We start from the raw sequence: 461,373 nt of genomic DNA, 5'->3' as shown, positions 1-461,373 counted from the left end.
GCGAAGAAGCCTACAAGGGCCAACGGTAGCAGTAAGGTGATCAGGTTTTTCATTTGTTAATAATTTTTTTCTTCTGTCAAATGGGACCTCGCAAGCTCGGTCTCATCTGTTAATAATTTTCGATTCGGTTTTAGTAATGAAAAGATTATGCCACGCGCTTACAACACTGTTTTACAGCTATTTGTGCAGGGCGATGTGTGGAAATAGATGCATGGCTGTTATCCCGTTTCAGGTAATTTCCGCGCTATATGTATTATAAATTTTATATATTTGTGGAAGATTCACCCTTTACCTATGATTACCTGGAACCTCCTTGCCTTTTTCCTGGTGCATATGAGTTTCTCCAAGCCAGTCACCAGGGCTTTCCCCATCGCGGATTTCAACGACAAGCTGAAAACGGCCGAATGGATGGTGGCTTATGATAGTGCTGCCTGGCGCATGTCTGAGCTGGTTACGCATGTAGACAATGACCTGCTGGCCCGCATGGGCCGCGAATGGTTCTGCTTCCGCGGGGCAGACAGCCTCTGGAACGGCGTGTACGGCAAGTATAAAGACGGTAAATATGACCTCGTGATCCAATACCGCATCGAGGCGTCTGATTCCATTAAGATCGTGGAAGAAAAGCCGGACAGCCTGATGCTCATTGCCGTGTCGAAGGCTATCAATACCGCCTATACGGAGGCGGGGTTGCGGTTGGGGAAATCGTATGTACGGTTCAATAAATTCATTCGTTACCAGCCCGATCACATCAGCATCTGGCTGCTGCCCGCCCTGCAGCCGAATGAAATAGCCCTCTACGGCGGCGAATTCTATTACCGTTTTGACCATGCAGGTGAAAAGATCCTTGAGCGCTGGGAATATTTCCAGGGCTTCAAAGGTTTCCGTTTCGGGAAGGGCAGGGATGTGAAGCTGGAATATGAAGCTGCTGCGGCTCCCCCGCTGGGCGCGGTATATTTTGCGTTGCAGTACAGGGACCAGTTCAAAGACGTGAAGATCGAAACGCGGGAGAGCATCAGCGTGTTAAGTTTTAACCAGGTGAAAGGATATTACTGGGAACATAAAGAAAAAGACCTGCGGAAAATTGTAAATTAATAGGTTCAAACCCTAAGCATCATGAGACACATCTTTTTGTACCTGCTCCTGTGCTGCCCTTTCCTTGCAGGGGCGCAGGATTTTGAAGCAAAGCTCTTCATCCGCGATGCGGATACGCTGCCATACCGCATCCTGGTGCCGGAGAACTATAGCTCCGTCAGGAAATACCCGCTGATTGTATTTATGCATGGCGCGGGAGAAAGAGGGAATGACAACCAGGCACAGCTTACCCACGGCAGCAGCCTTTTCCTGAAAGACAGTGTGCGCAAGGCTTTCCCGGCCATCGTCATTTTCCCGCAATGCGCGAAAAATACATCCTGGGCTACGCTCCGCCCTGAGCTGGACAGTGCGGGCAACCGCATTGGTTTCTCTTTCCCCGCGGAAGCGGCTCCCACAGTGCCTTCTATGTTGCTCTATAAATTGATAGACAGTCTGCTGGCTTCCAAAGTGATAGATACCAAACGTGTATATGTTGGCGGCCTGTCTATGGGCGGCATGGGCACGTTCGACATGCTTTCCCGCTTCCCTGGCCGTTTTGCAGCTGCCTTCCCGATCTGCGGCGCAGGCAATGAAGCGCTCAGCCGCCGTTATGCAAAAAATACCGCGCTCTGGATATTCCATGGGGCAGACGATAAAGTGGTGCCACCGGGCTCTTCCCGCAAGTTCTACGAACTGCTGAAGCAGGCCGGCGCCGACGTGAGATACACGGAATACCCCGGCGTGGGGCACAACAGCTGGGATAATGCTTTTGCGGAACCGGAATTGCTGCCCTGGTTGTTTTCACATCATCTTTAACCGCCAATAATACCCTTGTTCTCTAAAAAGCCCCGCTTTCGCAGGGCTCTCCACTCTCACATTGATCTGGATTGATTGTTAACTTCTTTATTTGATCGCCTGCATTGCAGCTTTGGCGGCGTCGATGGTGAATTCGATATCTTCCTGGCCCAGCGCATGGCTGATGAACCAGCTTTCGAATGCGCTCGGCGGCAGGTATACGCCTCGTTCCAGCATGGCATGGAAGAAACGCCTGAACAGCTCATTGTTGGCGCCTGAAGCAGCAGTGAAATCCACGATGGGGTACTCCGCAAAGTGCACGCTCATCATAGAGCCGATGTGGTTGATCTGGTATACCACGCCCGCTGAACCGAAGGTTTCGCGGAGGCCTGCCACCAGCTGGCTGGTTTTTTCTTCGAGTTGGGTATAAATGGAAGGCCGCTCCTGCAAGGTTTTCAGCAGGGTATAACCGGCGATCATCGCGATGGGATTGCCGCTGAGTGTGCCTGCCTGGTATACTTTGCCTGCGGGGGCAATATGCTCCATGATCTCGCGCCTGCCGGCAAATGCGCCCACGGGCATGCCGCCGCCGATGATCTTGCCGAAGGTCACAATGTCTGCCTTAACGCCCAGCAGTTCCTGCGCGCCGCCTTTCGCCAGCCTGAAGCCCGTCATTACTTCGTCCATGATGAACACGATGCCGTGCGTATCGCAAAGCGCGCGCAAGCCTTCCAGGAAGCCCGGCTGCGGCAGGATGCAGCCCATGTTGCCCGCTACAGGCTCCACGATGATGGCCGCTATTTGTTCAGGATATTCCGCGATCAATTGCTCTACCGCGGGAAGGTTGTTGTAAGGTACGCTGAGCGTATCTTCGGCCACAGTGGCGGTTACGCCGGGCACAGACTGGATGCCGAGGGTGGCAACGCCGCTGCCTGCGCTTACGAGGAACGAATCCGCATGGCCATGGTAATTACCTTCGAATTTGATCACTTTGTTGCGGCCGGTGAAGCCGCGGGCCAGGCGCAGGGCAGACATGCAGGCTTCCGTGCCTGAGTTTACCATCCGCACCATGTCTATGTTCGGCACCATGCTCACGATCAGCTCTGCTACTGAAATTTCCAGCTCCGTAGGCGCGCCGAAGGAAGTGGAGTAGGTGGCATATTCCTGGATGGCTTTCATGACGGGCTCGTATGCATGACCCATGATCATGGGACCCCAGGAGTTGATGTAATCCACGTAACGGTTGCCGTCTACGTCGTACATATAGGCTCCTTTGGCATGCTGCATGAAAACGGGCGTTCCGCCCACGCTTCTGAAAGCGCGCACGGGCGAGTTCACGCCGCCGGGTATTACCTTTTGTGCCTTTTCGAATAAGGTTTTACTTTTTGTGTACATGCGCTAATAAGGTTTTTTATTGGTTTAACAGGCGCACCGCATCTTTGGCAAAGTAGGTGGCAATCAGGTCTGCACCGGCCCTTTTGATGCTGGTGAGGCTTTCAATAATGGCTTTTTCTTCGTTGATCCACCCCATCTTTGCGGCGGCTTTGATCATGGCGTATTCGCCGCTCACGTGGTAGGCGCTTACGGGAAGCGTTACACTGTCTTTGATGAGGCGGATGATGTCCAGGTAAGCCATGGCAGGCTTCACCATCACAATGTCCGCTCCTTCGTCCACATCCATGAGGGTTTCGCGGAGCGCTTCCCGCGCATTCGCGTAATCCATCTGGTAGGTCTTTTTATCGCCGAAGCCGGGGGCGGAATCCAGCGCGTCACGGAAGGGGCCGTAAAAGCAGCTGGCATATTTGGCGCTGTAGGCCATGATGCCGGTCTTCGTAAAGTTATTTTCTTCCAAAGCCTCGCGGATAGCCAGGATGCGGCCGTCCATCATATCGCTGGGGGCTACAATGTCCGCCCCTGCCTGTGCATGGCTCACGCTCATTTGTGCGAGCACTTCCACGGTGGCGTCGTTCACGATCTCTTCGCCTTCCACGATGCCGTCGTGGCCGAAGGAAGAGAAAGGGTCCAGCGCAACGTCGGTCATCACGATCATGCCGGGCACCGCGTCTTTCACGGCTTTGATGGCCCGTTGCATCAGCCCGTCCGGGTTGAGGGCTTCGGTGCCTTTATTGTCTTTCAGTTCATCCGCACATTTTACGAACAGCAGTACGCTTTTAATACCCATGCTCCAGAGCTCTTTCGCTTCCTGCACGGTACCGTCCAGCGAGTGGCGGAAATAGCCGGGCATGGATGAGATCTCTTCTTTAACGCCCTTGCCTTCCGTGATAAACAGCGGGGCGATAAAATCGTTGGGCGTCAAAATGGTTTCCGCCACCATAGCTCGTATGGCGGGAGTGGTGCGTAAGATCCTGTTTCTTCTGATCATCACTTTCTGTTTAAAATTCTCTTAATCCTTTATCCATTCACGCGGCTTCAGGTATTCCAGCAGCTTGGCTTCCCCGCTGCCGGGCTCTGGCTGAAAGTCGTATTCCCAGCGGGCCCTGGGCGGCAGGCTCATCAAAATGGATTCGATGCGCCCGTTCGTTTTAAGGCCGAAAAGGGTACCACGGTCGTGTATCAAATTAAATTCAACATAACGGCCACGCCTATACTCCTGCCAGTCTGTGTGGGCCTCGGTATACGGCATATCCTTCCTCCTGGCCACTACCGGCAGGTAGGATTGGAGAAAGGCGCTGCCAACGGCTACCTGGAACTGCAACAGCGCTTCTGCAGTGCGTTCGGGCTGCGGGCGGAGGTAATCGTAAAAGATGCCACCAATGCCGCGGGCCTCGTTGTTGCGGTGTTTATTGACGAAATATTCGTCGCAATGTTTTTTGTACAGCGGGTACAGCTCTTTGCCAAACGGGTCGCAGGCTTCTTTGAAGGTGCGGTGGAAGTGTGCTCCGTCTTCTTCAAACACGTAGTAGGGGGTAAGGTCCGCCCCGCCGCCGAACCAGCTGTCTGCCACCTGCCCGTCTTCGCCGTACAGCTCAAAATACCGCCAGTTGGCATGCACGGTAGGCACGAAAGGGTTCTGCGGGTGTATCACGAGGGAAATACCCGCGGCCAGGAAGCTGCTGCTGTCCGGCACTTTGAACTGCTGCGCCATCACGGCGGGCAGCTGCCCGTGCACTACGGAGGTGTTCACGCCGCCTTTCTGGAAAACGTTGCCGTCTGCGATCACGCGGGTAATGCCGCCTCCGCCGCCGGCCCTTTCCCAGCGGTCTTCCCGGAACTTTGTTTTTCCGTCCATGGTTTCCAGCTGCTGGCAGATGTCGTTCTGCAGCTGGTGTATGAATGATATGAACTGGTCTTTGATGCTCATGCGCACGGTTAATTTAAGCAAAACTCTTCACTGCTTCCACGAAAGCCTTTGCATGGTCTACCGGGATATTCGGCAGGATGCCGTGGCCCAGGTTGGCGATGTAACGCTGCGGGCCGAAGGCGTTGATCATGTTCTTCACTGACTTCTGTATCTCCGGTATCGGTTTCATCAGCTGCGCGGGATCGAAATTGCCCTGCAAAGTTACGGCCGGCCCTGCAAACTGGCGTGCCAGCTGCGGTTTGATGCACCAGTCGAGCCCGAGGCCCTGCGCGCCGGTGGCGGCCATTTCTTCGAGGGCGAACCAGGCGCCTTTGGCGAACACGATCACGGGCGCTACGCCCTGCATAGCGGCCACGATGCGGCGGATGTACTGCAGGGAGAATTCTTCGAAGTCTTCGGGGCTCAGCAAGCCTCCCCATGAATCGAATACCTGTACCACGTCCGCACCGGCCAGCACCTGCGCTTTCAGGTAGGCGATGGTGGTTTCGGTGACGCGGTTCAGCAGCTCATGCGCCACTGCGGGTTGTGTATAGCAGAATGTTTTTGCTTCGTCGAAGGTTTTGGAGCCTTTGCCCTGCACCATGTAGCACAGCAGCGTCCAGGGGGCGCCGGCGAAACCGATGAGGGGTACGCGGCCCGCGAGGGTTTGTTTGGTGAGCTTCAGCGCGTCCATCACGTAATGCAGGCGGTCGTTTACGTCGGGGATCCCGATGCGGTCCAGGTCTGCGGCGGATTTAACTGGCTGCGGCAGCAAGGGGCCCACTTTTTCCACCAACTGCACTTCCATGCCCATGGCCTGCGGCACCACGAGGATGTCGGAGAATATGATGGCAGCCTCCACGCCTACCTGGTCTACCGGCATCACGGTGATCTCGGTAGCCAGTTCGGGGGTCTGGCAGCGTTCAAAGAAGGAATATTTATCGCGCAGCTTGATGTAATCAGGCAGGAAGCGGCCGGCCTGGCGCATCATCCATACGGGCGGGCGGGGAACCGGGGTTCCTGCCAGCGCCTTCAGCAGTAAGTCATTCTGTAATCCGCTCATTCGTAGCAATTGATATTGTCAAAGTAAAAAATAGCTGTTTCTACCAGCATGGCCACTGAAGGCCCGGGGCTGGTGATCACCCGGTTACGGCTCAACGCCCCGATGGCTGCGGCAGTAGTGCTGCCGATGGCAAAGCACACTGTGCTCTCCGGGAGCGAATTGGACGTGAAAAAGCTGCGCACGCTGCTGGGACTGAAAAACAGTACGCCGTCATAATCCTCATCCAGCGCAGCGGGTGTTTCAACGGTATTGTACACCACCACTTCTTCAACTACGATGCCGTTTTCCTGCAGGAGGTCAGGCAGGTCTGCCCGGCGGATGTTGCCGCTGAAGAATATCACCCTGTCCGCGATCCCGTCTTTTATGATCAGCCTGGCCAGCTCCAGCGAATTGGCGGCGGTGCCTTCGATCACCACGTTCTGCATCCTTTCTTCCACAGCCTGGCGGGTGGCGCCTTCGATGCAATACACGCGGTGCCTGGCAGCCAGGCGGGCCTCGTCGTGCATCCATACGCCGGTCACGAATTTCACGGCGTTAGGGCTGGTGAACACGATTACGCCGCCGGCGGAAGCCAGCTCCATGATGCGTTTCCTTGTTTCCGGCGTGATGACGGGCTGCACGTCAATAAAAGCCTGCGCCGCCACGGCGATGCCATGTTGTGCGGCTGTGTGTACCAGTTCCTGGGGCAGCGGCTTCGTGCTTAATATGCGGTAATTATGCCTGGGCATTCCTGATCTCTTCAATGATAAGGTCGCCGCCTTTTTCCAGCACTTCCCGCGCTGCGGCGCTTCCCAGCCCCGCGGCTTCCGCTATCGGCGCCTGCCGGGAAACGGTAATGCTGCGGTCGCCGTTCAGGCTGCAAAGGTTCCCTTCAAATATGAGCTGATTTCCGTCCACATAAGCGTATGCGCTGATGGGCGTGGTACAGCCGCCGAGAAGGGTGCGGAGGAATTCTCTTTCTATGCCGGTGCAAAGTGCGGTTTCAGTATGATTGAGGGGGGCGAGGGCTTCGCGGCAATGGCTGTCGTTTTCACGGCAGGCCACCACGATGGCGCCCTGTGCGGGCGCGGGCAGCATCCAGTCCAGTATCACCGAATTGGCGGGCCTCACGTTGATCCTTTCCAGCCCTGCGGCGGCGAATATGGCCGCATCCCAGTTTTCCGCGGCCAGCTTTTGCAGGCGCGTGTTCACGTTGCCGCGGAGGTTGTGCATGCTGTGCTGCGGGAAACGCCTGAGCCATTGCGCTTTGCGGCGGATGCTGCTGGTCGCGATGTTGGCGGCGTAAGTAGTATCGTTAAGGAAATTTGTGTCTGTTTTGTATACCAGCAGGTCTTTCACATTGCCGCGTTCCAGCACGGCGGCGTTCATCAGGCCTTTGGGCAGCTGGGTGGGCACGTCTTTGAAAGAATGCACGGCAATGTCTATCCGGCCTGAAAGCATCGCGGCGTCAAGGCTTTTGGTGAAGATGCCCTGCACGCCTATTTCGTAAAGCGGGGTCACAAGGTCGATGTCGCCATCGCTTTTGATGGGAACGAGTTCCGTGGCATGACCGTTTGCGGTCAAAAGATCTTTCACCAGGTTAGCCTGCCACAGTGCGAGCTGGCTTTCCCGTGTACCTATCCTGATAGCTTTGTCCATTGCTTATTCCTGGTTATTACCGGTCTCGAATATTTCGCTGATCATGGCGATGTACTGGTCGCCTTTGTCGGACTCAGCTTCGCGGCGCACTTTGCCGGCCATGAGATTGATCATTTTCTGGATGATGCGGGAAGATACTTCTTCCATGTCTTCCAGTTTATAGTGCGCGCCGTTCTTCTGTTCCCTGATCTCGCGGGCGTGGATCTCCGTCAGTTTTTCCTTTACGGCCTTCAACACCACGGCATGTTTGCGCATCTTGAACCAGTAGAGGAATTCCTCCATATGCTCTTCGATGATGGCCATGGCTTTGGGCACTTCGTTCAGGCGTTTCTGCAGGGTCTCGTCCTGCACTTTGCTCAGGTCGTCCACGTTCACCACTTCCACATGCGCCAGCTCCCTTACTTCGGGGGCCACGTTGAAGGGAATGGAAAGGTCCACGATGAGCTTGGAGGCGGTGCCTGCCATATGCGCCTTATGAATGGTGGGCTGGGGTGCGTTGGTGGCTACGAGTATCACGTCAGCGCTTTGCAGGGCGCTGTCCATTTCCTCGTAGGGAGCGTATTGCAGGCCATGCTGGCCGGCGAAGTCTTCCGCTACCGCGGTGGTGCGGTTGATGAGCGTGATGTTGCGCACGCCGAGGTATTCCATCATGTTCTTGCAGGTGTTGCGGCCTATTTTGCCGACGCCGAGCAGCACGATCTTTTTCTGTTGTATATCAGCCACTTTGCTCTCCAGCAGCCTCACCGCCGCAAACGCAACGGATACGGTGCCTGAGCTGAGGCCCGTTTCATTTTTGATGAGCTTGGAAACCTGCAGCACGCTGTTCACCAGCCTTTCCAGGAATGTGCCGATGCAGCCTTCCGCTTTGGCGAATTTAGCCGCGCCCCTGATCTGCCCGATGATCTCGTAATCACCGAGTATCTGCGAATCGAGCCCGGTGCCCACGTGGTAAAGATGACGGATGGCCTGCTCGCCGGATTTGTGATAGGCCAGCTCTGCAAATACCTGCGGGTTGCCGTTGGTAGCGCCGCACAACAGGTTCATCAGGTCGCCGGGGTTGCCGGCAAAACCGTAAATTTCAGTACGGTTGCAGGTGGAAAGCACGAACAGATCGTCCATGCCTGCTGCCTTGGCGGCGTGTAAGAGTTGCTGGTATTGGTCCTGGTTAATTGCAAATAATCCACGGATCGCAGCGTCAGTTTTCTTATAGTTGATTCCAACAATATGAAAATTCGATATGTCTTTGGGCTGATTGACCTGCATGTTTTTCTAAAAAAGCTTCCGGTTGCAAAAATACAGGCCTGCGCTTCAAAACCGCATCAGGCGCTGTCACTCATCTGTCATTTCTACCCCTGGTGATAAGCGCTCTGAAAAAATGATTTTGATCATGTGCCGTGATATGCAGTACAGTTCTACGTTACAACAAAACAATGACATAAACTGACGTGTTCCGTGTGATGCTTATCATCTCCAACATGCCTGTGCACAGGGCTTTCAAAGCATTGAATCTAACAATTTAATGACAGAAGAAGAAGGAGAAAGGGTGAAAAGCCCTTACTTTTGCAACAATTTTTTAGGTCTTATGGTCGCCAAATCTGATACTGCAATTATACTGATGAACCTTGGTTCTCCGGATTCCACGTCGGTTCCGGATGTGAAGAGATACCTGCTGGAGTTCCTGATGGACAAGCGGGTGATAGACTATCCCTGGCTGATGCGCAAATTGCTGGTAGGAGGCGTGATCGTGCCCCGCCGCGCGGAGAAAAGCGCTGAAGCGTATAAGAGCATCTGGTGGAAAGACGGCTCCCCGCTGATCGTGTTGACCAAACAGTTGCAGAAAGCCCTTCAGCACGACCTTGAGATCCCGGTGGAGATCACCATGCGGTACGGCAATCCTTCGCCCGCGGATACGTTCGACAAGCTCATGAAAGAGCATCCCGGGCTGAAAGAGGTGATACTCGTGCCGCTGTACCCGCATTACGCGATGAGCAGCTACGAAACCGCCGCTGAATATGCGAAAGAGATCCACCGCAAAAAACGTTATCCCTTCGAACTCAAGCTGGTAGACCCGTTTTACAGGCATCCAGATTATATACATGCCATGGCCGAAAGCATGCGCCCGTATGTGGAGCAGGATTATGACCATGTGCTGTTCAGCTATCACGGGGTACCGGTAAGGCACATACGAAAAGGCGACATTACCGGCGGGCATTGCCTGAAGGTGAATGATTGCTGCCATGTGGACAGCAAGGCGCATACCCAGTGTTACCGTCACCAGGTGACCGTTACCGCCGAGCTGGTAGCGCGGGAGCTGGGCATTCCGAAGGAAAAATGGAGCATCAGCTTCCAGAGCAGGCTGGGCCGGGAAGAATGGATCAGGCCTTATACGGACGAGACGTTCCGGCAGTTGCCCTCGCTGGGTAAAAAGAAGCTGCTGGTGGCATGCCCCGCTTTTGTGTCAGACTGCCTTGAAACGCTCGAAGAGATCGGTGTGGAAGGGAAACATACCTTCATCAGCAGCGGTGGCGACAGTTTTACGATGATCCCCTGCATGAACACGCATCCCGTATGGGTAAAGGCCCTGGGCAACCTGTGCCGCGAAAAGATGGAAGCAGTAACGGTCTGAGCCCGTTCTGAAAATAATACCGAAGCCTGCGCTGTGATGCACCATCAGCGCAGGCTTTTTTTATGCGCGGCGAAGTGATTGTCCGCTTTTTTCTTTAAATTTCATGAGCAAAATCCAAACCGATGATCCTGGCCGTATTGAAAGAAAAAACAGGAGAGAACAGGGTATCGCTCGTTCCGGAAGTAGTGAAACAGTTGGTGCAGCAGCACGTGGAAGTATGGGTGGAGGAAGGGGCGGGCCTTGGCGCTTTTTACACGGACGCTATGTTTATGGAAGCAGGAGCGCTCATCAAACCCCGCGGCGAGCTGCTGCAGAAGGCGGACCTGCTGCTGTCGCTCCGCCAGCCATCCCAGCAGGATTGGGAGCAGGTACCGGCCGGGAAGATATGGATGGGCGTTTATCAACCCCTGTATAACCCCGCCCTCATGCAACAATGGGCAGATAAGCAATTCACCGTTTTCAGCCTTGATACCATTCCCCGCACCACCCGCGCCCAGAGCATGGACGTGCTCAGTTCGCAGGCCAACATCGCGGGGTATAAGGCGGTGCTGCTTGCCGCGTATACCTATAGCCGTTATTTCCCGATGTTCATGACTGCCGCCGGCAGCATTCCTCCTGCTAAAGTGCTCATTTTAGGCGCCGGGGTGGCGGGCCTGCAGGCCATTGCCACCGCCCGCAGGCTGGGCGCCGTGGTAGAGGTGTTCGACACGCGGCCTGCCGTGAAAGAGGAAGTCATGAGCCTCGGCGCGAAGTTCGTGGAAGTGGAAGGCGCCGCGGATGCCTCCAAAGCAGGCGGTTACGCCGTGGAGCAGTCCGCCGATTACCAGGCGAAACAAACGGCGAAGATCGCGGAAAGCGCGGCGAAGGCGGATATCGTGATCACCACCGCGCAGATCCCCGGCAAACCCGCGCCCATACTCATTACCAAAGCCATGCTGGAAGCCATGCGCGCAGGCTCCGTGATCATAGACCTGGCGGCTGCCACCGGGGGGAATACGGAACTCACGAAAGACGCAGCCTCCGTGGTGCACAATGGCGTTACCATCATTGGTAATTCAGACCTGGCAGGCACTGCGCCTGCGGATGCCAGCAAGCTCTACGCCCGCAACGTGCTGAATTTCCTGAAGCTGATCCTTACCAAGGAAGGAGGGCTGCACCTGAATTTTGAGGACGACTTGGTAAAGGGCACCTGCATCGTGCATAACGGCGGGATCGTGAATGAACGGGTGAAACAGCTGCAACCCGCCGCTGTATAGATCTTCAACTAATTAAATATGTGAATATGACCGCAGTATTGGATTTTTTACAACTGCACATCGAGATGGTGTATATCGTCATACTGTCCATTTTCCTGGGGATCGAAGTGATCGGCCGGGTGCCTTCCGTGCTGCATACCCCGCTGATGAGCGGCGCCAATGCGATACACGGCGTGGTGATCATCGGTGCCATCATCGTGATGGGAAAAGCGGAATCGGACAACTACCTGGCGCTGATCCTTGGTTTCCTGGCAGTGATCCTGGGAACGCTGAATGTAGTAGGCGGGTTCGTGGTAACGGACCGTATGCTGGAAATGTTTAAAAAGAAGAAATAATCATATGGATTCAACTACCACCGGGATCTGGCCTTCCATTTTGTCCATCGCTTACCTGATCGGCTCTGTTACCTTTATCATTGGCCTGAAAATGCTCAGCAATCCTGCGTCTGCGCGGAAAGGCAACCTGATCGCGGCGGGCGGTATGTTCATTGCCATCGTGGGAACGATTTTCCTGTACGAGGAAAACGGGGAGAAACTGGGAAATTACGGCTGGATATTCGGGGGGCTGCTGATCGGCTCAGTGATCGGCGTGCTAGCGGCGAAGAAAGTAAAAATGACGGCCATGCCGGAAATGGTGAGCATGTTCAACGGCATGGGCGGCGCCTGCGCCATGCTGATCTCTATCGTGGAGTTTGATCACCTGGTGCATGGCGGCGCGGAAGTGAATGTGGTAGCCGGTTTTAAAGCACTGATGGCCGGCGCGGAATTTGATGCGTTTACAAATGTGACCGGCAAATTGCTCGTAATATTGCTCGGGCTTATTATCGGCAGCGTATCCTTTGCGGGCAGCGTGATCGCGTGGGGCAAGCTGAACGGGAAGATCAAAGACTTTGCGTTCAAAGGCCAGCATATCGTGAACCTGCTGGTGCTGGGCGTTACCGTTATCCTGATGGTGTGGTTGATGGTATCCGCGCACCAGGCCAGTACTGACGATGTGTCTTTTAATCTTGAGATCAATAATTCTTCCATCCACCTCAATTCAGGTGGCTCATTGGCGGGTCTGAGCGCAGGTTTCTATATCATTCTTGTATTATCCATCGCATACGGCGTCCTGTTCGTAATGCCCATCGGCGGGGCAGACATGCCGGTGGTGATCTCTTTGCTGAACTCTTTCACCGGCGTAGCCGCTGCCTGCGGCGGTTTCCTGTACAATAACCCCGTGATGCTCACCGGCGGCATCCTCGTAGGTTCCGCGGGCACCATCCTCACCATCCTCATGTGCAAGGCCATGAACCGTTCGCTGAAGAACGTGCTGATCGGCTCTTTCGGGGCTACTGCTACAGGGGGCGGCACGGCGAAGGAACAGGGCAATTACAAGGAGATCAGCATTTCCGATGCGGCCGTGGTATTGCGTTATGCCAGCAAAGTGATGATCGTGCCGGGTTACGGCCTCGCGGTAGCGCAGGCGCAGCACGTATGCCATGAGCTGGAAAAGCTGCTGGAAGAGCGCGGCGTGGAAGTGAATTATGCCATCCATCCCGTTGCCGGCCGCATGCCGGGGCATATGAACGTATTGCTGGCTGAAGCAGATGTGCCTTACGAAAAGCTGGAAGAAATGGAACAGGCCAACGCCGCTTTGCCTAACACGGATGCCGTGCTGGTATTGGGTGCAAATGATGTGGTGAATCCTGCCGCGAAGAACGATCCTTCCAGTCCTATCTACGGCATGCCTATCCTGGAAGTGGAGCTGGCAAAAATGGTGATCGTAAACAAACGCAGTATGAAACCGGGATACGCGGGCATTGAGAACGAGCTTTTCTTCCAGCCTAAGACCTCCATGCTTTTCGGCGACGCCAAATCGGTGCTGCAGCAGCTGGTGGCTGAAGTGAAAGCGCTCTGACGGGCTTTTTCCGCTATCTTTGCGGAAAAACAGGAATTGTCAGCGTTACCCAGGGCTCTAACCGATAGTTTACAAGGCCTTCCCGGTTTCCGGGAAGAATCGTTCATACAGGTGCATCAGTCGCCTGAGCGCGTTACCTCCATCAGGCTGCAAACGCAGAAAATAACGGACATCAGCGCCGTGTTCCCGCAACTGGAAACCTCGCCCGTTCCCTGGACCCGCAGCGGCTATTATCTTTCCAGCCGCCCTTCTTTCACATTCGACCCGCTTTTCCATGCCGGCGCCTATTACGTGCAGGAGGCATCGTCCATGTTCCTGGAAGAAGCCATCCGGCAAACCACCGATACCGGCGTTCCTATCAAAGCGCTCGACCTCTGCGCCGCGCCCGGCGGCAAAAGCACGCTCATACAAGGCGCGCTTCACCCGGACAGCGTACTGGTTGCCAATGAAGTGATCAAGACCCGCGCGGCCCTGCTGGCGGACAATATCACCCGCTGGGGCGCGGCGAATGTGGTGGTAACGAACAACGATCCCCGCGACTTCCAGCGCCTCCCCGGGTATTTCGACCTCATGGTGGTAGACGCGCCCTGCTCCGGCTCAGGCCTCTTCCGCCGCGATCCTGAAGCAGTGGAAGAATGGAGCCGCGATAACGTGATCCTCTGCAGCCAGCGCCAGCAAAGGATCCTGGCGGACGCGCTGCCCGCCCTGCAACCTGGCGGCATGCTCATTTATTCCACCTGTTCCTATTCCGTGGAAGAAGACGAGCAGATCATGGATTGGCTGGCAGAAAATTTCGGGATGGAAAATATCCCCCTACAGCTGCGGCCCGAATGGCATATCGTGGAAACCGCTTCCGCGCAACATAAAGCACTGGGTTACCGTTTTTATCCAGACCAGGTGAAGGGCGAAGGTTTTTTCATCGCCTGCTTCCGCAAACCGGGAACGCCCGCCGCGCCGCCGAAGATCAAAGCCGGCTTCAGCAGCCTGCCGCGGAAAGAAGCGGAACTGGTGCAGCCCTGGTTGCAGGATGCGCCGGAAATGGCGCTGATGGCGCATAACGGGGAAGCGATCGTGCTCACTGCGCCGCTGGCAAAAGAGATACCGCTGCTGCAAAAACAATTGTACATCCGGAAAGCAGGCGTAAAAGCAGGCCAGCTCACGCCCCGCGAACTGGTGCCCGACCACCAGCTGGCACTCAGCACCTGCATCGCGGGTAATTTGCCTTCCCTGGAACTTTCGCTGGACCAGGCTTTGCGTTATCTTCGCAAAGAAGAGCTGGTGCTGGAGAATGCCGCAAAAGGCTGGAACCTCATGCGTTTCAAAGGGAGGAACCTGGGCTGGGCGAAGATCCTGCCGAACCGTGTCAACAATTACTACCCGAAAGAAATGCGCATCCTGAAAGCCGGCCTGCCCGACTTATAAACATGTGAAGAAATAGTGCCGGCAACGCTTGGCGGGCTGCAACAAATTCAGTTTTTTGCCGTTCGATAATAAATGAAAATTCATATTAAACATATATATTCGTTCCCTTAAAGTATTAGAAATTATGTTAAAGTCAGTTTTGATAGGTGTTTTGATGACCGGTACAATAAGGGTAGCCGCGCAGGATACGCTGATTGTACAGGGCAGTTCACCCGATCTGTATTTGACGCATTCCGTGAAGAAAGGGGAGACCTGGTACAGCCTGGGCCGTGCGTACGGCCTTAGTCCGAAAGACATTGCAGCGAAGAACAAGATGCAGATGGACCAGGGCCTGAGCCTCGGCAAGCAGATCACGATACCGCTGAATAAAAATAATTTTGTGCAGGAGAAAAACGCCGGTTCCGGCGCAAGACCGGTATACCACCGCGTGCTTGAAAAAGAGACCCTGTACAGGATCCACATGAAATACGGCAAAGTGCCGCTGGACAATGTGCGCGAATGGAACCGCTTCTCCGGCGACGGTGTGCAGAAAGACGCATACCTGATCGTTGGATATGTAAAAGGCAATGGCCAGTCTGTAGTGCTGCCCGCAGCAACGCCTCCCGCGGGCGATGTAGCCGCAGTGCCCAAATCACTGCCGCCCGCGCCGGAAACCAAACCCACGCCGAAACCGCAGTCCGCCGCACCGGAAACCAAGCCTGTAGCCAAATCCCAATCAGCTGCGCCTGAAACAAAACCTGTGCAGGCCGCAGAGCCGGAAACCAAGCCGGTTGCCAAATCGCAGTCCGCCGCCCCGGAAACCAAGCCAGCCGCAGATACAGAGGCAGTGCCTGTTGAAAAAGAAACACCGGTAAGCACCAGCATTGGCAGAACGCCTTCCATACCCGATGGTGGTTTTGAGCAGCAATACCTGCAACAGACCAACAACGGCCGCAACGCAGTAGGGGAGAAAGGCCCCGGCAGCTGGTTCAAAAGCAATGCCGTGATCGGTTCAGGAAAATATTACGCTTTGCACAATACCGCACCGCGCGGCACTATCGTAAAAGTGACCAACCCGCTCACCGGCCGTTCCATCTACGCCAAAGTGCTGGATGCCATTCCCCAGCTCAAAGCCAACGCCAACCTGATCATCAAACTCAGCGACGCCGCACAGGATGCGCTGGGGATCAGTGAATCCAGGTTTTATTGTGAGTTGAGCTATGATGAGAAATAATGACATAAAAAGATATCTAAATAAAAAAGTCCCGGTTCAACCGGGACTTTTTTATTGCTTTAAACCGTCATTGCGAGAAGCAGCAGAGCCAAAGCGGGTGGGGCGACGAAGTAATCTCCTTCACTGAACGGGGACTGCCCAATACCAGAAGGAGATTGCTTCGTCGCGCTTCCTGTTGCATAGCGTCCTCTGAAGCTCCTCGCGATGACGGGCTTTTCGTGCAGTGACGAGTTTTGCTGGTCAATGTTGGCTTAAATCAGAACCTGAATCCCCGCAGGAACTCTACCACGCCCATTCTCTTCTTCCCTTCCAGCTGGATGTCCGTCACATTGATATAACCGCCTGGCGCGGCGAATTTCAGGTAGGTCTTCTGATCTGTATGTACAGAGCCGGGAGCATGCGAATGCTGCGCGATCTCTTTTTCCGCTTTGAATATCTTGAGCGTTTTATCCTGTAGTACTGTGAATGCGGTGGGGTAGGGACTGAGGCCGCGGATGAGGTTGTAGATGCTTTCTACCGGCGCTTCCCAGTTGATGCGGCAGGTTTCTTTGAATATTTTGGGCGCATGTTTTAATTCTTCCGGCGGGATATTGTTTTGCACAGTACCGGTGATGTCGCCCTTTTCCAGGGACGCCACTGTTTGGATCAGCACTTTCGCGCCTTCTTTCATCAGCGTATCATACAGTTCGCCCGCGGTTTCGTCTTCGCGGATGGGCACTTTGGAAGAATAGAGGATATTGCCGGTATCGATCTCGTGCTGCAGCCTGAAAGTGGTAACGCCGGATTCCTTTTCCCCGTTGATCACGGCCCAGTTGATAGGTGCGGCACCGCGGTATTGCGGCAGGAGGGACGCATGCACGTTCACCGTGCCCAGGCGCGGCATGTTCCACACCAGTTCCGGCAGCATGCGGAATGCTACTACCACCTGGAGGTCCGCGTTATACGATCTCAGTTCTTCCAGGAAAGCAGGGTTCTTCAGTTTTTCCGGCTGCAATACGGGAATGTTCTTTTCCACGGCGTATTGTTTCACCGCGCTCTGCTGAAGCTGCAAGCCTCTGCCGGCGGGCTTATCAGGCGCTGTGACCACTGCGGCCACATCGTATCCATGCTGTACCAGCGCATCCAGGGAGGCCACCGCAAATTCGGGCGTGCCCATAAAAATGATCCTCATGGGTGCAAAGGTATTTTATATGTCCTTATAGAGTAGATACTTCTTCCGTATTTTCTTAAATGCCTTAATGCCGGGCTCCCAGCTTTTGTAGATCTTTTCCGCATCTGTACCCTGTTTGATCTGTTCCTGCAAAACCGCATTCCCGGCCAGTTTGTTGAAAAATGCATTGAAGAATTTATCCTTGCCGGGAAACATTTTGTATGCGTTGATAAGGTAGGACAGGTTCACGCCGCCTACTAGCCATCCCCGCCAGTGCGAATGATCGTATCCATAACAAAGGGAATCCATCAATACCGGCTTTTTGGCGCCGGGCATGCTGCGCGGCGTGAAGGAATAAGGAAGGGTTTTAGGAAAAGAAGGATGGCCGTATATCTCGAAAGGCTTGTCTGTACCGCGTCCCAGGCTGATGGCCGTGCCTTCGAACAGGCACATGCCGGGGTAGAGAAGGATCGCGTTCATCGTGCGAAGGTTCGGCGATGGGGGGATCTTGATCTCATACCCCAATGGTCTGCTGCGGTGGTAATGGAGGCAGGTGATCACCGTGAGGTCGCACTGGGCCTTGTTATCCAGCCAGCCTTCCCCGTTCAGCATCTTCGCGTATTCGCCCACCGTCATGCCGTGCATAATGGGAATGGGCTGCATGCCGACGAATGAACGGAAAGCAGTGTCCAGCACGGGGCCATCTACCACAAAGCCGTTGGGATTCGGCCGGTCGAGCACTACCAGCGGTTTGCCGTTCTCTGCGGCGGATTCCATCAGTTCTTCCAGCGTGGAGATGTAAGTGTAGAAGCGCACACCCACGTCCTGCACATCAAAAACAAGGATGTCTACATCCGCCAGGTCCGCTTTATCGGCTTTGCGGTGTTTGCCATAAAGCGAAACGATCGGGATGCCGGTCTTTTCATCGGTGCTGTTCCCTACTTTTTCGCCTGCATCCGCCTGGCCGCGGAAGCCGTGCTCAGGGCTGAATATCTTCACGATCTTTATACCTCTTTTCAGCAGGGAATCCACCAGGTGAGTGCTGTCATTGATCACGGAGGTCTGGTTCACGAGCATGCCTACGCGTTTGCCCTCCAGCAGCGGCAGGTAGGCTTCGGTGCGCTGTGCGGCGGTAACAACGGGAGGATCCTGCGAAAATGCGGTTAAACAGCTGGTTAGCAGTAATATGCAGGCAAGGAATTTCATGTTGAAACAGTGTTGGATGCAACAAAATAACGCGGCTGTTCCAGAAATCAAAAACAAAATCAGTACCTTCACTGTCTATTATCTTATTTTAAACATTTTATATGCAACAAGTTAAGTCCGGAGACACCGTTAGGGTTCACTATCACGGCCGGTTACAGAATGGTAACACTTTTGATTCTTCAGAAGGCAGAGACCCGCTGGAGTTCAAGGTAGGCGCAGGAATGGTGATCAAAGGGTTCGATAACGGCGTGCTGGATATGAAACCGGGAGACAAAAGAACGCTGAACATTCCCGTGGAAGAAGCATACGGCCCCAAAAGCGACGAGTTGATCATGGAATTCCCCAAAGCGAATATCCCGGCAGACCTGAACCCTACCGTGGGTATGGAGCTGCAGATGAGCAATCCCCAGGGCCAGGTGTTCCCCGTGAAAGTGGCGGCCATCGGTTCTGAATTCATCACCCTCGACGCCAACCATCCCCTGGCAGGCGAAGCGCTGATCTTCGATATCGAGCTGGTGGAAATCGTGTAACCAATATTCTGTTCACTAAAATACTGAAAGTAAAAAGCGGGCCCCGTCCTGCTTTTTACTTTTACTTTTTATACCCATGGATAAGAACTACGCATACTCCGTAACAGCGCGTTTCCTGCGCTATGTGCAGATCGATACGCAGGCGGACCCTTTAAGCAGGACCTTCCCCTCCAGCGCCAAACAAAAAGACCTCTCCCGGTTATTGGTACAGGAATTGCAGCAGATCGGCCTTTCCGATGTATTGACGGATGAATACGGCTACGTGTACGCCACTATTCCCGCCACTACAGACAAAGATGTACCCGTGATCTGCCTCTGCGCACACATGGACACTGCGCCCGATTGCAGCGGCGCGGGCGTAAAGCCGATCGTGCACAAAGCATACGATGGAAAGGATATCATCCTGCCGGACGATCCCACGCAGGTGATCTCCGTCAAAGAACATCCTTACCTCGCCGGGAAGACCGGCGACGACATTATCACCGCCAGCGGCACTACGCTGCTGGGCGCGGATAACAAAGCCGGTGTGGCGGAGATCATGGATGCGGCACAGTACCTGGTGCAGCATCCCGAAGTGAAACATGGAAAGATCAGGATACTTTTTACGCCGGATGAAGAAGTGGGCCGCGGCGTGGAGCATGTGAACATGGAGCAGCTGGGCGCACAGTTTGGCTACACGATGGACGGCGGCGAGCTGGGTTCGCTGGAAGATGAAACATTTTCCGCAGACGGCGTGAAGATCACCATCCATGGCGTAAGCGTGCATCCCGGTGCGGCGAAAGACAAACTGGTGAGCGCAGTGAAGATCGCGGCAGACATCCTGCATGCCTTGCCGAAAGACATCCTGTCGCCCGAAACCACCGAAGACCGCCAGGGTTTCATTCACCCCGTGCGCATAGAAGGTATCACGGAAAAAGCGGAGATCGATTTCATCATCCGCGACTTTACCACCGCGGAGCTGGAAGGGCATGAGTTTTTTCTCCGCAAGATCATGGAAACCGAAGTGGCGAAGCACCCCGGCGCAAAAGGCGAGTTTAAGGTGACGGAGCAATACCGCAACATGAAAGAAGTGCTGGATAAGTATCCGCAGGTGGTGGCCAACGCGGAGGAAGCGATCAAGCGTGCAGGTATTAAACCCCTGAAAATGAGCATCAGGGGCGGTACGGACGGCAGCAGGCTTTCGTTTATGGGCCTGCCCTGCCCGAATATTTTCACCGGCGAAATGGCGCTGCACAGCAAGCATGAGTATGTAAGCACCCAGGATATGCAGAAGGCGGTGGATACGATCATCCATCTCGTACAGGTTTGGGAAGAGCGCAGCTGATAATATTTTCAGGGGCAAATCCGTTTTTATTATTACTTTAAACCCTTGTTATACTTTCAGGTATATACATTTGCAAGGTTAAAATTCAATACATGTTGCTAGGACTCGTTACAGTTTTGCAGGACTCGCTTTTGCTGCCAAAAGCGGATACAGTGGCCGCGGGCCTCAATGCGGCTGCCGCAGCGCCCCAGGAGATCAAGCTCTGGGATATGATCGTGAAGGGCGGCCCCCTCATGATCCCGCTGGGTATACTTTCCGTGATAGCCGTATACGTGTTCGTGGAAAGGTATCTTACCATTTCACGGGCAGGTAAGCTGGAAAATAATTTTATGCCGATGGTGAGGGATCATATCACTTCAGGCAACATCAGCGCGGCGCGTTCCCTTTCCAAGAACACCGCAGGGCCTATTGCGCGCATGATCGACAAAGGCATACAGCGCATCGGCAAACCGACGGACGCCATTGAGAAATCCATGGAGAACGTAGGCAAGCTGGAGATCTACAAGATGGAAAAGAACCTCGTGATACTCGCCATCATCGCGGGTATTGCGCCGATGTTCGGTTTCCTTGGCACGATCGCCGGTATGATCCAGACCTTCTTCAACATCTCTCAAACCTCAGACATCACCCTCAGCACGATCGCAGGCGGCATCTATGTAAAAATGGTGACCTCCGCCGCGGGCCTCATTATCGGCCTGGTGGCCTATATCGGCTACAGCTTCCTGCAGGCGCAGATAGACAAGGTGATCAATAAGATGGAAGGCGCTTCTTCTGAATTCATAGACGTGCTGCTGGAACCATCCAAATAAACTTTCAAACAGAAACCTGTTCAAATATGAATTTGCGGAGGAATAAAAAAGGGACTGCGGAACTGCACAGCGGCGCGTTGAACGACATCCTGTTCATCCTGCTCCTGTTCTTCCTGATCGTGTCTTCCCTGGCCAATCCCAACGTTATCAAGCTGATGTTGCCGAAGGCTAAAAGCAATACCAAAGCAAAGCAGACTGTAGTGGTGAGCATCGACGCGGGGCAGCAGTATTACGTGGGAACGAATAAAGTGGACTTCGCAAGCCTGCGCCAGGTATTGGCTACCAAGATCCCGCAGGGCGAAGTGGATCCTACGATCGTGATCAATGCGGAAGAGACGGTGCCTATCGGCATGGTAGTGGGCGTCATGCAGATCGCGAGGGAGCTGGGGGCCAAAACGGTGCTGGGCACCGCCAACCCGCAGAATGCGCCGCCGGCGAAATAAGATACAAGCGGCCTGGTGCCCTGAAATAACTGAATAGTCCCGGTATAACGCCGGGATTATTTTTTTACCGCCCTTACCATCCGGTCTTTCCCGAACATATCCTGCCGGAGCTGCACATCTGCAAATCCTTCTTTTTCCAGCAGGCTTGCCACGTCGGGGCCAAACGATTCATGTATCTCGAAATACAGCTTCCCGCCGTTCTCCAGCCTTACTTTAGCAAGCTGTGCAATGCGGCGGTAGAACAGCAGCGGGTCCCTGTCTGGCACAAACAGCGCAATGGAAGGCTCGAAAGCCGTTACCAGCGGCTGCATTTCGCTGCGTTCCTTTTCGGGGATGTAGGGCGGGTTGCTGATGATGATGTTGAGGGAGGGCAGCACCTGTTCAGCGTCGGCGCCGAGCACATCCTGCAGTACAAAGCGGATGGGCGTATGCTGCAGGCTGGCGTTGCGCGTGGCCAGCGCGATGGCGGTAGTGCTTACGTCCATTGCCCATACGTCTGCCGCGGGCCAGTGTTTTTTGATCGCGATGGGAATGCATCCGCTGCCGGTGCCAACGTCCAGCAGGCGCCAGGCGGGTTGCGAGGGATGGTCTTTGAGGATCCATTCCACCAGTTCTTCGGTTTCGGGCCGGGGAATAAGCACCTGGTCGTTGACGAGCAGTTCCAGCCCGTAGAACCAGCTTTTGCCGGTAATGTGCTGAATGGGTTTCTGGGCCAGCAGGGCGGTGAGGGATTGTTGATAGAGGTCTTCCTGCGCCGGGGTCAGGTCGCTGTCTTTATGCACCACCCGGTCCAGCTTGCCCAGGCCGGTGATATGCTCCATCAGCAGGTGCCCGATATTTGCGGCTTCGCGGGCGTCGTACAGGTGCCTGATGGCAGCCGTAAGGCCGGCAAATGCAGATTGAATCGTCATGATATTCAGATGATCAGCGGGAAAATCCCCGCTGAAACGATATTTTTGCAAACATATATTTTCAGCCGCAATCATGCACAGCAATCTTCACGAAATTTTTATGCAGCGATGTATCAGCTTGTCCCTCAACGGGGAAGGCCTGGTAGCGCCCAACCCGATGGTGGGCGCGGTGCTGGTGCATGAAGGCCGCATCATCGGCGAAGGGTTTCACCGCGTGTATGGCGAAGCCCATGCTGAAGTGAACTGCATCAACAGCGTGGAGCCCGAGTTCCAGGAGCTGATCCCCCGATCCACCATGTACGTGAGCCTGGAGCCCTGCTCGCATCATGGCAAAACCCCGCCCTGCGCGGATCTTATCGTTGCCAGGAACATCCCGGAGGTGGTGATCGGCTGTGTGGACAGCTTCTCCAAAGTAGCCGGGCGCGGCATCAAAAGGCTGGCCGAAGCGGGCGTGAAAGTAAGTACCGGCATACTGGAGAAAGAATGCAGGGCGGTGAACCGGCGGTTTTTCACTTTCCATGAACAGCAGCGGCCCTACGTGATCCTGAAATGGGCGCAAAGCCCGGACGGCTTCATTGCAGGCGTAACCGGCGCGCCGGTGCGTATTTCAGGGCCTTATGCAGACAGGCTGGTGCACCAGTGGCGCAGCCGTGAAGCCGGCATCATGGTGGGCACGCAAACGGCGCTGAAAGACAATCCCAGGCTCAGTACGCGGCTCTGGCCGGGTAAAAGCCCCATCCGCATTGTGCTGGACCTGGAAGAGAAAATACCGCCTCATTTTCACCTGCATGATGGTTCCGTGCATACCATCTTCATCACCGGCCGCGAAGTGGACCGGGAGCAGGAACTGGTGCCGCAGGTGATGGCAATACTGCATGCAGCGTCCGTACAAAGCGTGATCGTGGAGGGAGGCGCAAACCTGCTGCAGCAGTTCATCAACAACGGCATTTGGGACGAAATGCGGGTGATCACCGGGCAGCAGCCGCTTGGCAATGGCCTCAGGGCGCCATACACGGGCGATGTGGCCGTGCTGGAAAAACTGGAAGCCGGAGGTGACCAGGTAGTGGTATATGGCCGGGAAACGGCGTAAAACAGGAAAATGGAAGTTTATTATACGATCGAAAAAAAGGCAGTAGCGGAATTCAAAGACAGGGGAAGCAAGTTCCTCGCGTTTGCCTACCCCGTCAAAACGCCCGAGCAGGTGAAAGAATGCCTCCAGGAAGTTAAAAAAGAGCATCCCAAAGCCACGCATCATTGTTACGCTTACCGTTTGGGAACAGACGGGCTGCAATACCGCGCGGTAGATGACGGGGAGCCTTCCGGTTCAGCCGGGAAGCCCATCCTGGGGCAGATAGACAGCAAGCAGCTGACAGACGTGCTGGTGGTGGTGGTCCGTTATTTCGGCGGAACGCTGCTCGGTGTGCCGGGTTTGATCAACGCGTATAAAATGTCCTGCGCACTGGTGCTCCAGCTTATTCCCGCCGTGCAAAAGAACGTGGAAGCGCGTTACCAGCTCGTGTTCGACTACACGATCCTGAACGATGTGATGATGGTGGTGAAGCAGAACAACTGCACAGTGCTCACCCAGGACATCCAGCTGTTCTGCGCCATGGAAATAGGCATCCCCAAAGCCAGCCTGGACCTGTGCCTGCTGCGCCTTAAAGACATCTACAACCTTGAAGTGAAAGCGCTGTAAACTACCGGAATGCTTTTTCCACGTCCTTCAGGCTGACCCCAAATAATTTTTTCACGACAGGATCGAGGTGCCTTTCGCTGCCCTGCAAATGGATGGTGCGGTGATAGTGTTCCAGCTTGCCGCCCGGTTTGAGGCCGGCGGCGGGAGAGGAGCTTTCCAGCTCGTAGAACCGCCCCAGCTGCGGTTTTCCTTCGCCCGGCGGGCCGTCGTTGTAGGCGTTTACCATGTCGCCCGCGAAGGGTTTGCTTTGTATGCCCCAGGCGGAGTTTACGTATTTGTGGGGAGCGGTGGGCATGGTGAACTGTACCACCGTCAATATCTTATTGGCGGCGTCGTAGCTGCCGAGCACGTTGTAGCAGGCTTCCTGCCGCAGGCCGATCTTGCTGCGGTGATTGGCGTCTGCCCGGAAATACACGATGTTTTGTTCCTTCTTTAATCTTTCTTCCGGCACTTTCCCGAAATAATCATCATTAACGGTACCACCCGTACGAATCGGTATCATCACCGTATTTTTCTCCGCTGCGGGAAACATGCCGAGTATCCAGATGGAAGGCATGCCGTAAGCCGTGTCCCACTTCTGCTGGCCGGCGTTGGTAATGCTGTTGGCGGAATGGAATCCGACGGCGTGCACGCTGCGGTGAAGGTCTGTGCCCAGGTAATTGCGCAGGTCGCGGCGGGCAATGAGGGTAACGGTGCGGTTCACTTTGATATTGAACTGGTGGCCTTTGTAATTGGGCAACTGCATGCTGCGCCCGAAGGAAACGCTGGCTTTGGTGCGGGCCGTTACCTGGAAAGGTTCTGTATCTATCGCCGCGGGCACCTGCCAGTGCGCAAGGTCGAACGTATCGCCCGGCGCGAAATAAAAGCTGTTCTGGCTGCCTTCAGGGCCCAGCCAGAAGCGGTCTTCCCCGCCAAAGGCATTGATGTGCGGCTGCGGCTTGCCGTCCGCGATCAGTTCATGATTGATCCAGCCGAGGCTGCGGCCTTTGTCGCCTTCCGTAGTACTGGTCATCACGCGGCCCTGCCATGCGGGTGCGATGGCGATGGCGGATTTGCTGGTGCTGTCCGTCAATACGATGGTTTCCGTATGTTCTTTCAGGAATGCAACGTCTGCCCCGAAGTTTTCCGGCCTGGATATGGTTTGCGGCTGTGTTGCGGGCTGCTGCTGTGACGGCTGTTTGCGGGGTCCGCAGGCGGCCAGGCACAGCGTGCCGTAGAGCACAAATCTTTTCATGAGATAGTAGTGGAATGGTCGTTAATGCACTGCAATGATAAAATTTAATTTTAACAACATTACCCGCAGCAGTATTGTGCAACGCAATTTTTTTGAAGGAATCGGAAATATTATTTGCTGATTTCAAACAGTTTCCTATTTTTGCAATCCCAAAACGGGAAGCGCGGAAGTAGCTCATTTGGTAGAGCACGACCTTGCCAAGGTCGGGGTGGCCGGTTCGAGCCCGGTCTTCCGCTCAAAAACACAAAAGCCTGGTTGATTCAACCGGGCTTTTTTTGTTTGCATTATCACATAGATAAATTTCTCTAAATTGATTTGCTACGGTTCCCTTACGGTATCCCTACTAAAGCCTTACTAAAGCCCTACTGAAACCTTACTAAAGCGTTGCATCTTCTGCTACAATTAGAATAATACCTAATATAATCGCGGAAACTACCGGGCACAAAAAAAGCTGCGGGTGCGCAGCTTTTTCAGAATATCGTGGTCTGTTATTATTTGTATTTAGGTTCGTACAGGGAACTTTCCGGTACTGCTACTTTAGGTTTCCCTTTATAACGGTGCCCAAACAGGGCATAGCTTCCGCCCACCAGGAGAGCCAAGATGCAGGCGAGTTGCAAATAAAACAGGAAACGGGAGGAAGACACCCAGTCGCGGGTAAAATCATTCGTATTTTCTACAGTATGCTGGTCCATATAGATTTTTTTCGCCCTGCAAACTTACAAAGGAAATTTTCAAAGTCCAAATATGAACCTTATTTCTTCTTCGGATGCCAGAGGGTGGAAAAGGTACGTTTGTTGAGGAAATAATACCGCCAGATCATGATCCCGTGGAATACGCCCTGCAGGTCGTAAAGCCGTTTGCGGGGGAAATTCACAGCGGCTGTTTTCCCTTCTTTCCTGCGCCAGCGGTAATAGTCGCGGTAGGCGCGGAAAATGGCCGCCATATCCCTGGGTTTGCCTGATACCAGGCTTTTCACCGCCGCCATCAGGTCCAGCACATGCCGCTGGGAAAGTATGATCCACTGCTCGCCCGGGTGAAGGTTTTTATAGAGCATGATGAGGTTGTTCCGGAAGTTGAGGTACAGCTTGCGGGGATTGCCCTGCGGCAGGCTGCCCCCGCCCACATGGTACACGGTTGCCGAAGGACAGATGCTGATCCTGTGACCGGCACGCTGCAGGCGCCAGCAGAGGTCCACTTCTTCCATATGCGCAAAAAAGTAAGGATCAAAACCGCCTACTTCCCAAAAGCAGGAAGAACGGATGAACAGGGCCGCGCCTGTTGCCCAGAAAATATCCTGCGGGTTGTCGTATTGCCCTTTATCTGTTTCGGTGGTGTAGAGTATGCGCCCGCGGCAGAAAGTATAGCCCAGGATGTCCATCCAGCCGCCGGCTGCGCCTGCATATTCGAAGCTTTCGCGGTCGTGGTAGGCCCGGAGCTTTGGTTGGCAGGCCGCGATCTGCGCATCAGCCTGCATTTGCGCTATCACCGGGGTGATCCAGTCCGGCTCCACTTCCACATCCTGGTTGAGCAGCACGTAAATATCCGCTTTCACATGCTGCAACGCTTCGTTGTAGCCGCCTGCAAAGCCGCTGTTGGTGGGATTCCTGATAATTTTCACCTGTGGGAAAGCCGCGGCAACAAAAGCCACGCTGTCGTCCGAAGAAGCATTATCCGCCAGCCAGATCTCCAGGTTGCCATCGTACCGGGAAGCGCATACGGAAGGGAGAAAGCGTTCGAGAAAGGCTTTTCCGTTCCAGTTTAGAATCACTACCGCTACCGAGGGCAATACAGTCAAAAGAGTTCCGTTTAATCCGTGACGTAATAATTTAGCGTTGCAAATATGCAACAAAGCCTCCAAATATTACTAAATTAGTTCATTGTTAACAGTCGCTATGGCTGTGATTTTATAAACAAAAGATGTTTAAACAGTATATAGGCTGGAAGTTTACATTGGTGGCGGTGGCAGTGGTCATTATTGTGGCCACTATCTGGTTTGTCAACAACCTGTCCGAAAAGATACAGCACGAAGAAACCAAAAATGTCGCCACCTGGGTGGAAGCCAACCGCGAGGTGCTGCAGGCTTCGCCAGACGCCAATATCAACCTGGCTTCGGTGATTGTTACCACCAATACGACCATCCCGCTTATCCTTACTAACGATCACGGCAATATCCTCGACACCCGGAATATGGATTCCGTAAAGCTGGCGAACGACACCGCCTATTTCAGCCGCCAGCTTGCTGCGTTCAAAAAACAGCATCCGCCCTTTATTATGGCGATAGACGCCAAGACGAATTATTACATCTATTACGGCGATTCCCTCATCCTGAAACAGGTGCGGTATTACCCGTATATCCAGCTGATGGTGGTGGCTTTGTTCATCGGAATCGTGCTGTTCGCGCTGTCATCTACCAACAGGGCTACGCAGAACCTGGTGTGGGTGGGTATGGCGAAGGAAACGGCACACCAGCTGGGCACCCCGCTGTCGTCTATGGAAGCCTGGCTGGAAATACTGAAAGACAAAGAAGAAAGCGTAGCCATTGCTACGGAACTGGGTAAGGATGTGGACCGGCTGAAACTGATCAGCGAACGTTTCTCCAAAATAGGCAGCGTGCCGGTGCTGGAAGAGCACAATGTGGTGGAGCAGGTGGCGAATATGGTGGCTTACATCCGCAAGCGGGCGCCCCAGAAGGTGCGTTTCACGCTGCAAACGGCAGAGCAGGAAGTAACGGCCATGATCTCCCCGGCGCTGTTCGACTGGGTGGTGGAAAACCTGCTGAAAAACGCGCTGGACGCAATGGAAGGGAAGGGAGACATTACCGTCGTGATCGAAAATCATTCCACTTATATCACGATAGATGTGACCGACACCGGCAAGGGCATTCCCAAAAGCCTGCAGGACAAGGTATTTAACCCCGGTTTCAGCACCAAAAAAAGGGGCTGGGGGCTGGGGCTGTCGCTGGCCAAGCGCATTATCCAGGACTACCATAAGGGCCGGCTGACGGTGAAATGGAGCGAGATGAACAAGGGCACGACGTTCAGGATCCTGCTCCGGAAATAAATTTATTTGCTTATTATCAAAAAGGCTTTATTTTTGCAACCCACAATCAACGCGGAGGTGGCGAAATTGGTAGACGCGCTACTTTGAGGTGGTAGTGCCTGAAAGGGCTTGGGAGTTCGAATCTCCTCCTCCGCACAAATGATTATCAGGTACTTACAAAGGCTGCAAATCTGCAGCCTTTGTTTTTTTCTGAATTGCCCCGAAGAGTGCTTTTCAAAGTTTGCACTCTTTCATAACATCCTTGCCGGTCACTGCCATCCATATTACATTCATCGGATTGAGATGCGTGAGTAGCCGTTTTTTCTGCGCTATGATATACTTCGCCCTTGCCGAATGCTCATTCATCTGAATGGCGGTCACTATTTTTTCAATGGACGCAACCGGATCAAAAACATTCACCCGTATAAACGCACGTTCGTCTACATACTCTTCCAGATTCAAGCAGCCGTCATAGAAACATAAACATTCGGCTAAAATCGGGTCTGCAATTTTTTCAGTGTAATATTCTTTTAAGAAGGAATTTTCACACGCAAAGTGATAGGCATGAAGCCACAGGCCATCAAACTTGTTCTTCAGCGGCCCCCTGTAAGATCTTAATGTGCCAAAATAATCCTGCTCGTAGGGCTTGCCCCACAAGTCCAACCCTTCGTCAATGGCTTTATCAAGAAAAGAGATAAACTGCCTCCGCGCCACTTGCCCGATTAGCTGTCGTTTTTCACTCGTAATGCTTGAAAGCAGTTCTGTTTTCGTCAGCCCTGTCTGCATCAGCATTGTTCTGTCTTTTTCCATAAAATCCTGAAAAAATGGCAATGGCAAATTCATCGGCGTAGCAGGCACAATCCCGTGGGGCACCAAAACTGAATCGCAGGGCTCCGTCAATAGGGTAATTGATTTTCCCGGATCGATATACTCCGTGCCGGGGTGCGGTGCCGTGAGAATAACCAATACATCATAATCGTTCTCATGCACTAATTTCATGTCTTTCCATGTGGGCTCCCCGGCGTTGTAATTCTTTCTGAAGGAGTTATATAAGCTAAGATCGTTTTCCCAAAAGCTTGTCAGTTTTACTTTCATTGATCTGGGGTTTCTTGTATACTTCTTTATAGTTTAATCCATTCAGGGCCGTAAATGTCCTTTGTGTCCCTGGTTTGATCAGTGAACCACTCATTGGGAGCGATTGTTAGGTTCCCTTTGCTGCTACCCAGCCAGGATGCCCACCAGCTATACGTACTGTTGGAGATAATGAAATGTTTGCAGCTGCTCATCAATTGCAGATAAGATTTGCTGGGCTCGTCATAAAAACTGTCATCAATAAAGGTAAGGCCTTCTATTTCCTTCAGGTTTTCCCTACACCATAGTACATCATCGGAAAAAATGTAAAAAACAGGCGCTTCGAGTTTTTCTATGCAATATTGAATGGAGCCGATAATATATTCCTTGGAAACAGTACCAAATAATCCGGGGCAGGTCAGGTAGTCTCCCCTTCTTACATGGACCATGACGGCGTTTTCAGACTTAATCCTGTTTTGCATGACAAGCGCTGCGCCCTCAAGCTTATGCCGGAAATTGAAATCCGCCTGTATCATTTCTTTGATTCCTTCAAAATATTTTGCGGATTGCCAGTAGCCGGAAATTACAAACGCTGTTCTCTGCGGCAGTTCATTTTCTGAAACCAGTTCTTTGAATCCCGCTACAAGTTCTTCATCGAAATGAAAGAATTTTTCTTCAATAAGCAGGATATCTTCTCCTATCATGCCATTATTCATCAGATCATTAAAATTTCCCACAAAACAATTTGGAGGCAAATGAAAAGAATCCAGCCCGAATGCCCTGTACTGATTGAACTGATAGATTGTTTTGTTTAGAAAAAGATCTTTCTTCAGGAGAATAGACAAGTAGCGGCCAAATGCATACTGAAACATCTGATTGCCTATGCCTCCGGATACATTGACGATTATCATGGGATTTGAATTAGCGTAGCAGTCTCATCAACTAGTCTACTTGTTCATGGAAACAGACTTTACGACAGAATAATACAGCCGTTCCAGCAAACGCATATCTTTTGTGATGATCAGCGCCTGCGCTTTTAGGCCGGGTTTATATTGAATGGTCCTGTTTGTATTGGAAGCAAGCCCTATGTCCAGGCGGACCGTTCCCAGAAAAGCGCTGTCGATTGCTATATTGGAAATATAGCTTAATGTACCCGGGATGGAACCGACTTCCTGGTATGGATATGCCTCAAACCGCAGCTGCACTTTCATGCCGGTATCAACTTTGCCGAAATTATTCTGCGGAAGTTTTATTTCTACATAATATTTACTGTCTGTGGGATTTACATAACCCAATACTTTTCCCATCTCCAGATGCTGATTCTGCTGAAGTGGCAAAGTAAGCACGACCTTGCCGTCTGCAGGGGCCTGGATGGTATATTCCCGCAGCCATTCACTTACATCGCTCCTGAGTGTTTGCAGCGCCTGCTCAAAAGTTTGCTGTTGCTGCAAGATATCGTGGTCGAGCTGATCGATCTCTTTTTGCTTATCGCGTATCTGGTTCTGTTGCGAAATGATGGAGATCTCCATCTGCGGGTCTACCATCTGTTTGTCAAGTAAACTGCTTTTTGCCCTGCGGTATTCTTCTTCGGAGATCACTTTTTCCCGGAACAGCTTTTCATTCATTTCAAAAGATTTTTTCGCCAGCTCATGAGCCTGTGCGGTGAAATTCTTTTGATCAGACAACTTGTTCTCCATGATCTGAAGCGAAAGAATGTCGCGGTGAAGCATTCTCCTTCTGTTCAAATAAAAACCATTGTTGAGATAATCATTGTATTTCTGCAAAGCGGAAATAAATATCTGATACGAAGATTGCAGCTCTCCAAGGTTTTGAAATTTCCGGTGAAACAATCCTGCTATTAGCCTGGTGTCCGTATTCCCCGATAACTTCGCCGCGGAATCCAGCCTTTCCGAAAGATCAACCACTTCTTTAGTATCGGCGTTTGATTCGATCCATCCTAGGATTTCACCTTGTTTTACCTGTTGATTATTTTCTGTGAATAAGGCTGTTAGTTTTCCGGTTTGTTTGGCAACGATTTCTTTCGGGGCATTGCTGCCGGTAAGTACGGCGTTGGCGTAAATGATGTCGGGATACCTGATAAACCAGCTTCCAGCTATCATTAACAGCAACAGCAGGAGGAATATAAGCAGAGACCAATTTTCAAGAAAGCCGGGCTTGCGGCTGATGATCTCCTGGGCGAGATCCGACCTTTCAGAAAAAAACAGTTTCCTGTCTTTCGTTAGATTAACAGCAATAAGGTCGTTTTTGTCCAATTCTTTAAACTCGTTTCGCATAAAGTATTTTTAAAGACCGTCTTGCGTCAGTTTCCCAATTCAAGCTGGTTCTTAACCAGCTCATAGTATTTTCCTTTCATGGCGATCAGCTCATCATGCGAACCTTCTTCGCTGATCTTCCCCGAGTCCAGCACTACTATCTTGTCCGCGTTCTTCACCGTGCTTAAACGATGTGCGACCACTACCACGGTCTTTCCTTTAAAGAACCGTCCCAGATTCTCCACAATTTCCTTTTCGTTATTTGCGTCCAGTGAATTGGTTGCCTCATCAAAAAATAAATAAGCAGGATCTTTATAGACCGCCCTCGCTATTAGGATGCGTTGTTTCTGGCCCTGGCTTATACCTGTCCCTTCTGCGCCCAGTTTGGTATAGTAACCGTTAGGTAATGATTCTATGAAAGAATGAATGTTGGCAATGCGGCAGCTGTGAACAAGCCGGTCATAATCCACATATTCATCGCTCACGGCTATATTCCGCGCGATGGAATCATTAAAAATATACCCTTCCTGCAATACGGCGCCGCATTCGCTGCGCCAGTAGGGATGACTGATGAAATCGAACTTCAAACCATCCCGGCTAAACAGTTTGCTCGCTCCTATCCTTATCTCTCCGTCGTATTGCTCGTACATTTTCAGCAGCAGCTTTACCAGGGTGGTCTTCCCACTGCCGCTTACGCCAACGATGGCCGTTACTTTATTCTCAGGGATGACGAGGTTGATATTTTCCAGCACCGGATCGTTGCCAACTCCGGGATAAGTAAACGACAGATTATTTAGGATGATGGATTTGTTTTCCGGGAGTTGAGTGATGTACGTTTTTTGGGGATCCTGCTCATCGTCCAGCTGATGTATCTCATTGAGGCGTTCCATGCTGATCTTCGCATCCTGAAAGTTCTGTACAAATCCTACCCATTGCTGTATTGGCCCGCTGAGCTGGCCAATGACATACTGCACTGCCAGCATGGACCCGAAAGTGAGCTTGCCATCTATCACCAGCTTTGCTACGATAAAACTGATGGCGATGCCCTGCAGGCTGCTGATGAACGTAGCCCCAGCGGTCTGGATCTGGCTGTAGTTGAGGTTTTTATATCCAAGTTTGAATACATTGATCTGGATATTCTCCCATTCCCAGCGCTTCTGTTTTTCGGCATTGTTCAGCCTGATTTCCTGCATGCCCTGGATAAGCTGCAAGGTGGTATTGTTTTCCCTCGCGGAGAGGTTAAAAGTTTCATAGTTCAGCTTTCTCCTGATCTTCTGGAATAACTGGACCCATATAAAATAAATAATGCTGGTAAGACAAAAAACAAAAAACAACTCTACACTATATATCATCAGAACGATGGCATATACGATAAAATTAAAGAAGGAAAAAAGCGTAGATAAGGCTGTGCCTGTGAGGAATGTCTGAATGTTATGATGATCGCCGATGCGTTGCAATGTATCGCCGGTGTGATGCACATCGAAATAGGAGACCGGAAGCCGGGTAAGCTTGATCCAGAAGTCAGACAATAATTGTATGTTCAGATTATTGGAAATTCTCAATAACAAACGGCTTCGTATAAAGTTGACGACCGTCTGGCTGAACGTCAGCATTACCTGGGCCACGAGGATCACAACAACGAACTGCAGGTTTTGGGTGTTGATGCCGGTATCTACGATGCCCTGCGTTAAAAAGGGAAATACCAGTGATAACAACGAAGTGATCAGAAGCGCGATAAACACCTGTGTTATTTGCCATTTCACTCCTGTTAGGTAAGCTGAAACTCTTGACCAGCTCAGTTTTTTTTCCTTTTCACCTTCCGATTCATAAAATGTGGGGGTGGGCTCCAATAATAAAACGACGCCTACATGGCTTCCATTCTCATCTTTCGACGAGGCCCAGTGTTTGATAAGCTCATTAATATTATAATCAATAATTCCTTTATCGGGATCCGCAATTTTTGTTTTCTTTTTTTTTACATCGGCTAGTACCACAAAATGATTTTGTTGCCAGTGCAAAATGGCGGGTAGCGGAGCTTCTTCCAGTTGTTCCAGCTTAATTTTCACGCCTCTCGTTCTAAAGCCGATTTTCTCTGCAGTATCGCTGATGCCAAGCATGGAAACGCCGGCTTTATTAAAACCGGCTATCTGCCGCAGCGTATCCGCATTGTAATGTTTGCCGTAAGATTTTGCGATCATTCTTAAACAGGTAGGGCCGCAGTCCATAGCATTCAACTGCTTGTAATAGGGGAATTTTCTTCGGGTTAAGTTCACTTTTTGTTTTTTCAAAAATATTCATTTAATGCAAAAAAATAATACTGATAAACAAAAAAATGTATTATTTTTATTTCAGTGACCTCGTAAACTATGCTTTATAAGTAGTAAACCCAATATAAAAACCCGATAACAAAAATCCGTCTATGTTTTTAGATCGCTTGTTGTTCCCTATGCAGCACTGCGAAGATGCCGCTGCTCATTTATTGTTGTATTTAAATGTGAAATTTACCCGCTCCAACTTACAAAGAGAGTTACAGGAACATCCGAACTATCCAAGTATGTTGTCCATCGCGGATGTAATCGGGTCTTCCTATAGTGTTTCCTCTATCCCTCTGACATTTACACGGGAGGAAATCCTGTCTGAGCCTGAAATACAACCTCCTTTTATGGCACATATCAGGACGGAGAAATCCGGGGATGTGTTTGGAGTCGTTTCGAAGTTTTCGGCGGACATCGTTGAGATGTATAACCCCGATTCCAGGAAAAAGGAGAAACTTTCTCCGGAAGAATTCAACAAGCTATACCGGGGAACTATACTCATAGCCCGCGGCGAAGAAAATGCCTCTGAAAGGGAATATGAAAAAAATTTGAAAGAAGAGAGACAACGCTCTGCGGTATATAATACTATCGCTTTCGCATTTCCGGCGCTTGCATTGATCGCATGCGTAGCTACTGTAATCAGCCAGCCGTCTGCAGCTGCTGTTTCTGCAGTCGTATTTACGCTGGTCGCACTTATGGGAAGCGTCGTAACGGCCTTGTTGCTGTGGCATGAGGTAGACGAATACAATCCCGTCGTACAACAGATATGCCAGACGAGCACCAAGGTGAACTGCTCGGCGATCCTCCATTCAAAAGCATCGAAAATATTCGGCCTTAGCTGGAGCAGCCTGGGTTTTAGCTATTTTATGGGTATGCTGCTGACTCTGATAATGACGGGTATTCAGGATCCCGCGGCGCTGACGTTATTGAGCTGGATAAATGTGTTGGCCGTTCCTTACATTGGGTTTTCCGTCTATTATCAATGGAGAGTGGCCCGCCAATGGTGCGTGCTTTGCCTGATGGTACAGGGAGTGCTGCTTTTACAATTTGTTACGGCCCTGGCCGGTGGTTTCCATACCCTGCTGCCATTCCAACAAATACCACTGCAATCGTACTTGACGTTAGCAGGCGCATTTATGATCCTTACCATGGCCATCCAGTTATTGATGCCGGCTTTGGAAAAGGCCAAGGAGGGCCGTACGAAAAAAACTGAAATAAAGCGACTGAAGAATAACCCGAAAGTATTTGAAACCCTGCTGGCCAAACAAAAATCCATCGTCAAACCGGCGGACAGCATGGGCATAACCATTGGGAACCCGGACGGGATATATAAACTTATCAAAGTATGCAACCCGTATTGCGGCCCTTGCGCCCAGGTCCATCCCGCCATGGAAGCGCTGGTGGAAAACAATGGCGAGATCTGCCTGCAGGTTCTCTTCACCGCAAGCCTGGATGACAAAGACCTGCGGAAGTTTCCCGTAAGTCACTTCCTGGCAATAGATACCCTGAAAAATGAAACACTTACTAAAAGAGCGTTGGACGACTGGTACAACATGCCGGAAAAAAACTACGACATATTTGCTGCTAAATATCCGCTCAACGGCGAACTGCAGCAGCAGGCGGAAAAAATAGCAGTCATGCAAAAGTGGATCAACGCTACCCAGGTAACTCACACACCTACTTTTTTTATATGCCTCGATACGGCAGATGACGAAGCCAAATACCATCAGCTCCCTGAAATGTACAGCGTAGATGACCTGAAGTATTTCCTATCAATCTGATCAGCCATGGCCTTGTTGAAGCATATTAAGCGGTTGCGGTACATAGATTTTATGATAAAGAAAAAAGCTACCGGCGACCTGGAAACCTTTGCCGGGAAGAACGGCTTGTCTAAAAGCGCTATGGCAGGAATTATACAGGAGATGAAGGAATTAGGGTTCCCTATAAAGTTTGACAGGAACAGGAGTTCCTATTATTATGAAGAAGAAGGCGCAATGGTACAAGAGCTATTCATAAAGAACGGCAGGATCTTATCAAAGGAAGAAATGTCTCAGATAGGACAAGTCGATAATTTATGTTTCTCGCAGATCACAGTTTTTAAGTTATGTGAAAATAGTTAAAAAAAATCTCCGTTCCAGATATAGTAGAATGGCGCTTTCTAGTTTTACATTGATAAACTCCGTTTAAACCTAAAAAAGTTAATCAATGAAAAAATTAAAGCTCAACCTTTCGAACATGAAGGGAACTGAGGTTCTCACAAGAGAACAATTAAAGAACATTATGGGTGGCGGCGGTAGCAATACCTGTACCAGCGACTCGGAATGCGGCCTTGGCAGATACTGCTGCGATACGACCGATGGTTCTAACATCAAGGTATGCGCTACCAGCACTAACGGTACCGGATGCCCGGGTAGCGTTTCAGGATGCGCTACAAGCTGTAATCCCACGGGTATGGGCAATATTGGCTGCGTGTACAACTCAGGAGGTTGCAAATGCCTGTGGGCCGGATATTCCTGTAGCTAAAAGCTCAAAACCCAGCTATATTAAACCACCGCCTCCGGGCGGTGGTTCATAAACCTGTTATAATAGTATGAGGACCTATTTTGGAAACACGCTTGCTGTCATTCTTCTGTTGTTCGGCATTCCTGCTTTGGCTAATGATTCGTCGTATATTAGGTTCATTTTCGACAGCTCATTAACCGCCGCCAAATTTCAAGTTACAATCTATGACGGCATCAACGAACACAAGATAGATCTACAAAATACACAATCCTGGAATGGCGAACTTTTTTCTCCCTTCGGGTTCATCATCTTGGGATATAAAAATAGCGATACCAGCTCGGTCATAACAAAGGTTTTCTTCAAAAAAGGCCGCTCGGAGGTGTCACTAGCCTCCTCTTCAATCCCGGGACAATTCTACGCTCTTGATGAGAAATCGTCCGTGAATGTTATCCCGTACAATGACATGGGAGGAGCCAAATACGATGCATTCAAAAAAGAAAAAGAAGATGTCCTGTTGAATTTCTATTATAACAACAGAAGCAGTTTCGGGAAAGATCCCGCTCTTGTCAATAAAGCTTTCACACTGTCAGATTCTTTGACGGCTAAAAAACTGGAGTTTATAAATCAATTCCCGGACCTGTACATATCGTTCTGGGTATTTATTAGCGAGATGTTCAGAGTAACCCCCCCCGGCCCCGAAAAACTGCTGGAACTATACGACACGAAATTTCCGGTCAAGTTTAAAAGTTCCAAAGCGGGTAGATATGTTGAAAGTACCCTCCGTAATAAGGTCGCGATCGCTTCCAATGGGCTTTTCCCTGATTTTTCAGTTTCAGATATCAACAACAACAGGATTGAATCGTCAAAGCTTCGCGGCAGATATGTGCTGATACAATTCTGGGCCTCCTGGTGCATTCCATGTATAAAGGAGATACCGGACCTGAAAAAGATGAACGACAGATACAACGATTCCACATTAACGATCATCTCCTTCAGCATCGATAAAGACGCTTCAGCTTTCAGGAAAGCTGTCGAGAAACATGCAATGAACTGGCCACAGGTATATGGAGATACCCGTCTCTATAATTCCCTGGCGTATCTCCCTATTCCCCAGCTCTACCTGATCGATCCGGAAGGGCACACCATTTACAATAGCACCGGCATCGTTGATACTGACCTGACATTGCTGAAAAAATTGGTCTCGGACCGCTTGAAATAAAAAACCGATGACTATAACCCGTTAACACATCCAACTTTAAACTATGAACGCAATTGTTTTAGCCGCCGGTGTGGGTTCCCGCCTTCAGCCTCTCACGTTTTCAGTGCCAAAGCCTTTAACAATTGTAGATGGCGATCCGATCATCGAACGGCAGATAAAATGCCTGCGATCAGCAGGAATAAATGAAATACATCTAGTGATAGGTTATCAGGCGGAAAAATTTGAATATCTCAGGCAGCATTACAACGTGAACCTGGTATACAACCCATACTATAGTGAATTCAACAATATATATTCCCTTTTTCTCTGCAGGGAATTCCTGGAAAATACATGGATATTGGAGGGGGATGTGTTTATCCGGAAAAATTTCCTCCCACCAGCCATTCAAAGATCAACCTACTTTTCCGTCTTCAGGCCGGATGTAACATCCGAATGGGTATTGGAATTTTCAGCAAACCATAAACTGACGCGCATCCTTACTTCCAAAGACTCCCCGGGGTTATTATACGGAAACGGAACTTATACCATGTCCGGAATTTCATTCTGGAATCAGTACGCGACCCAAAAAATAAAACACTATCTGGATATTTTCTCACAAAACATACGCGGCACGGAGAAGCAGGCCCAGGTCGGGCAATATTGGGACCAGATCATTGTAGATAATCTCAATGAGTTCGAAATATTCGTGGAAAAAGTTGAAACCGATGATTGTTTTGAAGTAGATACCGAAATAGACCTGGATATTTTAAGAAGCTTTCTATGACCGGCAGCACCATGATATATAAGATACGCTACAGCACGGCCTGCGACGAGTTTCATATAGAAATACAGCTGAACGGTTTTACGTTGAGGGTTTTTTCGGGAAGCATTGCCGGTTCCCTGCCGGAAGCAGGCCTTTCGGTGAACGAAGGTTTCATGCAGCTGCGTTACAATATAGGATTGTCTTCTTATGAAATCATTTCGTTCATCGCAAATAAATATGTATGGAAAGACTTTATCGCCTCGCCTTTCCACACCTGCATGATTGTTGACGAAAACACCTCTATGCAATATGATACGCAAGGCCTTTTAAAAGAACTGGCTGATGCAGAAGACGATTGGGATGTATATTTCCCATTTGATAGAAGCTCCGGCAGTAAGGAAGAACTCAAAGAGCAATATTTCCTCGGTCAGGTTTGGGGCCTCGATATTTATTTCCTGACAAAACATGGCGCCGGAACATTGAACGGCCTGGATATTATTAAACAACCTCTGGACGAGGAGATGCTGGAGTTGTCAGAAAAAGGGGAATTGAATATTTATTGCAGCGAAACGGTTTTCTGCACCTACACAGAAAATGAAGCGCGGCGCGCATCCCGAAACGATGCAACAAAACGCGCCATACTGGCGATCAATCATTGGGAAAACGAAGAAAAGGAACAGGTAGGTCTTTTATTACAATCGTTAAACAGCATCGCGGAAAAAGCCGGCGTTCAACTCGTGCTCGGGTATGGTTCATTATTAGGGCATGTACGGCACGGAGGGATCATGCCATGGGACGACGATGTAGACCTGCTGCTGGAGGAGGATGGACTGGAAAAACTTCTCCCGCGTCTTGGGGAAGAAGAGGGGATCCGCTGCGGCAGCGCTAACTGGGGAGGCGTAAAATATCATAAGATATGGCTTGAATCAGGAAAAGAAATACCAGGGTTTGATCATACTTTTCCTTTTGTTGACGTCTGGTCGGTTAAACGAGATGGCGGCCATATAGTAACACATGATGGTGTAAAGATTCCTTCGGAATATTACTATCCTTTAAAAAAAGTTGAGTTTGAAAATTCCGACATCTATTGCCCCGCTTTCCCTCAAGAATGCCTGAGTTCATTTTACCGGGACTGGCGGACGGATATCGTCATTTTCCCATGGCGGCACAAGCTGGAGCTACCGGCGAATTTTCAGCTTAACGCGAAAATAACAGTGGATACTGCCGGTAGAATGGTTTAACTCTTAAATCAAGTCCGCTCAATACTGCATTTTATGAAAATTCCGACATACATCATTAACCTCAAAAGCCGTTCAGATCGTCTGGAAAATGTCATGATGACCTTTGAGAACAGGCATGAGTTTGAAATAACCGTCGTCGAGGCGATCAGACGCGAAGCGGGGGCATTGGGTTTATGGAACACCATTCAACATATCCTCCGCGATTTAACCCGTAAGGAGTATGAGTATGTGCTGATTTGTGAAGACGATCATGTGTTCACCGAACACTATTCCAGGGAAACATTGTTTGAAAGCATTGCCGCCGCAAGAGAAGAAGAAGCGGACATTTTGTGCGGCGGCGTTAGTTGGGTAAGTAATATAGCGGAGATGAAGCATGGCATATTCTGGGTGGAAAAATTCTCTGGCCTGCAGTTCTGCGTTATTTTCAGAAAATTCTTTGACCGTTTATTGGGGGCAACATTTCCACCCGGCGGCGCTGCAGACTACATGATCTCCGATCTTTCAGATAAAAAGTTTTTTACCTTCCCGTTCATTTCCATACAAAAGGATTTCGGGTATTCTGATGTGACCCCGCCAAATACCATTGCAGGAGCAGTTCGTGAGTTGTTTGAAAAGAGCACTGCTACGGTAAACATTGCCCGCAAAGTGATGCAGCATTATAAAAATGCCGCTCCGTCAGCAGTTCCGGAAACATTTGAAGATGTGACCATACCCGTATATATTCTGAACCTGCCCGAAAGGACTGACAGGCTCATACATATTAAAAAACAATTTGAAGGGAAAGATGAATTCGCCGTTGCGGTCATTGAAGCCTGTAAACATGAAATAGGAGCCACAGGTCTTTGGCTAAGCATCCGGAAAGCCGTTCAGTTAGCGGTGGCAAACGATGAAGATGTAGTTATCATATGCGAGGACGATCATGAATTCACAAAAGATTATACAAAGGAATATCTAATACGGAATATTATAGAAGCCAATGAACAAGGGCTCGATATGTTAATAGGAGGGGTAATAGATATGAATACCGCGCTGCCGGTCGCAACCAACAGATATTGGGTAAGCAGCTTCTGGAGCACGCAGTTCATTGTCCTTTACAGGAATATGTTCCGGCCGGTTCTCGATGAAACATTTGACACAACCGTTACAGCAGACGGAAAGTTGTCGGAAATAGTGATAAACAAAGCTGTACTGTTCCCTTTTGTTTCTGTACAGCGGGAATTCGGATATTCCGATGTTTCCCCTTCACATGATGCCTTCAGAACGAACAAACCGAACGACGAAAAGTTTCGGGAATGTATTGGCCGTTTTCAACGTATCAGGGAAATTCATACAAGATCTATGAATAGTTTATAGAATATTATCCTCAATTGCATATGACAATAATAGAATTGATCGGATGGGCAGGAGTGCTTTTTTACCTTATCGGTTATTTGCTGCTGGCCTTAAAGAAGATCTCCGCGGACAAGTATGCATACCATATTTTAAATGCCCTTGGAGCGATCGGGCTTGTGACTAATGCTGTCTTCCATAAAGACAATCCAAATATCGTCGTGAATGGTGCGTGGCTACTCATTGCAGTGTATGCTGCGCGTGAGGTGTTTTTAAGAAAGCCGCCCAAAAACAGCTCCACGCATGAATAAGGTACTTATAGATATGCAATTGTTGCCTGGCGCGGAGAAATTTTTGCCCAAGGATGATGCTGTAATAACCGGATTGGAGGTTCTGGAATCCGGCATGACAAATAAGAATTATTTGTGTACCACAGTCACGGGAAACAAGTATGTTGTCCGGGTACCAGGCGTAAATACATCAGAAATTATCAACAGGCAACATGAATGGAGCAATCATCATAAAATAGCACGGTTAAAGCTGAATGTAGAACATGTGAGCTATCTTGAACATTCATGGATAAAGACATCCGTTTTTATTAAAGACAAATTTCCCGACCTAATAGATGCTGAAATAAAAATTGACATGGTTTGCAGGAGCTTAAAAAAGCTGCATCATTCTAAGATAATATTCGACAATGATTTTTGGGCTGGGAAAATGATTGGGATATATGAAAAGGTGGCTGCGGAAAACGGAATAAAGCTGGAAGAAGATTACTATAAACTAAGAGCCAGCTTAAAAGAAAAATATGATGATTACCTCTATTCCAATATTAACTGGGCGCCTTGCCACAACGATCTCGTAAAAGAAAATATACTATGGGACGGCGCAAGAAATGTTTACCTTATTGACTGGGAATACTCCGGAATGAATGATCCCTTGTGGGACGTCAGTTCTTACATTTTAGAGAACGGACTGAATGCCGATGAAGAAGCATGCATGCTGCAAAGATATTTTTCCGGTGAGCCAGCCAGGAAAGACATACACAAAATAGTTTCTTTATTTAAGATATACCAGGACGTTCTCTGGTATGTATGGGCGAAAATAAGAACGTTTCATGGCTGTGAATACTCGGAATACGCCACAGGCAGGATTGACAGGGCAATTGAACATTACACGGCCATTTAAAAACCCGGTATCAAAAAATGCATATGTTACAGGAAGATCTTGTCATGCACAAAATGGTTGTGCTGGTGCCCTTCAGAAATGTGGGCGCCTTTATCATTGACTGCGTCAACTCGGTGCTGGAACAGTATTATGACAACTATGAAGTTTATTTACTGGATGACGCGTCAGATAATGACACCCTGGATTTGATCGATGAAGATTTCGGTCATATCCGAAAAATAAGAAATGACCGCCGTATGGGGCCTACAGAGAATGTATATAGGCACTTGATGGGATTGCCGATTAAAGATGAGGACATAATAGTGCTGCTGGACGGGGATGATTATCTTTTGGGTAAATACGCCCTTCAGATCGTGAATGCGAAGTATAATGATGGCGCGCTGCTGACATACGGGCAATACATCAATAACTATGGTCAGATCGGCCATTGTTCGCCTTACACAAGGGAAGAGTTCCGGGATTTAAGAAAAGCTCCGTGGAAGGCCTCTCATTTGAAGTCTTTTAAGTACAAACTATTCAAGGAATTCATCAAGCAAGACCCTGATGGAGTGAATCTTAAGTTTAATGACGGTCAGTTCTACATGGCTGCGTCCGATCAGTCAATTATGATCCCTTTAATGGAAATAGCAGGTTTTGAAAATTCCGGTTACATATCAAATGTAATTTATTGCTACCGGCAGCATCCGGGTAATGATCACAGCTCATCCCAGGGACTGACCCTTCAGACGCAGGTAGTGGATGACATGCGTGCCAAGCCCTCATTAAAACGGGCGTTCTGAATGTGCAAAGAATTTGATCAAGCTAAATCGCTATGAAGCAGTATGACTATCTGATAGCAGGTGCGGGAGTTTTCGGTGCTATTTTTGCTCACGAAATGAGCAAACGGGGAAAAAAATGCCTGGTGATCGACAGGCGTGGTCATACCGGGGGAAATACATATTGTAAAAACATAGAAGGCATTAATGTACATATTTATGGCGCACATATTTTTCATACCAACGATGAGAGGATATGGAACTATGTAAATTCTTTGACAGCTTTTAACAGATACACAAACAGCCCGCTTGCCATGTACAAGGGAAAATTATATAATCTCCCCTTCAACATGAATACTTTTCAGCAATTGTGGGGAGTGATAACACCAGAGGAAGCGAAACGGAAAATTGAAGAACAAATATCAGAGGTTGCGATCAAGAAACCCGGGAACCTGGAAGAGCAAGCCTTGTCACTTGTAGGAACCGATATCTATAATTATTTTATTAAGGAGTATACGGAAAAGCAATGGGGAAGAAAGGCAACGGAATTACCCCCTGAAATCATCAGACGGATACCCATCCGGTTCACCTACGACAACAACTATTTCAACGACAAATATCAGGGAATTCCCATTGGCGGATACAATCGGTTGACCGATGCGTTATTGAAGAACGTCGAAGTAAAGCTGGGGATCGATTACATCACTAACCGGTCAGTATTGAACGAGCTGGCGGAAAAAATTATCTATACCGGTACGCTGGACGAATTATTCGATTTCAGGTTGGGAAATTTGGAATACAGAAGCCTTAGGTTCGATCATCAGCTGAAAGAAACGCCCAACTACCAGGGTAACGCCGTGATAAATTATACCGAAAAAAATATCCCCTTTACACGTATTATAGAGCATAAGCATTTTGAGTTTGGCCAACAAAAGCATACGGTAATTACTAAAGAATACCCTTTGGAATATTCTCCTCAGAATGGTGCTGAACCCTATTATCCGATCAATGATCACAAAAATGACCTAATGCACAGCAGATACAGAAATCTTGCATTGGATACCGGGAACCTGATATTGGGGGGACGGCTTGCCGATTTCAAATATTATGATATGCACCAGGTAATCGCATCTGCACTTAAAGCTGTCCAAAAAGAAGTAGAATCCCTTTAATTGAAAATTTCCGCTGTGCGTTCGGTTATTATTATATCCATAACGCCAGGCGTCGGGGTCTGCCTGCATTTCCTCCAGCGCACTGTAGATTTTCTTCCGGAAGGCAATGGCGGAGAACTTGCCCTGAACAGTCCGATCAAACCGCAGGGTAGTTACCGCCCACTTCAAATCTTCCTGGATGTTTTCTGATGTTTACTTTTTTCAGCGTATCGATCACTGGTTGCCGGTATCCCGCTCCGGTATGGTATACACACCTCCCGGTGCCGACTTTATACTCGGCGCGCTGTTCACAATGTGCATCGTCACACGGCTAATCATGTGACCCGGATCACTACGCTCCGGTGATAAGAACAAAAAATATTGTCCAGCTGGTCGTAATGCAAAACATAAAAACAGTTGCCATATGTTTTTTCTCCGAATGCTGAAAAGTTTTATATATTTTAGTATCTCCACGCAACGTTATGAAAATGGACCGCTACCATCATCATCCGGGATCATTGTCCGTACGCCTCTCCGAAGGCGATGAATCTGCGTTCCGCGAGTTCTTTCACCTGTACAGCCACCACATTTACAATGTTGCTTTTATCATGACGAAATCTGCCGGGCTGGCGGAAGACATGGTGCAGGAAGTATTCCTCAGGATCTGGCTCGGCCGAGCCAGCCTTGCTGGCGTGGAAAACCTGAAAGCCTACCTCTATACCAGCGCGCGGCATCATATCCTGAACGAACTGCGCAAAAAATCCCACAACCTGCAGTTTACCGATGCTTTGCTGGAATACTTCAGCGAGTCTGCGGACAATCCTGAGCAGGCCCTGCTGAGAAAGGAGTCCCGCGGTTTTCTCCACCAGGCCATTGCCCACCTGCCTGACCGGCAGCGCCTCATCTACCGGCTGAGCAAGGAAAAAGGGCTGAAGCAGGAAGAGATAGCCGCCCGGCTCAACATCAGCCAGCATACCGTACGTAACCACCTGGCCCAGGCCTTGGTGAACATTCGTCACTTCCTGGAACGTGCTACCACAGGCACTTTGCTGCTTTTCTGCCTGTTACAGGCAGGCCTTTGAAAAAAATAATTTACGGAAGACTAGTAATATCCCTGCCGGGATGTGTCTTTATACATAACACATGCCTACAAGATTCGATATATTGCTCCAGGGCTACATAACCGGTACGCTTACGCCGCCGGAGGTGGAAGAGTTCCTGCAACTGGTGAGAGACGGAGACCTGCGCCTCCCTGGTGCAGTGCAGCATCTGCTGGAAACGGCCGATCATCCACCATTGCCCCCTCAAAAAGAAGCGGAGTTGGCCGGCGCCATCCTCCGAGGGGCGCGCCGCGCAGAACGCCGCCGTCCTGTTTACTGGCTGGCAGCCGCCTCTGTGCTGGCCATAGCGGTCGCCGGGTTGCTGTACATGCTGCGGCAGGAACGGCCCGCGGCCCCGGTGCAGACCGCCAGTGTAAACAGCAGGATACAGCCCGGTTACAACCAGGCCACACTGGTTCTGGCGGACGGCACCGCTGTGCCGCTAGACAGCGCGGGCAACCAGCAGATACGCCGGAACATCCGTCAAAGCAATGGCCAGCTGCATTATACCGCGAGCAACCAGGCTTCCCAGATCAATACCCTGGTAACGCCCAAAGGGGGCCGCTTTGGCATCACGCTGCCAGACGGCAGTAAGGTCTGGCTTAACTCCGCCTCCTCCCTCCGCTATCCCACCGCCTTCACCGGGCAGCAAAGAGTGGTAGAGCTGAAAGGTCAGGGTTATTTTGAAATAACGCAGGCACCTTCTCAACCCTTTGTGGTAAAGGTGAATGATGTGGAGGTACAAGTGCTGGGTACCCGTTTTGACGTGATGGCTTATGAAGATGAAAAGGCCGTTAACACCACGCTGCTGAGCGGGGCTGTAAGGGTAAAGAATGCCACGGCTGCACAAACGCTGCGGCCGGGGCAACAGGCGGTGCTGGAAGGCGGCGGCACGCACATTGCCGTGCAGCAGGCAGATACGGCCAAAGCCATTGCCTGGAAGAATGGCCTTTTCCTGTTTGACAACATGAACCTCGAAACGATATTAAGAGAAGTATCGCGCTGGTACAACGTAGAAGTAGTATACCATGTAAAACCCAGCGCGGAGCTGTACGGCGGGGCCATCAGTCGCAATATGAGCCTGGAAGCCGTACTGCATATGCTGGAGGGCAGCGGGTTTAACCACCTGCAACTGGAGGGGAGAAAAATAACGGTACTACCATAATCATACAACAACACAAAAACGCCACGTAATTATTTCAACCAAATAAAAACAGTAAATAAAGCTTTTACGGGAATACAAAAAAACCGGAAGTGGTTGCAACACTCCCGGCTACATCTGGTATTCCTGATAATCTGAGAAGGACTATTGTTAGACTACCAAACACCGCTAAAGTATGTATTTTAATGCGAATGAAAAAGCCCTGCGCCGGCACAGGCTTTTAACTACGTTATGTAAAATGATCAAGATCACTGCATTTATCCTCTTTGTAACATGCATGCATGTGAGTGCAACCGGTCTTTCACAGCAGGTAACGCTGTCGGTCAAAAACGTACCGCTGCAAAAACTGTTCAAGGAAATTACCGCGCGCACCGGCGTGTCTGTGATCTATGGCGAAACGGTGCTGCGCAATACAGCGCCGGTTACGCTGTCTGTTAAGAACGCCTCACTGAAGCAGGTGCTGGACCTTTGTATAAAAGACCAGCCGCTCAGCTACACCCTTGAAGGCAACAGCATCATCATTAAACGCCGGCCTACCGGCAACCCGCCCGAAGCGCCGCCGGCGCCCGCGGCAGATTCGCTGATCACGGCTACCGGCAGGGTTACGGATTCCAAAGGCGGGCCGGTGCCGGGCGCTACTGTGCTGGTGAGAGGCACCATGCATGGCACCAAGACAGACGGTAACGGCCACTTTTCCCTGAAAGGCGTGCGGCCCGGCGCAGTGCTGCAGGTCAGCTCCCTGGGTTTTGAGCCGCAGGAGCTGGCGGCCGGCAGCGGCGCGATGAGCATTACGCTCAAAGAATCTGCCAGCAGCCTCAATGAGACGGTGGTGGTAGGATACGGCACGGTGAAGAAAAGCGACCTCACCGGCGCTGTGGCCAAAGTGGAAGAAGCGGCCATCAAATCAACCCCTATTCCCTCTTTAGACAGGGCCATGCAGGGCCGCGCCGCCGGCGTACAGGTTACTACCAACTCCGCGCGGCCGGGCGGCGCGGCCACCATCCGCATACGCGGTTCCGGCTCCGTGAATGCCGGCAACGACCCCTTGTACGTGATAGACGGCTTCCCCGTATCCGGTGGACTTAATTCCATTAACGCAGACGACGTAGTGTCTATCGAAATACTGAAAGATGCTTCCGCTACTGCCATTTATGGCTCCAGGGGCTCTAACGGCGTAGTGATGGTCACCACCAAACAAGGAAGGCCAGGCAAGGCCGTGGTGAGCTACAACGGCTACTACGGCTCGCAATCCGCACGCAGAACTATTCCGCTGCTGAACGCGCAGCAGTTCGCATTGTTCGTGAACGAAGCGCTGATCAACAACGGCGCAGCACCTTACTTTAACGGCAGCACGCCGGAAAGGGCGCTGCCGGAAACTTTCGGAGAAGGCACAGACTGGCAGGATGTAATATTGCGCAATGCGCCCATCCAGAACCACCAGCTGGGCGTGAGCGGTGGCTCTGAAAAATCCCGCTACTCCGTTTCAGCAGGGTATTATGACCAGCAGGGCATCATCAAAAACTCCGGTTTCAAACGGTATACCCTGCGAGCCAACCTCACTAACGACATCAGTTCCCGCGTAAAGACCGGCCTTTCCATGCAAGGCGCCTACACGCAGAGCAACAGCGCCAGAACGGATGTAGACGGTACAGAAGGCGGCGGCGTTACCAGCTCAGCCCTGAGCTATTCCCCTACCTTCCCTGTGTTCAATGAAGACGGCAGTTATTATAAAAACCAGGGCTCGCTGAACGGGTACGGCGTAGATAATCCGCTGGCCATTGCCAACGAGATCATCAGCAAAAATTCCGTGCTGCGCCTGCTGGCCAACACTTACCTGGACTATGAGATCATTGACGGGCTGCATTTCCGCACCAGCCTCGGCGCAGACCTGCAAGCCTCCAAAACCAACAATTACACCACGCGCAAAGCCCTGGCCGGCGCTTCCCTGGGCGGCTCCGCCGCTGTGGTTAACTCGCAGAGCATCAACTGGCTCAATGAAAACACACTGCATTACACCCGCCAACTGGGCCACTATCATGCTCTCAACGCACTGCTGGGCTATACCATCCAGGGCCTGAGCACAGAAAACGCTACAGCAAGGGCCAATACTTTTTCTGATGACTTTGCCCGGTACAACAACTTGGAGGCGGGCTCTACGCTCGTAGCCCCCAGTTCGGACGCCAGCAACTGGAAACTGATCTCTTACATTGCGCGCGTCAATTACGGGTTCGACGACCGTTTCCTGCTCACGCTTACCGCCCGGCGTGATGGTTCCAGCCGCTTTGGCCCGCGGCGCAGGTTCGGCATCTTCCCCTCCGGCGCGCTGGCCTGGAAGCTGATGAACGAGCGCTTCATGAAGAAGCAGTCCATTTTCTCCGACGCCAAAGTGCGCGTGAGCTACGGCCTTTCCGGCAACCAGGAAATCGGGGATTATCAATACCTGGCCAATATTGCCGTTTCCCAATACGTACTGGGTGGTGCCTTGCAGTCTTCCGCCCATACCTCCGGCATTGCCAACCCTGACCTGCGCTGGGAGAAGAACGCGCAGTTCGATGCTGGTATAGACCTGGCCTTCTTCAACAACCGCCTTCAGCTCACGGTCGACTATTACAATAAAAAAACCGCTGACCTGCTGTTTTCTGTGAGCGTGCCCACCTCTTCCGGCTTCACCACCACGCTCAAGAATATCGGCAGCGTGCGCAACCGGGGCGTGGAACTGGCGCTGGCCAGCGTGAACATAGACCGGCATGATTTCCGGTGGACTACTGATTTCAACGTCACCTTCAACCGCAACAAGGTACTGCGGCTGGATGGCCGGGAAAGTTTTACCGCCGGTGCGGACGCCCGCATTTTCAACACCACCATCAATCCCATCCTGCTGCGGGTAGGCAGCTCCCTTGGCAATTTTTATGGACTGGTGATGGATGGCATCTTCCAGAGCAAGGAAGAAATAGATGCCTCCGCCCAGAGAACCGCCAAGCCCGGAGACATCCGTTACAAAGACCTCAACAATGACGGCGTGATCAATGATAACGACAGGGATATCATCGGCAATTCCAACCCTGATCTTTTCGGCGGCCTTAATAATACTTTCGCTTACAGGGGTATAGAACTGAACGTGTTCATACAGGGCAACTATGGGAACGAGATACTGAACTACGGTAACTTTGACCTGCTGAACCTCACCGCTGGCAACAACCAGAGCGCCCGCGTGCTGGACCGCTGGACGCCGCAGCGCCCCAGCAATAGCATGCCCCGCGCCAACGCGGCAGGTGGCTCCCGCGTACTCAGCAGCTTCCAGGTGGAAGACGGCTCTTACCTCCGCTTCAAGAATATTTCATTGGGTTACAACCTGCCGCAGAGCTGGCTCAGCCGTCTGCATGTCAACTCCCTGAAGGTGTACATTGCCGCGCAGAACCTGTTCACCATTACCCGGTATAATGGCTACGACCCTGAGGTGAACCGCTTCGGTAGCTCCTCTCTCAGCCAGGGACTTGACTATGGTACCTATCCGGCAGCCAAAACCGTACTGGCAGGCATTAACCTGAAATTTTAATCTTATGGAAATGATCAAACAAACAATATATATGCTCATGGTGGGTATACTATTGACGGGCACTGCCTGCGAAAAGCAGCTGGACATTGCATCCGTTACCAACCTCACCAACGCCACCTACTATAAAACAGCGGAGGATGCTAAATCAGCCCTGGGCGTGTGTTACAAGAACATGGGCGTGCTGGACCCTTTCCCGGACCTGGTGACTACGGACGACGCTGTGCCTTTCCTTTCCGGCGCCGCAGACAGGGTGCTGCTCTGGCGGTACAACCTTACGCCTTCCAATTCTTTCATCAACGTTTACAGCGGCGCCTATGCCGCCATCAACCGGTCTAATACGGTGATAGGCAGGCTGCCCGGCATTCCCATGAACGAAGACCTGAAAAACAGGTACATAGCCGAAGCCAAGGTGCTGCGCGCCCTGCACTACTTCAATCTGGTGCGCCTCTATGGCGGCGTGCCCGTCACTATAACGGAAACGGCTACACTTGAAGGGCTCGACATACCGCGTAAAAGCATAGACGAAGTATACGCGCAGATAGAGAAAGACCTCACGGAAGCGGAAAACGCATTGCCACCCAGCTATCCCGCTGCAGACGCCGGCAGGGTGACTTCAGGAGCCGCTAAAGGGCTGCTGGCAAAGGTATACCTCACCCGCGCAGGTACAGACAAAAACTCTCCCTTCTGGGCCCGGGCAGCCGCCAAAGCCAAAGAAGTGATAGACCAGGGGGTGTATGGCCTCTATGCCAATTTTGCGGATGCCTTTGCACTTACCGCCCGCGGCGGCAAAGAAAACATGCTGGAAGTACAATACCTCACGGACGTTTACGGTCACGGCACAGGGCGGGGCTATGGCCCGCGCGCGGCGCCTATTTTCCCCGGCGGCGGCTCAGCCATTGCAAGGCCCACGGAAAGCCTCTTCAACGCTTACGCGGCTAACGACAAGCGGAAGGCTGTTACCTTCATGACCTCTTATACCTACAACGGCGTTACTACCAACCTTTCCATCACAGACCCCGATCCCAGCAAAGCCGTATCTTTTCAGAAGCTGTGGGACAGAAGCGCCAAAACCAACGGTGGCGAAGGCACCAGCCGGCCGGTATTGCGGTATGCGGACGTGTTGCTTATATACGCCGAAGCCGCCAATGAAGCTAACGGCGCCCCTACAGTTGAAGCCTATACCGCGTTGAACGATGTGCGCGAACGTGCAGGATTGGCAGACCTGGACGGGTTGAGCTACCAGGCTTTCAAAGAGGCCGTTTGGTTGGAAAGAAGGCTGGAGCTGGCTTTTGAGAACAACCGCCGTTTTGACCTGGTGCGCACCGGCAGACTGGTAGACGCCGTGAAGGCGGAGAACAGCTACAACCGGAATGCGGAGATACAGCCTTTCCATGTACTCTTCCCCATTCCCCTGTCTGTTATGGACGCCAGCCCCACGCTGGAACAAAACCCAGGCTATTAATCCATTTAAACAACAACATCATGTATACACGCAGACACTTTTTGACCCAAACGCCGGCCATGCTGGCATTGCTGGCGGGCCTGCCCTCACTGGCCAGCTCCTGCAACAGCAAAAAGAAAACCATCTTGCTCCGCTCTTCATGGCAAACCGTCAACATCGGGGATATTGGCCATACTCCCGGCGTACTCGCGCTGCTGGAAAAACATATTCCCGGTGCGGACGTCATACTCTGGCCTTCCAGTGTAGATAACGGCGTGAAGGAAATGCTGCAGCGGCGTTTTCCGAAAGTAAAAATAGTGGAGGGTAAAGAAGAAATAGATGCCGCCATTGCCCAGTCTGATTTTCTGCTGCATGGCTCCGGCCCTTCCCTGACAGCTCGTAAAGACGTAGCGCGCTGGGCTGCCACGGGCAAGCCTTACGGCATATACGGCATTACCTTCCCCGGCTACTACGGAGAGCCGTCTGCCGCCACCAAAGCGGCTTTCCCTACGGAAGTGGAGCTGCTCACCAAAGCGCAGTTTGCCTATTTCCGGGATTCCATTTCCCTGCAGTTTGCGAAAGACCATGGCGTGAAATGCCCCATTATGGGCTTTGCGCCAGACGGCGCCTTTGCAGTAGACTTGCAGAACGATGCAGCAGCAGAGGCTTTCATGAAAGAACACGGGCTGGAAGCAGGCCAGTTCCTTTGCGTGATACCCCGGCAGCGCTTTACGCCCTATTGGGAAATACCCTCCAAGAAAAGGCCCCTTGACGAGAAAAAAGATGCCCGCAACCAGGAAATGCGGGAGCATGACAATGCCCCTATCCGTGAAGCCATTGTGGAAGTGGTACGGCAAACACCTATGAAAATACTCATCTGCCCGGAAGATGAAACACAAGTAAAACTGGGCAAAGAAATTTTATACGATAAACTGCCGGAAGATGTAAAAACGAAAGTGGTTTGGCGGGACCGCTATTGGCTGACAGACGAAGCGCTCAGCACCTACCGCCGCTCTGCCGGCATGTTCGGGCTGGAAATGCACTCTCCAATTATGTGCATCGGCCACGGGATTCCGGCCATGGTAGGCCGCTTTCATGAACAAACCAGCAAAGGCATAATGTGGCGGGACATTGGCCTGGGCGAGTGGCTGTTTGATATGGACAATGAGGCAGACATCCCCAAAATACTGCCCGCCGCACTGGCCATGGCCAAAGACCCCGCCGCTGCAAAACAGCTCGCAAAGAAGGGGCAGCAGTTTGTAGAAGACAAACAACGGGAGACAATGGGCGTGTTAAAAAGCAAGCTGAATGTATAAGCAAAAGGGGATGACAGTTTATGGAATAGAGATAAGCTGTATGCATCAACCGGAAAAAACGGCAAGTCTATTGGGTAGCTTTGTTTTTGAAGTCTTTATTCATGCCACAATGTAATTTCACGGCTTGGTAACAGCCCCAAATCAATGAATCGTTCAAAAAGGTGCTTTTAACAAGTCGTTATCATTAATAATTTCCGTAAAGCGTATCGCTGTCGCGAAATGATTTAGTTGTAAAACCTCGTTATTCAACTAAATCATTTCGATGAAGACTTCAAATCTCCCAAAAGTTGTTAGAAAAAAGCTCGCTCAGGGCACAAAAAACGGCTCTCACTTGAGAGTCGTTTTTTTGTGCAGTTTTGAAATGCTAACCAATCAGGTTATCAAATACTTCAGTTCCCGGCCCCCCGCACTTGACCTGCGCCGGGATGTGCTGCTGCTGTGCGGTTCAAAAGTGCTGACGGCGTTGTAACGCGGCTATATTAATTCCAGGTGTGTGAGTTCTTTTCCAAGATCCCTGATGCTGGTTAGTATCCTGTTGACCTGCTTTTCAGATGGTGTTTTGATCCTGTTGGCATATTGTGAAAGTAACGATTGGCTGATGCCGATCCTTTCGGCAAGCGCCGATGAATTGATCACTTTGTAGTATTCAAAAAATTGTGCGATGTCTAACCTCATAACAAGGTCTTTTCCTGATATATCCTTTAATCCTTCTTCTTCTCTCCAGGTGTTGATAGCATCCAGCACATTTTTCCGGAGGTCCGGCATATTATTTCCTACTGTACCTACGTGAATATTATCATCCAGGGCATATGCAGAATAACCGGTGCCGGTTTTTTCTACGATGAATACGTATTTTCTCATGGTGCGTATATTTCAGGTATTTAAATTAATCGTGCTTGTTTTAAGATTTTTCGTTCAAGGCCTCTGCCAATTTCATTGCTGCCGTGATCTGCAAAAACTATCCTCTCTCCGGGCCTGACAGGATGGGTTAGTATAGTGTGACTTCCTTTTCCCCGGCGGAGAATTACCCATCCGGCGTTGGTTAGTTTCTTTTTTAGCTCAGAACATTTAGTCATCGAAGGTAATATATTTATTACTTTTTACAAACCACTTTTTCTTAAAAAAATGACCCGCCAGAAAAAGCGGGTCGTATGAAAAATATCCAAATGCACTTTGTTGAAGAATGCACAATGTATACAACCGGATGTGACCGTGAAAACAGGATCCGGGTATGATCTCCCCAAAATGAATCAGTAATTTGTAGTTATCGCAACACGCAGCATGTAGAAACATGCCGTGGTTTGATTTCCCTTGTTTCCAAATTCCAATGCATCAAATGTAAATGCAGCCTTGCAATAAACATGAAAATGGAGGGCGAGAAATCCTCTCGGTTTCCAGAGAATATCTCAGCTTTTTGAAGGGGAAATGAAATTTGCAACATAGGCATCGCACGCCAATACTGAAAAATCGGCTAACTTTACAGGACGCACGCAGATACACTGCGTAACGTCGCCGGAGCTTTAAACCGGCTATAATCATGTGAACTATGGGAACTTCAATCACCTGCCCTAACTGCAAGCACCCCTTCGTCATGGAAGATGCTTTAGCAGTAGACATTGAACGTGAAATGCGCAGCAAAATGGCTACTGAATGGAATAAAAGGCTCGACGAGCTGAAAGCTCAGAAGCAGGAAATAGAACAACAGACCCTGGCCGCCAAAAACCAGATGGAAAGAGAGCGCCAGCAACTCGCGCAGGACCGCCTGCAGGTCAGCCAGCAACGCCAGCAACAGGAAGATGAACTGGTTAAACGCCTCCAGGCGGAAAAAATAAAATTGCAGGAAAGCATGGCCGCCAATATCCGCAAAGACGTAGCCGCCGACTTCGAGAACCAGCTGCAACTCCTCCGGCAATCACAACGGGAGAACGAAGAAAAACTCAAAGAAGCCCGCCTCCGTGAACTGGATTTTCTCAAAAAAGCACAGGAACTGCAAAACCGCGAACAGGAACTGGAACTTTCCCTGCAGAAAAGACTGCTCGAAGAACGCACCCAGCTCATGGAACAGATACGCCGGGAAGAAGCAGACCGCAACAACCTGAAAGACACGGAATACCAAATGCGCCTCAAAGAAATGGAAAAGCAGCTGGAAGACCAGCGCCGGCTTGCCGAAGAAATGCGCCGCAAAGCAGAACAGGGCTCCATGCAGCTCCAGGGCGAAGTGCAGGAATTGGCCCTCGAAGAAATGCTGCGCGCCACTTTCCCCTTCGACGCCATCAGCGAAGTAGGCAAAGGCGTGCGCGGCGCAGACTGCATCCAGACCGTGCGCAACCAGTTCGGCCAGGAATGCGGCAGGATCATTTACGAAAGCAAACGCACCAACAGTTTTTCCCAGGAATGGATCGAAAAGCTGAAGGCAGATATGCGCAGCCAGGGGGCAGACGTGGCCGTGCTCGTTACCCGCACCATGCCCAACAACATGGACCGCTTCGGCGAAAAGGAAGGCATCTGGATCTGCTCTTTCCATGAAGTGAAAAGCCTCACCTACGTGCTGCGCGACGCCATCCTGAAGATCTACAGCTCCGCCAAAAGCCAGGAAAACAAAGGGGATAAGATGCACCTGTTGTACCATTACCTCACCAGCGGCGAATTTGCCGAGCAATGGAGCGCCATCCGCGAAGGTTTCCGCGCCATGAAAGCCTCCATCCAAAAGGAAAGGGAAGCGATGGAAAAACTCTGGAAAGCCCGTGAAAAACAACTGGAAAAAGTGCTGCTCAACGCCGCGCATATCAAAGGCTCCATTGAAGGCATCGCCGGCAGCGATTCCGTGGACCTCCAGCTGCTGGATGAAGCCGCAGAAACGCTTTTGAGCGGCACCGGGCAGACGCCGGATGAATAAGCATGAATATTTTAAGAAAAAATTTTATATAAAAGCCTTGCATGACAGCAAACCGTGCAATACATTTACTGCCATGATGCAAAACCACGCATACCACTCCATCATATTTGACCTCGGCGCCGTGCTTGTTGACTGGAACCCGCGTTACCTCTACAGCAAGATATTTGCAACGCCGGAGGAAGTGGACCATTTCCTGCAGAACATCTGTACGGCAGACTGGAACGAAACGCAGGATGAAGGCCGCAGCCTGCAGGAAGGCACAGAACTGCTGATCGCGGAACACCCGGAATATGAAGCGCAGATCCGCGCCTTTTATGGAAGATGGAAAGAAATGCTGGGCGGCCCCATCCCCGAAACCGTGCAAATACTGCGGCAACTGAAAGACAGCGGCCGTTTTAAACTGTACGCCCTTACCAACTGGAGCAACGAAACCTTTCCCATCGCGCTGATGGAATACCAGTTCCTGCAATGGTTCGACGGCATCGTGGTGTCTGGCAAAGAAAAGCTCCGCAAGCCGCAGCCCGGTTTTTACCAGCTGCTGCTGGACCGGTATGAGGTGGATAAATCAACTTCCATTTTTATTGACGATAATTTCAGGAACGTAAAGGCCGCGCAGGAGTTCGGCATTGAATCCATCCACTTCCTGAACGCACAACAGCTGCAGGAAGAACTTGCCTCCCGCGGCATCCTGAATTAATATCATTTCCTCTTCAACATAACGCGAAAACATAACATTTATTTTCGAGAATATATATCGTAATTCCCCCATGCAAGCCGCCTCCCGGGCGGTTTTTGCTTTAACATTTCTTTATGTCTATTTTAACTTTTTCGCTGTAAACCAGCAGTAACATTCGCGTGTCTATAGCGTTCAATAAAAGACAGCCGGATGTGAAGTGGATACGTGAGAAATGAATGATGATGTTAGTCCGTTTACCCGATTGACAGTAATGCACAGGGGAGTTGGACATGGGAAAAAGAGCGGACTGCATCACCGGCCATAATAACAGCGATTAAATTGAAACGCATATGAAAAGAACAGGATTTATTTTAAGTCTGGTGGCTGCAGGCGCGTTGCTGGTGAGCAGTTGCAGGAAGGACCCGCTTAACGACATGACGGCTGAAGAATCCCGTATTTATGTTACGAATTATGATGAGCAGGCCAATTTCTCTTCTTACAAAACTTTCAGCATAGTGGATTCTGTTGCGGTGCTCAGTAACCGCGAAGGCGCCATAAAAGAACTGACCTCCTACGACCAGAGCCTTCTGGCCACCCTCAAAGCCTCCATGCAGGCGCGTGGTTATACCCTGGTGGATAAAAACGCGAAGCCTGACCTGGCGATGAACGTCACCCGGATAGACAACACTACTACTTCCGTGGGCTACAACCCCGGCTATTGGTCCGGCTGGCCCGGCTACTGGGATACCGGCTATTGGGGCTATCCAGGCTGGGATTACTGGTTCCCGGGCTATTACACGGTGTTCCGTTACAATGAAAAATCAGTAGCGGTAGACCTTGTGGACCTGAAGAACGCCAGCCCCGGCCACGACAACAAACTCACCGCAGTATGGAATGCCCAGCTGCGCGGCACCGGCGTGTGGAACGGCAACAACCTGGATACTATGCTCAAGGCCATATTCGACCAGAGCCAGTACCTGAAAACGTCTAATTGATTGGTGTAAAGTTTAAAACGAAGAAACATGAAAAGTATCAAAGCAATCATACTCGTGCTGATCGGTTCGCTGGGCGTAAGCAGTGCTTTTGCGCAAAGCAGGCCGCCCCTGTCCGTGAACCTCAACTACTCCATTGCGCAGCCGCTGGGCTCCCTCAGCGACTACGCCAAGAATACCAGCTTCCGCGGCTGGAGCCTCGGGTTCCAGTACGCGCTGAACGACCGCCTGAGCCTCGGCCTCAAAACAGGTTTCAGCGATTTTTATGAAAGAGTTCCCCGCGCTGTGTATCCCGGTAAAGGAGAAGACGTAAGCGCTGTGCAGACGCGCACAATGCAAACCATTCCCATCCTTGCCACCGCTCAGTACAACCTGGCTTCCCCCGAAGCAAGGGTGATCCCTTACGTAGGCCTGGGCGTGGGTACGGCGAATATGAACTACGAAAAATACTGGGGCGAGTTCGTGGAGAAGGAAAATAAATGGGCCTTCCAGGTGAGCCCGGAATTGGGCGTCAACGTGCCCTTCGGGAAATATTCACCGTTTATGCTGAACGCCGGCGTGCAGTATAATTACGCGCCTTTTAAAGTGAATGAGATCTCAAATTTCAATTCGATACAAGCAAATATTGGAGTGAAGTTCCATATCCAGTAACCACAATTAACGGAACATGTGAGAGTGAGGGGCTGCATTGGGCGGCCCCATTTTTTTTTACCGCTGTTCAAAGAAACCTTCGGAATATTTTTCACGCACCTGCCCGTCCGCATCTTTGTAGATATAGAATGCGCCGAGGTTCAGCCGGGGATGGTCGCGGACGAATTCAAGCCCTTTGTCTACCCCGAGCAGGATGAGCGCATTATCATATGCGTCTGCTGTAATGGCGTCGGGTGCGGTAACGGTTACGGTGATGATGTTGTTATGAATGGCTTCGCCGGTGCGCGGGTTGATGGTATGCGCAAAGCGGGTGCCGCCTTCGTCGAAGAAGCGCTGGTAATTGCCGCTGGTGGCCACCGCGCCGTTGGTCATCATCAGCAGGTTCTGCGCCCCGCCGCCGGGCTGCAGCCTTTCAATGCCTATGCTCCAGGGTTTCCCCTGTTCATTGTTGCCCAATGCCACCAGTTCCCCGCCTACATCCACGAGGTAATTGGAGATGCCCCGGGAGAGCAGGAATTTGGCGATCACATCGGAGGTGTAGCCCTGCGCAATGCCGTTGCAGTCTATTTCCACGCCCGGTTGTTTTTTGATCAGGTAACGGGAGCGGAGTGTAAGGTTCTGGTAATCTACCTGCCGCAGCGTGCGCCGGATGGCGTCTTCTGAGGGTTTGCCGTTGTTGTGGCGCACTACGCCGAAGCCCCAGAGGTCCACGAGCGGTTTCACGGTGATGTCGAACAGGCCGTCTGTAATGCGGGAAACCTCCTGCGCTTTTTTCACCACGATGCGCATATGATCGTCCATCATTATTTTATCGCCCTTGTTGAAGCGGTTGATCAGCGAGCTGGGAACATACAGGGAAAGGGAGCGGTCTATCTGCCGGAAAATGGCTTCTATCTCAGGTTGCAGCGAAACGGTGTCGCGGCCCAGGTATTTCACCACGTAATAAGTGCCCTGCGCCTTGCCGGAAATGGTCATGGCCCTTTGCGCGGATGCACTAACGGTGAAGCATATACTAAGCAGCAATAATATCTCCTTCATAGGTACAAGTTAATAAATCATCAGGAAAATGCATTCTGGCCGGTAATATCCATGCCGGTGATGAGGAGATGTATTTCGTGGGTGCCTTCGTAGGTGATGACGCTTTCGAGGTTCATCATGTGCCGCATGATGGGGTATTCACCGGAAATGCCCATGGCGCCTAATATCTGCCGGGCTTCCCGCGCAATGTGGGTGGCGGTTTCGCAGGCATTGCGCTTGGCCATGGATATTTGCTCGGGCGTGGCTTTGTCCTCGTTCCTGAGCACGCCCAGCCGCCAGTTGAGCAGCTGTGCCTTGGTAATATCGGTGATCATTTCCGCCAGTTTTTTCTGTATCAGCTGGAACCCCGCGATGGGCCTGCCGAATTGCACCCGTTCTTTCGCGTAGCGGAGGGCGGTATCGTAGCAATCCATCGCCGCGCCGATGGCGCCCCAGGCAATGCCGTACCGGGCGCTGGAAAGGCAGGAGAGGGGCGCTTTGAGGCCGGAGGCGAGCGGCAGGATATTGGTTTTCGGCACCCGCACGTTGTCCATCACCAGTTCGCCGGTGGCGCTGGCGCGCAGGCTCCATTTGTTGTGCGTCTCGGGCGTGGAAAAGCCTTCCATGCCCCGCTCCACGATCACCCCGCGTACTTTTCCCTCGGGGTTTTTGGCCCAAACGAGAGCAATGTCCGCAAAGGGCGCGTTGGAGATCCACATTTTGGCGCCGTTGAGCAGGATGTGGTCGCCGTCGTCATCAAAATAAGTGAGCATGCCGGCAGGATTGGAGCCGAAATCCGGCTCGGTGAGGCCGAAGCAGCCCATGATCTCCCCGGTGGCCATTTTGGGCAGGAAACGGGCTTTCTGCTCGTCGCTGCCGTAGGCGAAAATAGGGTGCATCACGAGGGAGCCCTGTACGGATGCGGTAGACCTCACCCCGCTGTCGCCCCGTTCCAGTTCCTGCATCATCAGGCCGTAGGAGATATAATCCAGTCCGCCGCCGCCATATGCCGCCGGGATGGTGGGGCCAAAGCATCCCAGCTCTCCCAGCTCGCGCAGGATGTGGGTGGGAAAGGCGGCGCGCTGGCAATAGTCGTCTATCACGGGGGAGACGGCTTTTTTTACCCATTCCCGCACCGAGGCGCGTACGAGCCGGTGTTCTTCGGTAAGCAGTTCGTCGAGTTGATAATAGTCGGGCGATTGAAACAGGTCCTGGTGCATGGGCAACGATTTTGTGTCGGCTTCTAATTTACGGAATTACACCAAAGTTGCTACCTTCGGCACACAAATCCGACGTGTATGGCCAAACTGATGCCTGTCTTCCTGCTGGCGGTGTTCCTGACTTTCGTGATCGCCAGTTTTTCTTCCAGGACATTGCGGTTCAAATCAGCAGAAAGCCACCCTGTAGCCGGGATAGATGCCGCGCGGCAGGTGGAAGTGAAGCAGTACTGGATGGTTTTCCTGGAAACCGGGCCGCATCACAGGCAGAATCCTGCCGCCACCGCGCTGATCCAGGAGAAGCATATGGCGGGTATCAGGAAAATGGCGGCGGACGGGAAACTGCTGGTGGCAGGGCCTTTCGGCGGCGGTGGCGATGGCCTTCGCGGGATCTTCATCCTGGATTGTAAAGACAGCCTGGAAGCTGTTTCCCTCATCAATGCGGATACCGCGGTGATCACGGGGAGATTAAAATACACGATCAAGCCCTGGTGGACGGTGAAGAATTGCCTGTTCAGGTAGGGAAGGCGTTTGTTTTTCGATGTAAAAAGCGCCCTGCAACATGCTTCGCGGCAGTAATTTCTTTCAGATCTGCACTGCTTTCGCGTGAAAAGTGATGCATCAGGTAAAGCGCTTTGCCGCTGTAATTTCTTTTGCAGTTTTTTCCGCTTTCCATAAAAAAAGCGCCCTGCCAGGCAGAGCGCTCCGGGTATAATGAATTCTTTTCTTACAGGTATCCCGCCATTTCTTCCTGCAACTGCAGCGCGGCAGCGCGTGCATCGTCCGCAAATTTTTCGTCATTTCCCGCATAGATCACGGCACGGCTGGCGTTTACAAGCAGTCCCACTTCTTTGTTCATTCCTTTTTCAGAAATGTCCTTAAGACTGCCTCCCTGCGCGCCCACGCCGGGAACGAGGAAGAAATGATCCGGCAGTATTTTCCGGATATCCGCTACCATACCGGCATGCGTGGCCCCGACCACGAACATCATATTGTCCGGCGAGCCCCATGAAGCGGCGGTGCGCATCACATTTTCGTAGAGTTTCTCATTTTTCAGCGGCTGCATCTGGAAATCGGCGCTGCCCGCATTAGAGGTGAGCCCCAGCACGATCGCCCATTTTTCATGGAACTCCAGGAAGGGCTGCACGCTGTCGTGCCCCATGTAAGGCGCCACGGTCACGGAGTCAAAGCCGTATGTTTCGTAGAAGGTCTTTGCGTAATAGGAAGAAGTGTTGCCGATATCGCCGCGTTTGGCGTCTGCAATGGTAAAGATCTCCTTCGGGATGTATTCCACGGTGCGTTGCAGGCTCTCCCAGCCGCGGATGCCCTGGCATTCGTAAAATGCCGTATTGATCTTGTAAGCAACGCAAAGGTCTTTCGTAGCGTCAATGATGGCCTTGTTGAAGGCAAACATCGGGTCGGGGTGGGAAAGCAGGTGTTTGGGGATCTTGTGGATGTCCGTATCCAGTCCGATACATAAATACGACTTCCTGTCCCTGATAAGCTGCACCAATTCCTGTCTATTCATAGTGTGATTTGCAATTAGCAGCGAATTTCCGGCATTTTTACCAAATCCCCATTTTGATTTTCCGATTTAAGTGCTTATTTTTTGACCTGCCACGATATAGAAAAACTTAGAATTCCATGAAATTATCTGCATTGTTTTTCCTGTTACTCGCTACTATCCTGCCTTTTTTGCAATCGAATGCACAGGGAGTGCAGTTGCCAAAGATCGGCGTAGCCACTTCTTTTGACAACGACAGCCTGCTGAGCAGCGCCGGTTACAGCTATATCGAGGAATCCGCCCGCAAGCTGCTGGCCCCCTCCGTACCCGATTCCACCTACCGCCGCCAGCTGGCGCGCCTGCGGAGCATGAAGCTGGAAGTACGTTCCTGTAACCTTTTCCTCCCCGGTACCATGCGGCTTATCGGGCCGGGCGCCGCGAGTGAAAAAGAAATATTGGGGTATGTGGACACGCTCATGTTCCGCGCCCGCGAAGCCGGCATCAAGCTCATCGTGTTTGGCAGCGCCGGTTCCCGCAAGCTCCTGGATGGTATGGACCCGGAAACCTCTCTCCGGGAGCTGATCGTCATCTGCCGCAAAATGGCGAAAGTGGCGGCGAAATACGACCGTATCATCGCCATAGAGAACCTGAACAGGTCCGAAGACAACTTTATCAATTCCCTGGAGATCGTTACCCGCATCGTAAAAACCGTGGACCATCCCAATTTCCGGCTCACCGCGGATATTTTTCATATGAAGCGGGAAGGCGAAAACCCGGAGCTTATCGTAAAGGCTGCGCCCTGGCTGGTGCATTGCCACATCGCTGAAAACGAAGGCCGCCGCGCCCCCGGCACTGCGAAAGAGGATTTTATCCCCTATCTCGCCGCATTAAAAAAGGCCGGCTTCAAAGGCCGCATCACCATCGAGTGCAGCTGGAAGAACATGGCGGAGGAATGCAGGCCGGCGCTGGTCTACCTGCAGCAGCAACTTGAAGCAGCCTATAAATAATCATCATACTCACAACAACAAAAAAACGATCAATATGACTGAAGTTAAAAAGGACCGCCGCGAATTCCTGAAGCTTTCCCTGATGGGTGGCGCAGGCGTTGCCCTGAGCGCAATGGGAATGCCGGCCAGCAGCTACGCCCGCATCATTGGCGCCAACGACAGGGTGAACGTAGGCGTGGTTGGTTTTTCAGACCGTTTCCGCCAGGCCCTCATGCCCTGCTTTATGGGAAACCGGAAAGAACTGAATTTCGATATCGTGGCTGTTTCAGACATCTGGAACAGGAGAAGGGAAGAAGGCAAGGCTGCCCTTGAAAAAGAGCTTGGCCACAGCGTACAGGCCTGTATGAACAACGACGAACTGTATAAGATCAAAGATATCGACGCGGTGATGATCGCCACGGCAGACTTCCAGCATGCGTTTCATACCATCGAAGCCGTAGGCAACAAAAAAGATGTGTACTGCGAAAAACCTTTCGCTGAAACCATGGAAGACGCGCGCAATGCGCTCAAAGCTGTGAAGGCCTCCGGCAAGGTGTTCCAGGTGGGCACGCAGCGCAGGAGTGGTCCCAGTTACCATTCCGCCGCGAAATTCATACAGGATGGAAAGTTCGGTCCCATCACCATGGTGGAAATGACCTGGAATGTAAACCAGCCCGGCCGCTGGCGCAGGCCTGAACTGACGAAGAGCATCAAAGAATCCGATGTGGATTGGCAACGTTTCCTCTGCACCCGTCCCAAAGACAGCTGGGATCCGCGCAAATACCTTGAATACCGCCTCTTCTGGCCTTATTCCTCCGGCATTTTCGGCCAGTGGATGACGCACCAGATAGACACGGTACACTGGTTCAGCGGCCTCAAACACCCGCGCAGCGCAGTGGCCAACGGCGGCATCTACCAATGGAAAGACGGCCGCTCTAACCCGGATACACTCACCGCTGTGTTCGACTATGGTCCGTCCAATGATCCATCCAACGGCTTCCAGGTGGTGTACAGCTCGCGCTTCCACAACTCTGCCGGCGGTACCAAGGAGCTGTATTATTCCAACGGCGGCATGATCGATATGAGCACTAATAAGATCAGTCCTACCGGCGGCCTGCGCGAAAGGGAAGCCAAAGAGATGGGCATGCAGGCAAATCTCCTTCCTGAAATGGATCTCAGTAAAACGGCTGCTGCCGTGGAAGCGGGCGCCAACACCGGTGGGGATTCGACCACTTACGCCCACGTCCGCAACTGGATGGAGTGTGTAAGAAAACAGGACGTAAAAACAAACGCGCCGATCGAAGCGGCCTATTCCCACTCCATCGCGCTGATCATGGGAACAGCGGCCTACAGGACCGGGCTGAAAGCCACTTTCGATGAATCCAAACAAGATGTGGTTGTAGGGGGGAAAGTGTTTACGCTGTAAGCGCCGGGCGTGCATGCATACTTTGAAAAAATAAACTGGGCTTTGTTCTTTCGGGGCAGTGGGCTCAGGATTTTTTCAAAGTATGCATGCACGCCCTCTTCCTATTTTGGGACTGCGTTTGAAAGGTATAGTGTTTTGTTTCTTCACTTTTTTTATTTCCGCTGCGATCTCTGGGCTAGGAGAATTTTTTACTGCGATTGAAAGTTAATTTGTTTTGTTTCTCCTCTTTTCCATTTCTGCTGCGATCTCTATTGCCTGTGTATCTCCGCTTTCTTTCAGGTGGCTGACCACGCTTGCATGATCCCTGTCGTTTTTATTCTGGCTTAGTTTGAAGCGGGTGTCTACCCGGTCGATGCTGATCTCGAAGCCGGTGATCGCTTTCAGGTTGTTGCGCAATTCTTTTTCACTGATGTCTGAAATGCTTACGGGATGGGCGCTTGCGGCTTCGTATTTGTTCATCAGTGCTGTGAGGGATGCGATCAGTTCTTCGTCGCTTTGGATGCGGAGCTTGCCGTATACGTGTACTGCAATGTAATTCCAGGTGGGGATTTTATCTTTTTCGTACCAGGAAGATGAAATGTAGGCATGCGGGTCTGTAAATACCACCAGGAAGGTCTGGCCGCCGGCGAAGGTGCTTGTTTGTGTATTGGCGTTAGCGATGTGGCCGCGCAGTACGTATTCGCCGGGGGATTTTTCTTCCAGTTCTACCGGGAGATGTGTGCCGGTGGGCAAACCATTCTCTACACTGATAAGCAGCGCGAAGCTGTGCCTGCGGATGAAGTCTGCGATGGTATTCCAGTCTTTTTCCTGGTGATAGTTGGGAGCGTACATTTTTTTACTATTTTGTATTTAGTTGCTAAAAAAATACCTGTACTATGAAAGATTTACTGGATATGGACGCTGTTGTCCAAACGGCCCCGGAGTACCCGGTTCTCCTGAAAAGGATTCAATCCACTTTTGCCGACTTTCTCGTGATCGTACTGTTGATGCTCATGGCGTCCAAGCTGCTGGAAGCCTTGGGGGAAGGGGCGCCGGCATGGATCAATGTCGTCCTCTTTTTCGTGATCTGGGGAGTATACGAACCGTTCTGCACTTCGTATGCCTGTACGGTGGGCAATCTACTGGCCGGCATCAGGGTGAGGGATGTTACAAATCCGGGAAAGAAGATCGTGATCTGGCGCGCTTACATCCGGTATGTACTCAAAACCTGCCTGGGCTGGTTGTCTTTCATTACTATTCATTCCAATCCCTAACGCCGCGCCATTCATGACCTCGGCGCCGGGAGTGTAATGATTATGAAAAGAGCTTAAACCAGTATCTCTACGATCTTCGTTGGTTCGATGTTGGCATTGCGCATGGCGATGCTGCGGGCGGTGGCGCTTGCGAAATCTGCGAATGCATGTTTTGTTACGGCATCGTTGCCTGCCACTGCGGGCACGCCTTCGTCGCCGCCTTCGCGGATGCTCTGCACCAGCGGTATCTGGCCCAGGAAGGGGATCTCCAGCTCATCGGCCAGTCTTTTCCCGCCTTCTTTACCAAAGATGTAGTATTTATTTTCCGGCAGTTCGGCGGGTGTGAAATAGGCCATATTCTCCACCAGGCCGATGATCGGCACGCGGATCTGCGGGCTGCTGAACATGCTGATGCCTTTCTTGGCGTCCGCCAGGGCAACGTCCTGGGGGGTGGTCACGATCACTGCGCCGGTGACAGGCACGGTTTGCACCAGTGTAAGGTGAATGTCGCCGGTGCCGGGCGGCATGTCTATGATCAGGTAATCCAGCTCATCCCAGTACACATCGCTCACGAATTGTTTGAGGGCGCTGCTGGCCATGGGGCCGCGCCATACGATCGCCTGTTTTTCATCCACCAGCAAGCCGATAGACATGAACTTGATGCCGTATTTTTCCATGGGAACGATCATGCCTTTGCCTTCCACGTTCACCATCATGGGCCGCTCGCCGCGTACACCGAACATAATGGGAACGGAGGGACCGTAAATGTCTGCGTCCATCAGGCCCACTTTTGCACCGTCTTCTGCCAGCGCGAGGGCCAGGTTGGCCGCCACGGTGGATTTACCCACGCCGCCTTTGCCGGAGGCCACCATGATGATATTTTTAACGTTCGGGAGCAATGCCTTGCCGTCTTTGCGGTTGGAGCTCACGTTCGCGGTCATTTTAACCTCTACTTCCGCCTCCTTGCTCACCAGGTGAATGATCGCGTTCACACAGGCGTTTTTTATCATTTCCTTCAGCGGGCATGCCGGGGTAGTGAGTACTACCGTAAATTTTACTTTATTGCCGTCGATCTCAATGTCCTTCACCATGTTGAGCGTCACCAAATCCTTGCCCAGATCGGGTTCTTCCACATTCGACAGTGCCTCGAGGACCTTTTCTTTTGTGATCATAAATTGATGTTAAAATTGTTTCCGATCTGCAAAGTTAACCTAAAATGATGTTTAATTTGTTGGTTTTATATTCGTGTTTCCGGGAGGTAACATATATCTTAGTACCTGCATGCATAAGAAACTGATCATACTATTTTCCCTGCTGTTCCTGCCGTTTTTGCTCAAAGCACAATTGAAAGCATTCAAAGACAGCATTATACAGATTTCTGGTATTACCATGACGGCGGACAGCCTGCGTGCCATCCCGGCAGTAAGTATCCTGGTGAAAGGGCAGAACCGTGGCACCATTTCCAACAGCCAGGGCGTTTTCTCCATCGTGGCCTTTAAAGGCGATACCCTGCTTTTCAGCGCCGTAGGCTTCCGGAAAAAAGATTATAAGATTCCCCTGGAATTGCCCGGCAACAGCTATTCCCTGATCCAGCTCATGACGGAAGACACGATGTACCTCGCTGAAACCGTGATCCATCCCTATCCCAACCGCCGCGAATTCGAAAAGATGTTCGTGAATATGGACATCCCGAACGATATGTACGAAATAGCCCGCAAGAACAACGAGCAGGCCAAACTGCGCGCCATGGCCCGTTACATACCGGTAGACGGCGGCGGGGCCTACAACGTGTTCATGCAAAAGCAGCAGCAATCCCTTTATTACGCGGGGCAAACGCCGCCGCAGAATATCTTCAACCCGCTTGCCTGGGCGCAATTCATCGAATCCTGGAAACGGGGTGATTTCAAAAGGAAGGACTGATTCCTACCGGCATTTCCACCCGGCTTAAATTGTTTATCACAAAGGCTTTCACAGCATTGGCGCAGACCGGTGCGGCACGGAACCTGTTTTTCCTTAAATTGCCGGATCATTGAAATCACCAAAATAGATCTTCTTATGCAGAAAGTAGCTGTGATCGGCGCGGGCACTATGGGCAACGGGATTGCCCACGTATTTGCCCAGCATGGTTTTTCCGTTCACCTCATCGATGTATCGCAACCCGCGCTGGATAAAGCGTTGGACACCATTATCCGGAACCTCAACCGCCAACTCTCCAAAGAAACCATCACAGAAGCGGATAAACAGCAAACCATTTCCAACCTCCACACCTTTACCAGCCTGGCCGCGGGCGTGCAGAATGTGGACCTGGTAGTGGAAGCCGCCACGGAAAACGTGGAGCTGAAGCTGAAAATATTCCGCGAGCTGGACGAACATACCGGGCCGGAAGTGATCCTGGCCAGCAATACTTCTTCTATTTCCATCACCAAAATTGCCGCTGCTACCAAAAAGCCGGGCAAAGTGATCGGCATGCATTTCATGAATCCCGTGCCGGTTATGAAGCTGGTGGAGATCATCAACGGCTACGCTACTGAAAAAGCGGTAACGGAATACATCACGGAACTCTCTCAAAAACTCGGCAAAGTGCCCAGCGTGGCGAATGATTATCCCGGTTTTATTGCCAACCGCATTCTCATGCCGATGATCAATGAGGCGATCTACACGCTCTACGAAGGCGTAGGCGGCGTGGAAGAGATCGATACGGTGATGAAGCTGGGCATGGCCCATCCTATGGGACCCTTGCAGCTGGCGGATTTCATCGGGCTGGACGTTTGCCTGTCTATCCTCCATGTATTGTATGATGGCTTCGGCAACCAGAAGTACGCGCCCTGCCCGCTGCTGGTAAACATGGTGACCGCCGGCTATCTCGGCGCCAAAAGCGGCGAAGGGTTTTACAAATACGTTGCCGGCAGTAAAGACCTGGTGGTGAGCGAGCGTTTTCTCTGATAACGTTTTTCAACCTGCGTATTTTTCCCGGTATTCTTTGGGGGAAAGGCCTACGATCTTCCGGAAGAGCTGCCGGAAGGCTTTTGCGTCTTCATAACCGGTCTGCATCATGACGCCGGTGATATTTTCCTGTTTTTGTTCAAGCATTTTTTTGGCCGCTTCGATGCGCAGGCGTTGCAGGTATTCGATAGGGGTAACGCCGGTGGCTATTTTAAAACGGCGGATAAAATTGCGGCGGCTCACGGGCAGCCCGCGTATCACTTCTTCAACGGTCAGCCGGTCGCGGAAGCGGTCTTCCATTCTTTGCTGCGCCTCACTCACCAACTCGTCGCAATGCTCGCGCGAGGGCGACCAGTTGGCGAAATAGGACTGCTGCGCACGGTCCATGTCGATCGCAAAAACTTTGGCGGTATGAATGGCCGTGTTCCTGTTGCAATATTTCTCCAGGATATGCAGCAGCAAATGGAAAGTAGACGTAGCGCCGCCGCTGGTGTAAATGCCATTGTCATCGGTCACCACCACATTCGGGTCCACGATCACATCGGGGTATGCCCGGGCAAGGTCTTTAACGGCTGTAACATGGGAAGTGGCCCGCTTGTTCCTGAGCAGCCCGGTAGCGGCCAATAAAAAAGCGCCGGTGCAGAAGCTGGCCACTTCAGCCCCTTTGTCTGCCTGCTGGCGGATCCAGGCTATAAAGCCGGCGTTTTCCCGCACGTACGCGGAAATGTCGCCGCTGACGAAAGCGGGTATCAGCACAAGGTCCGACTGCTGCACTTCGCGCAAAGGCACAGGCTGGTACATGTCGTGGAAAGAAGGAGCCTGGGTGCCGCCTTCCAGGGCCACCAGCCTGATGTCGAAGAACGGGTGGCCGGCATGCTCCTGGTAATAAAGATTCACTGTCTGAAATACATCCAGGATGGCTGCGATACTGATCGGACGGTAATGCTGGCTGAGGATTACAGAGAGCTTTTTCATAATTAGGTGAAATGGCTTAGCAAGATACTAAAAATTTTGGCATAAATGACCGGGGAAATTGACCCTTCTATCCTCGAAGTTTCCTTGTAATGCTTTGTAAATAAAAAAAGGCCGGTCTCCTTAAGACCGGCTTTCCTGTTATGTTTCGAGTGGTTTGGTAAATTCATGGCCGCAATATGCGCAATGGGTCAAGCCCGCCTGTTTGCCGCTCGTGGCCCCGCAGGCCGGGCAATTCCGGTTTGGCGGTGGCGGCTGGCCCTGAGGCGGGTCCAGCTTCAGTTTGTCAATGATGTCCAGCGGTTTATTGCTTTCTTCTGTCATACCATACAATTTTTCTGGTGGTTCTTAAATTCTTCTGTGCGTATTAAAGCTGCCTGTAAGATCTTGCCGCCCCTGAATTAACGGATATAAATATAATAAAAACCTTTAAAATGAAAATGGGATGGATGAATGGTAATCTCCCAAAAAAAGATTTAATCCGTACATTTATGCACTATGCCATGAGGCTTTAAATGGATTCATGCTGAAAAAAACGTTACTATACCTGCTGCTGGTATTCGCAACCCGCGCCGAAGCCCAAACCTGCACTGCGCTGGGACAAAACCCGTCCACCGCGTTCCCTGTTTGCGGCGACCAGACCTTTCTTCAGCAATCCGTTCCCATCTGCGGCACCGGTGTAGTGCCCGGGCCTGTCTGCAATACTTTCGGGGACGGGCCTCATATGGACAAGAACCCTTTCTGGTATAAATTCACCTGTTACAAATCAGGCACGCTTGGTTTCGAGATCACGCCGCTGACATTGGCGGAAGATTACGACTGGCAACTGTTCGACATAACGGGCAAGAATCCCAGCAATGTGTATACAGACCGGAGCATGTACGTGGCTATGAACTGGACGGCGGAATTTGGCGTTACGGGTGCATCGTCTGCAGGCACCCGCCTTGATGTATGCGGCGGCCCCGGTCAGCCATTGTTCAGCAAAATGCCTGAACTGGTGGAAGGGCACGAATACCTGTTGCTGATCAGCCACTTCAGCGATGGGCAAAGCGGCTACAAGCTGAGCTTCGGCGGCGGCACCGCGGAAATAATCGATCCTTTGCTGCCGGAGATCACTTCATTGAAATATGATTGCGCTTCCTATTCCATCGGCATCAAGCTGAGCAGGAAAGTACTGTGCAACAGCCTTGCCGCCAATGGCAGCGATTTCCGGCTTTCGCCGGGTGGGCCCGCCATCCTGTCTGCCAGGGGCGTTACCTGCGCCAATGGTTTCGACCTTGATTCCATCACGCTTTTCCTCGCCGGCCCGCCCGCACCGGGCAATTATACGGTCACTGTACGCAACGGCAGCGACAACAATACTTTATTCAACGCCTGCAACAAACAAATGCTCGCAGGTGAGAACATGAGTTTCTCCGTGCCGGCGTTCCCCGCGCCGCGCATGGCCACTGTCAAAACACCGCCCTGCGGGCCTGATGAAGTGGTGCTTGAATTCCCGGACGATGTCCGTTGCAGCTCCGTAGCAGCCAATGGCAGCGACTTCACCATCACCGGGCCGGCAGGCGTGACCATCGTTTCGGCGGTTACCGCCTGCGCTGCCAGCGATCTTACCAAAACCGTTACACTGAGGCTAAGCAGCCGCATCATCACGCCCGGTACCTACACCGTAAGGCTGGCGGGCAGCGTGCTCAGTGAATGCCACATTCCCAGCTTACCCGGCGGCCAGGCCACTTTCGATATTCCCCCGCAACCAGCTGTGCTGCTGAGAAGCATCCCAATGCCCGGTTGCGAGCCCGCAGCGGTAAAGGTTGGGCTGAGCATACCGGTGCGTTGCAGTTCCATAGCGGCAGACGGCAGTGATTTTATTATCCGCGGCAACAACAGCATTACCATCACCGCCGCTGCCGGCAGTTGTAACGCGAACGGTTACACGGATTCCGTGGAGCTGCGTTTTAACCGGCCGGTGCAAACAGGCGGCAGGTTTGAAATAATAACAGCCCTGGGCACCGACGGCAACACTTTATTGAGCGAATGCTGGCAACCCGCTGCCACCGGGCAGATCGCCGCTTTTAATACAGCCGATACCGTGAATGCGGATTTCTCATTCGATCTCACCTTCAATTGCAAGCTCACCACCGCGAGTTTCCATCATCATGGCAGGAACAATGTCAATTCCTGGAACTGGCTGCTGGATGGGGCGGAACCTTTCAGCATACAACACCCCGTGAAAGTATACGACAGCTTCGGCGACAAAGCCGTAACGCTGACGGTCAGCAACGGTGTATGCTCCGCGCAGAAAGACACGACCATTACCATCATCAGCGAGCTCACGGCGGATTTCAGCGTGGACTATGGCCCGTATTGCCCGCTGGAAGCCGTTCAGGCCACAGACCACAGCACAGGCAACATTATCCGCTGGACCTGGGATTATGGCAACAACGCCATTTCCTCCGGTAAAGAAGCCATCCCCATGCGTTATTTCCCGCAGTTCCGCGACCAGGATTACACCATCCGCCTGATCGTAGAAAATGACAAGAACTGCCGCGATACGGCAGAACACCGCATCAAAGCGGCGCGCAGCTGTTTCGTGGAAGTGCCCTCGGCCTTTTCGCCGAACAACGATGGCGTGAACGATTTCTTTTATCCCATCAATGCATACAAAGCAACCCAGCTCCGCCTGGCGGTGTACACCCGCGGCGGCCAGCTCGTTTTCGAAACGCACGACTTCAATAAACGCTGGGACGGCAAGATCAACGGTTCGCCCGCAGACGTGGGCACCTATGCCTGGATGCTGGAATACACGGACCAGCTGGGCGAAAAAGTGAACCGGAAAGGCACGGTAGTGCTGGTGCGGTAAGGCCCGCGGATTGTTGTACCTTAGAAGCATGAAGTATCACACACTGGGCCGTTCCCCGCTGAAAGTGAGCGAAGTGGCATTCGGCTGCATGTCCCTCGGGATGGACGATGCGGCCAATGCAACGCTTATTCACCGCGCCCTGCACCTGGGCGTCAATTTTTTTGATACAGCGGACCTTTACGATAAAGGTTTCAACGAATCCACGCTGGGCAAAGCCCTCAAAGGGAAGAGAGAGGAAGCGGTGATCGCTACGAAAGTCGGCAACGAATGGCGGGCCGATGGTTCCGGCTGGGACTGGAACCCGCGGAAAGCATACATTATCGCTTCCGTTGAAAATAGCCTGCAACGCCTGCAGACGGACCGGATAGACCTCTATCAACTTCACGGCGGCACCATCGAAGACCCGATCGATGAAACTATTGAGGCATTTGAATTACTGCAGCAACAAGGGAAAATATTGTATTACGGTATTTCTTCCATCCGCCCCAACGTGATCCGCGAGTACGCCAAACGTTCCAACATTGTTACGGTGATGATGCAATACAGCCTGCTGGACCGGCGGCCGGAGGTTTCCTGCTTCGGCGTTTTGCAGCAGCATGGCATTGGCGTGCTGGCGCGCGGCAGCCTGGCAAAAGGATTGCTTGTAAATAAACCTGCCGTGCCTTACCTGGATTACAGCCAAGCGGAAGTACAGAAGGCAAAAGAGGCAATAGAAGCCGTTTCGGAAGAGCGCAGCCCCGCGCAGACCGCGTTGAAGTATGCGTTGATGCATCCCGTAGTATCCAGCGCTGTTGTGGGGATCAGGACCATGGCACAACTGGAGGAACTGGCGGAGGAAACACCGCGGCTGAATGAAATGGAATATGAACAGCTTACTGCGTCTATCCCGGTGAAGGAATATACGCAGCATGTATAAAACGGATCGCGTCATTGCGAGGAACCGCGCGGGACTTTGTGCAGGGGCGCGACGAAGCAATCTCCAAACACAGGACATATCAATTCAAAGCAGGAGATTGCGTCGTCGCCCCACCCGCTTGGCTCTGCCGCTCCTGGCAATGACGGGCTTTTCGGCTATTTAGATTATTTCTTCAATAACCCCTGTTTCTCCAATTCACCCACCAGCGCCGCAGTGTAGCTCTTCGAAAAATCATCTACGCTATTGGGATTCATGGTGGAGGACTGCATGGAGAAAAGCAGCGTTTCACTTGCTGCGTCGTAGAGGTTGCCTTCCATGAAATAGGTTTTGTCTGTCGTGTAATACCCGGGATCGTACATCATGGGGCCCCAGTAGCTGTAATAGCCCCAGAAGTTGCCGTACCAGCCAAAGGCAGGATAGGGGCGGTAGGGGCCTGAACCGGGCACATAGCGGGTTTCACTGGTTTTGTCTACCAGCGCTACTGTGAAAATAGCATCGCAGCCCAGCTCACGCACTTTGTTGAGGATCGTTTCTTTATTGGGGATCTTGTCGCGGGTGAAATTGGGCGGGAACACGTCCGCGCTTTTAATGGCTTTATATCCTCTCGCCTGTGCGGCATTGGCAAGATTGGTTTCAATAGAATTTTTCGCATTCACATTATGCACCAGTGCGGCGATGAAAATAGACTGGTAAGTTTTTTTCGGGGCATCCGGGTTCCGGTAAAATTCCGTTACACGGGTGGTGGTGCTGCAGGCGGTTAATACTATGGAGGCGCAAAGCATTAGCCAGGATATTCTTTTCATAAGCTTGATGGTTTATAGAAAACCTAACAAGGGGAGGGCCAAAGTGTTCATTATCGGACACCTGCTGTCGCATTTCCGGACAGAACAACAGCTTGAAAGGTTGGTATCTGGTTGAATTTCAATGATATTTCCCTTAGGTATTTAATTTGACGGCCTGTAACACATGTTCAAGAACTACCTCAAAATCGCCTGGAGGAACCTGTTGAAAAACAAGACCTTCTCTTTCATCAACATCATTGGCCTGGCCATCGGGATGGCAGCCTGTATGGTGATCCTGCTGTTCGTTTCATACGAAAAGAGTTTCGACGGGATGCATACAAAGAACCTGTACCGGTTGTGTGAAGTGCAGAAGCAGGAAGGGTTGGTGGCGCCGCAGAATGTAGCGCTCAGCATGTATCCCATGGCTACCGCGCTGAAGCTGGAATACCCGGAGATCAAAAATTTCGTGCGCGTTAACCAGGGCGGGGAAATCGGGCTTACTTATAAAGACAAACGGCATTACCTCAAAAGCTCCAACTGGGTAGATTCCACTTTCTTCCGGATATTTGATTTTCCTCTCCTGGAGGGAGACAGGAATACTGCGCTCATGAAACCCGGCAGCATAGTGCTCACTAAGGACGCGGCGAAGAAGATCTTCGGAAGCGAAGACCCCATGGGCAAAACCGTGATGCGTTATTTGAATGACACGATTGCCCTGACCGTTACCGGCATCATGAATGTGCCTGCAAATTCCCATTTGCAATTCGAGGCGCTGATATCCCTGAATACGGTATATAATGCAGAATGGGAGCGGAACTGGGGTGGCAACTGGCTGGTCACCTATCTTGAGCTGGATAAAAATGCCAATATCAAAGGACTGGAAAACAAATTTCCCGCATTCCTCAAAAAATACCTGGCGGAGAATGACAACTGGAAGGGCTATGAGCTGTTCCTGCAGCCGCTTTCAGACGTTCACGCCGCATCCAATGCCATCACGCACGACTACAATAATACGCAAAAATTTGACCGCCGCTATACGTACATCTTTTCCTTTATCGCTGTGCTGATACTGGTGATAGCGTGCATCAACTTTGTGAACCTTTCCACCGCAAGGTCTGCGGAAAGGGCCAGGGAAGTAGGTATCCGCAAATCTATCGGCGCGCACCGCTCGCAGCTGGCCTGGCAGTTCATGGGCGAATCCGTAATGCTGTCGCTGATCGCGTTGGTATTTGCCGTGGCTATTGTGAAGCTGAGCCTTCCATGGGTGCGCAATTTCAGTGACCGCCCGCTGGAATTCCCTATTTTCACCAATCCCGGATTACTTATTGGATTTATAACAGGAACCATGCTGGTTGGGATCCTGGCGGGGCTTTATCCCGCCGGATACCTTTCCTCTTTCCACCCGGTGAAGGTGTTGAAAGGTTCTGTGGTAACGGGAAAGAACAAGAGCCTGCTGCGCAATTCCCTGGTGGTGGCACAATTTACCGGGGCGGTATTTCTTATCATTGCCACCGTGTTTGCCCTGAAGCAGCTGCGGTTCATGCAAACGAAAGACCGTGGCTTCAATGGCGACCAGGTGTTGCTGGTGCCGCTGGACAATGAGTCCAATTTCAAATACCAGGCCATGAAAGACGAATTGCTGGGCAGTTCGCTGATCAGTGGCGTAACCGGATCGCAGCAACGGCTGGGTAATAATCTTCACCAGTCTGGTGTGAACTTTCACGGGGACGGCCCTGTGAGAAAGCTTACCACCTCGCAGGTGATCGTGGACAAGGATTTTCTTACGTTATATAAAATACCGCTTGCAGCCGGCAGCAACTTCTCAAAGGATATATCCGCCAACGGAAAGGAGTATATCATCAATGAAACGCTGGCCCATGAACTGCTGAAGAACGAAAAGAAGGGAACTTCACTGGAATCGCTTATCGGGAAAAGGTTCGGCTTTGGGTTCATGGGGCTGGATACCGCCGGCAGGATCGTAGGTGTGGCGCGGGATTTTAACTTTAATTCCCTGCATCATAAAATAGAGACCCTGATGCTGATGAACCAGCAGGAATGGGGCTTTTCGGAAATTTCCATCCGCATCAGCGGCACCCGTACAAAAGAAGCGCTCGCTTTCATAGAATCGGTATGGAAAAAACACGTTATCAATTACCCTTTCTCTTATAGCTTCCTGGACGAACATTTTGCGCAGATATACCACTCAGATTCACAGGTAAGCAGCATCGTGACAATACTGGCTGTACTGGCCATTATCGTGAGTTGCCTGGGCCTCTTCGGCCTCGCATCTTTCGCGGCGGAGAGAAGGGTGAAAGAGATCGGGATCAGGAAAGTGCTGGGCGCTACGGTGGAGAACATTGTGGCCATGCTCAGCAAGGATTTCGTGAAGCTGGTGATCATCGCCAACCTGATCGCCTGGCCGATCGCATTTTTTGCGGTGCGCACCTGGCTGCAGGATTTTGCTTACCGGATCGATATCAGCTGGTGGATATTTATCGCAGCGGGTATCATTGCGATCTTCATCGCGCTGTTCACCGTGAGCTTCCAGGCTTTGCGGGCCGCGCGCAGCAACCCGGTGCAGAGTTTGAAAATAGATTGATCTTAATTCCTCCCGTCATTGATCACGGAAATCCGTCATTGCGAGGAGCTGCCGGGTCAGAGCGGGGGAGCGACGAAGCAATCTCTTGCATTGGGTTGACATTCCCAGTGTGTGGAGATTGCTTCGTCGCGCTTCCTGTCGCATAGAATTCCTTGCAGCTCCTCGCAATGACGGGCTTTTCCCGTAATAACGGCTACCTGCATTGCCACAACACATCGGTGAACCAGCGTTTGCTGTCATAAAAGAATTCTACCGGCCTGAAGCCGCTGCGGGAGGCCAGTTCATTGATCTCTTCCACCGTGTATTTCTGTGATATTTCCATGAATAAAGGCTCGTTGGCCGCGAAGCGGATCGTTTGACCGCTGATATGTACGGCCTGTTCTTTCAGGCTGATCAAAAAGCTCCTGCATGAGCCGGTAAGCGGATCGTAAATCGGAAAATGCTCAAACTGAGAAAGGTCGAAATCCCCGTCCAGCTCGCGGTTGATGCGTTCTAAAAGGTTTAGGTTGAAGGCGCGGGTGATGCCGGCCTTGTCGTTATACGCATCCAGTATCGTTTGCGGGTTCTTGCGGAGATCGAAGCCGATCATGAGCAGGTCGCCCGGCTGCAATTGCTGGCGCAGCCTGGTGCAGAACTGCACGGCTTCGGCCGGCGTGAAGTTGCCGATGCTGGAACCCATGAACATCACCAGTTTAGGCCGCCCGGTGAAACGCTGCGCTGCCTGGAGCATTTCCATGTATTCTCCGTTCAGCCCCTGTACCGTGAGCCCGGGCAGCTTTGCCGGCAGCGATTGTTGCAGCTGGGCGATGATATTGCGTGAAATATCGATGGGGAAATAAGTATCCATGGCGCCGGTGCGCAGCAATTCCTTCAGCAGGTGAAAGGATTTGGAGGCATCGCCCGCGCCCAGCTCCACGAGGTCGAACACGGGTGCATGCTGCCGCAGCGTTTGCGCAATTTCCCCGGCCTGGCCGCGCAGGATCTCCATTTCGCAGCGGGTGAGGTAATATTCCGGGCAATGCATGATCTGCTGGAACAATGCGTCGCCTTTGGCGTCGTAAAAATATTTGGAATGCAGCCGCTTGGGCACTTCTTTCAAACCTTCCAATACGTCTTTTTCAAATGCCGGCAGCTGTTTTTCTGAAGTGCCGGCGCTGTTATATGCCAATGCTGTTCTCATCGTTAATTTTTTTGTGGTGCTATAAAGTTTTGGCCAGCCGGATGCCTGACAGCTGCCAGCGCATGGGCGCATGGAAAAAATTCCGGTAAGTGGAGCGGCTGTGGCCTTTGGGCGTATAATCAGAGGCGCCGCGCAGCACTTTCTGGTTTACCATGAACTTGCCGTTATATTCCCCGACCGGCCCCGCTACGCGCTCAAAGCCAGGATAGGGGAGGTAGGCGCTCTCCGTCCATTCCCAGCAACGGCCCCAGCTGAACCTGTCCGCTGCCGCTTCCCATTCAAATTCTGTGGGCAGGCGCAGGCCTTTCCAGGCTGCGAATGCCGCGGCTTCGTAAAAACTTATATGATGAACGGGATCTCCAGTTCGGATGGTTTGCAGGCCGTATAACGTGTAATGCTGCCACTGGCCGTCTACCTGGTGCCAGTAAAGCGGCGCCTGTATGTTGCCATTCTTCACCCAATCCCAGCCTTCTGCATGCCAGTGCGAGAATTCGCTGTAGCCGCCGCTGCGGATAAATTCGATGTATTCGCCGTTGGTGACCAGCCCGTTGGCAATGGCATACGGTTGCAGGTATACCTTGTGGCGGCCCAGCTCGTTGTCGTAACAAAAACCGGGGCCGGAGAAGCCTGCTTCATAAACGCCTCCCGGCATTTCTGTAAAACCTTTCGGCTGCGCGGCTGCATGTTCGCTCCTGTCGTCTTCCGAATACGCGGGAAACAAGGGGTTGTGCCCCAGGATGTATTTAATATCATACCACAGCAATTCCTGGTGCTGCTGCTCATGGTTGCAGCCCAGCACAAGGATGATTTCCGCTTCGGGCGCGAGTGGCGCTTCCAGCAACTGTTCCATAGCGGAATCCACATAAGCGCGGTAACGGTAGATCTCCTCCACCGTAGGCCTGCTGAGATTGCCGCGCTGGGTGCGGATCACGCGGGCGCCCAGGCTTTCGTAATAGCTGTTGAACACGAAATTGAAATTCGGATCGTATTCGGTATAGCCCGGTAAAAAAGGTTTCAATAATAAAGTTTCAAAAAACCAGGTGGTATGGCCTAAATGCCATTTGGGAGGACTCACGAACTCCACAGGTTGTACCACATAGTCCTCTTTCTGTAGCGGGCGGCAGATGTCTTCCGTCCATTTGCGCACGTTCCTGTACTGCTGTAACAGTGACGTTGCGGCGGCAGTTGTGATCATTACTGGTCTTTTTGCGTATTCAACAATTGCGTAAGGCCGGTGATGGTGCGGATCTTCAGTTCCTCCGCTTTTCCCCTCCTCATCATTAATGCGTATGCGTTGTTAAAGCCGATGGGCTTCAGCCAGGAAAGCCTGTACTTTTCGCTGAACTGCGCCCTGACGTATTCATAAACGCTGTCTTTATTCCTCAGCTGCTCAGTGAGCGGCGATTGCAATATCACTAATAAACCTGTACCGGTATATTCGGGATAAAGGTCTATCTGGTTGTTCGTTAATGCATCAAAACAAATTTTCGTGCCACCTAATCCGGTTTTGGCATCCACCCCCAGGTCTGTATGCCCGCGGATGAGCATTTTGTACATCTCGCAAAGGATATATTGTTCGGTGAATATCTTAGACCCAATGCGGATCAGGCCTTTGTTCCCCGCGCGCGGCGGCTGCAGCAGGCCGTTTTCCTGCAGGAAGGTCCGCGCCACCTGTTCAGGGCTTTGTTTCAGGTAATCGACCTTGTAATTGAGATATGTCATCACGGAGTCGTTGATCTTCCCGGCCAGCAGGTTGAGCGCGCCTTCCAGTTCGGGAAACTGCTCCAGTGCGGCCTGGCGCACCACAGGCGCGGCGTAATATGGCGGGAAGATGAATTTGTCGTCGTCCAGTATCACGAGGTCATATGCGCGGATGCGCCCGTCGGTACTGTACCCGCTCACCACGTCGAGTTTGTTCTCGTGCAGCGCCTGGTACATCACGGCATCGTTGATCACCACGGTAGGGATGCGCAGGCCGTATATGCTTTTCAGGCCGAGGTAACCGTCCTGCCGGCCCATGAATTCAGGTGTAAAACCAGCCAGCAGCTTGCTTTTGGTAGCAGCGGGCAGCATGGCGAAACAAAGCACGGCGATACCCGCCCCGCCCAGCAGCAGCTTGTATTTCCGCCAGTTGATCTTTTGTATGCGCGACAGCAGGAAGTCGAACAGCAGGGCGAGCAGCGCGGCGGGAATGGCGCCTGCCAGGATCATGTCAGTATTATTCAGCGCAATGCCGCCGAAGATGAATTCTCCCAATCCGCCGGCGGCAATATATGCCGCCAGTGTAGCCACGCCCACGTTGATCACCGCAGCGGTACGAATGCCCGCGATCAGGACGGGCATGGCAAGGGGAAGCTCCACTTTGAAAAGCACTTGCCAGGGCGTCATTCCCATGCCCTTTGCGGCTTCTTTCACGGTAGCGTCCACCCCGGTGATGCCAGTATAAGTATTACGGATAATGGGCAGCAATGCATACAGGAAAAGCGCGAAGATGGCGGGTTTCGGGCCGATGCCCAGCAATGGTATCAGGAAGCCGAGCAGCGCAATGCTGGGAATGGTCTGCATCACGCCGGCAAAGCCCAGCACCGTGCCGGAAAGTTTTTGTCTTTTCGCGACCAGGATGCCCAGCGGCACGCCGGCAGCAATGGCAATGGCCACGCTCACCAGGGTGAGATTGATGTGCGTGAGCGTTTGCTGCAGCAGCTTGTCAGACTGCGAGGCGAGAAATGAAAAAAATCCGTTCATGGCGCTTCATATTGACCTTTCAGGAAGCTGCTTACAAATTCATTGGCCGGGCGGTCCCGCAGCTCTTCCGGGGTGCCCAGCTGCACTACTTTCCCTTTGTCCATCAGGCAAATGCGGTCGCCCAGTGCAAAGGCGTCCTGTATGTCGTGGGTGACCATGATGATGGTCTTTTCCCTGAACTCGTCCAGCTCCGCGAATTCTTTGCGGATGCGGTGGCGGGTAACGGGGTCGAGCGCGCCGAAAGGCTCGTCCATCAGCAACACCGGCGGGTTGGCCGCCAGCGCGCGGGCAAGGCCCACTCTTTGCTGCTGACCGCCGCTCAGCTCGTGCGGGAACATATGGGCGTGACTTTCACGGGCAAGGCCCAGCTTGGCGAGCAGCGCACTGGTCCTTTCATGGATGCGGTGTTTGTCCCATTTTTCCAGCCTGGGCACGATTGCGATATTTTCTTCCACGGTGTAATGCGGGAACAGGCCGGTTTGCTGCATCACGTAACCCATCTGGCGGCGGAGCAGCTCCGGCCTGAGATCGCGGGTATTGACGCCGCGGAACAGGACCTCGCCGCCGTCGGGTTCCAGCAGGCGGTTGATCATGCGCAGCGTGGTGGTTTTGCCGCAGCCGCTGGTGCCGAGCAGGATGAGGTTCTCGCCTTCCGCTACACTAAAGGAAACGTCCTGCACGGCAGGCGTGCCATTAAAATTCTTCCGGAGATGCCGTACTTCAATCATTATTGAGCGAAAGGAAAAGATTGTTTAAGGATTCTGAGAATGTGGGATGTGCGAACACGTTATCCCGTAGTTGTTCATATGTAATGCGCCCCATCATGGCCATTTGCAGTACAGACATGATCTCGCCGCCGCTGACGGACAGGATGGCGGCGCCCAGCAATTGTTTGCTGTCCGCATCTATCACCGCTTTCATCAGCCCCCGCGTTTCGCCGGTCTCTATGCCTCTTGCCACCCTGGCGAGCGGCAGGCGCGCTACTTTGATTTTAAAGCCCTGTTTCAGCGCTTCTTTTTCGGTGAGGCCTACACGGCCCAGTTCAGGATCGGTGAACATGCAATAGGGCGTTAAACGGCCTGTAATGGTCAATGCCTGGTGCTCTAAGATATTGCGGGCCACGATAAGGTGATCGTTATAGGAAATATGCGTAAAAGCCGGGCCTCCTTTCACATCTCCCAGCGCATAAACGCCGGGCGAGGAGGTCTCCAGCCGGTCATTCACTTCAATATACCCGCCGGGGCCGGTTTTGACGCCTGCGGCGGGAAGGTTCAGCGCTTCCGTGTTGGGCGATCTGCCGGCAGCCACCAGCAAGTGGCTGCATGTAATGTGTTTTTCCCCGCCGTTGTGCATCAATGTCAGCTCCGTTGTTCCGTCTAATTTACGGGATACTTTGTTAACCGCGGCATTTGTAAGAAAAGTAACATTTTCTTCTTCCAATATCTTCACAACGGAGGCTGCAACATCATCGTCCTCTTTATTCAGCGGCGAGGGGCCACGCTCTATGATGGTCACCCGGCTGCCGAAGCGGCGGAACATCTGCCCCAGTTCCATGGCGATGTATCCGCTGCCGAGTATGGCCAGGTGTGCGGGTATTTCTTCGAGATCGAGAATGGTGGTGGAAGTGAGATAACCCGTTGCTGCAAGCCCTGGTATATCAGGTATGGCAGGCCTTGCGCCGGTGTTGATGAAGATATGTTCCGCGGTGAGCGTTTCGCCGTTCACGCTGACGGTCCCGGGACCGGTGAAGGATGCGGTTCCGTATATCAGTTCAATATTCTCCTTTTTTTGCAGCGACCTTTCAATCCCCGAACGGAAACTCTCCACCACTTCATTTTTCCTTTGCATCACGGCGGCGAGCGCTACCTGTGAAGGGTCTGAAGGAATGCCGAAAGCCTGCGCCTTACGGGTAAGATAACTGAGCCGCGCCGCGGCTATCATGGTTTTGGTGGGCGTGCAGCCGTCGTTCACGCAGGTGCCGCCTGCAAAACGTTTTTCAATAAGCGCGACACTGCGGCCGGCTGCAGCGAATTTCTCCGCCAGCGGCGATCCTGCCTGGCCGGAGCCGATAATGATGGCGTCGAATGTTTTCATAAAATGATATTGCAGGCGGTAAATCTAGTATAACAGGTACGGGCTGTGCAATGTTCATACCATGGATGCTGAGGTATAGAAGATGGAACAGGAAATATACCGGACGGCCCCGCCAATATATACCGTTTGGGAAAGTACCCTTACCGGGATGAATATTATTTTACCATAAGGCCAGGGTAAAGGATCGGTATAGGATAGATAAAGGATAGCTATAGGATAGCGCCGGAAGGTCGGGGGTAAAATAGTATCATCAAGGCAAACGCGAATGACGTATTTTGCAAAAATGATCCTCGAACTCTGCCTGGTATTTTTCCTCATTGCATTGATCTATTCCTCCGCCGGCTTTGGCGGCGGCTCCAGCTACCTGGCTTTGCTGGCCCTGTATGGCGTGGGTTTCCAACTGGTGAAATCTACTGCGCTGATCTGCAACGTGGCCGTTGTGGCGGGCGGCGTGTGGCAGTTCCATGCCAGCGGACAATTACCCTGGAAAAAGGCTTTGCAGCTGAGCGTGTTCAGCATACCCATGGCCTTTGTGGGCAGTTATATGCCGGTGAAGCAGGAAACATTTTTCCTGTTGCTGGGCCTGGCGCTGGTGCTGGCGGCTGCTTTGATGGGTGTGAAGCTGGTCAGGGAAAAACAATATGCGGTGAGGGAAAGGCGCGGCTGGCAGTTTACCGCCGTGGGCGGGGCGATCGGTTTTTTATCGGGCATTACGGGTATTGGCGGCGGTATTTATCTTGCGCCGGTGCTGCGTTTGGGCCGGTACGATTCGCCGAAGCATATAGCAGGGCTCTGCAGTTTTTTTATTCTCGTGAATTCGCTGGCGGGTTTATTAGGGCAGTGGGCGAAAAGCGCGGTGGTGTTCGATGCGGGCGTTACATTGCCTTTGCTGGCGGCCGTTGTCGCCGGGGGACAAATAGGCGCAAGGCTGAGCGCATCCCTGCTGAAACCGCGGTGGGTGGAAGTGGCCACCGCTGTGCTGATCCTGTATGCAGGCATCAGGCTGCTGGTGAAATAAACTTTCAACCGCCGATGGCAGACATGCTTTCCATGATCCTCCGCGCATTCGCCCGTTCAGCCTGGAAGCCGTCCGCATGTTTGCCGGCAATGGCTGTCCTGATCTCATCCATCAACATATTATCCGGGATACCTTCTCTTAAAAGATCGCGCACATTCAGCGCATCATGGCCATATAAACAGGTTTTGAGCCCGCCGGTGGGCGTAATGCGCAGGCGGTTGCAGGTGCCGCAGAACGTTCTGCTGAAAGCGGGTATCACGCCGATGTTCCCTTTGTGGCCGGGTATGCTGTAATTCAGCGAAGTGCTGCCGGGCGCATCGGGGAGTTTTTGCAGGGGGAATGTTTTCCCGATATAATCCAGTATGCGCCGGTAATTCCATTGTATGCCAGAGAAGCCGTTGCCCTGGCCGTTGAAGGGCATTTCTTCAATGAACCTTACTGATAAAGGATATTGTTCCGTTAAAGCGGTGAAAGCCGCCAGCTCGTCTGTATTTACATTGTTCATCACCACCATGTTGATCTTCACGTCCATGTCATGCTCCAGCAAGGTGTGCAGCGTTTGCATCACGGCGGCGAACTGGTCGCGGCGGGTGATCTGCCGGAAACGCTCTGCCTGCATGGTGTCCAGGCTGAGGTTCACTTTCCGGATACCGAGCTTTTGCAATGCAGGTACGAACGGCGCCGTGAGCACGCCGTTGGTGGTGATGGCAGTTTCGCAATAGCCGGAGAGTACTTCAAGCAGCGAAAGCAGGTCCTTGCGGAGGAATGGCTCCCCGCCTGTGATGCGTATCCTTTGAATGCCTTCAGCAGCCAGCAGCTGCACGATGCGGGTGATCTCCCCGTAAGTGAGCAGCGCCGCGCGGTCCAGGAACTGCATTTTCTCCGGCATGCAGTAAGTGCAGCGGAGGTTGCAGCGGTCGGTAACCGCAAGGCGAAGGTAGTTGATGGGCCGGTTATGTTTGTCGGTCAGCATGTCAGCAGTTTTTCCCCGCATCCGGGTTCTCGAAAGCATGGCTATCATCTTCGTCGCGAACCGTCAGGCATTTGAAATCTTTTTCCACCAGTATCTTCAGCACAGAGCCATCCGGGTTTTCGAACTGGTGGTCAAACCCGACTTCAGCCGGTTCGAACATGCGGCTGAGCCAGGCAGCGGGAATGCCCAGGTGTACGCCCCCGTTTTCCAGTTCAATGGCGGGCGTGCTGATATTGCTGCGGGAACGTATGCAGAAATGCAGCGTACCGGCGCCGATATGGGTATGCTCTTCTGTTTTGCCCGTTTCCTGCAACCTGGCCACATCCGCCTGGTCCAGCCTGTAACGGATGCTGTTTCCCCTGATCCTGATCTTCATGTTGAAATATTTTTATTGGCAAATAATGAGCGTGTTATTGTAGCTTTATACTGTCATGAAAATTATGTTTTTCGGTATCACGAAAGAGCTGGCGGGCGGCGCATCACGGGAAGTTACGGAGAAGTTTGCAACCGTGGGTGACCTCCGTGCCTGGCTGAGCCTGCAATACCCTTCCATGCTGAACCTGAAGAAGGTGATGATAGCGGTGAACAAAGCGTATGCAAACGATGAGCAACCGTTGGCGGAAAGCGATGAAGTGGCCGTTATCCCTCCTTTGAGCGGCGGGTAAAAATTACGAGATGGAATCATTGATAAAAATTGTTTCGGACATACGCACGGAAGAAGCCATCAGCTTCGTGGAAAGCCCCGGAAGCGGCGGCATCGTCACTTTCATTGGCACTGTCAGGAACCAGACGATGGGAAAACCTGTGCTGAAGCTTTTCTTCGAAAGCTACGAACCCATGGCCCTGCTCGAAATGGAAAAGATCGCGCAGCAGGCCGCCCTGCAATGGAATGTGCAGCGCATCGCCATCATTCACGCTACCGGCGAAAAACTGCCGGGCGAAGAAGTGGTAGTGATCGCCGTGGCTGCCCCGCATCGCGCGGCTGCCTTTTCCGCCTGCCAGTTCGCCATCGACACGCTCAAAGAAACAGTGCCCATCTGGAAGCAGGAATTCTTTGAAGACGGCGCTGTATGGGTGGCGGCGCATCCCTGATATATTTTTTCCAGCCCTCATTTCAGTTTCTCCTTTGCATTCTCCATTTCCTCCGGCGTATTGGCATTGTATTGTTCGCGCCGGAAAGGGTTTTCCAGTAATACGGTATCAAGACCGGCCAGCGTTTTGCGCGGACAGGTTTTCCCTTCCCTGAAATCCTTTTCCAGTTGCGCCAGCGCAGCGGGTTCCCAAATGGCGATGAGCGGCTCGGGCTGTTCGTTGAACGGGCTGATGAATGCAGTGGCAGGCCGCTGCGGCTGCCTTTTTTCCATCAGCAGCGCAATGCTTTGCTCGCTGATCAGCGGCAGGTCGCAGGCCAGCACCAGCCACGATGCGGCCGGATCATGCGCGTGGGCGCTGAGCAGCCCGGCAGAGGGGCCTGCGCCTTCAAGGCTGTCGTAAATAATATTGTCGCAGCCGGGGAACGTTTGCCCTTCGCGGGCGGAGAGCCATACTTCCGGCACAAAGCCTTTCAGCAGCCCATGCAAATATTGCCACTGCGGTTGGCCGTGATAATCGATCAGGCTTTTGTCCTGCTGCATGCGCAGGCTTTTCCCGCCGCAGAGCACCAATCCCTTAAGCGCCATGTTTACCTCCTTTTTTTACAATGAGCTTTGTTTTATGAAGTGCAATGTTCATATGTATGCTTGTTGCCACCCTAGGCTTTGTTTCACGAAGCGCTATGATCATGTTTGCCCCCCGTTTTTGCAATGAGCTTTGTGTTGCGGATCACAATTTCCATGGAAAGGGCTTTGCACATATCGTAAACAGTGAGTGCGGCCACACTGGCGCCCGTGAGCGCTTCCATCTCAACGCCGGTTTTGCCCTGCGTTTTCACCGTGCAGCGGATCACCGCTTCTTCTCCTTCCAGCACGATCGTTACGCTGCAATGGTGCAGCAGCAGCGTATGGCAAAGCGGGATCAGCTCCGGCGTTTTTTTGGCTGCCATGATCCCCGCGATGATGGCGGTCTGGAACACAGCGCCTTTTTTCGTTACCAGCTCTTCACCGTTCATGCAGCTGCGCACGGCCGCGGGCAGGAATACCCTGCTTTCCGCTATGGCCGTTCTTTCGGTATCGGCCTTGCCGCCCACATCCACCATATGCGGACGGTCTTGCCCGTCCAGGTGTGTGAACGCCGTATTTGACGCATTGCTCATAATTGAATAAATTTATCGTAACTAAAGTCTTTTATCGCATGATGTCTGTTCCGGATGCTTTTAAAGCAGTAATGGCCGCTGTGAAAGACACAGGTACCACTACCGTGTTGCTGGAAGCGGCTGCCGGCCGCATATTGCGGGAGCAGGTGGTGGCAGACCGGCCTTTCCCGCCCTACGACCGTGTAACGATGGATGGTATTGCCATTGCTTACGAAAGTTATGCCCGCGGCCAGCGGGTGTTCGGGCTGGAAGATGTGCAGGCCGCCGGTATGCCGCGCATGCAGCTGGCCAACCTGGCGGATTGTATGGAGGTGATGACCGGCGCCATCCTGCCGGAACTGACCGACACGGTGATCCCCTATGAACATCTTCAGCAAACGGAACATGAAGGTTTCAAACGTTTTACAATAGAGAAGGAAGTACAGGCGGGGCAGAACATTCATGCCGAAGGCAGCGATGTTCCGGCGGGTAAGGTGTTGCTGAGCCCCGGCATACGGATAGGCGCGGCGGAAGCCGGCGTGCTGGCCAGCGTGGGAAAAGCGGAAGTGAAAGTGAGCAAGCTGCCCCGCGTGTACCTGGTGGCCACCGGGGACGAGCTGGTGGAGATACGTTCCGCGCCCGAACGGCACCAGGTGCGTATGTCTAACGTATACAGCATCGCCGCGGCCCTGCATGCGCTGGGCATTCCCGCGGATATCATCCACCTGCGCGACGAGCCGCACAGCATGGAACAGCAGCTCCGGCCCCTGCTCACTAAATCGGATGTGCTGGTATGTACGGGTGCTGTTTCTGCCGGTAAATTCGATCATCTGCCACAAGTATTGGAGCGCTGCGGCATGCAGCGCGTGTTTCATAAAGTTGAACAGCGGCCCGGGAAGCCTTTCCTGTTCGGTACCGTTCCCAATGGGCCGGTAGTGTTCGCTTTGCCGGGAAACCCGGTGTCGGTACAACTTTGTTATTATCGTTATATCCAGCCCTGGCTGCTGGCCTGCCTGCATCATGCGCCGGAAGAACAGCTGTTTGCCGCGCTGGAAACGGACGTGAAATTTGATAAGCCCCTCACTTATTTTCTCCCGGTACAGCTGCAATACGCGCCCGGAGCCCGCATCACAGCCCGCCCCGTTACTTACGGCGGCTCCGGCGATATGGCTGCCCTGTTGCATGCCAACGCGTTTATGGAACTGCCGCCCGAACCGGAAATGTTTCCCGAAGGATCGGTGTTCCCGGTGTGGAAATTCAGGTGAGCGGCGCCGTCAGCGCGGCCAATGCCACCGGTGTGAATTCCCGGACCGGCGTTTCACAAATGTAGCAAGAATAATCCTCCGGTAATGCTGTTACAGGCGTACCTGCTGCAATTCCCCGCTCAGGATCTCCTGTTGTTTCGTCATAAATGGTCATGCACGAAGGACATTGATGTACGGTCTTCTCCGCATTGATATCCACGGAAACGGCCTTTTGCCCTGAAACATACTCCTGCAGCACGTTCCATTCGGTCCCTTTTTCGTAATAATGCCTGCACAATGAAGCGATGTAAGGCCCCAGGTGCTCCTTCAGCACTTCGCTGCGGTAAGGTATCAGCTGGTGCGTATTAGGATTGAAGTCCGGCGTATACAGCACATCATAACGCTGCAGGTATTTAAGTTTGCTGCGGTGCTTGTTTTCCTGCCGCCTGATCACGATAGAGCCGAAATGATGTTTGCCCATATCCAGGCTGATATTGAAGCACAGGCCGTAGGTCCGCACATCCGCCGTGTCGAAGTGGCGGATAATATGGCGTTTCAGGATCAGGCTGTCTTCGCAGTGGTCCGCCACCTGCCAGTTCAGTTCGTTGGCCGCATGCCGCACGTTGATGCCGTGTTTGCCAAGGATATAATCCCAGAGCTTGCGGTGCGCGGGTTCTATGTTTTTAATGATAACGGATTTCCACGGCGTTGCATAGAACTGCCCGATGCCGGTTTCCAGGCAAACGGAGCAGATGTCTTTCAGGAAAGCCACGTCAAACACCTCGTCGCGGCGGTAGATGCCCAGCCAGTATTGACTGTCGTACCGGTTAAAACCTTCGTAATAGGGAAGGTGGAAAGCCGGCAGCTCCAGCTCCCTGTCGATGTCGCGGCTGATGCAATCCAGCGTGGTGCTGAGCAGGGATTGAGGTTTTTGCTGCTGTTTGATCCGGGTTTCCAGCGCGGCGCTCACCTGCGGGATGCTGTTGGTATAGATCAGCCGCGGCCAGCGCCAGGTCTCGGTTTGACCGGGATAACGTACATACAGGTACCAGTAATGCGGATGCGGCGAAGCGATCCAGTTGAGATGCCCGCTGAACAGTGGCACGAATGTCTGGCGGCTGTCGCAGATGTTGATCTTCAGCTGCGGCTGTGCCAGCGTGTCGAAAATATCTTTGTAGATGCCCTCTGTGAGCCATGAATCGGTGATGAAGATGCCCGCGGCAGGGTAGGAGCTGGTGATGTTGGGCGCGGACTGGTCCAGGTGGAAATGAATTTCTTTCCGGCGGCAAACGTCTTCGAATGTATCGAAGTGTTTGTAAGGCACCTGCAGGAACAGCTGCTGGCGCAGGCCGAAGCGCACATCTTCCACCCTGGCGGCTTCCGCCGCTTCCAGTATCTCCAGCAAATAGCCGGGCGATATGATGCCCCCGGTGAAATTAAACCGTACCAGATGTGATTGCTTGGCCATGATGAGTGGTTTTAATGGAAGGAAGCGCCTGTTCCAGCAGCCTCAATACTTCAGGGCGGCAGCTTCCGCAGCCCATTCCCGCGCCGCTTGCGCGGCAAACGCCATCCAGGTCTGTATGTCCGCCACGGATCGCTTCTTTGATGTTGCCGTCGCCCACATTGCCGCAGGAGCAGATGAGCTTGCCCAGCACCGGCGCGCCTTTTTTGCCTGAGCGCAGCAGCTCCAGCCGTTTGTCAGACAGTTCAGTTTTCTGCCTGATAAGGTCGCGGAACTCCGCCAGTTCGCTTTTATCGCCGATGAGGATGGCGCCTACCAGCTTGTCCTGGTGTATGATGCATTTTTTATAATAACGTTTCGCTTTGTCTATGAATATCACTTCTTCATAAGCAGGATCGCCGGGCGTTTCCACCATGCCGAGCGAGCAGAGGTCCATGCCCTGCACCTTCAGGATGTTGATGAACAGCGAGCCTTCATAATAACCGGCAATATCCCCGTTGAGGAAACGCGCTACCACGGCGGCTTGTTGCTCCGCGGCGGCGGTGATACCGTACAGTATGTTTTCGAATGCGGCGATCTCGCCGATGGCAAAAATAGACGGGTCGCTGGTTTGCAGGTATGGGTTCACCACCACGCCGCGGTTGCATTCCAGTTTGGCTGCCTGCGCAAGTTCTATGTTCGGTATGGTACCGATGGAAAACACGACGGCCTGGCAATCGATGTAGCGGCCGCTTTTCAGGCGGATGCCTTCTACCTGGCGGGTGCCGGAGAATTGTTCTATTTCGTCGTTGAAGAATATTTCGATATCTCTTTCTTTGAGTTCTTCGCTGAGCAGCTGCGCGCCGAGCGCGTCCAGCTGGCGGTCCATGAGCCGCGAGGTGCGCTGTATCACGGCTACGCTGATGTTCATTTCCCGGAGGGAAGCGGCAAGCTCGATGCCGAGAAGGCCGCCGCCGGCAATTACCACTCTTCCTTTTTCGGGAGAGATGTGCTGCATGAAATCGTCTGCATTCCTGCGGGTGCGCATGGTGAAGATGCCGTTCATCTCCGGCGTGTCTTTAAGCGTGGCGGCCCTGCTGCCGGTGGCGAGGATGAGCACGTCGTAATCGTGCACAATGCCTTTGCTGTCCGTCACCTGCTTGTGTTCCCTGTCTATGTTCGTTACGCTCACGCCGCGGTACAGGGTGATGTTGAGCGTTGCTTCTTCAGCGTCAGACATCTTCACCAGTTGCGCCCATTCCTGGGCGCCACTGATGTAGTCAGGCAACATAACGCGGTTATAAAAAGGCAGATCTTCCTTACTGAATACGGTGATGGGGTCGGTCCTGTTCAGCCCGCGGTACGAGCGTACAAAGCCGCATGCGCCTGCCCCCGCGCCGATCACGATTATTTTCTGCAAAGGTTTGCTGTACCTCGCTACTTCCACGGCGGCAAACTTCAGGTCTGGCTGACGGGAGATAGGATCGGTGAGGTTGTTGGTGAGATTGTTCGCCCGGTTCAGGTCGTTCTGCAATATCTTGCCCCAGTGCATGGGCAGGAAAACCACGCCGGGCTTAATGTCCCTGCTGATCTTCGCCTTTACGCGCACCTGCCCGCGGGGGCTGGTCACTTCCACGAGATCGTCCTGCCGGATGTTGCGGGCTTCCGCATCCTGTGGGTGTATTTCGAGGAAAGACGATGCGATATGCTGTTTGAGCTTGCTCACCTTTCCTGTTTTGCTCATGGTATGCCACTGGTCGCGGATGCGGCCGGTGGTGAGGATGAGCGGGAAATCACCGTCAGGAGCTTCGGAGGTATTGCCGTCGCTCACGGTGTGGATAATGGCTTTCTGGTGTTTGGTATAAAAAAGATGGTCGGTAAACAGGCGGGCGGTGCCCTGGCCGTTGTTGTACGGCCATTGAATGCTTCTCCGTTCCTGTAATATCTTGTAGGAAAGGCCGCTGATGTCTATACGCGTGCCGGCGGTAAGCCTGCAATGTTCGTCGTATATCTCGGAAGGATTCGTATAATCAAAACCGTTATAACCCATTTTTTGTGCGAAACGGCAGATGATCTCTGCGTCCGGCAAGGCTTCGCCGGGCGGCTCTGTGATCTTCGCGAGGTAGCTGATGCGGCGTTCCGCATTGGTCATGGTGCCTTCTTTCTCCGCCCAGGCCGCTGCCGGCAGTATAACGTCTGCATACTTCAGCGTTTCGGGTTTGGAGGAAATTTCCTGTACCACCACAAAGCTGGCTTTCTGTAATGCGGCTTCCATGGCGCGTGCGTCAGGGAGGGACACGAGCGGGTTGGAACCCATGATCCATATGGCTTTCAGGCTGCCTTTCTCCAGGGCGGCGAACATGTCTGTTGCGGTAAGCCCCGGTTTGTCTGAAATAGTGGTGCCGCCCCAGAACGCCTGTACTTCGGCGCGGTGGGCCGGATCGTCCAGCAAACGGTGGGCGGGCAGCAGGTTGGCCAGCCCCCCTGTCTCTCTTCCTCCCATGGCGTTCGGCTGCCCGGTGAGCGAAAATGGCCCATTGCCGGGCTTGCCGATCTTGCCGGTGATAAGGTGGAGATTTATAAGGCTGAGATTCTTGGAAACACCTACGGCACTCTGGTTCAGCCCCATGGTCCACATGGTCATGAACCCGCGGGATGCGCCGATCATGGCCGCCGCTTCGTAAAGCTGCTGCTCCGGGATGCCGCAGATAATAGCGGCTTCTGCAATACTGCGCTGCATCACGGCATCCCGGTAACGTGCAAAACCTTCGGTGCGCTGGTGTATAAAATTTTTATCGGTATGACCCTGCTCTATCAGCAAACGGCCAATGGCATGATGTAATACGATGTCTGTACCCGGATTGACCTGCAGGTGCAGGTCTGCCGCGGCGCAACTCTGTGTAACGCGCGGATCGCTCACTATAATGCGCAGCGCTGGATTGGCGGCCTTTGCAGCTTCTATCCTGCGCCAGAGAATAGGGTGGCACCAGGCGGGATTGGCGCCGGCTACAAAGATGCAATCCGCCAGTTCTATATCGTCGTAGGTGCCCGGCACGGCGTCTTCGCCCAGCGACATCTTATAGGCGGCCACAGCGCTGCTCATGCACAGGCGCGAATTGGTGTCTATGTTATTACTGCCGATGAAACCTTTGATCAGCTTGTTGACCACGTAATATTCTTCGGTGAGGCATTGGCCGGAGGCGTAAAATGCCACGGCATCCGGACCATAGCGGCGGATGATGCTTCTGAAAACCGCGGCGGCCCTGTCCAGCGCCTGGTCCCAGGAAACTCTCATCCTTGGCGCGTTGCGGTGGTAACGCATTTCAGGGTGAAGCAGCCGGTCGCTGGTGTCCATCACGGTGTAGTGCAGGTTCATGCCTTTGGAACAAAGCATGCCCCGGTTCACGGGATGGTCTTTGTCGCCCTCGAGGCTGAGTTTCCCCTGCCTGTCGCGGTGAACAACGATCCCGCATCCTACGCCGCAGTAACAACAGGTGGTTTTGAAGCTGGACATATTATTGCGTGATAAGGTTTGGAACCCTGCGCGAAGCGGGTTCTTTGGAAAATCCCGTGAACAGTACAATACAGCCGGTGGCGATCACTGCGTAAGCGATCCAGGTGAAAGCCTGTTCGTAGGAAATATTATCTGCTTTGAAAAGAAACCCGAACAGCATGCCGCCCAGGTTGCCGCCTGCGCCCACGATGCCGCTCACAAGGCCCACATTCCGTTTGTCTATGAAAGGCACAATGCCATAAGTGGCGCCATTCGCCATCTTCAGGAATAACGCAAAGCCGATCATGGCGATGATGGCCAGTTTGAGGCTGGCGGCCCCGGCAAAGAGCAACAGTCCCCCGCCTTCAGCCAGCAGCACAAAAGCCAGCAGGATGCCTTTCCCTTTCAGTCCCTGTTTCAGGCCAACGCGGTCGGAAACGAAGCCGCCGAGCGCGCGGGCAAACAGGTTCATCAACCCGAATATCCCCGCCCAGAATCCTGCGCTGGCTTGGGAAAGATGGTAGGTGTCCACAAAGTGAAGGGAGGCTACGTTGTCGAAAGTGATCTCCATGCCAAAGCACATTGCGTAAGCGAGCATCAGTGCCCATACGCGCCAGTCTTTGAGAACAGACCAGTCGGTCTTCCCTTTCTCGGTATCGCGTTCTATCTCGTCGTAATTGCCTGCCGGCGTGTCTTTGGTGTATTTATGATAGAGGAAGGCCACGCCCAGCATCATCAATCCCGGCACGATCATGGCCAGCCGCCACGATTGCCCGGCGGTATACCCGAAACCCATGATGGCTGCAAAAATGAGCGGCATCACGATATTGGTAACGCCGCCGCCGAGGTTGCCCCATCCGCCGGTGATGGCGTTGGCTGTGCCTTTGATATTGGCGTCGAACATCATGGAGGTATGGAACTGCGTGATCACGAAGGATGCACCGATGGTGCCGATGGCCAGCCTGAACAGCAGGAAAGTGGCATAGTCCTGTGCGAACCCGGCGAAAAATACAGGAATGGAACCGAACAACAGCAGGCGCACGGCGGTTTTGCGGGGTCCCCAGGTGTCGCAGAGGCGGCCGATGATGAGGCGCGCGATGATGGTGCCTGATACGGAAGCGATCATGACGTTGCCTACCTGCGATTTGGTCAGTCCAAGATCCGCACGGATGGTCGGCATCAGCGGCGCGAGGCCGAACCAGCCGAAGAAACAGACGAAAAACATCAGCCAGGTGATGTGGAAGGTGCGCATCTGCACCGTGGCCAGGCTAAAAAGCGAGAGTTTGCGCAGCGGTTCTTGTAACGGATTTTTCATGTAAATTTGAGAGATTTTAAGTGAGCCAATCGGTTAAAATTCAGAAGCCCGGCCAGTCTGCAAACTGCCGGGTTTCGCTTTTACAGTGCTTCCACCGTTACCTGCACATCCGCTTCCACACCGGCTTGTATGCCGATGTACACGCGGTCGTCCTCTAACCTTACCGGGTATACAGTTAATGAGCATTCATGTTCGTCGCTAAGGCAGCGGCCGTCTGCCAGGGAAAATGTTTTTTTGTGAAAAGGGCATGCTACTTTGGGCTCGCCCTGGTGCGTGCCGGTCATGCCGCGGCTGAGCGCCATCTGGCGGCGGTGCGGGCAAAGGTTTTGCGTGGCATACCAGCTGTTGCTGCGCGAGAAATAAAACAGCGCGATCTGTTCGTCTTTGTACTTGATGCAAACGCCGCCGTTCTGCGGCACATCAGTCGTTTTACAGGCAAAGAACCAGGTGATGGCGGTTGAGCTGATCGTTGACATAGTTCGGTGAGTTTGGTTATTTCCAGTCCGCTGCTTTTTTCTGCTCGCGGAGCGTTTCAAATTTTACGGTCGGATCTTTTTCTTCGGGCGCGTTGATGAAATGCGAGAATTTCTTCCGCAGCTCGGGACTGTCCACCACTTCTTTCCATTCGCATTTGTAATTGTCCACCAGGAACTGCATTTCCGCTTCGAGCGATTCAGCGATGCCCAGGCTGTCGTTTACCACCACGTTGCGCAGGTAATCGATGCCGCCTTCGAGCTTGTTCAGCCAGGTGGCGGTACGGGTCAGCGGGTCGGCGGTTTTGATGTAGAACATCAGGAAGCGGTCTATGTAGCGGATGCAGGTCTCGCTGTCCAGGTCCTGCGCGAGCAATAACGCGTGCTGGGGCTTGGAGCCGCCGTTGCCGCATACGTAAAGGTTCCAGCCTTTTTCGGTGGCTATGATGCCGAAGTCTTTAGACTGTGCTTCCGCGCATTCCCTGATGCAGCCTGATACGGCGCTCTTGATCTTATGCGGCGCGCGCAGGCCGCGGTATCTTTCTTCTATGCGGATGGCATAGCTCACGCTGTCGTGCAGGCCGAAGCGGCACCAGGTGGAACCGACGCAGCTCTTCACGGTCCTCAGCGCTTTGCCGTAAGCGTGCCCGCTCTCGAAACCCGCTTCAATAAGGGCTTCCCAGATAGCGGGCAGGTCGCCGAGGTGCGCGCCGAACATATCGATGCGCTGGCCGCCGGTGATCTTGGTATATAAATTATATTCCTTGGCAATAGTGCCTATTACGATGAGCTTGTCTGGCGTGATCTCTCCGCCCGGGATGCGGGGCACCACGGAATAGGTGCCGCCTTTCTGGATGTTGGCGAGGTAGCGGTCGTTGCTGTCCTGCGCGGTATCGTTGCCTTTGGCGAGTATCATGTCGTTCCACAGGCTGGCCAGTATGGAGCTGATCACGGGTTTGCACACTTCGCAGCCTTCACCGTGACCGTAATGGTCCAGCGCTTCGTCGAAAGAGCGGAGTGATTTTACTTTGATGAGGTCCAGCAGTTCCTGGCGGGAGTAGTCGAAGTGCTCGCACACCACGTTGCGGATGTATTTGCCCTGCGCCTTCATGGTGGCGGTGATGAGATCTTTCACCATCGGCGTGCAGCCGCCGCAGCAGGTGCCGGCCTTGGTACATTTTTTAACGGCGTCGAGGGTTTCGTTGCCTGCTTCTACTGCCTGGCAGATGGCGGCTTTAGTGATGCTTTCGCAGCTGCAGATCACCGCGTCATCCGGTAGCGCGTCCACGCCTGCGCCTGCGGAAGCGGCGCCGTTGCGGGGGCCGAGCAGTACGTCTGCGGGGTTGGGAGGCAGCACGATATTGTTCTTGCAGGTTTGCAGCAGCATGTTGTAGGCATCGGCGTTGCCGATGAGGATGCCGCCGAGAAGGTATTTCCCGTCCTGCGAAATATTGATGCGCTGGTAAATCCCGCTGATGCTGTCTTCCATCACGATGCTGTGGCTCTGGTCCGGGGCGGTGAACGGGTTGCCGAAGCTGGCCACGTCTACGCCGATCAGTTTCAGCTTGGTGCTCATATCGAAGCCGGTGAAGGATTTTTGAGAAGCGGCGGCGTCGATGATGTGTGAAGCCGCTACTTCCGCCATTTCGTAGCCGGGGGCTACCAGGCCGTAGATCATACCATTATATAATGCGCATTCGCCTACGGCGTAAATGGAGGGATCGCTGGTTTGCAGCTGGTCGTTCACCACGATGCCGCCGCGCGGCCCGGTTTCAAGGCCGCAGGCTGCCGCCAGCTCGTCGCGCGGTTTGATGCCGGCTGAGATCACGAGCATATCTGCATCCAGGGCTGTGCCGTCGGAGAACTGGAGGCCGGTAATGGTGTCTTCGCCAAGGATGCCGGAGGTATTTTTGCCGGTGAGCACTTCAAGGCCCAGGCTCTGCAGTTTGGACTGTAATACAAAAGAACCTTTATCGTCGATCTGCCGGGGCATAAGCCTCGGCGCGAATTCGATCACGCTGGTACGGGTGATGCCAAGGTCCAGCAGGGCTTTGGCCGCTTCCAGCCCCAGCAGCCCGCCGCCTATCACGGCGCCGCGGGTGGCGCGGGGAGCGTAGTCCTTCATCAGCTCCAGGTCTTCGATGGTGCGGTAAATAAATACGCCTTTTTTATCCGTACCTGCTATATTGGGTACAAAAGCGGCGGAGCCGGTGGCCATCACGAGAAAGTCGTAAGATTCGGTAATGCCTTTCAGGGAAGTGACCGTTTTTTGTGCCCGGTCTATTATATGAACTGGGTCGCCGAGGTGGAGGGTGATGTTTTGGGAAGCGTACCAGCTGGCCGGGGCGAGGGAAAGGTCTTCCGCGGTTTTGCCGGCAAAGTACTCGCTGAGGTGCACCCTGTCGTACGCGGGAAGGGTCTCTTCGCCGAAAATGACGATCCGGGCGGTGTTTGTGCCGAGTTTTTGTGTGATCTTCTCACAGAATTTGTGGCCGACCATGCCATTACCAATTACTACGATCTTCATACTAAGATATATTAATAAATAATTAATATAATTGAAATCAGCTTTAAAAACGTAGAAATTGTATCAGGTGTATGATCTGTATCATAAATTTAAGGCAAAATGTTTTAATTTTAGGCATTATTGGACTAATATTAGTCATATAATTATTATTATAATGTATTTTCTATGCCAAAACCTGCATTATCTTTAATAGGAGCCGGCCCCGGGGACCCGGAAATGATCACACTCAAAGCCATCCGCACCCTGGCCACGGCTGATGTTGTGCTGTACGACGCCCTGGTAAACCCGCAGCTGCTGGAATACGCCACCAAACCAGGGGTAGTTCTCAGTTTTGTAGGCAAACGTTATGGCTGCCATGCGCTTTCCCAGGAGGAGATCAATGACCTGATCATCAGCTCCGCCCGGGAATATGGCCATGTGGTACGGCTAAAGGGAGGCGACCCTTTCGTGTTCGGCAGGGCGGTGGAAGAAATTGAAGCGGCCTCCAGGGCAGGCATACCGGTAAATGTAGTACCCGGCATCTCCAGCGCGCTGGCGGTACCGGCCATGCAGATGATCCCGCTTACCAGCAGGGGCGTGGCGGAAAGTTTCTGGGTAACCACGGGCACCACCCGCAGCGGCGACATCTCCGGCGACATATACCTGGCCGCCCAATCAACCGCCACGGTCGTGATCCTGATGGCTATGAGCCGCATCGGCGCTATCATGGACATTTTCCGGGAGGCCGGCAAGGGATCGGTACCTGTGGCGGTGATCCAGAACGGTACTACAGAACAGGAACGGATCATCACCGGCGCCGTGTCGGGAATTGCCGCCGCAGCGGAGGCGCAGGGCATTGAAAATCCTGCCATTATTGTGGTGGGGGAAGTGGTGAAGTGGCGGGAGCAGCTGGCGGGCATCATTGCAGCCGGCGCAGAAAGACATATAATATATGAAGAAAGATAAACAGGGCTGCGATACCGGCACCTGCATGGTATGCCGCCTTTGCATGAAGGAATGGCTGCCGGCGGTGGAGGCGGGCAGCGTACATTTTACCTACCGGAAAGGGCAGGAGCTGTTCAAAGAAGGAGACCCGGTGAAAGGGATCTTCTTCATTTATAAAGGCAGCGTAAAAGTACATAAGCATTGGGATGAGGACAAAGAGCTGATCGTCCGTTTCGCAAAAAAAGGCGATATCGTCGGGCACCGCGGCATCGGCTTTGAACCGGTGTATCCCGTTACGGCCACCGCGCTGGAAGCGGTCACGGTATGTTATTTTGATATTGCTTTCTGGGAGGCTTCGCTGAAAGTGAACCACCAGCTGTTATATGAACTGATGCTGTTCTACGCAAGGGAACTGCAGGAATCAGAAAGAAAGATGCGCAACCTCGCACATATGCCGGTGAAAGGAAGGATCGCGCAGGCGCTGATCTCGCTGGAAAATAAATTCGGCAGGAACGGGAGCGGGTTTATCGACTTCGGCTTGTCGCGGCAGGACCTTGCTTCTTACATCGGCGCCACTTATGAAACCACGTTCAGGATGTTGCAGGAAATGATCCAGGAGCACCTGATCGTGATGTCAGGAAAAGAAATAGCCGTGGCAGACAGGGCCGGGCTCCTGCGTTTGTGCGGGCTGCCTGCTGATCAAACATGAATTACATCGATGTAGCTGCGAATTATAACAACCGTTCCGTTTTTTTTCAAGATATTGGCGCAGTAAAATTCCACGGAGCCTGCAGGGCTCAATGCTAAACTTTCTGCACATGTCAATGGAACAAACAATGCGTTGGTTCGGGCCCAACGATCCTGTCAGCTTATGGGACATCCGGCAGGCAGGCTGCTCCGGCGTTGTAACAGCGCTGCATCACATTCCTCCCGGCGAAATATGGACCGTTACCGAGATCAGCCGCCGGAAAGCCATGATAGAAGCGGCCGGCATGCGCTGGTCTGTAGTTGAAAGCCTCCCCGTACATGAAGATATCAAACGCCGAACCGGCGATTACGCCCGTTTTATCGAAAATTATAAAATAAGCCTGCAAAACCTTGCCAGATGCGGCATTGCGGTGATCACTTACAATTTTATGCCGGTGATGGACTGGATGCGGACGGACGTTGCTTATGTAATGCCCGATGGCAGCCGCGCCCTGTATTATGAACGCAACGCCTTCATCGCCTTCGACCTTTACCTGTTGAAAAGGCCGGGCGCTGAAAAAGATTATACGGAAAAAGAGATCGCCGCCGCACGGCAACGACTGCACGAAATGAGCGATGCGGAAAAAGGAACGCTCTTCCATAATGCCCTGCTGGGCTTGCCCGGCAGCGACGACCGGTTTACGCCGGAAGCCGTTCTTGCCGCGCTCGGCAAATACGCGCACATCAACGCAGAACTGCTCCGCGAACATCTTTTTTATTTCCTGCGCGAAGTAGTGCCTGTTGCGGAATCGCTTGGCCTCAGCCTGGCCATTCATCCGGACGATCCTCCGTATCCTTTGCTGGGCCTGCCCCGCATTGTGAGCACGGAAGCAGACCTTGAAGCGATCCTGCAGGCGGCGCCTTCGCCCGCCAACGGCCTGTGTTATTGCACCGGCTCGCTGGGCGTGCGGGCGGACAATGATCTGCCCGGCATCATCCGCCGCCATGGCGATCATATCCACTTTGTTCATCTCCGCAACATCCGCCGTGATCAGAACGGTAATTTCTATGAAGCAGACCACCTGGATGGAAATGTAAACATGTATGCCGTAGTGACCGAGCTCACGCGGGTGATGCGGCGGAGGAATATCTCACTGCCCATGCGCCCCGACCACGGCCACCAGATGCTGGACGACCTGAAAAAACAAACCTACCCGGGATACAGCGCCATCGGGCGTTTGAAGGGACTGGCGGAGATACGCGGGCTGGAATACGGCATCCTGCAACAACAAAACGTTGGTGATACTCCGATCAATTAATTCTATGTTTCAAAGCCGGATATTCTGCTGATCTTTGCGCAAACTACCCGGCTTTGAAACGATCGACCTACTTTTACCTGATCCTGATACTCGGAAGCCTTACAGCCCTCGGCCCTTTTACAATAGACATGTATCTGCCCGGCTTCGGAGCTATTGCTGAAGATCTCAATACAGATGTATCCAGCGTAGGCCTCACTTTATCCAGTTATTTTATCGGCATTTCCGCCGGCCAGCTGCTGTATGGCCCGCTGCTGGACCGTTTTGGCCGAAAAAGGCCGCTCTACCTGGGCCTGCTGTTATACATCCTGGCTTCCATCGGCTGTGTGTTAACGCAGAACATAGACCAGTTCATTATGCTGCGCTTCTTCCAGGCCATCGGCAGTTGCGCTGCCACGGTGGCTTCCATGGCGATGGTGCGCGACATCTTCCCGGTGAAGGAGAATGCGAAAGTGTTTGCCCTGCTCATGCTGGTTGTAGGCGCTTCGCCGATGATAGCGCCAACAGCCGGAGGTTATGTGACCACTGCATTCGGCTGGCATGCCGTATTTATCATCCTAACGGTAATGGGCATACTAATGCTGCTGGCCAGTATTTTCTGGCTGCCGGAAAGTTATAAGCCGGACACGTCGATGTCTCTCAAACCTGCGCCTATCATCCGCAACTTCTGGCAGGTGATGAAGGAGCCACAGTTCTACACGTATACGCTCACCGGCGCCATCGCTTTCTCCGCACTGTTCGCCTACGTATCCGCTTCTCCCAAAGTGTTCATGGACGTGCATCATGTGGACAAAAAGACTTTCGGCTGGATATTCGCCGCGCTGTCTGTCGGTTTCATCGGCTCCAGCCAGGTGAATACACTGGCATTGCGCAGGTTTACCAGCGAGCAGATATTGCCCGTGGCATTGGGTGTTCAATCGCTGATGGGATTGTTTTTCGTGCTCGCTGTAATGAACGGCTGGCTGGGCCTTTGGGGCACGCTGGAGGTATTGTTCGTGTTGCTGTGCTGCCTTGGTTTTGTGAATCCCAACACCGCCGCGTTGTCGCTGGCGCCGTTTGAAAGGAATGCGGGCAGCGCTTCTTCGCTGATGGGTGCTTTACAGATGGGCGTGGGTGCGCTGGCGTCTGTGTTTGTAAGTCTTGAAGAAGCGAACAGCGCCATGCCGCTGGCTTTGGTGATGACGGCAGCTGCTATGCTGGCGCTGTTGGTGCTGCTGGTATGCCGTCGCGCTATAGGCCGCGTGAAGCCGGCGGAGGCCTGAGCATGAAGTATTTTGTTACGGGAAAAAGTTATAATTTCCCACCACAAACAAGCAGCATATGCCTGACAAAATCCGCGTGATCATCACCGGCGCCACCGGGATGGTAGGAGAAGGGGTGCTTCACGAATGCCTGCAACACCCGGCGGTGGAAGCCGTGCTTATTATCAACCGTAAACCTTCCGGCTTCAGCCATCCGAAGCTGAAAGAGATCATCCACGAAGATTTTTACAACCTTACACCGCTGGCCGCTGAACTGACGGGCTACAACGCATGCTTCTTCTGTCTTGGCGTAAGCGCCATCGGCAAAGATGAAGTAACCTATTACAAACTAACGCACACGCTTACGCTGCATGCTGCGGAAGTGATGTGCAAGGCAAGCCCTGAGATAGCGTTCTGTTATATTTCCGGTTCCGGCACAGACAGCAGCGAGCACGGCAGGGCCATGTGGGCGCGGGTGAAAGGCAAAACGGAAAACGACCTCATGCGGCTTCCCTTCAGGCAGGTATATGCATTCCGCCCGGGTTACCTGCATCCTACCAAAGGATTGAAGAATGTGAAACCCTATTATAAATACCTGAGCTGGATGTTTCCCTTCTTCCGCGCGCTTTTCCCTTCATTCGTGGGCACCCTCGCAGAGCTGGGGCAGGCCATGATCAAAGTGGCGCAGCATGGTTACAGCAAAAAGGTGCTGGAAGTGAAGGATATTTACAAAGTGGCAAACGAAGCCTAAATATCCGCTTCAAAATCTTCCGCGCAAAGCTGGGAATTGCAGGCCGCAGCGGCCGTATGCCCGCCGGATGCGGCGACGGATACCTGGTGCAGGCCGTCATGACTGATGTCTCCCGCTGCAAACACGCCAGGCACACTGGTTTCATACATCGCGCTTACGGTGACGGAGCCTGCTTCCGAAAGCTGGCAGCCCAGTTGTTTGGCCAATTCGTTCTGGAAAAGCAATTTCTCTGAGCGGTGGTACGCCGCCGTTTTCTGGATAGAACTGCCGTCTGTAAAGGAAATGCGGATGCCTTTGCCTTCTCTTTCCAATGTGGCGATGGGCGTTTCGATAATGGAGAATCCTTTGCGTTTTAGTTTCTCCGTTTGCTCCGCGCTTAATGTAGACGGGCCATTGGTAAGGAAGACAAGGTCTTTGTTCAGCTTAGACACCAGCATGGCATAATGCCAGGCATTATCGCCGTTTGAAATGATGGCCACCGGTTCGTTTTTCACTTCCCAGCCGTGGCAGTAAGGGCAATGGAACACGGCGTTGCCCCAAAGCTCCTGTATGCCGGGAATGGCTGGCATGCCGTCTTTCACGCCGGTGGTGATGATGATCTTCCTTGCGGTGATGCGTTCGCCGGAAGTGGCCGTCAATACAAAACCTTCTGCTGTTTTTTCAGCGGATCCGATGGTGAGTGATTGCAGCTCCACGGAAGGATACGGCAGGAGCTGTTCCCTTGCGATACGCAACAGTTCTGAAGGCGGAACGCCGTCGCGGGTGAAGAAGTTGTGGGCGTGCGCGGCGGGTTTGTTGCGCGGCGCGCCATTGTCAAATACGATCGTGCGCCTGCCGAAGCGGCCCAGTGTGAGCGCGGCGGACAATCCTGCGGAAGAACCGCCAATGATGGCGGCGTCATATGCTGTATTCATCCGGTAAAGGTAGGCCGATGTACCTTTCCGCATCTTGTGCAGATAAAGGAAAGAATTGCACTTTTCCCGGATTGATCAAAATCAGGATATATGTTCCTTCCTGATCCCAAGCTTTTTCATCTTGGAATTCAGCGTGGTGGGCGGCACATTCAGCAGTTCCGCCGCTCCGCCCATGCCCCAGATGCGGCCATTGCATTTTTTGAGCACGGTGAGAATATGATCCCGCTCGTTCTCATGAATGGTTTTGATGCGTTCCTCGGCCGCTGGCTCGGTTGTGGCGCCCTTGCGTTGCTGGGATGGAATGGGCACTTCTTCGATGATGTTGCTGCGCGTCAGCAGGATGCTTCTTTCTATGAGATGCTCCAGTTCGCGTATGTTTCCCGGCCAGTTGTATTCCATCATGCCGCGCAGCGCTTTGTCTGCCACGCCGGTGATGCGTTTGCCGGTTTTGCGGTTGAAGTATTGCAGGAAGTGGGATACGAGCGCGGGAATATCTTCCTTTCTTTCGCGCAGCGGCGGAATGGTGATGGGAAATACGTTGAGCCTGTAATAAAGATCAAGCCGGAAGCGGCCCTCCGCTACTTCTTTTTCAAGGTTGCGGTTGGTGGCGGCAATGATGCGGATGTTCACACGGATGGGCGCCCTGCTGCCGATGCGCTCCACTTCTTTTTCCTGCAACACGCGCAGCAGCTTGGCCTGCAGCTCTACCGGCATTTCGCCGATCTCGTCCAGGAAAATGGTGCCTTCGTGGGCCTGCTCAAATTTCCCGATCCTCTTGTCTGTTGCGCCGGTGAATGCGCCTTTTTCGTGGCCGAATAATTCCGATTCTATGAGCGTAGCGGGCAGCGCCGCGCAGTTCACTTTGACGAGCGGTTTGTGCTTGCGCGGCGACAGCTGGTGAATGCAATCCGCGATCCTTTCTTTGCCGGTGCCGCTTTCGCCCAGTATGAGAATGGAGGTGTCCAGCGGCGCTACCTGCGTAATGTTGTCGAATACATTCAGCAACAGGTGGCTGCTGCCTACAATGCCTTCAAAGCCCGAAGCATGCCCGGAAGGCCGCAACGCTGTGGCCACAGCCGTTTCCATGGTGCCAAACTGCGCGAGGTGCTCCGTTATTTTGGACAATGCGGGCGCCAGGCGGCCAAACAACGTGATGTGCGCGGGATTGTAAGCATCGGGCCGGCGTGAGTAAAAATGAAAATAAAAATGATCGCCTTTGCCGAATGAAATTGGATACACCATATGGCTGCCCATCCTGAAACCATCTGCCACCAGCTTATGCAGCCCGGCAGGCTTTGCAAGCTGGCGGAAGCTGTCGTCGTTATAAAATGCCGCTTTGGATGTTTGACCGATACCGTCATACACCTGGTTCAGCGCAGGTTCTTTCATGCCGGTGATGGCGGCCAGTTCGCGCAGGCCAACGTGCTGGTATTCGTTGAAACCGGTGCGCAGGAAGTCTTTCCCGTGGATCACGGTACCGTCGTGCAGCTGCATAACAGCGGAAAAATAATCGAATGGAACAAAGGCCTGCAATGCCATGGCGCATTGCAGCAGTTTCTGGTCGCGGTTTGCGGGGCTTTCCCGGATGGCGTCCAGCTTGTTGTGCAACGTAGATTCCCTGCGCAGGCTCGATTCCAGGCTGTTCTCGTGCCGGTAGCGCGCAATTTCGAGGGTGATGAGCAGGTCTTTTTCACGGTAGGGCTTTACCAGGAAGCCATACGGCTGTGTGGCTTTTGCGGCGAAGAGCACGTCCTGGCTGGAGTTGGCGGACAGATACACGAAAGCGATATGTTCTTCGCGCAGCTGCTTCGCCAGGTCTATTCCCGTTTGTTTGCCCTTCAGGAAAATGTCCACCAGCACGAGGCCCGGCCTTTCTTTTTCTATCAGCTCCAGCGCCACCGGCACTGAGCGGGCAATGCCGCATACTTTATAGCCGGCTTTTTCAAGCATCAGCCGGAGGTCGTTGGCTTCAACGAACTGGTCTTCCACGATCAGCACTTTATCGTTCATATCCGAAAATATTTAAGCAGTAATTGGTTTTCTTATGTTCACTTTGTTATGCATATCTGTCTTTCCCGTTCACGCCTGCACTTGTTCAGTGGTTGAAAATGCGAGAACGGGATGTTCGTCGTCATGATCGAAAGCAATGGAAATGCAGGCGCCCTGCCGGTTCCGGATGTTGAAGCGGCCACCGAGGTCTTCGGTAAGTCCCTGCATCAGGCTCATGCCGAGGGAGCTGCATTGCAGGTGATCGAAATCCGGCGGAAGCCCCACGCCATTGTCCGCAATGGTAAGCACAGTACGCCCGTCCGGATGCTTTTCCAGCCTGATGCTGATGGCGCCGTCGCGCTTGCCGGGGAATGCGTATTTGATGCTGTTGGTGATCGCTTCATTCAAAATAAGGCCCAATGGCACCGCCTGCGACACATCCATTTTTACGTTGGCCACCTGCAGGTCGAAACGGATATTCTGCGAAGCATCAAAACAATCCATGAGGTATTCCGTCAGTTCGTGGATGTATGGCGGCATGTCTATCATCGCCACATCGTCTGACTGGTAGAGCTTTTTATGGATCAGCGAGATCGCCTGCACACGGTGCTGGCTGTGTCTGATGGCATTCAATGCGGCGTCGTTCTGCAGGTAAGCGCTCTGGCTGTTCAGCAGGCTCATCACGATCTGGAGGTTGTTCTTTACGCGGTGATGGATCTCTTTCAGCAGCCATTCTTTTTCGCTCACCAGGTGCTGCAGCGAAATGTTCTGCTGGTTGATCTCCTTCTGCTGCGCTTCCAGGCGCTTGTTGCTGCGGCGTTTCATCTGGTAACCGTAATACAGCAACCCTACGATCACCAGCAGCAGGCTCACGCCGCCATAGGTCACTTTCCGGAGTATCCTTTCCTGTTGCAGGCGGCTTTGCTGCAGCTGTGATTGTTTGGTAAGCAGCTGGATGTTCTGTTCCTTGAGTTTCAGGTCCTGGTCTTTCCGTTCCGCTTCGATCTCTGCCTGCCTGCGTTTCAGCAAAGCCTGCTCCAGCCGGGTTTCGCGGAGCATGCCCTGGCGGGTGAGCAGCAGGATGTCCTGCTCGCGGAGCAGCAGGTCTTTTTCTTTCAGTACCAGCGCCTGGTCTTTCTTTTCGGTTTCGTATTGAATTTGCAGTTCCTGTATCTGGCGGCTGGTAAGAGTGTTAAAGATGGAGTCGTTGAGGGATTTATATCGCTGGTAATGGCTGATGGCGGAGAGATAATCGCCGCGGGCCGAATCTGCGCGGAAAAGCAGCAGGTGCGCATCTTTGGCGGTGGCTACGGAAGCTATCAGGGATCTTTTCAGGTGATAGTCTGCGCGCGGGTACTGCCCCCGTTCCAGGTAGAATTTGCCGATATTGTACTGGATGTCTGCGTAGGTTTTATCGGCTATCCGCGTGTGTCCCAGGTCGTAGGTGTTTTCCAGGTAATATTGTTCGGCGAGGTCATGCTGGCCGAGGATGTTGTAGCAGGTGGCCAGGGCATTGTGCATGCTGATCTTCGAATAATATGTTTGCGGCGGGAATTGTTTGTAAAGTTGCAGCAGCATTGCCAGCCCGTCTTTCGTTTTCCCGTCCTTCACCATTTCCTCTACCAGCTTGCCGGTAACGATGTAGTCGAAATCATCGGGAGGATTGTGATGGGCGGCATCCAGCGCGCGCCGGTACCAGGTAATGCTTTTGGGCGGCTGGCCAAGGTCGGAGTAAATATCGCCGGTATTTTCGTAGAGCTTGTGTATGCCTGTAAAATTGCCGGTTTTTTCCAGCAGGCGGATGCTTTTAAGTGAATGGTCGAGCGCCAGGTTGAGGTTGCCGCGGCTGCGGTAAATGGCGCTGAGGTAGCTGTGCAGCTTGTGTGCGAACGGATTTACGGCATCGGGGTATTTTTCCTGCAATTGCAGCAGTACTTTCTCGGATTGCCCGGGTTGTGTATCCTCCGCCAGTTGAAATGCATATTGCAGGGTGGCATTTATCTCAAGGTTTTTATCTTTTGTTGCGGCTGCCAGCGTGGCACTTTGCAGGTAGGCATTGATAATCGTGGAATAGTTGTGCCGCATCCGGCGGATGGTATTGCCGATGAGCATCCAGGTGAGGGCTTCTTCGTGTTTGTCGTTCCTTTTGCGAAGTTCGGTGATCACTTCCCCGAAAATGTTCATCCCACCTGCTACATCGTTCATCAAAAGAGCGGTACGGCCTTTCTCGCGGCGTGCATTGTGCAGGCAGGTGTCTTGCGCGGTTCTTTCGGCGATGGCTATTGCTTCGGTGAAATACAGGTCTGCCACCTGCAATTTTCCCTGGTCATAGATGGGGAAGCCGCTCTGGTATTCCTTTCCCAGCTGCATCAATTTTTGGTAACGCGCCATGCCGGCGAGGCCCCGTATCTGTTTGTCTGTGTTCTCTCTTTTCATTTCCAGTGCGGCTAGGATACTGTTGCAGGCTATGATGCGGTCGTTGGCTTTCGCGGCCTGGTAAATGCCCAGGGCTTCTTTGGCCGCGCGATACGCACTATCGTGCAGGCTTTTGTTGAGATAATACCCGGCCATCCTGACAAGCACATCTGCTTTCCGGCCGCCGCTCAGCTCCGGTATGATCCTGCCTGCTTCGGTATATTGTTTTGCTTCGCAGTGGATTCTGGCCAGCTGCCATAAGTTCCGTTCCAGCGGTTCTTTCAAGCCCAGTCGCCTGCACAGCGCTATGGCCTGGCGGGTATAGAGGAAGGCAGTATCCATGTCCGTTTTTGCTGTTCCCGGTTTTGCGAAATAAATGTAGCCGAGCATATGCAGCGCCTCCGCTTTGGGAATACCTTCCAACTGGCTTACATAGGAAAGGGAACCGGCCAGTTTGCCGCCTTCGAAATAGGCTTTGGTGACAAGGTTGCAGGCGTTGTCGTATTGTTCTTCCAGGTGGTGCTTTTTTGCGATGGCCATGGCCTGCCTGCCGTAGAGCACGGCACTGTCCAGGTCGTAATCGAATTCCCCGGGCTTGTACAGGTAATGGAAGGCGATATTGTAGAGCACTATGGCGTGCCTGGGTGGCGAAAGCAATTGCGCCGTCCTGACGGCGGAAGGAATGTCTCTCCGTTCCACGTACAGGTTTCCTTTTTGCAACCCGCAGTAATCATATTGATCGTGCATTCCCAGCTTAGTGCTCAGCGTTTCGGCAGATAGAAGGAAATACATCGCGCTATCAAGGTCCTGCGGAATTTCTCCGGGTTTGTAGAGGTAATGATGGGCCAGCCCAATGAGCAGATGTACCCTGGCGCTGTCATTACGCTCCTGCGCCAGGTTTTTCCGCAGGTCTGCGGCGCTTTGCGCGGTGGCGGCGTATGCCAGGCAAATAAAGAATACGGTACTCAGCCAACGGCGGCGCATATGGTTTGGATTTAGATCTTAACGGGCATAAAACAGGCCAATCACCTGCAAACTGCCTGTTACAAACAGGAGCCTGCGCGAAACGCCTCAATGTCAATACAACCGGATTGCTGGTGATGATAAAAGACTGGGAAATGATGGTCGGCCAGAGGCAAAATTACTACTTTATTTCGTTGCGAAAAAAAACGGCGCAACGGTATATCGTTGCCGCCTGTACCAGTGATCCCTTAAAACCCACTGACTTGTAGCGGTTTGTGTGAATGGCACCGGTTTGGGATAGCTAAACGAAAGCAGCTACATGAACACGATCGTATTCCTGACCGGGGCCTTCGTCAGCAGCCATTGCTGGGACCCATGGATAGAATTCTTTGAGCAGCGGGGATACCATTGCGTTGCGCCGCCCTGGCCCCATAAAGATGCGCCCGCACTGGTGCTGCGCAGCCGGCAGCCGGATGCCGCCATTGCATCCATCAGGCTGGCGGACCTGGTGAATTATTTTACCGACTTCATTACGCAGTTGCCCGGAAAACCTATACTGGTCGGACATTCGCTGGGAGGGCTGCTGGTGCAGCTGCTTTTGCAGAAAGACCTGGCAGTGGCCGGCGTGGCTATCCATTCGGTACCGCCCGCCGGCTTGGTGTCTTTTAAATGGTCTTTCCTGCGCGCCACCTGGGCACCGCTGGGTTTCTTCACCCCGGCTTCCCGTTCATTCCTCATGAGTTTTCCTCAATGGCAGTACGCTTTCACGAACGGCATGCCATTGGCGGAACAAAAAGTGGGGTATGAAAAATTCGCCATTCCCGAATCCAAACGCGCCCTGCGCGACGGGCTCACGGGCGTGGCGAAAGTAGATTTCAAACGCCCGCACCCGCCGTTGCTCTTCATAGCCGGCAGCAAGGATCATATTATGCCGGCTTCGCTGAACCACTCCAATTTTAAACGATATGCAAGATCTCCGTCTGTCACGGAATTCAAATTGTTCGAGGGAAGGAACCATTTTGTGCTGGGGCAGCCCACCTGGCGGGAAGATGCTGCTTTCATCGCGCAGTGGCTGGGCCGGCATGTGTAAGTGAGTGTTCCAGTTTTTTCAGCTAATTTTGGCCGGGCCCGGTATTTGCCGGGCAGGAGCATATGGTAAGGAACAGGAAGCATCTCAGGCGCTGGCAGGTATTTTTATGGTCTTTTAAAGACGCCTTTACGGAATTGCAGGCAAACGACCCGCTGCGCATGGCCGGGGCTACGGCGTTTTTCACGACATTTGCCCTGCCGGCCATCCTGGTGATCATTCTCCAGGCGCTGCGCCTGCTGTTTGAGCCGCGCGTTATCTCCCGCCAGCTGTTCGACCAGATGATCCAGATCATCGGCCCTGAAGTGACCCACGAAGTGATCGAAACGCTGAAAGCCTTCAGGGGCCTGGCGCAGAACTGGCTGATCGCTATCGCGGGTTTCGTGTTCCTGTTATTTGTAGCTACCACGCTGCTGAAAGTAATGACCAGTTCTGTGAACCAGCTATGGCGCGTGAGGCCCATTGCTGCGGGCAATTTCAGGCATATTATGCTGAGCCGCCTGCGCGGCGTGGCGCTGATTCTTTGTACCGGCATACTGTTCGTAGTGGGCATCCTGGCAGATTCCGTGCAGGGCTTCACCGGTAAATATGTAGCGCGTTTTGCACCGGAGCTTTCCATTTATTATAACGGTGTGCTGCGTTACGGCATATCCATCTTCACGGTTACGCTTTGGTTTGCGCTGGTATTTTTCCTGCTGCCCGACGGGCGGCCGCGCTGGAAGATATTGCTGACCGGCGCGCTGGTGACCAGTGTGCTGTTCAACATCGGCAAGCTCATCCTGCGATGGCTGCTCACTTACAGTAATATCAACAGCATCTACGGCGCTTCCGCATCCATGGTGCTGTTATTATTGTTCGTGTTCTACGTGGCGCTGATCTTTTATTACGGCGCATCTTTCGCCAACGTGTGGGCCAATGCAAGCGGCAAGCCCATCCAGCCGCTACACTACGCCATCAAATATCAGCTCACCGATGTGGGGCGCGAAGATGTATGACCTTAGAATCCTGCATTTTTTCTTTCTATTCGTACGTCCGACACAGTTATACTGTCTGCCTGGTTGCGCCAGGCGCGCCGGATGTATCCTGCGATGGCGGCTATGTCTTCATCGGGCATGAAAGCAAAGCCAGGCATTTGTTCGCCGGTGTTCTTTTTGCTTCCTTTCAATATCATTTGCAATAATTGCCCTGCATTGCCGGTTACCAATTTGCTCCTGTCCAGCGCGGGGAAGGAGCCTTTTATGCCTCTGCCGTCAGGCTTGTGGCAGGCTTCGCAATAGTTGGCATACAGCAGCGCGCCTTTGGCGAGTGCGGCAGTATTCAGGTTGACTGATTTTGGCAGCACAGGCAGGTTGCCGGCTGATGGAATGGGAAAGAGGCGGATGATCCGGTCGTCGTGCGCTTTCGGGAAACCTTTGCCGGGGTTCCAGTCGCGGTTGCTGGTGGCAATGTATACGTCGCCACCGGGCGAAACGCAGAGATCGCGGATGCGGCCGAAGACGCCGGTGAGATAAACGTTTTCGCCCAGCACGGAATCCTGCGCTTCATTTAGCCTGATCACGCGCAGGCTGGCGTTTTTGAGGGTGCCCATGAGAATGGTGTTCTTCCATTCGGGAATATTACCGGACATATAATGATCAATCCCGGCTGGCGCGATGGTGGGCGTCCAGGCGAAGGCCGGCGGGACGAAGGCGAATGTATCCGCATACGTTTTTTCTTTAGCGCGGTCCGCATATCCTTCGATGTGCGGCCAGGCGTAATAGCCGGTTTTATGAATGAGGTTCAGCTCATCGTCTGTTGCATCGCCGTGCTCGGATGCGAAGAAGTTGCCGCTGGAAGTATAGGCCAGCCCCTGTATGTTGCGGTGGCCGCGGCTCCACATGTAGTTGCCGGGATAAGGATTGTCGGCGGGGATGGAGCCATCGGTATTCATACGCAGTATTTTCCCGTTCAGCGAAGCAGTGTCCGACGCATTGGGATAGCGGGCAGCGTCGCCGGTGGCGAGCATCACCCTGCCGTCTGGCGAAATGATCACGCGGGAGCCGTTGTGGCCGGTATTGCCGGGGTATTCGAGCAGCAGCAGCGGGTCTTTCAGCGTATCCGCGGTGCGTGTGTAGCGTACCAGTTTTGATACAATGGTAGAGTCTTCTTTGAGATGCGTGTAGTCCACGAACACATATGGCGCTGTAGGATGAAGTGCCATGCCCAGTAAGCCGAGCGAGCGGTGGCGGTATACTTCTGGGATGACGAGCATGATCTTCCGTTCCCCCGTTTCCGGTTTTACCGCGCTGATGGCGCCGCTTTGTTCGGTGAACCAGATGCGGTCATCAGGCCCCCAGCAAATTTCCCATGGCACATCCAGGTCCTGGATAATTGTGCTTACGCCGAGCGTGGTAGACTCCAGTACCAGCGCGCTTTCCGGCTGCTGCATGAAGTTTGTTTTTTTGCCGGGCCGGCAGGCGCTTCCTGCAAGAAGGCATAGGAGCAGGAGCGGGATAGGCGTTGATCTTTTCATGGTATCCAGTTTTCGGGTACGTTACCGTAAAATAGAGATATTTCCGTGGATTTTATAATACAGGAGATAAATTTTAATGATGATCCGAGTATTGACCAATGCCGCCGAAGTTTGTCATTGATCAGGGAAGTCCGTCATTGCGAGGAGCCGCGGAGCCAAAGCGGGAAGAGATGAGTTCGTCATTGCGAGGAGCCGCGGAGCCAAAGCGGGAGGGGCGAGGAAGCAATCTCCTCCATGGCCTGTAGTACGCCAATTCAATGAAGGAGATTGCTTCGTCGCATCTCCTGCCGCACTGAATCCTTTATCGCTCCTCGCAATGACGGGTTAGCTCCCCGCAATGACGACCTTTTGTACGGATACCGTATATTTACGAAATGCGAAACCCGGAATATGATGCGGTGGTGGTGGGATCGGGGCCTAACGGTCTTGCAGCTGCCATCACCCTGCAACAACAAGGTCTGAACGTATTACTGGTAGAAGGGAAAGCCACCATTGGCGGCGGCCTTCGCAGCGCGGAGCTGACCCTCCCGGGTTTCCTGCATGACGTATGTTCCGCTATCCATCCCCTGGCTGCCGGTTCTCCTTTCTTTCAAACCTTGCCCCTGGCGGATCACGGGCTGAAATTTATATACCCGTCCATTGCCGCGGCACATCCCTTCGATGATGGCCATGCGGCGGTGCTCAGCACGAACATGGCACAAACGCTGGGATCACTCGGGAAAGATGCGGACGTTTACCGTCAGCTGATGGAACCGCTCATGAATGCCTGGCCACAGATCATCAACGACGCGCTGGGTCCTTTGCAGATACCTGCTCATCCTTTTAAAATGGCACAGTTCGGGCTGAAAGCATTGCAGCCGGTCACCAGCCTCGTGCGCCGGTTCAAGGAATCATATGCCCGCGGCCTGCTCGCAGGCATGGGCGCGCATGCCATACAGCCGCTGGAAAATATAGCCACGTCAGCCATCGCGCTGGTGCTTTCCGTTGTGGGGCATCTCAGGGGCTGGCCTGTGCCGCGGGGCGGCTCGCAGCAGATCGCCCATGCGCTGGCACGATACTTCACTTCCATCGGCGGCAGCATCGTTACCAACACTTACATCAGCCGCCTGGAGCAATTGCCTTCGCACCGCGCCCTTTTGCTGGATGTAACGCCGAAACAGCTGTTGGAGATCGCAGGCCACCGGTTCTCTTCCTTCTATAAATGGCAACTGGAAAAATACCGCTACGGCATGGGCGTGTTCAAAACAGACTGGGCCCTGTCTGAGCCCATTCCCTTCGCCGCCGCGGCCTGCAGGGAAGCGGGAACGGTGCATATCGGCAACACCGCCGGCGAAATTGCCCTGTCTGAAAAACAAACAGCTGCGGGCCACCACCCGGATAAACCTTTTGTGCTGCTGGCACAGCAAAGCCTCGTGGACCCTTCGCGCGCGCCGGAAGGCCGTCATACCGCCTGGGCTTACTGCCATGTGCCCAATGGCTCACGCAAAGACATGACCGCCGCCATCGAAGGGCAGGTGGAAAGATTTGCCCCCGGCTTCAGGGACGCGATCCTCGCGCGGCATACTTTTAACACAGAAGAGCTGGAAAATTATAACCCGAACTACATTGGCGGAGACATCAACGGCGGCATCATCGATATCCGCCAGCTGTTTACCCGCCCCGCCCTGCGGCGCTCCCCCTACCGCACTTCCGCAAAGGGCATTTACCTCTGTTCTTCCTCCACGCCTCCCGGCGGCGGCGTGCACGGCATGTGCGGCTATCATGCCGCAAAGTGTGCGTTATCGGACATTTTTAAAGTGAGGCTACAGCCGCTTGCCGGTGTTACCCGTTAAGGGCCATTCCTCCCCATTCGCAACCATTTATCAAGGGCGTGCAACTTATCGTGCGCCGGGGCGTCTTTGTTATATAAATCGTCGTGCCCGGGTCAGGTTTGCCGGAAAGTATTCCAGTGCAGCAGAATAAGGATGAGCGGGAAAAATTTGTGCGTTGCATCTCCGAACTTTACATCATTAACCTGCCCCGTTCCAAAACTTAACTATAAGAAACAGACAACAGACCGCTTATGAAGAAACGCTCCATACTGATCATTTTATTGCTTGCTGCCCTGAACACAGTATTTGCGCAAAGCATCAGTGTGAAAATTACCGATGCCTCCGGAAACCCGCTTCCATATGCCAGTGTAGCCGTGCGGAAATCCGCAGACAGTACCCTCGTGAAAGGCCAGATGAGCGATGCGGACGGCAAATGCCTGTTCGAAAAGATCGCTGCCGGTTCTTATTACCTGGAAGTTTCCCAGATGGGATTCACCACCAAAAAAGGCAATGTATTCCAGGTGAAGGAAGCAGCCGTAGACCTGAAGACAATCGCGCTGGAAGCCGCTCCCAAAAGCCTGAAGGGCGTGGAAGTAACCGCGCAGAAACCATTCATAGAAAGAAGCGAAGGCAAAACCATCCTGAACGTGGAAAGCAGCGTGGCTGCCGCCGGCAATACCGTGCTGGACCTGTTGCGCCGCGCGCCGGGTATTACGGTAGACAAAGATGAGAACCTCGTCATGAAAGGCAAACAGGGCGTTACCGTTATGCTCGATGGAAAGCTCACTTACCTTTCCGCCGAAGCCCTGGCGGAACTGCTGAAAAGCATGACCGCGGAATCCGTTTCACAGATCGAGATCATTACCAGTCCCAGCGCAAAATACGACGCTGCCGGCACGGCAGGTATTATCAATATCAAAACCAAAAAAGGACAGATGACCGGCACCAACGGCACGCTCAACCTGAGCGGCGGCGGAGGCAGGTACATGTTCTTTTCCACCGGCCTCTCCCTCAACTGGCGCACCAAAAAATTCAATGTATTCACCAATTTGAACTGGGCCGACCGCCAGTTTTTCAATACCCGCCTGCTGCACCGCAAAACGCCCGGCGACGTGCCGCTGCATTTCCAGCAGGACGTGTTCCAGAAAGGCCATTTCCTCAACCGCTCCGGCAAAGCGGGCATCGACTGGTACATCACTGAAAAACAAACCATCGGCTTCATGGTGAACGCCTACCGCAACGCCTTCTGGCGCGATGCGCCCAGCGCCACGCAGATAGCAAGGCAGAGCAATATGATAGTGGATTCCATCCTCTATTCTTCCGTAGCCGGCAACAACCGCTTCAACAGCACTTCCTACAACCTCAATTATAAATTCAAGCTCGATACCAGCGGTTCAGAATTTAGCATGGATGCGGATTACATGAAGTTCAACAACAACATGAAGACCTGGATGGCAGATAGCGTAAAGGTGATGCAGGATAACTCCGTGCATGACCAGAACGCTGTGCGCACCCTGCCATATACAGATATCACGATCCGCAGCATCAAGGCTGATTTTGTGAAAGCGGTCACCAAATCCAGCAAGATAGAAGCCGGTGTGAAAGGCAGTTTTGTGACCACGCAGAACAATATGCGTTATGATTCCCTCAAAAACGGCGTGTACCAGCCCGTGTACGAACAATACGACGAATTCCTGTACGACGAGAACGTGCTGGCCGCTTACCTCATCTATAAAAAACAATTCAAGAAAACCGATTTCGTGGTGGGGCTGCGGCTGGAGCAGACCATTTCAGATGCAACGAGCAATACGCTCAAGAGCAATGTTAAAAGGACGTACCTCGATTATTTCCCCAACTTCACGGCGGATCATAAGTTCAGCGACAACCACAAGCTGGGCATTACTTACAACAAACGGATCAACCGCCCCGGCTACGGCATGCTGAATCCCTTCATGTTTTTCCTGGACAGGTATACTTTTTTCCGCGGCAACGCTTACCTGACGCCCGAGTATATCCATAACACCGAGCTGACGTATACTTTTAAGAACAAATACATCGCTACCCTCGGCTACAGCCGCGTGAATGATGTGTACGATGAGTTCCTGATACTGGTCCCGGAAACAAAAGTGACCATCAGCACCAATAAGAACCTTGGCCGGCAAAACAGTTATTCCCTCAACCTCACCCTGCCTTTCGACCCGGTGAAGTGGTGGAATACGAGCAACAACCTCTCCGCGTATTACAACGAATACAGGATCCTGGATTCCCTGGGTAATTTTAATACCTCGCAGCTGTCGTGGAACTTTAATTCCACCAACACCTTCACCCTGCCGCACGACTTCAAGTTCGAGCTGAGCGGATGGTATGAAGCGCCGAACGTATATGGCATATGGGTTTCAAAATCCATGTGGAGCGTGAACTGCGGCGTGCAGAAAACAGTGCTGAAGAAAAAAGGCACCATCAAAGTGAATGTGAACGACATTTTTGCTTCCCAGCGCTTCCGCGGCGTAGCGGAGTTCAACAATATTTACCTGAGCGTCAACAACCGCTGGCAAAACAGGACATTGAACGTGGCCTTCAGCTACCGCTTCGGCAATACTAAAATGGAAACCAAAGAAAGACAAAGCGGCACCGATGAAAGCCGCCGCGCAGGCAACTGATCCTGCTAACCCGTTAAATTATGCGATCCCCTGCTTCCCGGCAGGGGATTTTTTTGCAACCGTTCCCACAACTTTTCCCGGAAATAATTCTGCTTGCCGAATTGAATTTTTACTATTTTTGGTTGACCACGGTATGCAATAAGAATTCCACATCACAGTTCCCATGGAACCAGTTAATAATGAAACCGAACTGATACGTTACGCTGCAGCGGGCGATGCTACGGCATTTGCGGCCCTTTTCAGGTTGTATAAGGACAAACTTTACGGTTTCCTCCTTCGTGCCACCGGTTCACCGGAAATGGCGGAAGACATTGTGCAGGAAATTTTCCTACGCCTCTGGAAGAACCGTGAGAAGCTCCCGGAGATCAGCCAGTTTGGTGCATATATTTACCAGATGGCCCGCAACCAGGTGATCAATTCCCTGAAACGCATGGCCAAAGAGACCCTTATACTCGACGAACTGGGCAAAACCCGCGAAGCCGTGCGCATGGACGCTGAAGACCGGCTGAATGTGCAGGAAGTGAACAAACACCTGCTCACCGCCCTCGAAAAACTCACGCCACGCCAGAAACTCGTATACACGCTCAGTCGCGACAAAGGGCTGAAGCACGACGAGATCGCCCGGTTCCTGGATATTTCCCCTTCTACCGTGAACAACCACCTCATCGAGGCGCTCCGCCTCATCCGGCAGCAGCTGAGTGCCAGGCCGGAAGCCTTTACCATCTTCATTTTCTGCTTCCTGGAAATTTTTTTATAAAAAAACCAGGTATACTTTCTTTCCCGGTTGTCTATATACCAGGGTAAACCACTCAATATGCTGAGAGAACGATTGCTGTACCTCATGGAAAGGTACTTTAAAGGCGCATGTACGGAGGAAGAGCGGAAAGAACTGGCGCAATACATTCATACCGCGCAGGACGATGCGCAGCTGAAAGAGGTGCTGGACAATACCTGGAACCGCTTTCAGCCGGAGGCGCCTATGCCCGCCGCCGCGGCAGACCGTATACAGGCCGCGTTGCTCTCAGAAGGAAACGCCGTGGCGCCCCTGCGCAGGCGTAAACCCTGGCTGGCGGCCGCCGCTGCGGCATTGCTGTTACTGGCGGCCGGAGGGTTCTGGCTCGGTCGTGAAAAAAAGCAACCCTTCGCGCAGCAACCCTCGCGGCTACCGCTGGTGGCCGATGTGCCGCCCGGCGGTAATAAAGCCGTGCTTACCCTTGGCGATGGCAGGACGATCACCCTGGACAGCTCCGGCAACGGCGTGCTGGCGCAGCAGGGCAATATGAAAATTATAAAGCAGTCCAACGGAGAGCTGGCTTACGAACAGGCAGGGCAGGGGCAGGCCGAAGTATTATTCAATACCATGCGCACCCCCAGGGGAGGGGAATACCGTCTTACGTTGCCCGATGGCAGCCGCGTGTGGCTCAACGCCGCATCGTCCGTCACTTATCCTACCGCCTTTACCGGTGAAAGCCGCGAAGTATCCATTACCGGCGAGGCCTACTTTGAAGTGGCCAAACAAGCCGGGAAACCTTTCCGTGTAAAAGCCGGCGCCATGAGCGTGGAGGTGCTGGGCACACACTTCAATATCAATGCCTATACAGAAGAAAAAACCGTGAAAACCACGCTGCTGGAAGGAGCTGTGAAAATTGCCGCCGCGGGAAAAGAAACGTTGCTGAAACCCGGCCAGCAGGCGGGCTTGCAGGGCAACGGCTCGCTGCAGGTGAAGAACGACGTGAACCTGGATGAAGTAGTGGCCTGGAAGAACGGCCTGTTCCAGTTCAACGACGCAGACATGCCGGCGGTGATGCGGCAGTTGGAAAACTGGTACGACGTGAAAGTGATCTACGAAGGCAAAGTGCCTGAAAGAAGCTTTGGCGGCGCTATGCAGCGTTCGCTGCCTTTAACGGACGTATTGAAGATATTGGAGGAAAATGATGTGAAGTTCAGGCTTGAAGGAAGAAATTTAATCGTTATGAAATAAATACGGGGCCAGAAAAAAGCCAGAAATGCTGCGAACATCTCTGGCGGACGTTTGGCCGTAGCAATCAGAACAATCGGTAAGACAGCCTAATTATTCAACCAAACAATGCAAATGTATGCAATTTAAACTTATCGCTTTACGTAAGCGGGCCGCCGCTGCTATACCCTGGCTGGTATCGCTCCCGGCGGGCGATGCGGCTGCCACGGGCCGCTTCCGCTACTCAACCAAAATACTGTTAGCTATGAAGTTAACATGCTTTTTCCTGACGGTGCTTTTCCTGAATGTAAGCGCTACCGGCCGTTCGCAAACCGTCAGCTTTTCCGGTAAGAATGTAAAACTGACAACGGTCTTTTCCGCGATCCGTAAGCAAACCGGGTACGTGGTATTTTATGACAACAACCTGATCAGCACCACGCAACCTGTATCTGTCGCACTCAAAGACGTATCCATTGAAACCCTGCTCTCCGCCAGCCTGCAAGGCCAGGGGCTGAGCTATACCATTACGGATAAAACCATTTCCATCCGCAAGCTGCCGTCTATACCGAGGCTGCTGATGCCGGTGGCGCAGCAGGCTGTGCCGCTGACAGGCAAGGTTGTGGACGACACAGGGCAGCCGCTGCCCGGGGTGACCGTGCTTATCAAAGGCACGCAAACCGCTACCATGACGGATGAGAAAGGTGAATTCAAACTGCCCGATGTGAAAGACAATGCCACCATCGTGTTTTCCTACATCGGGTTCGAGAAACAGGAGCAGGAGCTGAATGGCAGGCGCAGGCTGGAGATCAGCATGAAGCTGGCGGATAATACCGCGCTGGAAGGCGTGGTAGTAGTAGGTTACGGCTCGGTGAAAAAAAGCGATCTCACCGGCTCCGTGTCTGCCGTACAGGGAGACGCCATCACCCAGCGCAAGACCACCAATATCTCCGCCGCATTACAGGGCGCTATGCCCGGAGTGATGGTGACCCGTTCCGGCAACGCTCCCGGCGCCGCGCCGAGCATTCGCGTACGCGGCATCACCACCATCAGCGGTGAAGGCGCCACCCCGCTCTACATCCTGGACGGCGTGCCCATCGACGATATCAATTCCATCAACCCGAACGATGTGGATAATATCTCCGTGCTGAAAGACGCAGCTTCAGCATCCATTTACGGCTCCAGGGCTGCGGCCGGCGTTATCCTCATCACCAGCAAAAGGGCCAGGAATGGGCAGCTGAACCTGGATTACACATACGAGTACGGTATCGAAAAAGCCACCAAGCTGCCCGCATATGTGGATGCCGTGCGTTATATGCAGCTTACCAACGAGCTGCGCTGGAACGATAACGGCAATAATGCCAACGAATACCCTACCTACGCAAAGAACATCATCGACAATTATTACGACCTGCATGCACAAAACCCTGATGAATATCCCAATACGGACTGGCGCGGCCTCATCCTGAGCAAAAGCGCGCCACGGCAGAGCCACATTATGAGCCTTTCCGGCGGCGGCAAGAATATCCGCACGCGCGTTTCGCTGGGATATGATAAATCCGACGCCCTGTATCCCGGCCGCACGTACGAACGTTTGACGGCCCGCATCAACAACGACATCACCATTTCAAAATACCTCTCCGCCAGCGCGGATATTAATTTCCGCCGAACGACCATCAAGCAGCCTGTCAACAATCCCATGTACAAAATGGGCATCGTGCCGCCGATCTATGCGGCCATGTGGAGTGATGGACGGATCGGTGCGGGTAAAGACGGCGCGAACGTTTACGCACTGATGAAAGAAGGCGGTTTTTACAATGACTGGTACAACCAGATCGGCGGTAAGATCGGCGTGGATTTTACGCCGATCGAAGGGCTGAAATTCTCAGGCGTCGTGTCTCCCTTCCTCAACTTCAACAAACACAAACACTTTACCCGCAGGCTTCCCTACACCTCCTGGAGCAATCCCAACTCCATTTCAGGTTACATAGAGGGCGCCACGGAAACCAAGCTGGAAGAGGACCGAAACGATAACTACCGTTATACCATCCAGTTCATGGCCAACTACATGAAGCAGTTGGGCAAGCATAATATCAACCTGCTGGCAGGTTACGAATACTTCCATGCATTTAACGAAGACCTGGGCGCTTACCGCGGGCAATATGTGGTGAGCAATTATCCTTACCTGAACCTGGGCCCGCTTGAATTCCGCGACAACAACGGTTCTGCCTGGGAAACAGCCTACCGTTCATGGTTCGGCAGGGTGATGTACAACTTCGACGAAAAATATCTTTTACAGGCCAATATCCGCTTCGACGCTTCTTCCCGCTTTGCGCCGGGCTACCGCTGGGGTTCTTTCCCGTCTGTGTCTGCCGGGTGGATCGTATCGCAGGAGAATTTTATGCAGAATACCGCCGGCTGGCTGTCTTTCCTGAAACTGCGCGCCTCCTGGGGCTCGCTGGGCAACGAAAGGATCGGTGACTATCCTTACCAGGCGTTGCTCCGTTTCGAAAACAATTCTTTGTTCTACAAAGGCAATACCGTACAAAGCGCCCAGTCTGCCGCACAATGGCAATATGCCATCCGTGATATCACCTGGGAAACCACCCGCTCCTACGATATTGGCGCAGACGTCAACTTTTTTGATAACCGCCTGCGCGTTACCGGCGATTATTTCCGCAAAACCACGCACGACATGCTGCTGCAGCTGGAAATACCGGACTACATCGGTTACGACAACCCATACCAGAACACCGGCAAGATGTATACCAAAGGCTGGGAGCTGCAGGCTGGCTGGTACGACAAAAAAGGCGATTTCTCCTACAGCGTTTCTGTAAACGTTTCAGACTTTGTCACCAAAATGGGTGACCTGGGCGGAACAGAATTCGTGGGCGACACGATTAAAACTTACGGCAGCGAATTCAATGAATGGTATGGCTACCGCGCAGACGGTCTTTTCCAGACACAGGAAGAAGTGGACAAAGCTCCCAAGCTCAACGCCAACACAAGACCGGGCGATATCCGGTACCAGGACATCAGCGGTCCTGCCGGTGTGCCTGATGGAAAGATCTCTCCTGAATACGACCGTGTGCTGCTCGGCGGATCCTTGCCGCGATACATGTACGGCGCAAACCTCCAGGTTGGTTACAAGAACTGGAACCTGGGCGTCGTGCTGCAGGGCGTGGGCAAGCAGAACATACGTCTCACCACGGACATTGTGAGACCACTGCTGGAGAACTACGGCAATTTCCCCGCGATCATCGACGGGCAGAGCTGGAGCAAATATAACACGCCGGAACAGAACCAGAACGCGAAATATCCCCGTTACACCAATACCGCGGCTGGCAACAACTACGCCATGTCCGACTTCTGGCTGATCAACGGCGCATATTTCCGCCTGAAGAATGTGAACCTCAGCTACAGCCTGCCGAAACATCTCGTAAACCAATTGCATATCCAGGATGTACGTGTATACGGCACTGCTACCGACCTGTTTTCCGTGCACAATTTCCCGAGAGGCTGGGATCCTGAGAATGTATACCTGGGCTATCCCATCACGGTATCCTACGTGCTGGGCGTATCTGTTAAGTTTTAAACCGTCAATCAATGAAACGCAAAATATTGATCACCTGCATCAGCGCATTCCTGCTGGCCGCCTGCGGAAAACTGGACCTGAACCCGCTTTCCGACGGATCCAGCGAAACCTGGAATTCCAATGCGGAAGAAATAGAAATGTCCCTCAACGGGCTGTATAAAGATGCATTCTGGCCTGTAGACAATGACGACTGGACAGATGATTTCCTTTACCGCGACGTGACCACACCCGTTACCGGTGCTACCATCAATGGAGAGACGGATTTTGTGAAAAGCTGGTGGGTAAACGGTTACAAGGCAATCGCCCGGGCCAACAACGTGATCTTCAGCATCGGGCGCGCTTCCGGGAAGCTGAGCGCCGCGCAGATCAGCCGTTATACTTCCGAGGCGAAGTTCGTGCGCGCTGCCATGTATGCAAGACTGGTATCACACTACAACAATATCATCTACACCGAAACCGCGCTGGATATAGAAGAAGCAATGAAGCTGAAGCAGGTGGACAGGACCGTGACCGTTCCGAAGATCTACGCAGACTTCGACGAAGCCGCACTGAACCTTCCCAAGACCTACGGCGCCAGCGAGCTGAAACGCGCCACCTCCGGGGCCGCGCTGGCCCTGAAAGCGCGTTTCGCGCTGCAAATGGGCGATTACCCCATTGCTGCCGCTGCTGCAAAGGCCTGCATGGATCAGAACGTTTACAAGCTGCATGCTGATTTCGGCAGCCTGTTCCTGTCTAAAACAAAGAACTCCGCAGAAACCATTTTCGGCCTGCCAAGATCCGTTGCGCTTAAAGTAACATTGGGCGACCTGCAGAACTATGTACCGCGCAACGCCGGCGGCTGGGGCGCAAAGAACCCTTCCTGGGACTTGTTGTGCTCGTTCCTTTGTAAAGACGGCCTGCCCATCGACGAATCGCCGCTGTACAACCCGCGCAAGCCCTTCGAAAACCGCGACCCGCGCTGTACCGCTACCATACAGGAATTCCAGAAATCCCACCTCGGCTACACCTACCAGCCGCACCCGGATTCGCTGAAAGTTTGGAAAGATGCGGACCAGAAATATGTTGAAAACAAAGACACCCGCTCCGTAGCCATTTTCGCGTCCTACAACGGGCTGGTATGGAAAAAAGGCGTGGACGGCGACTGGCTGCTCAACTCCTGGACTGCCGAGCCCGACAAGATCATCGTTCGTTACGCGGACGTACTGCTGATGTACGCCGAAGCGAAGATCGAACAGAACCAGGTAGACCAGTCTGTACTGGACGCGATCAACCTCGTGCGCGCCCGCGCTTACGGCGTGCCTGCGGCCAATATTGCAGAATACCCCGCAGTGACCGTAACAGGCCAGGCAGCGCTGCGCCGGATCGTGCGGATGGAGAGAAGGATGGAGTTTGCTTTGGAAGGCGTACGTTACATGGACATCATCCGCTGGAAGATCGCGGAGAAAGTGCTGAACACGCCGAACTTCGGCCTGCTGGACCCTGCGGACCTGCGCACCAAAATAGTGCAGCCTGGCCTGTGGTTCTTCCCGCAAACACCAGATATCGACGAGAACGGTTCCGCCAACCTCCTGCCGATGTACAACGCCGGCCTGATCAAACAGATCGCGCTGAGGAAATTTGACGAAACGCGCCAGTATCTCTGGCCTATTCCAACTTCAGAGGTGCTGAGCAGCCACCTCACACAAAACCCGAATTATTGATGATGCGGATGAAAATGATCCTGCTGGCGGGCCTGCAACTGGCAGGCCTGTCAGCTTTTGCACAGGCAAATAAATATCCTTCCTACAACGGCGTTTACCCGCACCTGGCGATGTACAACAAGGAAGGAGAATGCGGAACAGGCGCGGTGGTGCCCTGGGCAGGCAAGCTCTGGGTGATCACCTACGGTCCGCACCTGCCGTTCGGTTCGTCGGACAAGCTGTATGAGATCTCTCCCTCGCTGGAGCAGACCGTGAGGCCGGAAAGCATTGGCGGAACGCCCGCTAACCGGATGATCCACAAAGAAAGCAACCAGCTGTTCATTGGTCCTTACGCGATAGACGGCAGCGGCAAAGTAAGAGTGATACCCTACACTGCCATGCAGGGCAGGCATACCGGGAATGCCCGCCACCTCAGCGATCCCGCCGGGAAAATTTATTACGCCACTATGGAAGAAGGATTCTATGAAGTGGATGTAAAGACCCTGCAGCCCACCATGCTGTATGAAGACGGGAACAAGAAACCCAAAGAAAAAGACGAAGCCAAAAACTACCACAACGAGCTGCTGCCCGGCGCCCATGGAAAGGGCGTATACAGCGGCCAGGGCGTGATGGTGTTTTCCAACAATGGCGAGCCAGGCTCACAGGCGCTTAAGCAGTTCGACATAGAAGCCGGCTCGCTTTCTGAATGGGATGGAAAGAACTGGAAGGTGGTGCGCCGCAACCAGTTCGTGGAAGTCACCGGCCCGGGCGGCATCAACGGCAATGCGAATCCCGCAACGGATCCTGTCTGGGCTACCGGCTGGGATCATAAATCCGTACTGCTCGGCGTTCGCGATAAAGGCAGCTGGCATTTCTTCCGCCTGCCGAAGGCCAGTCACAGCTACGACGGCGCGCATGGCTGGAACACCGAATGGCCGCGCATCCGCGATATAGGCGCTGCCGGCAAACCGGATTACCTGATGACGATGCACGGGCTGTTCTGGCGCTTTCCCGCAAACTTCAGCAGCACGCATACTGCAGGCATCCGCCCGCGTTCCGCCTACCTGAAAGTGATCGGCGATTATACCCGCTGGAACAACCAGCTGGTATTTGGCTGCGACGATTCAGCGCAGAAGGAATTCCTCAACAAACGCAAAGCAAAGGGTAATATCGAAGGGCCGGGCCAATCCAATTCGAACCTTTGGTTCACAACGCTCAACCTGCCGGACCAGCTTGGTCCTAACACCGCAGAAGGCGCGGTTTGGCTGAATGAGAACATAAAAGCGGGAGAGCCTTCGGAGCCATTCCTATTCGCCGGCTGGCCGGTGCGTACCGCATGGATAAAAAATAACGGTAACGCAGATACGAAATTCACTTTTGAAATTGGTGAGCAGCAATGGTCAGTGGTGAAAACAATATCGGTTCCGGCAGGAGAAGCCGCGCAGGCTGTATTTCCTGCCACTGCCCCCGGCGAATGGATCCGCGTGAAAACAGATGCTGACGTTAAAGCCACCGTGCAATTCACTTATGCACAGAAGGATGCGCGTGGAACCGTTCCCGCAAATATTTTCAACGGCCTGGTGAAAACCACCGCCGCACCGGCGACCGGCGGCCTGTTATATGGGCTGGGCGGGGATCGCAGGGCATTGGGCCTGGCCACTGATAATGGTTATTACGAGCTGAATGCAAAAATGGAACTGCAGCGGAAAGACGATGCATCCACACTTTCCTTCATCAAGGAAAAATTCGCCATTCCCAAACAAGCAGTAACCGTGGAAGCCGCATCAGTACTGATCACAGACGATAACGGCCGGCGCTGGCGCCTGCCACTGGGCAACAGGGGCTTTACGAGCCTGACAGAACAAGGCGCATTGCGCATTTGCCGCGAAGTGGCCACGGAAAGGGACCTGTTGAACTGCCATGGCACATTTTATGAATTGCCTGCGGAAAACGCGGATGGTTATGCCAAAATCCGCCCGGTGGCTACGCATAATTTCCGCATCAACGATTATGCATCTTACCGCGGTTTGCTTATCTTAACGGGGTTAGATGCTGACACGAAAAGTTCGCGCATCATCCGCTCCGCAGATGGCAAAGCTGCTGTTTGGGCGGGCGTGATAGATGACCTCTGGAAGCTGGGCAAACCCACCGGCAAAGGCGGCCCCTGGTCTTCCTCGGCTGTCAAAGCCGGCGAGCCCTCCGATCCTTACCTGATCGGGTTCTACGACCAGCGTAGTTTGCAACTTTCCCATAAGGCCGCTGCCCCTGTTTCTTTCACCATCGAAATGGATCCGGTGGGCAACGGCGTATGGATGAAATATAAAACAGTCAACGTAAAACCAGGCCAAACCTTCCTGCACAAATTCCCGGAAGGCATACAGGCGCGGTGGATACGCTTTACAGCCGATAAGGATTGCGAAGCCTCCGCCATACTGGAATATAAATAATACCTATGCGGTTGTTCATCCTCGTCATATTTTGTTTGATAACCGGCAACGCTGCCGCTACATCTTCTTTCCTGGCAGATACGCTTAAAAAGTATGAGATCAGGGAAGGGGATACGGCTGCTTATACGCTGAATCTCGCACTGGACGCGGCTGGCAAACCGAAATTTTTTTTCCGGAACATCTTTACCCCCGTGTGCAACACCGGCGAATGCAGGCCGGTGCGCATCAACCTGTACTGGGACCTGCTCGGCAATTATCTCCGCTACGACCTTCCCGGCAGTGAAGTGCTCACCAAAACCGATCACCGCGATTTCAAGGAGGAAGATTACCGCAAGCTGCAGGAAATACTGGCAAAAGAATCTTCCATTTTAGCGGAACTGAAAATGGAAGACCTGGTAGTGAAAGGCACGGAAAACATTTCCGACTCCGCAAACATCCGCACCGGGGCTACATTAAAGACCATCAAAAATGAAGTGATAGAAGGCGCGGTGTTCACCTGTTACACGCTCTGGCATTTCGCGCACGGTGCTACTTCGGCGCAGATACAAAAGATCACGGCGTCGATGGAAACATCTTCCATGCTGCACAGCTTCCTGCGGAGCAATAACCATCACTACCAGTATTGGGCCATGGACAAAGTGATGGACGCGGAAGGAAAAGTGCAGGCCGGTTATGAAGAAGACATTGCAGGCGTCATCCGCGGGAAAAATATTTTCACGGCGCGCTATGCCCTGCAAAAGGTGCACCCGGATTATTTCCTGCCCGCCAAAAGGCAGGCCTGGCTGTGGGGCACTTATGAAAAAGCCGCTTATCCTTTGCAGATGGCCATTCTCAAGAAACTGGCGGGCATACAGGTAAATGATAAGCTCTGCGAAAAGATCGCCGCTTCCGCCACAGCAGGCAACCGTGAACAATTAAAAGCGAAGCTGAAGGTGCTGACCGCCCGCCCGCAGATTCCGGGCAAAGCCCTGAAAAGCCTGGCGGCGCAGCTGCCGCACCCGGACATGGGCGCGGACATCTACGATGCATTAAAGCAGCTGAAGCCGGCGGATAAAGCCGTTCAACAGCAAATGATCCATTATGAAAAGAAAACCGAATGATATGGCAAAAATAAAAATCCTGTTCCTGCTGCTGTTCTTCTCCTCAGCAGCCTTCGCCCAAAAACATGTATATGTGGAGGCGGAATCTTTTTCAGACAAGGGCGGCTGGGTGACAGACCAGCAGTCATTTGTAGTGATCGGCTCGTCGTACCTCATGGCCCATGGCATGGGCCGGCCGGTGAAAGACGCGTCTACCACCGTGAAATTCCCTGCCAAAGGGAAATACCGCATGTGGGTGCGCACCAAAGACTGGGCGCCGTTTCCCACTGGTCCCGGTAAGTTCACGATCAGCCTCGACGGCAAACAAGCCGGCCAGGTAATGGGCGCCAGTGGCGATGATGCCTGGAAATGGTACGATGCAGGCGTGCTGGACATTTCAAAAGATGAAGTGAAACTCGTGATGAAAGACCTCACCGGCTTCAACGGCCGCTGCGACGCGATCCTTTTCACCGACGCGCTGAAATTCACGCCGCCCAATACACTCAAATCCCTCAACGATTTCCGCGCACAGGTGCTTCATACTTCCGCCACAGCGCAGGATGCAGGGCAGTTCGATCTCGTGGTGGTAGGCGGCGGCATTGCAGGTACCTGCGCGGCGATCTCCGCAGCGCGCATGGGCCTGAAAACCGCGCTCATACAAGACCGCCCGGTATTGGGCGGGAACAACAGCTCCGAGATACGCGTGCACCTCAGGGGTGATGTGGACAAAAGCCATTATCCCAAGCTGGGCCGCATCGTACGTGAAATGGACAACGGCGACCCGGGCAATGGTAATCCCAATGGCCAGGAATACGGCGACGACCGGAAGATCGCTATCGTGAAAGCGGAAAAGAACCTGAAGCTGTTCCTCAACACGCACGTGTATAAAGTGGAAATGAAAGACGGTAAGATCACCGCCGTGATTGGCAGGAATATTTCCACCAACGTAGAAACGCGTTTCACCGGCACTTATTTTTCCGATTGCACCGGCGACGGCACCGTTGGTTACCTGGCAGGTGCAGACTTCCGTCATGGCCGCGAGTCTAAAGCGGAAACCGGCGAATCGCTGGCCGCTGAGAAGGCAGACAGCTTTACGCTGGGTACTTCCAACCTCTGGGCTTCCCTGGAAAAAGACACCGTTTCCAGCTTCCCCGAAACGCCCTGGGCCCTCCAATTCTCCGATGAGTATCATGTAGACGAAACAAAAGCAGACTGGGAATGGGAAACCGGCTTCGGTAATTTCAACACCATCACCGATGCGGAAAAGATCCGTGATCATAACCTGCGTGCTGTTTACGGCAACTGGTCGTATCTCAAAAAGAACAAGCCTGAGAAATACGCCAAACGCGAGCTGGCCTGGGTGGCCTACATCGGCGGCAAACGCGAATCCCGCAGGATCATCGGCGATCATATACTCACGCAGATGGACATCCAGGAAGGTAAACTTTACCCGGACGGCACCGTTACCGCCACCTGGACCATCGACCTGCATTTCCCCGACGAAAAGAACAGCAAATATTTTGAAGGGCAGGAATTTTTTGCCAGCACGAAACACATCAGGGTGGCGCCTTACACCATCCCGTACCGTTGCTTTTACAGCCGCAACATCCCGAACCTGTTCATGGCCGGAAGGAACATCAGCACCACGCACGTGGCCTTCGGCAGCACGCGCGTAATGCGTACCTGCGGCATGATGGGTGAAGTGGTGGGCTTTGCGGCCGCGGTGGCAAAGAAATACAATACCACGCCACGGGGCGTTTACCAGGATCACCTGGCTGAGCTGATGGCGATCGTGAAAGACGAAACACCGCCAGGGCAGACCCTGCAAAATCCTCCCGCCGGCAAATGATGTACCTGGCCGCGATATGGATGCTGCTGCAAAGCGGCCCGCTGCTGAAGCTGGAAGGCTTTGCACAGGGCACTACCTGGCACATCGCATATGAAGACGGCCTTCAGCGGAACTTTAAGAACCAGGCGGATTCCATATTCCATGACATAGACAAGGCACTGTCTACCTACCGGGCTGATTCCGAGATATCGTCCTTCAACCAGTTCGACGATTGGCGGTTTCAGTCCGGTCATTTTTACAAGATACTGCAATATTCCGCCGCTGTCTATAAGGCTACCAACGGCGCATTCGACCCCACCGTGATGCCGCTGGTGGAAGCATACCGCCAGGGCAAACGCACCGGGCAGGACTGGACGAAGAAAGCTGATTCGCTGCTGCAATACGTCGGCTTCCAATACATCCAATTCAACAACGAAACAGTCCGCAAGATCAAACCCAACGTGCGACTGGATTTCGACGGCATCGCGCAGGGCTACACCGTGGATGTGCTGGCTGCTTACCTCGAAGAAAAAGGGACACAGCGTTACATGGTGGAAGTAGGTGGCGAAGTACGCTGCAAAGGAAGTTGGGAGATCGGCATTGAAGATCCGCAGCAGCCGGGGAAAGACCTGTTCCGCATCAGGCTGAAAGATGCAGCTGTGAGCACCGCAGGTAATTATCAAAATTTTTATACAGCAGAAGGCCATTCCTTCGGCCACATCATTCACCCCAAAACCGGCTATGCCCGGCCAGATTCGCTGTTGAGCGCGACCATTATCGCGCCGGATGCAGTTATGGCTGATGGTTTTGATACGCCCTGCCTCGTGTTGGGATTTGAAGGCAGCAAACAGCTGTTACAGCGTGAACCGTCCCTGCAGGGCATTCTCCTCTACAGGGATCAAAGCGGCCATACGGCTGTTTATATGACCGATGGCATCAAAGCGCTGGTGGTACGGTAATTGTGTTTGTTCCCACATGAAACAGCCTATTTTATACATCGTTGGCGCCTGCCTGTTAACAGCCTGCGCCGGCCGCCAGCAGCCGCAGCATATGGATACTGTGGCCGTAGCACCCACGGAAGATTCCGCCCTGCAAACCACTGGCGCCAACCCGCCGGCCATGAGCACGGAAGAGCAGGAGTTCCGCACATTCTTCTCTTCCCTCCGCGAACTGTCTGACGGTACGCACGACACCATTTTGCGCAGCATGGTCAATTTCCCGCTGCCGCTGGACACCGTGAAGAAAACCATGGCAAGAAAAGATTACCGCCGGCTTTTCAGCGCCGAAATGCAGCACAAACTACACGCGGTAACTGATGAAAATATTACCAGGCTTGAGGATAATCTGCCCGGTGAATATTACCAGCGCCTGAAAAGAATGACGGACAGCGGCACGGCCATGTATAACGTACAGCTGCAGGATACCGCCCTCATTTTCGGCAAAGTGAACGGGCAATACAAAGTGATAGCGCTCAAACGGTAGTTTTTGTATATTGGGCGCATGAAAATTTTTCGTATCAGCTTTGTAGCTCTCCTGTTGCTCTCCGCTATCAGCAGCGTAGCGCAAAACACCCTGCCGGACTGGGCGATGGGCGGTTTTGTGCGCGTCCGCGGAAAGAATCCCGTTATCTCACCTAATGACAACACTTACTTCTGGTGTCCCATGCAAAAGGATTCCATTGCCTGGGAATCCAACGATACCTTCAATCCCGCCGCCGCCGTGATGAAAAAAAACATCGTGGTGCTGTACCGCGCCGAAGATAAAAGCGGGCAGGGCATCGGCAAACGTACTTCCCGTATAGGCTATGCCGTTAGCCGCAACGGTACCGATTTCACGCGCAGGCCTACGCCTGTGTTCTACCCTGATACAGACAGCCAGCAGAAATTCGAATTCCCCGGCGGCTGCGAAGACCCGCGGGTGGCTGTTACCAGTGACGGACTGTATGTAATGCTCTACACCCAATGGAACCGCAAGGTAGCGCGGCTCGGGGTGGCCACCTCCCGCGACCTTATCCATTGGGAGAAGCATGGTCCTGCTTTCGAGGATGCATATGATGGGAAATTCCTGGAACACTGGAGCAAATCCGCTTCCATTGTTACACAGGTGAGGCAGGGCAAACAGGTGATCACCAAAGTGAATGGAAAATATTTCATGTACTGGGGCGAGAACGCCGTGTATGGCGCCACTTCCGATAACCTGCTGGATTGGGCGCCTATACTGGATGATTCCAGCCGCCTCAAGCCGTTCATAAAGCCCAGGAGCGGGTATTTCGACAGCGACCTTACCGAATGCGGCCCGCCCGCAGTGATCACAGATATAGGCATCCTGTTGCTGTACAATGGCAAGAACAACGGCGGCAGCAGGCGCGATCCCCGTTTTAACGCCAACGCCTACTGTGCCGGGCAGGTATTGTTCGATAAGGAAGATCCCACCAAACCCATCGCCCGCCTGGACGTGCCGTTTCTCCGGCCCATGGAGGCCTTTGAGAAAAGCGGGCAGTATAAGGACGGAACGGTGTTCATCGAAGGGCTGGTGTACCATCGCAAAAAATGGTACCTGTATTATGGTTGCGCGGATTCGCGGGTGGCCGTGGCCGTGTTCGACCCGAAACATCCCGTTGCCGGCGATCCCGTGCCCGCAAAGTAAGGAACAGCCCGGTCCCCGCCGCTTATCATTTGCCGCTTGCATAAGCCGGATAATTGCCTAGTTTTAGCATACTATCTTATAACCGATCGTATGTTAAAATTCAATGCCCTCCTTTGCCCTTTAGTACTGGCCGCCGGCTTGCTGCACGGCCAGCAGAAAATGGATTTCGAAAAGTATGAGCCGGTTTCAACCCTGGTTGTGCCGGAGCACCCGCTCAAAAAAGCGAAATTCCCTTTTATAGATGTGCATAATCACCAGTGGGGCATGGGCTCCGGCAGCCTCGACAACCTGACCAGCCAGATGGACGCGCTGAACATGAAAGTGATGGTGAACCTCAGCGGCGGCAACGGCGCAGGGCTCAAAAAAATGACGGACAACGTGAAAGCCAATGCGCCCAAGCGTTTCATCATATTCGCCAATATCGATTTCAGCGGCATCGGCGAAGAGGGCTGGACGGCCAAAGCCGTGCAGCAGCTGCAGGAGGATTACGATGCCGGCGCGGGCGGCCTGAAAGTTTTCAAGAACCTGGGCCTCAGCGTAAAGGATAAAAGCGGCAAACGCATAACGGTAGACGATCCCCGCCTGGACGCTATCTGGAACAAATGCGGCGAGCTGAAAATGCCCGTGCTCATACACACTGCAGACCCCAAGCCTTTCTGGGACGATGTGGACGATCACAACGAACGCTGGCTGGAACTGGTCACCCATCCGGGCCGCAAAAGAGGGGCGAATAATCCTGCTCCCTGGGAAACCCTCATCGAAGAGCAGCACCGCATGTTCAAAAAACATCCCAGGACCACTTTCATCAACGCACATTTCGGCTGGTATGCCAACGACCTGGGACATCTTTCCAAACTGATGGATGAAATGCCCAATACCGTCGTGGAATTCGGTGCGGTGATCGCAGAGCTGGGCCGGCAGCCTAAAATGGCCCGGCAGTTCTTCGAAAAGTACCAAGACAGGATACTTTTCGGCAAAGACTCCTGGCAACCCGAAGAATATGCCACTTATTTCCGCGTGCTCGAAACGGCGGACGAATACTTCCCTTACCACAAAAAATATCACGCCTTCTGGCGCATGTACGGCATGAACCTGCCGGACGACATCCTGCGCAAGATCTATTACAAAAACGCCCTGCGCATCATTCCCCGGATCGATAAATCGCTGTTCCAGTAATGCATTGAACTGCAATAACCGTAAATTGCAGTATGCAGTATAAAATGGCAAACCCCGTAAAGGGCACGATCGGTGAAATAAAATACCGCTGCCGCATCGAGTGGCGCAACGGAACCTTTGTTGCAGATGAGCCGCCTTCCGCAGGCGGGCAGGACGAAGGGCCCGATCCTTTCACGCTTTTCCTTTCCTCCATCGTGTCGTGCACGCTGGCTACGCTCCGCATGTACATAGACCGCAAGGGCTGGAACATTCCCAACCTCGCCATGAACGCCAACATGTACCAGGTGACCCGCAACGGGCGGCTGGTAACGCATGTAGACAAAGACCTGTATTTCCTCAGCCCGGTATCCGATGAGCAGCGGGAGAAGCTGGTGAGCATCGCCAAAGCTTGCCCCGTATCGCGTTTGCTGGAGGGCGATATTATCCTCACCACGCTGGTGGGCGAAGGGCCGGAAGCCGCCCCGGAAATGCTGGCCCGCAATCAACTTGATTCCTGATTTAAACCGAAAAGATATGGCCGGAACTTTTGAAAAGATCAAACAGGCGTACAAGCTGTTCAAATCCATCGACTTTGAAAAGCTGGACAAGCTGTCCCGCAAGGTAGACCTGCAAAAGGTAATGGACGGGTTCTCGAAGCTGGACGATAACCAGTTGAAGGGCCTGATGAAAATGATGGATGGCGGGCAAAAGAAAAAAGAACTGCCGGAGATCAACGGTGATTTTTACGAGCTGCACCTGCGGCTGAGTGAAGAAGACAAGGCTGTTCAGCTGAAGGTGCGCGAGTTCATGGAAAAAGAGATCAGGCCGCTGGTGAATAATTACTGGCTGCATGATGAGTTTCCCTACGAAGTGATCCCCAAGTTCGCAGAGCTGAACCTTTGCGGCGTAACGTATAAAGGCTACGGCTGCCCCGGCAAGTCGTTCCTCATGGAAGGCATCATTGCGATGGAAATGGCCCGTGTGGATTCATCCATCGCTACTTTCTTCGGCGTGCAGAGCGGCCTGGCCATGGGTTCTATTTACATGTGCGGCTCCGATGCGCAAAAAGAAGAATGGCTGCCCAAAATGCAACAACTGAAGGCAATCGGGGCTTTCGGGCTCACGGAGCCGGAAGTGGGTTCCGGCGCGGCCGGCGGGTTAACGGTAACGGCAAAACGTACTGCGGATGGCTGGGTGCTCAACGGCCAGAAAAAATGGATCGGCAATGCGCCGTTTGCCGACGTAACCATCATTTGGGCGCGCGACCTGGACGATGGCCAGGTGAAAGGTTTCCTTGTGCGGAAAGGCACGCCGGGTTTCACCGTGGAAAAGATCAAGGGGAAAATGGCGCTGCGCATCGTGCAGAATGGCCTGATCACGATGAAAGACTGCGTGGTGGAGGAAAAAGACCGGCTTCAGAACGCTAATTCCTTCAAAGATACCGCCCGCGTGTTGCAGATGACCCGCGCCGGCGTGGCGTGGATGGCGGTGGGTTGCGCGCGCGGTGCGTATGAGAATGCGCTGGACTATACCCGCAAACGCAAACAGTTCGGCAAGCCTATCGCATCGTTCCAGCTGATACAAAACCATTTGGTGGAAATGCTGTCTAACCTGACGGCGATGCAATCGCTGGTATTCCGCCTGTCTGAACTCCAGGACCAGGGCCTGCTCCGCGACGAGCATGCTTCCCTCGCCAAAGTATTCTGCTCCCTGCGCACGCGCGACATCGTGAGCAAGGCGCGCGAGGTGATGGGCGGCAACGGCATCCTGCTGGAATACGATGTGGCGCGGTTCGTGGCCGATGCGGAAGCCATCTATTCTTACGAAGGCACCAAGGAGATCAACTCGCTGATCGTGGGACGGGCGATTACGGGATTTAGTGCGTTTGTATAATTTTCAACATAACCAGTATTGTAATAATGACGCCTGTGCAAGCAGGCGTTTTTTGTCCCGATGCACCCTTCCATTTGTCGCATCTCACCCCCGGCTATACACGGCGCCGGGCTTAATTTTACCAATACAATCTTTTTTATGAGCACATTACCCAAAATAGGAGAGAAAGACCCAAGGTATGAAGTACTGAACCGCCGCGGGTTCAACAAACGGTTTACCGGCAAACCGGAATATTTCAAACTGGCGGAAACAGTGGAGGATGTAGTGGCGGCAGTGCAGGAAGCGGTAACCGAAGGCAAACGCCTTTCCGTGCGCAGCGGCGGGCATTGCCTGGAAGGCTTCGTGGCGGACCCTTCCGTACAGGTGTTGCTGGACATGAGCCTGATGACAGGCGTATATTTCGACGAAGAAAAGAAAGCCTTTTGCATAGAAGCAGGGACCCTGCTGGGCGAAGTGTACCGAAAATTGTTCCTGGGCTGGGGCGTACTGATACCCGCGGGCGAAAGCCCGCTGATTGGCGCCGGTGGCCATTTCCAGGGCGGTTGTTTTGGTTTTTTATGCCGTGAGCATGGCCTGGCGGCTGATTACCTGTATGGGGCCGAACTGGTAGTAGTGAATGAAAACAAAAAAGCCCATACGATAGTGGCCACGAGAGAAGAGGATGATCCCAACCATGAACTATGGTGGGCGCTTACCGGCGCGGGCGGCGGCAATTACGGCATTGTTACCAAATTCTGGTTCAGAACTCCCGGCGTGAACAGCGATAACCCTGCGGACCTTTTGCCTAAAGCGCCGGCGTCCGTGCATTTGTTCAGGGCAAACTGGAACTGGGAAGGTGCGGACCAGGCCGCATTCAGCCGGTTGGTTAAGAATTATTGCGATTGGTGTGAACAGAACAGCAAGGCCGGCACACCTGAAGCTACGCTTTACAGCCTGTTGATGCTGCGCCGCTTGCAAACCGGTTCGTTCGGCATGATCGGCCTGTGCACTGCAGGGCCCGCGGCGGCGGATATTTCCAGGAAACACGTGGAGGCGGTGAACGAAGGCACGGGCTTGCAGTTCACCTACGAAACCGAAGAGCTTTCCTGGCCGGCATTCGCCTGTAACCCTTTCCCGGAGCTGTTTGGCGTAGGTATGGATAATGCGCGGATGCAGGGGAAAGATGCTTTTTTCCGTAAAGGACTAACCGCAGAACAGATCAACGCCGTTTACAAACACCTCACTACCACTGAATACAACATCATGGGCGCCATGTTCGGCATGGTGACCTACGGCGGCAAAGTGAACACCATTGCGCCGGATGCCACTGCCACCCCGCAAAGGGATTGCATCATTTCCTCGGCATGCAGCGCGGGCTGGGGAAGCAAGGAAGAAGAGGCCGCGCATATAGCATGGAACCGCAGTCTTTACCGCGAGCTGTTTGCCGCAACCGGCGGTGTGCCGGTACCCAATGAACAGACAGACGGTGCGATGATCAACCACCCTGACGCTGACCTGGCCGACCCGGCCTGGAATACGTCAGGCCTGCATTACAGCGCATTCTACTGGAAAGGGAATTATCCCCGTTTGCAAAAGGCAAAGATGCGCTGGGATCCTTTGAACATTTTCAGGCATGCGCTTTCCATTCAGCCGGTTAAATGATGAGTTAAACGATATGCAAAAAAAGCTGCCTTTAACGGCAGCTTTTTTGTTATGATGGAATGGCGTGAGATCAGGGGGTGGGAGGCATCTGGCTCATATCCATGTAAACCATTTCCCAATGATGGCCATCCAGATCGTCGAAGCTCACGGAGTACATGAAACCGTGATCTACCGGCGCATTGGGCGTGGTAGCGCCGCCTGCTACGGCTTTCGCCAGCCATTCATCCACTTCTTCTTTCGAATCGGCGTTGAGGGCTACTATCACTTCAGATGTTTTAGTGGCGTCTGCAACGGTCTTTTTGGTGAAAGTCTGGTAGAAGTTATTGTCCAGCAGCATTACGAAGATCACATCGCTGATCACCATGCAAGCGCCTTGTTCGTTGGTGAACTGCGGGTTGAAGCTGTAGCCGAGCTTTTGGAAGAAATCCATCGACCGGGGCAGGTTTTTTACCGGGAGGTTTACAAAGATCATTTGTTGTTTTGCCATGATAGTGTGCTTTTGTATTGCAGCACAAACTTACGGCGGATAATTAAATTCCTGCATGGCTGAAAACGACAATCTGCGGGGTGTATCCCGACAAAAACTATCCAAACCGTAACAGCCGCGGGAGGCAGGTTACATTCCTGACAGGGCGTGCTCGATAACAGGCGCGGCAAGCTCCCGGTAGTTGCCTGCGGCGGGCAGGCCCATCCTGGAGGCGATGAGGGCGTAGATGTCTCCCGGTTCCCGGCCTTCCCGGCGCAGGTAACGGATGGAGGTATCGCCTGCTGATTTGGACAGTTTGCGGCCGGGATCGTCTGTAAGCAATGTATGGTGAAAGAAAATGTTTTTCGGGAAAGAAGAACCGGGCAGCAGGCGAGCCAGGTAAAGCTGCGCCAGTGTTGAATCCCATAGGTCCTGCCCGCGTACGATGAGGTCTGTATGAAAATGATCATCGTCTGTCACGGAGCTGAGCTGGTATGCCGGGAAGCCATCTTTTTTTCTTACCACGAATTCTTTCATGGAAAGCGGGAGTGTGGTTTGAATGGGCTTTCCGGAGAGTGTTTGTACTGTTAATGAAATGCTGTGATCTGTGCGCAGCCTCCAGCTTACGCCTGGTTCATCGAGAGGGATGTTATTGCAGTTGCAGGGTTTGGCGGATGCAAGCTGCGAGCGGGAACAGGCGCAGGCGAATACCTGGCCGCTGTTGCGCAGCTGTTCCAATGCGTTTTCATACAAAGGCATACGGCGCAGCTGGGAATAATGCTGCGAAAAGTCCTCCGCGTTGGCAGGCCCTTCCTGCCAGGGGATGCCGAGGAAATGCAGCGTGTCGAAAATATCCCGGATGTATTCAGGCGTTACGCGTTGCTGGTCCAGGTCGTCTATACGCAGCAGCACTTTTGCGCCGGTGCGCTCTGCCAGCGCGGCGGTGACAGCGAAAGAAAAAACATTGCCCAGGTGAAGAAACCCGCTGGGCGTAGGTGCGATCCTGGTCCTGGAAAAATTCATCGGCAGCATTTATAACAATGCAAAATAACAGTTTGTCCTGAATTGCCATCAAAGTTGTCGTTACCACCCACCTTTCAAACCGGCGGATAGCAGGATATTTGTAAAAAAAAGAACAGCATATGGAAGCAGATATCAGGATCGCAGCAGACGCGGCCATCGCGGAAATGGCGCAGCTCTTAGCCTCCTGCAACCAGCAGCAGGCCAACCAGGTACCTTTCACCGGCAGCTGGACGGCCGCGCAGGTAACGGAACACATGCGGATGTCTATAAGCGGATGCGTAGAACTCCTGCAAGGTGGAACCAAACCCACCACGCAACGCGCGCCGGACGAAAAGGTAAAGGATCTCGCCGTTTTCCTCGACATGGACCTGAAGATGCAGTCGCCCGATTTCGTCCGCCCGGAAGAAAAAGAATATGATAAAGATGCGCTTGCCAAAGAAATGGAAAGGCTGCGCCGCGAATTCAACGGCGCCCTCGGCGGCAAAGACCTGACCGAAACCTTAACTGGCTTCGATTTCCCGTTCCTGGGCCAGATGACGCGGCTGGAGTTGGTGCATTTTGTGGCGTATCATACGCAGCGGCATAATAACCAGTTGCGGAGGATTATCGGGAGGTTGAAGGGTGTGGAGGCTTGATGACGGTAACGCCTATAGTAAAATATCATGCGTCGCCACCACCGCCGGCGGCAGTTCCGTTTCTCCCAGCATCTCCCGCAGATCAAACTCGATATTCCGGCTCATAGCGGTAATCGGTATATCGTTCGGGCCGCCTTCGAAAGGGTTTTCCGTGCTTTCGCCCACCTGTTCCAATGAAGTGAACACCCAGCCCACGATCACGCTGAAAGGAATGCTCAGCCATACGCAGTTCGGGCCCAGCTTCGCAAATTCATTCATGATGCCAAGCGGCAGCAACACTACCAGCAGGCGGATGAAAAACAGGTTGATGCTGGCAAACTGCCGGGGATAAGGATAATTTTTGATCCTTTCACTGCGGCCCTGTTCATTGTACAGGTCTTTGAGCGTGTTTTCCAGTTCAATATAGCACAACATATCTATATGGCCTGCTTCCTGTAACTCGCGCAGGTGGGCGGATTGCAGGGCGATGATCTGCGCCGCGGGGTTTTTGGTATGCGCGATCTTTTCCCATTCTGCGGGATCAATGTATGGGGCGATATCGTCTGCCAGTTTGTTTTCCCACTCCGGCACCTTGTAGTATTTCCGGTATTCGATGTTGTAAGGTTTCACTTTCACATTCTCCCAGCGCCGCGATTCGCGCAGCTGGAAACGCAGGGCCGTAAGCCAGGCAATGTGCCTGTAGATGAGAATGCGGTGAAATTGCGCGGCTTCCTGCCGGTTGGCGGAGCGCACAAAATCTTTCACCATAATGCCCCAGCTGCGGCTCACGTTCACAATGCCGCCCCAGATGATGCGCGCTTCCCACATGCGGTTGTAGGTCTGCGTGTTCTTGAAACCCACGATGAAAGCAGCGCCCGTACCTACCAGCGCCACCGGCACCCAGGGCACACCCAGCCATTTCCAGCCCACTACTTCGTAGAGTATAACGGGGATGGTGGAAATAACAATCAGTGCGTAGATGTTGGTTCGCGTCCAGAGGACGAACTCTTTGAAGCTGTAATTGCTGCCTGCATTCATGCCAATAAATTAATGAATTTATTTGTCTTTCTGCAGCTTCTTCATGAACACGGGCGCAAAGTCAAAAGTGAGCATGCCGCGGAGATCGTTGTCCGGGAGGCCTTCCACCTTCTGGTCTATCTTGTAATATTCAAGGCCGAACTTTACCATATCAAAAAAGGTGAGGCGCGTGAGCATGCCGTACATGTCTGGAGAACCGGCGTTGAACGGATCCTGCTTGCCGTAGTTGAAAGTGGCGTCCAGGCCGGTGCTGAGCGGCAGGGGGAAGCCGGGCACATTGAACTTACGGGAGAGGGCGAGGTTGCTCCTGAAATCGAAAGCCCCCGGCTGGTCGCCGGCCGGCAGCAAGCCACCGCCCGCGGCGCCGAGGGAGAATTTCCATTTGTCGTTGTCTACGAGGTTGAATTGTGTAGCTGCGTTGATACGGCCCCGGTAGGACTCCTCTGCGCCCGGCCGGTAGTCCAGCTCGCCGGTGAGCTGCATGAGGCTGAGCGGGCCGAAATTCCGCAGCATAAATCCTGCCCTGCCGTATGCTTCCAGTGCATTGGAATCGTCGAAGCGGGCGCCGCCTTCCAGCAGGCCGTAATACCCGGCGGCGCCGGTATAAATGCCGCCCATGAACTTGTGTTTTTCTTCGGGCGCAGGCTTGCCATCTACCGGCTCTTTGTGAGAGTAGGAGAAATAAGGAAAGAACTCAAACCCGTTGTATTTCGGTTTGTCCTTTTCATCCTTCGGATATTGGCCCAGCGTAGATGCCAGGTTGAAGCCCAATCCCAGGCTCCATTTCTTTTCTTCCGCTTCTTCGTCGGTGCCGGAATATTTTAATTCGAATTGCTCCGGCGCATCGAGGAAAGGAGATTTCCACCGTTTGTCAGGAATATTGTTCAGCATGAACGGCCGTTTAAAACCGTAAGGCTGCTCGGTGAACTTGGCGGTGGCCGGGCCGATCAGCGATGCGAAATCAAGCTCGCTGCCCATCAGCGCATTCAGCCCCACCATGCCGCCCTGCAGCAGCGCGCCGGTGATGAGGAAAGTGGCCAGGTTGTCTTTGGCGTATTCCGGCAGCTGGTCCGACAGGTATTTTTTCATATCCATGTGCAGCACGATGGAAGCAAGGCTGATATAAGTGCCCGAAGTGCCGGACAATTGTTCCGCCATTTCAAGGCCTTTTGTAAAATCGATCTTGCCGCCGTACTTCGACATTTCTTTCATCTGCAAAGCATAAAAAACATTCCACAGCGCCATGATCTCACTCGAAAGCAGCTCCTGCCCGAAAGTGGGGTCGAACACGATGCTGGTACCATATTGTTTGGAGCGGGCGTAGGAATCTTTCCAGCGCTTGGGAAACTGGAAAAGCACATCGTCGAAAATGCTGTAGAAAACATGCGGTTTCTCCGGCGCGGCTTCTTTCTTCGGCTCTTCTTTTTTCGGTTCGGTGCCGGGCGCAGGCTTTTGCGGCTCCGCTGCTTTTTTGTCGTCATCCTTCTGAATAGTGCCGGGTGCAACAGGCGTGGGCTTGAAAAAAGGATCAGGCATGCCGGGGCCAAAAAAGGGCCTCGATTTCGAAGCGCTGCCTTTGGGGTCAGGGGTGTGAACGGGCTTGCCCATGTGGACGGATTTTTTCGGGGTTATTGCACTATGAATTTCCGAAAAAATATGCAAACTGGACGAAGAATATCAGATATTGCAAACCATATTAATATCTCAGGTACCTATGTTCAGTCATAAAGCAGCATTTATTGCCTTTGCCACCGGGATCAGCATCCTTTTCCTTGGTTTCTTCATCTATTTCGGCACAGAAACTTTCGCCAGGTATTTTGGCAGTAAAACGGATGCACTGGTGGTGATGCCTGCCTTTGACTGTGATAAAAAAGGCCGTTACGGCGGCCCGAAAATTATCGTGGATGTGAATCACACAGCTTATGAACTGTACATTTCGGAAGCCGATTGTAACAGCGGCAGGTACGACAGGGGCAAGATCGTGCAGGTACGGCTGCATCCCTGGAAGAATGATGTGGTTATGGAAAACAGTCACCCGGAACTGTATTTCGGGATCATGTTTTTATTGCTCGTGTTCAGCGTTTATTTTTCTTTTTTTAAAAAGGACAGTGCTGCCAGTTCATCCGGTTCCGCATCCTCTTCAACACCATAAACGGCAAGTAAAAATTATTGCGCCGCCACCGCGGAAGGCGCCATTCCGAAGGTCTTTTTAAAGGCGAAAGAAAAGTGCGAGAGGTCTTTGAAACCTACTTCCAGGTAAACGTCCGAGCTTTTCCAGCCTTTTTCTTTCAGCAGGTAATAAGCATCGCTGAGGCGCTTTTGCTGCAGCCAGCGGCTGGGAGAGGTATGATAGATCTTTTCGAAATCGCGTTTGAAAGTGGCCAGGCTCCTGCCTGTGAGATAAGCGAAGCGCGGGAGGTCTACGTTAAAGCGGTAATGTTCGTTCATATACGCCTCCAGGTCCACCTTGCCGGGCTCGCTGAAATCGAACAGCAGGTCCTGCAGGGAAGGGTTGGTTTCAAGCAGTATCATTACCGCTTCCTTTACTTTGATGTTGGTGAGCACGGGGTTCAGGTCCTGCTCCATGTCCATATAAGGCTTGAGGGAAGTGATGTAGTTGCTGAAGAGGTTATTGGGTGGAAGGGTAGGGATGTTCTCTCCCGTGTAGGGTTTGCGGGAATGGAGATTATGTTCGTTGCTGATGTTTTGAAGGGTCTCTTTATCCAGCAGCACGCTCACGGCCCTGTATTCGCCGTTTGCAGGCGGGCGTTTCACAAACCGCGCCAGCTGGTTCTTCCTGTAAAGGCGGTATTCGCCTTCTTTGAATGTATACTGCCTGCCGCCGGCAAATATCTCCATGCTGCCGGCCAGCAGGTAGCTGAAATAATGCTCCGGTATAAATTGTTCTCCTTCCCGGCTTACGTGGGAATAGCAGGAATATAAAATACCCGGCCTCACATTTTTTTCCATGCGATCATCGGTTTAAATGCAGAACAGCATTGTTGTACAAATCTATGCAACAATGCTGTTCCGGTGAAAAGGAGAATTAAATTCCTTTGGCTTCCGAGATCAGTTTGGAAACCTCAGATTCGAAGAAGTTGCCGGCATCATCTGCGTCCGTACTGATGCTGACGGGCTTCCATTCCGCCAGTTCCGCGTCGCGGGCGGCGTTGGCCTGTTCCAGCATGGCTACGGCTTCGCTGCCCAGCACCAGGTGCACCGGGGGATTAGGGTGTGCGGCCAGGGTGATGAGCACCTGCGCTGCTTTGGCGGGATCGCCCATGGGAATGAACTTGCCGCTGGTTAAAATGTCCTCGATCACGCCGATGGAGTTTTCGTAGCCTTCCACTTTCGGGGCGAAGCTCATGGAATCGCCGGCCCAGTCTGTCCGGAACCCGCCCGGCTCCACGCTTGTAACCCTGATGCCCAATGGGGCTACTTCTTTGGCCAGGGCTTCAGAGAACCCCGCCAGCCCGAACTTGGCGGCCTGGTAAATGCCGAGGCCGGCGTTGCCGATGCGCCCGCCGATGGAGCTGATCTGGAGAATGCGGCCGTGACCCTGTTTGCGCAGGTACGGTAATGCGGCGCGGGTCACTTCAATGGGGCCGTAGAGGTTTGTTTCCAATTGACTGCGCACCTGTTCGGTTGTATAACCTTCCGTTGCGCCGGTGATACCAAAACCTGCGTTATTCACCACCACATCTATTTTCCCGAAATGGGCTACCGCACCGGCCACCGCGCTGTGTACCTGCTGGCGGTCGGTTACGTCGAGCCGGAGGGGAAGCACCTGGCCGGGGTATTGCGTTTCGAGATCTTTCAACTGTTCCGGGTTCCTGGCGGTGGCGGCCACTTTGTGGCCTGCTGCCAGCACGGCGGTGGTGAGGCTGCGCCCCAGCCCGCGTGAACTGCCTGTAATAAACCAAATTTGTGTCATTGCCTGAATTATTTACTGCAAAGTAAGCGCCCATTCGAACAGGCTATTTTGTTCAAAAGCTCAATTTGTTTTGTTGAAAAGCTCATGGTTAAAACTGGCAGTGGTGGCCGGTTTGAGGTTCTGCGTTGGCACGTTGCCGGCTTGCCAGGCATTTCCGCTCATCAATATTCATGTGATCTGTTATGCAATCAGGGCGATTTACTATATATTCAACCAACGCTACAACAAAAAAACCTAATCAACGCCCTATGTCTTTACCATCCACCCGCTTGTGGAGCGCCGGAGAGAAACTCGCGTTCCGTTTCTTTTTTGTCTTCTTCGCGCTGTTTATTTTCCCGTTCCCGCTCACTTTCCTGCCTTATGCCGGCGAGTTATATGAACAGCTGTGGCAGCTGTTCATTCCCTGGGCAGGCGCGCACATCCTGCATCTGCCGGACCCTATCACCATTTTCACCAATGGCAGCGGCGATACGACCTTCGATTATGTGAAAGCAGGTGCCATGCTTGTGCTGGCCGCGCTGGCAGCCCTCATCTGGGCGGTGGCAGACCGGCGCCGCAGGAACTATGATACCCTCCATCACTGGCTGCGCGTCTGGCTGCGGTATTACGTGGCTTACATGATGTTCATTTACGGGTTTGCAAAGATCTTCCATTTGCAGATGCCTTCTCCTTATCTCTCGCAGCTGGTGCAGCCTTTCGGCGATAAAAGCCCGATGGGCCTGGCCTGGTCGTATGTAGGATATTCGAAAGCATTCAGCGCATTCACAGGATGGGCGGAGGTTGTAGCGGGACTATTCCTCCTGTTCCGCCGTACTACCTTGCTCGGCGCTGTTCTATCCGCCTTCGTGACCGTCAATATTGTCGCCATTAATTTTTGTTTCGATGTGCCGGTGAAGCTCTTTTCTTCTTTCCTGCTGCTCGTTTCGCTCTTCCTGATGGCGCCCGACGTGAAGCGCCTGGCAAACCTGTTCATCCTGAACAAACCCGTGCAGCCGAAGGTCTTCCGTACCTACGTGCATAAGCGCTGGATGCGCGTTTCCGCCGTGGTGCTGAAATCGCTGTTTATTATTTTCATCCTGTATTCCCAGATAGAAGGCAGCATGGGAGGTATGAAGCGGTATGGCGACGACCGTGCAAAACCGCCGCTGTTCGGCATTTACAATACCGAGCTATTGGTGCGCAATCATGATACGGTCCCGCCGCTGATGACGGACACCACCCGCTGGCGGCAGCTCATCATACAGTTTGAAAGAAATGCGCAGGTGAAGCTGATGAACGACTCGCTGAAATATCTTAATTTCAGAGTGGATACTTCCCTGAAAACAGCCACGGTATTCAGCCGGGAAGACACGACCCGCAAATCCGTGCTGCATTACACCGCGGATTCCGCTTACCTCACCCTGACGGGCGTGCTCAACAACGATTCCGTGATGTACCGCTTCAGGAAGTTCGATCACCGTTCCTTCAGGCTCCTGAGCCGCGGTTTCAGGTGGGTCAATGAATACCCGTATAACCGGTAAAAACATTCATAAAAAGCGATCATGGAAAACGAACACAACAACCTGCAACCCGTTTTCATGCAAGCTGAAACAGTGCTGGCCGTTACAGATGTAGCGGCCAGTATTGCTTACTGGCATGAGGTGCTGGGCTTTCCCGCAAAGTGGACCTGGGGTACTCCGCCGGTGCATGGTGGCGTATCGTGGCAGGGCGTGGGCGTGCAGTTTTCGCTGCAACCTGAGCTGGCGGCGGCTTCCAGAGGCAATTCCATCTGGATACGTGTAAAACATATAGAAGCGCTGTATGCCATGCACCGGCAACGGAATGTGGAGATCGTTTCCTCCCTCGCCAATCAGCCCTGGGGGCTGAGAGATTATACCGTCCGGGAACTGAACGGGTACTACATCACTTTCGCGACGCCTGTTACCGAGAGAGAAAAAAATCATGCTGTTCTTTCTCCATCCGTGCGCATCATCGCGAGAAAACCTTCGAAAGAGGAATACAGGAGCCTGCAAACCTCCGTGGGCTGGACCGCTTCGCCGGACGATCATAAAGTGGAGCAGGTATTGGCTGCCGCGCTGCATGCCGTCGTAGCGGAAGATGCGCAAAGCGGCGAAACCATCGGCTGCGCATTGCTGCTGGGCGACGACCAGACATTTTATTACGTGAAAGACGTGATGGTGCGGAAAGACTGGCAGGGCAAACGGGTAGGTACCGCGCTGATGCAGGGCATCACCGGCTGGCTGGAGAACAGCGCGGCCCATAATGCCCTGGTGGGGCTGTACACCGGCGAAGGACTGGAAATATTTTACCGGCAGTTCGGGTTCGCGCAGGCATTTGGCATGATCCGTTTCACACCTTCGCCGCCACCCGAGCAATAGTGCACAATTTGCACAAACGATTGCGCATTTTTTGGATTGATTCCTGCCTTATATTTGAATTGTCAACCAGCGATATCCTTGATAGCACAATAGATTAGCACAACTATAAAGTAAAAAAAACTGTCGGAAGAATTATTCACCTGTATACGCGATTAGCCGGTAGTGGCGCGCTGCCACTGCGTTACCTGTTATTTGCTACTCTTTAAAATAAGCACCGCAAACCCGTTATTTGCTACTCTTTATTGATCCAACCTGACTATCCTGCTCCCCGATACCACCAGCCATTACTTGTTTGTACTGAACACGAGTTCGGGGAGGATCTCTTCTGTGTAAAAGTCATCGGACTGCTCTTCGTGCATAGCGCGGATGATCAGTTCCATGGCCTTTTCACCCTGCCTGAAAGGGAATTGTTCCAGCGATGCGGCAGGAGGGAAGGCAATGTAACTTGTTACGGGAAGATTGGCATAACTCGCGAAAATAATGTCCTCGTTCACTTTCACACCGTGCTGCAGCGCATAACGCGCGGCATCCATATGCACATAATCATTGAAGCTGATAATGGCCGTGGGCGGCTTTTTCAGCCTGAGCAACCTCGCCATGGCTTCGGAAGTTTGCTCCGTGGAAAGATCCGTTGTTTCCACCAGCTGCATATCCACCTTGATCTGTTTTTTGGAAAGCGCCTCCATGTAACCCGTAAGCCGTTCCTTGCTGGCGGGCAGGCTGTCCGGCCCGTTGATCAGCGCTATGCGCCTGTGTTTGGCGGCCAGCAGCCAGTTCACCATCTGCACCGTGCCGCGGTGCATATTGCAGAACACTTTATGCGCGGCCTTGAACGGCGGCACCCTGTCGAAATACACGACCGGTATGCCATATTTATGGAGCGATTGCAGGTGATCGTAATTAACGGTGTATTTGCTGAGGGAGATGATCAGGCCGTCTACCCGCTGCTTTTTCATCGCGGCCACGATCTTTTTTTCCTGTTCAGGATCGTCGAGGCTTTGCCCGAAGAGAATAGTATAATCCTGTGCGATGGCGGCCATTTCGATGGCGCTGATGGCGGAGGAGAAAAAATCTTCCCGTATAAAAGGAAGAATAACACCGATGATGGAGGTCCTTTTCTGCTTAAATGAAATGGCCTGTGAATTGGGCTCGTAACCCATTTCGCGGGCGAGCGCCTGCACCTGCATCCGCATTTTCAGGCCAATGCGCGGGTGATTGCCTAATGCACGGGATACGGTAGAGGGCGACACTTTAAGTTTTTCAGCTATATCCTTGATAGTGACAACACTACTTTTCATATCGGACTAAAAGATAGTGAAAATACCGCCAACAGCAATATTATTTTGCCGGATCAAAACCGTGTTGCGACTTCTAATTGTATAAAAAACTACTATTTCCAGTAATTCCCCGGCACGCGGATAACCATTACATTCAGGATAAGGACATTAACCACCCCTGACCCTTCTTTATGAAAACGCTGCTTTACCTCGCCATCATCCCGGTGCTGCTTGCCGGGTGCATCAAAGACCCGCATCCGCCTTTTCCTCCCGGCGAACAATCTGATTTCCTGATGAAACGCGCCACACAGCTGGATGTTTTTGCTTCGGATGAAGAAGGTCAGATCACCACTTATACGAAGTATGTAGATGAATGGGCGTATAACGATCAGCGCAAACCCGTGAGCCGGCGGAGATATTCGAACAATTTCACTTCCAACGACACGAACGATCTCCGGCTGGACCAGCGGGACACGCTGTATTACGACAGCCAGCGCAGGGTGGTCCGCTTCGAGAAGTTCGACCTGCATTACAATAAGATCATTGAAAAGAGCGAATTCTTTTACCGGGGCAACGAAACGCGGATTCACCGGCACAATTCCTACTTCAACCCGAACCCCATGCACGTGGATACTTTCCAGCTCACGAAGAACGAATATGTGTACGGCGATACGCTGTGCCTGCGCATCCACAGCGGCTGGTTCCAGCCCTGGAAAACGGATACCGTCCATTACGTGTACCGCAACGGCAACGCGGCATACTGGTTTAGCCCCGGGGAAGTGGATCATCCTGTCGGGTATGCCGTGTATGACGATAAGAAGAATATTGAGCTTACCTGGAACCTGCCGCAGGGCCATCTCATTTTCAACCTGCCGGTAAGAGGGGAGCCTTTCCCGCTGCCTGACCGCAATAACTGGATCTATAAAGGCCAAAGCCCTGAGAATGCCGGCTACCGCGGGGAGATCACCTACGACGGGAACGGGCTGATAGCCGGGACCTACACGAAAGACTACACCGAAACCACGGTCCGGTTCGAATACATCCGCGCCCGGCCTTAAGCCAGCAGCTCTTTCGCTTTATTGCTGATCAGGTCTGCTATCATGCCTTTGAAAAAGGAAAGGGCAAAAGGCAGGTCGCCTTCGATATCCACGCTTTCAGGTTTCACCTGTATGCCGCCGGATATGTCGAACCCCTTAATGGAGAAGCTGAAGGTGGCATTATTCCCTTCCCAGGTTTCCTTTACATCCGAAATTTTATCCGCCTGCTGTTCCTTCAGGTTGGTCAGCAGTTGCTGTATCCGTTGCTGGGCCTCATCTGTTGAGAGGCTGTGCGGTATGTTCACACTAAGTTTAGACATGGCCTGAAGATATTACTTCTTTTTCTTTTTGTTGAAATATTGCACTGCTTTTCCCGCCATTAGTCCGCCGATGATGTACAAAGCCAGTGTGATGGCCCGTTTCCGCCATACTGCCATTGGGTTTGCGGGGTCTTCCTCAGTCGCGTCCTGCATGAATGCGGCGGCGCCGCCGGCCAGTGCGCCCAGCAATCCGCCGCGCAGCACGGCGTTCTTCTTTTTGCCGATGCCCGCCAGGCCCATATAACCGGCCATGCCCAGCAGTTCGCCGGCTACCTTCACGTACATTTTCACCGCGCCGAAACCTTTTTTACGGATGCCTTTTTTAATATCCCGGATAATACCCTTTTTGTGGAGCAAATGGGTACGCGGCGCATCTGTATCTATCTGGTCGATGGTTTCCTGGAGCAAAGTGAGCGTGGCCGCGCCTGTGAGGCCGCTTTCCAGTATCTTGGCTAGTTTCATGTCCAATGAATTTATAAAAGCCGGCGCCACATCTATTGCTGTTGGCGGGCTTTTTTTATTTCGTTATAAAAAGCGCCCTGTGAAGGGCGCTTTGGGTTTGCGATGTTTATAAGGGAGGGCTATCGCCCCGTCCTTTTTACAGTTTTGCCTGCGGCGGCTTTACCAGCGGAGGTTTGGCGGGCAGGTTTCTTGTTCTTCCTGGGTACTACGATCTTCTGCGTATCATCTGCCGTTACTTCGCGGGTGATACTCCTGCTGTAATCGTTCCCAAGGTTAGGCCCGCCTTGTTCCAGGCCGCTGCTGCCGATAGTTCTTCTTGCCATGGCACAATCATTTAGGTGAGCAATAGGTTTCCTGGGATATGGGCTCACAAATTGTGCCACGGGCAATGCTGTTGGGATAGTTTTGCGCCCATTTTCATTCCTGGCGGTCTCTTTCCCTTTGTATCATGATTATTTCATTTATGAAAGCTTTTTCTTTCGCTATATTTCATATCGTGTTTTGAATAATTATTTTTATTTTAATTTTGTTTAATTTCGTTTTTTCTCTACTTTAGCATTGTCCCTTGGCGAAATGGAAGCCGATGAAGATGAGTTCCACGAACAACCAGCCCTAAAACAGGGTGTAATGCATCATTAGAAAGGATTTCCAGGTGTTCCCCGGTAAATGAGACAGGGAGGTTTTAAAATTTCACGTATGTAGCCTGGCTGCGCTGCCAGCCGCAGCCGCCTTTAATTCTGTATCAGCAAATCAGCTCCTTTTAAAGTAACGGACCAAAATCGGTAACGCTATGAATGTAATACGCCGCTTTGCCTTAAATAGGCCACAGGAGCCGGATTCCTGTTCCTTTCTTCCATTTTCCCGCACCCCTGCGGAGTTGCCCGGACTTAATAATCACTTAACATTGACTTTAAAACGGGGCATATACCTTTGCGCCTTGAACAGTAACTGAAATCTGAAAACGTTTTTTAAAGCTGAGCAGTCGTAGAGGTCTTTTCTATCTGTTATAACGGGGTTATAATTACTTACAAAACTTTGTTGAATGAAACATTTTTTCCTACTTATCTCCGGCCTGCAATTGTTTGCCAGTAGCATTGCATTTGGTAAGGCTGACATCCATCCTGGCGCTTCATTTCCGGAAGCCAAAACAACGGAATATGCGGCCCCCGCCGCTTACCGGGCAGACTCCAACATTGTACTGACCGGCAGGGTGACAGACGAAAAAGGAGAAGCACTGGTAGGGGTGAACATCAAAACAAAAACCGGCAACAAAGGCACAGTAACCAACCCGGACGGTACTTACACCCTGGCGCTTTCCGGTTCCAACACGCTCGTATTTTCTTTTATCGGCTTCCTTCCCCGTGAGTTTTCCGTCAACAAAACCAGCCGCCTGGACGTGCAGCTGCTGCCCGATCCCAAAAGCCTTGACGAGGTGATCGTAACCTCCCTCGGCATCAAACGCGAAGAAAAGGCGCTGGGTTATTCAGCCACCGTCGTAAAAAATGAGCAGCTCACCGACGCGATCTCCAACAACTGGACGGACGCGCTTTCCGGTAAAGTAGCAGGCCTCAACCTGATCCGCTCCGGCAGCGGCCCCACCGGTTCCAACAGGATCGTGCTGCGCGGCGAAAGCAACCTGACCGGTACCACCGAAGCTTTGGTGGTAGTAGACGGCGTGGTGATCAACAACTCCAGCGGCGCCCGTACCGCGGTAGCCGGCGAAACCGTATACGGTACCGGCAGCGACAATATGCCGGCCGACTACGGCAGCGGCCTGAACGACATCAACCCCGAAGATATTGAGACCATCACCGTGCTGAAAGGTCCCGGTGCCGCCGCATTATATGGCCAGCGCGGCGCGGGCGGCGCATTGATCATCACCACCAAATCAGGCAGCAGCAAAAAGAAAGGCCTGGGTGTAACAATCAATTCCAACGCCAGCCGCGAATACGTGAACCGCTGGCCCGACCTGCAGTTCGAATACGGCCAGGGCCTCGACGGTATGGCATATTATTCCTACGGCACTACAGCAGACGGCGCCAGCACCAGCGGCACCAGCTCCGCTTACGGCCCCCGCTTCGACGGCCAGCGCTTTTTCCAGTACGATCCCAAATTGCAGAACACCGGCAAGGAAAGAACGCCCTGGGTGCCTTATGTGAACAAAGTGAATGAATATTTCCGCCCCGGCGAAACATATACCAACTCCATCAGCGTTGATGGCGGTACGGACAAAACTTCCGCCCGCTTCTCCGTTACCAATGTGAGCAACAGCTGGATCATGCCCAACACGGGTTATGGCCGCAATACCGTAGCACTGTCCGTAAACTCAAAAGTGAACGACAAGCTGCAGATCACCGCCAAGGTGAACTATACCAACAAGTCCAGCGACAACCTGCCCGGCGCAGGTTATGGCAACCAGTCCGTAATGTACTGGTACATTTTCTGGCAGCCCAATGCAGACCTGGACTGGCTGCGCGACTACTGGCAGACGGGCGAGGAAGGCAGAAGGATCAAATTCCCGTACAGCTCATTCCCTGAGAACCCTTATGCCGTGGCTTATGAATTCATCAACGAATCCAACCGCCATAGCGTGACCGGCAACGTATCAGCTACTTATAATTTCACCAAGGAGCTGAACCTGATGGTAAGGACCTCCGTGGACCTCGGTTACGAGCAACGCGCCCAGAAACGCCCGTACGATGCGGGTTCCAAGCTCACCAAAGGCAGCTACCGCGCGCAGAACATCTTCGGGATGGAATCCAGCACCGACTTCCTGCTGCGTTATGGCAAAAAGATCGGCAGCGATTTCGATATCTCCGGTACAATAGGCGGAAGCATACTCAGGAACAATTATAACAAAGACGAAACACGCGCGGATTCGCTTACCCAGCCGGGCATTTACACCTTCGCGAATGCCGCAGGCCCGCTGGTGACCATGCCTAACAAAAGCAAATACAGCATCAACAGCTGGTACGGTATGCTGGCTTTCGGATATAAAGATTACCTGTTCGTAGACTTCACCGGCCGCCAGGACTATACCAGCACGCTGGCCACCCCGCTCCGTTCAGACGATGCCGGTTTCCTCTATGGTTCTGCCAACGCCAGCTTTGTGCTGTCTGAGGTAACGAAACTTCCGTCAATCTTTGACTATGCGAAACTGAGATTCTCCGCAGCCAGCGTAGGTAGCGGCGGTACAGTCGCTTACCTCACCGCGTATAACTATACACCGGCGGGCAGCCTTTACAATGGAGGCCTGGAGAACCCTGCCCTGCTGGCTAATCCTGACCTGAAACCGCTCAGGACCAACTCTTACGAAGTAGGCGCGGCAGCGAAAATGTTCAAGAACCGTTTTGGCTTTGATGTGGCGGCATATATCGGCAACACCAAAGACCAGCACCTTAAACGTATTGTAGACAGGGCTTCCGGCTTCAGCCAGATACTCATCAACGCAGGCGAGGTAAGCAACAGGGGTATTGAAGTAGCGCTGAACGGCACACCCGTTTCTTCCCGCAGCGGTTTTAAATGGAACACTACGGTAACATTCTCTGCCAATAAGAACAGGGTTGAAGAACTGCTGGACAGCTCCGTGGTGATAAGGACAGGACCTGTAGGCGGTGGCCAGATCGTTGCCAACGTAGGCGGCAGCATGGGCGACCTTTATGGAAGAGGCTATGTACGCGCCCCTGACGGACAGGTTGTGTACGATCCGCAAACCGGTTTCGCGCTGATCTCCCAGGATGTGAAGTACCTCGGCAATACCATTCCAAAATGGAAGCTGGGCTTTACCAATGAATTCGAATACAAACAATTCCGCCTGAGCATACAGTTCGACGGGCAATACGGCGCCGTAGCCCACTCGCTGATGCATTATAAGATGGCAGAACAGGGCAAGCTCACCAAAACGCTGCCCGGCCGCTACAACGGCATTATCGGCAACGGCGTGGTAATGGGCTCCGACGGTAAATACAGGACCAATGACGTGATCGCTAAAGACATCGACGAATATTACCGCTCACACTACGGTGCAGACAATGCTGAGGGCAGCACTTTCAGCACAGACTTCATCAAATTCCGCGAAGCCCGCCTCGATTATAGTCTTAAAGCACGCACGCTGAAAAGGCTGGGCCTGCAGAGGGCAACCGTAGGCATATACGGCCGTAACCTGTTCATCTGGTCAGACTGGCCGATGTTCGATCCTGAATTCGGTACGCTTGCCGGAACGGATATCGTGCAGGGCTTTGAGACCGGCCAGTTCCCGTCTACCCGCACCATTGGCTTTAACTTACTTGTTGCATTTTAATCCGAATAAAAATGAAGCGAATCATATATAAACTATCGATGGTTGCAGCGCTGATCAGCTTAATTGCTACCTCCTGCACCAAAGACTTTGAAGAAACGAATACCGACCCGAACGCCAGTCCTACCGCCTTGCCGCAGCAATTGCTGCCGCCCGCGCTGGTAAGTACCATGACCTACATGCAGCTCCGCAACCGCAACTTCAACAACGAGCTGATGCAGGTGACCGTAGAGCAGAGTGACGCCGAAGGCAAGGTGTTCAGGTACGATTTCCGTTCCAACTGGGCGGATTATCTCTACAACGGCCTGTATACCGAGCTGACCAACTTCAAGGACGTTTACAAATATGCCGGCAACGATAAGGACAGCATGACCTATAAAGCCATCTCCCACATCTGCCAGTCATGGATCTATTCCGTTCTTACAGACACTTACGGCGATATACCTTACTTCAAGTCCAACCTGGCTAAAGAAGAAGGTATCTATGAACCGGCGTTTGACAGGCAGAAAGATATTTACCTGGATATTTTCAAAAGGCTGGAAGAGGCCAATACCACTCTCACCGGCGCCATCAACCTCATTCAAACCTCCGCTGATCCCGTGTATAACGGTAATGCAGCGTTGTGGCGCAAATTCGGCAACTCGCTCTACCTGCGCCTGCTGCTGAGAGTGGCACATAAAACAGACGTGGGAGCACAGGCACAGGCCAAGATCAAAGAGATATTGGAAACAAAGACCAGCACCTATCCGCTCATTGCGAACGTGAATGAATCCACCGTGCTGAAATGGACCGGCGCAGGTCCTTACGTGTCCCCGCTGATGAGCGTGCGCGCGCAGGACTTCACCGCGCCGGGTGTTGCGAGCTTCTTTATCGATCACCTCCAGGCATGGAACGACCCCCGCATAGACATCCCGACATGGGGCGGAGGCACCGTGAACAGGTTCCGCATTGCGGCCTACCAGGGTGTTTTCGCGGGCATCCCCAGCGGCTACGCGGTAGGAGAGAACCCCATTAAGAAATCTTACTTCTATTCCACCACGGGTGCAGCCACGCTGATGAATGACCCGATGACCGGTCTGATATTCCCTTATGCGGAAATAAAATTCATCAAAGCTGAATGTATCGTGAAAGGTTATATCTCCACCGGCAGCGCCGAAACTGAATACAACAACGGCGTACTGGCCGGCATCCAGTACTGGGTACCCGCCTGGACCACCGTGCCTGTTGCCGATTATCTCATCGCAGCAGACATTCAGTGGAATGATGCCGGCACCCTCGATCAGAAAATGGAAGCGATCCACCTGCAAAAATATTACGCGCTCTTTTTAGTGGACATGCAGCAGTGGTTCGAATACCGCCGTACCGGCCACCCGGTGCTTCCCAAAGGCGCAGGCCTGCGGAACAACGGCGTGATGCCCGCAAGGATGACCTATCCTGTATACGTGCAATCCACCAATCCCACCAATTACAAGCTGGCTGTAGCAGCCCAGGGACCCGATGCGATCTCCACACAGGTATGGTGGCAGCGGCCGTAAGCGTGTATTGTTGAACTTATGCAAATGTTAAGCACTAAAAAAAGTACAATGAAAAATTCAATCATATATTCTTTCCTCTTGCTGTCACTGGCCTGCCTCTGGGGCTGCGCGGACGATAACTATCCCGGCGCGCAGATCAGCCCGTACTTTTCGATGTACGATCTCAGGAACCTGTATAAAGGCCAGGATGTTCAGCTCACCAAAGAAAAGATGTTCGGCTCCGACAAGCTGACTGGCGTGGTGGTATCAGACCACTCTGCCGGCAACCTGCCCGCCGGTATGCTCTGCATCCAGGATGCCCGCCGCATCGGCCTCCGCGGTATTTCCATCGCGCTCGGCGCCGATGCCGCCAAATACGTTCCCGGCGATTCCGTTATCGTGAAAGTAGAAGGCCATACGCTGACAAAAAAGAACGGCATCCTGCAGGTGACCGGCGTTTCCGGCAGCGATGTCGTGAAAGTGGCGTCCAACGTGCCTATTGCGGTGAACCGCGTGCCGGTGGATAAAATGATGAAGACCCCGGACAACTATGAAAGCTCGCTGGTAGTGATCGTAAAAGGCGGCTTCAACCCGCTGCCGCAGCCTGAAGACAAACTGGGCGGCGATAAGCTGCTCAACGACGGCTTCGGCAATATCACCCTGCATACGGAAACAACCAGCCCCATCGCGGACGTGACCGCGCCGGTGCTGGCCAACTTCTACGGTATTCCTTTCAACAAACAGATAAGGGAAGATTCAGTGGCCCCGCAATTCCACCTCCGCACGCCGGACGATGTGGTAGTGCTCAGCTCCGAGATCAACGTGACGCCCATCATCATCACGGGCATGGCAACAGACATCAAAGGCGGCGACGGCAACTACGAATACATCCAGTTTATGGCCACCCGCGACATTGATTTCGCCGTTACGCCTTACTCTGTAGTGACCACCAACAACGCAGGCACCTCTACGCCGACAGGCTTCCCCACCCAAGGCTGGGCCACCGGTAATATGCGTACATTTAAATTCAACCTCACCAGCGGCAAGGCCAACAAAGGGACTTACTTCTATGTAGGCGGCGCCGGAAGGCTTATTAACGGTTCCGGCTCTACGAATATTTCTTCTTCCAACTGGATCAGGTATTTCAACTACGTGAACCAGGACGGCGACGGCTTCGGGACCAAGACCGGCGGCCTGATGGCCAACAGCGGCAATGCTTCCGGCGTGGCGGTATTTGAAGGCACTAACGTAACAGTGGATTCCCGCCCGGTAGACGTGATCTTTATCGGCACCGGCGGCAGTCTTTGGACGGAAGGGCCTCCCGCAAAAGGTTATAAGATCGCCAACACCGATTATTACGATATTAAAAATCCCATCACACTGGAAAACCAGCCTTACTACCGCGCAGGCTCCAACACGCTCAGTCTTGTGTACAACACGGCAGACGTTGGCTATTGGTACATGCTGGGCGGCGAATACAACGTAGCGCTCGGCAGGTGGATGAAAGCAAGGTCGCAGAACAATTTCGAGATGACCAAACAGACCACCATCGCGGAACTGGAAGGCGAAACAGCTACCAAATTATCTGAATAAATTTTGCCGGCCTTTAGAGCAAGGGTTACTCCGCAAGGGGTAACCTTTTTTTTACCCGGCCACCAGTGTAAAATTCTTTCCCCCGGAATTTTATTTTTTATACTTTGGAATCCTCATTTTAAAATTCCATCCAGATGAACAACGAATACTCGAGGAGATCGTTCCTCAAACAGGCCATGCTGGCTTCCGCAGCGGCCGCCACGCCGGGCATCCTGATGGCCGGGCAGCGAGGCCCCCGCAGGATCGGGCCCAATGACAAAGTAAACCTGGCCTGCATCGGCATCGGTAACCGCGGCGCAGAGATCACCGCAGAATTTGCCAAAACAGGTCTTGCCAATTTCGTCGCATTCTGCGATGTGGACATGGGCGCTCCCCACACCCAGAAGATACTCAAACAATTCCCCGACGTGCCGCGTTTCCAGGACTTCAGGCAGATGTTCGACAAAATGGGCAGCCAGATAGACGCGGTAACCGTCGGAGTGCCTGACTTCTCGCACTTCCCCATCACCATGATGGCCATGAGCCTCGGCAAACACGTGTATTGCGAAAAACCGATGGCCCGCACTTTCAACGAAGTGGAACTGATGATGAAAGCGGCGAAGAAATATCCCAAAGTGGTGACCCAAATGGGCAACCAGGGCCATTCCGAAGCCAACTACTTCCAGTTCAAAACATGGGTGGACGCCGGTATCATCAAAGATGTGACCCGCATAGACGCGCACATGAACTCCCCGCGCCGCTGGCATGGCTGGGACCCGAAGATATCTTCCTTCCCCGCAGCCGAATCCGTTCCATCTACGCTGGACTGGGACGTCTGGCAGATGGCCACGCAGGGGCATACTTACAATAAAGATTTCGTGAACGGCCAATGGCGCTGCTGGTTCGATTTCGGCATGGGCGCTCTCGGCGACTGGGGCGCGCATATCCTGGACACCGCCCACCAATTCCTGGACCTGGGCTTGCCCTACGAAGTGGCCCCGCTGAAGCTCGAAGGGCATAACAATTTCTTTTACCCGATGAGCACCACGCTCAGCTTCAAATTCCCCGAGCGCAAAAATATGCCTGCGGTGGAAGTGAAATGGTACGACGGGCTGGATAACCTCCCGCCGATCCCCGCCGGTTACGGCGTTTCAGGCCTCGACCCGAACATCCCGCCGCCGAGCAACGGCGCCATCAAACCGGCGAAGCTCAACCCCGGCAAGATCATTTACGGCAAAGACCTGACCTTTAAAGGCGGCTCGCACGGCAGCACGCTTTCCATCATCCCCGAAGAGAAAGCAAAAGAAATGGCCGCCAAACTGCCGGAAGTACCCAAAAGCCCGTCCAACCACTTCGCCAACTTCCTGAAAGCCTGCAAAGGCGAAGAGCAGACCCGCTCTCCATTCGCTGTTGCAGGGCCTTTGAGCCAGGTGTTCTGCCTCGGCGTACTGGCGCAGTGGACCGGCGAAAAGCTCGCCTTCGACCGGCAGAAAAAAGTGATCACCAACAACAAACGCGCAAACGAACTCCTCATTGGGCCGCCCCCGCGCAAAGGATGGGAGCAGTACTACAAAGTGTAGTCTGTTGCAAACTGATATCCATGAAGAGACAGCCAATGCGGTTGTCTCTTTTTTTAATGGTACTATCAGAATTGATGGAAATGGATTTCGGCAAAAACGGTCAAAACCGGTAGATTTGAAATATGGCAGACATGAATCTACAGGCAGTGCTGGAAAATGACCTGGTAAAGCTCATTCCACTGGAAGAATCGCATTTCGAAGGCCTTTACGCGGTGGCCTCCGACCCTTTGGTATGGGAGCAGCATCCCAACCGGAACCGTTATGAACGCGAAGTATTCAAAGTATTTTTTGAAGGCGCGATGGCGTCGCGCGGCGCTTACCTTGTGCTGGACAAAAGCACCGGCGAAATAGCGGGCAGCTCGCGGTATTACGAGCTGGATGATAAGAAGAAAAGCGTTGCGGTAGGGTATACTTTCGTAGGGCGCAAATATTGGGGCAAAGGTTTTAATCCCGCCATGAAAGCGCTGATGCTGGCGCATGCGTTTAAGTATGTGGATACGGTCGTGTTTCACATTGGGGCCAGTAATTTCCGTTCACAGAAAGCGATAGAAAAACTGGGCGCGGTGAGGACGGGTGAGTTTGAAGTAGCTTATTACGGAGAACCGGTGCGGCCGAATTTTATTTACGAGATCAGGAAAGAAGGCTGGCTTGCTCCCTGATCAGCTGCAACATGGCGCGCACGCCCTGCGCCAGTAATTTTTCATTAAAGGCCGTATAACCCAGGATCAGCGCTGGTGGCTGTTTATGCCGGAGCACATAGCCCGATAACGGTACCGCATATATCCCGTGCAGCCGCAGCATGTCAGCCACTTCCTGGTCGTTCATTTCCTGCGGCAGCCAGGCCAGCAGGTGCATGCCGCCGGATTGTTTTTCTACGCGCAGCAATCCTTCTCCCAGCCGCTGGATCAATTCCAGTAATATTTCCTGCCGTTTTTTATACAATTGCCGCATCCTGCGGATGTGGATGGTGAAATGATCGCCCCGGATGAACTCGTGCAATATCAGTTGATCCGTGATGCCGTTCTGCCGGTCAGCAAACGCTTTCGCATACCCGAAGGCATCCGCCATTTCCCTGTCGGGCAAAATGATGTAGCCGATGCGGAGGCCGGGGAACAATACCTTGCTGAAAGTGCCGAGGTAGATCACCCGTTTGTGCGGGTCCAGCCCCTGCAACGCCGGTACGGGATTAGAGCCGTACTGGAATTCGCTGTCGTAGTCGTCTTCGATGATCCACATCTTTTTCCTGGCGGCCCATTCCAGCAGCTTCAGCCGTTTGGTGATGCTCAAAGTGCCGCCCACGGGGAATTGATGGGAGGGCGTGATGTAGCAGAGGGATGCATTCGGATGTTTCCTGATCGCATGATCCACATCCAGGCCATCCGGGTTCAAAGGCACGGGACAGGCTTTGCCGCCTGCATGTTCAAACACTGCGCGGGCGTTCACATAACCGGGGTCTTCGATCCAGAAGCGGTCGCCCTGCTTCAGCAGCATGGCAGCGGCAAGGTTGAGCGCCTGCTGGGTGCCGGTGGTGATCACGATCTGGTCTGCACTGCAGCGGATGGCGCGGTTCACCCGCAGGTAGTCTGCAATGGCCGTGCGCAGCGGCAGGTAACCTTTGGCATCGTGGTAGTACAGCGGTTCAAATTCCAGGTTCCTGAAGATCCGGTAAGCGCATTTGGCCCAAACGCGGTAGGGGAAATGATCCATTGCAGGCTCGGGGTTCTGGAAAGGCTTGATGGTGGCGGGCTCGCTTTCTCTCTGCATAAAGCGGTCACTCACAGGGTATTGAAACCTGACATCGTTTTGCGGCACGTTTTCTTCAGCCTGCACCTGTTCCTTCGGCAGCCGCGGGCGTGTATCCGGCAGCGTGCCTGCCACGAAGCTGCCATTGCCCGTGGCGCCGGTGATAAAACCTTCCAGTGAAAGTTGTTCATACGCCAGCAGGATAATATTGCGGCTAAGCCCCATGCTTTCCGCCAGCAGTCTGCTGGATGGCAGCCTTTGCCCGGGTTGCAGCCTGCGTTCAAGGATGGCGGTACGCAGCAGGCCGTACACCTGTTTGTATGCGGGAATTTTACTGGCCCTGTTCAGTTCCAGGCCGGGAATGCTGATCTGGTGCGATACTTTCGGCATTTGACAACAATATTGAACCGGGCCGCGAAGGCCCGGCATCCGGCAGAGATGACCGATGGCGGGCCGGCATCTTCAACCGTTGAATAAGTTTGTGTGGCAGAACCGGCCCCGGGCCTGTGTTTCCCGGAACCGGTCATCCTGCCGTGAATAAAACTGTACATGCATACAGTTAGGTTACTATTCAAAGATAGGGGTATAATGGATGGTGGAGTCATCCAAATAGCATAAAAATGGTAGGGCCATTATCAATAAACTCCCACAGTCTTGTTTGTTAATTTAGCTGTTAACAAATGATTAGCGTGGAATCATAGGCTGAATGGGCATATTTACCGATTGACCAATAACCCCGGGCCGGAAGCCCGATTTTCCTGAATTTCAATTTCGCTTATGAAACATTGTTATCTGTCCGTGCTCAGCCTTATGCTCTTACTCGCTGCAGCCTGTAAAAAAGAAACCTCCCCCGCGGATGCGCCACAGCCCGGCGCCAAAGAAGCCCTGGCGGAAGAACCTGTTACACCCATCGGCCAGGCCATTCCATTACCGCCCGGCGGGCGGCATGCAAACGCCCGCGCGGCCAACATCCCCGTGATCATGGTGCATGGCTTCGGCGGTATCAGTCCGGGTGATATGATGGACCAATACCGCTACTGGGGCGGCTGGGACAATATCCCAAAGTTCCTCACCGAAAGTGGTTACCCCGCATTTGCCGCCAAGGTAGGGCCGCTCAGCAGCAACTGGGACCGTGCGGTGGAACTGTATTATTACATCAAAGGCGGGGAGGTGGACTACGGAAAATTCCACAGCAGCAAGGCGGGCCACACACAATTGAAGGGCCGTTATTATCCCGGTATTTATCCTGAATGGGACGCCGATCATCCCGTGCACCTGCTGGGCCACAGCATGGGCGGCCTCACGGTGCGCAAGCTGGTCACCCTGCTGGAACAGGGCGATGCACAGGAACGGCAGGACCCCGGGCATGCAGCCATTTTCAACGGCGATAAGACCGGATGGGTGAAATCCGTTACCACTATCAGTACGCCGCACAATGGCGCAACGCTGGCATACATCCTCGAAGACGGCTACATCCCGTTCGTGCGCCGGCTGATCACGTCGGCTGCAGCGCTGGCGGGCATTATACCGGGTGTAGACAAGATCTATGATTTCAGTCTTGAACAATGGGGGCTTGAGCAGGAGCCTGGTGAAAGCTGGCTGGCCTATGCCCAGCGGGTGGAGCAAAGCGGCATCTGGCAAACGGATGATTATTCCGGTCATGATGTAACACCCGAAGCGGCGCTGGAGCGCCGCGCGGCGGAACCTGATTCGAAGAACGTATATTATTTTTCCATTTCAACGAAAGCCTCGCTGCGCGGGCTGATCACAGGATGGGAATATCCCCGCCTGGATATGTTCCCCCTGGTGATACCCATTGCATATCCTGTGCCTTTGCTGATGGGCCTCGGCAACTACACGCGCAATTCCGGCAATGTAGTGATAGACGCCAAATGGTGGCCCAACGATGGCGCCGCCAACGTGTACGGCATGAGCGGCCCTGAAGGCAGCATCCTCAAAGAATACGACGCCACGCAGCCCCTGGAGAAAGGCGTATGGAACCACATCGGCATATACAGCGGCTACGATCATTTCGACGTGATCGGGATAGGATACTGGCAGAGCGTGCGGCCGTTCTACACGAACATCGCGCAGCTGCTGGCGACGGTGGAATGATGGACGTTGTTATTCATAAAAGAAAAGAGCTGCTTTTAAGAAGCGGCTCTTTTTTATGCGGGTATTCTCTTTCCCTTCCCCCAAAAAAATCCGATATTCAGTAACAATACTTCTAACGATGAAATCAGGCACAGACGTTATCATCATCGGCGGAGGCCTTTCCGGTCTTGTTGCGGCCAAAGAGCTGGCGGAAAACGGCGTTAAAGTGATACTGCTGGAACAGGAAGGGGAACAAAGCCTCGGCGGGCAGGCCTTCTGGTCGCTGGGCGGGTTGTTTCTCGTGGATTCGCCTTTGCAGCGGCGGATGGGCATCAAAGACAGCCTGGAGCTGGCCATGCAGGACTGGATGGGCACCGCGGCCTTCGACCGGGAAGAGGATTATTGGCCCCGCAAATGGGCCGAAGCATATGTACATTTTGCAGCGGGTGAAAAATACAGCTGGCTGAAACAGCACGGCCTCCGGTTCTTTCCTGTAGTGGGCTGGGCTGAACGCGGCGGATATGGGGCCATCGGGCATGGTAATTCCGTGCCGCGGTTCCATGTTACATGGGGTACTGGTCCCGGTGTGATGGAGCCCTTTGCAGCGCGTGTGAAAGCGGCGGCGGATAAAGGCATGGTGCAGTTGAAGTTCCGCCACCGCGTGACGGAACTGGTCGTGGAGAACGGCATGGTGAAAGGCGTGCGCGGCGTAGTGCTTGCACCTTCGGAAGTGAAAAGGGGAGAGCGCAGTCCTGATACCATCACCGGCGATTTTAATATTGCATCCTCCACGGTGGTGATCACTTCCGGCGGCATCGGCGCCAATCATGACCTGGTGAGGAAAAACTGGCCGGAACGGCTGGGCCCGCCGCCGCAGCATATGCTCAGCGGTGTGCCGCATTATGTAGACGGGCGCATGCTGGCCGCAGCACAGTCTTCCGGCGCCCGCATCATCAATCCCGACAGGATGTGGCATTACACGGAAGGCATCAGGAACTGGGCGCCTGTCTGGCAGAACCACGGCATCAGGATATTACCCGGCCCTTCCTCCCTCTGGCTCGACGCGAAAGGCAACCGCCTGCCCGGCCCGCTGTATCCCGGTTTCGATACACTCGGCACACTGCAGCACCTGATGCATACAGGCTACGATCATTCCTGGTTCATCCTCACGCAAAAGATCATCAAAAAAGAATTCGCATTGTCAGGCTCGGAGCAAAACCCCGACCTTACCAATAAAGAATGGAGCCAGGTGCTGAAGCGTGCGTTCGGCAAAAAGGCCACCGGTCCTGTCGAAGCGTTCAAGGAAAATGGTGAGGATTTTATCGTCGCAAACGATCTCAAAACATTGGTAACGGGCATGAATACACTGACATCGGAACCTTTGCTGGATTATGAAAAAATACTTGCACAGGTAAAAGCCCGCGACAATGAGCTGGACAATAAATTCTGCAAAGACCTGCAGATCGCCGCCATCCGCAACGCCCGCAATTACCTCGGCGACAGGCTGATCAGGACTGCGCCGCTGCATAAATTCCTGGACCCAGCCGCCGGCCCGCTGATCGCGGTGAAGCTGCATATCATCACCCGGAAAACGCTGGGCGGGCTGGAAACGAACCTCAGCGGGCAGGTGCTGGGTAACGACGGCAAAACGATCGGGGGATTGTATGCGGCAGGAGAGGCGGCTGGTTTCGGCGGCGGCGGCATGCACGGCTACCGCGCGCTGGAAGGCACTTTCCTGGGAGGCTGCATTTTTTCCGGGAGAGCGGCGGCGAGGGGAATATTGGGTATTCAAAAAGCAACACAATGACACAGGAAGAACAGATCATCATCAACAACCTATTCGAATTCTGGACGTACATCGGCGGGCAGACCGGCACCCTTACCGATGCCGGGCATTACCGCGTGGTAAAGCCTGAAGCTTCCGACTGGCCCGGGCGTGTGTTCAATATAAATACTGCCGTGGCGGATAAAAAAGCATTGGCAGACGAAATCACCGCGGAAATCATCCAACAAAAATTTCCCAACAATATCACGTTCACCGGCTCCGATGCGGTGCTTTTTGAAGAGCATCTCGATGGATTTGCACCGAGGATCCGCCAGAAAGGAATGCTGATCCGGCTTCCGGGATACAACAAAGTACAAGAATCCTCTGGCCTCAAGATCGCGCCTGCACAGGACGCGGCAGTATTTGCAGCAGTGGCCTCGCAGTCCTTCAAATACCTTGTAGACCCGCGCATGGTTGAAGGATGTATGAAAGATGAGCGTAAGGTGAAGCTATTCACCGGAACGGAAAATGGCACGCCCTGCAGTTGCGGGATGATATTTTATGACAGCGCCGGCATCGCCGGGCTGCATATGATCGGTACTATACCTTCCCATGGCGGCAAGGGTATTGCTACGGCCATGACGGTGCGTTTGCTGGAAGAATGCATCAGCAGCGGGAAGACCGTCTGCGTATTGCACGCATCCAAAGCAGGAGAGAAGATATACGACCGGCTTGGTTTTACAGGAGCAAGCGAAGTGATCACTTATTCCAGGATGTGATAAATAATAAATCCTTAATACAGGATGCATGCATTTTCCGGGTAACATGAGCATCTTTACTGCTTCAATAATACCCGGTAATGAAAAGGAGACAATTTTTACAACAATCTTCATTTGCGGCATTAGCCTCTTCCATATTTGCGCCGGCGGAACTGCTCGCTTCCGGCAAAGACAACAAAGAACAGAAATGGGACGGCACCACCGCCCGCAACATCATTTTCCTGGTAAGCGACGGCATGAGCATCGGCACACTGTCTATGGCCAACATGCTCCTGCGCCGGAAAGAAGGCCGCCCGAGCAGCTGGATGGCGCTGTATGAACAGGGAAAAGCCAAACGCGGGCTGATGGATACAGCTTCCGCCGATAACCTGGTGACCGATTCCGCTGCGGGCAGCTCAGCCTGGGGCGGCGGCGTGCGGGTGCCAAACGGTATGCTGAACGTGAATGCGGATGGGTCATTCAATACGCCTATTCTTCAGAAATTCAAAGCCGCGGGCAAAGCAACCGGTTGCGTTACTTCCGTGCCCATTACCCACGCCACGCCCGCCGGTTTTTGTGTGAACAATTCCAGCAGGAACTCCCAGCCGGAAACCGCAGAACAATATCTCGGCCTCCGTTTTGATGTGATGATGGGCGGCGGGACGGAATATTTCAGCGGCGCAACCCGTAAAGACAAACAGGACCTTTTCGCCAAATACGCCCAGGCAGGCTTCGCCGTGGCGCGCAGCAAGCAGGAAATGCTGAACGCTGCCGCCAACCAGCCGCTGATGGCCGTATTCCATGAAGACGCCATTCCTTACAGCATCGATCATGCAAACGATAAAGAGCTGCTGGCCAACATTCCCACCCTCGCGGAAATGACTAAAACCGCCATCGAACGCCTCAACAAAAACAAAAAAGGTTTCGTGCTGCAGGTGGAAGGCGGAAAAGTGGACTGGGGCGCGCATTCCAACGACCTCGGGGCCCTGATCTACGACCAGGCCGCATTTGATGAGGCCATACAGGTAGCGGTAGACTTTGCGGAGAAAGACAGGAACACGCTCATTATCATCACCACCGATCATGGCAACGCCAACCCCGGCATTTTCGGCGGCAGCAAGGAAAATAAAAAGTTCGACAGCATCCAGCATTTCAAACATTCCAACGAGTGGATACTGAAAGGCATCACAAAAGATAACACCGCGGCCCAGGTGAGGGAACGGGTTGAAGCCGCGCTGGGCATTGCGATCAAACCTGAAGAAGCGCATGCGCTGCTGGGCCACTACGTGCACCCTGACGGTGAAGGGCTTTACAATAAAGCAAAGCTGCCGTTCAAAGAGCTGGGCGAGTTGCTGAGCGGCTACACCACGGTACACTGGGCGTCTATGGATCACTCCTCCGATCATGTGGAACTGACCATGCTGGGCCCTGGCAGCCAGATGCTGAAACCTTTCATGTTAAATACAGAACTGCATAACCTGATGCTGGAAGCTACCGGCGTAAAAAAAGCATAGGGTAAGATATTTCCATCCATTGTTTTCAAAATAGTTGATCTTACCGGGAAGGGCTGGCCATGGGCCGGCCCTTTTTATGTAAATGCCGGTCATCGCTGTAGTAGTAATACTACACCCCGATCGTACTCATCCTATACAACAACCCTCATCCTGTCGTTATCTTAGCGGATCGGGTTACCCGGTCTATGCTAAAAAACAAGACAGCCATATCCTAACCATATTAAACCTATGATGACTTTTACCATTCTTTCGCGGCTGCGCGGTATTGCGTATTTCAGGTACTTCCCGGCGATATTTTGTTTGTTGGCTGCTTTTATTCACTCCCGCTATTTCTAAAAATCCTAAACCTTCCGAGAACCGTGAAGCAATATTACGTTACTATAAAAACAGGCAGGCGCATTGCGATGATCGTATTGCTGGCATTGATGAGCCGCCAGTTGTCAGCGCAGGAACAAAAAGCAGAGTTGCGCCTGGCAGACGAAGCATATGCCCGGCAGGAATATGCGCTGGCCGGCAGCCTTTACACCCGCGTGGTGAAGAACAAAGGCAAACGCGCGTCCACAGACCTGTTGCTGAAGCTCGCCATCTGCCACCGCGAGGTAGGCAATTTCAGCCAGTCCGCAGGCTGGTACGCAGCAGTGATCCAGCGGCCGGACCATCCCCAGGGCGCCTATTTCGCCTATGGCGAAGTGCTGCGCAACATGGAGCAGTACGATTCCGCGAGAGCGCAATATAATCTTTTTGAAACGGCACAGGCGGACAGCATCCAGTTGAAAACCGCTGCCCTGCAGGGTTGCGGCGATGCCCTGAAATGGCGTGAACGCAAAGTGAACCCGGGCAACCTCAAAGGATTAAAGGAACTGAACACGCCCAATTCAGAGTGGATCAGCGGCGCAGTGCGCCAGGGCCTGCTGATCGTAAGCAACGGCTACCGGAGAATGATGCTGAACGATGGCGCCGAGAATAATCCCGCTTCAGACAAAAGAACTTTTCAACCGTTTTACAAAGCATATGTCTACCAGCAATATCCCGGCGGCAATGCCGCGATGTACCTGGAAGAGATGCTCCCCAGGGTGCTGGGCAAATATGATTATCATATCGGCCCCGCCTGCTTCAGCGCGAAGGAGGATACCGTATATGTGACCGTAAATGAACAGGAAAAACCAGTGGTGACGCAGAAACACGGCACGAACAACGGGAGGCGGCGCCTGGTGCTATATTATTCCGTAAAGAAAGATAATGTTTGGTCTTCCCCCGAATTATTGACCAGTCTGAACCTGGACGGGTCCTCTTCCAGTCATCCTGTGCTGAACAGCACCGGCGACTTGCTTTACTTTGTATCTGACAGGCCGGGAGGATATGGGCAAACAGATATCTGGTACAGTGAAAAACAGGCTGACAGCAGCTGGGGCAAGCCAGTGAACTGCGGCCCCCGGGTAAATACCGTAGCCTCCGAAACCTTTCCCACCTTTAATGAAGAAGGTACCCTGTACTTTTCCAGCAAAGGCCATCCCGGCATGGGCGGTTACGACATTTTCCGGGCAAACGGCAGCAAAGCCGAATGGGAAGCGCCTTTCAACCTGCAGGTCCCTTTCAACTCCGGCGCAGATGACATGGGCTTTATCCTGAAAGTGAATGGCTACGAAGGATATTTTTCTTCCAACCGCAACGGCGGCCTTGGTTCCGACGATGTGTACCACTTCCTGGACCCCGCTATCACCAGCTGGCTCAACAATGGCGGCACAACGCCCGTTGCCGGCAAACCGCAGGATGGCAAAGACTCTACGGGCATTATCGGCAAACCTGCCGGGCCTTCAACAGGAGGCCATACTGCCGGCGTAACACCTGTCAAAAAACCGCTGACAACTGAAGAAAAAGAACTGGTGGGCAAAATCGAAAAATTGCAATTCCTCTATAATTACAATAGCGTGGAACTATTGTCTGAGTCCCGCAAGATACTGGATTACGTGGCGGGCGCCCTGAAGCAGCACCCGGATTGGAAACTGATGGTGCTGTCGTTTACAGACAGCCGCGGCGGCGACCAGTACAATACAGACCTTTCGGCATTGCGCTGCTATGCAGTGATAGATTACCTGGCGGCAAAAGGCGTTTCACCAAAACGTCTTTACTACCGGAACATGGGCGAGCAGCACCTTGTCAACCCCTGTAAGGACGGCGTTCCCTGCAGTGAGCAACAGCAGCGGCAGAACAGGCGGTCCGAGCTGAGGGTCATCTACTAATGGCTTCGAATAATGGTTATCATAGGAAAGGGGCTGTCTGTTGAGACGGCCCTATTTCTTATTTTTGCGGGATGAAGATCTACCAGGTATCCATACAGCTGCAGGAAAGGAAACGCGGATTCCACCTGATCACCGCCGAAGTGGCGCAGGCGCTGCCGCAGCTGAGGGAGCTGAGAACGGGTATGTGCCAGGTGTTTATCCGGCATACTTCCGCTTCGCTCACGATCAACGAAAATGCAGACCCCACGGTGCGCAAGGATTTCGAGATGTATTTCAGCAAGGCCGTGCCCGAGAACGATCCGCAATATCTTCACGACGACGAAGGCCCCGACGATATGCCTGCCCACCTGAAAGCCTCGCTGCTGGGCAGCTCTGTAATGATACCCGTACGTAACGGCAGGCTGGCCCTGGGCACCTGGCAGGGTGTTTACCTCTGCGAGCACCGCAACCATGGCGGGCCCAGGGAGATCATTATTACCGCCTGGGGAGAAGGGGAGCCCGCCTGAAAGATTTATTAATTTAGCAACGGGACATTTTTTCCATTTCAACAAAACAATAATGAGCAATATCATACAAAGCCCGGTCTATCAAAGCGGCGCGGCCATTCCCTGGGAAGATGCGGCGCCGGGCATACAACGGCAAATATTCGGCTACGACAGCAGCGTGATGCTGGTGAAAGTGAAATTCGAAAAAGGGGCCGTCGGTGAAATGCACCGGCACCCGCATACGCAGGTGAGCTACGTGGAAAGCGGCAGCTTTGAGCTGACCATCGGCGGGGAAAAGAAAGTGCTGCATACCGGCGACGGGTACTTTGTGCCTTCAAATGTGCTGCACGGCTGCGTTTGCCTTGAACCGGGCGTGCTGATAGACGTATTCACTCCACACCGCGAAGATTTCCTGGCAAAAAAATAAACGTATATGCAATACCCTGAAATAGCCGCATTCATCAACGCTGTGATCGATAACGTGGAAGCGCTGATCCCTGAATACATGCAGCGGAAAGAAGACCGTGAGAAAGAAAGGGGCGGCGTGGCCGTTTGCATCCTGGACCCGGAAGGCCGCGTGTACGGTAAAATGTTCGGCACAGACAGGATCATGGCCCGCGAGCGTTACCGCGTAGCCTGGACGAAGGCCAGCCAGGCCTGGATCACCGGGCTGCCCACCGGGGAATATGAAAGGCGCGTTTTTAATAAAGAGATCGACGAAGGGCAATTCGGCATCCGCCGGCCCGACCTGGTAGGCTGGGAAGGCGGCCAGCCGCTGTACCTGCCCGACGGCACGATGATCGCCGCGGGCTTCGGCGGCTTCACCAGCGCCAGCGACCTGGAGATCGTGCAGCGGGCGCTGGCGATGGTGCGGCTGTGATATGGAAAATGAAGAAGCCTGCATCTTGCATGCATGAAACTCAACTTCCTCCTGGCCTTATGTTGCCCGGTGCTGCTGAAAGCGCAGCAGGTAAAAGATACCTCCTTTCATGCACCCGCTTTCACTCCCCAATACAAACAAGGCAGCGGCCCGCTCGTCCTCTTCGACGAAGGGCATTATAACCCGCATACTTTAAAAGGCAGGTATGCCGCATTCGGCGAAGTGCTCCGGCAGGACGGGTACCGCCTGGAAAAAAGCACCGGGGAACTTGGTCTTCCTTACCTTCAGCATGCGCAGGTCTTTGTATCCGCAAATGCCCTGTATGACCCTGCAGACTGGAATTTACCGGCCCGCTCCGCCTTTGCCGCCGGGGAGGTGAAAGCTTTGCACGAATGGGTGCAGCAGGGCGGCAGCCTGTTCCTCATCACCGATCATATGCCTTGCGCCGCTTCGGTGAACGACGTTGCCCAGTCATTCGGGTTCAATCTTATCAACGGCTTCGCGCAGAAGAAAGACCGGGGCAAAGAAATGTTCTCACGCAGCCGGAATAACCTTCACAGCAACAGCATCACCAATGGCAGGAATGAGGCCGGGCGTGTAGACAGCTTCATGATCTGGGGCGGAACGGGTTTCATAGCGCCTGCGGAAGCGGAGATCATTTCTTCGCTGGGCAGCGGGTACGAGATCTTACTACCGTCGAAGGCGGAGGAGATCACGGATACAACGCCCCGGGTATCCGGTCTTGGTTTTGTAAATGCCGCCTACCGCAGGTATGGAAAGGGAAAGGTAGTGATCTTCGGCGATGGCGCCGCTTTTACGGCACAACTGGAAGGTATTTACAACCATAAACGCGGGATGAACCACCCCGATGCAGGGCAGAACATGCAGCTGCTGCTGAATATTATGCACTGGCTGAGCGAAAAGTAAAAGGAGGGATTTTCTCCCTCCCTGTATCATTCCACTTTGTCCCACACATCCTTGTGAAAACAGGTGATTGCGGTGATCTTCCCGCCGGCGTCTTTTGTGAATGCTGCCGGGAAAAACTGGGTTGGGCTAAAGAAAACAAGCTCGCTTTCCGGCACCAGCTGCACTTCTTTCCCGTCCCAGGACTGTTTTAATACGATAGCACTATCCCGCACCAAAATAGATAAGTACAGGTTGTTATCCTGCCTGAACCTGTACCTGCCTTCAAGCGGTTTTAGCTGCGCGGCCGTTAGCGTGGCCGGCTGCCGGGGTTTGTAATCCTTTACCCTGATCCATTCGGAGCGGTTCATGATCTTCGTTTTGATCACTTCGCCGGTTCCATCTTTTATGAACGTTACGGGATATTCTTCGTCTTTGGATACGAAATCAGTATCCGATTTCCTCACCAGCTCATATTCCTGCCCGTTCCATAGCTGTTTGCCGGTGAGTATGCCGTTTTTGACGGTGAATTGCAGGTATGCTTCTTTGTTGTCTGATTTCTGAAACACGCCTTCGAAGCGGGCGAGGCCGGGCTGTTGCTGCGCGAAAGAAAAGGAGGCGGCCAGCAGCAGCATACCGGTGGCGGCTGTACGTAAAAGTTTACCGGGTGTTTTCATGTGGTAGGTTTTGGTTGTAATAAAGATGTAAAGCAGGGAATATTCCATAAACTTCATAATCCTTAACTTTAAAAAAAAAAATGGCAAGAGCATTTTTAGGCATGGGCCTGTTAGGCGCGAATTTCGTAAAGGCCATGCTGGATAAAGGAGAGAAAGTAAGGGTATGGAACCGCAACCCCGAAAGGGCGAAAGCGCTGGAAGCTTCCGGCGCGGAGGTATTTGCATCAGCGGCGGATGCTGTGAAGGGCGCGGATTACGTGCACCTCACGGTAAAGGATGATGCCGCCGTGAATGAAGTACTGGCCGCTGCCGCGCCTGGCCTGAAACCCGGCGCGGTCATCATAGACCATACTACCACAACGGTGGAAGGCGCGAAGCAGCGCACGGAAGCGTGGAAAGACAAAGGCTTCGCTTACCTGCACGCACCGGTATTCATGGGCCCGGCCAACGCCCGCGAAGGTAGCGGCTATATGCTCGTTTCCGGCGACCAGGCCCTGGTAGAAAAAGTACAATCCCTGCTGGATAAAATGACCGGCAAGGTGATCAACCTGGGGCCGGAAGAAGGCAAGGCCGCCGGAATGAAACTGATCGGCAACAGCTTCCTGGTGGCGTTCGTAGCGGGTTTGTCAGACACATTGGCTCTCGGCAAGGCGCTGAACATCTCGGCAGAGGACGTTGGTTCCCTCTTCGACATCTGGAACCCCGCGCAAATGCTGCCTGCCCGCCTGCAGCGCTTAAGCAGCGGCGACTATAGCAAAGCCTCCTGGGAGCTGAACATGGCCCGGAAAGACACGCAGATATTCATCAACACCGTGAACGAACACAACGGCTCACTTACCGTGCTGCCCGCTATCGCCGCCACTATGGACAAATGGATCGAAAAAGGCTTCGGTACCAGCGACTGGACGGTGATCGCGAAGGATGCGGTGTAATAAAAAAAATAAGGGCTGCCCGCAAGAGCAGCCTTGTTTCATATACGTGGAAATTACCGGCGGTTATGTTGCCAGCAGTTCTGTGATCCTCTCATTCTCGATAATGATCATGCCCTGCCTGTCGCTGGTAATGCCCTCCGCAAGCGTATAGGGATAACGCGGGATATTGCCTTCCATGACCGTCGGGAGGTAGGCGAAGCGGATATTGTCACACTGCTGCTTCAGCGCATCGCCTGCTTCAATGATGTGCGTGGAAATGATGAAAAAGCAGTTCCTGTATTTTGAAAATGCTGCTGTAACGGCCAGCGTTGCATCGTAGGCGTCTTTCACGTTCGTACCTTTAAACAGCTCGTCGAAAATGACGATCATATTCTTCCCGCTGCTCACATCTTCCGCCACTTTTTTGACCCTGAGCACTTCCGCGTAAAAATGGCTGTAGCCCATATTCAGGTTATCCGGTACGTTGATGGAGGAATAAATGCCGTCGCGCACGGAGAAGCGCATATGTTGCGCAGCTACGGGGAATCCCATGTGAGCCAGGTATACGGCAATGCCGAAGGATTTCATCAGCGTCGATTTTCCCGCCATGTTCGCGCCGGTGAGGAAAAGCACATTGGCATTTCCGTCCAGCGACAGCGGGTTGGCCACGGCATCAGCGAGCGCGGGATGCGTGAGCGCCGTGGTGCTGAAGAAGTTTTCTTCCGCAGGCAGCGCGCGTGCATAGGAGAAGCCTCTTTCGCGGGCTACGGTGCTCACAGCAATGAACACGTCCAACTGGTAAATAATGTCCAGCAATGTTTCCATTTCCCTGCGCAGGGTGTTGCGCAGCAGGTGATCGTATCTTGCGGCCTTCATGACGGGCAATTGCTTCAGGCCCCGTTCTTCTTCCAGCCAGCTGAGCCTTTTATCCGCCAGGATGTCCGCGGCGGGCTGCACCAGCGCAATGTCCAGCGGGCGCAGGAGGTCTTTCAGTGAAAGCAGCGCTTCAATGGTGGCAGTGAGCCCGGCTTGCAACTGGTTGAACTGATCATCTTTCAGCAATGCGCCCATCATCTTTTTACGCAGCATGCCGGCTGTGGCAATGGCTATGTTGCCGGCGCCGCCGGTGCCCAGGTAGTTTTCTACGAAACGGAAGGTTGCATGGCGGAAGGGGAAGGTGGGTTGCTGCGCCTGGAAGTACCGGAAAATAATGCTGCGCCGGTTGATGGCCGCCGGGTCTGTGAGGGGCTGGTGGAACATTTCATCCAGCAGGCGCCCGCCGCCGGCGGTATGCACCCTGTTGAAAAGACTGTACACCGAATGCTGCCTGAACCTGCCCAGCAGCCCCAGGTCGTCCAGCGTTTGTTTATCTGCAATAAAGCTCATGCTGATTCCATTTTTTTATGCCGGCCTCAAGGATGCCGAGAATGCCTTCGTTGTTGATGATGATCATGCCGTGGCGGTCGTCCGTAATGCCGTTCTCTAACGTATACGTATAAACGGGATGATTGCCGTTCATGCGCGTGGGCAGGTATATGAACCGGACGTTCGGACAGGCCTGCTTCAGCACTTCGCCTGCTTCAATGATGTGCGTGGAGATCACGAAAAGGCTGCTCCTTTTCCCTGCAAATCCTTTCGTGATGGCGATCGTAGCTTCGTACGCATCTTTCACGTTCGTGCCGCGGAACAATTCATCGAAAACTATGAACAGGTCCTTTCCCTGGCTCAGCTCCTTCGCCATCTTCTTTACGCGCAGCACTTCCGCATAGAAGTGGCTGGCGCCCATGCCCAGGTTGTCTGGCAGATTGATGGTAGTGTAAATGCCGTCCAGCACGGAAAACTCCATCTTCTCCGCCGCCACCGGGAAGCCCATGTGCGCAAGGAACATGGCGATGCTGAGGGATTTCATGAAAGTGGATTTCCCCGCCATGTTGGCGCCGGTGAGAAATATCACGTTGCCTTCCGGCGTGATGGAAATGTTATTCGGCACTGCGTTCTTCACCTGCGGGTGGTACACGCCCTGCAACCGCACTACATGCTGCCCGCGGGGCAGGGCCTCGGGGAATGCAAACCCCCGTTCCACCGCCACCCGGGCGATAGACAGGTATACATCCAGGAAATAGATATGCCGAAGCAGCGTATGCACCTCCTCGCGGTGACGGAACCGCAGCACGATGTCGAACTCTGCGATGGCCGCGTGTTGCAGCTTTCCTTTGCTTTCAATGATGGCGGCAAAGGCCGGTTCTGAAAGAATGGCGGCGATAGAATTTTTGTCTGCCGCATAAAAATGACCATCCTGTATTTGCAATGCGGAAACGAATGTTTTAGCGCCTTTCAGCAATTCCGCGAGCGCATTTACACCGTTGTATACCTGCTGCGTTTCGGCATCCGGCGCAATGATGCTGCTGATCTTTTTAGCGACGGAATGTTCCTGCGCGCTGAGCTTGGTGCGCTCGTCCGTATTGGACAGGTAAAGCTCGGCGGCGTCGAACAGTGTGCTTTGGAAGGGGAAAGGCATGCCTGCCCCCGCAAAATAGCGGATAATGCCGCAGCGGCGGTTGATGGCTGCATCGTCAGACAGGGGATAGCGGAACATCTCTTCAAGGACCGCTGCGCCACCTCTCGTGGCGCAGCGGTTGAAGATGTTGTACACGGAGTCGCCCCCGTGTTTGCCGAAGATGTTCAGGTCTTCCAGCGTCTGGTTATCTGTGGTGAATAACATGGGCTTTATTTTCTTTTACGCCTGATGAGCAGGATGGCGCCGAAGGCCAGCAGTATGCCGGGCGCTACCCACAGGTACATGATGCGGAGCGGACCCATATCATCCTGCGAGGGACTCACGCGCGTATCTTTCGGATCCGGGCGGGAAGCATCGATGGGGAACTCCCCGTAGCTCAGCCAGCTGAACAATGCGGTGGTGAATATGAAGTTGGCGGTGCCGGGGCGGCGGAGGCCTGTGTTGCTGATGAAGTCTGCATCGCCGGCCACCACGATGCGCTGTTCCCTGCCGTTTACCTGCCGGGTAAGGCTCACCACGGTGGGGATGGGGCCTCTCACGTCGCCGTCAGCAGGTGAAAAGCTGACTGTTGCCATGGCGGTCCTTTTATTTCCACCAGGGCCGTTGTAGGGGCCTTCTTCCAAAGATACTTCCTCTGCTACCAGGGGAACTACTTCAGGTGTTGCCGGAGCCGTTTTCTCTTTTTCTTCTTTTGCAGGAGCTTTGCTTTTTTTCGCGGTGAATGAAGTGCTCGCCGGCGCTCCATTCTTCTGCGTCCCGCTGGTTTTCTTCACAGCGAAAGAGGCCTGGCTTATTGTGTTTTCGGCGGCAACGGCGTTGGTCACCATTTCAAGGTCCAGGGGCTTCAGCCTGTTCCAGCTGAGCTTTGCGTCAGACACCAGCAATGGCTTGATAGTGTAGGCACTGTTGCCGGTAAAGGCAAGACCGGCTACGCCGGGCATAAATACCTTCACGCTGTCTTCCGCTCTTTTGGCCAATGGTTTGGAAAAACCGGCCGCTGTCGCTGTGAGGTCCGGCATTACCTGGTCCGGCGCCATTTCTGTGCTTTCCTGTACGATCATGCCTTCGGTGAGCTGCACGCCCAGCTGCTGCAATAAGGGGTTCACCATGGCCTGCCTGCTGGGTTCGCCGGCTATCAGCAAGTTGCCGCCGTTTTGGATGTATTGCTGCAAACGCGCCATGGCAGCCGGAGTAATGGGTATCCTCGGGTCTGCTATCACCAGCGAGGAAATGCCGGCCGGAACGTCTGCCGTATCCAGCGAAATGCTCATGACGTCAAAACCCTGGTTCACCAGCGAGTTGCGGAAAGTAGGGAAGTTGGTGAGTATTTTATAATCGCGGTCGCTCAGCTTGTCGATATTCCTTTCCAGGTCGCCGGTGAGGAAAGCGATCTTCGGCAGCTTTGCCTGCTGAAGGCGTTTCAGCGCAGCGGCTACTTCTGTTTCACCGGGCCACATCGTCTGGTCGTCGAACACGCGGAGGAATGTGGTCCTTCCTTTCCATTTCAGCTGCATCACGTAACGGTTCTGCTCGGGCCGCAGGTCTATGATCTTCCGCATTTCTTCGGGCGACTTGAAACCTTTCAGGTCTATCTCCTGGTTCTTGGCGTATTGCTGCGCCATTTCTTTCAGGTTTTTGCCGGGATAGGCTTTCCAGATAAAGTCGTTGCCTTTCGAGCTGTCGTAATAGTTCACCGTTTTCAGCTTAATGTCTGACCTGAACCGCAGGTAAGGCGCCCAGCGGTCGGTATTCATATTGTAGGAAGCGGGGTCGCCCAGGAAATAGAACCGGTCCAGCAGGTTGTTGTAAGCGGTTATTTCCAGCGGCTCGTCGCCCAGTTCCGCCAGTATCTTTTGCACTCTGGGCGTAAGCGTCCTGCTTTTATTGGCGGTGGCGTCGTAATAGCCGATCAGCGCGGGAACGGAGCTGATATAACCGATCAGCAGCGCGGAGGCTACAATGGCGATATACCGTCCTGCTTTCACCATGGCCGGTTTTGATTCCATGCCGGCTTTTAGTTTGAAGATGCTGAGGCCGAGGAAAATGTAAACGATCACGAAGAAATAGATCACGTCTTTGGTGGTGAGCAATCCTACCAGCATGTTTTCCGTGCGGCCGCGGATAGACAGGAAGTAGGTCAGCTCCCGCACGAATTCGATGCGCTGCCACAGCGTGCCGATATAGCTCAGGATGCCGATCATCACGAAAGTGCAGATGGCAGCCACTACCTGGTAGGTGGTGAGGCAGGACATGAACAGGCCGATGGCTGAATAGGCGCACAGCAGCAGGTAAAACCCCAGCAGGCCGGTGAGCAGCATGCCGGTGTCAAGATGGGGGATCTGGAACAGGCCGGTGATCACGAAAATACTGACGATAACCACCAGCAGCAGGCTGTAGATCATCATAGCGAGATACTTGCCAAATACGATCTCCCTAACCCTGATGGGCGAGGAATACAGCAGCTTGATGGTGCCGCTGCTGGTTTCGCGGCTGATAAGGCTCATGGTCAGCAGCGGAATGTAGAGGTAAAGATTCTGCATGACGCCCTGGAACAGGCCGCCACGGCCCAGGAATACCTGTTCGGTCAAAGACACGGAGCCTCCCATCACCATCACCCCGCGCATCTCCTGCATGCGGGCCCAGCCGCTAACGCTGCCAAGGTATGCAATGCCACATTGCACGAGGAATACGATGAGCAGGAACCATGCAATGGGCGAGTAGAACAATGTGCGCAACTCGGTTTTCGCAACTCTGAATATTGTTTTCATACTTATTTTTTACGAAGCTGATGCAGTCCCGCAAAGCGGGGCTGCAGTTAATTATGTTGTTGAGAAGATAATTGCTTGAATATTTCATCCAGCGCGCTTTTGTCGAGGCTGATCTCCCGCAGCCTCCAGCCGTACTGCACACTGGCCGTCACGATCCTTTCCGTGATGTCCTGCCCGCCGTTGAAGTAGACGCGCACCTGGCGCTCCGTGAGGAAATCCGCCCGGGTAACGCCTTCCAGCTTTTGCAGCTCCGCCGCGGAAGGAGGGTTCTCCATGTGGATGAGCACGCTGTGCGGCTCCACGTAGTTGTTGAAGGCGTCCATGGTGTCGGAGAACACGATCCTGCCGCTTTCGATCATTTTGATCTCTTTGCAGAGCAGTTGCACTTCAGACAGGATGTGGGAAGAAAAGATCACCGCCCTGTCCTGCGCGATCTCTTTGATCAGCGCGCGCACTTCAATGATCTGGTTCGGGTCCAGGCCGTTGGTGGGCTCGTCCAGCACCACGAGTTTCGGGCGGTGCACGATGGCCTGCGCAATGCCCACGCGCTGGCGGTAGCCGCCGGAGAGGTTGCGGATGAGGCGGCTGCTGTAATGATCGATGCCGCAGCGTTCTTTCGCTTCTTTGATAGCAGGTTTCATGGCGTCTTTCGGCATGAGGCGGAGGCCTGCGCAGTAGCTGAGGTATTCGTCTACGGTCAGGTCCATATACAGCGGCGGGTTTTGCGGCAAAAAGCCGATCTCTTTCTTGGCCTGCTCCGGCTGCTCGCGCATGCTGATGCCGTTGATGTACACGTTCCCTTCGGTCTGGTTCAGCGCGCCGCAGAGGATGTTCATGGTGGTGGACTTGCCCGCCCCGTTCGATCCCAGCAGCCCTACGATCCCTGACTGTGCTATTTCCATGTTGATGTCGCGGATAGCCCAGGCGCTGGAGTACCGGTGGGAGAGGTGCTCAAGTTTTACGATACTGGTCATAATGGTATGTGTGTTATGAGTTTGAATGTTGAATGATCCGGCAAGGCCCTGCCCTGCCGGCCGCCGCGCATATGGTGCGCAGCAGCCGGCCATGGGCTATGGACCAGGGTTGACGGTGGTTTATGGGTTGTCCGGCATGTCCGGGTTGGCGTCTGTAAAGAACCGCGGGAACTTCAGTACCCAGCGGTTGGGCTGCGGAAGCGTGAATACGGAAGTGCTGCCGTCTGCATTGTACATGGTATGCACATACACTGTACCGGCAAACAGCGGGTCTGTGGAAAGCCGCCGCATGTCGAACCAGCGGTAACCATCCATCGCAAATTCGCGGATGCGCTCCTCGATAATAAACTTTACCAGTGCTGCCTGGTTGCCTGCAATAGCAGCTGGCACCGCAGCATCGGCAACCGGCATCCTGTGCCTGCGCAGCATCTGCGCGTCGGTCACTGCCCCGCCCAGGTCGCCTGTTCTGGCTTTGCATTCTGCCAGCAGCAGGTACAGTTCGGAGATCTCCAGGCCAAATCTGGAAAACTGGAAGGTTTGAAAAGGCATGCCGTATTTGCGGAGCCTGCCGGCAGAATTGAGCGTGCCGTCAGGGTTTTTATTGGTGTAAAATAGCAAACGCATATCGTTGGGGCCAAACAGCGCTTGTGCCTGCGGGGTGAGCACCAGTCCGTCTGAACCGGTCTGGTTGCCGCTGTAGAAACCGCTGCCATAAATTTTGGAGACAATGGATTCACGCAGATCGAGCAGGTTCAGGTTGGGGCCGTTGGGACCGGCAACCGGGTCGATGGGCATAAAAGCGCCGCCGGAGGCGAGGGTTTGATTGTAGTCGTACAATGAGGTCTGCCCGTTTTCCGCAACATGCGCCAGCGCATCTTTCAGCAGCGGCAATGCCTCACTATATCTGCCCATGAACACGTATACCTTACCCAATAAGCCTTCCACGGCAGGCCTGGACATACGGGTTACGATCGGCTGTTTAGCCGGTATATCCGTCAGTGCATCCTGTAGGTTTTTGGTAATAAAATCGTAAGTGCCCTGCAAAGTACCGCGTTTGAAATCTTTTTTATTGACATCGGGTACATCCGAGTAGGGAAATCCAAGGTCGGAACCCGCAGTGGAGGCGGAATATGGCTTGCAATAGAAATTGGCCAGATTAAAGATGGTGAACGCGCGCGTAGCCATCGCTTCAGCACGGATGCCTTTTTTCTGCGCTTCGGAGCCGCCCTCGGAGCTCATCACTTCATCAACGATCTTGTTCAGCTCGTACATCAGACGCAGGTTTACGTTTAATGCGAAAGGCGTTTCGCCGGGCAGTGGATAAACGCTGTCCTTCCACTGGAAAAGCGCGTCGCGGATCGGGCTCTTGTTTACGAAGTAAGGCGTTTCAGCCGCCACTTCATCTCCCATCAGCTGTGCCTCGCCCCATCCTCCGGTGTTGTAGTAAATGTAGAAATCCGGATCGTTCATCAGCTTGTTGTAATCCTGCGTGGTAGTGGCCACCAGGCTGCCCTGCGGCACTATTTCCAGCCAGCTTTTTTTGCAGGCGATGAGGCCGCCCAACATGAATATTGAAATGAGAATATGCTTCTTCATGGATGTTTCTTTAAAAATTAAAACGAAAGGTTTACGCCCAGGCTGTAACTGTGCATCACCGGGGCGGAGTACCCGTATTCCGGGTCAACGCCTGCATCGTTGGCCGCCCATACCAGGAAGTTGGTAGCCTGCGCATATACGCTGGCACGCTGCATTTTCAGGAACCGCAATGCCTGCTGCTGCAGGTCGTAAGAAAGCGTTACGTCGCGCAGCTTGATGTAGGAAGCGCTTACCACGTTAATGTCGCCCTGCATGTAGTAATTGACGTTCCTGCGCTGGTAACTGGTGAAATTATCCGGTACGTATGACGGCACATTGGTAAAGGCTTCGTCTCCGGGCTTCTTCCAGCGGTCCAGGAAGAAGGGAGGGATGTTGCCGTCGCTGAAGCTGCTGGAACCAGTCAGCTGTCCTGTATAGAGATCATTCACGGGCCTGCGCATCACGTGTCCCAGGTTATAGATCATATTCAGGGAAAGGGTGAGCCCTTTGTAGTTCAATGTATTACTGAAGCCCCCGGTGAACCTTGGCGTGAGCGTACCCATGTATTTGATGTCCTCGATCTGGGCGATGTTGTTGACTTTGGAAGTGCTTTTATCCGCCAGGTAGATGAGAGGGTCGCCCATATTGTCCAGGCCGGCGAACTGGTAGGCGAACAAGGGATTGTTCGGGAAGCCCACCAGGTAAGTCAGCCCGCTCATTCTTGCGCTTGCGGTATTGGTGAATGCGCTGGGCTTGCTATAGGAAATCAGCTCGTTCTTGTTATGCCCGAAAACAAAGGAGCTGGTCCAGATGAAATCTTTGGTGCGGATATTCTCCGTACGAATGCTGAACTCTATTCCTTTGTTCTGCAATTCGCCGACGTTGCCGGTGAGGGCGTTGTATCCTGAAAAAGGGTTCAGGTCGGTTCTGCCTATCAGGTTGGTGGTTTTACGGTGATAGATATCTATCGAACCGCTGAGCTTGCGGTTGAGCACTGCGTAGTCTATGCCTAAATTGATATTGTCTGTTCTTTCCCAGGTCAGCGTTTTATTGGCTACGCTGGAGACTTTATAGGAATCGCCGGCAACGAGCGGGTGCAGGTAAGAATCCGTGTTGGTGAAACTCCGCAGCACGTCGTATTGCGAAGCGGTTACTCCATACGGCGAGTTGCCGGTAATGCCGTAAGTGGTCCTGATGCCAAGGTCGTTCAGCCATTTAACGCGGCTGAGGAATTTCTCCTGGCTCAGCCTCCACCTTGCACCCATGCTCCACGCAGGTTTGTTCTGGGAAGATATCTCGCTGGCGAACATGTTACTGTAATCCTGCCGTACGCTGAGATCCAGGTTATACCGGCCGTTCATGATGCTGTAGCTGCCCAACCCGAAATAGGAAATGAAACGGGTGACCTGGGTGCTGGTCTGGAAGGGAGTGATGCCGAGGAAGCCATAGCCCGTAACGGTGGGGAAAACGCCTGCTCTTAGCCGCTCGTAGTCCAGGAGGGCATAAGAGCCCAGTGCTTCGTCATAGCCGGGAATCGTAACGCTTCTTCTGAAAGTCGTGCCCTCCTGCACTTCCTGGCCGGCCTGCAGCATCAGCTCATCCTGGTTTTTGCGGAGCCGGGCGTTGTACACCAACTGGTTGCGGACGGTCCAGTTACGCTGGTCGCTGTTGTTGGTCATGAGCGTACCGCCGGTGCGCGGGTAAAGGTATTCCGGTATACCATTGTTCACAACGGTGAGGCTGAGCTGCTGCCTGCGTTCCTGCAATGCTTTGTTGTCTGTGTACGAAGTGCTGGTGCCAGGCGCTTTCTGGTAACCATAAGTGCCGGCGAACATCAATCCTTTGAACAGCTTTACGGAAACGCTGGCCGTGATGTTCATGGCAAGCAGGTTGGTTTCGGAGCGGCCGTAATCTATTTCCTTTATTGGGTCAAAGTCCATGCTGATACCGCTGCGGGTCGCATAATCCCGGCTGACGGAATCCAGGTAGCCGTTCATGTAGTTAATGTTCAGGCTGTTGCCGTTTGCATCCCGGAACAGCTGGTATGGAAGGTAATTGTACGTTACCGAGGCTGTATTTTTATTTTTACTGATGGTGTTGATCAAAGAAGTATTCAATGAAACCTGCACACGTTTGCCGGCATTGACATTCTGCGTGAGGTTGAGCTTGTATGAATTGCTCTGTTCTCCCGGAGCACCGCCCTGCGTGCCGGTATAGCCGAGCGAAGCATAGAAGGAATAAGCATTACCGCCGCCGCTAACGGACACAGTATGATTGGTGGTCATCGCATGGCGGTACCAGATGTCCCTGATCTGGTCCAGGTTGCTGACGGAAGCCAGGCTGTCCAGCCTGCGGTTGGCCTCCGCAGCAGAAATGCGGCCCAGCGACTGATCGTATAAGATCTGGTCATGCGGGGCGAGAAAATACTGCGACCTGTAAGGGTAGGCAACAGGATTGAATATTTCTTTCGCCGCATCTATGTATTGGCGGCTGGTCATCATCGGCGCATAACCGAAGTCGGGTTTTTCGGAGTAATTCACGAAGCCGTTGTAGTTCACGGCCACGCGCTGGTTCTTTTCGCCTGATTTGGTGGTGATCACTATCACGCCGTTGGCGGATCTTGCGCCCCAAATGGCTGCGGCGGCTGCGTCTTTTAATACGGTAATGTCTTCGATGTCGTCAGGGTTCACGGCACTGAGATCTTCCACGGGCACGCCGTTGAGCACGTATAAAGGAGCTTCTTTGGCATAGATCACGGTAGCCTTGCCCCTGATAGTACTCCTGCGCACGGACACGCCGCTGCCGTTACGGTTCACGTCGTTGCTGTTAGCGCCTACGAATATCTGCATGCCGGGTATCTGTCCTTCCAGCCGCGCAATTACATCCATGGTGCCGGTGCGTTTGCTGAAAATATTCATATCAGCCTTGCCGAATGAGCCGGTAGCCCTTTCCTTGTCCAGGCTCTGGTAACCAGTATTGTATACTATGATGCTGGTGAGGTTGGTGATGCGTTGTTTCAGGATTACCCGCACAAAGGCCCTGGGATTGGCCGGTATAGTGATGTTCTCATAATTGATGCTGGTGAACCGGAGGGAATCGCCTTCCACCACATGGCTCAGCTCAAAAATGCCCCTTTCGTCCGTTACGGTGGCGATCATGCTTTTGCGGGCAAACACTGTTACACCTGGAATCGGCTGCTGCTTTTCGTCTACCACGGCGCCACGCACAACTGCATAAGCAGGCGCTTCTTTTTTACTGATGAAAATAGTGCGCCCCTGTATCACGAAATCCAGCTGCTGCCCGGTCAGCATCATTTCCAGCGCGGTCTGCAGCGGTACGTTGCTGAATTGTACATTCACCCTGGCAGTGCTGTCAAGGTCTTCCGCGCGGTAAAACACGCGGTAATCCGTTTGCTGCCTGATCACTTTGAACATTTGTTCGAGGGAAGCAGGTTTGCCGGTATAGGTAACCGTTTGCGCCGAAGATTTGGCGCTGCTCTGAAGGATGGCTGCCAGGATAAGCATGAATGTGATCCTCATGACTAAAAAGATTTTTTTGCAGGCAGCGCGGCGGAAAATCGGTCCATGGCTCCGCGGCAGCGCGGCTGCGGTTTTGGTTGACAGGCTTTCCCGCAAGGTACAGGCACGGGAAGGCCGCATGGTAATACTCTGAAATTGCATACCTTTGTACTGTTTAAGTGAATGAAAAAAGGAGTCTCAACGCACCTGCAGCATTCGCCGGAACAAAAGCCGGGAAAGGTGTCCAATCTTAGACCCGGTTTTTTTTGTGCCTATAAGCGCCTGACAGGCTGTACTACTCTATGATTTTGGTTTTTAGAATTTTCCCATCTGTTGTATTTACGGCAGGATGACCAGCTTCCTGCCTTCTTCGATCCTGTAATGTATCCGGTTCCGGGCCAGGGCTTGCAGCACCTGGTCCAGCGTAAGCGATTTGTCGATGTCGCCGGTGAACTCTGCCTGCGGGATCGTGCCCTCGTACACTACTTCGAGGTCGTACCAGCGCGCCAGCTGGCGCATCACCGTGGGCAGGTCCGCCTTGTTGAAAGTGAAGAATGCATCTTTGGCGGTAGCCTGCGCGGCATTGGCGCCTTTTACGATCCGCAGCTGCCCGGCCGCGTTCAGCTCGGCTTGTTGCCCGGGCGTCATCACCAGCGCCTGTCCTTTCGCGCGCATCCTGACGGAACCCTCCACCAGCGTGGTTTTGATCGTATGCTCGTTTTCATACGCGGTGATGTTGAAGCTGGTGCCCAGCACTTCCACTTCCGCCTGCCCTGCGATCTTTACCCGGAAGGGCATGCGCGCGTTTTTCGTCACTTCAAAATAAGCCTCCCCGGTTATCTCTACAGCCCTTTCCTTACCAGTGAACGCTGTAGGATAACGCAATGAAGAGGCGGCATTCAGCCACACGCCGGTGCCATCGGGCAGCGTAATGCGGAACTGGCCGCCGCGGGGAGTATGCAGGGTATTATAGGCGACGGTATCTGCTGTTGCGCCCGCATCGTAGACCAGCTGACCGCCCCGCTGGCGGATGGAGGTAGCGCCCTGCAGCAGCACCTGGCTGCCCGCACTGTCCAGCGGGATCACGGAGCCGTCTGCCAGCGTAAGCGTGGCTTTGTCCGTACCGGGAAGCACATCGAGCTGCTGCGCCACCTGAACCGGCGCAGGCTGGCGCCAGATATAGATACCGGCGGAAAGCAGCAACAGCACGGCGGCTGCGGCTGCCCACCAGTAACGTTTGATGGTTGGTTGTCGTTTTTGCGGCGCTTCCACGCGCGCAGACAGCTGCGCGTAAGCATTGTCTATAGCGGGTTTGTAAAGACTGTACAGCTCTTCCCGGCTTCTTTCTTCGTCAATCTCTTCCAGCAGCTGCTGCCAGAGCGGGAAAAATGTTTCCTGCTCCGAATAGGACATCAGGAGCCTGACCTCTTCTTCAGAGCAGTTCTTCTGCAAATATTTGCGGAAGAGGGAACGGAGTTCCGCTTCATGGTACATTTCTTCCATAATAGCTATTACGGTTAAGAGAAGGATAATAACTACTGCCCCTGAAAAAAAATTATTGGAGCAGGAAATACAGCAGCAGCATGCCCGCCGCGTCCGGATGGTCCGCCAGGTAGCTGCGCAGGCTCTGCATGGCTTTTACGATATGGTTATTAACAGTGGAAGGGGAAATATCCAGCATGCGGGCCACTTCCTCATGACTTTTCCCTTCCAGCTTACAGAGGATGAACACGGTCTTGCGCTGCGGGGGCAGCGCTTCGATGGCTTTATGGAGCAGCCCGGCCTTTTCCTTTTGTTCCAGCCATTCTTCCGTATGGGTGTAATGGTCGATGGAAGCGGCCAGCAGCCGGTCCATTACGGCCTGGCTGCGGTTGGATCTCCGGAAAAGCTCTATGGCCAGGTTGTCTGCGATCTTGAATAAATAGGAGCGGAAGGAGCGGGAAGGATCTATCAGCGCGCGTTTCTGCCAGATGGTGAGGAATACTTCCTGCAGGATCTCGGAAGCAAGGTCTTCGGAATGGAGTGTTTTCAGCAACTTGCCATAAAGGCGGGGCGCATAGTGATAATATATCGCATGAAAGGCGTCCTGGTCGCCTCCTGAGATCTTTTTGAGTAGAATATCTTCACTATCTGTCTGAGTATGCATGCTGTAGGAGCTTCACTTTCCTGTATCCTTTGGTTGATTTGAAGTTAAATGTAAGAAAAAGGATTTACTAAGTGATGGTACAATATGTGAACGGGGGAGGGGAGAATTATTTACGGAAAAGGGATTGATCGCCTTAGGTTGAAAGGGCTGCCGGAAAAAATGAATATTCTCCGGGCGTTCAAAGCTAGTATAAGAACCCAAACAGGTATAAAGGAATTTTATTCATAAATCCCGTTTCGAGATTATCCATTACGATATAACTGTTGGCAATGTCTTTTACCTGTTTATCCTTCTTATTTCTGCCCCCAATTTCCAACGTATATCCTTCAACGCTCATGTCGCCGTGGGTAGGTAAATAGACTTTTTTACCAGCATTTTTAAGCTGGTTCAGCATAAACGTTTCACGCAGTGTGCCTTCTTCAGGGTTAGATTTGAGAGCATATGAGAGATTGGTGTTTTCAAGATAAATTTTGTCCGGCTTTTGCAGCATACTGATCCCCTGGCCTTCACGATTTAAAAAGTTCAGGAGCCCGGCTCTTTCCAAAGCGTGAATGTATTCTTTAATGGTATTCCTTCCAATGCCCAGCTTGTCTGCAATCGACGAGATATTGGCTGTAAAAGGAACTGATTCCGCCAAGATACCCAATAGCTTTTTTACTTTAAAAATATTGTCGGCAGAATAGTTTTCAATGTAAGAAAGGTCTTCATTTAATACTACTTCCAGTGTTTGGACCAATCGTGTTTCAAAGCTTTCCGCAGTTAATCCCTGGCTAAAGGGGAAATAGCCGGCCCTTAAGTAATCCTTAAAGAATGCCAGCGGTTTGCACGATTGTATAAGGACGGAAGCATGAGCCTGATGTTCTTTGATAAGTTCTTCCAATGGTATGGCAGGATACCTGATATTATGATATAATTCAAGGTATTCTCTGAATGAAAGGCCTCCGAGCTGATAAGTGACAACCCTTCTGCTCAAATCCGCGCTGCCTCTGAAAATGTCCAATGCGGAAGATGAGGTAAAAATAAGCTGTAAATCAGGTAAGCCATCATAAATGATCTTAATCTGGTTAGACCAATCTTTTATTTTATGTACTTCATCTACCAACAGTGTTTCGCCTCCTATTTGGACGAAGGATTGGGCAAGGTCATACAGGCTATTATTATAAAAATAGGGATGGTCCAGTGTTACATAAAGATGTTTGTTGCTGATGCCGAGGTTAAATTTAAGATATTGTAACAAGAGCGTGGTTTTGCCAACGCCCCTGAGCCCTTTGATGCCAACAAATCTTTCCTGCCACCTGATATGAGGATAAGAATGCCTGAAAAACCTGTCAGAAATTCTATTTAGGAGTCCCGATTGATATTTAAATAATTCTTCCATTGATCTGGTTTCAGATCAAAATTAAGCATTTTTTGGTTTGGGTTGAGATCATTTTTTAATCTCTGCATTTTTTCCTACCACGAGCAAATCCCTACGCAAAAAACTCCGGCAACAACTCCCTGCACACTTCCCTCGCAGCATCCACTTCCTCCTCCGGTATCCATTTATACGGCCAGCGCAGGCGCGTGCCTACTTCCGCCCAGCCGCCGATGGCCGCGAGGAATTTGTCTACCGCCTGGTTGGAATATCCCTGTTGGGTGATGTACGGCACGATCTGTTCATTCATAAAACGCTGAATGCGCCCTTCCAGTTCCAGCGCAGCTTCCATGTTGGTATGCATGCTGTTGTACCACTGCTGGGCCACGAGCGGGTTCAGGCAGGCTACGTTGGAATAGGCGCCGTGCGCGCCTGATCTCACGCCGGTGGCAAGGTGATGGCCGGGAATGAAAACGGACAGCTCCGGGTTGAGGCCGAGCATTTCTTTGTACCAGGCCGCATCGCCGCCGGGCAGCTTGCAGCCGGCCAGCCGGATGCCCGCTTCGCGGATGGTCCTGAAACCGGCAGGGCTCAGCTTCACTTTGGAATGCGGCGGGTTATAAAGAATAAGACGGATGGAACCGGCCGCTTCTTCCATCTTGCGCAGGAAGGCAATGATCTCATCCATTTTGGGCGGGAACCAATCCGGGAGTATCACCTGGATGGCGGATGGTTGCAGGGCTATCGCCCTTTTGAGCCGCTCAAGGGATATCTGCGGGCTCATATGGCTGCAGCCTACCTGGAAAGGCATGCCGGCGCTGTTGCATTTTTCCGCCAGCAGGCCGTTCACTTCGTCAAACTCCTGCTCGGTCTGGTTATAGAATTCCCCCGCAGTGCCGTTGGAATAAATGCCGTCCACTTTCATGGCAATCAGCTGGTCTATTTCAGCGGCCAGGCGGTCGTAATGGATGCTGTCGTCTGTATGGATGGGCAGCAGCAATGTGGCCCAGTTGCCGCGGATCTCGTGGCTTTGTAAAGGAATCATGGCGTTGAATCGTAGAATTTAAATATGTCCTACAAATGTACAAAATAGTAAAAATCCGGAATGTTCCTCTGCGGAAGGGGTTATATTTGGGAAATATGAGCAAGTTACTGAACAGGTCGCTGAAGAAATTCATCGTATATGCCGCGCTGGTGCTGGTTTTCAGCATCCCTGTGTATTACTTTGCCATCAGCATGCTGCTGCAATACGAGTTCGATGAACACAACATCACCCTCACGCCGGAGGCCGGCAGGGAAGACCGTTACCTGATCATCGGAGCGGTGACGCTGCTCACGGTCCTGTTTTTCATCCTGCTGCTGATTGGTTTTATTTTGCTGAACCGCCGTGTGTCCGGCAAACTGTGGCAGCCTTTTTACCGAAGCCTGGGGCAGATCAAGCAGTTCAGCCTGGACCGCCAGGAAACCGTGGTGTTCGAAGAGCCCGACATCGAAGAATTCGCGGAGCTGAACCGCAGCCTGCACAAGCTCATCACGGGTAATATTGCCGCATACACGCAACAGAAAGAGTTTGCAGACAATGCCTCCCACGAGCTGCAAACGCCGCTGGCCATCATACAATCCAAGCTGGACCTGCTGCTGCAAACCCGCTCGCTGACGGATGAGCAATACAATATCATCGAGGATGCGAACAAGGCGCTGGCCAGGGTGACCCGCATCAACAAGAACCTGCTGCTGCTCACCAAGATCGAGAACAGCCAGTTTATGGACAAGGAAGAGATAGACCTTTCCGCTTTGCTGACCAGCACGGTGAACCTGTTCTCCGGTTTCTCCGAAAGCAGGCAACTGACCGTGCAAACCCATATCCGCCCAAATGTAAAAGTGGAAGGCAACCGGATACTGGTGGAAATACTGCTAAATAACCTGCTCACCAACGCCATCCGTTACAGTCCCGCCAACGCGGCCATTGCTGTTCGCCTTTCAGAAAAGGAACTGATGATCACGAACGCAGGCGCGGTGGGGCTGAAGCAGGAACAGCTGTTCAAACGCTTCGGCGGCACTTCTTCCGAATCGCCGGGCACGGGCCTCGGGCTGGCGCTGGTGCAGCAGATCTGCAACCGCTACGGCTGGCGCGTGATCTATTCATTCGACCAGTCATTGCATGTTTTTTCGGTGGAATTTTGATATATTTAGGATGACAGATCTTTATTAGTAATCACTAAATACCCATCGTATGACCTTACTAAAAAATATCTTCGCGCTCCTTCTTTTCTCCGCATTCGTTTCCTTTACGCCGCCGCATCATGGCTGGGCCAATTACGACCAGAACAAAACGCTTGACTACACCGGCACTATCCAGTCTTCCGTGTACGAAAACCCGCACACCGTTATCAAAGTGAACCAGGACAAAAAGATATGGACAGTGATACTGGCGCCGGTCACCCGCATGCGCGACCGCGGCGTTTCCGCGGAGATGATCAAAAAAGGCAGCGAGGTGCGCGTGGTAGGTTACCCGCACAAAGAAGTGAAAGATGAAATGCGCGCAGAACGGATCTTCATCAACGGTACCAAATATGAACTGCGCTGATGCCTGTGCCGGCTGAATGGCTGCAGTTCCTGGAACATTTGCCGGCGGCGGCTTCCATCCGGCAGTCTGCCTGGTTATACCCTTTCCTTGAGATCGTGCACATCGCCGGCATCGTAGTGCTGGTGGGCCCTGCCGTAATGTTTGACCTGCGGTTGCTCGGCGCATCGAAGCACCTGCCGGTGAACGGCCTCTCGCAACATTTGCTCACCTGGTCCATGCGCGGGCTGTGGCTCGTGATCCCTTCCGGCATCCTGCTTTTTATCACCAACGCCGTTGCACTGGGCAACGATCCTGTGTTCTGGACAAAACTGTGCCTGCTGGCATTGGCTGCGGGCAATGCGTTTTTGTTCCGTGTATTCCGGCCTTCGGATGATCGGGAGCGGCTGCCGGTGAAGGTGAAAGCCGTTGCTATAGCATCTCTCGTACTGTGGACTGCTATTATCGCCTGTGGAAGGATGCTGGCTTATTGATCTGAATGGTTATTTTTATTGAAAATGTATCTATGGCAAAAAACAGGAAGCCCGGGCCGGAAGAAACGGTAGCAGGATATTTCAGCCAGCTGAGCCACCCGCTGAAGGAAGTAGTGGAGGCATTGAGACAAACCGTGCTGGCTGCGGACCCGGAGATCGGGGAGCAGATCAAATGGAACTCGCCCAGCTTCTGCTATACCGGTGAAATGAAAGCATTCGACCCGAAAGAATACAAAAGGGATATCGTCGTGTTCAATCTACATAAAAACGACTTCGTGCTGCTGGTGTTCCCGACAGGCGCGGTGGTAGACGATAAGACGGGCCTGCTGGAAGGAAAATATCCCGATGGCAGGAGGATGGCGAAATTTTCCTCGCTCGATGAAGTGAAACAAAGAACGAAAGACCTCCAGGGCGTGATCAAAGCCTGGCTGGAGAAAGTAGAGAAATAAAACCTATTCAGGCATGTTTGTGTGTACCCGGATCCTCAAAGATCCATCTTCCCGCATACCTAGTTCTAGGTATATATGGGTTTGAATGAATGATTTAACAAAGAATATTTTGAAATCACCGGGGAAGCCTGTAATTTTCGGTCGTCAACCAATGAAGAGCAAAGATCCCAAATAACAGAGACGCTAGTAATTATCATTTATTCCTATAACTAATTGAAACGTTGATGAAACTGACCCCGGTTCTTTTTACAGTCGTATCCGTTTTTTTATTTTCCTGTAATGAGCAAAGCAATAACGCTACCACGGACGCTGGCGACAGCACGGTGACGGTGCCCGGCTCTGTTCCTGATCCCGGAAAAGTACCAGGGCGCTGGCCTTCAGGGGAGATCGTTGATTTTCCTATACCGGACAGCGCGATGGCGGAGTATTTCCCGAAGATCTACAAGCCCACCTATTTTGCGCCGCACCAGCTGACGCGGGTAGATATGCTGACGGAAGAATACACGCCGGAAGAAGTGTTCCTGGAGATATTAAGAAGGGCGGGGAAAATGAAAGGAGATACCGTAGTGCCGCTTCCTTACAAAAACAATTATACCCGCGATGAAGTGCGCCGCATCATCCTCAAAAATCAACCGCTGCATTCGCTGGACTTCAACGATGCTATGAGCTTATATGAGCGTGTGGCCCTGCGGTTCGACAGGCTGGTAGTGTATGATAAGGACAACCGGGAAGAAGTGGTGTACAATTGCGACGATCTCTCCAGCCCCAACCCGCAGCGTGCAGATATGTGCAATGCCAAAAGCGTGGCGGCGGTGATCCCCGCTTCCCGTTTCACGCGCAATTCTAAAGGCGATTACGTGCTGACCGATTACCCACGGTTTGGCGAGAACTATACTTACTGCGACACCGAACGGTTCCTGAACCAGCCTGCTGCAGCCGGTTGCAGCGCTTTCGTGTACGACAGCGTTACATTGATCACCACGGCGCACGAGCAGAGTGAAAGCAATATCATGCGGCAGTATTTCGTGTTCGACTACATCGTAGACCCAAGGCGCGGGGCTGGAACCGCGTTCCCGGCATCCTGCGTGTTTAGGGCAAGGAGCACACGGCTCCTGAAGCTTGGCAACATGGACATCTGCGTAGTAACCCTTGACAGGAAAGTGGACCCCAGGCGGGTACCTGGTTTTAACAGCAAAAACATCAAAAAAGGCGATTCCCTTTATGTGATCGGCTGCCCCGTCGGCATCCCGCTGAAGCTGGCCGGGAAAGTGAGGGTGCTGGAAAGCGCCAGCCCCGATTTCTTTATGGTAGACAGCGATACCTACAAAGGCAATTCAGGCTCGCCTGTTTTCAATGCCCGCACACACCAGGTAGAAGGCTACCTCGTGGAAGGATCGGAGGATTTTGACCTGAAGGATGTAGTCTGCAGCAAAGTGATCACCTGCGGGCATCGTGAATGCTCCGGCTCAAAAGGGGAAAAAGTGCTTCGCACATCATATTTCAAGCAATTTTTAAACAGATAACCTGATGAAAGGAAAGCTGATCTTAACCCTGCTGTTCCTGTGCTGCGGCACAGCCATGCGGGCGCAGCAGGTATCGCTGGATACCGCGGGCAGAATAAATGATTTTGAATTAAGGAAGCCGGGAAAACTGGTGCGGATGACGATAAACAGCACGCTGAACGCCGGTATTCCCCAAAAGCGGATCGCTGAATTTTTTGTAGAGAAGATCTCCGCCGCCATGCTGAACCTCGATAACCCGAACGAAGCATATTATGAATATTACCTCAGGCTGTGGGGAAAACCAAAGCTGGACGCAGTACAGCAGGAGCTGGCCGCGCTCAAAAAGTGGCTGGAAGAGGATGCGGACCCTGGAACGGTTTCGCACCTGGATGATTTTTACAAGCACCTGAAAACTCTCCGCGGCAAAACTGCCGCAGGCGATTGGTATAAAGTGAACGATAGCTGCATTACCGGATCCACCGTGGTGCCGCTGGCGAAAGCAGCAACCGGTGAAAATGAAGGCTCCTATATACTGGAATTGCGGCAGGAGAACCTGTTCAACAAAATGATGGCGGACCTTTATAACGACACATACCCCGGAACCGGTTTTGATCAATGGTCGGTGGGCGATTACCTGCGGAAGGAAAATGATCTGCAGGCATTACTGGACCGTGTGAAAACAATACGCGCCAAAGATGTGAACGCAATGACGCAGGCAGACTCGCTTGAAATGGTAGATATCACCTACGATACAGATACCGACCCGGTCATTCAGGAAATCATCGGGACAGATTATTTTACCAACTGGATATGGCTGCGTGCCGGTGAAGCGGTGATCAACCCGTTTGAGAGAAAGGGGAAAGATACGGCGGCCATCAAACCGGGAAACGGGCTTTTATCACGTTCCCGGAATACATCGCTGTTGAAAGAAGCCTCGATGGCAGACGAGCTGCTGAATAAGATACTGCTGTCTCCCGATATAAAACGGGACACGCGGAACATTCACTATTTCAGGCTGTCGGGAACGGCTGTCAAAGAGAAAAAACAAGCCATAGAGCAGCCTTTGAGAGGAGATGAGCAGGTAAAGGTAAATATGCATAATACCCGCGCCAACGAAACGCTGGAACTGGTCATGAAAGATACCGTAAGGCATAACGGCAGGAACAACACGATGAATAGCATAGATGAAGGCATCGGCATCCTGGGAGGGACTTACAAAACTTTTAGTTCGTTAACCACTTTCCTGACCAGCGCCTGGACCTCCGGCGTTACTGTCAAATCGGATGACAAGCGGGCCTCATACGCCGGCCTGAATAAAATGAACGACAATATCGTCGATATAAAAACAGTGTTGGCTTTGATGGAAAAGGATCTGAAGGAAAAAAATGAATATAATGCCTATATCGCATCGGTAGCGTCAAACCATGGTTCGCTGACCCAATATGTTGAAGATGGGCATATCAGGTCAGGAAAGACTGACAACTACATCCGGGCATTACTGACTGCTTATTCCGGTATCTATAATAGGTTCATAGCGCTGAAAGATGCTGCCAAAAAGGATTCCCTCGCCATTGCCATGACGTATGGAAATGTTTATGAAAGCTCGCTTCCCCCGGCTACGGCCAAAGTACAGTCCAGATCCGGCAAGCCCGTGTACAGAACCGAAATTCTGACGGCGGAAAAGCTGGATGAAGATTATAAGGTCAATTATATTGTAAGAGGTTATGTGCCCAACGGCGCAAAAACCGACACGCTCAAGCTGGCCACCTTCTCCACCAAAAATGCGAAACTGAAATGGATGGTGCCCAGCGCTGGCCTGATGTTCACCATCCCCGACCAATCTTACGCGATGAATAAGTTCGAGGTCAGCCAAGCCACCGGCGCCAGCATCACTACGAAAAGAAAGACGACCAGCTTTGTAGTGGGGCTTAATATTTACGCGAAGCCCATCAATATGCTGGATAATCACTGGGGCCACAGCAAACTTTGCCCCTGGTATTCCCGCCTTTCTGTATTCATCGGCCTGGACGTGCCGGAGATCATGTACCATTTTTATCCCGGTATTTCCTACGACATCCTTCCCGGCCTCAAGATCACCGGTGGCGCGCATCTCTACAGGCATACGAAGTATGAGATACGGAACAACGCGGTTCTGAAACAGGGCGATGTGCTGCGCGGCGCGGGCCCCTTCGTAGGTGTAAATCTCGACCCGAATATCGTGCTGAGAATTGTCAACGTATTTAACAAGACCGACAAATGAGAAAGTTAATCATCATACTTACCTGCCTTTTTTTCATCACCGCCTGCGAGCTGGAGAATAATATCAAAGACGACCTGGAAGGAGACGCCGTTATTGCCGGGCAGCTCAGCTACCGCGACACGCTGAACGGAAACGGCGCGATCAGGCCGCTGGGCGGAAAAAAGGTATTCATCAGCTACCCGGACGGTGATTCACTGAACTATATCTACCACGTGCTCACCGATTCCAATGGTAATTTCACCTTCAAAAGGCTCAACTCCGGGAAACAATACCTGGTATTCTTCTCGGATAGCGTGGAACACGTTAAGCTATCCGTTTACGATACCGTAATGGCCCCGCAGGACAAGCTGGAACTGCTGGCGCAAAACGATGCTTTCCGCCAGAACGCCATGCTGCTCTACATCGTGAACGCCCAGGGAGAACCGTTGAAAGATGTGGAAACCGGCCTGTTCAACAACAAGGAAGTGTTCGATGCAGATACCACGAACAAACTCAGCATCGCAAAGGTAATGACCGACCAATATGGCCGGGCTGTATTCTATGATTTCAAAGCAGGTAAATATTACGTCCGCGCCAAAACATCCAACGAAGCAGGGCGCATTTCCGGGGAAAAGACCATCGAATTTTCGGGCTCCGGCATCCGGAAAGACACCATTTTCCTGCAAACCAGCCCGGTGGTGAAAAATACGCTCCAGGTCAGAACGGTGGACGAAGCGGGGAATGTGCTGCCGAAAATAAAGGTCTGCACCTTCAACAACCCGCTGCTGTTTGGCACGGATGCCTGCGACGGCAGCATGCGCGGCGATTCCACCGGGGCGGATGGGATGCTGAAGATCAATAATGTGCTGCCCGCGGAGTATTACCTGTATGCCAAAACCACGCAGAACAACACGGATTATGTCGGCAAGGCGACCGCTACCGTGCAGGAGAGCGGCGCTACCTCCATAGACCTGGTCATGAAAAAGGTGGTGCCGAACGAATTGCTGGTGAAGGTCGTGGATGAATCCGGCAACCCGCTGCCGGATATCACCGTGTGCCTCTTCAATAACCCGCTGCAGTTCAATACGCAGTCCTGCGAGAGACATTACAAAACAGGCTCCACCAAACAGGATGGGAAGATCAGTTTCCCCGGTATCCCGGGCGGTAACTATTATCTCTACGCCGGGTTTGAACTGAATAATATTAAATACAAAGGCATGCTCACCACTTTCGTGAATGCCGCCGGGCAAACCGCGGCAGACCTGGTGCTCCGGAAAGAAGTAAATGCCTATGAACTGGAGATCACCACGGTGGACCCGGATGGTACGCCGGTAAACGATACGAAGCTCTATTTTTTCACCAGCCGCGTATTATGGTCGGCAGATACCACCCTGGGCTTCAGTTATGAAATGAGCACCGGTAAAAATGGCAAGAGACTGATCACGGACATGGAAGAGGGCAAATATTACATCCGGGCAAGAGTGATGGTAGGCGGCCAGGTGGTCATGAAAGGCGCGGATTCCGTTACCATCGCGCCGTCGCCGGTGAGAATGCTTAAAACGGTGAAGATGCAATAGGCCGCGCCGGTCTGCGCGATAATGCCCGTTTTCTTTTATTGTATTATCGTTGACCCCGGCTCTTAACGGTTCCAAATATGCGCTCGCTGATGCTTGTGCCGGCTGAATGGCTGCGGTTCCTGCAACATTTGCCGGCACAGTTATTTTGATCAATTTTTGCGGAATCCCGCTACAAACAGGTTAATTTCTGGGGATAATTAAGCAATTTATGTAAAGTACCGTTGGGAGCTATCTATTATTTTTATCCAAATAAACGTTATGATCAATTCTTAACCGGAACGGTGTGGTCCCTATGCTGTAACCGCCATATAGCGGAGCCGGGGGACCGATACAGCATCTCCGGGAGTGAACAACCAAACGGGCGAATAAATAACAGTGAACAATAAACAGTGAACAATTTAACAGTGAACAACTTAACAGTGCGTAACCAAACGACCTGATGCCTAAACTATTCAACCAGATCAAATTCTAAATTTCCCGGCACAAAGGGGTTCAGATGACTGATGGATCTTAAATGAGATCCGGGCGGCGCCTTGTGCTATACAATATGCCTATAAGCGGGACTGCAAAAGGTATGCGGGCCGGCATTCCCCTTTATTGCTACAATGAAAATTCCACAGTAATACCGTAAAAACAGTAAACAATGAACGTATGAAAAAAATGACTACTAGCATCCTATGCTATCGGCTTTTGCGTGCGCGCAACTGGCCGGGCATCCCTCTCTTTTTATTATGCCTCTTCGGCAGCCCGGGCCTCTGGGCGCAGTCCGTCAGGAGCATCCAGGGCAACATCGTAGATGAAAAAGGCAACGGCATCCCCGGTGTGACGGTGTTGATCAAAGGCACCAAAACCGGCACCAGCGCGGATGAAAAAGGCCGCTACGTGGTGCAGGTGCCTGCCGGCAGAGACACGCTGTCGTTTACCTTCATAGGTTACGTCACCAAAGATATGGCCATTGGCAACCGCAGTACCATCAACGTGCAGATGGAACCAGCGTCCGCCACGCTCGGCGATGTGGTGATCGTGGGGTTCGGCACGCAGAAAAAAACGAGCCTCGTCAGTTCTTTAGCCACCATCAACCCTAAAGAGATCAAAGGCCCCACCAGTAACCTCACCACGATGCTGGCAGGCCGCATCTCCGGTATTGTTTCTTTCCAGCGCTCCGGCGAGCCCGGTGCGGACAATGCGCAGTTCTTCATCCGCGGCGTCGCGACCTTTGGCACCGGCAAGGTGGACCCGCTGATCATGATCGACGGCGTGGAGAGCGATAATACCGCGCTGGCGCGCCTGCAGCCGGATGATATTTCGGGGTTCACCGTATTGAAAGACGCCACGGCTTCCGCCATTTACGGCGCCCGCGGGGCTAACGGGGTAATACTCGTGACCACCAAGCAGGGCGAATCAGGTAAGACGAAGTTCAATGTAAGAGGCGAAAACTCCATATCATCCAATACGCAGAACTTCAAAATGGCCGACAATATCACTTACATGAACCTGGCCAACGAAGCCGCGCTGACCCGCAATCCCCTGGGCGCGGCGCCTTACACGCAAAACAAGATAGATCATACCGCAGCCGGCGACGACCCGCTGCTGTACCCGAATAACAACTGGGTGGATCAAATGCTGAAAGATTACACCAGCAACCAGCGCTACAACATGAACGTGAGCGGCGGTACGGAAAAAGTACAGTATTATCTTGCCATGACGTACAACGTGGACAACGGTACGCTGAAGATCGCCCCCATCAATGATTTTAACAGCAACATCAAACTGCGCAACTACTCCGTATTATCTAACGTAACCTTGCAGCTCACTAAAACCACCAGGGCGCTGGTGAGCGTAAGAGGGCAGTTCGACGACTACAACGGCCCGGTAGGCGGCGGTTCGCGCATTGTGGCCAGCGTGCTTACGGCAAATCCTGTAGCATTTCCCGCCATCTACCCGCAAAGCTACCTGCCATATGCCAAGCACCCGCTGTTCGGCAATTCCCTTATCCCCGGCACCACCCGCGACCTGTACATCAATCCCTATGCGGAAGCAGTACGCGGCTACCAGCAAAGTAATAAAAGCACGCTCAATGCCAGGCTGGAGCTCAACCAGGATATGTCTGGCCTTACGCCCGGCCTCAGCGGCAGGGTAATGGCCTATACCACGCGTTACTCCGCCTTCGATGTAGCCAGGATGTACAATCCCTACTACTACCAGGTGTTTACGGAAGATGGCAAAACGCCCGCAGGCATTTATCATCTCAACAACAACATCCCGGGCATCGGGCAGATCGGCAGCGAAGCGCCGACGGAGTACCTCGATTTCAGGCCGGGGCAGCGCGTGCAGAATACCACCACTTATATGGAGGCGCAAATGAACTACGGCCGCACGCTGGGTAAACATAACGTTACCGGCATGCTCATCGGCCGCATGTTCAATTACCTGAACGGCGGCGAAACAAACCTGCAGCTATCGCTCCCCAAAAGGAACCTGGGCCTGAGCGGCAGGTTTACCTATGGCTTTGCCGACCGTTACCTTATGGAATTCAACTTCGGGTATAACGGTTCCGAAAGGTTTGCGCAGAACAACCGCTTCGGCTTCTTTCCTTCGGCGGGTATCGGCTGGGTCGTGTCTAATGAATCATTCTTCAGCGGCCTCCGCAATACCATCGACAACCTGAAGTTCAGGGCGTCTTACGGGCTGGTGGGCAACGACCAGATCGGCCGTGATGTGGACCGCTTTTTCTTCCTCTCGCAGGTGAACCTCAACGACGGCGGCCGCGGCGCGGTTTTCGGCGAGCGTTTTGGTTACATCCGGCCGGGCGTATCTACCCAGCGGTATGGCAACAACAACGTGACCTGGGAAAAATCGCGGCAGCTGAACTACGGCATGGACCTGACGATGTTCAGGAACGCGCTCACCATCACAATTGACGCTTACAAATACAAACGCTCCAACATCCTGATGACGCGGGCGGACATACCGTCTACAGTCGGCCTGCAGGTAACGCCGCAGGCCAATACCGGCGAGGCTTCCAGCGAAGGGGCCGAGCTGGCGCTGGATTATAAGAAGAACTTCAGCAACAATTTCTGGATCACCACGCGCGGCACCTTCACGTATGCCACCAGCAAGCTGCTGGTAAATGAAGAACCGGAATTTGACGCCAGCCGGCGGCACCTTTCGAAAGTGGGCTGGTCGCTGCGGCAACGTTTCGGGCTGGTGGCCGAGCGCCTTTTCATAGACGAGAAGGATGTGGCCAACGCTCCCCGCCAGATCGGCGATTACATGGCCGGGGATATCAAATACCGCGACATCAGCGGCGACGGGCAGATCACCACAGACGACGTTGTGCCTATCGGCCTGCCGGATCAGCCGGAGATCATGTATGGTTTCGGCTTTACTGTGGGCTTTAAGAATTTCGACCTCAGCATGTTCTTCCAGGGGTCCGCGCGCAGCACCTTCTTTATCAATCCCATGGCCATTTCACCGTTCATCCGCAATCCCGTCAACCCGCTTGACATCGACCAGCGTGTAAACGGCGGCCAGAGCGGGCTGCTGAATGTGATCGCGGAAGACCACTGGTCTGAGGACAACCGCAACTCCTACGCCTTCTGGCCGCGCCTGGGCGACACCTACGTGGACAATAACCTGCAAACCTCCACCTGGTGGATGCAGGACGGCGCATTCCTCCGTTTGAAAACGACAGAGCTGGGATACAACTTCTCCAAAGACCTGGTGCGCCACATAGGGCTGCAAAGCGGCAGGTTATACCTCAGCGGTATGAACCTGTTTGCGATCAGCAAGTTTAAAATGTGGGATCCTGAAATGGGCGGCAACGGGCTCGGGTATCCCGTGCAGCGTGTATTTAACATCGGCGCCCTCATCGGGTTTTAATGATTCCAAAAAGTTATGATTATGAAGAAAACGCGATTAATATATGTCATGTTGGGCCTCGGTTTTGCGGCGGCGTCGCTGCCGGGCTGCCAGAAAGGGTTCCTGGATGTAACGCCGGACAACATTGCAACCGTAGACCTTGCATTCAATTCGCAAAGCGAAGCAGAGAAATACCTGTTCACCTGTTATTCCTATTTGCCTGACGACGGTGAACTGCAATCCAATCCTGCTTTTATGGGAGCGGATGAAATGTGGATGGAGTTTCCGACCGTGAGGATCAGCAGCTACGTCTGGAACATCGGCCGCGGCAACCAGAACAAGGCTGCGCCTTACGTGGACTACTGGGGCGGCGGCGGCTCGCTTTACCGCGCTATCAGGGACTGCAACGTATTCCTCGAAAATGTGCGGGACCTTTCAAAGATCCCCGACCTGGGCGCCGATATGCGGACGCGCTGGACGGGGGAGGCGCAGTTCCTGAAAGCCTATTATCACTACCTGCTGCTCCGCCAGTACGGCCCGATTGTGATCGTCGATAAAAACCTTTCGATCGATGCGCCGATCTCCGAAATGAGGGTGAAACGCCGGCCGGTGGATGAAGCGGTGAATTATATCGCCAACCTGCTGGATTCCGCTGCCACCCGTTTGCCTGACCGCATCCAGAACACCGCCACGGAAATGGGCCGCCTCACGAAAGTGATAGCCGCCGCAACGAAGGCCAAGCTGCTGGTAATGGCCGCCAGCCCGTTGTTTAACGGCAACCCGGATTATAATAATTTCAGGAACAAAGATGGCGAGGCGCTGTTCAACCCAACTTTCGACCCTGCAAAATGGCAGCGCGCGGCGGATGCCTGCAAAGCCGCCATCACGGCCGCTGAGGCTATCGGTCATGCCTTGTACGAGTTTCCCCCGGCTTCCGAGTTCAGGATAAAAGACACCACACGGATCCAGATGAGCCTGCGCGGCGCCGTAACAGAACCGCTGAACAGCGAATCGATCTGGCCGATGACCAACTCGCTGACCTTTAACCTGCAGGCGCTTGCCATGGCGCATACGGACCCTGACCAGGCTACCAACACCGGTTCTTTTGCGGTGATGGCGCCCACGCTCAAAATGGTGTCGCTGTTCTACTCGCACAATGGCGTGCCAATCACGGAAGACAAGACGCTGAACTTTGCGAATCCCACTGAGCTCAGAACAGCGGTGACCGCGGAGAAATACAACCTGATAGAAGGCTACCGCACCGCGCGCATCAACTTCGACCGGGAGCCGCGTTTCTATGCCTCGCTGGGCTTCGACGGAGGTATCTGGTACATGTCTAACAGCAAAAGCAACTCAGATGATAATACCTGGACGGTGCAAACCAAAAAAGGGCAATTCGGCAGCGGCATTGCCATTCCCATCACCGGTTATTACCCTAAAAAGCTTGTGAACCGGAAATTCATCTGGCAGCCCAACAACAGCATCTTCGTTGAAAACTACGCCTGGCCGGGCATCCGCCTCGCCGATCTTTACCTGCTTTACGCCGAAGCGCTCAATGAAGCGCAGGGGCCTGTTGCAGACGTGCATAATTACGTGGACAAGGTGAGGAAACGCGCGGGGCTGAAGACCGTGGTGGAATCATGGACCAACTATTCCAGCAACCCCGGCAAGTTCAGCTCCAAAGACGGCATGCGCGCTATCATCCGCCATGAAAGGACCGTGGAGCTTGCCTTTGAAGGGCAGCGCTTCTGGGACCTCAGGCGCTGGAAAGAAGCCGGCGTGCAGCTGAACGGCAACATCCAGGGTTGGGATACCAATCAGTCTGACATCAATCTTTATTATAAAACCCTTACGTTCTTCGCCCAGCGTTTTGTAGTGCCGAGAGATTATTTCTGGCCTATCAGCGAAGGAGATATACGCGTTAACCAGAACCTGGTGCAAAATCCAGGCTGGTAATTATTCATCTCAAAAATCGCATCGAACATGAAAAAATATCTGATCATACCAATACTGCTGGTGCTGGCCGCCGCCTGTAAAGAGGAGGTGCTGCACGAACCCGTGGAAAAAAGCAAGGGAGCGCCCGGCGAAGTGTCGAAGGTGGAAGTGCGCAACGGGAACGGGTTTGCGGAGATCACCTACCTGCTGCCTTCCAACCCCGACCTCTCGTATGTAAAAGCGGTATATGAAGTGGGCAAAGGCACCAAACGCGAGATCAAGGCGTCGTATTACACCAACCGGATGACGCTCGATGGTTTTGGCGATACGCTGGAACATAAAGTAGAACTGTATGCCGTAAACCGCGGGGAAGAAGCATCAAAACCGGTGACCATCACCGTAAAACCGCTGGTGGCGCCTATCGTGCTCACTTTCCGGGACCTGAGAGTAGTGGCTACCTTTGGCGGGATCAACATCCAGGCCATCAACAAATTCCGTTACCCGATGGTGATCATGCCCATGCGGGATACGACCGGCAGCGGGCACTACGGCAACCTGGACAACATCTATACGGAAGACTCCCTGATCAACCGCAACATCCGCGGAATGGACACGGTGCTCACTAAATTCACGTTCGCCATCCGCGACCGTTTCCTCAATTATACAGACACTTTGTATGTTTCACTGAAGCCTATCTTTGAGCAGGCGCTCAACCGGCTGGACTTCAGCGCCGTTAAGCTGCCCAACGATGCAAAATTCGTGTACGGCACCAACCAGGAAATGATGTGGGACGGCAGGGCTGGCCGCGGGTGGCCCAGTGCATTCGTGGATGAGGCCGCGGGCTCGCCGCAATCTTTCACGATCAACCTCGGCAAAACGGCCGTGCTCAGCCGCATTAAGATCAGGCCTTACGAAGAGCTCGGCTCCCAGTTTTACGTGCGGGGCTCCCCCCGGTTTTTCGAGGTATGGGGCTCCAACAACCCTGACCCCTCCGGCGATTGGGCCAGCTGGACCAAACTGATAGACGGTGAAGTGATCAAACCCTCCGGGCAGCCCTATGGCACCGAAACCGGCGCCGACCGTGATAAGGCCATAGCCGGATGGGAATTCGATTTTCCTCCCGGCCTGCCGCCTTACAAATACCTGCGCTTTCGCTGCCTGCGCACCTGGCAGGGACACTTTGGCGTCTGCATTGCGCAACTGCAACTTTGGGGCGCGCCTATGTAACACTGATCAAAAAAACTGACATGAAAAAACAGATAATATCACTTGCGTTGATCGCTTTGGCGGCTGTGGCCTGTACCAAAAGCGACGACTATAAAAAATACCAGGTCAGCGGTGAAATACCTTACCCCGGCGTAATGGATTCCGTAAAGATCCTGGCCGGCAAAAACCGGGTATTACTCACCGGGCTGTTCACCTCCGATCCCAAGATCACCAAATACCGCATCTTTTGGAACAACCGGCAGGATTCGCTGGAAGTGGCGGTTGAGCGCAAAGGCTTCGTGGATACGGCCCGCACGTTTATCAACAACCTGGCCGAAGGCGCTATCAGCGTTGAAGTGAGAACTTACGACGCCGCGGGGAATAAATCCATTCCCATATTTGCAGTAGGCAACGCGTACGGCACGCAATACGAAAGCGGCGTCAGCAACCGCAGCGCCAGCGCCACCACCGTTACTAAGGGCGGCCTGAAGATCACCTGGACGCCCGTTTCTCCCGGCAGCCCCTTCACCCGCCTGACCTATACCGCCACCGACGGAACGGTCAAAACCATGCGGGTGCCCGGCAGGGATGAAACCACGCTGGTGCCGGATTATCAATACAACACCAAGTTGCTGGTACAAACGGCTTACCTGCCGGAAGCCACAGCCATAGACACTTTTTACACCCTCAAACCCGATACGCTGATCAAATCCAACGCACTCGCAGGCGTATATTCCAGCAGCGGGGTCAGGACCAATTACACCGGCCCTGTTTCCAATAACGTGGTGGCAGGCACCAATGCGCTTTCCGGTGATAAGACCGCTACCGCGCTCGGCGCCGATAAAATAGAGCTGGACTATGCCAACCTGGGCGGCAACGGGTGGAAGTATGTTTTTTCCTACAACGGAACAGCGATGACAGTAGCGCCCAATGCCACGATGGCGGGAGCCATAGCCGCCGGTTCGTTTATCGTGCACAGTATTTCATACGATAAAGCTACAGGCATCATCACCGTGAAAACCGCTTATACCAATACCGCGGGCGACGACCGGGTAGTGGAGGAAACGCTGACATTGAAATAGACCAAAGGCGTATTAGTGAAAGATAAAGGCCGTCCGGGGTTTAGCCGGGACGGCCTTTTTTCCTGCCGGAACAACCGTAGAAAACGCATATCCAAACAAGTAGCGGCGATCGCAGTTCCCTGCTGCAACACTACTACTATCAGTAGTCCGCAAACCCCCGACTTTGCCTACTTTTCCGCCTGGATGAATTTGATAAAAAAGGGTAATATGAGATTACTCAGGAAATTGCTGTGGACGTACATGCCGATCTTCGTGATAATGCCCGTTTTCTTCATTGTATTATCGTTGATCCCAGACCGTTACGCCTCCGCCTACCGTGATACAGGGCGGAAAGTCTTTATCAAAAAAGAAGCCGGCGGGTATACCCTTTACCGGAACGGCCGTCCTTTTTTCATACAGGGCGCCACCGGCAACGCCTTCCTGGCGCAGCTGCGCGAAGCGGGAGGGAATACTATCAGGACGTACGATACCCTGCAGCTGGCTGCTGTACTGGACGAAGCGCAGAAAAACGATATAGCGGTGATCGTCGGGCTGCCGCTGCCCATGAGCGTGTACCGCGATTATTTTTATGCGGACGAAGAAAAAGTAAGTGCGGTGACAGAGGCTTTCCGCAGCACCGTTGCCCGTTATAAAGATCACCCTGCCCTGCTGATGTGGTGCCTGGGCAACGAGCCTGTTATGACCTGGAAACCGGGCTACAGTGCATTCTACAAAGCATACAACCGCATGCTGAACATGATCCACGCCACGGATCCCGATCATCCGGTTACCACTACCATTCCCAATTTCAATATCGCGCAGGTAATGATGATCCGCAACAAAGTGCCGGGGCTGGACCTTATTTCCTTCAACACATTCGGTAAGCTGGAACAGTTGAACAGCCAGCTAAAAAAATACAACTGGCTGTGGAGCGGCCCCTTCCTGGTGATGGAATGGGGCGCATACGGACCCTGGGAGTCTGAAGTGACGGCCTGGAAAGCTCCGCTGGAAAACACCAGCACCAAAAAAGCAGAACATTACCGCCATATGTACCGCAGCCTCATGCCGCTGAAACATCCGAATTTCCTGGGTTCCACCGTTTTTTTCTGGGGTGCGAAGCAGGAAGTGACGCCTACCTGGTTCAGCATGTTCTCCGACTCGGGCGGGGCTACGGAATCGGTGGCGGTGATGAAGGAATTGTGGAAAAGGACAAAACCCGACACTGCGTTGCCACGGCTGAAATATATGCTGATAGACGGCAAAGGCGCGCGGGACAACCTGATGTTCCGGCCCGGCAGCGCACGGTTCGCCGAGTTTTTCCTGGAAGGGGACAACAAAGCGAAGATCGCTTCCGTGCGCTGGCAGATCATGGAAGAAGACTGGTATAAAAACGATAAAAAGAAAAAACAGCCGGCGGCATTGCTGGATACGCTCGCTGGTATAGACAGCGGCAGGAGGCTGCTGTTCAAAGCGCCGGTAAAGGAAGGCCCTTACCGCATCTATGTCAGCATTGCGGATGGAAATGGAAATATCGCCACAGCGAACACGCCGTTTTATGTATTGAACTGATCTATGTCTGAATTGAAACAAGCGCCATCGCCAACGAAAGGTGAACTGCTCTCCCTGCGGCTGATGATCCTGATCGGGACCATCAGCCTGGGGTGTTTTTTATATAACCTGCTGAAACCCGCCAACATTACCCACGCGCCGCTGTACTGGATGTTCGTAACAGCGACCATCTTCTCCTGCCTGCGCATCCTGCACGAATGGTATCATTACCTTTTCATTTCCGTTCCTAAACCGGTAGAAGGAAACAAACCATTCACGGTCGATATTTTCACCACCTTCTGCGCCGGCGAACCCTACGATATGGTCGTGGAAACGCTCACGGCCATGCAGGCCATCAGGTACCCGCATACCTCCTGGCTCTGCGACGAGGCGGACGATCCTTATCTCCGCGAAGTATGCCGGCGCCTGGGCGTGCGGCATGTTACGCGCAGCGACCGGAAAGATGCGAAGGCGGGGAATATCAACAACGCGCTCCGGTTCGCCACCGGCGACCTCTGCGTGGTGCTGGACCCTGATCATGTGCCCGTGCCTGAGTTCCTCGATCCCATCGTGCCGTTCTTCAACGACGAAGAAGTAGGGTATGTGCAGATCGTGCAGGCCTACTACAATATCGGCGACAGCCTTATCGCGAAGGGCGCGGCACAGCAAACCTTCCAGTTCTACGGCCCCATGATGATGTCTATGAACCGCTACGGCACCGTGCTGGCCATCGGCGCCAACTGCACCTTCAGGCGCAGCGCGCTGGATTCCATCGGCGGCCACGCGGCCGGGCTGGCGGAAGACATGCATACTTCCATGCAGCTGCATGCCAAAGGCTGGAAGTCCGTGTACCTGCCGGCGGTGCTGGCGCAGGGCAGGGTGCCTTCCACTTTATCCGCTTATTACAAGCAGCAGCTCAAATGGGCGCGCGGCACCTTCGAGCTGTTTGTGACCACCTTCCCGAAACGTTTTAAGCAATTCAGCTGGCGGCAGCGTTTCCATTACGGTACCATTCCGTTTCATTACCTGTCGGGTTTTATATTTTTGATCAACTTCCTCGTGCCTGTGCTCTCCCTCGTCATGGGCGTGATCCCGTTCCGGATGGACCTTGTAGAGTTCACGCTGCTGGCGCTTCCCTTTCTGAGCGCCACGCTGGCCGTGCGGCATTTTGTACAGCGCTGGGTGATGGGCCGGGGCGAACGCGGGAACCACGTGCTGGGAGGCTTCCTGCTGATCGGCACCTGGTGGGTGCACATCCTGGGTTTTGCGTACACGCTGATGCGAAAGGAAGTGCCTTACATTCCCACGCCGAAAGACGACCGGGAAGAAGATAACTGGAAACTGAACATCCCCAACATCCTCGTGGCCGTTTGCACCCTTGCCGCCATCATTTATGGGTTGCAGATCGAATGGAACCCTTACACCTGGATTATGGCGGGCATAGCGGGGCTCAACCTCGCGGTGATGCTGTTCAACATCGTGGTGAGCCGTGAAAAGGATATCCGGTACTGGCGTGAACGGTTCCGCCTGTTCAGGCAGAGCTTCGTGTATTATAAATTGGCGAAGCAGCAGTTCTGGAACTTCCGGCACCTGCTATATGCCGGGCTGAGGATCTTCGCGTTCCCGATCATCCTGTTCGTGTCATTCTTTACGCTCTATATCTTCGGCAATGCCAGGCATACAGGTTCTGTTCCGCTGTCTGAAAACGGGCGGCAGCGTGTGTTCTATACGGGGCTATATAGTCCTGCCGGGCAGAACGGGCTGACTTCCATGGCGGAAGTGCGCGGCCTGCAGGAAAAATTCAGCGCGCAGTTCAATATCATTTCACTCTACATCCCCTGGGGCGACGATGGCCGCGGCGACTTACCGCCGCAGCTGATGCGGGACATTTACCGCAACGGCTCCCTGCCGCTGATCACCTGGGAGCCCTGGGTTTCCGGGTTCAGTTATTCCGCTGCGGATCCCGATCTGCAATCAGATAAAAATGTATTCGAACATCTTGTTGCCGGGCGGTTTGATGCTTACCTGGAGCGGTTTGCCGGGCAGGTGAAGGCGCTGAATAAACCCGTGTATATCCGCTTCGCCCATGAGCCGGACAATCCCGCTTACCCCTGGTCGCCGTCCGGCGGCAATTCGCCGGAAGACTTCAAGGACGGCTGGCGGTATGTGCATGATTTTTTTGCCAGCCGCCGCGTATACAACGTGATATGGGTTTGGAATCCCTGGAAGCCTGCCGCGGCGGAACGTTATTTCCCCGGTATGGCCTACGTGGATTGGATCGGCATGACCGGTCTCAATTATGGCGCGCTGAACCATGACGGGAAGCCGTATTCCTTCCGGGAATTGTATGAGCCTTTCCACCGGAAATATATTTACCGTTCAGGCCTTCCCGTGATGGTGGCGGAAGGCGGCAGCATCCGGCCGGAAGGGCAGCAGCAATGGCTGGAAAATGCAGTGAAGGATATTGCGGGCGAATTCAGGGAAATAAAGGCCTTCGTGCTGTTCAATGCTGGTAACGACGTGAATGTGCCTGCGAACAGTGCGGGTGTGAGCAGTATAGACTGGCGGCTGGATGACCCCGGCGGATTTTTTCACGTCATGAGAAAACTGAATGCCGCCAAAACAGGGCCGGCAAAATCGCTCCACTATATCCGTACGCCCACGGGCGCCCCGGTGGCTAAAGCGCTTCCATACGAACGCCCGGCCGCTGTGGTTGAAGGAGTGAAAGAAATCCAAAATGTTCGTATACCCGGCGCCGTTCCCAAAGCCATGCAATGGATGGATACCATCCGCGGGGTCAATTACCAGAAAGGGGCGAACTGGTTCCGTAACCTGTATATGCTTACCCGGAAAGAAGTTACCAGCGACTTTGCGCAGATGCGCAGGATGGGTATCAATACCATACGGCGTTACGGCCCCGGCGTGTATGACCGGAATATCTTTATCGCCGCGGAAAAAACGGGCATGAAGATTCATTACGGGTTCAGGCTGCCTTCCATTACAGATGCCATTGCCGGCGGGAAGCAGCTGGCAGGGCAGGCGGAGAAGATCGTGGAGCATGTAAGAGCATTGAAAGATCATCAGGAGATCAGCGCCTGGTATATTACCAATACCGCTTTCCCGATGCTGCGCCTCCGTTTTCACAAGCCCGATTACCTGTATCAGCAAAAGGCGTACACCGCCTGGTTGAAGCAGCTGGTGGCGGATATCAGGAAAGAAGACCCGGAGCGGCCCGTTACCATAGATATCGAAGCGGATACGGATATAGTGGAGCTGAGCCAGTATTTGCGCGATGAGATCCCGCAGGCGGCTGCATTAGGCCTTGCGCCGGTTGATGCGAACAGCCTGGTGAAGATAGCTGCCGTGCCCGCGCCGCACTTCATCAGCGCAGTGTCTGCAGAGGATTATGGAAAAATAAGGAAAGATGCGGGCGGCGTGTTCATTACCGCCTGGCAGGACCAGGGTTCGGCCGGCGGCCTGTCTTTCGACGGCCTGCTGGATCATGAAGGAAGATACAAGCCCGGGTTTTACCTTTTGCAGCAATTGTGGAAGCAGGCCGTGGCGCCGGAAATACTGCCGGGAGTGAATATCCTGCGGCCAGCCGAAACCGCGAAGGAAAGCAGCCGCCTGGTGTACAGGGCCGTGGTGCGGCATGGCGAAAACTGGAGACTGGCCGCCGAAGCAGGGTCTTCACTTCGTTACGAATGGCACCTGGTACGGAAGGACAGGAGAGGGGAAACCGTGATGATGAAACGCCTGGGCGAAGGCCCGGATATCGCGCTGGATGTGCCTTTCAATCCCTCGGCCTACCGCCTTTACCTTACTGCCGCCCGCGGGCGCAGCGTGGTAACGGCCACGGTTACACTGAATACGCCGTTGTGACGGAGGTATCGTATATTTAGTGTATAAACGAGTACTTATGAAAAACCTCCGTTGCACCGCATTGGTTTTATCCGCTGCCCTCCTGGCCCTTGCAGCCTGCGCCCCGCGCCCCCGGACGGTGAAGCTCACATACGGCCAGCATGATATCCAGAAACAGTTTGACACCCTGTACAACAGCCAGCAAACCTCCGCGGGATTCTATAAAGGATTTTTTGAACAGGCGCTTGCCACCTGTCACCACGAAAAAGATTCCGCTGTGAGGCAGGATGTAATGTCCAGCATGTACCTGGACACCACTACCAACCGCTACAATTGCATCACCAGCACCGTGTTTTCTTTCCCTGGCGGAACGGTTACGGCATCGGGCGTGTTCAGCATGACGCCGGGTGATACGATAGCGCCCGATCATGATTTTCCCGTTACGGGCGGGTCGGCGGGTTACGCGGGCGTGAGCGGGAGATATACGAGAAAGTACGAAGGCGGGGTTTATTATGTAGAGCTGACGCTGAAGCAATAAACGCATCCGGCTTACCGAACAATGACAAATTAAAACACGCATGCCGCGCAAAGGGACCGGGTTAAAATATGAGCAGTAGTGTGAAAGAATCTGCGTAAATGGCCCTTGCTAGAAAAGAATAGGGTATATTTTGTTAAAGAAAATATAAAATTAACCGCAAAATCGTCTTATCTTATCCTCGAATCGGGATCAGTCACAACTATGTCAGATCGGAGCATCAAATTTTATTATTGAAAGAGAAGGGCATAGTTTAGAACCAGGAAATGTAGACGCCCTGAAATGAGCATTTAAAAAATCTGAGGACCGGGACATGAAAAGGGGAGGAGAGCAAAGAGGCCCCTTAGAGCAACCAAAAGCACAAGGCCGGGAAATAGCCCGGGAAAAAGGATTTACGGGAATGAATGGGAATAGTTTAAAACCAAAATCAAATTAGAAGCATTCCATCATCATGAATGCGCTGCCCGGAGAGATCAGTGAATTACGGCGGCAAGTATCAACCAAATTGATGGCCATGCGGCACAGTGAATCAAAAACTAAAAATCTGTTTTCCAATTTTATTATCAGTTGCCAGCGTACATGAGGAATTTTTCGCGAACCATCAGGACGTATAACTAAATCGATTTTGCATCAGGTATCAGAACAGATGGAAACGTTACTCTTTTACTCGCGCCATGCACTAAATTATTTTCATTATGACATCATAGACTACCAGACTACCATTATCTGAACGCATTGCCGGTTCCTGATATGACCAGGCATGATCCCCCCCGCTGCTATCCCGCATAGCGGCCAGGCCGTTTATTGCCCTGTATTACGCAATATATTCCTAACCATAAAAACAAAGCATGACCTGACGCTAACTGTATATGACCAGATTGATCAGCACTCGTATTGAAAACGTAAAACAACCAAAATTCAAGATTATGTTTAAAAGAACTCTCTACCTGATGTTCCTGCTCCTGCTATCCCTGCACGGGCTTGCCCAGGAGCAGAAGGTTACGGGTACTGTGAAAGACAGCACCGGTACCCCGTTGCCGGGCGTTACGATCACAGACAAAGACCTGAAGAACACCGGCACTGTTTCCGATGCAAACGGCAACTTCTCGCTTACCGTAAAAGGCAATTCAAAGATCCTCGTATTTTCCATCATCGGCTATAACACCAAAGAGGTAAGCGTTTCCGGCAGAACCAACGTGAACGTGGTGCTGGAAGTGAATTCCAAAATGCTCGGCGACGTGGTGGTGATCGGCTACCAGGAAGTTTCCCGCCGCAAGACCACTGCTTCCATCGCTACCGTGAAAGGCGAAACCATCGCCAACCTGCCTGCGCCCAGCGTGGACATGATGCTGCAGGGCCGCGTATCTGGTGTGAACGTGCAGAACTTTTCCGGTGAGCCGGGCATTCGCAACACCGTGATCGTACGCGGTAACTCTTCCGTATTGCGCGGCTACGACGAAGCACGCGCGCTCAGTTCCCCGCTTTACGTGATAGACGGGGTGCCCACCTCCGTGACGGAATTCGGCGGCATAGACGCCTCCGGCACCGGTACCAACGCCATCGCGGGCATCAACCCCAACGACATCGAATCACTGGACATCCTCAAAGACGCCTCTGCCGCCGCCATCTACGGTTCCCGCGGCTCCAACGGCATCATCATCATAAAGACCAAACGTGCCGCAAAAGGTAAACCGATGTTCAACTTCAGCACCTACATGGGGCTCTCTATGAAACCCAAGCTGACGGAAGTAGTGGCCGGTGCCGAAGAACGCAGGATGAAGCTGGGCGTGCTGGACCTTTACAACGGCTACATCGACGATGAGACCCTGCCGATGATGCTGACGGACAGCCTCAACCCCGACTTTAACAACGCGACCGACTGGCAGAGCTATTTTTACCAGAACGGGAAGATCAACAACTACGACCTGTCTATGTCCGGCGCTACCGATGCGATCAATTACCGTCTCAGCCTCGGGCATTACCGCGAAGAGGGGATCGTGAAAAATACCGGTTTCAAACGTTATTCCATGCTGGGCAGCGTCGGCTCGCAGCTGACGCCCTGGCTGAACAATATGACGCGCTTCCGCCTCACCCGTACAGACAGGCCCCGCAGCATCAACGAACGTACCGGCAGCTTCTTCGCCTTCGATTCCTACAGCCTGCCGTCTTCGTTCTATGCGCTCACGGACAATACAAAAGATTACCTGTTAGGCAACGATAACCGGCTGGATAAGAACATCAACAATAACGTACTGTTCACCACCGTTTTTACCGCCAATGTAACGAAAGGCCTTACCCTGAACGCAACGGCGAACTATGAGAACAGGAGCTCCAACCGCGACTACTACCAGCCGTCAGTTGTGAGGGACAATAAAATGGGATATGCATATTTCTACAGCGATAAAACAGAGATAGCCTCGCTTTACACTACTCTCGAATATACCAAGGCTTTCCGCGAGCACAACTTCAACTTCATTGCCGGCCAGAATACAGAATACACTAAATGGGCCTGGAACTACGGAGATGCAGACCTTGTGCCCAACGATTATGCCTGGACGGTGAATGTGGCCAACAAACAATTCTCGAACACCGCCTCGTCTGTAGATGAGACCGGCCTGCAAAGCCTTTTCCTGCGTATGAACTATGACTTTAAGGAACGTTACTTATTGTCTGCATCCATCACAGGCGATGCCTCGTCCAAATTCGGTAAGGATAACCGCTGGGGTAAATTCCCCTCTGTTTCCGCCGGCTGGATCGTGTCTGACGAGCCGGCTATACAAAACACCATCAGCTGGCTGAATTTCCTGAAGATCCGCGGCAGTTACGGTATTGTCGGTAACCAGCCCGAGAGGAACTACCTGGGCTATAACAACTATGTGGTGAACAGGGCCGGTTTTGCCGACAATGGCGGAGTTACTTCTTACAACGGCACTTCCGTGATCACGCCCAACTACCTGGACGGGATCGCGCAGAAGGATCTTTCCTGGGAAGAATCCAAAATGGGCAATATCGGTTTGGAAGCCGGGTTGTTCAAAGACAGGGTCCGCTTCGTGGTAGACGCTTACAAACGTGAAACCACCAAAGGCTTCTTCCAATACCTGCTGCCTAATGCCAGCGGTTATACGCAGGCGCAAACAAACGCCATCGGTGTGCGTAACGCGGGCATAGAGGTGACCATCAACACCCGCAACCTCGACCCGAAGAGCGCGCTGCAATGGTATACAGACATTACCTTCTCCTATAACCAGAATGTGATCACCGCGCTGCCGAACGGCGGCCGCAGCATCGTTTTTAACTATAATACCGGCATTTACGGTTCTGATTACCTGCTCTCTGTAGGGCTCCCGGCCAACCAGTTCTATGTATTCGAATACAAAGGTATCTATGCCCGCAATGAAGACGTGCCTTATAACTTTCTCACCGGTCAGCCGATGAAGAACTTCGTAGGCTGGGATTATTTCGGAGGCGACCCGATCCTCGTGGACCAGGACGGCAACTTTGACCTGAAAGAGCCGATGGACCAGATCGTGGGTGGCGACCCCAATCCCAAATATTTCGGCGGTATCCTCAACAACTTCACCTGGAAAGGATTTTCATTCGGCATATTCCTGAACTATACTTTCGGCCGCGATATCCTGAACAGCTACAATAACCGCCGCTACGAATACCTGTTTGAAGGCACCGGCGACGGCGGTGAGATCAATCTTGCCAAACGCGCTATCATGGACATCAACAAGCTGAACTTCTGGAAAAAACAGGGCGACATTGCAGACCTTCCCACTTTCTCCCTCGTAAGATCACAGCGTTCTCCCTACCGTTTCCTGGATAAGAGTACGATGTACATTGAAGACGGCAGTTATCTCCGTATCAAGACCATTACGCTGGGATACAATTTCAACAACGACATCCTCAGGAGATTGAAAGTGAAGCGCCTCCGCCTGTATGGTGTGATAGACAACCTGCACACTTTCCAGAAGAGCAACATTCCCGATGCAGAAGCGGTGAACGCTTATGGTGTGTACGACGGCGACGGGTACCCCATTCCTAAAAAGTTCACCTTCGGCCTGGACTTCGGCTTCTGATGACCGTGAATTATTGTAACATCTAAACTGAAAGAAATGAAACGAATCCAATATATACTGCCGGCGCTTTTAACCATTGGTTTTTTGTTTGCAGGCAGTTCCTGTAAAAAAATACTGGAGCTGGAAAGCAAAAATGTTCCCTCCAGCAACAAGTTCTGGAAAACAGACAAAGACGCGCTGGCGGGCCTCCTGGGCGGTTACTCCCTCCTGCGCGACGCATTGACGGATGAGAACAGGTATTACGTGTATGGCGACGTGCCCGCTAATACCTTCGAGATCACCTACAACTCCGATTATTCCATCCACCAGATCCGCGACGGTTCTTTCGATGGCGTGTACTACGGTTACCTCGAAAACCTCCAGGACTGGACCAAGTTCTATAAAGCCATTGCACAGGCCAACCTGCTCATCGAAAAGATCCCCGGGATCCCCGATGCGGCTTTCGAACGGAATGTGAAGAACCAATACCTGGGCGAATCCTACTTCCTGCGCGCTTATAACTACTTCTTTATTTCCCGCGTATGGGGAGATGTGCCCCTGGTGCTGGAAGCGGTGGAAGACGTTTCCGAAGCGAAGAACTATGGAAGGGAAAAACAGGACGTTGTGCTGAAACAGGCCCTGGCAGACCTGGATCAGGCCGTGGCCATGCTGCCGCAGGCGCCTCTGTCCATCAGCGACCGCGGCCTGCGGGCAACCAAAGCAAGCGCGCTGGCTTTAAAGGCCCACATCCACGCCTGGATGAAGGATTACGTGAAATGCGAAGAAGCGACCCGCGACCTGGTAACCAACCCCGGCAGCTACGGCCTCACCTTCATCACCGATTCCGCTTCCTACGCTAAAATGAGCATCGGAAAATCTACCGAGGCCATTTTCGAGATCAATATTAACTATGACCAGAACGAAGCTTCCTGGAATGGAGTTGGCGAGAAAACACTCTGGACGCCTTTCCTGGCTACCCGCATCATAGACAAGAACAAGGACGGCGTACCCTGGAGAGTGCACCAGGGAACCATGAGCAACCTTTTCTGGGAAGCGGGCGACAAACGTTCCTCACATTGGTTCTATTATGACAGCCAGGCGGATATTTACATGCTCACGAAATATTCCAACGTGATCTATAAAAATAGCGCTGAAACGAAAGACCCGCGTTATTCCAACAACATCCTCATCTTCCGCCTGTCAGACATCATCCTGCTCAGGGCTGAAGCGCTGTACAAAACAGGGAAGGAAGGAGATGCGAGAACACTGCTGAACATCACCCGCAACCGCGCAGGCATCGGCGACGTTGACCCTGCGCTTACCGGCGTTGATTTCTTTTACGAGCTGATTTGGGAAAGAGGCCGTGAACTGTATGCGGAAGGGCATTTCTACTGGGACTTGATGCGTACGGACATTGCCACTGAGTATTTCAACCCGGTGTTCAAGGAAGCAATGCATCCCGGCAGCTCCACCTATGGCCGCAATTACTGGCCCATCCCGCGCAAGCTGTTCAAAGACAATTTGCTGATGAAACAAACCGCCTACTGGAACGGCAGGCTTTAACCTGATCAAAAAACGACATTATGAAACACACCATAAAAATGCTGATGGCCGCCTTGCTGATCGCCTCTTTTGTATCCTGCAAAAAAGACGATTACTTCATCGGGGGCAGCCTGCACAACCCGCAATTCAACGGCACCACTTACGAATACCTGAAGACCAACCCGCTATTTGACACGCTGCTGCTGCTGATAGATAAAACCGGCCTGAAGGATGAAGTGAACGCCGCTAACACCACCTTTTTCGCGCCTACAGATTATGCGATCCAACGGTATGTGAAAGACATAGTACAGGAGCGCAAGCGCCTGGAAACCGGCGACGAGAACCTGGTTTTCGAGTTCAGCGAGCTGAATTTCGCGCAACTGAAAGACTCCCTGCGGGCATATATTTTCGGGGAGAAAATAGAAAGAGCCGGGTTGAATAACGTAGGTAAATATTATACGTCTAAAGACGGGGAACAGCGCCACATCACCCTTTGGGACGATCCGACCCAGGATTATAGCGGAAGCGGGCTCACCAATATTCCCAAGTATATTTACTTCACCAAGGTAGTCGGCACGCTGGACCCTGAAGATAACAGGAGCATTCCTGAAGAGCAGCGCGACATGCGCATGCGGTGCCAGACCTCCGGCATCCTGACCACCAACGGTGTATTACATGTACTGACCAACGGGCATACTTTCACATTTGCAACCGCACCTAAATAGATTATTTTATGAAGAAACATATCACTTTTCTCAATTGCGCAATGCTGGTGGTGCTGGGAGCCGGGTTCTTCTCCGTGTCGTCCTGCGAAAAAGTGCCCATCGGCTATATCAGCGACCAGATCCGCTACGTGAACGATACTTTCCGCGTGCCCAGGGGCACGAATTATAAAAGCGAGCCGAAGGCTTTCGAGCTGGACGGGTCCAATTACCCGATCAGCGTAAAGCTGCTGGAAGTGAGGGATCTTGCTACGGGCAAGCCTACCAACGTCTTCAGCGAGTCGCATGAAGTGTATATCTGGAATGCCCTGTTCGATGTGAACAAAGATACCACGGTAGCCCTGCTGAATAAAAAACGTTCCAAACAGAACGTGCCGGCCCTGGAGATCGTGGAAAAATCAGGCCAGCTGATCCTTAATGAAGGCTCCCTGGGCATCCCGGTCGGCAAATACGCTTTCGACCTCCAGGTGACCAATGGCAGCGGTACCAAGACCTTCAAGAACATCGGTATCATAGACATGATGGATCAACCGTTTGAAGACAAAGGCGGCGGTTGCGCTTACTTTATTGACGGCACCAATACCAGCGGTGACATTGGTCTTCCCACCGTGACCTATAAAAAGATATCCGACGATGGTTACCAGGTTCGCCTGAAAGTGACGGATAAGCACGGAACAGCTTTCAACCCGAAGCTGGGAGAACTGATGAAACGCGGCGACAGGCCCCTGTTCGAGACCTACGCCAAGTTCAACCCGGTACAATATACCGATACGACGATGATCTGTAACTACGAGCTTACGCCGTTCCCCATCCTGGAATACCCGGGCTACGGCTACCTGATGTATTACCGCATCCCCAGCAGCAAAGTAGTGATAGACCCGGGCGTTGTAACAAACCCCAAGCCCGGCGAAACCTACAACGTGAACCCCCGCTGGGCGTTCCGCTTGCTGGTGAAAGGCACTTACGAGGTAACCGTGAAGCTGCAGAAAGTGACGAGAAAACCTTAACGATAACGAAAAAAACACCAAACGCCCGGCCCTGCTGCCGGGCGTTTTTGTTCCCGGCCGGTTGTAACATTTGCAGGTTCAGCCCCGTTTTAGTGGAAATAATTCCGCATGAAGTTATATCTCTATCCCTTTTTCCTGATCCTGGCCGGGCTTTTGTTTGTTTCCTGCAAAAAGAGCAAGGATGACGATATCGCCTATTACAAAGAATTTACGAACAGCTACAGGGCCTTCGACGATTTTAAGGCATCTTCGGGCAACTCTTACAGCTTCACGGTGGTCACTGCCTCATGGGCATGGGGGAGGTCCGGCACGGAAACTACCATTAAAGTAAAGGATGGCAAAGCAATTGAGCGTTCATATGTGTCCAAACGTGTGGTTAATTACACCACCAACGAGGAAGTGATCCTTGAACAATGGACCGAGGACGAAGCCAGCCTCCGTTCCCATCAAAGCGGTTTTACCCTTTTCACCCTGGATGAAGTATATCAGAAAGCAAAGACGGACTGGCTGTTGAAAAGGAACGATACCGACACTTATTTCGAAGCCGGGAACAATGGCATGCTTTCCAACTGCGGGTACGTGCCGCGCGGCTGTACAGACGATTGTTTCACCGGCATTACTATCAGTGCGATCGTAAAACTGTAGGGTATTGAACAAAATGCTGGTCTAAAAGCGACAATAATTATAAAAGACTACCTTGTACTTAACCCATACAGATGGGAACAAGCAGTGAAAAAAAACTGGTTTGTTCCCATTTTTTGTTGAGTCATATACTTGTCAACGGCAACCGTAAAAAAATTTTAACCCCTTGCATTAACGATTTAGCAGTATGTTTGCATAAGATAAAGTTCCAAGGCTCCAGTTAAATTGACCAAAATTTAATATCTACGTTGATGGGGACCGCCAATTATCAATTCCACCATGATGAAGAATTGTTGCTCCTTCTGCAAACCGGGGATCACCAGGCTTTCCGTGAGATATATAAAAGGTATTGGGATAAATTGCTTTACATCGCGGGGAAAAAGCTGGATGACTTTTCCGAAGCTGAAAGTATTGTACAAGATGTGTTTGTAGACCTCTGGCAGCGCCGCGAAACGCTGGAAGTGAGGCAGCAGCTGGCAGGATACCTCGTTGTGGCGGTGCGGTACCGCATCCTGAATTTCCTGGCCAGGCAGCAGAAAGCTGAAACTTATCTCCGCGATGCCGCCCGCAGCCTGTCGCCTGCAGACAGATCCACGGAAGAATGGTTAGGGTTCGAAGACCTGCGGGAATGGCTGGAGAAAATCGTAGCCGGCCTCCCGGAAAAATGCCGCCTGGCTTACCGGCTCCGCGGGGAAGGGTACAGCCAGCGGGAAATTGCCCAACATATGAACGTCTCCGAAAAAACAGTGGAAACCCATATCAGCCGCGCGCTTAAGATACTCCGCAACGGCCTGGGCCAGCTCATTTCCAGGATGTGGATGATGTTCTTCTAAAATTTTTTTCTCCCCCGTTCAGGGAAAACCTCTTTTCAATTGACCTTGTATCAGAAATCCTTTGCTGATGCAAGACCATTCCACGAATGAGCGCTACCGTGAGCTCGCCCGAAAACAATTGCTGGGCACGATCTCCCCTGATGAAGCGGCCGAACTGGCCGGATGGCTGGCCCATGACGATGGTCAACAGCTGGAAGTGCCTGCGGGTATAGCCGAAAGCCGCGATGTGCATGAGAAACAATTGCTGGGCGCTATCGAGCAACGCATCGGCTGGAAACGGTCTGCACGCATCCGTACTCTCAGGCTTACTGCCGCCGCCGCCGCCATTGTGCTCGCCATTGCATTGGGCTGGTGGATGGTAAAACCTTCTCCTTCCGCGCCTCCCGCTGCTTCTATTGCCGTTAACAAGCAAGACGGTTCACCGGGCGGTAACCGTGCCGTGCTCATGCTTGGCAACGGCCAGCGCATTGTGCTGGACAGTGCGGCCAACGGCACGCTTTTCAGCCAGGGAGGCATACAGGCCGTGAAGCTCGACAGCGGAAGCCTGGCCTACAATATGGGCGGAACGGGCGAAGAGATACAAATGCATACTTTGTCCACCCCCGTGGGCGGGCAATTCAGGATCACCCTCTCCGATGGCACCGCCATCTGGCTGAATGCCGCCTCGTCGCTGAAATTCCCCTCTTCCTTCACCGGCGGCGAACGGTCTGTTGAAATTACCGGCGAGGCTTATTTTGAAGTGGCGAAGAACAAGGCCATGCCTTTCAAAGTTCTGTTCAACGGCAACGCTGTAGAGGTATTGGGCACGCATTTCAACATCATGGCCTATCCTGATGAAACAAAGAGCAAAGTGACCCTCCTGGAAGGCAGCGTGGCCGTCAGCAATCCTTCCGGCCGGCAACTGCTCAGGCCCGGCATGCAGGCGCTGGTAGGCAACACCATCACTACAGGGCCCGCCAACGTGGAAGAAGCGGTGGCCTGGAAAAACGGGCTTTTCATTTTCGACAACGAGGATATACACAGCATCATGCGCAAGCTGGCGCGCTGGTACGACGTAAAACCTGCGTATGCTGATGCAATGCAGGGCGTTACCTTTTCCGGTACCGTATCGCGGTACGGCAACGTGTCTGACGTGCTGGAGATGCTGGAAATGACGGAAAGCGTACGATTCGAACTGCAGGGCGCCACCATCAGGGTGCGCCGCTGATTTCCCCCTATTTATGCCATATTAAAAACCATAACAGCCAAAATTGTTTGCCATGCAACGGTTCCACACAATGAAATTCCTGGTCTACGGAAAGTTGACTTTCCTGTTATGCATTATCGCATTCATGCAGGTGCAGGCATCGGCATTTGCACAACAGATCACGCTCAGGGTCAGAGACACCCCGGTTGAAGATGTGCTGAAAGAATTAAAAAGACAAAGCGGCTACAAGCTGCTGTACAACGATGCCCAGCTGGCCGGCGCAAAGCCCGTGAGCATTTCCGTGGAAAGAGCCACGGTAAAGGATGTGCTGGACCTCTGCTTTGCAGGCCAGCCGCTGGATTATACGATCCGGGAAAATACGATCGTCGTAAAACCGCGGAGCAGCCCTGTGCAAAGGGCTTTTACAGTTAAAGGAAAAGTAACGGGAGAGGCCAATGAGCCGCTTCCCGGTGTGAACATCGCGGTGAAAGGCACTTCCAAAGGCACGGTCACCGGCGAGGACGGCAGCTATGTGCTGTCTGTACCCGAAGGGACCGAAACGCTTGTATATTCCTTCATCGGCTTTGTAGCCCAGGAAGTGGCCATCCAGAAACGAGCCACCATCAATGTGAAGCTCGTGGTGGAAAATAAAGCGCTCACCACGTTAGTGGTAGTGGGTTATGGCGTGCAGAAAAAAGCCACGCTTACCGGCTCGGTAGCCTCCGTTACCAGCAAAGAGATCAATACCACCAAAAACGAAAGCGTGCTGAACATGCTCACCGGTAAAGTGCCCGGCCTGCGCATTGTACAGAACAGCGCGGAACCGGGTTCTTTCGACAATAACTTCGACATCCGCGGGCTGGGCGCGCCGCTGATGGTCATAGACGGCATCCCGAGGGATAACATCGAGCGCCTGGATCCTAACGATATCGAGAGCATTTCCGTGCTGAAAGACGCATCCGCGGCAGTGTACGGCGTGCGCGCGGCCAACGGCGTAGTGCTGGTCACCACCAAACGCGGAAAGATCGGGCGGCAGCTTACCTACAACGGTTCCTACACCCTGCAATCGCCTTCCGGCCTGCCCCGCTCCCTGGACGCCATCGGTTATATGACCCTGGTGAACGAGAAGAACATGCACAACGTGAACGGCGGCCGCCTGGCATACACCGACGCCGATTTCGAGCCTTACCGCAACGGCACCAAACAAAGCACCGACTGGTATACGCCTTCCATCAAAGGCACGGCGTCGCAGATGCAGCACAACCTTAACGCGTCCGGCGGAAGCGAGGACATCAGCTACTATGTAAGCCTTGGCTATATGACGCAGCAGGGCTTCCTCCGCAGCAACGACCTGAATTACAGCCGCTACAACGTACGCGCTAACATCACCGGCAAAGTAACCCGCGACATCACCCTGGACCTCAACGTAAGCGGCATCTTCGACCAGAAGAACCAGCCCTACCAGGACGCCTGGTGGATCATCCGTTCCTTCTGGCGCCAGAACCCGCTGGAGCCCGTGTATGCCAACAACAACCCGGATTACCTCGCGCATACGCCCGTGGATGGCACCAATCCCATCGCCATGTCCGACAAAAATATTTCAGGTTACAAGGTCTTCATGAAACGCTGGTTCCAGTCGTCCGTATCCGCCACCTACCAGGCGCCGTTCCTCAGCGGGCTGAAGTTTAAGGGCGTATACAGTTACGATTATAACAGTCTCACCAACAAAATATACCAACAGCAATACAATCAATACACCTACGACGCCGCTTCAGACACCTATACGCCCAGGGCGCAGCAGGCGCCTTCCAGCCTGCGGCGGGAGTATTTTGAACGGCCTAACACGCTCTTCCAGCTGTCTGCCGCCTACGACCGGAAATTCAATTCTGTGCATGATGTGAGCGCGCTGCTGTTGTACGAGAACAGCGTGCGCTCCGGCGATAACTTCTACGCGCTGCGCGAGCTTTCCCTGGCCGTAGACCAGCTGATGGCGGGCAACAGCACCAACCAGCAGGGCAACATGTCCGCTTCGCTGAACGACCTTTACCGCAACGCCAACCGCGCGCTGGTGGGCAGGCTGAATTACGCTTACAAATCGAAGTACCTGCTGGAAGCGAGTTTCAGGAGAGACGGCTCGTCCAAGTTCCCGGAAAACAAACGCTTTGGTTTCTTCCCCGGCGCATCCATAGGCTGGAGGATATCGGAAGAAGGTTTCTTTAAAGGGAGCAACGCGCTGAAGATGATCAGCAACCTGAAGATCCGCGCGTCTTACGGCGAGCTGGGCGACGATGGGGCGATCGCTTACCAGTTCATCACCGGTTATACTTATCCCGCTTCCGGCAACAATAACGAGCTGCCGCCCGGGCATATGTTCGACGGGGAATTCATCAACGGCCTTCAAAGCAAAGGCATTCCCAATCCTTTCATCACCTGGTTCGTGGCCAAGACCGCGAATATAGGCATAGACATAGACGCATGGCGCGGCAAGCTGGGGGTTGTGGTGGACGTCTTCCGCCGCAACGGCACCGGTCTGCTCACCACCCGCTCGCAAAGCCTGCCGGGCGTGGTAGGGGCGAACCTTCCGCAGGAAAACCTCAACAGCAACCGTTCGCAGGGGATAGAAATAGAGGTCAACCATGGGAATAAGATCGGCGACTTTGAATATTACGCCAAAGCCATCTATTCGTATACCCGTACCCGTAACAGGTACGTAGAGCGTTCCGCTGCGGGCAACTCTTACGAAAACTGGCGGCAGAATTCCAACAACCGCTTCAACAACGCCCGCTGGGGCCTCGGCGCGGGAGGGCGTTTCAATTCCTGGCAAGACATCCTGAACAGCAAGACCTACACAGGAAGAGGTACGCTTCCCGGCGATTATGCTTACGAAGATTGGAACGGGGACGGCATGATCAGCGACCTGGATGTGCATCCCATCGCATACAACGGCATCCCGATGGTAAACTACGGGGTTTCGCTCGGCGGTTCCTGGAAGGGGCTGGACCTCAATCTCCTCATCCAGGGCGCCAGCCTGGTGAACGTGGGCTACAACGAACAGCTGCGCGAATCCCTCTGGGGGGGCGGCAGCGGTCTGGCGCTGTTCCTGGACAGGTGGCATCCCGCCGATCCCACAGCAGACCCCTACGATCCGAATATTCAATGGATACCCGGGAAATACGGCTACACCGGCACGGTGCCTGATGAGAACTCCGGCTTCAACGTGCAGAATGCGGCGTATGTACGCCTGAAGAGCGCAGAGATCGGGTATTCGCTGCCTGCCAGGCTGGCCGAGAGGATCGGGCTGGGTGGCGTAAGAGCGTTTGTGAATGGTTACAACCTCATCACCATTACAGATATCAGGTACGTGGACCCGGAGCATCCTGCGACCTTGTATAGCTACCTGTATCCGCTCAACAAGACTTTTTCCGTAGGCCTGAACGTTAAATTTTAATCTTATGAAACGAAGCATGAAAGATCATACCACACATGGGAATATATATGCGGAGTTCCATCCGGCCATTGAAAAGAGAAAAAATATACGGATGAAACGAAGCATGACAGATCATACCACACAAGGGAATGTATATGCGGAGTTCCATCCGGTTGCTGAAAACAGGAATATACGGATGAAACTGAAGATATTCCTGCTTTCCATCATATGCATCATCGGCCAGGTTGCCTGCACAGACCTGGATATACCGCCCATGAACGTGATCCAGGACAAAGACGTATTTGCCACCGAAGGCGGCATCAGGATCTACATGGCGCGCTGCTACAGCGAGCTGGCGATGGAAGATTTCCGTTATTCGCCCACCAGGGGCACCAATCACTTCTGGATCATCAATCCCCAGCCGGCCAACACCGGCGAGGCCTTGAGCCGCGACCTGAACGGCGCTACCGCAGAGCAGTTCAATTTCTGGGAGCGTGCGTACCCGCTGATCCGCGAAGCGAATTATTTCCTGGAAACACTGCCTTCCTACGCAAAGAATTTCCAGGAAGCTGATGTGAACCACTGGCTGGGAGAGGCCCGCTTCATCCGCGCTTTCACCTATATGGCCCTGGTGAAAAGATACGGCGGCGTGCCGATCGTAGACAAAGTGCTGAGCTATCCTGACCAAAGCATCGAGGAACTGCGCATCCCGCGGGCTTCCGAAGAAGATGTGTATGATTTCATCGCGGCAGACCTGGATTTTGCATACGCCAACATGAAGGGATCCAGCGAAACAGGCCGCGCCAACAAATACGTGGCGGCTGCTTTCAAATCGCGGGCGATGCTGTATGCAGGCTCCATCGCGAAATACAACCAGGTACAATTGTTCGACGGCAGCCAGAACCGTCTTTGCGGCATTCCGGCAACAAAGGCCAACGCTTATTTCAAGGCTGCTTACGACGCGGCGGCGTTGCTGGACGGCAAGTATACCCTGTACCGGAAAAGCTGGGCTGCCGGCGATAAACAGGCGCAGATGGAGAATTACATCAACCTGTTCTTCGACGCTACCAGCCCGGAAAACATCCTGGTAAAAGAATACAAATACCCCGAGACCGTTCACGGGTACGATGCCTACAACGTTCCGCGCCAGCTGATGGGCGGCAACGGTTACTCCGCGGAAGTGAATCCCACGCTGAACTTCGTGGAACTTTTCGACGGCATACCTAAAAATCCTGACGGCACCATCAAAACGCTTGACGATGCCGGTAAATACGTGCTATATACCAACACGCTCGATCTCTTTGCCAATGCGGAACCCCGGCTGCGCGCCACGGTGATCGTGCCGGGAGATATTTTCAAGAACGAAAGCATCGAGATCTACCGCGGTATTTATACGGGCAGTGCAACCGGCGGTATCAGCCGTTTGCTGCCTGCAGGCTCCACCGCGCCTTATCCTTCCGCGAACATCGTTTCCTCCGCCAACGCGCAGCAAACGCCTTACACGCTGCCTAACGGCACGAAGAAGAACCCGGCAGGCCGCAGCGGGACGTTTACTGCAGACGGCACCTGCTCCGTATCCGGCTTTTCCGTAAGGAAATACCTGGACCCGGAGCGGCCCACCGCGGAAGTGCTGGAAAACCGTTCGGACCAGACCTGGATAGAAATGCGTTATGCCGAAGTGCTGCTCAACCGCGCGGAAGCCGCGTACGAACTATATGCAGCCGGGCAGGCGGGCAACTACCTGCAGGACGCGTTCACGCTCATCAACCAGGTCCGTGAAAGGGCAGGAGCCAGCCTGCTGGCTTCAGCCGCGGCACTCAATAATATCAACATCGTGCGCAATGAAAGACGGAAGGAACTGGCATTCGAGAACAAGGTATGGTGGGATCTCAAAAGATGGCGTGTGCTGGACAGGGAGCAGAACGGCACCATCTACCGCACGCTGATGCCTTTTTACGCAGCCCAGGCCGGTAGATATTTCTTCGACGCGCGGTTCGACGAACGGAACTCCCGCTACACCTTCGACAACAGGTGGTATTACCAGGAAATTCCCGGCTCGGAGATATCCAAAAGCCAGAACCTGATCCAGAACCCAGGCTATTAATGTTGAAAAAATTCATTTATGAAAAAGAAAATCTGCCATATCGCGCTCTGCATATTGATCACGCTCACCTGCGCCTGCAACAAGGAATTCGACGACTATCCCGAACCGGCCGAAACGCTTGCCGGTAACGTGAAAGACGCGGGCTCCAAGAACAATGTGCAGTCTGAAGCCGGCGACAGGGGCATGCGCCTGGTGCTGGAAGAGCTGAGCTGGAGCGCCACACCCACGCCATATTATTTCTTCACCATGCAGGACGGTACTTTCCGCAACACGAAGATCTTCAAAGGCAATTACCGCATTTCCGTGGAAGGCCCCTTTGTGCCGCTCGTGCAATACGACGGCTCCGGCAACATTACGGTAGACAACCGGAAGACCATGGACGTGGCGGGCACCACCAACGTGGATTTTGAAGTAGAGCCTTTCCTGAACGTGGCGTGGGTGGGCGAACCGGTGTACAACAGCGCAGACCAGACCGTGAGCGTGCAGGTGCGTTTCACCCGTGGTACCGCCAACACCGCATTCCACCAGAATGTAACGGACGTGTTCCTGTTCGTTAGTCCAAATACCTACGCAGGCAATAACAACTACGACAACAAATATTCCGTGCAGGTCAACTACGACGGCACATCCGGCAACGACCTGCTGGGGCAGACGGTGACGCTTACCACGAAAGACAAGCTGCCGCCTTCCCGTACATATTACCTGCGGGTGGGTGCGCGTGTGGATTATGGTTTGAAGTATTATAACTACACCGACATCAAATCTATCAGCACACCATGATGAGAAAAACCTTCATAATTGTTTGCAGCCTTTACGTGACTGCTGCCGCTGCGCAGCAGAAAACGGCCTTTCAGACCAGCAGTGCGTGGACCCCGGAGATAGACGTCCGTTCGGACATCGCGATCGTATATGGCGCCAACGACCGCCGCGGTATGACCTTTGAGGAACGCGTGCGGTCGTGGCGGGAGCGGGGATACCAGACGCATTTTATGACCGGCATCGCCTGGGGTTCTTACGAGGATTATTTTACCGGTAAATGGGATGGGAAGAACCATTTCGGCATCGGGCAGGTGGAGCAGGACGGCGATACCATCTGGCATGGCCGGAATGTGCCGTACGTGGTGCCGGAAAGCACTTTCATCCGTTATATGAAGGAAGGCATCGTCAAAAAAGTGATCGACGCCGGCATCAGCCACATCCACCTGGAAGAGCCTGAATTCTGGGCAAGAGCGGGTTACAGCGAAGTGTTCAAGCAGGAATGGCAGCGCTACTATGGATTTCCCTGGCAGCCGCAGCACACTTCGCCTGAGAACACTTACCTGTCCAGCAAGCTGAAGTATCATCTTTATTACAATGCCATTAAGGAAGTATCTGAATACGCCAAGTCGTATGGCAAACAAAAGGGGATGGATGTGAAAGTGTACATCCCCACGCATTCGCTGGTGAATTATTCCTCGTGGCGGATCGTGAGCCCGGAGGCAAGCCTGGCTTCGCTTCCCAGCATCGACGGTTATATCGCGCAGGTATGGACCGGCACTTCGCGCGAACCTACATTTTACAACGGCTTGCGGAAAGAGCGGGTGTTCGAGAATGCTTTCCTGGAATACGGTTCCATGATCTCCATGACGGCGCCCACGGGCCGGAAGATCTTCCTGCTTACGGACCCGATAGAAGACTGGCCGCGCGATTGGGGCGACTACAAGCGCAACTACGAAGCGACCTTCACGGCCAAGCTGCTATACCCCATGGTGGCGGATTACGAAGTAATGCCCTGGCCGGAGCGGATCTATACGCGGCCATATAAATTGCCGAACAGCGATTCCAGCATCCTGATCCCGAAATATTATTCCACGCAAATGCAGATCATGGTGAATGCGCTGAACAGCATGCCGGTATCGGAGAACCGCGTGTCTGGCGTGCATGGCATCGGCGTGCTGATGGGAAACTCCATGATGTTCCAGCGTTTCCCGACGCACCAGGGATTCGAGGACCCGCAGTTCTCCAACTTCTACGGGCAAACGCTGCCTTTGCTGAAGCTGGGCATACCCGTGGAAACGGTGCATATGGAGAACCTGCCGTTTGCGGCTACCCTGAAAGATATCAAGGTGCTGGTGATGAGTTATTCCAATATGAAACCCATGTCTGCCGAAGTGCATGAGCACCTGGCGGCCTGGGTAAAGAAAGGCGGCGTGCTTATTTATTGCGGCCGCGACGATGATCCGTACCAGACGGTGCAGGAATGGTGGAATACGAAGGGCAATTCCTTCAAAGCGCCATCAGAGCATCTGTTCCGCCTGCTGGGGGTCAAAGCCGGCCAACCGGAATCGCGCGTAGGGAAGGGAACGGTGTACATCGTGCGCCGGCATCCCAAAGAATTTGTGATGAACGCGGGCGGGGAAACTGCCTTCGTGGCGCTGGTGAAAAAGGCTTTTGAAGAAAGCGCCAAAGCCGGCAAACTCCCTTTCAGCAATACACTCCACGTATCGCGCGGCATGTACGACGTGGTGGCTGTGATGGACGAAAATGCCAGCCGCGAACCATTTACTGTAAAGGGCCCGGTGATCGACCTGTTTGACCCTAAGCTGCCCGTGCTTTCCAGCAAATCCGTGGCGCCGGGCACACAGGCGCTGCTGCTGAATGTTACGCGTGTGAAAGCGCCGGACAAGCCGCAGGTACTGGCGGCCGCGGCGCGTGTATATGATGAGGAAAGAAAAGGAAAATCATACAGCTTCGTGGCCAAAAGTCCTGCCAAAACGATCAATGTCATGCGTATTTTATTGCCGGCTGAGCCGGAAGGAACGGTGCTGACCGGCGCGGGCGGGGAGAAAGTGGAATCATCCTCTTCCTGGGATGAAAGTTCTAAAACGCTTTTGCTTCAGTTTGACAATAGCCCGGATGGGGTGAAGGTGGAGGTGAAGTGGAAATAACCAATAATGCAACGGCAGCTACAGGCTGCCAGTGACCGGGAAAGTTCGTCATTGCGAGGAGCAGCCGGGCCAGAGCGGGGGTAGCGACGAAGCAATCTCTTTCATTGAATTTGACATACTCCAATACATTGAGGAGATTGCTTCGTCGCGTTTTTTGTTGCACTGAATCCCTTGCTGCTCCTCGCAATGACGAGTTTTTCGCACAATGACGGGTGTTAGATATAAATATTTTAAGAAACAGGCTGAGCACTGCTAACCATTTTCTTCAACAACACGATCTGCCCCAAATGATAATAACAATGCTCGATCATCGCATCGATATTGCGGTGGTAGGTGCCATATTTTTTATCGGTGAAATCTTCTTCCAGCTTGTCTTCCGTCAACAGCCCCACGGCATTGGCGAATGCTTCGGCATCGCTCCATACCTTATCCAGCAGTGCTTCCCATTCTTCCTGTGATGTGATGGGTAGAAGATCGTAGCTGAATTTGTCGCTGATGTCCAGCGGGCCGCCTTGCAGCACTTTTAATACGCCGGCGATGTAATAGTTAACGTGAAAAGTAAGGGCGGCGATCGTATTGAGAGTGCCGGTCTTTTGCGTGGCCTGTTCCCACCGCAGGCCGGTTAGCTGGGCTTTGTAATTCGTGCCTGCCACCCAATCTCCTTTTAAAAAGATCTCCCGGAAACGGTGGGCCAATTGTGCAGCTGGATTATTTTTCATCTGGCGGATATTTTATACGCGGTGCTTGCGCCTGAATTGAGAGGGCGACAGCTTTACCACTTTCCTGAATTGTTTGTTGAAGTTGGTCATGTTGTTGAAGCCGCTTTCCTGGCAGACATAACCGATGCTGAAATTGCCTTTCATCAATTGCCGGCAGGCATGGCTTACCCTTATCTGGTTCACGAAGTGCGAGAAATTTTTCTTGGTCCGGTTCTTAAAATACCTGCTGAAGCTGGAAGGGCTCATCATCGCGATGCGCGCAATTTCCTGCAATTGTATCTCCTGCTTGAAATTGGCCAGTACATAATCGAATATCTTTTGCAGGCGGTCGTTTTCCCGGCGGCTCCTCCCGATCACTTCCGGGCTTGAAAGCATGGAGTAGTCAGTGGATTCGGATAATTCTTTCAGGATGGACAGCAGGCACATCAGCCGCTCGATGCCGGTGCAGGAAAGCAGCGCTTCCATTTTTACGGCAACGCTGGCTGCCGTTCTTTCGCCGAAGTGCAGGCCCATTTTCGATTTTTCGAACAGCAGCAGGATCTTTTGCATTTCGGGGATCTGTAAAAAGTCTTTCCCTAAAAATTCTTCTTTGAAGTGAATGACCAATGTGCCGCCCCGTTTTTCCCCATCATCTTTCCGGTACCAGTGCGGCAGGCTCGGTCCCAGGAAATCCAATTCGCCTTCGTGGTAGTCAGATACGTGGTCGCCCACAAAACGCCTGCCTTTTCCATGGATGATCAGCACCAGTTCGTATTCCGGGTGATAATGCCATGGCGTTTCAAAATAAGGCGTGATGTAACGGTCCGCTACGAAAGAAGACTGTTCTGAAAGCGGCAGTTTTTGAATGAGGGACTTCATGGCGACGCGCTTGGGTGATAAAGTTAAAATACAAAAAATCGCAGCATCCGGGGAAAAAAGGTCAAAAAAGTTGTTTTTTTAGGTCAAATAGTTGTAAACGCAAACTGCTTTAATCCCCAATTTTGAGTACGGCCAAAACTGTTGATATGGAAGCGTTATTCTCCCCTGAACAACAAGCGCAGTACCATCGCGACGGGTACATCATCGTAAAAGGACTTGTTTCGCATCCCGAAACAGACCTGTTATATAAAACCGCCCTGGAAGACGACGCCATGCGCAAAAACGCGCTGGACCTGAATGACCAGGCGGGTAAGAAAACAAAACTGTCCCTTTGGTTTACACCCGGCAACGATGTGTTCGGCTACCTGACCCGCAGCCAAAAACTGGTGGGCAGGGTAGGCCAGCTGCTGGACAGCGACGCGCCCGTTTGCCATTTTCATTCCAAGCTCATGCAAAAAGAGCCCAGGGTAGGCGGCGCCTGGGAATGGCACCAGGATTACGGCTACTGGTACAAGAACCAGTTCATGTTCCCGGACCAGCTGGTGTCTGTAATGGTTGCATTAACGGCCGCCAATAAAGAGAACGGCTGCCTGCAGGTGATCAAAGGGTCGCATAAGCTCGGCCGGGTGAACCATGGCTTTGCCGGCGAACAGGTGGGCGCGGACATGGTGATGGTGAACAATGCGCTGAAAACGATGGAACTGGTGTACGTGGAATTGGCGCCCGGCGACGCGCTTTTCTTCCACAGCAACATCCTGCACCGCTCCGAAGCCAACCTTTCCGATCATCCGCGCTGGTCAGTCATTTCCTGTTACAGCTCACAATCCAACCTTGCCTATAACGAAACGTCCACCTCCTGGAAAGAACCGGTGCAGGTAGTGCCGGATGAAGCCATTCTGCAATGGAAGGCTGCGTCTTTGTCTGAAGCGGACTTCCTGAAAAAAGAGAATGACCCGGCGCTGAAAGATACCGGCTGGGAAAAAGAAGTAGATGTGAAATAACAACAACCTAACTATAACGAACCACGTCATGAAAATTGGGTATTGCATACCGTTTGCGCTCCTGCTTACTGCCCTTGCCTGCAGTGAACCATCGAATAAGAAACAAGAAATAACGAAAAGCCTGGACCTCTACCTTCCCGGTGACCTGGAAGTCACCCTGTGGGCGGAATCCCCGCTGTTCTACAACCCCACCAATATGGACGTTGACATCAGGGGCAGGATATGGATCACCGAAGCGGTGGATTACCGCAATTTCAACAACGATTCCGCAAAGCACCTGCATCACGCCAAGGGCGACCGCGTGATGATCCTGGAAGATACGGATGGCGATGGCGCGGCGGATACTTCTAAAGTTTTTGTGCAGGACAGGGACCTGATCGCGCCGGTGGGCATTGCTGTGATCGGGAATAAAGTAATAGTGTCCTGCTCTCCCAATATGATTGTGTACACAGATGAAAACGGGGACGACCAGCCGGACAGAAAGGAGATCTTCCTGGGCGGCTTCGGCGGTTATGATCACGATCACTCCCTGCATGCCGCTTATGCGGGGCCCGATGGCAACTGGTATTTCAACACCGGCAATGCGGGGCCGCATATCGTGAAAGACAAGAGCGGATGGACCCTGCGGTCCGGCAGCATTTATACCGGCGGCTCGCCTTACAATAATGAGAACAGCGGCAATATGAAAAGTGACGATGGTAAGGTTTGGGTTGGCGGTCTTGCTTTGCGGGTAAACCCCGATGGAACCGGTTTAAAAGTATTGGGGCATAACTTCAGGAATTCTTACGAAGTGATCCCTGATTCTTACGGCAACCTTTGGCAGAACGATAACGACGACCAGGTGGTGGCCTGCAGGACCAGCTGGCTGATGGAAGGCGGCAATGCCGGTTATTTCAGCACCGACGGTACCCGTTTCTGGCAGGCGGACCAGCGCCCCGGCCAGGATGTGTTCACCGCGCACTGGCACCAGGACGATCCGGGCGTAATGCCCGCAGGCGACCGTTCGGGTGCGGGAGCGCCCACCGGCGTTGTTATAAATGAAAGTGATGCGCTGGGACGCGGGTACCTGGGGCTTTTGCTGAGTGCCGATGCAGGGAGGAACGTGATCTTCGGTTATCATCCCGCTGTGCGGCAGTCTGGCTATGACCTGGGAAAAAGAGAGAATTTTATCAGCTCCGTGCAGGATGCCGATGCGCCTTACGTTTGGAACGATACCGCGGTGAACAGGAAAAAGGAAAGCTGGTTCCGGCCGAGTGATGTGACCATCGGCACCGATGGCGCGATCTATATTGCGGATTGGTACGACCCCGTGGTGGGCGGCCACCAGATGCAGGACAGTGTGGGTTATGGAAGGATTTACCGCATCGTGCCCAAAAATAAAAAACTGGCTGCGCCGAAAATTGATATCAACACTACGGAAGGGCAGGTGGCAGCTTTGAAAAGTCCTGCCATTAATGTGCGTTACCAGGGTTTTGTGCGGCTCCGGGAAAAAGGCGAAGCTTCCGTACGACCGGTGCAGGCGTTGCTGGAAGACGATAATCCCTACATCAGGGCCAGGGCCGTTTGGCTGCTGGCGCAGCTGGGAGAGAAAGGCAAAGCTGTAGTGGAAGAGGTTTTGAAAAACCCGGATGTGCAGCTGAGGGCTGTAGCTTACCGCGCGCTCCGTCAAAGCGGCAGCGATATATTGCCTTATGCGCAGAAAATGATGAGCGATGCCTCGCCGTTTGTGAGGAGGGAAGTGGCGCTTTCTCTCCGTGATGAGCCGTATGAAAGGAAGAAGCCTGTGATGGTGGAACTGATCAAACAATTCGATGGTGAAGACCGCTGGTACCTGGAAGCCCTGGGCGCCAGCCTGCAGGGCCACGAAACAGACATCTACCCTGAGGTGGTGAAAATATTCGGTGAAGGAAAGGCTGCCCCGCAATGGAACCGCCCGATGGCGGCGCTTGCATGGCGTTTGCATCCTCCCGAGGCCGTAACAGCTTTAGCTGAAAGAGCCGGCGATCGGCAACTGTCCGCGCGCGACAGGCAGGCGGCTTTAACCGCGCTGGCTTTCGTGAACACGAAACCGGCCGCAGAGGCCATGGCCGCGCTGGCAAAAACAAAGCAGCCCGATGTGGCAGAGGCGGCGTCTTACTGGCTGGCTTTCCGGCAGGGCAACGACTGGTTCAACCTGCTGGACTGGAACACCCTCGACCTGAATACTGCCTATGAGCGCAAGCTGGCGGAAATGAAAGTGAAAAAACAGATCATCACAGACGAGCACCAGTCCCTCGACGAAAGAAAATGGCGTGTGCAGGAAATGGCGGTAGATTCCGTGGGCGGCCAGCTGCTCATCGGGATGGCGGAAGAAAAGACCTTGCCAGGCGACCTGTTCCCTTTTATCGAAGAAAAAATATTTATCAATCCCAACGCGACCATCCGGATGCAGGCCGGCAAATACTTTAAACAACCGGGCTCCGGCAAATCGTACTCCATACCGGACATGCTGCAATTGAAGGCAGACGTGGCCAACGGCAAAACGGTATTTACCAGCCGCTGCGGCAGCTGCCACAAGCTGGGCGGCCAGGGCAATAATATAGGTCCTGACCTGACCGGCATAGGAAAGAAATTTGACAATGCCGCCCTGCTGGACGCGATCGTGAATCCCAGCGCGGGCATTGTATTCGGTTATGAATCGTGGCTGGTCAATACCAGCGACGGCGCAACCCTTTTCGGCTTCCTGCTTTCCGAAAACCAACGATCGATCGTGATCAAAGACATTGGCGGGCAAAAGCACGTGGTAGATAAAAAGAAGATCACTTCACGGAAAAAGCAGGATAAAAGCCTGATGCCCGACCCAGTGAGCAATAATCTTACGGAGAAGGAAATAACCGATGTGGTGGGATTTTTAAGGAGTCATGGTTGATACATGCATTAAAAACACCCGCCTTTAACCTGCGAAACCCCTCACTATATACCGCGTAAAATCCGTCTACCCGCGATATTTCGTGAAACAGCATTGTATTGTCTTCTTTTAATTTATTGATAACTAGTTGGTTAACCCCATGGCACATAGGTTGCAAATCGTTCTCCGCAACAATAGTGTTGCATTCACTATTTAAAACCGAAAGCCATGATACCCATTGCCGAGATCCTGCGCAGCTTTTTCCGGGGTGAAACTTCCCATCCGCCCGTAAATGCCGAAGAAACCGCCCTGCACCCCGTTCATGAGAAAGACATTACCCAGGGCAGCGAATTCCTGGACGACCAGATCAGGACAGACGACATCGAAGAAGATGAGATCTATTAATAACCGCCCGGCGAATCAGCGAACATATGCACATTGGAAGATCATATAAACTCTCCGATTTCCTCTTCTGGACGAGAAGAAAAATATACATACTCGTGATCCTGGGCACAGTGCCGGTAATACTGTACCATGTTTTGGGACTCAGGTGGCTGGTCGTACCCTGGACGGTGGTGTCTATCCTGGGCACGGCTACCGCTTTCATTGTCGGTTTTAAAAATACGCAGACCTACAGCCGCACCCGCGATGCACAGGCTATCTGGACGAACATCGCCAATACCAGCAAAGCATGGGCCATCATGTGCCGCGATTATTTCCAGGATCCGGAACTTGTCCGAACGCTGGTGTACCGCCACTTTGCATGGTTAACGGCACTGCGTTACCAGCTGCGGGAAGAGCGCGTATGGGAAGGGGCAGACAGAAGCCATAATGCCGAATACCAGCGTTACTACGAAATTCCCGAGCGGGTAACAGCCTTTAAAGACGAGATGCTGAAATACATCCCGGAAAAAGAGTTGGCGTATATTTCCGGTACCCGCGACAAAGCGTCGCAGCTGCTTGCCCTGCAAAGCCAGACCATGCGGACTGCGTACGAAGGGCAGGCGGCTATGCCGTCGCAGTTTGTGGAGATACAGCGGGCGCTTAATAATCTTTTCAGCCAGCAGGGCCAGTGCCAGTCGTTCAAAGAAACGCCGTACCCGCGGCAGTACTCCATTATCAATACCATTTTTGTGCGCATCTTCCGCCTGCTGCTTCCTTTTGGCATGCTGCAGGAGGTAGACAAGCTCAACAGCCTGGCTGGCGGCCTGATGAAGGGGAATATGATCTGGCTGGTGATCCCCTTCAGCGTGATCATCTCCTGGATGTACACTTCCCTGGAACAGGTGGGTGAAAGCACCGAGAATCCTTTTGAAGGAAGCGCCAACGACGTGCCCATTTCACAGATCTGCCGCGAGATCGAGATAGACCTCCGGGAGATATTGGGGGAAACAGCATTGCCGGTGCCGCTGAAACCGCAGAACGACATTGTTGTTTAACGCCTGCGTACGGGGGCAAAAAAAATATCCGGGAATTTGTCCAATTAAGAAAAGCCCGGTTGTCATTAGTACAAACAAACCCAATTAAAATGGAACAAAGGATTAACTTTCAGGAAAAAGGGATGAATGCCCTTAAAACGCTCTTTCACACCGGCGCGTATCTTAAGAAGTCTTTGATCGAAGAGAAACTGCAGGAACTGGTAGACTTCCGCGTATCGCAGATCAACGGCTGCGCTTACTGCCTGGATATGCACTCGAAAGACGCCCGCGCCCATGGCGAAACCGAGCAGCGTTTGTTTGCCATCAGCGCATGGCGCGAAACACCGTTCTTTACTGACAGGGAAAGGGCTGCGCTGGCATGGGCCGAAGCAGTGACCGCCTGTCATATCCCGGATGAGACCTATGCGCGGGTAAAAACACAGTTCACCGACGAGGAGCTGGTAGACCTGACGCTGGTTGTTTCAACCATCAACACCTGGAACCGCTTCAACATCGCGTTCCACAACCAGGCTGCCGTAGGCACCTACAGGGTAGGGCAGTTTGGCTGATGCACGAAAGCACTTAAAAAAACCATGAAATATGAATGAGTTCTTATTAGTATTCCGGAGAGATTACAAAACGAAGGAGATTCAACCGTCGCCGGAGCAATTGCAGGCGCATTTGAGCCGGTGGCGGGAATGGTTTGACGATCTCAGGGCCCGCGACCTGTTTGCCAGGCCGCCGCAGCCCTGGGAATCCGTCGGGAAGGTGCTGAAGCAGGACAAGAGCGTGACAGACGGGCCATATGCCGAGATCAAGGAATCGATCGGCGGGTTTATCGTGATCAAAGCCGGCAGCTACGACGAGGCAGTGGAGATAGCGAAAGGCGCGCCGATCCTTGAGCTGGGCGGAACCGTGGAAGTGCGCATGGCCGTGGTGTAACGCATTTTTTGCTGTATGGAAAGGAAGGAATTGTTACCGCATTTATTCAGAACAGAGTACCGGAAAATGGTTTCGGTGCTGAGTTCGCTTTTCGGCATGGAACATATAGAACTGGCGGAAGATATTGTGAGCGATACTTTCCTGGCTGCCACAGAATCGTGGAGCGCGAAGGGCGTGCCGGAGAACCCGGCAGCCTGGCTCTATACCGTCGCGAAAAATAAAACGAAGAACTGGCTGAAGAGAGATAACCTCTTTCAACAAAAACTGCTGGCGGACCTGCGGCGCAACACGCCGGAAGGAGAAGAAATAGAAATAGACCTTTCCGCACGCAATATTACGGACAGCCAGCTGGCGATGATCTTCGCGGTATGTCACCCTTCCATCCCCGCCGAATCGCAGGTGGCCCTTGCACTGAACCTGCTCTGCGGGTTCGGCGCGCAGGAGATAGCGGATGCGTATCTCACCACTACCACCGTCATTTATAAACGGCTCAGCCGCGCAAAAGAGAAGCTGAAAGAAGCAGGCATGGAGATAAGGCAACCATCCGTCCCGGAAATAGACGACCGGCTGGAAGCGGTGCTGAAGACCCTGTACCTTCTTTTTTCCGAGGGCTATTACTCCGTTTCCCATAATACCGTATTGCGGAAAGAGCTGTGCGTGGAAGCCATGCGGCTCGCCTACCTGCTGATAGAGCAGCCGCACACCAACCAGCCCGCGGTGAATGCGCTGATGGCTTTGATGTGTTTCCATTCCTCCCGCTTCGACGCGAGAATAAATGATACAGGAGAAATGATATTGTACCAGGAACAGGATGAAACGCGCTGGAACGCTGAACTGATCGAGCGGGGCGAGTATTATCTCTTCCAGGCTGCAGGACCGGTATTGACAAGATACCACCTGGAAGCAGCGATCGCGTACTGGCACACGCATAAAGAAGATTCCAGCGAAAAATGGAACAACATCCTGGACCTGTATAACCAGCTGCTGATATTGGAATATTCGCCAATTGCCGCCCTGAACCGGACTTTCGCCCTTGCCAAAGCCAAAGGCAAACGGGAGGCCATCATAGAAGCGGAAAAGCTGGGCCTGACGGACAATCATTTTTATTACTCTTTGCTGGGCAACCTTTACACCGATATAGACGACCGGAAAGCGATGCAGCATTATGAAACAGCATTGAAGCACGCCACTACCCCCGCCGATATTGCTTTAATGGAAAAGAACATCAGGCAGATCAGGCGCCGGCTGGATAATTGATCGTTCACGTTATTGCGGGAAAAGATCGTCATTGCGAGGAGCGATAAGGCATGCTCTGCGGCAGGAGACGCGACGAAGCAATCTCCAAACACGGGGCGTATCAATTTAATGCAGGAGATTGCTTCGTCGCCCCCCGCACTTTGGCTCTGCTGCTTCTCGCAATGACGTACTTTTTAGACTTTAACTTTTTTTCCATGCTAAGTTTCAAACAATATTTCCGTTCCTCGCTGGGCAGGAAGCTGATCATGTCTATGACGGGCCTGTTCCTTTGCCTTTTCCTGATCGTGCACCTGGGCGGCAATCTTACCCTGTTTGCCGGCGACGAGGGTTACAGTTTTAATATCTATGCGCATTTCATGACGCATTTTCTGCCGGTGGAGATCATCGGTTATGTGCTGTATATTTCCATCCTTGTGCATGCCGTTTACGCGCTGGTACTCACCATAAAGAACCGGCGGGCGCGGCCGGTGAAATACGCGGTGGCGCCTAAAGCGGGCTCCAGCTGGGCATCGCTGAACATGGGATTGCTGGGCAGTATCATTTTCCTGTTCCTGGTGATCCATATGACCAATTTCTGGGGGCGGTACAAGTTCACGGAAGGAACGTACCGGGAATACCGGAAAGACCTGCTGACGGGGGAACTCACATCTGCGGTATATGTGCCAGCTTCCCCGGATTTTGAGTATGCCGTAACCATGGAACAGAACACGGAAGTGGTGCGGGTGAAAGACCTGTATGCTATCGTGTCGCATAGCTTCAGCCTGCTTTGGTATGTTATGCTGTACCTGGTGGCCATGGCAGCGGTGGCGTACCACCTCTATCACGGCTTTCAGAGCGCTTTCCAGACGGCGGGGCTCGCCAGCCGGAAGTATACGCCCATCATAAAATTTACAGGCATATGGATCTTCGCGGTGATCATCCCGCTGGCATTTGCATCCATGCCTGTTGTGTTTTACATCAAAAGTCTTTTGTAGCGGAAATACTCAAAACAGGAAAGCCTTTGCGATACCGCAAAGGCTTTCCTGTTGCTGTTCGGTACCGTGATCATGCTATGGGCACTGCCATGCGCACCTCCACGATGGCGCCGTACCGGATGATAGGACAGCCTTTCGCTATCTCCACCGCATCGTCATAATCCTTTGCCCTGATCAGGAAAAGCCCGCCGATAGATTCTTTACCTTCTGCATAAGGGCCACTGAGCACCTGGTCTTTCTTTTTCTCGTGTTTAATCACCCTGCCATCTACATCCCATCGTTTGGGAGGCGCTACCAGCCTGTCTTGCGCGGCGATGCCCGCTATCCAGTCCTGGTAAGGCTTAAGGGCTTCTTTCATCTGTTCGGGTGTGGGAGTCGGGTTGGCACTGGTCAGATCCCGGTGGATCACTAAGAGGAATTCCTGCATGTTGCTTTTTTTAGAATAAATATTTTGAAGAGAGTTGATGTGTAGCTAAAAACTTCCAGGCTTGCCGGGCGCCGGCGTGTCGTTGCGTTGCTGACCGGATGTCGCGGAGCATTTGCCGCGCCGGCGTTTGGGGAGAATCATGCGCGAACGGGTGGAAAGCGCATGCCAGTTACAACAGCCGCAACGAGCTGACACCCGTCATCTTCGTTACAAACGGAACCGGGCAGGCCCGGAAGTATCATGAAAATAGCATCAGGCTTTTACGGGCTGGCTGGCGAACCATGTTTCGAAATTGATCTTGCCGAGCCGGGGATTGGCGCCGGGAACGAGCGACTGATCATTGAGCGCAGCGCCGAAGTATCGCGCGTTCGCATCGGAAACTACTGTACGCGGATCATTCATTTCCTGTAAATAACGCGCCACCAGCGAAGAGAGGCTAACTTTGTCGGGCCCTGCAATTTCTACCGTCCCGTTGACGGGCTTGCCAAGCGCAACATCTGTAACGGCCGCCGCTACATCATCTGACGCAATGGGCTGCACAGGCGCCGGCGATAAATGAATGGCTTCGCCTTTGGCCGCCGAAGCTGCAATGCCGCCGAGGAACTCGAAGAATTGCGTGGAGTGAACAATGGAATAAGGAATACCCGCGCTTTTGATCAGGTCTTCCTGCGCCTGTTTCGCCCGGAAATAACCGCTTTCCTGCAGCCTTTCGGTGCCTACGACAGACAGGGCAATGTGGTGTTTAACGCCGGCCTTTGCTTCCGCCGCCAGCAGGTTGCGGCCGGAGGTCTGGAAAAATTCCATCACGGCCTTGTCTTCGAAAGAAGGAGAATTGGCCACGTCTATCACCACGTCCGCACCCGCAAGCGCTTCGTCCAGGCCTTCGCCGGTAATGGTGTTCACACCGGATGCCGGTGAAGCTGCGTTCACCTCGTGCCCAAGCTGCCGCAGCCTGGCTACTGTTTTGGAGCCGATAAGGCCGCTCCCGCCGATTACTACGATTTTCATGGTTTGAATATTTAACGATGTTTGAATGATTTTTGAACCGTTCTTGTTGTCCGGTATTACTTTGCAAGAGAGATGCCATTGCTGCAATGGTTTGCCAGTCAATGTTTTGGGTTGTTTTCTCTTATTTTTCTTTCACGGTATTAAGAGAATTACACCGGGTTTCACGAAATACAGCGGGTTGTCAGGGGGAATAAAAAAGGCCGGAACGATATGTGTTCCGGCCTTTCGTACGTTTATTCCGCGTCTATCTTATAAAGTAATCCGCTTTCGCGATCTTTAGTTTTCTCATCTTGGAATGCAGCGTAGTGCCCGGAAGCTCCAGTATCTCCGCGGCTCCCCCGGCGCCGGAGATCTTGCCGCCGCAGCGTTTCAGCACTTCAATGATATAGGTCCGCTCGATCTGCTCCAGCGTTCTCGCGGAAGGCAGTTGTGCCTGGCCGTCGCCGTTTTCTTCCGGCTGCCGCCCCGGAAGATGCACTTCTTTGAGAATATCCCCTTCACTCAGCAGGATGCCTCTTTCGATCTGGTGCTCCAGTTCCCGCACGTTGCCGGGCCAGTCGTAGCTCTTTAATTGCTTCAGCACTTTGGCGGATATACCGGTTATCTTTTTACCAATGTTCTTGCTGAATTTGCTGATAAAGGAATTGGCCAGCGGCTCTATGTCTTCCAGGCGTTCGCGCAACGGCGGCAGGTGAATGGGGAATACATTCAGCCGGTAATAGAGGTCGGAGCGGAAGCGTCCTGCCTTTACTTCCGCTTCCAGGTTGCGGTTGGTAGCGGCAATGATCCGCACGTCCACCTTGATGGTGTTTTTCCCGCCGATCCGCTCCAGTTCCCGTTCCTGCAGCACGCGCAGTAATTTTACCTGCAGCTCCGGCGGCATTTCGCCGATCTCGTCCAGGAAAAGGGTGCTGTTGTTGGCCAGTTCAAACTTCCCGATCCGCCGGTCTATGGCGCCGGTGAAGGCGCCTTTTTCGTGGCCGAACAATTCGCTTTCTATCAGGTGGGTGGGTAAAGCGGCGCAATTCACTTTCACCATCAGCTTGTTTTTGCGGGGAGATGCGTTATGAATAGCACGCGCGATCAGTTCCTTGCCGGTGCCTGTTTCGCCCAGCAGCAGCACGGTGGAGGCCGATTCCGCGACATGCGTCATCAAACGGTATACCTTCTGCATCTGCGTGCCGCTGCCTACGATCTCTGAAAAATTATAGATCGTTTTGATCTGCTCCCGCAGGTAGTCGTTTTCATTTTCCAGTTTTTGTTTGTAGGCCAGTATCTTTTCGTTGGCGCGTATATTCGAAATGGCAATGGAGATATGCGCGCAGATGCCTTTCAGGATAGTGACAGTCAGGTTGAGCTCATCTGTGAGCAGCCAGAGTGTGCCGATATCGGTGGTTCCCACGCGCAGCGGCGCCCCGAAAGCGGTCTTCATCCCTACATGCTCCCAAAACCGCACCACCGGGCTGTCGCCGCCCCGCGCCACTTCTTCCGCGACGTTGAAGATAACCGGCCCGTCGTTTTGAAGCACCCGCGCGTTCAGCTCTTCGTGAATGCCGATATTCCTTGCGGCCAGTGCCAGGAACAGCTCTCTCTCTTTTCCCCAAATGCTCTCGTCGTACATGTAGGGAGTGAGCGTAACGCCATCGTCTTCGATAGTGCGGATCATCACCAGTTTGATGTTCAACACATTCTGCAAAACGTTCGAAATCGCCCGCTGCAGGTCGTCTTTAGACCGCAGGGCGGCAATGTCGTGGCTGAACTCCAGGAGGAAAGCCTGTTCCCGTTCACGGCGCAATATTTCTTCATTGGCGATGATATTGGACATGGCGATGGATACCTGCGCGCAGATGCCCTGCAGCAGCGGCATGTTGATGTCTTCAAGGCCCAGCCACAGGATGCCGAGGGTTACATCGCCGGTGCGCAGGGGCGTGCCCACCACGGTGGTGAACCCGATCTTTTTCCAGAGCTCCAGGTAACGGGCGGTATTGCCTTTGGCGATCTCGGCATTCACACTGAAAAACAGCGGTATCTCGCTGTTCAGCACCCTGTTCTGCAACCCGTCGTTGACAGGCAGCCTGGCGGTGATCATTTCCTGCACGAGTTCGTCGTCATTATTTGCAATGCTTTCATCATAAATGTAAGTGGTGGAGGTCGCCTGGTCTTCGTTGATCTTGCGGATCGCATAGCCGTCGAGCGAATGCAGCTTTTTAAGGCTCCTGCGGATGGCTTCCGACAGGTCGGCCTTGCTTCTAACGGCGGCGATATCGCTGCTGAAGTCCAGCAGGAAGGATTTTTCATTTTCCCGTTCCAGTATTTCCTCGTTGGCGGCAATGTTGCTGATGGCGGCAAAGAGCTGGCCGGAAATGCGGTTCACGATGTTGGCGGCGGCTGCGCCGAAAGTGCCTGTTTGGTGGGAGAACAGCATCAGGCTGTATTTGGACGGGCCGTTGCCGCCCAGTATTTTCACGATCATTTCCCGCGCGCCGGCTTCATGATGCAGTTTGAACCAAAGAGGCGCGGTTTCCAGGCCGAAGGTCTGCATATCAAACACCAGTGGCTTGTAGTACAGCGAGGCGATGTCGTAAATGCCGTCATCCGCGGGGGTAGCCATGAAAAGCGCATTGCCGGAATCTGTCAGTTCCTTCAGCCTTGCCTCCGCATCGATGAGATAAGCTTTGTAATATTCTTCCTTTTCGTCCATCACGGTGATCATGGCGTTCGAGAAGGGAATGATCTCTTTCAGGCGGGAACTGATGATCTTCAGGAGGTCTTGCCGGCTGCGCACCTTTACCATTTCATGGCTCAGCGACAGCAGCACTTCGTTGACGGATTCAGCATGTCCGATCGCTTCATTTTTCCGGATATTGGCCACCGCGCTGGAAACCTGCGGGGCGATGCCGGCAATGATGCGGATAAATTCCTCCGTGAACCCGGCTTCGTCTTTCGTATAAGTATGCAGGAAGCCGATCACCTGGTCCTTGTCCTTTAGCGGCGTCATTAAGATCACCCGGATGCCTGCCTGGTAATTTACTTTCAGGAAAACCGGGCTCCCGGGAAGGTCCATTACGTCTTCCATCCTGAAAGCGGTAGGCTCTCCATTGGCCAGCACCTTTTGAATAAAAGGTTCATGCAGCGGGAAGCGGGCGGTTACCAGCGTTGGATAAAGCTCATGGTGCTGAATGGGAGAGGAAGCGGGGTCCAGCAGGAAAGGGGTGTAGCTTTGGCCATCGTCGTTGATAAGCGTAACGATGGCGTGCGAAAAGGGGAACATCTCCCTGATCTTGTAAGAAAAGATGGTGATCAGGTCGGTTTTCGCCCGCACTTTCGTGAGCTCATTGCCCAGTTCGAGGAGAATGCGGCGTTCGGTTTCCAATGATGCGATACGGTCCCCCAGGCCATGGACGGCGGTTTTGGGGGTGGTGTTTACTGTTTTTCTCATGCTAAAACGGACAGATTGTGAATGTTTGGTATGCCATGCCAGTATATAACAATCAAAGAGCCGTAACTGGACAAAAAATTACCAATAATTTATCTCATTTTTTAAGAAAATTTGAAAATCAATTTGTTAGGGACAATAAAAAAACCGGGCAGGTAACCCGGTTTTAATGCTCCATCTTCCTTATCCGGCTATTACAATTCATTGGCCGCCCCGAGAATGATATCAGTTACTTTACCCGGCATGGAAACCATGGGTATATGGCTTGAGTTCAGCTCAGTCTTTTTTGCGTTGATCATCTGGGCTTCGGCCCTTGCAAGCGCAAGTGGCACCATCTGGTCGTCTGTACCAATGATGAACCAGGAAGGCCTGGTTTTCCATGCCGCCGTGGATATTTTGGTGACGGTGGCTTTCGCTGCCCAGGGCGTTTGCGTGGCAACCAGCACCTGCCTGTCTTCCGCCGGGAGGTCCTGCGCAAAATACTCATGAATGCCTTTGGGCGAGAGGCTCAGGAAGCCGGACGCATCCTGCCTGAACTCCCCGCTGCCGGGCGCCGGCGGGAATGCTTTTGTGACGTCCGTTACGGATTGGCCGTCGTTCGGAACCAGGGCGCAAACATAGACCAGGCCGGCCACCTTAGGGTCGTTGCCTGCTTCGGTGATCACCATCCCGCCATAGGAGTGCCCTACGAGCAGAACGGGACCATCCATTAAAGCAATGGCCCTTTTGGTGGCCGCTACGTCTTCTTCCAGTGAAGTGAGCGGGTTTTGCACAGCGATCACATTCAGCCCTTTGGCGTGCAGGGCAGGGATGATCTTAGCCCAACTGGAGCCGTCAGCAAAAGCGCCATGTACGAGCACGATGTTCTTTACGCCTTTCGGAACGGATGCGGTTTGCGCGCCGGCAGTGCCTGGTACGGCGGTAGCTGCTGTTAAGACCGTTGCAGCAACGATGTGTTTGAGGGTAGACATTTTTTTGTTTTTAAAAGTGTAGAATTTGGAATAAAGGCCGGCCCGGAGGCTGTAGTGCTTAGCAGTGCTGTCTTTTATAGCCGGCGATATCTTAGGGTTGCAAGCGATGGGCCAGCTGGTAAGATTTTGATAATCAACCGGGCATGGAAAATGCGCCTTCGTTTCCTGGCTGTATTTCGTGAATTAGCGAAAAGATCAACTGTATATCGGAGTGGGGGAGGGAATGAAAAAGAGGCTTCCCATGTGGAAGCCTCTTTTATGATTTTTGACCAGACCTGTCCTGCCATTCCTCATAGGGATAAATTTTTCCCTATCCCCCGCTTTGCCCCCGGGCGTTATCTTTGGAGCAAAATTTTTGTGATGTACCAGAAGAAAATACCCGAGATGCTGGATTGCGGGCTGGCGGTGGCCATCAAAGTGGTAGGCGGTAAATGGAAAGCCTGGATCATTGACTGCATCAGGCGGGGGATCAAACGGCCGAGCGCCATTCACCGCGAAATGCATGAAGTGAATCCCAGGTTGATTAACCTTCACCTGAAAGAGCTGGAAGAGTTAGGGATCATCTGTAAGCGTGTGTATGCCGAAGTACCCGTCAGGGTGGAATACTGGTTTACCGAAGTTGGAGAAAGCATATTGCCTGTGGTGGACGTGCTGGAGCAGTGGGGCAACACGCACAAGGAATATATTCACCGCAACCATAGCGGATACGAAGTTGGATCCTGCCAGTTCCTCCCGGAGCCGCGGAATTGATCATGCTGTTTTTCTCAGTACTTTGATGATCGCTGCATGTTCTTCCGCCCCGTAACCTGCGTCTATAGCCCGTTGGAAGATATCAGCGGCGAAGCGCGGCAGCTCTTTGCTGATGCCCGCTTCTTCCGCCTGCTGCACCAGCAGGTGAAGATCGTGGCCTGTAGTGTTGACCGTGCTTTCAGGATCACTGAAACGGTTGTGTTGTATCACTTCGCCCATGTGCTTCGATTCGATGGCCAGTATGGGTGAAATACTATGGACCAGGTTGCCGAAGTCATCCGCGCGGAAACCTTCATTCTCGCAGATCAGCGCGCCGTGGCAGAAGCCTATCCAGTTGCCTGCGAGGTAAGCCAGCACAGCGGAGAAAAGCACCGCCGAAGCGCCGGGCCCGCCGCCGAGATAATTGACCGTTCCGGCGAGTGAGTGAAGCGCTGCTTCATGTTGTCTGAATATTCCTTCATCGCCGCAGACCGTGATGGTGGCATCGCTGGTGCCGATCTGCCGTGGCCATGCGAGAATATCACCGTTCAGGCAATGAGCCCCATGCTGCTTTGCCCATGCATCCAGTTCACGGGCTTCCTTTGGCGTGCCGGTGCTCAGCAGCAACAGTGTGCGGCCATGCAATACGTTTGCAAGGTCTTCCTGCGCTAATATTTTTTCTGAAGCTTTGTAATCGGATACGCAGATCACCACCAGCGGGCTGGCTGCTATTGCCGCTGCAATACCCGTAGCAACAACAGCGCCCTGTTCCGCGAGAGGCGCTGCTTTGGCCGCGTTCCTGTTCCACACCGTTACCTCGTACCCCTTTGCCAGCAAAGCATTTGCCAGTGCGCTTCCCATTGTGCCCAGACCAATTACGGTCACTTTTCCTGCTGAGTTATTTGTTCCTGTCATCATCATTTTTTTGTTCTGGAATAATGCCTGCAAATTAATGCCTGTGGTTTCCATCATCAATACGGGATAAAAGATTCAGGCAGATGAAAAATTTATCACTGCTCATTTGTGTAGAAAGCGTGTAAAAAGAAGTGCGTATATGTAAGAAGAACATAACTACAGATTGATAAAAGATGAGAATTTCCAGGTAAAAAAATATCTGACATAAAAAATCACACACTCGTAGCAGGGAATTTCCAGAGAAGCGCAATATCTTTGCGCTGCCTATACGAAAAAAGAGTAACCACATCCTTTAGAGAGATCCAGACAGAAGAGTTAAGACAAAAAAATTAATACATCATACTGAACCGAATACCGTATTCCTGTTAAAAATCGTAACCACCTTTAGAGAAATCCCATAAGAAACAAAGGCAAAAAATTAATACACAATACTAAAAACCGAATACCGTATTCCTATACTACCGCCGGTTCTCCTGGACCGCGCTAGCCAACTTTTATTCTATTAATTCTTTAAAGTACACCTGCATGAAACATTTACTTCTTGCGGCCGTGCTGCTATTGCTTTGCAGCGCTGCTTCCGCACAGCTTAAGGTCGGCACTAATCCCAGCCAGATCAACAAATCCTCTATACTCGAACTGGAAAGCACCCGCCAGGGTCTGCTGCTGCCCAGGATCCCGGGCAACAACCTGTCTTCCGCCCCGCTGAACGCGGCGCCTGATGGTATGATCATCTACGTGCCGGATTCCGCCAGCCTCTTTGTACGTAAGAATGCTTTGTGGCAGAAAATGAGTGTAGACAGTGTGGCCAATGCATCGAACTGGAACGTAATAGGCAACGCAGGACTGGACTCTACCAAGAATTTCTTTGGTACTACAGACAAGCAGGCGCTCATCTTCCGCACCGATAACGCGGAACGCCTGAGATTGACTGCCGGTGGCAACATCACCGTGGGCGCCAACGTGGTTCCCCAGGGCACCAACCAGGTGCAGGTAATGGTGATAGACCCTGCTACCGGTACGCTCATGCAAAGAACCATTGCGGAATCCGCGTTCAGCAACGCGATCGTTTCCATCAACGGTTTGAGGGACACTGTGCAGACGTTTCGTATAGACAGCGCCGTTACATCGGATATCAGGATCACTTCCGCGGTGAACGGTACCACCGGCAATGCTGAACATGTGTTCAACATTCCCACGCAGGACGGCAGCAGCAACGTTTCCCGCGGTTTCCTCTCGTATGCCGACTGGCTGCGGTTCGATTCCTCCGCGCGTTACCAGATACTCGCCACTGCATACACCGCTGCTGCATCCGCCACCGGTCTCAGCATCAACGGCGATTCCATCCGCCTGCATCCTGCAGACGATGCGAACCCCGGCGCTGTGTCTATCACCGCACAAACTTTCGCCGGCGCCAAGAACGTGCGCGATACGCTGAGCGTGGGCCTTGCCGCAGGTGCTACCGCCAACTCCACCTTCCAGCTGAACGGTTCCATGTCTGCCAACATCACGACGGTAACAGCCAACCATTCCGCCAGCGAGTCGGACAATACGATCCTAGCTAACACCACCGGCGGCGCCATCACCGTTACCCTTCCCCCCGTTACCAATATTGCCGGCAGGATATACACGATCAAAAAGATTGGCACAGGAGGTATAGACAATGCGCTGACCATCCAGCCGACGGGCGCTACGATCGACGGTGGCAACGATTACATCATTTACAACGACTGGACGTTCGTGACCTTACAGACAGACGGCACCAACTGGTACGTGATCAAAAAATAAGGCTTCACCAAACGATCAGCTATGAACATACGACCATACGGTTGGATGCTGTTGCTGCTGCCCGCTGTCATGGCGGTCCCTTCCGCCCTGCGGGCGCAATTGAAGCTGGGTGCTAACCCGGCCAGTATCAACAAGTCGTCTATACTGGAGCTGGAAAGCAGCAGCCAGGGGCTTTTGCTGCCGCGCGTGCCAGACACGACGGTGAGCACCCTGGCCGCTGCCCCCGACGGCACGATCGTTTATTACACGCCGCTGAAAAGTATACTCGTGCGCAAAGACGGTTACTGGCGGCCGATGAAAGACGCCGCCACCACCGCCACGGAATGGCTGCTGGACGGGAACACGCTTCCCGCACCTGCTTCATTCGGAACGGTGAACAACATGGCGCTTCCTTTCATCACCAACAACCAGGAAAGGATGCGCATTGCCGCCGACGGCGCCATCGGTTTCGGAACGGCAGCGCCAACAACGCTGATGCATATACGGACCGGTGTGGCGGATTCCAGCGGGTTGCGGTTGGAGAACCTTACTTCTTCTTCCGCAGTTACGCCCGGCGCTGCGGCCCTGGGTGTGGATGAGAACGGGAAAGTAGTGAGGGCGAACAAAGTAATGTTTTACAGCGGCGGCGCCGGCGCAGATGGCGCATCGGGCGGAACGGCAGATGTTGACGAAGTGACGAAAGTGTGGGTGGCCGAAGTGGCGAACACCAGCACTGGCGTGCAAACCATCAATTTTCCCGGAAATATATCGTTTACCCATATCCTAGGTATCCAGGTGACGGCCAAGGGCGGTTCGGGCATTACAGATACGCCCATCGCCGTGGTGACATCCAATACAAACAACAGCGTTACGGTCCGGGTCATGGAAGCCGCGGATGTCACCACGCCGAGCCTGGCGCTTGAGCCACATGTAAACACTTCGACGAAGCTCTATATCCGTGTAGAAGGGAATTAAAACTATTGAACGTTTGTTGAACAAACATCACATATTATCCATCTGCCAGCTGGTTTTTCTATGTTCGGGCCTGGCCGTCCGCGCACAAACAGGCGTATTTATCCCGCCTGGCGCGGACGTGATGGCCCACCGGGCAGACACGGTTTCCATTTTCGGCAATATGGACAACCAGGGGCGCTTTGGCAGCGCCACCGGTTCGGCGGTGTTGTTTTACGGGAGCCTGTGGAGCAATACAGACGCGGCGCTGCTGCCGGAAGACCGCTTTTATGATCCTACCCTGCCTCCCGGCGGAGGCGTATTCCGTTTCATGCAGCCGCTGCAGGGAGACGGAAGGCAAACGATCTTTGGCGGGTACAACTCCGCCACTGGCATAGGCGCTAGTTTTCCGAACCTTTACATCAACAATCCCTCCGGCGTGCAGCTGGCGGATCTCAGCGATCTGCGCATCCGCTACAACCTGCATTTCGAGAGCGGGCATCTTTACCTGAACGGATGGGACCTTGCTGTGGGCGGCGAAGCTACTGGCAGGAGCAGCATTACCGGGTACACCAACCGCCGTTTTATCATCACCGGTCCGTCGCCCTACGGCGGGTTCCTATACCTATACAATATCAGCTCTTCAACGGGCGAAGTTACATTTCCAATTGGCACAGATGAAAACAGTTATTCCCCGCTCGCCCTGCAATACAGCGGGCGGCGGGCGGATAACTTCCGCGCGAGGGTGTTCGGCAACGTATACGCCAGCGCGCAAACCGGCAATACACTGGAAGGGAACCTCGTGCTCAAAACCTGGCAGATCCTGCAAAACGGGACGCCCAACGGCGACAGCATTTCCGTTTCCCTCCAGCACAACCCTGCAGATCAGAACACAGGCTTCACTGAAAATATAGACAGCAGCTTTATTTCCCGCTACAACGCTATTTCCGGCTGGGACACCATCAGGCCGCACGGTTTCTCGCAGCCCGGCACGCTCACCACCGGCAGCCCGCTGCAACAAGCGTATATGCATTCCCGTAAGCTGCCCGCATCCAACAGCGTATTTCTTTCCCTGCAGGCGCTCAAAAAACCGGTTACGCCCGGCTTTGATGTGTCATTGATATTCGACGCCACCCGTATGGACATCCGGCAGGTGCAGACCAACTGGCTCACCCTGCGCGAGCGTAACGTGCAGCACTTTGAGCTGGAACGCAGGCTGGAACATGAGAACGACTTCCATACCATCGCCATTGTGCCGACACAAACGCCTACAGGCAACAGCAACGTAAACAGGCCGTACCGGTACATGGACGATAATTATTACGGCAACTACAGCTACTACCGCCTCAAAACCATCAGCCGCAACGGGGGCAGCACTTATTCCCCCATCCGCGCCGTGCCCGGTATGTACAAGATCACCGTATCTCCCAATCCCAGCAGGGGCCAGTTCACCGTCAGCCTCACCGGCGTGCGCAACCTGCTCAGGATGGAAATGTATGATATGAAAGGGAACCTGGTGGGTAAAACGCAGATCAATGCCACGAACATGCCCGTGCATGTACCCAACCTGGCGGTCGGGATGTACATCCTCGTGTTTTACGATAAGGATAACAACAACGTGATCGTGGACAGGCAGAAGATCGAGATCATTAAATAAGGGTTCGCCGGAAGACAGGCCGTATATCTTTAAAGCCGGGCACATTAAAGTTGAGCCCGGCTTTAATATTTATGCAGTGAGCTGTTCCTGATCAGCAATTAATCCCCATCTCCATGCAACGCCACGCCGCATAAAGCAGTCGCTTCTTCGAGCACGCGCTGGCGTTTTTCCGCCGGAATGCCTGCCGCGCTGAGCGATACGGGACGGTTTACCAGGTCGCTGCATAGAACTGCCTCCACATATAATAGCCTTGATTTTTCCTGAGGGCTGAGGGTGGTAAGGCAGGTGATCGGGTACAACGCAGCCTGGTCGATCATGTCTTTCAGCCCGTTGCCCGCCGGGTAATCCCAGGAAACCAGGCGCAGGCCGGCGCATTCCCCGTATTGCAATGCGTCGGCCGACAGGCGGGTATTGGTGACGAGCCAGCCGGTGGCGGCTTCTTTGATGCCGTTGATATTGCGCTTGTTCACAATATCCCGGAACCTTGCATGCACATACAGGCTGGTCTTAACATCGCACGGGATGCCGGCCTGGTGATATTTGCATTCGATATAATGCGTTTCCGGCTGGCGTGTTGCCAGCACGTCCACTTCATGTTTTACACAAAATCCGCTGACGATCATATTGGTTTGAACGGCGTAGCCTTTATGCCGGAACAATTCTCCCACAAACTGCTCAAAGGGGAAGCCCGAAGGCCCCAGCTCCAGGATGGCCCTTTTCAAATGATAACGCGCTGCTGCCGGAAAGGCCCGTTCGCGCAACAGGTCAAAAGCTATGTCATAGATCTCGCGGGTCGTAATATCCGGGTAAAGTTTGTCCCTAAGCGCATCGACTATTTCCGCCGCTTCCTGCCGGGAAGCACCTGCTTTTAAAAGCGACCGGCGAAGCTTGTCTTCCGAGAACGGGTCTTTCCGACCGTCATTCTTTATTACATTTTGAATAAGTGTTTTGTTTTGCATATGAACCCGATGAATCCTGCCTGCCAAGGTAAGAGGCTGCCGGAAGCTGGCATATGACGGCCGTTGCGCCTGCCGGTGACGGTCGTCATCGCCGGCAGGGCGCATCACGATGATGACTATCATCAAAAATGCCGCCCATGGTCATTCCCGGGCGGGTTTTACAGGTATAAATTACATTCAAAACCTACTGCTATGAAAAAGATCATCGCCGCCGTAAACGCCCTCAGCTTTTCAGAACAGGAACTGGACAGTTATAAATACATCGCGGATAAAGCCCGCGGAAAACTCACCATTTTATTCCTCGAAAACCTGGCCGGGGAATCCATTCTTCAGCCCCTTGAAACCGGTTATATCGGGTATGATGCGCTGTTTGCCGAAAGTGCGAAGGCACGGCAGGAAAAGGCGGATTCGAACAGGAAAAAGCTGGTACGTTATTTCCAGGACAACTGTATGGAAGTGACCGTTCGCAGCCTGTCTGGCGTGCCGGCAAACGAGGTGCTTAAGGAAACCCGCTTTGCGGACCTGCTGCTGATCAAAAACACCACTTCTTTCAGCGTATGGCAAGACTCCAATCCACCGTTGTTTATCAGGGAAATGCTGACCGACGCCCAATGCCCCGTGATGGTACTCCCTGAAGCCACCCATTACCTGCGGGAGATCATATTTACCTACAACGGCACTTTCTCTTCCATGTTTGCCATCCGCCAATTTACCCAGCTGTTCGACGGTCTCAGCGGAACGCCGGTGAAAGTGGTGCATATCGTGGAAGGCGATGACAAAAAAGTACCGAATGGCCGGTTACTCAAGGAATACCTCGGCCACCACTATGAAGAAGTGACTTACCTGACCCGCGAAGGCAGGGCTTCAGGAGAGTTGATGGCGCTTACCATACATGGTGAGAACAGTGTGATGACCTTCGGCGCATATGGCAGAAGTAAAGCCTCCCGGTTCTTCCACCGCAGCGATGCAGACTGCCTGCTGCGCACTACCAATATCCCGCTTTTTATCACCCATCCCTAAACAGCGCGGGATGAACGGAATAATTGTGGGGGTCCTGCCAAATAAAACCGGATAATATGAAAATATTTATCAGGGGAGTTCCTGGCCTGCGGCGGTAATGCCCGCCGCCACAGGGTCTTTAATTGACCATGCGCTCAAGTTTCGCCAGGTTTTCGATCATGATCGAGCCTTCTTCGATGCGGATCAATTGTTCGTCGCGGAAATCGCCCAGCGTTCTGATCAGCGATTCTTTCGCCACCCCGGCAATGGCGGCGATATTGTCCCTGCCGATGTCCAGGCTGAAGCCCGGCGTTTTATCGGGGTTATATTTCCGGTAAAGATACAGCAGCGCATCGGCCACTTTTTTGCGGAGTGAATTATACGCAAGGCCCAGCAGGTGCTGTTCGCTTTCGGAGATATTGGCGGTGAGCAGCCGGAGGAATTTTCTCATCACGTCCATATTGCTGTATACCAGCGCTTCGAAGTCGCTGCGGGGGATAACGGCCAGCTCGACGGGCGTGATGGCTTCGGCTTCATCCTGGTAGGTGCCTTCTTCCAGGAGGGCTTTGTAACCGAGGAATTCGCCTTCATTAAAAATGCGGGTGATGATCTCTTTCCCGTCTTCATTGTGCCGGCTTGTTTTTACTTTGCCTTTCAGGATAAAGTACATGTACGTCGGGTGGTTGCCGGCGGCATATATGAGTTGTTTCTTTTTATAGGAGTTGATGTTACGGCCTTCGCGCAGGTCTTTCAGCAGATCATTCCCGTTCGCAGTCTGCAACAGGCTGTTGAACCCCGTAAGGTCAGGCGTGAGCTCCTGCCTGAGCCGCTGGCTTTTTTTCAGCCTTATTTCCACTGCGTGCAGCAGTTCCATGGGGTCGAAAGGCTTTACCAGGTAATCATCCGCGCCCAGTTCCATTCCTTTGCGTATATCCGTTCTTTCGGCGCGGGCAGACAGGAAAATGAAAGGGATATGGCTCATCTCGTCCCGCTTCTGCAGCATGTGCAACACGCCGTAGCCGTCCAGCACGGGCATGGAAATGTCGCAAATGATCAGGTCCGGCTTGTGTTCCAGCGCCAGCTTGACGCCTTCCCTGCCATCGGAGGCTGTTAGTACCTTGTAATTATCCATTTCCAATATCTCAGCGATATTTTCCTGGACGTCGGACATATCTTCGATGACGAGTATAGTGGATGCCATTTGGGAGATTGCTAATTGGTAACTGATGGGCCTAAAATTAGGGAATTCTTCATGCACGGGCAAAAGGATTTTGTGCCGGCAATATTGTACCCGGCAAATGATCTTCCCCGGCAATGACAGGCGTCATTGTTTCCGCAACGCGGCATCATTGCAAGACAGGCAAGATCATGCGAGATTTGCAGGAGAATTCATGATCATGCGTATGGGGAAGGTCGTTGCCGTTTGGTGGGAGAGCGGCAGCAACATATCTTCGTATTTACAGAAGCGGTTTAAAATCCCTAATTTTCCACCTGATCTGTACGCAGGTCTTCTTTATTTTTTAACCAGTATTTCATGCACCACGAATCCCAAACACCCGACATACATTTTTTACTGGCAGTGAATGCCGCCATGATGGAGAATTGGAACGGGCTGGCTGCTATCATGGAATTGCCCGCCCGGGAACTGGTATACATCAACCGGCACGCAGATCTTGTAGCCGGCAACAGCGACCCTGCCGCGGTAAGGCAGTTGCTGCTCAGCCTGCCGCCGGATGCGGACAAGGGCTGGTGCAAAATTCCCGGTTCCGTAAATGAGGCTGCCGACATGTACTTCGAAAAGACGGAATTTAAACACGGCAGCCGTAAGTTTTGCCTGTACCGCATCACGGCAGAGCCGGAAGACAGCATGTACAAAAAGCAGCTCACCCGGGAGCTGGAGCGGTTCGGCGCATTGTTCGACTATGCCAGCATCGGCATCCTGGTTGCTAACAGGAAAGGGCAGATCGTAATGATCAACGACTTCGCCCTTCAGCAGTTCGGGTATGACCGCGGGGAGCTGCTCAACCAGCAGGTGGAAATGCTGATCCCGCGCCGGGTTCATGGCGAGCACGTCAAGCACCGGGAAAGGTTCAACGCGCATCCGCAAAGCCGGCCGATGGGCATCGGGCTCGACCTGTTCGCCGTCCGTAAAGACGGAACGGAGTTTCCCGTAGAGATCAGCCTCAGCCATTATACCAATGAAGAAGGCGCCTTCGTGATCGCCTATGTGAACAATATCACCGAGCGTAAAAAAGCGGAAGAGAAGGTCGAGAAAATGAACACCGAGCTGGAGCTGATGGTGGAAGAACGCACATTGCAGCTCAGGCGGGCGCTGGAAGAGCTGGAGAAATCGAAAGAAGAGGTGACCGCCGCGCTGGGTAAAGAAAAGGAACTGAGCGAACTGAAGTCCAGGTTCGTATCCATGGCCTCCCATGAATTCCGCACGCCGCTCAGCACCATTCTTTCTTCCGCTTTCCTGGTAAAACAATACCATAGCGAAGAAGAACAGATCAAACGTAATAAACACCTTCAGCGTATAGTCACTTCCGTTAACCTGCTGACAGACATCCTCAACGATTTTCTTTCAGTGGGAAAGATCGAGGAAGGGAAAGTGCAGATACGCCCCGCGCAGTTCAACATAGAGGAGCATATACGGTCCGTGATCCAGGAGGTGCAGGGTATCCTGAAAGAAAGGCAGCGCATCGGGTATGAACATACCGGCGCTGCGGAGGTCCTGCTGGATCCTTCGTTGCTGCGGCATATTGTGATCAACCTGCTGGGCAACGCCATTAAGTTTTCCGGTCCAGGTAGTACGGTGCGCATCAGCACCACTGCTACGGAGGAAAAAATGACGCTTCTTGTGGCGGATGAAGGGGTGGGTATTTCTGAAGGCGACCAGCAGCATCTTTTCGAACGTTTCTATCGTGGAGGCAACGTCACCAATATCCAGGGCACCGGCCTCGGCCTGCATATCGTGAGCAAATACACCGAGCTGATGAATGGTAGTGTGAGCTGTGAAAGCGAGCTGGGAAAGGGTGCTGTTTTTACGGCAGATTTTCCGCTGCCTTTGGTAATGAGTGAGTGAGCGTGCTGCTTTCCTGGAAGACTGCTAAAGAATACGCAATGAGGATGCAAAAAAAATGACATGAAATTTTATCTTTATACCGCCTGTATAAATTCCATGTTATGCGAAGAAAGATATATGCCAGCTGTATTTTTTTATCGGTATGCATCCTGTTGCAGATAGACTGCATCGCGCAAAGGACGCCGCAGCAGAAAAGCAAGACCCCGAATATCGTTATTTACCTGGCAGACGATCTTGGGTATAGCGACAGCGGCCCTTATGGAAATAAGGTAGTAAAAACCCCTCACCTGGACAGCCTGGCTTCCGGCGCATTAAAATTTACGAATGCATTTGCGAATACGCCCACCTGCACTCCTTCGCGGTCCACGATCATGACGGGGCTGATGCCCTCGCGCAATGGTTCTCATGCCAACAACGTGAATGGCTATCCCGTCAGTGAAGTCAGGCCGGGTGTGCAAACGCTGCCTGCACTGCTGCGGCAGGCCGGGTACAGGGTGGCGCTGGCGGGCAAGCGGCATATCGGTCCCCTGAACGTTTTTCCATTTGAGTGGATACCCTTGTCTGAAGTGCGGGAACCCGGGCATGAAAACACCCCTGGATTATTCACCGACCTAAGCACGGAAGCAGTTGATAAATGGCTGGCACAGCAGGAGGGCGGCCAGCCTTTCTGCCTGGTGGTGTCGGATCACAGTCCCCACGTGATCTGGCCGCAGCAGGCGGTGTACCCGTTAAAAGACATCGACGTGCCGCCTGATGCCATCGCAACGGACGAATACAGGCAAATGCGCGCCCGTTATTATACGGACGTTACAAAAATGGATAACAACCTTGGCCGCGTGCTCGAAAGCCTTGAAAAGCACGGCTTCGAAGGGGAAACGGTAATCATTTTCACCTCCGACCAGGGTGCGCAGTTCCCCTTTGCAAAATGGAACCTGTATGATGCGGGCGTGCATGTGCCGCTGTTAATAAAATGGCCGGGCAGGATTTCCGCCGGTACCACCGAAGCTCTCGTGTCCCATATAGACCTGTTGCCCACAGTGCTGGCGCTCGCCGGTGCTAAGATTCCCGCGGGACTGGATGGAAAGGAATATATGAAGGTATTGCTGGGAAAAAAACAGGCACACCGGCAGGAAGTATTTCTCACCCACTCGCAGGACGGGCTGATGAATATCACGCCCATGCGTGGCGTACGGACGCAGCGGTATAAATTCATCGAAAACCTGTCGCCCCAGTATACATACCGTACACATATCGACGGTGCAAGAGATCACGACGGCGGCGCTTCTTACTGGATCAGCTGGGAACAGCTGGCGGAGAAGAACGATACCGCTGCGGCGGCGCTGATAGAACGGTATCGCCACCGCCCGCAGGCGGAATTATATGATATTGTAAACGATCCGTATGAACTAAATAACCTGGCCGGGAAGAAAGAATACAACGATGTGATGCAGCAGCTGAAGAAAAAACTTTCCGGCTTCAGGGCGCAGCAGAAAGACACGATCACCGGGCCGATACTGGATATCAAGTCCAACTGGAAAGGTGAGGGCGCTACAAAAAAATAATCATCCAACAATAACGCTCATGAATATACGGCAAGTGATCATTACCGCCTGGTTATGCTTAACAGCTTTGTTCGCAGGGGCACAACAGAAGCCTAATATCATTCTGATACTGACCGATGATATGGGCTCGGCCGATGTTGGCTGCTACGGCGGAAAGGTCGTTCCCACACCCTATTTGGATAAGATGGCGGCTGAAGGGATCCGTTTCACGCAGTATTACAGCGCTTCTCCCATCTGTTCCCCTTCACGCGCAGGCATTTTGACCGGCAGCCACCCCGCTAAGTGGAACCTGACCAGTTACCTGCAAACGCGTAAAGGTAATGCGGCATGCGAACAGGCTGATTTTTTGCGGGCGCAGGCGCCCTCGGTAGCAAGGCTGCTGAAAGGCGCCGGTTACCGTACCGGCCATTTTGGAAAATGGCACATGGGCGGCGGAAGGGACGTTGATAATGCGCCTTCCATCCGGGAATATGGTTTTGATGAATACAGCAGCACCTGGGAAAGTCCCGACCCGGACCCTGTGCTGACTTCCGGCAACTGGATATGGTCAAAGACCGACAGCATCAGGCGCTGGGACCGCACGGGGTATTTCGTGGACAGAACGCTGGCCTTCCTGGCCGCCAACAAGGGCGCGCCCTGTTTCGTCAATCTTTGGCCGGACGATGTGCATACGCCCTGGGTACCTGACGAAGCAGCCATGAACATGGCGCCCAAAGGCGCTGAAAGCCAGCGGCAGTTTGAAGCCGTGCTTGCCAATTACGACCGGCAGATCGGGCGGCTGCTGGAGGGCCTGAAGAAGCTGGGCCTTGACCAGAACACGCTGATCGTTTTTACATCCGATAACGGGGCGCTGCCCACCTTCGGGTTTCGTTCCGGGCCATTCAGGGGCACGAAATTATCACTTTACGAAGGAGGGATAAGAATGCCGCTGATCGTGAGATTCCCGGGAAAGATAAAGGCAGGGGAGGTGGACAGCATTTCGGTACTGAGCGCTACAGACCTGCTGCCGACCTTTTGCCGGATGGCCGGCATCGCGGGGAAAGCGCTGCCCGCAATGGACGGCATAAACCGCGCCGGTGTGCTGCTGGGCAAACGCTCTGCACAGCGGAGAACGCTCTTCTGGGAATATGGCCGCAACCAGACCTCGTTCCACTATCCCCGCGGCAGGGACCGCAGCCCCTCGCTGGCAGTGCGCGACGGAAAATGGAAGCTGCTGGTCAATGCCGATGGCTCCGCGGCGGAATTGTACGATCTTGAAAACGACCCCTCAGAACAAAGCAACATCGCAGCTCAATATGAAAGCATTTCAACACAACTGAAAGAAAAATTACTCGCCTGGTACCGGTCGCTTCCCACGCTAAAAAAGTAATCACCGGCCGGCTCCGTTTTCAAAAAAATATGTACTTTGAGATTCATTAAGTGAAAATTTATTGGTCAAAGTAATCTAACTCGTGCGCGCCCTGTTTTACAGAAAGGCAGGGGCTTTTACGTCTATCAATCAAAATTATTACAATCGATTGCGTGGGAAATAGTTCACATCATAACAGTGAGGAGCCGGTTGTAGCGCTGCAGCAGATCGCGGAGGGCGACGAGCAGGCGTTCCGCCGGTTGTTCCAGTACTATAGTCCCCGGCTCAACCAGTTTGCCTGCTCCATCGTCAAAATAAAAGAAGCAGCCACCGAAATAGTGGATGATGTATTTATCAAATTGTGGAAACAAAGGGAAAAGGCTTCCTCCATCGCCAATATCCGCGTGTACCTCTATGTAGCCGTAAAAAACAGTTCCCTTAATTACCTTTCCTCCAAGGCCCACCGGCTCATCACGGAACCTTTCGATCATTTTGATATAGCGCTCAGCCGTGACCAGGCGCCCGACCAGAAAATGATCAGCGCCGAGCTGCAGGAAAAGATCGCTTCCGCCGTAGAGTCGCTGCCGCCGCGCTGCAAGATGATCTTTAAACTGGTGCGTGAAGACGGCCTCCGCTACAGGGATGTGGCCGAGATACTGAACCTCACTGTCAACACGGTAGACGCCCAGATGGTGATCGCCGTAAAACGCATTTCCGAAAAAGTACAGGCCCATTTCACCGCCTTCCCCAAAAGGGCCGTAAAAAAATAATTGCTAAAGCTTTAAGGTCATCCCTTTATTTCCCTGTCTTTATCATTAACCAAGGTTCAATGCATAAAGAAAGGATCGCGCAATTAATTGCCAGGAAACTATCCGGGGAAGCCTCCCCGGAAGAAATAAAGGAACTGGATGCCCTTTTAAAGGAGCATCCGGAAGACGCCTATTTTCATGCGCTCTTTGCGGATTACTGGACCAACCCGGTTGCTTCCATTGCTGATGAAGACGCAGACCCTGAAGCGCATTTCCGCCATATACTGGACGCCGCAGCCGGCAAAACGGGGGCGCCTGTGCCCGTGCGGGGCAGCCGCCCGCATTATATACGCAACATCCTCGCGGTGGCGGCCGTCTTTACAGGACTGATCATTTCCGCCTGGCTGTATGTAAAACAGTCGCACAACCAACCCGGCGGGCCTGAAGCAGCCCGCATAGAGACCATCGCCAAACCCGGCGCCAAATCAAGATTATTGCTGCCGGATGGAAGCGTTGTATGGCTTAATTCCGGCAGCCGCATCAGCTATCCCGCCAATTTTTCGGATTCCCTGCGGGAAGTGGAGCTGGAAGGAGAGGCCTACTTCGACGTGGCTAAGAATCCCGGACGTCCTTTTATCGTGCATACCCGCGACATCGATGTGAGGGTATTGGGCACCGTTTTCAACGTGAAATGTTACCCGGAGGATCATAAAACAGAGGCCACCCTGGTGAGCGGGCTGGTGCAGGTATCAAAGACCGGCGGCAACCGGGGGGAAACATTGTTGCTGCACCCGCACGAGAAAGTAGTGGTAAACCGCGCGCCGGAGAATGCTTCCGCCGTTATAGACCCTGCATCCGCCCCGGTTCCGGATGATATGATCATACAACATCTCAAAAGCAACGCCGCAGATACCGCCATGGCGGAAACGGCCTGGGTATACAATAAACTTGTTTTCGACGGGGAGGATTTCGGGGAAATATCAGCTGAAATGGAAAGATGGTATAATGTAAAAATAGTGATCCATGACGCCGCAGTGGCCAGGTACAGGTTCCACGCGAGGTTCGAGAACGAGAATATCACCGAAGTACTGTCTGCCCTGCGGTTATCCCTGCCATTCACCTTTAAAATCAGTAATAATGAGGTAAACATCTACAAGTAACAGCAAAAAAATCGGGAAATGCGGAAACATTCCCCGAAAAGTCTAATGTTCCAGAAACCTCGGATCGGCAAAATCAACAGGTTTCTTTCTTTTTAAACCGTAAATCCAAAGTTATGAAAAAAAACGTACCTCCTTTTATGGGGGTGATGACGCCACGTCTGCTTAAATTCCTTCTATGTATGAAGCTTTCCATGTTAATTATCTTTTTAACCGCTTCCCAGGTCAATGCAGCAAAAGTATTCGGTCAAACGATCACAGCCAGCTTCGAACAGGTTGAGCTGCGCGCCGTGCTGAATGCGATCGAGAAAAAGGCGAAGGTGAGGTTCCTGTATAACTACGACCTTTCTTCACTGACCAGGAAAGTGGATTTCTCCGTGAAGAATGCAAAGGTTTCCGATGCCCTCGATAAATTACTGGAAAATTCAGGCCTGCAGTACCGCGACATGGGAAATAATCTGATCGTTATCTCAGCAGGGAAAAGCTGGGGAGCGCCTAGCCAGGTGGCTGTGAGCGGTGTGGTGACTGACAATACCGGCCAGCCATTGCCCGGCGTCAGCATCAATGTAAAAGGAACATCGATCGGCACTGCTTCTGATGCAGACGGGCGTTACTCGCTGAATGTTCCTTCTGCCAATGATACGCTCGTGTTCACCTACCTCGGTTTTGCGCCGCAGCAGCAGGCGCTGGCGGGCAGGTCAACGCTCAATATAATCATGGTGGCAGTTTCCAGCAACCTCAACGATGTAGTGGTAGTAGGATATGGCACGCAAAAGAAACGCGACGTTACCGGCGCCATTTCTTCTGTTCCTATGCAGGAGATCGGCGACATGCCGGTGTCTAACGTAGCTTCCGCCCTGCAGGGTAAAATAGCCGGCGTGGTGGTGCAGCAGAATTCCGGCAGTCCCGGCAGAACGCCTGCCATCAAGGTAAGAGGCTTTGGTTCTCTCTCCGCGGGAACAAGCCCGCTGATAGTAGTGGATGGCAATATCGTTCCGGCATCTGTTTTCGGTTTGCTGGATGCGGAGGAAATTGAAAAGATCGATGTGCTGAAAGACGCTTCCTCCGCGGCGATCTACGGTTCCCGCGGTTCCAACGGCGTGATACTCGTAACAACGAAAAAAGGCCGCCCCGGCAAAAACCGGATGAACCTGAATGTATTCACCGGCTTCCAGCAGATCACCAAAAAGCTGGATGTGCTGAGTTCACAACAATATGCGGAGTTCGCCAAAGACGCGGCCAATAATGCTTACCTGGACAATGTGCCCGGCGCGCAGATATCAGACCCTAACAGCGCAAGGCCTGCCAACTTCCTGCGTTACCGCTACCCCCGCGGCGATCTTTATGACTGGCTGAACTTTGATGACCCGGCGAAAGTAGCCGCGCTCCCGGACCACAAATACCAGGACCTCATCTTCCGCACAGCGCCTATCAGCAATTTCCAGTTCTCCGCCGGGGGCGGCACAGACAATGTGCAGTACTCCGTAAGCGCAGGTTACCTGACACAGGAAGGCATCATCGAAAAATCGGCGATGGACCGTTATACCCTGCGCGCCAACGTGGACTTTAAAGCCGCGCCGAAGCTCACGATCGGGATCAACATCAATCCATCTTATAAAGTAACGCAGGAAGTACGGTCGGACGGGCACTGGGCAAACAACGGCATCATCAACGCCGCGCTCAATACCATGCCCATGGCGCCGGTATACAGGGCAGACGGCAGCTATTCCTCCATGGCAGAGCTGGCCGCGCCTTACAACCTGCCGGGCATCACCAACCCGGTTGCCAACATTACGGAATACAACAGCGAGCTGAATGAAACCAACCTGCTGTCTAACGCATATGCCGAATACCGCTTTCTTCCCAACCTGAAATACAGGGTTTCCGGCAATGCCAATATTTTCCAGAACAGGAGAAATACCTACACTACTTCAAAGATGCCGCTCAACCAGCTGTTGCCCCCTACGGCAGCAACGGGAAGCGCGTTTTCAGAACAGGGCATCAGCTGGCTGGTGAACCAGGTACTGAGCTACAACGTATCTTTCAACGATGTGCACAACCTGGAAGTGCTGGCGGGTACGGAATCCAATAAACTCCAATACCAGTCTTCCGACGCTGCCGGCAATACTTTTGCCAACGATATCGTGCAAACGCTCAATGCCGCGGGGGTACCGGCATCCGTGGGTTCCCTGAAAACAGAAATGGCTACGGTTTCTTACTTTGCGAGACTGGATTATAATTATAAAGGCAAATACCTGTTGAAAGTATCGGTTCGCCGTGACGGTTCTTCCACGTTCGGCCCGGATAACAGGTTTGGTACTTTCCCGGCTGTATCCGCAGGGTGGAGGGTAACGGAAGAGCCCTTCATGCAAAACCTGCCCCTGCTGTCGGAACTGAAGCTGCGCGTGAGCTACGGCCTTTCCGGCAACAACGCGTTTGCTAACACGAACCTTTATCCTTACGCGGCAGGCGTAGGTTCCAGCAACTACGCCTTTTACAATAACGTGGCCACCGGCCTCGCTGTCAACTCACTCGGCAATCCCCTGTTAGGCTGGGAACGCAACCAGCAGCTGGACCTCGGTGTGGACATCGGCCTGCTAAAGAACAGGGTATCGCTCACTGTAGATTATTACGACCGCATCACCAAAGACCTGTTGCTGTCTGTAAACGTGCCCACACTCACCGGCTTTGGCACTGCTTTCAAGAATATCGGCAGGATGAGCAACAAAGGCTTCGAGTTTGGCGTGAACAGTTATAACCTTACCGGGGAGTTCTCCTGGAACACGGGCGCCAACCTGTCTTTCAACAGGAACAAAGTGCTGGCGCTGGGCCCCACCGGAGACCGCATCCTGAGCACCAGCGGCGTGGGAGAAACAAATGTTACGATGATAGGCGAACCCATCGGCAGCTTTTTCGGGTACAAACAACTGGGCATCTTCAAAAATGAAGACGACCTGCACAGTTACCCGCACGATAAAACGTCCCGCCCCGGCGATGTGAAATACGAAGATGTGAACGGCGATGGGAAAATTGATGCAAATGACCGGACGCTCATCGGTAATAACCAGCCTGATTTCATTTATGGGATGACCAATACTTTTTCCTATAAGAACATTGATCTCAGCATTGCCATACAAGGCACGCAGGGCGGGCAGATACTCAACCTGAGCCGCCGCTTCTTCGACAACCTGGAAGGCGGGGGCAACAACCTGACCATCGCGCTGGACCGCTGGCGTTCCCCGGAAAACCCCGGCAATGGCAAAGTGCCGAGGGCCAATGCGCGTACCACGGGTAATAACAACGCCGTTTCTTCGCGCTGGGTGGAAGACGGCTCCTACCTGCGCATCCAGCACGTGAGCCTGGGTTACAAACTGCCAAAATCTGTCATCAGCCGGCTTAAACTGCAACAGGTACGGGTATACGCTTCTGCGCAAAACCTGTATACCTGGACGAACTACACGAATTTCAACCCGGAAGTAAGCAATTACGAAGGGCCGCTTACAGGCGGTGTTGACTATGGCAGCTACCCGCTGGCTAGAACGGTCACTTTTGGCATCAACGTCGGATTCTAATGTTCAGGTAAAACTCAAAATTGACATCTCATGAAATTCAATCATCACTTTATATACAAGGCAGCTTTGGTAACGCTTTTGTTGTCTTCCTGCGGCAAGGGTTTTATAGACCTGAAGCCTATTTCCTCGATCACTACCGATAATTTTTACCAGACGGAGGAAGATTTCAGGAACGCCGTCAACGGCGCATATAATTCCCTCAGGTCGGGCGGCACTTATGGCCAGGACAGCTACATTTTCGGGGAGATCAGGTCTGATAACTCCCTGGCGGTAGCTTCCGGTTCCGTAACGGACCAGGACGAGTTTGACCGTTTCTATATCCGCACTACCAACCCGTTCATCAATAACCGCTGGAGCAACAGCTACACGGCTATTTCACGGTGCAATGCCATCCTTGACCGCATCGGTCCTGTGGCGATGAGCGATGCCTTGAAGACCCGGTACATCGGCGAGGCTAAGTTCCTCCGCGCACTGTTTTATTTTAACCTTGTGCGCACTTTTGGAGATGTGCCGCTGGTATTAAAAGAGATCATCAACCCGGATGAAGGGTACGAATATGGCAGGGATCCCAAAGCCGATGTATACGCGCAAATAGAAAAAGACCTTACAGAAGCCGCGGCAGCGCTGCCTGTTTCCTATACCGGGGCAGATGTGGGCCGTGCCACGCAGGGCGCTGCCAAAGCCGTTTTGGGCCGTGTGCTGCTGACGCAGAAGAAATATGCAGCGGCCGCCATGCAGCTGAAAGCGGTGATCGATCTGAACCAATACGCGCTGGTGCCGGTGTACGCGGATTTCTTCAAAGTGAACAACAAAAACAACAAAGAAGCCATCTTCGATGTACAATACAAATCCGGCGGCATCGGGCAGGGGAATACCTGGCCCAACTCTTTTGCGCCGCAGAACTCAGGGAATGCCGTGATCCAGTTTGGCGGCGGCGGAAATAATGTGCCCACTGACGACCTGGTGAATGAATATGAAGCGGGCGACCAGCGCAAAGCGGCTACCATCGCTACTTCGTATGTGAATGCCGGCGGCGCTACCATCCCGGGTAACTTCGTAAAGAAATATCATGATGTGCCGACTGTTAACAATGATAATGGTAACAATATTCCCATCATCCGTTATGCAGATGTGATACTGATGTATGCGGAATGCCTGAACGAAGCAGGATACGTTGCCGGGGGAGACGCATTCAACTACCTGAACGATGTGCGCAACCGCGCCGGCCTCGGCGATCTCACTGCTGCGCAGGTGCCCAGCCAGGCTGCATTCCGGCTGGCCATGGAACATGAAAGAAGAGTGGAGTTTGCTTTCGAGAACCTGCGCTGGTACGATCTCGTGAGAACAGACCGCGCCATCCCGGTGCTCAATGGAAAATCCGCACAGATCAACCTGGTAAATCCTGTTACGCCGCAGAACCAGGTGTTCCCGATCCCGCAAAGCCAGATAGATATCAATAAGTCAAAGATCACCCAGAACGAGGGTTCCAACTAAAAAACAAACAAAGCCTGCCAATCCCGGTACATACCGGGGTCGGCGGGCATTTATCCAAACTCCCGCCATGGAAACCGGCAGGGATGAACCCGGTTCGTAAAATATGCTAACTTAGCCGGTAATCTAAAATAACACGATGAGAATAACCCTTGCCGTCCTGGTACTTCTAACGCTCAAAAGCTACTCCCAACACAACTTATATACTTTTAACAATGGTAATTTTATAGAAGAAGATAAAATAAAGCAGCTCTTTGATACAGTAAAGAAAACACTGCCGTCTACTTATACGTTGACAGCAGTCATCTATCATAAAATAATTAAAAAGGATACCGTTCTCAATTACATAAGTTTTTCAACATCAAAGCAATCACCCGGAAAGGAATCCGCAGCATTCAAATTAGCATACAAACAGGATTCTACCTTCTTGCTGTTAAACCAAAAGCTTCCTGCTTTCAGATTGAAGGATATGGATGGAAAAGAGATTTCCTCTGCCGGGCTTTCAGGCAAGCCAACACTCATCAACTTCTGGGCGATATATTGCGGCCCCTGTATAGCCGAAATGCCCCAGTTAAGCAGGTTGAAAGAGCGGTATAAGGACAAAATGAACTTTATATCCATTACAGAAAATAGCGCAACTGATGATCACCTGCATGACTTTTTAAAGAACAGGGATTTTAATTTCCAGGTACTGCACGGTGGTGAGGTTTATAAAAACGAGTTGAAGATCGGGGCGCTGCCCAAGAATCTTTTTCTGGACAAGAACGGCATACTGCGGTATATACAGGGTAATTATCCTGTCGGTACGAATGCAGCAGGCGTAGCCATTGATGACAAAAACAATTACTTTACTAAAATTATTGACGAGCTGATCGGGGATTCCAGGTAGCATAACCCTGGCAGGAGCAGGCCAGCTGCCGCAAAAAAAATTTGGATGTTATTTTTTTATATTCTACTTTCATCCCTGAAGCGAAAGCTCCTTTTTTTATACCCGTTTGCTTAAACGATTAAGCGTTATGAAGAAACCTGACGCCGCCAGCGGTTGGGGAGAAGATATTTTGTCGTAATACAAGCAAAGGTAATAGCACATTCCACGGGGCGATACAACTATGAAAAAAACGGGAAGATGATGCCCGCTCCGCACTCAACCAATACGAACTCTTGGTACCATGATGAAGTCAAGCAAGAACCGCCGCCACTTTCTGAAGAATTTTGCATTGGGCTGTATTGGCGCTACAGCCATGCCCGCTGTTGTTACAGCAAAAAGCACGGAAACCGGAAGGGAAGAAGATAACACAGCTGCCGGCAAGGCGCCGGGCAGCCGTGGTTTTAATGAAAGTTACAAGGGCGATCATATTAACCGCGTAGCTTTCCCTATCGGCGGCATCGGCGCAGGTATGTTCTGCCTGGAAGGCACAGGCGCTATCTCTCACATGTCTATCCGCCACAATCCTGAAATGTTCTTTGAACCGGCCATGTTTGCGGCCATCAGCATCAAAGGAATACCGGATGGCGCGAGGGTGCTGGAACAGCGCATTCCCGGCTGGAAGAAATTCGGGCAGCGCGATGCGGGCCTGGGCGGCACCGGCGGCGCTACCTGGGGACTCCCGCGGTTTGCCGCAGCGGAATTCAAAGCACAATTCCCCTTTGCGGACATTTCGCTGAAAGATCCCGCCATACCCTTAGCCGTAAGCATAAAAGGATGGAGCCCTTTTGTGCCGACGGATGAAGACAATTCCAGCCTGCCCGTCGGCGCATTGGAATACCAGTTTACCAATACCGGCAAATCCGCACAGGATTTTGTCTTCTCCTACAACACCCGCAACTTCATGCGGCAGGGAGAAGCAGGTAACCATATCAGCTCCTTGCAGAGCGGGTTTATCTTATCGCAGGAAGCCACGGCCAATGCCCCTGAAAAACAGGGCCACTTCGCCATCTTCACCACAGACGATGCTGCGGTGACAGACCATTGCTGGTTCAGGGGCGGCTGGTTCGATTCGCTGTCTATGATATGGAATACGATCAAAGCAGCGGAAACAAAGAACAACGCGCCGGTGGAAAAAGACGCGCCGGGCGCTTCGCTTTTCGTGCCGTTCCGCCTCGGGCCGGGAGAGAAAAAAACGATCCGCCTGCTGATGGCCTGGTATGTACCGGATTCAAAGCTGCGCATTGGCGACGATGCCAGCGGCGATCACCCCGGGCAGCCAAGGTTTCACCGCCCCTGGTACAGCAGCCGGTTTAAGAACATCAACGAAGTAGCTGATTATTGGAAAACCAATTACGATACCCTCCGGAAGAAAACCTCGCTCTTCACAACCGCATTCTACAAAAGTACCTTACCCCCGGAAGTGACAGAAGCCGTGGCAGCCAACCTCACCATCCTCAAGTCAGCCACCGTGATGCGCCAATACGATGGCCGCTTCTGGTGCTGGGAGGGCAGCGGCGACAACTGGGGCAGCTGCCACGGCTCCTGCACGCACGTATGGAATTATGCGCAGGCGGTGCCGCACCTGTTCCCTGCATTGGAAAGAAGCCTGCGCAACACCGAGTTCAAAGAAAACCAGAACCCTGAAGGCCACCAGGGATTCCGCGCCAATATTCCCATTTCCCCGCTGGTGCACAACTTCCATGCGGCGGCAGACGGGCAGCTCGGCGGTATCATGAAAGTATACCGGGAATGGCGCATCAGCGGCGATAATGATTGGCTGAAAAATATTTTCCCCGCTGTTAAAACAAGCATGGACTATTGCATCCGCACCTGGGACCCGCGCCGGAAAGGCGTAGTGGAAGAACCGCATCATAACACCTATGACATTGAATTCTGGGGTCCTACAGGCATGTGCACCAGCTTTTACCTCGGCGCGCTGAAAGCCTTTACCCTTATGGGAAAACACCTGGGCAATGATATCACGGATTACGCAGCCCTCTACGAAAAAGGAAAGCAATACATCGAAACAACGCTCTTCAACGGCGAATACTTCATTCAAAAAATACAATGGACGGGACTGAACGCACCCGATCCTGCAAAAGCACAGTCTTTCCACACGCATTATTCAGAAGAAGCGCAGCGCCTGCTCCAGGCGGAAGGGCCGAAGTACCAGTATGGCAGCGGCTGCCTGTCCGACGGTATACTCGGCTCCTGGATAGCCCGCGTTTGCGGCATGGACGAACCCGTGGATACCGCCAAAACAAAAAGCCACCTGCTGGCTGTGCACAAATACAATCTTAAAAAAGACCTCAGCGCGCACGCCAACCCCCAACGCCCCACCTTTGCGCTGGGCAACGAAGGCGGGCTGTTGCTTTGCTCATGGCCGAAAGGCGGCATGCTGTCGCTGCCGTTTGTGTACAGCAACGAAGTATGGACGGGCATTGAATACCAGGTGGCCTCCCACCTGATGTTCATGGGTGAAGTGGAGAAAGGCCTCGAGATCGTGCGTGCCTGCCGCAGCCGGTACGACGGTTCCATCCGAAACCCGTTCAATGAATACGAATGCGGTCACTGGTATGCCAGGGCCATGAGCAGCTACGGCATGCTGCAGGGTCTCACCGGCGTACGTTACGATGCGGTAGACGGCACGCTTTTCATCGACTCGAAAGTGGGGGACTTCACGAGTTTCATTTCCACGGAAAAAGGCTTCGGCACCGTCAGCCTGCGGAACGGCAAACCTTCCCTGCAGGTGGCATATGGGACTATCCCCGTGAAACAAGCCGTAGTAGCGGGAAAAGCAATGCAATTAGGATAGATCAGCCAGGATTCACTACAACAGCATTTTTTAGATGCGTTAGCTTAAACGTTTAAGCTATGCGTGTTCATTCGCCTGATAATTCATTATTTCAACCTGTTTATTCTTTTCAAACTTAAAACCAATATCATGATCAAACGATGCGTATCAAGAACAGGAAAATTCCCGCGGGTGTTTTTCCTGTTGCTGTGCTGTTTGATGGCTGCTGAGTCAGGGGCGCAGGTCACAAACGGGCAGTCGCGCCAATCCGGAATCAAGATCGTGGGAGTGATATCCAGCCAGCGGGGAGAAAGGATTCCGGGAGTTTCCGTCAACGAAGCCGGGACCAATAACATCACGCTGTCCGGCGAGAACGGGGAATATGCCATACACGTATTGAACAGGGAAGCCAAGCTGACCTTCTCTTTCATAGGATTTAAGTCCGTCACCCTGCCGGTTGGAAAAAAGGACATCCTCGACGCCATCCTGCAGGATAGCATTACTGCTATGAACGAAGTGGTGGTAGTGGGTTTTGGCACGCAAAAGAAAGTGTCCGTAGTGGGCGCTATCAGCACCGTAAAACCCGCGCAGCTGCAGCTTACGCCTAACAGGTCGCTCAGCAACAACCTGGCGGGCATGGTGCCCGGCATCATTGCCGTACAGCGCAGCGGCGACCCATGGTCCAACAACTCCGATTTCTGGATCCGCGGCATCAGCACATTCGGCGGGAACTCCCGGCCGCTGGTATTGGTGGACGGTGTGGAACGCAGCCTCAACGATATTGACCCGGAAGAAATAGAATCATTTTCTGTGCTGAAAGATGCCGCTGCAAGCGCCGTTTATGGCGTGCGCGGCGCCAATGGCGTGATCATGATCAATACCAAGCGCGGAAAAATGGGGCCTCCGCAGGTCAGCTTCCGCTTCGAAAGGGCAACCACTTCCCTCACAAAGGTCCCGGAATATGTGGGTGCGGTGAAATACATCGAATTGATGAATGAGATCTATCTCGACGCCGGCCGGCCCTCTCCGTTTAAACCGGACGACATTTTGCAGAAATACCGCGACCAGTCGGACCCCGAGCTATACCCCGATGTAAACTGGTGGAAAGTGGTAGCAAAGGATCATGCCAGTAACATGCGGGCCAACCTGAACATGAACGGCGGGAATAATTTTTTGCGGTATGCTTTGGAGCTGGGATATTTTAACGAAGATGGCCTTATCCGCCGCGATCCAAAGCAGGCATGGAATTCCGCCTTGAAGGTAGACCGTTACAACGTACGTTCCAATGTGGACCTGAATGTAACGCCCACCACCATCGTGCGGGTAAACCTCGGCGGTTACCTGCAAACCCGCAACGGGCCCCCGGGCGATGCGAATGAGACCAACTTCGGCGTTTTTTACCAGGCTTCCCGCATTCCTCCTTATGTGCATCCCCCGCAATATTCCAACGGCGCATTGCCGCGTGTAGACTTCAGGGAAAACCCCTGGGCATGGGCCACGCAGCGGGGATATGAACGCTGGAACATTTACCAGCTGCAATCCACCACCGCGATAGAACAGGATATGAAAGGCATTACGCCCGGCCTGAAAGCCAAGCTGACTTTTGCTTTCGACAAATTTTCCGGCAACTCCGTGATCAGGAGCAAACAGCCGGATTATTACAAACCGGCCACGAGAAGAAACGCAGACGGCAGCCTCGATCTTGAAATACAAAGCCACGGGCAGCAGTACCTTGGTTTTGACAAGAACTCCCAGTGGGGCGACCAGGCTGTGTACCTGGAAGCCATGATCTCCTACGCCAAAACGCTGAATGAGAAACATGATATCAATTCCATGTTCTTATACAACCAAAGGAACTACGACCGCGGCGATAACCTGCCATACCGCAACCAGGGCATTGCCGGCCGCTTTTCTTATACCTACGACAGGCGGTACATTGTCGAGTTCAATTTCGGGTACAATGGTTCTGAAAACTTCGAGCGCGGAAAACGTTTCGGTTTCTTCCCGGCTGCTGCGCTGGGTTGGGTAGTGTCGCAGGAAAAGTTCATGCAGCCCGTCAGGGATGTAGTATCCAATTTAAAGATCAGGGGTTCATGGGGTAAGGCAGGGAACAGCGTTTTAGGACAAAATATCGGCGACCGGAGATTTGCGTACATCTCTACCATTGCGGATTTTGGTTATTACCGCTGGGGCGCGGACAATGATATCTACCGCCTCGGCAGGGCTGAAGGCGATGTGGGCGTTCCAAACCTGACCTGGGAAACCGTGACCAAACGCGATCTCGGCGTGGAACTGGGGCTATTCAAAGGAGCCATCAATTTGAATGTGGACTTCTTCTGGGAAAACCGCCAGGACATCTTCATGCAACGCAATAACATTCCCGGGTCTGCCGGTTTTATAAGATCGGTATGGGCCAATTTCGGAAAAGTGGAAAACCAGGGCGTGGAACTGTCGCTGAATGCAGAGAAGAACTTTTCAAAAGACTGGTCGGTAACGGTGATGGGCAACTACACCTACGCACATAATAAAAGAACGGAGATCGATGAACCACTGGCCGTTTTAGGCACGCACCGTTCCGCTACGGGCACACCTGTAGGGCAGCTCTTTGGCCTGGTGGCAAATGGCTTGTTCACCGAAAATGACTTCGGCCCGGACGGGAAGTTAAAGCCGGGAATTCCCAACCAGACATTCAGCCAGGTACTGAGGCCAGGAGATATCCGCTACCGCGATCTCAATGCTGATGGTGTGATCAACGACCTGGACAGGACCGCCATCGGCGGCACGCGCATGCCGGAGATCATTTATGGCTTTGGCGCCACCATCCGGTACAAGTTCGTGGACATTGGTTTCTTTTTCCAGGGCGCCGGCAGAACCTGGCAGGTGCTTGGGGGAGAAAACTGGATGCCCGGAACCGCCCTTGGCGCCACCGGCAATATTTACACCAACATAGACGACCGCTGGACGCCCAAAACACCCAACCAGGACGTGTTCTGGCCGAGGCTCACCTATGGCGTGAACGCCAATAACGAACAGGCCTCTACCTGGTGGCTGAAAGACATGAGCTTCCTGCGGCTGAAGAACCTGGAAGTCGGTGTGACCGCCCCGGAAAAATGGAGCCGCCGCATCTGGATCAACAACTTCAGGATCTTTGCAAGAGCCAGCAACATTCTTACGATATCAGATTTCAAGCTGTGGGACCCCGAACTGGAAACAACAGACGGGCTTAAATACCCGCTCACGAAATCTGTTTCCTTTGGCGTCAATGTCAATTTTAAATGAGCCTTTCAACGCAGTGAAAGTTTTCCATTAAATCATTAATGATGAAAAAGAATACAATATTGATCCTGATAACGGCACTGTTGCTGATACCGGCAGCCGGCTGTAAGAAGTTCCTGGATAAAATGCCTGACGACCAGCTGACCATGGATGCGATCTTTAACGATAAGATCCGCACGGAAGATTGGCTGGCCGGCGTTTATTCCGGCATACCCAGTCCCATATGGGGATATTTTAAAGACCAGGGGTTTAATATTATGGGCGATGACATGACCATTCCCGCAGAATGGGCGCCCTTTGGCTGGAGAAATGTATATGCTTATACGGTAGGCGACTGGAACCCCGGCTCCGCCTGGAATCCATACTATTGGGTGGAGCTGCCCAAACGGATCCGTTCCGCGCTCATCTTTCAGCAGCAGGTGAGAGTACTGCCCGGCGTAAGCGAAGCCGAAGTGGAAAATATGAAAGCACAGGCCCGTTTTATGATTGCGTATTACTATTCATTGATGATCGAACTGTATGGGCCGATTCCTTTTAAACCCGGCGTTATTGAAGCCGTGGATGCGCCGGCTTCGGAACTGATGAACACGCAGTCTCCTTACGACACGGTGGTAAACTGGATAGACAGGGAATTGAAGGACGTTGCCGGCAAACTGCCGCCGGAATATGCTCCTTCTATTTTTGGCAGCATGCACGACTGGGGGAAGGCAACATCTATAATGTGCCTTGCCATCAGGGCGAGGACCTTGCTGTTTGCTGCAAGTCCTTTATTCAACGGCAATCCTGATCTTAAAGACTGGAAGAACAAGAACGGCAACAACATGTTCAACCCTGTGTATGACGCGTCCAAATGGAAGCGCGCGGCAGATGCATGCAAAGAGCTGGTAGATGCGGCGGAAGCAGCGGGCTACAGGCTGTATACCGAAAATAATAACGACGGCGCCATTGATCCTTTTATGTCGTACTACAACATGTCGCTGAAAAAATTCTCCGAAGGCAACCGGGAAATTATCTTTGGAAGGCCGGATAACCCGGATATCAACGGCTGGGAAGCGCATCATTTACCGATCGGGATAGGCGGTAACGGGGGCCTGGGCGTTACGCAGGAATTGGTAGATGCATTTTATATGAAAAACGGCCTGCCCATCACAGACCCGGCTTCCGGGTATACGGAAAAAGGGTTTTCAGCGCAGGATGAAAAGAGGAGCACAAGATGGTCCGGCGGCGGGCCGGACGTTGGAACCGTGACGATGACAGGCACTTTTAATATGTACTGCAATCGCGAGCCCAGGTTTTATGTGTCCGTGATCTTTGACGGGGCCTGGCTTGGAGTTGACAGGCGTAAAGCGGAGTTTGTGCAGGGTGGGAGAGATACACGGTTTTCCTTTGATGCTCCGCAGAATGGATATAACATACGGAAAAGGATCAGCCTCGATGTGTTCCCGCGCGAGGGTAGGTTCAATTATGTGCCGGGCATTTTGTACCGGCTTGCAGAAGCCTACCTCAGTTATGCCGAAGCGCTGAATGAATCCACTCCGGGCTCACCGGATATTTTGAAATATCTCAATAAGGTCCGCGAAAGAGCCGGCATTCCGCCGGTAGCGGGCGGGCTGTCGCAGGAGGAGATGCGTAAGATCATCAGGACGGAAAGGCGGATCGAGTTCAATTGTGAGGGCATCCGTTTTAACGACATCCGCCGCTGGAAGGTGGGAGAAGAGTTTTTGAACAGGGGGCTTTACGGTATGAATTTCAGCGGGAATGAAAGAAGCGACGATCCTGCTAATCCCAAGGCATTTTTCAAACGGACGTTTTATAAGAATAAAATATTTGCGAAGAAAATGTACCTGTGGCCGGTGCCCCAGGCGCAGATGGACATCAATCCCAACCTGGTGCAGGCCCCGGGATACTAATGCAAAAGATCAATAAACGGAAACCTGGCACATACCGGGATGGCATTATAAACAGATAGTTATGAACAACAACAAACGCGCGCGGATGGCAACATCCGTGCGCATGTATTTTCTGGCAACTGCAGCACTGCTGTGCATTCAACTGAACACCTTGGGACAAGCCACCAACTGGATCCGCCGCGACAGCACGGTATGGGGCGCCCGCAACGGCATGGTGGTGGGCTTGTGGCCGGCAGCGATTGAAAACCTGAAACAGGGCGCCAATGGCGGCCCGCGGGGATTGTTCCGGATCGGGTATGAATATATGGGCCTCGTTTACCACATCAATTACATTGCTGTAGAACCGGTGGTGAACGGGAAGATAGAATTCAGTGAAATTTCTCCTTCCGCCTCAGACGGCAAGTGGGGAAAGCTGATGTGGGTCAGTGATACATTCAGCACCGCCGATGCGGTAGGCATGTATGTGCAGATAGAAAAATTCGCCAACGGTGCGCATCCTTACCTGAAACTGAGTATTTTCCGGGACCGGCCGGAAGAGTTATGCATCGAGGTGTTCCATCACCCTGACAGCGCGCCGATGGAAAGGTGTGGCATTACCGCTACCATGGGCAATTATTCACGGCTCAGGAAACTGTACCTGGAAGACACCGTCATTAACTCGCGGGAATTATACGCCGGGTACGACGGTATAGATTTTATTGAAAAGAAACCTTATCCCGCCGGCCGCATGCAGGCCAACAAGCGCGGGGATTACATTATAGCGGCCACGCCGGATGAGTCTTTCGCCGAACTGGCGGCATGGCCGCAGCAAGAAGCGTACATGATGCGGTGGAACTGGCGGTACCGGCCTTTTTATATGCTGACGCAATATTGGCGGAAAGAAAAATCCGGCGCGGATGCATCGTTGCAGGTGAGAGTGAACGGGCGGGCGAAGTACTGGAACGGCGGCGGCAGGGACCCGCAGCATTATATCGCGATACCGGGCGGGCCTTCGTTTGAAAATTTTGAACTGCGCGAAAAGTATGTGCCCGGCCAGCGTTTTTATTTTGGCCTTAGCCGTAAATCTGTTGAAGAACTGCTTTCCCATTAATGGGAAGGCAGTTCTTTTACCGGCGCCGGCAGCGAGTGTTGCCAGGCGTAATACAGTACAACAGCAAAACATATCATCGGTACAGCATAGGCCAGCTGCACATTGTAATAATAAGCCACAGCGCCTAATCCCAACGGCACCAGCGCCCCGCCCACAATAGACATCACGAGAAATGCAGAGGCGGTCTTTGTTTCGTTGCCCAGGTCTTTGATCGCCATCGAAAAGATGGTGGGAAACATGATAGACATAAAAAATTCCACCGCCAGCAGGAAATACACGCCCGTTTTACCGCCCTGCAATACACAATAGATCAGCAGCAGCACACAGGCGGCGCTGTAGATGGTCAACAGGAGGCGTGGAGATATCTTCCGCATCAGCAGCGTGCCTGCATAACGCCCCAGCATAAAACAAAGCAGCAGCATACCCAGGAAGGTGGTAGCCTCCGTCTCCGGCATGCCGGCGCTGAACCCCGCATACCGGATAAAAAAACTGGAAATGCACACCTGCGCCCCTACATAAGCAAACTGCGCGATCACGCCCCAGCGGAAATGTTTGTGGCGGAATACGCGCAGGTTCAGGCTAAGGCTGCTGCCATGTTCTTCCTGTACTTTCGGGAAATGCACCATGCGGAAAATGAGCGCCACTACCAGCAGCGTGCCTGCAATCACCAGGTAAGGTGCCTGCACGGATCTCGCTTCGCTCAGCAGGTAGTTATTAAGCGCTTCCGGGCTCATGGCATTCAACTGTTCTGTGCTGTATTCTTTGCCGGACAGGATCACCTTGCTCAGGAAAAACGCTGCCACAAAGGCTCCCAGCCCGTTGAATGCCTGCGCAAAATTGAGCCGCTGCACAGAAGTTTCTTTCGGCCCGATGACGGTAATGTAGGGATTGGCCGCTGTTTCAAGAAAGGTCATGCCCGCCGCCACCAGGAACAGCGCAAAGAGGAACAGCCCGAAAGAACGAAGCTCTGCCGCGGGAAAGAACAACGCGGCGCCGGCGGCCGCAATCAGCAGACCGGTGATGATCCCCGTTTTGTAACTCCATTTCCGCATTACCCAGGCGGCAGGCAGTGCAAAAAAGAAATAACTCACCCAATATGCGGAATCAATAAAGGCGGACTGGAAATCGTTCAGCTGGCAGGCTTTCCGCAGGTGCGGGATCAGTACGGGGATGAGGTTGCCGGTGAGCGCCCATAAAAAGAACAGGCTCACCACCAGCACAAAGGTCAGCTTCAGGGCGCTGTTGCGCGCGGGAGGCGCCAGCGTTTCGTTTTTCATATCAACTGTGGAATTCATAACGGCGGTTTTATGCTTTAATGCATGGTCTGTACTTCGTTGATGAGCGTGCCGATGTGGTCGATGCTGATCTCCACCCGGTCGTTGTCCTGCAGCGTAAAGCTGTTTTCAGGTACCAGGCAGGTGCCCGTCATCAGGTAACATCCGTCCGGGAAGGCGCATCCCCGGAAGAGGAAGTCTACCAGTTCCTGGTGGCCGCGTTTCATCTGGCTGATGGTTACACTGTCTGCATACTGCTGCGTCTCCCCGCGGTAGATGGCCATTTTGATAAGCGTGTCCGGGGGAATGGGCGTATCGGTCACCATCAGGCAGGGGCCAAGCCCGGCGCATTTTTCATATACTTTCGCCTGCGGCAGGTAGAGCGGGTTCTCGCCTTCGATGCTGCGGGAGCTCATATCGTTGCCCACGGTGTAACCTTCAATGGTGCCCTCGCTGCTCACAAAAAGCGTCAGCTCCGGCTCCGGCACATCCCAGGAGGAGTCTTTGCGGATGTACACCGTTTGCCGGTGGCCGGATACCCGGTGGGGAGTGGCTTTGAAAAATAATTCGGGTCTTTCTGCCAGGTATACCTTGTCATAAAAAGTTGCCCCGCCTGCGTCTTCTGATTCTTCCATGCGGGCAGTGCGGCTGCGGTAGTAGGTAACGCCGGCAGCCCATACTTCCTGCGTGGCTATGGGCGCTTCCAGCCCGTTGGCGATGATCTTCTCCGCGGCGGTTTTGTCCATAGGCGTTTTACCGGCCAGCTCTGCCACGATGGACCGGAACAGGTTTTTCCTGTTCACGAACCTGTTCCATTCGGTGAGGAAAGTATAATATTGCTCCTGGTAAAAAGCGAGGATTGCGCCGGGTGTTTTATAAATGCGGATGGTATTCATGCGGAATTATTTTGTTTGAAGGAATTGTTGAACGTTGTCAAGAGGTAACTGCCACAGCTGGTGTGCAAGCGCCTGCAGGGCTTCGCGGCTGCCTTCGAAATGCATGGTCACCTGCCGGTAGGTCATGGACTCGCCGGGTTTTAACGCCCGCGCATCTGAAGAGGATTCTACTTCGTAAAACGGCCCCATTTGCGAACCATCGGCCAGCGGGCCGTCGTTGTAACAATTGACGGCATCGCCTTTGAACGGCTCTTTCTGCAATTCCCATTTGGAATTTACATAACGGCCATCTGGTACAACATCATAGAATAATACGGTGAGCGTGTTGTTATCAAGGTCTATGCTGCCTGCGCCCGGCTTGGCTACCAACGGGGAGAGGCCGAGTTTTCCGCGGGCCTTGCCGTCTGCACGGAATAATAGCAGGCTGTCTTTCACCTGCAGGTTTTGCGGCGGTATCTTTCCGAAATAATCGTCAGTAATAAATTTGCGCGCTTCCGGGATGTTCTTGAAAGGGGCGACCACGGCGGTCTGCGGGGATGGTTTGAACATGCCCAGCAGCCAGATGCTGAGCAGGCCGTGCTCTTCACGCCAGGCGCTGTCGCCGGTGTTGGTCAGTACGTTTTCAGTTTCATATGCCACGCTTTTCACGCCTTCAGGCAGCGTGCCGTTGATGCGGGCCGCGACCGCTTCGTTGCTCAGCAGCCGGATGGTGCGGGTAATGCCAAGCCGGAAGGTGGTGCCGGAATAGTTCTGTATGCTGCCGGCATATTGATAAACGACTTCCGTGGCGGATTGGGAACGGACGGCGTAGTGCGCGGTATCTATCAGCCCCGGTGTTTGCCAGTTGTCAAAATCAAAAGGTTTGCCGGGAGGAAAGAAGAGGGAATACTGGCCGCCTTCCGGCCCGAGCCAGAAGCGCTCTTCACCGCCAAATGCATTGATATGCGGGCCGAGTTTGCCCGAAGCAATAAGGCCGTAGTTAAGCCAGCCGAAACTCTTGCCGGTGCTGCCGCCGGCGGTGCTGGTCATTACGCGTGCCTGGTAGTCGCCGGTCACTGCCACGCGGCTGCTGTCCTGGCTGCTTTGCAATACCACTACGTTCTGCAGGTGCTTTTGCAGGAAGGCTACATCTTCGCCGAAGTTGCCCGGCAACGCTTCCTTTTTTTCCGCCGCCTCGTTACAGGCGATGACGCCGGCCAGGAGGCAGCCTGCAAGGATGTTTAATTTCATAACTAAGGAATTGATCTGTTATAAAAATATTATCGTGTTAAAGGGATATGCCTCTTTTCCAGGGAATAAAATCATCCTGTTCCAGTAGCTGCGCTTTGGCTGTATAGTTCCCGCCGGCCGTGTCTATCACCAGTTCCATGATACGCGCGGCCACGTCATCGATGGATTCTTCGCCGTTGATGATGGAACCGGTATCGAGGTCGATGATGTCGCTCATTTTATGGGCGAGCTTGGTGTTGGTGGATAGTTTTAGTACAGGCGTTACAGGATTACCGGTAGGCGTGCCGAGGCCGGTCGTGAAAAGCACGATGTTGGCGCCTGCGCCTACTTCGGCGGTGGTGGATTCCACATCGCTGCCGGGCGTGCACAGCAGCGCGAGGCCGGGCTGTGTTACGCGGCCGGGATAGTCGATCACATCCGTTACGGGAGAAGAGCCTCCTTTCTTGGCGGCTCCGGCGGATTTAATGGCGTCGGTGATGAGCCCGTCGCGGATGTTGCCGGCGGATGGATTGGAATCGAACCCGGAGCCCAGGGCTTCGGCACGGGCTGCGTATTCGCGCATCAGTTGTGTGTAACGGGCAGCCAGTGTGGTATCCACGCAACGGTCGCTCAGTTCCTGCTCCACGCCGCAAAGCTCGGGGAACTCGGAGAGGATCACCGACCCGCCGAGCGCCACGATGATATCTGCTACGCGGCCCACAGCCGGATTGGCGGATATACCGGAGAAACCGTCGGAGCCGCCGCATTCCATGCCGATGATCAGTTTGCTCAATGGCGCAGGCGCGCGCTGTTGTTCATTGGCTTTGGCGAGCCCGTCGAGTGTGCGTTGCAGCGCCTGCTCCATCAGGTCTTTTTCAGAACCGACCTGTTGCTGCTCCAGGCAGATCACGGTCCTGTCGAAGCCGGGCACTCTTTTTTCTATTTCTTCCTGCAGCATGGCCAGCTGTGCATTCTGGCAACCGAGACTGAGCACAGTGGCGCCGGCCACATTGGGATGGGTGATATACCCGGCCAGCAGCCCGCAAAGCGTGCGGGCATCGTCTTTCACGCCGCCGCAACCTAATGTATGGCTCAGCAGTTTAATGCCGTCTATGTTAGGAAAAGTGCGTCCCTTTTCCGCTGAAACCTGCTCCCCGGCTGAGGTCTGGCGCAGCATCCCGCGCAGCATGGTTTCATAAGGATTGGGTTTTTCATAACCCAGTTCTTTTACCAGCACATTGTGCAATGTTTGCACGTTGCGGTTTTCGCAGAACACCATGGGGATGATCACCCAGTAATTTCCGGTGCCCACGCGCTCGTCTGACCGGTGATAACCCATGAACGTGCGCCCGGCCCACCGTGAAACATCAGGGAGTTCCCACTGCGTATGTCTTTCTTCTTTTACGGCAAAACTGCCGGAAGCATGGCGGATGTTTTTGGTTGTGATCAATTCGCCTGCCGGGAGGTCTTCGTTGGCAAGCCCCACCAGCACGCCGTACATAATGACGGGCCCGTCTTTCGGAATGAATTCGCAGGTCAGTTTATGCTTGGCTGCTACGTCGCGGAGAGCTGTAATGCCGGCTATGGAAGTGCCTGCAGGCAGGTCCTGCAGGGCTGCCCACACATTGTCTTTAGGATGTATCTGGAGGATCTGTTGGCGCATATGCGTGAAGTTGGAATGGTTATTTCAGGGCCCGGTCCAGGTGCACGTACCCGCCGTCTACATGTATCAGCTGGCCGGTGGTGTGGCTGGATTTGGACGAGAGCAGGAAAGCGGCGGCCTGCGCGATCTCTTCGGGCGTGGTCATCCGTTTTTCGAGCGGTATGCCGGCCAGTATGCCGGCCAGTTTCGTTTCTTTATCATCGAAAGTATTGATCCAGCTTTCGTAGAGTGGCGTCCAGGATTCGGCTACCACGATGGCGTTCACGCGGATGCTGTAGGGCAGCAGTTCCACGGCCCATTCCCGGGTAAGGGCGTTGCGGCCGCCGTTGGCCGCGGCATACGCGGAAGTATTACCCTGGCCGGTCTCCGCTGTTTTGGAACTGATATTCACGATCGCGCCTTTGCTCTTTTTCAGGAAGGGCACGGCATGGTGCGCAATGAGGTAGTAATGCACGAGGTTCCGGTGCAGCGATTGCATGAATTTTTCATACCCGCCGCTTTCCAGTCCCACGCCGTCATTGATGCCCGCATTGTTTACCAGCCCGTCTATCCTGCCGAACCTGGCCACGACGGCTTTCACTGCTTCTTTGCAGGCATCGGGCTCCGTAAGCTCGGCGGTTACCTGCCAGCCTTTGCCGCCGTTTTGTTCAATATGGGCCAGGTGCTGGAGGTTGTCGCTTTCATTCCTGCCGATAATAACCGGGAAAGCGCCTTCCCCGGCCAATACTGCTGAAATAGCCGCCCCAATGCCTTTGGCGCCTCCTGTCACGATGATGATCTTATCTTTTAAACCCAGGTCCATAGTTATGTTGTGTTTGAGGATGTGCGAACAGAATGTGTTATGACAGCATGTCTTTTGAGAACCGCCCGTTTACGAGCCGCCAGATATCCAGCGGGTTGTCGTTGTGCAACTCGGGCGGCAGCAGGTATGCCGGGAAATCCTGGTAACACACCGGCCTGCAGAAGCGGTAAATGGCAGCGGTGCCCACCGAGGTGCCTGCTGCAGGAGTAGTGGCAGGCCAGGGGCCGCCGTGCACCATGGCATGATTCACGGCTACGCCGGTAGGGAAGCCATTGATCACGATCCTGCCGGCCTTTTCCCGGAGAATGTCCACCAGCCCGGCGTGTTGCCGGAGGTCATCTTCCGTGCCGTGAATGGTAGCCGTAAGCTGCCCTTCCAGCGCGGCGGCAAGGCGGTATAGCTCTTCCGTACTGTTTGCCTTGATGTGCAGCGACGATGGACCAAACACTTCATGGCAAAGCGCAGGATCATCCAGCGCCTGTTGCGCGCTTACCTGCAAAAGGGCAGGGGCGGCCTGTTGAGCGGCTTCCTGCGCTTTGCCTAGCACCTGCGCGCCGGCTTGCTGCAATTGCTGCAGGCCTTTGTTGTAAGCATCCAGTATACCCGGCGTCAGCATGCAACCCGCGGGCGATGCGGCAATGTTCTTTAGCAGCGTTTCCATAAAAACCTCGCTGCCTGTTTGTGTGATGAACAGGCCCGGGTTGGTGCAGAACTGCCCTACGCCCATGGTGAGCGATTGCAGGAACTGGCCGGCGAGGGCCTCTCCTTTTTCCTTTAGAATGCCCGGCAGGAAAAAAACGGGATTGACGCTGCCCATTTCCGCGAACACGGGGATCGGCACAGCCCTTCGTGTAGCCGTTTCATATAGTGCCTTGCCGCCCCTGAATGAACCGGTGAAGGCGATCGCGGAAAGTAATGGATGAACGGCCAGCTGCTGCCCTGTTGCAACGGTGGCGCCATGCAGCAGGGAAAATACACCTTCAGGCATGCCGGTACTTTGGGCGGCCTTGCCGATGACGGCAGCCACAAGGTGCGATGTATGGGGGTGTGCGGGGTGTGCCTTGCATACAACCGTGCAACCCGCGGCCAGTGCAGCTGCGGTATCACCGCCCGCCACAGAAAAAGCCAGGGGGAAATTACTGGCGCCGAAGACGCCGGCAACGCCCAATGGCAGCTGCAGCTGGCGTACATCGGGAGTACCGCTGTCTATCCGCGCGTTCACCCAGGAGCCTTCCGTGATGAGGTCCGCGAAAAGCCGGAGCTGGTTGGTCGTACGGTCGCGCTCGCCCTGGAGGCGTGCAAGCGGCAGCCCGCTTTCAGCCGATGCGGTGTTGATCAGCTCATCGCCGAGCGCAACAATACCGTCTGCAATAGCGCGCAGGAAAGCTGCGCGCTGCGGGGCCGCTACTTTTTTGTAGGTATTGAATGCCGCTGCCGCCAGCGTTACCGCGCGGTCGATTTCCCCGGCTGTCGCTTCCCGGAAGGGTTGCGGTATCCATTCCTGCCGTTGCGGGTTAAATGCCTGGAAGGTCTGTTGCCCTTCGGCGCTGCTGGTATTGCCTATGAGTTGAGATCCGGGCTCGTGCATGATCTGTTTTTTTGATTTTAGTTCACTTCGAGGTCGTTCTTGGACGGCAGCTGCGGGAAAGGTGCATGCGGCTCGCGCTGGTACCAGAATACCACGCTGCTGATGTCTGACTGCTGGGGCAGGTAACGCCCGCCGCTGCGCCAGCCGAGGTCCTGGATCGTGATCTTCAGCTCTTTTTCAAAACGCACGGGATCGGTGATGTGCCAGCGGTAGAGGCCGAAGCGCTGCTGTGATTTATACAGCCCGTCGGGCCGTATCACCTGGTGCAGGCCGGTGTAGGGCGTTGAAAATTCCTGGTATTTGCCCTTGGTGTCGAAGTTGTAAGAGCCGCAGAAATAATCTTCCGTGCCGGTACCGCAGATGGTGGGGAATTTGGTATCGCCGTCCATGAAGAACTTGATCTCGCCTTCGCCCCACCAGCCGTTGTTGTTCACGCCCCAGGCCATGTAAGTGCCCACGTACTGGCCTTTGCCCTTGATGCCGTCTACCATGGTAAACTCGGCGCCTTTCACGGGATTGTTGCGGCGGAACTGCGCGTGGAAATAAGCGGCGTCATCCGGTACTTCCGTCAGCGTGTAGTCTACCTGGTAGTACAGTGTCATACGTTCCGTGTTAATGTTCTCCATTGTGATCTTGCATTTTTTGCGGAAGGGCATTGTCCAGTAGCAGTTGAAAGCGCTGCCGGGGTTTACGGTGATGGCGAGGGAATTCATTTGCGCGTATTCGCCCCATGCCATGCCGAAAAAGTCGCCCACAGGCACTTCTACGGATGGCGTGGTTTCATCGTCCCAATAGAAGCGGAGAATGGAATAACGCCAGTTGCCGGTAGGGGTCATCCAGATGTGCTGGATGGCGCCGGAGCCGTTGATTTCCGCGAGGGTGAATGTTTTTCCCGGCTCGATGTGGATGTAGGGATTTACTTTCCAGCCCTGGCCCAGGTCCCTGGCTGCGTTGCGGGCATTGCCCTGTTCAAGGGTGGCCATGCCGCCTTTCCCGGGTTCGCCGGTAAAGTTCTCAGGACTGATAGAGCGGGTCTTGGCGTCAGACAGCCGGTACAGGTTACCCATGTTCATGTCCAGCCCGTTGAAATTTTTCTGGGCAAGTGCGGCCCCGCTGATACAGGCAGCCAGTGAGATCAGGAGCAGTTTTTTCATACGTTTGACGGTTTGTGGTATTGTTTTGCTTTATCGTTTAAGCATTTAAGGTTTTGATAGTCTTCCTCTGCACGTGGTCATATATTTCCCCGGTTACCGGGCAATGATGTCGGTTGTTGTTATTGGGCGTGTTCTCAGCGGCTGGACTTCCGGATCACCAGCTCCGTGTCTATGCAAATATTCTCCGGTTTTTTTTCCCCGTTCCTGATATGTTCCAGCAGCACGCGCACGGCGGCATTTCCCATTTCCAGGATGGGCTGGCGGATGAAGGTGATGGGGGAGTAAAAGAGGTCGAACGCCTCACTTTCGTCAAAGCTCACCACGGCCAGTTCGTCCGGCACCTTTATGCCCAGTTCGTTGATATATTTCAGGCCTTCGATGGCCAGGCTGTTGGTAGCGAAAAACACCGCGTCTGCCGGTTTGCGGCCCTGCAGCAACTGGTCGATCGCCTGCCTTGTTTCTTTGCGGATATTGGAGTACCGCGAAAGTTTCATCATGCTGCCCAGCCCGTTGTCTGCCAGGGCCTCGGTGTACCCGCGTTTGCGTTCATTGATATGATGCAGCGTTGTTTTGTACGCGATCATGCCAATGCGCTGGTGGCCGGTTTTAATAAGGTGGCTGATGGCATTATAAGATGCCTGGAAATTGTTGATGCCGATCTGGCTCACGGGTATCTGCGGGAAATACCGGTCTATCAGCACAAAGGGCACCGGTTGTTTCCTGAGTTGTTTGATCTGTTGCTCCGATCCCTCGGTGGGGATGAGGATGAGCCCGTCTACCTGCCGGTTCAGCAGCACGGTAATGAGGTCGCCGGACTTCTCCAGGTTCTCGTCGGAGCTGCCGAATATCACGGTATAGTTATTCCGTTTGGCTTCGTCTTCAATGGTACGGGCAATGTTGCCGAAAAACGGGTTGGAAATGTCCGCCACGATCAGCCCGATGGTATCCGAGCGGCCGCTTTTCAGGCTGCGGGCGATGTGATTGGGCTGGTAATTCAGCTTCTGCGCTATTTTCCGGATCTTCTTGGCCATTTCCTGGCCCACCCTCGCTTTCTCTTCCTTGTTGGTGAGTACATAAGATACGAGCGCCGTGGAAACACCGGCCTCCTGGGCTATATCTTTCAGCGAGGTCTTTTTCTTCATAGGGATAAAAATATGCTTAAACGTTTAAGTAAACAAATTTTGGCTGAAAAAAATTATTTGGGAGGGATAAGGGTCCAGGTGCGTATTCATAAAAAAAGCATCACATTTGTAAAAAATAAAGTGATGCTTACCGACGTCCACCCTAAGCTGCCCATGCGTGATAAAACCGTCACGAAAGATTTCTATATCAACAAACTGGGCTTTGAACTATTTGGAAGCGCCGACTTCGATTTTTACCTGATGGTGCGGAAAGACCAGGTACAGATCCATTTCTTTGAATTCAGGGAACTTGATCCCGCTGAAAATTATGGACAGGTCTATATCAGGACAAACGACATAGACGCCCTGTATGCATCCATGCTGGAAAACAATATCAGCATACATCCCAACGGCAAATTACAAACCAGGCCCTGGGGGCAAAAAGAATTCTCTTTACTCGACCCCGACAGCAACCTGCTTACTTTTGGACAGGCTTTTTAACCCGGTCAATAACGGCATTTATAAAACCCATACCACTCCAGGCATAACATTTTGATAAAACTGGAATCCTATCTTTGCGCCCGCAAGGTATTTGTATGGATAAAAACACTTTAAATGATGCCGCATTATGGCAGCAGGTCAGGCGGGATGATACAGCATCGTTTGCGTGTTTGTTTGAACGGTATTGGGATGAGATGTTTTCAATGGCTTACCGCAGGCTTGCCGATGAAGCCACGGCTAAGGATTTTGTGCAGAATATCTTTATTCATGCCTGGGAAAACCGCCATCAGATCACCATTGAGGATAAGTTAAGCCCCTATTTGTTTACTGCTTTAAAGTACAGCCTTATCCGCCATATTTACCGGGCCGCCAAACTGGGTACCACGGATCTGCCGTTATCCATATACAACCTGCCTGACGAAACGAAGCAGGATCATCACGAATTTGACAGGTTAAGGGAAAAAGTCCAGTCGGAGATCGCCTCTATGCCGGATAAGATGCGGGAGGTCTTCACGCTTAGTTATGAAAAGGAACTTTCCATCCGGGAAATATCCTTACGCCTCTCCATTTCAGAGCAAACTGTTAAAAACCAATTGCATAATGCCCTTAAACGGCTTCGTTTCCGCCTGCAGGGCCAGGCGTTTTTTCTTCCTTTTATCCTGTAACCGGGCCCCGTTTTAAGAGTTCACAATTCGGTAACATTGAAATTATAGTACTGCAGGCCCCAACCGGTATGTATATAACAGGAGGACTGTTATATGACGAAACTACGCAACCGGTTTAAGCTGCTCCGGGATTATCTATCAGGGAAAACAAATGAAGACCGGCGCAGGCTGGTGGACGATTGGTATCATTCGGTGGATGATACCAGGCCCATCGGGCTTTGGGAAGAAGAAGGGAAAAAGAGCGCCGTCAAAGGGGAGATCCAATTACAGGTCTGGGAAAAGATAAATAATACGGCCGGCGGGAAGGTGATCTCCCTGCGGCTGAGACTGGCTGCTGCCGCCTGCATCGCGGTGTTGCTGCTCACTGCTTCCTGGCTTTTCCTGGGCAACCGCCACCGGGAATCCATCACCCATTTCACCATCACCGCATCCCCCGGCGAGATCAAACAAATACTATTGCCGGACAGTACAAGGGTGTGGCTGAAATCCGGCACCACGCTGCAATACAGTTCCCGCTACGGAAAACGGGCCAGGCGCCTGGAACTGGCAGGGGAGGCGTTTTTTGAAGTGCGGAAGGACGGCTCCCGCCCGTTTATTGTGAAAACGGGCAGCCTGGAAACCAAAGTACTGGGCACGGCCTTTAACATACAGGCATACAGCGGCCGTCCGTCCATACAGGTGTGGGTGCAACATGGGCGGGTACAGGTGAGCGACAGCATGCAGGTGCTGACCGAGCTTTCAAAAGGAAAAAGATTCGAATGGGGCAGGGCAGACGGTCATTTCCATATCGACAGCCTGGATTGGAAGCAGGCCCTGGCCTGGCAGCAGGGCATTTTGCTGCTGGAGTCCGCCACGTTTTCAGAACTCGCATTTGAGTTAAAGGAAATATATGGCGTGGCGCTGGTTACATCCAAGCCCGGCATCCGCGGCCAGCATTATGACGCCAAGTTCTTTATCCATAAAACTTCAGTGAACGATCTCATAGCCACCCTTGCAGAGGTGCATGGCATACGGTACAGCATACAGGGAAAAACAATCACATTGTATTAAAAACAGATCCCGCTGGTAACGGGATCTGCCAAACTTTTTGGTAATGCCATTTTTTGACGAAAGCAACATTACCATCTAAAAAAGCAATCATAAAGATATGGGAAAAAAAGCAAAAGGAACCTTGATTCCAACCAAACTAAGACTTATGCTCACGCTGTGCTGCCTGCTGCTGGCGGCATCCGTGTTAAAGGCGCAATCGCCGGGAACGGTAAAATTGTCTATACGGTTTGCCAATGTCACATTGGATGCGGCTATGCAGCAATTGAAAGAAGCCAGCCCGGTAAATATCGCGTATGACGCGGGTAAATTAGGGCTTTCGAAATGGAACATCTCCCCGAAAGAATTTAAAAACGCCGGCTTGTCCGAGGTCCTGAATTATTTATTGCAAAAAGCAAATGTCGGGTATAAAGAGGTGGCCGGGGGAATTGTGTTATTCGAAAAAGAGATAGCCGCTTCCGCTAAAAAAGACCCGGGGCGTATTACCGGCAAGGTCATAGACGAAGAGAATGGCGAACCGGTGATCGGCGCTACCATTCGCATCGGCAGCACGGGGTCGGTTACAGACGAGGCGGGTAATTTTTCATTACCCCTGCCCAAAGGAAGTTATTCGGTCATGATCAGTTCCATGGGGTATGGCACCAAAGAGATCAGCGGCGTTACAATAAATGACAGCGAAACGTTTACGTTAAACGCCACGCTTAAAAGAAAAAAAGGAAACCTGGCGACGGTAGTGGTAAGATCTTCCGTCAGGAAGGAATCCACAGCCGCCCTCTACATCCGCCAGAAAAACGAGGCCGGTATCATCAACGGGATCAGCCGCGAGCAGATGGCAGTGCTGCCTGATAAAAATATAGGCGAAACATTAAAACGCATTTCCGGCGTAAGCACCACAGACAACCGGCGGGTGGTAGTACGCGGCATAGCCGAGAGATACAACATGGCCACGATGGACGGCGCTGCCCTGCCCAGCACCGATGTGCAGGTGCGCGACTTTGAATTTGACATCGTTCCCAGCAACCTGGTAGATAACGTGATCGTATCCAAAACGGCTACACCGGATATGGGTTTCGGTTTTGGCGGAGGAATGGTGCAGATCAATACCATGGCTGTTCCCGATAACAACTTCACTACCGTCAGCGTTGGCGGCAAATACATCAGCGGCAACACCGGAAAGGAATTCCTGGGCTACCGGCGCGGGAAAAATGATTACCTGGGATTTGATGACGGCGGCAGGGATCATTTTCCCAAAGAGATCATGACGTTTACACCGGGCAATTACGACCCCTTAAATCCGTATAACCATACCCCGCTTCCCGGCGTGGAGAAGATCACCCCGGATATGATCGCGGCGCAGAATAAGCGGATCGGCGGCCTGGAAAGATTAGGCACCCGTACCTACAAAGCTGCCCCGGGGCAGAATTACCAGTTTAGCCTGGGGCGCAGTTATAACCTGGAAAACAGCCGCATCGGGCTGGTAGGATCGCTGAGCTACCGCAACGAGCAGGCCATAGATGATATCCTGCATTTCGAACGCGGCGCCTTCAGCATGGCTGGCAACAACCTGTATGATCCGGAAACAGGCGAAGAGCTCAATGAAACAAAGGCCGGGCAATACAATTTCACTACCAGCTGGGGCGCGTTGCTGAATGCGGGATGGCATGGTAAAAACCACCAGGTCACTTCACGTAATTTTTATTCCAGGGTATTGGCCAACCAGTTTTTCCGGATAGCAGGCTGGGGCGAAGACATTGGGTTTGGTGAGCGCCCCTCCATCAATGAATACGACAGGCCTAAGTTTATCGACCTGCTGCAGAACAGGATCAACGGGGAGCACAGCTTCGGCCGTTTTAAATTCGACTGGAGCGCGGCCCGCAACGAGGTGTCCAACCACGAGCAGGATGCGATAGATGCGTACCTGGCCCCGATTGAAACGCTGAACGGTTTTAATTACAATTATGCGCCCCAGTTCGGCGTCAATGCCAACCCGGGTACGCTGAGCCGCTCTTCCTACCGGTATGTTGAAACCAATTGGATGGCCGATGCCGCGCTGAGTTACCGTTTCAATGTTAGAAAGCTGCCGCAGGTGTTCAAGACCGGTTATCAGTACCTGGAAAAAAAAGGCCGCTACGATTGGAGCGTTTTGCCGGTTGGAGTGGCCAGGGGTTTTAACGATGGCCATAAGCCGGTACATCAATGGAGCATCGATTTTGCCGATCCCCTGAACGACCTGTATTATTTCCCCGCTGCTTTTAACAACAACAGTTATGCGGGCAGGAACAACAACCAGGCCATATACGCCATGATGGACAACCGTTTTACCAGCTGGCTCCGCCTGGTATGGGGCCTCAGGGCAGAGTATTACGAATATGAAAAACTGTTGGACGAGGCCGCGGATAAAACATCACAGGCCGACATGGATAATTCTGCCAAAACGCGCTACGTGGACCCGGAGACGGGCGAACTGGTGCACCGCACGCTCGATGCCGCCGCCGAGGATAAAAAGTGGCGGTACCTGCCTTCAGGCAACCTGACCATTACGCCGTTCCCCGATTTCAACATCAGGGCTTCCTACGCCCAGTCTGCCATCCGCCCGGCGTTGATAGAAAATTCCAGCTTTGCCCGTTTCAACTATCTCTATGGCCGCATACAACGTAATACCGGCGTGGTTTCTACATTGATCACGCATTACGACCTGCGCCTGGAATGGTACCCCGCGCCGGGAGAAGTGATCTCGGCCGGTTATTTTAAAAAGCATTTCAAAAACCCGGTGGAAATGTACCTGGACATTACCAATACCAGCGGCGCTGTGGATCTGCTTACCGCCAACTCCGACTATGCCGATGTAACGGGCTGGGAGCTTGACCTGCGCAAGAGCCTCGGGTTTATTTATAAAAGAGCGAAGTTTTTGGAAGACCTGTATTTCAGCGGGAACCTGACCATACAAAATTCCGAAGTACAGGCCAGCGCTTTCCGTTATGAAACCATGGGCGGAGGCCAGGACAACGACGGGGTAACGTATGTCTACCGCACCAAAACGTACCTCAGGGAAAAACGCCCGCTGTACGGCCAGGTGCCTGTGCTGTACAACATTGGCCTGCAATACGCAGGTGAGCGGTTGGGCGCCAACATCGCCTTCAACCATTCCGGCTATAAGACCTTCACAGTAGGCATGCAGCCCCATTATTCAGAAATGGAGCGGCCGCGCGACCAGGTAGATGCCCAATTGAGCTATAAATTCCTGAAGAGCAAAAAATTGCAGGTAAGACTGAATGTGAGCAACCTCACGAACAGCCCCTACCGCTTTTTCATTAATGGAAAAAATACCTACCAGATAAAACCGGGTTCAAATAACATGACCATGAGGGAATGGTCGGATGTATATGCATGGAAAGACGGCTTTTCTCAAAAGTACGAGGAAGGATATTATGAAGATACCCCTGATGGGAAAGCGAAGATTCGTATTGGCGATACGGACACTTTTATCCGCAAAGCAGGAGCTTCGTTCAGCCTCGCCGTATCATATAATTTTTAACAGGAAAAACAGGAGACATGAAAATAAATAAAACAAGCGCGCTTTTGCTGGGCATGGCGGCGTTTTTGCCGGTTGCCTGCAATAAAGACAATAACAATTTACTCTATAATGAGCAGGTATTTCCTATTGCCATCAAGGGTTATAATGCCACCGGCGAAGAGCTTGCAATAAAGGTGGATACGTTCAGCTCACGGAAGACGATCGGTTTGCAGGCGGCATTCGGCCTGTCGGAAGCCTTTACATTCAGGGGAGACCGGCAGACGGTAAAGTTGAGCATCAGCGAAAAAAGCACGGGGAAGCCGGTGTTCGACAAAGAATTTAATAAAGATGACGGCAGGGGCGCCGTGAGCTTCCTGTATATGGACGGCAAGGTAAGCGACATGCCGGAGAAGCCCGCTGTAGCCGATGAAAAGATCAGTCTCGTTTATATGTTCATTCCCGGTGTTACCAATTATAGCGAGCCGGTGGATTTTGCGATTGGCAAGTATTTCGTGACGCCGAAAGTATTCGAGGAAGTTGCCCGCATCAAAAACGTGAAGCCGAATGAATTCAGCGAGCCGGCGACGATTTCCACGTTCTCCACGGCCAGGCAGGAATATAACGGCGTCATAACCTCGGTTTCTTTCCAGGTAAGGATTTACAAAGCGGGCACTAAAACACCTTATACGGATGGTACGGCATATACCTGGAACGAGCTTTCCACCACTGCGCCCAAACCGGGGGCGTCTGTGGCATCGTCTAAGCTCTATATATTTTCGGAGGCTCCGAGTGGAACGCTCATGCGATTTTTTACCCGTTTGGATTATTAAAAAATAAAACAGATCATGTTGAATATAAGATTACTCGGACTGTTGGTCCTTTTGAATATGTTTATCGCCTGCGATAAGGAAAAAGAAGCGGCAAAAGCGATCGGTGTTGAAGTTTGGGGCTATAATGTTGGCGATGCCGAACTGGAAGCGTCCATAGACACAACCGTTTACCGCAATTTCACCACGCCGCCCGATAAGCCGGTTATTTTTAATAAGATATATACCTTTCCTTCCGCCAAAAAAGACGCATTACTGACAATAAAAGATAAAACATCGGGCAAGGAGGTATTCCGGCAGCAGTTACCCCTGGGCGGCAGCACACTGGAGCTGTTCTTCCCTTTTGTATTCATTAATGGAAATGCACTGAAAATAGAACCGCCCGTTGCCGACCCCGCTACCAACAAAATGGGTTTTTATATCCATTACCCGCAAAGTGAGGAAGCTCTTGATATTTTCCTGAGAAATGAAGCCGGGCAAATAACATACATCGCGCAAAACGTAAAACCCGGCGCCTGGATATATACCAGTTATCTGCCGCAGGAAGGCTTTAAAGACAAAAGTAAAGACTATACGCTATGCTTCACCAAAACCGGTACTACGGATAGCTGGTATTTTGAGAACAGTGAAACCATAAGCAAGCCCGGAGAGACTGGTTTGCTCTTCCCTAAAGGCGAAGAAAAAGGATTGGTGCGCACCTACTTTGTTACGCCTTCCGCTCTTCAGCTCGAAGTGATGCGTTTATTCAAGCGGCCGAAAGTACAATAGCAAAAGTCAGTTTCTAAAGTGTACGGTGCCCACCGTACACTTTTTTTTGTTATAAACTGGCCTTAAAGCCCCCTTTTTTGGCACGGGATACCCTCAGGATTTCTCATGCCTTGCTTTACTTTTGGCTTATCGGCATAAAAAACTAATAAAATGAGAACTGTATCATTCACCCTGAACATTAGCATAGATGGCTACTGCGATCACACCATGTCTGCTCCGGGCGAAGAGCTGATGGATTATTTTACAGGAACGATGGAGGATGTAGACCTGCTCTTTTTCGGCCGTGTCATGTACCAGCTCATGTTCCCCTACTGGAGCGATGTTGCGAAAGATCAATCCGGCACGGCAGCTGAAAACAGGTTTGCCGAAAGATTTAGCGCTATAGACAGGGTGGTTGTTTCACGGTCATTGGATGACAGCAACGATGCAAATACGCGGATCATCCGCGGCAACCCCGCAGCAGAGCTCCTGAAACTGAAACAGCAGCCCGGTAAAAAAATTTCGGTAGATAGTGTAAGCATGCTTCCGGAGCTGATCGCAGCAGGACTTATCGACGAATTTAACCTGGTGGTGCACCCGGTGATCGTGGGGAAGGGAAGGCTATTGCTGCCTCCCGGCAGCCTCCGGGAGCAACTTGATTTAAAGCTGGTTAATACCATACATTTTGAATCGGGGTGTGTGGCATTGCATTATTTGAGGCAGGGGTAGGGGGGTATAACAAAAAGGCTGCTTTTCGGACGATCTTTTGCATTAAAAATAGTGCACTACGATTTATTGAAATAAATATATGTATAGGATTGAATAATTTATGTTTGGGCAAAATTGCTCTGCGACCCTTCACCCAAAGAACAAATTATAAGCCCCAAGCTTCGTTTCGTTTATTTCGTTTATTTCTGTAACTTTGGCATAAATTGTTGGTTATGGAAGCGATCTTAGAAAAACCCACCCGGAGCGATCAGAAAATTGCCAGGGCACTTCACGAAAAAATGTCGGAGGCCTCTGCGAAGCTGGCAAAAAAAAGCACTCATACGTTTAAAATACAAATCGATGGTTATACAACCGAGCTCAGTATTCCTAAGTCGGCTGTACAATTGCTGTTTGCCATCCTTCAAAACATGGCGGATGGCAACACTATTGCGTTGCTCCTGTCGAACAGTAATGCCGATATCAGTACTCAACAGGCCGCTGACCTGCTGGGCGTTTCCCGTCCGCATGTCGTAATGTTGCTGGACAGGGGCGATATTCCCCATTTTAAGGTAGGAACCCATCGCAGAATTCATTTGAAGGACCTGATTGAATTCGATAAGAAAATGAAGAAGAACAGGGCTGATAAGTTAGATCAACTGGCTGCACAGGCCCAGGAGCTTAACATGGGGTATTAATATGGTGAGTGCTGGTAAAGTTATCGCGGTCCTGGATGCCAACGTCCTGTACCCCGCGCCGCTACGGGATTTTTTGTTGCGGCTGGCCCACACAGGAATTTATATTCCTAAGTGGTCGGACGACATCCACGATGAATGGATGCGCAATTTACTGGCGAACCGCCCGGATTTAAAGCAGGCGCAGTTATCCAGGACACGCCAGTTCATGGAGGATGCCTTTGAAGATGCCAATGTAAAAGGTTACAAAAACCTGATCGGTCAGTTGCAATTACCGGATAAAGACGACCGGCACGTATTGGCCGCCGCCATAAAGGCGGAGGCGGGTATTATCGTCACTTTTAATAAGAAAGACTTTCCTGCCAAACGTTTAAGATCACATGATGTTGCAGTTCAGGACCCTGATGAATTCATATTGGAATTACTTAAAACTAATGCAATAAAAGTGTTAGAGGCGCTGGGCGCGCTTGTTAACGCTCTCAAAAAACCGCCTCAGGACCAGGCGCAGGTATTAACAACGCTGGAAAACGTAGGTTTGTTAAAAAGTGTAGCTACTATCCGGAAACTTGTTGCCAATTAACGCAAATGGCTATACCTTTCCTAACATTCTTTATCGCCACGATTTAATTTTAGATAGTTTTCTACTCTTTTTTGCATAGGAATTTCATTAAATTGCTTTCTTCGCTCAAGATTTTGACTATATTTTGTTGAACCCCTTTTATTATACTCGTCATTCAGTATTCCTGTTCACCAATGACGTCAATTCAACTGGCGCATCCGATATAAAAGATTAGAAAAAAGATTTTAAAATGACGTACAAGGATTTAGCTCCCGCAAGCGGATTTACTTTGTTATTACGTTGCAAGTATAAAAGGAGGATATTGGTTTCCCAAGACATTTGTATATAGAGACGAATATAATCGCTCACTGGAGTTTTTCAACAGGTTGATTTCTCTCAAGTTTTTCGAAAAAGTAAAAGGTGTTTTTCGATATGGAAAGTATTGAGGACAACTTCAATAAAATCCAGTTCTTTACTTCCCGCAAAAACTCAGTGCAAAAGTTTGCTTGCAAATTGTTTGCAGATTCCCTAAAAACAACAAAGGCCTCCTTTCGGAAGCCTTTATATCTGATTGGTATTTTCGTACCCGGGACGGGAGTCGAACCCGTACGGGCCTTGCAGCCCACAGGATTTTAAGTCCGGCGTGTCTACCAATTCCACCACCCGGGTATCCTGCCTTGTAAATGTAATCCATTCACAAAGAACTTTAAACAAAAATTCCAAACCGCTTGCGACAGTTTGGAACTCCTGAAATGGAGCGGAAGACCGGGCTCGAACCGGCCACCCCGACCTTGGCAAGGTCGTGCTCTACCAAATGAGCTACTTCCGCATATCTGTATAAGAACTTTTTTCTGTTGGGATTGCAAAGATAAGAATTGTTTACAATCTGCAAAGTATTTTTTAACCTATTGAAAAAATTCATACCGGTAACGCACCATCCCCAGCAGCTCTTTCCCTTTACCATAGCACTCTTCCCGCTCCGGCAATCCCTTCGCGTCATAGCTGTATTTCCATACCAGGTAATCCCCCGTTTCAATATTCACCACTGTCATCTGCGCCAGGCGCCCGCCCGCATCATATTCAAAATTGTAATCGGGCAGCATCCGCTTCCGGCTGGGATGGTACCGCAGCACGTCCGTCAGCCGGCCCTGCGCATCGTAGTTGTAATACACGCGCTGCCGCCCCGGGGCGGCCTCTTCGGTCACGCGGCCGCTGCTGTCGGTCTTAAATATTACGATCGTGGAGTCAAGCCCTTCTTTTTTGATGACCAGCTGAGCCAGCCTGCCGGTGCTGTCGTACACGAACCGGCGGCGCTCGGAGGTGCGGAACTTATCTTCCCGCCCCCTGGACCCCGCCTGGATCTCCGCCAGCCGGCCCTCGGGCGTATACTGGTACTGCGTGGTGCTGATGCTGTTCTCGGTACTGTCTACCGTACGGGTCAGCCGCCCTGAACCGGAAAAGGTGGACGTCAGCACGGAACGCCCGCTCACGCTGCTCTGCGTCACGGCCCGCAGCTGCCGGAAAGTAGGGTTGGTGCCGCGGATGCACACGAAGTCGTTGTCAGTCTCCTGGTTGGCGTCCAGCGTTTTCACATGCTGGAAGCTCACCTTGTTGTCCTTGAACTGCGCCATGGTGGCGGCAGCCTGGTTGGTATTATAGATGTCCTGGTAATAATACTGCGCCCGGGCAATGGTGCCCAGGGCCAGCAGGAAGAATGTGACAGTCAGAATTCGCATGTTTGGCTTCAATGTTCGCAAAAGTACTAACGTTCGGGGCAATTTAAAACGTATATGCAGGAGAATAATTCATAAATCTATATCTTTAACCATCCTAAACCTGCGAACCGATCTTGAAAACACAGCATATCAGAAAAGACAAGACCTGCCTTAACTGCGGCCATGAAGTGCCGGACCGTTTCTGCGGCCATTGCGGGCAGGAAAACGTGGAAACCAAAGAGTCTTTCGGCCACCTGGTAAGCCACTTCTTCCAGGATATTACCCACTACGATTCCAAGCTGCTCCTCACGCTCAAATATCTTTTCTTTTATCCCGGCCTGCTCACCAAAAAGTACATCCAGGGCCACAGGATGGATTATGTGAATCCCATCCGGCTGTATGTGTTCACCTCCTTCATCTTTTTCCTGATGCTGGGCTTCACGCAGGAGCATCATAGCCCGTACGAAAGGGCGCAATCCAGGCAGGAGGTTCACAGGATTTTCGAAATGAAGGGAGACAGCCTGCAGGCAAAGCTCGACAGCGGAAAGGTGGAAGCCGCTGAAATAAAGAATGTAAAAACGGCGGCGGACGTGATGCGCATCATGAAAATGGCTTCCGAAGACACGACGGGCCATGCCGCGGCCATCTACGATTCCCTGCAGCTGGTAGCGCCGGAGGGGGAAAAGCATGGCTTCTTCCTGCGCAACGTAGTGCGCCGCTATTTCGAGATGCAGGATAAATATGGTGATAACGTGGAAGCGGTGCTGGAGGAAAAGGTCACCCATAACTATCCCAAGCTCATGTTCCTGCTGCTGCCGTTCTTCGCGCTGCTGCTCAAATGGTTCTTCTTCCGCAAAGAGCATTATTATGCGGACCATGCCATCTTTGCCATTCATTTTCACACCTTCGTATTCATGGTCGGGTTGATAGCGATCCTGCTGGAGCTGCTGTTCCATCTCGATGCATGGCTCTGGTTTGCGATACCGGTCTTCCTTTATTTCATTATGGCGCTGCGCAACAACTACAGGATATCTACCGGCCGGGCTATTTTCGACGGGGTGCTCATTTCACTCTGTTACGCACTGGGCACTTTGATCGTCGCGATATTATTCCTATTGCTTATTTTCGCGATAGCGTAATCACTAAAATCATACACCAATGACCCCCGGATTTATTATCGTACAACCGCAGGTGCGCCCTTTTGTTGCGCATATACAGCTCAACCGGCCGAAAGAACTGAACGCCCTGAACCTGCAGCTGATGCAGGAATTGCGGGATGCGCTCAAACAGCTGGATGAAGACGGCGAGGTACGCGCGATCGTGATCAGCGGCAACGAAAAAGCTTTCGCCGCAGGGGCAGACATACGGCAGATGGCGGGCCTAACGGCCATGGATATGTATAATATCGACCAGTTCGCCACCTGGGACGCGATCAAAAAGATCAAAAAGCCCATCATCGCCGCCGTTAGCGGCTTTGCATTGGGCGGCGGCTGCGAGCTGGCCATGCTCTGCGATATGATCGTGGCGGCGGAAACGGCGAAGTTCGGGCAGCCGGAGATCAAGATAGGCGTAATGCCCGGCGCCGGCGGCACCCAACGGCTTACCCGCGCGGTCGGCAAGGCCCTGGCCATGGAAATGGTGCTCACCGGCAAGTTCATCTCAGCGGATGAAGCGCTCCGCGCAGGACTGATCAACCGCATTGCGCCGGTGGAACTGTACCTGGAAGAGGCTTTCCGCCTGGCGGCAGAAATAGCGAAACAAAGCCCGCTGGCAGTGAAGATGGCGAAAGAATCCGTGCTCCGCGCCTTCGACAGTACGCTGGACGAAGGGCTGCATTTTGAAAGAAAGAATTTTTACCTGCTCTTTGCTTCCGATGATCAGAAAGAAGGCATGAACGCTTTCATCGAAAAAAGAGAACCGGTATTTAAAGGAAAATAACTGATAAACACTGAGCCAATGAACCCATTCGAACAACTGCTGGAAAACAACAAAGTATGGGCCGCCCAACAGGTGGCGCGGGATAAGGACTTTTTCAAACGCCTGCAAGACCAGCAGGCGCCGAAGTTCCTCTGGATCGGGTGTTCGGACAGCCGGGTGCCGGCCAACGAGATCACCAACACGCAGCCCGGCGAGATATTCGTGCACCGCAACGTGGCCAACATGGTGGTGCATACGGATATGAACCTGCTTACCGTGCTGGAATACGCCGTGAAAGTGCTGGGCGTGGAGCACATCCTCGTGGTAGGCCACTACGGTTGCGGCGGCGTGCGTGCGGCTATGACGCAGACGAACCTGGGCATCATCAACCCCTGGCTCAAACACATCAAGGACGTGTACCGCCTGCACAAAGACGAGATAGACGCGCTGGAAACGCACGACCAGCAGGTAGACCGGCTGATCGAGCTGAACGTGGTGGAACAGGTGAACAACCTGGCCAAAACCATCACCGTCCAGGAAACCTGGTTCAAGGAAAAACGCCCGCACCTGCATGGATGGGTATATGGCCTGAACAATGGGCTCATCAATCCCGTGTACCACATGCCGCCCTGTACGCCGCAGGATCCCATCTACGAATTTGAAATCAAATAATCCTGACCCTCATGAGGCTGATAATCCCCGCTGCCGCGTGCCTGGCACTTGCCTGCAACAATCCCGCTTCTTCAGGGAAAAAGCAGCATAAGCCGGACTCTGTGACCATGATCCCCACGGACACGATGTTCCATATCACAGACACAACGGTAACGCCCTCGCTCATCGAATCCTGGAAGGCATTCGAGAAGTACAACGGCAAATACGCCGCCGATGTGAAGCTCCTGGAACAAAAGCCGCTCAAGGCCCGCCTGAAGGAAATGCTGGGAGAGGAGGAAAAGGATTTTATCGCCCGCTATAAAGTAACGCCGCCGCTGGAAATTGAATCCGGCGTACTGTTCAACGAAGGCTGCAAGCCGCACAACTGCTCGGTGGAAGAAGCGGCCATCGCCATCGATATGAAAAAGGATGTGATCTATGTAGGCATCGCGCGCAACAAAGCCGTGAAGCTCTACGGCGAAAAGGGAGATGCTGCCTATCCGGAAAAGCTGCTGCAGTGGATGATGAAGTTCGAAGAGCAATAGGCCCGCCGGTTACAGGTCGTCCAGGAAGCTGCTGATGGACTGGCCCGTTTTTAATCCCAGCTTTTTCCTTATCCGGTAGCGGTGTATCTCCACGCCCCTCACGGAAATATTATGCAGCTGGGATATTTGTTTGGAAGAGAAGTTCAGGCGCAGGTACGCGCAGATCTTCAGGTCGCTTCGCGACAGGTCGGGGTACGCTTTCTTCAGTTTCCTTAAAAGATCATTGTTCACTTCATCGAAATGCGCGGCAAACTTATCCCAGTTGGCATTGCTTTCCTCCGCACCCTTTACCAGTGCGATGATCTTTTTCATATCGCTTTCGCTGCCGCCGTTGTGGTTCAGCTTTACCACCTGGTCCTTCAGCTTGCTTAGGGTGTCGGTATTGCCCGCCAGCTGCATGGTTGCGCTGGCCAGTTCCTTGTTTTTCAGCGCCACTTCGCCGGCCAGCTTTTCGTTCTGCAGCTGGATGATCTCTTTTTCATTCTTTTCCCGCTCCAGCTGGTGAATGTATTCCAGCTGCTTTTTCTTTTCATCGAACTTTTTCTGCTGCTGCTGCAATATCTTCCGGTGCCAGCTGTGAAGCAGGTAAAAGAGCAGCACGCCGATCGCAAAATACGCCAGCATGGCCCAGCCGGTTTTGTACCAGGGCGGGCTGATGGTAAATGAATATTCCAGCTCTTTCGATTCATTATGCAGGTTGTCCCGCGCCTTCACCTTGAAGATATAATTGCCGTCCGGCAGGTTGGTGTAGTCTTTGGCCGTTTTGCTGCTCCATGCAGACCATCCCTTCTCGTATCCTTTGAGCCAGTAGCTGTATTCGATATCGTTGGTAAAGCCATAAGCCGGCACGCTGTACTCGAAGTGGAAAGCATTGAAGCGGGGAGACAGCACATGTTCTTCGTGCTGCTGCCGGGAGTATTCCCCCTGCGCATTCCGGTAAAAGAAACCGCCGGAAAGCACGCTGTCTTTTTCCCCAAAGGCCTTGGCCTCATTCAGGAAAATGGTCAGTGCCCGTTTCTGGGAAACGTATTTTTTATAATTGATGTGCACCGCGCCTTTCTCGGATCCGATAAAGACATTCTCCGGGTTATAAGCGTAGATATTGTCGAACTTGGACAGCATGTGCGCTTCCAGCTCGGGGAAGTAGATGATGGTATAAGGGTTCTTCGCCGTATCCGTTCCCGCAAAGCGGGCGAGACCCAGCTTCCTGCCGCTGCAGAACCAGATATTGCCCTCAGCGTCTTCTTTCATATACCGGATGGCCAGCCCGTCAAAGACAGATAAAAAATCCGAGGGCTCAAATTTGTCTGCCGCCGCGTTGAACTCGTACACGCCGGATTCAGTAGGGAACACCACGCGGTTCTTTATTTTGAAAACATAATTATTGACCGCGGAGGGCAGGCCGTTAGCGGCGGAATAGAACCTTGCCGTATACCGCATGCTGTCCGGCGACACCCGCAGCCGGTAAATGCCCCGGTAGGGGTGCGACGACCATATGTCGCCGTTTTCATCCATGGTCAGGAAGCGGTAGGAGTCGGATGTTCCATCCAGCTTCCCGGTAAACTGGAATTGATTGTCCCTGAACTGCAGCAGGTTGATGCCCCAATAGCCGCCTACCAGTATGTTTTGTATGGGATATACAGAAGACAGCGGCAGGAATTTCCAGGCGCCCATGCCTTGTGAAACGGGGAATGCCTCGTTGTTCCTGATCACGTACGTGCCATTGTTGTGCGTAGACAGCAACTGCCCGTTGATTTCCTCCAACTGCCAGGCTTCGCCGCCGTCGCTGTGCTTCACGAGGGAAAACTGGCCTTTTTGCAGGCTCAGGTCGCCCGTACCGCCGGCCAGGGGTGCGGCGTAAATGCCGTTGGAGGTGGAAAGGTACAGGTGATCGTTGAAGATCAGGGTGGAAAAACCGATCACATCATTCACCTTGTCAGGCCGGAGGAACTTTATCGGCGAGCTGTAGCTGATGAAGGCGATCGCATTGTCTACCCCGGCCCATATATTTTTATCCCTGTCAACAAAGACAGAGGTAGTATTGTTATTTTGAAGGCCTTCCGCGATAGATATCCGCTGGATCAGGCGATGGCGGGCATCGCGTACAAGACAGCCTTCCAGGGCGGTTGCCGTTGCAAATGCGGTATCGTTGAGCCGGGAAGACGAAGGGGTGTATTTATTTTCCCGCGGAATGCCGCTGATGGCAGAAACGGAATCATTGCGCAACCAAAATGAAACATCATTGACCGTTTCAATACGGTAGTTTTCTTTTCCTGATGGAAGAATGGCGGCTATCGATACATTTTGAAGGAGTTTTCCATTCACCAGTGGCATCCAGCGTCCGTTCCTGTATTCCAGCAGGCCGTTAACGGCGTCCTGCGCAAAAAGCCGGTTCCCGGCCCTGCCGAGGAAGATCCATTCCCTGGTTGGCTTATATACAGCTATGCGGTTGTTCTCCAGCTTAAAGATCCGGTCGGTAACCCGGAAAAAAACGGCTTTTTCAAAAACGGTAGTGTTCCAGACGTCTGCAAAATCCTGGTATTGCCTGGGAATAAGGTTCTTAAGAGAGGTGTAGCGCAGGGTGTTATTGCTCCCTGCCTCAAAGTAGCCGATCTCATCCTGTCCCCCGGCATACACCCTTTCGTTTGAGTCGATATAAATAGACCGCAGCACGGTTTTATTAGGCAGCGGGAATAGTTTCCAGAAACTGCCGTTGAACGTCACCAGCCCCTCATCATTGGCGAAATACATGATCCCTTTGTTATCCTGTTTGATATCCCAGGTACGGCTGCCGCCATTAAAAAGGGCCTTGTGGTAATTGACGACAAAGGGTGTTCCCAATGTATTCTGCGCCTGTGCGGCGGCACTGAAGAGGGATAGCAGGAGGATCAAAGTTCTCATATACAAAAAAATCCTACTTAGATGAGGCGATGAAGTAATTTGAATTTACTGAAAAATAATGACTTAGAAATTTTTGATGAGGAAATGATGTAGTAAAATTAAGCGCTTCATTTGAGAAGGTCGTTAATTTTGAATAAGTGTTTGATAAACCGCTACTATAAACCTGAATTAAATTTCCCACGTATGAAGTATTTTTTCTCACTATGCTTTAGTATCGCTATTCTTTTACCCGGGATCTTTGCGTCTGCCCAGGCCCAGACCCGCAGTGTAAAAGGTAAGGTGATGGATGACAAGGGGCTCCCGCTGCCCGGCGCAACCATTACCGTAAAGAACGCGCCCACAGTTGGCGCTATTTCTTCCGAAAGCGGCGCGTTCACGATCAATGTGCCTGCAACGGCGGATTCCCTGGTAGTATCTGTGATCGGATACAACAGGCGGGCCTTTGCCATTACCGACAACATGGAGATCTCCCTGGAGCTGGCCGACGGGGCTACCCTGGAGCAGGTGGTGGTAGTAGGGTATGGCGTCCAGCGAAAGGCGGACCTCACGGCCCCCATTACCACCGTGAACACGGAAAACATGATGAAACGCACTACGTCAACTCCCATGGATGCCATCCAGGGAAGTGTGCCTGGGGTGCAGATCGTAGGCAACGGGGCGCCGGGCAGCTCGCCCAGCGTGCGCGTCAGGGGGGTAGGGTCATTTAACAACGAAGCCCCGTTGTATGTGGTAGACGGGATGTTTGTGAACGACATCAACTTTTTGAACCCGGCTGATATCGCGGACATGTCTATCCTCAAAGACGCTTCCGGCGCCGCAATCTATGGTGTGCGCGCTGCAAACGGCGTGGTGCTGATCACCACCAAAAAAGGAAAGCTCAATATGAAGACCCGCGTTACCTACAACGGCTACGTGGGCATACAGCGGCCCGTTAACCTGCTGAAAATGGCCAATGGGCAGCAGTATACCAAATTCGCGCTGGAAAGAAGGACCACGCAGGACAGCAATACCGTAAGGCTCTCTTCCGAAAGGTTCGGCGGCAGCGGCCTGAACCCCACCACCAGCACAGACTGGTACGACGAACTGCTGCGGAAGAACGCATTGATCACCAATCACGGCGTTGACCTCCAGGGCGGCAGCGATAAAGTGACGTATTCAGTAGGGCTCAATTACACTTACCAGAACGGTATCCAGGAAGCCAAGAACAGCTTCGAAAGGTACAACGCCAGGCTGCAGCTGGAGGCAAAAGCATTCCCCTGGCTGAAAGTGGGCTTCACCACCTATATCGTCAACTCCATAACCTATGTTCCCAACAGCGAAGCTTTCTCTGACGCGTATTCCGCCACACCGCTATTCCCGGTGTACGATGAGCAGAATACCAACGCATTCCCGGTAAAGTTCGCCGCTGCCGCGGTGATCGGCCGGGAAGACGCGAACCCCGTGGCCAATGCATATTACAATTACAACAAGCTGAAAGATTTCCAGGTACTGCCCACACTTTATGCCGAAGCAAGCTTCTGGAAAAACAAACTCACGTTCCGTTCGCAGATCAACCAGTTGTATTCCTCCAGCCTGCGCACGCAATACGGCCAGGAACGCAATCTCGGCCCGGGCACGAGCGTGACCGTTTCCAATTTAAGATCTACACAGGAACGCAATACGAATTACATCCTGGACAACCTGCTGACCTACCGCGATGGCGCCGGCAAACATAACTGGACGCTGCTGCTGGGGCAATCCACCAGGGAAGAACGCTGGCGGCAAACATGGGTGTCTGCCAACAACGTGCCCCTCGCGGAGGAATTCTGGTATGTAGGCCAGGGAACGAGGGACCAGAATGGTTACAGCGAAGACGGTTTACGCAATGGCGGGCTGTCTTTCTTTACCCGCGGCACGTATGATTATGATAACAAATACCTGCTTACCGCCACTTTCCGCGCAGACGGCAGCTCCAAGTTCCAGACCAAGTGGGGGTATTTCCCCTCCGTGGGCCTGGGCTGGGTGATCACCGGTGAAGAATTCATGAAAGGGCAACGCGTGTTCGATTTCCTGAAACTCCGCGGCAGCTGGGGCAAGCTCGGTAACGACGGTGTGAATGCGAATCCAGGCTACGCTATTGTGAATTCCGGGAGCGGTAATTCAGCCATATTTGGCAGCACGCCTGATGCTAATGGCATTTACGCGCCTGGTTATACCGTCAACCGGTTATTCGCAGCCGTTACCTGGGAAGTGGTCACAGAATGGGACGGTGGTATCGACTTTGAAGTGCTTGGAAGAAGGCTGAAAGGTTCTGTTGACTACTACAACCGCAAAACCTCCGACGCAGCGTTCGACCTGCCCCTCGGGTTTACGTATAGCAGCGTCTACGGCAACTGGGCAGAGATGGTAAACAGCGGCTTCGATGTACAGCTCAACTGGGACGACCGGATCGGTGACCTTCGTTACCAGGTAGGCGGCAACTTTTCAACGTTAAAGAACAAGGTGACAGACCTGGGCGCCCTGTCCAACCTTCAGAGCGGTGTCTTTCCCTATATCGCTGAGTTCCCCAACCGGATCCAGGTAGGGCAGCCGCTGAGGTATTTTTATGGTTATGAAATGATCGGCGTGTACCAGACGGACGAAGAGATCGCGAAAGATCCCATCGCATCCAACTATAATGCAACGGCCCTTTCAAAAATACGCCCGGGTTTCCTGAAGTATAAAGACCAGGACGGCAACGGCATTCTCGATAACAACGACCGTGTGAACATCGGTAACTATCTTCCCAAGGTCACCTACGGTTTCAACGTTGCGCTCGACTACAAAAAATTTGACTTCAGCATCGCTTTCCAGGGATCGGCAGGTAATAAGATACTGAACCTGAACCGCGGTAAATTGTACAAAGCATCCAATTCACTGAACGTTGACGAAGAATTTGCAAACAATTTCTGGACAGGGCCGGGTTCCACCAATTCCTATCCTTCCGCGCATGCCATTGCAGACGGATGGTTTAAGGTCGGCAACTCTTTCTTCGTGGAAAACGGTTCTTACCTGCGCATACAGAATATCCAGCTGGGTTATACTTTCAACGTTGGCAAAGAAAATGCGCCGTCTACCATCCGCGTATTCGCGACTGCAGACAGGCCTTTTATTTTCACCAAATACAATGGCTTTACACCGGAAGTATCCGGCCCGGGTTACGATATGAACGTATATCCTATTTCAGCGTCGTATAGCCTTGGCGTGAGAGCCGCATTCTGATTTAAACCTGTCAACGAACAAAAAAAATTCTTATGAAACGATATACTCAAATAGCTGTGTTGGTAATGGTGATCACCCTGCTGGCAGGCTGTTCCAAATTCCTGGACCGCCCTCAGGAAAACAAAACCCAGCTGACCCAAATAGATTATTCGAACCTTACGCTGATGTACCAGCCTGTATCCGGCGTGTATAGAACCGCTACCAGCGGCACTTTTGCGAAATGGATCAGCGTTACCATCCGTTCCGTGCGCGGCGATGAAATTGAAACCGGTAATGATGACGCGGGGCAGATAGCGATCCATAATTACCAGAACAACGTAACGGTAAAAGGTTACTGGGGCATCAATGATATGTGGATCAGTCTTTACGGCGTAGTGCTCGCCGCCAATGGCGCACTGGCCGAGCTGGACGAATTCGGCAAACGTATCCCTTCCGGTGATGCGGCGAACTTGAAGCTCCTTGAACAATACCGTGCTGAAGTGCGCTTCTTCAGGGCGCTCGGGCACTACTGGGCTGCCAGGTACTGGGGCGATGTGCCTGTGCTTGGATTGGAAAGCAATGATCCGGGTAATTTGAGCAAAGCCACCAAAACCAGTGTGGCAGACGTAAGGGCACATGTGATGGAAGAAATGGACTTCTGCATTGCGAACCTCGAAGATGCCCGCCCCAACCAGGCAGCGCACGTAGGAGGAGTGACCAAGTACACTGCGCTGATGCTGAAAGCCAAAGCAGCAATGGACCTCGCCGGCAACAACAATGCAAGCCCGAATTGGGACGTGGTGCTGGATTGCACCAACCAGATCATCAACAGTGGAAAGTTCAGCCTGTTCCCCGATTATTACCAGCTGTGGAAGAAACCGGGGAAACTCAGTAATGAAGCCATCCTCGAATTTCAATATTCCGATTTCGGCAACGCCAACGGCGATATCGTAACATCCGGCGGCGCGAACGAACTGTGGGGCAATTTCTTCCTTTTCCAGGGCCCCGAAAATACTTATGGCATGCCAATCTCCGGCGCAGGCTGGATGGTGCCTTCCCAGAAAGCGGTAGATTTTCTCACAGCCCGCCAGGATACGCTGAGAATGAGAACAACGATACTCAGATGCGGCGTGAACGGCGAACCCGGCACCACCGCCATTACGCCTGACGGCGACCCCGTATCCGGGAACGCAGGACGGAAGAAATATTTCAACGGCAAGGCTTATTACCCAAAGTCACAGATGACGCCGGACCGCGTGGATTATTACGGCGCCAATAACAATATCCGCGTATTCCGTTATGCAGAAGTGCTGCTGATGAACGCGGAAGCGAAAGTCCGCAAAGGACAGAACGGCGATGCGCCTTTAAACCTGGTGCGCGTCCGTGCAAAACTGAACCCGCTCGCAGGCGCCACGATACAACAGGTGCTGGACGAACGCCGCGCGGAATTGATCTGCGAATGGTGGGGCGAACGTTTCAACGACCTGCTGCGCACCGGCCAGGCGGCCACTGTACTGCCGGGCTTTACGGTAGGGCAGAGCGAATTCCTGCCCATACCGCAGGAGCAGGAAGACAGGAATGCCAATCTTAAGAATTAGCATAAAACAACAAAAAGCCCCGGTGTCGACCGGGGCTTTTTTTATTACTTGAATTTCGATTTCAATGCCTGGAGTTTTGCCTGGAAGTCATTGAGCGGCGCTTCTTTGGCGGGTTTGTTTTCCCTGCGCTCCCTGCGCTGGCCGCCGCCTCCGCCGTTATTGGGCTCATTGTCTTTCATGGACAGTGAAATGCGCTTGCGCGCAATATCCACTTCCAATACGGTCACAGTCACTTTCTGGTTCAGCTTCACCGCTTCGTTCGGGTTGCTGATGAATTTGTTGGACAGGTGGGAGATATGCACCAGGCCGTCCTGCTTCACGCCAATGTCCACAAACGCGCCGAATGCCGTGATATTGGTCACCACGCCGGGCAGCGTCATGCCGGGATGCACGTCTTCCATGGTCTTGATGCCTTCGGCATATTCAAAGATGGCGATCTCGTCGCGGGGGTCGCGGCTGGGCTTGGCCAGTTCTTTGAGGATGTCTTCCAGCGTGAGCTGGCCTACTTCTTCGCTGATGTATTCTTTGATGTTCACCTGTTTGCGCAGCTCGTTGCGGCCGATCAGTTCTGACACGGTGCATTTTTGCCCTGCCGCGATGGCTTCCACTACAGGATAACGTTCAGGGTGCACGGCGGAATTATCCAGCGGGTTGTCGCCATTCTCGATGCGGAGGAAGCCCGCGCACTGCTCGAATGCTTTTTCGCCGAGACGGGTTACTTTTTTCAGTTCCTGCCGGTTTTTGAAAGCGCCGTTCTCTTTGCGGTATTTCACGATGTTTTCCGCCAGCGAAGGGCCGAGGCCTGAAACGTACGCCAGCAGGTGCTTTGAAGCGGTGTTGAGGTTCACGCCCACGTTGTTCACGCAGCTCACCACTACGCGGTCAAGGCTTTGCTTGAGGTGGCTCTGGTTCACATCGTGCTGGTACTGGCCCACGCCGATGGCTTTGGGATCGATCTTCACCAGCTCTGCCAGAGGGTCTATCAGGCGGCGGCCGATGGATACGGAACCGCGCACGGTCACATCTTCGTTCGGGAATTCTTCACGCGCCACTTCGGATGCGGAATACACGGATGCGCCACTTTCGTTGACCATGAACACATTCACCTTTTTTCCGAAATCGATCTTTTTGATGAAGTCCTCGGTTTCACGGCCCGCAGTACCATTGCCCACGGCGATGGCCTGTATCTCGTATTTGTTCACCCAGTTGCGCAGCAGGTGTTCGGCGTCCTGGGCTTTGTAGTTCTTTTCAAGGGGGAAGATCACGTCGTGCGCGAGCATATTGCCCTGGTTGTCCAGCGCTACGGTCTTGCAGCCGGTGCGGTACCCGGGATCCACCGCGATAACGGCTTTGGGGCCGAGCGGGGCTGCGAGCAGCAGCTGGCGGAGGTTTTCGGCAAACACTTCAATGGCTTCGGTATCTGCTTTTTCCTTCGCGGCGGCACGGCTTTCGTTTTCCAGCGAAGGGCGCAGCAGGCGCTTGTAGGCGTCCGCGGCGGCTTTTTCGACCTGCTGGCTGGCAGGGCCGTTGCCGGTCACAAATTGTTTGTTGATGATGCCCTGGGCTTCTTCTTCATCGGGAGAAATATTGCCGAAAAGAATGCCTTCCGCTTCGGCGCGCAGGATGGCCAGCACGCGGTGGGAGGGAATGGTGTGCAGCTCTTCGGAAAACTCGAAATAGTCTTTGTATTTCACGCCTTCGGCTTCTTTTCCTTCGATCACTTTGGAACTGAATTTCGCGGTATGCGTGAAAAGCTTGCGCAGCTTGTCGCGCAGCTCGGCGTTCTCATTGATCCTTTCCGCGATGATGTCCCGCGCGCCTTTCAGGGCTTCGTCTGCCGAAGCTACCTGCTCGTTGATATACGTTTTGGCGGTTTCATCGATCTCCCCGGCTTCCTGCGCCATGATCAGGTCTGCCAGCGGCTCGAGGCCTTTTTCGATGGCAGCCATGGCGCGGGTCTTGCGTTTCGGCTTGTAGGGGAGGTACATATCTTCCAGTTCCGTAAGCACCCAGCTGGCTTCAAGTTTGCCCAGCAGCTCGTCGGTCATTTTTCCCTGTTCGGTGATGGTTTTGATGATGAATGCCCGGCGGTCGTCCACTTCCTGGTAGCGTTTGCCCAGGTCCTCTACCTTGCCTATCTGCACCTCGTCGAGGCTGCCGGTCTGCTCCTTCCGGTAACGGCTGATAAACGGTACGGTGGAGCCTTCTGCCAGTAAGCTCATGGTATTCTCAGCCTGCTTCATCGAAATGTTCAGCTCAGCAGAAATGAGGGCCACGTGTTTCGGATTCATATTCGTTTCTTTTGTGATTTTACTAAGGCCGCAAAGCTAATTAAATTGGCTATTCTGCCAAGAAAAAGAAATTAACAATAAGCCGCCCCGCTTTTCCACCCGCGGGGATATCCTGAAATTGCATTATTTTACCGCTTCTTAGCGCCACATCATTAATATTAAATGTTATGCAGCCGGAACAAGCCTTCAGCCGATTATTACAGATCATGGACGACCTGCGGGAGAAATGCCCCTGGGACAGGAAGCAGACCCTTCAATCCCTCCGGCAGCTCACCATCGAGGAATTGTACGAACTGGCGGACGCCATTACGGAAGAGGATTATAAAGGGATCAAAGAGGAACTGGGCGACCTGATGCTGCATATCGTCTTCTATGCAAAGATAGGCTCCGAACAGCAGCAATTCACCATTACAGACGTCATCAACGGCGTGTGCGACAAGCTCGTGGCCCGGCACCCGCACATCTACGGCGACGTGAAGGTGGCCGATGCGGAAGAAGTGAAGCAGAACTGGGAAAAGCTGAAGCTCAAGGAAGGAAAGAAATCCGTGCTCAGCGGGGTGCCCGTTGCACTGCCCGCCCTGGTGAAATCCATGCGTTTGCAGGAAAAGGCCAAACAGGTGGGTTTTGAATGGGAAAACCGGGAGCAGGTATGGAATAAAGTGGAGGAGGAAATGGGCGAGCTGCGGGAAGCGGTGGAAAGAGGCGATCAAAACGAAATAGAGGCCGAATTCGGCGACCTGGTGTTCTCGCTGGTAAACTACAGCCGTTTCCTGGAAACGGACGCTGAAAACGCCCTGGAACGCACCAACAAGAAATTCATCCGCCGCTTTCAGCTCATGGAGGAAATGGCCGCCCAAAATGGCCGCCGGCTCGATGAAATGAGCCTCACCGAAATGGACGGCCTCTGGAACAAGATAAAGGAAGGCGAATAACGTATGCTCGATATCAGGGAAATAAGATTTTTTATCCTCCGGAACGGCTACCTGCTGATCATTGCGGCATGGCTGTTCACTTTTGCATTCCTGTTCAACAACTACTGGAGTTATTATTCTTCCCCCCACGGCGTGCAGCGCAGCCTCGAAGGCGACATCAGCAGCCGGCAGCAGGCTTTCCGGGAACTGGCGGCAGACACGGCCACGGTGAACAGCCTTTTCAAAGGGAACTTCGATCAAAAGACCCTGAACAGCATCTACAACGAAAACTTCTTCGTGTTCGCCTACGATTCGCTGGAATATGGCCCCAGGCTGAAGTTCTGGAGCACCAACACCGTGCAGCCGCCCGTAGCGGAAGGTTTTTTCCCCGGCGTCACTTTCAGGAAACTGGCCAACGGGCATTACGTGATCCTTTGCCAGCGCACTGCGCCGGGCAAATATCTCATCGGGCTCATTCCTGTTATGCAGGAGTTTGCCATTACGAACGATTACCTCGGCAGATCGTTCTACGGCCGGCCGGCCATCGGTCCTGAATATACCATCCAGAACCGGCCGCCCGGCCTGCCCGTGCTGGATATCAACAGGACCATCCTGTTCTACCTCCATTACAATCCCGCCAAATCAGCCACCTCGCCCAGCCTCGTCAGCGTACTGCTGCTCACCATGGGCTGCATCTGCGTGTTCATATTCATCAACCTGTTTGCCACGCTGCTGGCCAAAAAGCTGGCGCCCGGCTGGGGATTCCTTTTCCTGCTCGTAGTGGTGTTCGGCTTCCGGGTGCTGACGTATCTCTATCCTTTCCCGATAGACCTCAGCGCGCTGAACCTTTTTCAACCCACGATCTACGCAAAGGACGACGTATTCCGCAGCCTGGGCGACCTCTCGCTCAACGTGCTGCTCACTTTCTGGCTGATCCTTTTCTTCCGCCAGCATGTGCGCACCATTCACCCGCCCGTGCTGCGCAAACGCTGGCAGGGATGGCTGATCATCGGCGCGGCGGGGCTCGTCATGTTCATCGCCGGGCAGTTCCTGCTGGACCTGATCCGCAGCCTCGTGATAGATTCCAAGATCTCCTACGACGTCACCAATTTCTTCAGCCTGAATGAATACAGCGTGATCGGCAGCATGAGCCTGGGTTTCATTGCTATTACCTTCCTGTTCTTCTCGCAGATCGTGAATTACCTGCTGAACCAGCTGACGGATTTCCAATACCGCACCAAATATATTTCATTGCTGATCGTAGGGCTCATCTGGCTGGCCTTCCGCTTCAACCTGCCCGACTTCGGGGCTTCGGTGGTGCTGATGTTCTGGCTGCTGGGTTACGTGGTGATACTGGACCTGCTGGAACTGCGCTTCTCCAGCAGCTCCGCCACACTGCCTTTCATCATGTGGATGCTGATGATGACCGTTACCACATCCGCGGTGCTGATCTACTACAACAACCAAAAGGAGCTTACCACCCGACAGGGCGTAGCTGAAAACCTTTCCAAACAGCGCGACCCTTACATTGAAACCCTGCTGAACGACGTAGGGGACCGGCTTACGCAGGATGCTTTCGTGCGCCAATATTTCAACAGCCCCAACCGCGATTACAAAAAGAACCTGGAAGCCATGCTGCGCGAAAAATATTTCTCGCGTTACCTCAGCCGCTTCAATTTATCGTTCTATACCTACGATGCCGAAGGGCAGCCGCTTTACAACAGCGATCCCCTGCCGTTTGCAGCGCTGCAAAGCCGCATCATGGGCAATACGCTCTCGCATGTATTAGGCAACGACCTGTACTACGACGAACGCAGCTTCCGCGATTACAGCTATATCGGCAAAAAAGAATTTACCGGCTACGACGGCCTGCCCGTAGGCTACCTGTTCTACGAAGTGCGCTCCGAAGCGGAGATCGCGCAGCCGGACCGCCTGTACCCGGAACTGTTGATAGACGCGGGCCGCGACGACCTGGGGCAGGAGATCACCGATCAATATTCCTATGCCGTATACGACAAAGGCGTGCTGGTGAACAATCACGGCAATTACCCGTTCAAAACGCGGCTGGGCGGAAGGGAAATTCCCGGGGCGGACATTGTGTTCGAAGAGCAGGGAAACAATTCGCTGCTGTATTATAAAGCTTCCAAAGACAAGCTGGTAGTGGTTGTGCGGAAGGTGGCCAGCTTCCTGGAGTTCATCACCCTGTTCGCTTACATGTTCTGCCTCTTCCTGCTGATCATCGGCGTGTACAGCCTGCTGGACCTGCTCATCAAGGCAAGGCTCCGCATGTCTAACCTGAAAACGCTGGTGAAGCTGAGCATCCGCACCAAAGTGCAGACCACCATCATCGGCGCGGTAGTATTCGCTTTCCTGGCATTGGGCCTGGCTACCATCCTGTTCTTCTACGGCCGTTACCGCGCGGAGAACGCGGAAAACCTGAGCAAAACCGTGCACAGCATCGGGCAGGATATCGAAGAAGAATTCTACACCCTCCGCCAGTTCGATGAAATGGATATGTTATACGATTCCATTTTTGCCTCGCAGCTTTCTTCCAAGATTGCGGAGATAGCCAGCGAACATAATGTGGACATCAATATCTACGATACCGACGGGCAGCTGCAGCTCTCTGCGCAGCCGCTGATGATAGAGAAAGGTTTGTTGTCCGAAGCGATGAACCCGGTGGCTTATTTCCAGCTGAGCCGGCTCAGCAAGATCCAGTACATCCAGGAAGAGCGGATAGGGGAGATGATGTACATCAGCAGCTATGTGCCGCTGCGCAGCCAGGGGCGCGTGTTTGCGTACCTCAACGTGCCTTATTTCGCTACGCAGACGGAGCTGAACCAGCAAATATCCACCTTCCTGGTGGCGCTCATCAACATCAATGCATTCATTTTCCTGATCGCGGGCCTGCTGGTGCTGCTGATCTCCAATACCATCACGAAATCCTTCTCGCTCATAACAGACAAGCTGCGCAGCGTAAACCTCGGCCAGCACAACGAGCAGATACAGTGGGACAACGATGATGAGATCGGCCTGCTGGTGACTGAATACAACAAGATGGTGCAGAAGCTCGAAGTGAGCGCCGAAATGCTGGCCAAAAGCGAAAGGGAAGGGGCCTGGCGCGAAATGGCGCGGCAGGTGGCGCACGAGATCAAGAACCCGCTCACGCCCATGAAACTGAGCATTCAATACCTGCAACGCGCCATCGCCAACGATTCGCCGGATGTAAAAGCGCTTTCACGCAACGTGGCCAACACGCTGGTGGAGCAGATCGAACATTTGTCCAATATCGCGTCAGACTTTGCCGCTTTTGCGCATATCACGAAGGTGAACAACGAGGTGTTTTCCCTCGGCGAAGTGCTGCAATCCGTTACAGGACTGTATATGAGCAATCCCGAATGCCATATCTATTACGAGCGGCAGCAAAAGCCCTACCTGGTGGATGCGGATAAAACGCAGATCAACCGCGTGTTCACCAACCTGCTGCAAAACGCCATACAGGCCATTCCTGAAGGGCAGGAAGGGCACGTGGCCATCAGCGTGCAGGACGATGGGGATCACGTGATCGTGGAGGTGACAGACAATGGCACAGGCATCCCGGCCGATGTGCAGCCGAAAATATTCGTGCCCAACTTCACCACCAAATCTTCCGGGACCGGCCTGGGCCTGGCGATGTGCAAGAATATCGTCGAGCAGGCGGGCGGGGAGATCTGGTTCAGGACCACGCCGGGAACCGGCACAACTTTCTTCGTAAGGCTGCCGCTGGTGCCATAGTAGAAGCCCGTCGTTGCCGGGAGCCGCGACAGAGCAATCTTTAACAGGCGTTCTTATTTGCTGTCAACCTTGGCAGTCGCTTCTGTAAGCTCTGATTTCAGGAAATCTTTCTTAAAGAAAAAATGCAGCACTTTTGACCCGCTTCCTTCATTTAAGGGATAAGCGTCCACGAACTTCCAGCCCAGAGAGCCCAGGTAATTCAGGGCGTCTACCACGGAATTGAAGTTTTTTGCCTTGCCCAGGTCGTCTTTGATCCGGGAGTCCTTGAAGTCGAAGAATTTCTTTTCCTGCCCGAAGTCTACCTCGATGGTCACTTTGTTGCTGAACAGCTTGGCAGTGGCGATCAGTTCGCAGTACTTTTCTACTTTTTCCTGGGAATAAGCGTTAGCGGATAACAGGATCAGGGAGAAGAAGATGATCTTTTTCATAGTCAATCGGATGTGGGTGTTGTTTGTAAGTTGGTTTCCTTTGCGGGGCTAAGTTAGCGCTATTGCCGTTTGACGGATATACCTGTTTCCCGGTATTTTTACATAAAAAAGCCGTCCCGGGTTGTACCGGGACGGCTTAATATTTTCAGCTGCCTGTGAAATGATCAGCTTTCGTTGGTTACCACGAAGCTTTCCCTGATCTTTTCCAGCAGTTTGCTTTCTATCATTTGTTTGGCGAGGTTGATCATGTTGGAGAAGGCCCTGGCGCCGGAAATACCGTGCCCGATGATCACGGGCTCAGCCACGCCCAGTACGGGGGTGCCGCCGTATTGCTCGAAATCGAACCGGTCGAAGTACTCATCTTTGATGTTGCGGCGAACGGCCACGTCGTGGAACGACTCGGCCATTTTCAGCACCACGTTGCCCGTGAAGCCTTCGCAAACGATCACGTCCGCAGTTTCCTTGAACACATCGCGGCCTTCCACGTTGCCGATGAAATTGAGCTGGGTGTTCTCTTTCAGCAGGGGATAGGTGGCCTGCGCGAGCAGGTTGCCCTTGCCTTCTTCCTCCCCGATGTTCAGCAGGCCTACTTTCGGGGAAGAGGTGCCCATGATATACTGGGAGTAGAGGGAGCCGAGAATGGCGAACTGTACCAGGTTTTCCGGCTTGCAGTCCGCATTGATGCCCACGTCCAGCAATAAACCCAAAGAACCGTTCTCGCGGGGGAGAATGGTGGAAATGGTGGGCCGCTGGATGCCTTCGATAAGTTTGATGGAATAGATAGCGCCCACCATCATGGCGCCGGTGTTGCCGGCACTGATGAAAGCGTCGATCTTTTTGTTCTGAAGAAGATGAAAGCCGATGGAGATGGAAGATTGCGGCTTTTCTTTGAGTGCTTTGGTAGGATGTTCATTCATCCCGATAACCTGGGATGAATGAACAACTGTATATCTTGATTGGTCCAACTGTGCGCCTTCGAGCAACGGTGTTAAGGCTTGCTCATCACCAATCAGCACGAGGTGCGCATCTGTTGCCACACTATCTAAAAATAACTGTACTCCTTTTACTGCTTCTGCGGGGGCATAGTCGCCACCCATCATATCAAGCCCGATTCTCATGAACTGTAGTTTGTCTGTTAGCTCGGGTGTAAAATTAGTAAAAATTATTATTTAGCGGCGGCTTGTTTTTCCAAAACAACTTTTCCTTTGTAGAACAGTTTGTTCTCTACCCAATGAGCACGGTGTCTCAGGTGCACTTCGCCGGTAGCGCTGTCTGTGCTTAAAGTGTCAGCAACTGCCTTGTAATGCGTTCTTCTCTTAGCTGATCTTTGTTGCGAGTGTCTGCGTTTAGGATTCGGCATCTTATTTAATTTTTAATTGTCTACGTATTTGTTTAATTGTCCCGAAATTTCTCCAATCCTTTCCAGATCGGATTTGTGTCGTCGTCGCCCGGTTTGTTCATCTTAGCCAGCATCTCCAGCACTTTCGGATCACAGCCGCTGGTTCCGTCCGGTTTATCCGGGTGAATGCGCTGCATCGGGATGCTGAGGTTGATGAATTCATACACAAAATCGGCCACGTTGAGGTGGCTTTCGGTCCGGCTGATATACGTAACATCCGGATCCTCATCGGTATTCATCTCCCCGGGATTATCCACCAGCTTGATCACCTGGTTGAAATCATCCCATAACTGCATCTCGAAAGGCTGGCCGCAGCGGTCGCAGGTTACCGTAACAGTACCCCCCACCTCGAATTTCAACAGGAAAAAACCCGTTTTTTTGTCAAATTGTAACTTTACCGTTGCGTTACAGTTTGAGAAATCCTGCTGACCATAGTTCTCAAAGAAACTGTCAGTGATCTGGTATTGGAATGTATGCACTCCGGGCGTCAGACCTACAAAAGCTATGTCGAATTCGCGGAGTTGCTTCATATCTAAAACCTCACTTTTAGAGGGATGCAAAGGTAATCAAATATTCTCAAAAGCAAAAATTTCCTACTTTTGCTGATTGTCAACCATGTATTATATATGAAAATATATAAAAATGTCAGATATTTAGGGATAGATACTTCCATCAAAATTAATAACTTCACACAGTACTCGGATAATTTTGTTTTTGATGCCTTATGGAATCCTATAAAGCCCCCTATTCCCCAGACGATATGGCACCTAAAGGTAGAATAGGCCGCACAAAAAAACGCTCTTTGAAGACCACTCCCTCCACCCCAGAAGGGTTGCCGGATATTTTTGCCCTTCCCATTTCAGTTTACCTCCAGAATACCAATGCAGGCGTACTTGTTTCAGATGAAAAACACCGTTTTATCTGGGCCAACGACGTATTCATGGGTTATAACACCTTCCCCTACAAGGGAAATATCATCAACCTGGCATTTCAGCCCTTCGTGGACCATATTGCGCCACTGACCAGCGATCCTGCCAGTTTTGAGTTGAAAATGAAAGAGTTACGGAAGAAGAAAAAACCTTTCTTCGGCTGGGAGCTTACCTTCACCACCGGCCATATCCGCGAGGTCAGCTATATCCCCGTGTTCGACGGCAGCCGTTTTGCCGGCAGCATCTGGCAGGTCGTGGACGTTACCCGCCACCGCCAGTGGCAGGAAGAGCTGAAGCGCACGGACGAAAAATACCGCGTCATCCTCGACAATCTCAATGCCGCCCTCTGTGAAACAGACCTGGAGGGCAATATCACCAAAGTATACGAAAGCTTCTGCCGCATGTCCGGCTACACGGAAGAAGAGCTGCTGGGCCGCAACATTACCGACGTATTCGTGCCTGAAGAGAACCGCGAATACGCCCGCAACCTGCGCCGCTACCGCGTGGAAAAGAAACTGGCCCTGCTCTATGATATGGAGATCGTGCTGAAGGACGGAACCCGCAAATGGGTGCTGGCCAGCTCCGGCAATATCTACGACCGCGAAGGCAATCCCGTGGGCGGAGTCGGCATTCATATGGACATCACCCCGCAGAAGATCCTCCAAAAGGAGCTGGAACTGGCCAAACAGGCCGCCGAGGAAGCCCAGCGCGCCCAGAAGGAATTCCTGGCCAATATGAGCCACGAAATACGCACGCCACTCAATGCCATCATCGGCATGGCCCACCTGCTGGATGAAACCACCCTCAATGACGAACAAAAGGAATATATCAAGATATTAAAACATTCGTCGGGCATCCTGCACGGCCTGATCACGGACATCCTGGATATTTCCAAGATCGAAGCCGGCAAGCAGGAAGTGCACCCCCGCGAATTTGACCTGCGCGACCTGGTGCAGAGCATGAAACACACCTTCCAGCTGAAATTGGCCCAGCGGCCCGTGCAGGTGACCGTGGAGCTGGACAAAAAGATCGATACCCTGCTGATAGGGGACGATATGATTTTGAACCAGATATTGATGAATTTGTTAGGAAATGCGGAGAAATTCACGAAAGAAGGTGAAATTGCGATCAAAGTGTATCTTGAGAATGTACAGGGCAATGCGCTCTGGATCAGGTTCAAGGTCTGCGATACGGGTATCGGCATCCAGAAAGACAAGCTGGAGCTGATCTTCCAGAACTATAAACAGGCGGAAAAAGACATCCGCGAGCGCTACGGCGGTACGGGCCTGGGCCTGGCCATCGCCAAGCAGCTGGTAGAATTGCAGGGCGGGAACATCGCGGTGGAAGAGGGGCCGGAGTACAGCACCTGCTTCAGCTTCACCCTCCCGTTCATAGACACCCGGAAGCCGCTGGCCCCGGGCACGGAATCGGATATGGAAAACAAGTACTCAAGGATCGATTTCGGACAGGCGAAGGTGCTGGTGGTGGAAGACAACCCGATGAACCTCAAGTACGTGATCAGCCTGCTGGAAAAATACAAGATCAATTACCAGCTGGCCACCAACGGCCCCGATGCGCTGTATTTCCTCGAATCCAGGCAATACGACCTGGTGCTGATGGACATCCGCATTCCCGGCATGGATGGATTCGAACTGGCGAAAAAGATCAGGGAAGACGAAAGCCGGCCCAACGTGGCCACCCCGGTAATAGCCACCACCGCGGCGGCCATGCCCAGCACGGTGTCGCTGGCGCGCACGATCGGCATTACGGACATCCTTACCAAGCCGTATACGCCAGACCAGCTGTTGCAGGTGCTCAACAAGTACCTCAATGAAGATGAAACAGAAATTATTATGGAAGTGCAAAATATAAGCGGTTACGAATTCCATCCGGCGCTGGACGTCAGATACCTGAACACCCTCTATGAAAGCAACATCGGTTATGCTATCGACCTGTTCGAAATATTCGTGATGACGATCAAAGAGGAAATGGGAAAACTGGAAAAAGTGGCGCAGGAAAAAGACTGGGAGAAACTCAAATTCCAGGTACACAAGATCAAACCAAACTTTTCAATGGTGGGCCTCACCTGGATAACAGGCAAAATGGAAGCCCTGGAAGGAATCATGCGCAAAGTGGAAGACAATAAGCTGGCCGGAAAAGAAAAAGAAGAAGCGCTGAGCGGCATCCCCGGCATGCTGGAGGAGATCGCCACGGAAGTGACCAACCTTTATCCCACTATCGAGTCCGAATTACAAAAGATGTATGCGTTCGTGAAGAATCATCAGAATTCCTAATTGTATTGTTGTAACACATCCTTCACGTCATTGAAGTAATTCCCGCCGAAAAGATTGAGGTGTACCAGTAAAGGGTACAGCTGGCACAAGCCCAGCCGCTGCTGCCATCCTGGTTCCAGGGGGCGGATGGCCTGGTATGTGTAATAGAACCGCGTGTCGAACCCGCCGAACAGGCGCGTCATGGCCAGGTCCATTTCGCGGTGCCCGAAATACACTGCCGGGTCGAATATAACGGCTTTGCCGTTGCTGCCCACCAGGAAGTTGCCGCTCCACAGGTCGCCGTGCAGCAATGCCGGCGGCTCTTCGGGAAACAGCTGTGGCAGGCGCCGGCAAAGGCTTTCCAGCTGCTGCATCACCGGCCTGTCTATCCTGTAGCTGTCAAATGCCATTTTCGCCAGCGGCATCAGCCGGTTGAATGCATAGAACACCGCCCAGTTGGTATACGGCGTATTGTATTGTTTAATGGAACCGATGTAATTCGCGTCGTTCAGCCCGAAATAAGGTCTCGTGTGTTCATGCAGGCGCACCATAGACGCCGCGAAGCTCTCCCAGAAATCGGGCGCCGCGCTGCCTTTTTCGAGGTATTCCAGCAGCAGGAAGGCCCTGTTGCCCGCCGTGCCGTAACAAAAAGGTTTTGGAACGGCAATGACGCCCGCCGCCCTGAGCTCTTCCAGCCCGCTCAGTTCCCTTTCGAACATGCCCGGGTATTTCCGCGCATCGTTCATTTTCAGGAACCAGCGGCCCTCTGATGTATCCAGCAGGAAAGTTTCGTTGATGTCTCCGCCGTGTATGCGCTCTGCGTGATTTATCTGTATTTTCACCGATAATTGACGGGATAGGGTAGTGTTCAGCTCCCGTTTGGTCATTTCATCTATCATAGCATAGTCCTTTAACTTAAAATGGAAACCAGGGTTCAGCTAAAAAGGCAAATTATTTCAATCGCGGTCAGCCTGACGGGTATACTTTTGCTGACCTGGGTCATAGCGGCAGACGGGTGGCTGGCAAAGCTCTACTTTCATAGGTGGTACGAATTTATCAGTACGTTGTTAAGAAATCTGACTGGAAGGGTACCTTTCAGCATCGGCGATGTAATATACTGCGTCTGGGTCGTAATCAGTATAATTTTTTTGTTAAGATGCCTGTGGGTGCTCATTCGCGGCCGATGGAAAGAACTGTTGCAGATGACGCTGAAAGCGGCTGCCTCCCTGCTCTGGCTCTACTTCGTTTTCCTGCTGTTCTGGGGCGGGCATTACCGCCGCACCACTATGGTGGCCGATCTTGGTTTTAAAACGAGAGACTATACTACGGCAGACCTTTACCTGCTTACCGATACGCTTGTAAAGCTGGTGAACCGCGACTACGCGGAGATGGAAAAACAGCCGCTCAATAAAGAACAAATGTTCAGGATGGCCGCCGTTGCTTACAACGACCTCGCTAAATCCGCTCCCACGCTGGCATACAGGCATGCTTCCGTAAAATCGTCCCTGTTCGGTGAATACCTGAACTACCTGGGCGTAACCGGTTACCTCAACCCTTTTACGAATGAAGCACAGGTAAACACTACCGTTCCCCCGTTCCAGCAGCCTTTTGTGACATGCCATGAAATTGCCCACCAGCTGGGCTTTGCGCCGGAAGAAGATGCAAATTTTATAAGTTACCTGGCCGCTAGCAGGGTAACGGATAGCCGTTTCCGTTATGCCGCCAATTTTGATATGCTGCTTTACAGCATCCGCCGGCTGGGCCGCCGGAATGGCTACCTGGCAAGGCTGTTGTGGGAAAAGACCAATCCCGGGGTGAAAGACGATGTGCGGAAGCTGATCCGGTTCTACGAGCAATATGAAGGACCGGTAGATAATTATTCCGCCGTGCTGTACGATCAATATCTCAAGGCCAACCTCCAGAAGCACGGCATCCGCAGCTACAGCGAGGTGATCGGATGGCTGATGGCCTATTACAAAATATGAGGTCAGTTCATCATCAGCACGTTCACGCTGCGTTGAAGGATGTTGAAAGCGATCTCCGCCATCAGGTTCTCCCTGTCCAGCGTGGGGTTCACTTCCGTGATCTCGAAGCAGCAGATCTTGCGGTGCTGCATGAATTTCGAAATAAGGTCTTCCGCTTCCCTTTCCCTCAAACCATTGCTCACCGGGGTGCCGGTGCCGCGGGAGATAGACGCGTCCAGGCTGTCCACATCGAAAGAAACATAAATATACTCGCAGTCGCTGAGATAGCGGAACACGGAGCGGGCAATGGCTTCAGGCCCCTTGCGGCGCACTTCGTTGGTGGTGAACACCTTCATGCCGTACTTTTTGATCAGGTGCTCTTCTTCCTTCTCATAATCCCGCAGGGAAATAAATACAATGTCTTCCGGCAGCACCTTCGGCGATATCTTTCCCAGGTTCTTCAGGTTGTTCCACATGCGCAGGGTGTTTTCGTCCAGGTCGTGCACCTTGTGATCTTCATTGTCTTCCGCGATGGAAATGGCCAGCGGCATGCCGTGCATATTGCCTGACGGCGTGGTAAAAGGCGTATGGAGGTCGGAGTGCGCATCGATCCAGATTACGCCCAGCTTGGCTTTGGGCCTGGCGATCTTCAGCCCGGCAATGGTGGCGCCGGCAGTGCTGTGGTCGCCGGATAATACCACCGGGAACCAGTTTTGTTTGACGGTATCGCAAACGGCCTTGCTCACACGTTCATACAGGGCATAAGTGCCTTTGATGCGTTTGGCGTAAGGGGATTCTATCGGTTCAAAAAGCAGTTTGTTCTCTGTTTCAACTGCTTCTGTAGGGAAGTGTACAAAGAAATTGCTCATAAAATCGAGCGCGGCAATCTTGATGGCATCCACCCCCAGGCTGGCGCCGCGGGTGCCTGCGCCGATCTCGGACTTGACCTCAATGATCTTGATGTTTTTCATACATTGTTTTGGTGTGTAACCACTGATGCTGGAACAAAGGTAATCGTATTAAGATAAATTCCAACATCTAACCGGGTTTATCCCAGTATGCTGCGGCTGATCACGATCCGCTGTACTTCGGACGTGCCTTCGTATATCTGGGTGATCTTCGCGTCGCGCATGAGGCGCTCCACGTGGTATTCCTTTACATAACCGTATCCGCCATGCACCTGCACTGCTTCGGTGGTTACCCACATGGCGGTTTCGGAGGCGAATACCTTGGCCATGGAGCCGCTGAGGGTATAATCCAGGTGATTGTCCTTTTCCCAGGCCGCGCGCAGGCACAGCAGGCGGGCGGCTTCGATGCGGGTGGCCATATCCGCCAGTTTGAACTGGATGGCCTGGTGCTGGGCGATCTCTTTCCCGAAGGCCTTGCGTGTTTTGGAATATTTCAGCGCCAGTTCATAGGCGCCGCTCGCAATGCCCAAAGCCTGGGATGCAATGCCGATACGGCCGCCGCCCAGTGTTTTCATCGCAAATTTAAACCCGAAGCCGTCTTCCCCGATGCGGTTCTCCTTCGGTACTTTCACATCCTGGAACATCACGCTGTGCGTATCGCTGCCACGGATGCCCAGTTTGTTTTCTTTCACGCCGATGGTAATGCCCGGCGTATTCTTTTCCACGATAAGCGCGTTGATGCCTTTGCTGCCTTTTTCAGCATGCGTTTGCACCATTACGAGGTATATGCTGGCGGAATTACCGTTGGTGATCCAGTTCTTGGTGCCATTCACGAGGTAATGATCCCCTTTGTCTTCCCCAACCGTACGCTGCGAAGTAGCGTCAGACCCGGCTTCCGGCTCGCTGAGCAGGAATGCGCCGAGCACTTCGCCCTTGGCCAGCGGCACCAGGTATTTTTGTTTTTGTTCTTCGGTACCGAATGTTTCAAGCCCCCAGCAAACGAGGGAATTGTTCACGCTCATCACCACGGAGGCGGAGGCGTCTACCTTAGATATCTCTTCCATGGCCAGCACATACGAAACGGTATCCAGGCCGGAACCGCCGTATTTCGGATCCACCATCATGCCCAGGAAGCCCAATTCGCCCAGTTTTTTGATCTGTTCCGCGGGAAACTTCTGCTGCTCGTCCCGTTCAATTACGCCCGGCAATAACTCGTTCACGGCAAAATCCCTTGCCGCTTTCTGGATCATCAGGTGTTCTTCTGTTAACTGGAATTCCATGTAAAATTTATTTTAGGATAAGATTGTTGGTGTTTACAAACCTATTTTAAAATGAGGATGTAAAAAAATCACCTTTCCAGAATTTAACGGTAACAAGCATTTCCCCGGTATTGTTGAATATTTTGCATAGATAGTGGCTGATTTGTTGGGCTTTTTCCAATGGCTGCGCTGTAAATGCTTAAAGTCTATTATTTTTGTAGGAATATGGCAGTGAATTTTAATAACTACCGGCAGGTGTTGCAGCAACTTGAACCATACCATGCCAGGCTGGTAGCAGTATCAAAAACCAAACCCGTTGAAGATATCCGGGAACTTTACGCCGCAGGCCAGCGCATATTCGGCGAGAATTATGTGCAGGAAATGGTGGAAAAGGCCGGTCTTCTCCCGCAGGACATACAATGGCATTTCATCGGCCACCTTCAGACCAACAAAGTAAAGTATATCGCGCCTTTCGTAAGCATGATCCACGGGGTAGACAGCCTGAAGCTGCTCGCCGAGATCAGCAAGCAGTCGCTGAAGCACAACCGCGTAACAGACTGCCTGCTGCAGGTGCATATTGCTACGGAAGAAACCAAGTTCGGCCTTAGCGAAACCGAGGTGTTCCAGCTGCTGGACCAGGCCGGGGAACTACCGGGCGTCCGCATTACCGGCCTCATGGGCATGGCCAGCAATACGGACGATGAAGCGCAGGTACGCCGGGAATTCGCGGGCCTCAAAGCCCTCCGCGATACGATAAGGGAAAAGTATTTCCCGGGGGCAGGCACATTCAGGGAACTATCCACCGGCATGAGCGGTGATTATAAACTCGCGCTGGAAGAAGGCAGTACGCTCGTCCGCATCGGCAGCCTGCTTTTCGGCGCAAGAAACTATGCTTAAAAAGACACAGACAGTATGAAAAGATTAATGATCGGTTGCATGATCGGCCTGGCCGCATGCAGCGCGCAGAAACAGGCCTCCATGGCTACCGGGCCCTGGCAGGCGCACCTGCTGCGGGAAGACGGGGGAGATATCGTCTTCAACTTCGAACTGGCAGACAGCGCAGGCCAAAAATCCATCCATATCCTCAACGCCGGCGAACGTATGCTGGTGGATGATATCAGGCAGGAAGGAGATTCCGTTTTCATCCGCATGCCTTTCTTTGATTCGGAATTCAGGACCGCGCTGCAGCCTGACGGCAGCCTGCAGGGCTTGTGGATACGCCACCTGGCGGACAAAGACGTGAGCATCACGTTTAAAGCCATGCCCGGTGTGGCAGAACGTTTTACCGCCGCGAACCCGCCGAAATTCAACGTTTCCGGCCGCTGGCCCACTTATTTCACTTCGCCTGACAAAAAAGACAGCAGCTTTGCCATCGGTGAATTTTCCCAGAACGGCAGCGCCGTAACCGGCACCTATCTCACCACTACCGGCGATTACCGTTACCTGCAGGGCGTTGTGGATGGCGATACGCTCAAATTATCCACCTTCGACGGCTCGCATGCATACCTGTTCACCGCCAAAGTGGAAAATGATTCCACCCTCAGCAACGGCGTGTTCTTTGCAGGCATTACCGCCAAAGAGCAGTTTGCCGCAAAAAAAGACAGCAGCGCCAAACTCCAGGATGCCACCACCATCGCCACTGTGAAAGAAACCGGCGCCACGCTGGATTTCACTTTTCCTGATGTGAACGGGCAAAAGGTATCGATCAAAGACGAACGTTTTAAGAACAAGGCCGTGATCGTGCAGATCTCCGGCTCCTGGTGCCCCAACTGCATGGATGAAACCGCTTATCTCAGCCAGTGGTATAAGCAGAACAAAGACCGCGGCGTGGAGATCATCATGCTGTGCTACGAGCGCACGCCTGATTTCGGGAAATCGAAGAAAGCCGTGCAGAGCTTCATCAAACGGTTCGATGTGACCTATCCCGTGCTGATCACCGGCGTTACGCCGTCTGACCCGCAGAAAACGGAGAAAACGCTGCCGCAGCTTACCGCGCTCAAAGGTTTCCCCACCACCATTTACCTGGACAAGGCCGGCAAAGTGAAAGAGGTGCACACCGGGTTTAACGGTCCGGGTACGGGCGAGCATTATGAAACCTACAAAAAAGAGTTCAACCACCTGATGGACGGGCTTTTGCAGTAACGCATACACGACATTTCATCAAGCACAGGCGCCCGGTTGTAAAGGGCGCCTTTTTTTATGCGTAATTCCTTGTTATATTTCGGATATCAATCACGTTTATGAAAACAGTATTCCTTTTCCTTACCGGCGCCCTGCTTGCAATGGCCGCAAGGGGCCAGCAACAGCTGAAGCCCGCCGCCAATATCGCAGCAGCCGGTTTTTCCGCCGCAAGGCTTGCCCGTATAGACAGTTTCTTCAACGACGCCATTGCCAGGGGATATGCGCCCAATGCCGTCACGTTCATTGCCCGCAACGGGCAGATCGTGCATCATAAGGCTTATGGCTACAGTAATATTGAAAAGAAGATTCCCGTGCGCACCGATGACTTTTTCCGCATTGCCTCGCAGACCAAGCTGGTGACCACTATTGCCGTGCTGATGCTGTACGAGGAAGGCAAACTCTTCCTCGACGATCCTGTTTCCAAATTCCTGCCCGAGTTCAGGGACATGCAGGTGCTGGACAGTGTGGACAAGGCCACGGGCCGCGCCATCACGCACAAGGCGAAGAAAGCCGTGACCATCCGCCACCTGCTGGCGCATACCGCCGGCATTCCCTACCAGCATCCATCACATAAAGTGCCCGGCGGGGCGCTCAGCGACCTGGAAGGCCTCACGCTCGATTCCCTCATCAGGCAGGTAGCGGCGCGGCCGCTGGTGCATGAACCGGGAGAGAAATTCACGTATGGCTACAATACAGACATTGCCGGCAGGGTGGTGGAAGTGATCTCCGGCCGGAACCTCAGCCAGTTTTTCGCCGAGAGGATCTTCGCACCACTGGGCATGAAGGATTGTTATTTCTACCTGCCGCCATCCAAGGCGAAGCGGCTGGTGGAGCTGTATTCCAAGCGCACGATGGACGATCCGTTCACGCTGAGCATGAGCGTGGAGAACCGTACTTTTCCTGTTGCCGGCAAACAGACCCTTTTCCTCGGAGGGGCGGGCCTGGTGTGCACTGCGGAAGACTACGCGAAGATCTGCCAGCTGATCCTGAACGGGGGCAGCTACAATAACGTGCGGCTGCTTTCCCGTAAAACGGTAGACCTGATGGGCCGCAACCAGATCGGCGATAACTTCGTATGGGACCGCAATGACAAGTTTGGTCTTGGTCTCCAGATCATCAGCGAAGACACGCGTTACGGCGACCAGGCTACGCCCGGATCACTGACCTGGGGCGGGGCATATTGTTCCGAGTATACGATCGACAAAAAAGAGAACCTGGTCATGCTGGTGTTTACAAACGTGAGCCCGTATGCCTGGTATGGGGAGTTTGTGCGGAAGTTCAGGATATTGGTGTATGGAGCATTGGAATAATGATAATAAAAAAAGCGGGCCCGATAAGCCCGCTTTTCACTATTTGGAATCTCTTAAAATTCATTCTTCCACATCATACTCTCCACCGGCCTCACCGTTCTGCCATTATACTTCGCGTTGCCTTTTTTATTGTAGAACGTTTCAATATCCCCTTCCACCGCGAAATAGATCAGCTGGCCGATGGGCATGCCGGCGTATATGCGCACGGGTTGGGCGCAGGAGATCTCCAGCGTCCAGGTGTTGCAGAACCCGACGTCGCCCTTGCCGGCAGTGGCATGAATGTCTATCCCCAGGCGGCCCGTGCTGCTCTTGCCCTCCAGGAAAGGCACATGCGCATGGGTTTCGGTGTATTCGTGCGTTACCCCCAGGTACAGCGTATTCGGCTGCAGCACATAACCTTCCTCCGGGATCTCGAAATGCACGATCTCGTTATGCCTGCGGGCATCCAGCACCCTGTCCGCATAAGTAGCCAGGTACTTCCCCAGGTGCACGTCGTACGAGTTGGTACCCAGGTATTTGCGGTCGTATGGGCTGATCACAATAGTGCCCTTTTCAATTTCCTCTAAGATCCTTTTGTCAGACAAGATCATGATGTGGTTTGTTTAGGTTTAGGCCAGTTGGGTATTTCCGTTTAAATTCGCGGTTAATAGCGGCGAATTTATGGCTTTAATACGAACGATACAAATTGACCCCGCCACGAAGCTGGGAGTGTGGAAAATTGGTGAAGAAGAAGCATTTTTCCGGGCTGTGGTCAACATAGAACCCGAAGTACACCACCCCCACAAGCGCCTCCAGCACTTTGCCGGCCGCTACCTCCTCCGGCAGCTGTTTCCGGACCTTCCCGTGAACGAGATCCGCATCCTCGAAAGCAGAAAACCTTATATTCCCGGAAATCCTTATTATTTTTCCATCTCGCATTGCGGCGATTATGCCGCCGCCATCGCGAGCACCCGGGAACATGTCGGCATCGATATTGAGAACGTGCAACCCAAAATAGGCCGCATAGCGCATAAATTCCTCGCCCCCAGGGAACAGGAATTCATGTCGCCCGCACAAAAGCTCCAGCACCAAACCATCTGCTGGAGCGCCAAAGAAGCGGTCTTCAAATGGTACGGCCTGGGCGGGATCGACTTCAAAGCCAACATGCAGCTGCAATCCTTTCCCTTTCAGAACGCCGGCTTCATCACCTGCGATTTCCTGAAAGGCGACCGGATCGCCTGCCTGGACCTGCAATATATTCTGGACGATAACCTATGCCTGGCCTGGACGGCAGGGGAAAGAAAACAGTAACGCAAACATGAAAGTATTTCTGCTCGGTTTTATGGGAGCCGGTAAATCCTATTGGGGCAAACAACTGGCCATTCACTGGAACCTGCCTTACTTCGACCTGGACGATGTGATCGTGGAAAGGGAAGGAATGCCCGTAGCCGAGATCTTCGCCGAAAAAGGCGAATCTTATTTCCGGGAACTGGAAGGCAAAGTGCTGCGCGAGCTTGCGCTGGACAACGACCGTTTCCTGATCTCCTGCGGCGGCGGCACACCCTGCTTTTCGGATACCATGGACTTCATGAACAACGCCGGCATTACCATCTGGCTGAACCCTTCCGTGCCCGTAATGGTGGAGCGCCTGCAAAGGAAGCAGGCCAAACGGCCGCTGATACAGGACCTTTCCGCCGAAGACCTCACCGCCTTCACGGAAAAGAAATTAATGGAACGGCAGCCTTTTTATGAGCAAAGTCAGGTGATCATCAGCGACGATGAAATATCTTTGGAAACTTTTGATAAATTGATCCCGCATGCATAAAACATTTCTCATATGGGCGGCGCTTTTGGGCGCACTGGCAGTGATCCTTGGCGCATTCGGCGCGCATAAGCTGAAAGAGCTCGTTCCCCCCGAAACCGTCAGCACCTTCCAGACGGGCGTTACCTACCAGTTCTACCATGTGTTCGCCTTGCTGGCAGTAGGCATCCTCTATGCGCACGTGCCCGGGCCGCAGCTGGTATGGGCCGGCCGGCTTTTCCTGGCAGGCATCCTCCTGTTTTCCGGCTCGCTGTACGTGCTCACCCTCCTGAAAGCGACAGACACCGTGGGCCTGCGCGGCATCGGCGCGATCACGCCCATCGGCGGGCTGGCATTTATTGCCGGGTGGATAATGCTGTTGCTGGGGGTGCTTAAAAAATAACCCGCCCTGCACAAACCATATCCCCGGCCGCGCCGGGCGAAATGACCGGCGGTGCGCGCCAAATTACCGGGCTCCGGAAATAATTTCCGCGATTGCCCCGGCAATAGTTAATTTTGATTTCGATTATGGCAGGTAACAAACTGAAATCAGAAAAGAAAGAACCTAAAAAGAAAAAAGAACAGCTACCCAATCCTGATACGCTTAAGCCGGACAAAGAGCCGGAAGTGAAAGTAAAGGAACTGGTAAAGGACGAGCGCACCCACAAAGTACTGGGGGCTTTTTTCCTGCTGCTGTCGCTGTATTGCTTTATTGCTTTCACATCCTACCTGTTCACCTGGGAGGAAGATTTCGATAAAGTGCACCGCTACTCTTCGTCCGTGCTCTTCCGGCATGAAATTGAAGTGGACAACCTGCTGGGCCGCCTCGGGGCATTTACTTCCCACTGGTTCTTCTTCAAAGGCTTCGGCATTGCCTCTTACCTGTTCTGTTATTTCTTTTTCATTATTGGTATCAACTTCATTGTAGGCCGCCGCGTGTTCCGCTTCTGGCGCAATGTGAAATACATCATTTTCGGGCTGCTGTTCATCAGCATGACCTTCGCATTCCTCACCGGCAAATCAGCCTTTCCCTGGGGAGGCGCCATGGGCGATGCGCTCAACCGCTGGACGAGCGGCTTCCTCGGCAAGACCGGCGCAGGCCTGCTGCTGGTGGTAGCCGGCCTCAGCTGGATCATCTGGAAGTTCAACGTCGATTTCAAATGGCCGGAAAAGAAACCCAAACCGGTGAAAGAACCGTTTGCCGGTTTCGGCGAGCCGGATGAAGAGGAAGAAGAACCGGAACCCGTATTCGCGCCTGTGTCAAAAAACAACGCGATGAAAGGGGACGGAAGCCCCATCACTGTTATTCCCCCTGTTGAAGAAGAAGAATTTGAACAGGAACTGCAGCTGATCGAAAAAGAAGAACCCGCTCCCAAAGCCATCACCTTCATTCCGCCTGCACACATACCTGAACCGGAGCCTGAACCAGAACCGGAACTGATGCTTACGGAAGAAGAGGAAGAGCCCGAACCGGAGCCAGAGATCTACACGCCGCCGCCTCCCGCTAAGAAAAGCGCTGCGGTAGAAGAAGTGGCTTTCGAGATCAAACCGGTGTACGAAGACCCGTCTGACGAAGAAGTGGAAGAGATCGTGCCCGTGCGCGAAGCCGTGCCCACAGATCCATACGAGCCTACCCTCGATCTGCGGGATTACAAATACCCCGCGCTGGACCTGCTGGAAAACCATGGCTCCGACAAGATCGTGCAGGACGCGTCTGAACTGGAAAAGAACAAGAACCAGATCATCGACACGCTGAAGAACTACGATATTTCCATCCAGAAGATCAGCGCTACCGTAGGGCCTACCGTGACCCTGTACGAGATCGTACCCGCGGCAGGCGTGCGCATTTCGCGGATCAAGAACCTGGAAGACGATATCGCGCTGAGCCTTTCCGCGCTGGGTATCCGCATCATCGCGCCTATCCCGGGCCGCGGTACTATCGGTATTGAAGTGCCAAATGTGAAAAAGACCATCGTTTCCCTGCGCAACATGCTGGCGTCTGACAAGTTCCAGCACAGCCAGATGGACCTGCCTATCGCCATCGGGAAAAAGATCGACAACGAGAATTTTATCGCGGACCTCGCCAAGATGCCCCACCTGCTGATGGCGGGCGCTACCGGCCAGGGTAAATCAGTAGGCATCAACACCTTGCTGGTATCGCTGCTGTATAAAAAACATCCTTCACAGCTGAAGTTTGTGCTGGTGGACCCGAAGAAGGTGGAGTTGTCGCTGTACAAGCTGATCGAGAAACATTTCCTGGCCAAGCTGCCCGGAGAAGAAGACGCGATCATTACAGACACCAAGAAAGTAGTGCATACCCTCAACGCGCTGTGTATCGAAATGGACCTGCGGTACGACCTGCTGAAAGAAGCCGGCACCCGCAACATCCGCGAGTACAACGGCAAATTCACCCAGCGCAGGCTGAACCCGCAGAAAGGCCACCGCTACCTGCCGTTCATCGTGCTGGTGATAGACGAGTTTGCAGACCTGATCATGACCGCGGGCAAAGAAGTGGAAATGCCTATCGCGAGGCTGGCGCAGCTGGCCCGTGCCGTGGGCATCCACCTCATCATCGCCACCCAGCGCCCGTCTGTGAACATCATCACCGGTACCATCAAGGCCAACTTCCCGGCCCGTATTGCATTCAAAGTATCATCCAAAATAGACTCCCGCACCATTCTCGACATCGGCGGGGCTGAGCAGCTCATTGGCCAGGGAGACATGCTGATCTCCTTCAACGGCGAGCTGGTGCGCCTCCAGTGCGCATTTGTAGACACGCCCGAAGTGGAAAGCGTAGCCGAATTCATCGGCGAGCAGCGCGGCTACCCTGACGCATTCCTGCTGCCGGAATACATCGATGAAAAAGACATGGAAGGCAAGGATTTCAGCCTGGCCGACCGTGACCCGCTCTTCGAAGAAGCCGCCCGCGTGATCGTGCAGAACCAGCAAGGCTCTACTTCGCTGCTGCAAAGGAGGATGAAGCTGGGCTACAACCGGGCAGGCCGCCTGATGGACCAGCTGGAAGCCGCCGGGATCGTAGGTCCCAACATGGGCAGCAAGGCGCGGGACGTGAATGTGAAAACCGAAGCAGACCTCGAGGAAATCCTTAACAGTATGTTATAATTTGCGCCGGCCAGCTTGCATGCTTCCTCTTTTGAAGGAAAAAAACGAATTTTGCATTTCTTTAACATGGCGGTATAAACTTACCGGCATAAGATTTGGTCTAATTCCCTACAACTACAACATTTAAACTTATGATGATGAAGAAAACGGTATTAACGGGTTTGATCATGTGCGGGATGGTATTCGGCGCCAGCGCCCAGGCTTCATCCGCCGGCAAAAACGATCCGAAAGCCAAGGTAGTGCTGGATGGCGTGAGCAAAAGGTTCAAATCCCTCAAATCTGTTATCGCTAATTTCGTGCTGAAGGTGGAAGGCGCCAACAACAGCGTGAGCGACACCAAAAAAGGCTCCGTTTACGTAAAAGGCTCCAAGTATAAAGTGATCATGGACGGGCAGGAGATCATCAGCGACAACAAAACCTCCTGGACCTACGCCAAAGATGTGAACGAAGTGACGATCAGCAATGTGGACCAGAGCAACAACAGCATGACGCCCGCCAAGATCTTCACCAACTTCTACGACAAAGACTTCCTGTACCGCCTGAACGGTGAAACCACCGAAAAGGGCAAGGTGCTTCAGAATATTGAACTGACGCCGACCGACAAATCCAAGAACTTCTTCAAAGTGCTGGTAGACGTGGATAAGAAGAACCAGACCCTGGCCCGGATGAAGGTTTTTGAAAAGAACGGCAACCGCTACACTTACGAGATCACCAATTTTACGCCCAACGGCGCCGTGAAGGATGACCTGTTCACCTTCGACGTGAAGAAATATCCCAACGTGGAAGTGGTGGACCTCCGGTAGGCAAACCTTTTCAGCATAATATTGGAACGGCTCCCGGTTTGGGGGCCGTTTTTCATTTGCAAAAGGCTGTATCCGGCCATTGTCATCTATCCGCCGCAACTAGCAGAACTTTACTTTTTTTTGCTACATTTGCCAAGTTTTATTATAAAAATCAAGCAATATGGCATACGACGTAATCGTAATTGGTAGCGGCCCCGGTGGATACGTGGCGGCTATCCGGGCTTCTCAACTGGGATTTAAAACAGCAATAGTAGAAAAGGAGAGTTTGGGCGGTATCTGTTTGAACTGGGGTTGCATCCCGACCAAAGCATTGTTAAAATCCGCACAGGTAGTTGAATACATCAACCATTCCAAGGATTACGGCGTAACCGTGGAGGGCTCCACCGTCGATTTCCCCGCTGTGATCAAACGCAGCCGTGGCGCGGCAGATAAAATGAGCAAAGGCGTTCAGTTCCTCATGAAGAAGAACAAGATCGATGTGATCATGGGCACTGCCAAACTGAAAGCGAAAGGCGAGATAGAAGTGACTGATAAAGACGGGAAAGTATCCGTTCAGGATGCGAAGCACATCATTCTCGCTACAGGCGCCCGCGCCCGCGAGCTGCCGAACCTGAAGATCGACGGCAAGAACGTGATCGGCTACCGCCAGGCCATGAACCTGCCCACCCAGCCCAAAAGCATGATCGTGGTAGGTTCCGGCGCTATCGGCGTTGAATTTGCCTATTTCTACGCCACCCTGGGCACCAAAGTGACCATCGTTGAATTCATGCCGCGCATCGTGCCGGTGGAAGATGAAGACATCTCCAAAGAACTGGAAAAGATCTACAAGAAAAAAGGTATCGAAATAATGACCAACGCCAGCGTGGAAGCGGTTGAAGGTGCGAAGAACGGCGTAAAGGCAAAAGTGAAGACCGCCACCGGCGAAGTAACCCTGGAAGCTGACGTGGTACTGAGCGCTGTGGGCATCACCGCCAACATCGAAGGGCTCGGTCTTGAAACCCTCGGCGTAAAAACCGACAAAGGTAAAGTACTGGTGGATCCTTACTACGCTACCAACGTTGCGGGCGTTTACGCCATCGGCGATATGGTTCCGGGCCAGGCGCTGGCGCACGTGGCCTCCAAAGAAGCCATCGTTTGCGTGGAAGCCATCGCTTACAGCGAAAAGAAATACAACCACAAACCCCACCCGATCGACTACAACAACGTTCCGGGCTGTACTTACTGCACGCCTGAGATCGCATCAGTGGGTTATACCGAGAAAGCCGCCAAAGAAGCCGGTTACGAAGTGAAAGTGGGCAAGTTCCCCTTCAGCGCTTCCGGCAAGGCAGTAGGCGCAGGCGCTACAGAAGGTTTCGTAAAAGTGATCTTCGACGCCAAATATGGCGAATGGCTGGGCACACACATGATCGGCATGAACGTAACAGAAGCCATCGAGCAGACCGTTACCGCGCGCACGCTGGAGACCACTTACCTGGAAGTGCTCAACTCCATCCACCCGCACCCGACCATGAGCGAATCCGTGAAAGACGCGATCGAAGTGGCTTACGGCGAAGCGATTCACCTGTAAACCAACCGGTTGATAACGATAAGGCAAAGGCCGCACCATCCGGTGCGGCCTTTGTGTTTGTGATAACCGGCGCGCCAACCGCCTTGTTAATCCTCCGGTTATCAGTAAATTGCCGCTTTGATTCACCAAATCCATCTTATGAGGCAAAAATTCGCAGCGCTAACATTGATAGCAGCATTATCCCTGGCCCATCTTCCCGTTTTTGCCACGGAAGGCATGTGGCTGCCGCAGCTTTTAGGCCGGCTGAATGAAAAGGAAATGAAGGGCATGGGCCTGAAGATCACCGCGGCAGATATCTATAACGTCAACAAAGGCAGCCTGAAAGACGCCATCGTCAGCTTCGGCGGTTTCTGCACCGGGGAGATCATTTCCTCTAAAGGCCTGCTGCTTACCAATCACCATTGCGGCTACGACGCCATACAGAAACATTCTTCACTTGAGCATAATTACCTGGACCAGGGCTTCTGGGCCCGCAGCATGCAGGAAGAACTTCCCAACGCAGGGCTTACCGCCACTTTCATCGTACGCATAGAAGATGTGACGAAGCCGGCGCTGGAAGGCGTTTCCGCCACTTTCACCGAAACCGAACGCCAGAGCGCGATAGACAAGAACCTGAATAAGATCAAAGCCGATGCAAAAAAGGAAGCCTGGCAGGAAACCCTCATCAAACCTTTCTTTGACGGCAACCAGTATTTCCTGTTCGTGACCGAAACATACAAAGACGTACGCCTGGTAGGCGCGCCGCCCTCTTCCATCGGGAAGTTCGGCGCCGATACGGATAACTGGGTGTGGCCCCGCCATACGGGCGACTTCTCCATTTTCAGGGTGTACGCCGGGAAAGACAACCGGCCTGCGGAATACTCCAAAGACAATGTTCCCCTTCAACCCAAACACTTCCTGCCCATTTCACTGGACGGCATTGCGGAGAATGATTTCACGATGATATTCGGCTTCCCTGGCCGCACCAATGAATACCTGCCCTCCGAAGCCATGAAGCTCACCGTGGAAGGCCAGGACCCCGCCCGCGTCAGTATGCGCGATGCCGCGCTGAAAGTGATCGACGGGTTTATGCGCAAAGACGAGCAGATAAAAATTCAATATGCCGCCAAACAAGCCTCCACGGCCAATGCCTGGAAAAAATGGATCGGGGAGATGCAGGGCGTGCGCCAGACGAACGGCATCCAGCGCAAGCTGGACTATGAAGCGCGCTTTCAGCAACTGGTAAAGAATAACGCCGAATATCGCGGCACGTACAGCGGCCTGCTGGATTCGCTCAACAATCTTTACAAAACCCAGGCGCCTTACGCCATTGCACGCGATTATTACAGCGAACTGATACGCAGCGTGGAAATGCTGGGCTTTGCCAATAACGCCATCACCCTCCTGCAGGAAACGCGCCTGAAAGGAGAAGAGCAATACGAAACACTCAAACAGGCATATCTCGCCAAAGTAAAACCACAATACCAGAACTACAACAACGATGTGGACCGCGAAGTGGCTACGGCGCTGCTGGATATTTATTTCAAAGAGGTGCCGTCTAACAAGATCGGCGGGGAAGCTTACCAAATCTGGATGGAAACGAATAAAGACGGGAAAACGACAGCAGGCAAAATGTACAGCCAATCCGCTTTCACCTCGTACGATAAACTGGCCGCGTTCCTCGACAGGCCATACAAAAGCGTGGCGGCAGATGTATGGAAAGACCCTGCCACCCGCCTGATGATCGGCCTGCGCAACGGTTACATCGATTTTGTGAACAAACCTTACGACGAGCTGCAGCCGGAGATCAACCGCCTGCAACGCCGTTATATGGCCGCGCAGATGGAAGTGATGAAAGACAAACGTTTCTACCCTGACGCCAACAGCACGCTGCGCATCACCTACGGTAAAGTGAACGGCTACACGCCCCGCGACGCGGTGAAATACGACTTCATCACCACGCTGGACGGTGTGATGGAAAAATATAAACCAGGCGATTACGAGTTTGACGTGCCTGAAAAATTACGGGAACTGCATGCGAAAAAAGATTACGGTCCATACGGCGCAAACGGCAAAATGCCGGTATGCTTCATTGCCAGCAATCACACTACAGGCGGCAATTCCGGCAGTCCCGCGCTGGACGCGTACGGCAACCTCATCGGCCTCAACTTCGACCGTACCTGGGAAGGGACCATGAGCGATATCAACTACGATCCGTCCATCTGCCGCAACATCATGGTAGACATCAGATACGTATTGTTCATCGTAGACAAGTTTGCCGGCGCAAAGAACCTCATTGATGAAATGAAACTGGTGCATCCCAAAAAAGCGAAGATGGCGCCGTTGAAAAAAGCGTCCTGATATTAAAAAAGACCGTCTTGATGGGACGGTCTTTTTTTTATGTTGATGGCATTCTTTATAACACTTTCACTTCATACACGATCGAGCTGCATTTGTCCACATGCCGCCAGGCTTTCCAGTAGGAGCGGAGGCCGTTCCAGCCGCCGGCTGCCAGGCCGCTGCCGCCTTTGCTGTTCTTTTCGCTGAGCAGGCTCACGTAAAAGGCGTCGAACACCATGGGATGCTTTTGCACGATCTTCAGCTCATGACGCTGCAGCAGGATGTCCATAGAGCGGGGAGAGAAGTGGTAGAGGTGGCGCGGCACATCGTAAGCGGCCCATTCGGCGCCGTATATGCGGGCATCGGTGGAGGTGTAGTTGGGCACGGCGATCAGCAGCGCGCCGCCGGGCTTCAGCAGTGTGCGGATCTGCTGCAGGTAACCATGCAGGTCGTGCACATGTTCCAGCACATGCCACATGGTGATGCAATCGTATTGCGCAGGCGCGAGGGAGAAAAGGTCTTCGACGCTACGTGTTTCGAGCTGGTAAAGGTTGCGCGCATTTTCGCGGGCGCCGGCATCGGGCTCCAGGCCGGTAACGTCCCAGCCCAGCTGCTTCATGTGATGCAGGAAGGCGCCGGTACCGCTGCCGATGTCCAGCAGTTTGCCTTGTTTTACGCCTGCGGCGGTTTTCACCCAGTTCTGCTTGGAGCGCATGGTGATCTTTCGCACGCTGTGATACATGCGGTTGATCAGCCCTTCGCGGGTTTCGGAGTGGGAGATATATTCTTCTGAACGGTAGTACCGTCCTATTTCGTTAAGTGTAGGAACGTCTTGCGTGAAGCGGCCTGTGCAGGCAGCGCATTCCCAGATCGCGAAGGTTTCTTTCGATACGGTATAGTCCCTGGCGGTGAGCGCCTGGCCGATCTTTGCCGACCCGCAAACAGGGCATTGCGTATAATGGATGCTACTCATGGTTGTCATAAAGCTGGCTGCAAGATAAACAAATTATATCCCCCTGTATTCTCCCCATACATTCCGGAGGCTATCCGCGATTTCGCCGAGGGTGCAGTAGTTCTCCACGGCCTCCACCACCAGGGGCATGAGATTTTCAGATGTTTTCGCGCGGGCGGCGAGGGCGGCCAGCATGGATGTTACTTTTTCGTTATCACGGCGGCTGCGGAGGCTTTGCAGTTTCTCGGACTGCAGTTTGCGGATGCTGTCGTCTATCCGGAACACTTCGGTATCCGCTTCTTCTTTCACGGTGAATTTATTCACGCCCACAATGATCTTTTCGCCGTTCTCGATCTCCTGCTGGTACTGGTAGGCACTGCGGGCGATTTCATCCTGTATGAATCCCTGTTCTATCGCGCTCACGGAACCTCCCATGGCGTCTATCTTCCCGATCAGTTCCCATGCGCGGGTTTCCACTTCTTTGGTAAGCGCCTCCACGTAATAGGAGCCCGCCAGGGGGTCTACGGTGTCTGCAATACCGCTTTCGTAGCCGATGATCTGCTGGGTGCGCAGCGCAATGCGTGCAGCCGCTTCCGTTGGGAGGGAAATGGCCTCGTCGAAACCATTGGTATGGAGGCTTTGGGTGCCGCCCAGCGTGGCGGCCAGCGTTTGCACGGCCACGCGCACAATGTTGTTCTGCGGCTGCTGCGCGGTGAGCGTGCTGCCGCCGGTCTGGGTGTGGAACCGCAGCATCTGCGCCTTGGGATCGGTGGCGCCCAGCTCTTTGGTGATATGCGCCCACATGTTGCGCGCCGCGCGGAATTTCGCCACTTCTTCAAAAAGGTGGTTATGCGCGTTGAAGAAAAAGCTGAGGCGTTTGGCAAACACGTTGATATCCAGCCCGACGGCCTGCGCTGCCTTCAGATAGGCCTTCCCGTTGGAAAGGGTGAAAGCCAGCTCCTGTACGGCGTTGGCGCCCGCTTCGCGGATGTGGTAGCCGCTGATGGAAATGGTGTTCCATTTGGGCACTTCCCGGCTGCAATAGTCGAAAATATCTGTGATGAGCCGCATGGAAGGCTGAGGGGGATAAATGAAAGTGCCGCGGGCGGCGTACTCTTTGAGAATGTCGTTTTGAATAGTGCCGGAGATCTTATGCAGGTCTGCCCCCTGTTTTTTGGCCAGCGCAATATAAAACGCCAGCAGGATGAATGCAGTGGCGTTGATGGTCATGGAGGTAGATACCTTTTCCAGTTCAATGCCGGCGAAAAGGGTTTCGATATCTTCCAGCGAATCGATGGCTACGCCTACTTTACCTACTTCGCCCTCGGCCATGGCGTGGTCTGAATCGTAGCCGATCTGCGTAGGCAGGTCGAAAGCCACGCTGAGGCCGCTAACGCCCTGGCTCAGCAGGTAATGGTAACGTTTGTTGGATTCTTCCGCGGTGCTGAACCCAGCGTATTGCCGCATGGTCCACAGTTTATCCCGGTACATGGACGCATGTATGCCCCTGGTGAAGGGGAAGCTGCCGGGCAGTTCATCCATCGGCACGGGAGTGGCATACAATGGCTGTATCTCTATTCCCGAATCCGTCCTGATCTTCTTTTCCATATTTACAATGTTACTTTAAAAACGATAAATTGCGGTAAATTTTGTTGCCCGGCTATGATTACGTATTTGTTATTGGCGCTAACGATCGGACTGGCAGCGCTGAGTATATTCCTGATGTACCGGGCTTCCCGGAAACCGCTTGCAGACCTGGTGTTTACCGCCGTGCTTTCCGCTTTCCTGGCTTTGTTCATTTACCTCTACGGCATGTGGGTGTTCCTGAGCATTTACCTGAAGTATGTTTTCGGCGTACTGTTCCTGCTCAGCACTGCCTGGTTCTTCATCCGGCGGAAAACAACCCTCCGGGGGCGGAGCATCTGGGGAAAATTCATTTTTACCATTTTACTGGGCGCTGCCTGCGTTTTATATTTTACGGGCACTACGGGAGTACCCAAGACCGTTGAGCTTGATTTCCCGCTTAAAAAAGGCCGTTATTTCGTTTTACAGGGAGGGAAGGGACTGCCCACCAATATTTTCCACTTCAGCCTGCGCGGCGCCATTTATGCAATGGATATTGTAAAGCTGAACAAATACGGCAACCGGGCCAATACTGTTTTCTCCAGGAAGCTGGAAGACTACGCCATCTTCGGCGATACAGTGTATAGTCCGTGTTCCGGCAAAGTGGTGCGGGCTCATGGCGACAATCCCGATAACATCCCGCCGAACATGACCCGCGGCCCGAAGAACACCAATATGGTGGTGATCGAAGGAGATAACTACACCGTGTTTATGGGCCACCTGAAAATGGGCAGCGTGATGGTGAAAGAAGGGGATATGGTGAAGATCGGGGAGCCGCTGGGCTGCGTGGGCAACTCCGGCTTCAGTTCCGAGCCGCACCTGCATATACAGGTGCATGAAATTGAGAAAGGCAGGCCCTGGTACGCCAGCAGGCCTTTATATATCCGGTTCAACGGGAAAACGTACCTGCTGAACGAAATGATCCGGGAAAAGAACTTATAAAAAAAGAGACCTGCATGGTCTCTTTTTTGTTTATCCTTTACCGTTGCATCAGCTTTCGCGCTTCGGCGTTGATGATCTCTATCGCAATGTCTGAAGGGGATTCCGGCTGCAGCATGAACAGTTCCAGTATCTGTTTGTTCAGTTCTATGGAAGGCGCGTCCGGCGGGAGCTTCAGCGCTATCTGGTTGATGATGGAAATGGTCTGTTCTTTCACGGTCTTCACCGCTTCCCAGGCCTGCGCGGTTACGTATATCTGCTGCGAAACGTTGTGATCGTATTCCGATTTGATGTTCGATACCATGCCTATCTGCATGTCCAGCACGGTAAAACCCGGCTGGTTCACACGGCCGATCAGGTTCTGCGGGGCAATGCGCTCCACGAACAGCACGATCCTTTCATATGCCTGCAGCTGCAGGGGCAGCACCACGTCGCCATGACCTTCTGCTTTTCCTGAAGCGGCTCTCAGCGCCTTTTCCCTTTCTTCTTTTTCTTTCTTCTCGCCTTTTTTCAAGGTGTCTTTCAGGGTCCAGATAACGAGCACTACCGCGCCTGCAATAATTACGATAAACAACAGTTCCTGACTGGATGGCATAAATGAATGTGTTTTAGAATTACAAATATAATATTAATTTATTATTTGTAACTGGAAACATCAGATTAAATAAAAAAAGCGTTCCGCTTTATGACGGAACGCCGGAATTGGAAAATTATTGAATGGTTAGCACTCGGGCAGGCTGAGCGGGATATTCACGGCCAGTCCGCCGTCCGAGGTTTCTTTGTATTTGGAATTCATGTCCTGCGCGGTTTCCCACATGGTTTTCACCACGGCGTCCAGCGAAACCTTTGCCAGCTCTGGATTGCTTTGGAGGGCCAGTTGCGATGCGGTAATGGCCTTGATGGCGCCCATGGTGTTCCTTTCAATGCAGGGCACCTGCACGAGGCCGCCGATGGGGTCGCAGGTGAGGCCGAGGTGGTGCTCCATGGCTATTTCCGCGGCCATCAGCACCTGGCGTTGGCTGCCGCCCATGCATTCCGTGAGTGCTGCGGCGGCCATGGCAGACGATACGCCTATTTCAGCCTGGCAGCCGCCCATAGCAGCCGAAATGGTTGCGCGTTTTTTGAAGATGCTGCCCACTTCGGAAGCGGTGAGCATGAACTGGATGATCTTTTCTGTATGCAGGCCATCGCAGAAAGTGATGAAATATTGCAGCACGGCGGGTATCACGCCTGCTGCGCCATTGGTGGGCGCGGTCACCACGCGGCCGAAAGAAGCATTCTCTTCGTTGACGGCCAGCGCGAAGCAGCTCACCCAGTCCAGCGTGTAGGAGAAATGTTCCCCGCCTGCGCGGATGGCTTCCACCCAGCTGTTATAATTGGTGTATGTTCTTCCTTTCAGCAGTTTAGTATTGAGCGCCGCAGCCCTGCGCCCCACTTTCAGCCCGCCGGGCAGTTCGCCGGTCGTATGGCAGCCACGGTAGATGCAGTCGCGCATCACTTCCCATATCTGCAAGATGCCGGCTTTGGTTTCCGCTTCACTGCGCCAGGCCAGTTCGTTTTCCAGCACCAGTTCTGAAATGGAAAAGCCTGTTTTAATGCACCATTGCAGCAGCTGCCGCGCGGTATCGATCGGGAAAGGCAGGTCCACATTGTTTTTGCCGCCGCCCGCAGTTTCTCCTTCCTTCACCACAAAGCCCCCGCCAATGGAATACCAGGTGGATGCCAGCTGTTCACCGTCTTGCAATGTAATAAGGAAAGTAAGCGCGTTGGGGTGGAAGGGAAGCGATTCCTCGTAAAGGAATTCCACATCTGTCAGCGGATCAAAAGTGATCTCGTATTGCCCCTGCAGGCGCAGCTTTTGTTCGCGGCGGATCTTTTCGATCTTCGCGTCTATGTCATTCACATCGCAGGTAACGGGATCTTCGCCTGCAAGACCGAGCTGAACAGCTATGTCTGTTCCATGCCCATGCCCGGTTTTGGCGAGGGAACCATAGAGCAGTACGCTGAGACGCTGTACGGCAGGGAGTTTGCCGGCTTCGGCCAATTCATCGATGAAACGCATGGCGGCGCGCCAGGGGCCTAATGTATGGGAGCTGCTGGGACCTACGCCTATCTTGAAAATATCAAATACGGAGATGCACTCGTGTGGCACTGTAAACAGGTTTAATCTCCAAAGTTAAGGGATTTGGGATCACTTCTGTTCCGGTGAAAAAAAATACGCGCTACCGCAAGCAGTAACGCGCATTTATATGACAGATAGAGAAAGACTTATTGATCCCACCATACCTTGCCGTAGAGGCCGTCTCCGGCTCCGCCGAACTGGCGGCTCACCGCATCTGCGTAATTGGCGGCGTTGTTGAACACCTCGTCCGGCGGGTAGCCCTGGCGGTTAGGCACGTCTTTACCCTGCGGTTTGCTGAAGGCGGGGAAGCCGGTCCTTCTCCATTCCGCCCAGGCTTCGTAACCGTGCATGAACAGGTGCACCCAGCGCTGGTTGCCGATCTGCTCGTGGGCGGTGGCAGCATTATAGGCCATGCCGGGAGCGGCCATCATGGCGCCATAGCCGGTGGTGTCGTTTTTATTCCATTGGCGGACGGAATGTTCGATGGCCTGTTTGTAGAAATTCTCGGCGGCAGCATCGCCCCCGGCTATCCACCCGCGTTTGGCGGCTTCGGCCTGTGCAAAGAGGGCCTGGGCATAGGTTACGAGGTAAACGGAGGCGTCCTGTTTGCGGATCTCTGCGCCCAGCAGGCTGAATGCCGTGGTGCTGAGACCGTCCAGCGCGCCGAATTCAAGGCCCTCATATTGCCCGTCCACGTTCGGGTCGCCATAAACGGGCAGGCGGGGATCGCCAACGGGTTTCATTTTGCCGACGAGCAGTTTGCTGAGCGCCCACCATTTACGGTTCTGGTCGGTAACCTGGTCGTACCAGTAACTTTCATTGGCGGCTTCAGGCAGGTGGCGGAACACGAGGTTGCCGGCATTGCTGGTCATCACCCCTGCGGTGAGCGCTTTGTTGAACTCGTCGCGGGCTTTGGTGGCATTGGCCTGGGAGAGGCGCAGCGCCATCAGCAGCCGGATCGTGTTGCCAAGCTTTTTCCAGTGGGTCATGTCGCCGTTAAAAAGGATGTCGTTGCTGATCTTGCCGGCCACGATGGATTTGTCCGCTTCATTCAGCAGCGCGAACAGGCTGTTGTAAATGGATGCCTGCGTATCGTATACAGGCGTGAATTTCTCGCTGCCTTTGAGCGATTCTGAATAGGGCACATCTCCCCAGCGGTCTGTGATATGCCAGAAATAATACGCCTTCAGGATCTTGGCAACGGCCAGCTGGTTGGCAATGGGGCCTTCTTTGGCGTCCAGCTGTTTGGAATTGATCACGGTCTCAAGGTTCATCAGCGGGCCCTGGTAAATACTGTAAAAGTTTGCTGAAACCTGGTTGTATAATGAAAGGTTAGGATACTGTGTTTCTGAAAGGTATTGCGCATTGTATTCCCCCTGCGGCGATTCGGCCAGCACGGGAAGGAACAGCTCCGCGTTGGCGATCAGCTGCGTGTTGGAAGCCTGGCTGGGCAGGTTGGGGTTCACGTTGATGTCGCCGAATTTGTTGCAAGCCCCAAGGATGAAAGTGATTCCTGCTAAAAGATATATTCTTTTCATGGTGATGTGGCTTTAGAAATTGACGATAAGGTTTACTCCGTAAGAACGTACCGTGTTGGCCTGGCCTGATTCCAGCCAGCTGATGCTCTGGCTTCCGCTGGAAAGCTCCGTAGGGTCGAGGCCTTTGGGTGCTTTCTGCCAGATCATCCACGGGTTACGCGCTATCAGCGCCACATTGATGCTGCTGAATGGAAGTTTGGCCAGCTTTGTTTTGCTGAAAGTATATCCCAGCCTCATTTCCCGCAGCTTGATATAATCGCTTTCGTACAACCACTCTTCGTACACGTGTGTGCCTAACGTCGTGCGGTAATAAGGCCGCGCTTCCACAAACACTGTCACCATTTCTTTGGTGGAGGCTTTCATGCCGGTAATTTTCACACCACCGCCGTCTGCCACAGGATCGCGCACGTTTTTGCCATTTTCGTTGATGGCCGCTGTTTCTTCCGCCATGCCGGTTTTAACGGCCAGCATCCTTGAACGGCTGAAGAACATGCCGCCTACCTGGTAATCGATCATGGCGCTCAGGTCGAAGTTGCCGAAGGTGAAGGAGTTCTGCCATCCGCCGGTGGCGTCTGGCAGCACGGAGCCGAAGTTGTGCGTGGCTTCGGTATAAAGCGGCATGTTGTTCGACCCCAGCAGAATGGCTCCGGTGGCGGAGTCGCGCTGGTAGGCTTTGCCGATGAGGCTGCCGAAGGGCTTGCCTACGTAGGCGTTGAGGTATGCGGTCACGCCGGAGTAGGTGGATGAATAAAGCGGGTAAACGGTCTGCCCGGGCGCCAGTTCTTTCACCATGCTCTTGTTGGCGCTGATGTTGAATATGGTGCTCCAGCTGAAATTCTTGCTGCGTATGGGTGTAGCGGAAAGCGCTATTTCAAATCCTTTGTTCTCGATCAGCCCTGCGTTGATGATGGTGCCGCTGTAGCCGCTGGTGCCGGAAAGGGCAAGCGGAATGATCTGGTTTTTGTTCTTTTGCAGGTAATATGTGAAATCGAGCCCCAGCCTGCTGTCCAGGAACTTCAGGTCTACACCTGCTTCGTAAGAGTGTGCAAAGGAAGGTTTGAGGTTCTGGTTCACCAGGTCGTCCAGCACGAACAGCGAATTCACCGCCGCGCCGGTAGCCGGTCTGTAAATGCCGCCCACGCCGTAGTTCACGGAAGTGGCAAACACGCCCACGTCAGACCCTGCCTGGGCATAGCTAAGCCGCAGCTTGCCATAGCTCAGGGGCTGCCATTTCAGCACGTCGCTGAAAATGAAGCTGGCGGATACGGAAGGATAATAGTAAGAGTTGTTGTTCTCGTTAAGGGTGGAAGTATTGTCGTTGCGCAGCGACGCTTCGAGGAACAACAGGTTCTTATACCCCACGGAAGCCATGCCGTATGCGCTACGGATGGTCTTTTCCAGCTTGTAGGAGTTAAGCACAGGCCGGTCTATGGAAGCGGCAAGGTTGTAGTAGCCGGGGCTGGAGAGCCCGCCCGCCGTGGCTCCTGACACGAAGCTGTATTTGCGGTTAAAGATGTTGCCGCCAAGGTTGAAGTTGAAGGAAAAGTCGTTGACCGTTTTATTGTATTGCGCCAGGAACTCATAGTTCATCTCCTTGTTCTGGTATTTGGCGCTGGTATAGGAAGGCACTCTTCTGCTGCCGAATGCGATCCTCGTTTCGATGTTCTGCGTATACATATCGCCGCGCACAAAGCCGCTCAGCTTGAGGCCGGGCAATACGCTGTACGTCAGGCCAACATCGCCGAAGAAGCGGTCGCGGCCGTCGTTGCTGGTATTTTCGTATGCGTCGAAGTAGGGGTTGTCCCAGTACTGCGGCTCAAAGTCTGTTACTATGCCGTTGCCGCCGGTGGCCGGGGGATTGATGTTCCAGTGCAGGTTGGTGCCGTCCGCGTATTTGTAATTCCTCATCCGCTTCATGTCTATGTTCCGCTGGAACCATTGCACGATGTAGCGCGAACCCCACTCGGAGCCCTGCGATGGTCGCTGGGCGCTGTTGTTGGCGTAGTTGATATTGGTAGACACCTGGATGTTGCTGGTCAGGTCAAGCGAAGCGCTTACGCCGAGGTTGTTCCTTTTCAGCCAGCTGTTGGGCTCTACGCCGCGGATATTGGTATTGTTGTAGCTCAGCCGGAAAGTAGCGTTCTCGCTGCCGCCTGTTACGTTCACGCCGTTGTTGAACGTAGTGCCGGTCTCATAAAAATCTTCGATGTTGCTGGGGTGCGGCACGAAAGGTGTTTCCTTGCCGAAATCAGGATCGAGCGGGTAGAAGCTGAATACCTGGCGCACGGGCGTGCCGTCCATTTTCGGTCCCCAGCTTTCATCCCAGTCTGTCTGCACTACTTTCTGCCCGTTGGCAAGGGTGTTCCAGGTTTGTTTGGAGCCCGCCCCGTAAAGGTTTTGCAGCTTCATGAAGTTGGCGGCCTTTTCGATGGAGAAAGCGCTGTTGAGTTGCACGTTCACTTTTTTGGCGCCGCGTTTTCCTTTTTTGGTAGTGATCATGATCACGCCGTATTGCCCGCGGAGGCCGTACAGCGCGGATGCGGTGGGACCTTTCAGCACGCTGATGTCTTCGATGTCTTCAGGGTTGATATCCTGCGCAAGGTTGCCGTAATCCGCACGGTCGCTTTCCGCGAAGTTGGCGTTGGAGATAGGCGTACCGTCTACCACGATCAGCGGCTGGTCTGAACCGGAAATAGAATTCACGCCGCGAATCTTGATCTTCTGCGTTCCGCCCATGCTGGCGCCTGATGAGCCTACCACCTGTACGCCGGCCACTTTACCTGCCAGTGAGCCCAGCACGTTCTGGTCTTTGGCGTAAGTGAGGTTTTCCCCTTTCACCCCTTGCGTGGCGTAACCGAGCGAACGCTGGCTGCGCGTGATGCCCAGCGCGGTAACCACCACTTCGGAAAGATTGGTGTCGCCGCCTTCGAGGTTGAAGTCTGCGGTTGCGGTCTGGTTATTCACCACGGTCACTTCTGTTATGGTGGCTTTAAAGCCCATGGCGGTAGCCTGGAGTTTGTAGGTGCCGGGTTCCAGGCCGCTGATGGAAAAACGGCCCTGTTCGTCTGCCACAGCGCCTTTGGTGGTGCCTACGATCTGGATGGTGGCGAAAGCCAGCGGCAAGCCGGCTGCGTCGCGCACTACGCCCCTGATACCGCCATCAAAAGGAACGACCGTTCCGCGGGCGGAAAAAGAGCCGTGGACCGGGGGAGCGATCCCCTTTTTGATGACGATATTGGCGTTTACCTGCTCATAACGCAGGTCTGTAGTGCGCAACAGCTCGTCGAGCAGGCGGCTGACGGGGATATCTGTTGCCTGGTAGGTGATGTTGTTGTAACCTGCAACGTCCTGGGTTCTGTAAGTAAAAGAGCAGTCGGCCAGCGATTCGATCTTTTTGAACGCCTGTTTGAGCGAAGCGTTCCGCAGGTCGATGGACACGGTGATCTTGTTAAGATCCTGCCCGCGGCCGGTGGCGGCCATGAGTAAGCCGTTGATTGTGAGCAATATGGCCAGAATGGAAATCCTCATAATACACCTTTTGAATGCCAGCTGCCGGGAGAAGGGGGCCGGCGGCTGTATTTCATTGCATAGCGGGGCAATGAAATTGCTTTTTTCTACATACAAATTCATAGCTTTGGTAAGTTTAATAATTCATGAAAAGGGATTATTCAACGCAAACAGGAGCCGCTGCCAGGTCGCAATTGGAGCGGCTCTCTGCTTTTTGTAACAATCAGCCGGATGCAGGAGTGCACGGGTGGTTCATGATCCTTAGATTTTGGTTAATGTATTGTATAAACCCCTTCTGCCAGCGACAGCCGGGTGTCGGTCAATTTGCATAATACCTGTAACGCCTGCTCCACGCCAATATTCCGCCTGAAGGACGTGCTCACCGTCAGTTCCCGCAGGTTTTCCTGCATGATCGTGATCTTCACGTCGTATACTCTTTCCAGGTCTGCCATGATATCTGCCAGTCTTTCGCCATCGTACTGGAGATTTCCCTGCTTCCAGGGCGCGGCATCTGCCACAAGCAACTTTTTCACGCTTTGGGCCGGCCTTGTAACGTCCACTTTCAGTTGCTGGCCGTTGGTAAGCATGGCGGGCGCGCCTTCGCCGTAGTTCACACTTACTTTTCCCTTGCTTACGCTCACCACCACGCTCTTGCGGCCGGGGTAGGCCCTGATGTTGAAAGCGGTGCCCAGCACGGTGGTGGAAACCTTGCCGGTGTGAATGATAAAAGGTGTTTCAACCGCGTGCCGCACATCAAAGTAGGCTTCGCCGGTGAGGTACACTTCCCTGCTCCTTTTCCCGAAATCTTCGGGGAATTCCAGCGTGCTGGCGGCGTTCAGCCAAACTTCCGAACTGTCTGGCAGCACGATGCGCTTGTATTCGTTGCGGGCAGTGTGCTGCCGGGCCATGTGCGTGGGCTGTACGGACTTTTGCCGGGGCATGAGCCACAGGGCGGCGCCTGCCGCGGCAACAAATATGGCAGCCAATGCCAGCGCCTTGCGGAGAATGGCCCGGTTGCGTTTGAAAGGCACTACCAGCTGGCCGTTCTCATCCACATAAGCGTCTGCGGGCGCGTTGCCGGCCTCGGCTTCATATGCCTGGCGGATCAGCTCGCGCACCGCGCCGTCGTGGGCGCTCTGGCGCAGGAGCGCGAAGAATTCTTCGTACTCCTGCCGGGTGCAGGTATTGTCCCGGTATCTTTTGAACAAATATTGTATCCGTTCTTCCATCGCGGTTGTATTGGTGTATATACCGGGAAGACGAAGCAGCGGGAAAATGTTCCTATCGGGGAAATAAAAAAGTTAGGGAATTTTTTTCAGCGGGAATGGGAGCGAGAGGGAAGCGGATCTTCTTCAAAAAAAGCCGGAATATTTTTCAGCAATACAAAGAAATGAACAGCGAAAGCGGCCCCGCTGTTTTGGCCACGAAGCTGCGGATGGCCTGGAGGGCGGTGGATAGCTGGTTTTTGACCGTATGGCGCGATATTTTGAGCTCTTCTGCTATCTCCTGGTAGTTGAGCCCTTGTTCGCGGTTGAGGCAATAAATGAGCCTCCTTTGAGGCGGCAGGCGGTCTATTGCTTTTTGCAGGATGTGATGATACTCCCTGGCCTCCACCACGGCGGCGGTAGCCTGCGCGTTGGCAGGCATGGCTTCCCAGATGGATTGCCGCAGGCGCTCGTCGGCGGCAGCTTTGCGCAGGAAGTCTATCACCCGGTTCTCCGTAAGCCGGTACAGCCAGGCATCCATGTTGCGGATCTGCCCGAATGACTCCCTTTGTTCCCACAATTTGATAAATACATCCTGGATCACGTCCTGGGCGTATGTTTCAGACTTGGTGAGCTTAAGGGCCAGGGCATGCAGCCTCCCTTCGTGCCGGCGGAATATCTGCATGAACTGCAGTTCCAGCGGATCCTGGCATTGGGTGCGGTATCTCGGTTCATTGTGCATGCAATACGGGGAATAATTAAGCGATCTTGCTTTGATTCTGGTCTTCTTAAATGTAGGACATTTTCCCCGTAATATAAAATGCCTGTTGCAGTGAGCAACAGGCATTTTTATAAAAAATTCAGTCTGAACTAGTAATAGTAGTTATTCAGCTTTACTTCAAAGATCAGCACGGAGTTGGGCGGTATGGTGCCTTTATCCTGGTCGCGGTAACCCAGCACGGAAGGGATGAAATAACGCACGGTGCCGCCTTTGGTGGTTTTCATCGGGCCCACCTTAAAACCTTCGATCAGGCCGGGCTGCCCCAGGCGCATGTCGTTGAAGGTCACCGACCGGGCGGAATCGAAGCGGGTGCCGTTCAGCAGGAAACCTTTGTAGTCTATATTGAAGCGGTCTGTCAGTTTAATGGTATCCCCGCCCTGGCCGTGCACCAGCACTTTAAAATATACGCCGGTGGTATCGCGCACGTAGCCGGTCAGGTTGTTCGCGGCAATGTAGTCCTTGATCGTCTGCTCGTCTTTCGCTGCCTGTTTGTCGTAGTCGTAGGGCGGTGTGTCGTCATCTTTTTTGTTGCAGGCAAAGATCAATACAATTGCCAGGAGGCCCGTAAGGCCGAAAATGTTTCTCTTCATATGTTTTTCCGGTTATTTAATATCGATGAGGCTTACGTCGCAGGCGAGGATGGCTTTGGCGGGAATGGTGCCCGGCACGCCGATGTCCCCGAAAGCAAGCCCGGAAGGAATGTATAAAAGGATGCGGCCCCCTTTGGTGATCTGCTGCAGCCCGATCTGCCAGCCGGCAATATGGTTTTTCAGCTGCCGGTTGTCGAACGAGGTAGGCAAAGGACTCTGTTCCACGATCCTGTTATCGCCCAGGAGGCGGCGGGTGAAGGTTACAACGGGTACCTGGTTGAGATGGATGGTGTCTTTCCCGTTACCCTTGTCCAGCACCTTATACACGAGGCCGCTGGGATGGAATACTGCGCCGGAATCCTGGTTGGTGATCTCCAGGTAGCGCCTGATCAGGTCCGTATCCCTTATCGCCGCATCATAGGCGGATTCAAGGCTGGGCGTGTCCTTTGAGCAGGAAGCCAGGAGCGTGAGCTGTACCGCCAGTATGCATACAATCAGAAATCGCCGGTATAACATGCCTGAATTTAAATTTTTTCAAAAATACACCCGTTAAACGGGCGGTAAGGGGAGAAAGTTACAAATAAAAAAATCCCGCCCGTGGATTACCAGGGCGGGACTTGGAAAATTTATTCCCGGGAGGATTAATAATCCATACCCATACCGTGGCCGCCCGGCATTGCAGGGGCTGCGGATTTAGGCTCGGGTTTGTCTGCGATCACGCATTCGGTGGTGAGCAGCATACCAGCGATGGATGCGGCGTTCTCCAGGGCAATGCGGGATACTTTGGTTGGGTCGATCACACCGGCTGAGAGCAGGTTTTCGTATACTTCGGTGCGGGCGTTAAAACCGTAATCGGCTTTACCTTCCTTCACTTTCTGTACCACGATGGAACCTTCGATGCCGGAGTTTTCGGTGATCTGGCGCAGCGGCTCTTCGATAGCGCGTTTTACGATCGCGATACCGGTTTGCTCGTCTTCGTTGTCACCTTTCAGCTTATCCAGGGATTCGATGGCGCGGATGAATGCCACACCGCCGCCTGCTACGATGCCTTCTTCAACGGCAGCGCGGGTAGCGTGCAGGGCGTCGTCCACACGGTCTTTCTTTTCTTTCATTTCCACTTCAGTGGCAGCACCAACGTACAGTACAGCTACACCGCCGCTCAGTTTGGCGAGGCGTTCCTGCAGTTTCTCACGGTCATAATCGGAAGTGGTTACTTCGATCTGCGACTTGATCTGGTTGATACGGCCCTGGATGGCTTCTTTATCACCTTTACCGCCAACAACGGTAGTATTGTCTTTGTCGATGGTTACGGATTCAGCGCGGCCCAGGTAAGTGAGGTCGGCGTTTTCCAGTTTGTAACCCTGCTCTTCGGAGATCACCACGCCTGCAGTGAGGGTAGCGATGTCCTGCAGCATTTCCTTCCTCCTGTCGCCGAAGCCGGGAGCTTTAACTGCCGCAACTTTCAGGGTGCCGCGCAGTTTGTTCACCACCAGGGTAGCCAGTGCTTCACCTTCCAGGTCTTCAGAGATGATCACCAGGGGAGCGCCTTGCTGGGCTACTTTTTCCAGGATGTGCAGGATGTCCTTCATGGTGCTGATCTTTTTGTCGTAGATCAGGATGTAAGGGTTCTGCAGCTCAGCCTGCATTTTTTCGCTGTTGGTAATAAAGTAAGGGGAGAGGTAACCGCGGTCGAACTGCATACCTTCTACTACTTCTACGGTAGTTTCGGTGCCTTTCGCTTCCTCAACGGTGATAACGCCGTCTTTGGTCACTTTCTGCATGGCTTCAGCGATCAGTTTGCCGATCTCTGCGTCGTTGTTGGCAGAGATAGCAGCTACCTGCTCGATCTTTTTATTGTCGTTGCCTACTTTTTCGGACTGGCTTTTCAGGTTTTCAACTACTGCTTTAACAGCTTTGTCGATACCGCGCTTCAGGTCCATCGGGTTAGCGCCGGCAGCAACGTTCTTCAGGCCTTCGCCGATGATGGCCTGAGCCAGTACGGTGGCGGTGGTGGTGCCGTCGCCCGCGATGTCGGCGGTTTTGGAGGCTACTTCTTTCACCATCTGGGCGCCCATGTTCTCGATGGGGTCTTCCAGTTCAATTTCTTTTGCTACGGTCACACCGTCTTTAGTTACACCGGGAGCGCCGAATTTCTTTTCGATCACTACGTTGCGGCCTTTGGGGCCCAGGGTCACTTTCACAGCGTTAGCCAGGGTGTCAACGCCTTTCTTCATTTTGTTGCGGGCGTCTGTATTGAAAAATATCTGCTTTGCCATAGTTGTACTATTTTCTTTGGTCGTGGTTTAGAAATGATAACGGGGGAGGGTGGCTTAGATAACCGCCAGGATGTCTGATTCGCGCATGATCAGGTAATCATCGCCTTCCAGGCTGATCTCGGTACCGGAGTATTTACCATACAGCACGGTATCGCCCACTTTCACGCTAACGGGTTCATCTTTTTTACCGGGGCCGGCTGCTACTACCGTACCACGCTGCGGTTTTTCTTTAGCGGTGTCGGGGATGATGATGCCGCCTGCGGTTTTTTCTTCAGCTGCTGCGGGTTTTACGATCACCCTGTCTGCCAGAGGTTTAATACTTAAATTTTTAGCCATTGTGATTCTATTTTAAAAAGATGAAATGAGTTTTTAGACGGTTTTTCCCTTAACGAAGATTATGCCAACCGGCCTGTTTGACCGCCGGGCGGAAGCCAACGAGCCAAATTTGCAGGAAGCAAAGATAAGCAAATAGGAATGGGACTGTCAAGAAATGCCATTTTTTCATTTTTTACCTGCCAGGCCCCTTTCCAGTGGCAGTTTGCGCCTGCCGGGAGGCCCGGCCCCGGGAAGTATTTTTTAAAAAGTCCCTGTAAAACAGTAGATTTGCGGCCATTTTCCTAAGCGTACAATGATCAGTAGAAGAAACATCCGGGTAAAAGTAATGCAAACGCTGTATGCCATGGATACCATGGAGCAGGAAACGGTGAAACCGGGCACTGCTACAAGTTTGCTCAATGAGAAGCTGGACCAGACCTGCCAGATATTCACATACATCCTCTACACACTGGCCCGCGTGGCCCAGTATGCGGAAACCGACGCGCAGGCCAGGGCCAATAAGCACCTGCCCAGCGAACAGGACCTTTCCGTGAATACCAAGGTGGCGGGCAACGATTTTGTTTTCCAGGTGCTGGGAGACAAAGGGTTCCAGGTGAATCTCGAAACCTGGAAGCTCCGCCGGCTGGAAGACCTGGACCTTACCCGCAAACTCTACAACCAGCTGACGGAAACGGAAGTATATAAGACCTATATCGCGGAACCCGCCAGGGATAAGGCTTCCGAGAAGCATATCATCGAATATATCTATAAACACATACTGGAAAAGAACGAGCTGTTCCGCCAGCATATGGAAGACAGCTTCCTGCATTGGGGCGATGATGAGGATATGATGGGCATCCTGGTGGGCAATTACCTTTCCAAGCCGCAGCTGTTCAACTTCCTGCAGCTGATCAGCCGCGAAAAGCTGGAATACGCGCGGGACCTGCTGGCCACCGTGGTCAACAAAAAGGATTATTGCATGGAGCTGATCAAACCGAAGCTCCAGAACTGGGACCCGGAGCGGATCGCGGCGGTAGACATGTTGCTGATGGAAATGGGCGTCTGCGAATTCCTGTATTTCCCCACCATTCCCACGAAAGTGACCATCAATGAGTATATAGACCTGGCCAAAGCCTACAGCACGCCGCAAAGCGGGCAGTTCGTGAACGGTATCCTGGACAATATCCTCAAAGACCTGGTGCAGGCAAACCTGGTGGAGAAAACGGACCGTAATAAGAAATAATAAATATTCACACGGATGCGACCGATCTTATACCTGTTTTTCGTTGCGGCGCTGGCCCTTGCGGCCTGCGGCGGCCAGTCCGGCAAACAGCCCGCCACGGCCACAGATGCCATGGATACCACGAAAGGCACCTGGCCGGTGATGACTTTTGAAAAGGAAAGCCATAACTTTGGTGACGTAACGGAAGGCGAGGTGGTGGAATATTCCTTTAAATTCACCAACACCGGCAACCGGGACCTGTTGATCACCAAGGCGGAAGCCAGCTGCGGCTGCACCGTGCCGGAATGGCCCAAAGAACCGCTGAAACCGGGGCAGAGCGGGTATATGAAAGTGAAGTTCGACAGCAACGGCCGCCCGGAAGGATATACCGAAAAAGAACTGTATATCCAGGCCAATACCAATCCTCCCATGTTCAGCGGCCCGAAGATCCAATGCGTGATCGTGGCAAAGAAATAGTAACTTTACCAGCTTCAAATCAATAAACAACATACGATGTACAACTTATTAAACGTATTTCTGATGACGCCCCCGGCCGGCGGCGCGCAAGGCGGCGGAATGGGCAGCATGGGCACCCTGCTGTTCTTTGGCGGTATGATCCTCGTGATGTGGCTCTTCATGATCCGCCCGCAGACCAAAAAAGCAAAAGCACAAAAACAATTCATCGATAACCTGAGAGAAGGTGATAAGATCGTTACCATTGCCGGCATTCACGGTAAAGTGAAAAAGATCAATGACAACAACACCCTCCAGATCGAGGTGAGCCCCGGTACTTTCTTCACCGTAGAGCGTTCTGCCGTGAGCATGGAGTACACAACGGCCGTAAATAAAGCCGCTGAGACCAAATAAGACCGGTTCGGCCAAAAATAATGGAAGAGAGAAGGAAATTTCCTTCTCTCTTTTTTTTCGTCATTGCGAGGAGCCGCGCGGGCCTGCGGGGAGGGCGACGAAGCAATCTCCCCCGTGTGCCTGAGATTGCTTCGTCGCCCCACACACATCAGCCGCGCAGCTCCTCGCAATGACGCGAATCGGATGATCTTTTTTTATTATTTTGCTGAAATATGCAGATCATAGGCATTACAGGAGGCATCGGTTCCGGTAAAAGCACCGTTGCGAAGATATTTTCCCTGCTCGGCATCCCCGTTTATTCGGCGGATGATGCGGCGAAAGAGATCATGGTGAACGACCCGCTGCTGGTGTCCCAGATACGGGCCCATTTTGGCGATGCGGCCTATTTTGCAGACGGCAGCCTCAACCGCAAACACATTTCCAATATCGTTTTTGCAGACAAAGAGCAGCTGGCCGTGCTCAACTCCCTCGTGCATCCCGCCACCATCCGCGATTCCGAAGCCTGGGCCCGCAGGCAAACCAGCCCCTACGTGCTCAAGGAAGCCGCCCTGATGTACGAAACGGAATCTTTTCATCATGTAGACAAAGTGATCGTGGTATCGGCCCCCCAGGCCATGCGCATTCAGCGGGTGATGAAGCGCGACGGCGTGGACCGCAATGCCGTGCTGGCACGCATGCACAAGCAGCTGGATGAAGCCATCAAACTGAAGCTGGCGGATTTCGTGATCTACAACGACGAGCAGCAGATGGTGATACCCCAGGTGCTCAGCCTGCACCGGCAGCTCTTAAGTTTTTAACTTTTCTTTACCAGGCCCGGCCGGGCTTTTAACTTTTCCTTAGAACCGTTTGGGTTAGTTTAAAGGTATGAATCCCCGTATCCTGGTCCTGGCCGGCGCATCGGTATGGTGCAGCTCCGCCACCGCGCAGTATCTGAAAAAAGATACCCTTCCTTACCCGCGCTTTCTCACACCCGCAAAGGATTCCCTGAGAAGGGACAGCCTGCCGCCCATGCGCGTTTACCAGCTGAAGGAATTTAACGTGCGGCACTTCAACCACTCGGAAGATTCCGCGATGCTGCGAAAGCTCAAGCCGAAGAACTTCATGCTCTTTTTGCCCCGGGAAAAAGACAAGGGCATCGCTTATGAAAAAGAAGGCCAAACCCACCACCTGCCCGGCGTGGCCCTGAACCTGAACGCCATCGCATCGGTATTTGATTTTAAGAAAAAAGCGCGGGACGAGGCTTTCCGCCGCAGGCTGACCACCGTTATGGAAGAGCAGGCGATAAATAAGATGTATAATGCAGACCTGGTGGGCCGCTTCATCCCGCTGACGGGCGACAGCCTTTACGCCTTCGTTGATAAAACCCGCCCCAATGCGGGTTTCCTGGCAGGCATCACCGCCTACGACCTTGGCGTGTACGTGAAAAAACGCTACCAGGAATACCTGGATACGATGCAGGTGAACTAAAATAAGAATGGCGCCCGGGAAGGCGCCATCCATCTATCTTTCAGCGGGTTGCTTATTTCAGCTTGCCCAGCCATTCCTTCATTCTTTTCATGCCTTCCTGTATCCGGTCCATGCTGGTGGCATAAGAAATGCGGATACACTCCGGCTGCTCGAAAGCCTTGCCTGATACCACGGTTACATTCGCTTTGTGCAGCAGGTACATGCAAAGGTCGTCCGCATTGTTCACGGTGCTGTCTTCGAACGATTTGCCGTAAAAAGCGCTCACGTTCGGGAACATGTAAAACGCGCCGTCGGGCTCATTCACTTTTAAGCCGGGGATGTTTTTGAGCGCATCATAAATGAATGCGCGTCTTTCGCGGAAAGCGGCCACCATCTCCTTTGCCGTATCCAGCGGGCCGCGCAGGGCTGTGATGGCGCAGCGCTGCGTGATGGAACAGGTGGCGGAGGTAAACTGGCTCTGCACCATGTCGCAGGCTTTGGCGATCTCCAGCGGGGCGGCCAGGTAGCCGAGGCGCCAGCCGGTCATGGCAAAACCTTTGCTGAGGCCGTTGATGATCACCGTACGGTCTTTCAGCGTACCGAAACTGGCAATGCTGCTATGCGGCGCCACGTAGTTGATGTATTCGTAGATCTCGTCGGAAATGATAAATATCTCCGGGTGCTTTTCGAACACTTCCGCCAGGCCTTTCAGCTCTTCGTGGGAATACACGGAGCCGGTGGGGTTGCAGGGGGAAGAAAACATGAACAGCCTGGTTTTAGGCGTGATGGCCGCTTCCAGCCGCTCGGGCGTGATCTTGTAATTGTCTTCGATACCGCAGGGCACAAATTTCACCACGCCCTGGCAAAGCTTCACCAGTTCTGAATAAGTGACCCAGTAAGGTGTGGGGATGATCACTTCGTCGCCGGGGTTCACGATGCTGAGCACTGCATTGGCGATGCTTTGTTTGGCGCCGGTGCTCACTACGATCTGCTCCGGCGTGTATTCGAGCCCGTTATCACGCTGCAGCTTGTAGGCTACGGCCTGCTTGAGGTCCGCATACCCGGCCACGGGCGTGTAATGGGTATACCCTTCATCGATGGCCTTTTTGGCGGCTTCGCGAATGTGTTCGGGCGTATCAAAATCAGGTTCGCCGATACTGAGGTCCACAATGTCAATTCCCTGTGCTTTCAGTTCGCGGCTCAGCTTTGCCATCCTGATGGTTTGCGGCACGGATATCCGTGTTAATCTTTCGGCTAGTTGCATAGACGTTATTTTTTTTTGGGTTGACCGCGGCAAACCTACTGCAAAAAAATGAAAAAAGGTCCCGGACTTGTGCCCGGAACCTTCGGTATAAATTGGAGTGTAGCGTTTCTTACTGGTAGCCGACGATCTTGATCACCGGTTTGGTAGTGCCTTTGGTGGAATCTCTTTCACCCATGAGGTAGATGTTGTACGCGCCGCCTGTAGCGGTGAGCGCTGCATCGTTCTTAACAGCCACTTCAGCGCCTGCAGCCGTTTTCACGGTAATGCTGGTGTTGCCTACCTCCACGGCTTCGAACTGGGAGTATCCGCCGCCTTCAAAATCCGCGAAATAGCGGGAAGAGAATATTTTGGTAGAGCCGAGGAATACATCCAGCGCATCGGGGCCAGCCATCAGGTTGTAGAAACGTACGTTGGCCTTGGTGCGGGAAAGGCTCTCGAAATTTTCCAGGAGCTTGTACGCCTCAATGCCGCTGCTCTGGTCGCCATACACGATCAGCGTGTTGTACTGCGAGGTGTCGAAACGGGCGGTGAGGGAGGTCAGCAGGCTGTCTGCCCCGCCTTTCTTGAAATCGAACTTATAATTGTTCGGCCTGAAACGGTCGCCCACGGCTTCACCGAAGGGAATAGGCTGCGAAGTGATCTTCTGTCCGTCCAGGGCAATGTCCAGCCCGTATTTGGGAGAGGCCACGCCGTTCACGATCGCGATGATGGTCTGCGGTTCGGGAGGGGTGGGATCGCTGTTCTTCAGACAGGAGGAAAAACCGGTAATTGCTACTGCCACGGCGGCGAGTGCCCATAAACGGCTCTTTTTAGTTACCATGCGCTCTTTCATTTAATGTTTTAATACTTATTATAGGTTACGGTTGTGTTTCCGGCCCGTACGTCACCTTATAACGCCGGAGGTCCGGTTTGTATTTTCTGGTCCTGTTCAGTTCTGCTTCGTAGATCACCCGGCCCAATTCTTTCAGGAATGGCTGGCCGACAGATTCAAAGTCGTAGGTATCGTCCCCGATCACGCCGTCCTTATTGCAATACACGGTGGCAGACAGCATAAATTCCACGTTGTTGGCAAAGTCTGCAAAATAAGCCACATCCGTTAAAAAGCCATATGCCCAGCCCGGTTTATTGAATATTCTCAACCCCGCGGGCAGCTCCGTTCTGGCATCAGCCCCGCCCAGCAGGTATTTGACGTAGTTGCGGTGGAATTCCGTGGTGTCGTATACCGGGCGGTCTGTTTCAGCGGGCAATTGCGACATATACCGGTATAAAAACCGGTAATCATCCTCCGTTAAACGAAATCTGCGCGTATATGTTACACTTTCCGGAAAAATTACGCTGCGCAGCATATTATGCAGGTCTTCCAGCACGATCCGGTTCTTTTCGGAGAAATTAAAAGGCGCTTCCACCAGTTTTTTGCCCTCGTAATGGGCTTTGCCCAGGGAATCCGCGCGCGGGGCGAATTGCAGGCTGCTCTGCTGTTCGGGCTGATTGTATACGGTTTTTCCGTTATCCACGAAACGCACGGCATTGGTGAGGCGGTTGGCCTCCTGCGGCAGCGCAATGCTGAGGCGGTGGCGCACCTGCACGGAAGGGTATCCTTTTTCCCATAGCGAACGGTTGAAGGCCTCCTGCCCCAGGAACTCGTACAGGCGGTTGAATGCGTCGTTGTCGCTGACGAGGAATATTTTTTTAATGTAATGGGCTACAGAAGGTTGCAGGGTGATCGCTGAACTGTCTGACGTTACGGCTGTTGTAATGCCTGACAGACTGTCTGTATACATCGGGGTGTATTTGTCCAGCCGCAGCCGGTTTACCTTCTCCAGCGCCAGGAACGCGGCGGGCATTTTTACGGTAGAAGCAGGGTAGAAGTAGGTTTCGGGGGAAAGGCGGTAGGTGAAATCCGTGAAAACCGGCTGGTTCCGGGCATTCCGGTCGATGCGGGTGTAGATGACCTGCAGCCGGTATTCCGCCGGATCAGCCATGACAGGGCCCAGGCGCTGAGCGTTGGCTTTCAGCAGTGAATCCAGGAATGCGTCCGTATTTTTTTGCATGGAGGTAGAAATTATCGCCCTGGGAGTTTGGCAGTTCGTAAAAAAAACCAATATTGCAGCTGCCAGAAAAAACTGTTGCGCCATAGAAGGAAATTTTTAGGCCGGGATACAGCTCAAAACCAATCAGATATTGGTTTTTGATCTGTTTGTTACCGGGCTTTAATATATCAATTTAAATTCTATCTTTGCAACTCTTAAAAAATTTATATTAATAATCAAACAAAATGCAACTAAAAGGACTGGTTAGATTTTTTGCTGTCGCACTGATCCTTATCTCTTTGTATCAATTGTCCTTCACGTTCGTGGTGCGGAACTATGAGAAAAAGATAAAGACCCAGGCCGAAGACTTTGTGGCCAAACAGTATCCCTCCGCAGAACAGAAGTATCCCGGTAACAAAGAAGCGCAAGCCTTTTACAAGGATACGCTGAACGATTACATCAAAATGCGTTCGGAGCAGTTGATTGACAGCGCCAGTGGCAAGGAGATTGCAGGATTTCCCTGGTTTACCACCTATACCAAAGCGAAAGAAAAGCAGCTGAACCTGGGCCTCGACCTCCAGGGCGGCATGAACGTGGTGCTGGAAGTAAGCGTTGAAGACGTTGTGCGCCAGCTGTCAGGCCAGTCGAAAGACCCTGCGTTCAACAAAGCCATTGCCAAAGCCAAAGAGCGTAAAAAGAACAGCCAGTCCGATTTCGTGACCCTGTTTGGCGAAGCTTACAAAGAAGAAGCGCCCAACGGGAAACTGTCTTCTATCTTCGCCAGCGCGCAGCAGAAGCAGATCACCTTCAACAGCTCCAACGACCAGGTGCTGAACATTATCCGCAACGAATCCCGCGCGGCGATCAAGAACACCTATAAAGTATTACAGAACAGGATCGACAAGTTCGGCGTGGCTTCGCCTTCCATCAACCTGGACGAGAACCGCGGCATTATTTCCGTGGAACTGGCCGGTGTAGACGATGCCGACCGCGTACGCAAGTACCTCCAGGCCAGCGCCAACCTCGAATTCCGCGAAACATACAAAACCAGCCAGGCCTTCTACGACGGCGTGCTGCTGCCTATGAACGAAGCCATCAAAGCTTCCCTGGGCAACGCTCCCAAGGTAGATACCGGCGCTGTTAAGCAGGACAGTACAGCCACTGCAGCTGCCGCTCCCGCTGCTGCCCCTGATACCACCGGTTCCCTTTCCAGCCTGCTGGCAAAAGATTCTTCCGGCAAACAGGTAGCAGCCGGCGACTCCGCTGCCCTCGCCCTCGCAAGGGACCAGAAAGAGATGCCGCTCTTCATGGTATTCAAGATCAATCCTGAACCCAGCTCCGTGCTGGGCCAAATCGCTCCGAAAGATACCGCCACTTTCCGCCGTTACCTCGAACTGCCAGCAGTGAAAGCCGTAATGCCGAAAGACCTGGTGTTCCTCTACGGCCCCTCCAATAAAGAAGACCGCACCCAGCCCTTACAGATATTCGGCGTGAAGATCAACCCCGCCAGCCCGAAAGCGAAGATCACCGGTGAAAGGGTGATTGCCGCCCGCTCGGACTTCGGGCAGGACGGCCGCGTGGAAGTGAGCATGAGCATGGACAACGTAGGTACGCGCGACTGGCGCAACCTCACCCGCCAGCTGAAGCCCACCAATCCCGACGACCGCAGCACCTTCAACTATGTAGCCATCGTGCTGGACAACGTGGTGTACACCGCTCCCTCCATCATCAATGAGATACCGAACGGCAATTCTTCCATCAGCGGCAGCTTTACTACCGAAGAAGCGGACGACCTTGCCAACATCCTGATGTCTGGCCGTATGCCCGCCCCCGCCAAGATCGTGCAGGAGCAGGTGGTAGGCCCCACCCTGGGTCAGGAATCCATTGCAGCGGGCGCCAAATCATTCATTATCTCCTTCGTGGTGATCTTCATCCTGATGCTGGTGTACTTCAATACCGGCGGCTGGGTGGCCAACATCGCGCTGATACTCAACCTGCTGTTCACCGTAGGTATCCTGGCTTCGCTGGGCGCCACGCTCACCATGCCCGGCATCGCCGGCCTGGTGCTCACCATCGGTATGGCAGTGGATACGAACGTAATTATATTCGAAAGGATCAAGGACGAACTGAGCCGTGGTAAAACTTACCAGCAGGCCGTGGAAGACGGTTACAAACGTTCTTACGCGCCAGTGCTCGACGGTCACATCACCTCCCTGCTCACCGCCTGCATCCTGTTCTACTTCGGCCTCGGCCCTGTACTGGGCTTCGCTACCACGCAGATCATCGGTCTGCTGCTGTCCCTGTTCTGCGGTATCCTCGTATCCCGCATGGTTACCGACTGGTGGACGAACAAAAAAAGGCACCTGGAATATTTCACGCCCATTTCCCGCAGGATCTTCAGGCATGCCAACTACGACTTCGTAGGCATGCGTAAGATAACCTACGTGATCTCCGGTATCGTGCTGGTAATGGGTATCGCTACTTTCTTCAACGGTTTCGACCGTGGGGTGGACTTTGAAGGCGGCCGCAGCTACACCGTGCGTTTCGACAAACCGGTGAACCGTGAAGCCGTTCATGATGCGCTGAACAAGGAATTCGAATCTGAAACCATTGTAAAGACCATCGGTACCAACAACCAACTGAACATCACCACGCCTTATAAGATCGAAGACAACTCCGACGAAGCAGGCAATGAAGTGCGCACCAAGCTGTTCAACGGTATCAAGTCCAACTACGAAGGCAGCCTGGATTTTGCTACCTGGCAGGCTCAATACCTGGTAGGCTATCAAACCGTACTGCCCACCATTTCCGACGACTTGAGGACAGGCGCTATCAAAGCCACCATCCTCTCGCTGATCGTGGTGTTCCTTTACATCCTGCTGCGATTCAACAAATGGCAGTACTCTATCGGTACCATCGTTTCACTGCTGCACGACGTGCTCGTTACGCTGATCGTATTCTCGTTCTGCCGCAACATCGTGCCGTTCGCACTGGAGATCGACCAGCACTTCATCGCGGCCATCCTTACCGTGATCGGCTTCTCGATGAACGATACGGTGATCGTGTTCGACAGGATCCGTGAGAACTTCCGCCTGACCAAGAACGCAGATACCAAAACAGTGATCAACCGCGCGATCAACGAAACGCTGAGCCGTACGATCATGACCTCTGTAACGGTGTTCCTCACCATCCTGATCCTGTTCATCTTCGGCGGCGAGGTAACCCGCGGGTTTGCCTTCGCGATGCTGATCGGTGTGCTGACCGGCGCTTATTCTTCCATCTTCGTAGCCGCGCCGATCCTGGTGGACTTCGATAAGAAGAACACGCTTTCCCAGGAGAAAGAAGCCGTGAAGATCGAAAAAGCTCCCCCGTTAGTAAGGGGCAAGTAAGCTCAAATGGAAATTTTATATCAGAAGGCCGTTCCGTACCCCGGGACGGCCTTTTCTTTTTGATATTATTTTAGCAAAGGCTGTTGGGTATGGGATAGATAAAGGATAGCTATAGGATAGATATAGGATAGCGCCAATAAACAAGGGTTAAAATAACATAAGAGGCCGCCCGGGATCAATACCTGGGCGGCCTCTTTATAATAGTAATTTCCCTGTTGCGCCTACACGGCGAATGAAGTGCCGCAGCCGCAGCTGGAGGTGGCATTCGGGTTGGAGAAGGTGAATCCGCGCGCGTTCAGCCCGTGCTGGAAGTCGATTTCCATGCCCAGGAGGTACAGTCCGTGCGATTTCTTCATCACTACGGGAATGCCTTCAATGTCGTAAACCTCGTCATCTTCCATTTTAGCATCAAAGCCGAGCACATAAGAAAGGCCGGAGCATCCCCCGCCTTTTACGCCAATGCGCAGGTACTGGCTCTGGTCGAAGCCTTCCTCCCCGCGGAGGCGCTGCAGCTCCTGTATGGCGCCGCTGGTAAGATTTATAGGTGCGTTGGTGATTGTTTCCATTGTCCTGATACGATTTATCTTGCAAAAATACGGAAAAATGAAGAATGTGTGTTGTCACATGAACGTCAGCCTCCCAGATATGAAAGTAAAAAATTGTATGTAATTTGTTTCCCGGTGTCTAACCCTTCTTATATGCAAAGACTACTATGCCTTGCCGTGGCCGTTTTAACAGCCAACCAGGCGGCTGCCCAATTATTTGGCGGAAACCCGCCATCCCAGAAGTGGCAACAGGTGAATACGGATACGGTGAGGGTGATCTTTCCCTATGGCATGGAAGCGCAGGGCCGCCGGGTGGCGGACCTCGTGCAGCACATGAGCCGGTACAACACCGGCAGCCTCGGGCCCCGGGTGAGAAAGGTCAATATCATCCTCCAGCATCAAACCCTGCAAGCCAACGGGTATGTGCAAATGGGCCCTTTCCGGTCCGAGTTCTTTATCACCCCGCCGCCCAACAGTACCGACCTTGGTTCCATCAACTGGCTGGACCAGCTGGCCTTGCATGAATACCGCCACGTGGTGCAGAACAACAACTTCCGGAAAGGCGTGAGCAAGCTGTTTTCCATCCTTGGCGGGGAACTGGGGCAGGGCGCGGCCAACGCCGTAGCGGTGCCGGACTGGTTCTGGGAAGGGGATGCGGTAACCATGGAAACCGCGCTCAGCCTGCAGGGCAGGGGGCGGTTGCCCGCTTTTTTCGACGGGTTCAGGGCGCTTACGCTGGCAGATAAAAAATACAGCTACATGCAGGTGCGTAACGGCTCTTACAGGAGATACATGCCCAACCACTACCATACCGGCTACCTCATGAGCAGCTACGGGCGGTTGCAGGACGGGAAGGATTTCTGGAAAGACGTAACGGACGATGCCGTGCGCTACCGCGGCGTGTTCTACCCCTTCAGCCAGAGCCTGAAACGCCGCACTGGTAAGAACGCAGCCGCGTTCTTCGCCGCTTCGCTGGACCATTACCGCAAAGCCTGGGAGCCCAAACAGCAGGAAGCCGCCGATACGCTCACGCCCGCCGGCCGCACTGTTTCCAATTACCGGTATGTGTACGCGGTAGACGACAGTACCCTGATCTATCTCTATAATTCCTACAAACAACTGCCCGCCTTCAAGCTCCGGTATGCGGACGGGCGGGAAGAGCTGGTTGCCCGCCCCGGTATTGGTTTTGATGATTATTTCAGCTACCGCAACAACAGAATACTGTGGACAGAAAGCCGCTATAATCCCCGCTGGAACAGGATCGATTATTCCGTCGTGAAGATATATGACCGGCAAACAGGCCGGGCCGCCACGCTGCAGCACGAGCGCCGCTGTTTTTCACCGGATCTGAGCCACGACGGGAAAATGATCGTGGTAAATGCCGTAACACCCGAACAGCAATACCGCCTGGAGGTACTGGATGCAGCTACCGGGCAATTGAAGGGAGCGCTGATCAACCCGGGCAATTGGTATTACACCTACCCGAAATTCACGGATGACGATCAATACATCATAAGCGCCATACGCAACCAGCAAGGGAAAATGGCGCTGATCAGGCAAAAGGTGGATATTCTTGAAACCGGGAAGGACGGGGCTATCAAAGGCAAATGGAGATCTTATCCGCCCCTGCCCGATGCAGGCAGCTTTTCCGTTGGTAGCAAGTGGGACACGGGAGATACGGCAAGGGACAGGTATTTATCACTCCTTGAATCGATGGGTGAAATAAAAGTGCTCATTCCCTTCGGAACCCCTACAATCGGCATTTCCAGCGTCAAAGGCAATACCGTTTATTTCCAGGCTTCCTTCAGCGACGCGGATAATGTATACGCCGTTTCCCTGGATGGCGGCCCGGTGCAGCAGGTGACGCACCGCCCGAACGGCATGAGCCACATGGCCGTGCAGAACGATAAGATCATTTTCAGCGAATTCACTTCAGAAGGCTACAAACTGCTGCAAAAACCCCTGGAAGGCAGTACTCCCTTCGATCCGCAACAGGACCATCACAGCGCGTGGTTAAAGCCTGATCTTGGCGAGGAAGGCAATATCCTGGACAAAGTGCCGGCCGGCAACCTGGAGGTCCGCAAATACCGTAAAACACACCGTCTTTTTAATTTTCACAGCTGGATTCCGAGCATCAACGATCCCGAATACGGGCTGTACCTCTATGGCGACAATGTGCTGGGCACGCTGCAAACAGCCATAGGCGCGTATTACAACACCAACGAAAACAGCCCGGCCGTCAGCGGGCAACTCACTTACGCGGGCTTTTTCCCGTACCTGCGCACCGGGGCCGATTACCGCATGGACCGTTACCTCTTCGTAAATGATACCGTGCAGGTGCAATGGCATGAGCTGGACTGGTTCGGCGGCATGAGCATCCCGCTTACATTTTCCGCCGGGAAATATTTTACCGGCCTCACTGTCAGCGGCAATTACCATGAAGTGAACCGCACGAGGGCGGGCAATTCCAAATACCGCTTCCGCGACAGCCACATCCAGTACCTGGACCTGGGATTGAGCTTCTCCAACCAGCGCATCAAAGCATTGCAGAACATCTATTCGCACTTCGGGCAGTCGCTGAGCGTGCGCTACAACAAATCGGTGAACAATGTGGAGGCAGAGCAGTTGTATGGCCGCCTGGACCTTTACCTGCCGGGCATTTCAGCCAACCACAGCCTCGTATTGCAGGGCGCTTTTCAGCAGCGGGATACTATGCTGCGGTATTCGTTTACAGACAACTTCGTGTACGCAAGAGGCTACAGCAAACCGTTCTATGAGCATATCTGGAAAGTGGGCGCCAACTATCATTTCCCGATTGCTTACCCGGATTGGGGATTTGCGAACCTGCTGTATTTCTCACGCATCAGGGGCAATGCTTTTTATGATTACAGTTCCGCCTACAACTTCAGGAGCAGGCAGGATATTACTTATGCATCTACGGGGGGAGAGCTTTTCTTTGATACCAAGATCGGCAACGTGCTGCCGTTCACTTTCGGGATGCGCTATAGTTACCTGCTAAACACCAATCCCGGCGATCCTTCGCGGAAAGACCGGTTTGAGTTGATCGTGCCATTGCAGCAATTGTTTTCTTTTTAAAATCTGTCTATGAAGCCATTGACCAATAAACAACCTTTTTACATCAAACTGAGCCACGTATTGCTGAGCCTTGTGCTGATCGTGGTGATATTGCGCACCATGAAGGAAATACTGGCGCCGGTGGCTTTCGGTTTCCTCTTTGCCGTGTTGCTGCTGCCGCTGGCGCAGGGGCTGGAAAAGTTGAAACTCTCCCGCGCCTGGGCTTCCACCATAGCTGTGCTGCTGTTTGTGCTGGCGATGCTCGGCATGGTGTATTTTATTTCCTGGCAAACCTCCACTTTCCTCAACGACCTGCCTGTGCTGGAAAAAAGAATGATGACGCTGGCTAATGAACTCACTGTCTGGATCGATGAGAAATTCAAGATCGATTCGGACCAGCAGGTGGCCTGGATCAATGAAACAGCCGCCAAAAGCGTGAGCACGGTGAGCCAGTTTGTGATGAACGCCGTGTCGTCGGTTTCTTCGGTGCTGATCTTCCTCGTGTTCATCCCGCTGTATACGTTTTTCCTGCTGTTTTACCGCAGGTTACTGATGAACTTCCTGCTGAAGCTTTTCAAACGCGAGCATGCGGATGAAGTGCATGAAGTGATGGCGCATTCGCGCGTTGTGATCAAAAGTTATGTAGTGGGTTTGTTCATTGAAATGATCGTAGTGGCGGCGCTTTATATCATCGCGCTGCTCTCGCTCGGCGTGAAGTACGCTGTGCTCTTAGGCACGCTGGGCGCCATTTTCAACGTGATTCCCTACATCGGCATGGTGGTAACGATACTGGTCACGGTGCTGGTGACCTTAACGACCGGCACTCCCGCGCAGGCCCTGTGGGCTGCGCTCATCATGTTCGGCATTCACCTGCTGGATGCAAACGTGCTGCTGCCGCGCATTGTAGGTTCCAAAGTGTCCATCAACGCCATGATCACCCTGCTGGGCGTATTTATCGGCAGTATGATATGGGGAATTGCAGGGATGTTCATTTCCATACCCGCGATGGCTTTGCTGAAAATTATCTTCGACAGGATACCGAACATGCGCCCCTGGGGCTTGCTGATGGGGGAAGGGGAATGATCAGTTCACCACGATGCGCAGCTCCGGAACGCGGTAATATTTGTCTTCCGTATAGCGGATCACGATGTTGGAGAATAATAATATTTCGCCTTTTTGCACGGTCTCTTTCAGCCTGTTGCTCCACAGCGGGCTGAGCTTGTTGCTTTTGAAGGAATCGCCGGTGGTTTCGGTGTAAAATGCTACCTGCTGCGTGGTATCGTTCAGGTAAGGTTCTTTGGATTCGTAAGTGAAGTCGAAAGACACGACAGGGAATTTGTTATTCTTCTGATCCCGCACTACCAGCGAGGAATCGAGGAGTTTCAGCACCTCCGGGCGCGGCAGCGTATCGCTTAAATAAATACCCCAGGTAGTGCGGAAACTGAGCGGCTTTTCCTTCGCGGCCGGCTTCTGTGCGGGCTTTTGAGAGGAAGCTGGTTTTCTCACCTGCGCGCTGGCTGCAGCGGTGCAGCAAATGAAAAACAAAAGCGTGTAAAATAGTTTCTGCATCATAGGGTATTAAAAAAGCCCGTCCAGCTTACTAAACGCGGGACGGGCCCTAAAATTATAACAGTTTCAGACTTTCTTCGATGGCCTGTATGCGGGCCTCGCAATCCGCTTTTTTGCGGCGCTCGGCTTCTACTGCTTCAGGTTTGGCGTTCTGCACAAATTTTTCGTTGGCCAGCTTCGCGTCTACCGCCTTCAGGAAGCCCTGCTGGTAAACGAGGTCTTTCAGCAGCTGTTCTTTCTGCGCGGCAGGGTCTATTACGGTATCTGTTACCATGTAGAACTTATCCTTGCCCACTACCAGCGATACCGCGCCGGGCACTGCGGCTTTGGTGTAGGTCAGCTCACGGGTGTTCAGTTGTTTGGCGAGTATGCTTTCGATGCGGTGAAATGCGTTCTCATGGCGTGTTTCGATATGCAGCGCGATGGTGTCTTTCGGTTTCACCTGGTTTTTGTTGCGCGCGTCGCGGATGCTGGTGATCACTTCTTTGGCCAGCGCGCCTTCTACCAGCACAGGCTGGTGTGTGGCGGCGGGTGCGGAAAACTGGCGGATCACCAGGTCGTCTCCCGCCTGGCGGTCGCGCAGCAGGTGATACAGCTCTTCCGTTACGAAAGGCATGAAAGGATGCAGCAGCTGTACGAGGCGTTCGAAGAAGCCGATGGTCTTTTCGTATACACCTGCGTCGATGGGCTGTTCAAAACCAGGTTTGATCCATTCCAGGTACCAGGAGCAGAAGTCGTCCCAAATGAGGCTGTAGATGGCTTTGAGGGCTTCGCTGAGGCGGAAGTCCTTAAAGAGTTTCTCCACTTCCGCATGTACTTCATTCAGTCGGTTCTCCATCCATTCCACGGCGAATGTGGGAACGGGTGCGCCGGTGTCTGCGGCGGGTTTCCACATCTTCACCAACTTGAGGGCATTCCACATTTTATTGTTGAAATTGCGGCCCTGCTCGCAGCTGGTATCGTCAAACAGCAGGTCGTTGCCGGCGGGGGAGGAGATCATGATGCCGAAACGCACCGCGTCTGCGCCGAAACGTTCTATCAGTTCCAGCAGGTCGGGCGAGTTGCCGAGCTGTTTGCTCATTTTACGTCCCAGCTTGTCGCGCACCATACCTGTGAAATACACGTCGCTGAAGGGTTTCTCGTGCTTGTATTCCAGGCCTGCCATGATCATACGGGCCACCCAGAAGAAGATAATATCCTGGCCGGTAACGAGCACGGAAGTGGGATAATAATAGTTGATGTCCGCATTATCGGGCTGGCTGATGCCGTTGAAAACCTCCATGGGCCAGAGCCAGGAAGAGAACCAGGTATCCAGGCAGTCTTCGTCCTGCCGGAGCGTTTCAACGTTTTTGCCGAATTTTTCCGCGTACAATTTCAATGCGTCCGCATGGCTTTCCGCTACCACGAACTGGCCCGCATCGTCGTACCAGGCGGGGATCTGCTGCCCCCACCACAGCTGGCGGGAAATACACCAGTCCTTCACATTCTCCATCCAGTATTTGTAAGTGGCCAGGAAGCGGTCGCCGGGATGGATCTTCACATCGCCGTTCACAACCGCATCCAGCGCGGGTTGCGCCATGTCTGCCATTTTCACGAACCATTGCGTGGAGATGCGCGGCTCTACAACGGTGTCCGGGTTACGTTGACTGTAGCCCAGGCGGGTGGTGTATTCCTGTTCTTTTACGAGCAGGCCCTCTTCGGCGAGCGCGGCCACTACTTTCTTGCGGGCGCGGAAGCGGTCTTCGCCTACAAACACGACTGCGGCGGCGCTCAGCGTGCCGTCGTCGTTCAGCGTGTCCACCACTTCGAGGTTATGTTTCAGGCCGAGGTTATAGTCGTTGATATCGTGGGCCGGCGTTACTTTGAGCGCGCCGGTACCGAATTCTTTGTCTACATATTCATCGAAGATCACGGGCACCTTGCGGTTCACCAGCGGCACCACGGCAAAGTGGCCTTTGAGGTGGGCATAGCGCTCATCGCCTGGGTTCACGCAGATCGCCGTATCGCCCATGATGGTCTCGGGGCGCTGCGTGGCGATGGTGATGAATTCGCCGGTGGCTTCGCCTGCGGCATTCACCACGGCATATTTCACATGGTAGAGCTTGCCGTTGATCTCTTTGTATTCCACTTCCTCGTCGCTGAGGGCGGTCTTGGCTTTCGGGTCCCAGTTGATCATGCGGGCGCCGCGGTAGATCAGGCCTTTGTTATACAGGTCTACGAATACGCGGATAACGGCCTGGTAATAATGGTCGTCCATGGTGAAGGTCACGCGGTCCCAATCTACGGAGCAGCCCAGCTTTTTGATCTGGTGGTAAATGATGCCGCCGTATTTTTCCTTCCATTCGTAAGCGTATTTCAGGAATTCCTGGCGGGTCAGCTGGCTTTTTTCTATGCCTTTTTCATCTTTCAGCATGTTCACCACTTTCGATTCGGTGGCAATAGAAGCATGGTCGCTGCCGGGCACCCAGCAGGCGTTGAAGCCGCTCATGCGGGCGTGGCGCACCAGGATGTCCTGCACGGTCTCGTTCAGCGTATGGCCCATGTGGAGCACGCCCGTTACGTTTGGCGGGGGTATCACGATGGTAAAGGGAGGCCGTTCGTCGGGAACGGAGCGGAAATATTGCTTGTCCATCCAATACTGGTACCATTTGTCTTCTGCCGAGGCAGGGATGTAATTCTTCGAAAGTTCCATGCTGTTCATAATAAGGTCTGCAAAAATAGCGGAGATTCAGGAGAGAAGGAAATCAGCGGGCGATATATTGAAATTTTATTATAGGAAGACGGGTTTCGGGTAATTCCCGGCTGTAGAGCAGGCTGCTTCAGTGAAACGGCCTATCGGTTAAGTTGATCCATACAATGGTTAACCGGCCCGCCTGTGGGCGGCATGGGCGAATTAGCTTTGCGGCAGAAAATTAAATCCTGAAAACAATTCACACGATGAAAACATTCCCCAAAACCGCATTGCTCCTGTTACTTGCTGTTACACTGTTTGCCTGTAAAAAAGAAGGCCCCGCCGGCCCGCAGGGCGTTCCCGGTCCCCAGGGGCCGCAGGGCCCGGCCGAAGTACTTTCTTATACCTTTGGTGCGCGCACCTTTACGGGTTCTGAGAACTACGTTCTGAAAGGGCTGACCCAGGCGAAGGCAGACTCCAGCCTGATATTGGCCTATTATAACCCCGCCAACGAACTGGCATCCGCCTGGTACCCTGTTCCCGGTCTTGGTTCCGGTTCGGCGTACGCCACCCGTTACCTGGTCTACGGAGGCCAACAATCGAATGAGTACATTTTTTCGCTGCGCGTCATGAAGGCGGAGGATCAGAAGACCCCTTACGCCCTGCCGCTGACCTTCACCAAGCTGAAGATCTTCATCGTGCCTCCCGGAAAGATCATCCCGGGCGGTAAGAAGGCGAAGCCCGACCCGGACGATTATTATGCTGTGAAGGAGTATTATGGTATTGAGGACTAATTAACCGGGTACCTGCATAAAAAAGCCGGCGCTGTAACAGGCGCCGGCTTTTTCGTATAGTTATGGCTGTTATGCCATTGTGCGTATCACTTCAACTGTTCTCTCCACCATTTGCGGCGTGATGTCCAAATGGAGGACCATCCTTACCTGTGTGGGGGAGATTGCCATCACGCGGATGCCTTCGCGTTCCAGGTAGTCGCGGAATTTTACAGGCGTCCAGCCGCCGTGCACGTCGAAAATGAGGATATTGGTTTCCACGGGCAGCATATGGCCGGTGAAAGCCTGTTCCAGCAGTGCGGCGGCGATCATTTTGGCATGTGCGTGATCGTCTGCCAGCCTGTTCACATGATGTTCCAGCGCATAGATGCCTGTGGCGGCCATGTAGCCGGCCTGGCGCATGCCGCCGCCGAGCTTTTTGCGGATGCGTCGCGCTTCTTTGATGAAAGCCGCGCTGCCCAGCAGTACGGAGCCCATGGGGCAGCCGAGGCCTTTATTGAGGCAAACGGAGATGCTGTCGAACACCTGGCCGTATTGAGCGGGCGTTTGCCCGGCAGACAGCAGGGCGTTAAACAGCCGGGCGCCATCCAGGTGCAGTTGCAGGCCGTACGCGGTGCAAACTGCTTTAATCTTTTCGATCTCTTCCCAATCATAACAGCAGCCGCCTCCGCGGTTGGAGGTGTTCTCCAGGCATACGAGGGAGGTGCGGGCTTTATGCACATCATCGGGATTGATGGCTGCTTCCACATCAGCGGCTGTGATCATGCCGCGGTCGCCTTCCAGTGCGCGTACCTGCGCGCCGGCATTGAACGCGATGCCGCCGCCTTCGTAGATGTATACGTGGGCAAGCTGGCTGCAGATCACTTCATCTCCCGGGCGGGTGTGCACTTTGATGGCGATCTGGTTGCTCATTGTGCCGGAAGGGCAGTAAAGTGCCGCCTCCATGCCAAAAAGTGCTGACATCCTGGCTTCCAGTTCATTCACGGATGGGTCTTCACAGAAAACATCGTCGCCCACGGGGGCTTTCAGCATGGCCTCCAGCATGGCCGGAGTGGGTTTGGTAAAAGTGTCGCTCCTGAAATCCATTAAAAAATTTGCAATAGGTGGTTAGATAAATTAGAGAAGTTGCTAATCCGAATGTGTATATTTTTCAATTGTTAAAATTTAGATAAACCCCCGGAAATACTGACGAATTCACTATTAGATTTCGTTTATATGGAGTACTTTGTTATAGTGAACAGGCATAGAGACTGTTCGGCAGAAAGTGCTCAGGTATTGATAGTGAACATGTAACGAGCGTCTTACCCAGGTATCCGTAACCCAACCCTGACCATATCTTTAGCAATTTGGAAGAGTGGGGGATTAGCACGATCTTTGCAGGCTAATTTCGCAACCGTGTAAGATATACCATTTTAATGTTACAACAAAATTATCTTTCGGCTGTTAATATAATATTCGTAAACCAATACTTTTAAAATATGAGGCAACTTAAAATTGCCACCCAGATCACCAATCGTGATTCGCAGGCGGTAGAAAAGTACCTGCAGGAAATCTCGAAGATCCCTTTGTTAACTCCAGAGGAAGAGACCATACTGGCCCAGCGCATTAAAATGGGCGACCAGCGGGCTCTTGAAAGATTAACTACAGGAAACCTTCGTTTCGTTGTTTCTGTGGCCAAACAATATCAGCACCAGGGCTTAAGCCTCTCCGACCTCATCAATGAAGGTAATTTAGGGTTGATCAAGGCAGCACAACGTTTCGATGAAACCAAGGGTTTCAAATTCATTTCTTACGCAGTATGGTGGATCCGCCAGTCCATTTTACAGGCGTTGGCTGAGCAGGGCCGCCTGGTCCGCCTGCCGCAAAACAAAATTGGCACTTACAATAAAGCGAATAAAGCTTACATGGCATTTGAGCAGGAGAACGAGCGCGAGCCTTCCACGGAAGAGCTGGCAGAGATCCTCGAAATGTCCGAGTCAGAGATCAACAATATCTTCCAGAGCAATACCCGCCACATGAGCCTCGACGCACCCGTGCACGAAGCGGAAGATGTGGCCATGGGCGACCTCCTGGAAGGTGGCGATGTGACGGATGATGATGTGATGCAGGATTCGCTGCGTGAAGAGATCCGCCGCGTGCTCAAGTCCCTGAGCCCCCGCGAAGCGGAAATTGTGAATGCGTACTTTGGTCTGGATGGTGAAAACGGCGCGACAATTGAACAAATAGGACAAAAGTATGATTTGACGAAGGAACGTATCCGCCAAATCAAGGAACGGGCCATTAAAAGGCTGCAAAAAGCCCGCTATAGCGGCGCACTGAAATCCTATCTGGGTTAATTGGTTTAATACTACTATCTTATAATCTTCGAATCTGGGATAAAACGCATCCCGCCCTATGAAGGCGGGATGCGTTTTTTTATACCTATAAGTTACGTCTATAGGCGTATAGAAATGAATAGAGGCCATTGATCCCTTCCCGATTCGAATAATTCCTTTCACCCCTTTATATTTGCAAACTTATGCGAAAGGCATACTTCACACTCGTTTTTCTGACAGTAACCGGAACAGCCTGTGAAAAAGAGATCAAAGTTGACCCGCAGCGTAGCGAAGACCTGCTGGTAGTGGAAGGGATCATTGAACAGGGAAGCTTTCCCATGGTGCGTGTAAGCAGGAGCCTCAACTACTTCAGCCGGATCACCCCGCAGCAATTGCTCGAATCTTTCGTGCACGATGCCATCATCACCGTCAGCAACGGCGCCCGTACTCACCAGTTGCGTGAATACAGCACCGATACTACCGGCAGCGTGGCCCTGCATTTCTACACGATAGACACGGCCAACCTGCAGACAGCCTTCGTTGGCGAAGCCGGCAAAAGTTACACGTTGCGGATAGAGGCGGAAGGAAAAGTGCTGCACGCCATTACCACCATCCCTGAACCACGCCTCCGGCTGGACAGCATGTGGTGGAAAAACGCGGGCGGCAGCGACACAGGCCGCGCCAGGATACTGGTGAAAGTGACAGACCCGCCGGAAAGAGGCAATTACGTCCGTTATTTCACCGCGAGGAACGACGAACGCTTCCTGCCGGGGCTCAACTCCGTGTTCGACGACCAGGTGGTAAACGGCACCAGCTTTGACGTACCGCTGGATCCGGGAGTGGACAAGAACAGGAGCATCAACTTTGACGACTACGGCTTCTTCGATAAAGGGGATACGGTGACGCTGAAATTCTGCAACATAGATCATAACACCTATGATTTCTGGCGCACGGCAGATTTTGCGTATACATCCACCGGCAACCCTTTTTCATCACCCACGCGTATACTCGGTAACGTACAGGGAGCGCTCGGGTACTGGGGAGGCTACAGCATAACATACAGAACCATTACTATTCCGAAATAAAATCAAAACCAACACCAACACATTAAAAACAGCATTAAACAACAGCATGGAAAACAAAACACCACAGGAGCATGTACATGTACTGATCATCGGGAGCGGCCCGGCGGGGTACACGGCAGCTATCTATGCCGCCAGGGCGAACCTGAAACCTGTCCTGTACCAGGGCATACAGCCCGGGGGCCAGCTTACCATCACCACCGAAGTAGAAAACTATCCCGGCTACCCTGAAGGCATCCAGGGGCCTGAAATGATGGTGGACTTTGAAAAACAAGCCACCCGCATGGGCGCAGACATTCGTTACGGAATGGCCACCGCCGTGGATTTCAGCGCACAACCCTATAAAGTGGAAATTGACGAAGAAAAGACCATCACCGCAGACGCCATCATCATCGCCACCGGCGCTTCCGCCAAATGGCTGGGCCTGCCCAGCGAGCAGCGCCTGAACGGCAGCGGCGTTTCCGCCTGTGCTGTATGCGACGGGTTCTTTTTCCGCGGGAAAGAAGCCGCCATCGTGGGTGCGGGAGATACCGCGGCTGAAGAAGCGCTTTACCTCTCCAAGATCTGCTCCAACGTGCATATGCTCGTGCGCCGCCATGAAATGCGCGCCAGCAAAGTGATGCAGGACAGGGTGCTTAAAACCTCCAACATCATGGTGTACTGGAACACCGAAACCCTGGAAGTGACCGGGGAGAACAAGGTGGAAGGCGTACGCATCCTCAATACACAAACGAAAGAAGAAAAAACAATACCTGTTAACGCGTTCTTCGTGGCCATCGGCCACCAGCCCAACTCCGGCATCTTTGCCGGCAAGCTGGACATGGACGACCAGGGTTATATCAAAACCATCCCCGGCAGCACCAGGACGAGCGTAGACGGCGTTTTCGCCTGCGGTGACGTGCAGGACAAGATCTACCGCCAGGCCGTAACGGCCGCAGGCAGCGGCTGTATGGCCGCGCTGGATGCGGAAAGGTACCTGTCTGCCAAAGGACATTGATAAAAACGGACGGACCGGGGCAGCGAAACGCCACCTAACGCGGACAGCTATCCGGACCCGCACGAACATATTCATCACAGGCCGGCCGGGAGGAATTCAGCAGGAGAGCGGCCGCCGCATTGCGCGGCGCTGAACTTTGCCAGGCAGAATGCCTTTCCGGGCCGGCCTTTATCTTTTATATTATGCTGACCATTGCGCTGGAAAGTGTCAGGTTCTTTGCTTACCACGGTTTGTATAAAGAAGAACAGGTGCTGGGCAATCATTTTATCCTGGACGTCCAGGTGAGCATACCCGAGCCGGAGCACCCGTCGATGCTGGCAGAATCTGTGAACTATGAAGAGCTGTACAACATTGCCTGCCGTGTGATGGAAATGCCGCAGCCCCTGCTGGAACAGGTGGTGCACAACATCACCGCTGCTATCCGGGAGCGGTACCCGGCTGTGACCCACTCCAAAGTTATGCTGCGGAAGCAGGCACCACCTTTCGGGGGCGACCTGGCTTATTCCGTGGTGAGCCTTGAGAAACAATATTGAAGCCTTACTGTTATTTACCCGGGAGAAAACTTATTTTTGGTGACCCTTAAATTCATAAAGTCCTATGCTTAAGAAAGCCATCTTCCTGCTGATGATCTGCGGCATCGCACTGGGCGTAAAGGCCCAAAGCGCCGAAGAATTGTTTGCCCAGGCACAGCAGCTCACCAAACAAATGAAGGAAACCGAAGCCCTTGCCAAATACAAGGAACTGTTGCAGGTATCTCCCGGCCATGTTGTTGCATTCATCCAGTCCAGCCTGATCTGCAGCCGCGAAAGCGCCCGCCAGAAAGACAAAGCCGCCAAACAGGAATGGCTGGACCAGGCCAGGGTATATGCTTACGAAGCATTGAAGGTGGAACCTGAAAACCCGGAAGCCAATTACGCCCAGGCCGTATATTACGCCCGCCTGGCGCAGATCTCCGGCGCAAAGGAAAAAGTGGCGGCTGCGAAAGAAGTCAAAAAGTATGCAGACCTCGCGCTGAAGTTCAAACCGGATTATGGCGAAGTATACCACCTGATCGGCAAATGGAACTTCGACCTGTACAACCTCGGTTCCATCGAAAAAGCGGCGGCCAAAGTATTATTCGGCGGCGTTCCTCCCGGCACTATGGAAGATGCTATCGCCAATTATGAAAAATGCATGCAGCTGAAACCCTCGTTCATCATCAATTACCTGGACCTTGCGATCGCTTTCAAGCAGAACAACCAGGAAACGCAAAGCATGGAAGTGCTGAACAAGGTGATGAGACTCCGCCCTATCTTCCAGGATGATGTAACCTATAAAGCGGAATGTAAAAAAATGCTGGACGAAATGCAGTAAACCGGGTTGCCACGCTAAGCCAGCTTTTTCCCTTTCCAGCGCCCGCTGCGCAGGTAAAGCCAGGCCAGGCCGCCCATGGCGCTCCAGTAAACGAACTCCGCACCCCAGGCCCAGTGCAGCGCGCTCCGCCATTTTTCTATCACCACTACGCAATAAGTAAGGTACACCGCCACAGCCGCAAATTCGATCAGCAGGTTGATGCGCGTATTGCCAGTGCCGGTCACCCCGTTGAAAGTAATGGCCGTCATGGCTGAAAGCAGCATCACCAGCGTGCATACCCTGATGGAGGGGATCGCCTCTGTAATGAGTGTGGCATCGTCTGTATATATCCTCAGTAACTGGTAAGGGAAAAGATTGATCAGCAGGCAGACGGACGCAGCGCAGAGGAACGCCATTCCCGCTATCCTCTTCACCAGTTGCAGGACATCTTCTTCGCGCCCCTGCCCGATAAGATTGCTCACCATCGTATTGCAGGTGGAAGCGAGCGCCCAGGTGAATATCCCGAACAGCCCGAACACGCTCCGCATCATATTGGACACGGCCAGCGGCCTTTGCCCGAGGTGCTCAATAAATATGAAGAACACCAGCCAGCTGCCGATGCTGAACAGGAACTGCACGATCAGCGGGGCGGATATAGTGAGGATGTTCTTTATAGCCGTCCACTCCGGCCTGAACCGCTCAAATAGCCTGAACCTGGCGTGAAACCTCAGTCCGAACAACAGGCAGTATGCCGCCGTAAACCCGATCATCTCCGCTATCACAGAAGCATAGGCCGCTCCGTTCAGTCCCAGCGCGGGCAGGCCGAGCTTGCCAAAGATAAATCCATAGTCGAGCGTGATATTGGCGATCTCCTGGAAAATGGAAGTAATGGCCAGCAGCCGCGTGTTGCCGGTACCGATATAGAACGCGTTGCAGAGGCTCATGAGCATGAGGAAGGGAAGTCCCCATATCCTGATACGCACGAACCCGGTAGCGGCATCCCTGATAGCGGGATCGTGAAGGGTGGCGGAAAAGAAGGCCGGGGAAACGGTATAGGTGAACAGGATAGCAAAAAGGGAAAAGATCACTGCAAGGAAGAAACCATTGGAAAATATCGGCCCCATGCCGCCATAGTTCATTTCACCGGCCCTGCGCGCAAAAAGTACCTGCAGGCCGTTATTCAACCCGTAAGAGATCATATGCATCACGAGATAATAAATACCTGCAATACCGTTCACCGCAAAGGGAAACTCGCCCAGATGCCCAAGAAAAGCGGCATTGGTCATATGATTGATCTGCGGAAGAATAAGCGCAAGGCAAATAGGTCCGGCAATGGTGATGATCTGCTTGTACGATAAGTTAACTTGCATATGTCAGGTCCCCGCTAAAAATAAGTCCGGCAAGTTATTGAAAAAGCGATTCTCTGCCTTATTTCCAGGTTCCAAAAGGGCCAAATCAAATTCATCCATGTTCAATAGTTTTGCTCCAACGGAGATTTAATTTTTTCATAAAAAGAACTGGGCGGTATTTCTCATGGCTGCGGGCACAGCTTTTTATGAAAAAATTAACTCTCCGTCTCCGCTCCCGTATTAATAATGCCGGGTTAGGGGCGATGGTTTTTTTGATGGATATGGTTGGCTGGTGTCTGGGGACAGGCTAATGTATTCTCCCTTTTGAAATTGGCCCTTCCATCTTCCGTTTTGATTACTTTGCCTGTCCATCCTTGCATTCCCTGTTGGTACGGAAACGGATACCTCAAATTTGATAAAAAAGCTGAGCTCCCCGCCGAAGAGACAGCCATGGCATCTGTATTCCCTTAAGTAACTGGCCCTTCCATCTTCCGTTTTAATTCCTTTGCCTGTCCATCCTTGCATTTCCTGCCGGTACGGAAACGGATACCTCAAATTTGATAAAAAAGCTGAGCCCGCTGCCCCGGAATCACACAGCCCAGTTCTTTTTTATCAAATTTGAGGTATCCGTTGGAGCTTTTTGTTTATTATTGTGCGGACTTTGTGTCCTGAAACATCAACATTTTACAATGCCCGTGGCATATACCATACAACCCACATACGCGATAGACGACGCCTCCCTGCTGGAGACGGACCTCACCAACTGTACCCTGCTGGTGCTGATTGGCGCCGGTACGTTCAGTTATGCCGTGATGTTGCCGATGAGCAGGAAGTTCCTGGCGCTGAAAAGCTATAGCTATCAGCCGAAGACCGTTGCGCTGGCGGACCTGGAGATGATCGAACATATATTTGACGCGGACAAGCTCCTGTTTACCGCTTTCAAACAGGTGCTGCTGGCCTTCGATTCGCCGGATAATACGCTCGTGCCGGAAGTGCATTACCAGTCGCAGCTCAAAAAAGATTACCTGCGGGCCGTGTTGCCGGAAAAGCTGCACGAAGCCGTACTCACCGATACGCTTCAGGACCTCGGGATGGTGAATGTTTTTGCGGTAGACAAGGATGTGCTGGGTTTCTTAAGGAAGGAATTCTCCACAGACCAGGTGATACATGCCCACTCCGCTTTGCTGAAAGCTTACCAGGCAGACAGGGATATTTGGTACCCCGAAGGCGTGGCTTACGTGGAAGTGGCGGCACAGCAATTTACGCTGACCATTTACGCTTCCGGCAGGCTGCAGATGCAGCAGCAATACACTTACCGGAGCGGGCTTGATATTGTGTATTACATCGTCAACTCCATGCGGCAGCTGGGTTTTGCGGAGCAGCAGGCCAGGATAAAACTGGGCGGGGCTCTCACGCAGGATTCGCAGGTATACCAGGAGCTGAACCGCTTCCTGCCACGGCTGGAATGGGTGCATAAGCCCGACGGGTATCTCTACATCCCGAAAATGAACGAGCTGCCGCCGCATCATTTCCACAATCTTTATGCACTGGCATTATGCGTATAATAGGAGGAACATTAGGTGGTCACAGGATCAATCCCCCTGCTAATATGCCGCATACACGGCCCACTACCGATATCGCCAAAGGCGGCCTTTTTAATATTATCGAGAATAACCTGGATATCTCCACGCTCAAAACGCTGGACATCTTTGGCGGAACGGGCGCGATCAGTTACGAACTGGCGTCGCGCGGGGCTACGGACCAGACGATCGTGGAAAAAGACAATGCCATGGCGGACTTCATCGCTAAAACCGCCGCCTCGCTGGGGGTGAACCTTAAGCTGGTGCGCATGGATGTGTTCAGGTTCCTGGAGCAATGCACCGAGCAGTTCGATTTTATATTCGCCGGGCCGCCGTACGCGCTCGGCACGATAGACGAGCTGCCGAAGATCATTTTCAGGAAGCAGCTGCTGAAGCCCGAAGGTTGGTTTGTGCTGGAACATACGCCGCGGAACGACTACAAACAATTCAGCTACTACCGCGACCAACGGAACTATGGAACCACGATTTTCTCTATATTCATCAACCGGGAGGAATTAAGGAAACCCGCTCCCGGAGAACAATAACAACATCGTATGCGAAGAATCTGCTTATTCCCCGGTACTTTCGATCCCGTAACGCTGGGCCATACCGACATTATTGACCGGGCGCTGCCGCTGGTAGATGAACTGGTGATCGGTATCGGGGTGAATTCGGGTAAGGAGCCCATGTTCAGCGTAGAACAACGCGTGGAATGGATCCAGGAAATTTACCGCAACGAACCCCGCATCAGGGTTACATCTTATGAAGGGCTGACCGTGAACTTCTGCAAGCAGATAGGCGCGCAGTTCATCCTGAGAGGCATCCGCTATGTGAGTGATTTTGAATATGAAAAAGCGATCGCAGACATCAACCGGAAAATGGAGCATGAAGTGGAAACCGTTTTCCTGACCTGCTCGCCTGAATATTCCACCATTGCCAGCACACTCGTGAGAGATGTAATCCGCCATGGCGGCGACGCCGCGCAGTTCCTCCCCGGGCCGGTGGCGAAAACGGTGGCTTCAAGAATAAAATCGTAAAAAGCTATATAACATGAAACCAATCTGGTTTTCGCTGGATATTTCGCTGGATCAGCTGAACGAAAATGCGGCCAATACAATGGGCCCCTGGCTGGGTATGGAGTTCACGGAGATAGGCCCCGATTACCTTCGGGCCATGATGCCGGTAGATCACCGCACTATTCAGCCCTACGGCCTGCTGCATGGCGGGGCTTCCGCGGCATTGGCTGAAACCGTTGGCAGCGTGGCTTCCGCGCTGGTAATAGACCAGCAAAAGCTGATATGCGTGGGCCTGGAGATCAATGCCAACCATGTGCGCGGCGTGAGGGAAGGATATGTGCATGCTATTGCGAAACCTTTGCACCTGGGCGGCACCACCCATGTGTGGGACATCCGTATTACAGACGACCAGCACAAGCTGGTATGCGTAAGCCGCCTCACCGTGGCCATCCTGCCAAAGCGCGAGCAGGTCTAAGTTTCAACGATCCTGAAGGTCATTTGTGTTTTTCCGCCACCAGGTAATGCATGCGGGCAATCACTTCATGATCCCTCACGGTGAAGCCGGCGGCGGTCAGCATCATTTTTACCTGTTCAATTCCCAGCCGCAGCTTTTGATAGCTGCTTACTTTCTGTATCCACTGCCCGTTCACTTTTTCCATCAGCACGTCGAACACCCTTACAAATCCCGGGAAATATTCCAGGAAACAGGAATGGATCCGCTCATCTTCTGCTCTTACGGGAATGAAGCGCTCTTCCCCGTGCAGTTCCTGCGTGAGGTCGCGGAAAGACAATACCAGTTTACCGCCGGCGGGCAGCATGAGTTGCCATTGTTCCAGCAGGGCCGTTACCTGCTGTATGCTTTCCAGGTGGGTGAGCGTATCGCCCATGCAGGTGATCAGCTCCGCATCCATGGCGTATTGCGCGCTGTTGGTCAGGTTGGCAAGGATAGTGCGCACGGGCATGCCTTTGGCGCGGGCGTTCAGTTCCGAAAGAAGATGCTGGTTAAAGTCCACTGCAAAGACCGTAAAGCCCAGGTTTGCCAGGGATATGGTTTGCAGGCCGTGGCCGGCGCCGAGGTCGATCGCCACGCGGTTGCCGGAAGGGGTAATGTGTTTGCGGGTGAAATAGGCTTCCTGTTCCTGCTGCTTCGTCTCGAAATTCCCGGTCATCCAGGCATAGAAGGCGGCCAGGTGGTTGTCGTAATGGTCTTTTGCATTCATAGGTTATAGTTTGTATCCTGCTTTCGTTACCACATCAACGATGTTCTGGTAAGAGTATTGCATATACTTGCCCAGGTTATCGGGGCGTATCCACTGGATGTCCATAATATCCTCCTCGATCTGCGGAACGGTCAGTTCCGTGCCGGTGAAGTACATCCGGTACCAGTAGCTGTGTTTCAGTATTTTTTTGTCTTTCAGGGAGTAATAATGCCAGGTCTCCGTGATAAGATGCCCGAGCCTGATATTCTGAAGGCCGGTTTCTTCCTGTACTTCGCGCAGGGCGCATGCTTCAAGACTTTCACCTTCATCCTGCTTGCCCTTGGGCATGTCCCATTTGCCGCGGCGGAACATGAGCAGCACTTCGCCTGTAGGGCTGGTGATGAGCCCTCCCGCTGCCACGAATTCTGTAAAGTGGCTTTTCACCTGCTCCATTACTGTTTCCGGGGCCGGGCTGCGCAGTACGGCCATGGGCAATTCCCCGCTTTCCAGCAGGCGGATGGTTTGGGCCACTTCTTCGTCTGAAGGGGAAAAAAGGGTGGTGGCCGCCGTGAATGCCGGGGGCAGGTGCTGCTGCAAATTGGCGATTACGAGCGGTTTTTCATTTATATATATATTAACGGGTGTTTCCATGCTGCAAAAATAATCCTTTGCATTATTCATCGTACTTTTGCCCCCGTTATGAATAATGTCAGCGAAAAACAGGTGGCTGAAAAGCTGCTCCAGATCCAGGCCGTGAAATTAAGCCCGGCCCAGCCCTTCAACTGGGCTTCAGGTTGGAAATCCCCGATCTACTGCGACAACCGTAAGGTATTGTCGTTTCCGTACGTGCGCGATTACATCAAATCGGAGCTGTGCAATATGGTGTTCGAATCCTTCCCCGATGCGGCCGTGATTGCGGGCGTGGCTACGGCCGGCATTCCTCACGGCGCCATGGTGGCGGACCAGCTGAAGCTGCCCTTTATTTATGTGCGTTCCAAACCGAAAGAACACGGCATGGGCAACCGGATCGAAGGCGTATTGCAGCCCGGCCAGCCGGTAGTAGTGATAGAAGACCTGATCTCTACCGGCAAAAGCAGCCTGGAAGCTGTTCAGGCCATCCGTGAAGCAGGCGGCGAGGTGATCGGCATGGTATCTATCTTCAACTATGGCTTCGATATAGCGGTGAAAGCGTTCGAAGCTGCCGGCGTGCCCTTCAAATCCCTGAGCAACTACAGCGCCCTGATAGAGCTGGCGGTGGAAAAAGGCCAGGTGTCCGCAGCCGAACAGGACACCCTGAACGCCTGGCGTTCCGCCCCGGACGTATGGGGGAAATAAACGGGATATATTTACGTTTATTTGTATATTGTAGACATAAAAATCATGCTATGCGTATCATTCAATTAATGCTGGTGTTCATGTTGTGCGGAGCAGGCGCTGCCATGGCCCAGGCCAACAAACAGACCCTCGCCACGGCCAAGATCAAGGTGCCGACCGTACAGTGCAATATGTGCAAAGACAGGATCCAGCGTTATTTCCTGAAGGAAGAGGGGGTAAAGAGTATGGTGGTGGACGTTAAAAAGAAAGAAGCGACCGTAAAATATTACACCGACCGTACGAATATTGAGAACATCAAGACCTCTATTGCAAATGCGGGTTACGATGCGGACGATGTAACGGCGAACGAAGATTCCTACAACGCCCTGCCCAAGTGCTGCAAGAAACCTGAAGACGGTGGCGGGCCAGTGAAGAAGAATTAAGGAAACAAGATAGATATTTGACCGCTCCGGGTTCGGGGCGGTTTTTTATTGTAGTAAAGTTTTATGAAAAGGCCTTAAGTAGCTGAATTTAAAGCTCTTGCACATTACAAATATGGCCGCGGCTAATTTTCTTTAGATGGGGAGTAAGTCAGCAATTTCCTTTAGCAAATCCGGCAACACCGGTATTGTATGATATCCCATACAATCTGGTTGTTTATGCCAAAATATTCGTGGATAATAAAATTCCGGAAGTCTTTAATAATCCTCCATTCAATTCCAGGATGCTGCTGCCTAAAGCTATCAGGGATTCTCGAAGATGCTTCTCCAATAATTTCAAAGTTCCTCTCCACTGCGTCCTTTGTTTTTGAATCGGCCTCATAAGCCTCAAAGGACATGCCTTTAGTATATTCAAGTATCTTACTGATGGGAACCTTAATATCCAATAATAGTAATGAAACATTACGTTCAGACATGGATAAGGCTTTTTTCTACATAAGGCAGATATTGTGGTTTTATACCCTTGCGTGAAACCATGTCAATTTTATGGCGGAAGGTGTCTTCCAGTTCATGGGCTAGCCGGATATAATCAAACCCGTCAATTCTAATGCTAAAATCGACAAGAATGTCGATATCACTCTTTTCATTGAAATCGCCTCTTGCATAAGAACCAAATATACCCAGTTCAGAAATGTGATATTTCTGCTGGAGCTGGGGTTTTTTAGCCCTCAGTATGTTCAATATTTGATTTGTCGTATACATAGCGATCAAATTTACAAAAAAATGCGATAGGCATCCTGTAGGGCATATAAAGCACGGATACCTTTAGAACACCTGGAAGACCTTTCCCATCAGATTATTGGGGTTACAGAGGCGGGCACTGTTCTTTTGTTCAGAAAAAATCCAGCTTCTGCTTCGTTTCGCAGCGGATCGGGAAGGGAAGGAAGACGCCTTTTTTGCCCACTTTGCAGTTTCCGGCTGCTTTAATGGTCACTTCTTTATTGCTGAGGGCGCCCAGCATATTCTTGAAAACGTTGCCCATTTCCACCTCCAGTTTCACCGGGAAATAGAAAGTATCCCTGGCCGGGATGTCGATCAGGGTATCCTGAAGGGAGTGACCCACTTTGGTGTCGTCCAGGAAAACGTCAAATTCCGCATCCTTGAGCCGGAGGGAAAAATTGTTGGGGTTGAAATAGGCGAGCTCCATTTTAACGGTGCTTTTTGAAAAGCTCAGGTTCTCAAAATCGAAGCTGGCTACCCGGAGAAATTCCAGGTCCTTCATTTTATCGCAGGAGCTGAGTCCTCCCCAGATAACCAACACTATAAGGCACCATTGAAACCGTTTCATTGAACTGCTGATTAAGAATTTCTCCAAACCTACGAAACTCCCTCTAAACATTACGTTAAAGATTCCTTTTCGAAAGGCTGGGAGCGGACCTCCTACTTCAAATTTTACTTCAAATAAAAATCAGTCAAAATCAACTCTTTTTCTGACTAAGAACTTTAGTATTTTTGTTGACTTTTAAAATTCTGCTTCAAACAGCATTTTACTAAAGTAAATAGCATATTTAATATTATTCTATGGACTGCATTTCAATAAATTATGCAGTTACAATCATAGCTTAACATTAAATTTCAAACGACCAGTTTTCTTTGTTTTTGCAAATCCCAAAGTTCAATAGTGACTATATGACAGCAACACCGAATTCAAAAATATTACTTATTGAAAGTCAATATTTTCCATCAATTTACTTTTATAAAACTTTAATTGAGAGTGAGATATTACAAATTGAGAGATATGAACACTACCAAAAGGTGAGTTTCAGGAACCGTTGTTATATCGCCGGACCAAACGGCGTGATACTTTTGAGCGTTCCCCTGTCGAAGGGAAAAAATCAGCGGACGGTGATGAAAGACGTCCGGATCAGCAACGAGGAAAACTGGCAGGCCCTCCATTGGAAGACCCTCACTTCCGCCTACCGCCGTTCCCCCTGGTTCGAATATTTTGAACCGGAACTGGAACATTTGTATGAGCAGCGGTTTGAATTTTTACTGGATTGGAACATGGCCTGCCTGGAATGGGCTAACAAGGCCCTGGGTATCAGCCCGGAGATCCGGCTGACGGATTCCTTCCGCAAAACATATGAGGAAGCAGACGGCATCACCGATAAAAGGGATCATATGGTGCCCGGCCAGCTGCCTGGCGACGCGCCGATTTACACCCAGGTTTTCGGGGAAAGAACCGGTTTTTTCCCGAACCTTAGCATCCTCGATCTGTTATTCTGTGAAGGAAAAAGGGGACTGGAACTATTAAAATGATTCTGAAGCAATTGTAATATTCCTGTCACGCTGTTATATATGAGGGAGAAATGTATTCTGTGTTTGGAATTTTAATTGCATGTAATATCATTATTTTATTGATTAACAATGCAGTAAATCAATTATCCACCTTTCATAAAAAAGGGGGAAAATTTTTGGATTTCCATTGGAACAAAATAGTAGATTTGCATCCGATTTTGCTGGTCAAACGACTTACGTAGGTGTATAAACCAGAAGTTTCCAGCTCATTTATACTGTAGTTTAAGTTTTATTACTAACTCTAAAATTCATTCACAGCGTTAAATGAACAACACCTACACGGACCTCGTTAACCAAACCTTCGAGTTCCCTCAGGAGGGTTTCGAAGTGAAGGAGAACAACCTCATATTTAACGGGTTGGATATCCGGGCCCTGATCGATAAGTATGGGACGCCTTTTAAACTGACCTACCTCCCCAAGATCGGGATGCAGGTAAACAGGGCGAAAAAGATGTTCCAGGATGCGATCAAAAAGAACCGGTACGATGGCAATTACTATTATTGCTATTGCACCAAAAGTTCGCACTTCTCCTTTATTATGGAGGAGACCCTGAAGCACGGGGTGCATATCGAAACTTCTTTCGCCTACGATATTGATATCATCAATAAGCTGTACGAAAGAAAAAAGATATCCAAGGACACATTTATCATCTGCAACGGTTATAAAACAAAAACGTATACCCGGAGCATCGCCAAACTGGTGAACAGCGGTTTTACCAATGTGATACCGGTACTGGACAATAAAGAGGAGCTGGAAGACTATTCCAAATTCATCCGCACCAAGGATCCCGTTAAGCTGGGCATCCGCATTGCGGCGGAAGAGGAGCCGACCTTCGACTTTTATACCTCCCGTTTGGGCGTTGCCCCCCGCGACATCCTCGAGTTTTACGTGGACAAGCTGAAGGGTAACCCGAAGTTCGAGCTGAAAATGCTCCACTTCTTTATGAACAAGGGGATCAAGGATGATATATTTTACTGGAGCCAGTTCAATAAAGTGTTGAACCTCTACTGCCAGCTGAAGAAGATCGCTCCCGAACTGGAAAGCATCAACCTCGGCGGCGGCTTCCCGATCAAACACTCCCTCGGGTTCGATTACGATTACGCTTACATCGTAAACGAGATCGTGGCCAATATCAAGAGCGTTTGTAAGAAGAACAAAGTGCCCGTGCCGGACATTTATACCGAATTCGGGTCGTTTACAGTGGGAGAGAGCGGCGCAGTGATCTACAGCGTACTGGGCGAAAAGCAGCAGAACGACCGTGAGGCCTGGTATATGATAGACAGTTCTTTCATTACCACGCTGCCTGACACCTGGGGCATCGGCGAAAAATTCCTGATGCTGCCCATCAACAAATGGGACCAGGAGTACCAGGAAGTGCACCTCGGCGGGCTTACCTGCGACGGGTACGACTTCTACACTTCGGAAGAGCACATCAACGCGGTGTTCCTGCCGAAGCTGACCAACGGGGAGCCCCTTTATATCGGGTTCTTCCACACGGGCGCCTACCAGGATCAGTTGAGCGGGTACGGAGGCATCAAGCACTGCCTGATACCTTCCCCCAAACATGTGATCGTGGGGTACGACAAGAACGGACAATTAAAAGACTGGTTATATGCCAAGGAGCAAACCTCCCAGAGCATGTTGAAAATTTTGGGTTATTAAAAAAATGGGTTAGTAATCCACTTAAAAACCCTCCGGTTCTCCGGAGGGTTTCCTGTTTTATGGCGGCTATAACCCGCTGCAACCGTTCGTCCCAAAACGGCCCGTATTCCCGCCGCAGTTCAGTAATTTAAGTAAAGGATAACCCGCTGTTTCTCTTTCCGCCGCTTTCGTTTTACGGAATACCTGACTATCACATAATTGAATAGGCTCTCCAGGGGGAGAGCCTACAATTTCATAGGATAGATCGATCCAACATTCATAGCAAGGGAATAAACGGAATTCCAGGTACAAGGAAAAAGGAACAATTCATGGCATAAGGAAAAAGGAAATTCTCAAGGTATCGGGCAATAGGTTACGATTTATTGCTCATTATCAAAATTAATCCGCCTGGTTCCGATTGCAAATACCACTTCGTTGTATCTTTTAACAACTTTTTTACACAAAATACGTTACGCGCTTTTTTGTCCTATACTTGCTAACTATAAATTAAGCCGGTCAATCTATTATGAAATACTTTCAATTCATCCCGTTTATTTTATTAATTATATGTTCCCGCCCCGCGGCAGCGCAGCATTCAGAGGAAGAAGCGGTAAAAAGTGCCATCCGTCAACTATTTGAGGGGATGAAGCGCGGGGATAGCGCGATGGTAAAGGCTGTGTTCTCCGAAAACGTTGTCATGCAGACCGCTTTAACCACTAAAGACGGCTCCCTCAAACTGGTGACCGCCTCCTTTGAAAAATTTCTAACAGCAGTAGGTTCGCCTCACACGGACGTGTGGGATGAGCGGATTTCGTTTAGCAAAGTTTTAGTAGACGGCCCCCTCGCCAGCGTCTGGACCCCTTACCAGTTCTATCTCAACGAAAAGTTCTCCCATTGCGGGGTCAATTCTTTCCAGCTGTTCAAAAGCCCGGAGGGTGGATGGAAGATCATCTACCTGGTAGATACGAGAAGAAAGGAAAAGTGCGTGGAATAGGTCATTCAGGCCGCGCCCCGTCCAGGTACTGGATGGCGGTATCGCATTGTTTTTCGATCTCGGAGAAGCAGGCGTCCAGCATTTCGGTATTGCCTTCCAGGTTCTCGGTCTTACCCGAGCGCGAAAGCCCTTTCACCAGCAGGAACTGTTTGGTCAGCTTTTGATTGATCATGGCGGTGAACTGCTGCTGCTGCTCCAGCCGGGCCTTTTGTTCCAAACGGGTGATATTCAGGTAATACACTCCCCAAACCCGCAGGCAGACGATCATGTACCCCGCCATCAGGAAAGGGGTGGCCACGTATTTGTCCATAGCGGAGTAGGTGGGCGGCAGCAATACGGGAATGTGGTTGATCTTGATCAGCGCCACCAGACCCAGGTACAGGAACAATATTGCGCTCAATCCCAGGGCTGTCCGCAGGTTGATAATGAAAAATCCCAGCAGGCAGGCCATCATCCAGGGTATGGCATAAATGGGGGATACGTCCAGGTCGTTGGTGAACGAGCTGAGCATGGGTATCACCAGGGTGTTCAGCGCGGCTACGGTGCCGGTTATGGCAAGACTAACGCCTGAAGCCATCATGGCTGCACATAACACGAAAATGGCGATGAAGGAGATCGTGACGAGGGTATTGGTCCAGTCGTGCTGGTAGGCAACCGCTCCCAGAATAGGCAGCAGCACGAGGCTGTAGAAGAAAAGGTAATCGAACAGCATTTTGATACGCGCCTGCTCGTAAGGGCAGGATGCATGGCGTATAAGCTTGCCCGTTACCCATGTTTCAGCGATGCTGTACAGGGTATTCGAAAGGCGCCGTATGCTGCTGATCGTGGCCGACATATCCGGGGTAGGCTTTATATGGTTCGTTAAACAAGGTACTTCCATCCGGCAAGCCGGCCATTCAACGTTTGTGGTAATTTGCGGGCATAAAAAAAGGAGCCGCTCTTGAAAGAGCAGCTCCGTAATGTTGAAATTCGAATGTCAAATCGCAACTATTCCTAACCCTTATGCAACTGTAATTTCTTTTACGGTTTCCTGTTTTGCCTCTTTTTTGGGCAGGGTCAGTTTCAGGACGCCGTTATCGTATTTCGCGTTGATCTTTTCAGCATCCACGTTCTCGTCCAGGTTAAAGGAGCGGGAGAAGGAGCGGAAGCTGTATTCGCGGCGGATGTGTTTGTCGGTTTCTTCTTTCTGCTCAGTTTTCTTTTCTGCGCTGATGGTCAGCGTCTGCGCGTCCAGCTTGATCTTGAAATCTTCCCTGGAAAGGCCGGGAGCTACCACGTCGAGCACATAGGCGTCTTTGGTTTCGGTGATGTTCACCGGGGTATGGCTGCCGAAGAAGTCGGAGCTAACGAAATCGCGGTTAATGAATTTGCCGTTGAAAATGTCGTCTACAAGGCTGCTAAAGGTCTTAACCGGCTGATGATTGAATTTTACGAGTGTCATAGCGTTATTATTTTTTGAGTTAAACCATTTTTTTTCGGTTACGCCGGGTATAGATCAAACCGGGTACCAATGCCGGAAAATGGCAAAATTTGCAGGAAAAGGGGTTATTTTGATGACAAAGTGTCAAATTGATATTCGATTTCAAGACAAACTGTCAAAATACGATATTTATTGAAGTATGTCGATATATTATTAACTTTGCAAAAAACGTATAATTATGTACCCTGCGGAACTCGTGATGCCGATGAAGGCAGAATTAACAGATAATGGTTTTGAAGAATTGCTCACGCCTGCAAAGGTGGATGACGTATTAAAAGAAAGCGGTACTACCCTGGTGGTGATCAACTCCGTATGCGGCTGCTCAGCCGGTACTGCGCGCCCCGGTGTGCTGATGGCGGTAGCTGCCAGCGAAAAGAAACCGGACAGGCTGACGACCAGCTTCGCGGGTTTCGACTCCGCTGCCGTGCAGCAGATCCGTACGCACCTGATGCCGTACCCGCCTTCTTCGCCGTCTATCGCACTCTTTAAAGATGGCCAGCTGGTTCACTTCATTGAGCGCCATATGATCGAAGGGCGTTCTGCCCAAATGATCGCAACCAACCTGCTGGCTGCTTTCGACGAATACTGTTAATAATTATGGATAACGGTTACGGATGGTGTTTTTAAATTCGTAATGGTTAATTCATATTTGAAATGTAACTTGGTGGTTTGATTTTCCGACTGACTCAATTCGGCTTTGTTCATAGGAAAACAGATCACCATTTTTTTTGCCTATGTATCCTAACTTGTATTACGCTTTTAAGGATTTATTGGGGGTTGAGATCCCTGCTCTGAAAGTATTGCAGACGTTTGGTTTTTTTGTAGCGCTGGCCTTCCTCGCGGCGGCGTATGTGTTGACCTCGGAGTTGCGCCGGCGCGAAAAGCTCGGCCTGCTTCACCCTGTACCCGAAACGATCACTGTAGGCAAACCCGCTTCCATGGGAGATATTCTCATCAGCGCGGTGATCGGTTTTATCCTTGGTTTTAAGGTCCTCGGGCTTTTCTTCGGCAATGCCGGGGGAGAGCTGCGCGATTACCTGCTGTCTGCCCAGGGCAGCTTCATGGGCGGCGTGCTGGTAGCCGCGGCCATGGGGTATTATAAATATTATACAAAGAAAAAGAAAGCACTTCCCAAGCCCAAAGAGGAGAAAGTGATGGTATACCCGCACCAGCGCGTGCCGGACTTTACCATTATGGCTGCAGTGGCGGGTTTGATAGGCGCCAAGATATTCCATAACCTGGAGAACTGGGGTGAATTCGTGAACGATCCCTGGGGTTCCCTCTTTTCCGCCAGCGGCCTTACTTTTTACGGCGGCCTGATCGTGGCGGCGTATGTCATTATCCGTTATGCCCACAAAAAAGGCATCAACTGGAAACACCTGATAGACAGTGCCGGTCCTGCTTTGATGCTGGCCTATGCCATCGGCCGCATGGGCTGCCAGTTTTCGGGCGATGGCGACTGGGGTATCAATAACAGCGCCTATGCCACGGATGCGGCCACCGGTAAAGTGGTGAAGATAGCGCCGGCCCAGTACCAGGAGATCATTCAAAAAAACGCGGATTATTTCGTTCGCCAGTTCGGCAGCCTTGAGAACGTGCCGCACCGCAGCTTTGAGAAACCGGCATCACTGAGCTGGCTCCCGGATTGGTTTGTAGCATACAGTTACCCGCACAACGTGGTGAACGACGGCATCAAGCTGGACGGCTGCAGCGGGGAGTATTGCAGCGCCCTGCCTGTAGGTGTTTTCCCTACGCCTTTGTATGAGATTATCGTCTGCGGCCTGTTCTTCATCGTGCTGATGGCCATCCGCAAAAAAGTGACCACACCCGGCGTGATCTTCGGCATATACCTGATACTCAATGGGATAGAGCGTTTTTTCGTGGAAAAGATACGGGTAAATACAAAATATGATATCTTCGGCTTCCATCCGACCCAGGCAGAGCTGATCGCCAGCCTGCTGGTGATAGGAGGGGCCGTGCTGATCTGGTACGCCCGCAGAACGAATACGCCTAAAACAGCATAGATGCAGCGTCATCAGAATTTGATTCCACTTTCGCACGAACATAAAAGCCTGCTTTTTGTGTGCAGGTACCTGAAAAAAGATGCCGCCCCGTACGAGGGCTACCCGCTGGAAACCAATGCCAAGATGGATTACATGGTAAAAGTATTCCAGGAAGTAATGGTGCCGCATATCCAGAAAGAAGACCACCTGTTTGAACAATGTCGTGGCTTCCTCCCGGAAATGGACGCCATGCTCGACGAACTGCTGGACGAACACCGCATCATTTCAGGCATGTACAGTGCGCTGGTGGATAGTAAGGACCTGGTAACGGACATGGATACACTGGCCCGCAACCTGGAAGCGCATATCCGTAAAGAAGAACGCATCGTGTTCGAGAAGATGCAGGAGCTGTTGCCCGATGTGCTGGATAAGCTCAGGTTCGACTAAGGACCTCAACCCACAAATCTCTATATCATGAAAAAAATAGTCCTCCCGATTGTTTGCGCGCTGGCTATATGCCTGTCTGCCCATGCCCAAAAGCTGGATACCAGCGGTCCCCGTGCTGCCGAAGCGCCCGAAGTTGAGCTCTCTGAAGAAGAAGCGAAAGCGCTGTTTAAAGTATATGCGGATTCCGTGAACGCATCCTTTACTTACCAGACCGGTGTTATCAAACTGAGCAACGGCGCTGTGCTGACCGTTCCCAAAGGTTTCCGCTTCCTCGATGCCAAACAAAGCCACCGCCTGCTGGAAGATATCTGGGGAAACCCGGAAATGACCACGATCGGTTCGCTGGTGCCTGATTCCCTTGGGCCTATGGATGAAGCCTGCTATATTTTCAATATTTATTTCGATGCGATCGGTTATGTGAAAGATGAAGATGCAGACAAGATCAATTATGACGACCTGCTGAAAGACCAGCAGAAAGAAACCCGCGAAGCCAACCCTGAAAGGATCAAAGGAGGATTTCCCCCGATAGAGTTCATTGGCTGGGCTGCCTCGCCTTATTATGATAAAACGAAGAAAACGCTTCACTGGGCGAAAGAGCTGAAGTTTGGAGACGAAGAAAATCATACGTTGAATTACAACGTCAGGATCCTGGGCCGGAAAGGCGTGCTGGTGATGAATGCCATTGGCACGATGGACCAGCTGCCGGTCATCCGGCGGAATGTACCTGCCATCATTGCATCTGCCAGCTTTGAGCAAGGGGAAAGCTATGCGGATTTTAACCCGGATGTGGATGAGGTGGCCGCCTGGACCATCGGCGGGCTGGTAGCGGGTAAGGTGTTGGCCAAGGCCGGGCTGTTTGCCGTGCTCCTGAAATTCGGGAAGTTCATCGTGCTGGGGCTGATTGCCTTCGGCGCTGCCATATGGCGCTGGATCACCGGGCGGAGGAGGAAGAATGAGCTGGAAGAAGGCTGGGTGATGCCTGCTCCAAAAACTGAACCTGAAGGGCCGGAAACAGCGGCGGCAGTGGAGGAGGAGCGGAAAGACGGATCTGCCGCATCCTGACACTGCTGTTATATAATATTATATAAGGGAATTGCCTGGAAGGGCAGTTCCCTTTTTCTTTTCCCGCGCTTTCCTGCAACATATTCATTCGCCGGTCGTCTATTATACTGAATGCGATCCCTAACGAACGGCAGGAGTTAACTTAACCAAGTTTCAAGTATCCAATTCGAATTTTTTACCAATCGTCACCAGCATACGACCACTTGTGTATAATTATGTACTATGTAAAACATACTACCTACCTTTACACTGTAGTTGTTAAAGAAAGGAACTATAAAAACATTCAAATCAGTCCAAATCTATAATCGTCCTTATATGAAATCTAACTTTATGCTGCTGATCCTGAGCTTGTTACTAATAGGTAACAGTTTTAATGGACAGGCACAGACGACCCCCACACAGATGAGTGAAAAAGGTAAAGTGACCGGTGTTGTATTAAGATCAGATAACAAGCCCGTTGAATTTGCCACCGTAACGCTCCTTAAAGTGAAAGATTCCTCCCTCGTAAAAGGGGCTATTTCGGATATCGAAGGCAAATATATTTTTGAAGGCATTGCCGAAGGGCAGTACCTGGTGGCTGCGGCGAACATGGGCATGAAAAAAAGTTTCAGCAAGCCGGTAAAGGTGAATGGCTCTCCCGTGAAAGTTAGCGCCATCGTGCTGTCTGAAGAAACCCGCAGCCTGAAAGAAGTAAACGTAACGGGTAAACGCCCTTTTATTGAGCAGAAAGCCGATAAAATGGTCGTGAATGTGGAGAACAGCATCGTGGCCGCGGGCGGCACGGCGCTGGAAGTGCTTCAGCAATCGCCCGGCATACAGGTAGATAAAGACGACAATATATCCATGCGTGGCAAGAACGGTGTGATCATTATGATCGACGGCAAACCCACGAACATGTCTCCCCAGGACGTTGCCCTGCTGCTGAAAAATATGCCCAGCTCCAACATCGACCAGATAGAGCTGATTGCCAATCCTTCCGCCAAGTATGACGCAGCAGGCAACGCCGGGATCATCAACATCAAACTGAAAAAGAATTCCAACCTGGGCACCAACGGCAGTGTGAACGCCACCTATGGCCAGGGAGCGCTTCCCCGCGGCAACGGCGGCCTCAACCTGAACCACCGCAACGAGAAGATCAACGTCTACGGTTCTTATAATTACAACTACAACCGCCAGTTCGAAAACCTGGATATAGACCGGAACAACATGGAGGAGAGCGGCCGCATCGTGTTCGACCAGAACTCTTACCTGAATAAGAAAAGTCAATACCACGGCGGTAAAGCGGGTATCGACTGGTTCCTCAACAAGAACCATACGGTAGGCGTGATGGTGAACCTTGCCGGCAACCGCTGGAAAGGGGATGGCACCAGCCAGACCTGGATCGGCAACGGCGTCAGGGTAGATTCGAGCCTCCGCACCATTACCGTCAACAGCCAGCGTATGAACCGCCAGAGCTACAACCTGAACTACAAAGGCCGGCTGGACACTACGGGCAAGGAACTGAACATCGACCTGGATTATTCCCGCAATGCCGAAGACCAGTACAGCGACCTTTACTCCGGCTACATGGATGCGATCGGCAAGATCCACTTCCGCGGCGATACCACCCGCAGCCAGCAGCCCTCCATCATCAATATCAAGACCGCGAAGATCGATTATACCCACCCGCTGAAGAACAACGCCAAGTTCGAGGCAGGCGTGAAAGTGAGCTTCGTGGACTCCGACAACAACTCCCGCTTCGATTCCCTGCGGCACGGCAACTGGGAGTATGATTACAACCGCTCCAACTACTTTATCTACAAGGAGAACGTGAACGCGGCGTACATCAACTTCAGCAAACAGTTCAAGAAGTTTGGCGTACAGGCCGGCCTGCGTGCGGAACAGACTAATGTGGAAGGCAATTCAGTGACGCTGAAGCAGGTGAACGATACCAGCTACCTGAACTTCTTCCCCAGCGTTTTCCTGAGCTATGCCGCCGGGAAAGACCACCAGTGGGGCCTTTCATTCAGCCGCAGGCTGCAGCGCCCGAGCTACGACGACCTGAATCCCTTCGAGTTTTACCTGGACCGTTACACCAAAGCCGGCGGCAATCCCAATCTCCGCCCGCAGTACTCCAGTAACTTCGACCTCACGCATACCTTCAAATCATTCCTGACCACCGCCATCGGGTACAGTCACACGAAGGACATGCTGTCTCGCATCCTGGAACCCGGTGTGGACGCGGAAACAGGGGATACCACCATCGTGGTGTACAGGTATATGAACGTGGCCAAGAAAGACAACGTGAACCTGAACATCTCGGCGCCCGTTCCCATCACCAAGTGGTGGAACACCTTCACCACCTTCTCCGTTTTTTATAACGCCTTCGAAACAACCGTCAACAAAGAGCTGATCAAACGCTCATCAGGCGGCTTCTTTGGCAACACCCAGCATACGTTCACCCTCGGCAAGGGGTACACCGCGGAAGCATCTTTCTGGTATAATTCCCGCCAGATCTCCCAGGAAGGGCTTTTCAAAATGAACCCCATGTATGCCTTCAACCTCGGTTTCCAGAAAACCGTGCTGAAAAAGAAAGGCACCATACGCCTGAATGTGAACGATGTATTTAACACCCAGCGCTTCGGCGGCACTTACAGTGTGACTAACCGCACCGTAAAACTTTCCAACAACTGGGACAGCCGCCAGGTAAGGGTTTCTTTCACCTACCGCTTCGGCAATTCCAACGTAAAAGAGGCCCGCAACCGCAAAACCGGGCTGGAAGACGAGCAGAGCAGGGTGAAGTAACACAAACACGTACCTAATCATGTTTTAGGTATATAAGGATGGAAGGAGCGCGGCCTTTGAAGGTCGCGCTCTGTTTTATATACCAATGATTTTCAGTATTTTGAAAATAGTTGCCTCCCAAATGCAACCATCATCCCAACCCGGCGTCTTTAATATGACTTTATACCCTGACAATTTGGAACATCCGCCTGTAACTAATCAAATCGTGGTACGCTGCCGCAAGGGCGACGTAAGGGCGTACCGTGAGCTGTACGAGGCGTATTCCAAAGCGATGTTCAACATCTGCCTGAGAATGACAGGGCATTCCGCCGATGCTGAAGACGTGTTGCAGGAAGCGTTTGTACAGGTATTCAAAAACCTGGACAAGCTGGCGACAGACAGCAGTCTTACCGCCTGGATCAAAAGGATCGTGGTGAACCACTGCCTCAGCTATCTCCGTAAAAAGAAAGTGTATTTCGAGGAAGTAGGGGAGGCGGAGTTTGAAGAAGAAGAACGGGTAGACGAATCGGAGCACACCATGACGGTGGCCGCGGTAAAAGAAGCCATCAGCCAGCTGCCTGACGGTTACCGGACGGTGCTCAACCTTTACCTGTTCGAAGAGTATTCGCACCGCGAGATCGCAGCGCTGCTGGGCATATCGGAATCTACCGTCAAAACCCAGTACATGCGGGCAAAAGAAAGGGTCAGGCAATTGGTGAAAATAAAAACGAGAGAAGTATGAAACTGGAAGATTTCATTCAGCAACACAGAGGTGAATTTGAAGAAGAAGGGCCGGGCCGGGGAGTATGGGCTGCGCTGGAAAAGGAGCTGCCGGTAAAGCAGGAGGCCAGGGTGATATCCATGATGGCCCGCCACTGGTGGAAAGCTGCCATCCTGGTTGCACTTGTGGCAAATGCGGCCATCCTCCTCACTTTCCTGCAAACTAAAAAGGAAGCCACCGTCGTTGTGATCCCGGAAATGCAGGAGATGGAACAGTTTTATACCACCCGCATAGAGCAGAAACTCAACGAGCTGAAACAGATCCCATCCGCCGAGCTCGGGCTGGACAGTACCACCCGCAGGGAACTTGAACTTCGCAACGAAACATATATGATGCTCGAAAAAGAACTGGCCGGCAACCCTGGCAACGAACGCATCCGCGCCGCCATGATTCGCTATTACCAGATGAAGCTGGAACTGCTGGACAGGATCCTCGGCGAGCATAATAAACTCAACGAAGACGCTAACAATGACTCCACACTTTTAAATAAGAAAGATGTTCTCTAAATCTACATTATTACTCTTATTGCTTTGCCCGCTCCTGGCCTTTGCCGCCAAGGGCGATGAAGAACATAAGCTGCGCATCACCAAATCGTTCAACGTAAGAAGCAGTTCGAAAGTGATCGTCCAGAATAAATATGGCAAGATCGTGGTCAACATCTGGAACCGCAACGAATGCAAGGCCGATATCGAGATCGTGGGATTCGGCGCAAACGAGGATCAGGCGCGCAGGATGGCCGAAATGGTTGAAATAAAGGCCAGCGACAACGGAGATGCGGTGAAAATGGAAACTACCTACAACGCCAGCGGGGCGGGCAAGTGGTTCAACTTCGGCAAAAAAGATTCCCGCGATTATGTGAACGTGAACTATAACCTCTATGTGCCTGCCAATATCGCCTTTCTTGTACTGGATAATAATTTTGGCGATGTGCTGGCCCGCGATCTGCCCATGACAAGCCGCGTGCAGGTAAATTACGGTTTCGTGGACATCAGCGAAGCGGGGAAAAAATTGTCCGTGCACCTCAATTATACAGACAAATGCCGCATCGGCAAAGCGCAGGACCTGGAAGTGCACGCCAATTATTCCAACGTACGCGTGGGCAACGCCGGCAACGTGGTGCTGCATTCCAATAACGGCAACTGTCAGTTTGGGATGGCCGGGGAAACGAAGATCAATTCCAATTACGACGACATAAAATTCCAGGGCGTCAAATCCCTGGAGCTGAGCGCGAATTACACGGATTTCAAGGCTGATCAGCTGAACGGCTCCACCAGCATCAGCGCCAACTACAGCGATATTTCCCTGCGCAGGATCGCTCCCGAATTCAAAAGCATCAGGATAAGCGTGAATTATACCGATGTGAAGCTGGGCCTGAGCAACAACAGCGCTTTCCGCGTAAAGGCCGTGATGAAGAACGGCGACCTCAAAACAGGGGATTTTGACTGGAAGAATGTAAACCAGATACGCAACAACGAGAACCTCTCCTTTTCCGCCATAACTGCCAACGGATCGGACGCTTCCTCTGTCATTGTTATAGAAGGAAAGTACAGCGACGTGAAGTTGGGAGGAGATTAACCACAAACGCTTCTTTTAAATTCGACAACATGAAGAAAATTGCAACCTTCCTATTTGCTGCCCTCATTGCTGCTTCCGGCGCCCTGCACGCCCAGGAAAAGATCAGCGGCAACGGCAAACTCAAGAAAGAAACACGCCCGGTAAAAGGTGCTTTCAGCGAGATATCTTCCTCCGGCAAATACAAGCTGCTGCTGAAACAGGGCAACACCCATTCCATCGAGATAGAAGCAGATGAAAACATCCTGCCGTACCTCGAAACGGAGATCGAAGACAACGAACTGAAATTGCAATCCAAAAAAGGGTATAACGTGAGCCCCAGTCAACCTATCACCGTTTGGATCACCCTTGCCAGCCTGAAGGAAATGAACGTCAGCGGCCAGGCTGAGATAACCTCGGAAGGCGCTATTAAAGGCAGCAGCCTTGAAGCGAACTTTAGCGGCAAGGTAGACGCGAAGCTGAACCTGGATTACGACAAACTGGAAGTGTCCATGTCCGGCTCCGGCAAAATGAAACTCAACGGCCGTGCGAATGCTGCGGAAGTGAACATATCCGGTTCCGGCGAATTGGATGCGCCTGAAATGCAGTCGCAGAAAATGGAACTGGCTATTTCCGGCAGCGGCAACGCCAGCGTGAACGTATCTGAGAAACTGGAAGTGGCCATTTCCGGCAGCGGCAATGTAAAATACCGGGGAAATCCCACCAGCGTAGAGCAGGCTGTTTCCGGCAAGGGTAAAGTGAGCAAAGAAAACTAGGCGGCTTTCCGTATCTTAGCATACAAAAATATGCCGCTTATGAGAAAAGATATTCTGTTGATCCTTGGGCTTGCAGGCAGCCTGCAGGCCTTTGCACAGGAGCATCCCGTTGCGATTAACGCACCTGCGAACGAAGTAAAAGTTATCAGGAACAACACGGCCACCGACATAAAAGACCAGGGAAACACCGGCACATGCTGGTGTTTCGCTACTACATCCCTTATCGAAAGCGAGTGTATCAAGAAAGGCGGAGAGAAGCCCGATATCTCGGAAATGTTCACCGTCCGCAACGTATACCTGATCAAAGCCCGCAACTATGTAATGCGCCAGGGCGATGCGAAATTCGGCGAAGGCGGTCTTGGCCACGATGTGCTGATCGCCGCTGAAAGATACGGCCTCATGCCGGAATCTGCCTACAACGGCCTGGCAGCCGGGCAAACGAAGCCGGACCACGGCAAGATGGCAGACACGCTGAAGAAATTCCTGGACACCATGTTGCGTAAAAGGCCCATCCCCGTTAACTGGGAGCAGCAGTACGCCGCGCTGATGGACGAATACATGGGAGGCGCACCACCCGCCACATTCGAATTCCACGGCCGTACTTACACCCCGCAGCAGTATGCAAAAGAAGTGGTGAAATTCAACCCGGCTGATTATGTGAACCTGACATCGTTCACCCATCATCCTTTTTACAGCAAGTTTGTCCTGGAGATCCCGGATAACCACGCCAATGGCGGCTTTTACAACGTAACGCTGGAAGAGCTGATCGGCGCCACCAAAAACGCCGTACAGAAGGGATATACCGTGATGTGGGATGCAGACGTGAGTAACCGCGGTTTCGTTACTTCCAGCGGTTATGCGTTCTCCCCGCAGGCAGACAGCCTGTTCAACCGCAGGAAACCCAACCCCGACCTCGCGGAAGTAAATGCCACACAGGCTTACCGCCAGGAGCTGTTCGAAAAGCTGGTAACGCAGGACGATCACCTGATGCACATCACCGGCCTCGGCAAAAGCCCTGCGGGAAAATCTTTCTTTATCGTGAAAAATTCATGGGGCGTTCAATCATCGCCCTTTGGAGGATATGTGTACGTGTCGGAACCGTATTTCGCGGTGAACACGATCAATGTTATTGTCCCGAAAGCAGCGCTGGACAAAGATCTGTTGAAGAAGCTGCAACTCAATTAAGGTTTAAGAGAAATAGATTTGAACGGCGGCAGGAAGATTTCTGCCGCCGTTTCTTTTATGGCTGAAAAGGGGCATAGGCGGTATTATTTTGACGGGAGCCGTTTGATCAGCAGGTCTATAACGCGCACGTCCAGCGCGTCTGCCAGCTGCCCCGCGGTGCGGAGCGTGATGTTGATATCTCCTTTTTCCATGCGGGAGATGTCTGCATTGTCAACATTGCAGCGGGAGGACAGTTCCCGTTGGCTGTATCCTTTCTCCCGCCTGATATGCCGGAGATTGTCACCGAAAATGGATAATATTTCAGATTCTTGTGAAGCCATTGTTTGATGCTTTGCTCTGCCGGCAAATTGGATTTTTTAGCTGACTTAAGTGTTGGGTTAAAACCCTGCATGTGAAAATAGTTACACAGGCAAGTTGGCGTTTTTTGTTGAGTTAAACATTGGGCCGCAACCCTTCACCGGTATAGGTTCTGTGAAACGCTTTACGGCAGCTGGTTTCGGAAGATGCATCCATCAAAGGCTGTATAATATATTTTTAACTGTGCAGTATTTCAAATCCTGAAATATTCTCAAGCGGGCCGTCGGTAATTTCGAGTTCCGATACAGTGGCGCCGGAAGGACCGATGCGGCACCAGCTGATAAATTCATTCATGGCATGCTGCGGACCTTCCGCAACGATCCATACATGGCCGTCCGGCAGGTTTTTGACAGCGCCGGTGAGGCCGAGCCTGACGGCGACCGACCGTGCTGTTGCCCTGAAGTAAACGCCCTGTACTTTGCCTTTCACTATAATTTCTTTATGGATCATTTGTCTTAATAATTGATGTTGGGTAATAGATATAACAATGAATTTTAGCTGCGGTTTTACCCGGCGGAGATGCAACGCTGCAATTGCCCGATATCAGAGGCAAAAGCCGTTGCGCCGCCGGGGTAAAAGATGAAAAAGCTGGACGGACCATTGTCCGCCTCCTGCACTTCGTGCACCTGGATGTATAATGACGGATGAAAGTAAAAATATTCCACCACGGCGGGGGAGATGCTGCGCCGCTGTTGTTCCAGCTGGAAACCGGCCCCGGTAAGCCAGGAGAATACGGTTTGCGCTGTTGAGGGCTGCATTTGCCCGTTCTTATATGCTGGTGTGATCATGACCCATTCCATGTTTTTAAATTTACTGGGGAGTAATGCATTTGCCGGTGGGCCCTAGCCCAACAGGCGTATTTTTTTGATCAATGGATCCAGCGGGCGTTTCCTGATGCCACCAATTGCTGCCACTGGTTTCCTGCAAGGATGTTCCCGGCAATTGATTGCTGCCTGTAGGTTTCCTGCAAGGCTACTCCCTGTCTATTGATCATCAGATGCCCGCAAACATCAGGCCCTGGCAAAGGTTGCCCACTGCCATGGTCTGTGCTGCCTCCCGGGGGGAGTGCGGGCAAGGTTAAGATCGTTGTGCTCAATTCATTGATCTGCTTTTTACGGCGAAGCCACGACGTTTGAGACGAAGCCATAAAACGCGCAGATGCGATGAACCGGCAAGGCATAAGTTCCCCGGCACTAACAGCTGCCTGTTATGCGCCGGCGGTTCCAGCCCTGGTTGAATGCAAATACAAGGGTGAATCGGATGGGTCGTAAGTAGGAAAAGAGGGGTCGGGAGATCAACGCCCGACCCGGTGAGATATGATACTGACTCTTAAAGATAATGTATGTGTGTCCTTAAGCTGCATGGTTAAACAATGGGCGCCTGGCCGGTGTGTCCTTTCCAAACATAAATTCTTTCACCGTTTCATATTTGCCGCCGCCAACCGGTTTCCTCAACAGGCTGAAACTCTGGCAATGAAAACTGCGCACGAACATCTTATTGGCCAGGTAAGGCGCCAGCTGGTTGAACTGCTGCTGGCTCACGGAGCGCGCCAGCGTGATATGCGGTTTGTAGGATCCGGCCTTCAGCTCGAAGGCATCCAGGATCCTGCGGTGCAGTTCTTCCACAGGGCGGGGGTTAGCCACGTTCACATAGAACATATGCTTCGTTTCTCCCTGCCTGCAATGATCAATACGGGAAGTGTACACCGTGAAAGCCGATTGGTCCATCACCAGGGCATCCAGCATCTGCATGAACTCCGGCTCATAACGGGCCGGGAACTCCGACCGGAAAAGCGCTATATGCGCCTGTGAAAACGCACCCGGGAAAGGGCCCAGTTCCTCCGCGATCAGGTGCTTGTACATGCTCACATCCTGCACCGTTTGCGCGTCAGGTTGCAATACCAGCATGTAATCATATAATACGTCCTGTTCCATGTCAATTATGATTAAGCAATCATCAATTTGAAACAATCACTATCATTTACAGCATCGTGATAGTGATCCCCTCTTTTCACAGTACAAATATACAAACTAAATCGGTAAATACTAAAATTATTAGCAAAAATACTAAAAAAAATGGCCGGCAGGTTTTGCCCGCCAGCCGCCACTGCTATATTCCGGCAGTTTATAAGCTCTTGATGATCGCCGTGAAGTCCGCAGCCACCAGCGACGCGCCGCCGATCAGCCCGCCATCCACATCCGCGCTTGCAAACAGCTCGCCCGCATTGGAGGGTTTCGCGCTGCCGCCATACAGGATAGTAATGCCCAGCGCCGCTTCACGCCCGAATTTTTCGGCAATGCGCGAACGGATGAATGCATGCATATCCTGCGCCTGCTGCGCGCTGGCCGTTAAACCCGTGCCAATGGCCCAGATCGGCTCGTACGCGATCACGATATTCTTCAATGCAGCGGCATCCAGGTGGTAAAGACTTTCTTCCAGCTGCTTCGCTACAAATTCGTTCTGTGTTTCCGCCTTCCGGATCTCCAGAGGCTCGCCGCAGCAGAAGATCGGCTTCAAGCCGTTGGCCAGGGCCTGGTCTATCTTCTTGGCCAGCTGTGCATTGGTTTCGGAAAAGTATTCCCTGCGCTCGGAGTGCCCGAGGATCACATAGTCCACACCCACGGAAGCCAGCATCTCAGCTGAAACCTCGCCGGTATAGGCGCCGGATTTTTCGCTGGCGCAGTTCTGCGCGGCCAGGTAAATGCCGGGGTAATTGCGGATGATCTGTTTTACCCGCGCCAGGTAAGGAAAAGGAGGGGCAATCACCACTTCCTGGCCTTCTGCCAATTTGATGCCGGCGGCAACGATGTCGTTCACCAGCTGTTCGCCCGCGGCCAGTGTAAGGTTCATCTTCCAGTTACCGGCTACAATCTTTTTTCTCATAGACGTTTACTTGCTTTTGATAAGAGGCGCGAAAAATACGCATTTATCCCTGAAATATATGGGTAAGTATTTGCCGGTCCTGCTCACTGAGCGATGCGCCCTTCAGCTGCATCCACGAATCGGCGTCCCGCAGGGCTTCTTCGAGCCGGTACCTGTCTGCAAGCCCGGCGCCTCCCCAGCTGAATGAAGGCAGGGATTTGGGCGGAAAATTGCTGCCAAACACGTTGCAGCTCACACCCACCACGGTGCCGGTGTTGAACATCGTATTGATGCCGCAGCGGCTGTAGTCGCCCATGATCACGCCGCATTTTATCCCGGCAGACCAGGTTTCCTGTTTGGCTTCCATCCATACGCGCACTTCGCGGGCATTGTTCTTCAGGTTGGAACAGCTGGTATTGGCCCCCAGGTTGCACCATTCGCCGATCACCGCATCGCCCAGGTAGCCGTCGTGCGCTTTGTTGGAATGGTCGAAGAGAACGGAGTTCTTGATCTCCCCGCCGGCCACGCAGCGGTGGCCGATGGAAGTGGCGCCGTAGACGCGCGCGCCCATCTTCAGCACGGCATGTTCGCCCATACCGAAGGGCCCGCGGATGAGGCAGCCTTCCATCACTTCGGCGTTTTTGCCGATGTAAATAGGCCCTGTGGAAGCGTTCAGCACGCTGTGTTCCACTTTGGCGCCGGGTTCCAGGAAGATCTGCGCGTGATTCTCGACGCGGTTGGTCTGGGAAATGGGCGCGCTTTTACGCCCTTTGGTGAGCAGCGCAAAATCTTCACGGAGCGCCGCATCGTTGTATTGTGCGATATGCCAGGGCTGGTCTATGCGGATAATGTCTCCTTCAAAATCGATCCGGCTGGCGGTGGGAACGAAGAAATCGTCGCCGCTCACAGATTTGGCGAGCAGGCGGCCGTTCTTGTACAGTTCCTGGCCGGGCTGCAGTTTCCCGATCTCTTCCACGATGGCGGCGGAGGGGAGGAGGTGCCCGTTCAGCAGGATGGTAATGGCATTTTTAGGCGCTTTTATCAGGGGGAATTTATCCTGGAGGTAATCCATGGTAAAATAGCTGATAGGGCTCGTTCCCAGCCATTTTTCCCATTTCTCCCGGATGCTCAGGAGACCGATGCGGCATGCGGCAACCGGGCGGGTGTGCGTGAAGGGAAAGAGCTGGTCGCGTTCAGGCGTGTCAAACAGGATGTAGTGCGGGTTCATAGCGGGCTAAAATAAAGAAATCCCGCCGATATAAAACCGGCGGGATTGTTAAAATATGAAAGGACGCCTTATTTCGCGTCTTTTTTGTAACGTTTGTTGAACTTGTCGATACGGCCTGCGGTATCTACCAGTACGTTCTTACCTGTATAGAACGGGTGAGAGGTATTGGAGATCTCAAGCTTGATCAACGGATACTCGTTGCCATCTTCCCATTTCACGGTTTCGCGGGAAGGAGTAGTGGAACGGCTCAGAAAGCTATGCCCGTTAGACATATCTTTAAACACTACGAATCTATAATTTTCCGGATGGATTCCCTGTTTCATATCAAAAAGTTAAATACAGAGCGCAAAGGTAGGAGATTATTTTAAATAAGCCAAGAAATTTTTAGCTCTTCATATTCACGTACTGCAGGGGAATGCCCAGGTTCGCTTCGCGGCATTTTTGTATAACTTCCTGTAAATCATCTATTTTTTTACCGGTAACCCGTACAATATCGTCCATGATGGCCGCCTGCACCTTCAATCCCGCGTCTTTGATCAGCTTCACGATCTTCTTCGCATCTTCCTGCTTAATGCCGTTCCGCACGGGAATTTCTTTCTTAACCACTTTGCCGCTCTGGTAATGCTCTTTGCTGAGATCGTAAATAGAAGCATCGAGCCCCTGCCGCATGGTACGGCTGATCAGCACCTCTGTCACCTGGTCCAGCTTCATTTCTGTTTCCACTTCCAGCTTCAGCTGCAGTTCTTTTTTGTCCAGCTCAATGCTCACGTGCGACCCTTTAAAGTCGTAACGGGTGGTGATTTCCTTTTTGACGGTGTTGATGGCGTTGTCGAGGGTTTGGAGGTCTACTTTGCTCACGATGTCGAAAGACGGCATAAACGGGCTTTTTAATGATGAATAAACGAGGGGCAAATATAATAAAAAACCGCTACCGGTAAGGCAGCGGCTTTTTTAGTAGAATGGCGGGCGTAAATGGTAACATGGGCAAAAGAGCCAACAGTTTACTTGTTGTCGGTAGACTGTATGTTCAACTCGTTTTTGCTTCCACGTATAGAAACGTTATCGTTCTTGAGATATTGCTCGTATTTCTTTAGTATGTCTTCCGGCTGTTTCTTGCCGTTGATGTAAAGGTCGTTGCCCTTCTTTTCAACGTTGTAGCTGGAATTGCGGTCTATCAGCTTATCGGCTTCGAGCCCGTTCAGCAGCTGGCGGTAGCCCTCGGTGGCGGCTTCCGCCTTCAGGCGTTCTTTTTCTGCTCTGCGGATATGTTCCTCCGTTTCTTTCTGCTGCCTTTCCTGCAGCCGCCTGGTCCTTTCCTCATTTTCCTGCTGAATGGCACGGGTGCGGGCTACATTGTCCTCGTGTATGCGCCTGGTCCTTTCTTCATTTTCCTGCTGGATGGCGCGGGTGCGGGCTACATTTTCCTGGTGTATGCGTTCGTTCCGTTCCTGGATGGCGCGGGTACGGGCGATATTTTCTTCCTGTATGCGTCTTGTCCTTTCTTCGTTTTCCTGCTGGATAGCGCGGTTACGGGCTAAGTTGTTTTCGTGTATCTCGCGGTTGCGCTGTTCGATCCTTGTGTGCCTCTCCTTTGCGCGGGCCATGGCTTCATCATGCCTGCGGCGTGCGTCGCGGGTGATGGTGGTATCGGATTCGTAATTGAAATTATAGTTGAAATTGCCGTTCTTTTTCTGCTCTTCGATCGCCTTCTTCACGTCGTTCTCTATCTTTTTCCAGTCGATCTTGTCCAGGGATTTTTTAATGTCCATGTTCAGCTTCTCCCAATCGTGGTTTTTCATCTTGTCCTTCATCTCATCGCTGATCTTATCCCACTGTATCTCTTTGAGCTGTTTGGCGATATCGGTGTTCATTTTGTTCCAGTCGATGTTCTTCATGCTCTCGGCCATCTGCTTGTTGACCTTGTCCCAATCGGCTTTCGATAAGCTGGCTTTGATCTGCGCGTTCATCTGGTCCCAGTTGATCTTGCTAACCGCGTCCTGCGCGCTTTTCATGGCTTTGGCGAGATCATCCTGGTTCATTTTGAAGTTGTCGAAATTGAACTGCATGTTTTGCCGGGCCTGCTGCATGTTGAAGAAACTTTCTTCCATGCGTTTGCGGTCTGCTGCGGGCATTTCATCGATGCTGCTATATTCTTTTTTGTTCCCTTTATCATCTACGATGATGATCTTTTTGCCGGGAGCAAGCGTATCGGAATAGAAATAGCCGTACCCGTTATAACCTTTGGCGCCGTAACTGGTCCAGTCGGGGGGAGTGGGGGGCGCAGGCGGCAGCGGTGCAGCGGCTGGGTAAGGCGCCGGTACTGCTGCGGGTGAAGGATATGCCGGTGGCGCGGGCGGCAGAGGCGCTGCTGCCGGGAAAGGAAGCGGCGTGGTTGCAGGCGGCGCAGGCGGAATGGGAGGCACATCGGCCACTGTTACATCCACAGGCGGCGGTGCAACGGGCGGTGCAGGCGGCGCGGGTGTGATACCCGGTGCGATGGGCGCTTTCGGCGGGATCGTATCTGAAAAAACGGAACGTTCTTTTTCTTTTTTCTCGTTCTTCCTTGCCGGGTTCAGCCAGGCAATGGAAACGAGGCCGGTAAGGATGATCAGCAGTGCAAGGAACCGTTGGCTATAATTGAGATTTTTCGTTTTCATTTCCATGATGCGTTTAATGCGATGAAGTAAGTGATGTTTATCATGCGCAGCCGCCATGGCCATCGGGTTAGCGGTGATCCGGTACTCCTCAAGCGCCACGAGGGCTCTGGCATAATGCATGGGCTGAACGGTACCTGCGATCACCAGGTCGTCACAGCAATGTTCCCTTTCCAGGCGGATGTTCCGGGATATCCACCATACAAATGGGTTAAAGAACAGGATGGTTTCAACAATGGATTGGAAGATATTGAGAAGATAATCATTACGCCTGATGTGTGCGAGCTCGTGCAGCAGGATGGCTTCCAGCTGTTCAGGGCTCAGGTTGTTCACCATAGCTGCGGGCAGTAGTATCACAGGTTTCAGGAACCCGATCATCACCGGCACCTGCAGGGTTTCGGAAATGAACAACTGTACTTTTTTCGTGATGCCCATCCGTTTGCCCAACTCTTTCAGATGATGCTCCCAGGCCGTTCCCATGGGCGTTACGCCCTGCCTGCGCATTTGGCGCAGCTGCGAAAGGTCCAGGCAGAGTTTGATGGTCATGACCGTAACCCCGATGATGTAAATGCTTACCAGGAAAGGAAAGTAGCTTTCCATACCGGGAAACATCATCTGGAATCCGTTGCTTTTTACCGGTGCCTGCTGCATGGCATGCGTTATCACGGCAGGGTCCAGCTGCAGCGTAATGGCTTGCTGCGCCTGTGCTTCCCGCAGGGCAGACAGCTGTGCGAACAGCGTGGCCATAAACCAGCCGCTGATGCCGGCCAGGCTCAGGAACGAAAGGTGGTATTTGATGGCGGCGCTTGCCTGTGGCCAGAGCCGCAGCACAATACGCAGGCATGCGAATACGAAAAAGGCCTGCCAGAAGGAGTGCAGCAGCGTCCAGCCGAATGCACGAATCAGATCTTGGGTAAAAGGAAGCAACGAAGTCATGGCAAAATGTTTATTTCTGCTTTTTTTCCATTTCGTTCAGGTACTGGCGGATCATATCCAGCTCCTCGGGGGAGGAACGGTGATGACCCAAGGCCTGCATCACCAGCTGTGAAGCAGAGCCTTTAAAAACGGTATCTATCATTTTGTTCAGCAACTGCCGTTGAGTAAGCTCACGGTCTACCGCCGCCTCGTAAATATGCGTCCTGGCGCTGGCGTCCCGTGTCACCAATCCTTTCTCGTGCATGATCTGCATCAGCTTCAGGGTAGTGGTATAACCCGCTTCCTTCTGCTGCTCCAGTATCTCATGTATTTCCCTGACCGTACTGGCGCCTCTTTCCCAAAGAATGGCCAATATCTCCAGTTCACTTTCCGTCGGCTTGATGGGCTTGTTCATGTTCGTTCTTATTGTAATGATCTCTTTATACGAATATCTTCGTAAACGAATGTACGACACTTTTCGTAATAACAAAACTTGTCCCCTTATTTTTGGATAAGTGGTATTTCCGGAGGAGGAGTGGAAGCCTTCCGGGCCGCTTCTCTCAATTGCCTTGTGGTTTGCCTGCTGCCGTCGGGGCTCCAGCCGGGAGGGCCGAACAGGTAATGCCATGCATCGCGCCGGGAACGGGCCTTGCGAAGGTCTTTTGCGATGGAGGCCCATTCGTGTGTGGCTATTTTCAGCGGGTTGTAAGTATGAATATTAGCAGTAAGCCCATACACGGGTCTTTCTTCTTCCTGCTGGAAGGTGCCAAACAGGCGGTCCCAGATGATCAGCACGCCGGCATGGTTCTTATCCAGGTATTTAAGGTCGGAGGAATGGTGAACGCGGTGATGGGAGGGGGTATTGAGCACAAATTCCAGCGGGCGCGGCAGCCTGTTGATGGTCTCGGTATGGATCCAGAACTGGTAAATGAGGCTGATGGCCTGCATGGTCATGACCATGGCGGGATGAAAACCAATAAGCGGCATCCAGCACCAGAACAGGAAAGTGCCGGTAAGGTTGCCCGTCCAGGTCTGGCGGAGGGCGGTGGAAAGGTTGTAACGCCGGCTTGAATGGTGAATGACATGGCTGGCCCAGTAGAAGCGGATGTTGTGGCTGAACCGGTGGAACCAGTAGTAAGTGATATCGTCCGCAAAAAAACAAAGCGTCCATACCCACCAAAGGCTGGCGTCGAGGGTGAAGAGGCGGAACCGGTAAACGAAGTCGTAAACGAGGTAGATGACGCCTTTGATGAAAAGGCCGATGAATACGTTGCCAAGGCCCATGGCGATGCTGCTTGCGGCGTCTTTAGTTTCGTAGAGGTTACGGTGGTCCCAGGCGGAGAAGATCACTTCGGCAAGCAGCAGCAGCACAAAACCAGGTATAGCTAAATGTATCGGGTCCATTGGCGACGGATTACGAATGGAGGTGATATTCCTTTTGCCAAAAGTTACTGAATATCTGCGGAATTCAGGCGACATTTTCCTAAAAAACCGGCCCCGCATCCGCAATCCGTACAGAGGTTAAAAGAAACTGCCCCACGGTTGAAGGTGAGGCAGCATCATATGCATGGTTCGTCAGTATTTTAAAACCTCCCTGCCTTGATCGTAAAGTGCGCAGCGGGGCCGCTCAGCTTAGAATCGGTAATGCCGGCGGTGTTGGAACCGCTCACGAACCGGTACGATCCGCCGATGGCCAGGCGCAGGTAGGAGGTGATATTCATTTCAAAATTCGCGTGCGGCTCGCCCACGAAAAAGCCGCTGTTGTCAAAGTTCTCGCTTTCATCCCCCGCTTTGAAACGTTCGTTCTTCATTACGCCGCCGCCGCCGATCAGCGCGCCTACAGCCACGTGGAAGAGCTTGTTGGAGTTGATGGTATACTCAGGCACAAAGCCGGTGTACCACATGTTCCAGTAAAGGGTCGGGTCTGCCGCGTTGATGCTGGGCGCTTTGATGTTGTTCACCAGGGCATATGCGCCGGCGCCCAGCATCATCCTGCTGTTAAGCATTACGCCGGCATAACCGCCCATCAGTACGCCCAGTTGATCATCGAACGTGGTGAACTTGATGGTAGGCGCGCCGAAACCGCCCACACGGATCTTCGTTTTCCCGCGACCCGCCAGGCTCTCGATGGGCGCGTCCTGCGCAAAACCGGCGTGGGAAAGCAGTACGGCTGCGGTAATGAAAAATAATGTCTTCAGTTTCATAATTCAAACGTGTTTAAGGATTGTTGCGGGAATGCTTATTTATGCATCACGCGTTCTTTGAACTGCACGGCGGATGTGCCGAACCAGCCAAGCACCTTCGCATTGCTGGCAGTATTTACATTTTTCAGGTTCGTGGGCACGTTCTCCAGTATCTTGGCAAACAGTCCGCCGTTGCTCAGCTGCTCGTCTACCATGTCGAGGAAAGTGTGGCTGGGCTTGGTCACGGAGGCCAGGCGCACGATCACTTTTTCATTTTCCAGGAAAGGTTTGTCCTCACGGGTGATGGCTTCGCTGAGCGGGTAAATGAACACGGAGCCGTCCGCCACGTCTGCCTCGAAAGAGCCGTCTATCGGGAAAGCGTCTGCCTCCCGGTGGTCTGTGCTGTTGCGGTAGCTGCGCACCCAGTAATAATCGGTAGCGCCTGCAAGGTCCCTGCCGTGCCAGCGTGCATAAAATCCTTCTTTGCCGCTGGCAGCCTCTTCCTCGGTCTTGAACTCGTAGGTGATGGAATCTATCATGGGCACGCGTTTGAGCGTGTCTATGGCTTCAAAGGTGGATTCTTTCAGCTCCACGCGCAGCTTGTACACATGGCTTACTACGCCTATGGTTGCGCCCGCGCCGGGATCGTAGCTGTATTTACCGTTGGAGAAAGTGAAGGGGTACACCTGCCCGCTGGTCATGTCGGTGAGCGTTACCACGGCGTCGCTTACAATAGGGGCGGGCGCCTGGTTGGTGTACGGCATGCTTTGGGTGATGCGTATATCCTGCCGGCCCGGGCTGTTCGTGATCCACGCGTCTACTACGGTAAAGGTTTTGCCTTCGGGTACTTCCACGTCTATAACGTCTTCGCAGGCGGTGAATGCCGCGGCGGCGAATATAATGGCGAGTGTGTTGATGATCTTTTGCATATGATCGGGTGCTTTTGCGAATAATTAGAATTTAAAATTGTAGGTGATGCCGGGGATGATGGAGCCAATGATGGACAGCCGTACGGCTTCTTTCTTGGACGCATCGTCCGGGTTCTGGCGGAAGTACACAGTGTAGGCATTCCTGCGGGCATACACGTTGTACAGTGAAAACACCCATTCGCCTTTCCAGCGTTTCAGTTGCTTGCCTTTCCAGGTTACTGAGAGGTCAAGGCGGTGGAAGGGTTTCAGGCGGTAGTTGTTCCTTTTTTCAGTGGTGTTGTAAGGAATGTCCCAATCCTGGAACTCAAGGCGCGCGTCTGCAAAAGTGGCGGGCGTGCCGGAGGCGAACACCCAGTTGCCGCTGAGGCTGAGGCGTTTGGTGAATTCGTGGCTCACTACCACGTTCAGGTTATGTGTGCGGTCGTAGCGGTTGATGAACCATTCGTTGAGGCTCAGCCCGGGCGTTTTGCGCTCGGAACGGCTGAGGGTGTAGCTCACCCAGCCTGTGGTGTTGCCGATGTCCTTTTTCGCGTACAGCTCCAGGCCGTAGGCGCGGCCTTTGGAGGCCAGCAGGTCGCCTTCGATGAACTCATTCAGGTCAAGTTTGGCATTGTCTATATAATCCAGCTGGTCCTGCATGCTTTTGTAAAACACTTCCGCGGATATTTCAAATTTGTCGCCGGGCGCGTTGTAAAAATACCCTGCCGTCACCTGGTCTGTCACCTGCGGTTTCACGTTGTTGGACACGGGCGTCCAGATGTCTACCGGGGTAGGGGAAGCGGTGTTGCTCAGCTGGTGCATGTATTGCGCGCTGCGGCTGTAGGCCACTTTCACGGCGGAGGTGCTGTTGATGCCGTACCGGGCAGAAAGGCGCGGTTCGAAGTTGTAATAATCGGCGATGGTCTTGCCGCTTTCAAACTCTTTCGTGCCAAGGAAACGCTTTCGGGTACCGGCCACAGTGTCTGCATAATAATAAGCGGTGCCTTTGCCGCGGTACTGGAAACCGGAGTAACGCACGCCATATTGTATGCCGAACTTGTCGCCGAGTTTCAGCTCATGATCCAGGTACACTGCGCCTTCGATGGAATTTTTGTCTTTGAGCGTGATTTGTGTCTGGTGATCGTCTTCCTGCGAAGTGCCGGTACCGGGCTTAAATGTATAATAGGTGCCCTGTACGCCGAAATGCAGGGTGTTGCTGGCGTTGATGTAATAGGTGAACGCGGGCTTAACGCCGTAGTTGATGATGTTGGAGGTCCATTTGAACCGCTGCCTCACGGGCTCGCCTTCTTCGGTTTTGAACTCCAGGCTGTAATCGTATTTCGTGTAATAAGTGGTCAGGTTGAGGAAGAGGCGGTTGTTGAAGATGTGGTTCCAGCGGATAGACGCTGTGTTGTTGCCCCAGTTCATATTGGCCTCGTTGCCGAACCCGAACACGTCGCGGCCTAAATAGGTGCTTACGAACAGGTTGTTGTTCTTGTTCAGGTTGAAGTTGACCTTAGCGGTGAGGTCGTAGAAATACAGCTTGGTGTCTTTCATATCGCCTTTCAGGAAAGGTTTCATGAGCACGTCCATATAGGAACGGCGGGCGGCTACGATGAAAGAGGATTTATCTTTCTGCAGCGGCCCTTCCACGGCAAGTCGGCTGAAGATATTACCGATGCCGCCGGTAAGGCCGAATTTCTGGTTGTTGCCGTCCTTCATCCTGATGTCCAGCACGGAAGCGGTTCTGCCGCCATATTCCGCGGGGAAGCCGCCTTTGATAAGATTGATATTCTTCACCGCATCCGGGTTGAATACGGAAAAGAAACCGAGCATGTGGGTGGAGTTGTATACGGGCGCCTCGTCGAGCAGGATGAGGTTTTCGTCGCCGTTACCGCCGCGTACGTTGAAGCTGGCCGCGCCTTCACCCACGGTATTTACCCCGGGCAGGGTCTGGATAGCTTTCAGGACGTCCACTTCGCCCATGAAGGTGGGCAATTTCTTTATCTCGGCAATATCCAGCTTGTTTAAGCTGGTATTGAGGGTGTTAATGTTTTTTTCCTGCTGTTTGCTGGTGATCACCACTTCGTTCAGCTGCCGGTCCGACTGGGCCAGCTTGATGTCGTGCCGTTTGTTGGAAGTGAGGTCTACCGTGAGTTTCTGGGCGGTATATCCCATGTAGGAAAACTGTATCTCATGTGTTCCGGCAGGCAGGGTCAGCGAATAGAAGCCGTATTCGTTGGTTACGGTGCCTACGGAAGTACCGGGCTTGCCGATGGAGATCCCGATAAGGGATTCGCCGGACTGTGCGTCTTTCACGTAGCCGCTGATGGTAAAACGTTGCTGTTGTGCCGATGAACTGAATGCTGTCAGCATGAACAAGCAAAAGGGCATAAGCCAGTTTGCGATCCTTTTCATTTGGTTTTCAGGTTTTTATATGTTAAATGGAGGAAAAAGGGAAGGCGGTTCCGTCATTTTCCGAGAGTATGACGTGTAAAAGGGAAGTTACCCCTACGGGAAATAAATAATTCACGGAATCATGTTGCAGGGGTTAACTGACAAACGTCATGTTTTTTCCGGTAAATTGCTTGCAATTTTAATTAGTCCAGCAGGGAACACTGGTAACCGAGGCTGCATACGAAGGAGATCACATGTTCTTCTTCCAGTTGCTGGCATACTACGCGTAAGACCTTGTCGCAATCTTCCAGGTCCAGCGTGCAGGCGGTAACAGCAAAACGGCCGGTCACCGCGTCTATTACCTTGATTTTATCCTGCTGGGTAGAGATGTTTGTTTTGAAGATTCCGATCATGTGCCTAATTTGAATAATTTCACACAAAATTCGGACCCGCGCGGCAAACCTGCTTATACCAAACGGATTATTATTTATACTTAACGGATTATTATGCCTGTAACAATTACCAATGAGAACCGGGAGATCCTCTTCCACGACGATACGGTGTATCCGGCGGAAATGTTCATGAAACCGGAGCTGGTAGAGCAAACCCACCGTTTGGAGTTTAAGTTCGGGAAGGCGGAAATGAAGGAGTTTCACTTCGACGGGTTTATGATGGGCTTTGGCAGCGCCGTTGTAAACCAGCGCCTGCACGTGGAAAGCAGCGAAGAGTTGCAGCGTGTAGGCATGCATTTTATGATACGCGGCGAAGTAACATCTCATATCAAAGGCGCGGTAAATAACCTGGTCACTTCCAGCCACCAGCACAATATCGTTTACAGTCCTGAGGCCGAAGAAACCATCCAGGTGGAGCAGCACCCGGACCTGCAGATGTTCGGGCTGGGTTTCGTAAAGGAGAAGTTCGTGCAGCTGGCCGCCAACAATGGCCCTGTGCTGGACCGCTACGCGGAGAACGTGGCAAATAACAGGCCCGTATTCCTCACCCGCGGCTACCACATTACGCCCCGCATGATGCAGGTGATAGAAGAAGTGCAGCACTGCCATTTCACCGGCGGGCTGAAAAAACTGTTCCTGCAATCCAAAGCCATTGAGCTGCTGGCATTGCAATGCGAGCAAATAGAAACGGAGTCAAAGCGCGGCGCTGAGAATCATAAAATATCAAGGACGGACGAGGAAAGGATATACCATGCCCGCGACCTGCTGCTAAGCTATTCGCAGGAGCCGCCATCGCTTTCAGAACTGGCGCGCAAATCAGGATTGAACGAATTCAAGTTGAAAACCGGTTTTAAAAAGGTATTCAACAACACGGTGTTCGGCTACCTCAACGATTACCGGCTGGAGCAGGGGAAGGAAATGATGCGGGAAGGGGAATTGTCTTTCACCGAGATCGCCGATACGCTGGGATATTCGTCGTTACAGCATTTCAGCAATGCATTCAGGAAAAAGTACGGCATGAGCCCGAGGGAAGTGAAGAAATGGATGTGATAATATTTGTCAAAAAATAAAAGGCGGCTGTATCTCCAATGGTACAGCCGCTTTTGTTTTATTAAAACTTTCCTGCGTTCAATTTCGAAAACTCTTCAAAACTAACCGGTTCTTTCCCGGTAATATCTTTCACCGCGGTAGTTACCACCGCATTGGCGCCGCTTCTTACGGAAGCCATCAGCACGGCGAGATATTGGGCCACACTGTCAGGCGCGCCCTGGGCTTTCATGCCGCTCAGCAGGTCCGCTTCCGAAATGGGCAGGTAGGTAATGTTCCTGCCGGAGTGTGTTGTAATGATGTCTGCCACCTGGTAATGGTCGATAGCGCCGGGACCGGTGAGTGTGAGTTCCTGGTCGGGCAGGGTATCGTTCAGCAGCAATTCCGCGGCCACCGCTGCAATGTCTGCCGTGGAAACCATGTTATACGCCGCATTGTCTGCCGCGAGAATGATCTGGTTGCTTGCCTTGACGGTGCCGCTGAACGGGCCTTCCGTAAAATTCTCCATGAAAAAGTTAGCCCGCAGGATGCCGTTGGGAATGCCGGACTTTTGCACGTACAGTTCCACCTGGCGCAGCGGCGCGCTGTCGTGGTTTTCCACGCCCAGGGCGGAAAGGAATACGATCTTTTTTACACCTGCTTTTTTCGCTTCATCCACGAAAGGAAAAAGTTTGGCCGCTGCCGCGGCATCAAGGGGGAGGGCGGAAAGGAAAACCTTGTTTACACCCGCCAGCGCCGGCGCAAAGGTAGACGCTTCTTCCTGCACAAGGCGTACCGGGGCTACATTCGGAGCAGGGGATTGGAATTTCTCAGGCGTACGGGTAGCGGCCTTTACCTGCACGTTTTTCCCGGCCAGCAGTTTTACCAGTTCTTTACCGGCAAGGCCGGTAGCGCCTAATACTAATACGGTGTCTGACATTGTGTGTTGATTTAAATTGTTATAAAAAATATTACAGTTTTGGATAAAAAAAATTAAAAGTATTTGCGGGTGAATTCTTCCAGGGTGATGCCGTGCAATTGTTTATAGACTGCATTGTCAATACCGGTGAACAGGTTATTCAGCGCCTCGTTGATCAGCTTGCCCACGCTGCATTCCGGGTTAGGAGTGTTGGGGGCGTAGCTGAAAATATGTTCTTCTTTCACCAGGTTGAACACCTCGGACATCCGGATGTCTTTTGTAGACCTGGCCAGCCTGTTACCGCCGTTCTTGCCCTCCTTGCTTTCCACCAGCCCCGCTTCGCGCAGCATGCTCAGTTCTTTCCGCACCAGGGCCGCATTGCTGTTCAGCGAACTGGCAATGAAGTCTGATGTAAGCCACTCGCCGGGATAGCTGGCAAGCAGGGAAAGGATATGAATACTGATGGCGAATTTGCTTTTGATCAATTCTGTAATTTTTTTGATTACAGTACAAAGGTAAGGGGAAGAATGATCTCTTCCAAATATTTTTGGGGAAGGGGTGTCACATTCTTTACGGCATCCATACGGTTTGAACGCTTTTACCCCGTATTGTGAACGCTTTTACTATACGGCATCCATATGTAATTCATACCGTTAACCTGCCATTGGCTAAGGGTTCCGGCAAAGAAAAAGCCGGCTGGGATCATCCTCAGCCGGCCTGTTCATATCGTGGAACCGTTGATATTTAAAGTTTTACCGTCGTTTTAGCGGTCGTTTCAGCCTGTTTGGCCACTTCCTGCACTTTTTCCTTACCTGATTCAGCAACAGGCGAATTGCGGTGCAGATCGGCCAGCGTAGGGGCAATAACGAGCGATACGATAGACATCAGCTTGATGAGGATGTTCATAGACGGGCCGGAGGTGTCTTTGAAAGGATCGCCCACGGTATCGCCGGTTACGGATGCTTTATGCGGCTCGGATTTTTTGTAGTAGATCTCGCCGTTGATCTCAACACCTTTCTCGAAGCTTTTCTTCGCATTGTCCCAGGCGCCGCCGGCGTTGTTCTGGAACATGCCCATCAGCACGCCGCTCACGGTAGCGCCTGCCAGGAAACCGCCCAGCACTTCAGGTCCGAAGATGAACCCTACTACGAGGGGGGAGATCAGCGCGATGCCGCCGGGCACCAGCATCTTTTTGATGGAAGCGTCGGTGGAAATGGCTACGCACTTGTCGTATTCAGGTTTACCGGTGCCATCCATAATGCCGGGGATGGTGCGGAACTGGCGGCGTACTTCTTCCACCATGCTCATGGCCGCTTCGCCTACGGCGCGGATGGCGAGGGAAGAGAAAATGAAGGGGATCATGGCGCCTACGAACAGGCCGGCCAGTACGTCCGCTTTATAAATATTGATCGCGTCTTCGAGATCGTAACCATTCGCCTTTACCACGCCTACATAAGCTGCAAACAGCGCCAGCGCGGTGAGCGCAGCGGAAGCGATCGCGAAACCCTTACCGGTAGCGGCGGTGGTGTTGCCCACAGCATCCAGGATGTCGGTCTTTTCACGAACGTCTTTCGGCAGTTCGCTCATTTCAGCGATACCGCCGGCATTGTCGGCAATCGGGCCGAAGGCGTCGATAGCCAGCTGCATGGCGGTAGTGGCCATCATGCCGGCTGCGGCGATCGCCACGCCGTAAAGGCCTGCCAGCGCATATGAACCGTAAATGCCGCCTGCCAGCACGAGGATGGGCAGCATGGTAGATTCCATGCCCACAGCCAGACCGCCGATGATGTTGGTGGCATGGCCGGTGGAAGACTGGCGGATGATGGATTTCACGGGACGTTTGCCCATGGCGGTATAATATTCTGTGATGATGCTCATGAGCGTGCCTACTACGAGACCCACGATGATGGCGCCGAAAACGCCGTTGCGGGTAAACTCGTGGCCACGGAGGGTCATGCTTTCAGGCAGGATCCAGTTCACGGCAAAGTAACAGACAATGGCGGTGAGCACGATGGAACCCCAGTTGCCCATATTCAGCGCGCGCTGCACGGCGGAAGTGTTCAGCCCGCTGCCTTCGCTGATACGCACGAAGAAGGTGCCGATAATGGAAAGGATGATACCGATACCGGCTATGAACATCGGCAGCAGCACAGGGGCCAGGCCGCCGTAGTTGTCTGTGGAAGTGGTTTCTACGCCCAATACCATCGTGGCCAGCACGGTGGCTACATATGAACCGAAAAGGTCTGCGCCCATACCGGCAACGTCGCCTACGTTGTCGCCAACATTGTCTGCAATGGTAGCGGGGTTGCGCGGATCGTCCTCGGGGATGCCCGCTTCTACTTTACCTACCAGGTCGGCCCCAACGTCTGCAGCCTTGGTATATATACCGCCGCCTACGCGCGCAAACAGTGCGATACTTTCAGCGCCGAGGGAGAAGCCGGTGAGCACTTCGATGGTTTTGATCATATCCGGGGTATTGGCTTCGGCGCCAAAGTAAGCTCTCAGGATAATGAAGAGGCCGCCCAGGCCGAGCACGGCAAGACCTGCAACGCCCATCCCCATTACGGAGCCGCCGGTGAAAGAAACTTTCAGCGCGCGGGCGAGGCTGGTGCGCGCTGCCTGTGCAGTGCGTACATTGGCCTTGGTGGCTATTTTCATGCCTATAAAACCGGCGGTCGCGGAAAATATCGCGCCGATGACAAAGGCCAGTGCGATCGTCCAGTCAGAGTTTTCGTGGGAATATCCCATATAGCCCAGCAAAAGGGCCGCGATAATAACGAAGTAGGTGAGGATCTTGTACTCAGCCTTCAGGAAGGCCATAGCGCCCTCTGCAATGTGTTTGGCAATGTCCTGCATCCTTTCATTGCCGGCATCCTGGCGGGTAACCCAGGCACTTTGGATAGCTGTGAATAACAGTGCAATCAGTCCGAACAGTGGAATAACGTAAACTATACTCATACTCATAGAAGCCTTTTAAAATTTACAAGGTTGACGAAGATAATGTATTAGAATTTATTTTACTAGTGCTCGCATATATTCAATAGAAGTGTAATATGGACCGTTATTTCCGGATATCCAGGTATGCCTGGCCAAGATAATGAATGATGTCTTCGGCAACGAGGGCTTCTTCTGAAAGATCGTCGGCAGCAAGGTCACCGGCCAGGCCATGCAGCCATGCGCCCAATAGCAGCGCGGCTTTCGGGGCATAGCCCTGGCTCAGCAGGCCGGTCAGTATACCGGTGAGCACATCCCCGCTGCCGGCCGTGGCCATGCCGGGGTTACCGGTCGGGTTAAAATAGACCGCCCCGTCGGGACAGGCCATGGCGCTGTATCTTCCTTTCAGCAGGATGTACAGTTGCAGCTCTTGGGCCTTGCGGGAAAGGAGGTGCAGGCGCTCGAAATGGTTGCCTGTTTTGCCGAAAAGGCGTTCAAATTCTTTAGGATGGGGGGTGAGGATGGAATCTTTGGGGATCTCCGCCAGTAAAGCCGGGTATTTCCCGATAATGTTCAACGCGTCCGCATCCAGCACCATGGGCTTGTGATAGGCTTGCAGCAAGCGTTCCAGCGCTTTGGCGGTAACGGTTTCCGTGCCAATGCCCGGCCCGATGCCGATCGCCGCATAATCCGGCGCCTGGCGCAGCCGGAACGGCTCGTCGAAGTGCGCGGAAAAATGCGCCTGTTCTTCCGCCAGGCACATGGCCTCGGGCACGGCGGTTTGCATGATCTCGTACCCGCAACGCGGGATGTGCGCGGTAACGAGCCCTGCCCCTGCGCGCAGGCATGCGCGGGCGGCCAGCAGCGCGGCGCCCATCTTCCCGAAGCTGCCCGCGATCACCAGCGCATGGCCGTAGGTGCCTTTATGGGAAAATGGATCGCGGGGCCGGTAAATAGTGCGGACAGTAGCGGGATCGGTGAGATGGTATGCTGTTTGCACCTGTGCCGTATAGTCAGGATGTATCCCGATCTTCAGCAGCTCCGTTTTCCCCGTCCGCTCCGCATTCTCCGGCAGCAGGAAAGCGAGTTTATAAAATTCAAAAGTGAGCGTATAACGTGCATGCACACACGGAAAATGCAGGGAGCTTTCATCGGCCATCATGCCGGAAGGCATATCGATGGAAACGACGGTGTGGCGGTGCTGCAGGTCGTTTATCTTATGGATCACGCCGGCGGCCCAACCTTCCACGGGGCGGTTGAGGCCGGTGCCGAAAAGTGCGTCCACGATGATGCCCGGCTCTTCCAGCGCAGGGAATTCAGCCAGTTCATGGATATGCTTCAGCTCGGGGTAATAAGGCTGGTTGGCCGCGTTATCATCCGACGCTTTGGCGGCAGTATGCACCAGCCACGCCTGCACGTTAAAGCCCTGTTCCGCAAGCCTGCGGGCAATCACCAGCCCGTCGCCCCCATTGTTGCCCATGCCGCAGAAAATGTAGTAGGGGGGCGGCGTTTCACCGAAGGTATGCACCATCCACCCGGCGCATTCCGCAGCGGCGCGCTCCATCAGCAGCAGGCTGCTCACGGGTTCGTGTTCGATCGTATAGGCGTCTGCCGCCCGTATCTGCTGTGCGGAAAGTATCTTCATACTTTCCCAAGATAATAAAAAACCGGCTGCCGCCCGCGGACGGGCAGGGCATAAAAAAACGGCTGCTTCACGGGGAAGCAGCCGCCTGAATTTTTGTTCTTCAAACTTATTTGAATGTATACCTTACGGAGAAACCACCGATCTGCTCGCCGATGAAATCATTGTAGCCGTTGAAATTCACGTACGGCTTGAGGTCGGCGCTGAGGTTGAGCGGGATGTTCTTGAACGTGTATTCCACGCCAAAGATACCATCGAGGCCAACGGCAACGTCGGTGCCTTCGCCCCTGCGGCGGCCGCCATCCCAGTAATAATCCCTCCAGAAGCCGAGGTGCGCGCCGCCACCGGCGTACATGTTCCATTCAGATTTGCCGAATACATTCCAGTGGTACTCGTAAAGACCGGTAAACGTCACATTGGAAGCATCATCGCCGTTCTCGAAATAATGATGCACGATGCCTTCAATGGCGTGCGGCCCTTTGATGAAGTGCTTTACGGTGAAACCAACGAGCCAGGGATTAACCCTTAAACCCAGCGCGGTATGATAATCTGCCGGAGAGCCTCCGCCGGATGTTCTGCGCTGCGCATTAGCCTGGAAGGCTATCAAAGAAAGTACTCCGAAGAGCAACAGGATCCTTTTCATATGTTCGTCTTTAATTAAGCATGGTGTTATTTCTTCCAGCCGAAGCGGTAACGGGCCGATATGGCAAAGTCCGCCAGGTTGGGGGAGGTCGTGAAATGTATCGCCGGTTTCCAGTCCAGGCTAAGGTTCAGCGGTATCGTGGGGAAGTTGTAATTGATGCCTGCAATGCCATCCACGCCTATCAGGAACTTCTGGCTGCCGTCTATTTCCCGCGTGCCGAGATGCACGCCTGCGCCTGCATACCAGCCGAAACCTTCCACGGTGAGCGCGGAGAGGTCCCAGTGATACTGGTATAACCCGGTGACGGAAAATGTTTTGTTATACAGGGCCACGATCCCTTCCGCTGCAGAGCGGTCCGTGAAAAAATACCTGCCTGTTACGCCTAATGGCAGGCCCAATCTTACGCCTGCTTCAATTTGCCTGGCCTGCTGTGCCCTGGCGCTTACAGTAAAGCCCAAAGCCAGCATGGCCGCGATAATGCGATACTTCATGCGATTAAATATTTGCAATAACAATGCCAAAGGCGGCGACAGAAGGGAAATCCGGTTGTATAGGCTGCTTCAAGAACGGCTATTCGGTGATTTTATTTTGAACAGGCCGCAATGGTTTCACAGAAGGGGCTTTGGTGAATGCTTTCAGGAATATAAAACCGGCGATAGCGGCGATGACCGATGCAGCGATAACAGACATGATGGAAACGACCTGTATCTCCGCTTCACTAAACGCGAGAGTGGCGATAAATATACTCATCGTGAACCCGATGCCTGCTATCATGCCCACTCCCCACAGCTGTTTCCAGTTTGTTTGCGCGGGAAGGCTGGCCAGCTTAAGTTTTACGGCGATAAAACAAAGGGCGAATATGCCCAATGGTTTGCCCAGCACCAGCCCCGTGATAACGCCGAAGCTTACGTTATGGCTGAAAGCGCTCAGCAGGTCTGCCGGGAAAGTGATCGCCGTGTTGGCCAGCGCAAATACAGGCATGATCAGGAAATTGACGGGATCGTGGAGATTGTCTTCCAGTGAATGCACTTTATCCAGCGGGATGGTGAACGCCAGCAATACGCCCGCGATGGTGGCATGAATGCCGGAGTTGAAAATGCAATACCAGAGCACTGCCCCCGGGATGAAATAAAAAATGAGCCGTTGTACTTTAAAGTAATTCAGCGCCAGCAGCAATGCAAAAATGCCTGCGCCCGCATAGAGGTAAGAAGTATGCAGCTCGGTTGTATAAAATATAGCGATGGTGAGGATGGCGCCGAGATCGTCTATAATGGCAAGGGCAGTGAGGAACACCTTCAGGCTTAGCGGCACGCGCTTGCCCAGCAGGGAAATGATGCCGAGGGAAAACGCAATATCCGTTGCCATAGGAATGCCCCAGCCATGGTGATATGCGCTGTGATGGTTGAAAACCGCGTAAATAAGGGCAGGGGCCGCCATACCGCCGATAGCGGCCAGCGCGGGCAGCATGGCCTTGCGTACGCTGGCCAGTTCACCCACCGTCAGCTCACGTTTGATCTCCATACCTACCAGGAAAAAGAACAATGCCATGAAACCGTCGTTGATCCACAGCAGCCACGAATTGGGCAGATGCAGCCCGTGAAAATCGTGATGATGGCCACCGGCGGCGTCAAAGAGGGTGGTGAAGAAGCGGATGTAAGGTTCCTGCCAGGGCGAATTGGCAACGATCAGTGAAAGGATGGTACAAACGATCAGGACGATGCCTACTGCGCGGCTATCTTTTAAGAACTGGAAAATAGGGGAGAGTACACGTTTCCTGATAGTTTGTTTTACCATCATTTATCGGTTTAGGTGAATGATTACTGGCCGATCAGTTCGTATTTTGATTTTGGCTTGCGGTGGATCTCCCACTTGAAGCCCGGCAGCAGCTTCTGTTCTTCGGGCATCTGCGTGAAAGGGTACATCGTGGCCTCGGGTTCTTTTACAAACACGATCCTTTCCAGTTCGCCCTTCTCGAAATACACACGGGTATTGGCAGACAGCAGGCGGTTGATGCTCACGAATGCGCTGTCGTCGTCCTGCACGTAATAAATATTTTCCGCGTTCCCGTTCACGTACATGGAATCCAGCCTTTCGTCGCCGAAATAACCCAGGATGGTATTGCCTTTTATCTGGTTGTACATTTCAGGCCCGGGACTGTTCACGATGAGCGCGTTCTGGTCCAGCAGGAGCTTGTCCGCTTTCTGGTTTTTGGTAAAGAGGAAGATAGTATCTCCCGTGAGCTGGTTGTTGCTGGCCCATAGCACGGGGTCGCGGTAGAGGCGGAACACGGAATCCACGCTGGAGTAATACACGCTGTCCGCCACGCCCTGCAGGGAATCGGAGTAGATCTTCACATGATGGTAGGCGATCAGGAAACGTTTTTCCGCGGTATCGGATTTGCTGGCGTTGGAAGTATCGCCGCGTGCAATGCGGGCGCTGTCTTCTGCAAGGGCAGCGCTGTCTTTCAGGATGGGTATGATGCCGGAGAACAGTGTGTCTCCCGCTACAAAAAGCGTATCGTCTTTTCCTTCCAGCAGCATTACGGGCTTTTGTGTGGCCAGCACAGTTTTCACGTTCTGGTTCACGATGCCGTAATTGGCCAGCACGGCCACTTTCTGCGCGGTATCTCTCCAGATCATATTGCCGGTGGCGATGGAAATGCCGGTGGCTTTATCTGTCTGTATCTCGTTGGCGGTGAAGGTATTGGTGCTGTCTTCGATGGTCGGGCGCTCGGCGAAGTTGCCGTAGCCCAGTTCGGTATTATAATAACCGGAGGTAACATACATGGTCATCTTACCATCGTTGATGGTGGTAGGAGCCATGATGGTGGCTATTTTGGTAACGGAGTTATACATCAGGGTGTCTGTTCCCAATGTAAAACCAGGGTCTACCACCACTACTTCTTTTTTGAAGTACACGTCTTTGGTTTCCCCGTAATAAACGCCTTCACGGCTGGTGAGCACGGATTCCCCGTTTACAAGCCTGCCGCCCTGGTCGTAGGTGCCTATTTTGGTGTTCAGGTCGTAATTGAGCGTGGGACTGGTGAGCACGATCTTGGTGTCCGTCAGTTTGGCGTTGCCGGTAAGCGTGGCCAGTCGCTGGTTGCCGCGATAGAGCAATTGATCTGAATAGGTGTGCACGCTGTCGTCCTGGTTGATGTGCACATGCCCCCAGGCTTCGATGATATTGGTATTGGCGTTGAAAGACGCGCTGTCGCATGAAAGCAGGCTGGTGCCCTGTTTGAAGATCACGTCTCCCACGAAGCGTCTTTCGTTGAGGGTGTCTGTTTGCAGGTTCACCACGCTTTTGGCCTGTATGAGCTGGATCTTTTTGGATGTGTCTTCCTGTACCGGCACGGTCTCCGGCCTGTTCAGCGGCAGGCGGGCCGGGGCGCGGTAAGCGGCCGTCAGTAACCCCGAAGCGCCTATTCCTCCTAACAGAATGAGGCCGTATAATGCGTTCTTGAACATGTTCTTATTGTAATTGAGCCGTGTCTGAAGGGATAGGCACTACTTTGTTTTTCCTCCCGAACACGCTCAGGTGCACGTATCTCCAGGGATTGTACCGCAGGTCTTCCAGCAGTTTGTTGAGGCTGCTGAGGGAACTCTGGAGGTTGTTGTATGCTTTCCTGTCGTTTACCAGCATGCCAAGCGTACCGTCTGTGCTGCTCACTTTGGCTACCACGTTGTTCAGCCGCTCCATGGTGTAGCGCAGCTGGTTGATGGTCGTGTCCAGCTGGCCGTTGGCGAATGAGCCGGAAGCCTTGTCGAAATTGGTGAGGATATTGGAGATCTTGTCGTTGTTGTTCTTCAGGTTCTCTGATACCGATGCGAAATTGTCGAAAGTACCGGCGATCTTGCCTTCTTCCGCCAGCATGCCATTGATGGAGCGGGTGGCCATAGACAGGTTGTTCATGGTACCGTTGAGCCCTGCAATGGCGGTGCGGATGTTGTGTTTGGTAGTAGTGTCAAACACGGAGTTTACGGTGATCAGCAGGGTATCTACCGCGCCGAGGGTGGTTTCCAGTTTTTTCACGAGGGGGCTGAGCTGTTCTTTCAGCGCGTCTGTGATGGAACCGTCTACCGCTGCGTAAATGGTGTCCTTATTCTTTAATACTTCGTCGGTATTCCCGAAATCGATCTCCACTTTGCGGGTGCCGAGCAGGTCTGAGCTGATGCGGGCCACGGAATTCTTGGGTATCTCGATGTCCTTATTGATCTGGAGGGTTACCAGGATGCGGCCTGCGCGTTTGTCCATCACTTCGAGGCTCAGCACGCTGCCGATGGCAAGCCCGTTCACCATCACTGCATTGGACGGCTGGAGGCCGTTCACCTGCTGGTATACGGCGTAAATGGTCTTTTTATTGGAAAAGAGGCTTCTGCCTTTGAGGATATTAAAACCCAGGATCAGCAGCACAATGGCAACGGTGGTCAGAATACCTACTTTTGTCTCATTATTTATTTTCAGCATCATCGTTAGAATGTTCGTGTCGCAAAAATAGTTAAAACAACGGTGCGTCAGCTGTAGGTAGACAGAATATCTGCAAAAGGCGGGCCAATGGCTGGGGCTTAGTCGATGCGGCTGCCATCCTTATAGGTCAGCATAAATGCGTCTGAAAAGCCCTGTTTGCGGGCTTTATAGACGGCTGCCTGGGCTTCGGCCTCCGTGCGGAAGCTGCCCCATATATATTTGTTAACTTTTTTCCTTCCCTGCTTAAATTCCTCACGCTCAATGGTTCCTTTCAGGTTTTTGAAGAGGGTATTGGTGCGGGCGTATACTTTTTCGGAGGTCATCAGCTGCACTTTGTAGCTGAAGTTTTCGGAATCGGCCGCGTTTGGGGTTTCGGTGGCGGTACTAACGGTGGAGGATATATGATTCACCACCTGGCGGGCCGGGGTGGGGGCGGGAACAGCGGCGCCGGTAGCGGGTGTTTCCAGCACGGGCGGGCGGGGCTCGCCGTTTTTGTATATCCTTTCCAGTTCGTCCTTATATCTTTTTACCGCGCGGTAGATGCAGGAAGCCATTTCATCCTGGCCGTTGGCGGAATTGAGGTAATTCTCTTCCTCGGGATTGCTGATGAAGCCCAGTTCCACCAATACGCTTGGCATAGCCGTGGCATGCAGCACGAGGATGCCCTTTTCATTGCGCTGGCGGGCGCCGCGGCTGATGCGGCCCACACGGGTGAACTCGTCTTCCACGAGGGTAGACAGCCGGAGGCTCTGGTCGAAATAAACGTTGCGGAGGGTATTGAGCATGATGATGGTCTCCGGGTCGCGGGTATCCATGATCTGCTGCGTCTCTTCGGAATTGGCGTCGAACACGATCACGGAGTTGTTCCGCAGCGATTCGGTCTTCGCGTTATTCTTGCTGGTGGCCCATATATAGGTTTCCGTACCCTTGGCCGGGTTGGGATAGCTTTCGTAGATGGGCACCTTGCGGGTGCGTTTTCTTTTCTTCTTGTCCCGGTAGGTTTGGGTTTTATGCCCTACGATCCGCTTGATATCCGGCGCAGCGTTGCAGTGAATGGATATGAACAGGTCGCCTTTGGCTTCGTTGGCGATGGCCGCCTTGCGGTGCACATCGTCGAAACGGTCGGTCTTGCGGGTATATACCACTTTCACATCGGGCATGGCCTCCTCTATGATCTTTCCCAGCTTGAGGGCTACGTCCAGGGCTATGTCCTTTTCATGAGAGTAACGGCCACCGGCCCCATGATCGCTGCCGCCGTGCCCTGCATCGATCACTATCGTGCGGATCGGCTTGTCCTGTACAGGGAAATCCGGTGTAGTTTTTGCATGAATGAACAAGGTATAGATCAGTCCTATGCCTAAACCTGAAAATAAAACTCTTTTCCAGCGCATGTCAACAATTTATTTTAATGGGTTGTATTCAATCGGGAACAGGTCCTTCATTAATTGTTCACCATAATTTTATACGCATATGATGCACGTCCGCCCAACATTCCATACCTTTTATCCTCGCAGGGGCATTAGCGTACTATGTAATAATTTGTATAAAATCATGTAGGTTTGTGCCCGCTTAACACATGGACCCTTTCTGCAAAAATAATTATAAAAACTTTTTAAGGCGGCTCTTCCTGCCTTTGATTCTCCTTTTATTCACGGCCTGGTCCCTGTTAAAAGACGAATTCGCCCACGCATCCGTGGTTCCGTCGTTTCACTTTAACAAAATTTTCACAGATACCGTGCCACTGCCGCATCCCGTCACATTCCCCAACCGGGACTCCCTGGCGAAAGATACGGCGCGCCGCCCGGTTATTAAACGCGTAATTGACACAATTCCGTCTGTACTGCCCGATTCTCTTCAGCTCTCGGATAGTTCGCGCATCAGCCGCGACTCTTCCCGGAGGGATACTTCGGGCATCCGCATATCCAAAGACAGCCTTAGCGCCCCTGTTTACTATAAGGCGAAGGACTCCATCGTGATGCTGGTAAAAAAGAAGGAATTCCGCCTTTATAATAAAGCGGACGTAAAATACGAACAGACGCAGCTTACAGGCAATACCATGGATTTCAACCAGGCTACCGGCATCCTTACCTCCCGTATGGGCGTGGATACGGCGGGAAAACCCGTTGACAAGGCCGTTCTGAACGACGGTTCCACCAGTTCGGACATGGATTCCGTGCAGTACAATTTTAACAGCGGCAAGGCTATGATCTACCAGACCCGCGCCCAGTACGGGGAAGGATTTGTCAGCAGCCAGAAAGTAAAAAAACAGCCGGACAATACCATTTTCGGGTTTAAGAACGGCTATACGACCTGTAACCTGGACACGCCGCACTTTGCATTCCGTGCCAAGAAGATCAAGGTGATCCCTAACACGTTAATTGTATCCGGCCCGGCCAACCTGGAGATCGAAGGCATTCCCACCCCGCTGTTCATCCCCTTCGCCATATTCCCCATCAGCCAGGGCCAGCGCACCGGCCTGCTGCCGCCGCAGTATGTGGTAGACCAGCAGAAAGGCATCGGGCTGCAGAACGGCGGGTATTATTTTGGGCTGGGAGAGTACCTGGACCTTACCGTGCGGGCAGACGTTTATTCTTACGGCAGCTGGGGCATGGCCTTCGCGCCCACTTACCGCAAGCGGTATAAATACAGCGGCAGCATGAACCTGTCTTACGCCCTCACCCGCATGGGCGACCCCGAGGTGAAGCAGGATTACACGCGCTCGCAGGACTACCGGGTTTCCTGGAGCCACAGCATGGACGGGAAGGCGCGGCCGGGGACGAACTTCAGCGCCAGCGTGCTGTTTGGTACCTCCACCTACAACCAGTACAACGTGCTGAACGCAGCCACCAGGCTGAACAACAACATGAGCTCTTCCATTACCTACTCCAAAAGCTGGGTAGGCAAGCCTTATAACTTTTCCATAGCCGCCAACCACAACCAGAACACGCTCACCCGCCAGGTGACCATCAACTTCCCGGACGGTTCCTTTAACGTGAACACCATTTACCCTTTCCAGCGCGAAGAAATGGTGGGAACGCCCAAATGGTACGAGAAGATCGGCGCCAGCTACAACCTGCTGTTCCGGAACAATATGAACTTTGCGGATTCCACCTTCGGCAAACCCGCCATGTTCGACCGGTTGCAGGCTGGTATGCAGCACCAGATCCCGCTCACGCTGTCTATCCCGCTGTTCAAAAACCTGACCCTTTCGCCCAGCATCAACTATACCGAAAAATGGTACATCCGCCAGCAGGTGATGACCTGGAACGAAAGCAAAAGATATTACGACACTACCTACAACAGCGGCTTCTACAGGAGCAGCGCCATGTCTACCGGCGCGTCCCTGGCCACTGCCGTGTATGGTATGTATGAGTTCAAGAACAAGAAATCGAAAGTGCAGGCCATCCGCCATGTGATGCGCCCCAACGTGGGCATAAGCTATTCGCCGGACCTGGCCAGCAAGGATTATTACATGGTGCAGTCGGACACCACGGGCCGCAAGAGCCGGTTCTCTTACTACGACGGCGCGCCTTTCGGCCCGTCACCGGCGGAAACCTTTGCCGGTCTGAACTTCGGGATAGACAACAACCTGGAAATGAAAGTGCGGTCAGACAAGGATACTTCAGGTTACCGCAAAGTGAAGATACTGGACGGTTTTGGGGTGAACAGCAGTTACAACTTCGTGGCGGACTCCTTTAACCTGGCGCCTTTCAGCCTCAACGCCCGCACCAACCTGTTTGATAAGATAAACATTTCCTTCAACGGTACCATTGACCCTTACCAGGTGGACAGTATGGGGTACCGGGTAGACAAATACACCTGGAAAGGCGAGAAGTTCAGCATCGGCCGGCTGACGCAGGCCAATATTGCGATCAGCACGTCCTTCCAGAGCCAGGACGCGAAAAGCAAGGCCAAGCAGAAACAAAAAGAGGAAATGGCTGAAGAAGAAGGCGTGCTGCCCGAAGCCCAGCTGGAAGAACAGCGGCGGCAGATGGAGCTGATGCGCGCGAACCCCGGCGACTATGTGGATTTTGACATTCCCTGGCGCCTGGATCTTTCCTACAGCCTTAACTATACCCGAGGCCGTTCGCAGGACCGGCTGCGCGATACCACGATATTCACGCAAGGCCTCAATTTCAGCGGCGACTTCAGCCTTACGCCGAAATGGAAGATCATTATGAGCAGCGGGTTCGATTTCCGGCTGAAACAGATCTCCTACACCACGCTCACCGTTTCGCGAGACATGCACTGCTGGCAGATGAGCATCAACCTGGTGCCGTTCGGTTCGTACCGGCAGTTCAGCATTACGATCAATCCCAAGGCGGGCATCCTGCGCGACCTGAGAGTGAACCGAACGCGGCAGTTCTTCGACTTGTAGCGGGCCGGCAGCATACAACCCGGCCCTTGCGGAAAGAAATAAAAAGGCCGTCTCCAGTGAGACGGCCTTCTCTTTTACATATGATTTGCCTGCTAGAAGTTAAAGAGTCCCGCGAGGCCAAACAGGTTGAGTTTGTTATCGTCCAGCCCTTTGAAGTAAGATAGTTTCACTTCGATGCTTTTACCGCTGTTGCCTACGCCGATGCGCATGCCTGCATTGGCTGCCGGGCCGAACACGGTGCCGCCGGTATTGCGGTATTCAGCGTTGCCGTTTTCATCATAAAACACCTGGTCTGTGGAAGCGCTCACGTGCAGCCCGAAGCCGGCGCCAACAAACCCGCCGAAGCGGCTTTCATTGTCGTCGGTGGAGCCTGCGCCCATGTTGAGGTTCACGATCAGCGGGGCGTTGAAAAATACGCCTACGCTGGCATCGTCAGTACCATAGGGATCTTCTTCCCAGCCGGTCCTGGAATTGTAGGTTGCGCTGTAGCTGCCGCTGAGCACTGCGCTCATGGGGATGCCGACAGAAACGGACATGCTTTCTGTTTCCACGAAATTGAAACGGGGGGAATAGGTGAAGCCGAAGCCTACGCGGGCGTCGAAATCCTTGGCTTTGTCTACCATAACGGTAACGCCCACACCGTGCATAAAACTCTGGGAAAAGGCATTGGTGGCTGCAAGGCAGACAACGGCCATGAGTAACAGTTTTTTCATGTTGAAGTGATGGATAAAGGGATTGAAGAATTTAGGTATAGAATATCGGCTCAAATATAACAGATTGCTTTTAATATCATAACATGATAAGTTAATAATTTTTTATATACATAAAAACCGGGCAGGAATGCCCGGTAAGTTTGTATGTCCATTTTTTAAATTTCACCGGGGTGAATATCATTGAGTGTCCTTTGTCCGGAGGATCACGGTGGATTCGATGTCTGTTGCGGGAAAGTAATGCTGCGAGGTAAAGGGTTTGCCGTCCAGCAGCATGGTGTCGATCTTCACGTCGGGGAGGAAGTGGGATTCGTTTCCCGCGATACTGATACCGATATAGCTTATCCCGTCATCTTTGAGGCTGTTGATGAATGCAATGATCTTTTGCTGAAGCTTAATGGCGGGGGTTTTTTCCATACCGTTTTTGGGTTAAGAGAGTCAGGTACCAGTTTATGGAAAGATAAGGAAAAAATTGGTTGGTTGGGTTATTCACCAGCGGGTGTGCAAAAGATTTCTATCAATTTGAGCGCCGGTTTCGCATCATGGCAACCGGTGACGCGGTAAAAAAATGCTTCACCGGATTTTTCTTAAAAAATATCCTGTTGTGGGGGAAAGCGACTACAACGGGGGAGAAGATTTACTCCAGATTCGTGGCCGGTTAGCTGCATGGCAAACGGCAAGTTCCATAACGAAAGGATAGCCATTGGTCAAACAATGAGAAGGATCAGGCTGGAAGCGGGGTTGAGCCTCCGCCAGCTTGCCGCGCGTTGTACGATCGATCATGCGGATATTGCGCGGATGGAAAAAGCGCTCATCAACCCTCGATTGGGCAATGTGCTGGAGCTGGCCATGGCATTGAATGTGCAGCCGGAAGATTTTTTTTCGGGGGAATTAAAAAAGGTCCGGCCTTCCCATTAATGATAAGGAATTGTTATTCAGCCGTTCTTCACTCCATTTTCCGGATATGCGGATATTTGCGTATGTTTAGGATATATGATCCCGGAAACTCCCATACCTGCCGGAAATAGAAAAAGCCTGTGGCTATCCGCGGCTATAACAGCGCTCATCGCCGGTCTTCTCAGCTGGCTGCTGATCTATGTAATGGATGATTATGGCATTGCATTATTTTTCCTTACGCCGGTTTTTATTGGATATTTTTCAACTGTTTTTTACGGCCGTAGCCGGCAGATTACGCGGAAACAGGCGGTTGGCGCAGGTTTGCTCTCCCTGGCTATATTTTCCGTTGGTTTGCTTGCATTTGCAATGGAAGGGCTTATCTGCATTGCTATGGCGGCGCCTCTTGTAATACCGGTCACATGCGTCAGCAGCCTGATCGGCTTTGCTGTATTGAACCGGAAGCACAACAATAACTGGATCATCCTGCTTCTAGCAGGCAGCATTCCCGCCACTGCGTTTATCGAAAGTAGCAACAGGCCGCCTTTACGGGCTGTTGTCACTTCCATAGAGATCAATGCCAGCGCGCAGGCTGTTTGGGAACAGGTCATTGAATTTCCTGTATTGAAGGAGCCGGAAGAATTTATTTTCAAAACGGGCATTGCATACCCGGTAAACGCAAAGATAGAAGGGGCGGGCATTGGAGCGGTAAGGCACTGCAATTTTACCACCGGCAGCTTTGTAGAACCTATCACGGTGTGGGACGAGCCGAGGCTGCTGAAATTTGATGTAGCAGAACAGCCGGCGCCTTTAAAAGAGCTGAGCTTTTGGGACGTCAACGCGCCGCATCTGCACGATTATTTTGTTTCCAGGGAAGGCCAGTTCAAGCTGGTTGAGCTGCCCAACGGACATACGTTGCTGGAAGGCACTACCTGGTATTATCATGATATCAAGCCCGCCTTTTACTGGCGCATATGGAGCGACTACATCATTCATAAAATTCACCGGCGGGTGCTGGAGCATATTAAAACCAATGCAGAGAATGCGCAGTAGGATGCTTTTAACGGTTATTACGCTGTTTTCTTTCACCGGAAGCATAGCGCAATCCCATGAGTTCCGCGGGAAGACGGTGATGAGCAATGGTGCCGAGATTGGCGTGGGCACGATTATATTTCCTCTCCTGAAAGATACTATTGAAATAGGCGAAACAAGCACGATAAAAGTAGATATCAGCCAAAAAGGCCGGAACCTTTTTTATTACAGGTGGGGAGATTGGAAAAGCCAGGTTTACCGTTTCCCCGGCGGCTTCTGTGCTGATACGCTGGTGACAGTTGTGGTGCCTGACAGCGGATATTATGCGTCATTTTCCAAACAGAAAAAATGCCCGGTATGCCTGTCGGGCAAAAATGTCGTTCCCATTCTCTATGGCCTCCCCGAGAAAGCGTTGTTGAGAAAAGCAAAGAAAAGGAAAGCGTACCTGGGTGGCTGTATTGTTTCGGAAGACTCACCCAGAGCTTATTGCAGGAAAGACGACTTCGAATTTTAGTATTCAGCGTCTCCTCTTCCAGGGTTGTTTCTTTACAACCCATACTGCGAAAATGACAAGAAAGATAGCCCAGATCCAAAGTAAACCCATCGGTCATATTTTTATTTTCCCTGACCTGCGGCAGGTGCATCCAGCATTTGTTCAAGGTACAAGGGATGAATGATGGGACAAGATACATAAAATTATTCAAGCCTCAGCTCCATCTGTATATTACACCTCTCATAAGGCGAAACATGCCCCGCTACTTTCTGGAAACCAAGTTTGTGATACAGATTGATGGCCGGTTTTAAGATCGTATTGCTTTCCAGGTAGAGGCTGGATGCGCCCAGTGCGCGGGCTTTTTCGATGATGGCCCGGCCCAGCAGCCAGCCAATGTTCTTGCCCTGCGCCGCGGGGGAAACGGCCATCTTCGCCAGCTCGAAATCATAATGCGGGTCATCCATTTTGATGAGCGCGCAAACGCCCACGGGTTCGCCGTTGTACAGCGCCACGATGATCGCGCCGCCGCGTTTCAGGATGTAGGTGTCCGGGTTGTCCAACGCTTTGTGGTCTGCTTCTTCCATTTTAAAATAAGCAGAGATCCATTCTTCATTCAGCGCTTTGAATGCTTTGGCATACTTTGGTTTGTAATCCACGATCTGCACCCGGCTGCTTTCGCGTTGCTTTTTCTGATCCTGCACGCGCCGCAGCAGGCTCTTCTGTTCCAGCACAAATTCCCATTCCCCGATCGCTTTCCAGAGATCGTTGCGGGTGCCGCCGAGTATTTCTTCAATGGCGCTGTTCACATCTGTATATTGTTCCTTGATCTTTTCCGCGATCTCTTTTCCTTTTTTGGAGAGGCTGACGAGGGTTCTCCGCCCGTCAGCCTTGTCTTTCTTTTCCGTAACAATACCTTTCTTCGACATTTCAGCGACGATCTTGCTCACGGAAGGGTGGGAGTGGCCGATCAGCTGCGCTATTTCAGTGATGGTGTTCTCCTTTTGGGAGAGGGCATGGAAAACGGGGAACCATTTAGGCTGAAGATCAACCTGGTAGAGCTTATAGATCTCCGCCGCGTCTTCTGTGATCTTGTCGGTGAGCAGCCGCAGCCTGCTGCCGATGGCCATTTTGCCGGTTTGGTCGTAAAAATTCATATTGTAGTTAATTACGTTCCTGATTACGCAAATATAATGGAGTATTTTGTCATGGCCAAATCCGGGTTATTTTTGGGAGATTTTTGAGATCGTTTTTCGGCGGGGTTTTTAAATGAATCGCATTGTGTTTTCATGCCGGGAATATATTACTCCGCAACATACTCCAGTATGTCCGCAGGCTGGCAATCCAGTGCTTTGCAGATGGCTTCCAGCGTGCTGAACCGGATCGCTTTGGCTTTTCCTGTTTTGAGAATGGAAAGATTGGACAAGGTGAGGCCTACTTTCTCTGAAAGCTCATTCAGCGACATTTTCCGCTTTGCCATCATTACATCCAGGTTTACGATGATCGGCATATCTATACAGTTAAATCGTTTTCAGTTTGGATTTCTACTCCTCTTTTAAAGATCTGCGCAACAATAAAAAGCGTCACGCTCATAAACAGCCACACATCCGCTCCGCCCAGGTGCAAACCTTGTGTATCAGGCATCTTTACTCCTTGTTTAACTAACCACTCAGTATATTTAACGCCGCACCAGGAGAACAGGCCTGTCCCAAAAGCAAGGCCGGACATTTTAATCATAAAAACCCTCAGTTCCCCACTGAATGGCTGGGACAGGTCCAGTTTCTTTTCCTGCAAAATTTTTACGATCAGGTAAAACATGAATGCCTTCACGATCAGCACAATGCTTATCAGTAATGCTTCTGCGAAAAAATAATCGGGGCCGTATTTATAAAGGCCCGACAGATCATGCTTCCCCAAAAAGGTCGCAGCATTGGCGGGGTTGATCACCAAAGTATAGAAAGCGCTGAACATCGAAGCGCCCGCCTCAATGCATAGGCCGATAAATATGATCCATGAAAGCACAAGCGATATTTTCAGGATCCGCCTGGTGGTTATTTCCATAATTGTTTCGGTTTTCGATAATGAATGATGAGGTAAAAGTAATAAATATTTATTGAAAAACGATAAATAATCTTCAAATTTCGATGATCAAGCGGATTGGTTATTTTGAAAAAAGGGACAAGCAGCGTTTAAACTGGCTTGTCCCTCCGGCGGAATTTTCAATCAAGACGGGTTTTAATCTGCCCGCAATCCCCCATGTTTGAAAAGGTAATACGCGGTCTGGTAATATGCGATCGCTTCATTCGCGGTCTTGTCATTTTTTATCACTGTCTGGCTGTTGTCGTGAAACGAATACTTCATCGTCTCAACACGTTGTTGCGGCGAGAGAATTACAAGACTGTCTTTTTTCAGGTATGCGAGTTTCTGGTACGTGCCCAGGAAAGCACGCGGACTATATCCCTGTTGCCTTACATCCATTCCGTAAAGGTTGCTGTCGTAATCCCAGTGCAGCAAGCCGAACAGGGTAGGGAACAGGTCGATCTGCGAGCATAGCTGCGGGATAGAATCATGGCGCGCGCCGGGCAGGTTGCAGATAATGGCGGGGATGTGGTATTTCGAAATATCAATCTCGTTTTTTCCTGCGCTGCCCGCGCAATGGTCCGCAATAAAAATGAAAACGGTGTTGCTGTACCAGGGCTCTTTTTGCGCGGCTTCCAGGAATTGGCCGATGGCGTAATCCGTATACTGTACCGCGCCTTCCCTGCCTGAGCCGGAGGGATAGTGGACCTTCCCTTCGGGATAGGTGAAGGGCCGGTGATTGGAGGTAGTCATTACGAAATCGAAGAACGGTTTTCCTTCGCTGAATTTTTTACCGGCGTCGCGGAGAACGGTGGTGTAAAGGTCTTCATCGCATATGCCCCATGCGTTCCGGAAGTGAATGCCGCTGTCAGGGATTTCGGTCCTCCTGGCGTCGAACCGGTCGCCGATCACCATGTGACGGCCTTTGTCGGTGATGTCGTAGCCGTTGCTGCCGAAAAACTGGTTCATATTGTCGAAGTAGCCGTCGCCGCCGTAAAGGAACCCGGTAGCATAGCCTTTCGAGCGGAAGATGGCGCCGATAGTAGAGAGATGTTCGTTGCCGGGCCGGCGTATGATGCTGCTGCCGGGAGTAGGCGGTATGGCCAGCGACAATGCTTCCATTCCCCTGACCGTTCGCGTGCCGGTGGCATACATTTGATCGAAAACGAGGTTCTTCCGCGCCAGTGAATCGAGCACAGGCGTAAGTTGTTGCGTATTGCCGAACCGCTCCATGAAATCAGCGCTCAGGCTTTCGATGGTTACCAGGATGACGTTAGGCCGCGTTTCATGACCGCCGCCCAATATATGCCTGCGGATGCTGGCGCCCCCGTGCAGGAAGGAACTGCCTTCTTCCCTTAGGCATTTACGTGCCACGGCAAAGGCGGTCCTGTCGTCCATCAGCCGGTAAAAATGATCGTAGTTCAGTTCATTGTTCCTGAATGCGGAAAAGAAGGAGTAAATACCTGCTTTTGCCAGCTCGTCCTCATACCGGTTATGTCCTTTTTCTGCAAGCCCGTTGCCGATGAACAACACGTATACCGCGGCAGTGCCCAACAATCCGCTGAAGATGCCTGCCCGCTCCAGGAATGGCGCGTCTCCCGTAAAGGCCGCCCGGAAAAGCCCGGCTGTGGCGAAACCCCAGGTGATAAGCCCTGTTATTGCCAGCATGGAAGTGATCAATACCGGCAGCGGGTATGATTCGTTGATGTTCTGCACTACTTCGTAAGTGTAGATCAGGTAATCGACCGCGATAAAATTGAACCGGCTGCCAAACTCCCGCCAGAACGTAAATTCCGCGAAGAATGAGAACATCAGGATCAATGTAGTGATAAAGAAGAACACGTATGTCAGTACCCGGTTGAATAGGCTGGCGCTCCACCGGGACGGCAGCAGGAGCAGGTACGCGGCATAAGGCAGCAGGAAAAAAGCGACCACGCCAACGTCGAACAGCAGGCCTGTGCCAAAGATCCGAAGAACGCCCGCCAGCGTCAATTCTATGTTATCCAGGGAAATGATCATGAAGGTCAGCCTCATCAGGGTAGACAACCCGATGAACATAACCGCGAAACCGGCCAGCAGCCGGTAGTTTTTGTGATTGAAAGGAGACATCGTCTAATTCGTTTGAATTTCCAGGCATGCGTCTGCAACAGGAACCCGCTGCATGCTTATTTCCTGTAAAGCTCGTAACCGAATTGGAAGAAATTTGGAATACGGGGTTAATAGCTTTGTTAGATGCGGATTTTGATCGGGAAATAATAAAGCCCGCTCGGGGAGCAGGCTTTTGTTGTGAACCGGATTGGATTCGAACCAATGACCTGCTGCTTAGAAGAAACCAGCCTCCGGTTTTAGAATACTCACATCAATTATCTAACAAGTGTTTGAATATTATTAGTTACTATAATACAAGCTTTTGCATTTCGCCCTGTGTTAACCCTTAACTTTTCCGGCGTATTCCGCGTCCAGCTTGATTATGATCTCCTTCAGCTGCTCGGAAATTGACTTTGGTTTCGTATCAGCCAAAATCGGGCTTCCCTTACCGTAGATGAAATAATTCATGTCCAGGTTGAAGTGCACGCCTATCCGGTACAGGTGCTCCAGGGTGAAGTTTCTGGTCCCGTTGGTAACCATCTCCCTCAGCGCTGAATATTGAATACCCGCGATCTCTGCGAACTCCGGATAGCCCTTTACCTGGCCTGTTTTAATAGCAGTGGCCGCGAATTTCAGCATCCGCTTTGTAACCTTGCTAGTAGTTTCTATGTTCTTCGCCATTATTTATAGGTTGATTCCCATTTTGAGCCATCGCTAAAAACCACTTCTGTTGGCCACGCTTTTATTACTTTCCTTCCATCCTTACTTAGAATATTCCAAGTAAGTGTAAGTGTTTGTCCTGGTTTGAGCTTTTTATCCATAAATCCTCCTCCAAATCCATCTGGGCCGAGCGACGATCCCATATCTGCAGGATCGCCAAAAACGTTTTCACCATACCACCTAAATTTCACCCCCTCAACTGTTTTTGTTCCTTCATTCTTAAAAGTCAGGGAGATGTCCTTGTAATTTGAATATTCCTTATTATGGAGCCAAGCCCTTTTTATCTTTATCGGGGAATTTTCAATTCCTATTGTATCGAACCATACCATACGTTCCGAAGCCTTAGTTATGCTATCAGTATAATTCCGTACAAATGCGGCTTTTTCCGCTGCCAGCTCTGGGCTCTCCACACTTTTACCTTTTTGTTGGCATGAGGCCACAGCGATGGCGATAATCACAGGTATTGCTTTTTTCATAGTGGTTAAATATTTGATGCGCAGTAGATCTACGCAGCGTTTTATAATTATCCACAGTGGAAAACGCAGATTGTCTGCGCACTGTTATATAATTTTTGTTGTCTGTAATAACCAAACCCCTACTGCTATGAAGAAGAATGGAAAGAATGATTCAAAGAGCCATCAGTCCCAAAAAAAGAACCCTATTTCCTACCTGACCGCCGAAGATTTACAAGTTCTTCAGTGGTACTCTTTTCGATGTCGGTTAAGCAATCCTCATAAGACCGCGGCTTCCCCTTTAAAGAAGAAACCTCGGACATGATCCATGCTAAGTGCCTTTGTAACGAAACTATCTGAGCTCTTTCAATATTTTCTGGATCATCTGCAGCAAAAGGAACAGTCGGAACTACCCCGGCTATTTGATCCTTAAAATGGGATTTAAAATCTTCAACATGCTTTTTGGAAACATCTTTACTCCCTCCAAGAAGTCCGGATATATAGGTCCCGCCTACGTTCAGTTTCTCCCCAATTTGCTGATTGGTGAGACGCCGCCCGGCTTTTTTTTCGTTCTCTTTTGCCTTTTTAACCAAAAAAACAAATTCTTCTTTGAGATTCATTTAACAAACTGGGTTTATACTAAACGATTTCTAAAAGTGGAAAATTTCTATATTTCTACTTTTTTTATAGAAAGATTCTACATAATATTGCAATAACAAATCAATACTGAAATGTTAGAGCAAACAAATGTAGATAAAAAGTTTAATACAAAGCCAAAGCAGCGCCGTGTTTATGAAACGTTGACTGATGAGGAGCGCAAGCAGCTCCGGCAGGTGACGATCGGCCACGGTAACATGGCCAAATGTGAGGACGCAACCCGTTTGTTTCGTGCAACCATCATGAACGCCATGGCTGGCGGCAGGCTGATGCCAGCAACCGCCAAAACCATTCGTGACTACATAAATGTTTGCCATGAGCCTGCCTAAACAAGAACAATCGCGCCGCCGGGTGGTGGCTGCATATAAAGAAATGAAGGCGGCGTTGAGCATCGCCCTCGAAAAGGCTACGATAATTGAGAATGAGCTGGGGGGTCTCAACCCTCCGCCATCTCAAAAAGTTGGCCTTACTCCTGAGCAAATCGCCGGGGAGCTGGCAAAATCCCGTACACGCCGCAACATTCCTGCTTACCCTAATACCAATGTAAAATGAACATGTTAAAAACTGATCCTTCGCCCTTCCTGGTTACCGACCAGCAGGATTACCTGCTGAAGAACGGATTCAGCCTGCAAGTCGCTGGCTATAATGCCCTTCTTTTTTGCAAGGATGACATGCAGGTGCGTATCGTGAACGACGTGCTGATCCTGGATCGCTGGCAGGACGGAGACGAGGATAACACCGCCGGCTTCCGGGAAGAGCAGCGCTTCAACCATATATCCGCGCTGGATGAGGTTCAGTGGTGGTTTTTGCTGGATGCGTATGGTATTGTGCGTATCAAAGACTTCGCGAAATCCGCCAGCAGGAATGATGCGATCGACTTTTTTGTCGAGATGACGAAGCCGTTCCAGGCGCTTAGCTCTTGATTTACAATTGTGTAACACGCATATATAGCTACCTCGCCGGCACTGTTCCCGGTGCTGGATTTTCCAAAGCTCATATTTCTTAATTCTTAATACTTGAAATTATGCATCCTGTTTTACTCCCCGGAATTTTAGCAACATGCTGCTATGCCGGATTTATCGGCCTTGCTTTCAAAACCAAAGGTTTCAGGCAATGGAAGTAGCGCTTTGTTTGCTGGCTTATGTGGTGGTCATCCTTTTTATCTGGCAACTGTTACGCTGGATATCATATAAAAACGATCGACGCGATGAAAGAAATTCTCAACGGCGCCGCGATGGTGCTACAGGCAAGCAATAACCTTGGGCTTCATATCATCTGTTGTGTAGTGATATCAGGTCTTTGGTGCGGATGGATGAAGTGGAGGGGACCCGCGGCCACCGATGGCCAGGAATAGCGTTTTCATAGGTATAGGGATAAATAAGGCAAGCCGGGAGTGTTCCCGCTCCCGGGCCCTTTCTCGTACCGTGTAAAATATTGTAAGTACCGAGGTCCTATTGGGGTGGATTTCTACCGGCCGCGGGGAATCAGCGGCACTTTTAAACCTTCAAATATTTATTCCATGGAAAAATGGATGCAAATAGATGTAAAACAAATTGGCGAAGTGTACACCATGTGCAATCTGTATGCAGACGGTTATTGTGTGCCGGTCGTTATGAAGACTGAAGATTATCAGTTATTACACCATAAAGGTTTCTTCGTCAGGCCTCAAAACAAACCGGATACTGCTGGTGCACTGAATACTTCAGATACTTATTATACCAAAACATAACTGCGAAGCCCCTGGCGGCCGCTTAACGCAGAAACACTGGGGTTCACGAAAACGATTCATCATGAAATAATAGAGCAGGATCATACGCAAACGAAGAATTTCCTTAACGAAAGATGGTTTGTAGATTTTTAGACATACAGCCGGCATGATCCACCGGCTAACATGGGGGCGGCGACAGGTTTTTCTGAATATTTTTTTACTGTCGGCCTTGGGGGTTCGTAACCCCAGCCTCCTCGGAGGACCCCGCTTCAAAAGGGGAGTAGCCATGAGTACTTAACAGATTACACTATCCGGGAACAATTCACGGATGGATGAAATCGCAAGTAAGATTGATTTGAACAAAGCCTAGTTAGTTGATTATGGGGACGATAAGAGGTTGTCGTCCCCAACTTCGAAAGTTCATTTTGCTCACTATATAAACATTTGAAAAATGCACGACGAACATGCAATCCCGGCTGAAGAAGCCGTAAAACTGCAAACACAGGCCAACGCGACCGGTGATACGGTTCAGCCGGCAGAAAAAGAAAAAGTAAAACCTGAACCGGCAGCTGCTGGCCCTGGTGCAGCTGATGATGAAGAGCCGGTTCGCTACGATGATGAGATGTAGGATTCAACAGGCTGGAAACCGAAGGCCCTGCGCCATAACAGGGCCTTCACTTAAACTCATCAAAATGAAGAAGTATAAATATACCCTGGTAGAATGGGCGGCGCTGATCCTGGTGAGCGCACTGATCGTTGCTGTGATCTGCCTTTTGTTCAGCATTGACCCTAGGTACCCATATTAAAAAGGCCGCGGGGAACCGCAGCCAGGCTTTAAGTAAATCATAAAAATTAATTCAAAACTACACAAAAATGCCAGTATTAAAAAAATCAGACCCTTTGCCGGAGCGGCCCGTTATCATCTTCATCTACGGCGAGCCCGGTATCGGTAAAACTTCTCTCTTCAACACTGCAGCGAAACCATTATTGCTGGATTTCGATCGCGGGAAGGACCGCGCCGTCTTCCGCCAGGACACGCTGGTCGTTAATCGCTGGGAAGACGTCGAGGCAGAGGAAAAGGCCGGCACATATAAAGAATACAGCACCATAGGCATTGATACCGCCAAATCTGCGCTGGATGACTTTCTCATGGCCTATGTGGTAGAGAAGGATTTCGTAGCCAAAAAGAACAAGCTGAAGGCCTACGGCGCCATTGGGGATGAGTTCAAGATCTTCGTATCCAATCGCCGGGCTGAATCAGCTGATATTGTTGTCATTGCCCACGCAAAGGACGAAAAGGAAGGGGACATCACCCGCAAGCTGCCCGACGTAACGGGCGGTTCCTACCAGCTGCTGATGCGCATAGCTGACCAGGTTGGCTATATGAGCACCCGCAACAACAAACGCACCATCTGCTTCGAGCCTACCGATACCAACGTCGGGAAGAACGTTGCCCGACTGCCGATCATCGAGGTGCCCGACCAAACAGATCCTAAGTTTCCCACTTTCCTGGCCGGCATCATTGCCAGCACAAAGGCCGCCATCTGCAGCCTTTCTGAGGCCCAAAAAGAGGCGATGGAAAAATCGGAACGCTACCAGAAGGAAATCGAAGCCGTAAACGGTCCCGCTGAGCTGAGTTTGTTGTTTGCACCTGTGATGGAATTGCAGTCAAAAGCATTGCGGGCGGCACTTTTGCAGAAAATGAGTGAGAAGCAAAAGGCTAACGGCTGGGTTTGGGATGATAAGCAAAAATGTTTCTTTGATCCCAACGCTAAAAAAGAGGAAGAACCTTCTTCTAAGCCGGTCGCTGAAGAACTACCCTTCAGACAGTAACCAGTTTTCTCATACTTCAAACCCTAAACAATGGCAAAAACTAAACTTAAAATAGAATCTGTAACGGCGGAGGTAAATGAGCATCCCACCCAGCAGACTGCCGGCCTGCGGAAATTCAACAAGGCGGAGGAGCAGGTAGGCAAAGCTGTAAAAGCGTTGCAAGAGATCACGTCGGTTTCCTGCCAGGACCAGCTGGAAATCGCAATGGCACAAATGAAGGCCGCCAAGGCCGTCGAGAAGGTCATTGAAGAAAAGCGAACTGAACTCGTTAAACCCCATAACGATGAGGTTAAACGGATCAATGCTTATGCCAAGGAGCTAACTGGAAAGATTCCGCCGGCAGTTGAGGCTGTAAAGAAGCTGGTGCTTACTTTCCACCAGGAGGAAGAACGCAAGCAGAAGCTCCTGCGTACCGAGGCGCGTGTTGCGCAATTGGTTGCCATTGGCTTCGTTGCGGTATGCGATACTTCCAAGCAGGTTGATTCCTTCGTGTACGGCACGTCCGTTACCATTCAGATGTTTTCCATCGAAAACGAAGATGATGCGCTCTGGAACTTACGTATCACCCGGACAGAAGCAGACATCCACCGCCTGAAGGAAGTGTTGTTAAAAGCAAAGGAAACGGAGCTGGAAGAGATCGATTTCTTCGGCTCAGAGCAGGACAAAACGGCTGTGAGAGAGCAGATCAACAAATTGCAGTCAGCACCTGTTCAGGGTGTTGATATCCCAACCGGCCAATATTCGCCAGCCAAACCAAAAGGTCTAACAAAGCGGTGGGCATATGAGGTCACGGATCTCGCGCAGGTTCCCCGCGGGTTTCTGCAGCTGGATGAGAAGGCAGTCAAAGAAGCTATCGCTTCCGGCGTTCGCCAGATTGCAGGCATCAGGATCTTCCAGGACGAAAGCATTACCATCAGATAAACCCGCGCCCATGTACAGAGTTAGCGTTACAACCCTTGAGAAATTCCGCAGGTTCATGAAGGAGGTTTCCGAATTCGATACGGAGGCCGCCCTGATAGAAACCCTGCAAGGAATTTTTCAAGGCAACGATAAAACAAAAGTCGGATCCGGCTTCCATGGCCTTATTGAGGGCAAATACAACCGGCAGGGGAATCTTTACGCGGCGGAGGATATTCTTTTTACGCAAGACCAGGCAGCGGTTGCAATTGACTTCCGCAATAGCCACCCGCTGATGATCCCGGAAGTTACTATCTACCATACCTATACAACGGCGTTCTTCCCGATCCAGGTCAGTGGCCGGGTGGATGGGATTGAAGGAACGAAGGTTCATGATCACAAATGCAAATTCCGTACTCCGCCGTTTACCGAGTACCTGGACAGCGTTCAGTGGAAAGTTTACTTGGATGCGCTGGCCTCGGATATCTTCCAATATAACATTTTCGAGGTGAAGGATTTTGATGCTTTGATCGGCGACGGCCCGTTCATTGTTGACGAAGGAGTTTCTTTCCTGGCTCACGAACCAATGATCTGCACCAGGTACGAAAGCATGCAGCAGGAGATCATATCCCTGCTCAATTATTTCCTTGACTACGTGCATTCACGCGGACTTCTGCAGTATTTGAAGCCCGCTATTGTTGACCATTAAAAAAAATGGCAGTCACAACCAAGGCGGCGGAGAAGGCTTTTATCAATGTTTTTGAGCTTCTCAGCCGCAAACAATCATACGCTGAGACTTTTACTCACTTTTTAGATTTTTCGTTGTTTATGCTTTCAGCCCGCACGCAAGAATATTATGAACAGTTCAGCTACCTGGAGAAAATTTATACCGAGGAAGTTGAAGCTAAAGCCATGGCGGAGCTGTATATAAACTGGATAACTATCGCGGACGATGGCGGTCACGGCTTCCGTGATGCTTTCGGCGACCTGTTCATGGAACTGATCAGCCACGGCAAGAATGGCCAGTTCTTCACACCACAGCCTGTTTGCGACATGTTGGCTCGGCTAAACCATGGGGATGATCTTAAACCCGGCATGCCTGTTTGCGATCCTGCATGTGGAAGTGGCCGCACCCTGCTGAGCATGGCAAAGCTGGAGCGACGGCTGAAGTTCTACGGTGCGGACACCGATATCACCTGCTGCAAAATGACTGTTTTAAATATGCTGGTCAACAGCCTGGAAGGTGAAATTGCCTGGATGGATTCCATTAGCTTGGAGCACTACCGTAGCTGGCATATACGCAATGTCCCCTATGTCGATGGCTTCGTTCCGGTGTACACTGTTACTGGGGCGGGTGAAACGAATTTTTTCCGTCGTAAAGAAATGCAGGGAGCAACGGAGCCGCCCCGCCAAACAACAGGACAATTAAAACTTTTCTAAAATATAACTCATGGGAAGAAGAAAGAAAATCAACACCGCGGAGGATTTTGAGGCCTCCGAAAACGGCCAAATACAGGAGGACGTGATCCTTGCCAAAAAGAAGCGAGGCCGTCCCGCAAAAGGGAATATTACAAAGGGGCTTTTGCAGATCATGGAAAGGGAAAAGAAGCCGATCGAAGTCCGATCCGGCGCCTTGAAAGGTATCTTCTGCGATTACAGCTATGACCACATGGTAGCGCAGAACACCACCAACAACGTCAGGATTTCCAGTCATGTGCCAGTGCATGCTGACTTGACGGCCGCATTTAAAAGGCTGCATGTCCATCTGGCTGTAATCTGTGAGGAGATCCACGCGGATGATATCCCGGACATCGATAATCTTCCGGTTCTGAACGAGGCCTGGGACGCGGACGACAGCCGGCAACCACCCTTGGCGGCAAAGCTGGCCAAATATGCAGTTTCGTCTTTCAAAATTGTTGGTAATGGTGAAAACGAAGGGGTGGTGCTCACCGGCGGGAAGCTGCTCAGCACGACGGACGAGGTGGGCCTGACCACACCTGTCACCAAATACCAGTCTGAATACCCCTTTGTTAATGAACTGCGCATCGCGGTAGACGATCTGGTAAGCGAGATTGAAGCCTACATGAATGGCAAACAGGCGCCCCCGCGCCAAACTGAAATGGTCTTTGCGGACGAAGACGAGTTTGATGACGAAGAAGATATTTAATACTCACGGACGCCGGTGTGGTTGAGCGGATAGGCGCCTGACTGCAGATCAGGATCACAGGGGTTCGAATCCCTTCACCGGCTCAAATTTTTTCACAATGGACGATTTCAAACACATCGAAATTAAAAGTATACAGGCTGATCCTAATCAGCCCCGTAAATTCTTTGATGAATCGGCGTTGCAGGAGCTTACTGATTCTGTACGGACCAAGGGCATTTTGCAGCCTATCCTGGTCCGTCCTGCCGGCAAGGACGGTTATATCCTGGTTTGCGGCGAACGGCGCTATAAAGCGGCATATGCTGTAATGGCTGCTATCAAAGACCGTAATACGATCCCCGCGGTGATCCGGGAACTTACCGACGAACAGGCGTTGGAGCTCCAAATCGTCGAAAACCTACAGCGTAAGGATGTTCATCCCATGGAAGAGGCCGTGGCTTTCAAATCCCTTCTCGACCATAAACAGTTGGATATACAGGAGATCGCCGCCCGGGTAGGAAAGAGCATTTTCTACGTTCGCCAACGTCTACGACTGAATGATCTCACCGAGTGCTGGCAGAAGACATTCTTCACTGGTCATATTTCCATTAAAGCCGCAGTATCCATTTGCCAGCTGTCTCCTGATGCACAGGATTCTCTTTTCGAATCCGTTGAAACGGAAGACCTGGAGCCTGGTGAATTGGTCGACATTGACGATTGGGGGATCCGAAACTTCCGCGGCTCTTTAAAGTCTGCACCTTTTGATCTCCAGGATGAAAGTCTCGTTTCCGGTGTGACCGCCTGCGGTAATTGCCATTACAATAGTTCGGTTTCTCTGCTCTTTCCTGATGAGGCCAAAGATCCACGTTGCGCAAATGTGAAGTGTTTTGAAGCAAAATGCCATGCTCATCTTTCGCGGGAGCTGCAGGCAGCAACGGAAGATCCTACGGTCCTTCTTGTGAGCAATAACTATCATCTACAGGGCCGGGCGAAGAAGCTCATTGATGAGGGATATTTTGTCCTGGCTTCAAAAGATTTTGACGACGAAGAGCAACCTGAGCCGCCGGTTGTACAGGAACTTCGGGACAAGTATGAGGACGAACTCGCCGCCGGCGAAAAGACCGAGAGCGATATTCTCCAGGAATTCGATGAGCTCTGGATACAGCACGTGAAGGAGCTCAAGCAGTTTCAGAAGAGAATTGAATCCGGCAAATTTAAAAAGGCCTTCGTGGTAGAAGGGGCCGGGGCCGGCCAATACATCTACGTAACGCTGCGTCAAAATGCGGAGCAGAAAGCGGCCCAGGCAGCCGTTGCCAGTGGTGATTCCGTCACGACTGGAGATATAGAAGCCGAAATTGCCCGACTGAAAGAACGTGAAAAGCGCAACCAGGAGCTGGATGCTGAGAAGGTTCACAAGCGCCTGGTTGGTGAGTTGAAAATCCATCCCGGCTTCTATGATGGTAAAAATGTGCTGTTAGACAACGAATACATCGCGCTTGGGATCCTTCTTTATGTAACTGCTGATCACACCACTGGCGAGTGGATCGCTAAAAAGCTGAAATTCAACCGTTACGATTGGGACAATATGCCGCTTTATAAAAAGTTGTCTGGCGTCAATTCTGCTGAACTCAAAGGAATCGTTCATTCACTTATTCGCCGTAGCCTGATGGATAAGCTTGTCAAAGACAACGACAACCCGTACAAAATCGGGCGAGCGGCAGCTATGCGTGCCATTGCGATCGATTTTATGCCGGCGCTGGTTCAACTATATGACGAAGAGCAAGGTGAGGTGGCAACCAAACGTGAGGCGAAAGTGAATTCTCGAATCGATGAACTTAAAAAGCAGTTAAAGGCGCTTCAGCCTGTTACGACGCCGGCTAAAAAGAAATCGTCACCTAAAAAATAGAAATATGGAATTGAAAGAATTTAATTCAACCAACACGGCCACACGGGTAAAACACCCCGCCATTGGCATGAACACAACGTCTGGCGTGTTTTCTTTCAACGAGGCAGCGTGTGAGTTGCTTTCTTTGTCTCCAGGCTGCGCCGTTGTTCTGCATCAGGATCAAAAGGAAAAGGAAAACTGGTACGTCGAAAAGCTTTCGACCAAGGAAGTTGAGCGCGGTTTCGTGCTACGCGGCAAAGACGCAAAGGTTGGCCTTTCTTTTAACAGCACCACCCTGGCACGGCAGATTTTCGAATCCGTAAACATCAGCTCGTCCAGCGGGAAAATGTTGTTGGCTGGGCAGTTCACCTCGTTAGAGAAGCGAAAGCTTTTCGGTATTCTCACCTGTTCATTCAAAGAAACTAGCCGACAAAAAACAGATGCAGATCATTGAGCACGATACCGAATTTCACATCCGCTTTGAATACAACCAGTATTTCAAGCGGAACACCGAAGCAGTTAAGGCCCTGCCTGGCCGCACCTGGCTGCCTACAAAAAAGATCTGGCGGGTGCCGGCCTACGCCAAGGCCGCCGTCTACGAACTGCAGCACACGCACCGCGCGGTAATTTCCAAACCCGAGCACCTGGCGCCGGAATCTTTCGGGGAGGTTGCGCCGATGCCCGAGCTTACGACCGATCTACCATTGAAAGCGGAACTCCGCCCTTACCAGGGGCAGGGCATAGCCCGCGGCATGGAGCTGCGGCGGCTGATCATCGGCGATGAACAGGGGCTTGGCAAAACCCTCCAGAGCATCGGCACGGTGGTGGGTATTGAGCACGCACTGAAGCAGGCCGCGTTCCCTTGCCTGGTTGTCTGCCCGTCTTCCACGAAGGTGAACTGGCAGCGCGAATGGGCGAAGTTCAGCAACAAAAGGGCGATGATCCTCAACGACAAGATCCGCAACACCTGGCCGCAGTACTGGAACGTGGGAATGGTGGATGTTTTTATCGTCAATTACGAGAGCCTGAAAAAGTTCTTCGTAGAATACATGCCGGAAAAGAAGGGCAAGCAGGCCAAAGGCGCTATGCACAGCTCGGAGATCATCATGAAAAAGACCATCGACCTGTTCAAGACGGTGATCATCGATGAAAGCCAGCGATGCAAGAACCCGGGGACCGTCCAGAGTAAGCTGGCGCTGCGCATCTGCCACAAAAAGGAGAACGTCATCCTGCTCAGCGGTACACCGGTGGTGAACAAGCCGGTGGACCTGTTCCCTCAGCTGGCGATCATGGGCCACGCCGGCACATTCGGCGGCAAAAAGGAGTTTCTTAACCGGTACTGCGAAGGCGGGAGCGGGGCCAACAACTTGCGTGAGCTGAACTTCCTGCTGAACCAGCACTGCTTCTTCCGCCGTGAAAAAAAAGACGTTGCCAAAGACCTGCCCGAAAAGCAACGCCAAACGTTCATCTGCGATATCACCACCAGGGACGAGTATAACCGTGCCAAAAACGAGTTCACCAAGTTCCTTAAGGAAAACGGGTGCGACGATGCCGAGGTAGCCAAGAAGTTGCGCGGGGAGATCATGGTGAAGATGGGAGTGCTCAAACAGATTTCCGCCCGCGGCAAGCTACGGGAGGTAAAGGAATTTACCGAGGATATCCTGGATGCCGGCGAAAAGCTGATCCTGTTCTGCAACCTTCACTCGATCGTCGATGAACTACGGGAACTGTTCCCGGATGCAGTCACAATCACGGGCAGGGATGATATGGACACCCGCCAGCGAAACATCGACGCTTTCCAGAACGATCCGCGCTGTCAGCTGATCATCTGCAATATCAAAGCCGCCGGCGTGGGCATTACACTTACAGCCTCCAGCCGCGTCGCCTTCGTGGAATATCCGTGGACATACGCCGACTGCGTTCAGTGCGAAGACCGCGCCCACCGAATAGGCCAATCGAACAACGTGATGTGCACGTATTTCCTCGGCGGTGATACCATTGACGAGGATCTATATGAAATGATCCAGGAGAAGCGCCACGTCGCCAACACGATCACCGGCGCCACCGATACCATGGAAATGAACATGGTGGACCGAATGTTGAACCTTTTTAAAATCTGACAATGGAACCTGTAACACTTCGCCGGCCCGATATAATAACGAAGTTCACAGCTATGGCTGAAAAGATATCCTTTCCGGGATTCGGCGAGTTCGAGTTCTGGCTTCACCAAACGGACGACTATTTCGAAGACGGGGAGCCCCAACGTACCTGGGCCATTTCTGACGGTCTTACGGGTGCCCGGTATGTGTACGGGGAAGACAGGACAGATGCAATAAAACGCATGGAGGCCCTTATCCAGAAACAAGGGAAGCGCAAGATTAAGGAAGTGGTCAACACTCTGGCCCAAAGAATCAGGGAAATCGAAAACTGTTAGATCATGGACGCAACTTACCTGCAGAAACGATTTTACCGCCTGCTCGACCTGGCTGAGAAGGTACGGCATCACCAGCGCCGGTATTTCACTTTCAAAACGAGCGCCGATTTAGATAAGGCCAAATATTACGAACGCCAGCTGGACAGGCTGGTGAAGGAAGAGAGAGAAACGAAAGATTCACCGCAGAAGGAGTTGTTTTAATGGAGAAACCATTTTTTAAATTCTATCCAAATGATTGGCTTTCCGCCCCCGAGGTCATCCTGATGACGCCGGCGGAGGAAGGCGCCTATATACGCCTGATTGCCCTCTGCTGGAAAGAGGGCGGGCTTCCCGACGATGACGACCAGCTCGCAGTGCTCTCGCGATTGGGCAAGGCCTGGACAAAGAGCAAAGATCGCCTTCGTGCCTGCTTCGTCAGTGTGGACGGACGGCTCCAACACAAAAGATTGCTCAAGGAGTGGGAAAAACATGAGCAGTTCCGTGAAAAACAGCGCACGAATGGTCAGCGAGGTGGCAGACCTAAAAAGACTGTAAATGAATTACTTGACGAAAACGAGCCAAAAGGGTTGGGTTTTTTTGGGTTACAAAAAATAAAACCCAAAAAAAGCTATTCAAGTTCAAGTTCATATTCAGAAGAAATTATAGAGGGGGAAAATCCCCCTACCGCGCAACCGCAGAGTGGCGGCAATGCAAAACCCAAGAAAACGGTAAAACCACGAATTGCCTTTTTGCCTCCTTCAGAACCCGAGGTTACACTGTACTTCTCCAGCCTAAAAACCGGTGATTGGACCGCTGAGCGTATCGCTCGCCAGGCAGAAAGATTCTACAACCACTACTCCTCGAATGGGTGGCGTGTGGGTAAAAACCCGATGAAGGACTGGCAGGCCGCGGTACGGAACTGGGTCGACAATGATTTCAACAACAGCAAAACCACGAACAATGCAGCACCAGGTGAAGAAAACGACGAATACAGGAAACGGCGACAGGAACAGGAAGCACGGACGCGGCGCCGACAGGAGGAATGACGTCAGCACCATGGTGTACGGCAAGGTGCCTCCGCAGGAGAAGGATCTCGAAGAGGCCGTGCTGGGGGCTGTGATGCTGGAAAAAGGCGCCTTTGACCTCGTTGGCGGGTTTATGAAGCCTGAGTTTTTCTACTACGATGCACACCAGCGGATTTACACCGCCATGCACCGGGTAAACGAGAAAAACCAGCCCGTGGATATTCTCACCGTCGTGCAGGATCTCAAGCAGGCGGGTGAGCTCGAACTGGTCGGCGGACCTTTCGCAGTTACCCGGCTGTCGAACAATGTGGTTTCATCCGCCAACATTGAAGCGCATGCCCGTATCATCCAGCAAAAATTCATTGCGCGCGAATTGATCCGTATTTCCGGTGAAATTATCTCCCGGGCATACGAAGACACCACCGACGTGTTTGACCTGCTGGATCAGGCGGAAACAGGCCTTTTCTCCATATCCTCGGGCCACCTGAAGAACGATTTTTCTAAGATCGACGATCTCTATCGCAACGAAACAGCGGAGCTGGAACGCAGAATGCAGAAAAGGGAGGACATCACCGGCGTGCCCAGCGGGTTTAAGGCCCTGGATAGTATCACCGGTGGCTGGCAGCCGGAAGACCTGATTATCATCGCGGCGCGGCCTTCAATGGGCAAAACCGCCTTCGCCCTCAACCTGGCGCGCAACGCCGCCACCAATGAACGGAAACCTACCGGGGTGGGAATTTTCTCCCTGGAAATGAGCAAGGGACAGGTAACGCAGCGGCTTGTCTCCGCCGAAAGCGCAATTGAGCTGCACAAGATCCGGCGCGGTAAGATGAGCCAGGAAGATCTACAGCAGTTGCACCGCCGCTGTGTTCACTCTATCGCAATGGCGCCAATCTACATCGACGATACCGGCGCGCTGAATATTTACGAGCTGCGGGCTAAGGCCCGACGGATGGTAGAACGGCACGGGGTGGGCCTGATCATCATCGATTACCTGCAGCTGATGAGCGGGTTGGTGGAAGGTCGGAACTCAAACCGGGAGCAGGAGATAAGCAGGATTTCCCGCGAGCTTAAAGGCCTGGCAAAATCCCTTAAGGTACCCGTGATTGCGCTTTCGCAACTGAGCCGCGAGGTCGAAAAGCGGAAAGACGGCCGTCCCCAGCTCAGTGACCTGCGGGAATCCGGCGCCATCGAACAGGATGCCGATATCGTGATGTTTCTGAGCCGCAGCGACTATCAGAAGGCAGGGCACGAAATAGATCCCGAGCTCCAGGGTAACGCGGAGGTGATCATGCGCAAACACCGTAACGGTGAGCTGGACGATATCGCCTTGAAGGCAAACCTGGCCCTGCAGCTGTTTACCGACATCCCCTCGGGGATGGATATTGCCATGGCGGAAAACCGCTTCATCCCGCGGAAGGAAGCGGAAGCCAAATTCGCGCGGCCGGTTCCACTACCGGCAGAGAACACCCTCGATACTACTGAACCTGACGAAGAACTGCCATTCTGATGAAGAAAGCCCGTTTCACGGTTCCTCAGCTGGAAAAAACAGCGTGTGCCCGCCTGAACAAACCCTTGATCGAGGAGCTGAAAGGAGAGAAGCCGAAAAAAAGCAGCACGGTTCCCAGGGAGGACTGCAAACAGGTCCGCTGGATGTGGGGGCAGCTGGTCTGGTGGGCGCACCTGGAGAACATTGAGGTGACGCGCGAGCACCGCTTCCACCCGGTGAGGAAATGGCGGTTTGACTTCGCAGTGCCGGCGTACAAGATCGGCGTTGAATACGAAGGGCTCAACAGCGAAAAATCAGGGCACACCACCCTGGTGGGGTATACGAAGGACACAGAGAAGTACAATGCCGCGCAAGAGCTCGGCTGGCGGGTGATCCGCTTTACGGCAAAGAACTACAGAAAAGTATTAACTGAACTCAATAAACTGATCAAAAAATGAGTCCAATTTTTAAAGAAGTCTTTTACCTGTTCATGGTCGTGGCCATATTCCACGAATTACATGTAGCAATGCGGCCTGTCACATTCCATGAAATTTCAAAAAGCGCCCGGCTCATGAAAGAAGCGGATAAAGAAGCGCAGAACGCATTTATAAAAAAACATCGTGCACCCCTTATTTGGGAGAGACTATATAGTTTTTGGGCGCTTTTGGGCCTGACAACGGCCAACTGGGGTTATTTCCTTGCCCTGCTTGTCCTTTCCTTTATGGTCTCCAGATTTCGGTGCCGCCATTGGGCTTTTGTTCTGGTAGACGCCCTGCTTTCCATCACAATCCTCGTGCTGCTCTTCATTGCACATTACCATGGCATTCACTATATAAAAATTTAATATGAAACTGTTGAACAAAGTAACATTCGACCAGGTGCTGGCCGCAGCAACCAACACATACATCGTATTGGCAGACGACCTAATAAAAAGTTAGACACGAAAAAAATAATATATGAAATTATCTGATCAAGTATGCACCCCGCAGCAGGCAAAACGTCTCAAGGAGTACGGGGTAACTCAGGACAGCCAGTATTACTATACCGCTGAAGGCCTATTCCCCAAACCGTTCGTCAATTTCACGCTGGAATCGTATTCCGCCTTTACGGTCGCAGAACTCGGTGTGATGCTTGGCGAAGGGAGTTTTTCTTACCGGCCGACAAGTTCTGGTTCAAAGTCTTCAAAATGGGCTTGGCGAAACGAGCAGGGAGAATCTGAAAGCCCTTTTGATACTGAAGCTCAAGCGCGGGCGGCGAAATTATTATGGGATATCGGCGCTTACAATATCACCGCCGAAGAAGCGAATAAAAGACTGAAAGCATGAATCTTAAAAACTTCACTTCCGAGGTACCCGCCGACCGCTCCGTCTCCAGGATAGAGCGGCGGCTGGTGGAGATCGGGGCCACCAACATCAGTAAGCAATGTGACGCCGGCATCCTGGCAGCAGTTTCCTTCGTGATACTGCAAAGTGGTACTTCGGTTGCCTTCCGGTTGCCGGCCAGGGTCGAAGCGGTAAAGGCTCCAACAGCGACTAACTTAAATACCCGTGGTAGAACCAAAAAACTGAGATATAAGAGATTGGAAATCAAAGAAATGTCGGTTAAGCTGTCATTTTATCCGAATTTATGACCAAATTTTGGGCAAAGACTAGAGATTTTTGTTACTTTTGTAACAAGAAAGAAGTGCCTTACGGGGCACTCCAATCCAGTAAACTACAGGAAATATTGGGCCAGCGCAAACAAAGCCACAAGAATTTCCAAGGCAAGGAGGATGATTTCACCCACCTTGCGAAAATTAAATCTTTCCATTGCAAGTATTTCCCAGCCTTTTCTGGGGATCTTTATTTATCCAAAACCGCTTCAAACTTCCTACGGTCGGAGCGGTTTTTTTATTTCCTGTAAAATTACATTGTTTTGCGTATTGAAACTCTATTATATACGTAAAGCCCGGAAATTTTTTAGCATAATATAGCATTAAACCTCATCCCTGTAATTCAAAGAACCGAAAATATCTTCAAACTTTATACTTTTTACGCCCGGTGTATGCCAGGAAAGACCATACATAATTTCCCTGAGCAGCAGTGAAGTGTTTCATGTAAGTCAGTGCGCTTGAACGTTTCAATACCGAAATGTATCAAAATGTATACACAAATATACATTCTGTATATTTGTGTCAGAATATGACGGCTATGAACATCAGATCACGGGTAATTAAGACGGAACCGGTAGAATGGCGGAAGCTTCAGTTCCTGCAGGCGGACAACTTCAAAGCATGGACCCCATCGGAGCGCGAAAAATTACGCCAATCCCTTATCAGTAATGAATTTTCTCAACCTTTTTATGTCTGGCAATCCCCGGAAGGGGTGCTTTATTGCCTGGATGGCTTTCATCGGGCGGGTGTGCTGCGCGAGATAGGTGAGGAGGGGACCGTTGTACCTGACCTGCTCCCGGCGACATTCATTGAATGCGCAGATCGGCAGGACGCGGCGCGTCTGGTCCTGCAATATTCTTCAGTATATGCCACGGTAACGGAAAGCGGGATGCTGGACTTCCTGGACGCGTTTGAACTCGGTTTTGAAGATACGACTACACTTTCGCTTCCCGGGCTGGAAATATCCTCAATGTTTCCAGACCGTTTCGACGTTGTTGCTGCGGAATCGCAAAAACAGGAAGCGAGGTCATCGCTGGCAGAACGTTTTATTGTACCACCATTCTCCGTGCTTGATACTCGCCAGGGTTACTGGCAGGACCGTAAGCGTAAATGGCACGCTCTGGGGTTCGATAGTCAGGAGAGCCGTGAGGAAATAGATATCATTTCCCCGTCAGGGCAACCGCCCGCAATCTATGCGTTACGCAACGAAATGCGGGAAAAGCAAGGGAAAGACCCCAGCTGGCCCGATATACTTGCTGAAGCGGACCGCCGTGGCATTCATTACTATTCCGGCGCCAGCGTTTTCGACCCCGTGTTATGTGAAGTGCTTTACACCGGGTTCTGCCCGCCAGCTGCTACCGTGCTCGATCCTTTTGCCGGTGGATCAGTACGGGGCATTGTTGCCGGCGCATTGGGTTATCAGTACCATGGTATTGATCTCCGTGGTGAACAAGTTACCGTTAACAGAAAACAGGCGACTGCACAAGAGCTCTCTGTTTTGCCAATTTGGTACCAGGGGGATAGCGCCAATATTGAAAATATCCTCCCCAATGATCACCGTTCGGATTTCCTGTTTTCCTGTCCGCCTTACTTTGACCTGGAACATTATAGCGACGACGGCGCCGACCTTTCCAATATGCCGTGGGATCAATTTTGTGACATATATCGGTCAATCATATGTAAAACCGCCGCTACGCTTAACGATAAACGCTTTGCATGCTTTGTAGTGGGAGAGATACGCGATAAACAGGGAGCCTACAGGGATTTTGTGGGGGAGACGATCCGTGCTTTCCGGGAGGCGGGCCTGATTTATTACAATGAGATCATTCTACTGAACACCGCAGGTAGCCTGCCGATCAGGGTTAGTCGGCAGTTTGCAAACTACCGTAAGGTTGGCAAGACACACCAGAACGTACTCGTTTTCTACAAAGGTGATCCCAAGGCCATAAGCCGGGAATTTCCCGCATTGGAAATCGCAACGCAGGAAGACTGCGCGCCGGTATTATAGGTTTACCCGCTCAAAAAGAGCGGATTATGACAAATAATGAAAAGGTTTTATTCATGGAAGAAATCAAAAAGATTGTTATTGGCTACCTGGAGGAACAAAGGGATATTAACATTGACGCGCTTCAGGCTTACGCAAACCCGCTTCAGGATGATGACCCCGAGGTGAAGCGCATGCGGGAAACCGAAGCTATCCGTTTGCGCGACCGGGTGAATGAGCTCAAACGGCATATTGCCGTAATAAAACGCATGATACCATCTGTCTAATGCCGAAAACCGGGAAAGTGGAATATGAGCGTAGGATCTTCGCTGTCCAAGGATGGATCGTGGAAGGCGTGCAAAGCAGCCTGATTATACAGCAGGTTCTGAGCCAGGGGTGGTGCACATCTATCCGGCAGGCGGAGCGTATGCTGGCAGAAGCGCGAAAGCGCTGGACGGCGCACGAAGCCAACAGCATCGAAGAACGGCGCCTTCTAAAAATCGTGGAGCTGAAGCACCTAAAGCGCACCTTGAAACCGGAATATAAAGGCACGCCGGCGGGTCTAAGGTCCCAGCTGCAGGTTGATAAAGAAATCATCAAGCTGGAGGGGATTACCCCGACAAAATCAAAAGACGATGTGCCGGATCATATAACAGAGGTAAAAATTACAATCGTACGTGCAAACAGAAATAACCCTACAGCTGGGCAGTCTCCTGCCGCACCAGCAACAAATGAAGGATGAAGCCAAACGCTTCAACGTCGTTTGCTGCGGGCGCCGTACCGGGAAGACGGTGCTGGCAGAGGATTTATTGCTGGAACCGGACCGTGACGATAATGGCGCCCTTGCAGGTTATCCTGTGGCTTATTTTGCACCAACCTATAAAATGCTACAGGAGGTGTGGCGCTCGGTGGTAGCTACAAGCCGGCCCGTTACTCGGCACAAATCCGAAGTAGAGCACAGGCTGGAGCTGATTACCGGCGGAACGATCGATTTCTGGTCGCTCGACAAGATCGACGGGGTACGTGGCCGTAAATATAAACGCGTGATCATCGACGAGGCAGCCATGATTTTGTACTTGAAAGCCGCATGGCAGGAGGTAATCCGGCCGCTGCTGACAGATTATCGAGGCGACGCCTGGTTTATGTCCACTCCCAAAGGGAAAAACTTCTTTTACGAGCTGTTTACCTATCACGAGAAATTTCCAGACGAGTGGAAGTCCTGGCAGATGCCGACATCTGTAAACCCTGTGATCGATAAACAGGAGATCGAAGCAGCTCGTCGGACACTGCCGGCCCTGGTGTTCGCTCAGGAATACCTGGCACAGTTCATTGTGGATAACGTTACACAATGGCTTTATGCCTTTGAAGGAGCCAAACATGTCCGGAAGCATTTACCCATCATAACATCAATGCCGGTATACCTGGCATGGGATTTTAACCGGGAGCCCTTGACCTGTTCGGCTTGGCAGCATTCCCCGACGATGGGCTTACCTTCCTCTTTCATCCATGGAATAAAGGAATTTGGAGGCAATTTGCAGCTTCGCGAGCTATGCTTGCAGATTAAAAGTTTCTTCCCGTTCAGCCCGTTATTCGTAACCGGGGACAGTAGCGGAAATAAAGGGGATGTTGCGTATGAAAGCAGGCATGATTCGGCTTACTCGCTTATTGCGGGCTACCTGGGTCTCAGCAGGAAGCAGGTACAACCAAATAAAAGCAACCTGACCCACGAGAACAGCCGCCTGTTGATGAACACGATGTTCCAAAATTACCCCAACCTGTATATCAACGGCCAAGAATGCCCGAACCTGGTGAATGATTGTGAAATAGCCACGGTAGACCCGAACAAGCCGCATCACCTGTTAAAAGACCGTGAGCTGTACAAGATGGATTATTTCGACGGCAGCCGGTATTATTTCCAGCGTTATTTCCAAAAATTCGCCCATAAACAGTATTTCCGACACTTAAATAATGAAGAATGAATTTCGCCAATAACCCGGCCTTCCGCCCAGCGTACCCAAACCCGCTGCCGGCCGGCTACCAGGGCCCAATCTTTTACGAACCCGTAGAAGACACCGCCTACCATCAGTCCCGTTATGTTGCCGCCACCGCGGGCAATATTTACGCCGCCTGCGGCATTACGCCGGAGCTGCAGGATAAGATCCTCGAGGAGATGGAAAGGGCAGTAAACGCCAACAAACTGGCCGAGGTGGCGGTTTGGATTAACAACCTGAAGTACCGGCGCAAGTACCCGGTGGATGAAGACGCAGCGCTGCGCATGGCGGTGATCTTTTTCTTCCTGGAGGGTGAGGACCCGAATAAGATGGAGCCACACTGGACAGAACATAAGCTGAGCTTGGTAAAGGAGGACCCGGCGGCGTACTCTTTTTTTATGGCGCGGGGGATCGCAAGTATCGAAACATACAGCGCATCGCCCGCGGCCAATTCCCAGGATTATTTGACGAAAAGAAGGTTGGCGCTGGAGGCCCTGACACCACAGCGGTGAACCTGCAGGTTGATGAGCTGTACACGGGCTACAGCCAGCAGGCCTTAGTGATGGCGCAGGGAGATTTCGAAAAGGCGGATTACCTGCTAAATTGCAGCTGGTTTGAGTATATGTACCGGCGGGATCAACACCGGCGGTACCAGGAGTGGTATGAGAAGCAGATGAAGACTGTAACAGGAAAAGGATAAGCCCGGATTCCCCGGGCGTATCTTTAATGAGACTAAGCCTTTTTCATCATTTCCTGAATGTCTTTTAATGTATGCCCTACTGCGATTTCGGCGCCCGGTAATAAAAGAGTAGCTCCTCCTGTAATGTTGTTTTCGGTAATTCTCGTAACCAGGTCCATATTTACCAATTGGGGGCCATTCGCGGTGGAAAAGAGTAAATAATTCATATCATTCCAATGTTTTGGTGAAAGGCAAAGATAGTATATTCCCAAATTCCGTAATTTCGTGGCGTAGGCGGGCGACCGCCTTAAAAACATCGTAGTAGGCCTTTCTTCCCGCCTTAAGAGGAGCTCACCCGCACAAACTACTACGATGGCTGAAGATATTCTCGACATAATTCACCGCATCACCTACGACATTGATTCCTCACCGGTTAATAAGGCCACGGCCCTCATTACCACACAGATCGCCGAGGTAGACCGCCTGGAGAAGGAGATCAAACAACTTTCCGCGGAGTTCGCGAAGTCGGCCACTACCGAGATCCAGAAGCGTGAGCAGATCATGCAGAAGATCAATGCCAACCAGAAGGCAGTACAGGCGCTCAATGGCCAAATCCAGGAGCAGATCATCAACAACAAAGAGCTGCATAAGGTGCTGGAGCGTGAGCAAGGCATTATTGGGTCCATGACTGCGCAGCTGAATGTTTTGAAGAAGGCCAGGGAAGCGGCTACCAGCCCGCAGGCAATCCAAAATTATAACCGCCAGATTGCGGACCTTGAGCAACGCATGGGGCGTGCTACACGGTTGCAGGGCGCTGGCGGCGGTAACCCTGTACCTTTCACTACTGCGCTGAGCAACATCGCCCGGGATGCTCCCTTCGGGCCAATCGGTTATGTAAACAATATTACACAGGCGACAGATGCATGGGCTTCCCTGAACAAACAGACGGGTAGCACTGCAGCGTCTTTGAAGTTGGTGGCTGCCAGCCTAATCGGGCCGGCGGGCATCGCGTTCGGGATCTCCACTGTTACATCCTTGCTCACCTTCCTGATCATGAAGTATGGTAGCCTGGGCAATGCGATCGAGGAGCTGTTCGGCTCGCTCACCCAAGCAGAGAAAGCCCAGAAGGCGCTGAATGCCGCCATGAAGGGAGGTAGTAAAGAATTCGAAAAGGCTTCCGCCGCTGTCGGGAAACTTAAGAACGACATTCAGCTTGCCAAAGAAGGTATTCTCGACAAAGAAAAAGTAGTAAAGGAATACAACGAAACTATCGGTAAGACTACTGGAGCAGTGAAAACCCTCGATGAAGCCGAGCAGCAGCTGGCCAAAAATGCGGATGCATATATAAAATTCACTCTTTTAAAAGCCGCCGCAAACAGTGCACTGGAGGATGCCGCAAAAAAAGCATTTGAACGGGAAATGCTACGTCGAAAGCAGGAATCGGAGTTTGTAACTGCAGGCGATAAATTACTACTGCCATCGGGAGGGACACCGTCCCCTGGATTTAACCCCAGTTTACAGCAACAAACCCAGCAAGCTTCCGCGAGCTTCCGGGCTGCACAGGGTCAGAGAAGGAAGGCAGAACAGGAAGCCGAAATAACGGAAGAGTTGGATTTAATGGAGGGTATAGCGAAAGACCTGAACAGAAAGGCAGCGGAACTTGCAAAGAAATATGGCTTTGATTTCTTTACTGAGTTGCAAAAAAAGGGGAAAGAAGCTCCCGAAAACGTTTACCAGCAAAAGCTACTTGAACTCCGCGCACGCCTCGCTGACCTTACCGCTGAAACCTTCCAGTCGGACGATACCATTCGGGCAAAGATCGCCGCAGAGGTAGAAAAAGGAAACGCAGAGCTCGAACGCCTTTTTAAGGATAAAAAGCTCACCGCTGGCCAGCGGGACAACCTCCGGGCCCTGGTCGGTGCGATCGGGGACGCAGAGCTGGAAAAGGAGCTGGAAACCTTCAACAAAAAGCGGATGGACGCCCGCCAGAAAATAGACGATGAGCTTAACAGCCTCATCATTTCCGATTCAGAACAGCGTACACAGCTTATCCGAGACGATTTTGACCGCCAATCCGCGTTGATGGACCTAGAGGCCAGCAAACAGGCTGAGGCGCTGCAAAGGGCCAAAAGGACCCTTCTGCAGGAAAATGAGGACCGACGGTCAACAGGTCTGATTTCTGAGGTGGACGCCCGCAGCAATGCTGAAGTAATTGAGCGCATATATACCAGCCTGTTTGAAGCCCTTGGGCTTAAGCTCGCCCGACAAAGGCAGGATCTTTCCTTTTCTCTTTTCGACGAAGCCCTAAGCTTCGGTAAGACCTTCTTTACGCAGGAACAGGCTGAGGAGGCCGAACGCATGGCTGACGAGCTGCAAACCCTTTCTGCCTTGTACGTCGGTGGGAAACTTTCCTATGAAAAGTACCAGGAAGGCCTTGATAAAAT

At 52.6% G+C, this 461,373-nt stretch carries 395 protein-coding genes and 5 tRNA genes (2 of these 400 cut by a window edge); 241 read left to right on the top strand and 159 right to left on the bottom strand.

What is annotated here, in order from left to right; genetic code table 11:
- On the bottom strand, positions 1 to 53 hold the 5' portion of the coding sequence (locus tag R3I13_RS13975; protein WP_346318580.1) for a DUF4142 domain-containing protein. It extends 544 nt beyond the left edge of the window; the window shows 53 of its 597 coding nt (coding positions 1-53); the start codon lies at positions 51 to 53; its stop codon lies off the left edge, out of view.
- A gap of 241 nt (positions 54 to 294) precedes the next feature.
- On the opposite strand from R3I13_RS13975, the gene R3I13_RS13970 reads away from it, so the two are divergent.
- Together R3I13_RS13970 and R3I13_RS13965 are read left to right on the top strand one after the other, a co-directional pair.
- The gene (locus tag R3I13_RS13970; protein ID WP_346318579.1) at positions 295 to 1,092 is read left to right on the top strand and encodes a hypothetical protein; all 798 of its coding nucleotides are present in this window, start codon (positions 295 to 297) and stop codon (positions 1,090 to 1,092) included.
- 21 nt (positions 1,093 to 1,113) lie between these two features.
- Complete coding sequence (locus tag R3I13_RS13965) at positions 1,114 to 1,887, top strand: alpha/beta hydrolase (protein WP_346318578.1); 774 nt, start codon at positions 1,114 to 1,116, stop codon at positions 1,885 to 1,887.
- 87 nt (positions 1,888 to 1,974) lie between these two features.
- Here R3I13_RS13965 and hemL read toward each other — a convergent pair whose 3' ends face one another.
- The 7 genes from hemL to hemA are packed head-to-tail and all read right to left on the bottom strand — an operon-like array spanning position 1,975 to position 9,131.
- Positions 1,975 to 3,261 (bottom strand): glutamate-1-semialdehyde 2,1-aminomutase, encoded by a 1,287-nt coding sequence (gene hemL / locus R3I13_RS13960; RefSeq protein WP_346318577.1) that lies wholly within the window; start codon positions 3,259 to 3,261, stop codon positions 1,975 to 1,977.
- A gap of 16 nt (positions 3,262 to 3,277) precedes the next feature.
- Positions 3,278 to 4,249, bottom strand: a complete 972-nt coding sequence (hemB, locus tag R3I13_RS13955; protein WP_346318576.1) for a porphobilinogen synthase — start codon at positions 4,247 to 4,249, stop codon at positions 3,278 to 3,280.
- A gap of 21 nt (positions 4,250 to 4,270) precedes the next feature.
- A complete protein-coding gene (gene hemF, locus R3I13_RS13950) occupies positions 4,271 to 5,188 on the bottom strand; it encodes an oxygen-dependent coproporphyrinogen oxidase (RefSeq protein WP_346318575.1) in 918 nt (305 codons plus the stop codon).
- 13 nt (positions 5,189 to 5,201) lie between these two features.
- Entirely contained in the window at positions 5,202 to 6,230 is a 1,029-nt protein-coding gene (gene hemE / locus R3I13_RS13945; protein WP_346318574.1) for a uroporphyrinogen decarboxylase, read from the bottom strand.
- A complete protein-coding gene (locus R3I13_RS13940; protein ID WP_346318573.1) occupies positions 6,227 to 6,958 on the bottom strand; it encodes a uroporphyrinogen-III synthase in 732 nt (243 codons plus the stop codon). Before R3I13_RS13940 ends, hemE begins: the two co-directional genes overlap by 4 nt.
- A complete protein-coding gene (hemC, locus tag R3I13_RS13935) occupies positions 6,945 to 7,868 on the bottom strand; it encodes a hydroxymethylbilane synthase (protein WP_346318572.1) in 924 nt (307 codons plus the stop codon). Before hemC ends, R3I13_RS13940 begins: the two co-directional genes overlap by 14 nt.
- A 3-nt stretch (positions 7,869 to 7,871) precedes the next feature.
- Positions 7,872 to 9,131, bottom strand: coding sequence for a glutamyl-tRNA reductase (gene hemA, locus R3I13_RS13930; protein ID WP_346318571.1), 1,260 nt, complete (start codon positions 9,129 to 9,131; stop codon positions 7,872 to 7,874).
- A 319-nt stretch (positions 9,132 to 9,450) separates the two neighbouring features.
- Here hemA and hemH point away from each other — a divergent pair, with 319 nt between their 5' ends.
- From hemH to R3I13_RS13900, 6 genes are all read left to right on the top strand, one after another.
- Positions 9,451 to 10,494 (top strand): ferrochelatase, encoded by a 1,044-nt coding sequence (gene hemH / locus R3I13_RS13925; protein ID WP_346318570.1) that lies wholly within the window; start codon positions 9,451 to 9,453, stop codon positions 10,492 to 10,494.
- Positions 10,495 to 10,616: 122 nt separating this feature from the next.
- The gene (locus tag R3I13_RS13920; RefSeq protein ID WP_346318569.1) at positions 10,617 to 11,750 is read left to right on the top strand and encodes a Re/Si-specific NAD(P)(+) transhydrogenase subunit alpha; all 1,134 of its coding nucleotides are present in this window, start codon (positions 10,617 to 10,619) and stop codon (positions 11,748 to 11,750) included.
- Between the two features lie 26 nt (positions 11,751 to 11,776).
- Positions 11,777 to 12,085 carry an NAD(P) transhydrogenase subunit alpha gene (locus tag R3I13_RS13915; RefSeq protein WP_120519310.1) on the top strand — a complete coding sequence of 103 codons (309 nt, stop codon included), beginning with the start codon at positions 11,777 to 11,779 and terminating at the stop codon, positions 12,083 to 12,085.
- Between the two features lie 4 nt (positions 12,086 to 12,089).
- Complete coding sequence (locus tag R3I13_RS13910) at positions 12,090 to 13,649, top strand: NAD(P)(+) transhydrogenase (Re/Si-specific) subunit beta (RefSeq protein WP_346318568.1); 1,560 nt, start codon at positions 12,090 to 12,092, stop codon at positions 13,647 to 13,649.
- Between the two features lie 36 nt (positions 13,650 to 13,685).
- Positions 13,686 to 15,071, top strand: coding sequence for an RNA methyltransferase (locus R3I13_RS13905; protein WP_346318567.1), 1,386 nt, complete (start codon positions 13,686 to 13,688; stop codon positions 15,069 to 15,071).
- A 154-nt stretch (positions 15,072 to 15,225) separates the two neighbouring features.
- Positions 15,226 to 16,284, top strand: a complete 1,059-nt coding sequence (locus R3I13_RS13900) for a LysM peptidoglycan-binding domain-containing protein (protein WP_346318566.1) — start codon at positions 15,226 to 15,228, stop codon at positions 16,282 to 16,284.
- Positions 16,285 to 16,540: 256 nt separating this feature from the next.
- Here the strand turns inward: R3I13_RS13900 and fmt are convergent, their stop codons facing one another.
- Entirely contained in the window at positions 16,541 to 17,455 is a 915-nt protein-coding gene (gene fmt, locus R3I13_RS13895; RefSeq protein WP_346318565.1) for a methionyl-tRNA formyltransferase, read from the bottom strand.
- Positions 17,456 to 17,470: 15 nt separating this feature from the next.
- Positions 17,471 to 18,640, bottom strand: a complete 1,170-nt coding sequence (locus R3I13_RS13890) for a DUF1343 domain-containing protein (protein WP_346318564.1) — start codon at positions 18,638 to 18,640, stop codon at positions 17,471 to 17,473.
- Between the two features lie 101 nt (positions 18,641 to 18,741).
- Here R3I13_RS13890 and R3I13_RS13885 point away from each other — a divergent pair, with 101 nt between their 5' ends.
- The 4 genes from R3I13_RS13885 to R3I13_RS13870 all read left to right on the top strand — a co-directional run bounded on the left by R3I13_RS13885 (position 18,742) and on the right by R3I13_RS13870 (position 21,746).
- Positions 18,742 to 19,170, top strand: coding sequence for a peptidylprolyl isomerase (locus R3I13_RS13885; protein WP_346318563.1), 429 nt, complete (start codon positions 18,742 to 18,744; stop codon positions 19,168 to 19,170).
- Between the two features lie 76 nt (positions 19,171 to 19,246).
- The gene (gene pepT / locus R3I13_RS13880) at positions 19,247 to 20,494 is read left to right on the top strand and encodes a peptidase T (RefSeq protein WP_346318562.1); all 1,248 of its coding nucleotides are present in this window, start codon (positions 19,247 to 19,249) and stop codon (positions 20,492 to 20,494) included.
- Between the two features lie 92 nt (positions 20,495 to 20,586).
- Positions 20,587 to 21,303 carry a MotA/TolQ/ExbB proton channel family protein gene (locus R3I13_RS13875; RefSeq protein WP_346318561.1) on the top strand — a complete coding sequence of 239 codons (717 nt, stop codon included), beginning with the start codon at positions 20,587 to 20,589 and terminating at the stop codon, positions 21,301 to 21,303.
- Between the two features lie 26 nt (positions 21,304 to 21,329).
- Entirely contained in the window at positions 21,330 to 21,746 is a 417-nt protein-coding gene (locus tag R3I13_RS13870) for a biopolymer transporter ExbD (protein ID WP_346318560.1), read from the top strand.
- A 56-nt stretch (positions 21,747 to 21,802) separates the two neighbouring features.
- Here R3I13_RS13870 and prmC read toward each other — a convergent pair whose 3' ends face one another.
- Positions 21,803 to 22,657 (bottom strand): peptide chain release factor N(5)-glutamine methyltransferase, encoded by an 855-nt coding sequence (gene prmC / locus R3I13_RS13865; protein ID WP_346318559.1) that lies wholly within the window; start codon positions 22,655 to 22,657, stop codon positions 21,803 to 21,805.
- Between the two features lie 73 nt (positions 22,658 to 22,730).
- Between prmC and ribD the strand changes: the two genes are divergently transcribed.
- Both ribD and R3I13_RS13855 read left to right on the top strand, forming a co-directional pair.
- The gene (gene ribD, locus R3I13_RS13860) at positions 22,731 to 23,747 is read left to right on the top strand and encodes a bifunctional diaminohydroxyphosphoribosylaminopyrimidine deaminase/5-amino-6-(5-phosphoribosylamino)uracil reductase RibD (protein WP_346318558.1); all 1,017 of its coding nucleotides are present in this window, start codon (positions 22,731 to 22,733) and stop codon (positions 23,745 to 23,747) included.
- A 9-nt stretch (positions 23,748 to 23,756) separates the two neighbouring features.
- A complete protein-coding gene (locus R3I13_RS13855) occupies positions 23,757 to 24,353 on the top strand; it encodes a YigZ family protein (RefSeq protein WP_346318557.1) in 597 nt (198 codons plus the stop codon).
- Between the two features lies 1 nt (position 24,354).
- On the opposite strand, the gene R3I13_RS13850 is transcribed toward R3I13_RS13855, so the two are convergent.
- The gene (locus R3I13_RS13850) at positions 24,355 to 25,587 is read right to left on the bottom strand and encodes a DUF6786 family protein (RefSeq protein WP_346318556.1); all 1,233 of its coding nucleotides are present in this window, start codon (positions 25,585 to 25,587) and stop codon (positions 24,355 to 24,357) included.
- A 163-nt stretch (positions 25,588 to 25,750) separates the two neighbouring features.
- Between R3I13_RS13850 and R3I13_RS13845 the strand changes: the two genes are divergently transcribed.
- A tRNA-Gly gene (locus tag R3I13_RS13845) sits at positions 25,751 to 25,823 on the top strand.
- A 255-nt stretch (positions 25,824 to 26,078) separates the two neighbouring features.
- On the opposite strand, the gene R3I13_RS13840 is transcribed toward R3I13_RS13845, so the two are convergent.
- Positions 26,079 to 26,279, bottom strand: coding sequence for a hypothetical protein (locus R3I13_RS13840; RefSeq protein WP_346318555.1), 201 nt, complete (start codon positions 26,277 to 26,279; stop codon positions 26,079 to 26,081).
- Positions 26,280 to 26,338: 59 nt separating this feature from the next.
- Positions 26,339 to 27,382 carry a glycosyltransferase family 2 protein gene (locus tag R3I13_RS13835; RefSeq protein ID WP_346318554.1) on the bottom strand — a complete coding sequence of 348 codons (1,044 nt, stop codon included), beginning with the start codon at positions 27,380 to 27,382 and terminating at the stop codon, positions 26,339 to 26,341.
- 122 nt (positions 27,383 to 27,504) lie between these two features.
- On the opposite strand from R3I13_RS13835, the gene R3I13_RS13830 reads away from it, so the two are divergent.
- Entirely contained in the window at positions 27,505 to 28,647 is a 1,143-nt protein-coding gene (locus R3I13_RS13830) for a HAMP domain-containing sensor histidine kinase (protein WP_346318553.1), read from the top strand.
- Between the two features lie 51 nt (positions 28,648 to 28,698).
- A tRNA-Leu gene (locus tag R3I13_RS13825) sits at positions 28,699 to 28,782 on the top strand.
- Between the two features lie 78 nt (positions 28,783 to 28,860).
- Here R3I13_RS13825 and R3I13_RS13820 read toward each other — a convergent pair.
- The 4 genes from R3I13_RS13820 to R3I13_RS13805 are packed head-to-tail and all read right to left on the bottom strand — an operon-like array spanning position 28,861 to position 34,243.
- Positions 28,861 to 29,721, bottom strand: coding sequence for a glycosyltransferase family 10 (locus tag R3I13_RS13820; RefSeq protein ID WP_346318552.1), 861 nt, complete (start codon positions 29,719 to 29,721; stop codon positions 28,861 to 28,863).
- Positions 29,722 to 29,747: 26 nt separating this feature from the next.
- Positions 29,748 to 30,608, bottom strand: coding sequence for an alpha-1,2-fucosyltransferase (locus R3I13_RS13815; protein ID WP_346318551.1), 861 nt, complete (start codon positions 30,606 to 30,608; stop codon positions 29,748 to 29,750).
- Positions 30,609 to 30,644: 36 nt separating this feature from the next.
- A complete protein-coding gene (locus R3I13_RS13810) occupies positions 30,645 to 31,991 on the bottom strand; it encodes an HlyD family efflux transporter periplasmic adaptor subunit (RefSeq protein WP_346318550.1) in 1,347 nt (448 codons plus the stop codon).
- Between the two features lie 26 nt (positions 31,992 to 32,017).
- Positions 32,018 to 34,243: a peptidase domain-containing ABC transporter gene (locus R3I13_RS13805; protein ID WP_346319151.1), complete on the bottom strand. Its 2,226-nt coding sequence runs from the start codon at positions 34,241 to 34,243 to the stop codon at positions 32,018 to 32,020.
- A 146-nt stretch (positions 34,244 to 34,389) separates the two neighbouring features.
- Here R3I13_RS13805 and R3I13_RS13800 point away from each other — a divergent pair, with 146 nt between their 5' ends.
- The 16 genes from R3I13_RS13800 to R3I13_RS13725 all read left to right on the top strand — a co-directional run bounded on the left by R3I13_RS13800 (position 34,390) and on the right by R3I13_RS13725 (position 53,456).
- Positions 34,390 to 36,066, top strand: coding sequence for a vitamin K epoxide reductase family protein (locus R3I13_RS13800; RefSeq protein WP_346318549.1), 1,677 nt, complete (start codon positions 34,390 to 34,392; stop codon positions 36,064 to 36,066).
- A 51-nt stretch (positions 36,067 to 36,117) separates the two neighbouring features.
- A complete protein-coding gene (locus R3I13_RS13795) occupies positions 36,118 to 36,405 on the top strand; it encodes a hypothetical protein (RefSeq protein WP_346318548.1) in 288 nt (95 codons plus the stop codon).
- A 470-nt stretch (positions 36,406 to 36,875) separates the two neighbouring features.
- Complete coding sequence (locus R3I13_RS13790) at positions 36,876 to 38,006, top strand: TlpA disulfide reductase family protein (RefSeq protein WP_346318547.1); 1,131 nt, start codon at positions 36,876 to 36,878, stop codon at positions 38,004 to 38,006.
- 43 nt (positions 38,007 to 38,049) lie between these two features.
- Positions 38,050 to 38,769, top strand: coding sequence for a sugar phosphate nucleotidyltransferase (locus tag R3I13_RS13785; RefSeq protein ID WP_346318546.1), 720 nt, complete (start codon positions 38,050 to 38,052; stop codon positions 38,767 to 38,769).
- The gene (locus tag R3I13_RS13780) at positions 38,766 to 39,989 is read left to right on the top strand and encodes a LicD family protein (protein ID WP_346318545.1); all 1,224 of its coding nucleotides are present in this window, start codon (positions 38,766 to 38,768) and stop codon (positions 39,987 to 39,989) included. The genes R3I13_RS13785 and R3I13_RS13780 overlap by 4 nt, the downstream gene beginning before the upstream one ends.
- A gap of 33 nt (positions 39,990 to 40,022) precedes the next feature.
- Positions 40,023 to 41,342 carry a hypothetical protein gene (locus R3I13_RS13775; protein WP_346318544.1) on the top strand — a complete coding sequence of 440 codons (1,320 nt, stop codon included), beginning with the start codon at positions 40,023 to 40,025 and terminating at the stop codon, positions 41,340 to 41,342.
- A 20-nt stretch (positions 41,343 to 41,362) separates the two neighbouring features.
- The gene (locus tag R3I13_RS13770; protein ID WP_346318543.1) at positions 41,363 to 41,629 is read left to right on the top strand and encodes a hypothetical protein; all 267 of its coding nucleotides are present in this window, start codon (positions 41,363 to 41,365) and stop codon (positions 41,627 to 41,629) included.
- Complete coding sequence (locus R3I13_RS13765) at positions 41,622 to 42,506, top strand: phosphotransferase (protein ID WP_346318542.1); 885 nt, start codon at positions 41,622 to 41,624, stop codon at positions 42,504 to 42,506. The genes R3I13_RS13770 and R3I13_RS13765 overlap by 8 nt, the downstream gene beginning before the upstream one ends.
- Positions 42,507 to 42,529: 23 nt before the next feature.
- The gene (locus tag R3I13_RS13760; protein ID WP_346318541.1) at positions 42,530 to 43,285 is read left to right on the top strand and encodes a glycosyltransferase family 2 protein; all 756 of its coding nucleotides are present in this window, start codon (positions 42,530 to 42,532) and stop codon (positions 43,283 to 43,285) included.
- A 32-nt stretch (positions 43,286 to 43,317) separates the two neighbouring features.
- A complete protein-coding gene (glf, locus tag R3I13_RS13755) occupies positions 43,318 to 44,433 on the top strand; it encodes a UDP-galactopyranose mutase (RefSeq protein ID WP_346318540.1) in 1,116 nt (371 codons plus the stop codon).
- 461 nt (positions 44,434 to 44,894) lie between these two features.
- Positions 44,895 to 45,494, top strand: coding sequence for an RNA polymerase sigma-70 factor (locus R3I13_RS13750; protein ID WP_346318539.1), 600 nt, complete (start codon positions 44,895 to 44,897; stop codon positions 45,492 to 45,494).
- Positions 45,495 to 45,555: 61 nt separating this feature from the next.
- On the top strand, positions 45,556 to 46,677 hold the full coding sequence (locus R3I13_RS13745) for a FecR domain-containing protein (protein WP_346318538.1): 1,122 nt from the start codon (positions 45,556 to 45,558) through the stop codon (positions 46,675 to 46,677).
- A gap of 235 nt (positions 46,678 to 46,912) precedes the next feature.
- Complete coding sequence (locus R3I13_RS13740; RefSeq protein WP_346318537.1) at positions 46,913 to 50,230, top strand: TonB-dependent receptor; 3,318 nt, start codon at positions 46,913 to 46,915, stop codon at positions 50,228 to 50,230.
- Between the two features lie 10 nt (positions 50,231 to 50,240).
- A complete protein-coding gene (locus tag R3I13_RS13735; RefSeq protein ID WP_346318536.1) occupies positions 50,241 to 51,692 on the top strand; it encodes a RagB/SusD family nutrient uptake outer membrane protein in 1,452 nt (483 codons plus the stop codon).
- Positions 51,693 to 51,712: 20 nt separating this feature from the next.
- The gene (locus R3I13_RS13730; protein ID WP_346318535.1) at positions 51,713 to 52,987 is read left to right on the top strand and encodes a polysaccharide pyruvyl transferase family protein; all 1,275 of its coding nucleotides are present in this window, start codon (positions 51,713 to 51,715) and stop codon (positions 52,985 to 52,987) included.
- A 262-nt stretch (positions 52,988 to 53,249) separates the two neighbouring features.
- Positions 53,250 to 53,456 (top strand): hypothetical protein, encoded by a 207-nt coding sequence (locus R3I13_RS13725; RefSeq protein ID WP_346318534.1) that lies wholly within the window; start codon positions 53,250 to 53,252, stop codon positions 53,454 to 53,456.
- 5 nt (positions 53,457 to 53,461) lie between these two features.
- On the opposite strand, the gene R3I13_RS13720 is transcribed toward R3I13_RS13725, so the two are convergent.
- The gene (locus tag R3I13_RS13720) at positions 53,462 to 53,848 is read right to left on the bottom strand and encodes a helix-turn-helix transcriptional regulator (protein ID WP_346318533.1); all 387 of its coding nucleotides are present in this window, start codon (positions 53,846 to 53,848) and stop codon (positions 53,462 to 53,464) included.
- A 685-nt stretch (positions 53,849 to 54,533) separates the two neighbouring features.
- On the opposite strand from R3I13_RS13720, the gene R3I13_RS13715 reads away from it, so the two are divergent.
- The 4 genes from R3I13_RS13715 to R3I13_RS13700 all read left to right on the top strand — a co-directional run bounded on the left by R3I13_RS13715 (position 54,534) and on the right by R3I13_RS13700 (position 58,202).
- On the top strand, positions 54,534 to 55,883 hold the full coding sequence (locus tag R3I13_RS13715) for a DUF2130 domain-containing protein (protein WP_346318532.1): 1,350 nt from the start codon (positions 54,534 to 54,536) through the stop codon (positions 55,881 to 55,883).
- 73 nt (positions 55,884 to 55,956) lie between these two features.
- Complete coding sequence (locus tag R3I13_RS13710; protein ID WP_346318531.1) at positions 55,957 to 56,580, top strand: HAD family phosphatase; 624 nt, start codon at positions 55,957 to 55,959, stop codon at positions 56,578 to 56,580.
- Positions 56,581 to 56,909: 329 nt separating this feature from the next.
- Positions 56,910 to 57,554: a DUF4136 domain-containing protein gene (locus tag R3I13_RS13705; protein ID WP_346318530.1), complete on the top strand. Its 645-nt coding sequence runs from the start codon at positions 56,910 to 56,912 to the stop codon at positions 57,552 to 57,554.
- A 27-nt stretch (positions 57,555 to 57,581) separates the two neighbouring features.
- Positions 57,582 to 58,202 (top strand): OmpW family outer membrane protein, encoded by a 621-nt coding sequence (locus tag R3I13_RS13700; RefSeq protein WP_346318529.1) that lies wholly within the window; start codon positions 57,582 to 57,584, stop codon positions 58,200 to 58,202.
- A gap of 57 nt (positions 58,203 to 58,259) precedes the next feature.
- Here R3I13_RS13700 and R3I13_RS13695 read toward each other — a convergent pair whose 3' ends face one another.
- Positions 58,260 to 59,240 carry an FAD:protein FMN transferase gene (locus R3I13_RS13695; RefSeq protein ID WP_346318528.1) on the bottom strand — a complete coding sequence of 327 codons (981 nt, stop codon included), beginning with the start codon at positions 59,238 to 59,240 and terminating at the stop codon, positions 58,260 to 58,262.
- Between the two features lie 20 nt (positions 59,241 to 59,260).
- A complete protein-coding gene (locus tag R3I13_RS13690) occupies positions 59,261 to 60,439 on the bottom strand; it encodes an acyl-CoA dehydrogenase family protein (RefSeq protein WP_346318527.1) in 1,179 nt (392 codons plus the stop codon).
- Between the two features lie 78 nt (positions 60,440 to 60,517).
- On the opposite strand from R3I13_RS13690, the gene R3I13_RS13685 reads away from it, so the two are divergent.
- On the top strand, positions 60,518 to 60,958 hold the full coding sequence (locus R3I13_RS13685) for a hypothetical protein (protein ID WP_346318526.1): 441 nt from the start codon (positions 60,518 to 60,520) through the stop codon (positions 60,956 to 60,958).
- A gap of 205 nt (positions 60,959 to 61,163) precedes the next feature.
- Here the strand turns inward: R3I13_RS13685 and pyrF are convergent, their stop codons facing one another.
- A complete protein-coding gene (pyrF, locus tag R3I13_RS13680; RefSeq protein WP_346318525.1) occupies positions 61,164 to 61,964 on the bottom strand; it encodes an orotidine-5'-phosphate decarboxylase in 801 nt (266 codons plus the stop codon).
- 116 nt (positions 61,965 to 62,080) lie between these two features.
- Between pyrF and R3I13_RS13675 the strand changes: the two genes are divergently transcribed.
- A complete protein-coding gene (locus tag R3I13_RS13675) occupies positions 62,081 to 62,947 on the top strand; it encodes a sugar phosphate isomerase/epimerase family protein (protein ID WP_346318524.1) in 867 nt (288 codons plus the stop codon).
- Positions 62,948 to 62,981: 34 nt separating this feature from the next.
- Positions 62,982 to 64,352, top strand: a complete 1,371-nt coding sequence (locus R3I13_RS13670; protein WP_346318523.1) for a Gfo/Idh/MocA family oxidoreductase — start codon at positions 62,982 to 62,984, stop codon at positions 64,350 to 64,352.
- A gap of 204 nt (positions 64,353 to 64,556) precedes the next feature.
- Here the strand turns inward: R3I13_RS13670 and R3I13_RS13665 are convergent, their stop codons facing one another.
- Entirely contained in the window at positions 64,557 to 65,183 is a 627-nt protein-coding gene (locus tag R3I13_RS13665) for an FMN-binding negative transcriptional regulator (protein WP_346318522.1), read from the bottom strand.
- A 44-nt stretch (positions 65,184 to 65,227) separates the two neighbouring features.
- Between R3I13_RS13665 and R3I13_RS13660 the strand changes: the two genes are divergently transcribed.
- Complete coding sequence (locus R3I13_RS13660; protein ID WP_346318521.1) at positions 65,228 to 65,605, top strand: RDD family protein; 378 nt, start codon at positions 65,228 to 65,230, stop codon at positions 65,603 to 65,605.
- Positions 65,606 to 65,658: 53 nt separating this feature from the next.
- Here the strand turns inward: R3I13_RS13660 and R3I13_RS13655 are convergent, their stop codons facing one another.
- Positions 65,659 to 66,756: an Mrp/NBP35 family ATP-binding protein gene (locus R3I13_RS13655; RefSeq protein WP_346318520.1), complete on the bottom strand. Its 1,098-nt coding sequence runs from the start codon at positions 66,754 to 66,756 to the stop codon at positions 65,659 to 65,661.
- Positions 66,757 to 66,865: 109 nt separating this feature from the next.
- Here R3I13_RS13655 and R3I13_RS13650 point away from each other — a divergent pair, with 109 nt between their 5' ends.
- Together R3I13_RS13650 and R3I13_RS13645 are read left to right on the top strand one after the other, a co-directional pair.
- Complete coding sequence (locus R3I13_RS13650) at positions 66,866 to 67,504, top strand: carboxypeptidase-like regulatory domain-containing protein (protein WP_346318519.1); 639 nt, start codon at positions 66,866 to 66,868, stop codon at positions 67,502 to 67,504.
- Positions 67,505 to 67,639: 135 nt separating this feature from the next.
- The gene (locus R3I13_RS13645; protein WP_346318518.1) at positions 67,640 to 68,527 is read left to right on the top strand and encodes a 3-hydroxybutyryl-CoA dehydrogenase; all 888 of its coding nucleotides are present in this window, start codon (positions 67,640 to 67,642) and stop codon (positions 68,525 to 68,527) included.
- Positions 68,528 to 68,536: 9 nt separating this feature from the next.
- On the opposite strand, the gene R3I13_RS13640 is transcribed toward R3I13_RS13645, so the two are convergent.
- Positions 68,537 to 69,502, bottom strand: coding sequence for a helix-turn-helix domain-containing protein (locus R3I13_RS13640; protein ID WP_346318517.1), 966 nt, complete (start codon positions 69,500 to 69,502; stop codon positions 68,537 to 68,539).
- A gap of 138 nt (positions 69,503 to 69,640) precedes the next feature.
- Positions 69,641 to 69,823 carry a hypothetical protein gene (locus tag R3I13_RS13635; protein WP_346318516.1) on the bottom strand — a complete coding sequence of 61 codons (183 nt, stop codon included), beginning with the start codon at positions 69,821 to 69,823 and terminating at the stop codon, positions 69,641 to 69,643.
- 199 nt (positions 69,824 to 70,022) lie between these two features.
- Between R3I13_RS13635 and R3I13_RS13630 the strand changes: the two genes are divergently transcribed.
- Both R3I13_RS13630 and R3I13_RS13625 read left to right on the top strand, forming a co-directional pair.
- On the top strand, positions 70,023 to 72,356 hold the full coding sequence (locus R3I13_RS13630) for a gliding motility-associated C-terminal domain-containing protein (RefSeq protein WP_346318515.1): 2,334 nt from the start codon (positions 70,023 to 70,025) through the stop codon (positions 72,354 to 72,356).
- A gap of 28 nt (positions 72,357 to 72,384) precedes the next feature.
- Positions 72,385 to 73,272: an aldo/keto reductase gene (locus R3I13_RS13625; RefSeq protein ID WP_346318514.1), complete on the top strand. Its 888-nt coding sequence runs from the start codon at positions 72,385 to 72,387 to the stop codon at positions 73,270 to 73,272.
- A 164-nt stretch (positions 73,273 to 73,436) separates the two neighbouring features.
- Here R3I13_RS13625 and R3I13_RS13620 read toward each other — a convergent pair whose 3' ends face one another.
- On the bottom strand, positions 73,437 to 74,075 hold the full coding sequence (locus R3I13_RS13620) for a hypothetical protein (RefSeq protein WP_346318513.1): 639 nt from the start codon (positions 74,073 to 74,075) through the stop codon (positions 73,437 to 73,439).
- A 163-nt stretch (positions 74,076 to 74,238) separates the two neighbouring features.
- Between R3I13_RS13620 and R3I13_RS13615 the strand changes: the two genes are divergently transcribed.
- The gene (locus R3I13_RS13615) at positions 74,239 to 76,653 is read left to right on the top strand and encodes an FtsX-like permease family protein (protein WP_346318512.1); all 2,415 of its coding nucleotides are present in this window, start codon (positions 74,239 to 74,241) and stop codon (positions 76,651 to 76,653) included.
- Between the two features lie 193 nt (positions 76,654 to 76,846).
- On the opposite strand, the gene egtD is transcribed toward R3I13_RS13615, so the two are convergent.
- Genes egtD through R3I13_RS13590 form a run of 5 tightly spaced genes read right to left on the bottom strand, consistent with a single transcriptional unit; the run spans position 76,847 to position 82,672 of the window.
- Entirely contained in the window at positions 76,847 to 77,833 is a 987-nt protein-coding gene (gene egtD / locus R3I13_RS13610) for an L-histidine N(alpha)-methyltransferase (protein WP_346318511.1), read from the bottom strand.
- A 19-nt stretch (positions 77,834 to 77,852) separates the two neighbouring features.
- Entirely contained in the window at positions 77,853 to 79,028 is a 1,176-nt protein-coding gene (gene egtB, locus R3I13_RS13605) for an ergothioneine biosynthesis protein EgtB (protein ID WP_346318510.1), read from the bottom strand.
- The gene (locus tag R3I13_RS13600) at positions 79,028 to 80,578 is read right to left on the bottom strand and encodes an ABC transporter permease/substrate-binding protein (protein WP_346318509.1); all 1,551 of its coding nucleotides are present in this window, start codon (positions 80,576 to 80,578) and stop codon (positions 79,028 to 79,030) included. Before R3I13_RS13600 ends, egtB begins: the two co-directional genes overlap by 1 nt.
- The gene (locus R3I13_RS13595; RefSeq protein WP_346318508.1) at positions 80,575 to 81,306 is read right to left on the bottom strand and encodes an ABC transporter ATP-binding protein; all 732 of its coding nucleotides are present in this window, start codon (positions 81,304 to 81,306) and stop codon (positions 80,575 to 80,577) included. The genes R3I13_RS13600 and R3I13_RS13595 overlap by 4 nt, the downstream gene beginning before the upstream one ends.
- Entirely contained in the window at positions 81,299 to 82,672 is a 1,374-nt protein-coding gene (locus R3I13_RS13590) for a mercuric reductase (protein ID WP_346318507.1), read from the bottom strand. The genes R3I13_RS13595 and R3I13_RS13590 overlap by 8 nt, the downstream gene beginning before the upstream one ends.
- A 283-nt stretch (positions 82,673 to 82,955) precedes the next feature.
- Between R3I13_RS13590 and R3I13_RS13585 the strand changes: the two genes are divergently transcribed.
- Positions 82,956 to 83,690 (top strand): sulfite exporter TauE/SafE family protein, encoded by a 735-nt coding sequence (locus tag R3I13_RS13585; protein ID WP_346318506.1) that lies wholly within the window; start codon positions 82,956 to 82,958, stop codon positions 83,688 to 83,690.
- Between the two features lie 4 nt (positions 83,691 to 83,694).
- Here R3I13_RS13585 and moaA read toward each other — a convergent pair whose 3' ends face one another.
- Both moaA and R3I13_RS13575 read right to left on the bottom strand, forming a co-directional pair.
- Positions 83,695 to 84,663: a GTP 3',8-cyclase MoaA gene (gene moaA, locus R3I13_RS13580; RefSeq protein WP_346318505.1), complete on the bottom strand. Its 969-nt coding sequence runs from the start codon at positions 84,661 to 84,663 to the stop codon at positions 83,695 to 83,697.
- A 1-nt stretch (position 84,664) separates the two neighbouring features.
- Positions 84,665 to 85,039, bottom strand: a complete 375-nt coding sequence (locus tag R3I13_RS13575; protein WP_346318504.1) for a hypothetical protein — start codon at positions 85,037 to 85,039, stop codon at positions 84,665 to 84,667.
- 55 nt (positions 85,040 to 85,094) lie between these two features.
- Here R3I13_RS13575 and moaD point away from each other — a divergent pair, with 55 nt between their 5' ends.
- Positions 85,095 to 85,328 carry a molybdopterin converting factor subunit 1 gene (gene moaD, locus R3I13_RS13570; protein WP_346318503.1) on the top strand — a complete coding sequence of 78 codons (234 nt, stop codon included), beginning with the start codon at positions 85,095 to 85,097 and terminating at the stop codon, positions 85,326 to 85,328.
- A 10-nt stretch (positions 85,329 to 85,338) separates the two neighbouring features.
- Positions 85,339 to 85,755, top strand: coding sequence for a molybdenum cofactor biosynthesis protein MoaE (locus R3I13_RS13565; protein ID WP_346318502.1), 417 nt, complete (start codon positions 85,339 to 85,341; stop codon positions 85,753 to 85,755).
- A 17-nt stretch (positions 85,756 to 85,772) separates the two neighbouring features.
- Here the strand turns inward: R3I13_RS13565 and R3I13_RS13560 are convergent, their stop codons facing one another.
- Together R3I13_RS13560 and moaC are read right to left on the bottom strand one after the other, a co-directional pair.
- Positions 85,773 to 86,342 carry a molybdenum cofactor guanylyltransferase gene (locus R3I13_RS13560; protein ID WP_346318501.1) on the bottom strand — a complete coding sequence of 190 codons (570 nt, stop codon included), beginning with the start codon at positions 86,340 to 86,342 and terminating at the stop codon, positions 85,773 to 85,775.
- Positions 86,343 to 86,425: 83 nt separating this feature from the next.
- Complete coding sequence (gene moaC / locus R3I13_RS13555; RefSeq protein ID WP_346318500.1) at positions 86,426 to 86,914, bottom strand: cyclic pyranopterin monophosphate synthase MoaC; 489 nt, start codon at positions 86,912 to 86,914, stop codon at positions 86,426 to 86,428.
- A 38-nt stretch (positions 86,915 to 86,952) separates the two neighbouring features.
- On the opposite strand from moaC, the gene R3I13_RS13550 reads away from it, so the two are divergent.
- On the top strand, positions 86,953 to 88,158 hold the full coding sequence (locus tag R3I13_RS13550; RefSeq protein WP_346318499.1) for a molybdopterin molybdotransferase MoeA: 1,206 nt from the start codon (positions 86,953 to 86,955) through the stop codon (positions 88,156 to 88,158).
- Here R3I13_RS13550 and R3I13_RS13545 read toward each other — a convergent pair.
- From R3I13_RS13545 to nirB, 5 genes are all read right to left on the bottom strand, one after another.
- On the bottom strand, positions 88,151 to 89,605 hold the full coding sequence (locus tag R3I13_RS13545) for a rubredoxin (RefSeq protein WP_346318498.1): 1,455 nt from the start codon (positions 89,603 to 89,605) through the stop codon (positions 88,151 to 88,153). The two genes, R3I13_RS13550 and R3I13_RS13545, sit on opposite strands and share 8 nt — an antisense overlap.
- Positions 89,574 to 93,095 carry a molybdopterin-dependent oxidoreductase gene (locus tag R3I13_RS13540; protein WP_346318497.1) on the bottom strand — a complete coding sequence of 1,174 codons (3,522 nt, stop codon included), beginning with the start codon at positions 93,093 to 93,095 and terminating at the stop codon, positions 89,574 to 89,576. Before R3I13_RS13540 ends, R3I13_RS13545 begins: the two co-directional genes overlap by 32 nt.
- Position 93,096: 1 nt before the next feature.
- Positions 93,097 to 94,389, bottom strand: a complete 1,293-nt coding sequence (locus tag R3I13_RS13535) for a NarK family nitrate/nitrite MFS transporter (RefSeq protein ID WP_346318496.1) — start codon at positions 94,387 to 94,389, stop codon at positions 93,097 to 93,099.
- A gap of 80 nt (positions 94,390 to 94,469) precedes the next feature.
- A complete protein-coding gene (gene nirD, locus R3I13_RS13530) occupies positions 94,470 to 94,865 on the bottom strand; it encodes a nitrite reductase small subunit NirD (protein ID WP_346318495.1) in 396 nt (131 codons plus the stop codon).
- A 16-nt stretch (positions 94,866 to 94,881) separates the two neighbouring features.
- Positions 94,882 to 97,389 (bottom strand): nitrite reductase large subunit NirB, encoded by a 2,508-nt coding sequence (gene nirB, locus R3I13_RS13525; protein WP_346318494.1) that lies wholly within the window; start codon positions 97,387 to 97,389, stop codon positions 94,882 to 94,884.
- Positions 97,390 to 97,554: 165 nt separating this feature from the next.
- Here nirB and cobA point away from each other — a divergent pair, with 165 nt between their 5' ends.
- The 5 genes from cobA to R3I13_RS13500 all read left to right on the top strand — a co-directional run bounded on the left by cobA (position 97,555) and on the right by R3I13_RS13500 (position 102,308).
- Positions 97,555 to 98,334, top strand: coding sequence for a uroporphyrinogen-III C-methyltransferase (cobA, locus tag R3I13_RS13520; protein WP_346318493.1), 780 nt, complete (start codon positions 97,555 to 97,557; stop codon positions 98,332 to 98,334).
- Positions 98,321 to 99,022: a Crp/Fnr family transcriptional regulator gene (locus tag R3I13_RS13515; RefSeq protein WP_346318492.1), complete on the top strand. Its 702-nt coding sequence runs from the start codon at positions 98,321 to 98,323 to the stop codon at positions 99,020 to 99,022. The genes cobA and R3I13_RS13515 overlap by 14 nt, the downstream gene beginning before the upstream one ends.
- 115 nt (positions 99,023 to 99,137) lie before the next feature.
- A complete protein-coding gene (gene uxuA / locus R3I13_RS13510) occupies positions 99,138 to 100,319 on the top strand; it encodes a mannonate dehydratase (RefSeq protein ID WP_346318491.1) in 1,182 nt (393 codons plus the stop codon).
- Between the two features lie 53 nt (positions 100,320 to 100,372).
- Positions 100,373 to 101,578 carry a multidrug effflux MFS transporter gene (locus tag R3I13_RS13505; RefSeq protein ID WP_346318490.1) on the top strand — a complete coding sequence of 402 codons (1,206 nt, stop codon included), beginning with the start codon at positions 100,373 to 100,375 and terminating at the stop codon, positions 101,576 to 101,578.
- A 58-nt stretch (positions 101,579 to 101,636) separates the two neighbouring features.
- Positions 101,637 to 102,308 (top strand): NAD-dependent epimerase/dehydratase family protein, encoded by a 672-nt coding sequence (locus R3I13_RS13500; RefSeq protein WP_346318489.1) that lies wholly within the window; start codon positions 101,637 to 101,639, stop codon positions 102,306 to 102,308.
- Here the strand turns inward: R3I13_RS13500 and R3I13_RS13495 are convergent.
- The 3 genes from R3I13_RS13495 to R3I13_RS13485 form a co-directional block, all read right to left on the bottom strand.
- A complete protein-coding gene (locus tag R3I13_RS13495; RefSeq protein ID WP_346318488.1) occupies positions 102,305 to 103,222 on the bottom strand; it encodes an NAD(P)/FAD-dependent oxidoreductase in 918 nt (305 codons plus the stop codon). The genes R3I13_RS13500 and R3I13_RS13495 overlap by 4 nt on opposite strands.
- 81 nt (positions 103,223 to 103,303) lie before the next feature.
- On the bottom strand, positions 103,304 to 105,232 hold the full coding sequence (locus R3I13_RS13490; RefSeq protein WP_346318487.1) for a sigma 54-interacting transcriptional regulator: 1,929 nt from the start codon (positions 105,230 to 105,232) through the stop codon (positions 103,304 to 103,306).
- Positions 105,233 to 105,301: 69 nt separating this feature from the next.
- Positions 105,302 to 108,610, bottom strand: a complete 3,309-nt coding sequence (locus tag R3I13_RS13485) for a histidine kinase dimerization/phosphoacceptor domain -containing protein (protein WP_346318486.1) — start codon at positions 108,608 to 108,610, stop codon at positions 105,302 to 105,304.
- 298 nt (positions 108,611 to 108,908) lie between these two features.
- On the opposite strand from R3I13_RS13485, the gene R3I13_RS13480 reads away from it, so the two are divergent.
- Both R3I13_RS13480 and R3I13_RS13475 read left to right on the top strand, forming a co-directional pair.
- Complete coding sequence (locus R3I13_RS13480; RefSeq protein ID WP_346318485.1) at positions 108,909 to 109,679, top strand: alpha/beta hydrolase; 771 nt, start codon at positions 108,909 to 108,911, stop codon at positions 109,677 to 109,679.
- 62 nt (positions 109,680 to 109,741) lie between these two features.
- A complete protein-coding gene (locus R3I13_RS13475) occupies positions 109,742 to 110,671 on the top strand; it encodes a YihY/virulence factor BrkB family protein (RefSeq protein ID WP_346318484.1) in 930 nt (309 codons plus the stop codon).
- A gap of 2 nt (positions 110,672 to 110,673) precedes the next feature.
- Here the strand turns inward: R3I13_RS13475 and R3I13_RS13470 are convergent, their stop codons facing one another.
- On the bottom strand, positions 110,674 to 112,188 hold the full coding sequence (locus R3I13_RS13470) for a PQQ-dependent sugar dehydrogenase (RefSeq protein WP_346318483.1): 1,515 nt from the start codon (positions 112,186 to 112,188) through the stop codon (positions 110,674 to 110,676).
- 374 nt (positions 112,189 to 112,562) lie between these two features.
- Here R3I13_RS13470 and R3I13_RS13465 point away from each other — a divergent pair, with 374 nt between their 5' ends.
- From R3I13_RS13465 to R3I13_RS13390, 16 genes are all read left to right on the top strand, one after another.
- Positions 112,563 to 114,020 (top strand): NAD(P)/FAD-dependent oxidoreductase, encoded by a 1,458-nt coding sequence (locus R3I13_RS13465; protein ID WP_346318482.1) that lies wholly within the window; start codon positions 112,563 to 112,565, stop codon positions 114,018 to 114,020.
- Between the two features lie 230 nt (positions 114,021 to 114,250).
- Positions 114,251 to 116,659, top strand: a complete 2,409-nt coding sequence (locus R3I13_RS13460) for an outer membrane beta-barrel protein (RefSeq protein WP_346318481.1) — start codon at positions 114,251 to 114,253, stop codon at positions 116,657 to 116,659.
- A 163-nt stretch (positions 116,660 to 116,822) separates the two neighbouring features.
- On the top strand, positions 116,823 to 117,416 hold the full coding sequence (locus tag R3I13_RS13455; RefSeq protein ID WP_346318480.1) for an RNA polymerase sigma-70 factor: 594 nt from the start codon (positions 116,823 to 116,825) through the stop codon (positions 117,414 to 117,416).
- Positions 117,417 to 117,473: 57 nt separating this feature from the next.
- On the top strand, positions 117,474 to 118,640 hold the full coding sequence (locus tag R3I13_RS13450) for a FecR family protein (protein ID WP_346318479.1): 1,167 nt from the start codon (positions 117,474 to 117,476) through the stop codon (positions 118,638 to 118,640).
- Positions 118,641 to 118,755: 115 nt separating this feature from the next.
- The gene (locus R3I13_RS13445) at positions 118,756 to 122,208 is read left to right on the top strand and encodes a TonB-dependent receptor (RefSeq protein WP_346318478.1); all 3,453 of its coding nucleotides are present in this window, start codon (positions 118,756 to 118,758) and stop codon (positions 122,206 to 122,208) included.
- A gap of 11 nt (positions 122,209 to 122,219) precedes the next feature.
- Positions 122,220 to 123,908, top strand: coding sequence for a RagB/SusD family nutrient uptake outer membrane protein (locus R3I13_RS13440; protein ID WP_346318477.1), 1,689 nt, complete (start codon positions 122,220 to 122,222; stop codon positions 123,906 to 123,908).
- Positions 123,908 to 126,334 (top strand): hypothetical protein, encoded by a 2,427-nt coding sequence (locus tag R3I13_RS13435; protein WP_346318476.1) that lies wholly within the window; start codon positions 123,908 to 123,910, stop codon positions 126,332 to 126,334. Before R3I13_RS13440 ends, R3I13_RS13435 begins: the two co-directional genes overlap by 1 nt.
- Before the next feature lie 5 nt (positions 126,335 to 126,339).
- The gene (locus R3I13_RS13430) at positions 126,340 to 127,434 is read left to right on the top strand and encodes a hypothetical protein (RefSeq protein WP_346318475.1); all 1,095 of its coding nucleotides are present in this window, start codon (positions 126,340 to 126,342) and stop codon (positions 127,432 to 127,434) included.
- A gap of 1 nt (position 127,435) precedes the next feature.
- Complete coding sequence (locus R3I13_RS13425) at positions 127,436 to 129,262, top strand: FAD-dependent oxidoreductase (protein WP_346318474.1); 1,827 nt, start codon at positions 127,436 to 127,438, stop codon at positions 129,260 to 129,262.
- Positions 129,259 to 130,200, top strand: a complete 942-nt coding sequence (locus R3I13_RS13420; RefSeq protein WP_346318473.1) for an FAD:protein FMN transferase — start codon at positions 129,259 to 129,261, stop codon at positions 130,198 to 130,200. The genes R3I13_RS13425 and R3I13_RS13420 overlap by 4 nt, the downstream gene beginning before the upstream one ends.
- A gap of 16 nt (positions 130,201 to 130,216) precedes the next feature.
- On the top strand, positions 130,217 to 130,723 hold the full coding sequence (locus R3I13_RS13415) for a hypothetical protein (RefSeq protein WP_346318472.1): 507 nt from the start codon (positions 130,217 to 130,219) through the stop codon (positions 130,721 to 130,723).
- Between the two features lie 18 nt (positions 130,724 to 130,741).
- Entirely contained in the window at positions 130,742 to 131,887 is a 1,146-nt protein-coding gene (locus R3I13_RS13410; protein ID WP_346318471.1) for a glycoside hydrolase family 130 protein, read from the top strand.
- Positions 131,888 to 131,977: 90 nt separating this feature from the next.
- Positions 131,978 to 133,063, top strand: coding sequence for an amidohydrolase family protein (locus R3I13_RS13405; protein WP_346318470.1), 1,086 nt, complete (start codon positions 131,978 to 131,980; stop codon positions 133,061 to 133,063).
- Positions 133,064 to 133,095: 32 nt separating this feature from the next.
- Positions 133,096 to 133,560: an OsmC family protein gene (locus tag R3I13_RS13400; RefSeq protein WP_346318469.1), complete on the top strand. Its 465-nt coding sequence runs from the start codon at positions 133,096 to 133,098 to the stop codon at positions 133,558 to 133,560.
- A 16-nt stretch (positions 133,561 to 133,576) separates the two neighbouring features.
- Positions 133,577 to 134,935 (top strand): acyl-CoA dehydrogenase family protein, encoded by a 1,359-nt coding sequence (locus tag R3I13_RS13395; protein WP_346318468.1) that lies wholly within the window; start codon positions 133,577 to 133,579, stop codon positions 134,933 to 134,935.
- A gap of 138 nt (positions 134,936 to 135,073) precedes the next feature.
- Positions 135,074 to 136,576, top strand: a complete 1,503-nt coding sequence (locus R3I13_RS13390) for an FAD-binding oxidoreductase (RefSeq protein WP_346318467.1) — start codon at positions 135,074 to 135,076, stop codon at positions 136,574 to 136,576.
- A 70-nt stretch (positions 136,577 to 136,646) separates the two neighbouring features.
- Here the strand turns inward: R3I13_RS13390 and R3I13_RS13385 are convergent, their stop codons facing one another.
- A complete protein-coding gene (locus tag R3I13_RS13385) occupies positions 136,647 to 137,063 on the bottom strand; it encodes a VOC family protein (protein WP_346318466.1) in 417 nt (138 codons plus the stop codon).
- 129 nt (positions 137,064 to 137,192) lie between these two features.
- Entirely contained in the window at positions 137,193 to 138,065 is an 873-nt protein-coding gene (locus R3I13_RS13380) for a glutamate--tRNA ligase family protein (RefSeq protein WP_346318465.1), read from the bottom strand.
- A 119-nt stretch (positions 138,066 to 138,184) separates the two neighbouring features.
- Here R3I13_RS13380 and R3I13_RS13375 point away from each other — a divergent pair, with 119 nt between their 5' ends.
- Positions 138,185 to 138,700, top strand: coding sequence for a DinB family protein (locus tag R3I13_RS13375; RefSeq protein WP_346318464.1), 516 nt, complete (start codon positions 138,185 to 138,187; stop codon positions 138,698 to 138,700).
- Positions 138,701 to 138,712: 12 nt separating this feature from the next.
- Here R3I13_RS13375 and R3I13_RS13370 read toward each other — a convergent pair whose 3' ends face one another.
- Both R3I13_RS13370 and R3I13_RS13365 read right to left on the bottom strand, forming a co-directional pair.
- Positions 138,713 to 139,717 (bottom strand): bestrophin family ion channel, encoded by a 1,005-nt coding sequence (locus R3I13_RS13370; RefSeq protein WP_346318463.1) that lies wholly within the window; start codon positions 139,715 to 139,717, stop codon positions 138,713 to 138,715.
- Between the two features lie 18 nt (positions 139,718 to 139,735).
- Positions 139,736 to 141,325: a hypothetical protein gene (locus tag R3I13_RS13365; protein WP_346318462.1), complete on the bottom strand. Its 1,590-nt coding sequence runs from the start codon at positions 141,323 to 141,325 to the stop codon at positions 139,736 to 139,738.
- 106 nt (positions 141,326 to 141,431) lie between these two features.
- On the opposite strand from R3I13_RS13365, the gene R3I13_RS13360 reads away from it, so the two are divergent.
- Entirely contained in the window at positions 141,432 to 141,869 is a 438-nt protein-coding gene (locus R3I13_RS13360) for a hypothetical protein (protein WP_346318461.1), read from the top strand.
- Between the two features lie 14 nt (positions 141,870 to 141,883).
- Here R3I13_RS13360 and R3I13_RS13355 read toward each other — a convergent pair whose 3' ends face one another.
- Both R3I13_RS13355 and R3I13_RS13350 read right to left on the bottom strand, forming a co-directional pair.
- Positions 141,884 to 142,687 (bottom strand): AraC family transcriptional regulator, encoded by an 804-nt coding sequence (locus R3I13_RS13355; RefSeq protein ID WP_346318460.1) that lies wholly within the window; start codon positions 142,685 to 142,687, stop codon positions 141,884 to 141,886.
- Positions 142,688 to 142,763: 76 nt separating this feature from the next.
- On the bottom strand, positions 142,764 to 143,651 hold the full coding sequence (locus tag R3I13_RS13350) for an oxidoreductase (RefSeq protein ID WP_346318459.1): 888 nt from the start codon (positions 143,649 to 143,651) through the stop codon (positions 142,764 to 142,766).
- Positions 143,652 to 143,899: 248 nt separating this feature from the next.
- On the opposite strand from R3I13_RS13350, the gene R3I13_RS13345 reads away from it, so the two are divergent.
- Both R3I13_RS13345 and R3I13_RS13340 read left to right on the top strand, forming a co-directional pair.
- On the top strand, positions 143,900 to 145,171 hold the full coding sequence (locus R3I13_RS13345) for a DoxX family protein (protein ID WP_346318458.1): 1,272 nt from the start codon (positions 143,900 to 143,902) through the stop codon (positions 145,169 to 145,171).
- Positions 145,172 to 145,192: 21 nt separating this feature from the next.
- Complete coding sequence (locus R3I13_RS13340) at positions 145,193 to 146,029, top strand: GNAT family N-acetyltransferase (RefSeq protein WP_346318457.1); 837 nt, start codon at positions 145,193 to 145,195, stop codon at positions 146,027 to 146,029.
- Positions 146,030 to 146,313: 284 nt separating this feature from the next.
- Here R3I13_RS13340 and R3I13_RS13335 read toward each other — a convergent pair whose 3' ends face one another.
- Positions 146,314 to 147,327 (bottom strand): LacI family DNA-binding transcriptional regulator, encoded by a 1,014-nt coding sequence (locus tag R3I13_RS13335; RefSeq protein ID WP_346318456.1) that lies wholly within the window; start codon positions 147,325 to 147,327, stop codon positions 146,314 to 146,316.
- Between the two features lie 170 nt (positions 147,328 to 147,497).
- Here R3I13_RS13335 and R3I13_RS13330 point away from each other — a divergent pair, with 170 nt between their 5' ends.
- Positions 147,498 to 148,364: a hypothetical protein gene (locus R3I13_RS13330; protein ID WP_346318455.1), complete on the top strand. Its 867-nt coding sequence runs from the start codon at positions 147,498 to 147,500 to the stop codon at positions 148,362 to 148,364.
- On the opposite strand, the gene R3I13_RS13325 is transcribed toward R3I13_RS13330, so the two are convergent.
- The 3 genes from R3I13_RS13325 to R3I13_RS13315 form a co-directional block, all read right to left on the bottom strand.
- The gene (locus R3I13_RS13325) at positions 148,361 to 148,663 is read right to left on the bottom strand and encodes a polyhydroxyalkanoic acid system family protein (protein WP_346318454.1); all 303 of its coding nucleotides are present in this window, start codon (positions 148,661 to 148,663) and stop codon (positions 148,361 to 148,363) included. The genes R3I13_RS13330 and R3I13_RS13325 overlap by 4 nt on opposite strands.
- 12 nt (positions 148,664 to 148,675) lie before the next feature.
- Positions 148,676 to 149,125, bottom strand: coding sequence for a hypothetical protein (locus R3I13_RS13320; protein ID WP_346318453.1), 450 nt, complete (start codon positions 149,123 to 149,125; stop codon positions 148,676 to 148,678).
- A gap of 119 nt (positions 149,126 to 149,244) precedes the next feature.
- A complete protein-coding gene (locus tag R3I13_RS13315) occupies positions 149,245 to 149,448 on the bottom strand; it encodes a hypothetical protein (protein WP_346318452.1) in 204 nt (67 codons plus the stop codon).
- 719 nt (positions 149,449 to 150,167) lie between these two features.
- On the opposite strand from R3I13_RS13315, the gene R3I13_RS13310 reads away from it, so the two are divergent.
- The 5 genes from R3I13_RS13310 to R3I13_RS13290 all read left to right on the top strand — a co-directional run bounded on the left by R3I13_RS13310 (position 150,168) and on the right by R3I13_RS13290 (position 158,747).
- Positions 150,168 to 153,425 carry a SusC/RagA family TonB-linked outer membrane protein gene (locus R3I13_RS13310; RefSeq protein WP_346318451.1) on the top strand — a complete coding sequence of 1,086 codons (3,258 nt, stop codon included), beginning with the start codon at positions 150,168 to 150,170 and terminating at the stop codon, positions 153,423 to 153,425.
- 11 nt (positions 153,426 to 153,436) lie between these two features.
- A complete protein-coding gene (locus tag R3I13_RS13305; protein WP_346318450.1) occupies positions 153,437 to 154,957 on the top strand; it encodes a SusD/RagB family nutrient-binding outer membrane lipoprotein in 1,521 nt (506 codons plus the stop codon).
- 48 nt (positions 154,958 to 155,005) lie between these two features.
- The gene (locus R3I13_RS13300) at positions 155,006 to 156,529 is read left to right on the top strand and encodes a DUF5689 domain-containing protein (protein ID WP_346318449.1); all 1,524 of its coding nucleotides are present in this window, start codon (positions 155,006 to 155,008) and stop codon (positions 156,527 to 156,529) included.
- A 134-nt stretch (positions 156,530 to 156,663) separates the two neighbouring features.
- Complete coding sequence (locus R3I13_RS13295) at positions 156,664 to 158,088, top strand: Gfo/Idh/MocA family oxidoreductase (RefSeq protein WP_346318448.1); 1,425 nt, start codon at positions 156,664 to 156,666, stop codon at positions 158,086 to 158,088.
- A gap of 131 nt (positions 158,089 to 158,219) precedes the next feature.
- Positions 158,220 to 158,747, top strand: coding sequence for a GNAT family N-acetyltransferase (locus R3I13_RS13290; RefSeq protein WP_346318447.1), 528 nt, complete (start codon positions 158,220 to 158,222; stop codon positions 158,745 to 158,747).
- Here R3I13_RS13290 and R3I13_RS13285 read toward each other — a convergent pair.
- On the bottom strand, positions 158,719 to 160,221 hold the full coding sequence (locus R3I13_RS13285; protein WP_346318446.1) for a PLP-dependent aminotransferase family protein: 1,503 nt from the start codon (positions 160,219 to 160,221) through the stop codon (positions 158,719 to 158,721). The two genes, R3I13_RS13290 and R3I13_RS13285, sit on opposite strands and share 29 nt — an antisense overlap.
- Before the next feature lie 387 nt (positions 160,222 to 160,608).
- Between R3I13_RS13285 and R3I13_RS13280 the strand changes: the two genes are divergently transcribed.
- The 9 genes from R3I13_RS13280 to R3I13_RS13240 all read left to right on the top strand — a co-directional run bounded on the left by R3I13_RS13280 (position 160,609) and on the right by R3I13_RS13240 (position 170,494).
- Entirely contained in the window at positions 160,609 to 161,946 is a 1,338-nt protein-coding gene (locus R3I13_RS13280) for a hypothetical protein (RefSeq protein WP_346318445.1), read from the top strand.
- A gap of 118 nt (positions 161,947 to 162,064) precedes the next feature.
- Positions 162,065 to 163,732, top strand: coding sequence for an FAD-binding dehydrogenase (locus tag R3I13_RS13275; protein WP_346318444.1), 1,668 nt, complete (start codon positions 162,065 to 162,067; stop codon positions 163,730 to 163,732).
- Entirely contained in the window at positions 163,729 to 164,469 is a 741-nt protein-coding gene (locus tag R3I13_RS13270) for a GNAT family N-acetyltransferase (RefSeq protein ID WP_346318443.1), read from the top strand. Before R3I13_RS13275 ends, R3I13_RS13270 begins: the two co-directional genes overlap by 4 nt.
- A gap of 80 nt (positions 164,470 to 164,549) precedes the next feature.
- Entirely contained in the window at positions 164,550 to 165,962 is a 1,413-nt protein-coding gene (locus R3I13_RS13265) for an alkaline phosphatase (RefSeq protein ID WP_346318442.1), read from the top strand.
- A 359-nt stretch (positions 165,963 to 166,321) separates the two neighbouring features.
- Positions 166,322 to 168,202 (top strand): OmpA family protein, encoded by a 1,881-nt coding sequence (locus tag R3I13_RS13260; RefSeq protein WP_346318441.1) that lies wholly within the window; start codon positions 166,322 to 166,324, stop codon positions 168,200 to 168,202.
- 71 nt (positions 168,203 to 168,273) lie between these two features.
- Positions 168,274 to 168,708, top strand: coding sequence for a secondary thiamine-phosphate synthase enzyme YjbQ (locus R3I13_RS13255; RefSeq protein WP_346318440.1), 435 nt, complete (start codon positions 168,274 to 168,276; stop codon positions 168,706 to 168,708).
- Between the two features lie 52 nt (positions 168,709 to 168,760).
- Positions 168,761 to 169,114 carry a cupin domain-containing protein gene (locus R3I13_RS13250; RefSeq protein WP_346318439.1) on the top strand — a complete coding sequence of 118 codons (354 nt, stop codon included), beginning with the start codon at positions 168,761 to 168,763 and terminating at the stop codon, positions 169,112 to 169,114.
- 6 nt (positions 169,115 to 169,120) lie between these two features.
- Entirely contained in the window at positions 169,121 to 169,567 is a 447-nt protein-coding gene (locus R3I13_RS13245) for a hypothetical protein (protein ID WP_346318438.1), read from the top strand.
- Positions 169,568 to 169,600: 33 nt separating this feature from the next.
- On the top strand, positions 169,601 to 170,494 hold the full coding sequence (locus R3I13_RS13240) for a DUF4350 domain-containing protein (protein WP_346318437.1): 894 nt from the start codon (positions 169,601 to 169,603) through the stop codon (positions 170,492 to 170,494).
- Between the two features lie 26 nt (positions 170,495 to 170,520).
- On the opposite strand, the gene R3I13_RS13235 is transcribed toward R3I13_RS13240, so the two are convergent.
- Positions 170,521 to 171,204, bottom strand: coding sequence for a hypothetical protein (locus R3I13_RS13235; protein WP_346318436.1), 684 nt, complete (start codon positions 171,202 to 171,204; stop codon positions 170,521 to 170,523).
- 23 nt (positions 171,205 to 171,227) lie between these two features.
- Here R3I13_RS13235 and R3I13_RS13230 point away from each other — a divergent pair, with 23 nt between their 5' ends.
- Complete coding sequence (locus R3I13_RS13230) at positions 171,228 to 172,079, top strand: NAD(P)-dependent oxidoreductase (protein WP_346318435.1); 852 nt, start codon at positions 171,228 to 171,230, stop codon at positions 172,077 to 172,079.
- 63 nt (positions 172,080 to 172,142) lie between these two features.
- Here the strand turns inward: R3I13_RS13230 and R3I13_RS13225 are convergent, their stop codons facing one another.
- The 10 genes from R3I13_RS13225 to R3I13_RS13180 form a co-directional block, all read right to left on the bottom strand.
- The gene (locus R3I13_RS13225) at positions 172,143 to 173,444 is read right to left on the bottom strand and encodes a DNA mismatch repair protein (protein WP_346318434.1); all 1,302 of its coding nucleotides are present in this window, start codon (positions 173,442 to 173,444) and stop codon (positions 172,143 to 172,145) included.
- The gene (locus R3I13_RS13220) at positions 173,425 to 174,780 is read right to left on the bottom strand and encodes a DNA mismatch repair protein (protein ID WP_346318433.1); all 1,356 of its coding nucleotides are present in this window, start codon (positions 174,778 to 174,780) and stop codon (positions 173,425 to 173,427) included. The genes R3I13_RS13225 and R3I13_RS13220 overlap by 20 nt, the downstream gene beginning before the upstream one ends.
- A 5-nt stretch (positions 174,781 to 174,785) precedes the next feature.
- Entirely contained in the window at positions 174,786 to 177,344 is a 2,559-nt protein-coding gene (locus R3I13_RS13215; RefSeq protein ID WP_346318432.1) for a Gldg family protein, read from the bottom strand.
- Positions 177,345 to 177,391: 47 nt separating this feature from the next.
- Positions 177,392 to 178,318: an ABC transporter ATP-binding protein gene (locus R3I13_RS13210; protein WP_346318431.1), complete on the bottom strand. Its 927-nt coding sequence runs from the start codon at positions 178,316 to 178,318 to the stop codon at positions 177,392 to 177,394.
- Between the two features lie 120 nt (positions 178,319 to 178,438).
- Positions 178,439 to 179,914 (bottom strand): RagB/SusD family nutrient uptake outer membrane protein, encoded by a 1,476-nt coding sequence (locus R3I13_RS13205; protein WP_346318430.1) that lies wholly within the window; start codon positions 179,912 to 179,914, stop codon positions 178,439 to 178,441.
- A 17-nt stretch (positions 179,915 to 179,931) separates the two neighbouring features.
- Positions 179,932 to 183,432: a SusC/RagA family TonB-linked outer membrane protein gene (locus tag R3I13_RS13200; RefSeq protein ID WP_346318429.1), complete on the bottom strand. Its 3,501-nt coding sequence runs from the start codon at positions 183,430 to 183,432 to the stop codon at positions 179,932 to 179,934.
- A gap of 318 nt (positions 183,433 to 183,750) precedes the next feature.
- Positions 183,751 to 184,914 (bottom strand): FecR family protein, encoded by a 1,164-nt coding sequence (locus R3I13_RS13195; protein WP_346318428.1) that lies wholly within the window; start codon positions 184,912 to 184,914, stop codon positions 183,751 to 183,753.
- Positions 184,915 to 184,966: 52 nt separating this feature from the next.
- Entirely contained in the window at positions 184,967 to 185,557 is a 591-nt protein-coding gene (locus tag R3I13_RS13190; RefSeq protein WP_346318427.1) for an RNA polymerase sigma-70 factor, read from the bottom strand.
- Between the two features lie 184 nt (positions 185,558 to 185,741).
- Entirely contained in the window at positions 185,742 to 186,935 is a 1,194-nt protein-coding gene (locus R3I13_RS13185) for an AAA family ATPase (protein ID WP_346318426.1), read from the bottom strand.
- A 91-nt stretch (positions 186,936 to 187,026) separates the two neighbouring features.
- Complete coding sequence (locus R3I13_RS13180) at positions 187,027 to 187,956, bottom strand: dihydrodipicolinate synthase family protein (protein WP_346318425.1); 930 nt, start codon at positions 187,954 to 187,956, stop codon at positions 187,027 to 187,029.
- Between the two features lie 95 nt (positions 187,957 to 188,051).
- On the opposite strand from R3I13_RS13180, the gene R3I13_RS13175 reads away from it, so the two are divergent.
- The 25 genes from R3I13_RS13175 to R3I13_RS13055 all read left to right on the top strand — a co-directional run bounded on the left by R3I13_RS13175 (position 188,052) and on the right by R3I13_RS13055 (position 228,193).
- On the top strand, positions 188,052 to 189,095 hold the full coding sequence (locus tag R3I13_RS13175) for a HAMP domain-containing sensor histidine kinase (RefSeq protein ID WP_346318424.1): 1,044 nt from the start codon (positions 188,052 to 188,054) through the stop codon (positions 189,093 to 189,095).
- Between the two features lie 49 nt (positions 189,096 to 189,144).
- Entirely contained in the window at positions 189,145 to 189,498 is a 354-nt protein-coding gene (locus R3I13_RS13170) for a DUF6152 family protein (protein WP_346318423.1), read from the top strand.
- On the top strand, positions 189,498 to 189,968 hold the full coding sequence (locus R3I13_RS13165; RefSeq protein ID WP_346318422.1) for a DUF6644 family protein: 471 nt from the start codon (positions 189,498 to 189,500) through the stop codon (positions 189,966 to 189,968). Before R3I13_RS13170 ends, R3I13_RS13165 begins: the two co-directional genes overlap by 1 nt.
- Positions 189,969 to 190,000: 32 nt before the next feature.
- Positions 190,001 to 190,417 carry a DUF1801 domain-containing protein gene (locus tag R3I13_RS13160; RefSeq protein WP_346318421.1) on the top strand — a complete coding sequence of 139 codons (417 nt, stop codon included), beginning with the start codon at positions 190,001 to 190,003 and terminating at the stop codon, positions 190,415 to 190,417.
- A gap of 224 nt (positions 190,418 to 190,641) precedes the next feature.
- Positions 190,642 to 191,940 carry a serine protease gene (locus tag R3I13_RS13155; RefSeq protein ID WP_346318420.1) on the top strand — a complete coding sequence of 433 codons (1,299 nt, stop codon included), beginning with the start codon at positions 190,642 to 190,644 and terminating at the stop codon, positions 191,938 to 191,940.
- Between the two features lie 4 nt (positions 191,941 to 191,944).
- The gene (locus tag R3I13_RS13150) at positions 191,945 to 194,179 is read left to right on the top strand and encodes a hypothetical protein (protein ID WP_346318419.1); all 2,235 of its coding nucleotides are present in this window, start codon (positions 191,945 to 191,947) and stop codon (positions 194,177 to 194,179) included.
- Positions 194,176 to 195,735, top strand: a complete 1,560-nt coding sequence (locus tag R3I13_RS13145) for a carboxypeptidase-like regulatory domain-containing protein (RefSeq protein WP_346318418.1) — start codon at positions 194,176 to 194,178, stop codon at positions 195,733 to 195,735. The genes R3I13_RS13150 and R3I13_RS13145 overlap by 4 nt, the downstream gene beginning before the upstream one ends.
- Positions 195,736 to 196,395: 660 nt before the next feature.
- The gene (locus R3I13_RS13140; RefSeq protein ID WP_346318417.1) at positions 196,396 to 199,617 is read left to right on the top strand and encodes a TonB-dependent receptor; all 3,222 of its coding nucleotides are present in this window, start codon (positions 196,396 to 196,398) and stop codon (positions 199,615 to 199,617) included.
- Positions 199,618 to 199,638: 21 nt separating this feature from the next.
- Positions 199,639 to 201,552 carry a RagB/SusD family nutrient uptake outer membrane protein gene (locus R3I13_RS13135; protein ID WP_346318416.1) on the top strand — a complete coding sequence of 638 codons (1,914 nt, stop codon included), beginning with the start codon at positions 199,639 to 199,641 and terminating at the stop codon, positions 201,550 to 201,552.
- Positions 201,553 to 201,579: 27 nt separating this feature from the next.
- Positions 201,580 to 202,758, top strand: a complete 1,179-nt coding sequence (locus tag R3I13_RS13130) for a DUF5000 domain-containing lipoprotein (protein ID WP_346318415.1) — start codon at positions 201,580 to 201,582, stop codon at positions 202,756 to 202,758.
- Between the two features lie 20 nt (positions 202,759 to 202,778).
- Positions 202,779 to 203,819, top strand: coding sequence for a DUF4998 domain-containing protein (locus tag R3I13_RS13125; protein ID WP_346318414.1), 1,041 nt, complete (start codon positions 202,779 to 202,781; stop codon positions 203,817 to 203,819).
- Between the two features lie 207 nt (positions 203,820 to 204,026).
- Positions 204,027 to 205,367 carry a glycoside hydrolase family 2 TIM barrel-domain containing protein gene (locus R3I13_RS13120; RefSeq protein ID WP_346318413.1) on the top strand — a complete coding sequence of 447 codons (1,341 nt, stop codon included), beginning with the start codon at positions 204,027 to 204,029 and terminating at the stop codon, positions 205,365 to 205,367.
- Between the two features lie 3 nt (positions 205,368 to 205,370).
- Positions 205,371 to 209,228: a glycosyltransferase family 2 protein gene (locus tag R3I13_RS13115; RefSeq protein WP_346318412.1), complete on the top strand. Its 3,858-nt coding sequence runs from the start codon at positions 205,371 to 205,373 to the stop codon at positions 209,226 to 209,228.
- Between the two features lie 37 nt (positions 209,229 to 209,265).
- Entirely contained in the window at positions 209,266 to 209,745 is a 480-nt protein-coding gene (locus R3I13_RS13110; protein ID WP_346318411.1) for a hypothetical protein, read from the top strand.
- 923 nt (positions 209,746 to 210,668) lie between these two features.
- Positions 210,669 to 213,824 (top strand): SusC/RagA family TonB-linked outer membrane protein, encoded by a 3,156-nt coding sequence (locus tag R3I13_RS13105; protein ID WP_346318410.1) that lies wholly within the window; start codon positions 210,669 to 210,671, stop codon positions 213,822 to 213,824.
- A 36-nt stretch (positions 213,825 to 213,860) separates the two neighbouring features.
- Positions 213,861 to 215,366, top strand: a complete 1,506-nt coding sequence (locus tag R3I13_RS13100) for a RagB/SusD family nutrient uptake outer membrane protein (protein WP_346318409.1) — start codon at positions 213,861 to 213,863, stop codon at positions 215,364 to 215,366.
- A gap of 20 nt (positions 215,367 to 215,386) precedes the next feature.
- Complete coding sequence (locus tag R3I13_RS13095) at positions 215,387 to 216,070, top strand: fasciclin domain-containing protein (RefSeq protein ID WP_346318408.1); 684 nt, start codon at positions 215,387 to 215,389, stop codon at positions 216,068 to 216,070.
- Positions 216,071 to 216,078: 8 nt separating this feature from the next.
- Positions 216,079 to 217,074, top strand: coding sequence for a DUF5007 domain-containing protein (locus tag R3I13_RS13090; protein ID WP_346318407.1), 996 nt, complete (start codon positions 216,079 to 216,081; stop codon positions 217,072 to 217,074).
- A gap of 108 nt (positions 217,075 to 217,182) precedes the next feature.
- Entirely contained in the window at positions 217,183 to 217,719 is a 537-nt protein-coding gene (locus R3I13_RS13085; protein WP_346318406.1) for a hypothetical protein, read from the top strand.
- Between the two features lie 248 nt (positions 217,720 to 217,967).
- Entirely contained in the window at positions 217,968 to 218,549 is a 582-nt protein-coding gene (locus tag R3I13_RS13080) for an RNA polymerase sigma-70 factor (RefSeq protein WP_346318405.1), read from the top strand.
- A 67-nt stretch (positions 218,550 to 218,616) separates the two neighbouring features.
- Positions 218,617 to 219,756, top strand: a complete 1,140-nt coding sequence (locus tag R3I13_RS13075; RefSeq protein ID WP_346318404.1) for a FecR domain-containing protein — start codon at positions 218,617 to 218,619, stop codon at positions 219,754 to 219,756.
- Positions 219,757 to 219,808: 52 nt separating this feature from the next.
- Entirely contained in the window at positions 219,809 to 223,183 is a 3,375-nt protein-coding gene (locus R3I13_RS13070; protein WP_346318403.1) for a TonB-dependent receptor, read from the top strand.
- Positions 223,184 to 223,187: 4 nt separating this feature from the next.
- A complete protein-coding gene (locus R3I13_RS13065) occupies positions 223,188 to 225,266 on the top strand; it encodes a RagB/SusD family nutrient uptake outer membrane protein (RefSeq protein ID WP_346318402.1) in 2,079 nt (692 codons plus the stop codon).
- 18 nt (positions 225,267 to 225,284) lie between these two features.
- Positions 225,285 to 226,046, top strand: coding sequence for a DUF3823 domain-containing protein (locus R3I13_RS13060; RefSeq protein WP_346318401.1), 762 nt, complete (start codon positions 225,285 to 225,287; stop codon positions 226,044 to 226,046).
- Entirely contained in the window at positions 226,043 to 228,193 is a 2,151-nt protein-coding gene (locus R3I13_RS13055; protein WP_346318400.1) for a hypothetical protein, read from the top strand. Before R3I13_RS13060 ends, R3I13_RS13055 begins: the two co-directional genes overlap by 4 nt.
- A gap of 230 nt (positions 228,194 to 228,423) precedes the next feature.
- Here R3I13_RS13055 and R3I13_RS13050 read toward each other — a convergent pair whose 3' ends face one another.
- Both R3I13_RS13050 and R3I13_RS13045 read right to left on the bottom strand, forming a co-directional pair.
- A complete protein-coding gene (locus tag R3I13_RS13050; protein WP_346318399.1) occupies positions 228,424 to 228,912 on the bottom strand; it encodes a DUF1572 domain-containing protein in 489 nt (162 codons plus the stop codon).
- A 12-nt stretch (positions 228,913 to 228,924) separates the two neighbouring features.
- Positions 228,925 to 229,770 (bottom strand): AraC family transcriptional regulator, encoded by an 846-nt coding sequence (locus R3I13_RS13045; protein WP_346318398.1) that lies wholly within the window; start codon positions 229,768 to 229,770, stop codon positions 228,925 to 228,927.
- 146 nt (positions 229,771 to 229,916) lie between these two features.
- Here R3I13_RS13045 and R3I13_RS13040 point away from each other — a divergent pair, with 146 nt between their 5' ends.
- The 8 genes from R3I13_RS13040 to R3I13_RS13005 all read left to right on the top strand — a co-directional run bounded on the left by R3I13_RS13040 (position 229,917) and on the right by R3I13_RS13005 (position 238,249).
- On the top strand, positions 229,917 to 230,771 hold the full coding sequence (locus R3I13_RS13040; protein WP_346318397.1) for a phytanoyl-CoA dioxygenase family protein: 855 nt from the start codon (positions 229,917 to 229,919) through the stop codon (positions 230,769 to 230,771).
- 28 nt (positions 230,772 to 230,799) lie between these two features.
- The gene (locus R3I13_RS13035; RefSeq protein ID WP_346318396.1) at positions 230,800 to 233,679 is read left to right on the top strand and encodes a PVC-type heme-binding CxxCH protein; all 2,880 of its coding nucleotides are present in this window, start codon (positions 230,800 to 230,802) and stop codon (positions 233,677 to 233,679) included.
- 207 nt (positions 233,680 to 233,886) lie between these two features.
- Positions 233,887 to 234,063: a hypothetical protein gene (locus R3I13_RS13030; RefSeq protein ID WP_346318395.1), complete on the top strand. Its 177-nt coding sequence runs from the start codon at positions 233,887 to 233,889 to the stop codon at positions 234,061 to 234,063.
- 26 nt (positions 234,064 to 234,089) lie between these two features.
- A complete protein-coding gene (locus R3I13_RS13025) occupies positions 234,090 to 235,097 on the top strand; it encodes a bestrophin family ion channel (protein ID WP_346318394.1) in 1,008 nt (335 codons plus the stop codon).
- Between the two features lie 89 nt (positions 235,098 to 235,186).
- The gene (locus R3I13_RS13020; RefSeq protein WP_346318393.1) at positions 235,187 to 235,645 is read left to right on the top strand and encodes a carboxymuconolactone decarboxylase family protein; all 459 of its coding nucleotides are present in this window, start codon (positions 235,187 to 235,189) and stop codon (positions 235,643 to 235,645) included.
- Positions 235,646 to 235,676: 31 nt separating this feature from the next.
- Positions 235,677 to 236,018: a YciI family protein gene (locus tag R3I13_RS13015; protein WP_346318392.1), complete on the top strand. Its 342-nt coding sequence runs from the start codon at positions 235,677 to 235,679 to the stop codon at positions 236,016 to 236,018.
- A 15-nt stretch (positions 236,019 to 236,033) separates the two neighbouring features.
- Positions 236,034 to 237,275: a sigma-70 family RNA polymerase sigma factor gene (locus R3I13_RS13010; protein WP_346318391.1), complete on the top strand. Its 1,242-nt coding sequence runs from the start codon at positions 236,034 to 236,036 to the stop codon at positions 237,273 to 237,275.
- Between the two features lie 194 nt (positions 237,276 to 237,469).
- Positions 237,470 to 238,249: a succinate dehydrogenase cytochrome b subunit gene (locus R3I13_RS13005; protein WP_346318390.1), complete on the top strand. Its 780-nt coding sequence runs from the start codon at positions 237,470 to 237,472 to the stop codon at positions 238,247 to 238,249.
- 70 nt (positions 238,250 to 238,319) lie between these two features.
- On the opposite strand, the gene R3I13_RS13000 is transcribed toward R3I13_RS13005, so the two are convergent.
- The 4 genes from R3I13_RS13000 to R3I13_RS12985 form a co-directional block, all read right to left on the bottom strand.
- Positions 238,320 to 238,676 carry a YciI family protein gene (locus tag R3I13_RS13000; protein ID WP_346318389.1) on the bottom strand — a complete coding sequence of 119 codons (357 nt, stop codon included), beginning with the start codon at positions 238,674 to 238,676 and terminating at the stop codon, positions 238,320 to 238,322.
- 252 nt (positions 238,677 to 238,928) lie between these two features.
- The gene (locus tag R3I13_RS12995) at positions 238,929 to 239,684 is read right to left on the bottom strand and encodes an SDR family oxidoreductase (RefSeq protein WP_346318388.1); all 756 of its coding nucleotides are present in this window, start codon (positions 239,682 to 239,684) and stop codon (positions 238,929 to 238,931) included.
- 244 nt (positions 239,685 to 239,928) lie between these two features.
- On the bottom strand, positions 239,929 to 243,123 hold the full coding sequence (locus tag R3I13_RS12990; protein WP_346318387.1) for a sigma 54-interacting transcriptional regulator: 3,195 nt from the start codon (positions 243,121 to 243,123) through the stop codon (positions 239,929 to 239,931).
- A 191-nt stretch (positions 243,124 to 243,314) separates the two neighbouring features.
- Complete coding sequence (locus R3I13_RS12985) at positions 243,315 to 244,091, bottom strand: alpha/beta hydrolase (protein ID WP_346318386.1); 777 nt, start codon at positions 244,089 to 244,091, stop codon at positions 243,315 to 243,317.
- A 360-nt stretch (positions 244,092 to 244,451) separates the two neighbouring features.
- On the opposite strand from R3I13_RS12985, the gene R3I13_RS12980 reads away from it, so the two are divergent.
- A complete protein-coding gene (locus tag R3I13_RS12980) occupies positions 244,452 to 244,841 on the top strand; it encodes a helix-turn-helix domain-containing protein (RefSeq protein ID WP_346318385.1) in 390 nt (129 codons plus the stop codon).
- On the opposite strand, the gene R3I13_RS12975 is transcribed toward R3I13_RS12980, so the two are convergent.
- Positions 244,842 to 245,792 carry an NAD(P)-binding domain-containing protein gene (locus R3I13_RS12975; RefSeq protein ID WP_346318384.1) on the bottom strand — a complete coding sequence of 317 codons (951 nt, stop codon included), beginning with the start codon at positions 245,790 to 245,792 and terminating at the stop codon, positions 244,842 to 244,844.
- A gap of 468 nt (positions 245,793 to 246,260) precedes the next feature.
- Here R3I13_RS12975 and R3I13_RS12970 point away from each other — a divergent pair, with 468 nt between their 5' ends.
- Genes R3I13_RS12970 through R3I13_RS12960 form a run of 3 tightly spaced genes read left to right on the top strand, consistent with a single transcriptional unit; the run spans position 246,261 to position 250,107 of the window.
- Positions 246,261 to 247,520, top strand: coding sequence for a hypothetical protein (locus R3I13_RS12970; protein ID WP_346318383.1), 1,260 nt, complete (start codon positions 246,261 to 246,263; stop codon positions 247,518 to 247,520).
- Between the two features lie 21 nt (positions 247,521 to 247,541).
- Complete coding sequence (locus R3I13_RS12965) at positions 247,542 to 248,474, top strand: hypothetical protein (RefSeq protein WP_346318382.1); 933 nt, start codon at positions 247,542 to 247,544, stop codon at positions 248,472 to 248,474.
- Positions 248,475 to 248,487: 13 nt separating this feature from the next.
- The gene (locus R3I13_RS12960) at positions 248,488 to 250,107 is read left to right on the top strand and encodes a T9SS type A sorting domain-containing protein (protein ID WP_346318381.1); all 1,620 of its coding nucleotides are present in this window, start codon (positions 248,488 to 248,490) and stop codon (positions 250,105 to 250,107) included.
- 98 nt (positions 250,108 to 250,205) lie between these two features.
- Here the strand turns inward: R3I13_RS12960 and R3I13_RS12955 are convergent, their stop codons facing one another.
- The gene (locus R3I13_RS12955; protein ID WP_346318380.1) at positions 250,206 to 251,066 is read right to left on the bottom strand and encodes an ATP cone domain-containing protein; all 861 of its coding nucleotides are present in this window, start codon (positions 251,064 to 251,066) and stop codon (positions 250,206 to 250,208) included.
- A 192-nt stretch (positions 251,067 to 251,258) separates the two neighbouring features.
- Here R3I13_RS12955 and R3I13_RS12950 point away from each other — a divergent pair, with 192 nt between their 5' ends.
- Positions 251,259 to 252,086, top strand: coding sequence for a hypothetical protein (locus tag R3I13_RS12950; protein WP_346318379.1), 828 nt, complete (start codon positions 251,259 to 251,261; stop codon positions 252,084 to 252,086).
- Positions 252,087 to 252,204: 118 nt separating this feature from the next.
- Here the strand turns inward: R3I13_RS12950 and R3I13_RS12945 are convergent, their stop codons facing one another.
- Positions 252,205 to 253,266 (bottom strand): response regulator, encoded by a 1,062-nt coding sequence (locus tag R3I13_RS12945; protein ID WP_346318378.1) that lies wholly within the window; start codon positions 253,264 to 253,266, stop codon positions 252,205 to 252,207.
- A 333-nt stretch (positions 253,267 to 253,599) separates the two neighbouring features.
- On the opposite strand from R3I13_RS12945, the gene R3I13_RS12940 reads away from it, so the two are divergent.
- From R3I13_RS12940 to R3I13_RS12885, 12 genes are all read left to right on the top strand, one after another.
- Positions 253,600 to 255,150, top strand: coding sequence for a PAS domain-containing sensor histidine kinase (locus tag R3I13_RS12940; RefSeq protein ID WP_346318377.1), 1,551 nt, complete (start codon positions 253,600 to 253,602; stop codon positions 255,148 to 255,150).
- 101 nt (positions 255,151 to 255,251) lie between these two features.
- Positions 255,252 to 256,712, top strand: a complete 1,461-nt coding sequence (locus R3I13_RS12935) for a sulfatase (RefSeq protein WP_346318376.1) — start codon at positions 255,252 to 255,254, stop codon at positions 256,710 to 256,712.
- A 19-nt stretch (positions 256,713 to 256,731) separates the two neighbouring features.
- Positions 256,732 to 258,081 (top strand): sulfatase-like hydrolase/transferase, encoded by a 1,350-nt coding sequence (locus R3I13_RS12930; RefSeq protein WP_346318375.1) that lies wholly within the window; start codon positions 256,732 to 256,734, stop codon positions 258,079 to 258,081.
- 152 nt (positions 258,082 to 258,233) lie between these two features.
- On the top strand, positions 258,234 to 258,830 hold the full coding sequence (locus R3I13_RS12925) for an RNA polymerase sigma-70 factor (RefSeq protein ID WP_346318374.1): 597 nt from the start codon (positions 258,234 to 258,236) through the stop codon (positions 258,828 to 258,830).
- A 59-nt stretch (positions 258,831 to 258,889) separates the two neighbouring features.
- On the top strand, positions 258,890 to 259,969 hold the full coding sequence (locus R3I13_RS12920; RefSeq protein WP_346318373.1) for a FecR domain-containing protein: 1,080 nt from the start codon (positions 258,890 to 258,892) through the stop codon (positions 259,967 to 259,969).
- Positions 259,970 to 260,148: 179 nt separating this feature from the next.
- Positions 260,149 to 263,538: a TonB-dependent receptor gene (locus R3I13_RS12915; protein WP_346318372.1), complete on the top strand. Its 3,390-nt coding sequence runs from the start codon at positions 260,149 to 260,151 to the stop codon at positions 263,536 to 263,538.
- A gap of 30 nt (positions 263,539 to 263,568) precedes the next feature.
- The gene (locus tag R3I13_RS12910; protein ID WP_346318371.1) at positions 263,569 to 265,032 is read left to right on the top strand and encodes a RagB/SusD family nutrient uptake outer membrane protein; all 1,464 of its coding nucleotides are present in this window, start codon (positions 263,569 to 263,571) and stop codon (positions 265,030 to 265,032) included.
- Between the two features lie 136 nt (positions 265,033 to 265,168).
- Positions 265,169 to 265,918 (top strand): TlpA disulfide reductase family protein, encoded by a 750-nt coding sequence (locus tag R3I13_RS12905; RefSeq protein WP_346318370.1) that lies wholly within the window; start codon positions 265,169 to 265,171, stop codon positions 265,916 to 265,918.
- 280 nt (positions 265,919 to 266,198) lie between these two features.
- The gene (locus tag R3I13_RS12900; RefSeq protein ID WP_346318369.1) at positions 266,199 to 268,772 is read left to right on the top strand and encodes a GH116 family glycosyl hydrolase; all 2,574 of its coding nucleotides are present in this window, start codon (positions 266,199 to 266,201) and stop codon (positions 268,770 to 268,772) included.
- Positions 268,773 to 268,901: 129 nt separating this feature from the next.
- The gene (locus tag R3I13_RS12895) at positions 268,902 to 272,030 is read left to right on the top strand and encodes a TonB-dependent receptor (protein WP_346318368.1); all 3,129 of its coding nucleotides are present in this window, start codon (positions 268,902 to 268,904) and stop codon (positions 272,028 to 272,030) included.
- A gap of 41 nt (positions 272,031 to 272,071) precedes the next feature.
- Positions 272,072 to 273,937, top strand: coding sequence for a RagB/SusD family nutrient uptake outer membrane protein (locus R3I13_RS12890; protein ID WP_346318367.1), 1,866 nt, complete (start codon positions 272,072 to 272,074; stop codon positions 273,935 to 273,937).
- A gap of 61 nt (positions 273,938 to 273,998) precedes the next feature.
- Complete coding sequence (locus tag R3I13_RS12885; RefSeq protein WP_346318366.1) at positions 273,999 to 275,027, top strand: hypothetical protein; 1,029 nt, start codon at positions 273,999 to 274,001, stop codon at positions 275,025 to 275,027.
- On the opposite strand, the gene fucP is transcribed toward R3I13_RS12885, so the two are convergent.
- The 8 genes from fucP to R3I13_RS12845 all read right to left on the bottom strand — a co-directional run bounded on the left by fucP (position 275,024) and on the right by R3I13_RS12845 (position 284,755).
- On the bottom strand, positions 275,024 to 276,322 hold the full coding sequence (gene fucP, locus R3I13_RS12880; RefSeq protein WP_346318365.1) for an L-fucose:H+ symporter permease: 1,299 nt from the start codon (positions 276,320 to 276,322) through the stop codon (positions 275,024 to 275,026). The two genes, R3I13_RS12885 and fucP, sit on opposite strands and share 4 nt — an antisense overlap.
- A 17-nt stretch (positions 276,323 to 276,339) precedes the next feature.
- The gene (locus tag R3I13_RS12875; protein ID WP_346318364.1) at positions 276,340 to 277,197 is read right to left on the bottom strand and encodes a fumarylacetoacetate hydrolase family protein; all 858 of its coding nucleotides are present in this window, start codon (positions 277,195 to 277,197) and stop codon (positions 276,340 to 276,342) included.
- 6 nt (positions 277,198 to 277,203) lie between these two features.
- On the bottom strand, positions 277,204 to 278,427 hold the full coding sequence (locus R3I13_RS12870) for a DUF6786 family protein (protein ID WP_346318363.1): 1,224 nt from the start codon (positions 278,425 to 278,427) through the stop codon (positions 277,204 to 277,206).
- A 37-nt stretch (positions 278,428 to 278,464) separates the two neighbouring features.
- A complete protein-coding gene (locus tag R3I13_RS12865) occupies positions 278,465 to 280,069 on the bottom strand; it encodes an altronate dehydratase family protein (RefSeq protein WP_346318362.1) in 1,605 nt (534 codons plus the stop codon).
- A gap of 19 nt (positions 280,070 to 280,088) precedes the next feature.
- Positions 280,089 to 280,871: an SDR family oxidoreductase gene (locus R3I13_RS12860; protein ID WP_346318361.1), complete on the bottom strand. Its 783-nt coding sequence runs from the start codon at positions 280,869 to 280,871 to the stop codon at positions 280,089 to 280,091.
- Positions 280,872 to 280,908: 37 nt separating this feature from the next.
- A complete protein-coding gene (locus R3I13_RS12855; protein ID WP_346318360.1) occupies positions 280,909 to 282,459 on the bottom strand; it encodes an aldehyde dehydrogenase (NADP(+)) in 1,551 nt (516 codons plus the stop codon).
- Between the two features lie 17 nt (positions 282,460 to 282,476).
- A complete protein-coding gene (locus tag R3I13_RS12850; RefSeq protein WP_346318359.1) occupies positions 282,477 to 283,613 on the bottom strand; it encodes a glycoside hydrolase family 172 protein in 1,137 nt (378 codons plus the stop codon).
- Positions 283,614 to 283,747: 134 nt separating this feature from the next.
- Entirely contained in the window at positions 283,748 to 284,755 is a 1,008-nt protein-coding gene (locus tag R3I13_RS12845; protein WP_346318358.1) for a substrate-binding domain-containing protein, read from the bottom strand.
- A gap of 123 nt (positions 284,756 to 284,878) precedes the next feature.
- On the opposite strand from R3I13_RS12845, the gene R3I13_RS12840 reads away from it, so the two are divergent.
- The 9 genes from R3I13_RS12840 (at position 284,879) to R3I13_RS12800 (ending at position 294,015) form a co-directional block, all read left to right on the top strand.
- Positions 284,879 to 285,235 carry a VOC family protein gene (locus R3I13_RS12840; protein ID WP_346318357.1) on the top strand — a complete coding sequence of 119 codons (357 nt, stop codon included), beginning with the start codon at positions 284,879 to 284,881 and terminating at the stop codon, positions 285,233 to 285,235.
- A 95-nt stretch (positions 285,236 to 285,330) separates the two neighbouring features.
- Positions 285,331 to 285,900 (top strand): sigma-70 family RNA polymerase sigma factor, encoded by a 570-nt coding sequence (locus R3I13_RS12835; protein ID WP_346318356.1) that lies wholly within the window; start codon positions 285,331 to 285,333, stop codon positions 285,898 to 285,900.
- 93 nt (positions 285,901 to 285,993) lie between these two features.
- Positions 285,994 to 286,950 (top strand): FecR domain-containing protein, encoded by a 957-nt coding sequence (locus R3I13_RS12830; protein WP_346318355.1) that lies wholly within the window; start codon positions 285,994 to 285,996, stop codon positions 286,948 to 286,950.
- Between the two features lie 145 nt (positions 286,951 to 287,095).
- Positions 287,096 to 290,482, top strand: a complete 3,387-nt coding sequence (locus tag R3I13_RS12825) for a TonB-dependent receptor (RefSeq protein WP_346318354.1) — start codon at positions 287,096 to 287,098, stop codon at positions 290,480 to 290,482.
- 17 nt (positions 290,483 to 290,499) lie between these two features.
- Positions 290,500 to 291,291 carry a hypothetical protein gene (locus R3I13_RS12820; RefSeq protein ID WP_346318353.1) on the top strand — a complete coding sequence of 264 codons (792 nt, stop codon included), beginning with the start codon at positions 290,500 to 290,502 and terminating at the stop codon, positions 291,289 to 291,291.
- Positions 291,292 to 291,306: 15 nt separating this feature from the next.
- A complete protein-coding gene (locus R3I13_RS12815; RefSeq protein ID WP_346318352.1) occupies positions 291,307 to 292,056 on the top strand; it encodes a hypothetical protein in 750 nt (249 codons plus the stop codon).
- A gap of 150 nt (positions 292,057 to 292,206) precedes the next feature.
- A complete protein-coding gene (locus R3I13_RS12810) occupies positions 292,207 to 292,764 on the top strand; it encodes a dihydrofolate reductase family protein (RefSeq protein ID WP_346318351.1) in 558 nt (185 codons plus the stop codon).
- Between the two features lie 212 nt (positions 292,765 to 292,976).
- Positions 292,977 to 293,438 carry a helix-turn-helix domain-containing protein gene (locus tag R3I13_RS12805; RefSeq protein ID WP_346318350.1) on the top strand — a complete coding sequence of 154 codons (462 nt, stop codon included), beginning with the start codon at positions 292,977 to 292,979 and terminating at the stop codon, positions 293,436 to 293,438.
- 1 nt (position 293,439) lies between these two features.
- Entirely contained in the window at positions 293,440 to 294,015 is a 576-nt protein-coding gene (locus R3I13_RS12800; RefSeq protein ID WP_346318349.1) for a PIN domain-containing protein, read from the top strand.
- Positions 294,016 to 294,577: 562 nt separating this feature from the next.
- On the opposite strand, the gene R3I13_RS12795 is transcribed toward R3I13_RS12800, so the two are convergent.
- The 3 genes from R3I13_RS12795 to R3I13_RS12785 form a co-directional block, all read right to left on the bottom strand.
- Positions 294,578 to 294,663, bottom strand: a tRNA-Leu gene (locus R3I13_RS12795).
- 84 nt (positions 294,664 to 294,747) lie between these two features.
- A tRNA-Gly gene (locus tag R3I13_RS12790) sits at positions 294,748 to 294,823 on the bottom strand.
- A 76-nt stretch (positions 294,824 to 294,899) separates the two neighbouring features.
- Positions 294,900 to 295,730, bottom strand: coding sequence for a hypothetical protein (locus R3I13_RS12785; protein ID WP_346318348.1), 831 nt, complete (start codon positions 295,728 to 295,730; stop codon positions 294,900 to 294,902).
- A 113-nt stretch (positions 295,731 to 295,843) separates the two neighbouring features.
- On the opposite strand from R3I13_RS12785, the gene R3I13_RS12780 reads away from it, so the two are divergent.
- From R3I13_RS12780 to R3I13_RS12765, 4 genes are read left to right on the top strand one after another with little or no spacing between them, the layout of a single operon-like run.
- The gene (locus R3I13_RS12780) at positions 295,844 to 296,848 is read left to right on the top strand and encodes a DUF3667 domain-containing protein (RefSeq protein ID WP_346318347.1); all 1,005 of its coding nucleotides are present in this window, start codon (positions 295,844 to 295,846) and stop codon (positions 296,846 to 296,848) included.
- Between the two features lie 19 nt (positions 296,849 to 296,867).
- Positions 296,868 to 297,647 (top strand): enoyl-CoA hydratase-related protein, encoded by a 780-nt coding sequence (locus tag R3I13_RS12775; RefSeq protein WP_346318346.1) that lies wholly within the window; start codon positions 296,868 to 296,870, stop codon positions 297,645 to 297,647.
- An 18-nt stretch (positions 297,648 to 297,665) separates the two neighbouring features.
- Positions 297,666 to 298,298 (top strand): carbonic anhydrase, encoded by a 633-nt coding sequence (locus tag R3I13_RS12770; protein ID WP_346318345.1) that lies wholly within the window; start codon positions 297,666 to 297,668, stop codon positions 298,296 to 298,298.
- Between the two features lie 11 nt (positions 298,299 to 298,309).
- Entirely contained in the window at positions 298,310 to 298,822 is a 513-nt protein-coding gene (locus R3I13_RS12765) for a hypothetical protein (RefSeq protein ID WP_346318344.1), read from the top strand.
- 9 nt (positions 298,823 to 298,831) lie between these two features.
- Here R3I13_RS12765 and R3I13_RS12760 read toward each other — a convergent pair whose 3' ends face one another.
- Positions 298,832 to 301,723 carry a triple tyrosine motif-containing protein gene (locus tag R3I13_RS12760; RefSeq protein ID WP_346318343.1) on the bottom strand — a complete coding sequence of 964 codons (2,892 nt, stop codon included), beginning with the start codon at positions 301,721 to 301,723 and terminating at the stop codon, positions 298,832 to 298,834.
- Positions 301,724 to 301,906: 183 nt separating this feature from the next.
- Between R3I13_RS12760 and R3I13_RS12755 the strand changes: the two genes are divergently transcribed.
- Together R3I13_RS12755 and R3I13_RS12750 are read left to right on the top strand one after the other, a co-directional pair.
- Positions 301,907 to 304,963 carry a SusC/RagA family TonB-linked outer membrane protein gene (locus R3I13_RS12755; protein ID WP_346318342.1) on the top strand — a complete coding sequence of 1,019 codons (3,057 nt, stop codon included), beginning with the start codon at positions 301,907 to 301,909 and terminating at the stop codon, positions 304,961 to 304,963.
- A 32-nt stretch (positions 304,964 to 304,995) separates the two neighbouring features.
- Positions 304,996 to 306,540, top strand: a complete 1,545-nt coding sequence (locus R3I13_RS12750) for a RagB/SusD family nutrient uptake outer membrane protein (protein WP_346318341.1) — start codon at positions 304,996 to 304,998, stop codon at positions 306,538 to 306,540.
- 44 nt (positions 306,541 to 306,584) lie between these two features.
- Here R3I13_RS12750 and R3I13_RS12745 read toward each other — a convergent pair whose 3' ends face one another.
- The gene (locus tag R3I13_RS12745; protein ID WP_346318340.1) at positions 306,585 to 308,831 is read right to left on the bottom strand and encodes a Tex family protein; all 2,247 of its coding nucleotides are present in this window, start codon (positions 308,829 to 308,831) and stop codon (positions 306,585 to 306,587) included.
- Positions 308,832 to 308,998: 167 nt separating this feature from the next.
- Here R3I13_RS12745 and mazG point away from each other — a divergent pair, with 167 nt between their 5' ends.
- Both mazG and R3I13_RS12735 read left to right on the top strand, forming a co-directional pair.
- Positions 308,999 to 309,763, top strand: coding sequence for a nucleoside triphosphate pyrophosphohydrolase (gene mazG / locus R3I13_RS12740; RefSeq protein ID WP_346318339.1), 765 nt, complete (start codon positions 308,999 to 309,001; stop codon positions 309,761 to 309,763).
- 3 nt (positions 309,764 to 309,766) lie between these two features.
- Complete coding sequence (locus tag R3I13_RS12735) at positions 309,767 to 313,516, top strand: ATP-binding protein (protein WP_346318338.1); 3,750 nt, start codon at positions 309,767 to 309,769, stop codon at positions 313,514 to 313,516.
- A 53-nt stretch (positions 313,517 to 313,569) separates the two neighbouring features.
- Here R3I13_RS12735 and R3I13_RS12730 read toward each other — a convergent pair whose 3' ends face one another.
- The 4 genes from R3I13_RS12730 to R3I13_RS12715 form a co-directional block, all read right to left on the bottom strand.
- Positions 313,570 to 313,944, bottom strand: coding sequence for a hypothetical protein (locus R3I13_RS12730; protein ID WP_346318337.1), 375 nt, complete (start codon positions 313,942 to 313,944; stop codon positions 313,570 to 313,572).
- 164 nt (positions 313,945 to 314,108) lie between these two features.
- Positions 314,109 to 315,062, bottom strand: coding sequence for a phosphate acyltransferase PlsX (plsX, locus tag R3I13_RS12725; protein WP_346318336.1), 954 nt, complete (start codon positions 315,060 to 315,062; stop codon positions 314,109 to 314,111).
- A 47-nt stretch (positions 315,063 to 315,109) separates the two neighbouring features.
- The gene (gene rpmF, locus R3I13_RS12720; protein ID WP_120516147.1) at positions 315,110 to 315,304 is read right to left on the bottom strand and encodes a 50S ribosomal protein L32; all 195 of its coding nucleotides are present in this window, start codon (positions 315,302 to 315,304) and stop codon (positions 315,110 to 315,112) included.
- 32 nt (positions 315,305 to 315,336) lie between these two features.
- Positions 315,337 to 315,873 carry a DUF177 domain-containing protein gene (locus R3I13_RS12715; protein WP_346318335.1) on the bottom strand — a complete coding sequence of 179 codons (537 nt, stop codon included), beginning with the start codon at positions 315,871 to 315,873 and terminating at the stop codon, positions 315,337 to 315,339.
- Positions 315,874 to 316,145: 272 nt separating this feature from the next.
- On the opposite strand from R3I13_RS12715, the gene R3I13_RS12710 reads away from it, so the two are divergent.
- Positions 316,146 to 318,566 (top strand): PAS domain S-box protein, encoded by a 2,421-nt coding sequence (locus R3I13_RS12710; protein WP_346318334.1) that lies wholly within the window; start codon positions 316,146 to 316,148, stop codon positions 318,564 to 318,566.
- Here R3I13_RS12710 and R3I13_RS12705 read toward each other — a convergent pair.
- Positions 318,563 to 319,444, bottom strand: a complete 882-nt coding sequence (locus R3I13_RS12705; protein ID WP_346318333.1) for a fructosamine kinase family protein — start codon at positions 319,442 to 319,444, stop codon at positions 318,563 to 318,565. The two genes, R3I13_RS12710 and R3I13_RS12705, sit on opposite strands and share 4 nt — an antisense overlap.
- Before the next feature lie 21 nt (positions 319,445 to 319,465).
- Between R3I13_RS12705 and R3I13_RS12700 the strand changes: the two genes are divergently transcribed.
- Complete coding sequence (locus tag R3I13_RS12700) at positions 319,466 to 320,530, top strand: DUF3810 domain-containing protein (RefSeq protein WP_346318332.1); 1,065 nt, start codon at positions 319,466 to 319,468, stop codon at positions 320,528 to 320,530.
- Positions 320,531 to 320,532: 2 nt separating this feature from the next.
- On the opposite strand, the gene R3I13_RS12695 is transcribed toward R3I13_RS12700, so the two are convergent.
- Entirely contained in the window at positions 320,533 to 321,480 is a 948-nt protein-coding gene (locus tag R3I13_RS12695; protein WP_346318331.1) for an arginase, read from the bottom strand.
- Between the two features lie 77 nt (positions 321,481 to 321,557).
- The gene (locus R3I13_RS12690) at positions 321,558 to 322,697 is read right to left on the bottom strand and encodes an acyl-CoA dehydrogenase (RefSeq protein ID WP_346318330.1); all 1,140 of its coding nucleotides are present in this window, start codon (positions 322,695 to 322,697) and stop codon (positions 321,558 to 321,560) included.
- A gap of 204 nt (positions 322,698 to 322,901) precedes the next feature.
- Here R3I13_RS12690 and R3I13_RS12685 point away from each other — a divergent pair, with 204 nt between their 5' ends.
- From R3I13_RS12685 to R3I13_RS12675, 3 genes are all read left to right on the top strand, one after another.
- Positions 322,902 to 323,573: a YggS family pyridoxal phosphate-dependent enzyme gene (locus R3I13_RS12685; RefSeq protein WP_346318329.1), complete on the top strand. Its 672-nt coding sequence runs from the start codon at positions 322,902 to 322,904 to the stop codon at positions 323,571 to 323,573.
- A 15-nt stretch (positions 323,574 to 323,588) separates the two neighbouring features.
- Entirely contained in the window at positions 323,589 to 324,818 is a 1,230-nt protein-coding gene (locus R3I13_RS12680; RefSeq protein WP_346318328.1) for a TlpA disulfide reductase family protein, read from the top strand.
- 98 nt (positions 324,819 to 324,916) lie between these two features.
- Positions 324,917 to 326,167, top strand: a complete 1,251-nt coding sequence (locus tag R3I13_RS12675) for a serine hydrolase domain-containing protein (protein WP_346318327.1) — start codon at positions 324,917 to 324,919, stop codon at positions 326,165 to 326,167.
- A gap of 53 nt (positions 326,168 to 326,220) precedes the next feature.
- Here the strand turns inward: R3I13_RS12675 and dcd are convergent, their stop codons facing one another.
- On the bottom strand, positions 326,221 to 326,757 hold the full coding sequence (gene dcd / locus R3I13_RS12670; protein WP_346318326.1) for a dCTP deaminase: 537 nt from the start codon (positions 326,755 to 326,757) through the stop codon (positions 326,221 to 326,223).
- A gap of 70 nt (positions 326,758 to 326,827) precedes the next feature.
- Between dcd and R3I13_RS12665 the strand changes: the two genes are divergently transcribed.
- The 7 genes from R3I13_RS12665 (at position 326,828) to R3I13_RS12635 (ending at position 335,780) form a co-directional block, all read left to right on the top strand.
- The gene (locus R3I13_RS12665) at positions 326,828 to 327,457 is read left to right on the top strand and encodes a 4'-phosphopantetheinyl transferase superfamily protein (protein ID WP_346318325.1); all 630 of its coding nucleotides are present in this window, start codon (positions 326,828 to 326,830) and stop codon (positions 327,455 to 327,457) included.
- Between the two features lie 7 nt (positions 327,458 to 327,464).
- Positions 327,465 to 327,971: a shikimate kinase gene (locus tag R3I13_RS12660; protein WP_346318324.1), complete on the top strand. Its 507-nt coding sequence runs from the start codon at positions 327,465 to 327,467 to the stop codon at positions 327,969 to 327,971.
- The gene (locus tag R3I13_RS12655) at positions 327,964 to 328,350 is read left to right on the top strand and encodes a DUF423 domain-containing protein (RefSeq protein WP_346318323.1); all 387 of its coding nucleotides are present in this window, start codon (positions 327,964 to 327,966) and stop codon (positions 328,348 to 328,350) included. The genes R3I13_RS12660 and R3I13_RS12655 overlap by 8 nt, the downstream gene beginning before the upstream one ends.
- Positions 328,351 to 328,475: 125 nt before the next feature.
- Positions 328,476 to 331,070: a DNA translocase FtsK 4TM domain-containing protein gene (locus R3I13_RS12650; protein ID WP_346318322.1), complete on the top strand. Its 2,595-nt coding sequence runs from the start codon at positions 328,476 to 328,478 to the stop codon at positions 331,068 to 331,070.
- Positions 331,071 to 331,201: 131 nt separating this feature from the next.
- Complete coding sequence (locus R3I13_RS12645; RefSeq protein WP_346318321.1) at positions 331,202 to 331,873, top strand: outer membrane lipoprotein carrier protein LolA; 672 nt, start codon at positions 331,202 to 331,204, stop codon at positions 331,871 to 331,873.
- Between the two features lie 160 nt (positions 331,874 to 332,033).
- On the top strand, positions 332,034 to 333,440 hold the full coding sequence (lpdA, locus tag R3I13_RS12640) for a dihydrolipoyl dehydrogenase (protein ID WP_346318320.1): 1,407 nt from the start codon (positions 332,034 to 332,036) through the stop codon (positions 333,438 to 333,440).
- A gap of 138 nt (positions 333,441 to 333,578) precedes the next feature.
- Positions 333,579 to 335,780: a S46 family peptidase gene (locus R3I13_RS12635; protein WP_346318319.1), complete on the top strand. Its 2,202-nt coding sequence runs from the start codon at positions 333,579 to 333,581 to the stop codon at positions 335,778 to 335,780.
- A 55-nt stretch (positions 335,781 to 335,835) separates the two neighbouring features.
- Here R3I13_RS12635 and R3I13_RS12630 read toward each other — a convergent pair whose 3' ends face one another.
- Positions 335,836 to 336,741, bottom strand: a complete 906-nt coding sequence (locus R3I13_RS12630) for a class I SAM-dependent methyltransferase (RefSeq protein ID WP_346318318.1) — start codon at positions 336,739 to 336,741, stop codon at positions 335,836 to 335,838.
- 24 nt (positions 336,742 to 336,765) lie between these two features.
- On the bottom strand, positions 336,766 to 338,319 hold the full coding sequence (locus R3I13_RS12625; RefSeq protein ID WP_346318317.1) for a methylmalonyl-CoA mutase family protein: 1,554 nt from the start codon (positions 338,317 to 338,319) through the stop codon (positions 336,766 to 336,768).
- Between the two features lie 54 nt (positions 338,320 to 338,373).
- Between R3I13_RS12625 and R3I13_RS12620 the strand changes: the two genes are divergently transcribed.
- Positions 338,374 to 339,276, top strand: a complete 903-nt coding sequence (locus R3I13_RS12620) for a peptidoglycan DD-metalloendopeptidase family protein (protein WP_346318316.1) — start codon at positions 338,374 to 338,376, stop codon at positions 339,274 to 339,276.
- A 37-nt stretch (positions 339,277 to 339,313) separates the two neighbouring features.
- Here the strand turns inward: R3I13_RS12620 and R3I13_RS12615 are convergent, their stop codons facing one another.
- The 10 genes from R3I13_RS12615 to R3I13_RS12570 all read right to left on the bottom strand — a co-directional run bounded on the left by R3I13_RS12615 (position 339,314) and on the right by R3I13_RS12570 (position 351,628).
- A complete protein-coding gene (locus R3I13_RS12615; RefSeq protein ID WP_346318315.1) occupies positions 339,314 to 339,868 on the bottom strand; it encodes a hypothetical protein in 555 nt (184 codons plus the stop codon).
- A 126-nt stretch (positions 339,869 to 339,994) separates the two neighbouring features.
- Positions 339,995 to 341,425: an L-serine ammonia-lyase gene (locus R3I13_RS12610; RefSeq protein WP_346318314.1), complete on the bottom strand. Its 1,431-nt coding sequence runs from the start codon at positions 341,423 to 341,425 to the stop codon at positions 339,995 to 339,997.
- Positions 341,426 to 341,541: 116 nt separating this feature from the next.
- The gene (locus tag R3I13_RS12605) at positions 341,542 to 342,933 is read right to left on the bottom strand and encodes a SusD/RagB family nutrient-binding outer membrane lipoprotein (RefSeq protein ID WP_346318313.1); all 1,392 of its coding nucleotides are present in this window, start codon (positions 342,931 to 342,933) and stop codon (positions 341,542 to 341,544) included.
- Between the two features lie 12 nt (positions 342,934 to 342,945).
- Positions 342,946 to 346,461: a SusC/RagA family TonB-linked outer membrane protein gene (locus tag R3I13_RS12600; protein ID WP_346318312.1), complete on the bottom strand. Its 3,516-nt coding sequence runs from the start codon at positions 346,459 to 346,461 to the stop codon at positions 342,946 to 342,948.
- A 251-nt stretch (positions 346,462 to 346,712) separates the two neighbouring features.
- Positions 346,713 to 347,669, bottom strand: a complete 957-nt coding sequence (locus tag R3I13_RS12595; RefSeq protein ID WP_346318311.1) for a FecR domain-containing protein — start codon at positions 347,667 to 347,669, stop codon at positions 346,713 to 346,715.
- A 145-nt stretch (positions 347,670 to 347,814) separates the two neighbouring features.
- Positions 347,815 to 348,387, bottom strand: coding sequence for an RNA polymerase sigma-70 factor (locus R3I13_RS12590; RefSeq protein WP_346318310.1), 573 nt, complete (start codon positions 348,385 to 348,387; stop codon positions 347,815 to 347,817).
- 128 nt (positions 348,388 to 348,515) lie between these two features.
- The gene (locus tag R3I13_RS12585) at positions 348,516 to 349,016 is read right to left on the bottom strand and encodes an FKBP-type peptidyl-prolyl cis-trans isomerase (protein WP_346318309.1); all 501 of its coding nucleotides are present in this window, start codon (positions 349,014 to 349,016) and stop codon (positions 348,516 to 348,518) included.
- Positions 349,017 to 349,028: 12 nt separating this feature from the next.
- Positions 349,029 to 349,532, bottom strand: a complete 504-nt coding sequence (locus R3I13_RS12580; RefSeq protein WP_346318308.1) for an FKBP-type peptidyl-prolyl cis-trans isomerase — start codon at positions 349,530 to 349,532, stop codon at positions 349,029 to 349,031.
- Between the two features lie 125 nt (positions 349,533 to 349,657).
- Complete coding sequence (gene groL, locus R3I13_RS12575; protein ID WP_346318307.1) at positions 349,658 to 351,292, bottom strand: chaperonin GroEL; 1,635 nt, start codon at positions 351,290 to 351,292, stop codon at positions 349,658 to 349,660.
- A gap of 54 nt (positions 351,293 to 351,346) precedes the next feature.
- Complete coding sequence (locus tag R3I13_RS12570; protein ID WP_120516114.1) at positions 351,347 to 351,628, bottom strand: co-chaperone GroES; 282 nt, start codon at positions 351,626 to 351,628, stop codon at positions 351,347 to 351,349.
- Between the two features lie 292 nt (positions 351,629 to 351,920).
- Here R3I13_RS12570 and nusB point away from each other — a divergent pair, with 292 nt between their 5' ends.
- From nusB to R3I13_RS12545, 5 genes are all read left to right on the top strand, one after another.
- A complete protein-coding gene (nusB, locus tag R3I13_RS12565; protein WP_346318306.1) occupies positions 351,921 to 352,850 on the top strand; it encodes a transcription antitermination factor NusB in 930 nt (309 codons plus the stop codon).
- A gap of 15 nt (positions 352,851 to 352,865) precedes the next feature.
- The gene (locus R3I13_RS12560) at positions 352,866 to 353,306 is read left to right on the top strand and encodes a DUF1573 domain-containing protein (protein WP_346318305.1); all 441 of its coding nucleotides are present in this window, start codon (positions 352,866 to 352,868) and stop codon (positions 353,304 to 353,306) included.
- 36 nt (positions 353,307 to 353,342) lie between these two features.
- Positions 353,343 to 353,696, top strand: coding sequence for a preprotein translocase subunit YajC (gene yajC / locus R3I13_RS12555; protein WP_346318304.1), 354 nt, complete (start codon positions 353,343 to 353,345; stop codon positions 353,694 to 353,696).
- 212 nt (positions 353,697 to 353,908) lie between these two features.
- Positions 353,909 to 354,493: a dephospho-CoA kinase gene (coaE, locus tag R3I13_RS12550; protein ID WP_346318303.1), complete on the top strand. Its 585-nt coding sequence runs from the start codon at positions 353,909 to 353,911 to the stop codon at positions 354,491 to 354,493.
- Positions 354,494 to 354,560: 67 nt separating this feature from the next.
- Complete coding sequence (locus R3I13_RS12545; RefSeq protein WP_346318302.1) at positions 354,561 to 355,163, top strand: hypothetical protein; 603 nt, start codon at positions 354,561 to 354,563, stop codon at positions 355,161 to 355,163.
- A gap of 52 nt (positions 355,164 to 355,215) precedes the next feature.
- Here the strand turns inward: R3I13_RS12545 and R3I13_RS12540 are convergent, their stop codons facing one another.
- The 3 genes from R3I13_RS12540 to R3I13_RS12530 all read right to left on the bottom strand — a co-directional run bounded on the left by R3I13_RS12540 (position 355,216) and on the right by R3I13_RS12530 (position 358,457).
- Entirely contained in the window at positions 355,216 to 356,406 is a 1,191-nt protein-coding gene (locus tag R3I13_RS12540; protein WP_346318301.1) for a pyridoxal phosphate-dependent aminotransferase, read from the bottom strand.
- Between the two features lie 109 nt (positions 356,407 to 356,515).
- Positions 356,516 to 357,226 (bottom strand): hypothetical protein, encoded by a 711-nt coding sequence (locus R3I13_RS12535; protein ID WP_346318300.1) that lies wholly within the window; start codon positions 357,224 to 357,226, stop codon positions 356,516 to 356,518.
- 37 nt (positions 357,227 to 357,263) lie between these two features.
- Positions 357,264 to 358,457: a serine hydrolase gene (locus tag R3I13_RS12530; protein WP_346318299.1), complete on the bottom strand. Its 1,194-nt coding sequence runs from the start codon at positions 358,455 to 358,457 to the stop codon at positions 357,264 to 357,266.
- Positions 358,458 to 358,681: 224 nt separating this feature from the next.
- Here R3I13_RS12530 and secDF point away from each other — a divergent pair, with 224 nt between their 5' ends.
- Positions 358,682 to 361,825: a protein translocase subunit SecDF gene (gene secDF / locus R3I13_RS12525; RefSeq protein WP_346318298.1), complete on the top strand. Its 3,144-nt coding sequence runs from the start codon at positions 358,682 to 358,684 to the stop codon at positions 361,823 to 361,825.
- 221 nt (positions 361,826 to 362,046) lie between these two features.
- On the opposite strand, the gene R3I13_RS12520 is transcribed toward secDF, so the two are convergent.
- Positions 362,047 to 362,391, bottom strand: a complete 345-nt coding sequence (locus R3I13_RS12520) for an iron-sulfur cluster assembly accessory protein (RefSeq protein WP_346318297.1) — start codon at positions 362,389 to 362,391, stop codon at positions 362,047 to 362,049.
- 132 nt (positions 362,392 to 362,523) lie between these two features.
- Here R3I13_RS12520 and R3I13_RS12515 point away from each other — a divergent pair, with 132 nt between their 5' ends.
- Both R3I13_RS12515 and R3I13_RS12510 read left to right on the top strand, forming a co-directional pair.
- On the top strand, positions 362,524 to 365,466 hold the full coding sequence (locus R3I13_RS12515) for a hypothetical protein (protein WP_346318296.1): 2,943 nt from the start codon (positions 362,524 to 362,526) through the stop codon (positions 365,464 to 365,466).
- Between the two features lie 9 nt (positions 365,467 to 365,475).
- Positions 365,476 to 366,528, top strand: coding sequence for an AI-2E family transporter (locus R3I13_RS12510; RefSeq protein WP_346318295.1), 1,053 nt, complete (start codon positions 365,476 to 365,478; stop codon positions 366,526 to 366,528).
- Here R3I13_RS12510 and R3I13_RS12505 read toward each other — a convergent pair whose 3' ends face one another.
- Entirely contained in the window at positions 366,529 to 367,014 is a 486-nt protein-coding gene (locus tag R3I13_RS12505; RefSeq protein ID WP_346318294.1) for a hypothetical protein, read from the bottom strand.
- Between the two features lie 55 nt (positions 367,015 to 367,069).
- Positions 367,070 to 369,706: a valine--tRNA ligase gene (locus R3I13_RS12500; RefSeq protein ID WP_346318293.1), complete on the bottom strand. Its 2,637-nt coding sequence runs from the start codon at positions 369,704 to 369,706 to the stop codon at positions 367,070 to 367,072.
- 245 nt (positions 369,707 to 369,951) lie between these two features.
- Here R3I13_RS12500 and R3I13_RS12495 point away from each other — a divergent pair, with 245 nt between their 5' ends.
- Complete coding sequence (locus R3I13_RS12495; RefSeq protein ID WP_346318292.1) at positions 369,952 to 370,479, top strand: hypothetical protein; 528 nt, start codon at positions 369,952 to 369,954, stop codon at positions 370,477 to 370,479.
- A 69-nt stretch (positions 370,480 to 370,548) separates the two neighbouring features.
- Here the strand turns inward: R3I13_RS12495 and R3I13_RS12490 are convergent, their stop codons facing one another.
- Complete coding sequence (locus tag R3I13_RS12490; RefSeq protein WP_346318291.1) at positions 370,549 to 371,562, bottom strand: GntG family PLP-dependent aldolase; 1,014 nt, start codon at positions 371,560 to 371,562, stop codon at positions 370,549 to 370,551.
- 392 nt (positions 371,563 to 371,954) lie between these two features.
- Here R3I13_RS12490 and R3I13_RS12485 point away from each other — a divergent pair, with 392 nt between their 5' ends.
- The 5 genes from R3I13_RS12485 (at position 371,955) to R3I13_RS12465 (ending at position 376,223) form a co-directional block, all read left to right on the top strand.
- Positions 371,955 to 372,812 carry an RNA polymerase sigma factor RpoD/SigA gene (locus R3I13_RS12485; protein WP_109698810.1) on the top strand — a complete coding sequence of 286 codons (858 nt, stop codon included), beginning with the start codon at positions 371,955 to 371,957 and terminating at the stop codon, positions 372,810 to 372,812.
- A 182-nt stretch (positions 372,813 to 372,994) separates the two neighbouring features.
- Positions 372,995 to 373,876 (top strand): DUF4249 domain-containing protein, encoded by an 882-nt coding sequence (locus R3I13_RS12480; protein ID WP_346318290.1) that lies wholly within the window; start codon positions 372,995 to 372,997, stop codon positions 373,874 to 373,876.
- 46 nt (positions 373,877 to 373,922) lie between these two features.
- The gene (gene trxB, locus R3I13_RS12475; protein ID WP_346318289.1) at positions 373,923 to 374,870 is read left to right on the top strand and encodes a thioredoxin-disulfide reductase; all 948 of its coding nucleotides are present in this window, start codon (positions 373,923 to 373,925) and stop codon (positions 374,868 to 374,870) included.
- 182 nt (positions 374,871 to 375,052) lie between these two features.
- Positions 375,053 to 375,403, top strand: a complete 351-nt coding sequence (locus tag R3I13_RS12470) for a dihydroneopterin aldolase (RefSeq protein WP_346318288.1) — start codon at positions 375,053 to 375,055, stop codon at positions 375,401 to 375,403.
- Between the two features lie 64 nt (positions 375,404 to 375,467).
- Positions 375,468 to 376,223 carry a hypothetical protein gene (locus R3I13_RS12465; RefSeq protein WP_346318287.1) on the top strand — a complete coding sequence of 252 codons (756 nt, stop codon included), beginning with the start codon at positions 375,468 to 375,470 and terminating at the stop codon, positions 376,221 to 376,223.
- Positions 376,224 to 376,237: 14 nt separating this feature from the next.
- Here R3I13_RS12465 and R3I13_RS12460 read toward each other — a convergent pair whose 3' ends face one another.
- Positions 376,238 to 377,572: an MATE family efflux transporter gene (locus R3I13_RS12460; protein WP_346318286.1), complete on the bottom strand. Its 1,335-nt coding sequence runs from the start codon at positions 377,570 to 377,572 to the stop codon at positions 376,238 to 376,240.
- 668 nt (positions 377,573 to 378,240) lie between these two features.
- Here R3I13_RS12460 and R3I13_RS12455 point away from each other — a divergent pair.
- Genes R3I13_RS12455 through R3I13_RS12440 form a run of 4 tightly spaced genes read left to right on the top strand, consistent with a single transcriptional unit; the run spans position 378,241 to position 380,622 of the window.
- Positions 378,241 to 379,116, top strand: a complete 876-nt coding sequence (locus R3I13_RS12455; RefSeq protein WP_346318285.1) for a DUF3822 family protein — start codon at positions 378,241 to 378,243, stop codon at positions 379,114 to 379,116.
- 44 nt (positions 379,117 to 379,160) lie between these two features.
- Positions 379,161 to 379,676, top strand: a complete 516-nt coding sequence (locus R3I13_RS12450; RefSeq protein WP_346318284.1) for an RsmD family RNA methyltransferase — start codon at positions 379,161 to 379,163, stop codon at positions 379,674 to 379,676.
- A 9-nt stretch (positions 379,677 to 379,685) separates the two neighbouring features.
- Positions 379,686 to 380,168, top strand: a complete 483-nt coding sequence (gene coaD / locus R3I13_RS12445; protein WP_346318283.1) for a pantetheine-phosphate adenylyltransferase — start codon at positions 379,686 to 379,688, stop codon at positions 380,166 to 380,168.
- Positions 380,169 to 380,181: 13 nt separating this feature from the next.
- Positions 380,182 to 380,622, top strand: a complete 441-nt coding sequence (locus R3I13_RS12440) for a hotdog fold thioesterase (RefSeq protein WP_346318282.1) — start codon at positions 380,182 to 380,184, stop codon at positions 380,620 to 380,622.
- Positions 380,623 to 380,641: 19 nt separating this feature from the next.
- On the opposite strand, the gene R3I13_RS12435 is transcribed toward R3I13_RS12440, so the two are convergent.
- Both R3I13_RS12435 and R3I13_RS12430 read right to left on the bottom strand, forming a co-directional pair.
- A complete protein-coding gene (locus R3I13_RS12435; protein ID WP_346318281.1) occupies positions 380,642 to 381,367 on the bottom strand; it encodes a methyltransferase domain-containing protein in 726 nt (241 codons plus the stop codon).
- 3 nt (positions 381,368 to 381,370) lie between these two features.
- Complete coding sequence (locus R3I13_RS12430) at positions 381,371 to 381,997, bottom strand: NUDIX domain-containing protein (protein WP_346318280.1); 627 nt, start codon at positions 381,995 to 381,997, stop codon at positions 381,371 to 381,373.
- A 48-nt stretch (positions 381,998 to 382,045) separates the two neighbouring features.
- On the opposite strand from R3I13_RS12430, the gene pyrE reads away from it, so the two are divergent.
- Together pyrE and R3I13_RS12420 are read left to right on the top strand one after the other, a co-directional pair.
- Positions 382,046 to 382,681: an orotate phosphoribosyltransferase gene (gene pyrE, locus R3I13_RS12425; RefSeq protein WP_346318279.1), complete on the top strand. Its 636-nt coding sequence runs from the start codon at positions 382,046 to 382,048 to the stop codon at positions 382,679 to 382,681.
- A 50-nt stretch (positions 382,682 to 382,731) separates the two neighbouring features.
- On the top strand, positions 382,732 to 383,103 hold the full coding sequence (locus R3I13_RS12420; protein ID WP_346318278.1) for a heavy-metal-associated domain-containing protein: 372 nt from the start codon (positions 382,732 to 382,734) through the stop codon (positions 383,101 to 383,103).
- A 161-nt stretch (positions 383,104 to 383,264) separates the two neighbouring features.
- Here R3I13_RS12420 and R3I13_RS12415 read toward each other — a convergent pair whose 3' ends face one another.
- The 3 genes from R3I13_RS12415 to R3I13_RS12405 all read right to left on the bottom strand — a co-directional run bounded on the left by R3I13_RS12415 (position 383,265) and on the right by R3I13_RS12405 (position 384,448).
- The gene (locus R3I13_RS12415; RefSeq protein ID WP_346318277.1) at positions 383,265 to 383,576 is read right to left on the bottom strand and encodes a DUF86 domain-containing protein; all 312 of its coding nucleotides are present in this window, start codon (positions 383,574 to 383,576) and stop codon (positions 383,265 to 383,267) included.
- Positions 383,569 to 383,862 carry a nucleotidyltransferase family protein gene (locus R3I13_RS12410; RefSeq protein ID WP_346318276.1) on the bottom strand — a complete coding sequence of 98 codons (294 nt, stop codon included), beginning with the start codon at positions 383,860 to 383,862 and terminating at the stop codon, positions 383,569 to 383,571. The genes R3I13_RS12415 and R3I13_RS12410 overlap by 8 nt, the downstream gene beginning before the upstream one ends.
- Positions 383,863 to 383,992: 130 nt before the next feature.
- On the bottom strand, positions 383,993 to 384,448 hold the full coding sequence (locus R3I13_RS12405) for an LEA type 2 family protein (protein ID WP_346318275.1): 456 nt from the start codon (positions 384,446 to 384,448) through the stop codon (positions 383,993 to 383,995).
- 341 nt (positions 384,449 to 384,789) lie between these two features.
- On the opposite strand from R3I13_RS12405, the gene R3I13_RS12400 reads away from it, so the two are divergent.
- From R3I13_RS12400 to R3I13_RS12390, 3 genes are all read left to right on the top strand, one after another.
- On the top strand, positions 384,790 to 385,419 hold the full coding sequence (locus R3I13_RS12400) for a WbqC family protein (RefSeq protein WP_346318274.1): 630 nt from the start codon (positions 384,790 to 384,792) through the stop codon (positions 385,417 to 385,419).
- Between the two features lie 303 nt (positions 385,420 to 385,722).
- The gene (locus R3I13_RS12395; RefSeq protein ID WP_346318273.1) at positions 385,723 to 387,120 is read left to right on the top strand and encodes an arginine decarboxylase; all 1,398 of its coding nucleotides are present in this window, start codon (positions 385,723 to 385,725) and stop codon (positions 387,118 to 387,120) included.
- 505 nt (positions 387,121 to 387,625) lie between these two features.
- Entirely contained in the window at positions 387,626 to 388,093 is a 468-nt protein-coding gene (locus R3I13_RS12390) for a nuclear transport factor 2 family protein (RefSeq protein WP_346318272.1), read from the top strand.
- A gap of 1 nt (position 388,094) precedes the next feature.
- On the opposite strand, the gene R3I13_RS12385 is transcribed toward R3I13_RS12390, so the two are convergent.
- The gene (locus R3I13_RS12385) at positions 388,095 to 388,928 is read right to left on the bottom strand and encodes a hypothetical protein (RefSeq protein WP_346318271.1); all 834 of its coding nucleotides are present in this window, start codon (positions 388,926 to 388,928) and stop codon (positions 388,095 to 388,097) included.
- A gap of 165 nt (positions 388,929 to 389,093) precedes the next feature.
- Complete coding sequence (locus R3I13_RS12380) at positions 389,094 to 389,534, bottom strand: Hsp20/alpha crystallin family protein (protein WP_346318270.1); 441 nt, start codon at positions 389,532 to 389,534, stop codon at positions 389,094 to 389,096.
- Positions 389,535 to 389,751: 217 nt separating this feature from the next.
- Between R3I13_RS12380 and R3I13_RS12375 the strand changes: the two genes are divergently transcribed.
- From R3I13_RS12375 to R3I13_RS12330, 10 genes are all read left to right on the top strand, one after another.
- The gene (locus R3I13_RS12375) at positions 389,752 to 390,165 is read left to right on the top strand and encodes a BrxA/BrxB family bacilliredoxin (RefSeq protein ID WP_346318269.1); all 414 of its coding nucleotides are present in this window, start codon (positions 389,752 to 389,754) and stop codon (positions 390,163 to 390,165) included.
- 142 nt (positions 390,166 to 390,307) lie between these two features.
- Positions 390,308 to 391,597 (top strand): prolipoprotein diacylglyceryl transferase family protein, encoded by a 1,290-nt coding sequence (locus R3I13_RS12370; RefSeq protein ID WP_346318268.1) that lies wholly within the window; start codon positions 390,308 to 390,310, stop codon positions 391,595 to 391,597.
- Positions 391,598 to 392,023 carry a hemerythrin domain-containing protein gene (locus R3I13_RS12365; RefSeq protein ID WP_346318267.1) on the top strand — a complete coding sequence of 142 codons (426 nt, stop codon included), beginning with the start codon at positions 391,598 to 391,600 and terminating at the stop codon, positions 392,021 to 392,023.
- 27 nt (positions 392,024 to 392,050) lie between these two features.
- Positions 392,051 to 393,085 (top strand): DUF2167 domain-containing protein, encoded by a 1,035-nt coding sequence (locus R3I13_RS12360; RefSeq protein ID WP_346318266.1) that lies wholly within the window; start codon positions 392,051 to 392,053, stop codon positions 393,083 to 393,085.
- Positions 393,086 to 393,400: 315 nt separating this feature from the next.
- Positions 393,401 to 395,869, top strand: coding sequence for a TonB-dependent receptor (locus R3I13_RS12355; protein ID WP_346318265.1), 2,469 nt, complete (start codon positions 393,401 to 393,403; stop codon positions 395,867 to 395,869).
- A gap of 205 nt (positions 395,870 to 396,074) precedes the next feature.
- The gene (locus tag R3I13_RS12350) at positions 396,075 to 396,590 is read left to right on the top strand and encodes a sigma-70 family RNA polymerase sigma factor (protein WP_346318264.1); all 516 of its coding nucleotides are present in this window, start codon (positions 396,075 to 396,077) and stop codon (positions 396,588 to 396,590) included.
- On the top strand, positions 396,587 to 397,135 hold the full coding sequence (locus tag R3I13_RS12345; RefSeq protein WP_346318263.1) for a hypothetical protein: 549 nt from the start codon (positions 396,587 to 396,589) through the stop codon (positions 397,133 to 397,135). Before R3I13_RS12350 ends, R3I13_RS12345 begins: the two co-directional genes overlap by 4 nt.
- On the top strand, positions 397,125 to 398,204 hold the full coding sequence (locus R3I13_RS12340) for a hypothetical protein (RefSeq protein WP_346318262.1): 1,080 nt from the start codon (positions 397,125 to 397,127) through the stop codon (positions 398,202 to 398,204). The genes R3I13_RS12345 and R3I13_RS12340 overlap by 11 nt, the downstream gene beginning before the upstream one ends.
- A gap of 29 nt (positions 398,205 to 398,233) precedes the next feature.
- Complete coding sequence (locus R3I13_RS12335; RefSeq protein WP_346318261.1) at positions 398,234 to 398,956, top strand: head GIN domain-containing protein; 723 nt, start codon at positions 398,234 to 398,236, stop codon at positions 398,954 to 398,956.
- A gap of 39 nt (positions 398,957 to 398,995) precedes the next feature.
- Positions 398,996 to 400,141: a C1 family peptidase gene (locus R3I13_RS12330; protein WP_346318260.1), complete on the top strand. Its 1,146-nt coding sequence runs from the start codon at positions 398,996 to 398,998 to the stop codon at positions 400,139 to 400,141.
- An 83-nt stretch (positions 400,142 to 400,224) separates the two neighbouring features.
- On the opposite strand, the gene R3I13_RS12325 is transcribed toward R3I13_RS12330, so the two are convergent.
- The 15 genes from R3I13_RS12325 to R3I13_RS12255 form a co-directional block, all read right to left on the bottom strand.
- Positions 400,225 to 400,461, bottom strand: a complete 237-nt coding sequence (locus R3I13_RS12325; RefSeq protein ID WP_346318259.1) for a helix-turn-helix transcriptional regulator — start codon at positions 400,459 to 400,461, stop codon at positions 400,225 to 400,227.
- Between the two features lie 214 nt (positions 400,462 to 400,675).
- Entirely contained in the window at positions 400,676 to 400,948 is a 273-nt protein-coding gene (locus R3I13_RS12320; RefSeq protein ID WP_346318258.1) for an acylphosphatase, read from the bottom strand.
- Between the two features lie 56 nt (positions 400,949 to 401,004).
- The gene (locus R3I13_RS12315; protein WP_346318257.1) at positions 401,005 to 401,286 is read right to left on the bottom strand and encodes a hypothetical protein; all 282 of its coding nucleotides are present in this window, start codon (positions 401,284 to 401,286) and stop codon (positions 401,005 to 401,007) included.
- Between the two features lie 564 nt (positions 401,287 to 401,850).
- Entirely contained in the window at positions 401,851 to 402,432 is a 582-nt protein-coding gene (locus R3I13_RS12310) for a 2'-5' RNA ligase family protein (protein WP_346318256.1), read from the bottom strand.
- A gap of 190 nt (positions 402,433 to 402,622) precedes the next feature.
- Positions 402,623 to 403,381 (bottom strand): triose-phosphate isomerase, encoded by a 759-nt coding sequence (gene tpiA, locus R3I13_RS12305; RefSeq protein ID WP_346318255.1) that lies wholly within the window; start codon positions 403,379 to 403,381, stop codon positions 402,623 to 402,625.
- A gap of 43 nt (positions 403,382 to 403,424) precedes the next feature.
- Positions 403,425 to 404,588, bottom strand: a complete 1,164-nt coding sequence (locus R3I13_RS12300) for a putative sugar nucleotidyl transferase (protein ID WP_346318254.1) — start codon at positions 404,586 to 404,588, stop codon at positions 403,425 to 403,427.
- Between the two features lie 68 nt (positions 404,589 to 404,656).
- Positions 404,657 to 404,911, bottom strand: a complete 255-nt coding sequence (locus tag R3I13_RS12295; protein ID WP_209143709.1) for a type B 50S ribosomal protein L31 — start codon at positions 404,909 to 404,911, stop codon at positions 404,657 to 404,659.
- Between the two features lie 61 nt (positions 404,912 to 404,972).
- Positions 404,973 to 405,464: a YajQ family cyclic di-GMP-binding protein gene (locus R3I13_RS12290; RefSeq protein ID WP_346318253.1), complete on the bottom strand. Its 492-nt coding sequence runs from the start codon at positions 405,462 to 405,464 to the stop codon at positions 404,973 to 404,975.
- Between the two features lie 125 nt (positions 405,465 to 405,589).
- Positions 405,590 to 408,178, bottom strand: a complete 2,589-nt coding sequence (locus tag R3I13_RS12285) for a M56 family metallopeptidase (protein WP_346318252.1) — start codon at positions 408,176 to 408,178, stop codon at positions 405,590 to 405,592.
- 10 nt (positions 408,179 to 408,188) lie between these two features.
- Positions 408,189 to 408,572, bottom strand: a complete 384-nt coding sequence (locus tag R3I13_RS12280; protein WP_346318251.1) for a BlaI/MecI/CopY family transcriptional regulator — start codon at positions 408,570 to 408,572, stop codon at positions 408,189 to 408,191.
- Positions 408,573 to 408,658: 86 nt separating this feature from the next.
- The gene (locus R3I13_RS12275; protein ID WP_346318250.1) at positions 408,659 to 409,561 is read right to left on the bottom strand and encodes a sterol desaturase family protein; all 903 of its coding nucleotides are present in this window, start codon (positions 409,559 to 409,561) and stop codon (positions 408,659 to 408,661) included.
- Between the two features lie 179 nt (positions 409,562 to 409,740).
- Positions 409,741 to 410,361 (bottom strand): hypothetical protein, encoded by a 621-nt coding sequence (locus tag R3I13_RS12270; RefSeq protein WP_346318249.1) that lies wholly within the window; start codon positions 410,359 to 410,361, stop codon positions 409,741 to 409,743.
- 35 nt (positions 410,362 to 410,396) lie between these two features.
- Positions 410,397 to 411,269 (bottom strand): DUF4249 domain-containing protein, encoded by an 873-nt coding sequence (locus tag R3I13_RS12265; RefSeq protein WP_346318248.1) that lies wholly within the window; start codon positions 411,267 to 411,269, stop codon positions 410,397 to 410,399.
- Positions 411,270 to 411,293: 24 nt separating this feature from the next.
- A complete protein-coding gene (locus tag R3I13_RS12260; protein WP_346318247.1) occupies positions 411,294 to 413,666 on the bottom strand; it encodes a TonB-dependent receptor in 2,373 nt (790 codons plus the stop codon).
- A 182-nt stretch (positions 413,667 to 413,848) separates the two neighbouring features.
- Positions 413,849 to 414,058 carry a hypothetical protein gene (locus tag R3I13_RS12255; RefSeq protein ID WP_346318246.1) on the bottom strand — a complete coding sequence of 70 codons (210 nt, stop codon included), beginning with the start codon at positions 414,056 to 414,058 and terminating at the stop codon, positions 413,849 to 413,851.
- Between the two features lie 93 nt (positions 414,059 to 414,151).
- Here R3I13_RS12255 and R3I13_RS12250 point away from each other — a divergent pair, with 93 nt between their 5' ends.
- Complete coding sequence (locus R3I13_RS12250) at positions 414,152 to 415,147, top strand: AraC family transcriptional regulator (protein ID WP_346318245.1); 996 nt, start codon at positions 414,152 to 414,154, stop codon at positions 415,145 to 415,147.
- A gap of 61 nt (positions 415,148 to 415,208) precedes the next feature.
- Here the strand turns inward: R3I13_RS12250 and R3I13_RS12245 are convergent, their stop codons facing one another.
- From R3I13_RS12245 to R3I13_RS12200, 10 genes are all read right to left on the bottom strand, one after another.
- Positions 415,209 to 416,063 carry an NmrA family NAD(P)-binding protein gene (locus R3I13_RS12245; protein ID WP_346318244.1) on the bottom strand — a complete coding sequence of 285 codons (855 nt, stop codon included), beginning with the start codon at positions 416,061 to 416,063 and terminating at the stop codon, positions 415,209 to 415,211.
- A 53-nt stretch (positions 416,064 to 416,116) separates the two neighbouring features.
- Positions 416,117 to 416,527 carry an Rrf2 family transcriptional regulator gene (locus R3I13_RS12240; RefSeq protein WP_346318243.1) on the bottom strand — a complete coding sequence of 137 codons (411 nt, stop codon included), beginning with the start codon at positions 416,525 to 416,527 and terminating at the stop codon, positions 416,117 to 416,119.
- Between the two features lie 259 nt (positions 416,528 to 416,786).
- Complete coding sequence (locus tag R3I13_RS12235) at positions 416,787 to 419,000, bottom strand: sodium-translocating pyrophosphatase (protein ID WP_346318242.1); 2,214 nt, start codon at positions 418,998 to 419,000, stop codon at positions 416,787 to 416,789.
- 103 nt (positions 419,001 to 419,103) lie between these two features.
- Positions 419,104 to 420,621 (bottom strand): NAD(P)H-hydrate dehydratase, encoded by a 1,518-nt coding sequence (locus tag R3I13_RS12230; protein ID WP_346318241.1) that lies wholly within the window; start codon positions 420,619 to 420,621, stop codon positions 419,104 to 419,106.
- Between the two features lie 106 nt (positions 420,622 to 420,727).
- On the bottom strand, positions 420,728 to 421,261 hold the full coding sequence (locus R3I13_RS12225) for a hypothetical protein (protein ID WP_346318240.1): 534 nt from the start codon (positions 421,259 to 421,261) through the stop codon (positions 420,728 to 420,730).
- A gap of 26 nt (positions 421,262 to 421,287) precedes the next feature.
- Positions 421,288 to 421,752 (bottom strand): hypothetical protein, encoded by a 465-nt coding sequence (locus tag R3I13_RS12220; protein ID WP_346318239.1) that lies wholly within the window; start codon positions 421,750 to 421,752, stop codon positions 421,288 to 421,290.
- Between the two features lie 79 nt (positions 421,753 to 421,831).
- Positions 421,832 to 423,055: a Na+/H+ antiporter NhaA gene (nhaA, locus tag R3I13_RS12215; protein WP_346318238.1), complete on the bottom strand. Its 1,224-nt coding sequence runs from the start codon at positions 423,053 to 423,055 to the stop codon at positions 421,832 to 421,834.
- A 23-nt stretch (positions 423,056 to 423,078) separates the two neighbouring features.
- Entirely contained in the window at positions 423,079 to 424,731 is a 1,653-nt protein-coding gene (locus tag R3I13_RS12210; RefSeq protein WP_346318237.1) for an OstA-like protein, read from the bottom strand.
- A 4-nt stretch (positions 424,732 to 424,735) separates the two neighbouring features.
- Entirely contained in the window at positions 424,736 to 425,734 is a 999-nt protein-coding gene (locus R3I13_RS12205) for an MlaD family protein (RefSeq protein WP_346318236.1), read from the bottom strand.
- Positions 425,735 to 425,829: 95 nt separating this feature from the next.
- The gene (locus R3I13_RS12200; RefSeq protein WP_346318235.1) at positions 425,830 to 427,122 is read right to left on the bottom strand and encodes an N-acetylmuramoyl-L-alanine amidase; all 1,293 of its coding nucleotides are present in this window, start codon (positions 427,120 to 427,122) and stop codon (positions 425,830 to 425,832) included.
- 344 nt (positions 427,123 to 427,466) lie between these two features.
- Between R3I13_RS12200 and R3I13_RS12195 the strand changes: the two genes are divergently transcribed.
- The gene (locus R3I13_RS12195; RefSeq protein WP_346318234.1) at positions 427,467 to 430,109 is read left to right on the top strand and encodes a putative LPS assembly protein LptD; all 2,643 of its coding nucleotides are present in this window, start codon (positions 427,467 to 427,469) and stop codon (positions 430,107 to 430,109) included.
- Between the two features lie 92 nt (positions 430,110 to 430,201).
- Here R3I13_RS12195 and R3I13_RS12190 read toward each other — a convergent pair whose 3' ends face one another.
- Entirely contained in the window at positions 430,202 to 430,822 is a 621-nt protein-coding gene (locus R3I13_RS12190; protein WP_346318233.1) for a hypothetical protein, read from the bottom strand.
- 177 nt (positions 430,823 to 430,999) lie between these two features.
- Positions 431,000 to 431,236 carry a hypothetical protein gene (locus R3I13_RS12185; RefSeq protein WP_346318232.1) on the bottom strand — a complete coding sequence of 79 codons (237 nt, stop codon included), beginning with the start codon at positions 431,234 to 431,236 and terminating at the stop codon, positions 431,000 to 431,002.
- A gap of 297 nt (positions 431,237 to 431,533) precedes the next feature.
- Here R3I13_RS12185 and R3I13_RS12180 point away from each other — a divergent pair, with 297 nt between their 5' ends.
- The 3 genes from R3I13_RS12180 to R3I13_RS12170 all read left to right on the top strand — a co-directional run bounded on the left by R3I13_RS12180 (position 431,534) and on the right by R3I13_RS12170 (position 433,259).
- Entirely contained in the window at positions 431,534 to 431,737 is a 204-nt protein-coding gene (locus R3I13_RS12180; protein WP_346318231.1) for a helix-turn-helix transcriptional regulator, read from the top strand.
- 75 nt (positions 431,738 to 431,812) lie between these two features.
- A complete protein-coding gene (locus R3I13_RS12175) occupies positions 431,813 to 432,766 on the top strand; it encodes a hypothetical protein (RefSeq protein ID WP_346318230.1) in 954 nt (317 codons plus the stop codon).
- Positions 432,747 to 433,259 (top strand): hypothetical protein, encoded by a 513-nt coding sequence (locus R3I13_RS12170; RefSeq protein WP_346318229.1) that lies wholly within the window; start codon positions 432,747 to 432,749, stop codon positions 433,257 to 433,259. Before R3I13_RS12175 ends, R3I13_RS12170 begins: the two co-directional genes overlap by 20 nt.
- 182 nt (positions 433,260 to 433,441) lie before the next feature.
- Here R3I13_RS12170 and R3I13_RS12165 read toward each other — a convergent pair whose 3' ends face one another.
- The 7 genes from R3I13_RS12165 to R3I13_RS12135 form a co-directional block, all read right to left on the bottom strand.
- Positions 433,442 to 434,392, bottom strand: a complete 951-nt coding sequence (locus R3I13_RS12165; protein WP_346318228.1) for a GNAT family N-acetyltransferase — start codon at positions 434,390 to 434,392, stop codon at positions 433,442 to 433,444.
- A 146-nt stretch (positions 434,393 to 434,538) separates the two neighbouring features.
- Positions 434,539 to 434,745 carry a helix-turn-helix transcriptional regulator gene (locus R3I13_RS12160; RefSeq protein WP_346318227.1) on the bottom strand — a complete coding sequence of 69 codons (207 nt, stop codon included), beginning with the start codon at positions 434,743 to 434,745 and terminating at the stop codon, positions 434,539 to 434,541.
- A gap of 2 nt (positions 434,746 to 434,747) precedes the next feature.
- Positions 434,748 to 435,296, bottom strand: a complete 549-nt coding sequence (locus R3I13_RS12155) for a hypothetical protein (protein ID WP_346318226.1) — start codon at positions 435,294 to 435,296, stop codon at positions 434,748 to 434,750.
- 174 nt (positions 435,297 to 435,470) lie between these two features.
- The gene (locus R3I13_RS12150; RefSeq protein WP_346318225.1) at positions 435,471 to 437,423 is read right to left on the bottom strand and encodes a sulfatase-like hydrolase/transferase; all 1,953 of its coding nucleotides are present in this window, start codon (positions 437,421 to 437,423) and stop codon (positions 435,471 to 435,473) included.
- A gap of 318 nt (positions 437,424 to 437,741) precedes the next feature.
- On the bottom strand, positions 437,742 to 438,083 hold the full coding sequence (locus R3I13_RS12145) for a hypothetical protein (RefSeq protein WP_346318224.1): 342 nt from the start codon (positions 438,081 to 438,083) through the stop codon (positions 437,742 to 437,744).
- Entirely contained in the window at positions 438,083 to 438,598 is a 516-nt protein-coding gene (locus R3I13_RS12140; RefSeq protein WP_346318223.1) for a hypothetical protein, read from the bottom strand. The genes R3I13_RS12145 and R3I13_RS12140 overlap by 1 nt, the downstream gene beginning before the upstream one ends.
- Before the next feature lie 182 nt (positions 438,599 to 438,780).
- Entirely contained in the window at positions 438,781 to 439,194 is a 414-nt protein-coding gene (locus R3I13_RS12135; RefSeq protein ID WP_346318222.1) for a hypothetical protein, read from the bottom strand.
- A gap of 111 nt (positions 439,195 to 439,305) precedes the next feature.
- On the opposite strand from R3I13_RS12135, the gene R3I13_RS12130 reads away from it, so the two are divergent.
- The 29 genes from R3I13_RS12130 to R3I13_RS11990 all read left to right on the top strand — a co-directional run bounded on the left by R3I13_RS12130 (position 439,306) and on the right by R3I13_RS11990 (position 458,950).
- Positions 439,306 to 439,560 (top strand): hypothetical protein, encoded by a 255-nt coding sequence (locus R3I13_RS12130; RefSeq protein WP_346318221.1) that lies wholly within the window; start codon positions 439,306 to 439,308, stop codon positions 439,558 to 439,560.
- Positions 439,547 to 439,783: a hypothetical protein gene (locus R3I13_RS12125; RefSeq protein WP_346318220.1), complete on the top strand. Its 237-nt coding sequence runs from the start codon at positions 439,547 to 439,549 to the stop codon at positions 439,781 to 439,783. Before R3I13_RS12130 ends, R3I13_RS12125 begins: the two co-directional genes overlap by 14 nt.
- Positions 439,780 to 440,154 carry a hypothetical protein gene (locus tag R3I13_RS12120; RefSeq protein WP_346318219.1) on the top strand — a complete coding sequence of 125 codons (375 nt, stop codon included), beginning with the start codon at positions 439,780 to 439,782 and terminating at the stop codon, positions 440,152 to 440,154. The genes R3I13_RS12125 and R3I13_RS12120 overlap by 4 nt, the downstream gene beginning before the upstream one ends.
- 284 nt (positions 440,155 to 440,438) lie before the next feature.
- Positions 440,439 to 440,585 (top strand): hypothetical protein, encoded by a 147-nt coding sequence (locus R3I13_RS12115; protein ID WP_346318218.1) that lies wholly within the window; start codon positions 440,439 to 440,441, stop codon positions 440,583 to 440,585.
- 165 nt (positions 440,586 to 440,750) lie between these two features.
- Positions 440,751 to 440,960, top strand: coding sequence for a hypothetical protein (locus tag R3I13_RS12110; protein WP_346318217.1), 210 nt, complete (start codon positions 440,751 to 440,753; stop codon positions 440,958 to 440,960).
- A gap of 430 nt (positions 440,961 to 441,390) precedes the next feature.
- Positions 441,391 to 441,567, top strand: a complete 177-nt coding sequence (locus R3I13_RS12105) for a hypothetical protein (RefSeq protein WP_346318216.1) — start codon at positions 441,391 to 441,393, stop codon at positions 441,565 to 441,567.
- Between the two features lie 245 nt (positions 441,568 to 441,812).
- The gene (locus tag R3I13_RS12100; protein WP_346318215.1) at positions 441,813 to 442,772 is read left to right on the top strand and encodes an ATP-binding protein; all 960 of its coding nucleotides are present in this window, start codon (positions 441,813 to 441,815) and stop codon (positions 442,770 to 442,772) included.
- A gap of 30 nt (positions 442,773 to 442,802) precedes the next feature.
- Entirely contained in the window at positions 442,803 to 443,693 is an 891-nt protein-coding gene (locus R3I13_RS12095) for a hypothetical protein (protein ID WP_346318214.1), read from the top strand.
- A gap of 55 nt (positions 443,694 to 443,748) precedes the next feature.
- Positions 443,749 to 444,378: a hypothetical protein gene (locus R3I13_RS12090; RefSeq protein ID WP_346318213.1), complete on the top strand. Its 630-nt coding sequence runs from the start codon at positions 443,749 to 443,751 to the stop codon at positions 444,376 to 444,378.
- A gap of 5 nt (positions 444,379 to 444,383) precedes the next feature.
- On the top strand, positions 444,384 to 445,109 hold the full coding sequence (locus tag R3I13_RS12085; RefSeq protein ID WP_346318212.1) for an N-6 DNA methylase: 726 nt from the start codon (positions 444,384 to 444,386) through the stop codon (positions 445,107 to 445,109).
- Between the two features lie 10 nt (positions 445,110 to 445,119).
- Positions 445,120 to 445,836, top strand: coding sequence for a hypothetical protein (locus R3I13_RS12080; RefSeq protein ID WP_346318211.1), 717 nt, complete (start codon positions 445,120 to 445,122; stop codon positions 445,834 to 445,836).
- Positions 445,837 to 445,847: 11 nt separating this feature from the next.
- Positions 445,848 to 445,919 (top strand) — tRNA-Cys (locus R3I13_RS12075).
- A gap of 14 nt (positions 445,920 to 445,933) precedes the next feature.
- Positions 445,934 to 447,718, top strand: coding sequence for a ParB/RepB/Spo0J family partition protein (locus tag R3I13_RS12070; RefSeq protein ID WP_346318210.1), 1,785 nt, complete (start codon positions 445,934 to 445,936; stop codon positions 447,716 to 447,718).
- 4 nt (positions 447,719 to 447,722) lie between these two features.
- On the top strand, positions 447,723 to 448,151 hold the full coding sequence (locus R3I13_RS12065) for a hypothetical protein (protein ID WP_346318209.1): 429 nt from the start codon (positions 447,723 to 447,725) through the stop codon (positions 448,149 to 448,151).
- Positions 448,138 to 449,817 carry a DEAD/DEAH box helicase gene (locus tag R3I13_RS12060; protein ID WP_346318208.1) on the top strand — a complete coding sequence of 560 codons (1,680 nt, stop codon included), beginning with the start codon at positions 448,138 to 448,140 and terminating at the stop codon, positions 449,815 to 449,817. Before R3I13_RS12065 ends, R3I13_RS12060 begins: the two co-directional genes overlap by 14 nt.
- Positions 449,818 to 449,819: 2 nt before the next feature.
- Positions 449,820 to 450,131, top strand: coding sequence for a hypothetical protein (locus tag R3I13_RS12055; protein ID WP_346318207.1), 312 nt, complete (start codon positions 449,820 to 449,822; stop codon positions 450,129 to 450,131).
- Positions 450,132 to 450,134: 3 nt separating this feature from the next.
- Positions 450,135 to 450,332 carry a hypothetical protein gene (locus tag R3I13_RS12050; RefSeq protein WP_346318206.1) on the top strand — a complete coding sequence of 66 codons (198 nt, stop codon included), beginning with the start codon at positions 450,135 to 450,137 and terminating at the stop codon, positions 450,330 to 450,332.
- A complete protein-coding gene (locus R3I13_RS12045; protein ID WP_346318205.1) occupies positions 450,332 to 451,156 on the top strand; it encodes a DUF1376 domain-containing protein in 825 nt (274 codons plus the stop codon). Before R3I13_RS12050 ends, R3I13_RS12045 begins: the two co-directional genes overlap by 1 nt.
- Positions 451,071 to 452,645 carry a replicative DNA helicase gene (gene dnaB / locus R3I13_RS12040; RefSeq protein ID WP_346318204.1) on the top strand — a complete coding sequence of 525 codons (1,575 nt, stop codon included), beginning with the start codon at positions 451,071 to 451,073 and terminating at the stop codon, positions 452,643 to 452,645. Before R3I13_RS12045 ends, dnaB begins: the two co-directional genes overlap by 86 nt.
- Positions 452,645 to 453,082 carry a DUF559 domain-containing protein gene (locus tag R3I13_RS12035; protein WP_346318203.1) on the top strand — a complete coding sequence of 146 codons (438 nt, stop codon included), beginning with the start codon at positions 452,645 to 452,647 and terminating at the stop codon, positions 453,080 to 453,082. Before dnaB ends, R3I13_RS12035 begins: the two co-directional genes overlap by 1 nt.
- Positions 453,079 to 453,468 (top strand): hypothetical protein, encoded by a 390-nt coding sequence (locus R3I13_RS12030; protein ID WP_346318202.1) that lies wholly within the window; start codon positions 453,079 to 453,081, stop codon positions 453,466 to 453,468. The genes R3I13_RS12035 and R3I13_RS12030 overlap by 4 nt, the downstream gene beginning before the upstream one ends.
- Positions 453,469 to 453,580: 112 nt before the next feature.
- A complete protein-coding gene (locus R3I13_RS12025) occupies positions 453,581 to 453,949 on the top strand; it encodes a hypothetical protein (RefSeq protein WP_346318201.1) in 369 nt (122 codons plus the stop codon).
- Positions 453,946 to 454,254: a hypothetical protein gene (locus tag R3I13_RS12020; RefSeq protein ID WP_346318200.1), complete on the top strand. Its 309-nt coding sequence runs from the start codon at positions 453,946 to 453,948 to the stop codon at positions 454,252 to 454,254. Before R3I13_RS12025 ends, R3I13_RS12020 begins: the two co-directional genes overlap by 4 nt.
- A gap of 559 nt (positions 454,255 to 454,813) precedes the next feature.
- Positions 454,814 to 456,283: a hypothetical protein gene (locus R3I13_RS12015; RefSeq protein WP_346318199.1), complete on the top strand. Its 1,470-nt coding sequence runs from the start codon at positions 454,814 to 454,816 to the stop codon at positions 456,281 to 456,283.
- Between the two features lie 26 nt (positions 456,284 to 456,309).
- Complete coding sequence (locus R3I13_RS12010) at positions 456,310 to 456,546, top strand: hypothetical protein (RefSeq protein ID WP_346318198.1); 237 nt, start codon at positions 456,310 to 456,312, stop codon at positions 456,544 to 456,546.
- On the top strand, positions 456,546 to 457,001 hold the full coding sequence (locus R3I13_RS12005) for a hypothetical protein (RefSeq protein ID WP_346318197.1): 456 nt from the start codon (positions 456,546 to 456,548) through the stop codon (positions 456,999 to 457,001). The genes R3I13_RS12010 and R3I13_RS12005 overlap by 1 nt, the downstream gene beginning before the upstream one ends.
- Positions 456,937 to 458,238: a hypothetical protein gene (locus R3I13_RS12000; RefSeq protein ID WP_346318196.1), complete on the top strand. Its 1,302-nt coding sequence runs from the start codon at positions 456,937 to 456,939 to the stop codon at positions 458,236 to 458,238. The genes R3I13_RS12005 and R3I13_RS12000 overlap by 65 nt, the downstream gene beginning before the upstream one ends.
- A complete protein-coding gene (locus R3I13_RS11995; protein WP_346318195.1) occupies positions 458,235 to 458,762 on the top strand; it encodes a hypothetical protein in 528 nt (175 codons plus the stop codon). The genes R3I13_RS12000 and R3I13_RS11995 overlap by 4 nt, the downstream gene beginning before the upstream one ends.
- Entirely contained in the window at positions 458,759 to 458,950 is a 192-nt protein-coding gene (locus R3I13_RS11990) for a hypothetical protein (protein WP_346318194.1), read from the top strand. The genes R3I13_RS11995 and R3I13_RS11990 overlap by 4 nt, the downstream gene beginning before the upstream one ends.
- A 32-nt stretch (positions 458,951 to 458,982) precedes the next feature.
- Here R3I13_RS11990 and R3I13_RS11985 read toward each other — a convergent pair whose 3' ends face one another.
- Positions 458,983 to 459,156, bottom strand: coding sequence for a hypothetical protein (locus R3I13_RS11985; RefSeq protein WP_346318193.1), 174 nt, complete (start codon positions 459,154 to 459,156; stop codon positions 458,983 to 458,985).
- A 145-nt stretch (positions 459,157 to 459,301) separates the two neighbouring features.
- Between R3I13_RS11985 and R3I13_RS11980 the strand changes: the two genes are divergently transcribed.
- Positions 459,302 to 461,373, top strand: the 5' portion of a protein-coding gene (locus R3I13_RS11980; protein WP_346318192.1) for a hypothetical protein. The gene runs 1,057 nt beyond the window's last position; the window shows 2,072 of its 3,129 coding nt (coding positions 1-2,072); the start codon lies at positions 459,302 to 459,304; its stop codon lies off the right edge, out of view.

The sequence above is a fragment of the Chitinophaga sp. YIM B06452 genome (genome assembly GCF_039655965.1).
Taxonomy (GTDB): Bacteria; Bacteroidota; Bacteroidia; order Chitinophagales; family Chitinophagaceae; genus Chitinophaga.
Note: the sequence above shows the minus strand (reverse complement) of the source record. Positions and strands in the feature narration are given on the sequence as shown.

What these genes read in the sequence shown, in the direction of transcription:
- R3I13_RS13970 (WP_346318579.1), top strand. Translation starts at nt 295, where the DNA reads ATGATTACCTGGAACCTCCTTGCCTTTTTCCTGGTGCATATGAGTTTC.
- R3I13_RS13965 (WP_346318578.1), top strand. Translation starts at nt 1,114, where the DNA reads ATGAGACACATCTTTTTGTACCTGCTCCTGTGCTGCCCTTTCCTTGCA.
- hemL (WP_346318577.1), bottom strand. Translation starts at nt 3,261, where the DNA reads ATGTACACAAAAAGTAAAACCTTATTCGAAAAGGCACAAAAGGTAATA.
- hemB (WP_346318576.1), bottom strand. Translation starts at nt 4,249, where the DNA reads ATGATCAGAAGAAACAGGATCTTACGCACCACTCCCGCCATACGAGCT.
- hemF (WP_346318575.1), bottom strand. Translation starts at nt 5,188, where the DNA reads ATGAGCATCAAAGACCAGTTCATATCATTCATACACCAGCTGCAGAAC.
- hemE (WP_346318574.1), bottom strand. Translation starts at nt 6,230, where the DNA reads ATGAGCGGATTACAGAATGACTTACTGCTGAAGGCGCTGGCAGGAACC.
- R3I13_RS13940 (WP_346318573.1), bottom strand. Translation starts at nt 6,958, where the DNA reads ATGCCCAGGCATAATTACCGCATATTAAGCACGAAGCCGCTGCCCCAG.
- hemC (WP_346318572.1), bottom strand. Translation starts at nt 7,868, where the DNA reads ATGGACAAAGCTATCAGGATAGGTACACGGGAAAGCCAGCTCGCACTG.
- hemA (WP_346318571.1), bottom strand. Translation starts at nt 9,131, where the DNA reads ATGCAGGTCAATCAGCCCAAAGACATATCGAATTTTCATATTGTTGGA.
- hemH (WP_346318570.1), top strand. Translation starts at nt 9,451, where the DNA reads ATGGTCGCCAAATCTGATACTGCAATTATACTGATGAACCTTGGTTCT.
- R3I13_RS13920 (WP_346318569.1), top strand. Translation starts at nt 10,617, where the DNA reads ATGATCCTGGCCGTATTGAAAGAAAAAACAGGAGAGAACAGGGTATCG.
- R3I13_RS13915 (WP_120519310.1), top strand. Translation starts at nt 11,777, where the DNA reads ATGACCGCAGTATTGGATTTTTTACAACTGCACATCGAGATGGTGTAT.
- R3I13_RS13910 (WP_346318568.1), top strand. Translation starts at nt 12,090, where the DNA reads ATGGATTCAACTACCACCGGGATCTGGCCTTCCATTTTGTCCATCGCT.
- R3I13_RS13900 (WP_346318566.1), top strand. Translation starts at nt 15,226, where the DNA reads ATGACCGGTACAATAAGGGTAGCCGCGCAGGATACGCTGATTGTACAG.
- fmt (WP_346318565.1), bottom strand. Translation starts at nt 17,455, where the DNA reads ATGAGGATCATTTTTATGGGCACGCCCGAATTTGCGGTGGCCTCCCTG.
- R3I13_RS13890 (WP_346318564.1), bottom strand. Translation starts at nt 18,640, where the DNA reads ATGAAATTCCTTGCCTGCATATTACTGCTAACCAGCTGTTTAACCGCA.
- R3I13_RS13885 (WP_346318563.1), top strand. Translation starts at nt 18,742, where the DNA reads ATGCAACAAGTTAAGTCCGGAGACACCGTTAGGGTTCACTATCACGGC.
- pepT (WP_346318562.1), top strand. Translation starts at nt 19,247, where the DNA reads ATGGATAAGAACTACGCATACTCCGTAACAGCGCGTTTCCTGCGCTAT.
- R3I13_RS13875 (WP_346318561.1), top strand. Translation starts at nt 20,587, where the DNA reads ATGTTGCTAGGACTCGTTACAGTTTTGCAGGACTCGCTTTTGCTGCCA.
- R3I13_RS13870 (WP_346318560.1), top strand. Translation starts at nt 21,330, where the DNA reads ATGAATTTGCGGAGGAATAAAAAAGGGACTGCGGAACTGCACAGCGGC.
- prmC (WP_346318559.1), bottom strand. Translation starts at nt 22,657, where the DNA reads ATGACGATTCAATCTGCATTTGCCGGCCTTACGGCTGCCATCAGGCAC.
- ribD (WP_346318558.1), top strand. Translation starts at nt 22,731, where the DNA reads ATGCACAGCAATCTTCACGAAATTTTTATGCAGCGATGTATCAGCTTG.
- R3I13_RS13855 (WP_346318557.1), top strand. Translation starts at nt 23,757, where the DNA reads ATGGAAGTTTATTATACGATCGAAAAAAAGGCAGTAGCGGAATTCAAA.
- R3I13_RS13850 (WP_346318556.1), bottom strand. Translation starts at nt 25,587, where the DNA reads ATGAAAAGATTTGTGCTCTACGGCACGCTGTGCCTGGCCGCCTGCGGA.
- R3I13_RS13840 (WP_346318555.1), bottom strand. Translation starts at nt 26,279, where the DNA reads ATGGACCAGCATACTGTAGAAAATACGAATGATTTTACCCGCGACTGG.
- R3I13_RS13830 (WP_346318553.1), top strand. Translation starts at nt 27,505, where the DNA reads ATGTTTAAACAGTATATAGGCTGGAAGTTTACATTGGTGGCGGTGGCA.
- R3I13_RS13820 (WP_346318552.1), bottom strand. Translation starts at nt 29,721, where the DNA reads ATGAAAGTAAAACTGACAAGCTTTTGGGAAAACGATCTTAGCTTATAT.
- R3I13_RS13815 (WP_346318551.1), bottom strand. Translation starts at nt 30,608, where the DNA reads ATGATAATCGTCAATGTATCCGGAGGCATAGGCAATCAGATGTTTCAG.
- R3I13_RS13810 (WP_346318550.1), bottom strand. Translation starts at nt 31,991, where the DNA reads ATGCGAAACGAGTTTAAAGAATTGGACAAAAACGACCTTATTGCTGTT.
- R3I13_RS13800 (WP_346318549.1), top strand. Translation starts at nt 34,390, where the DNA reads ATGTTTTTAGATCGCTTGTTGTTCCCTATGCAGCACTGCGAAGATGCC.
- R3I13_RS13795 (WP_346318548.1), top strand. Translation starts at nt 36,118, where the DNA reads ATGATAAAGAAAAAAGCTACCGGCGACCTGGAAACCTTTGCCGGGAAG.
- R3I13_RS13790 (WP_346318547.1), top strand. Translation starts at nt 36,876, where the DNA reads ATGAGGACCTATTTTGGAAACACGCTTGCTGTCATTCTTCTGTTGTTC.
- R3I13_RS13785 (WP_346318546.1), top strand. Translation starts at nt 38,050, where the DNA reads ATGAACGCAATTGTTTTAGCCGCCGGTGTGGGTTCCCGCCTTCAGCCT.
- R3I13_RS13780 (WP_346318545.1), top strand. Translation starts at nt 38,766, where the DNA reads ATGACCGGCAGCACCATGATATATAAGATACGCTACAGCACGGCCTGC.
- R3I13_RS13775 (WP_346318544.1), top strand. Translation starts at nt 40,023, where the DNA reads ATGAAAATTCCGACATACATCATTAACCTCAAAAGCCGTTCAGATCGT.
- R3I13_RS13770 (WP_346318543.1), top strand. Translation starts at nt 41,363, where the DNA reads ATGACAATAATAGAATTGATCGGATGGGCAGGAGTGCTTTTTTACCTT.
- R3I13_RS13765 (WP_346318542.1), top strand. Translation starts at nt 41,622, where the DNA reads ATGAATAAGGTACTTATAGATATGCAATTGTTGCCTGGCGCGGAGAAA.
- R3I13_RS13760 (WP_346318541.1), top strand. Translation starts at nt 42,530, where the DNA reads ATGTTACAGGAAGATCTTGTCATGCACAAAATGGTTGTGCTGGTGCCC.
- glf (WP_346318540.1), top strand. Translation starts at nt 43,318, where the DNA reads ATGAAGCAGTATGACTATCTGATAGCAGGTGCGGGAGTTTTCGGTGCT.
- R3I13_RS13750 (WP_346318539.1), top strand. Translation starts at nt 44,895, where the DNA reads ATGAAAATGGACCGCTACCATCATCATCCGGGATCATTGTCCGTACGC.
- R3I13_RS13745 (WP_346318538.1), top strand. Translation starts at nt 45,556, where the DNA reads ATGCCTACAAGATTCGATATATTGCTCCAGGGCTACATAACCGGTACG.
- R3I13_RS13740 (WP_346318537.1), top strand. Translation starts at nt 46,913, where the DNA reads ATGATCAAGATCACTGCATTTATCCTCTTTGTAACATGCATGCATGTG.
- R3I13_RS13735 (WP_346318536.1), top strand. Translation starts at nt 50,241, where the DNA reads ATGATCAAACAAACAATATATATGCTCATGGTGGGTATACTATTGACG.
- R3I13_RS13730 (WP_346318535.1), top strand. Translation starts at nt 51,713, where the DNA reads ATGTATACACGCAGACACTTTTTGACCCAAACGCCGGCCATGCTGGCA.
- R3I13_RS13725 (WP_346318534.1), top strand. Translation starts at nt 53,250, where the DNA reads ATGAAGACTTCAAATCTCCCAAAAGTTGTTAGAAAAAAGCTCGCTCAG.
- R3I13_RS13720 (WP_346318533.1), bottom strand. Translation starts at nt 53,848, where the DNA reads ATGAGAAAATACGTATTCATCGTAGAAAAAACCGGCACCGGTTATTCT.
- R3I13_RS13715 (WP_346318532.1), top strand. Translation starts at nt 54,534, where the DNA reads ATGGGAACTTCAATCACCTGCCCTAACTGCAAGCACCCCTTCGTCATG.
- R3I13_RS13710 (WP_346318531.1), top strand. Translation starts at nt 55,957, where the DNA reads ATGATGCAAAACCACGCATACCACTCCATCATATTTGACCTCGGCGCC.
- R3I13_RS13705 (WP_346318530.1), top strand. Translation starts at nt 56,910, where the DNA reads ATGAAAAGAACAGGATTTATTTTAAGTCTGGTGGCTGCAGGCGCGTTG.
- R3I13_RS13700 (WP_346318529.1), top strand. Translation starts at nt 57,582, where the DNA reads ATGAAAAGTATCAAAGCAATCATACTCGTGCTGATCGGTTCGCTGGGC.
- R3I13_RS13695 (WP_346318528.1), bottom strand. Translation starts at nt 59,240, where the DNA reads ATGAAGGAGATATTATTGCTGCTTAGTATATGCTTCACCGTTAGTGCA.
- R3I13_RS13690 (WP_346318527.1), bottom strand. Translation starts at nt 60,439, where the DNA reads ATGCACCAGGACCTGTTTCAATCGCCCGACTATTATCAACTCGACGAA.
- R3I13_RS13685 (WP_346318526.1), top strand. Translation starts at nt 60,518, where the DNA reads ATGGCCAAACTGATGCCTGTCTTCCTGCTGGCGGTGTTCCTGACTTTC.
- pyrF (WP_346318525.1), bottom strand. Translation starts at nt 61,964, where the DNA reads ATGAATAGACAGGAATTGGTGCAGCTTATCAGGGACAGGAAGTCGTAT.
- R3I13_RS13675 (WP_346318524.1), top strand. Translation starts at nt 62,081, where the DNA reads ATGAAATTATCTGCATTGTTTTTCCTGTTACTCGCTACTATCCTGCCT.
- R3I13_RS13670 (WP_346318523.1), top strand. Translation starts at nt 62,982, where the DNA reads ATGACTGAAGTTAAAAAGGACCGCCGCGAATTCCTGAAGCTTTCCCTG.
- R3I13_RS13665 (WP_346318522.1), bottom strand. Translation starts at nt 65,183, where the DNA reads ATGTACGCTCCCAACTATCACCAGGAAAAAGACTGGAATACCATCGCA.
- R3I13_RS13660 (WP_346318521.1), top strand. Translation starts at nt 65,228, where the DNA reads ATGAAAGATTTACTGGATATGGACGCTGTTGTCCAAACGGCCCCGGAG.
- R3I13_RS13655 (WP_346318520.1), bottom strand. Translation starts at nt 66,756, where the DNA reads ATGATCACAAAAGAAAAGGTCCTCGAGGCACTGTCGAATGTGGAAGAA.
- R3I13_RS13650 (WP_346318519.1), top strand. Translation starts at nt 66,866, where the DNA reads ATGCATAAGAAACTGATCATACTATTTTCCCTGCTGTTCCTGCCGTTT.
- R3I13_RS13645 (WP_346318518.1), top strand. Translation starts at nt 67,640, where the DNA reads ATGCAGAAAGTAGCTGTGATCGGCGCGGGCACTATGGGCAACGGGATT.
- R3I13_RS13640 (WP_346318517.1), bottom strand. Translation starts at nt 69,502, where the DNA reads ATGAAAAAGCTCTCTGTAATCCTCAGCCAGCATTACCGTCCGATCAGT.
- R3I13_RS13635 (WP_346318516.1), bottom strand. Translation starts at nt 69,823, where the DNA reads ATGACAGAAGAAAGCAATAAACCGCTGGACATCATTGACAAACTGAAG.
- R3I13_RS13630 (WP_346318515.1), top strand. Translation starts at nt 70,023, where the DNA reads ATGCTGAAAAAAACGTTACTATACCTGCTGCTGGTATTCGCAACCCGC.
- R3I13_RS13625 (WP_346318514.1), top strand. Translation starts at nt 72,385, where the DNA reads ATGAAGTATCACACACTGGGCCGTTCCCCGCTGAAAGTGAGCGAAGTG.
- R3I13_RS13620 (WP_346318513.1), bottom strand. Translation starts at nt 74,075, where the DNA reads ATGAAAAGAATATCCTGGCTAATGCTTTGCGCCTCCATAGTATTAACC.
- R3I13_RS13615 (WP_346318512.1), top strand. Translation starts at nt 74,239, where the DNA reads ATGTTCAAGAACTACCTCAAAATCGCCTGGAGGAACCTGTTGAAAAAC.
- egtD (WP_346318511.1), bottom strand. Translation starts at nt 77,833, where the DNA reads ATGAGAACAGCATTGGCATATAACAGCGCCGGCACTTCAGAAAAACAG.
- egtB (WP_346318510.1), bottom strand. Translation starts at nt 79,028, where the DNA reads ATGATCACAACTGCCGCCGCAACGTCACTGTTACAGCAGTACAGGAAC.
- R3I13_RS13600 (WP_346318509.1), bottom strand. Translation starts at nt 80,578, where the DNA reads ATGAACGGATTTTTTTCATTTCTCGCCTCGCAGTCTGACAAGCTGCTG.
- R3I13_RS13595 (WP_346318508.1), bottom strand. Translation starts at nt 81,306, where the DNA reads ATGATTGAAGTACGGCATCTCCGGAAGAATTTTAATGGCACGCCTGCC.
- R3I13_RS13590 (WP_346318507.1), bottom strand. Translation starts at nt 82,672, where the DNA reads ATGAAAACATTCGACGCCATCATTATCGGCTCCGGCCAGGCAGGATCG.
- R3I13_RS13585 (WP_346318506.1), top strand. Translation starts at nt 82,956, where the DNA reads ATGATCCTCGAACTCTGCCTGGTATTTTTCCTCATTGCATTGATCTAT.
- moaA (WP_346318505.1), bottom strand. Translation starts at nt 84,663, where the DNA reads ATGCTGACCGACAAACATAACCGGCCCATCAACTACCTTCGCCTTGCG.
- R3I13_RS13575 (WP_346318504.1), bottom strand. Translation starts at nt 85,039, where the DNA reads ATGAAGATCAGGATCAGGGGAAACAGCATCCGTTACAGGCTGGACCAG.
- moaD (WP_346318503.1), top strand. Translation starts at nt 85,095, where the DNA reads ATGAAAATTATGTTTTTCGGTATCACGAAAGAGCTGGCGGGCGGCGCA.
- R3I13_RS13565 (WP_346318502.1), top strand. Translation starts at nt 85,339, where the DNA reads ATGGAATCATTGATAAAAATTGTTTCGGACATACGCACGGAAGAAGCC.
- R3I13_RS13560 (WP_346318501.1), bottom strand. Translation starts at nt 86,342, where the DNA reads ATGGCGCTTAAGGGATTGGTGCTCTGCGGCGGGAAAAGCCTGCGCATG.
- moaC (WP_346318500.1), bottom strand. Translation starts at nt 86,914, where the DNA reads ATGAGCAATGCGTCAAATACGGCGTTCACACACCTGGACGGGCAAGAC.
- R3I13_RS13550 (WP_346318499.1), top strand. Translation starts at nt 86,953, where the DNA reads ATGATGTCTGTTCCGGATGCTTTTAAAGCAGTAATGGCCGCTGTGAAA.
- R3I13_RS13545 (WP_346318498.1), bottom strand. Translation starts at nt 89,605, where the DNA reads ATGGCCAAGCAATCACATCTGGTACGGTTTAATTTCACCGGGGGCATC.
- R3I13_RS13540 (WP_346318497.1), bottom strand. Translation starts at nt 93,095, where the DNA reads ATGTCCAGCTTCAAAACCACCTGTTGTTACTGCGGCGTAGGATGCGGG.
- R3I13_RS13535 (WP_346318496.1), bottom strand. Translation starts at nt 94,389, where the DNA reads ATGAAAAATCCGTTACAAGAACCGCTGCGCAAACTCTCGCTTTTTAGC.
- nirD (WP_346318495.1), bottom strand. Translation starts at nt 94,865, where the DNA reads ATGTCAACGATCAGCTCAACCGCCATCACCTGGTTCTTTGCCTGTAAA.
- nirB (WP_346318494.1), bottom strand. Translation starts at nt 97,389, where the DNA reads ATGAAGATCGTAGTAATTGGTAATGGCATGGTCGGCCACAAATTCTGT.
- cobA (WP_346318493.1), top strand. Translation starts at nt 97,555, where the DNA reads ATGCCAAAACCTGCATTATCTTTAATAGGAGCCGGCCCCGGGGACCCG.
- R3I13_RS13515 (WP_346318492.1), top strand. Translation starts at nt 98,321, where the DNA reads ATGAAGAAAGATAAACAGGGCTGCGATACCGGCACCTGCATGGTATGC.
- uxuA (WP_346318491.1), top strand. Translation starts at nt 99,138, where the DNA reads ATGGAACAAACAATGCGTTGGTTCGGGCCCAACGATCCTGTCAGCTTA.
- R3I13_RS13500 (WP_346318489.1), top strand. Translation starts at nt 101,637, where the DNA reads ATGCCTGACAAAATCCGCGTGATCATCACCGGCGCCACCGGGATGGTA.
- R3I13_RS13495 (WP_346318488.1), bottom strand. Translation starts at nt 103,222, where the DNA reads ATGAATACAGCATATGACGCCGCCATCATTGGCGGTTCTTCCGCAGGA.
- R3I13_RS13490 (WP_346318487.1), bottom strand. Translation starts at nt 105,232, where the DNA reads ATGAACGATAAAGTGCTGATCGTGGAAGACCAGTTCGTTGAAGCCAAC.
- R3I13_RS13485 (WP_346318486.1), bottom strand. Translation starts at nt 108,610, where the DNA reads ATGCGCCGCCGTTGGCTGAGTACCGTATTCTTTATTTGCCTGGCATAC.
- R3I13_RS13480 (WP_346318485.1), top strand. Translation starts at nt 108,909, where the DNA reads ATGAACACGATCGTATTCCTGACCGGGGCCTTCGTCAGCAGCCATTGC.
- R3I13_RS13475 (WP_346318484.1), top strand. Translation starts at nt 109,742, where the DNA reads ATGGTAAGGAACAGGAAGCATCTCAGGCGCTGGCAGGTATTTTTATGG.
- R3I13_RS13470 (WP_346318483.1), bottom strand. Translation starts at nt 112,188, where the DNA reads ATGAAAAGATCAACGCCTATCCCGCTCCTGCTCCTATGCCTTCTTGCA.
- R3I13_RS13465 (WP_346318482.1), top strand. Translation starts at nt 112,563, where the DNA reads ATGCGAAACCCGGAATATGATGCGGTGGTGGTGGGATCGGGGCCTAAC.
- R3I13_RS13460 (WP_346318481.1), top strand. Translation starts at nt 114,251, where the DNA reads ATGAAGAAACGCTCCATACTGATCATTTTATTGCTTGCTGCCCTGAAC.
- R3I13_RS13455 (WP_346318480.1), top strand. Translation starts at nt 116,823, where the DNA reads ATGGAACCAGTTAATAATGAAACCGAACTGATACGTTACGCTGCAGCG.
- R3I13_RS13450 (WP_346318479.1), top strand. Translation starts at nt 117,474, where the DNA reads ATGCTGAGAGAACGATTGCTGTACCTCATGGAAAGGTACTTTAAAGGC.
- R3I13_RS13445 (WP_346318478.1), top strand. Translation starts at nt 118,756, where the DNA reads ATGCAATTTAAACTTATCGCTTTACGTAAGCGGGCCGCCGCTGCTATA.
- R3I13_RS13440 (WP_346318477.1), top strand. Translation starts at nt 122,220, where the DNA reads ATGAAACGCAAAATATTGATCACCTGCATCAGCGCATTCCTGCTGGCC.
- R3I13_RS13435 (WP_346318476.1), top strand. Translation starts at nt 123,908, where the DNA reads ATGATGCGGATGAAAATGATCCTGCTGGCGGGCCTGCAACTGGCAGGC.
- R3I13_RS13430 (WP_346318475.1), top strand. Translation starts at nt 126,340, where the DNA reads ATGCGGTTGTTCATCCTCGTCATATTTTGTTTGATAACCGGCAACGCT.
- R3I13_RS13425 (WP_346318474.1), top strand. Translation starts at nt 127,436, where the DNA reads ATGGCAAAAATAAAAATCCTGTTCCTGCTGCTGTTCTTCTCCTCAGCA.
- R3I13_RS13420 (WP_346318473.1), top strand. Translation starts at nt 129,259, where the DNA reads ATGATGTACCTGGCCGCGATATGGATGCTGCTGCAAAGCGGCCCGCTG.
- R3I13_RS13415 (WP_346318472.1), top strand. Translation starts at nt 130,217, where the DNA reads ATGAAACAGCCTATTTTATACATCGTTGGCGCCTGCCTGTTAACAGCC.
- R3I13_RS13410 (WP_346318471.1), top strand. Translation starts at nt 130,742, where the DNA reads ATGAAAATTTTTCGTATCAGCTTTGTAGCTCTCCTGTTGCTCTCCGCT.
- R3I13_RS13405 (WP_346318470.1), top strand. Translation starts at nt 131,978, where the DNA reads ATGTTAAAATTCAATGCCCTCCTTTGCCCTTTAGTACTGGCCGCCGGC.
- R3I13_RS13400 (WP_346318469.1), top strand. Translation starts at nt 133,096, where the DNA reads ATGCAGTATAAAATGGCAAACCCCGTAAAGGGCACGATCGGTGAAATA.
- R3I13_RS13395 (WP_346318468.1), top strand. Translation starts at nt 133,577, where the DNA reads ATGGCCGGAACTTTTGAAAAGATCAAACAGGCGTACAAGCTGTTCAAA.
- R3I13_RS13390 (WP_346318467.1), top strand. Translation starts at nt 135,074, where the DNA reads ATGAGCACATTACCCAAAATAGGAGAGAAAGACCCAAGGTATGAAGTA.
- R3I13_RS13385 (WP_346318466.1), bottom strand. Translation starts at nt 137,063, where the DNA reads ATGGCAAAACAACAAATGATCTTTGTAAACCTCCCGGTAAAAAACCTG.
- R3I13_RS13380 (WP_346318465.1), bottom strand. Translation starts at nt 138,065, where the DNA reads ATGAATTTTTCCAGGACCAGGATCGCACCTACGCCCAGCGGGTTTCTT.
- R3I13_RS13375 (WP_346318464.1), top strand. Translation starts at nt 138,185, where the DNA reads ATGGAAGCAGATATCAGGATCGCAGCAGACGCGGCCATCGCGGAAATG.
- R3I13_RS13370 (WP_346318463.1), bottom strand. Translation starts at nt 139,717, where the DNA reads ATGAATGCAGGCAGCAATTACAGCTTCAAAGAGTTCGTCCTCTGGACG.
- R3I13_RS13365 (WP_346318462.1), bottom strand. Translation starts at nt 141,325, where the DNA reads ATGGGCAAGCCCGTTCACACCCCTGACCCCAAAGGCAGCGCTTCGAAA.
- R3I13_RS13360 (WP_346318461.1), top strand. Translation starts at nt 141,432, where the DNA reads ATGTTCAGTCATAAAGCAGCATTTATTGCCTTTGCCACCGGGATCAGC.
- R3I13_RS13355 (WP_346318460.1), bottom strand. Translation starts at nt 142,687, where the DNA reads ATGGAAAAAAATGTGAGGCCGGGTATTTTATATTCCTGCTATTCCCAC.
- R3I13_RS13350 (WP_346318459.1), bottom strand. Translation starts at nt 143,651, where the DNA reads ATGACACAAATTTGGTTTATTACAGGCAGTTCACGCGGGCTGGGGCGC.
- R3I13_RS13345 (WP_346318458.1), top strand. Translation starts at nt 143,900, where the DNA reads ATGTCTTTACCATCCACCCGCTTGTGGAGCGCCGGAGAGAAACTCGCG.
- R3I13_RS13340 (WP_346318457.1), top strand. Translation starts at nt 145,193, where the DNA reads ATGGAAAACGAACACAACAACCTGCAACCCGTTTTCATGCAAGCTGAA.
- R3I13_RS13335 (WP_346318456.1), bottom strand. Translation starts at nt 147,327, where the DNA reads ATGAAAAGTAGTGTTGTCACTATCAAGGATATAGCTGAAAAACTTAAA.
- R3I13_RS13330 (WP_346318455.1), top strand. Translation starts at nt 147,498, where the DNA reads ATGAAAACGCTGCTTTACCTCGCCATCATCCCGGTGCTGCTTGCCGGG.
- R3I13_RS13325 (WP_346318454.1), bottom strand. Translation starts at nt 148,663, where the DNA reads ATGTCTAAACTTAGTGTGAACATACCGCACAGCCTCTCAACAGATGAG.
- R3I13_RS13320 (WP_346318453.1), bottom strand. Translation starts at nt 149,125, where the DNA reads ATGAAACTAGCCAAGATACTGGAAAGCGGCCTCACAGGCGCGGCCACG.
- R3I13_RS13315 (WP_346318452.1), bottom strand. Translation starts at nt 149,448, where the DNA reads ATGGCAAGAAGAACTATCGGCAGCAGCGGCCTGGAACAAGGCGGGCCT.
- R3I13_RS13310 (WP_346318451.1), top strand. Translation starts at nt 150,168, where the DNA reads ATGAAACATTTTTTCCTACTTATCTCCGGCCTGCAATTGTTTGCCAGT.
- R3I13_RS13305 (WP_346318450.1), top strand. Translation starts at nt 153,437, where the DNA reads ATGAAGCGAATCATATATAAACTATCGATGGTTGCAGCGCTGATCAGC.
- R3I13_RS13300 (WP_346318449.1), top strand. Translation starts at nt 155,006, where the DNA reads ATGAAAAATTCAATCATATATTCTTTCCTCTTGCTGTCACTGGCCTGC.
- R3I13_RS13295 (WP_346318448.1), top strand. Translation starts at nt 156,664, where the DNA reads ATGAACAACGAATACTCGAGGAGATCGTTCCTCAAACAGGCCATGCTG.
- R3I13_RS13290 (WP_346318447.1), top strand. Translation starts at nt 158,220, where the DNA reads ATGAATCTACAGGCAGTGCTGGAAAATGACCTGGTAAAGCTCATTCCA.
- R3I13_RS13285 (WP_346318446.1), bottom strand. Translation starts at nt 160,221, where the DNA reads ATGCCGAAAGTATCGCACCAGATCAGCATTCCCGGCCTGGAACTGAAC.
- R3I13_RS13280 (WP_346318445.1), top strand. Translation starts at nt 160,609, where the DNA reads ATGAAACATTGTTATCTGTCCGTGCTCAGCCTTATGCTCTTACTCGCT.
- R3I13_RS13275 (WP_346318444.1), top strand. Translation starts at nt 162,065, where the DNA reads ATGAAATCAGGCACAGACGTTATCATCATCGGCGGAGGCCTTTCCGGT.
- R3I13_RS13270 (WP_346318443.1), top strand. Translation starts at nt 163,729, where the DNA reads ATGACACAGGAAGAACAGATCATCATCAACAACCTATTCGAATTCTGG.
- R3I13_RS13265 (WP_346318442.1), top strand. Translation starts at nt 164,550, where the DNA reads ATGAAAAGGAGACAATTTTTACAACAATCTTCATTTGCGGCATTAGCC.
- R3I13_RS13255 (WP_346318440.1), top strand. Translation starts at nt 168,274, where the DNA reads ATGAAGATCTACCAGGTATCCATACAGCTGCAGGAAAGGAAACGCGGA.
- R3I13_RS13250 (WP_346318439.1), top strand. Translation starts at nt 168,761, where the DNA reads ATGAGCAATATCATACAAAGCCCGGTCTATCAAAGCGGCGCGGCCATT.
- R3I13_RS13245 (WP_346318438.1), top strand. Translation starts at nt 169,121, where the DNA reads ATGCAATACCCTGAAATAGCCGCATTCATCAACGCTGTGATCGATAAC.
- R3I13_RS13240 (WP_346318437.1), top strand. Translation starts at nt 169,601, where the DNA reads ATGAAACTCAACTTCCTCCTGGCCTTATGTTGCCCGGTGCTGCTGAAA.
- R3I13_RS13235 (WP_346318436.1), bottom strand. Translation starts at nt 171,204, where the DNA reads ATGAAGTTTATGGAATATTCCCTGCTTTACATCTTTATTACAACCAAA.
- R3I13_RS13230 (WP_346318435.1), top strand. Translation starts at nt 171,228, where the DNA reads ATGGCAAGAGCATTTTTAGGCATGGGCCTGTTAGGCGCGAATTTCGTA.
- R3I13_RS13225 (WP_346318434.1), bottom strand. Translation starts at nt 173,444, where the DNA reads ATGAGCTTTATTGCAGATAAACAAACGCTGGACGACCTGGGGCTGCTG.
- R3I13_RS13220 (WP_346318433.1), bottom strand. Translation starts at nt 174,780, where the DNA reads ATGTTATTCACCACAGATAACCAGACGCTGGAAGACCTGAACATCTTC.
- R3I13_RS13215 (WP_346318432.1), bottom strand. Translation starts at nt 177,344, where the DNA reads ATGAAAACAATATTCAGAGTTGCGAAAACCGAGTTGCGCACATTGTTC.
- R3I13_RS13210 (WP_346318431.1), bottom strand. Translation starts at nt 178,318, where the DNA reads ATGACCAGTATCGTAAAACTTGAGCACCTCTCCCACCGGTACTCCAGC.
- R3I13_RS13205 (WP_346318430.1), bottom strand. Translation starts at nt 179,914, where the DNA reads ATGAAGAAGCATATTCTCATTTCAATATTCATGTTGGGCGGCCTCATC.
- R3I13_RS13200 (WP_346318429.1), bottom strand. Translation starts at nt 183,432, where the DNA reads ATGAGGATCACATTCATGCTTATCCTGGCAGCCATCCTTCAGAGCAGC.
- R3I13_RS13195 (WP_346318428.1), bottom strand. Translation starts at nt 184,914, where the DNA reads ATGGAAGAAATGTACCATGAAGCGGAACTCCGTTCCCTCTTCCGCAAA.
- R3I13_RS13190 (WP_346318427.1), bottom strand. Translation starts at nt 185,557, where the DNA reads ATGCATACTCAGACAGATAGTGAAGATATTCTACTCAAAAAGATCTCA.
- R3I13_RS13185 (WP_346318426.1), bottom strand. Translation starts at nt 186,935, where the DNA reads ATGGAAGAATTATTTAAATATCAATCGGGACTCCTAAATAGAATTTCT.
- R3I13_RS13180 (WP_346318425.1), bottom strand. Translation starts at nt 187,956, where the DNA reads ATGATTCCTTTACAAAGCCACGAGATCCGCGGCAACTGGGCCACATTG.
- R3I13_RS13175 (WP_346318424.1), top strand. Translation starts at nt 188,052, where the DNA reads ATGAGCAAGTTACTGAACAGGTCGCTGAAGAAATTCATCGTATATGCC.
- R3I13_RS13170 (WP_346318423.1), top strand. Translation starts at nt 189,145, where the DNA reads ATGACCTTACTAAAAAATATCTTCGCGCTCCTTCTTTTCTCCGCATTC.
- R3I13_RS13165 (WP_346318422.1), top strand. Translation starts at nt 189,498, where the DNA reads ATGCCTGTGCCGGCTGAATGGCTGCAGTTCCTGGAACATTTGCCGGCG.
- R3I13_RS13160 (WP_346318421.1), top strand. Translation starts at nt 190,001, where the DNA reads ATGGCAAAAAACAGGAAGCCCGGGCCGGAAGAAACGGTAGCAGGATAT.
- R3I13_RS13155 (WP_346318420.1), top strand. Translation starts at nt 190,642, where the DNA reads ATGAAACTGACCCCGGTTCTTTTTACAGTCGTATCCGTTTTTTTATTT.
- R3I13_RS13150 (WP_346318419.1), top strand. Translation starts at nt 191,945, where the DNA reads ATGAAAGGAAAGCTGATCTTAACCCTGCTGTTCCTGTGCTGCGGCACA.
- R3I13_RS13145 (WP_346318418.1), top strand. Translation starts at nt 194,176, where the DNA reads ATGAGAAAGTTAATCATCATACTTACCTGCCTTTTTTTCATCACCGCC.
- R3I13_RS13140 (WP_346318417.1), top strand. Translation starts at nt 196,396, where the DNA reads ATGACTACTAGCATCCTATGCTATCGGCTTTTGCGTGCGCGCAACTGG.
- R3I13_RS13135 (WP_346318416.1), top strand. Translation starts at nt 199,639, where the DNA reads ATGAAGAAAACGCGATTAATATATGTCATGTTGGGCCTCGGTTTTGCG.
- R3I13_RS13130 (WP_346318415.1), top strand. Translation starts at nt 201,580, where the DNA reads ATGAAAAAATATCTGATCATACCAATACTGCTGGTGCTGGCCGCCGCC.
- R3I13_RS13125 (WP_346318414.1), top strand. Translation starts at nt 202,779, where the DNA reads ATGAAAAAACAGATAATATCACTTGCGTTGATCGCTTTGGCGGCTGTG.
- R3I13_RS13120 (WP_346318413.1), top strand. Translation starts at nt 204,027, where the DNA reads ATGAGATTACTCAGGAAATTGCTGTGGACGTACATGCCGATCTTCGTG.
- R3I13_RS13115 (WP_346318412.1), top strand. Translation starts at nt 205,371, where the DNA reads ATGTCTGAATTGAAACAAGCGCCATCGCCAACGAAAGGTGAACTGCTC.
- R3I13_RS13110 (WP_346318411.1), top strand. Translation starts at nt 209,266, where the DNA reads ATGAAAAACCTCCGTTGCACCGCATTGGTTTTATCCGCTGCCCTCCTG.
- R3I13_RS13105 (WP_346318410.1), top strand. Translation starts at nt 210,669, where the DNA reads ATGTTTAAAAGAACTCTCTACCTGATGTTCCTGCTCCTGCTATCCCTG.
- R3I13_RS13100 (WP_346318409.1), top strand. Translation starts at nt 213,861, where the DNA reads ATGAAACGAATCCAATATATACTGCCGGCGCTTTTAACCATTGGTTTT.
- R3I13_RS13095 (WP_346318408.1), top strand. Translation starts at nt 215,387, where the DNA reads ATGAAACACACCATAAAAATGCTGATGGCCGCCTTGCTGATCGCCTCT.
- R3I13_RS13090 (WP_346318407.1), top strand. Translation starts at nt 216,079, where the DNA reads ATGAAGAAACATATCACTTTTCTCAATTGCGCAATGCTGGTGGTGCTG.
- R3I13_RS13085 (WP_346318406.1), top strand. Translation starts at nt 217,183, where the DNA reads ATGAAGTTATATCTCTATCCCTTTTTCCTGATCCTGGCCGGGCTTTTG.
- R3I13_RS13080 (WP_346318405.1), top strand. Translation starts at nt 217,968, where the DNA reads ATGGGGACCGCCAATTATCAATTCCACCATGATGAAGAATTGTTGCTC.
- R3I13_RS13075 (WP_346318404.1), top strand. Translation starts at nt 218,617, where the DNA reads ATGCAAGACCATTCCACGAATGAGCGCTACCGTGAGCTCGCCCGAAAA.
- R3I13_RS13070 (WP_346318403.1), top strand. Translation starts at nt 219,809, where the DNA reads ATGCAACGGTTCCACACAATGAAATTCCTGGTCTACGGAAAGTTGACT.
- R3I13_RS13065 (WP_346318402.1), top strand. Translation starts at nt 223,188, where the DNA reads ATGAAACGAAGCATGAAAGATCATACCACACATGGGAATATATATGCG.
- R3I13_RS13060 (WP_346318401.1), top strand. Translation starts at nt 225,285, where the DNA reads ATGAAAAAGAAAATCTGCCATATCGCGCTCTGCATATTGATCACGCTC.
- R3I13_RS13055 (WP_346318400.1), top strand. Translation starts at nt 226,043, where the DNA reads ATGATGAGAAAAACCTTCATAATTGTTTGCAGCCTTTACGTGACTGCT.
- R3I13_RS13050 (WP_346318399.1), bottom strand. Translation starts at nt 228,912, where the DNA reads ATGAAAAATAATCCAGCTGCACAATTGGCCCACCGTTTCCGGGAGATC.
- R3I13_RS13045 (WP_346318398.1), bottom strand. Translation starts at nt 229,770, where the DNA reads ATGAAGTCCCTCATTCAAAAACTGCCGCTTTCAGAACAGTCTTCTTTC.
- R3I13_RS13040 (WP_346318397.1), top strand. Translation starts at nt 229,917, where the DNA reads ATGGAAGCGTTATTCTCCCCTGAACAACAAGCGCAGTACCATCGCGAC.
- R3I13_RS13035 (WP_346318396.1), top strand. Translation starts at nt 230,800, where the DNA reads ATGAAAATTGGGTATTGCATACCGTTTGCGCTCCTGCTTACTGCCCTT.
- R3I13_RS13030 (WP_346318395.1), top strand. Translation starts at nt 233,887, where the DNA reads ATGATACCCATTGCCGAGATCCTGCGCAGCTTTTTCCGGGGTGAAACT.
- R3I13_RS13025 (WP_346318394.1), top strand. Translation starts at nt 234,090, where the DNA reads ATGCACATTGGAAGATCATATAAACTCTCCGATTTCCTCTTCTGGACG.
- R3I13_RS13020 (WP_346318393.1), top strand. Translation starts at nt 235,187, where the DNA reads ATGGAACAAAGGATTAACTTTCAGGAAAAAGGGATGAATGCCCTTAAA.
- R3I13_RS13015 (WP_346318392.1), top strand. Translation starts at nt 235,677, where the DNA reads ATGAATGAGTTCTTATTAGTATTCCGGAGAGATTACAAAACGAAGGAG.
- R3I13_RS13010 (WP_346318391.1), top strand. Translation starts at nt 236,034, where the DNA reads ATGGAAAGGAAGGAATTGTTACCGCATTTATTCAGAACAGAGTACCGG.
- R3I13_RS13005 (WP_346318390.1), top strand. Translation starts at nt 237,470, where the DNA reads ATGCTAAGTTTCAAACAATATTTCCGTTCCTCGCTGGGCAGGAAGCTG.
- R3I13_RS13000 (WP_346318389.1), bottom strand. Translation starts at nt 238,676, where the DNA reads ATGCAGGAATTCCTCTTAGTGATCCACCGGGATCTGACCAGTGCCAAC.
- R3I13_RS12995 (WP_346318388.1), bottom strand. Translation starts at nt 239,684, where the DNA reads ATGAAAATCGTAGTAATCGGCGGGAGCGGCCTTATCGGCTCCAAAACA.
- R3I13_RS12990 (WP_346318387.1), bottom strand. Translation starts at nt 243,123, where the DNA reads ATGAGAAAAACAGTAAACACCACCCCCAAAACCGCCGTCCATGGCCTG.
- R3I13_RS12985 (WP_346318386.1), bottom strand. Translation starts at nt 244,091, where the DNA reads ATGTCTACCCTCAAACACATCGTTGCTGCAACGGTCTTAACAGCAGCT.
- R3I13_RS12980 (WP_346318385.1), top strand. Translation starts at nt 244,452, where the DNA reads ATGTACCAGAAGAAAATACCCGAGATGCTGGATTGCGGGCTGGCGGTG.
- R3I13_RS12975 (WP_346318384.1), bottom strand. Translation starts at nt 245,792, where the DNA reads ATGATGGAAACCACAGGCATTAATTTGCAGGCATTATTCCAGAACAAA.
- R3I13_RS12970 (WP_346318383.1), top strand. Translation starts at nt 246,261, where the DNA reads ATGAAACATTTACTTCTTGCGGCCGTGCTGCTATTGCTTTGCAGCGCT.
- R3I13_RS12965 (WP_346318382.1), top strand. Translation starts at nt 247,542, where the DNA reads ATGAACATACGACCATACGGTTGGATGCTGTTGCTGCTGCCCGCTGTC.
- R3I13_RS12955 (WP_346318380.1), bottom strand. Translation starts at nt 251,066, where the DNA reads ATGCAAAACAAAACACTTATTCAAAATGTAATAAAGAATGACGGTCGG.
- R3I13_RS12950 (WP_346318379.1), top strand. Translation starts at nt 251,259, where the DNA reads ATGAAAAAGATCATCGCCGCCGTAAACGCCCTCAGCTTTTCAGAACAG.
- R3I13_RS12945 (WP_346318378.1), bottom strand. Translation starts at nt 253,266, where the DNA reads ATGGCATCCACTATACTCGTCATCGAAGATATGTCCGACGTCCAGGAA.
- R3I13_RS12940 (WP_346318377.1), top strand. Translation starts at nt 253,600, where the DNA reads ATGCACCACGAATCCCAAACACCCGACATACATTTTTTACTGGCAGTG.
- R3I13_RS12935 (WP_346318376.1), top strand. Translation starts at nt 255,252, where the DNA reads ATGCGAAGAAAGATATATGCCAGCTGTATTTTTTTATCGGTATGCATC.
- R3I13_RS12930 (WP_346318375.1), top strand. Translation starts at nt 256,732, where the DNA reads ATGAATATACGGCAAGTGATCATTACCGCCTGGTTATGCTTAACAGCT.
- R3I13_RS12920 (WP_346318373.1), top strand. Translation starts at nt 258,890, where the DNA reads ATGCATAAAGAAAGGATCGCGCAATTAATTGCCAGGAAACTATCCGGG.
- R3I13_RS12915 (WP_346318372.1), top strand. Translation starts at nt 260,149, where the DNA reads ATGAAGCTTTCCATGTTAATTATCTTTTTAACCGCTTCCCAGGTCAAT.
- R3I13_RS12910 (WP_346318371.1), top strand. Translation starts at nt 263,569, where the DNA reads ATGAAATTCAATCATCACTTTATATACAAGGCAGCTTTGGTAACGCTT.
- R3I13_RS12905 (WP_346318370.1), top strand. Translation starts at nt 265,169, where the DNA reads ATGAGAATAACCCTTGCCGTCCTGGTACTTCTAACGCTCAAAAGCTAC.
- R3I13_RS12900 (WP_346318369.1), top strand. Translation starts at nt 266,199, where the DNA reads ATGATGAAGTCAAGCAAGAACCGCCGCCACTTTCTGAAGAATTTTGCA.
- R3I13_RS12895 (WP_346318368.1), top strand. Translation starts at nt 268,902, where the DNA reads ATGATCAAACGATGCGTATCAAGAACAGGAAAATTCCCGCGGGTGTTT.
- R3I13_RS12890 (WP_346318367.1), top strand. Translation starts at nt 272,072, where the DNA reads ATGAAAAAGAATACAATATTGATCCTGATAACGGCACTGTTGCTGATA.
- R3I13_RS12885 (WP_346318366.1), top strand. Translation starts at nt 273,999, where the DNA reads ATGAACAACAACAAACGCGCGCGGATGGCAACATCCGTGCGCATGTAT.
- fucP (WP_346318365.1), bottom strand. Translation starts at nt 276,322, where the DNA reads ATGAATTCCACAGTTGATATGAAAAACGAAACGCTGGCGCCTCCCGCG.
- R3I13_RS12875 (WP_346318364.1), bottom strand. Translation starts at nt 277,197, where the DNA reads ATGAATACCATCCGCATTTATAAAACACCCGGCGCAATCCTCGCTTTT.
- R3I13_RS12870 (WP_346318363.1), bottom strand. Translation starts at nt 278,427, where the DNA reads ATGAAATTAAACATCCTTGCAGGCTGCCTCCTGGCCGGCGTCATCGCC.
- R3I13_RS12865 (WP_346318362.1), bottom strand. Translation starts at nt 280,069, where the DNA reads ATGCGCCAACAGATCCTCCAGATACATCCTAAAGACAATGTGTGGGCA.
- R3I13_RS12860 (WP_346318361.1), bottom strand. Translation starts at nt 280,871, where the DNA reads ATGGACCTGGGTTTAAAAGATAAGATCATCATCGTGACAGGAGGCGCC.
- R3I13_RS12855 (WP_346318360.1), bottom strand. Translation starts at nt 282,459, where the DNA reads ATGCACGAGCCCGGATCTCAACTCATAGGCAATACCAGCAGCGCCGAA.
- R3I13_RS12850 (WP_346318359.1), bottom strand. Translation starts at nt 283,613, where the DNA reads ATGAAAAAACTGCTCCTGATCTCACTGGCTGCCTGTATCAGCGGGGCC.
- R3I13_RS12845 (WP_346318358.1), bottom strand. Translation starts at nt 284,755, where the DNA reads ATGAAGAAAAAGACCTCGCTGAAAGATATAGCCCAGGAGGCCGGTGTT.
- R3I13_RS12840 (WP_346318357.1), top strand. Translation starts at nt 284,879, where the DNA reads ATGCTTACCGACGTCCACCCTAAGCTGCCCATGCGTGATAAAACCGTC.
- R3I13_RS12835 (WP_346318356.1), top strand. Translation starts at nt 285,331, where the DNA reads ATGGATAAAAACACTTTAAATGATGCCGCATTATGGCAGCAGGTCAGG.
- R3I13_RS12830 (WP_346318355.1), top strand. Translation starts at nt 285,994, where the DNA reads ATGACGAAACTACGCAACCGGTTTAAGCTGCTCCGGGATTATCTATCA.
- R3I13_RS12825 (WP_346318354.1), top strand. Translation starts at nt 287,096, where the DNA reads ATGCTCACGCTGTGCTGCCTGCTGCTGGCGGCATCCGTGTTAAAGGCG.
- R3I13_RS12820 (WP_346318353.1), top strand. Translation starts at nt 290,500, where the DNA reads ATGAAAATAAATAAAACAAGCGCGCTTTTGCTGGGCATGGCGGCGTTT.
- R3I13_RS12815 (WP_346318352.1), top strand. Translation starts at nt 291,307, where the DNA reads ATGTTGAATATAAGATTACTCGGACTGTTGGTCCTTTTGAATATGTTT.
- R3I13_RS12810 (WP_346318351.1), top strand. Translation starts at nt 292,207, where the DNA reads ATGAGAACTGTATCATTCACCCTGAACATTAGCATAGATGGCTACTGC.
- R3I13_RS12805 (WP_346318350.1), top strand. Translation starts at nt 292,977, where the DNA reads ATGGAAGCGATCTTAGAAAAACCCACCCGGAGCGATCAGAAAATTGCC.
- R3I13_RS12800 (WP_346318349.1), top strand. Translation starts at nt 293,440, where the DNA reads ATGGTGAGTGCTGGTAAAGTTATCGCGGTCCTGGATGCCAACGTCCTG.
- R3I13_RS12785 (WP_346318348.1), bottom strand. Translation starts at nt 295,730, where the DNA reads ATGCGAATTCTGACTGTCACATTCTTCCTGCTGGCCCTGGGCACCATT.
- R3I13_RS12775 (WP_346318346.1), top strand. Translation starts at nt 296,868, where the DNA reads ATGACCCCCGGATTTATTATCGTACAACCGCAGGTGCGCCCTTTTGTT.
- R3I13_RS12770 (WP_346318345.1), top strand. Translation starts at nt 297,666, where the DNA reads ATGAACCCATTCGAACAACTGCTGGAAAACAACAAAGTATGGGCCGCC.
- R3I13_RS12765 (WP_346318344.1), top strand. Translation starts at nt 298,310, where the DNA reads ATGAGGCTGATAATCCCCGCTGCCGCGTGCCTGGCACTTGCCTGCAAC.
- R3I13_RS12760 (WP_346318343.1), bottom strand. Translation starts at nt 301,723, where the DNA reads ATGAGAACTTTGATCCTCCTGCTATCCCTCTTCAGTGCCGCCGCACAG.
- R3I13_RS12755 (WP_346318342.1), top strand. Translation starts at nt 301,907, where the DNA reads ATGAAGTATTTTTTCTCACTATGCTTTAGTATCGCTATTCTTTTACCC.
- R3I13_RS12750 (WP_346318341.1), top strand. Translation starts at nt 304,996, where the DNA reads ATGAAACGATATACTCAAATAGCTGTGTTGGTAATGGTGATCACCCTG.
- R3I13_RS12745 (WP_346318340.1), bottom strand. Translation starts at nt 308,831, where the DNA reads ATGAATCCGAAACACGTGGCCCTCATTTCTGCTGAGCTGAACATTTCG.
- mazG (WP_346318339.1), top strand. Translation starts at nt 308,999, where the DNA reads ATGCAGCCGGAACAAGCCTTCAGCCGATTATTACAGATCATGGACGAC.
- R3I13_RS12735 (WP_346318338.1), top strand. Translation starts at nt 309,767, where the DNA reads ATGCTCGATATCAGGGAAATAAGATTTTTTATCCTCCGGAACGGCTAC.
- R3I13_RS12730 (WP_346318337.1), bottom strand. Translation starts at nt 313,944, where the DNA reads ATGAAAAAGATCATCTTCTTCTCCCTGATCCTGTTATCCGCTAACGCT.
- plsX (WP_346318336.1), bottom strand. Translation starts at nt 315,062, where the DNA reads ATGAGAATCGGGCTTGATATGATGGGTGGCGACTATGCCCCCGCAGAA.
- rpmF (WP_120516147.1), bottom strand. Translation starts at nt 315,304, where the DNA reads ATGCCGAATCCTAAACGCAGACACTCGCAACAAAGATCAGCTAAGAGA.
- R3I13_RS12715 (WP_346318335.1), bottom strand. Translation starts at nt 315,873, where the DNA reads ATGAAGCAACTCCGCGAATTCGACATAGCTTTTGTAGGTCTGACGCCC.
- R3I13_RS12705 (WP_346318333.1), bottom strand. Translation starts at nt 319,444, where the DNA reads ATGATAGATGAAATGACCAAACGGGAGCTGAACACTACCCTATCCCGT.
- R3I13_RS12700 (WP_346318332.1), top strand. Translation starts at nt 319,466, where the DNA reads ATGGAAACCAGGGTTCAGCTAAAAAGGCAAATTATTTCAATCGCGGTC.
- R3I13_RS12695 (WP_346318331.1), bottom strand. Translation starts at nt 321,480, where the DNA reads ATGAAAAACATCAAGATCATTGAGGTCAAGTCCGAGATCGGCGCAGGC.
- R3I13_RS12690 (WP_346318330.1), bottom strand. Translation starts at nt 322,697, where the DNA reads ATGGAATTCCAGTTAACAGAAGAACACCTGATGATCCAGAAAGCGGCA.
- R3I13_RS12685 (WP_346318329.1), top strand. Translation starts at nt 322,902, where the DNA reads ATGGCAGTGAATTTTAATAACTACCGGCAGGTGTTGCAGCAACTTGAA.
- R3I13_RS12680 (WP_346318328.1), top strand. Translation starts at nt 323,589, where the DNA reads ATGAAAAGATTAATGATCGGTTGCATGATCGGCCTGGCCGCATGCAGC.
- R3I13_RS12675 (WP_346318327.1), top strand. Translation starts at nt 324,917, where the DNA reads ATGAAAACAGTATTCCTTTTCCTTACCGGCGCCCTGCTTGCAATGGCC.
- dcd (WP_346318326.1), bottom strand. Translation starts at nt 326,757, where the DNA reads ATGATCTTGTCTGACAAAAGGATCTTAGAGGAAATTGAAAAGGGCACT.
- R3I13_RS12665 (WP_346318325.1), top strand. Translation starts at nt 326,828, where the DNA reads ATGGCTTTAATACGAACGATACAAATTGACCCCGCCACGAAGCTGGGA.
- R3I13_RS12660 (WP_346318324.1), top strand. Translation starts at nt 327,465, where the DNA reads ATGAAAGTATTTCTGCTCGGTTTTATGGGAGCCGGTAAATCCTATTGG.
- R3I13_RS12655 (WP_346318323.1), top strand. Translation starts at nt 327,964, where the DNA reads ATGCATAAAACATTTCTCATATGGGCGGCGCTTTTGGGCGCACTGGCA.
- R3I13_RS12650 (WP_346318322.1), top strand. Translation starts at nt 328,476, where the DNA reads ATGGCAGGTAACAAACTGAAATCAGAAAAGAAAGAACCTAAAAAGAAA.
- R3I13_RS12645 (WP_346318321.1), top strand. Translation starts at nt 331,202, where the DNA reads ATGATGATGAAGAAAACGGTATTAACGGGTTTGATCATGTGCGGGATG.
- lpdA (WP_346318320.1), top strand. Translation starts at nt 332,034, where the DNA reads ATGGCATACGACGTAATCGTAATTGGTAGCGGCCCCGGTGGATACGTG.
- R3I13_RS12635 (WP_346318319.1), top strand. Translation starts at nt 333,579, where the DNA reads ATGAGGCAAAAATTCGCAGCGCTAACATTGATAGCAGCATTATCCCTG.
- R3I13_RS12630 (WP_346318318.1), bottom strand. Translation starts at nt 336,741, where the DNA reads ATGACAACCATGAGTAGCATCCATTATACGCAATGCCCTGTTTGCGGG.
- R3I13_RS12625 (WP_346318317.1), bottom strand. Translation starts at nt 338,319, where the DNA reads ATGGAAAAGAAGATCAGGACGGATTCGGGAATAGAGATACAGCCATTG.
- R3I13_RS12620 (WP_346318316.1), top strand. Translation starts at nt 338,374, where the DNA reads ATGATTACGTATTTGTTATTGGCGCTAACGATCGGACTGGCAGCGCTG.
- R3I13_RS12615 (WP_346318315.1), bottom strand. Translation starts at nt 339,868, where the DNA reads ATGCCATCCAGTCAGGAACTGTTGTTTATCGTAATTATTGCAGGCGCG.
- R3I13_RS12605 (WP_346318313.1), bottom strand. Translation starts at nt 342,933, where the DNA reads ATGAAAAGAATATATCTTTTAGCAGGAATCACTTTCATCCTTGGGGCT.
- R3I13_RS12600 (WP_346318312.1), bottom strand. Translation starts at nt 346,461, where the DNA reads ATGAGGATTTCCATTCTGGCCATATTGCTCACAATCAACGGCTTACTC.
- R3I13_RS12595 (WP_346318311.1), bottom strand. Translation starts at nt 347,669, where the DNA reads ATGGAAGAACGGATACAATATTTGTTCAAAAGATACCGGGACAATACC.
- R3I13_RS12590 (WP_346318310.1), bottom strand. Translation starts at nt 348,387, where the DNA reads ATGCACAATGAACCGAGATACCGCACCCAATGCCAGGATCCGCTGGAA.
- R3I13_RS12585 (WP_346318309.1), bottom strand. Translation starts at nt 349,016, where the DNA reads ATGAAGAGAAACATTTTCGGCCTTACGGGCCTCCTGGCAATTGTATTG.
- R3I13_RS12580 (WP_346318308.1), bottom strand. Translation starts at nt 349,532, where the DNA reads ATGTTATACCGGCGATTTCTGATTGTATGCATACTGGCGGTACAGCTC.
- groL (WP_346318307.1), bottom strand. Translation starts at nt 351,292, where the DNA reads ATGGCAAAGCAGATATTTTTCAATACAGACGCCCGCAACAAAATGAAG.
- R3I13_RS12570 (WP_120516114.1), bottom strand. Translation starts at nt 351,628, where the DNA reads ATGGCTAAAAATTTAAGTATTAAACCTCTGGCAGACAGGGTGATCGTA.
- nusB (WP_346318306.1), top strand. Translation starts at nt 351,921, where the DNA reads ATGATCAGTAGAAGAAACATCCGGGTAAAAGTAATGCAAACGCTGTAT.
- R3I13_RS12560 (WP_346318305.1), top strand. Translation starts at nt 352,866, where the DNA reads ATGCGACCGATCTTATACCTGTTTTTCGTTGCGGCGCTGGCCCTTGCG.
- yajC (WP_346318304.1), top strand. Translation starts at nt 353,343, where the DNA reads ATGTACAACTTATTAAACGTATTTCTGATGACGCCCCCGGCCGGCGGC.
- coaE (WP_346318303.1), top strand. Translation starts at nt 353,909, where the DNA reads ATGCAGATCATAGGCATTACAGGAGGCATCGGTTCCGGTAAAAGCACC.
- R3I13_RS12545 (WP_346318302.1), top strand. Translation starts at nt 354,561, where the DNA reads ATGAATCCCCGTATCCTGGTCCTGGCCGGCGCATCGGTATGGTGCAGC.
- R3I13_RS12540 (WP_346318301.1), bottom strand. Translation starts at nt 356,406, where the DNA reads ATGCAACTAGCCGAAAGATTAACACGGATATCCGTGCCGCAAACCATC.
- R3I13_RS12535 (WP_346318300.1), bottom strand. Translation starts at nt 357,226, where the DNA reads ATGGTAACTAAAAAGAGCCGTTTATGGGCACTCGCCGCCGTGGCAGTA.
- R3I13_RS12530 (WP_346318299.1), bottom strand. Translation starts at nt 358,457, where the DNA reads ATGCAAAAAAATACGGACGCATTCCTGGATTCACTGCTGAAAGCCAAC.
- secDF (WP_346318298.1), top strand. Translation starts at nt 358,682, where the DNA reads ATGCAACTAAAAGGACTGGTTAGATTTTTTGCTGTCGCACTGATCCTT.
- R3I13_RS12520 (WP_346318297.1), bottom strand. Translation starts at nt 362,391, where the DNA reads ATGGAAACAATCACCAACGCACCTATAAATCTTACCAGCGGCGCCATA.
- R3I13_RS12515 (WP_346318296.1), top strand. Translation starts at nt 362,524, where the DNA reads ATGCAAAGACTACTATGCCTTGCCGTGGCCGTTTTAACAGCCAACCAG.
- R3I13_RS12510 (WP_346318295.1), top strand. Translation starts at nt 365,476, where the DNA reads ATGAAGCCATTGACCAATAAACAACCTTTTTACATCAAACTGAGCCAC.
- R3I13_RS12505 (WP_346318294.1), bottom strand. Translation starts at nt 367,014, where the DNA reads ATGCAGAAACTATTTTACACGCTTTTGTTTTTCATTTGCTGCACCGCT.
- R3I13_RS12500 (WP_346318293.1), bottom strand. Translation starts at nt 369,706, where the DNA reads ATGGAACTTTCGAAGAATTACATCCCTGCCTCGGCAGAAGACAAATGG.
- R3I13_RS12495 (WP_346318292.1), top strand. Translation starts at nt 369,952, where the DNA reads ATGAAAACATTCCCCAAAACCGCATTGCTCCTGTTACTTGCTGTTACA.
- R3I13_RS12490 (WP_346318291.1), bottom strand. Translation starts at nt 371,562, where the DNA reads ATGGATTTCAGGAGCGACACTTTTACCAAACCCACTCCGGCCATGCTG.
- R3I13_RS12485 (WP_109698810.1), top strand. Translation starts at nt 371,955, where the DNA reads ATGAGGCAACTTAAAATTGCCACCCAGATCACCAATCGTGATTCGCAG.
- R3I13_RS12480 (WP_346318290.1), top strand. Translation starts at nt 372,995, where the DNA reads ATGCGAAAGGCATACTTCACACTCGTTTTTCTGACAGTAACCGGAACA.
- trxB (WP_346318289.1), top strand. Translation starts at nt 373,923, where the DNA reads ATGGAAAACAAAACACCACAGGAGCATGTACATGTACTGATCATCGGG.
- R3I13_RS12470 (WP_346318288.1), top strand. Translation starts at nt 375,053, where the DNA reads ATGCTGACCATTGCGCTGGAAAGTGTCAGGTTCTTTGCTTACCACGGT.
- R3I13_RS12465 (WP_346318287.1), top strand. Translation starts at nt 375,468, where the DNA reads ATGCTTAAGAAAGCCATCTTCCTGCTGATGATCTGCGGCATCGCACTG.
- R3I13_RS12460 (WP_346318286.1), bottom strand. Translation starts at nt 377,572, where the DNA reads ATGCAAGTTAACTTATCGTACAAGCAGATCATCACCATTGCCGGACCT.
- R3I13_RS12455 (WP_346318285.1), top strand. Translation starts at nt 378,241, where the DNA reads ATGCCCGTGGCATATACCATACAACCCACATACGCGATAGACGACGCC.
- R3I13_RS12450 (WP_346318284.1), top strand. Translation starts at nt 379,161, where the DNA reads ATGCCGCATACACGGCCCACTACCGATATCGCCAAAGGCGGCCTTTTT.
- coaD (WP_346318283.1), top strand. Translation starts at nt 379,686, where the DNA reads ATGCGAAGAATCTGCTTATTCCCCGGTACTTTCGATCCCGTAACGCTG.
- R3I13_RS12440 (WP_346318282.1), top strand. Translation starts at nt 380,182, where the DNA reads ATGAAACCAATCTGGTTTTCGCTGGATATTTCGCTGGATCAGCTGAAC.
- R3I13_RS12435 (WP_346318281.1), bottom strand. Translation starts at nt 381,367, where the DNA reads ATGAATGCAAAAGACCATTACGACAACCACCTGGCCGCCTTCTATGCC.
- R3I13_RS12430 (WP_346318280.1), bottom strand. Translation starts at nt 381,997, where the DNA reads ATGGAAACACCCGTTAATATATATATAAATGAAAAACCGCTCGTAATC.
- pyrE (WP_346318279.1), top strand. Translation starts at nt 382,046, where the DNA reads ATGAATAATGTCAGCGAAAAACAGGTGGCTGAAAAGCTGCTCCAGATC.
- R3I13_RS12420 (WP_346318278.1), top strand. Translation starts at nt 382,732, where the DNA reads ATGCGTATCATTCAATTAATGCTGGTGTTCATGTTGTGCGGAGCAGGC.
- R3I13_RS12415 (WP_346318277.1), bottom strand. Translation starts at nt 383,576, where the DNA reads ATGTCTGAACGTAATGTTTCATTACTATTATTGGATATTAAGGTTCCC.
- R3I13_RS12410 (WP_346318276.1), bottom strand. Translation starts at nt 383,862, where the DNA reads ATGTATACGACAAATCAAATATTGAACATACTGAGGGCTAAAAAACCC.
- R3I13_RS12405 (WP_346318275.1), bottom strand. Translation starts at nt 384,448, where the DNA reads ATGAAACGGTTTCAATGGTGCCTTATAGTGTTGGTTATCTGGGGAGGA.
- R3I13_RS12400 (WP_346318274.1), top strand. Translation starts at nt 384,790, where the DNA reads ATGACAGCAACACCGAATTCAAAAATATTACTTATTGAAAGTCAATAT.
- R3I13_RS12395 (WP_346318273.1), top strand. Translation starts at nt 385,723, where the DNA reads ATGAACAACACCTACACGGACCTCGTTAACCAAACCTTCGAGTTCCCT.
- R3I13_RS12390 (WP_346318272.1), top strand. Translation starts at nt 387,626, where the DNA reads ATGAAATACTTTCAATTCATCCCGTTTATTTTATTAATTATATGTTCC.
- R3I13_RS12385 (WP_346318271.1), bottom strand. Translation starts at nt 388,928, where the DNA reads ATGTCGGCCACGATCAGCAGCATACGGCGCCTTTCGAATACCCTGTAC.
- R3I13_RS12380 (WP_346318270.1), bottom strand. Translation starts at nt 389,534, where the DNA reads ATGACACTCGTAAAATTCAATCATCAGCCGGTTAAGACCTTTAGCAGC.
- R3I13_RS12375 (WP_346318269.1), top strand. Translation starts at nt 389,752, where the DNA reads ATGTACCCTGCGGAACTCGTGATGCCGATGAAGGCAGAATTAACAGAT.
- R3I13_RS12370 (WP_346318268.1), top strand. Translation starts at nt 390,308, where the DNA reads ATGTATCCTAACTTGTATTACGCTTTTAAGGATTTATTGGGGGTTGAG.
- R3I13_RS12365 (WP_346318267.1), top strand. Translation starts at nt 391,598, where the DNA reads ATGCAGCGTCATCAGAATTTGATTCCACTTTCGCACGAACATAAAAGC.
- R3I13_RS12360 (WP_346318266.1), top strand. Translation starts at nt 392,051, where the DNA reads ATGAAAAAAATAGTCCTCCCGATTGTTTGCGCGCTGGCTATATGCCTG.
- R3I13_RS12355 (WP_346318265.1), top strand. Translation starts at nt 393,401, where the DNA reads ATGAAATCTAACTTTATGCTGCTGATCCTGAGCTTGTTACTAATAGGT.
- R3I13_RS12345 (WP_346318263.1), top strand. Translation starts at nt 396,587, where the DNA reads ATGAAACTGGAAGATTTCATTCAGCAACACAGAGGTGAATTTGAAGAA.
- R3I13_RS12340 (WP_346318262.1), top strand. Translation starts at nt 397,125, where the DNA reads ATGTTCTCTAAATCTACATTATTACTCTTATTGCTTTGCCCGCTCCTG.
- R3I13_RS12335 (WP_346318261.1), top strand. Translation starts at nt 398,234, where the DNA reads ATGAAGAAAATTGCAACCTTCCTATTTGCTGCCCTCATTGCTGCTTCC.
- R3I13_RS12330 (WP_346318260.1), top strand. Translation starts at nt 398,996, where the DNA reads ATGAGAAAAGATATTCTGTTGATCCTTGGGCTTGCAGGCAGCCTGCAG.
- R3I13_RS12325 (WP_346318259.1), bottom strand. Translation starts at nt 400,461, where the DNA reads ATGGCTTCACAAGAATCTGAAATATTATCCATTTTCGGTGACAATCTC.
- R3I13_RS12320 (WP_346318258.1), bottom strand. Translation starts at nt 400,948, where the DNA reads ATGATCCATAAAGAAATTATAGTGAAAGGCAAAGTACAGGGCGTTTAC.
- R3I13_RS12315 (WP_346318257.1), bottom strand. Translation starts at nt 401,286, where the DNA reads ATGATCACACCAGCATATAAGAACGGGCAAATGCAGCCCTCAACAGCG.
- R3I13_RS12310 (WP_346318256.1), bottom strand. Translation starts at nt 402,432, where the DNA reads ATGGAACAGGACGTATTATATGATTACATGCTGGTATTGCAACCTGAC.
- tpiA (WP_346318255.1), bottom strand. Translation starts at nt 403,381, where the DNA reads ATGAGAAAAAAGATTGTAGCCGGTAACTGGAAGATGAACCTTACACTG.
- R3I13_RS12300 (WP_346318254.1), bottom strand. Translation starts at nt 404,588, where the DNA reads ATGAACCCGCACTACATCCTGTTTGACACGCCTGAACGCGACCAGCTC.
- R3I13_RS12295 (WP_209143709.1), bottom strand. Translation starts at nt 404,911, where the DNA reads ATGAAACAGGGAATCCATCCGGAAAATTATAGATTCGTAGTGTTTAAA.
- R3I13_RS12290 (WP_346318253.1), bottom strand. Translation starts at nt 405,464, where the DNA reads ATGCCGTCTTTCGACATCGTGAGCAAAGTAGACCTCCAAACCCTCGAC.
- R3I13_RS12285 (WP_346318252.1), bottom strand. Translation starts at nt 408,178, where the DNA reads ATGACTTCGTTGCTTCCTTTTACCCAAGATCTGATTCGTGCATTCGGC.
- R3I13_RS12280 (WP_346318251.1), bottom strand. Translation starts at nt 408,572, where the DNA reads ATGAACAAGCCCATCAAGCCGACGGAAAGTGAACTGGAGATATTGGCC.
- R3I13_RS12275 (WP_346318250.1), bottom strand. Translation starts at nt 409,561, where the DNA reads ATGGACCCGATACATTTAGCTATACCTGGTTTTGTGCTGCTGCTGCTT.
- R3I13_RS12270 (WP_346318249.1), bottom strand. Translation starts at nt 410,361, where the DNA reads ATGAAACTGAAGACATTATTTTTCATTACCGCAGCCGTACTGCTTTCC.
- R3I13_RS12265 (WP_346318248.1), bottom strand. Translation starts at nt 411,269, where the DNA reads ATGCAAAAGATCATCAACACACTCGCCATTATATTCGCCGCCGCGGCA.
- R3I13_RS12260 (WP_346318247.1), bottom strand. Translation starts at nt 413,666, where the DNA reads ATGAAAAGGATCGCAAACTGGCTTATGCCCTTTTGCTTGTTCATGCTG.
- R3I13_RS12255 (WP_346318246.1), bottom strand. Translation starts at nt 414,058, where the DNA reads ATGATCGGAATCTTCAAAACAAACATCTCTACCCAGCAGGATAAAATC.
- R3I13_RS12250 (WP_346318245.1), top strand. Translation starts at nt 414,152, where the DNA reads ATGCCTGTAACAATTACCAATGAGAACCGGGAGATCCTCTTCCACGAC.
- R3I13_RS12245 (WP_346318244.1), bottom strand. Translation starts at nt 416,063, where the DNA reads ATGTCAGACACCGTATTAGTATTAGGCGCTACCGGCCTTGCCGGTAAA.
- R3I13_RS12235 (WP_346318242.1), bottom strand. Translation starts at nt 419,000, where the DNA reads ATGAGTATAGTTTACGTTATTCCACTGTTCGGACTGATTGCACTGTTA.
- R3I13_RS12230 (WP_346318241.1), bottom strand. Translation starts at nt 420,621, where the DNA reads ATGAAGATACTTTCCGCACAGCAGATACGGGCGGCAGACGCCTATACG.
- R3I13_RS12225 (WP_346318240.1), bottom strand. Translation starts at nt 421,261, where the DNA reads ATGAAAAGGATCCTGTTGCTCTTCGGAGTACTTTCTTTGATAGCCTTC.
- R3I13_RS12220 (WP_346318239.1), bottom strand. Translation starts at nt 421,752, where the DNA reads ATGAAGTATCGCATTATCGCGGCCATGCTGGCTTTGGGCTTTACTGTA.
- nhaA (WP_346318238.1), bottom strand. Translation starts at nt 423,055, where the DNA reads ATGGTAAAACAAACTATCAGGAAACGTGTACTCTCCCCTATTTTCCAG.
- R3I13_RS12210 (WP_346318237.1), bottom strand. Translation starts at nt 424,731, where the DNA reads ATGTTCAAGAACGCATTATACGGCCTCATTCTGTTAGGAGGAATAGGC.
- R3I13_RS12205 (WP_346318236.1), bottom strand. Translation starts at nt 425,734, where the DNA reads ATGATGCTGAAAATAAATAATGAGACAAAAGTAGGTATTCTGACCACC.
- R3I13_RS12200 (WP_346318235.1), bottom strand. Translation starts at nt 427,122, where the DNA reads ATGCGCTGGAAAAGAGTTTTATTTTCAGGTTTAGGCATAGGACTGATC.
- R3I13_RS12190 (WP_346318233.1), bottom strand. Translation starts at nt 430,822, where the DNA reads ATGAAAAAACTGTTACTCATGGCCGTTGTCTGCCTTGCAGCCACCAAT.
- R3I13_RS12185 (WP_346318232.1), bottom strand. Translation starts at nt 431,236, where the DNA reads ATGGAAAAAACCCCCGCCATTAAGCTTCAGCAAAAGATCATTGCATTC.
- R3I13_RS12180 (WP_346318231.1), top strand. Translation starts at nt 431,534, where the DNA reads ATGAGAAGGATCAGGCTGGAAGCGGGGTTGAGCCTCCGCCAGCTTGCC.
- R3I13_RS12175 (WP_346318230.1), top strand. Translation starts at nt 431,813, where the DNA reads ATGATCCCGGAAACTCCCATACCTGCCGGAAATAGAAAAAGCCTGTGG.
- R3I13_RS12170 (WP_346318229.1), top strand. Translation starts at nt 432,747, where the DNA reads ATGCAGAGAATGCGCAGTAGGATGCTTTTAACGGTTATTACGCTGTTT.
- R3I13_RS12165 (WP_346318228.1), bottom strand. Translation starts at nt 434,392, where the DNA reads ATGAATTTTTACGACCAAACCGGCAAAATGGCCATCGGCAGCAGGCTG.
- R3I13_RS12160 (WP_346318227.1), bottom strand. Translation starts at nt 434,745, where the DNA reads ATGCCGATCATCGTAAACCTGGATGTAATGATGGCAAAGCGGAAAATG.
- R3I13_RS12155 (WP_346318226.1), bottom strand. Translation starts at nt 435,296, where the DNA reads ATGGAAATAACCACCAGGCGGATCCTGAAAATATCGCTTGTGCTTTCA.
- R3I13_RS12150 (WP_346318225.1), bottom strand. Translation starts at nt 437,423, where the DNA reads ATGTCTCCTTTCAATCACAAAAACTACCGGCTGCTGGCCGGTTTCGCG.
- R3I13_RS12145 (WP_346318224.1), bottom strand. Translation starts at nt 438,083, where the DNA reads ATGGCGAAGAACATAGAAACTACTAGCAAGGTTACAAAGCGGATGCTG.
- R3I13_RS12140 (WP_346318223.1), bottom strand. Translation starts at nt 438,598, where the DNA reads ATGAAAAAAGCAATACCTGTGATTATCGCCATCGCTGTGGCCTCATGC.
- R3I13_RS12135 (WP_346318222.1), bottom strand. Translation starts at nt 439,194, where the DNA reads ATGAATCTCAAAGAAGAATTTGTTTTTTTGGTTAAAAAGGCAAAAGAG.
- R3I13_RS12130 (WP_346318221.1), top strand. Translation starts at nt 439,306, where the DNA reads ATGTTAGAGCAAACAAATGTAGATAAAAAGTTTAATACAAAGCCAAAG.
- R3I13_RS12125 (WP_346318220.1), top strand. Translation starts at nt 439,547, where the DNA reads ATGAGCCTGCCTAAACAAGAACAATCGCGCCGCCGGGTGGTGGCTGCA.
- R3I13_RS12120 (WP_346318219.1), top strand. Translation starts at nt 439,780, where the DNA reads ATGAACATGTTAAAAACTGATCCTTCGCCCTTCCTGGTTACCGACCAG.
- R3I13_RS12115 (WP_346318218.1), top strand. Translation starts at nt 440,439, where the DNA reads ATGAAAGAAATTCTCAACGGCGCCGCGATGGTGCTACAGGCAAGCAAT.
- R3I13_RS12110 (WP_346318217.1), top strand. Translation starts at nt 440,751, where the DNA reads ATGGAAAAATGGATGCAAATAGATGTAAAACAAATTGGCGAAGTGTAC.
- R3I13_RS12105 (WP_346318216.1), top strand. Translation starts at nt 441,391, where the DNA reads ATGCACGACGAACATGCAATCCCGGCTGAAGAAGCCGTAAAACTGCAA.
- R3I13_RS12100 (WP_346318215.1), top strand. Translation starts at nt 441,813, where the DNA reads ATGCCAGTATTAAAAAAATCAGACCCTTTGCCGGAGCGGCCCGTTATC.
- R3I13_RS12095 (WP_346318214.1), top strand. Translation starts at nt 442,803, where the DNA reads ATGGCAAAAACTAAACTTAAAATAGAATCTGTAACGGCGGAGGTAAAT.
- R3I13_RS12090 (WP_346318213.1), top strand. Translation starts at nt 443,749, where the DNA reads ATGAAGGAGGTTTCCGAATTCGATACGGAGGCCGCCCTGATAGAAACC.
- R3I13_RS12085 (WP_346318212.1), top strand. Translation starts at nt 444,384, where the DNA reads ATGGCAGTCACAACCAAGGCGGCGGAGAAGGCTTTTATCAATGTTTTT.
- R3I13_RS12080 (WP_346318211.1), top strand. Translation starts at nt 445,120, where the DNA reads ATGGGAAGAAGAAAGAAAATCAACACCGCGGAGGATTTTGAGGCCTCC.
- R3I13_RS12070 (WP_346318210.1), top strand. Translation starts at nt 445,934, where the DNA reads ATGGACGATTTCAAACACATCGAAATTAAAAGTATACAGGCTGATCCT.
- R3I13_RS12065 (WP_346318209.1), top strand. Translation starts at nt 447,723, where the DNA reads ATGGAATTGAAAGAATTTAATTCAACCAACACGGCCACACGGGTAAAA.
- R3I13_RS12060 (WP_346318208.1), top strand. Translation starts at nt 448,138, where the DNA reads ATGCAGATCATTGAGCACGATACCGAATTTCACATCCGCTTTGAATAC.
- R3I13_RS12055 (WP_346318207.1), top strand. Translation starts at nt 449,820, where the DNA reads ATGGAACCTGTAACACTTCGCCGGCCCGATATAATAACGAAGTTCACA.
- R3I13_RS12050 (WP_346318206.1), top strand. Translation starts at nt 450,135, where the DNA reads ATGGACGCAACTTACCTGCAGAAACGATTTTACCGCCTGCTCGACCTG.
- R3I13_RS12045 (WP_346318205.1), top strand. Translation starts at nt 450,332, where the DNA reads ATGGAGAAACCATTTTTTAAATTCTATCCAAATGATTGGCTTTCCGCC.
- dnaB (WP_346318204.1), top strand. Translation starts at nt 451,071, where the DNA reads ATGCAGCACCAGGTGAAGAAAACGACGAATACAGGAAACGGCGACAGG.
- R3I13_RS12035 (WP_346318203.1), top strand. Translation starts at nt 452,645, where the DNA reads ATGAAGAAAGCCCGTTTCACGGTTCCTCAGCTGGAAAAAACAGCGTGT.
- R3I13_RS12030 (WP_346318202.1), top strand. Translation starts at nt 453,079, where the DNA reads ATGAGTCCAATTTTTAAAGAAGTCTTTTACCTGTTCATGGTCGTGGCC.
- R3I13_RS12025 (WP_346318201.1), top strand. Translation starts at nt 453,581, where the DNA reads ATGAAATTATCTGATCAAGTATGCACCCCGCAGCAGGCAAAACGTCTC.
- R3I13_RS12020 (WP_346318200.1), top strand. Translation starts at nt 453,946, where the DNA reads ATGAATCTTAAAAACTTCACTTCCGAGGTACCCGCCGACCGCTCCGTC.
- R3I13_RS12015 (WP_346318199.1), top strand. Translation starts at nt 454,814, where the DNA reads ATGAACATCAGATCACGGGTAATTAAGACGGAACCGGTAGAATGGCGG.
- R3I13_RS12010 (WP_346318198.1), top strand. Translation starts at nt 456,310, where the DNA reads ATGACAAATAATGAAAAGGTTTTATTCATGGAAGAAATCAAAAAGATT.
- R3I13_RS12005 (WP_346318197.1), top strand. Translation starts at nt 456,546, where the DNA reads ATGCCGAAAACCGGGAAAGTGGAATATGAGCGTAGGATCTTCGCTGTC.
- R3I13_RS11995 (WP_346318195.1), top strand. Translation starts at nt 458,235, where the DNA reads ATGAATTTCGCCAATAACCCGGCCTTCCGCCCAGCGTACCCAAACCCG.
- R3I13_RS11985 (WP_346318193.1), bottom strand. Translation starts at nt 459,156, where the DNA reads ATGAATTATTTACTCTTTTCCACCGCGAATGGCCCCCAATTGGTAAAT.